Raw genomic sequence first — 453070 nt, 5'->3', positions numbered from 1 at the left:
CCCCAGAAGGCCATTGGCACGTCCGGCGTCTTGGTCATCATGCCGCCAATCATCATCCCGTCGTTGGCGAAGCACTGGTAGACGCCCATGGCACCCATGTCGACGGCCATGTCCTTCGTCCAGCCAAAGCGTTTGGCGTAAAAGTCGAAGGCTTCCTCGCCGTTGCCGGCCATCAGTTCGCGCCAGCCGAAGGTGCCCGATGTGCCCGGAGCCGGCGCGGGCGGCATAGGACCGTCGGGGACCATCGGCTTGAAAAGGCAAAGCACGGCACCATGCGGGTCGGCGACCACCGCAAAGCGGCCGATGCCGGGGATATCCTGCGGATCGCGGTGCACCGCGCCGCCATTGTCGGCGAATTCCTTCGCCTTGGCGTCGACGTCGTCGACGGCCACATAGCCCGTCCAGTTGGGCGGCACACCGTCGGCCTTGAGCTCGTCCGGCAGCAGCATCATGCCGGCCACGCCCATGTCGAAGCCAGGCACGCTGAACACCGTATAGGCCATGCCGGGCATGCCGCTGTCCTTGGCCGCCCAACCGGCGACGGTGGAATAGAAGCCGGCCGCGGCCGCCGTGTCGGTCGTCATCAGCTCGTACCAGATGAATGTGCCCTGCATGGCAAGATCCTTCCTAATGCGTCGTGAGGGGCAGCGATCAGGAGCGGCGCTCGAACTCGCTGGTCATGAATGTCTTGAAGCTGCCGTCCGGCTGGCGGACGCTGCCGGAAAAGGTGCGATGGTCATCATCGATGAAGGTTATGACATCGTGATAAATCGCGGGCACGGACGGATCTTCGAAGGACGGGCCTTCGGCTTCGAGGGTGAGCGTCTTCCCGTCCGGCTCGACCCAACCCTTGTAGACCCAGAACTTGTCCATCATCGAGCCGATCCAGGAGCCGACATAGTGACCGGCGCGCGGATCGAAACCGAGCGTCATGATCATCGTGGCCGGATCCCCGGCGGACATCGCGCCGCGACCTTCGCACACGACCCAGAACCCGCCGATCGAACGGACCGTCTCCGTCCAGGCCTTGGCCGGATCGTCGGGGTCATAGTCTTCGATGCCCGTTGCGGCGGTGGCGATCCAGTCGCCGACCAGTTTTTCGAGAAAACGATGTTCCTCGCGCGGTTTCGGAAGTTCCATGGTCAGCCCTCCCAGGCCTTGAAACGGTTGTCAGAGCATTTTGGGCGAAAACCGAGTTGCCTCAGATACTCTGTCTCCTATGTTTGCACGCAGTTCCGGACGCAAAACCGCGTCGCATTTTTGCTGGACTGCTTCAGTGGCAGCAGCTCGCCGCCTTCGGCTTTTCCTCGTATTCGTCATGGCGGCGGACGAAATCCATCGTCGAGTTTTCGTTGCGGCCCAGCGGCGCGCAATCGAGGATCATCATCGTACCCAGCATTTCCTCGCCGCCACGGGCGTAGTTGGAATAGGTGTGATAGATCGTGCCGTCGGCGTCCCGATAGAAGCACGACATTCCCGGCAGTTCGTCATGGGCCTGTTCCGGCGGCGTCACTCGGTAGTTGTAGTAGACCGGGCCGGCGGCGAGCTCTTCCTTGGTGAAGGAGACATGATAGTCGAAATTGAAGTCGGAGCCAAAGGAAGAGAACCACGGAAAGGTCCAGCCCATGCGGCGGCGATAGGTCTCTATCCTTGCGAGCGGCGCGCGGGACACGCAGACGAGCGTGACGTCGTGGTTGTTGAGATGGACCAGCGTTCCGCCGATGTGATCGGCGAAGAAGGAGCAGCCCGGGCAGCCGGCCTCCCAGTCGGGGCCGAACATGAAGTGATAGACGAGGAGCTGGCTACGCCCCTCGAAGAGATCGGCAAGCGAGCGCGGACCCTGCGGCGTGTCGAAAACATAGTCCTTCTCCACCCTGACCCAGGGCAAGGCGAGACGGGCGGCATTCAGCCGGTCGCGGGCGCGGGTGAATTCCTTTTCTTGCTGAAGCAGCGCCTCCCGCGCCTTCAGCCAGTCTTCTCGGGACACGACGGAATGTTCCATTCTCTCCTCCTCAGGATCGTTCCGGCTTGACTTTTTAGGTTGATATCAACATATTTCTGCCATGTCAAACCAGCCGCTGATTCCCTTTTCCACCACCCTCCATGTGCGCGACACGTGCCTGTGCCTGCATGCCCAACGGGCGGCCCGGGCGCTCGCACGCCGCTTCGACACAGCACTCAAGGCGCTGGGGCTGACAAACGGGCAATTCTCGCTGATGATGTCGCTCAACCGGCCGGAGCCGCCGCCGATGGGGCCGGTCGCACAGCTCCTCGCCATGGACCGCACGACGCTGACCGCCGCGCTGAAACCGTTGGAACGACGCGGCTGGGTGTCGATCGAGCCGGATCCGAAGGACCGGCGCGGAAGACGCCTCAGACTGACCGCCGACGGCCTGGCCGTGCTTTCCGCCGCCCTGCCGATCTGGCGCGACACGCATGCGGCAGTCGAGGCGGAACTCACGTCGGGCGACCCGGAGGGGCTCAGGCGGGATCTGGTGGAGATTTCCCGCTAGAGACGCGCCGCCCGAGGAGCGACATTGCCACTCATCCGCCTCGCTTGAGCTCAGGGCATTCGTCATTCGAAACGATTCACTGGATCGTTTCGTCGGCTGCGCCGACCATTCCTCACCCCGTTCTGACGGGGAGAGGGTCAGGGTGAGGGGCAACCGGACCCACCGGGGTCAGGAATGCAGGAAGGCGCTTTCACCCGAACCGGGTCTTCAGCCTGTCATCGCCGGCAAAATCCGCGATCGCGAATCCGACTGCGCGGCGGGGGAAGTCGCAGAGCGCCTGGACACCGGCCGGCGAGAGACGGATGCGCCAGGTCTGGCGCTCCAGCGGTTCGCGGGCGGCGAAGCCTTTTGCCGTGAGCAAGGCGATGTTTTGGCCGCCCTTCGGATCGCGGACCGAGGCATAGAGGATGGCTTCGATCTCCCCTGCCCGCGCGTTTTCTGCCAGCGCCTGGCATGCCTGATAGTCGCGCGGGTCCCGCCAGGCGACCGCGTCGCGGGAGAGCGGCGGCTCGGTCAGGTCGATGGCGCGCGGCGTGGCGATCGCCGCGGAAAAGGCGGTGTAGTCGCCGGCATTGGACGGCAGCGGCGTAGCCGGCGATTCGGCATAAAATAGCAGGCGGTAGAAGGCCATCTCGGCGAGCGCTGTGTCGACGCTTTCGGCAGCATAGAAGACGCCGAGCGTGCGGCCGGCCCGGCGAAACCGCGAGCCGTGCGGATAGACGCCGCCATAGCGGAAGGGCGTGGCGAGCAGGTAGTCGAGCCCGGCGCATTCCGGCGGGAGCGCCGGCTTGCTCTCCTCCAGCAGAGCCTCAAGCAGCACCTGCTCCTCGACATTGTCGACGAGCTTCATGGTCGAGACCTGATGCTGCGCCTCGACCAGCCGCCAGAAGGCGCCGGAGACGGCGCGCGCCTCAGACGAGAGCGCGGCGGGCGTCCAGATAGGCCAGGACATCGACGAGACCGGAAACGGTTGCAATCTTCTCCAGCGGGATGCCGCCGAGCGCGAGGTTTTCGGCGCGAAGCCAGTTCCGGGCCACGCCCTCGTCGCCGCCGGTAATCGCATCGAGCGACCGGAACAGGCGAATGAGGAGCAGCGCCAGCTCGAAGGGTTTCGTGCCGCGCTCGACGCGAAAATCAAGGCGCTTCATGCGCGAGACACTCGCCTCGGACACGCCGATGACGGCGGCAAGCTGGCGTGCCGACAGCCCCAGGCGGTCGGCGGCGGCAACCACGGCCTTAGTGACGGTCGCGGCTTCCGACGGCGCGGGCCTTGCGTATTCGTGGGCGTGTTGCAGCATGACGAATTCCTTTCCTTGGAAAGAATATAGTGCATTCTGGTCTGGAGATAAAGAGGTGCGGATTTCAGAGGATGGATAGTGCTCGTTCCCGCCCCTCATCCGCCTGCTGAGCCAGTCGAAGGGCGGCACCTCTGTCAGCCCTTCGCTTGAGCTCAGGGCGTTCGTCATTCGAAACGATTCACCGGATCGTTTCGTCGGCTGCGCCGACCATTCCTCACCCCCCGTTCACGGGGAGAAGGGACTCGAGGCACCGCCGTGGACGTCCCCTCTCCCCGCTTGCGGGGGTCCGAAGGACGGGTCGAGACCCGCGGCTCGACCCCGGTCGGTCAGGGTGAGGGGCAATTCTCATCTGGCCCGCAGCATCGGCATAAGCAGCAAGGTCGCGTACGCAAAAGGCCGGCACTGGGCCGGCCTTCGGGCGGTGGATCAGGAACGGGGTCGACCCCGAGAAAACTCAGGCGACGGAGACCGGGACCTCGGTCGAAGTGCGCATGGCGTGGCTGTAGGGGCAGACAATATGGGCGGCGGCGACCAGCTTCTCCGCCAGTTCGCGCTCCACACCCGGGATTTCGGCGGTGATCGCCACCTCGATGCCGAATCCGGTGCCGTCTTCGCGCGGGCCGATACCGACGCGCGTGGTGATCTTCGTCTCTTCCGGGATCTTCACCTTTTCCTTGCCGGCGACGAACTTCAGCGCGCCCAGGAAGCAGGCGGAATAGCCGGCTGCAAACATCTGCTCGGGATTGGTGCCGGTAGCACCGTCGCCGCCGAGTTCCTTCGGGACGGTCAGCGTGACGTCGAGGACGCCGTTGTCGGAAACGGCGCGTCCGGCGCGGCCACCGGTCGCCGATGCCTGGGCGGTATAGAGAATTGCCATTGAGATGCTCCTTGTTTCGGGTTGCTACGCGGCCTATATAGCGCACAATTCAATTGCGCGCAATTGTTTTTTGCGCATTGCATCTCCGCCCGGAATTGGCGACACTTCCCCGGGGATTAAAAAGGGGCTTGATCAGCCGATGAGCGACACAACGAAACAGAAGGAACCGACACTCGACCGCCTGCTCTGCTTCGCACTCTACGGTGCGGCGCATGCCTTCAACCGCGCCTACAAGCCGCTGCTCGAGCCGCTGGGCCTCACATATCCGCAGTTCCTCGTGATGATGGCGCTGTGGGAGGAAGACGGGCTGCAGGTAAAGACGCTCGGCGAGAAGCTGGGCCTCGATTCGGGCACGCTGTCGCCGCTGCTCAAGCGGCTGGAGCAGTCGGGTTACGTAGAGCGCCGGCGTGACACCGCGGACGAGCGGCAGGTCTTCATCCGCCTGACGGAGGCCGGCCTGGCCATGAAGTGCCATGCGATGGGCATCATGCAGGCGATCGGCGAGCAGACCGGCTGCACGATGTCAGAACTGGAAAACCTGCGCGACAGCCTGAATCGGTTGAAGCTCAATCTCGGCGACGAGGAATAGGTCGCACGTTTCAGAAGAGGCGGGATCGCGGCGTCATACGCCGTCCCGCGCGCAATCCGGAGGAGAGACAGCATGGATCAGGTCGAAGGCGGCTGCGTGTGCGGCAACGTCCGGATCGTCGCCTCGGGGCGGCCCTATCGCGTCGGGATATGCCACTGCCTCGACTGCCGCAAGCATCACGGCGCGCTGTTCCATGCCTCGGCGATCTTCCCCAAGGACGCGGTAACCGTTCGCGGAGAAACCCGCGACTATCGGGGCCGGTTCTTCTGCCCCCATTGCGGCTCGCCGGTGTTCGGGGTGAGTGACGACGAAGTCGAGGTCAATCTCGGCACGCTCGACGCACCCGACCGGTTCAAGCCGACCTACGAGTTGTGGACCGTGCGCCGCGAGGCCTGGCTGCCGCCGTTTCCGGAAGCCAGGCGCTACGAGCATAACCGGGATCCCGGCAGCCGCCGCGAAGACTGAGCCCAACAAGAAAGGCGCCGCGGGCACGACCGGTGCCCTGCGACGCCTTCAATCGGAACACGGGAACCGGGCCTTACTGCCAGACCAGAATGCGCGCCTTGTTCGGCACCCGCTCGTAGAGATCGATGATGTCCTGGTTCATCAGGCGCACGCAACCCGACGAGACGGCCTTGCCGATCGAGTTCCATTCCGGAGAACCGTGCAGGCGGTAGAGCGTGTCCTCGCCGTTCTGGAAGATGTAGAGCGCGCGGGCGCCGAGCGGGTTCTTGAGGCCCGGCGGCATGCCGCCATTGGCGGCCGAATATTTGGCGAGCTCCGGCTGGCGGCCGATCATCTCGTCCGGCGGGGTCCATTTCGGCCACTTCTGGCGCCACTGGATGACGCCGGTGCCCTGCCAGGAAAAGCCTTCGCGGCCGATGCCGACGCCGTAGCGCATGGCGGTGCCGCCCGATTCGACCAGATAAAGGAAGCGCGACGGGGTATCGACGACGATCGTGCCCGGCGGCTGACCGGTCGGATCGACGACACGCTGGCGATAGAAGCGCGGATCGATCTTCTGGTAGGGCACGGCCGGAATGACGAAGCCGCCGTCATAGATCTCGCCATACATCGCATCGAGCTCAGCGGAACCGGCGGGGCCTTCCTCGATGATGGGCTGGGTGCGCAGGACGGGTGAGCTTACGGGGCGAGCGGTCGAGGCGCAGCTGGCAAGCAGGCTCGCCGCACCGACACCGGACAAGGAAAGAAAGGTGCGGCGCGAAAAACTATTCGAAGAGGGCATGGACTATCAGACTTCCTGTGAACGACGGGGCTCTGGGACGTAGCTAAAAGCCGACGCAGCAGCTTTGTTCCCGGACTTGACGCAATGCAACAGGAAAGCGCGGCCAAGGCAACCGAAGGACCGGTTCAACTCTTCGCGAGGGGCTAAGGGAGCGGTCCGACCGTTGCTTTCGGGCCACGGCGGCGCCGGTCCGGAAACGACAGAAGCCGCCGGTTCAGATCACCACGATCTCGGCCTTGGCGCCGACGCGATCATAAAGATCGATGACGTCCTGGTTGAACATGCGCACGCAGCCGGACGAGGTCGCCTTGCCGACAGACTGCCAATCGGGGGTGCCGTGGACGCGATAGAGCGTGTCCTTGCCGTTCTGGTAGATGTAGAGCGCGCGAGCGCCGAGCGGATTGTTGAGACCGGCCTCCAGACCGCCCTCCTCCGCCGAGACCGGACGCAGGTCCGGCTGGCGCTCGACCATCTCATTCGACGGCGTCCAGTGCGGCCACTTGCGCTTCATCTCGATCACGCCACGGCCGGACCAGGCAAAGCCGTCGCGGCCGAGGCCGACCCCGTAGCGGATCGCCTTGCCGCCCGGCTGGACCAGGTAGAGAAAGCGGGCCTTGGTGTCGACGACGATGGTGCCGGGCGCCTCGGTGGTGGAGTAGTCGATCTCGCTGCGCAGGTAGCTGCGGTCGACGCGATCGAGCGGGATAGCCGGAAGCGTGTGGCCGTCGTCGCGGATCACCCCGTACATGACCCGGTGGAGCGGATTGCTGACCGGCAGGCCGTAGGTCTGGTGGAACTGGGTGGTGTAGAGCTCACGCTTCTGCGGCACCGGCTGGGTGGCGGCCGGCTGGACGCGGGCCGGATCGTAATAGACCGGGGCAACCTCGTCCTGGAACACGTCGATGTTCATACGGCTCGTATCGGTGACGAAAAGGCAGCCGGACAACACCGAAAGCAGGGCCGTGCCGGACAGCAGGCCAAGCGTCCGACGCAAGAGGGCGCTACCGTTAAAGGACTGTTTCAAAAAGGTCTTGGACACCATGACTCACCGCTTCATGCCGGATATTTGCCGCACCCTTGCAGACGCGGCTGGCGCGAGGCTGTCGCCATGGTGTCCAGATCGTCAGGACTTCGCCTTCCCCGCCACCGGCAGGCGGACGTTCTTCAACGAAAGGGCCGCGACGAAGCCGATCGCGACGATGCCGCAGGCGGTCAGGAAGAGCGGGAAGAAGGCATCCGCATAGGCATTGGCCACCATCGCGCGGCTTGCCTCGGGCAGAGCGGCCATCGCCGCCGGTGTCAGCTCCTTGAAATCGGCGACACCCGGGACCTGGTTCGTCATGTGAGCAAGGCCGGTACCGAGGATCGCACCGTAGATCGAGATGGCGATCGCGGCTCCCGACATGCGGGCGAGCGTCACCGTACCGGTCGCGGCCCCGACGTCGTCGCGGGAGGCGGCATTCTGCACGCCCAATACCGGCACCTGCTGGCCGATGCCGATGCCAATGCCGTGGAGTAGCATCAGGGCGGCGATGAAGACGACCGGCGTTCCGGCATGGAGCTGGCTGAAGATCGCCAGGCTGACGACGCCGACGGCGGTGGAGGCGACCGAATAGGGCTTGTAGAGGCCGCTTTTCGAGATGCGTCGGCCAGCCCAGAGGGAGCCCGCGGCAATGCCGCCGGTCATGGCGATGAACAGCAGGCCGGCCATCGACGGCGACAGGCCGGTGGTCGATTGCAGGAACAGGGCGACATAGTTGACCGAGCCGATGCCGATCGCCCCCGACGCCATGGACACGATCAGCATCAGGTTGATCGTGCGGCTGGAAAACAGGCTGAGCGGCATGACTGGTTCGGGGACGCGGCGCTCGACCAGGAACCAGCCGAGGGCGCAGAGCAGTCCGAAGGCAACCACGAGCAGGCTCTTGGCGGCGACCAGAGAGCCGAAGATCTGGGCGCTGTCGGCCCACAGCACGACGCTTGCCACGGCACCCGCCAGAAGGAGTGCACCGAGATAGTCGATCTTCGGGCGGCGATGGGGCTTGCGGTGCGGCAGCAGGATAGCCAGCCCGACCAGCACCAGGATGCCGATCGGCAGGTTGACGAGGAAGATGGAGCGCCAGCCGAACAGGTCGCTCAGCGTGCCGCCGAGCACAGGGCCGACGGCGCCCGAGGCCATCAGCGCCAGGCTCGAGTAGCTCTGGTAGCGGGCGCGTTCGCGCGCCTCGAACAAATCGGCATTGATGGAGAAGATCGACACCATGATGCCGCCGCCACCGAGCGCCTGCAGCACGCGGGCGGCGATCAGCGTGTCCATCGACACCGCGAGACCGCAGACGAGCGAGCCGACGGTAAAGATCGCCACGGCCGCCATGATCACATATTTGCGGCCAAACAGGTCGCCGAGCTTACCATAGACCGGCATGACCGTGCTCGCGCCCAGAAGATAGGCCGATCCGACCCAGCCGAAACGTTCGAGCTCGCCGAATTCGCCGACGATGGTCGGCAGGGCGGTCGAGACGATCTGGTTGTCGAGCGTCGCCATGAAGAGCGCCGTCAGGAGAAGGAGGAAGACGGCGACCCGACGACGCGGATCGGCGACCAGAGAGACGAAGGGTGCGGCGACGGCGGGGGTAGCCGGGGCCGTCTCCTTGGCGGGACTGCGGGATTGCGATGTGATGTCCATGGCGGGGGTCCAGGTTAGCGATCGTCAACTAATGTGCTTTTGGCATATATTTGTCAACAGCACATATGTGACGCTCGCATGAATTTCATTGACCCCCGCCCGCCATCTGCTATCAAGGGCCATGAACGAGGATTATTCAGACACTCTCAAGAGCGACAAAACGCAGCCCCCCGGACCGGTTTCCAGCATCGGGCGCTCGATGGCGCGCATGCGGATGATGATCGGGCGGCGGTTCATCGGAAATCTGGTGATCGCCCGAGTCGGGGCGGGCATGGAGCTGTCGCATCTCGACGTGGTGGGTGCGGTGCGCCGGCTTCAGAACCGGCAGGAGGCAACCGTCGGGGCCATCGCGGAACAGCTGAGGGTCGATCCGTCACGGTCGAGCCGCATCGTGGCCGACCTGGTCAAACAGGGGCTTCTCAGGCGGGAAGTCTCGCAGGAGGATGCGCGGCGGGCGATCGTGGTGATCACGCCGGTCGGCCAGGAGCTCCTGAACAAGGTGGACGAGGTCAAGCGAGAGACGATCAACGCGATCGTTGCGGACTGGCCTGACGAGGACATCGCCCGCTTCGCAGAACTCTTCGAGCGGTTCATCACCGGGTTCGAACAGCTGAAAGAGAAACTCGACACGGACGGCACCGACTGAGGTCGGCGGCATCCCTGGCGGATGGCCATTTGCAGGCCACAAGAACCAATCCGGCCGACCCTGCATCGTCGTGAGCAGGGCCGGCCGGTATCGTGCGCGCACACAGCCTACGATCCGCCGGCGCCAGTCCGCCTCAAAAGAGACGCCAGCAGGCGCGGCGCGCGTTCAACGCGAACCGTCAGGCATGCGTCGAAGTGGGGTTGATCGCCTTGTAGATCTTGCTGCCCAGAATGGCCGCGATCGGCAGGGCCACCAGGAGACCGGCCGCGAAGGCACCGGCAATCTGCCACGGCTCCATCATGCGCATGGACAACACAGCCGTCACCGCGGCGCCGCCCAGCACGGTTGCGACCAAAATATAAAGCACTGCAGAAAGACGAAGCATCCAGCCCTCCATCGTTTAACTTACCGCTGGAAAAATTAGACCTTGCTGAAACCACGGCATTGATCTGGCGCAAACGATCGCGCCCCGCCGCAGGATGGCTGTTTTGTCGCAGGTCGGCTTGCCGCGGGCCGCCGTTTCGGCCAAGGTCCGGCTCGACCGACGGCGGTTTGATGGCGGACAGGTTCGAGGATCAGGCGAAACATGCTGAAGCGGAGGATCTTTCTGGGCGGGCTGGCGAGCTTTTCGGCGATCGGCCGGGCAGCGGCGGACGGTGCCGACGCAAGCATGCAGCCGATTGCCGCGGACCTGCGTGGTGCGCTCGACGCCCAGTCGGCGGGCGTGGTGCCGGGCGCCTCCGACAACCAGAGCCGCAAGCTGCAGGCGCTGCTCGACGCCGCGGCGGCCAGCGGACAGCCGGTCTTCCTGCCGGCCGGCACCTACGAAGTCTCCAATCTCGACCTGCCCGACGGTACGAAGCTTTCCGGCGTACCGGGCGCGACGCGGCTCGCCTATGGCGGCGATGGCCATCTCGTGTCGGCGCGCGAGGCACGACACATCTCGATCAGCGGCATCACGCTCGACGGGGCCAATCGCTGGCTCGGCGACTATGCCGATGCACTGATCGGCTTTCGCGGCGTCGATGAGGTGCTCATCACCGACTGCGAGATCGTCGGCAGCCGCAAGCACGGCCTGCAGCTGGAGCGTTCGGGCGGCAGGATCAGCGGTTGCCGGATCACCGGCGCGGCCAATGCCGGCCTGATGGCGATCGAGACGAAAGCGCTGGCGATCCGGAACAACGATGTTTCGGACTGCGGCAATGGCGGCATCCTCGTGCATCGCTGGACCAAGGGAGAGGACGGCGCGATGGTGACCGGCAACCGCGTTTCGCGGATCGGCGCCAAGGCCGGCGGCACCGGGCAGAACGGCAACGGCATCAACCTTTTCCGCGCCGACAATGTCATGGTGTCGGGCAATCATGTTTCGGCTTGCGCCTTTTCGGCGATCCGCGCCAACTCCGCCTCCAACGCGACGATCAGCGGCAACCAGTGTTTTTCCTCCGGCGAGACGGCGATCTATGCCGAATTCTCCTTCGAAGGCGCGCTGATCGCCGACAATCTGGTGGATGGCGCCGCCAACGGCATCCTCGTCGTCAATCTCGACCAGGGCGGCCGCCTCTCGACCGTCTCCGGCAATATCGTACGCAACCTGAAGCGCGAAGGCCCTTATGTCCACGACGGCGCCGGCTTCGGGTTCGGCATCGCTGTGGAGGCCGATACCGTCGTCACCGGAAACGTCGTGGAGAATGCGCCGAAATGGGGCCTCATGCTCGGTTGGGGGCCTTATCTGCGCAACGTGGTGGCAAGCGCCAACATCATCCGCCGCGCCCCTGTCGGGATCGCCGTTTCGGTGGTCGACGGCGCCGGCACGGCGTTGATCTCCGGCAACGTCATCAGCGAGACGGCGGACGGGGCTGTCATCGGCTACCGCTGGAACGACAAGGCGAGCGGCGAACTGATCGACGGGGCGGACACGTTCGACCACCTGACGATCGCGGGGAACCGGCACGGCTGAGCCAAGAAGAGGGTCAACGCCAATGCTTCACCCCAAATGATCATACATGGTTATTTTAGAATCCCCGTAACAACTACTTAAGACCGTCGTGTTTAGATGGCGGCTCATGTAACCGCGCGTGCTGCCATGCTGACAAGACTGCAGAACCAGATCCTCGAAATGATTGCCACGGGTGTTCCGCTCGACGAGACGGTGGATCTGTTGTGCCGCACCGTCGAGGAGATGGATCCGGATATCGTCTGTTCGGTGCTGGCACTCGACCCGCAAAACAGGCTGCGCCACCTGGCCGGCCCCTCCCTTCCGGAACACTATTCCTCGGCGATCGACGGAACGCCGATCGGTCCAGGAGTCGGGTCCTGCGGCACCGCGGCTTTTACCGGCGAGCCGGTCACCGTCACCGACATCGCCAGCCATCCCTACTGGGCCGACTTCAAGGGGCTCGCCCTGCCGATCGGGCTGGCCGCCTGCTGGTCGACACCGATCATCGCCTCCGGCAAGGTGCTCGGAACGTTCGCCTTCTATTTCCGCACCCCTCGTGGGCCGTCCGAGATCGAGCAAAAGATCGTCGCGGCCTGCGTGCACCTCTGCGCGATCGCCATCGAGCGCGACCAGCGCGTTGCCGAGCGGCGCCGGCTTGCCGAGACCGACGCGCTGACCCAGCTGCCCAATCGCAGCCGGTTCAACGATATGGTCGCCATGCAGGGCGAAAGCGACTGTCCCTGGGGCATCATCCTCGGCGATGTCGACAATCTGAAGCTGGTGAACGACACCTTCGGGCATAGGGCCGGCGACGACCTGATCCGCACGGTGGCATCGCGCATCGCCATCGCGGCGGAGCCGGGCGTGAGCTTCCGGCTCGGCGGCGACGAATTTGCGATCGTCGTGGTCGGGGAGGACAGCCAGGATCTTGCCGGGATCGCCGCCCGCGTGCTCGAAGCGATCAAGGCGCCGTGCACCTGCGCCGAACAGGTCATCTATCCATCGCTGACGCTCGGCGGCGCCGTGGCCGGGAAAAGCGACAACCCCGAACAGGTGCGCCAGAACGCCGACTATGCGCTCTATCACGCCAAGGAACGGGCCCGCGGCAACTTCATCCAGTTCGTGCCCGGCCTCGGCACGGCGATCGTCAAGCGGTTCCGGGCGATCCAGGACGTGACGGAAGCCCTCCGGGAAGGCCGGATCGAGGCCTACTACCAGCCGATCGTCGATCTCGCGACCGGACAGGTTGCGAGCCTCGAGGCGCTTTGCCGGATGAGGACGCGCAGCGGCGACATGCTGGCCGCCGCGCATTTCCATGAAGCGACCAAGGATGCCAACATCGCCTTCGAACTGACCCGCCGGATGCTCAATATCGTCGCAGCCGACATGCGGCGATGGGTCGATGGCGGGCTCGACTTCGGGCGGGTCAGCATCAACCTCGCCGCTGCAGACTTCTATCGCGCCGGGCTCACCGACCGGGTGGCCGCCTGCTTCGCCGAGTCGGGCGTGCCGTTGAAAAGTGTCACACTCGAAGTCACCGAAAGCGTCTATCTCGACCAGCGCGACCAGATCGTCGCCGAACAGATCCAGCAGTTGCGGGCCGCCGGCATGAGCGTCGCGCTTGACGATTTCGGCACCGGTTTCGCCTCGCTGACCCATCTGCTGACCGTGCCGGTCGACATCATCAAGATCGACAAATGCTTCGTGCAGCGGATGATCAGCGACAAGGCCGGCTCCGTCATCATCAAGGGCCTGATCGACATCGCCCGCGGTCTCGGGATCCGCGTGGTGGCCGAAGGCGTCGAGACGGCCGAGCAGGCCGAGACTTTGCACTGGCTCGGATGCACCTACGGCCAGGGTTTCCTCTATTCACGGGCGGTCGACCGCGGGTCCATGACGACGCTCCTCAAGGAGCGCCGCACTCTCGGAACCCCGCTCGGCACCGCCGGCAACGCGCCGCTCAGCGCCGCCGGCTGACGGGACCGGCCTTCCGCCCGGCCTCGCCTACCTTCCGATCACCGCCCTTCCAGCATTCGCCCGGTTGCGTCCCGAACCGCGGCTAGGTGCGTGAAGAGCGCGACATGCTCGCCGCCGGGCAGCGCCAGCAGTTCCGCCCTTTCGAGACGATCGTGAACCTCCCGAGCATGCGAGAAGGGCACGACGCGATCGGAGGTTCCGTGGACCACGAGGACGGGTGCCGCCACCCTGTCGATCGGCAGGCGATCGATCGCCGCGCAGTTGGCCGTATCATTGACCAAACCAGGCATGCGACGGTCGAGCCGGCTCATGGTCGAGCGCTGCAAGGCGCGGATCAGCGGTCCGGCCTGCGGATCGGCAAGCGTGCGCCGGCAAAGCGCGTCGTCGCCGATCGACTGACGGATCGCCGGCCCGGGCGCAAAGCGGCCGATCGCCGCCATCAGCCAGCGGACCGGGGCATGGCGGGCCATCCGCACCATCCTGTCGAAGCGGCCCCGATATTCCGGCGGAACGGCGAGCGTGCCGGTACAGCAGGAGACGAGGATCAAGGCGCGGCATCTGCCGGGATGGCGCACGGCAAACTGGATCGCAGCCGGGCCGCCGCCCGAAACGGCGATCACGTTGACCGTGCCGATGCCGAGCCGGTCGATCAGCGCGGCCAGGAGATCGGCCTGGGCTTCGGGGGTTACGGCCGTTTCGAGCGGGGTGCCAAGATAGCCGGGACGCGACGGCGCGAGGATGCGCCGCGACGGCCAGTCGGACAGCCCGGCCATCGCCAAAAGCAGCGCCTGGTCCCAGCCGCCGAGAGCACCGTGCAGGGCCAGCACGACCTCGCCCTCCCCGACATCGGCATATTCGAGGCGACCGGCCGGAAGGTCGACCGTTCGCGGACGCACGGCATCAAGCCTCGCCTGGACCGGCAAGGCGGCAATGGAGGGTTTGCGCATGGATCAGCCCCCGGCGCCTTCGACCGACATGTCCGTGGTCGCCGGTGGCGCATCACGGCGGATCAGCGCCAGCGCATCCGGCGGCGGTCTTCGCTCGACGCGGCGATAGCTGCGGCAGTCGGCAGTGCGCGAGAGCAGGCCGAGATTGACCATTTCGCGACGGACCAGCGCGTGATCGCCGAAGGCATGGCGGCGCTTTAGGATGGCGTTGACCTCGGGCTCGGTCATCTCGGCATCGGCCGGGAAGACGGACCAGAGCTTCCACAAGCAGAGCTGCTGGAGATTGGTGCGGCCCGGCCAGCGAAGCAATACGCCCGCCGGGTCGAAACAGCGCGCGGCGGCCTCGACACGGCGGAAATCCACAGCGGCTTCCGGTTCGACCGGGCTCGCAAGCCGGGTTTCGGCGGCGCGCGAGGCCTTCAGGTGCTGGTAGTTTCTAAACCCCGCCGCCCGCGACAGGATATTCAGGATCTCGACATGGCCCGGCTTCTCGACCTTCGAATCGAGTTCCCGCTTGATGGACCTGGCCAGCGCCGAGAGATCGGGCGCTTCATAGCTGTTGATGATACGCGACATCGTCACTTCCTCGATATCGTGCCCTGGCGAACCAGAAAAGCCGGTGGTCACCGTCTTCCGACCGGACACGAGAAAAGTGGCTGTCGGTTTTCTCAAAGAAGTCAGGTTTAGCTCCCCTCATCGGGGCGGTGACGCCTGGGTGAACTGCAGACCCATGCCGCCGGGTTTAAGTTCTTGCGGCCTTCACGTCAAGTTTCGTCGGCGCCGGCCATCAGGGAAATTCATGGTCGGATCACGCCGGCGCGGCTTTTCATCATCGCCGGCCCCGACTAGCCTTCGGCCAAATCAAACGAGGAGGCAATCATCATGCTGAAGATCTACGGCGTCTACAAATCACGCGCAACGCGCACCTTCTGGCTGGCCGGCGAGCTGGGGCTCGCCTTCGAGCACGTCCCGGTGATCCAGGCCTACAAGCTCGAAGACCCTCATGCGCCGGGCGTGCGGCTCAACACGCGCTCGCCGGAATACCTCGCCGTCAATCCGATGGGGGCGATCCCGGCGATCGACGACGACGGCCTGAAGCTTCATGAAAGCATGGCGATCAACCTCTATCTCGCCAAGAAGGCGGGCGGGCCACTCGCCCCGAAGGATCTCGCCGAGGATGCGCTGATGACGCAGATTTCCTTCTTCGCGGCGACCGAGATGGAGGCGAATGCCCTGAAAATCTCGCAGTCCAACGCGCAGGGACGGCTTTCGAGCGAGGCAGGCCAGGCTGAGGCGGAAGCGATCGCGCGGCTGCTGAAGCGGCCGTTCGGCGTGCTGGAACAGCATTTTGCCGGCGCCGACTACGCGGTCGGTGGCCGCTTCACCGTCGCCGACATCAACCTCGCCGAGGTGGTGCGCTACGCCCAGCCCTACCAGCCGGCGCTCGCCCCCTTCCCGCATCTTTCCGCCTGGCTCGACCGCTGCCAGGCCCGCCCCGCCTTCAAGGCCATGTGGGACACCCGGCTCGCCGAACAGGAGTAAGCGCGGGGCAGCGGGGCCGGCTTCCCGGCCTGTTCTTCCCCGCCCCTCATCCGCCTGCCGGCACCTTCTCCCCATGTTCATGGGGAGAAGGAACAAGCGGCACCGCGTGGGCATCCCCTCTCCCCGCCCGCGGGGAGAGGGTCACGGTGAGGTGCAAGAGGCAATGCGCCTGAAGCCATTGCCTTACGCGCAGCCCGGCACGTCCTCCAGCCGATACCAGACCGGAATGCCGCGTTCGGTGGCGATGCGGACGTCGTTGTCGGCGCCCTTCGAGGCTCCGGGCAGGCGAAGGACCCCCTCGCACAATTGCAGCAGGCGTCCTGCAACCGGGTGAAAGATCTCCTCGTAGAGATCGTCGCCGACCGTCTGCCCGCCGGCCGCATGCCAGATTGGCAGCGCCACCCACTCGCCGATCATCGGCACATGCCCGGCCTTGAACAGGGCGTGGGACGGCGCCTCGAGCCGCTTGAGGTTCTCGGCCATCTTGGCCGGATCGTCGCCGGTGCCGGAACGGTAGGGCCCTGCAATCAGGATAAGCATCGTCATTTCTCCATGTTTTCTCATGCCTGCTTCCTGCAGGCTGCACGAGTTTGCGTATTTTTGCTGGAATGTCGATTCAATTCACGTATTATCGTGAACAATCCAGAACAAACGTGCAGGAACATGCAATGCTCGGCAGCCAGCGCAGGACGCATATTCTCGAAACCCTGAAGCGGGAGGGACAGGCGCTGGCGGGCGTGCTGGCGCGCGAACTCGACGTCTCGGAGGACACGATCCGCCGCGACATGCGCGACATGGCGGCCAACGGGCTGATCAAGCGCGTGCATGGCGGCGCCCTGCCGGTGTCGCCGGAGCTTCCGGACTTCACCGCCCGGCGCAGCGTGGCGAGCGCGGAGAAGGCGGCGCTGGGCGCGCGCGCGGCGGCGCTTGTGAAGCCCGGACAGATGGTTTTCCTCGACGGCGGCACGACGACGGCGGAGATCGCCCGTCAGCTGCCGCGCGGCATGGCGCTGACCGTCGCCACCCATTCGCCGACGATCGCGAGCGAATTCGAGCACCGGCCGGAGGTCGAGGTAATCCTGATCGGCGGACGGCTCTACAAGCATTCGATGGTGGCGGTCGGCGCGCAGGCGATGGCCGCGATCGACACGATCCGCCCGAACCTCTTCTTCCTCGGCGTGACCGCCGTTCACCCCGGGCTCGGGCTGACCACCGGCGATTTCGAGGAGGCGGCGATCAAGCGGCACATCCTTCAGGCGAGCGCCGAAACCTATGTCGCCGTCACCGAGGAGAAGATCGACGCGATCTCCCCCTGCCGCATCGCCCCGATCGAGGCGATCGCCGGACTGATCGTGCCGGCCGGGATCGACGCGGAGCGGCTTTCGCCCTATCGCGAGGCGGGAGTGACCGTGGTAGCGTGAGGGGGGGGGGGCGGCGATCACGACGGGGACGCCGCATCGCCGACAGCGGTCATCGTGGGCGTTCAGCGCTCAACGATGCCATTCATGAATACGCCGACCAAATGCGTGATGCGCGCTTCGGCTGCGCTGTCCTGGTCCGTGGCGAGCGATATGGCGGTCGCCACGCAGACGACGTCTTTGAAGCTGATATCCGGTCGAATGCCACCCGCCTCCTGGGCCGCCCGCAGGAGCCGAGCCCCCTCCTCACTGGTTGCCAGGCATCCGGGCGTTCCGATCTGCAAGACCACACCAAGGGACGCCGCGAAACCTCGATAGACATTTGAATATCGGACGAGTTCTTCAAGGTAGGCTCTGAAGGCGCGTGCCGGGTCAAGATCAACGGCCCTCGCACGGCTCGTCTCGGCCAGAGCCAGGAAGCGGGCGCTATAGGCCGCGGCGAGGAGGTCCTCGCGACTTGGGAAGCGACGATAGAGCGTGCCGATCCCTACCCCGGCGCGCCGTGCCACCTCGTCCAATGACACGCCGACACCTCGCTCCAGGAAGACGTCCTCGGCAGCAGCAAGGATCCGCTCCTTGTTGAGCTGCGCGTCGGCGCGCAATGGGATTTCGTCAGCCAAACAATCTGCCTCACTATGTCTTGTAAGTGGAGGATATCTCCATATAGTAAGTGGAGCAATCCTCCACTTACTACGAAAGCGAGCAAGGACATGACGAAGCGATTTGAGGATAAGGTCGTGGTGATCACCGGCGGAACGGACGGCATAGGCTTGACCACGGCCAAATCGTTCGCCGCAGAAGGTGCCCGTGTGTACGTGACGGGCCGCAGGCAGGAGCGCCTCGACGAGGCGCTCAAGGAGATCGGCAACGGGGCCGTTGGCGTTCAAGGCGATGTCAGCGATCTTTCCGACCTCGACCGGCTCTATGCAGCGGTAAAACGGGATCACGGCCGCGTGGACGTTGTCTTCGCAAATGCCGGCATATCCGAGTCCGCCCCGCTCGACACCATTGACGAAGATCATTTCGACCGCGTCTTCGGTATCAACGTGAAGGGTATGGTGTTTACCGTGCAAAAGGCCCTGCCCCTGATGTCTGCCGGTGGTGCAGTGGTGCTGACGGGATCGGGCGCCGGTAGCAAGGGTTTTGCCAACCTGTCCATCTACAGCGCGACGAAGGCAGCGATCCGCTCGTTCGCGCGAACATGGACGACCGACCTGAAAAGCCGGGGCATTCGGGTGAACGTCGTTTCACCCGGCATGGTCCTGACACCGGCAATGCAGACCTATCTCCGGGACAATGCCGGCGCCGAGGAATGGATGCAGCAGACCATTCCGTTCGGCAGGCTCGCCCGGACCGAAGAGATCGCCAAGGCGGTTCTGTTTCTCGCATCGGAGGAAAGCAGCTTCGTGGGTGGCGAGGAGCTCTATGTCGACGGCGGCTTCGTGGCGGTGTGAAGACCGGCGCGCTCTCCTATTCGCCTACATTGTCCTAGAGGAACGCGCCTGGGCGGTCACCCTGGCGCGGCGCAACCAAGCTCCCGCTTTCTTCGTTACCCGCCCCCTCATCCGCCTGCCGTCCCCTCTCCCCGTGAACGGGGAGAAGGTCAGGGTGAGGGGCACCCCGCCGGATGGTGAGGCGGATTGCCCCCTCCCCCAGAGGACAAAAGATCTCACCCGAACAACACGTCCGTCACGCGCACGTCGCCGACATGCAGGCCGTTCCAGTTGCGCATGGAATGGTTGGCCATGCCGAGAAGGGCCTCGCGCTCGGGGCTGGCGGGGTCGAAATGGCGGGCGAGCAGGGCTGCGATCATCGATTCGGCGGCGCGGCTTGCGCCGTCCTCGCACTTGACGGCAAAGGACAGGCCCTGTTCCGGCAGGAGGGCGCAGAAGACGCCTTCGGCACCGGTCTTGGCAAAGATCTTGCCCGGCGCCACTTCCATCAGCCGGGTGCAGAAGCGCTTCGTGCCGGCGACGTAGAAGGGTTCGGCCATGCAGGCCTCGATCAGGCGCTTCGAGGCAGCCGCCCGGACCGGCTCGAGGCCCTTGCCGGTCGCCATCCTGGCGAAACCGCGGGCAAGGCCGACCAGCGGCACGGCATAGGTCGGGATCGAGCAGCCGTCGGTCCCGCAATTGTCATGGGTGAGTGCCGCGCCGGTCAGATCCTCCATGATGGCGCGGATCTCGGCCTGCAGCGGATGGTCATAGGTCGAATAGCCCCGTGGCTCCCAGCCGGAGTGGCAGCAGGCACAGACGAAGCCGGAATGCTTGCCCGAGCAGTTGTTGTGGAGCGCCGAAGGCTTGTCGAGGGTGCGGGCCTGGTGGATGAGGGCCGGCTGTTCGAAGGACCAGTGGGCGCCACATTCGAGCACGCTCTCGTCGCGGCCGGCGCGCTTCAGCATCGAAGCGGCAAGGGCCGCATGTTCGTCCTCTCCGGAATGGGAGGAGCAGGCAAGCGCCAGTTCCCTGGCTCCGAAGCCATAGGCGTCGGCCGCGCCGCTTTCGACCAGCGGCAGCGCCTGCATGGCCTTGCAGGCCGAGCGCGGGAAAGTCGGGGCCTCGATCTCGCCGGACGCGAACACGACCTTGCCGTCGCCGTCGACGACCACGGCCATGCCGCGATGGCGGCTCTCGACCAGCTTGCCACGGGTGACTTCGACGAGGACGGGGTTTTCCATGGCGGCTCTCTCTGTTGTGGGGCGCGGAGCCTCGCCTGATACTCCTTCGCCCGCCACTTGCCAACAGCGGCAGGCGCCCGGAACGGTCGAAGGGGCGGCCGCCCTTGCGCTAACGCCCGAGCACCTCATCGAGGAAATCGCCGACCAGATCGGCAAGCGCTTCCGGTTCCTCCCAGTGAACATTGTGGCCCTGCCCCGGCAGCGCCGCAGTCGTGACATCGGCAAAGCCGGCGGCGAGCGCCTGCTGATGCGCCGGGCCGAACAGGGGATCCTCGACGCCGGAGACGCACAGCACGGGGCAGCGGATCGTCGCGGCCCTCGCCGTCAGATCGACCGAGGACAGGCCGTCGAACACATCCTTCCAGACAGCGGCTGGGATGGCGGCGGCCTCACGCCGGGCATAATCGAGGAAATCCGCCGGCACCGGGCGGCTGCAGCCGTGCCACTCGTCGAAGAAGGGATCGGCCGGATCGATCGGATCGACAAGCGCGTGGATCGCCCGGGCGACCGAGTTGTCGGCCGGCAGACGCGGGGTGAGCGAGCTTGCGAGGATGACGAGTGCCGTAACCCTTCCGCCGAGACGGGCCGCGAGATCAATGCCGACGGCGCCGCCCATCGAATGGCCGAGGATCGCCACCTCGGCGATGCCGAGATGATCGAGGAGCGCCAGCAGATCCTCGGCGAAGCCGTCGATGCCCTGGGTTCGCGCCGGCGTCGAGGCCCCGTGTCCCGGCAGGTCCGGGATCACGCAGTCAAAGGTCGCAAGACCCGGAACGAGCCGCGCATAGCTGCGGCTCGTGTCGGTGAAACCGTGGAGCAGGAGGAGGGCCGGCCCCGGGCCGGGTTGACGGACATAGGCGAGCCGCCGCCCGTCCGAAAGGTCGAGGGCGCGCTTGCGCCCCGACCAGCCGGCCTGATCGACCGGCATCATAGACCGAGTGCCGCCTTGACCGCGTCTAGGCCGGACTTGCCGTCGAGCGTCTCGACACCCGCAAGCCATGCCTCAAGACGCTGCGGCTCGTCCTTGATCGCCTTGGCGGCTGCGGCTTCCGGGTCCATGCCGTCGTCGATCAGGTAGCCCATGCCCTTGTTTTCGAAGTCGATGTCGAAAGCGAGGTTGGAGAGAAGCTTGCCGACGTTCGGGCATTCCGACAGATAGCCCTTGCGCACCTGGGTGGAGACGGTCGCGGCGCCGAAATCGGGGCCGTAGAACTTGTCGCCGCCGGTCAGGTAGCGCAGCGGAAGAGCGGTGTTCATCGGATGCGGCGCCCACCCCTGGAAGACGATGAACTCCTTGGCCTTCACCTTGCGCTGGGCCTCCGCCAGCATGCCCTGCTCGCTCGATTCCACGACCTCCCAGCCGGAAAGGCCGAGATCCTTGTCGGCGATTGCATCGAACATGGTCTGGTTCGAGCCGGGCTCGATGCCGTACATCTTGCGACCGAACTGGTCGGCGAATTTCTGCAGGTCCTTGAAGTCGTGGACACCGGCCTCGTAGACATAGTCGGGCACGGCGAAGGTGTATTTGGCGCCGGTCAGGTTGACGCGGACCGTCTCGACGGAACCATTTTCCTTGTAGTTGCCGAAATAGACCTGCATCGCCGGGTCCCAGTAGCCGAGGAAGACGTCGAGGTCCTTGTTCTCGAGGCTCTTGTAGATCACCTCGACGCCGAGCAGGTTGACGCTCGGCTCATAGCCGAGGCCCTTCAGCAGGGTCATTCCGATGCCGGTGGTGAAGGCGAGGTCGTTCCAGCCCGGCTCGGCGAGCCGGACGGCCTTGCAGCCTTGTGCGTCCGCCGCCTGCGCGACCCCGCCATAGCCCATCAGCGCCAGCGCCAGCACCGGCATCCTTATCCGATCGAACATGTCGTTCCCCTTGTTGTTTTGACCATTTGGATAAAAAATTGACCAATGGGACAACTATTGATCTTTCGGGAAAACATGTCAACTGTGGCCCGATCGGAGGCCGGACATGAAACTAACCCGTATCAGCGTCATCAGGCGCCGCGAACTCAGGCTCGCGGCCTTCGAGGTGCTGCAGAAGGAAGGCATCGCCGGGGCGACGCTGGAAAAGGTCGCAGCCCACACGAACTCCTCGAAGGGGATCGTGCTGCACTATTTCCGCAACAAGCAGGAGCTGTTCGAACATGCGATGCGCGAGGCCAACAGCCAGCTGCGCGACGCTGTGACGGAGAGATTGCGCCGGGCAAAGACGCCCCACGAGCGGCTCTCAGCGATCGTCGAGGGGAACTTCGAGGAGCGCTTCTATCAGCCGGCCACCTGCCATGCCTGGCTGTCGCTCTGCGCCGAGGTGCCGCGCGAGCCGCAGTTTGCCCGGATCCAGAAGGTCATCCACGCCCGGATGCATTCCAACCTGATGTCGGCGCTCACCGACCTGCTGCCGCGGAACGAATGCGAGGAAGTGGCGCTTGCGTTGACGACGCTGATCGACGGATTGTGGCTGCGTCTCGGTCTCGACAGCGGCGGGATCACCCGCGAGACGGCACTCAACCAGGTCTATGCCTATCTTAATCACCGCCTGCCCGGCGGCTGGCCGGACCGCCACGGTCAAACCTGACGGAACGGCAGTCGGAACCGGCGGCCAAAAATGGAAAGGGGCCGCGCGAAGCGGCCCCTCCATGAGGTCTGATCTGTGTTGAGACCCGGATCACGAAGGGCGATCCGGAGGAAGGCGGGTTCAGGCCGAGGGCTGCCCCGTCAAGACCGCCACCTTTCCCATGTCAGCTGCACAGACCGAAATCTCACTCGACATTGGATCACCTTCCTTTCAATACGTTGACGATAAGGAAAAGGTAGGTGCGTCGCGGGTTTCCTGCAAGGCACGTTGTGTAACCGTCGGGCTCCATAAGTGAGTTGCAATATGGCCAGCATCGATTACCATTCGCCAGCCTGAACACACTGCTTCGCGCCCCGCCATGGCGCACTTCCCGGAAAATCCCGCGCGCTCAGGGCCTGCAAGCCGGTCCTTGGACCAGTTTCAGCACGATCTTGCCGATGTGTATCGAGCTTTTCACCAGCCGGTGGACCTCGACGACGTCGTCGAAGGGCAGAATGGTGTGGATGACCGGGGCGACCGCGCCAACTCCATCGGGAAATGTCCGCCATCAACAGGCAAGCGCGCCCCATCAACAGTGTCGAAGGGGCGCACTCGCGGCTGCGCGCTTTGTGCCGGGTTCCGCCTTCTCAGGCGACCGCTTCCTCGCGCACATCGTCCAACAACAGATGCACGGTGATGTATTTGGTCGTATAGGGCACGCCGCTGTCGGCCTTTTCCTCCACCGCTCCACCGTCGGCGGGGTGCCAGGCGTGGTAATGGGGGTTGTTGACGATCAGGGTGACCGCCTTGCCGGCAAAGCGGCCATCGAGACGATAGCGCGTTTCGGCGAGCGGCCAGATGCGCTGGTAGTCCTGTTCGGTAACGCGGATGCGCAGGGCCTGGCGCTCGATGAGCCGACCCGAAGGGCTTTCGCCGTCACGCGGGGTCTCCGCGATCGCGAGCGTCACCTCCTCGGCATTCTCGAAGACGGACTTCAACTCCTCCGGCCAGAAACGCCTCATGAACAATCCTCCCGTTTTGTGGCTCCTCAACCATCGATCAAGCTAGCGCTTCCGAACGTGACACGCAAATGCCGGTTTGCGGCCCCTGCCCGACCCACAAGACGAGTTGACCGTCCGGGCCTGCGCGGCGACACTTGCATTGGCAATTGGAGGAGAAAATCATGGAAGACCCGATCCGCTGGCGAAACATGCAGAACGCGCCGAGGGACGGCAGCCGTATCTTGGTGACCATCCGCGCCTCCGAACAGGGACCGGGCGCCGTCGATCTCGTCTACTGGTCAAACGGCGACCGCTTCGGCGCCGACGGCTGGCGCTCCTCCGATTCGACGCCGGGGGCGATCATTTCCTATGCGGAACCGGAGCTGAAATGCTGGATGCCGCTGCCGGGGGTCGACACGGATGCGACCGCGAGGCCGCCGGCCTGGGAGGGCGAGGACGAGGCCGAGCTGGATGGCTCGGGGATCTGAGACGAAGCTTTGCGGCTGGGGTCATGGGCGCGGTCTGGCGGACGACGGGAATTGCGGCTGCCTGATGGTAACGCGGGGGCGATGGCGGGTTTGCGGCGATTGCGGATGTCGGATCCAATCGACGCACTGTCCGACTTGGGGCCGGAAGCTGACCGTCCGATGATGGGGTGCCAAACGGCGAAACCGGACATCCACGTATGTGGTAATGTGGTCCGCGTTCGGCCCGAAGCGGTCATCTGTAACCGTTCACCATCTTAGTTTACCATTCCGTCAAACACGGAAACATATAAAAATCCCTCACCGGAGACTGAGGAGATCGAATGACAATAATCTTCCTAATCATAGTGAAATTTCCCATAATTGTATTTTTTTGTGCCCTTCTGATTTCTGTTGCGTTAGGTAAAATCGTGAAAGAAAACTTGGAGCGCGGCGTTAATTTCAATGGCATTGCAGCGGTTCTGATTTGTGTAAACTTGGCATTATTGGCATTGGCTTCGACTTTTAGCTGCGCAACATCCGGAAGCTTCTGTCTCCCTGGGGTTGATCGCGATGACGCGTCGACTCAATGGCTCGCCGCCCTCGGTTTCTACGCAACTCTTGGAGGCTTCCTCATTGTGCCAGTGTCGGCCTTTGTCTTGAGTACATTCGCCCTCGGGTGGGTTTACTGGATCGTCGGTGGACGCAAACGCTATCCTTCAGCGAAGAACTAAACGGGAAGCCGGCCGCGTTCCCTAAGTTGAATTAAAGCGCGAAAATTCTACGGTGATGAATTTGGTGCAAGTTCGGCAGAGCCGCCACCATACGGACACTGGTTTGTTTGCATGTCTCCTTCTGGCGCGAAGGCGACGAGACGCCCCTGCGGAGAATGACCGCTTACGGTGACGCAAGACACGGCGCGCGTGTCCGAAATGAAGGCGCATCGCTAGCTTCAGCGCTTCAAACCCAATGTCCCCTCACGGCCCCATACCGGACCCGGCCAAGCCGGTATGAGCCGGCCGCGTTCTGCCTCTGACGTTCGGCAAGCCGACCGCCGGCGAGAGGAAAAATCGATCCCTCGCCGGCCACGCCCCCTCACCCCAGCTTCAGCACGATCTTGCCGATATGCTTCGAGCTTTCCATCAGCCGGTGGGCCTCGACGACGTCGTCGAAGGGCAGGACGGTGTGGATGACCGGGGCGACGGTGCCGGCGGCGAGCAGGGGCCAGACCTCGGAAACCAGTTCGTCGCGGATGCCGCGTTTCTCGTCGGCCGTGCGCGGACGCATGGTGGAGCCGGTGACGGTCAGGCGCTTCACCATGACGGGGGTCAGATCGACCTTGTCGGCGACCGAGCCGCCGAGGAAGGCGATGATCGACAGACAGCCGTCCTTGGCGAGCGCCGAAAGGTTCTTCTGGAAATAGGCGGCGCCGATCATGTCGAGCACGATGTCGACCCCGCGGCGATCCGTTTCGGCCTTCACCACCTCGGCGAAATCCTCGCTCCTGTAGTCGATGGCGCGACGCGCGCCGAGATCGACGCAGGCCTTGCATTTTTCCGGCGAGCCGGCGGTGGCGAAGACCTCGGCGCCGAAGGCCTTGGCGAGCTGGATGGCCGTCGTTCCAATCCCGGACGTGCCGCCGTGGATCAGCACCGTCTCCCCTTCGGTCAACCCTGCCATCTGGAAGAGATTGGCCCAGACGGTGAAGAAGGTTTCCGGAACGGCTGCGGCCTTCACTGCGTCATAGCCCTGCGGGAACGGCAGGGCCTGGCCGGCGGGAACGGCACAATATTCGGCGTAACCGCCGCCATTGGCGAGCGCGCAGACCTTGTCGCCGAGAACGAATTCCTCGACGCCCGCGCCGAGCGCCACGACTTCGCCCGCCACTTCGAGGCCGAGCACCGGATTGGCATCTTTCGGCGGCGGATAGGTGCCCTCGCGCTGGGCGACATCGGGACGGTTGACGCCCGCCGCCTCGACGCGAACCAGGATCTCGCCGGGTTTCGGGACCGGCAGCGGCCCTGTCGCAAACCGCATGACTTCGGCTTCGCCGAAGGACGGCAGGTCAACGTAACGCATGGTGGCAGGAAGCGACATCACGGGACTCCTCTCACGCTCGACGGATAGGACGACATAGGCCAGACGAAGCGATCTGAAAAGGAGGCCGTTTGACGCGCGCGACAAATTGCGCCGGCCCCGACATCTCGCGCCAGGCAGCCCGAGGCGGAGCGTCGAAGCCCAAGTCCCGGGACTTCGTGCTCGCCCGCTCAGCCACGTGATGCGTGGGCGTAGAGCTCACGGAAATCGTAGTAGCGGAGCCTCTTGTCGCGGCAGCGGAAATCGCTGGTGCTGGCGCCGACGATACGATTGGCCTTGAAGGAGACACCCAGAACCTTGGGGATATCGTTGCCGCGCTCAGATCGAATCCGCAGACAGAAGGCGTAGGTCTTTGTCTCAGGGTCCAGCAGCACGACGCTGGAAATCTTCGGATCGAAGATGTTGGTCGCGCCGAAGACACCGTCGTCGAAGGCCTTGATGACGGCCCGGCGCAGGGCGGGAGACGGAGGAACCTGGGAATCGGCAACGGATTGCGGGGCGCTGCTCTGACAACCGGAAAGAACCGAGATCGCCAGAACCGGCGACATGAACTTCAAGAACAATTTCAACATCAATAAACCCGATCAAATGAATAGTCGCCACGACTACCAATCCTGGCGTGCTCCTTCAAGTAAAAACACAATCAGGACGACATGCCATGTTTGATCGGATTTGTATCTGCTCCGCGAGGAAACGGGCTCAGTTCTCCGCCACGCCGAATGCGCGGATCACCAGACCGGTATCGCTTTCCTTGGCCTGCTTCTTCAGCTCGGCAATCTCGGCCCCGACACGATTGATGTCGTCGATCACGAAGCCTTTCGGCAGTTCGACCACACCGATGGAGCAGCGCATAAGGGGGAAGTCGCGCTCGCGGCCGAGCCGGTCCAAGCCGCGTATCCGGCCCGCGTCGCGAGCGTCGTCGGAATAGAGTTCCACCACGTCGTCGTGGAAATCCGAAAGCAGGCGATCGAGGATCTCGGTCAGTTCCTCGCGCGTCCAGTCCCTGACGCCGATGAAGAAATCGTCGCCGCCCACATGGCCGAGAAAATCGCCTTCGGCGAAGAAGTAGCGGCGCAGCAGGGCCGAAAACAGGCTGATCGCGTGATCGCCCATCTGGAAGCCGTAGTGATCGTTGAACGGCTTGAAATTGTCGAAGTCGCAGTAGCAGAAATGGCGATCCTCGTCGCCGTCGCGGCCGCTGTCCTGCATGAAGTCGCGGATCGCCCGGTTGCCCGGCAGGCCCGTCAGCGGGTTCTGGTCCTGCGCCGTCTTCAGCTGTTTCTCGTTGATGATGCGGATCAGCGAGGCGGCCGAGACGACACCGGTGTAGCGCATGTTTTCCGTGAGGATGACGCAATCGGAACCGTCCATGTTGGCGAAGATCGCCAGCAGCCGCTCGGCATCGGCATCGAGCCCGACAATCGGGGCGCGATCGACGAAATGCGAGATGGAGCGCTCGTAGACCTTGTTCTTGAGGAGGTCGCGACCGAAGGGCTGGTAGATGTATTCCTTGAGGTGGCGTTCGTTGATGATGCCGCGCGGCTCGCCGTTGGCGTTGAGCACCGGGAAGAAGGTCTGCCCGGGATTGCGGCGGAAGAGATCGAAGACGCTGTCGATGCTCTCGTGCTCATAGACGGTCGGCAGATGCTCGATCTGGCGGCGGATGAGGATCTCGTCAAGCGACTGGGTCGAGCGGCGGACCTTGCCGATCTCCTGGAGATGGGGAAAGGACGGTTTCAGCTCGTTGAGCAGCGTGGTCGGGCGGGCGATGAACCAGCCCTGGACCAGATCGACGCCGAACTCGCGGCAGGCGATGAATTCAGCTTCGGTCTCGATGCCCTCGGCGATGACGCGCACGCCGAGCACATGGCAGAAGTTGACGATGTTCTTGACCAGATGCCGCTTGCGCGGATTGCTGTCCATGTTGGCGACGAAGTGACGGTCGATCTTCACGTAGTCGACGGGATAGTCGCACAGCAACTTCATCTCGCCATGGCCAACGCCGAAATCGTCGATCGCCAGCTTGAAACCTGACTTTCTAAGCCGGGCAACAAGCCCGGCGAATTCCGGCACGCTGGTGTTGTCGAAGCGCTCCGACAGCTCGAAGCAGATCGAGGACGGCGGGATGTTGGCCTGGCGCAGATGCTGGAGGATGCTGTCGATCAGTTCGTCTCCCTGGGAGATCAGGCGGACGTCGAGATTGAGGAAAAGCGTTGTGTCGGAGAAATTCGGCAGGGTGGCGAACTTGGCAAGAGCCCGGCTTGCGACCATCTGTTCGAGCGCCACGAGCTGGCCGGCGGCGGCGGCCTGGTCGAGCAGGTCGAGCGGCGTGTCGAAGCCGATCCGGTCATGGCCACGCATCAGGCTCTCATAGCCGAACACGGCGCCGGTCCCGACTTCGACGATCGGCTGCAGCGCATTTTCGACGACAAGCTTGGCAAGGGTCAGCAACTGGTCATTGGCAAAGCGGCGCAAGATGCCCGTCTCCACCGCGGCGCCCGATTTCATGACTTTCTCCAAATTCATTTGTTTTTACGGCCGAAGCGTGGTTGCAAATCGTCAAGAAAACCTTTCCCGCGCGTGACGGTTGGATGAATGTTTTGTGACGTTTGCACAGCGGTGCGCAATAAGCGGGCACGTCGCAGACAGTCCTGTACACGCCGCGAATTTTTATTGATTGATGGATCAACCAAACCTAAATTGGCATCGGTCAGGAAAGGTCGGACATGCCAAAAGTCGGAATGGAACCCGTGCGCAAGAAGGCGCTGGTGGATGCAGCGCTGCGGGCCATCGGCCATCACGGATCGCTCTCCGTCACGATGTCCGAGATCGCCCGCGAGGCAGGCGTTTCGGCGGCGCTGGCGCATCACTATTTCGGCTCGAAAGAACACCTGCTGACCGAGACGATCCGGGCGCTGCTGCGCCAGCTGAAGGTCGACACCGTCAGGGCGTTGAGGACCGCGACGACCCCGCGCCAGAGGCTTTCCGCGATCATTCGCGTGTCGTTCGACGCCGATCAGTTCGCCCCGGAAACGGTCGCCGCATGGCTTGCCTTCTACGTCGACGCGCAGCGTTCGGAAGAGACGCGCCGGCTGCTGGTAATCTACGCCCGGCGGCTCGATTCCAACCTTCTTTCCGCCCTTCACGCGCTGGTCGGCGCCGATGACGCAAGCCGCATCGCCGAGGGCGCGGCCGCGATGATCGACGGGCTCTATATCCGCCAGAGTCTGCGCTCCGCCCCGATCAGCACGAGCGCCTCGGTGGCGCTGGTGGAGGACTATATCGAGGGGCAGCTGGCGCGGTGCGCGACGCTTTGCGTTGAGACATTGGCCCCTCACCCCCCTGCCGGAACCTTCTCCCCGCAGGCGGGCAGAAGGAGCTAGCCGCAAGGTCGGCATTCCCTCGCCACACGCCGGTTGGGAATAGCGGCGGTGCCGCGCGGGCCTTCTCCCCGCCCGCGGGGAGAAGGTGGCGGTAACCGGATGAGGGGCAGGAGGCACAACAGAATTGGGAACGAGAAAGAACAGGACATGACGACGAAGCCCAACATCCTGATCATCATGGTCGACCAGCTGAACGGGACCTTCTTTCCCGACGGCCCGGCGGACTGGCTGCATGCGCCGCACATGAAGGCGCTCGCCGCCCGCTCGGCGCGGTTCGCCAACAACTACACGTCCTCGCCGCTCTGCGCGCCCGCCCGCGCATCCTTCATGGCCGGCCAGCTGCCGAGCCGCACCCGCGTCTACGACAACGCCGCCGAGTATGTCTCGTCGATCCCGACCTTCGCCCATCACCTGCGCCGCGCCGGCTATTACACCGCGCTGTCGGGCAAGATGCATTTCGTCGGCCCCGACCAGTTGCACGGCTTCGAGGACCGGCTCACCACCGACATTTATCCGGCCGATTTCGGCTGGACGCCGGACTATCGCAAGCCGGGCGAGCGGATCGACTGGTGGTATCACAACATGGGCTCGGTCACCGGCGCCGGCGTCGCCGAGATCACCAACCAGATGGAATATGACGACGAGGTCGCCTTCCTGGCGAACCAGAAGATCTACCAGCTCTCGCGCGAGAACGACGACAAGGATCGCCGCCCGTGGTGCGTCACCGTGTCGTTCACCCATCCGCACGACCCTTACGTTGCGCGCCGCAAGTATTGGGATCTCTACAACGACTGCGAACACCTGATGCCGGAGGTCGGCATGCTCGCCGACCAGGATCCGCATTCGAAGCGCATCCTGCATTCCTGCGACTATGACAGTTTCAACATCACCGACGAGAATGTACGGCGCTCGCGCCAGGCCTATTTCGCCAATATCAGCTATCTCGACGACAAGGTCGGCGATCTCGTAGACACGCTGACGCGCACACGCCAGCTCGATGACACGCTGATCTTCTTCTGCTCCGACCATGGCGACATGCTGGGCGAGCGTGGGCTGTGGTTCAAGATGAACTTCTTCGAAGGTTCGGCCCGCGTGCCGCTGATGGTCGCCGGCCCCGGCGTCACGCCGGGCCTGCACACAACCCCGACCTCGAACCTCGACGTCACGCCGACGCTGTGCGATCTGGCCGGCATCGACATCGAGGAGATCAAGCCGTGGACCGACGGCATGAGCCTCAAGGGCATGATCGACGGCATCGAGCGCACCGAGCCGGTGCTGATGGAATATGCCGCGGAAGCCTCCTATGCTCCGCTGGTCGGCATTCGCGAGGGAAAGTGGAAATACGTCCATTGCGAGCTCGACCCGGAACAGCTCTACGACCTCGAGGCCGATCCGAGGGAGCTCAAGAACCTCGCCGCCGATCCGGCCCATGCCGAAGTCCTCGCCTCCTTCCGCGCCAAGCGTGACGCCCGCTGGAACATGACCGAGTTCGACGCGGCCGTGCGCGAAAGCCAGGCGCGGCGCTGGGTGGTCTACGAGGCGCTGCGCAATGGCGCCTATTTCCCCTGGGACCACCAGCCATTGCAGAAGGCGTCCGAACGCTACATGCGCAACCATATGAACCTCGACAATCTCGAGGAATCCAAACGCTATCCGCGCGGAGAATGACGATGAAAGCCCAACCGCAAGCCTCCCATTTCATCGATGGAGAATATGTCGAGGACACCGCCGGCACGGTGATCGAGAGCATCTATCCGGCGACCGGCGAGGTGATCGCCAAGCTGCATGCAGCAACGCCGGCGATCGTCGAGAAGGCGATCGCGTCGGCCAAGCGCGCGCAGAAGGAATGGGCCTCCTGGAGCCCGACCGCGCGCGGCCGCGTGCTGAAGAAGGCCGCCGAGATCATGCGGGAGCGCAACCGCGAGCTTTCCGAACTGGAGACGCTCGACACCGGCAAGCCGATCCAGGAGACGATCGTCGCCGACCCGACCTCGGGCGCCGACAGTTTTGAATTTTTCGGCGGCATTGCCGCGACCGCGCTCAACGGCAGCCATATCCCGCTCGGGGGCGACTGGGCCTATACCAAGCGCGTGCCGCTCGGCGTCGTGGTCGGCATCGGCGCCTGGAACTACCCGCAGCAGATCGCCTGCTGGAAGGGCGCGCCGGCGCTTGCCGCCGGCAATGCCATGGTCTTCAAACCTTCCGAAGTCACCCCGCTCGGCGCCTTGAAGATCGCCGAGATCCTGATCGAGGCGGGGGCGCCCAAGGGCGTCTACAACGTCATCCAGGGCGACCGCGACACCGGACCGCTGCTGGTATCGCATCCCGACGTCGCCAAGGTGTCGCTGACCGGCTCGGTGCCAACGGGCCGCAAGGTGGCGGGGGCCGCCGCCGCGTTGCTGAAGCACGTCACCATGGAGCTCGGCGGCAAGTCGCCGCTGATCGTGTTCGACGATGCCGACATCGAAAGCGCGATTTCGGGCGCGATGCTCGCCAATTTCTACTCGACCGGGCAGGTCTGCTCGAACGGCACGCGCGTCTTCGTGCACACGGCGATCAAGGCCAAGTTCCTCGCCCGCCTCAAGGAGCGCACCGAGGCGATCCTGATCGGCAACCCGCAGGACGAGGCGACCCAGATGGGACCGCTCGTCTCCTGGGCACAGCGCGAGAAGGTTCTGGGCTACATCGAGAAGGGCAAGGCGGAAGGCGCCACGCTTCTGACCGGCGGCGGCATTCCCAACAACGTCTCGGGCGAAGGCTATTACGTGCAGCCGACGGTGTTTGCCGACGTGACCGACCAGATGACCATCGCCCGGGAAGAGATTTTCGGCCCGGTCATGTGCGTGCTCGACTTCACCGACGAGACGGACGTGATCGCGCGCGCCAACGCCACCGAATTCGGCCTGGCCGGCGGCGTCTTCACCGCCGACATCACCCGCGCGCACCGCGTCGTCGACCAGCTCGAAGCCGGAACGCTGTGGATCAACACCTACAATCTCTGCCCGGTCGAGATCCCGTTCGGCGGCTCGAAACAGTCCGGCTTCGGCCGCGAGAATTCGGCGGCGGCGCTGGAGCATTATTCGGAACTCAAGACGGTCTATGTCGGCATGGGCAAGTGCGAGGCGCCGTATTGATTTGAGAAATTGCCCCTCACCCTGACCCTCTCCCCGCTTGCGGGGAGAGGGAACTCGGCTTGCGGGGACGTCGCGAAAATGGAAACGGCGCAGCACATCCCTTCTCCCCGCCTTCGGGGAGAAGGTGGCGGCAGCCGGATGAGGGGCATTTCAGATGCAAAACGCAGACTACATCATCATCGGTTCCGGCTCGGCGGGTTCGGCCATGGCCTATCGGTTGTCGGAAGACGGCAAGCACACCGTCATGGTGCTCGAATATGGCGGGTCGGATGTCGGGCCGTTCATCCAGATGCCGGCGGCGCTGGCATGGCCGATGAGCATGAAGCGCTATAACTGGGGCTATCTCTCCGAGCCCGAGCCGAACCTCAACAACCGCCGGATTACGGCGCCGCGCGGCAAGGTGATTGGAGGGTCGTCCTCGATCAACGGCATGGTCTATGTCCGCGGCTCGGCGGAAGACTATACCCGCTGGGAAGAGGCCGGCGCCAAGGGCTGGGGCTATGCCGACGTGCTGCCCTACTTCAAGCGCATGGAAAACTCGCATGGCGGGCAGGACGGCTGGCGCGGCACCGACGGGCCGCTGCACGTCCAGCGCGGGCCGGTGAAGAACCCGCTGTTCAAGGCCTTCGTCGAGGCCGGCAAGCAGGCCGGTTTCGAAACCACGGACGACTATAACGGCGAGAAGCAGGAAGGCTTTGGCCTGATGGAGCAGACCATCTGGAAGTCGCGCCGCTGGTCCGCCGCCAATGCCTATCTGAAGCCTGCGCTGAAGCGCCCGAATGTGGAACTCGTTCGCTGCTTCGCCCGCAGGATCGTCATCGAGAACGGCCGGGCCACCGGCGTGGAGATCGAGCGCAACGGAAAGATCGAGGTGGTCAAGGCGAACCGCGAGGTGATCGTCGCCGCCTCCTCGTTCAACTCGCCGAAACTGCTGATGCTGTCCGGCATTGGACCGGCTGAACATCTGAAGGAGATGGGCATCGAGGTGAAGCTCGACCGTCCGGGCGTCGGCGCCAACCTGATGGACCACATGGAATTCTATTTCCAGCAGGTCTCCACCAAGCCCGTCTCGCTCTATTCGTGGCTGCCCTGGTTCTGGCAGGGGGTCGCCGGGGCGCAATGGCTGTTCTCCGGCACCGGCCTCGGCGCCTCCAACCAGTTCGAATCTTGCGCTTTCGTGCGCTCGGCACCGGGCGTCAAGCAGCCGGACATCCAGTATCACTTCCTGCCCGTGGCGATCTCCTATGACGGCAAGGCGGCGGCCGACAGCCACGGCTTCCAGGTGCATGTCGGCTACAACCACTCCAAGTCGCGCGGCAGCGTGACGCTGCGGTCCTCCGACCCGATGGCCGATCCGGTGATCCGCTTCAACTACATGAGCACCGAGGAGGACTGGGTGAAGTTCCGCCATTGCGTGCGGCTCACCCGCGAAATCTTCGGCCAGAAGGCCTTCGACCACTATCGCGGCTCGGAAATCCAGCCCGGCGAGCATGTGCAGACGGACGATGAGATCGACGCCTTCCTGCGCGAGCATCTGGAAAGCGCCTATCACCCCTGCGGCACCTGCAAGATGGGCTCGAAGGACGATCCCATGGCGGTCGTCGATCCGGAATGCCGCGTGATCGGCGTCGAGGGCCTGCGCGTCGCGGATTCGTCGATCTTCCCGGACATCACCTACGGCAACCTCAACGGCCCGTCGATCATGACCGGCGAAAAGGCTTCCGACCACATCCTCGGCAAGCAGCCCCTGCCCCGCTCCAACCAGGAACCGTGGATCAATCCGAGGTGGGAGACGAGCGACCGGTAAGGCTCAGTGGTAATCATCCTCGCGCTGGTGGCGGACGGCGAGGATGGTGACCGTCTTTCCATTCTCTATTTCGAAGAGAGCGATGTAACCGCCAGCGCCAAAAGGGATAACCAATTCGCGCAGGAAGCTGTTGTCCCCAGGAGCCTTGCGTGCGGCGAAGGGAAATTCCCTGAGACCGTTGATCGTGCGAATGATGACTTCGACGGCCTTTTCGGCGGCATCAAAGTCCCTCTCAAGCAGGAAGGCATAAAGCCGCTTGATATCCGCCCGCGCATCGGGGCTATAGCGCAATCTGAAACTCATCGCCCGAGTTTTGCTTTCTTAGCGTCCAACATGGCTCGCAGCTCGGCATGAACCTCATCGGCATCGTAATAGATGCCCGTGCGCTTGGCCTCCTCGCGCGCCGCCAGCCCGCGGGCGATGAACTCGGCCTGGGTCTTGCGAAAATGGATCTGCGCCTTCACCGAATTCTCGACGAAGGCGGAGAGGCTTTCGCCCTCCTTCAGCACGCTTTCGGCAGCCGCGCGCAGTTCGGGATCGACGCGCAGAGAGGGAAGCGTTGCGGTTTTCATCGGACATCTCCTGCGTTGCAATTGCGATGCAGGGTGCGCCCGAAACGCCACGACGTCAACCACGGCAACTCGTCCGCGTAAAAGATGCAACCGGCAAGACGGGTTTCGCGTCGTCCCGGTCGGCGAACGCGGCAATCGAGACATGGTCCATGAAAAAAGGCCGGTCTTGCGACCGGCCTTCGTTTCGTTACGCGCCGTTCGAGGCGGAGCCGTTGGAGAACAGCTTCCAGCGGCTCGGGCGGAAGCGGATTTCGGCACCGACGGCGACCGGGGCGTCGAGCGGAACCTCGATTTCCAGGTGGTAGGGCTCGTGCCCCTCGTTGGCGACGTCGATTTCGGCGATGCGGGTACCGGCCAGACGGCGGCAGGCGGTGACCTTGCCGTAGAGCGAATTGCGCTCGGTCGTCACGGCGACGTCCTGCGGGCGGAAGAAGAGTTCGCCGGGGCCCTCCGCCTTGTCGGCAATGCCGATCGGCTCGCCCTGGAAGAGCACGGTGTTGTCACGGACCGCGACCGGGACATGCGAGGATTCGCCGATGAAGGAGAAGACGAAGGGCGAGTTCGGCGTGTCGTAGACGTCGTCCGCCGAGCCGACCTGCTCGACCTTGCCCTGGCTCATGACCACGACGCGGTCGGCGAGTTCGAGCGCCTCTTCCTGGTCATGGGTGACGAAGAAAGTGGTGTGGCCGGTGCGGTCGTGGAACTCCTTCAGCCAGCGGCGCAGCTCCTTGCGGACCTTGGCGTCGAGCGCGCCGAAGGGTTCGTCCAGCAAGAGCACGGTCGGCTCGATCGCCATGGCGCGGGCGAGCGCCACACGCTGGCGCTGGCCGCCCGAGAGCTGGGCCGGGTAGCGCCGCTCGAGGCCCGACAGGTGCACCATGTCGAGGAGATCCGAGACGCGCTTCCTGATTTCCGCAGCCGGCGGGCGGGTGGCCTTGGGGCGCACCTTAAGGCCGAAGGCGATGTTGTCGGCGACCGTCATGTGACGGAACAGGGCGTAGTGCTGGAAGACGAAGCCGATATGGCGCTCCTGCACGCTCTTTTCCGAGGCGTCCTCCTTGCCGAAGAAGATGCGGCCGGCGGTCGGCTGTTCGAGGCCGGCGATCAGACGAAGAAGGGTCGTCTTGCCGGACCCGGAAGGCCCGAGCAGCGCAATGAGCTCGCCGGTGCGGATCGACAGGGAAATGTCGTGCAGCGCCGGGAACTGGCCGAACTCCTTGCGGATATTGGTAATGGTGACATCCATGGGGAGAACCTTTCAGTGTTTGCGGCTTGCCGCGATTTCGTCGCCGTAGTGCAGCTCGAGAATGGTCTTGAGCGCCAGCGTGACGAGGGCAAGGAGAGCCAGAAGCGTCGACACGGCAAAGGCGGCGACGAAGTTGTATTCGTTGTAGAGCACTTCGATATGCAGCGGCATCGTCTCGGTCAGTCCGCGGACGTGGCCCGAGACGACTGAGACGGCACCGAACTCGCCCATGGCGCGGGCGTTGCAGAGCAGCACGCCGTAGAGCAGGCCCCACTTGATGTTGGGCAGCGTCACATACCAGAAGGTCTGCCAGCCGGACGCGCCGAGCGAGATCGCCGCCTCCTCGTCGCCGGCACCCTGTTCCTGCATCAGCGGGATCAGTTCGCGGGCGATGAAGGGGAAGGTTACGAAAACGGTCGCAAGCACGATTCCGGGCACCGCGAAGATCACCTCGATGCCGTAGCTCTTCAGCCACGGGCCGAGAAAACCCTGCGCGCCGAACAGCAGCACATAGACCAGGCCGGAAATCACCGGCGAGATCGAGAACGGCAGGTCGATCAGGGTGATGAGGAAGGTCTTGCCACGGAACTCGAACTTGGCGATCGCCCAGGCGGCCGCCACGCCGAAGACCAGATTGAGCGGCACCGAAATCGCCGCGACCGTCAGCGTCAGCCGGATGGCGGAGAGCGCGTCGGGCTCGACGAGTGCCTCGACGAATTCCGCCGCGCCCTTGCGGAAGGCCTCGACGAAAACGACCGCGAGCGGCAGGACCACCACCAGCAGCATGAAGACGATGGCGATGGCGGTCAGCAGCCAGCGCCAGGCCGGCAATTCGTTGGCCGCGTCATGGAACGGGGTGCGGGAGGAGGTTTCAGCGGACATTGGTGTACCTCCTGCGGCTCCACATCTGCAGCAGATTGATCAACAGCAGCATGGCGAACGAAATCACCAGCATGATGCAGGCGATCGAGGTGGCGCCCGCATAGTTGAACTCCTCGAGCCGGATGACGATCAGGAGCGGTGCGATTTCCGACACGTAAGGAATGTTGCCGGCGATGAAGATGACCGATCCGTATTCGCCGACGGCGCGGGCGAAGGCGAGCGCGAAGCCGGTCAGGATCGCCGGGACGAGCGTCGGCAGGACCACCATGCGCAGCGTCTGGAAACGCGAGGCCCCGAGCGTCGCCGCCGCCTCCTCGACCTCGCGGTCGAGCTCCTCCATCACCGGCTGCACGGTGCGCACGATGAACGGCAGGCCGACGAAGATCAGGGCAACGACGATGCCGATCGGGGTGAAGGCGATCTTGATGCCGAGCGGGGCGAACAGCTGGCCGACCCAGCCCTTCGGCGAATAGAGCGCCGCAAGGGCGATGCCGGCAACCGCGGTCGGAAGCGCGAAGGGCAGATCGATCACCGCGTCGAGCAGCCGGCGGCCGGGAAAGGTGTAACGCACCAGAACCCAGGCTGTGATCACGCCGAAGACGACGTTGATCGAGGCGGCCATGAGGGCCGATCCGAAGCTGACCTCGAGGGCGCGCAGCGTCCGCTCATCGAGCGCGATCGCCAGGAACTCCCGCCAGCCGAGCGCCGTCGAACGCCAGATGAGGGCAGCCAGCGGGATCAGGATGATCACCGTCAGATAGAAGATCGTATAGCCGAGCGTCAGGCCGAAGCCCGGCAGAATGCTCGGCTGTCGCCAGTTTTTCATGAAGGTTCCCGTCGTCATCGCCTCGTCGCGCTTTTTATCATGCCTGCAAATAATCATGCGACAAGCCCCGACCGTTCAAGATCGGGGCTTGTCTCCCGGGAGGATCGCCAAAGTCAGTTGGCGGGCTTGTAGATCTGGTCGAAGATACCGCCATCGGCGAAGTGGGTCGGCTGAGCCTTTGCCCAACCACCGAAGATCGGGTCGTCGATCGTCACCAGATCGAGCTTCGGCAGCTTCAGCTGGTCGGCCGGCACCAGTTCCGGCTTCGACGGACGGTAGAAGTGCTTGGCTGCAAGGGCCTGACCTTCCGGCGAATAGAGATACTGAAGGTAGGCCTCGGCGACCTTGCGGGTGCCCTTGGCGTCGACATTGCCATCAACCACGGTCACCGGCGGCTCGGCCAGGATCGAGAGTTTTGGCACGACGATGTCGAAGCTGTCCTCGCCGAATTCGGCACCGGCCAGATAGGCCTCGTTTTCCCAGGCGATCAGCACGTCGCCGATCTCGCGCTGGGCAAACGTGACAGTCGAGCCGCGAGCACCTGTGTCGAGAACGGGCGCTCGCTTGTAGAGCTCGGCGATGTATTCCTTGATCTTGGCTTCGTCGCCACCGAATTCCTTGTGCGCCCAGGCCCAGGCTGCCAGGTAGTTCCAGCGGGCGCCGCCCGAGGTCTTCGGGTTCGGGGTGATGATCTGCACGTCGCCCTTTACCAGGTCGCCCCAATCCTGGATGCCCTTGGGATTGCCCTTGCGGACGAGGAAGACGATCGTCGAGGTATAGGGCGACGAGTTGTTGGGAAGGCGGCCGCGCCAGTCGGCGGGGATCTTGCCTGTCGCCTTGGCGATCGCGTCGATATCGCCTTCGAGGGCCAGCGTCACGACATCCGCATCGAGGCCGTCGATCACCGAACGGGCCTGCTTGCCGGAGCCGCCGTGCGACTGGCGGATGGAGACATCCTCGCCGGTCTCGGCCTTCCAGTGCTTGGCGAAGACCTCGTTATAGTCCTTGTAGAGTTCGCGGGTGGGGTCGTAGGACACATTCAGCAGAGCCGTTTCGGCATGGGCCGAAGCCACTGCCGCAGCGGTCATCGACAGACCCAAAAGCAGTCCACCAAGCCGTTTCGTAAAGCTGTTCATGGCAACCTTCTCCTTTCCTCTTTCCTGAAGTTAAGACTACTGGACAGGTCGAGTTAGTCAACGCGAGCGGAAAAATAGCAAAACGGTACCCTCCCCGCACACGGCAGGGAAAATGCTGACCCACGAACGGCGACCGCAACGGGGCAAAATGTTCGTGGAACGGGGCTGCCGCAGAAAAGCCGGATTTCGAAAACCTAACCGCCAAGGACCTTCCGGGCGGGGAAAATTCCGGCAAACCGCGGAATCGTCAGTCCGCAAGCTCCATCACGTCGCTGCTTGCCGGCGCGGCGATCGCATCCGCGATGGTCGTCGAGAAGAGCACCGCGCGCGTCTCGTCGGCGACGCGGGCAAAGACGTGGCGGATCTCGCAGTCCTTTTCGCCGGCACAGTCCTCGCAGCGGCGGTAGGCGGTGATCGACAGGCAGGGCAGCGGGGCGATCGGGCCGTCGATCAGGCGCAGCACTTCGCCATAAGTGATGTCGGAGGCCGGACGCAGCAGGAGATAACCGCCCTGCTTGCCGCGCCGGCTGGTCACCATGCCGTTGCGCTTGAGGTCGAGCAGGATCTGCTCGAGGAACTTCTTCGGGATCTTCTGGCGATCGGCAATATCGGAAATCTGCAAGGGATCGCCCGTCTCGGCACGCGCCAGAGCCGTCAGCGCCCGCAATGCATATTTCGCCTTTTGGGAGATCATGTCCAATCACCACTCGACGCGGGCAGATCGCCGCGTCCCGTCGGGATAACCGAATTCGACCGTTTTTTCAAACCCCGAGGCTATGCGTCGGACCGGAAACCATGCTGCAACATTAACTCTATTGATTTACTAGAAATTACGTGGTAACGTTCGAGATATTCGAGTTCTCCGGCCGACACGGGCCGGCCGCCACGCGACGCAACCGGGACGAATTCCCGCCATTGTCCGCGTGGAGAGAGATATTTGCTCTTCATCTTCCTCTGCTTGAAAGGCAATTCCTGTTCGCGCTCGGCGAAATGAGGAATAATCCCTGGCACTAGCAGGAAGAGAAACATGAGCCTTCAAAACCTCCCAGAAGCCGCCGCTGCCCTCGACGCCGCACTCGCCGGCGCAGACCTCACCGAGCGACTGCGTATCGTCGCGGCCTTCGGTGGACGGGCCGTCTTCACCACGAGTCTCGGCATCGAGGACCAGGTGATCACCGCGGCCATCGGCCTTGCCGGCCTGCCGATCGAGGTCTCGACGCTCGAGACCGGCCGGCTGTTCAAGGAGACGGTGGATCTCATCGGCGAAACCGAGGAACGGTTCGGCATCGCCATCAAGCGTTTCCATCCGGAGCAGGACGACATCGACGCCTATGCGGCGAAATACGGCCTCAACGGCTTCTACGAAAGCGTCGAAGCCCGCCACGCCTGCTGTCACGTGCGCAAGCTGGTGCCGCTCGCGAAGGCGCTTTCCGGCGCCACGTTGTGGGTGACCGGCCTGCGTCGCGGCCAGTCCGGCAACCGCGCGGCGACACCGTTTGCCGAATATGACGCGGAGCGCAACCTCATCAAGGTGAACCCGCTCGCCGACTGGTCGATCGAGGCGATCAACGCCTATGTGGAAGCCGAAGGCGTGCCGACCAACCCGCTGCACCGCAAGGGCTACCCGTCGATCGGTTGCGAGCCGTGTACCCGGGCGATCAAGCCCGGCGAACCCGAGCGCGCCGGCCGCTGGTGGTGGGAAAACGACGAGAAGCGCGAATGCGGCCTGCACGTCCCGGAAGCGACCGCGTCTTCCATACCGACACCGGCCTGATTTCGGAGACTTTGCCCCTCACCCTGATCCTCTCTCCGCTCGCGGGGAGAGGGAGACGGAAACGGCGCGGCATCTCCCTTCTCCCCGCAGGCGGGGAGAAGGTGGCGGCAGCCGGATGAGGGGTAAGGCCCAGGATTTACCGTCGGACAGGATCCGACCCAAGGACAAGAGACAATGCACCATTCCGAATTCGATCCTCATTCCAAGGACACGCCGACCAAGCCGCCGCTTGATCCGCATCTGAAGGCACTGGAAAACGAAGCAATCCACATCTTCCGCGAAGTGGCCGCCGAGTTCGACAAGCCGGTCATGCTCTATTCGATCGGCAAGGACAGTTCCGTGCTGCTGCATCTGGCGCGCAAGGCCTTCTATCCCGGCCGCGTGCCCTTCCCGCTGCTTCACGTCGACACCGGCTGGAAGTTCAAGGAAATGATCGCGTTTCGCGACGAGATCGTCGAACGTTACGACCTCGACCTGATCGTGCACACCAATCCGCGCGGTGCGGCCGAGAACGTGACGCCCTTCACCCATGGCTCGGCCCTCTACACCGACATCATGAAGACCGAGGCCCTGCGCCAGGCGCTCGACGCCGGCCAGTTCGACGCGGCCTTCGGCGGCGCGCGGCGAGACGAGGAAGCGAGCCGCGCCAAGGAACGCATCTATTCGTTCCGCACGCCCGACCACAAATGGGACCCGCGCAACCAGCGCCCGGAACTGTGGAACATCTACAACGGCCAGATCCGCCGCGGCGAGAGCGTTCGCGCCTTCCCGCTGTCCAACTGGACCGAGGTCGACATCTGGCGCTACATCCAGGCGGAAGACATTCCGCTGGTGCCGCTCTACTATGCCGCCAAGCGCCCCTTCGTCGAACGCGACGGCATGATGATCCTCGCCGAGGATCCGCGCCTCGAACTGCTGCCGGGCGAAGTGAAGCAGGAGGGCATGATCCGCTTCCGCACGCTCGGCTGCTTCCCGCTGACCGGCGCCATCCGCTCCCAGGCGACGACGCTCGAAGACGTGATCGCCGAGCTTGAAATCGCCACCGTGTCCGAGCGCCAGGGCCGGGCCATCGACCGCGACCAGTCGGGTTCGATGGAAAAGAAGAAACGCGAAGGATATTTCTGAGATGACCGCAAGCGTAACCGCCCTCGCCTCCGTTCTTCCGGAGACCCATCCGGCTCCCGTCACGCGCGATTCGCGCCCGCTGCGCCTCATCACCTGCGGCTCGGTGGACGACGGCAAGTCGACGCTGATCGGCCGCCTTTTGTGGGACACCAAGGCCGTCAAGGAAGACCAGGCCGCCACGCTTCACCGTGATTCGGGCAAGCAGAACGACCTCGGCCTGCCCGACTTCGCGCTGCTGCTCGACGGCCTTCAGGCGGAGCGCGAACAGGGTATCACCATCGACGTCGCCTATCGCTACTTCTCTTCCGAGAAGCGATCCTTCATCGTCGCCGACACCCCCGGCCACGAACAGTATACCCGCAACATGGCGACCGGCGCCTCGACCGCCGATCTCGCGATCCTGCTCGTCGACGCCCGCGCCGGCCTGCTCGAGCAGACCCGCCGCCATGCGACCATCGCCTCGCTGATGGGCATCAAGCAGTTCGTGCTGGCCGTCAACAAGTTCGACCTCGTCGACTATGACCGCGCCGTGTTCGACCGGATCTCGCATGAGTTCAAGGAGCTGGCGCTGACGCTCGGCGTGCGCCAGGTGACCGCGATCCCGATGTCCGCGCTGAAGGGCGAGAACGTCGTCTATTCCGGCCATGCCGCGATGCCGTGGTATGAAGGCCCGACGCTGGTCGAGACGCTGGAACTCGCGACGCTGCGCTCGGCCCAGACCACGGGCTTCCGCCTGCCGGTCCAGCGCGTCTGCCGCCCGGGCGAAAGCTTCCGCGGCTACCAGGGTACGGTTGCCGGCGGCGCCGTGAAGCCCGGCGACGGCGTGGTGATCCTGCCCTCCGGCCAGATCGCCAACGTCAAGCAGATCGTCACCTTCGACCTGGTGCGCAATGCGGCGGTCGCGGGCGATGCGATCACGCTGGTGCTCGACCGCCAGGTCGACGTTTCGCGCGGCGACATGATCGTCTCGCTCGACAGCCAGCCGCAGACGGGCCTCTCCTTCGACGCCCATCTGGTGGCGCTGCAGCCGGACGGCATCCAGCCGGGCAAGCGCTACTGGCTGAAGTCGGGCTCGCGCCGCCAGCGCGTTCAGGTCAACCCGGTCTCGCAGCTCGACCTGAAGACCGGCAAGTGGAATGCAGCGGAAGCGCTGCCGATGAACGCCATCGGCAAGGTGCACCTCTCCTTCGACGAGACGGCGATCTTCGACCCCTATGAGCAGAACCGCTCGACGGGCGCCTTCATCCTGATCGATCCGGACACCAACAACACGGTGGCCGGCGGAATGGTGACGGCCAAGCGTGCCGACCTGACCGGCCTCAACGCCAATGAGGTTCGTGTCATTCTCTCGCTGCCGGCCGATCTTGCCGAGCAGATCATGGCGACCGAGCTGCTTGCCAGCCGTCGTGACGAGGTTGAAACCCGCCGTGTCACCAACGCCGCCGCCCGCGACCTGATCGACGGCATCGACGGCTAACCATTCTCCCCGGACGCAGCGCGTCCCCAATGCCCGCTTCCTCACCGAAGCGGGCTTTTTTTGTTTGTAGAAGATAGCGAAGGAGGATGGGTGTCGGTGGGAACGCTCAGGCGGTGTCGTCCCGGCGAACGAGACCACCGCGGGCAAAGTTCAGGTCCTCGCTGACAACCCCGCCATCGGCATCAAGGATCGCGCGCCAGATGCGATTGCCGATACGCAGGCTGAGCCGCGAGGTGCCGGCGTGTTCGCCCTCGCCGATCTCGACGGTGCTCTTGACGAGGCCCTGCTCCTGATGGCGGCGGAACTCCGCGGGCGAGAGACCAAAGCGCTGGGATATCTCGCGCGGGTCGAGGATGAAGTCGCCGTTCTGATCGCGTTCGATATGCATCACCTGCTCCAGTGCCCTTGGGCCACGGCGTTTGCTCGCCGGCCGCGTATGCCCGGTTGCCCGTGCCAGCTTCCATGGCTGTTTATTCGCGAGATCGGCCAAAGCCTCAAGGAAGAATATTGCCCCAGAGCGAGGGGCATCGGAATGTTCGCCCGCAATTCCCCGTCGGCAGAACGTCTCGCCGCATCATCACTCGGCCACACGGCGTGCCGTCGTCTCCCGTTCGACGAGCTGGAAGCCGACATCGACCACGGACGAAACCGTCTTGCCGCCGGCGACGGCCCTCAACAGCTTGTCTGCGGCGCGGAAACCGATGTCATAGCGCGGCACCCGCACCGTCGTGATCGTCGGCACGGACACGCTGGCGAAGTCGAGGTCGTGATAGCCGCAGATGCCGAAATCCTCCGGAACGCGGATGCCGCGGCGCTGGCATTCGAAGATCGCACCGAGTGCGACGTCGTCGCACAGGCAGAAGGCCGCATCGGCATCAGGCGCCTGGCGGAACAGACGATCGATGAGATGGCCACCGAGACTGACGGAGCTGTGGCCCTGATGCTGGACGACGAGCGCCGGATCGAAGAGACCTGCCTCCTCCATCACGGCCCGATAGCCGGCAAGCCGCGGATAGGCATGGATCGCCGGACCGCCGCTGAAAAGGGCGATGCGGCGATAGCCGCGTTCAATCAGATGCCGGGTCGCGGTTTCGCTGGCAATGCGGTTGTCGATGCCGATCGCCATGCCGATCGGGGCGCTGGCGATGTCGAGCGCCTGCACGATCGGGCATGGCGCCTGGGCGAGGATGTCGAGCAGTTGTGGACTTTCGACGCCGCTGACGACGATCAGGCCGACGGGGTTCTGCGAGAGGAAGAGGCGCAGCTGCTTGACCTGTTCGACGGGTTCGAAGCCGGTATTTGCATACTGGATACGAAGGTCCGTCATGCCGACACGATCCTCGATGCCACGCATGATGCTGATGAAGGCGTAATTGGCAAGCGACGGCGACAGAACGCCGATCATGCCCGAGGTGCGGCTAGCGAGCGCGCGGGCGGCGAAGTCGGGAACATAGCCCATGTCGGCGACGTGGCGGAGGATGCGGTCGCGAAGCTCGGGCGTCACCTTTTCCGGATTGCGCAGGGCACGGGAGACCGTGATCGAACTGACATTGGCCGCGAGAGCCACATCCTCGAGGGTTACGCGTTCCTGGCGTTGCCGCCGCCGCCTCGTACTCAAATGCCCCACCTGCCGGCAAGCTCGCGCAAGCCGATCTTTCCTGTCGGGCGCGCCCTCCCCGCGCAGCCCATCTCCGATCGGGCACAGCGATAGTGTTGTTTCGAGCACCGGGCAACGGGCGGGATGTCGCATGCTGCGAAGGTATGAGGCATCCCCCCGCCTGGCGGCCCGGTCCTCTCGGCGGTGGAGGGCGCTCCCCGTCCCTCGCCTGCGACGCGGCTTGCGAGAATTTTCGATCGTCTTTCTTCGGCGGCGCACCCACAGGCGCAGCGCAAGACAGATCGACAAACCGCCGCTGTCGGAGGAGCAAAATGAAAAAAGCCCGCTTTCGCGGGCTTTTCGGCTGGTCGGAGTGGAGTGATTCGAACACTCGACCCCCACGTCCCGAACGTGGTGCGCTACCAGACTGCGCTACACTCCGTGACCAGCGGCGCCTCTATAGACCAGCCATTTTGGGAGCACAAGCGGTGTTTTGAAGATTTCCGCCGAAAGACGAAATTTTCATGACAAGCCGGTTGTACCTCTTCCTGCCCCTGCCCCGACCTTCGCCTTTTGCCGCAAGGCATTTGGCCGGATCGTGGCCGCTGCGCATCATCGGTGGAAAAATGTATGTGTGCCCGAAGAGTGCGATTTCCTCCGCGGCGGTTTGCCGCTAAAGCCGGTTGACGCGAGACATTCCCGTGAAGGCAGAGGAACAGGGGCCTTTTGCCGGAAATGTCCGCCGATTAAAGCTCAAGGGACAGAGAAATGAATTTCCGCGTGATCACCATGGCCGGCCTTGCGCTGGCTCTTGCCGGATGCACTACAACGGGCGGCGCAAAAGGCCCGATCGAAGCGCGCTGGAACGGCCAGCAGGCCGGCGCATTCTTCGCCAAGTTCGGCCCTCCGGCCGGTGACACGGAAGCCGGCGGCGCGACGCTCTATACCTGGCGCGGCGGCTACAAGTCGCGTGCGGTGCCGGCCGTTTACGAAGACCTCGGCGACGGCAAGAAGGGTAAGCTGCTGAAGCAGGCCCGCACGGAATACCTGCGCTGTGAGGTCCAGCTGACGGTTTCCCCGGACTACACGATCCGCTCGATCCGCACCGTCGTCGACAGGCAGACCGACGGCCGCAGCTACTGCGCGGAGTTCCTCACCGCCGAGTGAGGATCCCGGCCCCTGCGGCCGGGCATCACCGAATGACGAACGAAAGCGCCCCGGGCGGCCTCGGGGCGCTTTTCGTTTGGCCGGCATTTGCGTTTGATTGCCCGGAGGGATTTGCGAGGGTCGCGCGGGCGGACGGCGGCGAAGCGTCCAGGCCCCGGATGACGGCATTCCTTTGCGGAGGACGCCGTGGATGGCGCCCTCCCAAAAGATACGCGAAACCAACTCACTTCACGAACGCACTACCTGATGGAAGTGTTGTTTTTATATATGCATTAAGGTTAACATTTGCCTTACGGCACATCGGTTTTCCAGTTAAAAAACAGTATATTACCTTACCCGACGCGATGTCGTCTCCGGACCGCCGAAAGCCCTGCTGGACAAGGCTTCCGGCTTTATTCGCACTTGACGATGTTCTTGTTTTGTTTCATTCATGCCGCATGGCCGTCAGCATCGACACCCTTGGAAAAGCGCTCCGCCACAACATGCTCGTGGTGGCGACCTGCCCGCAATGCGAAAGGCAGGCCCGCTTCCTCGCGAGCGATCTCGGCAATTTCTACGGCCACGGCCGCGACCCGCGCTCGCTGCCCTTCCGCTGCAAGGAATGCGACCGCCGCGACTGTCGCATCACCCTGATGGACTATCCCTTCGACCGCACGCCGGAGACGATCGTTTGGCGCCCGGTCAAGGTCAGGGGATAATCGGCGTTTTCGAGACGGCGCCCGCCTCCTGCAGGCGTTCGACCACGGACAGACAATGGCTGTCATCATTTAGAATTTGTTAAAATTTTAGATATTACTGAAACTCAATTGAAAGACCTCTCCGCTATCGTTTGGCTCAGGAGGAGGCTTCACGATGGGCAACCCCAGATTCCATTGGAAACCAGAGGAGCCGGAACCGGTCAAATCCGGGCTGGGCTTCATTCCCGCCCTTGCCGTTTCGGCCCTTTTCGTCGGCGGTCTCGCCTATGTCGTTGCCGACGACCTGTGGCCGGCCATGGCTGCAGCGGCAGGCGGATGCGCCATCAAGGGCAATGTCAGCCTCAACAACGGCCAGCGGATCTATCACCTCCCCGGCCAGCACTCTTATGACGAGACGAAGATCCTGCCCCAGTACGGGGAGCGCTGGTTCTGCAGCGAGGCGGAGGCCCGCGCTGCCGGCTGGCGCAAGGCACCCGACTGAAGCCCTCGGCCACACTCCACCTCCAATTGGTCATTCATCGATCGTTCAGCCGTGATATCCATTGTTGCGCTATCGATAACGCACGGGACCCTGTCCCGTCACCGGGGGGCCGAACGTCATGAAATCCATCTCCAAAGCCGTCATTCTCTTCCCGGCGCTGCTCGCCACGCCGGCCGCCGCCGCACTTTCGGGCTATTACGACAGCGCGGAGCGGATCGGCACCATCCTCGGCAGCGGTGCTGTCGCCGACGCGGTGCACCAGGCGCCGATCGGGGCAATCTCCAACACCGGCACGCGCAAGGACGGCGCCAGCGAATGGCAGGTCCGCACCCAGGAATGCGACCTTCTCGTCTACCTCATCCCCATCCTGCCCGACGGCCCCGGCAAGACCACCTACAAGCTCGACATTCCCGGAAAGTGTGAATGAGGGGGCAAGGCGCACCAGAGGGCGAGCGCCTGACGCTGGTATCCTGAAGGGGGAAAGATGGCTGGGGCGCCAGGATTCGAACCTGGGAATGCCGGTACCAAAAACCGGTGCCTTACCGCTTGGCGACGCCCCAATCAGCGCGGCGGCGTTTGAGGCCGTCGGCGGTCGGCGCCTGATTAGCAAAGGCCGGGCCGAGCGGCAATGACCTTGTCGCGGAAAATTCATGCTTTCCCGCCGTATCGGCGGCGATCGCCGGTTTTCATCTTTTTCGGGAACGATCGGCGCCGTTTCCGAGTTCTGCCTTTCCACCCCGAAGACAGACAGAACCGGAAAGGACATTCCATGCCCTCCATCCATTCCGCCCGCATCCTCATCCTTGCCACCGACGGCTATGAGCGCTCGGAACTGCGGGTGCCGCTTGAAAAGCTGACCGCGCACGGTGCGACCGTCGAGATCGCCTCGCTGAAGAAGGCGCCGATCCGCAGCTGGTCGGACAAGGACTGGGGCGACAGCGTCGACGTCGACCGCACGATCGACGCGGTCGACATTGAGGATTTCGATGCCCTCGTCATCCCGGGCGGCCAGATTAATCCGGATCTCCTGCGGGCCGAGCCTTCGGCCGTCGAGCTGGTGCGCCGCTTCGTCTCTTCCGGCAAGCCGGTCGCCGCGATCTGCCATGGGCCGTGGCTGCTGATCGAGGCCGGCGCGGTCAAGGGTCTCAAGGCGACCTCTTATCACTCCATCAAGACCGACATGATGAATGCCGGTGCGGCCTGGCGCGACGAAGCCGTGGTGACCGACCAGGGGATCATCACCTCGCGCAGCCCGAACGACCTCGACGCCTTCGTGAAGAAGATCGTCGAGGAGGTCGAGGAAGGCCGTCACGGGCGGCGCGCGGCCTAACGCACGCCCCGATCGCCGCTATTGGTCACTCCGGCCGCGGTCACCGCGGCCGGGGCGCAAACAGCCCAAAGTGGCTCACCGGCCCTTGCGGGGCCGCCGCACTGAACAGCTCGCCCGGATCCCAAGCCATTGTCTTTGACGGCGACATGGCTGACTTGCCGGACTGTTCGCTGGGCCGCGCGGTCGCAGCCGGAATGAGGTCGGCAAAGCGGCCAAGCATCGAACGACACAACCAGGGCGGCGGCCGGACCGATGGCCGCCGGCCGGCCATCCCGCGATAGGCCGCATTCTCCCCTTTACGTTGCCCCTTTGGCGGTGCGATAGCTGTTGGCGAAAAACGCCGACGCCAAAGGAGCCGTCATGCCCGGATATTCCGCCCGCCCGCCCGCAATCCCGACCCTGCTGATCGATGATCCGGTGGTGCGCGTGACGCGCTGGGACTTCGAACCGGGGGCAGCCACCGGCCATCACGTGCACGGCATGGGCTATGTCGTGGTGACAATGACGGAATGCGAATTCCTGGTCGAGGACTCAACCGGCGAACACCGGCTGACGCGGCCGGTCGGCGAGGTCTATCGCCGCGACGCCGGCATCGAGCACAACGTGATCAACGGCGGCAAGAAACCGATGTCCTTCATCGAGATCGAATACAAATGAGCGAAGCGCGCGGCGCAGCGAAAAGCCCGGAATTCGACCTGGCCTTCCAGCCCGCCCATGGCGAGGCGGTGCCGCTCGCCGAGCATGTTCAGCGCATCACCGTCAACAATCCGGGGCCGTTCACCTTCCACGGCACCAACAGCTACATCGTCGGCGATCGTTCCGTCTGCGTGATCGATCCGGGTCCGGAGGACGATGCGCATTTTGCCGCGCTGATGGCGGCCCTTGCCGGCCGGGAGGTCACCCATATCGCGGTGAGCCACACCCACAAGGACCATTCGCCGCTCGCCCGCCGGCTCAAGGCGGCCACCGGGGCGACGATCGTCGCCGAGGGGCCGCATCGATCCGCCCGGCCGCTGCATGCCGGCGAGGCCAATCCCTTCGCCGAAAGCTCCGACGTCGATTTCGTGCCCGACATCGCGCTCGGCGACGGGGATGTCGTGGAGGGCGACGGATGGCGGCTGACCGCGATCCTGACGCCGGGGCATACCGCAAACCACGTCGCCTTCGGGCTCGACGACCGCGGTATCGTCTTTTCCGCCGACCATGTGATGGCCTGGGCCACCTCGATCGTCGCGCCGCCGGACGGGGCGATGGGCGACTACATGGCCTCGCTCGAGCGCCTTCTCGAGCGCGACGACCGGATCTACTTTCCCGGCCACGGCGGGCCGGTGAAGGATCCGGCGGCGTTTCTGAGGGGTCTTCGCACCCATCGGCGCATGCGCGAACGGGCCGTTCTGGAGCGTATCCGGTCCGGCGACCGGCTGATCCCCGACATGGTCAAGGTGATCTATGCCACGACAGATCCGAAGCTGCACGGGGCGGCCGCCCTTTCGGTGCTCGCCCATATCGAGGATCTGGTAGAGAAGGGCGAGGTCGCGACCGACGGGCCGCCGAGCCTTTCGGGAATCTACCGGCTGGCCTGACAGCGGCGAAACGAGGAAAGACAAGTGACACGCCCGGTCCTTCTCCTGCTCTTCCTCATTAATGCGCTCGTCTTTCCGGGGATCGCCGTTTCCGCCGGACGACCTCAGGTGATCGCCTATGGCGACGACCCCGCCCAACGAATCGACTTCTACGCGCCGCCTGCCGGCAGCGGGCCGGCCCCGCTCGTCGTCTTCATCCATGGCGGCGCCTGGCGCATGGGCGACAAGGCAATGGCGACCGGCGAGAAGGCGGCCTTCTTCCATCACGAGGGTTATGCCTTCGCGGCGATCAACTACCGGCTGGTTCCCGAGGCGAGTGTCGAGGACGAGGCGGACGACGTGGCGGCCGCCGTGGCGTCGATCCGCGGCCGGGCGCCCGAGCTCGGTGTCGATCCGCGCCGCATCGCACTCATCGGCCATTCGGCAGGCGCCCATCTTGCCGCTCTGGTGGCAAGCGACCCGCAATATCTCATGGCCCGGGGCACGTCGCTCAAGGCGATCCGGGCGGTCGTGCTGCTCGACGGTGCGGCCTATGACGTTCCGCGCCAGATCGCGGCGGCCGGGCCGCTGATGCGGCGGCTCTACCGGGCCGCCTTCGGCGACGATCCGGAGCGGCAGGTGTCCCTCTCACCGATCGCCCATGCCGGCGGTCCGAATGCGCGGGCCTTCCAGATGGTCTGCGCAACGCAGCGGGCGGATTCCTGCCCGCAGGCGACAGACCTCGCCGACGCGCTCGAGGTCGCGGGAACGCCGGCAACCCTCCTGCCGGTCGACGGCGCCAGCCATCGCGACCTCAATCGCAACATCGGCATGGCGGGCGACCCGACGTCGGCCGCGATTGCCGCCTTCCTGCGCGGGCAGTTCTAGAAACAACAAACCGCTTAACGGAAGTCCCGGCTCAGTCGCCGGCAATGCCGAGCAGTTCGGCGTCGAGGGCGTGGAGATAGTGATCGGCGATCTCGGCGCCGATGCCGAGGTCGTGCGGACCGAAACGGCTCGCCACGCGCATGTCGACGAGGGTCGTTTCGGCCTCTTCGCGCAGACGGATCACCATGTCGAAGGGAAGGCCCAGCATCATGGTGCGGACAGAGCCCTGCAGACGCACGGTGCCGGTCGGCTCCGGCGCCGCCGGGATGGCGTCCGGCTGAGGCTCGGGCCGCGGCAAGGGCACCGGCACCCCTTGCGGTTCGGCGTTGGGGTCGACCTCCTCGGCCGGACCGGCGGGGGCCGTCGGCTGGAATTCCGGCATCGCGAATTCCTGACCTCGCTGGGAAACGATGGTGAAGCCGCTTTCCTCCGCCACTTTGCGAACCGCCTCGTAGACGCGGTCGAGTGCGCCCTCGTAACGACGGCCGGTGAGTTCGGGATAGGCGAGATACTGCGCTTCGCGGCTCATCGGCGTGATCGGCGGACGCTGCATCCATTGCTGCTTGCCGGCGGGGATCGTCAACCACTGCGGCGCGTCGACCAGGTCGCTCGACACGTCGTAGACGGGCGGGCGATCAAGAAAGCGATAGGCACCCCATCCGACGAGCGAGAGCGGCAGCGCGGCATAGAAGAGTGCGGCCGCCGCAGCCTTGCCGCCGCGCGCGCCGACATACCAGAGGCGCGCGAGGCCGATCACCGCCAGCGGCACGGCAAGCACGGCCGGCACCGCCGCCAGCACGGAAAGCGCGACGAAATCCGGCGTGGTCAGCGGCCCGAAACGATGGGCGAGCACGACGAGGGCGACCATGCCGGCGGAGAATAGGCCGAGCGCCCGGGCGAGATAGGCCGAACGGGACACAGGTCTGTCGTAGCGGATTGTCATCTGCGGGGCACCGGAGGCTTTCGGGAGATCGGCGAAGCACGTCACCTACTGTTTATCGCCTGCCCGGCGGGGCGACAAGCGGCCCCGCGACAGGTCCAAGGCAATCCGGTGAGCGGGCCTCAAGGGCGGGGTTCGACCTGTGGCGCGCCTTGCGCAGGCGCATCTCCCGCGGCGGCATCAGGGGCGTCGTCGGGGGCGTCGAGCATCGGCAAGTCGGTGTCCTGGCCCTCTGGCGCCAGATCCTCGAGAAGCGCCGGATCATTGCCGAGGTCCAAGGTTTCACCGTTCAGCGTCGGCGCGGAACCGTCGTCGGGGATGTTGAGCTCGATCGCGCCCCCGTCCGGCTGCGACGGATCGGGCAGCGACGGTGCCTTGAGCGGCATCGGCACGTAGAGCGAGGCAAGCACGATGATGCCGATCACCACCAGCCAGCTGCCGACGATGCGCGAGGGGATCTTCAGCCAGGGACCGCGGAAATGCCGGAGCGCCAGGGCCGGCGCGAGCACCAGCCAGAGGGCGCAGAGCACCGTGCCGGCAGTGAAATCGAGGATGCCGATGCCGAGATCGTCGAGGCCCACGAAGAGCGAGAAGGAAAAGGCGACGAGCGCCGCCGCCACGATCAGGGCGCGCTGCCGCCAGGGTCCGGTCAGCCAGAGCGCCGCTCCGGTCGCCATGACGGCGGAAGGGGCGACGAGGAATAGATAGTCGGCAAGTGGCGAATCGAAGATCACCCGGAAGATCGGATCGAAGAAGGTCAGCATGACCAGCAGAACGCCGAGGAAGACGCCGACGATCGCCGCGAAGTCGCGCCGCGTCGCGGCCATCGCCACGCCGAGCGACAGGCCGAGCATGGCAAGAACCAGATCGTAGATCGACAGGGTGAAGAGGAAACCGAGTTCGAGGAAGCCGTATTCGTGGGTGATGCCCTGGGACAGGAGCAGGGCGATCAGGCCGGCATTCAAGAGCCACAGCGACCGGCGGAAGCCGGGATCGGCAAAGATGCGGCCGAAATCCGGGCGGGTGCCGGCCGGTACGGGCTGGTCGTCGGCGGTTTGCGGAGTGGCTGCGGCCGACAACGGCGCCGATTGGCTGGCCGGTCGGGGACGCGGGGCACCGGCGACGGTGCCGTCCGCCCTCACCCTCGCCCTCGGACGCGATCCGTGCTGCTGGCGCCGCTTGCTCATCTGTCGTCCGCTCTTTCTGCCGCTGCCGTTGATGGGGTCGTCCGGCTATTCCACAAAGCGCTTGATTTGTCATCTGTCGACGTCTCAAATCGCAACGGACAGGGACGAGCGGAAAGACCGGGAATGAGCGGGATCCTGATGCTGAGCGCCGTCACGCGGCGGGAACGCAAGGACGCGACGAGCTACGTCTTCGACACCATCAACCGACTGGGTGGCTGGATCGACGACGTGCAGATGTATTCCAACATCATGAACACGGTGCGCCTGACCTTGCGGGCAGATGCCTACCCTGCCCTTTTCGCCGCACTCTCCGAGGGCGGCATCGTGCTCGATGACGAGGTCCACGGGTCGTCAGGCAGCGATCCGGCAGCCGAACAGATGGCAACCCTGCAGATCACCTTCATCCACGACGAACCGGATCTCAAGCGCGAGGTTCCGGCGGTTCCCGGTTACTGATCGATGCGCGCGGCGCTGCCGATCGCGGCCTGCGCGGCGGAGAGCCTTGCGATCGGCACGCGGAAGGGCGAGCAGGACACGTAGTCGAGGTTGGCGCTTTCGCAGAAGTGGATCGAGGCCGGGTCGCCGCCATGCTCGCCGCAGATGCCGAGCTTCATGTCCGGCCGGGTCTGGCGGCCACGCTCGGCGGCGATGCGGATCAGTTCGCCGACGCCGTCGAAGTCGAGCGAGATGAAGGGATCGTGCTCGATGATGCCCTTGCGCTGATAGGTCGGAATGAAGGCGGAAGCATCGTCGCGCGAAATGCCGAAGGTGGTCTGCGTCAGGTCGTTGGTGCCGAAGGAGAAGAATTCGGCGGCCTCGGCGATCACATGGGCACGAAGGGCGGCGCGCGGCAGCTCGATCATGGTGCCGACCAGATAGGAGATCTCGAGCTTGGCTTCGGTCATCACGTCCCTCGCCACGCGGTCGATCACGCCCTTGACGTAATCGAGCTCGGCGCGCAGGCCGACGAGCGGCACCATGATTTCCGGCACGACGGCCGCACCGGTCTCGCGGGCGGCGGCGACGGCCGCCTCGAAGATGGCGCGGGCCTGCATTTCGGCAATCTCGGGATAGGAGATCGCCAGGCGGCAGCCGCGATGGCCGAGCATCGGGTTGAACTCGTGCAGTGCCTCGACGCGCTGGCTGAGGAAGGCCGCGTCCATGCCCATGGCTGTCGCGACCTCGGCGATCTCTTCCTCGGTCTTCGGCAGGAACTCGTGGAGCGGCGGGTCGAGCAGGCGGATCGTCACCGGCAGGCCGTGCATGATGGCAAAAAGCTCGGTGAAGTCGGAGCGCTGCATCGGCAGGAGCTTGTCTAGCGCGGTGCGGCGGCCGGCCTCGTCCTCGGCCAGGATCATCTCCCGCATCACGTGGATGCGGTCACCCTCGAAGAACATGTGTTCGGTACGGCAAAGGCCGATGCCCTCGGCGCCGAAGGAGCGCGCGGCGCGCGCATCGACCGGCGTATCGGCATTGGTGCGCACCGTCATGCGGCGGGCCTTGTCGGCCCATTCCATCAGCTTGGCGAAATCGCCGGAAAGCTCCGGCTGCAGCATCGGCACCTCGCCCTTCAGCACCTGGCCGGAGGAACCGTCGATGGTGATGACGTCGCCCTTCTTCAGCGTCACGCCCATGCCGATCAGCAGTTCGTTCCTGAGATCGACGCGCATGGTGCCGGCACCGGCGACGCAGGGAATGCCCATGCCGCGGGCGACGACCGCCGCATGGCTGGTCATGCCGCCGCGGGTGGTCAGGATGCCCTCGGCGGCATGCATGCCGTGGATGTCTTCCGGGCTCGTCTCGACGCGCACCAGAATGACCTTGCGGCCCTCCTCCTCCGCCACAACGGCTTCTTCCGCCGTGAAGACGATGGCGCCGGTCGCCGCTCCCGGCGAAGCCGGCAGGCCGGAACCGATGACATGGCGCTCGACACGCGGGTCGATGGTCGGGTGCAGCAGCTGGTCGAGCGAGGCCGGATCGATGCGCAGGACCGCTTCCTGTTCGGTGATCAGGCCTTCGGCGACCATGTCGACGGCGATCTTCATCGCCGCCTTGGTGGTGCGCTTGCCGGAGCGGGCCTGCAGCATCCACAGCTTGCCGCGCTCGATGGTGAATTCGAGATCCTGCATGTCGCGGTAATGCGCTTCCAGACGGTCGCAGATGCGGCCGAATTCCGCGAAGGCCTCCGGCATGACCTTTTCGAGCGAGGGTTTGTCGGAGCCGCTGTCGATGCGGGCGACCTCGGTGATCGACTGGGGGGTACGGATGCCAGCGACCACGTCTTCCCCTTGCGCGTTGACGAGGAACTCGCCGTAGAGGGCCTTTTCGCCGGTCGAGGGATTTCGGGTGAAGGCGACGCCGGTCGCCGAAGACGAGCCAAGATTGCCGAAGACCATGGCCTGGACCGTAACGGCGGTGCCCCATTCGGCGGGAATGGAATGCAGGTGGCGATAGGTCACCGCGCGCGGATTGTTCCAGCTGGCGAAAACGGCGCCGATCGCGCCCCAGAGCTGGACGTGGGGATCCTGCGGGAAGGGCTCGCCGAGCGCCTCCTCGATCATCTCCTTGTAGAGGCCGGTGACATGCTGCCATTCGACGGCGGAAAGGTCAGTGTCCAGTTCGTGGCCGAAGCGGGACTTCTCGTCCTCGAGGATCTCCTCGAACACCTCGTGGTCGATGCCCATGACGACGTCGCCATACATCTGGATGAAGCGGCGATAGCTGTCCCAGGCGAAGCGGGCGTCCCCCGCATTGTGGGCGAGCGCCTCGACGGTCAAGTCGTTGAGGCCGAGATTGAGGACGGTGTCCATCATGCCGGGCATGGAGGTGCGGGCGCCGGAGCGCACCGAGAGCAGAAGCGGCTGGGCGGTGTCGCCGAAGCCGCGCCCGGTGGCGTGTTCCATGCCCTTGATGCCTTCGAGCACCTGCGCCTTGAGGTCGTCTGGAAGACTGCGGCCGTTCTTGTAATACCAGGCGCAGGCGTCGGTGACGATGGTGAGACCAGGGGGAACCGGCAGGCCAAGGCTCGCCATTTCAGCGAGATTGGCCCCTTTGCCGCCCAGAAGATCGCGGTCGCCCGCGCTCCCCTCGGCCGCTCCGTTGCCAAAGGTATAGACCCACTTCCGCATGCCTCATCTCCACCCAAACAGGCTTTTGCCCACGGTTTACAGCATATGTGACGGAATGAAAACGCCGCGGAGCGATGATTATGCTGCAATGCATCATAAATGCGGCAGACGGTTAACCCCGGTTTCCGCGAGGTTCGGACCGGCCGCGGGCAAACCGTCGTCGGTCAGGCGCGCATTCACCTTCAGCCAGTCGAGAAACAGGCGGGCGTTCTTTGTCAGCTTGCCGTGGCGCGTATCATAGGGGCGGACGTGAAAACCGTCCTTGAAGACGAGGAAACCGGCAGGCGCGACAAGCGCGCCGCTTGCCAGTTCCTCCTCGACCAGGAAGCGCGGGGCGATCACCGCACCCATGCCCATGCGGGCGGCCTCGAAGGCAAGATAGGAATGGTCGTAGGACATCACCTTGCCCGCCTCCACCGCAATTCCGGTGAGGCGGGACCAGTTGTCCCAGACGATCTCGGCGCCGCGGCGGTCGATCCGGGTGGCGAAGGAGAGCACGCCGCCGGACAGGCTGCAACGATGAGCGGGCGAGACCACAGGCCCCATGTGCACATCGCCGAGCGACACGGCAAAAGGCTCCTCGGCCAGAGGCGAGAGAAGCCGGTCCCAGGACATCACGAGGTCCGGCGCGACCTCCAGTTCGCGACTGCCGAGCGGGCCGACGAGGCGAATCAGCACGTCGATGTCGGGATGGTCGAGGTTGAAGCGGGAGACCGTCGGGATGGCCCAGACCCTTGCGAAGGTCGCGCTGACGGCGATCGTCACGGTCGACTGGTCGGCGGCACCGGTCAGCGTCGCATAGGCACGGCGCATCTCGTCAAGGGCGGCGGCGACCACCTTGGCAAAGGCGCGGCCACCCGGGGTCAGCACCAGACCGGTGCCCTGCTTGCGAAACAGCTCGACGCCGGCATGGTCCTGCAACTGGTGCAACTGCTTGCTGACGGCCGAATGGGTGCGCCCGAGCAGAACGGCAGCGGCCGTGACCGAACCGGTGCGGTGAACGGCGTCGAAGGCGAGCAATGACGACAGCGGAGGAAGGCGTTCCAATTTCTCGCCCTATGTAACTTTTTCTCACAGTTTCTGATCTTATTATTCAATTTTTCCGGCGCGAAACAAGCGTATCCTTCGCGTATTGACACCGCGAGAGGCGCTTTCGGATGACGGGCACGATCCTGCAATTTCCTCACATCGCCGCAGGCAGGAAGCAAAGGGGGACATTCGGCGTCGCTGGCAAGCGGCCGCTTCGGTCGGCCAACTTCGCGGCCACCCTCGGCCTGTGGTTCCGGCGATATGTGGAACGTCGCAAGCTCGCCCGCGACCTTCAGACCTTCACCGAGGAGATGCTGCGCGATTTCGGCATCAGCCGGAGCGAGGCCGAGCGGATCGCCACTTCCCCGTTCTGGCGCGCCTGAGGTGCTCACGCCGAGACACACACAGATGTGAGGTGCCTGACAGTACGGCGCGGTGTATGGCGGGGTTATCGATTACCAGCCAGGACCGACAGATGACGACCGCCCTTACCCGCCGCACCCTGCTCAGCCTTTGCGGGGGCGTGACGCTTGCCGGAGCCATGGCCGGCGCGCTCAGGGCCGAGGGTCTCACGTCGCCGGTCCCCGCAGCACCTGCGGGAAGCCCTGCCCTTCCCTTTGCGCTCACCACGCCGCTCCATGTCGGCGAGGTCTGCCTGAAGGCCAGGGATATCGGCCTGCTCAAGGGCTATTATCAAAAGATGCTCGGCTTCGAGATCCTTGCGGAAAGCGCCGACGAGGTGACGCTCGGCGCCGGCGGCACGCCGCTGCTTCATCTGGTCAGCCGACCGGAGGCCGATTTCGAGGCGGGCGGCGAGGCCGGGCTCTATCACACCGCCTTCCTGATGCCGTCGCGGGCGGACCTTGCCCGCTGGCTGGTTCATGTGGCGATGAGCGACATTCCGCTGGTCGGATTTGCCGACCACAGCGTCAGTGAAGCCGTCTACCTCGCCGATCCGGAAGGCAACGGTATCGAGGTCTATTCCGACCGGTCGAAGGAAGGCTGGATATGGAACGAGGGCCGCGTGACGATGGGCACCAAGGAACTCGACATCGAGGATATCCTGCAGAAGACCGGCACGCCGACCGACCGCAACACCTATGCCGGCATCCCTGCGGCGCTCCGGATCGGCCATATCCACCTGCGCGTCGGGGCGCTCGAAGCGGCGCGCGGCTTCTATCAGGCCGGCATCGGCCTCGACGTCGTGGCCGGCGACGACCAGCGCGGCGCGACCTTCCTGTCGTCCGGCCGCTATCACCACCATGTCGGTGCCAATGTCTGGGAAAGCGAGAATGCCGGCCAGCGCAAGGAAAACGCGACGGGCCTCGACTGGTTCTCGCTTTCGACCCTCGATGAGACGCTCATCGCGGCCCGGCGGGCGGAACTTTCGGCCAAGGGGTTTGCCGTCACCGAGATCGAGGCCGGCATCGAGGCAAAGGACCCCTGGGGCACGCGGGTGAGACTGGTGAAGGCCTGACCGAAGGGCCGCGGCCTCCGCCTCCCGCTAGCCGGCCCTAACGCAAGAGCGCGCCAAGTTCTTCGGCCGACGGATCGCCGAGCAGTTTTTCACCGAGCTTGCGGTCGACGATCCGGGCCACCGCCCGCTTGCCGTCTGCAGAAAACAGCACGGAGATCCGGCTTTCTTCGCAACGGCCCGCCTCGCAGGCCGTGAACAGCTGCATGGCAACGCCTCCGGTCTCGACGCGCGTCGAGGCGAGCGCGACGTATCGCGGCTGGCGGATCATGTTGCGCACCCAGGGCGGCAGGCCGGGACGGCCCTTGATCAAGGTCTCCAGGGCAGCACGATGGGGCTCGGAACCGGCGACCAGGGCCGGGAGGAAGTTGCCGGACAGCGTCGGTTCGGCGGCGCGTGATGCGAGCGGTCCGAGCACGGAAATGCCGAGGCCGAGCATGATGGCGCGGGCCGTCCATCCGCGATGCCGCCTGCCTGCCATTGCCGCCCTCCCGCTTCATGCCGATTCGCGCCGGCGATTTGTCCGTCCATCCTTTCGCGAAGAGGTCGGGATGGGAAGACGGGAGATTCGGCGAGTTGGGCCGGAGCACTGACGCCGGGAAACCAGGAGTGGCCGGGGCCGCAGCATCGTGCGGCCCCGCGCCTTCAAACGATCGAGCTGTCGACGATGACCATCGGGCGGCTCAACGAGCAGCGTTCGACCCGGGCATCGACCCGGTAGATGTCGCGCAGCATCTCGCGGGTGATGACCTCTTCCGAGGGACCGCTCGCCACCAGCCGGCCGTCGGCGATGACCAGCGTGCGCTCGCAGTAGCGCAGCGCGTGGTTGAGGTCGTGGAGCGCGATCATCACCGCCATGCCGGTGCGTTCGGCGAGCGACGACATGTAGGTCAGCACCTCGATCTGGCGATAGAGGTCGAGCGCGGAGGTAGGTTCGTCCATCAGCAGGATTTCCGGCTTGCGGATCAACGCCTGGGCGATCGCCACGAGCTGGCGCTGGCCGCCCGACAGTTCGCCGAGGTTGCGGAAGGCCCAGGGCGTGATTTTCAGCGAGGCCAGCACCCGGTCGATGTCGGAAAGCTCATGATCCGCCACCTGCCAGCCGGAGCCCTGCTTGGCCGCCATCAGCACCGATTCATAGACGGAAAGAACCGCGTTGCAGGCGGTATCCTGCGGCATGTAGGAAATGCCGGCATCGCCCTTTTCACCCTCGACCACGACGACCGTTCCGGTGCCCTTGGCAAGCCCGGCGATCCTTTTCAGGAAGCTCGACTTGCCCGCGGCATTCGGCCCGATCACAGCGGTCAGGCCCCCCGGAGAAGGGATTTCGGCGCTGACGCCGGAGACGATCTCGGTCCGTCCGTATCGGACGGAGAGATCCTGCATCGCCAAGCCTACCATGCGCGCCTCCGCTGGGTGAAGATCAGAACGAAGAAGAAGGGCACGCCGACAAGCGCGGTGATGACCCCGATCGGCAGAACGGCACCCGGGATGATCGACTTGCTGACCACCGAGGTCGCCGACAAGAGCAGCGCGCCGCAGATGACCGAGGCCGGCAGGAAGAAACGCTGGTCTTCGCCGACCAGCATGCGGGCGATGTGGGGGCCGACCAGGCCGACGAAGCCGATGGTGCCGACGAAGGAGACCGGGATCGCGGCGAGCAAGGCGACGACCATCAACGTCGTCAGCCTCAGCCGGCCGACATTGACGCCGAGGCTCGCGGCCTTTTCGTCGCCCATGCGCAGCGCGGTCAGCTGCCAGGCATTGCGGGCAAAGAGCGGAACCGCGACGACCAGCATGGCGCCGGTGACCGCGACCTTCAGCCAGGTCGCCTTGGTGAGGCTGCCCATGGTCCAGAAAACGACGGCGGCAAGCGCCTGTTCGGAGGCGAGGTATTCGAGGAGAGAAAGGGCCGCGTTGAAGGTGAAGACGAGCGCAATGCCGAGCAGCACGATGGTCTCCACCGTGACGCCTCGCAGCGTCGAGGCGAAATGGATGAAGAGTGCCGCGAGCATGGCCATGATGAAGGCGTTGATCGGCACCATCAGGTGCACCGCGATCGGCACGAGCGAGACGCCGGCGACCAGGCCGAGGGCCGCGCCAAAGCTCGCGGCGGCGGAAATGCCGAGCGTGAAGGGGCTGGCGAGCGGATTGGCGAGGATGGTCTGCATCTGCGCGCCGGCGAGCGACAGCGAAGCACCGACGGTGACCGCCATCAGGGCGATCGGCATGCGGATGTCCCAGATCACCACCTGCTGCTGGATGTCGACGCTGTCCTTCGAGAAGAGCGCGGCCAGCACCTCGGCGATCGTATAGTTCGCCGGACCAAGCGCCATGTCGGCGGCGACCGACAGGAAGAGCAGACAGCAGAGCCCGGTGATCAGCAAAACGCGTCTGTAGGACAGGGCGCGGTAAAGACCGCGCCCTTCCTTGATCGTCTCGTTGGTGACAGCGAGCGCCATGTCAGTTTCCTGCGTTCAGGGAGACCCAGTAGCCCGGGCGATATTCGACGGGCAGGAAGCGCTCGTGCAGGGTGCGGAAGGTCTGGTCGGGATCGAGATCCTTGAACAGGTCCGGATGCAGCCACTTGGCGATCTGCTGGACAGCGACGAACTGGTAGGGGTTGTTGTAGAACTGGTGCCAGATCGCATGGACGTTGCCGTCCTTGACCGCCTTGATGCCGGTGAAGGCGGGACGTTCGGTCAGCTTTGCGAGCTTTTCCGCACTCTTGGCGGCATCCGCACCGGGGCCGACGCCGACCCATGCACCGCCGGGAACGTAGAGCTCCCAGTTGGCACCGGTGACGATGACCTGGTCCGGGTTCGAAGCGATGATCTGTTCCGGATTGACGGTGCCGAAGGTGCCCGGGATGAACTCGGAGGCCATGTTCTTGCCGCCGGCGAGTTCGACCATCTGGCCGAAATTCTCGTTGCCGAAGGACATGCAGCAATCGTCGGAATAACCGCCGGCGCGCTCCATGAAGACGTTCGGGCGCTTCAGGTCCGTGGCCTTGGCGATCACGTCGGTGACCTTGGCGATCTCGGCGGCGCGGAAGGCGATGAAGTCCTCGGCGCGGGCTTCCTTGCCGAACAGCTTGCCGATCAGGCGCATCGACGGCTCGGTATTGAGCATCGGCTTTTCACGGAAGTCGACATAGACCAGAGGGATGCCGACCTTGCCGAGCTTCTCGATATACCCGGCTTCCTCGGTCGCGGTCTTGGCGTCGATGTTCATGATGATGACGTCGGGCTTCAGCGCCACGGCCTGCTCGATATCGAAGGTGCCGTCCTTCATGCCGCCGAAGGTCGGCAGCTTTTCCATCTCCGGATACTTCTCCAGGTAGGCGTTGTAACCGTCGAGGTCAGCCTTCTTGAAGTCGTCGCGCCAACCGACGATGCGCTTGAACGGCGCCTCGACGTCTAGGGCGGCGACGAAATACATCTGGCGGCCCTCGCCAAGAATGACGTGCTCGACGGGCACCGCGACCTCGACTTCACGGCCGGTGATGTCCGTGAGCTTGACCTTGTCCTGGGCCGAGGCAGCGCCCGAAAAAAGCACAGCAAGGCCCAGGGCGGCTGACGCCACCTTGTTGAAGATATTCATGTTTTTCTCCAGATCAATTTCTTGCTGGAATAGATTTCATGACCTTTACAGTCAAGAATTATCTTTTATAACGCTTCCAAACTTTAGGATTTCGGAGCTACAGAATGAACCTGGTCAGCAATTACAGCCTGCGCGACGAGATCAAGGCCTACTGGTCGGAACGGGCGGCGACCTTCGACGAACAGCCGGGACACGAGATCTTTTCGGAAGGCGAGCGGGCCGCCTGGCAGGCTTTGTTCTTAAAACATCTCGGCCGCGGCGAAGGCCGGCGCGCCGTCGATCTGGCCTGTGGAACGGCGGTGATTTCCCATCTGCTTGACGATATCGGCTTTCGTGTCACCGGCATCGACTGGGCCGAACCGATGCTCGAGCGCGCCCGCAAGAAGGCGGCGACCCGCAAGCGGACGATCGAGTTCGTGCTCGGTGATGCGGAAGTGACGATGGAGCCGGACAATTCCGCCGATGTGATCACCAACCGCCATCTGGTGTGGACGCTGGTCAACCCGGCGGCGGCCTTCAGCGAATGGCACCGCATCCTGAAGCCTGGCGGAAAGCTGCTGGTGATCGACGGAGACTTCGTCAATCCCGGCCCCCTTTCGCGGCTGATCTCGCGGCTGTCCGCGCTTGGCCAGAGGCTCGGTCTCGTCAAGGCCGACAAGCGCCACGGCCCCGGCGCGCTTGCCGAGACGCATCGCAGTATCCTGTCCCGCGTCTATTTTTCCGACGGCGCGCGGGCCGACCAGGTGGTGCGACTGCTCGAGGAGGCCGGCTTCACCGACATCCGTATTGACTACGACTTGAAGGCGATCCACCGAGAGCAGCGCCGGAACTTCTCGCTGCTGAAAGGCCTGGAGCGTGCCACGCAGCATCGCTACGCGATCTCGGCCGTCAAGAAGACCTGAGGCCCGCCGATCAGGCAGATGCGGGTCACGCCCGTTGCGTCCGCGGCAGAAACGGAGGAATTGAGCGCTTTCGAAGGCTGTAGTTTATTCATATTTCATGGTTGCCACATAAAGTGGCAGCCTGAATTCATGAGACAGAAGGATCGAGCGCGCCGTGTATGGAGAGCAAATTGCCGAGAAACTCGCGGAACTTCGCGAGGACTCGGCGGCGCTGATCGCGGTCTATGATCCTGACGATCATCTCCGCTATGCGAACGCCGCTTTTCGCGACACCTATCATGTCGAACCGGGCGAATTCCCGACCTGGGCGGAACTGATGCGCCGCAACTGGCTTGCCGGACGCGGCGCCATCATTGCCCATCCCGACATGGAGGCATGGCTCGCCTCGGCCATTTCTCGACGCGGCAAGGTCAAGCACCGCGCCTTCGAGAGCGACCTCGTCGACGGACGCTGGCTGTGGATCGTCGAAACCGTTCACGCCGATGGCTGGATGCTGTTCCTCGCGACCGACATCACCGAGCTCAGGCGCGAGGAGCGCGAGCTGCGTCAGTTGCGCGACTTCGCCACCCGTGCCTCGCAGACCGACGAGCTCACGGAAATCTCCAACCGCCGCCACATGTGGTCGATGCTGGAGAACCTGCTGAGCGGCGAGCACGTCTCGGGATCGCGCGAAGGCTGCCTCTGCCTCTTCGACCTTGATTTCTTCAAGCAGATCAACGACCGCTACGGTCACCAGGCCGGTGACCGGGTTCTGATCGACTTTTCCCGCACGGTGCAAAACAGCATCCGATTGCGCGACGGTTTCGGCCGCATCGGTGGCGAGGAGTTCATGCTGCTGATGCCGGACACCTCGATTGCCAACGCCAAGAAAATCATCGAGCGGCTATTTGACGCCGTGCACCAGCGTCGCCCCTTGGGCAATGCACCGGACTTTTCCTACACGTTTTCGGCAGGCCTCGCCGAGATCCGGGCGGACGACACCGCCGAGGCGGTCTATTCTCGAGCTGATCTGGCACTCTATACGGCCAAGCACGAAGGCCGCGACCGGCTGACATTGGCAGCGTGACGCGGCAGGTCGGCGCCGCGCCCAATCCCGCAAAATGCCTCAGACGGCCTCGCGTTCGCGCAGTGCCTCGGCGGTCTCAAGGTCGACCGAGACCAGTTGGCTGACGCCCTGTTCGGCCATGGTGACGCCGAACAGGCGGTTCATGCGGGCCATGGTGATCGGGTTGTGGGTGATGATGACGAAACGGGTTTCGGTCGAGGCCGCCATTTCGTCCATCAGGTTGCAGTAGCGCTCGACATTGTGATCGTCGAGGGGCGCATCCACCTCGTCCAGCACGCAGATCGGCGCCGGATTTGTGAGGAACACCGCGAAGATCAGTGCCATGGCCGTCAGCGCCTGTTCGCCGCCCGAAAGCAGCGTCATGGTCTGCGGCTTCTTGCCCGGCGGACGGGCGAGGATTTCAAGACCGGCCTCGAGCGGATCCTCGCTCTCGATCAGCTGCAACTCGGCGGTTCCGCCGTTGAAGAGATGGGTGAAGAGCCGCTGGAACTGGGCGTTGACCACGTCGAAGGCAGCGATCAGGCGTTCGCGGCCCTCGCGGTTGAGGCTCTGGATTGCACCGCGCAGCTTCTTGATCGCATCGATGATGTCGTCGCGCTCCTTGATCAGCGCGGCCAACCGCTCGGACAGTTCCTTCTGTTCCTCCTCGGCTCGCAAGTTGACGGCGCCGAGGCGCTCGCGCTCGATGCGGAGCCGGTCGAGGTCGCGTTCGACCTCGCGCAGATCGGGGATTTCCGACGGGTCCTTGAGGCCGGTCAGGCGGAAGGCTTCGTGCGGGGGAACGGCGAGCGCCTCCTGAATTCGGGCTTCGGCCTCCTTGCGCCAGTCGCGGGCGGACACCAGGCGCTCTTCGGCGCGACCGCGCCTTTCGCGGCACTCGGCCAGTTCGGCGAGTGCGGCGGCAGCCTTCTGGTCGGCCTCGCGCTGCCGGCTTTCGGCTTCCACCAGCCGATCGGCCGCAGCCCGCCGGGCGGCTTCTGCCTTTTCCAGCTCGTTCATCAGAGCGCGGCGCTTCTCGTCGAATTCGTCGGGAGCGAGCTCCAGGCCGATCATCTCGTCCTGGGCCTCGGCCTCGCGGTCGCGCAGCGTCGCGATATGTTCCTCGGCGCTCAGCGCCCTAGTCTGCCAGGTGGAACGCTCCTGCCGGATCGCCAGCACCCGGCGGCGGCGGCTTTCGTCCTCACGGGCAAGCCCTTCGAAACGGGCACGCGTTTCCGCCAGGCGACCGCGATCGGTCGCGACCTCCGCCTCCGCCTCGCGCAGCCTAATGTCGAGGGCGGAGAGATCCGGGGTCTCCTCGATCTCGATGCGGGCGTTTTCCTCCTGCTCGAGCGCTTCCTCGATCTGGGCGTTCAGGCCGTTGACCGCCTCCTCGATGACGACGCGCCGACGGATCAGGTCGCCGGAGGCCCGCTCTGCCTGGGACAGCGCCTCGCGGGATTCGGCAAGATGGCGGACCGAAAGCCGCTGCATGTCGCGGGCTTCGGCAAGGCGGGTCTCCTCCATGCGGATCGCGTCGACCGCCTCGGCGAGCCGTTCCTCGGCTTCGCTCAGGGCATAAGCCGCCTCCTCGACCTCCGCCTCTATCTCCGTGAGGCGGTTCTTCTGGGCAAGGCGGAGGGCGGCCGCACTCGGGGCTTCCGAGCCGGTGACATGGCCGTCCCAGCGATAGACCGCTCCTTCTCGCGTTACCAGCCGCTGGCCGGGCAGAAGCTGCGGCATCAGGGCAAGCGCGGTGGCCGCATCGGCGACCACACCGATCTGGCGAAGCCGTCGGGTGAGCGCGGTCGGCGCCTTCACCCGGGAGAGCAAAACCTCGACGCCGGCAGGAAGCGTCGGATCGGAAGAACCGTCGCCATTGAGCAGCCAGTGGGCAGGAGCGGCCACGTCGAGCGGGCTGTCGAGATCGTCGCCCAAGGCGGCGCCGACGGCCGTCTCGAAACCGCGGTCGACGGTCAGTTCCTCGGCAACCGGCGCATAGTCTCCGGAAACGGCAGAGGCGAGCATGCGGGAGATGGTGCGCGCTTCGGTTTCGAGCGCGTTGAGCCTGGAGCGGGCTGCCTCGAGCGGCTGGCGCAGCAGACTTTCGGTGCGGCGGGCCTCGGCCAGGCTGCCCTCAATTTCGGCGGCGACGGCCTCGCTGTCGGCAAGCGCCTGTTCGGCCGCCTCGACCATCTCGCGCTTTTCCTCGGGATCGGGAAGGGCTGAAATGCGGTCGGCGACCTGTTGCAGCTCGCCATTCGCCTCCTCGACCTGACGGGCGAGACGCTGGCGGCGGTCGGCGAGATCGCGGATCAGGCGTTCCAGCTGGTTGCGGCCGGCAGCTGCCTCGGCCCGTTCGGAGGTGAGCGCAGCAAAGCGCTTCTCGCTTTCGGAAAGAGTCGCCGCCGCCGCCTCGAAGGCGATGCGGGCTTCTTCTCCGTAGCGACCGGAATCGGCAAGGATGTCCTCAAGCTCGGCTTCTTCCGAGGTCAGCCGCTCGATCACCTCGGCATTGTCGGCGACGAGGCGTTCCTCGCGACGTATGTCCTCGGCAAGCTGGGCCAGACGACGGGTCAGCTCGTCGCGGCGGCGAAGCAGGCGGCTCGCCTCTTCGTCGAGCTGGGTGCGGGCGATCTGCAGGCGCTGGAGAGCGGCGGCGGCGCGCGCTTCCTCCTCGCGCAGCTCCGGCATCTTGAGGCTGGCGATCCCTTGCGCCTTGGCGGCCTCCATCTGGGCCTGCGCCTTTTCGGCGACGATCGAGGTCGCTTGGTTGAGGGCGCTTTCCGCCTCGCCTTCGGCCTGCTTGGCCTGGCTCCAGCGGATGTGGAGCAAAATTGCCTCATGCGCCCGGATGTCGGCGGACAACATCTTGAAGCGGTTGGCCTGGCGGGCCTGGCGCTTCAGGCTCTCGATCTGGGTTTCGAGCTGGGCGGTGATGTCCTCCAATCGCTCCAGATTGGTCTCGGCGGCACGCAACCTCAGCTCCGCCTCATGCCGGCGCGAATGCAGGCCGGATATGCCGGCCGCCTCTTCGAGCAGCTGGCGCCGCGCCTGGGGTTTTGCCGCGATCAGCTCGCCGATGCGGCCCTGGCCGACCATCGAGGGCGAGCGGGCGCCGGTCGAGGCGTCGGCGAACAGGAGCTGCACATCCTTGGCGCGCGCTTCCTTGCCGTTGATGCGATAGACAGACCCCTCGCCGCGCTCGATGCGGCGCGTCACCTGGATCTCGTCGGCATCGTTGAAGGCGGCAGGCGCCGTGCGGTCGGCATTGTCTAGATAGAGGCCGACCTCGGCCGTGTTGCGGGCGGGACGGTTTCCGGACCCGGAGAAGATCACGTCGTCCATGCCGGACGCGCGCATGTTCTTGTAGGAGTTCTCCCCCATCACCCAGCGCAATGCCTCGACGAGGTTCGACTTGCCGCAGCCGTTCGGCCCGACGACGCCGGTCAGGCCGCGCTCGATGATGAATTCGGTCGGTTCGACGAAGGACTTGAAGCCAAGCAGGCGCAGGCGATTGAACTTCATGCGTTCACCATCGCCCGGGCCACAAACTGAAAAACGGGCGAGCGGGTTTCCCCGCCGCCCGTCGAAAAGTCGGTGCGCCGATCAGAGCAGGCTGTCGATGAGCGCCGACATGGTTTCAACCGACATGTCTCCCGAATAGCTCTTGCCGTTGATCAGGAAGGTCGGCGTCGACTGAATGCCGTAATCCTTGGCCGCGCGGTCCCTGACTGCCGTCACATCACCGGCAAGTTTCGCGTTCGTCAAGCAGGCGTCGAAGCTCTCCTGTGTAAAACCGCCGAGTTTCGACAGTTGCAGCATGGCGCCGCGAACATCGTTGTCCGCCGGGGCGGCCCAGCTCATCTGCTGCTTGAGGAACATCGAGACGAAGGGGAAGTAGCGGTCTTCCGGCGTGCAGCGCGCCAGCATGAAGGCGGCGAGCGATGCAGTGTCCTGCGGGAAGGGGAATTCGCGCAGCACGAAATAGACCTTGCCGCCGTCGACATACTTGGCCTTGATCGCGTCGAAGGTCTTGGCGTGGAAGTTCGCGCAATGCGGGCAGGTCATCGACATGTATTCGACGATCTTGACCGGTGCGTTCGGATCGCCGAGCGCCATTTCCTTGAGCGGACCGGGCTTCAGCACTTCGGCCATGTCGACGTCGCGGTCGGAGGTCGGCAGCTCGACCTTGGCGGCAGGGGCGGCGGGAGCGGCCGGCTCGGCGGCGGGGGCCGGCGTCTGGGTCTGGGCGGTTTCGGTCGCGGGTGCTGCGGTGCCGGTTTCGGCGGGCTTTGCAGCCTCGGCGGCCTTGTCGCCGTCGTCGCTGCAGGCGGCGAGCGCCATGCTCATGGCAACGAGAGCGACGCCGCCGAGCAGGCGGCGCTTGGTGAGGGACTGTTCGAGTATCGACATCAATGCACCCTGATGACTGTTTTGAAGTTGCCAACCGTTATATCGCCAGATGGCGGCAAACAAGGCGGTGGGGTAGCCGTTTCATCAAAGAATCGTGACTTCCGAACGGCTAAAGCATTAAATCTTCTTCATGTTCGCCGCGCGCTACTTGCGACGCTGCGACATCACACCCGTGCCGAGCCGTTCGATCGCCTGCCTGAGCTTGTCGTCGGTGATGCCTTCCATAAGGCCGGCGAGCTTCCTTGCCTTCTCACCCTCGAGCTTGCGGGGGCGAGATGGCTTCAGGGTGGCGACCGACACCGGCTTCTGGACGATGCGGATCTGGCCGATCGCCGGATAACCGAAAAAGCCGTTGATGCGAGCGATGAGTTCGCCCTGGGCGTGGCTCAAGAAGAGCGCGCGGGCCCCCTCGCAGGCGATCGTCAGCACGCCGGGCCGATGCCCGCCCTCGTCGCCCGGATCACCGCGGCGGGGCCAGGCGATCTTTTCCGGGCGCGAACAATCGGCGAAATTGTCGCCGGCGATCTCGTCCCAGGAACCGAGCAAGGCGGTCGTGATCCCGGCGCGACGGGCCAGCACCGGATCGATGATGCCGTTCGCCACCTCGGAGATCTGGATCACGCCTTTTCGCGGAGCACTCATGGAATACCGTGGAGCCTTTCACTCCGACCCTTGATCGGCGGGTCGATTTGTCCAGATATAAGGCACTTTCCCCCTCACCGGCAAACGAAGCGCGTGACAATCCATAAGAAACCCGCGGCAAGCGCCCTGCTTTCCTGGTACGACCGCCACCATCGCGAGCTTCCCTGGCGGATCTCGCCGGCGATGGCAGGGCGCGGCGTGAAGCCCGATCCCTATCACATCTGGCTCTCCGAGGTGATGCTGCAGCAGACCACGGTCGCGGCGGTGAAGGCCTATTTCGCCAAGTTCATCGCACTCTGGCCGAGCGTCGACGACCTGGCGAGGGCCCCTGCAGAGGACGTGATGGTCGCCTGGGCCGGGCTTGGATATTATGCGCGGGCCCGTAATCTGAAGAAATGCGCCGAGGCGGTTGCGGCCGACCATGGCGGGCGCTTCCCCGACACCGAGGAGGGGCTGAAGACCCTGCCCGGGATCGGCGACTACACGGCGGCTGCCGTGGCGGCGATCGCCTTCAACCGGCCGGCGGCAGTGATGGACGGCAATGTCGAACGGGTGATCTCGCGGCTTCACGCCATCGACGCGCCCCTGCCTGGCTCCAAGCCCCAGATGAAGGCAAAGGTCGCCGCGATGACGCCGGCCGACCGGCCGGGCGATTTCGCCCAGGCGATGATGGATCTGGGCGCGACGATCTGCACCCCGAAACGGCCGGCCTGCGCACTCTGTCCGTTCAACGACGCCTGCCTCGCACTTGCGACCGACGAGCCGGAGCGCTTTCCGGTCAAGGCGGCGAAGAAGGAGAAGCCGGTCCGGCAGGGCGCGGCCTTCATCGCCGTCGACGAGGACGGGCATCTGCTCCTGCGCCGCCGTCCGGACAGCGGCCTGCTGGGCGGCATGACCGAGGTGCCGACCACCGGCTGGACGGCACGGGTCGACGGCGAGACGGGCACCGATGCTGCCCCCTTCGCCGCCGACTGGCAGGCCTGCGGCACCGTCACCCATGTCTTCACCCATTTCGAGCTCAGGCTGGGGGTCTACCGGGTGCATCTCACGCGCACGGAGGCCGGCGACGTTCACGGCTTCTGGGCGCCGGTCACAAATCTTGACGCAGAGGCCCTGCCGACTGTCATGAAAAAAGCAATTGCGCAGGCTATTCCATCGGCCTTTTCGACAACCAAGGGATAAGACATGTCCGAGCCCATCCGCCACATCGTGTTCGACATCGGCAAGGTGCTGATCCACTACGATCCGAACCTGCCCTTCAGCCGGATCATTCCCGATGAGGCGGAACGTCGGTGGTTCTTCGAGAACGTCTGTACGCATGACTGGAACCTCGAACAGGACCGCGGCCGCGACTGGGCCGAGGCCGAGGCGCTGCTGATCGACCGGTTTCCGGAGCAGGAGGCGAACATCCGCGCCTTCCGGCAGAACTGGCACGAGATGGTGCCCCATGCCTACGAGGAGAGCGTCGCGATCATGACCGGCCTGATCGACGCCGGCTTCGACGTCACCATGCTGACCAACTTCGCCGCCGACACCTTCGTCGAGGCCCGGCGCATGTACCCGTTCCTCAACCTGCCGCGCGGCGTGACCGTCTCGGGCGAGATCGGCCTGCTCAAGCCGGATGTGGCGATCTACGAGCGCCACGCCAACGACTTCGGCCTCGAACCGGCAGCAGCGCTCTTCATCGACGACGTGAGCGCCAACGCCCAGGGCGCCCGCGACGCCGGCTGGCAGGCCGTGCAGTTCACCGGCGCCGACAAGCTCAAAGCAGATCTGCGGGAACTGGGCGTGGTGGTCTGAGGCTTCTATCCGGTCCGGGATTTACCAGGCATCTGGCGGTTGGCCCCCGTATGCTTCCAGGGCACGACCAGAAAAGATTCTGGCGCAGGAGGGAATGGCGGTCCCCTTCCTGCGCCAGTTCGACCGTCAAGACGGTCGAATTTGCAAATGCTTCCGGAGGCCGATGGCAAGGTCGTGCAGGACCATTGCCGGGACAACGCCGGGATCACATGATGGAAAACACCGTCAGGCCCTCAGGCCTTGCCGCCAGCTTTGGCGTCGTCCCCATGTTTCGCAGACATGATTAGGCGGCCCGGCTTGTCCGAAACTTTCGGCCGGGCGAAGATGGCATCATTGACAATTGGTATGTGCCGGCGCCGGGGCGGAGAGCCCTAGCGGCCGACATGCCCTTCCCGCCTCCGGAGCCATGATGCCCTTCGATCCCGTTGCCGCCGCCCGCCGTTTTCACGACGCCATCAATGCCCTCGACTTCGAGACGATCGAGGATTTCTTCGCGGAGGATGCCGTCTACGGCTCTGTGAAGGTCGGGGGTTTGAGCGGCCGGGACGACATCATGGCGGCCTTCCGCCGCTATTTTGCGACCTATCCCGACCAGGTCGCCGTCGACGAACTCACCGAGCAAGTGTCGCCGGTGGCGGCACGCGCCGTCTGGCGCCTGAAGGCAACAAATGCCGAGACTGGCGAGCCGCTGGTGCGCTTCGGCGAGGAAACGATCACCTTCAACGCCGAGGGCAAGATTATCTCGGTCGACGTCACCGACTACAAGGTGTGAAACGGGATGACGCCCGAAGCGTTTCCGCTCCGGGCGTCAAGGCTCTCCCGCCGGGACTAGAGGTACAAGACCGGCCGGAGAATTTCCGGACTGGCAAAGCTGGGCGGATCGTCAGTCCAGCTTTGCCAGCCCACTGCGGATGACGGCCCGGAGCTCGTCGATCGGGCGCAGGGAGTGCCCGTCATCGACATGCCAGAACGTCCATCCGTTACACGCATCAACGCCCTGCACCTTCGCGCCCAGGCGATGAATTGAACCAGCCTCGTTGCCCGAGGCGAGCGTGCCGTCGGCGCGCACGACCGCCGAATGGCGCCGCCGCGCGCAGGTGAGTACCTGGCCGGGCTTGACCAGGCCGCTTTCGAGAAGCGTGTTGAAGGCGACGCGCGGCTCGGCTTTCTTGCCCGTCAGAACCGTCAGTTCGGTCTTGCCGAGCGGGGTCACGCCGGCGATGCGGGCAGAGGCCGCATCGATATAGTCCTGTTCGCGCTCGATGCCGACGAAATGACGGCCGAGGCGTTTTGCCACCGCACCCGTGGTGCCGGAGCCGAAGAAGGGATCGAGCACGATGTCGCCCGGCTTGGTGGAGGCCATGATGACGCGGGCGAGCAGCGCTTCCGGCTTCTGGGTCGGATGAACCTTCTTGCCGTCGTCGCCCTTCAGGCGTTCGCCGCCGGAGCAGATCGGGAACAGCCAGTCGGAGCGCATCTGCACGTCGTCGTTCGACGCCTTCAGCGCATCGTAGTTGAAGGTGTAGCCCTTGGCCTTCGGATCGGGCGAGGCCCAGATCATCGTCTCGTGGGCGTTCTGGAAGCGACGGCCCTTGAAGTTCGGCATCGGGTTGGTCTTGCGCCAGACGATGTCGTTGAGGATCCAGAAATTGAGGTCCTGGAGCGTCGCGCCGACGCGGAAGATATTGTGGTAGGAGCCGATGACCCAAAGCGTGCCGGTCGGCTTCAGGACGCGGCGGCAGGCGAGCAGCCAGGCGCGGGTGAAGGCATCATAGGCCTCGAAGGAGGCGAACTGGTCCCATTCGTCGTCGCAGGCATCGACGAGGCTCTGGTCCGGGCGATGCAGCGCGCCGCCGAGCTGCAGATTGTACGGCGGATCGGCAAAGATCACGTCGACGGATTTGTCGGGGAGCGCTTCCAGCGCGGCGACGCAGTCGCCCTTGATGATGCTGTCGACCCAGGAGAACGGATCCGAAGAACGGCGAAGTTCGGCAAGCGGAAATACGGAAGCCATCGGTTACTCACTCTTACGCTGACGCAGCACGGGATAACGAGGCTTATGGTTACCGAACTTGGTTACCAAAGACTGAAGGGATCTTGAGAAAATCCATTGGCAACAGAGGTTTCGTGCCGAAGAGAGACGGAAGATGGTGAATCGCCAAGGGCGCCGGGAAAAGCACGAGGTGAAGATGAAGGCTGGGCAGTGCAGCTTCCCTCTTCTTCCCAGCGGGGAGAAGAGGCCCGAAGGGCCGATGAGGGGTAGAAGCGAAGCTTTTCTCGGGAAGCCCCCTTATCCGGCGCTGCGCGCCACCTTCTCCCTCAAGGGGCGAAGGACAGCCGTCACCTACCGGAGCACCCTCACCCCGAGATAGTCGGCATCGGCGACACCGTCGCAGAGGGCCGACCATTCGCAACCCGAACAGGCGGTGCGGATTTTGCCGGTTGCAAAGGTCTCTCGCAGGCGGGTGATCAGGCTTGCCGTCGGGGTGAGCCGCGTGCCGGGCGGCAGCGGCCCGCCGAGGAAGGCTGCGATCGCATCGCGCGCAGCCACATCGCGCTTGACGACTCCCTCCCCCAGGCAATGGCATTCGGCGTCGCCCAGGAGCGGTGCGCAGATATCGTCAGGGCCCTCGACGATCTCGATCTCTTCGCCGTCCGAAAGCCGCGCGGCGATATGTTCGTAGTTTTCGACGAAGGCCGGGGAATAGCCCCGGCCGACATAGGTCAGCAAGCAGAGCAGGTGATGGGCGCGAAGCCTGACCGTCATGACCTGCCCTGCCGCTCGCTCGGGGCCCAGCTCAGAGGTCGATGCGGGTCACGGCCCGTCGGCCGATCGCCATCAGCACGGCTGCGGCGAGCGCCGACTTCAGCACCGCACCAAGGACGAAGGGCGTGACGCCGAGGCTCAGGCCCTTCTCGACACCGATCAGATAGCTCAGCCACGCACCGCCGATGGCGAGGCAGACGAGGTTCGCCAGGAGATGCGCGGAGAAGCTCGCCACGACGCGCCTGCCGGTCCAGCCCTTTTCGGCGAGCAGGCCAGCAAGGGCGGCGATCAGCGGGAAGGAGGCGAGGTAGCCGGCGGTCGGACCGACGAAGGGGGCGAGCCCCGCCCCGCCATTGGCGAGAACGGGAAGCCCCATCATAGCTTCGCCGAGCCAGGCGAGGACCGTCAGGGCGCCGAGACGCCAGCCGTAAAGCACGCCGATCATGGTGAGCGCGAAGGTCTGCATGGTGATCGGAACCGGAACCATCGGCACGCTGACCTGCGAGGCCAGGGCCAGGACCGCCGTGCCGATCACAAGCAGGACCGACTGGACGGCAAGGGAACGATTCTCGATGCCGAGCGGATCGAAACGATGGGCAGAAGCAGACATGGATGTCATCACATTCTCCATTTTATAGATAATTTAATTCGCGACGAATCTTTTATCTATAAAATTCTGCAAGGCAAGCACTTGGAACGACGAAATCAGCCAGAAAACCGATCGAGACGGAGATGCAAACCGCAGGAGCCTGAAAAAAGCAAAGGGATTTCAGCCTCGTCCATCTAGGAAACGTGCGACAGTCCGCAGGCGTCGATTTTTTATCTATAATTTTTCGATCAGCCGACGATGGCGAAACCCTGGTCGTCACGGCCGCCGGTCTGAGGCATCGGCGCACGGCCGATCCACTGGACGTGGCGCTCGAGGATGCGGCAGGCCTCGCCGGCATCCCCGGCGCGCAGGGCGGCAAGAATCGCCCGGTGGTCGTGGTCGGTGCGGGCCTCCCAGGCGGCGCGCCAGGCGACGAAGAGAAACCGGGCGCTGACGGCATGCAGATCATCGATGACGGTGAGCAGGCGCGGCATGTCGCAGGTCGAGACGATCAGCCGGTGGAAGCGGCGGTTGGCCTCCTCCCAGGCCTGGACATCCCTGGCGGCATCGGCATCGGCGGCGGCCTGCTCCGCGGCATCGAGCACGGCGGGCGTCAAGTTGGGCGCCGCGTGCCTCAGCGCCAGAACCTCGAGCGCGGCACGCATCTCGGCGATCTCGCGGACCTGCTTGAGGTCGAAGGCGGCGACACGAACGCCGCGGCGCGGGATACTGACGACAAGGCCCTGTGCCTCCAGTCGCCGGAAGGCCTCACGGACGGGTACGTGGCTGGCGCCAAACTCCTCGGCAATGTGATCCTGGCCGAGGCGGGAACCGGGCAACAGCTCGCCATGGATGATCCGCTCCGCGAGGGCGCGGCTGATGCGGCTGGCGAGCGTGTTGTCCTGATCCTTTTCCATGGAACCTGCATAGTCAGCGTCGCGCGGCTTGTCGAGCGCACCCCAATGCGCCCCGCCGAGCGCTCCAGCCCAAAAACAGTCAGGCCGGGCAGCAAAAGGGGCATTTCAGAAAAACATAATTTACCAATGCCCGGGACAATCGACGACGGCCAACCGCCTGCGCGCAACGAGGGGTTCCTTGCGCGGGAGGTGGATGGCGTTCGCCGGGGCAGGTCCCGGCTTCGACCAATTCTTAGACTGGGGGATAAAGGGCATGTGCCTCGATTGCGAAACGACCGGCCTCAACCGCCGCAAACTGATGAAGCTCGCCGGTTTCGGCCTGGCCGCAGGCGCGCTTGCGTCGGGCGCCTCGGCCAACGAGCAGAAGAAGCCGGCCCACGAGCCTGAGCAGGCCGCAGAAGCCCACGGCGCGGACCCACACGCGGCCGAGGCCCCGGCAACGGAAACGCATGCGGCAGAAGCGCCGGCCGCTGCATCCCATGAGAGCGAAACCGCCGGCCTGACGCCGAAGCAGGCGCTTTCCAAGCTTCGTGAAGGCAATCGCCGATTCGTCGAGGATGCCAATGCTTGCGCCTCGAACCTCGCCCATCGTCGCGAGGAGCTGGCCGGCGGCCAGCATCCCTGGGCCATCGTCCTCACTTGTTCCGACAGCCGCGTGACGCCGGAGCTGATCTTCGGCGGCGTGACGCTCGGCGAACTCTTCGTCATCCGCAATGCCGGCAACGTGCTCGACACGAGTGCGCTCGGAACGATCGAATACGGGGCGGAGCATCTGCACGCGCCGCTGATCGTGGTGATGGGCCACAAGAAGTGCGGGGCGGTCGCGGCGGCCTGCGACGTGGTGCAGAAAGGGACCGAACTCGGCGGCTCGATCGGCAAGATGGTGCAGCCGATCCTGCCGGTCGCGCTTGCGGCACTGTTCAAGTCGGAGGACTTCGTCGGCCAGACCGTGCGCAACAATGCGGTTTCGGGTGCCGCGCGGATCATGCGCGAGAGCCCGATCGTCGCCCACCTCGTCGAGGAGGGCAAGGTCCGCATCGTGCCGGCCGTCTACGACATCGAGACCGGCGAGGTCGAGTTCATCAGCAAGGCGTGACCGGCAAGCCTTCAGCCGAGGGCCGCCCGGCTGTCGCCCGGCGCTTCATCGCGCTCGGCGAGGCCGTAGTCGCGAAGGACATGGGCGACGCGCAGGCGGTAGTCGGCAAAGACGCCGCCGCGCCCGGCGCGCTGGGCATCGCGATGCTCCTGCGTCTCGCGCCAGCGGCGAACGGCCTCCTCATCCCGCCAGAAGGACAGCGAGAGCAGCTTGCCCCGGATGGAGAGGCTCTCGAAGCGTTCGACCGAGATGAAGCCGTCCATCTGCTCGAGGCTCGCCCGCAATTCGCCGGCGAGATCGAGATAGCGGTGACGTTCGCCGACATAAGGCGTCACCTCGAAGATCACGGCGATCACGGTCGGATCCCCTTCGCAGGCTCGCCCGACACGCGCTTCACGAAAAGCCGGTCCTCTTCGAGAATGAAACGCTCGCGGGCGGCGAATTCGTAGTTTGCCCTGCCCAGTGGATCGGCGGCAAGGCGAGCGCGATAGGCCTCGTAGGCCGCAAGATCCTCGATATGGTAGATGCCGTAGGCGGTGGTGGCCGACCCCTCATGTGGGGCGAAATAGCCGACAAGCTCTGCCCCGCAGCGCGGGATCGCCTCACCCCAGTTGCGGGCATAGGCGGCGAACTGGTCGCGGGCGAAGGGATCGATCCGGTAACGGATAACACAGGTAATCATGGGGTCTCCTTTTCTGCGGCGACATCGACCGCCCCCTCTCCTCGCATATTGCCAGACGACGATGCTTCGATTACGATCGAAGCATGAGTGAAGGACCAGACATCGCGCGCCTTGCCGCCCTGATCGGCGACCCCGCCCGGGCGAACATGCTGCTCGCGCTGATGGACGGGCGGGCCCTGACGGCGACCGAGCTTGCCGGGGCGGCCGGCATCACCCTGCAGACGGCAAGCTCCCATCTTGCGAAACTCGAGGAGGGCGGGCTGCTTACCCAGCGCAAGCAGGGGCGGCACCGCTATTTCACGCTGGCCGATCCGGCCGTCGGCCGGATGATCGAGGGGCTGATGGGCTTTGCGGCAAGCCGCGGCCATGTGCGCCACCGGGCGGGGCCCAAAGAGCCGGCGCTGCGAAAGGCGCGTATCTGCTACGATCACCTCGCCGGCGACTACGGGGTGCGGATGCTCGACAGCCTGCGCGCGTCCGGCGCGATTGCCGGCGACGAGGAGCATCCGCAACTGACCGCCGCCGGCGATGTTCTGATGGCGAGCCACGGCATCGACGTCGACGGACTGAAAGCGCTGCGCCGGCCGCTCTGCCGCGCCTGCCTCGACTGGAGCGAACGGCGCCACCACCTTTCCGGATCGCTCGGCAAGGCGCTGCTCGACCACATGCTCGACAAGGGCCATGCCCGGCGCGAGGCCGGCAGCCGGATCGTCGCCTTTTCACCGGAAGGCGAGCGGCGATTTGCGGCCATGTTTCCCCTCGCCTGACTGATATCCTCCAGCCAATGCAGCGTCCCGACTGAAACCGCTCGGAGCGGGGTCGACACCACTTGCAAAGAAACCGACCAGACGGTATCTTTGTTGACAGTTATATCTGCCCCCCGAGAGTTTTCCATGAATGCCATGCTCATCAACTACGCCTCGCTTGCCGCCGCCATCGTGTTCGAGGTGATCGGCACGACCTTCCTGCAGAAGTCCGAGCAGTTCAGCAGGCTCGTGCCGACAGGGGCCATGGTGTTCTTCTACGTGATTTCCTTCTATCTCCTGTCGCAGGCCTTGAAGGGGCTTCCGCTCGGTGTCGCCTATGCGATGTGGAGTGGGCTCGGCATCGTCTTGACGGCGATCGTCGGCATCGTGGTGTTCAAGCAGTGGCTGGACCTTCCGGCCCTTGCCGGCATGGGGCTGATCATCGCGGGCGTGGTCGTGATGAACGCATTCTCCAGCTCGGTCTCGCACTGACCATGGCGACGGCGCACCATCGCAAGAAGGAACCCGACAAGGTTCGCCGCTCGCTGATCGAGCGGACGGCCAAGCTCGCGCTCGACCAGGGACCGGCGGCGATTACCATCCAGGCCGTCGCAGAGGCGGCGGGCGTGACCAAGGGCGGGCTGCTGCACCACTTTTCGAGCAAGCAGGCTCTGATTGAGGCGGTGTTCGACGACCTCCTCAAACAGTTCAGTGACGAGATCGACCGCTTCATGGCGGACGATCCGGAACCGCTCGGCCGGTTCACCCGCGCCTATGTCCGCGCCGCCTTTGCCGACCACAAGCTCGGAACCCGCAGCCCGTGGGCGGCCCTTTCGGCGACGACGATCTTCGATCCCGCGATGCGGCGACAGTGGTCGGACTGGCTCGACGCCCGCCTCGAAGCCCATAGTGCAACCGACAGCAACCCGCGCCTGGAGATCGTCAGACTTGCGGCCGATGGTGTCTGGATGGCCGACCTGATGGGCCAGGGGCGCCCGGTGACCCGCGATCTGTCGCATCTCGAACCGCAATTGCTGGCGCTCGCTTCCGAAAAGTAAGGCGCCGCCGGCCCCCTCGCCGCATCTGCCGGATTGTCCTTTGTCAGCTCATCGTGTAGGTCAGGCCCTCTCCCAGGACGACAGAATGGATTTCACCATATGAGCGGTTTCGACCTCACCATCTTCGATTGCGACGGCGTGCTCGTCGATTCCGAGATCATCGCGGCCAAGGTCGAATCCAAGCTGCTCAACGAGGCGGGTTACCCGATCTCGGTCGAGGAAATGGGCGAACGCTTCGCCGGCATGACCTGGAAGAACATCCTTCTGACGGTCGAACAGGAAATCGACATTCCGCTCTCGGCCAGCCTGCTCGACAAGTCGGAAGCCCTGCTCGACCAGCGGCTCGCCCGCGAGGTGAAGATCATCGAGGGCGTGCAGTTCGCGCTCGCCCGCCTCAAGGGGCCGCGCTGCATCTGCTCCAACTCGTCGTCCAGCCGGCTGGACATGATGCTGACCAAGGTCGGCCTGAAGCCGTTCTTCGCCCCGCATATCTATTCGGCCAAGGATCTCGGTGCCGACCGGGTCAAGCCGAAGCCGGACATCTTCCTGCACGGTGCCGCCCAGTTCAACGTTTCGCCGTCGAGATGCGTCGTGATCGAGGATTCTGTGCACGGGGTCCATGCGGCGCGCGCCGCAGGCATGCGGGTCATCGGCTTCACCGGTGCGTCGCATACCTATCCGTCACATGCCGACCGGCTGACCGACGCAGGCGCGGAAACCGTGATCGCGCGGATGAACGACCTGCCGGCGGTCGTCGCCGCGATGGAAAGCTGGGCCGGCGTCGCCTGACGCCAAAACCTGACGCCTGGCGACAGGCCGCCGGGACGGCCGAGCGTCGGCCGCCGTCGCGGACCGGTTTCAGATTTTCAGACTGAGCGCCGCTGGCAGAACCTCGACCGACAGGCGGCGATAGGCGATCGCCTCGCCGTCGGCCTCGACCGACAGCGCCTCGCCCGGCAGCGGTTCGATCTCGATCGAGCGCCCCTTGTGGAAGCTGATCAGCGGGTGGCCGACATGGGACGCCGAATAGAGCCGCGCGAGTATGCCGAGCACGCCAATCCGGCCCGCGCCGTGGAGCACGCCGACATCGAGCATTCCGTCGGCGAGATCGGCAAAGGGCACGACATGCATGCCGCCTCCGAACCAGGCACCGTTGGCGATCGCGGCAACCGTGACCGGGCCGGCAAAGACCTCCTCGCCATCGACCACGACCCGCGCACCCTGCGCGCGATAACGCAGGATCCCGGCGATCGAGGCGAGCAGGAAGCGAGCGGAACCATTGGCCAATCGCCGTTCGCGGTTATTGACGGCGCGGACGATCTCGCCGGAGACCCCGGCGCTGGCGATGTTGACGAAATGACGCTCGAGGGCCTGGCCATCGGCCAGGGGCGCGCGGATCCGGGCGACGTCGATGCGGCGTGGCGCGGCCTCCGCGATCCGCCGCAGCAGGGCATCCGGTTCGTGTGGCAGGGCGAAGTTCCGTGCGAAATCGCATCCGGTGCCGGTCGGCAGGAAGGAGAACAGGGTGTCCGGCCGGGAGGAACGCATGATTCCGTCGACGACCTCGCCGATCGTCCCGTCGCCGCCGACCGCGATGATCCAGTCGAAACCCTTTTTGACGAGTTCGACGGCGAGTGGCCCGGCCTCGCCGCCCGTGCTCGTCTCGCGCACGACGGCGCCCGGCAGATAGGTGGCCAGGAGCGGATCGATACCATGCCATAACCGCGCTCCGGAACGGCCTCCGGAGACGGGATTCCTGATAATCGCGATGTTCACCCATGCCCCCCGGCATCTGGTGTTATCGTCCGTTGACGAGAACGGACGCCCTTGCATTTCATCGGTGATGTGCGGATTGCGGCAGACGCCTAAGCCGGATCACTTCTTCTTCTTGACCGGACCTTCGTCGAAGCCGATGTGCACCTTGGTGAGACCGCCGACATCGCCGGGGATGGTCACGTCCTTGGTGAAGACGAACTGGGTTGCCTGGGCAACGTCCGCGATCGTGACCGGGAACTGGGTCAGCTCCGAATAGAGGACCTTGTCGCCATCGGTGACGGCCACGCGGATCGGCAGGTTGACCGGTCCAGCCTTGCCTTCGGGACCGGCAACGAGACGGCCCTGGACCATGGCGGTGACCGTCATCGTCGTGTCGCTGCGGGCGCAGGAACGCGTGGTGTCGGCGAGCGACGCCTGGTAGACGACCTTGGCCGGATCGTCCTGGCCACCCTTGGCGTAGACGCGGTGATAGGCGGTGCCGTCCCGCAGCGCGATCGTCGGGCAGAAACCCTGGACCATCGGGGCGGCAGCGGTCGCCGGAGCGGCTGCCGGCTTGTCGGCGGCCGAGCTCAGCGCTCCACCCGGATTGCCGGCGTTGCAGCCTGCAAGAACCATCAACAAGGATGCGGCCAAGATCCCGCGGGACACCTTAACTGACACGATACTCCACCTTCCGGATTGCTGGCTTCAGCGAAGCCAAAAGCCATTCGAATTGAGGCTTTTCATGCCCCTTGTCTGTGGTCTATACCAGCGGCGCAGCGAAAAATCGATTGGGTAGCCAGTGTTTTGGTTTAATTTTCAACGCCTCGAGAGCATCGATGCCGCGGCCCCGCCGCAGGCGGCGCGATCCTCGTCGGCCCGATTGCGAACTCAGACGGCCCCATTCGTCGCGAAAAGAATATTGACCATCCTCCAAACGGCATAATCTCGGCGCGTCGAACATAGCCGCCCATCTTCACCATCAAGGACAAGCATCGTGGACTACATCTCGACCCGCGGAGAGGCTGAAAGCCTCGGCTTCTGTGACGCACTTCTGGCCGGACTTGCCCGCGACGGCGGCCTCTATGTGCCGCGCAAGTGGCCACAGCTGAAGAAGAAGGACATCCGGGCGCTGCGCGGCAAGACCTATCAGGAAGTCGCCTTCGAGGTGCTCTATCCGTTCACCGGCGGCGAGATCGAGGCGGACCTCTTCCGTTCGATGATCGACGAGGCCTACGCCACCTTCCGCCATCCGGCGGTCGCGCCCCTCGTCCAGACCGGCCCGAACTCCTACGTGCTCGAACTCTTCCACGGCACGACGCTGGCGTTCAAGGACGTCGCCATGCAGCTCCTCGCACGGCTGATGGACCATGCGCTGGCCCAGCGGGGGGAACGCGCGACGATTGTCGGCGCGACCTCGGGCGACACCGGTGGCGCGGCCATCGACGCCTTTGCCGGACGTGCCCGCACCGACGTCTTCATCCTCTTTCCGCACGAGAAGGTCTCGCCCGTCCAGCAGCGCCAGATGACAACCTCGAAGGCGGAGAACGTGCATGCGCTCGCCATCAAGGGCAACTTCGACGACTGCCAGAACCTGGTAAAGGAGATGTTCAACGACAGCGCCTTCCGCGACACCTACAAGATCTCCGGCGTCAACTCGATCAACTGGGCCCGCATCATGGCGCAGGTGGTCTACTACTTCACCGCCGCGCTTTCGCTTGGCGCGCCGGACCGCAAGGTCTCCTTCACCGTGCCGACCGGCAACTTCGGCGACATCTTCGCCGGCTACGTCGCCAAGAAGATGGGTCTGCCGATCGACAAGCTGGTGATCGCCACCAACGAGAACGACATCCTGGCGCGCACGCTGAAGACCGGCCGCTACGAGATGAAGGGCGTCTCCGCGACCACCTCGCCGTCGATGGACATCCAGATCTCGTCGAACTTCGAACGCCTGCTGTTCGAAGCCTATGACCGTGACGACAGCGCCATCCGCTCGGCCATGCGCAGCCTCAAGCAGTCCGGCGGGTTCGAGATCAAGCCGGATGCCCTGAAGGCGATCCGCAAGGAGTTCCGCGCGGCCCGCGCCAGCGAGAAGCAGGTGGCGACGACCATCCGCAACACGCTTGCCGAGACCGGATACCTGCTCGATCCGCACACCGCCGTCGGTGTCTTTGTCGCGGCGAAATTCGAGAAGCCGTCGAGCCCGATGGTGACGCTTTCCACGGCGCATCCGGCGAAATTCCCCGCCGCGGTAAAATCGGCCTGCGGTATTGACCCGGCGCTTCCCTCGTGGCTTGCTGACCTGATGAACAGGGAGGAGCGCTTCGACATTCTGGATGCGGACCTTAAAGCCGTCGAAACCTTTGTCGGCAAACATGCCCGCCAGGATAACTGAGATGCGCAGAAAGTCGGATCTATGACTGTTGAGTGTACCCGCCTGCCCTCCGGGCTGACGGTCGTGACGGAGACGATGCCACACCTTGAAAGCGTGGCGCTCGGGACCTGGATCAAGTCCGGCGCCCGCGACGAGACGGAAGGCGAGCATGGCATCGCCCACCTGCTCGAGCACATGGCTTTCAAGGGAACAAACAAGCGTTCCGCCCGGCAGATCGCCGAGGAAATCGAGAATGTCGGCGGCGAACTCAACGCCGCCACCTCGACCGAGACGACATCCTATTACGCGCGGATACTGAAAGACGACGTGCCGCTGGCAGTCGACATTCTCGCCGACATCCTCACCGATTCCGTCTTCGACGAGGAAGAACTCGCCCGCGAGAAGCACGTCATCCTGCAGGAGATCGGCGCGGCCAACGACACCCCGGACGATGTGGTGTTCGACCGCTTTTCCGAACTCGCCTATGCCGGCCAGCCGCTCGGCCGGCCGATCCTCGGCACGCCCGACACCGTTCAATCCTTCTCCAGCGAGGAGATCCGCGCCTATCTCGACCGCAACTACACGACCGACCGGATGTTCGTGGTGGCGGCGGGTGCGGTCGATCACGACTCCTTCGTCAAGCAGGTCGAGCAGCGCTTCTCGTCGCTGCGGCAGAAGCCGGATGTCAGCCCGGTCGCTCCGGCGGCACGCTATACCGGCGGCGAGGCCCGCGAAGAACGCGACCTGATGGACGCGCAGGTGCTGATCGGCTTCGAGGGCCGCGCCTATCATGCGCGCGACTTCTACGCCTCGCAGATCCTCGCCAACATCCTCGGCGGCGGCATGTCCTCGCGGCTGTTCCAGGAGGTCCGGGAGATCCGCGGCCTGTGCTACTCGATCTATGCCTTCCACTGGGGCTTTTCCGACAGCGGCATCTTCGGCATCCATGCCGCGACCGGCGGCGAGAACCTGCCGGAGCTCGTCCCCGTCATCATCGACGAGCTGCGCAAGGCCTCTCAGTCGATCGACCGCCAGGAGATCGACCGGTCGCGTGCCCAGGTGCGCGCGCAGCTCCTGATGGGCCAGGAAAGCCCGGCAGCGCGCGCCGGCCAGATCGCTCGCCAGATGATGCTTTACGGCCGTCCGATCTCCAACCAGGAGATGATGGAACGTCTCGCCGGCATCACGCCGGAACGACTGACGGACCTTGCCGGACGGCTGTTCTTCGAGACCACGCCGACGCTTTCGGCGATCGGCCCGCTCGAACATCTCGCCCCGATGGAGGAGATCGCAGGCGCGCTTTCCCCCAAAGGGGGTTCACCGCTCAAGGCGGCCGGCTGACGCCGCCCTTGGCTTGACGGACAACGAAAGACCGGCGGACATCCGTCCACCGGGTTGGCTTGGGGACGCTCTATGGCACGTTCGGTCTTTCGGTTTCTGTCGCGGCAGCCCGAAACGCCCGAGCTTTACAGTGCCGATCATCACCTGCGCCTACCCCGCTACGACGATTTCGATCAGTGGCATGCGCTGCGCCGCGAGAGCCGCGCCTTCCTGCAGCCCTGGGAACCGAGCTGGCGTGCCGACGAACTGACCGAGCGATCCTTCCGCTCCCGCGTCGTGCGCAACAGCCAGGAATACCATTCCGGGCTTGCCGTTCCCTTCCTTCTGTTCGCCCGCGAGGGACATGTGCTGCTCGGCGGGCTGACGATCGGGCTCATTCGCCGCGGCGCCTCGCAGAGCTGCATGATCGGTTACTGGATGGGCGAGCGGCATGCCGGTCAGGGTCATATGTTTGCCGCACTTCAGCTGGCTATTCCCTACATCTTCGGGGCACTTGAGTTGCACCGGATTGAAGCAGCCTGTATTCCAGAGAACGAGAAAAGCATCCGGTTGCTCGAAAAGGCCGGGTTTCAGCGGGAAGGTCTCTTGCGCGACTATCTGAAAATCAACGGGCAATGGCGCGACCACGCGATGTTTTCGCGGCTGGCGGGCCGCGCCGCGGGGAACGGGAACAAAGACAACTCATGAAGCATAACCGGAACAGGCAAGCGGCGGCCGGCCGATGGCTGGCGGCCGCGATAGCCACGGCGATGCTTGCGTTCGTCGGTCTCTTCTCGACGCTCGCGCTCGCGGCCGAACCGGTCAAGATCGCGCGCGACGACACCGCGCTCGACCTGACCGCCACCACCGAGATCTACACCAACCAGGGCGAGGCCTTCCAGGTTTCCACGGCTGCCGGAGCCGACGGTATCCGGCGGCGCATCGAGGTGCGCGCCTCCTCGCCCGAGCACCAGGGCGACTGGGCGGTGTTCGCGCTCGCCAACGTGTCGGAGGAACAGCTGGAGCGCGTGATCGTCGCACCGCATTTCCGGCTTGCCAATTCCAAGCTGTTCTGGCCCGACCTCGGCTCGCAGCGCATCATCGCCATCACCCCGTCCGAAGGCTTTGCCCTTGACCGCCAGCCGAGCGAGGAAGCCGACGTCTTCCGCATCACGCTCAATCCGGGCTCGGTGATCACCTTCGTCGCCGAACTTTCGACACCCAACCTGCCGCAGATCTATCTTTGGGAACCGGACGCCTACAAGGACACCGTCAACGCGTTCACGCTCTATCGGGGCATCGTGCTCGGCATTGCCGGCCTGCTCGCCGTGTTCCTCACCATCCTCTTCGTGGTCAAGGGCACCTCGATGCTGCCGGCGGCGGCAGCACTCGCCTGGGCGGTGCTTGCCTATATCTGCGTCGACTTCGGCTTCCTCGAAAAGCTGATCAGCATCACGTCGAGCGACCAGCGAATATGGCGCGCCGGCGCGGAAGTGGCGCTTGCCTCCTCGCTGGTCATCTTCCTTTTCACCTATCTCAACCTCAACCGCTGGCACGTGCATCTCGGTTACGCGACCTTCGCCTGGATCCTCGGTCTCGGCCTGCTGTTCGGCGTGGCCATCTACGATCCGTCCGTCGCGTCGGGCATCGCGCGCCTCTCCTTCGCGCTGACGGCGACCGCCGGCATCGCGCTGATCTTCTATCTCGGCTTCAACCGCTACGACCGCGCCATCCTTCTGGTGCCCACCTGGGCGCTGATCCTGGTCTGGCTGTTCGGCGGATGGCTGACCGTCACAGGCCAGCTCGACAACGACATCATCCAGCCGGCGCTCGGCGGCGGCCTCGTGCTCATCGTTCTCCTGATCGGCTTCACCGTCATGCAGCATGCCTTCGCCGGCGGCGCATACCAGCAGGGACTGTTCTCCGATCTCGAGCGCCAGTCGCTGGCACTCACCGGTTCGGGCGACACCGTCTGGGACTGGGACGTGGCACGCGACCGTGTGGTGACGAGCCCGGACATTTCCCTGCGCCTAGGCCTCTCCCCGGGAACCATGCACGGCCCGGCCCGCAACTGGCTGCCGCGTCTCCACCCTGACGACCGCGACCGGTTCCGCGCCACGCTCGACGTGCTGCTCGAACACCGCAAGGGCCGCCTCAACCACGAATTCCGCATTCGCGCCGAGGACGGCCACTTCCACTGGCTGAAGATCCGCGCCCGACCGGTGCTCGGGTCGAACGGCGAGGTCATCCGCTGCGTCGGCACGATCATCGACGTGACCGAGCAGAAGAACTCGATCGACCGGCTGCTGACCGACGCCATGCACGACAACCTGACCGGTCTGCCGAACCGCGAGGTCTTCCTCGACCGTCTGCAGTCCGTGCTGACGCTCGCCAACGGCTCCGACAGCGTGCGGCCGACCGTGATGGCGATCGACATCGACCGCTACAAGCAGGTCAACGACGCGCTGGGGATCGCCGCCGGCGACAACATCCTGATCGCGCTGACACGCCGCCTGCGCAGGCTCCTGAAGCCGCAGGACACGCTCGCTCGCCTTTCCGGCGACGAGTTCGGCCTGATACTCGTCTCGGAACGCGATCCGGCGAAGATCGCCGATTTCGCCGATGCGGTGTCGAAGGCGATCATGGTGCCGATCAATTTTGCCAACCGCGAGATCATCCTGACGGCCTCGATCGGGCTCGTCTCCTGGGTCGACCAGCAGGAAAGCGCCGCCGGCCTGCTGTCCGATGCGGAACTTGCGATGTACCGGGCGAAACGCGTCGGCGGCAACCGTGTCGAACCGTTCCGTCCCGCCTTCCGTGGCACCGGCACCGACCGCCTGCAGCTCGAGACCGATCTTCGCCGCGCCATCGATCGCAAGGAGCTGTCGATGGTCTACCAGCCGATCGTGCGGCTCGCCGACGGGGAAATCGCCGGCTTCGAGGCGCTGATGCGCTGGGACCATCCGAAGCGCGGCAATATTCCGCCGTCGGAGTTCATTCCGATCGCGGAAATGTCGGATCTCATCGAACCGCTCGGCATGTTCGCGCTCGAACGGGCGACCACCGACCTGATGGACTGGGAACGGCATACGGGCGAACTGCCGGTCTTCGTGACCGTCAACCTGTCGAGCGCGCAGTTGCTTTCGAGCGAGCTCTACAACGACGTGCGCGCCATGCTGACCAAGACGCAGTGCGACCCGCACCGCATCAAGCTCGAACTCACCGAGAGCGTGGTGATGGAAAACCCGGAACAGGCCCGCCTCGTGCTGGCGAAGCTGAAGGAGACCGGCATCTCGCTGGCCCTCGACGATTTCGGCACCGGCTATTCCTCGCTTGCCTACCTCACGCGCTTCCCCTTCGACACGATCAAGCTCGACAAGGCGCTGGTCAACGACCGCTCGCCGAAGCGCAGCGTCCTGTTGAGATCGGTGATCTCGATGGCTTGCGGGTTGGAGATGAAGGTGGTCGCGGAAGGCATCGAGAGCGATGCCGACGCCGAGGAACTCGGCAAGCTCGGCTGCGATTTCGGCCAGAGCTACCTGTTCGGCGCGCCACTCGGTGCGGAATCCGTGCAACGCCTGCTGAAGGAACGCTTTCCGCTGACGAAGCGGGCGTAATGTCGTGATCGGGGCGGCCGGCCAAGCGCCTCAGGCGTGGCCTGCCTCCATCGACAGCATGGCCGGCGATACGCCCATCAGGGCAAGCGCGCGCTCATACTTGTTGTCGAGCGTGCGATCGAAGATCAGATCCTCGGTCGCCGCGCAGTTCAGCCAGCCATTGTTGGACATCTCGAATTCGAGTTGACCGGGCCCCCAGCCGGCATAGCCAAGCAGCATGGTGGCCCGGCGCGGGCCTCGACCATCGGAGATCGCCCGGACGATGTCGAGGGTGGCAGTCAGTGAAATGTCGTCGCTGACCGGTATGCTGCTGTCGCTCAGATAGTCGTCGCTGTGCAGGACAAAGCCGCGTCCGGTCTCTACCGGGCCGCCGTTCTGGATCGGGAACTCGCGGGCATGCTCGGGCAGCATGATGGCGTCGGTGCGGTCGATCAGGCCGAGATGCAGGAGCACGTCGGCGAAGGTGACGGATTGCGGGCGGTTGATGATGAAGCCCATCGCGCCGGCGGGCGAATGGGCGCAGATGTAGACGACGGAACGGGCAAAATTACCGTCGGCCATGCCGGGCATGGCGATCAGCAACTGGCCGTCGAGGAAGCCCCGTTCACGATCCTTTTTCATCGTCGAGATAGACATTGTCACCTCCACTCGCCCTTGGGGAAACATCCGGCGGAAGCGCAGGCAACGCCTATCCGAGCCGTCCTTCTGAATGAAGATGGGGCAGGATCGTCCTGCAATCAACTAAAAATGATCCCACTAGCGGAAGCGTGACTGGCAGACGATCAAAGCTTGATCTAAATGCCTGGACCATGACGCGATCCCTGACCCACGTTTCTTGCCTGCCGGCCGCCAAGGCGGTCGTGGTCGCCGTTGCGGCGACGCTCTGCTTCGCCCCGGCAAAGGCAGCAACCAGCGAATGGGCGGTCAACGAAGGCGGTCGGATGCGGCTCGTGGTGCTTCCAGCAGACAGCGACGGCAAGCGCGCCGCAGCGCTTCAGATCGAGCCGTCGGCCGGCTGGATCACCTATTGGCGCGAGCCGGGCGACGCGGGGATTCCACCGACCATCAGCCTTGCTCCGGAGAGCGGCTACACCCTTTCGGAAGTCGCATTTCCGGTGCCGAAGCGCATCGACAACGGCGACATGCGCGATATCGGATATGACAAGGCCGTCACCCTGCCGCTGACGCTCTCGCGTTCGGCAGGCAGCGCACCGGCCGACGAACTGAAGGCTTCGGTGTTCATAGGGCTCTGCAAGAACATCTGCATCCCCTTCCAGGCGGAATTCCAGCTGTCGCTGGAGCTCAGCGACGCGGCACTTGCCGAAGAGGCGGCCCTCGTCACCTCTGCGCGCAAGGCTCTTCCCGAACAGCCCTCGCCCGATTTCTCCGTCAAGCAGCATGCTCTGAACGCCGATGCCACTTCGTTGAGCGTGACGCTGACCCTGCCCGAGGGTGTCGCGAAAGAAGAGCCCGAGATCATCGTCACCGGTCCGAGCGGCCGTGTGTTTCTCGACCAGAGCGAACGGCAGCTTTCAGGGCGCGAACTGACCGTGGCGGTGCCGATCAAGGGCCTGCCGCGCAACTATGATATTCACGGCAAGAGCTGGGGCATCCTGGTCAAAGCAGGCGGAAGGGCGATGGAAACCACCCTTGCCTTTGACTAGCGTCAATCTATATTCCGCTCGACCGGTGGGCCGACGGCGCCCACCCCTTCAACGAGCGAGGACGACTTTCATGACGATTGCCATCGGCGAACGCCTGCCCCAGGCCACCTTCAAGGAAAAGACGGCCGACGGCCCGGTCGAGGTCACGACGGACGCCCTGTTCAAGGGCAAGAAGGTGGTGCTGTTCGCCGTACCGGGAGCGTTTACGCCGACCTGCACGCTGAACCACCTGCCGGGCTACCTGGAGAATCGCGATGCGCTCATCGCCCGCGGTGTCGACGACATCGCGGTGATCGCGGTCAATGACTGGCATGTCATGGGCGCCTGGGCACAGCAGAGCGGCGGGCTCGGCAAGATCCACTTCCTCGCCGACTGGGATGCCTCGTTCACGAAGGCGCTCGGCCTCGACGCCGACCTGTCGGCCGGTGGCCTCGGCGTGCGCTCGAAGCGCTATTCGATGCTGGTCGAGGACGGCGTGGTGAAGTCTCTCAACGTCGAGGAAAATCCGGGCCAGGCGACCGTATCGGCGGCCGCCGCGATGATCGAGCAGCTCTGAGCTGTCTCGACCCAATTCCCCATCGACGCAAGGGGCGGCGGAGCAATCCGCCGCCTTTGTCTTTTCAGATTTCCATGTCGAACACGAGAATGCCCGAGAGCCCGCCGTCGCTTGCCTTGACGATGCGTTCGCCGACAGCGACATGGTCCGGATGCTTCAGGTAATAGTCGCGGACGGTGGCGTCCTCGAAGGTGATGATGAAGCCATCGAGATAGCCACCATGCAGGCCTTCGGGCGAGATGTTCGGCCCGTATTTCACCTCGCCCATGCCGGGGACAACCTCCCTCAACGCCACGATCGCCTCATAGATCGACTGCTTTTCTGCTTCCTGAACAGCTGCCTTGAAACGCAGGAACACGCAGTGCTGGATCATGAAGTGCCTCTCCCGGTCTGGTCTTTTGTTCGCGCAGGATAGAGGGGATGACGCAAAGGGCAAGGCGCGATTGCGACGCAAGTGCTTCGCTTGCAGCATGGGATGCGATGGCAGTCGAAGTCTTTGAGTGCCCCATCCGCGCACAGGATGGGCCCGCGCACTCGGCAGAGCGACTATCCTGTCAGGTGGTCACCGCCCCTGCAGCAGGGCCTTGCCGAGATTGGGTTTCTTGAAGGGTTCCATGCCCTTGCGGGCGAGTTCGTCGGCGCGTTCGTTTTCCGGGTGACCCGCATGGCCCTTGACCCAGTGCCACTTGACCTTGTGCCGCTGGTTGGCGGCGTCGAGCTGTTGCCAGAGTTCGCCGTTCTTGACCGGCTTCTTGTCGGCGGTCCGCCAGCCGTTCTTCTTCCAGCCGAAGATCCACTTCGAAATGCCGTCCATCACATACTTGCTGTCGGTGTGGAGGTCGATCTCGCACTGCGACTTCAGCGCGTTCAGCGCCTCGATCGCCGCCATCAGCTCCATGCGGTTGTTGGTCGTCTCGGCCTCGCCGCCGAACAGCTCCTTCTCCACCTCGCCATAACGCAGGATCGCACCCCAGCCGCCGGGCCCGGGATTTCCGGAGCAGGCGCCGTCGGTAAAGATGTCAACATGCTTCATAGGGTAAGCCCGTATTCGGCGCTGGAGCGCACCTGGCGATGGAAACGCAGCTTCTTCAGGTATTCCAACGGATCCTTCTTGACCACCAGCGCGCCGGCCGGCGTGGTCAGCCAGTCGTAGAGACGGGTGAGGAAGAAGCGCAGCGCCGAACCGCGGGCGAGGATCGGCAGTGCCTCGATCTCGGCGAGCCCGAGCGGGCGGATCTGCTGGTAACCCTCGATCATCGCCATGCCCTTGGTGATGTTGTAGGCGCCATCCTTCTCGAAGCACCAGGCATTGAGGCAGATCGACAGGTCATAGGCGAGGAAGTCGTTGCAGGCGAAATAGAAGTCGATGAGACCCGACAGGTCGTCACCGAGGAAGAAGACGTTATCGGGGAAGAGATCGGCATGGATGACGCCTTCCGGCAGGCTTTTCGGCCAGTGCTGGGCGAGGAAGGAAATCTCGCCGCCGACTTCGAGTTCGAGCCCCTGCTCGACCTCGTCGGCGCGGTCCTTCGATTTGGCCCAGAGCGTCTTCCAGCCTTCGAGCGACAGGGCGTTCGGGCGCTTCAGTTCAAAGCCTTCGCCGGCGACATGCATCGCGGCCAGCGCCTTGCCGACCTCGCGGCAATGGCGGGCTTCCGGCTTCCTCAGCCACATGCCTTCGAGGAAGGAGATGAGCGCCGCCGGCCGGCCGGAAAGCTCTCCGAGCAGTGCGCCGTCCCGGCGCGGCAGAGGCAGCGGGCAGGAAAGCCCGCGGTCGGCCAGGTGATGCATCAGACCGAGGAAGAACGGCAGGTCGTTCTTCTCGACCCGCTTTTCGTAGAGCGTCAGGATCAGTGGCGACTTCGAGGTGTGCAGCAGGAAGTTCGAGTTCTCGACGCCCTCGGCGATGCCCTTGTACGACAGAAGCTCACCGGCATCATATTGCGCCAGGAAGGCCTTGAGATCGACTTCGTTGATGTCGGTGTAGACTGCCACTTCGATTTTCCCGCGATCGCTCAAAACATGCTTCGACAATGGCCCAAGCCATACAGCGGAGAAATGCCGAGTGCCAGTGCCTGCGCGACGCGGGGCACAGGAATTGGACGCAAACGCACCTTCGCCGCCTATCGATCGTCACGGAGGAAGCCACTTGGCCACATGTCCGCCGGCCCGGCCGGAACTCAACAATCAAGAGTGGAAACTTCACTCTTTTCTAATGTTGAATGTACTAGGCTACCTGCTCAGACGAACATTTCCGGATGGTTGGCATGGGTTTTCCAGAGGGTATCAGAATCGCGAGCCATTTCGCTTCGACGATGCAGCTTGCCCTCGTGGCGGCAGACAGCGAAGGTCGCATACGCTTCGCGAACCAGGCCTTCTGCGAGATGTTCGGTTATGACGTCACACAGATCCTCGGCGAATCGCTTCTCGTCATCATCCCGCAACGACTGCGCGGCGCCCATATCGCGGGAATGGCCAATATCGCCGCCGGCTCTAGGCCCGGGCGCGGCGCAAAACCGGTCGAGGTCTCTGCCCTGAAGAGCGATGGCAGCGAGTTTCCGATCGAGATCACCCTTGCGACCTGGAAGGACTCGGACGGCTTTTGGGCGGGGGCCACAATCCGCGACATTTCGGAAAGGCGAGAACGCGACGCCCGATTGATGCGCCTCGCCTCGCACGACACCCTCACCGGCCTGCAGAACCGGCACGAATTCATGTCGGGGCTCAACCAGATGCTGGCCGCAGGCTCGGCGTGCTCGCTGATCCTCCTGGATCTGGACGGCTTCAAGGAGGTCAACGACACCCATGGCCATGTGATGGGAGACAGCCTGCTCCAAGCGGTCGGCGTCCGGCTTCCCTATCTTCTGGGCGACAATGCCACGGTGGCGAGACTGGGCGGTGACGAATTTGCCATCCTTCTCACGAACTGCGCGACCGCGTCGACAGCGGAGACGGAGGCCAGCCGCATCCTGCAGGCGTTCCGTAGGCCGTTCAGCTTGGGCGGACTGGAACTCGAGCTCAGCACCAGCATCGGGATCGCGCTTTCGCCTGTTCACGGCAGCGAAGCGGAAGAGCTCGTCGCGTCGGCCGATTTTGCACTCTACCGGGCCAAGGCGCACGGGGGGCGGTGTTACCGCATGTTCGAGCCGTCGATGCGCAGTGAGAACCAGGCACGCCGTACCATGCGGGACCAGCTGCGACATGCACTTCGCCACGGCGAACTCATGCTTCACTATCAGCCGCAGGTCGAGCTCACTTCGCACCGGGTGGTCGGCTTCGAGGCCCTGATCCGCTGGAACCATCCGGAACGCGGCCTGCTCCTTCCCGGCGACTTTCTCCCGTCGCTCGAACAGAGCTCGCTGGCGAAGGAGATCGGCTGGTGGACGATCGACGAAGCCTGCCGGTTTGCCGCGGCCATCAATGGCGGCGGCACGGAATACAAGATCGCGGTCAACCTGTTCGCCCAGCAGTTTCGGGCGCCGAACCTCCTGAACAAGGTCGAGGAGGCCCTGGCGCGTCACCGGATCGCACCTGGCTGCCTCGAACTCGAGGTAACCGAGGAAGTGACGCTCAACGACTATGAGGCCAGCCTGGAGACCTTGGCGGCAATCCGTGAAATCGGGGTCGGGGTCGGTTTCGATGATTTCGGCACAGGCTATGCCTCCTTGAGTTCCCTGCAGAAATATCCGCTCACCACGCTCAAGATCGATCGCTGCTTCATCCGAGATATCGAGACACGAACATCAGATGCCGCGATCACGCGTGCACTCGTGGCAATGAGCCGCGACTTGGGGCTCAAGACGGTCGCGGAAGGGATAGAAACCAAGGCGCAGGAAGCCGTGCTGATCGAGATGGGGTGCCCCGAGGGCCAGGGCTATCTTTATGGCCGCCCCTTGCGGGAACAGGACGCGATCGCCCTGGTACGGGGAGCGGACGTACAGTGCGAAGACCGCAGGAGGACCAGGGGCCGATAGCTTCGGCGCCCAAGGTCTTCGTCTCAGCGTCTCCTGCCGGCGCTTCGCTCGGGCTCAGCGCGTTCGTTGCTAAAAACGATCACAGGATCATTTTTCCGGCTTCTCGCACTCGGCAGTTCGCTGCCGGCCCGTCGCTCGGGCTCCGGGCGTTCGACGCTAGAAACGATTCGCTGGATCGTTTCCCCGAGCCCGCTTCGCGCGCTCGGCCGCGTCTCAACCATTCACCCAGGCCATGTCTTCGCGGGTGAGCTCGACGTCGCGCAGTTCGCGGTTGACAAGGAAATGCTCGTTTTCCTCGGCCGTGATGGCCAGTTCGACCTTGGCATCGAAACGCAACCGGAAGGCTTCGATGATCTCGTCGACAATGACCTCCGGCGCGGACGCGCCAGCAGAAATGCCGAGCACGCCGATCTGGCCGATGGCGTCCCAGTCGATCTCCGAGGCGCGCTGCACCAGCATGGACCGCGTGGCGCCGGCGCGAAGGGCAACCTCGACGAGGCGCTTGGAGTTGGAGGAGTTGGGAGCGCCGACGACGATAAACAGGTCGCAGCCGGGCGCCGCGGCCTTCACCGCTTCCTGACGGTTGGTCGTGGCATAGCAGATCGAATCGGCAGACGGAGCGGTCAGGTTCGGGAAGCGCTCCTGAAGCTTGGCGATCACACCGGCCGTGTCATCGACGGACAGCGTGGTCTGGGTGACGAAACCGAGATTGTCCGGGTCGGTGGGCGTGTAGGCCTCGGCATCCTCGACGGTCTCGACGAGCGAAACCGAACCCTCGGGCAACTGCCCCATGGTCCCGATCACTTCGGGGTGGCCCGCATGGCCGATCAGGATCACGTGACGGCCGAGGCGCTGATGGCGCATGGCCTGCTTGTGGACCTTCGAGACCAGCGGACACGTTGCATCGAGATAGAAGAGGTTGCGGCTCTCGGCGTCCTCTGGGACCGACTTCGGCACGCCATGGGCGGAAAAGACCACCGGCTGCTCGCGATGCTCGACGGGGATCTCGTCCAGTTCCTCGACGAAGATCGCGCCCTTGGCTTCCAAACCCTCGACCACATAGCGATTGTGGACGATCTCGTGACGAACATAGACCGGTGCCCCGAAGCGCTTGAGCGCCAGCACGACGATCTGGATGGCGCGGTCGACGCCGGCGCAGAAGCCGCGCGGGCCGCACAGCCGGATCGTCAGTGGCGGTCGGGAGTAAGTCTCGTTCATCATCAATCAGCCAGCCAGCAGTACCAGGATCAGCGCAAGGACGGCAGGAAGAGCCTGGATGAAGAGGATCTTCCGCGAGGCCGTCGCGCTACCATATAGGCCGGCGACGAACACACATCCAAGGAAAAAGAGCTTCAGCTGAAATGCGAAGCCCGCATCCGGCTGGATGAGCGACCAGCCGAGACCAAGGGCGAGGAAGCCGTTGTAGAGCCCCTGGTTGGCGGCGAGCACCTTCGTCGCCTCGGCCTGCGGCGGCTTCATCCCGAAGGCCTTGAGACCCGCCGGCTTGGTCCAGAGAAACATCTCGAGGACCAGGATATAGACGTGCTCGATCGCCACCAGGGCGACCAGCAGATCGGCAAGAAGTTTCATCTGTTCTCCTCCGGGCGTCGCAGCGCGCCCTCTCTTTTCAAGCGTCCGCCGCCGACCCGAGCGACGCGGCCCGCCGACAGTGGTCAGGATTTCCGGCGTAGCAGCGCGTAGCCGGCGACGCCGGCGAGCGCGAGCGCCAGGCCGTACCAGGTGATGGCATATTGCAGGTGACTGTTGGGCAAGTCGATCTCGGTGACGCCACCCTCCGGCATGCCGCCGGGAACCGGGGTCGCATCCGCGTCGAGGAAGAAGGGCAGCACCTTGTCGTGCGGAAGGCCGGTGCTCGCCGCCATGCGGTCGAGGTCCTTCCAGTAGAAGATGTTCTTCACCTCGTCATTGTCCGGCACCAGCGAAGACGGCTTTTCCGAAAGCCGTGCGCGGGCAAGCCCCTCGACCGTCTGCTCGCCCTGCAACTGGCCTTCCGGCCGCTTGAGGGCGTCCTTCAGCTCATAGGGAACGAAACCGCGATTGACGAAGAGATAGCGACCGTCGGCAAGCTGCAGGGGCGTGTAGACGTAGAAGCCGGCGCGGCCTCGGAAGGTTGCGAGGAAGTGGCGCTCCTTGTCGTGGAGATAGATCCCCTTGGCCTCGGCGGCGCGATAGTCGACATCGCCGCCATTGGTTGCCAATCCTTCCAGCCCGCCGAGATCGAGCGGCGCGGCATGGCGACGCTCGTCGATCTCGGCGATCAGCGCCTCCTTCCACTGCAGGCGCTTCACCTGCCAGGTGCCGAGCGACAGGAGGATCGCCATCGCGACCGGGAAAAGCACGATCGCGAGCCAGAAGCGCAGACCGCGCTTGCCGGACGGCACGCGGGTGCCTTCGCCGTCAGCCACGGTCGATCGTCCCCTGGGACGCCTTGTTGCGGTATTGCAGGGCGATCAGCATGGCCTTGATGGTGCGCAGCAGCCAGAGCGACACGAAGATCGCCAGCGGACCGAACAGGACGAAATGCAGCCAGACCGGCGGCTGGTAGGTGATCTCCGTCCAGACGGCGAGGCCGACGACGAGGAAGTCCGCGAGCAGGATTACGAAGATCGCCGGTCCGTCGCCGGAATCGGCGAAGGAATAGTCCAGGCCGCAATTGCTGCAGCGGGGCTTGATCTTGGTCAGGCCGTCGAACAGACGCCCCTGGCCGCAGCGCGGACAGGATGCCGTCAGGCCGGCCTTGACCGGATCGACGGGGGCGAAATGCGCATTGTCTTGGTTCATCGTCATTTCCTTCGCATAGGCATGGCAGACCTTCGTCGCCAAAGCTCACACCAGCTATAGACCCGACTTGGCAAACCGCAAATGCGACACACTGTTGCGCGTGATGGTCCCGAGCTGCCATTCAAATGAAGAACGGCGCCCGGAGGCGCCGTTCGGATCTCGAATGTCGATCGCTCAGCCGTGGGCGAGCGGTGCGCCCCAACCACCCCAGATATAGATGGAGAAGAAGAGGAACAGCCAGACCACGTCAACGAAATGCCAGTACCAGGCGGCGGCTTCGAAGCCGAAGTGCTGCTTCGGTGTGAAGTCGCCCTTCAGCGCGCGCAGCAGGCAGACGATCAGGAAGATCGTGCCGACGAGCACGTGGAAACCGTGGAAACCGGTCGCCATGAAGAAGGTCGCGCCGTAGATGCTTTCCTTGAAGCCGAACGGCGCGTGCGCGTATTCGTAACCCTGGACGAAGGAGAACAGGACGCCGAGCACAACCGTCAGCGCCAGACCGTTGATCAGACCCTTGCGGTCGCCATGCAGCAGCGCATGGTGGGCCCAGGTCACGCAGGTGCCGGACAGGAGCAGGATGATGGTGTTGTAGAGCGGCAGGTGCCACGGATCGAGGACTTCGATGCCCTTCGGCGGCCACTGGCCACCGGTGAACTCGACACGGCTCGCCTGGATCGCTTCGTTGGCGAAGAGGCTGGCGTCAAAGAAGGCCCAGAACCAGGCGACGAAGAACATCACTTCGGAAGCGATGAACATGATCATGCCGTAGCGCAGGTGGAGCGACACGACGCGGGTATGGGCGCCTTCGTGGGCTTCCTTGATGGTGTCCGCCCACCAGCCGATCATCGTGTAGAGGATGATCGCGAGGCCGATGTAGAACAGCCACGGATTGGCCAGCTCGAGGCCGAACAGCTTGAAGGAGCCGCCGGCGAGATAGCGCATGTAGGCCACGCCACCGAAGGTAATGATGAACGCGCCGATCGAGGCCAGCAGCGGCCACGGGCTCGGATCGATGATGTGGTAGTCGTGATTTTTCTGATGCGCTTCGGCCATGTCAGCAATCCCCGAATGTCAAATTTCCCTGGAGCCCGGCGGACCGGACCCCTCCTCTCAAAGTTTCGGCTGTCCTTCACCCGCCGACGGCAAGGATGCCACCGGCTTCTCCCCCTCATGCGGATAGAAGGTGTAGGACAGCGTGATCGTTCCGATATCCTTCGTCTCGATGGCCTCGGTGATAGCCGGATCGATGAAGAAGACGACCGGCATTTCCAGGCTCTCGCCGGGCTTCAGCTCGGTTTCGGTGAAGCAGAAGCACTGGACCTTGTTGAAATAGGCCGCAGCTTCCATCGGCGTGACGTTGAACACCGCCTGCCCCTTGGTGGCATAGGGCGAGCGGTTCGTCGCGGTGTAGTTGATCTGGACGGTTTCGCCGATCTTCGGCTCGACCGCGCGATCGACCGGCTTGAACTCCCAGTTGAGGCCCGACGACACGTTGGCGTCAAAGGTGACCTTGATCGTCTTGTCGAGAATGACGGTCGAGGCCTGTTCGACGCGCTGGGTGGTCCCGTTATAGCCGGTCACCTGGCAGAACAGCCGATAGAGCGGTGCGGAAGCAAAGGCCACGCCGAGCATGCAGCCGACAAAGGCGACGCATGCAGCAAGGATGGTCACGTTGCCGCGCCGCCTGTCCTTCGTATCGCTGGTCATCATTGCCACCGTGCTGCTCTCCGGTCTCACTGGCCCACGTTGCCGATCTTGATCAGCGTCACGGCATAGAAGATGACGACCAGCGCGGCGAGCACCAGTCCGAGCGCGATGTTGCGGCCGCGACGGGATTTCTTCTGTGCGTCGTTGAGCTTGACGGTTTCCATCAGGCAGCACCTCCGAGGAGCGTCGCAAAACCTACGACGTAGTGATCGACCAGCAGGCCCGAGAAGATGGCGAACAGGTAGAGGATCGAATAGGCGAACAACTTCTTGGCCGGCACCATCTTCTGATCGCCATCGGGCATGCGCCAGACGGCGACGGAACAGATGACGAGAAGCAAACCGAGCAGGCCGGCGAACACGCCGTAATAGACCGACGACAGGCCCGTGATGCTCGGGATGACACCGGTGACAGCGGTCAGCACCGCGTAAAGGGCGATCTGGCGCTTGGTGACGGTCTCGCCGGCGACGTTCGGCAGCATGGGAACGCCGACCGAGCCGTAGTCGCGCATCTTGAAGAGGGCGAGCGCCCAGAAATGCGCCGGCGTCCACAGGAAGATAATCATGAACAGCACGATGCTGTCGAGCGATACGCCGCCGGTGACGCACGCCCAGCCGACCATGGGCGGGAAGGCGCCGGCAGCGCCGCCGATGACGATGTTCTGCGGCGTCGAGCGCTTCAGCCACATCGTGTAGACGACGGCATAGAAGAAGATGGTGAAGGCAAGAAGCCCTGCGGCGAACCAATTGACCGCCAGTCCGAGGATGCCGACGGAAAAGACGGAGAGCACCAGACCGAAGCCAAGCGCTTCGGCGGGCTCGATCCGGCCGGCCGGAATGGGACGCGTGGCGGTCCGGGTCATGACGGCGTCGATATCGGCGTCATACCACATGTTCAGCGCACCGGATGCGCCGGCGCCGACCGCGATGCAGAGAATGGCGATGAAGCCGATAACGGGATTGATGTGGCCGGGCGCGAGCACGAGGCCGGCAAACGCAGTGAAGACGACGAGAGACATGACCCGCGGCTTCAGCAGCGCGAAGAAATCGCGCGCACCGGCTTCCGAAAGGCGGATCTCGCCCTCGAACCCGAGCGTTTCGCGATTGTCGATTACCGTCATTGTCTCCATCCCATCATTCTTGGTCTTTCCGGATGCCGCGCACCGATCGGGCGCGGCATCCGATTTTCATTCAGGCCGGATAGCCTGGCCTTACTTGATCTTCGGCAGCTGTTCCCACTGGTGGAACGGCGGCGGCGAAGACAGCTGCCATTCCAGCGTGGTCGCACCTTCACCCCACGGATTGTCGCCGGCGAGGCGCTTCTTGGCGAAGGCTTCGAAGACGCAGAAGAGGAAGATCAGCACGCCGAAGGCCGAGATGTAGGAACCGATCGACGACACGTAATTCCAGCCAGCGAAGGCATCCGGATAGTCGATGTAGCGGCGCGGCATGCCGGCCAGACCCAGGAAGTGCTGCGGGAAGAACACCATGTTGACGCCGATGAACATCACCCAGAAGTGCAGCTTGCCGAGGAATTCCGAGTACATGTAGCCGGTCATCTTCGGGAACCAGTAGTACCAGGCCGCGAAGATCGCGAAGACGGCGCCGAGCGACAGAACGTAGTGGAAGTGAGCAACCACGTAGTAGGTGTCGTGCAGCGAACGGTCGAGACCGGCGTTGGCCAGCTGGACGCCGGTGACGCCACCGACGGTGAACAGGAAGATGAAGCCGATCGCCCAGACCATCGGGGTGCGGAAGCTGAGCGTACCGCCCCACATCGTCGCGATCCACGAGAAGATCTTGATGCCGGTCGGCACCGCGATGACCATGGTTGCGAAGAGGAAGTAGCGCTGAGCGGCAAGCGACAGGCCGACGGTGTACATGTGGTGTGCCCACACAACGAAGCCGACGGCGCCGATGGCGACCATGGCGTAGGCCATGCCGAGGTAGCCGAAGACCGGCTTCTTCGAGAAGGTCGAGACAATGTGGCTGATGATGCCGAAGCCGGGCAGGATCAGGATGTACACTTCCGGGTGACCGAAGAACCAGAACAGGTGCTGGTAGAGGATCGGATCGCCACCGCCTTCAGGCGCGAAGAAGGTCGTGCCGAAGTTGCGGTCGGTGAGCAGCATGGTGATGCCGCCTGCGAGAACCGGCAGCGAGAGCAGCAGCAGGAACGCGGTCACCAGAACGGCCCAGGCGAACAGCGGCATCTTGTGCAGCGTCATGCCCGGAGCGCGCATGTTGAGGATGGTGGTGATGAAGTTGATCGCGCCGAGGATCGACGATGCACCCGAAACGTGGAGCGCGAAGATCGCAAGATCCACCGCCGGACCGGGCTGACCGGACGTCGCCAGAGGCGGATACATCGTCCAGCCGCCGCCGACGCCGAAGGCACCTGCCGGTCCTTCGACGAACATCGAAAGGAGAAGCAGCAGGAAGGCCGGAACGATCAGCCAGAAGGAGATGTTGTTCAGGCGCGGGAAAGCCATGTCCGGAGCGCCGATCATGATCGGGATCATCCAGTTGGCAAAACCGCCGATCAGCGCCGGCATGACCATGAAGAAGATCATGATGAGCGCGTGCGCGGTGGTGAACACGTTGAACATGTGCTTGCCGGCGTCGATCGCCGCGTCGCCTTCAGCGCTGTAAACCATGGAGGCCAGACCGTGGAAGATCTGGATGCCGGGCTCCTGGAGTTCGGCGCGCATGGCGACCGAGAGCGCACCGCCGATGATGCCGGCGATGATCGCGAAGATCAGGTAGAGGGTGCCGATGTCCTTGTGGTTGGTCGAGAGGAACCAACGCGTGAAGAAGGAAGGCTTGTGGTCATGATGCTCGTGGGCACCATGTGCATGATCGTCGTGGGCAACAGGTCCAGCCATTGTCCTCACTCCCCTTAGTTCGAAACATTTTCAGCGAGCTGGACGGACTTGTCCCCGCCGTCCACAGCCGCCATCAGCGCCTTGTTGGCGCCAGCGAGATCCGAGCCGGCCGCATCGAGCCAGGCGGCGTACTTCTCATCCGAGACGACACGGATCGCGATCGGCATGAACGCATGATCCTTGCCGCAAAGCTCCGAACACTGGCCGTAGAACAGGCCTTCGCGATCGGCCTTGAACCAGGTTTCGTTCAGACGACCCGGCACTGCGTCGATCTTGACACCAAAGGACGGCATCGCAAAGGCGTGAATGACGTCGGTCGGCGCAGCGGTGACGAGCAGGCGAACCGTCTTACCGACCGGAACAACCATTTCGTTGTCGACCGCGAGCAACCGCGGATAGACCGACTTGTCTTCCTTGCCTGCAGCCGCACGATCTTCTTCCTTCAGCATGTAGCTGTCGAACGCCACGGCCTTGTCGCCCTGGTATTCATAATTCCACTGCCACTGGGTCGCGGTCGCCTTGATCGTGACGTCCGGATTCTCCGGCTGGGTCAGCTGGGCGGAGAGGAGATTGAAGGAAGGGATCGCGAAGAACAGAAGAACGAGAACCGGACCGACGGTCCAGACGATCTCGATCGCCGTATTGTGGCTGGTCTTCGAAGGAACCGGGTTGGCGGCGGCGCGGAAGCGCACGACGACAACCACGAGAAGGATCAGAACGAAGATCGTGATCGGTACGATGAACCACAGAGTGTAATCCTCGAACCAGCGAATCTGCTCCATGATCGAAGTCGCCGCCGGCTGCAGATCAATCTGCCACGGCGTCGGCTGGTCGGCAAAACTGCCAGAAGCGAAAAGCAGACAGGCCAAGGCGGCCAATGCTGCATAAGCTTTCTTCATCACGATTTCTCTCCCACAAGCGTTTGATCCACATCAAATCAAACCGCAAAATCCATGCTATGCTCTGCGTTTAAAATCACAGATTGGCCGCAATCGCAATACATGCCGACCCTTGGCAGGGTCGCATTTTTGCGCTTGATCAATTCCGGCCACACTCTCCTCAACTCTGACCTGAATTCGCCCTTCCCCGGCTCGACGAACTGTGCCGACAGAGCGCCCGGACCGTCCCAATTATGCCTTACTCGACTGGAAAAGACGCTCCGGGGCTTTCATTTTCCCCGCCCCGACGCCAAGAATGGCGGGGTGATTCGATTTCAGAGGTACCCATGGGTCTCGCAAGACTTTTCCGGTCCGGTTTGACCGCAAGCGCGATCGCCGTTGCAGCGCTCGCCACTCCGGTTGAGGCCCAGCAGCAGCCGCCCGGCACGATCCGCTCCAATCACGGCGCATGGTCGGTGATCTGCGATACGCCGGCCGGCGCATCGGCGGAACAGTGTGCGCTGATGCAGAACGTGATCGCCGAGGACCGGCCGGAGGTCGGCCTTTCCGTCGTGGTTCTCAAGACCGCCGACAGGAAGGCAAAGATCCTGCGCATCCTGGCGCCGCTCGGTGTACTGCTCAAGGACGGCATGGAGCTCTATGTCGACGGCAATAATATCGGCCGCGCCTATTTCACCCGCTGCTTCTCCGAAGGTTGCTATGTCGAGGTCGAGATCGACGAAGAGCTGATGAAGATCCTGCGCGCCGGCAAGAATGCCGTCTTCGCACTGCGTGAGTCGGCGGACCAGGATCGCGTCGGGATTCCAATCGAACTCGCCGGCTTCGGCGAAGGCTACGACAAGCTGCCTTAAGCGCACATTTAATTGATAGGTCTATCGTTGCTGACCGGGGCCCAGGCTCCGGTCAAGCCTTGTCGGCGCCGCCCAATGCGCCTACATCGGGGCAAGCTTGCAAGGAGATTTCCATGACCCACGACCTTCTCGGCCTTTTCGACTGCGACGAGGCGACGCTCGAACGGCGCGTGGCGCAGGCACTGGCAGGCGCCGATGACGGCGAGCTTTATCTCGAGCACGCCCAGTCGGAATCGCTGACCTTCGACAACGGTCGCCTGAAGGGCGGAAGCTTCAACACCGACCAGGGTTTCGGCCTTCGCGCGGTGGCAGGCGAAGCAGTCGGATATGCACATTCGGGCGAACTTTCGCTCGCGGCGCTCAATCGCGCAGCCGACGCAGTGGGCGCCGTGACCCATGGATATGCCGGCTCCTATGCCGCAGCGCCTCAGCGCACCAACGCCAAGCTCTATGGTGAAGGCAATCCGATCGGATCGCCGAGCTTCGAGGAGAAGGTCAAGCTTCTCGCGGAAATCGACGCCTATCTCCGCGCCAAGGATCCCAAGGTCCGCCAGGTGACCGCCTCGATCGCCGCGAGCTGGCAGGTCGTCGAGATCCTCCGCGCCGACGGCCACCGGGTGCGCGACATCCGGCCGATGACCCGCATCAACGTTTCGGTGGTCGCCGGCCAGGGCGACCGCCAGGAAAGCGGTTCCTACGGCACAGGCGGACGCATGGCATTCTCCGACTTCCTGACGGAGGAAAGCTGGCGTCACGGCGCCGACGAGGCACTGCGCCAGGCGCTCGTCAACCTTGAGGCGATCGACGCTCCGGCCGGCACCATGGACATCGTGCTCGGCAATGGCTGGCCGGGCGTCATGCTGCACGAGGCCGTCGGCCACGGCCTCGAAGGTGACTTCAACCGCAAGAAGACCTCGGCCTTTGCCGGCCTGATGGGCGAGATGGTCGCCGCCCCCGGCGTCACGGTGGTCGACGACGGCACGATCGACAACCGCCGCGGCTCGATTACGGTGGACGACGAGGGTACGCCCTCGGCCTACAACGTGCTGATCGAGAACGGCCGGCTGGTCGGCTACATGCAGGACCGCCAGAACGCCCGCCTGATGGGCATGAAGGCGACCGGCAACGGCCGCCGCCAGGGCTATTCGCACCAGCCGATGCCGCGCATGACCAACACCTACATGCTGTCCGGCACCCGCACGCCGGACGAGATCATCGCCTCGGTCAAGAACGGGATCTATGCGGTCTCGTTCGGTGGCGGACAGGTCGACATCACGTCGGGCAAGTTCGTGTTCGGCTGCACCGAGGCCTACATGATCGAAAACGGCAAGATCGGTGCACCGGTCAAGGGCGCCATGCTGATCGGCAACGGCCCCGAGGCGATGAAGCGCATCTCCATGGTCGGCAACGACATGACGCTCGATCGCGGCATCGGCAATTGCGGCAAGGCCGGCCAGTGGGTCCCGGTCGGCGTCGGCCAGCCGCATCTGCGGATGGATCAGGTCACGGTCGGCGGCACGCGGGCTTGAGGCGAAACGCCTTCTGATCGAAGGCAGGGCCGCGTATTGCAATGCTTTGACTGCATGCCGCCCCGGGGACATCATCCCTGGGTTGGGCGAATTGACCCGTGGGCAAAAGCAGAACTCGCGTCACGCTCAGTGACGATCTTCGGGAACATGTGCGGCGCCAGCTGACGGAGATCAACCGTTATCCAGAGCGGATGATTACATCAGCGCTCGTCGGCCGTGATTTGCGGACACAGGAAGACCAGAAGTCCTTCCTGGCGAAGGCTTCGCCGTCCCCTCACCCGCGCGATGGCATCAGGACGCAATCGTAGCGGTTCTTCACCAGCTTGTCGCAGGCCATGCGGGCCTGTTCCTTGCTGCCGAAGCCCGTGAAGCGGGCGCGGTAGAAGGTCGAGCCATCGAGGGTGACGGCTTCGGTATAGGTGTCGTGGCCGTCGAGGGCGGCGCCGACCTTTGCGCGGGCGTCGGCCAGGAGTTCCATGGCAGCTTGTGCACTCGATGCGGCGGCGATCTGGATCTGCCAGCCCCGGGCCTTGCCGACCTTGGTCGGCTGAGCGGCATCCGTTGCCTCGGCTTCGGGCGAGAGAGCCGGAACGTCACTGGCGATCGAGGCGGTGGCAAGCTCGACCGGCTTGGCATAGGCATTGCCGTAGCGGGTGGCGTCAACCGGCGTGGACTTTGCCATACCGATGACGGCGGCGATCGCGTCCTGACGCGGCGCGGGAACCGGGATTTCGTCGCCAAGGCGTGCGATATCGATGTTTCCGGACGCCGCAATGCTGGCCAGCAGCTTGCTGCCGCCGGAGGCCTTGGCGATATTGCCGGCGATCAGCTTCTCCATGACCTTGTCACGGCTCGCGGCGGAGCGGCCGCCCATCACGACACCGATCACACGGCGGTTGCCGTCCTTGACGGCGCTGACGAGATTGTAGCCGGAAGCATTCGTATAGCCGGTCTTGATGCCGTCCATGCCCTTGTAGCGGTACATCAGATTGTTGTGGCCGTTGATCGTGCGGCCGCGGAAGGCGAAGCTCTTGGTGTTGAAGAGCTTGTACTCCTCGGGGAAGTCGCGCAGCAGCACGATGCCGAGGGTCGACATGTCGCGCGCGGTGGTGATCTGGCGATCGTCCGGCAGGCCCGAGGCGTTGACGAAGGTGGTTCGCGACATGCCGAGTGCGCGCGCCTTCTTCGTCATCATTGCGGCGAACTGTTCCTCCGTGCCGCCGAGCTTTTCGGCCATGGCGGCGGCGGCGTCGTTCGCCGACTGGACGATCATGCCGAGGACAGCTTCGCGGACGGTGATCTTGTCACCGGCCTTGACGCGGAGCTTTGTCGGCGGGCGGGTGGCCGCATATTTCGAAAACGGCACAGGGCTGTCCCACGACAACCGACCACGACGGATCGCGTCGAAGGTCATGTAGAGCGTCATCATTTTCGTAAGCGATGCGGGATGATTGGGGCTGTCGGGGTTTTCCGAAGCCAGGACTTCACCGGTGCGGGCATCGAGGAGGAACTGGGCACTGCCGGCCTGCGCCGAACTGGAAAAGGAAGCGATCGCCATAAGAAACGAAAGCGCGATCAACAACTTCTTCATGCATCCTCCAGAGGCGGCGATTTCTTGGCAGTCTGTCGCCGGGCCAATTCAGGCGGCGACGAACTGAAATTCGGGCGTTCCCTAAGGCAAGAATGGGGCGACAATCGTTCAGAGATGAGCGCCGCCCTCAACTATTAACCAAAAGTTTCATGACCGTGGTAAACGAGGGGTTAATAGCCAATGGCCATATCCCGGAGCTTGCGCGGCAGGAAACCGGCATGACGTGTAAAGCAAGGCTTAACCGCTTGTCACTAGCCTCGGCCTTGTCATACCGGCGCGTTTTGCCACACCGCCTGACCAAAATTGGGTCGGCACCAAACCTGAAGGTCGAGGACGGAACGATGAAGGCCATCCTGAAGGGCTTTGCGCGCAAAGCCGCAATCAGTGGCGGCCTCGAAGCGTCGCATATCCTCACCCGGCTCGGCGCCCTGAAGACGGCACGCGGCCGTGGCGCGATCTTCACGCTGCATCATGTCCGCCCGCACAATCGCCCGCCGTTCGATCCCAACGGTCATCTGGAAATCACGCCGGAATTCCTCGATGCGGCCATCCGGCGACTGAAGGCCGACGGCTATCGCTTCGTCCGGCTCGACGACCTGCCGCGGATCCTGGCCGAGGAACCGGCGGGAGCACCCGTCGCCGCCTTCACGCTGGATGACGGCTACCGGGACAATGCGGAATACGCCCTGCCCGTGTTCGAGAAACATGGCGTGCCCTTCACCATCTTCGTGGCAAAAGGTTTCAGCGAACGCAGCCACACGATCTGGTGGGAAACGGCGGAGGCGCTGTTCAATGCCTTCGGGCCCTTCACCATCGAAACGGACGCGGGTCCCGTTACCCACGAGATCGCGACGGCGCTGGCCAAGCGGAAGGCCTGCGATCTCGTCTGCGACGCTATTTGCGGACCGCGGGAAGCAGCTGCGATCGAACGGCTGGACAAGGCCGCGCGGAGCGTCGGGGTCGACCCTGTGGGGATCGTCGACAGGCTGGTCATGCCGGCCGAGGCGTTGCGCGCGCTCGCGCGCCATCCGCTCGCGAGCCTCGGCGCGCATACCGTAAGCCATCGCGCGCTCGCCTTTCTCGGCGAGAACGAAACACGGCAGGAGCTGAAGGATAGCGCCGACTACGTCGAGGATCTGACCGGAAAGCGGCCGACGATCTTCGCCTATCCCTATGGGGACGAGCGCAGCGCGACGCGACACACGGCCGATCTCGTTGCCGGAGAGGGTTTCGCCCTGGCGGTGACCACCCGGGCAGGGACGCTCGGGAGCAAGGGCAGCATGGACATGATGCTTCTGCCGCGCATCTCGCTCAACGGCTACTTCCAGAAGCCGCGCTACGTCTCGGCGCTCGCCTCCGGCATTCCCTTCATGATCCATCGCTGAACCGGCCGCGATCCGACGGACCACGGCCGGGCATTATCCGGTCAGGGATACATTCTCACCTTGTGCCACGGCGCGTCCGGGCTTTCGCGGCGGAACTCGATGCGGTCGTGCAGGCGGAACTTGCGGTCGTGCCAGAACTCGATCGACACGGGCTTGATGCGAAAACCCGACCAGTGCGGTGGGCGCGGCACGCTGCCAAGCGCATAGCGAGCGGTATATTCGGCAACCGACTTCTCGAGCGCGAAGCGGCCCTCGAGCGGGCGCGACTGCTTCGAGGCCCAGGCCCCGATCCGGCTGCCGAGCGGGCGGGAGTGGAAATACTCGTCGGCCTCGGCGTCAGATACCACCTCGACCTCGCCGCGCAGGCGGACCTGCCGTCGCAGCGATTTCCAGTGAAAGCACATCGCCGCCTTTTTCTGGCCGAGAATTTCCTGTCCCTTCTGGCTCTCGAAGTTTGTGTAAAAGACGAAGCCCCGGGAATCATAACCCTTGAGCAGGACCATTCGCACGTTCGGCAGGCCGTTCTCATCAACGGTTGCTACCGCGACCGCATTGGGATCATTGATCTCCGAAGACTCTGCATCCTTCAGCCACGCGCCGAACAGCGCGAAGGGCTCGTTTTCCTCGGTGAAGTCACCGCTTGTTAACCCAGTCTCTGACATATTACCTAAAATGCTCCCGAACTTGATCATGATTGCCCAGGGTCGAAGCACTGGACAGGACGCCCATTGAGAGACATAGCAAAGTCGAACGAGAGCAAAAAGGGTGAGCCGATGCGCAAGCGCAGTTTACTTCTCATCCTTGCTGCAACGCTTCCGCTCAGCGGCTGCTTCGGCGGAGGCATGGACCTGTTCGGATCCGACGTGGATCGTTCGATCTCCACCAACACCGTGCAGCAGAAGAAGTCCGCGGAAGGCCGTTCCGACGAACTGACGGTGCAGAACGCCGTGTCTTCCGCCGACCTGTCGCGCTCCGACAGCCGTCTTCCCTGGGCCAATGCGACGACTGGCAGTGCGGGCGTGGTGACGGCCATCCAGGAGCAGAAGTCCAACGGCGTGGTCTGCCGCAACTTCTCCACCACCCGGCATTCCTACGAAGGGATCGCCTATTTCTCCGGGAAGACCTGCACCGCCGGCTCCGGCCAGTGGCAGCTGATGAGCTTCACCCGCCAGCCGTGACAGGCGCCTAAACTCGCGACGGCCGCGGGGACTGCGCGTAACCACTGATTAGCATCTTCTTGTCATACTCGCGGCATTGTAAAGCCGGGCGCCATGACGACGACGCGCCGGCATGTGTTTCCTTGTCGGCACGCCTGCATGAGCGATGGCGGTCCGTCTATTCGTAATTGGTGGCCTTGATGCGCGATTTCTATTCAGTGCTGGGCGTAAAGCGCGACGCGGGAGCGGACGAGATCAAGGCCGCATGGCGATCCAAGGCCAAGAGCGTGCACCCGGACCAGAACCGCGACGACCCGGATGCCGGCCGGCGTTTCACCGAGGTCGGCCGCGCCTACGAGGTTCTGAAGGACCCGGAAAAGCGCAATCGCTACGACCAGCAGCGCGACAAGGTGGAAGCCCGCGAACGCGAGCAGACCATCATGCAGCAGCGGCAGGCCGCCCGCGAAGCCGCGGAACGCGCCAAGCAGGCCAAGGCCAATGCAGAGCGCATCATGGCCGAACTCGCCCGCGCGGAAGCCGAAAAGGCCAAGGCCGACAAGCAGGCCCAGGCGGCTCAGGCTGCCGCGCAGTCAAAGGCAGAGAAGCCGCAGGCTCAAGCACAGACTCAAGCTCAAGCACAGGCGCAAGCCCAGCAGCCGGGCCAGCAACAGCAGCAACAATCTCAGCAGCAGGCCCAGGCAGGAGCCGGCGCACAGGCCAAGACGGAAAGCGCGAGCGAGAGCCCGGAAGACGTCGTATCCCGCATCTTCGGCGACACGCCCGAGGCGGCCGCTGCGGCAGAGACCCTGAAACGCGAGAGCGAGGCCGCGGAGAGCGCTCGGGCCGAGGCCGCAGAAGGCTCGGGCACCGTGAAGGGTCCCTCCATTCTCGCCCCGATCGAACTTCTGAGCTCGCTGGTGCGGCGCATCCGCGGCGTCCAGCCGGCGCTGGAAAAGGCGCCCGACCTGATCGTCGAGGCGACCGTCACCATCGATGACCTGCTGGCGCTGAAGCCGGTTCCGATCACGCTGTCCGACGGCCGCGAATTGCGGGTGCCGATCGAGGACGGCGCAAGCGACGGCACCGTGGTCCGCCTCAAGGCACAGGGGTTGAAGGTCCAGGGTATGGCGCGCGGCGACGTGAGCGTCACCCTGCGGCTGATGCGAAACGACAAATTCTCCGTCGACGGCCACGACATCAAGACCGTGCTGCCGATCACGCTCGAAAACGCCGTACTCGGCTGCGAGGCTGAAGTCGAAACGCCGGCGGGACCGCTGGCGATCACCATTCCCGCATGGTCGAGTTCCGACCAGGCGATCCGTCTCGACGATCTCGGCCTGCCGAACGGCGAAGGCGGGCGCGGCGCTCTCGTCGTGGAGTTGCGGATCATGTTGTGGGAAAAGCCGGACGACAAGGTCACCGACCTCATGCGCGTCATGCGCGAAGGCCTGTATTTGTGAAGCATTTGTAACAATTACACCCTTTGTTACGGTGCCTAACAGTTGATGATCCGGCGCAACCTTGAACGCCGGAACGGCCTATGCCATAGGCAGTCCATCGAAAGTATCAGGGGATCACAACATGGCTCAAGGTTCCGGCCTTATGGCAGGCAAGCGCGGCGTCATCATGGGCGTTGCAAACAATCGCTCCATTGCATGGGGCATTGCCAAAGCCTGTCACGACCAGGGCGCCGAGATTGCCTTCACCTGGCAGGGTGACGCGCTGAAGAAGCGTGTTGAGCCACTCGCCCAGGAACTCGACGCTTTCATGGCCGGCGACTGCGACGTCACCAATCTCGAGAGCATCGACGCCGTCTTCAACAATCTCGAAGCGAAGTGGGGCAAGATCGACTTCGTCGTGCATGCCATCGCGTTTTCCGACAAGGACGAACTGACCGGCCGCTACATCGAGACGACCCGCGACAACTTTGCGAGGACGATGGATATCTCCGTCTACTCGTTCACGGCTGTCGCTGCGCGCGCCGAGAAGATCATGAATGACGGCGGCTCGATCCTCACCCTCACCTATTACGGCGCCGAAAAGGTCATGCCGCACTACAACGTCATGGGCGTTGCCAAGGCGGCACTCGAGGCTTCCGTGCGCTATCTCGCCGTCGACATGGGCGGCCGCGGCATCCGCGTCAACGCGATTTCGGCGGGCCCGATCAAGACACTGGCCGCCTCCGGCATCGGCGATTTCCGTTACATCCTGAAGTGGAACGAGTATAACTCGCCGCTGAAGCGCAACGTGACGACCGACGAGGTCGGCAAGTCGGGCATGTATCTGCTGTCCGATCTTTCGACCGGCGTGACGGGCGAAGTGCACCACGTCGATTCCGGCTACCACACGGTCGGCATGAAGGCCGTGGACGCACCGGATATCTCCGTCGCCAAGGACTGATCGAAGCCAGGGGTCTGCTGCCGTGCTGATTTACATGGTCCGTCACGGCCAGACCGACTGGAATGCCGAGGGCCGCCTGCAAGGGCAGAAAGACATTCCCCTCAACGCAAACGGAAGACGCCAGGCCACCGAAAACGGCCGGCGTCTCGCCGAGGAACTCGGGGACACCGTCTCCGCGTTCGATTTCGTCGCCTCGCCGCTCGGCCGGACCCGCGAGACGATGGAGCGGCTGCGAGCCGCCATGGGCCTCGATCCCACGACCTACCGCACCGACACGCGCCTGGTGGAACTCTCCTTCGGAGACTGGGAAGGCTCGACCATTCCCGAGCTTCAACGGGTCACGCCCGATCGCGTGGAGGCCCGCGCCCTGAGCAAATGGGACTTCATTCCGCCAGGTCGCGACGCCGAAAGCTATGAGATCCTGTCGTGGCGTGTCGGCGCCTGGCTGACATCGGTCGACAGGCCGACCATCTGCGTCAGCCATGGCGGCATCGTGCGCAGCGTGTTTCGCCTGATCGGGGGATGGAGTGAGGACGAAGCCTGCGACATGAATGTGCCGCAGGACCGGGTGCTCAAGATCGACCGCGACGAGGGCGCAGTCGGCTGGCTCTGAAGGCCCTGCCCTTACTGAACGATTTCCAGATCGTCCACGACGCGCTTGCCGTCGACTTCGGTGTAGAAGACGATGACCTTCACGCCGCTTTCCAGACCGTCGAAGTTGAACTCTTCCGGCAAGGAGTAGGTCTTTCCGTCGTCCAACACAAGGCTGAGGGCCTCGACATTGACCGACTTGATGGTCGCCTCGACGTCGTCACTACCCGCCAGCACGGTGAGCGGCGAGAGGAAGCTCGCGGTCGCCATCAGTACTGTGATCATCATACGCATGCGGGTGGCCCTTGCCGTTTTCGAGGGGGTCAATCTGTGTGTCAAAATAGGCCTCCGAAATGTGGCAAAAATCGCCCGTAACAATGACATTTTCCGTGAGATTGATGAACGGAAATGCGGCGATGTTCAAGACCAGATTCCGGCTGGCTCAAAAGCTGCCCGATTTTTTAAGATTTCACTGAATTCAAGAGGTTGCGACTATGCTCATATAGCTGAAGCGAAAATATTGAAGGTGCGGTAATATTAGCCATTCAATGTAATTTTAACTGCTGTCGACTAGCTTCGGAGGTCTAACCTTGAGGACCTTCCTGATTTGAGAATTCTCGACAGCATCCGGCGTCACCGTGGCCAGGAAGTGACCGGCACCGGAGCCTTCATCGTCGGCGGCGTGCTCGTCAGCCTGGCGATCATCGGCGCCGGTATCGTCCTCGATCAGAGGAGCAACACGGCAGACCGCAAGGTTCTCGAGCGCCATGTTGCCGACGACGTGCGACTGATCCGAAGCGCAATCGACGCTCGCATCGAGGCGGATCTCGATTCTGCCAGCCATCTCGCCGACATGGTCATGGCGGATGCCGACCTCAAGCCTGTCGAGCTCAAGGCGATGACGGCGCAGCTCATCAAGCGCGAACAGCACATTCGCGACATCGTGTTTCGCCGCGCCTCCGTCGCGCCGGGGGTGTCTTCCGCGCCGAAGCTGGCCCTCGCGAGCGACGGCCAGCTGGTTCTCGACTTCCCGATCGGACCGCTCCGCGACGGAAGTGAAACCTCCTGGGGCTCGATCGTGATGACGCTCGACACGCGGAAGTTTCTCGAGGCGAGCGGGCTCGTCCTCGATGCGACGACCGGTGCCAGATCGGACGGCGAGGCACGGCAGATCAACCTCGACTATCTCGACTTCGCGATCCGCAGCATCGATCCGAACGGGGCGGGAACCTTCATCTTCGGTTCGCCGGAGAAGGTCGACGACAACCCCGTTACGCGGCGTTTCGCCTATCCCGGCGGCTTCCTCGAAATCCTCGCGAAACCGAAGGACGGGTGGAACATCGCATCCGACCGGCAATTCACGACGCGCCTCATCATCGCGGCAGCCTGCCTGATGATGATCCTGCCCGTCTATTTCAGCCTCTATCTGCTCCGCGAACGCAACCGGCATATCGATCAGTTGAAGGCACGCGAGCAGAAGCTGCTCGACCTTTCCCGCCGGTTCAACCTGGCAATGGGCACCGCCAACATCGGCATATGGGAAGTCCACGAGACCACGGGGCTGCTTTCGTGGGATGCGCGTGCTGCGGTCCTGCACGGGCTTGCGCCGAGCGATGGCTGCGAAAGCCTTGCGGCCTGGTACAAACGGATCCATCCGGAAGATGCCGAGCAGATCGAGACGAATCTTGCCCGCAACCTGTCGGGCGCAGTCGGCGACGGGTGGGACATCACCTATCGCGTCACGCTTCAGGACGGTACGCTCCGGCACCTGCGATCAGTCGGGGCGCGCTCTCACGGCGACAATGGTCTGGCTCGCCTGACAGGCATCGTGTGGGACGTCACCAAGGACACGCTCTCGACCAAGGCGCTTTACGACGCCAAGGCGACCAGCGACATCAAGAATGCCGAACTCGAACTGGCGCTGGATGAACTTTCAAGCCGCGAGCATGAACTCGCAGAGCTTTCCCAGAAGCTCGACCTCGCGCTCGCTTCCTACAATTGCGGCATCTGGGAAGGCGATCCGGTGTCGAAGACGGCGTACTGGGACGAGCGCATGCACCAGCTCTACGGCCTGCCCTTCAAGGACCGGCCCGTGACCGAACACGAATGGCTCTCGTGCCTGCACCAGGACGACCGTCAGGATGTGCGGCTCGAAAGCAATCGCGGAGTCACATCGGGTAAAGGTGTCCACACGACCCAAAGGGTGCTGCTTCCCAACAACGATATCCGCTATGTCCGTTCCGTCGGCCAGGTGCATATCGGGCGTGACGGCAAGAAGAAAATCATCGGCATTGCCTTCGACGTCACCGCAGACGCGATCCTCGCGGAACAGCTGCGCAATGCGAAGGCCGAGGCCGACAGCCGCAATCTCGAACTGGAACTCGCCAAGAACCGGATCGAGTTCAATGCGCTGCACGATCCGTTGACCTCGCTCGCCAACCGCCGAAAGCTCGATCTCGAACTCGACGAACTCACCCAGGCAGGCACGAAACAGCGGCAGAAGTTCACCATCCTTCATCTGGACCTCGACCGCTTCAAGGAAATCAACGACACGCTTGGCCATGCGGCCGGCGACGCCATGCTGGTGCATGCGTCAAAGGTGCTCACCCGCAATGTCGCGCGCGGCGATCTGGTCGCCCGTATCGGCGGTGACGAATTCGTCATTCTCGCGCGCCGGGCGACGAGCGCGGAAGAAATCTCGACCCTCTGCGAGCGCATCATCGAGGAAATGAGCAAGCCGATCGACTTCGAAGGCTTCACCTGTCGCTGCGGTATCTCGATCGGTATCGCCCAGACCCAGGGCCTGTCGCCGGACGCTCGCCGCATCCTGGTGAACGCCGACATCGCACTCTACCAGGCCAAGGAAAAAGGCCGGAACTGCTACGAATTCTTCACGCCCGACCTGCAGGCCAATATCGTCTCGAAGAAGCGCATGGCCGACGAGATCCTCACCGGCCTCGAACGCGACGAGTTCACCGTCTGGTACCAGCCGCAGTTCGAGACGAGCAGCATGGAGCTTTCCGGCGCCGAAGCGCTCGTCCGGTGGAACCATCCTGACAAGGGCATCATCCCCTCCAACAGCTTCCTCAGGATCGCCGAGGAGCTGAACGTCATGGCGCGGATCGACCAGTTGGTGCTGGAGACATCGCTGAAGGACCAGATGCGCTGGGTGGCGCTTGGCCTGAAGCTTCCGCGGGTGTCGGTCAACGTCTCTTCCAAGCGGCTGCACGACGCCCAGCTCGTCGAGCAGCTGGAAAGCCTCAACATCACGCCCGGCACGATCTGCTTCGAGCTGGTGGAATCGATCTTCCTCGACGAAAGCGACGACGTCGCCACCACCAACATCGACCGGATCAAGGCGCTCGGGATCGACATCGAGATCGACGACTTCGGCACCGGCCACACCTCGATCGTCAGCCTGTTGCGCCTCAAGCCGAAGCGGCTGAAGATCGACCGGCAGCTCGTCATGCCGATCGTCACCCAGCCGCAGGAACGCGCCCTGGTGCGCTCGATCATCGAGATCGCCCGGTCGCTCGGCGTCGAGACGGTCGCCGAAGGCGTCGAAAGCCACGAGCATGCAGGGCTGCTGCGCCAGCTCGGCTGCGACTATCTGCAAGGCTATGCCTTCGCCAAGCCGCTTCCCTTCGAGGAATTCACCCGCTTTGCGCGCGGCCTGCCACGGCGAAAGGCATCGTAAGCCTTTCGTGGACGCTCCGTCGTCCAAGAAAGGCTTGTCGCGCCCGGCGCTTTTCCACTATGAGTGAGCCCCAACAAAAGCCGAGGCGGCTCGCAGGCGAGCCGTCCTCCGAAAACGGTCCGTCTCCATGTCGCACAACACCTTCGGTCACCTTTTCCGCGTCACCACCTGGGGCGAAAGCCACGGGCCGGCGCTTGGGGCCGTGGTCGACGGTTGCCCTCCCGGCATCCGCTTCACGCTCGACGAACTGCAATCCTTCCTCGACAAGCGCAAGCCCGGCCAGTCGCGTTTCGTGACGCAGCGCCGCGAGGACGACCTCGTCAAGGTTCTCTCCGGCGTGATGCCGCAGGAGGACGGGTCGATGATTTCCACCGGCACCCCGATCTCGCTGATGATCGACAACACCGACCAGCGCTCGAAGGACTATGGCGAGATCGCCAAGCGCTACCGCCCCGGCCATGCCGACTATACCTATGACGTCAAATACGGCATTCGCGACTATCGCGGCGGCGGACGGTCTTCGGCGCGCGAGACCGCAGCGCGCGTTGCCGCCGGTGCGCTGGCCCGGCTCGTCATCCCCGGCGTCACCATTCGCGGTGCGCTGGTGCAGATCGGCAAGCACAAGATCAACCGCGCCAACTGGGACTGGGCGCAGGTCAGCGAGAACCCGTTCTTCGCGCCCGATCCAGAGATCGTCCCGGTGTGGGAAAGCTATCTCGACGAGATCCGCAAGGCAGGTTCTTCCGTCGGCGCCGTCATCGAAGTGGTGGCCGAGGGTGTGCCCGCCGGCCTCGGCGCGCCAATCTATGCCAAGCTCGACCAGGACATCGCGAGCGGCCTGATGTCGATCAACGCGGTCAAGGGCGTGGAGATCGGCAACGGTTTTGGCGCCGCCGAAATCACCGGCGAGGAAAACGCCGACGAGATGCGGATCGGCCCGGACGGCAAGCCGATGTTTCTCTCCAACCATGCCGGCGGCATTCTCGGCGGCATTTCGACCGGCGAGCCGATCGTCGCGCGCTTTGCCATCAAGCCGACCTCGTCGATCCTCACCGAACGGCGTTCAATCGACAGCGACCTGAACGAGGTGGACGTGCGCACCAAGGGGCGCCACGACCCCTGCGTCGGAATCCGGGCGGTTCCTGTCGGCGAGGCGATGCTGGCCTGCACGATCGCCGATCATTATCTCCGAGACCGCGGCCAGACCGGCCGCCTGAAGTGAGGCATTTCCATGAGCTATGACCAGAGCCGCGTCGTCGACGCCATCCGCGCCTTCGAGGCCGGCGAGATCGTCGTCGTCACCGATGACGACGACCGCGAAAACGAAGGCGACCTGATCGTCGCCGCCGTCCACTGCACCGCCGAGAAGATGGCCTTCATCGTGCGCCACACCTCGGGAATCGTCTGCGCGCCGATGCCGAAGGAAGAGGCCAAGCGCCTCAACCTCAACGCCATGGTCGCCGAAAACGACAGCGCACACACCACAGCCTTCACCGTCACCGTCGACTTCAAGCACGGCACGACGACCGGCATTTCCGCCGACGACCGGACGCTCACCGTGCGCAACCTCGCCAACCCGAATGTCGGCCCGGCCGATTTCGTGCGCCCCGGCCACATCTTCCCCCTCGTCGCCCGCGAAGGCGGCGTTCTGATGCGCTCCGGCCATACCGAGGCCGCGGTCGATCTCTGCAAGCTCGCCGGCCTGCCGCCGGTCGGGGTGATCTGCGAACTGGTCAACGACGACGGCACCGTGACGCGCGGCCCGCAGGTCACCGAGTTTGCCCAGAAGCACAATCTCAAGCAGGTTTCGGTCGCCGATCTCATCGCCTACCGCCAGCGCAAGGAAACGCTGATCCAGCTCGCCTCGAGCTTCACGGTCGAAACGCCCTATGGTGCGGCCAAGGCGCATGCCTATTCGCTGCCCTGGGATCCGATGCAGCACCTGGCCGTCGTCTTCGGCGATATCCGCGACGGCGTCGACATTCCGGTTAGGCTGCATCTCGAGCATGTCGGCCAGGACGTGTTCGGCAAGGACCGCCAGATCGACACCATCATGAAGAAGATTGCCGAGAAGGGTCGCGGCGTCATCGTCTATCTGCGCGAAGGCTCCGTCGGCGTCGGCGTGTCGACCACGGCGCGTGCCGGAAAGCACGAGCGCGAAGTGCACAACGAGGCCCAGCAGCGCGAAAGCGAATGGCTGGAAATCGGCCTTGGCGCACAGATCCTCAAGGATCTCGGCGTCACCTCGATCCGCCTCTTCGCCTCGCGCGAGCGCCACTATGTCGGCCTTGAAGGTTTCGGCATCCGCATCAGCGGCACCGAGATCGTCTGACCGACCGCCTGCCCGGACAAGAATTCCCCCTGCCCCCGGTCCGCCGGGGGCAGGTTTGCTTACCCCCTCCTCTTCCGTGGTGCCGCCGGATCTATCTGGCGAAGCGTTTCGCGCCCGCGACGCAGAGAATGACCGCCCCCGTCACCGCGACCATCGAGAGGCTCACCGCCTCGCCGAGCAGCGTTGCGGCGAGCGCGAGGCCGAAGAAGGGCTGGAGCAGCTGCAGCTGGCCGACCGCGGCAATGCCGCCGAGCGCCAGGCCGCGATACCAGAAGATGAAACCCACCAGCATGCTGAAGACCGAGACATAGGCAAGGCCGAGCCAGGCAGGCTCGCCCGTGCCGGCAAAGGTAGCGGGCATGGTGACGAAGGCGAGCGCGAGCATGATCGGCAGCGAAAGGGCGAGCGCCCAGCAGATCACCTGCCAGCCGCCGAGCCGGCGTGACAGGGCCGCACCCTCGGCATAACCCAGGCCGCAGACGATGATCGCGGCGAGCATCAGCAGATCGCCGAGCGGAGCCGCCGCAAGACCCTGCAGCAGGGCGAAACCGGCGACCAGCAGGCTGCCGAGCCCGGAAAACAGCCAGAAGGCCGGGCGCGGGCGCTCGCCGCCGCGCAGGACCGCGAAACTGGCGGTGGCGAGCGGCAGCAGCCCGACAAAGACGATCGAGTGGGCCGAGGTCACGTGTTTCAGCGCCAGCGCCGTCAGCAGCGGAAAACCGACCACGACGCCGAGCGCCACGACCAGCAGCGAGAGGAGGTCGCTGCGCTTCGGCCATTTTTCGCGAAACAGCAGAAGCAGGGCGAGCCCCAGGACGCCGGCGATCGCGGCGCGCGCCACCGTCAGGAAGACCGGATCGAAATCGGCAACCGCCGCCCGCGTCGCCGGCAACGATCCGCTGAAGATCAGCACCCCGAGAAAACCGTTGATCCAGCCCGTCGTCGTCTTGTCCATTTCGTCGTCCTTCTGTCGTTGCAGTCACGGAGCGCTGCCGTGGAAACCGATGTATGCTGGCAGTCCGCACCGCGCGTTTGCGTCTGCGGGTCACCCCCCTCTGCCCTGCCGGGCATCTCCCCCTCACGGGGGGAGATCGGCCAGCCGCAGCCGCCTCAGTCCACCGGTCCGAAACCGCGGTGTTCGAGAGGGAACGGGCGGTGTCGTCGATACAATCTCCCCCCTTGAGGGGGAGATGGCCGGCAGGCCAGAGGGGGGTGCCCGGCAGACCAAAGGGTGCCCGGGGGATTGGGTGAGGCCTCATGAATGCCTTCGCATCGGCATCGGCCGTGATCCCCTTGCCTACCGATCCCCATGTCAAAGGGTTCCCCAGAATCACGAATGCGCGCCTCCGCCCGATGCCACTCACACTTCCCTAGCCGATGGCGGATGGATTTGTCAGGCACAGTGCATTACAGTTCGGCCAAACTGTAAGGGCGCGGAGAGCAGTACGGATGACGGAGATTGCACCGAACGGCGGATGGGAACGGACCGGATCGCAAACCGGGGACGAGGCGGATGCCGGGCCGGAAAGCGGGACGCGGGTCGGCGCCGTGATGGCGGCGATCCGCCGGCGGGTGGCCGGGCGGTCGCTTTCGCCAGGGGCGAAACTCCCTTCGATCCGCGGCTTTGCGAAGGCGATGGGCGTTTCCAACTCGACGGTCGTCGAGGCCTATGACCGGCTCGCGGCCGAGGGGCTGATCCAGTCGCGCCCCGGTTCCGGCTTCTATGTCGCCGGCCCCGTCGCGCCGCTGGTGCTGACCGAAATCGGCCCCAGGCTCGACCGGGCGATCGACCCCTTCTGGGTGTCGCGGCAATCGCTGACCGCCGGCGCGGAAGTGCTGAAACCCGGCTGCGGCTGGCTGCCGGCCGACTGGATGCCGCAAGCCGACATCCGCCGATCGCTCCGGGCGCTGTCGCGCAGCGGGACCGACGAAACCCTTGCCGACTACGGCACGCCGCTCGGCCTGCCGGCGCTGCGCCACCTGTTGTCACGGCGCATGGCCGAGCGCGGCATCCCGGCTGCGCCCGAGCAGATCATGCTGACGGAATCGGGAACCCAGGCGATCGACCTGCTTTGCCGCTTCCTCCTCGAACCGGGCGACACGGTGCTGGTCGATGACCCCTGCTATTTCAACTTCCTCGCGCTGCTCCGCGCCCATCGGGTCAAGGTCGTCGGGGTGCCCTATACCCCAACGGGGCCGGACATGGAGCACTTTGCGGCGGCGCTCACCGAACACCGGCCGCGCCTCTACATCACCAATTCGGCGCTTCACAACCCGACGGGGGCGACGCTTTCGCCGGTGATCGCGCACCGGCTGCTGAAGCTTGCCGAGCAGGCCGGGCTGACCATCGTCGAGGACGACATCTTTGCCGATTTCGAGCACGAACCCGCTCCCCGGCTTTCGGCCTTCGACGGGCTGGAGCGGGTGATCCATATCGGCAGCTTTTCGAAGACACTGACGGCGGCGGCACGCACCGGCTTCATCGCCGCCCGCCCCGACTGGATCGAGGGGCTGATCGACCTCAAGATCGCCACGAGTTTTGGCGGCAATCCGGTTTCCGCCGAACTCGTCCATTCTATTCTGAAAGACGGAACCTATCGCAAGCATATCGGCGCGCTGCGCGACCGCCTGTCGCGCGCCCGAAGCGACGTCGGTCGCAGGCTTCGCACGCTCGGGCTCACCCCGTGGACCGAACCGCGCGGCGGCATGTTCCTCTGGTACAGCCTGCCCGACGGCCTCGACGCCGCCGACATCGCGAGGCGCGCGCTTTCCGACAACGTCGTCCTCGCCCCCGGCAACGCCTTCAGCGTCTCGCAGACGGCGACACGGTTTTTACGGTTCAACGTGGCGCAGTCGGGGGATGCGAAGGTATTTGCGGCGGTCGAGAGGGCCATGCGGGGGTGATTTTTTTGGGGGTGGGTGGGTGGGACGGGTTTGCGCCGTGAAAGCTTCACTTGATTCAAGCTTAAGATTTGGCAATCCCGCTCGAGCTCGACGTCCATGACGCTGTCGCAGTTGTGTCTAGCTTCGGCACTGGAGAGAACGGGTGCTTCTGGGCCAAGTCTCAGCATCCATGGAGCTTGCGCTGCCGTCTTACCTAATAACCGCGTTCGACTGCGCCGCGTCTAACCTCGAAACGCCTGACGTAGCCGGCCTTAATGCCACCAACAAAATCCTCGCGTGACAATGAGATGCAACCGTAGGGGATTTCGGCCTCGAACGTCTCAAGCATCGCGATGCGCACCTTGAGTCGCTCGACGGCGTTCAGGCTTACGGCTTGCTCAAGCAAACGCATGGCGTATATGATGAACAGACCCTCTGCCTCGTCCGCTTCGCCAGGATTGTTGACATTCAGCTTGACCTTCAAAGTGGTAGCGGCGTGCTCGGTGCCTTCGACGTAATAAGCCAGATTGTTTGGCAGGTTCAGCCCGCTCCCGATCTCCAGCAAAGAGCTGGAGGCGAACCATTCATCGTGAGAGCTATGTTGGTAGTAGCCAGTGGCCACGCCGCAATCGGCAAGGAACTGCATTGCCAAGTAAGGCGACCAACCGTATTTGGGCTGCACGACCGGCGGAGCGGCCTCCCGCATCTTCAAGGTCAGAAGGGCGTCCAATGAGTGTTTTAGTTCCGCCCTGCCCGCTGGTCGAGCGGCTTGGAGTGACTTGCGCCAGCGCTCCAGCAGCTCGAGGTCACCCCGTATGCGCGAAATGGCCAGCCATCGGGCATAAGGCATAAGGCTTTCGTCGATGCCGAAGACCGAGATCATAGCAAATGCATCCGAATAAGCGACGTATGCTCGCCATGTGTAAAGGAATGGAATGAACCCCAGGGACAACAGGATCGGGATTGCAAGCTCAAGAGCATTCGCAAGCGTCGCGGTCTCGCCCCATAGTTGATACGTCTTCCAAAGGCTAAAACCTATATACGAAAAACCGACAAGCGCACTGACGGATGTCATCAATTTTGCTACTGAGGCATATTCGGCCTTTTGATTTGCTATCATGCCTAGGAGCACGATCAAGGTAACAAACGGGAGGGCAATCACCTCCACCCAAAGTGGAAAGCTGTGGAGTTCAGTGATGAAGGTGAGGAGGCCCGCAACTGACAAGATCTCAGCGGTGACTTTGCCAAGTCCGGCTCTGCGGCCACTGGCCGTGGCCGCCTCGAACATTGTGACGAATGCAAAGGTGAAGAGCCAAACGATTGTCGTCTTGAGATTGGTGACCGACCACCATCCTAGGCGCTCCAGCAGATATATCTCGGCAGCCACATAGGCAGCACCGGTCGCCAACGGAATCAGCAACTTCGGTTTGAGGAGAGTATGGAGAATGCTGCCGAGACTTTCTCGCGTCGACTTCTGAATCAGCACAACCACGAGAAAGACGGCCAGCCAGATCGCAAAGGCGATCTCGCGTGAGGTGATAGAAGCGATGGCGGTGTTCATGTCTCGATTGGACACAATCTTAAGATGGATGGCAATCCGGCTTCACAACGATATCATCTCGAAGCGCCACGACGTAGGGGCTAGCTCCGACCACACCAGTTGCGCCTGCTTCCCGGTTCACTAACACCCAACCCGCCAGTCCGCTCCCGGCCCAAAACGCCCCTCCACCCCCCAAAAATCCCCCGCCCCTGTGACTGCCGTCATTGATCAATCGCCTCAGGGCCGCATACATTTGCCGGCAAAATCACCGATTGCAGCGGGGAGCGTGGCATGTGGGACTTTTCGATCGGCAAGGCCCTGGGCGTGCTGTTGCGCACCGCGCCCTTCATCTTCATCCGGATGGCGATCTATTTCGGCATCACGCTCGCCTATCTGCTTGCAACCGGCGGCGGGGCCGGGGTGGGTTACGGCATCGGGCAGGTGAGCGCGGAGCCGGAGAGTTTTGCCGTCTGGGGCGGGATCATCGGCTTCGGCATCGTCTCCTTCGCGCTCTACTGGGTGCGTGAATACATCCTCTACATGGTCAAGGCCGCCCATATCGCCGTGATGGTCGAGCTTGTCGACGGGCGCAGCGTCATGCCCGACGGCAAAGGCCAGATCGCCCATGGCCAGGCGGTGGTCCAGGCACGCTTCGGCGAGGCCAACGTGCTCTTCGTGCTCGACCAGCTGATCAAGGGCGTGATCCGGGCGATCACCGGGCTGGTCGGCGGGATCGGCATGCTTCTGCCCGGGCTCGACGGGCTGGTGCGCTTCGTCAACACGGTGATCCGCCTGTCGCTCACCTATGTCGACGAGATCATCCTCGCCTACAATATCCGGACCAACAGCCAGAACCCTTGGGAAAGCGGCCGGCAGGGGCTGGTGCTCTATGCCCAGAACGGCGGGCGGATGGTCAAGAACGCGGTGTGGCTCGCGCTCTTCCTCTGGCTTCTGACGGCGGTGATCTTCCTCGTGCTGATCGGACCGGCGGCGACCGTGGTCTATCTCTTCCCCGGAGCCGCGAGCGGCTTTGCGGTGGCGATCGCGGTCATCGCGGCGCTCGCCTTCAAGGCGGCGGTGCTCGAACCCTTTGCCATCGCCGCGCTGATGGAGGTCTATTTCAAGACGATCGAGGGCCAGACGCCCAATCCCGACTGGGACGCCAAGCTCGCCGCAACCTCTAAAAAATTCGCCGAGATCCGCGACAAGGCGATCGCCGGGGTCGGCCGCCAGATGGCGTGAAGCGGCGTGAAGGGGTGCGAACTGGCCGGTCAGGTGACCTTGCGGGCCATGCCGACCGAACGGGGCGCCGTCTCCTCGAAACCGAACTGGGCATAGAGACGGTTCGCCGGCACGTCGGCGATCAGGCTGACATAGGCGGATTTCGGCAGGGTTTCGATGAAGTCGGTGAGGGCCTGCATGATCCATTTCGCCAGCCCCCTGCCCTGATGGGCGGGCTCGATGGCGATGTCGGTCACCTGGAAGAAGCAGCCGCCGTCGCCGATGATCCGGCCCATGCCGACGACCGCGTCGCCCAACATCAGGCAGACGCCGAAGACCGAGTTCGGCAGGCCTTTCTCCGCCGCTTCGCGGGAAAAGAGGCCGAGGCCGGCGACCCGGCGCAGGCGCAGGTAATCCTCGACGGCGGGCACGCGGGCCTCGATGCGGTAGTCGCTGTTGTCCTTGTCCGACACTGTCATTTGCCTCCTCAGCCCAGCCATCCGTCGCGCCGCACCACCTGATCGACCCCGGCAAAGCGGGCGATTCGGGCAAGCTCGGCTTCCAGTTTCTCAAGCCGGCCGGCGGACGGTTTGACGCCCTTTTCCAGCCAGAGCCGCTTCACGTCGAGCACGCCTGTCCTGCGGTCCGCCTTCATGTCGATGCGGCCGATCAGGCGGTCGGATTGCAGGAGCGGGAAGACGTAATAGCCGTATTCGCGCTTCGGCTCGGGGACGAAGATCTCGATCCGGTAGAAGAAGCCGAACAGGCGTTCGGTGCGGTTGCGGTCGCGGATCAGCGGATCGAAGGGGCTGAGCGTCCTGATGCGGGCCGGCGGCTCCGGCGCGTCGAGAAGGGCCGCCAGGTTTTCCGCAAAGGCAAAGGAGGCGCGCGGCTTGCCGTCGACCGTGCCAAGGGTGACTTCCTCCAGCTCGTCGCGGTGCGCATCGACCCAGGCCTTCGCCTCCTGCGGCGTCACCAGATCGAAGAAGGCGGCGATCTCGCCATGGGTGGCAAAGCCGAGCCGCGCAAGCGCGCTGCGGCAAGCCCAGTCGACGAAGGCATCGTGGTCGACTTCGGCGGCAAAATGATCGGCCGGGATCACCCGTTCGGCAAGGTCGTAGACCTTCTGGAAATTGTCGCGGGCTGAAATCGCCAGCTTGCCGGTGTGCCAGAGATATTCGAGCGCGGTCTTGGACGGATGCCAGTTCCACCAGCCGCCGGACTTGTGGTCCTCGGCCTTGACCTCGCGGGCCATGATCGGCCCGCCGGCGCGGATCTTCTCATAGGTTTCCTCGAAGGCCCGGTCGAAACCCTCGCCCTGCCATTTGCGCCAATTTTCGAGGATCTTCTCCTCGCGCCGACGAAAGCGGTGCTTCCAGTAGGGAAAGAAGGCGGAGGGAATGACCGAGGCGTCATGGGTCCAGTGCTCGAACAGGCTGCGGTCCTTTTCGAGAAGCCGGCTCAGCTGTTCCGGGCGATAGGTCTGGTTGCGCGAAAAGAGGATCTGGTGATGGGCGCGCTCGACGGTCGCGATGCTGTCGACCTGGACGAAGCCGAGGTCGTGGATGAGCTGGTAGAGCCCGTCCTTGCCCAACGCGACATTCGGCGGCCGGGAAAGCCCCTGCCGTTCGAGAAAGATTTTTCGCGCCTGCGCGTTGTCCAGATGAATCGCCATGGGAGAGAGGCTAGCGAATGTTCATGATATGTTCAATGGGAGGTGTGGGGTTTCCGGTTTCTGATTTCTCGGGAGGTCGTGGAGTGGAACGGCCGCCATCGTTTGGCGGCTGCCCCTCACCGCCCCTCACCCGTCGGCGCTTTGCTCCTTACCTTGGCCCATTCCCCCTGGCCCATTCCCCTTGGCCCTCCTCCGGTCTATAGAGGGCCCAGACCAAGGACGGGGACAGGCATTGCGGATCACATTCGACCGGGCAGAGGTGCGCTATGGCGACAAGGTCGCGCTCGAGCCGCTGTCGCTGACACTTGTCGAACGGCGCATCGGGGTGATCGGGCTCAACGGGTCCGGCAAGACGACCTTCGCGCGGCTGATCAACGGCCTCGTCAAGCCGTCGGCCGGGGCGGTCGCGCTCGGCGGGCTCGATACCGTGAAGGACGAGAAGGCCGTGCTCGGCAAGGCCGGCTTCATCTTCCAGAACCCGGCGAACCAGATCATCCTGCCGGTCATCCGCGACGACATCGCCTTCGGGCCGAAAAGCAGGGGCCTTAAAGGTGCTGCACTGACCGAGGCCGTCGATCGCGTGCTTGCCCGCTTCGGGATTGCCCGTCTCGCCGACCGGCGGCCGCACGAGCTTTCCGGCGGCGAGCTGCAGCTCGCGGCACTGGCCGCCGTCATCGTCACAGCGCCGGACCTCGTCATCTTCGACGAGCCGACCAACCAGTTGGACCTGAAGAACCGCGCGATGGTGAAGGCGGCGATTGACGGGCTCGACCAGCAGGCGATCGTCATCAGCCACGACCTCGACCTCGTCGCCGGCTTCGAGCGCGTGCTGGTCTTCCACGAGGGGCGCGTCGCGTTCGACGGCAGCGCGCCGGAGGCAATCACCCGCTACCGGGAGATCGCGCTGCCGTGAGAAGTCTTCATGTCAGCGGCGACAGCCCGATGCACCGGACAAGGCCGGCGGTGAAAATCGGCGGTCTCGGCGTCTTCGCCGTGCTGATCTTCCTGACCCGCGAGCCGTTGATCCTTCTCGTCGCCCTCGGCGCGGCGGCCGCGCTCTATTTCGGCCTCGGCCAGCCGTTCCGGGTGGCCCTTTCGCCGCTCAGGCCGGTGATCCTCACCATCCTGATCGTCGGGGTGTTTCACCTCGTGCTCACCAGCGCCGAGGAGGCGATGGTGACGACGCTCCGGCTTTCGGCGCTGATGATGGCGGGAGCCGCCGTCACTGCGACGACCACTGTTTCCGCCTTCATCGAGACGATCACCCGCCTTGCCGCGCCGCTCGAGCGGGCGGGGCTTGCGAAGGCTTCCGACATCGGCCTTGCGGTCGGGCTCGTGGTACGCTTCGTCCCGGAGATCCTGACGCGATACGAGGCGATCCGCGAGGCGCACCGGGCGCGCGGCCTTCGCCCGAGGATTTCGACGATCCTCGGACCGCTGATCATCGCCACCCTCAGGGATGCGGATAATATCGCCCAAGCCATTGACGCCCGGGGCATTCGCGGGCAGTGAGCTTGCCGTTGGGGGAATTTTTGACTTTGCGCATATAGCCGGTGACAGGACCGCCATGCGCCGTGCCGGAGGGAGACCACATGCAGACCCGTGACCTCGTACTCATCTCGCTGTTCGCCGCCATCATCGTGGCGCTCGGCTTCATCCCGCCGATCACGCTCGGCTTCGTTCCGGTGCCGATCACGGCCCAGTCGCTCGGCGTGATGCTGGCCGGCGTCGTTCTCGGCGCCAAGCGCGGCGCGCTTGCCGCTGTTCTCGTCATCCTGCTGGTCGCCATCGGCCTTCCGGTGCTTTCCGGCGGGCGCGGCGGCCTTGCCGTCTTTGCCGGCCCGACCGTCGGCTTCCTGATCGGCTGGGTGCCGGCCGCCTATGCCGCCGGCACGATCGCGGAAAAATTCGCCCGGCCGGGCCTTTCCGCGATCGCCCAGACGCTCGGCTTCTTCGCGGCCGCCGCGATCGGCGGCGTCGTGGTGCTCTATGTCTTCGGCATCGGCTATCTCGCCTTCGGCGCCGGCCTGGGTCTCGAGAAGGCCTTTCTCGGCTCGATGGCCTTCATCCCGGGCGACCTCATCAAGGCCGCCGTGGCCGCACTCGCCGGCCGTGCCGTGATGGTCGGCTATCCGCTCCTGCCCCAGCGCGCCTGAGGCGTGACGCAAACCGGCACGACCGGACGTGTCAGGAATTCCGTCGCCGCAGCAGCCAGCCTGTTGCGGCGGCCAGCCCAAGCGCCAGAAGTAGAGGCGCCTGGGACACCGCGAGCGCCACGGCGAAGGTGTCGTAGGATTGCCCCGCCAGCAGCCATTGCAGCAAGAGCCCGCAGAGCCAGCCGACGACCGCGGCGGCTACCACCCGCGCGGCAAACCAGCCCGAACCGCGGGGCGCCCGAATGCCGGGATCACGCCGGCCGGACCTCAGCCAGTACCACACGGCCGCGATCAGCGCGGAGAGAAAGCCGACGGCCGGGCTGATGACAAAGGCGAGCCCCATGGCGGCCGCACCCTCGCGCTGGGACACGTCGAAGACCTCGAAGGCGACCAGGCCGATCCCTAGCGCGCTGAGATAACCCGCGACCAGCGCCGCGAGCGCGACCAGAAGCGTTTTCACCACCCTCATGCCCATCTTGCCCTCCAGCCTTCCGACCGCCCCACCCCTTCGCGCCAACGGACAGGCTCCGTACCTGCCATGGGACGCAACCCGCATCATAGCCTCACGCGTCCTTCCTGCGAACAGGCTTCGAGGCTAAGGCCCTGCGACGGGTCGGCGTGCCGAAAACCGAGACGTTTCGCTGTATTGCCCGGCCCAATTGCGCGCCCCTAAGATCAACGGGCTTGGAGGAATGTCCGGCCGTGACCCTTCCGCCTCAACGGAAAGCGGCGTCTGCCCGTGGCAGCGGACATCAGGCAACCCATCAACTTCGGGAGGAAGTGCCATGAAATGGACTGCGCCAAAATTCATCGAAGTGAGCTGCGGCATGGAGATCAACCGTTACGCACCGGCGGACGGCGACGAGCCCGTGCTGTTCTGAGTAGACCTCGGCAGGGCACGAGGCGATGACGACCGCGCGTTTCCTCGTGCTCGGCGCCGCGGCCGGCGGCGGGCTGCCCCAGTGGAACTGCGGCTGTGTCAACTGTCGCGCGGCGCGAGATCCGTCCTCGGGCGTCAGGCCGCAGACTCAATCCTCGTTGGCGGTGAGCCCGGACGGCGAGAACTGGGTCGTGCTCAATGCTTCGCCCGACATCCGCGCCCAGATCGAGCGCTCCGCCTGCCTGCATCCCCGGGCCTTGCGCGACAGTCCGATCAGGGGTGTCGTGGTGACCAATGGCGATGTCGACCACATCACCGGCCTTCTGACGCTCCGGGAAAGCCAGAGGTTTTCGCTCTTCGCAACCGAGGCACTGATGGACACCATCGGGCAGAACCCGGTCTTCCAGGTGCTCGACCCGGCTTACGTGCAACGGGAAACGGTTGCGCTCGATGTAGCCTTTTCGCCGTTGCCGGGGCTCGAGATCCGGCTTTTTGCCGTGCCGGGCAAGGTGCCGCTCTATATGGAGGGCACAGGCGCGAAGCTTGGCCAGGAGACGGATGAGACCGTCGGCGTCGAACTCATGATCGACGGGCGGCGGGCCTTTTACATTCCCGGCTGCGGCTCACTGCCGGATACGCTGGCGGCGAGAATCGAGGGCGCCGATCTCCTGTTCTTCGACGGCACGGTGTTCGAAGACGACGAGATGGTGCGCGCCGGGGTCGGCCACAAGACCGGACGACGCATGGGCCACATGCCGATCGCCGGCGCGGAGGGTAGCCTCGCGGCACTTTCAGGCCTGTCGGTCGGCCGCAAGGTCTATGTCCACATCAACAACACCAACCCGATCTGGCAGGCCGGGCCGGAGCGCGATCAGGTCGAGGCGCAGGGGTTCGAAGTCGGCCATGACGGAATGGAGGTCAGCCTTGCAGCCCTTGCCTGACAGAGACACCTTCGAGGCCCGCCTCAGGGCGATCGGCGCTTCGCGCTATCACGACAAACACCCGTTCCACCAGATGCTGCACGGCGGCGGCTGCTCGATGATCCAGGTTCGGGCCTGGGTGATCAACCGCTACTACTACCAGAGCCGGATCCCGATGAAGGATGCCGCCTTCCTGTCGCGCTGCGAGGATCCGCAATTGCGGCGCATCTGGCGCAGCCGGATCGAGGACCATGACGGCGGACTTTCCGACGGCGGCGGCATTCGCCGCTGGCTGAAGCTGGCCGAAGCAGTCGGGCTCGATCCGGATTTCGTCGCTTCGGCGCGCGGCGTGCTGCCCGGCACGCGCTTCGCGGTGGACGCCTACGTACATTTCGTGCGTGAAAAATCGCTGCTCGAGGCCGTGGCCTCCTCTCTGACGGAGCTTTTCGCCCCGGCGATCCACGAGAACCGCATCGCCGGACTGCTGAAACACTATGCCTTTGCCGACGATCGCGCGCTCTCCTACTTCCGCCAGCGGCTGAACGAGGCACCGCAGGACGTGCGCTTCGGTCTCGCCTATGTGCTCGACAAGGCCGACACGCTGGAAAAGCAGGATGCGGCGGCGGCGGCGCTCACCTTGAAGACGGACGTGCTGTGGTCGCAGCTCGACACGCTGCACTCGGCCTATGTGGCGCCGGGGCGCGTTCCGCCGGGCGGCTGGGACGGGCGCGAGGGCGTGACCGGCGCGATCGACGAGAACCCCTTGCGGAGGGCGGCGGAATGAGCGGCGAAGGCATGGCCGGGGCGAGCACGGAAGGCGCTGGCGGCGCGGCTGCAGCCAGCGGCAGCGGACTTGTGGTCACCGGCGCGACGGTCGCACGCCTTGCACGCGGCGTCCGGCTTCGCGAAGACCCCGTGCGCGGACAGACGGTTCTGCTGGCGCCCGAGCGGGCGCTGGCGCTGGACGAGATCGCGGTCGCGATCGTCAAGGCGCTGGACGGCGCTAGGGACCTCGACACGATCGCCGCGGATTTCGCCCGCCGCTTCGAGGCGCCGCAGGACCAGGTGCTGGCCGACGTGATCGCCTTCATCCGGGAATTCTCCGACCGGCGGCTGCTGGAGATCGTCCGATGAACGAGCACCCTTCGCCTGCCCGCTTCGCGGCGCAACGTCCGCCGCCGCCGATCGCACTCCTCGCAGAGCTCACCCATCGCTGTCCGCTGGCCTGTCCTTACTGCTCCAATCCGCTCGAGCTCTCCCGCGCATCGCAGGAGCTTTCGACGGAGGAATGGATCGAGGTCTTCCGGCAGGCAGCGGAGCTCGGCGTGCTGCACCTGCATCTTTCCGGCGGCGAACCGGCCTCGCGCCGCGACCTCGTCGCACTGACGCGGGCGGCGGCCGGCTTCGGGCTCTACACCAATCTCATCACCTCCGGCGTCGGGCTGACCGAGGCCCGGATCGGAGAGCTGGCCGAGGCAGGCCTCGACCATCTGCAACTGTCGATCCAGGGGGTGACGCCGGAAAAGGCCGATCTGGTCGGCGGATATGCCGGCGGTTACGCCCGCAAGATCGCCGTTGCCGGCTGGACGCGCACGGCCGGCATTCCGCTCACCGTCAACGCGGTCTGCCACAAGCAGAACATGGACGAGATCGAGGACATGGTAGCGCTCGCCATCGAACTCGGCGCGCGGCGGATCGAGATCGCCACCGTGCAGTTCCACGGCTGGGCCGAGCGCAACCGGGCAAGCCTCATGCCGACCCGGGCGCAGGTCGAGGCGACCAATGCCTTCGTCGCCGAGGCACGGGCGCGGCTTGCCGGCACGCTGGTGATCGACTACGTGCCCGCCGACCACCATTCGCGTTATCCCAAGGCCTGCATGGGCGGATGGGGCCGCACCGGGCTCAACGTCAATCCGGAAGGCCGCGTGCTCCCCTGCCATGCGGCAGAGACCATTCCGGGGCTCTCCTTCGACACTGTCCGCGAGACGGACTTGTCGGAGATCTGGCTGAACGGCCAGGCTTTCAACGCCTTTCGCGGCGACGACTGGATGGCGGAGCCGTGCCGCAGCTGCGAGCGCAAGCATGTCGACTTCGGCGGCTGCCGCTGCCAGGCGATGGCGCTGGCCGGAGACGCGACGGCCACCGACCCGGTCTGTATCCGCTCTCCGCTCCATGCCGGCCTTGCGGCCGCGGCCGAAGCGGACGGAGAGGCCGAACCCGGCCCCTTCGTCTATCGCGGACGTTGATCGGCCTCGTCCGGTGCTCCCCGATCAAGCGCGGTGTCTCGCAACCTGCCAGCTGATGCGGCTGCTCGACCGGCATCCGGAACTAATCGACGAACTGCGTTGATTTTGGCGATCGTCAGTTTTCGCCCGCGGCACTTTTGGCTATGGTGCCGGCGAAACACTGGAGGAGACTGACATGACGGCCCTTTTCGCTCGCCTTGTCGCCATGATCGGCGCCGCGATGATCCTGATGCGGCGCTGGGGCAAGAGCCCGGAAAAGCCGGCGCTCGGCGGCGCGCCCATCATTCCGGAGGCGAAGGCCCAGCGCATTCCGACGTTGAAGATGCCGACGGCCAAGGGCTGGGCCGGGGACCATGCCCCGACCGCCGCGCCCGGCCTCAAGGTCAACGCCTTCGCGAGAGGCCTCAAGCATCCGCGCTGGATCCATGTGCTGCCGAACGGCGACGTGCTGACCGCGGAAGCTCTCGGCGTCGACGGCGGGCGGATCAGGACGCCGTTCGACTATGCGATGTATTCGACGATGAAGCGGGCGGCGGCGATCGGCGACAGCCCGAACCGCATCACACTCCTGCGCGACGCGGATGGTGACGGTGTCGCCGAGATCCGCCATACCTTCATGGAAGGCCTCAATCATCCGTTCGGCATGGCGATGCTCGACGGTACCTTCTATGTCGGCAATACCGACGGGGTCGTCGCCTATCCCTATACCGACGGCGCGACGCAGATCCGGGCCGAGGGCCGCAAGATCGCCGATTACAAGCCGGCCGGCCACTGGACCCGCAGTATCCTGCCGAGCCGCGACGGCAAGAAACTCTATGTCGGCGTCGGCTCACTCAGCAACATTGCCGAACACGGTTTCGAGGTCGAGGAAGGCCGCGCCTGCATCTATGAGATCAATCTCGAGACCGGCGAGAACCGGATCTTCGCCGGCGGCCTGCGCAACCCGGTGGGGCTCGCCTTCGAGCCGACGACCGGCGATCTCTTCACCGTCGTCAACGAACGCGACGGCCTCGGCGACGAGACCCCGCCCGACTACCTGACCTCTGTCAAGGACGGCGGCTTTTACGGCTGGCCGTTCTGCTACTGGGGCAAGACGGTCGACGACCGCGTGCCGCAGGATCCGGCCAAGGTCGCGAGCGCCATCCGCCCCGACTATGCGCTGGGCGGCCATACGGCCTCGCTCGGCCTGTGCTGGCTGCCGGCGGGTACGCTGCCCGGCTTCCCGGACGGCATGGTGATCGGCCAGCACGGCTCGTGGAACCGATCGAACCTCGCCGGCTACAAGGTGATCTTCGTGCCCTTCGAGGACGGCCGCCCGTCGGGTCCGCCGCGCGACATCCTGACCGACTTCCTGGCCCCGGACGAAAAGCACTCCTATGGTCGCCCGGTCGGGGTGACCATAGGACCGGACGGCTCGCTGCTGGTGGCGGATGATGTCGGCGACGTCATCTGGCGGGTGACCGGCGCAACGGCCTGATCGGATACTTTCAAGAGTGTAGGGTGACCGGCGACGGTAACCCTACACCCTGTTGAACCGGCCGGGCGCGTCTCGGACCACTTCCCGCCGCTCGTTCGTTCTATTTCAGATAGCCGTAGAGCCAGTCGCGCGTATCTTCCGGAAGACCTATCGGCTCACCGCTTGCGGGATCGATGGCGACCCAGATGATCTCGATCTCGGCGGCGAGGATGCCTTCGCACAGCATCCGCACATTGAACCCGATCGACTTGCCGCCGATCTTGTCCACCGTGACCGTCAGGCGCACACGATCATCGAGACGCAAGGGCGCGTGAAGACGGATCTCGATCTTCGTCGCCTGGAAATGCGGCTCGTCCTCCAGCGGCGGACGATAGCGCCAGAAATGGGAAAGCGCGGTCTCGGCATAGGCGAGATGGGCCGCGTTGTGCAGCCGGCCCGTCATGTCGATGTCGCGATAAGGAACGAGGATCTCCGTCACCTCGACGCGTTCCAGATCGTCCATGCGCTCCCTTCCCGATTGGCCTTTGCTACGGATATTCAAGGACATTTCCCGGCAGACCACAAGACTTGGCCCCAAAAACCGCCGGTGGTGCGGGGAAAAACGCAACAAAGAGGCTGTCCACAGGCCGGACGGCAAGATTTTACGGTGCCGGTGGATCATGACGGCAGCGCGCACTATGTTTGCCGGGACATTCCGGACGCCGGGCCATCCTGGCCAACCGGAGCCTTCGAGGAAACGCGCGATGACCACACGTCTCTACGAGAATGCCGTCTTTCTCGAACACAATACACCCGCCGGCCACCCCGAGCGGGCCGACCGGCTGCGTTCGCTCAACATCGCGCTGGAGCACCCGAACTTTTCCGCCCTCGAGCGCGTCGAGGCGCAGATCGCCAACGAGGATGCGGTGACGCTCGCCCATCCCGAGGAACATCTCTTCGCGGTCATGCGCGAAATTCCGGAGGAAGACGGCGAGATCAACCAGATCGAGGCCGACACCTATGCCTCGCCGCAGAGCCTCAAGGCGGCGCTGACGGCGATCGGCGGGGCGACCGCCGCGGTCGATGCCGTGATGAGTGGCGAGATCGCCAACGCTTTCGTCGCCGGACGCCCGCCGGGCCACCATGCGGAGAAATCCAAGGCGATGGGCTTCTGCCTGTTCAACACGGTGGCGATCGCCGCACGTCACGCGCAGCGGACATTCGGCGTCGAGCGGGTGGCGATCATCGACTGGGACGTGCATCACGGCAACGGCACGCAGGACATTTTCTGGGACGATCCGTCGGTGCTGTTCTGCTCGACGCATCAGATGCCGCTCTATCCTGGCACCGGCGCCAGGGACGAGACGGGCGTGAAGAACAACGTCGTCAACGCGCCGCTGTCGCCCAATGTCGGCTCGGATCATTTCCGCGAGGCGTTCAAGAGCCGGGTCCTGCCGGCGCTTCACGATTTCTCGCCCGACCTGATCCTGATATCCGCCGGCTTCGACGCCCACCATCGCGATCCGCTGGCGCAGATCAACCTGGTCGGCGAGGATTTCGACTGGGCGACGGGACGACTGATGGAAGTGGCCGATCGTTTTGCCCACAACCGGGTCGTCAGCCTTCTCGAAGGCGGCTATGATCTGGAAGGTCTCGCCGAATCGGCGGGCCTGCATATCCTGAGACTGATGAAGGGTTGAACATGAGCGAAAACGCCGTTTCCGCCGAGATTTCCGGCTATTCCTTCGAGAAGGCGGTGGCCGAGCTCGAAAGCATCGTGGCCAGACTGGAACGCGGCGACGTGGCGCTCGACGAGTCGATCGCCATCTACGAGCGCGGCGAGCTTCTGAAGAAGCACTGCGAGACGCTGCTCAACGCCGCCGAAAGCCGCATCGAGAAGATCCGCCTCGACCGGGCCGGAAAGCCCACAGGCACCGAGCCGCTGGATCCGCAGTAAGGCCGTCGGGTTCGTTCCCATAGACGGACCGTTCGCCGAACAGACGCTTTCAGCACGACCGGTTCGGTCCTAGTTTGCAAGCTGTGCGATTAACCGGAGGCCGCCTGCCATGTCCTTCTTTCCCGGCAACGATCCCCTTCCCGGCGACGCCTTTGCCTGCGACGCGATCGAGAACCTGATCATTCCGCGCTCCAGCGATATCGGCGGCTTTGCAGTGCGCCGGGCGCTGCCGACGGCGAAGCGACGGCTGGTCGGGCCGTTCATCTTCTTCGACCGGATGGGCCCGGCCCTGCTTCGGGCCGGCGAGGCGCTCGACGTCAAGCCGCATCCGCATATCGGGCTTTCCACCGTCACCTATCTGTTCGACGGCGAGATCAAGCATCGCGACAGCCTCGGCACGGAACTGGTGATCGAGCCAGGCGACATCAACCTGATGACGGCCGGGCGCGGCATCGTGCATTCCGAACGCACGCCGGAAAAGCTGCGCGGCCATCCGCTGTCGATCTCCGGGCTGCAGACCTGGCTGGCGCTGCCGGACGACAGGGAAGAGATCGATCCCGCCTTTGCCCACACGGCAAAGAGCCTGATGCCGACTTTCGACGCCAGCGGGGCAAGCGGCCGCGTGGTGATCGGCAGCCTCGGCGGGCTGACATCACCGGTCAAAACCTATTCCGACACGCTCTACGTCGACCTGACGCTCGCGCCCGGCGGCAGCTTTCCCTTCGATGCCGAGCACGAGGAACGCGCGGTCTACATCCTTTCCGGCGAGGTGGAGATCGCCGGAGACCGGTTCGCCGCCGACCAGCTGCTGGTCTTCCGTCCCGGCGATCAGATCACGCTCTCGGCCGGCGCGGCGGGTTGCCACCTGATGTTGTTCGGCGGCGCGGCATTGAATTCGAAGCGCTACATCTGGTGGAACTTCGTCTCCTCATCGAAGGAGCGCATCGAACAGGCCAAGGAAGAGTGGAGAACCGGCCGTTTCGACATCGTGCCCGGTGACGAGGAGGAATTCGTGCCTTTGCCGGAAGGCCGATGACGTCTATATAGTTTCCCGGTGCCGAATATTTGCCCCGATCGTCGTGGGATGCTATCGCGCACCCAAGACGAATAGAAGAGGCGACTGCCCCGTGACATCCCTTCCCGAAACCCCGCTGCTGGACAAGGTGAAGCTGCCAGCCGACCTGAAGGCCATCGACGACCGCGACCTGCCGCAGCTCGCGCGCGAACTGCGCGACGAGATGATCGATGCGGTATCGAAGACGGGCGGCCATCTCGGCGCGGGCCTCGGTGTGGTGGAACTGACGATTGCCATCCACAAGGTATTCGACACACCGAACGACCGGCTGATCTTCGACGTCGGCCACCAGTGCTATCCGCACAAGATCCTGACGGGTCGGCGCGACCGCATCCGGACGCTCCGCCAGGAAGACGGTCTGTCCGGCTTCACCAAGCGTGCCGAGAGCGAATACGATCCCTTCGGCGCCGCTCATTCGTCCACCTCGATCTCCGCCGGCCTCGGCATGGCGGTGGCCGCCGATCTTTCCGGCTCCGACCGCAAGGTGATCGCCGTCATCGGCGACGGGGCAATGTCGGCCGGCATGGCCTATGAGGCGCTCAACAATGCCGGCGCGCTCGATGCGCGTCTCATCGTCATCCTCAACGACAACGACATGTCCATCGCGCCGCCGACGGGTGCGATGAGCGCCTATCTCGCACGGCTGGCCTCCGGCCGCACCTATATGGGCTTCCGCGACTTTGGCAAGAAGCTGACGGCCTATCTCGGCAAGACGGTGGACCGGGCGATCACGCGGGCCGTCGAACACGCGCGCGGCTATGTCACCGGCGGCACCATGTTCGAGGAGATGGGCTTCTACCATATCGGCCCGATCGACGGGCATTCCTTCGACCATCTTCTGCCGGTCTTGCGCAATGTGCGCGACAACGGTCAGGGTCCGGTGCTCATCCATGTCGTCACCCAGAAGGGCAAGGGCTACGCCCCTGCGGAAGCCGCCGCCGACAAGTATCACGGCGTCAACAAGTTCGACGTCATCACCGGCGCCCAGGCCAAAGCGAAACCGAATGCGCCGTCCTACACCTCCGTCTTCGGCGAAGCCCTGGTCCAGGAAGCGACCCACGACGAGAAGATCGTCGGCATCACGGCCGCCATGCCGTCCGGCACCGGGCTGGACAAGCTTCAGGAGGTGTTCCCGAAACGCACCTTCGACGTCGGCATCGCGGAGCAGCATGCCGTGACCTTTGCTGCGGGCCTGGCCGCGGAAGGCTTCAAGCCGTTCTGCGCGCTCTATTCGACCTTCCTGCAGCGCGGCTACGACCAGGTCGTCCACGACGTGGCGATCCAGGGGCTGCCTGTGCGCTTTCCGATCGACCGCGCCGGTTTCGTCGGCGCCGACGGCCCGACCCATGCCGGATCGTTCGACACCGGTTTCCTTGCCTCGCTTCCCGGCTTCGTCGTCATGGCGGCCGCCGACGAGGCCGAACTCAAGCACATGGTGCGAACGGCTGCCGCTTATGACGCCGGCCCGATTTCCTTCCGCTATCCGCGCGGCGAGGGCGTCGGTGTCCAGTTGCCCGAGCGCGGCGAGATCCTCGAGATCGGCAAGGGCCGCGTGATGAAGCAGGGCGGCAAGGTCGCCCTCCTCTCCTTCGGCACCCGGCTGGCCGACTGTCTGCTGGCGGCCGAAGACCTCGATGCGGCCGGCCTTTCCACCACCGTCGTCGATGCCCGCTTCGCCAAGCCGCTCGACCATGACCTGATCCGCCAGCTGGCGCGCCACCATGCGGTGCTCGTCACCGTCGAGGAAGGCGCCGTCGGTGGCTTCGGCAGCCAGGTCGTGCAATTCCTCGCCAGCGAGGGCCTTCTCGACCACGGATTGAAGTTCCGCTCGATTGCCTTGCCGGATATTTGGATGGACCAGGCAAAACCCGAGGTGATGTATGCCAAGGCGGGTCTCGACTGCCACGGCATCACGCAGACCGTCTTCAAGGCTCTCGGTCAGGCCGGCTTCGGCGTCAACGCTGCGGGATAAGGCAAGACGAAACCGGCCCGTGCGAGAAGCCGATTGCAATGGAGCAATAATGTCCCGGCCCGCTGCATCGCTTGCCCTGGTACTCACCGCCGCGTTCTTCTGTCTCGCCCCACCGGCAGGAGCGTCGGGGGACCGGCAGAGCATGCAGGACTTCCTGAAGAAGGAAACGGGGTGCCGTGAATTCACCGACCAGTGCAGCATCTGCCGCCGCGACGGCGAGACGGTGACGTGCTCGACCCCTTCGACGGCCTGCATCAAGAAGGACTATGTGTGCACGCGGAAGAGCGACGACTAATCGCGCCCGGTCCGTAGTCAACCTCGTCTCCCCCGTGGGGAGAAGAGGGACCTCTGCCTTCGAAACCGCGCTGCTGGACTTCCGCCCCTCCCCCGGATAGACCGGACCAAAAGCCCGAACCCAAGGGCATTTGCGCCTTGAGGGAGGCCCCGATGCAGAGCCATGCCATCGCCGAGGATTTTGCGCCGGACTGGGCGGCAATCGCCGTGGTCATTCTCGGCGTCACCGCCTTTTCCGTGGGCCAGGGGCTGACTTATCCGCTGATCTCGCTGGTGCTCGAAAGCCGCGGCGTGTCGTCGAGCATGGCGGGTCTGAATGCCTCGGTCTTTGCCGCCGGCCTTGCCACGTCTACGCTTCTGATCTCGCGGCTGACCGCGCTGCTGCGCGGCGACCGGCTGATCGTCGCAGGGCTTGTCGGGGCGTCGATGTCGCTCACTGCCTTCGCGCTGTTCGACAATCTTGCCGTCTGGTTCCTCGCCCGTTACCTGCTCGGCTGCTCGACGAGCATCATCTTCACCGTCAGCGAAGCGTGGCTGAACACTGCCTGCCCCGACCGTCTGCGCGGACGTGTCTCCGGGATCTATGGAGCCAGCATGTGCGCCGGCTTCGCCGCGGGCCCGCTCGCCATTCCCTTCGTCGGCACCGATGACGGCTTCGCTTTCGCGCTGATCGCCGTCTATGTCGCCTTCGTCGCCTTCGCCTCGGTCATGCTGGGACGTTTCGCCCGCACGCGTCCGGAAGCCTCCGGTGCCGGGGGGCTGCTGCAGTTCGTGCGCGCGGCACCAGTTCTCGCTCTGATGGTCGTCGCGTTCGGCTTTTCAGACATCGCGGCGATTTCGACCATCCCGCTCTACTTCGTCGAGCGCGGCTATTCGGAAAACTTCGCCGCGCTGGTGGTGACGATGGTGGCGCTTCCGACGGCGCTCGCCCAGCCGCTGGTGGGCTGGCTGCTCGACCACGCGTCGCGCCCGCTGATCGCCGTCGGTTCGGCGCTCGCCTGCGGCGCAAGCTTCCTGCTCCTGCCGTTCCTCTCCTCGGAATATGCGCTGCTTGCGACCGTATCGCTGCTCGGGGCGGCGAGTTTTTCGCTCTACACCTGCGCGCTGACGCTTCTCGGCGACCAGTTTCGCGGCGGACTGCTGGTCTCGGGCGCTGCCGCCTACGGTCTTGCCTACGCGATCGGCAGTGCGGCCGGCTCTGGCGCCACGGGCCTTGTCATGGACCTGTCGCTGAGTGCCGGGCCGCTATCCGTCGGTGCGATCATGCTGATCTTTGCCGGTGTGTTCGCCTTCGGACTCGGTCGGCGCGGGACACCTGCCTGAGACTGTCCTGACCTTCGGACTGGATTTTGCCACACCGATCTGCTTTGACCGGTGCATGCTCGAAACTTCGCCACCCGACATCTTCGACTGCCAGACCTGCGGGGCCTGTTGTGCCTATTCCGCAGAATGGCCGCGCTTCTCGCTGGAGAGCGACGAGGAGATCGCCCAGATCCCCGACGCTCTCATCGCTACAGATCTCTCCGGAATGAAATTCGAGGGCGGCCGGTGCGCCGCGCTCACCGGTGACGTTGGCAAGCATGTGGGATGCGCGGTCTATGCTGCCCGACCATTGGTCTGCCGCACCTGCATGCCAGGTGACGAGGAATGCAAGATGGCCCGCGCAGAACTCGGCTTTGCCATTGACGCGCTGCCGGATCCCGACCGCTTTCTCTGATCTTCCTTCAGGGTACCGTGACCCCCACCACGTCGGCGGTCAGTTCGCTGCCAAGTTCGACCTTCCCGGACTGCTTGTCCATCACGCAGACGTAAGCGACCGTTTCCTCCGCGCCCTTCGCCTTGCCGGACAGGATGGCGAGGCCGAAGCGCTCGCTGCCGAAGGGATCGACCGCGGCGCGGGCCTTGTCAACAACCGGGGCGGCGGCCTCCAGGCATTTTGCCTCAACCTCCCTGGCGAACGCTTCCCATGCGTCATCCGACGAGGCGAAAGCGGGCACGGCGGCGAGCAGCAGGAGAACGGATGCGGAGGTGAAGCGCGACATTTCAAGATCCTTTCGGGCAAACCCCGCGCGTTTGGCGAGGTTGCGGAAAATACATGTCTTTCTACCCCGGCAGCAGAGATAAATCTTCCTTGCTGATAGACAATTTTGACCTTTGGCAGGTTGCCTCTCCGGGGTTCCCCTCCTATGTTCCCGGTCAACGACAATTCACGCACCTGGTTGCCAAAAGGAGATACCACTATGGCTTTCGTGTTGCCCGAACTCCCCTATGCCTACGACTCGCTCGCGCCCTTCATGTCGGCCGAGACCCTCGAGTACCACCACGACAAGCACCACAAGGCCTATGTCGACAACGGCAACAAGCTGGCCGCCGAAGCGGGTCTCGGCGACCTGTCGGTCGAAGAGGTGGTCAAGAAGTCCTTCGGCACCAACCAGGGCCTCTTCAACAATGCGGCCCAGCACTACAACCACATCCATTTCTGGAAGTGGATGAAGAAGGACGGCGGCGGCAACAAGCTGCCCGGCAAGCTTCAGGCTGCAATCGACAGCGACCTCGGCGGCTATGACAAGTTCAAGGCAGACTTCGTCGCTGCCGGCACGACCCAGTTCGGCTCTGGCTGGGCATGGCTCTCCGTCAAGGACGGCAAGCTCGCCATCTCCAAGACCCCGAACGGCGAGAACCCGCTCGTCCACGGCGCCTCCCCGATCCTCGGCGTCGACGTCTGGGAACACTCCTACTACATCGACTACCGCAACGCCCGTCCGAAGTATCTCGAAGCCTTCGTCGACAGCCTGATCAACTGGGACTACGTGCTGGAAATGTACGAAGCCGCCACGAAGTAATCTTCGTCCGCTTCAGGCATCCCGAAACGCCCGGCAGAGCATCGCTCGCCGGGCGTTTTCCTTTTCAGACACTCACGTGCCACGGATCGTGCTCCGCATTGCCGCCCAGCTGCTCGACGAGGAAGTCGATGAAGAGACGGACCCGCAGCGGCAGCAGATTGCGGTGCGGAAAAAGGATGTAGATGCCGAGCGAACCGCAATCGCAATCGGGAAAGAGCGAGACGAGTTCGCCGTTGCGAAGGGCCGTGCCGCAGACGAAGCTCGGCAGCAGACCGATGCCCACGCCGGTCCGCGCGGCCTCAAGAAGGGCCTCGGCGCTGGTCGACAACACACGGGGCGACACCCTCACCTGTTGCGAGCGGCCGTCATGGGTGAAGGACCAGGTGGTCCAGGGCTGGGGCACGGCGAAGGCGAGACATTGGCGCCTGGCCAGTTCCGCAGGCTCGACCGGATGCCCTTCGCGTTCCAGATAGGCCGGACTCGCGACGATATGGAAGCGCGACAGCGCAATGCGCCGCCCGACGAGGCTGGTGTCGAGGTCGCGGGCGATGCGGATGGCAAGATCATAGCCTTCCTGCACGATGTCGGCCCTGCGGTTGGCCAGATCGAGCACGATGTCGATCCCCGGATGCCGGTCGAGAAAGGTGGCGATCATCGCCGGTAGATGCAGGTTGCCGAACTCGATCGGCGCCGTAATCCGCAGGGTGCCGCGCGGCGCACTGGTATCGGCGGCAGCTTCGGCCTCGGCGACCTCGACGCGGCGCAGGATGGCGCAGCATTGTTCGAAGTAGGAGGCGCCGGCCTCGGTGGGCCGGACCTGGCGCGTCGTGCGGTTCAGCAGGCGCGCAGCGGTCCGCTTCTCCAGGTGGACGACGTGTTTGCTTACCATCGCGGGCGACAGATTGAGGCTTCTGGCCGCGGCCGCAAGGCTACCCAACTCGACGACGCGCACGAAGACCTGCATGCTTTCCAGCGTATCCATGCCACCCCCAGCATTTACTCCCGGTGACGGGTGCATTCACCCGACGCACGCTTCTGCCGCAGTCGGGGCGCCGATACAACCCGCGTCATTCCCACACTCCTTTCGATGGATCACCAGAATGACCACATTGCTTCAGTTCGACTTTCCCTTCGACGGCCCCTTCGGCGAGGAAATGACCACCGCTTTCCAAGATCTGGCCCGCGACATAGCGGCCGAAGACGGCCTGATCTGGAAGGTCTGGACCGAGAACGAACCCGAACGGCGAGCCGGAGGCATCTATCTCTTCGCAGAGGCCAGTTCTGCAGCGCGCTACCAGGCCAAGCATCAGGCACGCCTCGAAAGCTTCGGCGTCACCGGCATCGTGGCACGCAGCTTCTCGGTCAATGGCCCGCTTTCGGCCATCACGCGCGCGCCGCTCTGAGACGGCGCGCAATGTATACGACACTCGCAGAAGTCCGCATCGAAAGCCTCGCCAAATTCATCGGCATTTTTGCCACCAATGGGGCCATGATGCGCGGCAGGCACGGCAGCCTCGGTGCTAGCGTCGTCGCGACACGAGAGCCCGGCCGCGTCTTCGTTCTCATCGACTGGCCGAGCGAAGAGGCCTTTGCCGCTTTCCGCAACGATCCGGAAGTGCCGGGCATTATGGCTTCCGGCGGCGCACTGGGACCGCCGACCTTCACCGCCGTCGAGCGGGTGGCAGCACTGCCCGTCTGAGCCGTCGACCAGGCGGTCGGTGGGCGCGCAATGGAACCTTCACGCGGGGCGGACGTTTTCCACGCGAACCGTTTCAACAGGAAAGGATTTCCGATGGCCAGCACGAACAACGACATCCTGAACGAACTGCGCAGCCTCCAGGCCCAGGTCCTGCAATTCAAGGACATCCTGGCCGAGGAAGGCTATTCCGTCGCGGAGGACGTACGCGGCCGGGCTGCGACGGCCATCAATGGTGCGGGCCGCAAGGTGCAGGATGCGGCGAGCTATGCGAAGGACGAGGCTGTGAGCATGGGGACGGTCGTCCGCGACCATCCGGCGGCGGCTTCTACCGCTCTCCTTACCGCCGGCGTGGTCGGTGGCCTGGTCGGCTATTTCCTGGCCAATTCGTCCCAGCCCGCGCGCAACAGCCACTGGAACTGGCGCTGATTGACCGGCCGAGGTCCCTGCTCCTGATCGGGAGATGTGGACAAGGTCTTGGCATCGACCATGCCGGGGCTTCTTCGCATCGGGCGTGGCGACGCGGCATCCCTGCAATGAAAGAGCCGGCAGCATTCAGCTGCCGGCTCTTTACGATTTCAGGTTATCAGCTTTCGGCCTTGTCGATCAGAACTCCGACCATTCCTGCTTGACAGCCGCGTTACCGCTGAAAGCGCTGGTGATGCGGTTGGCGAGTGCGCGGGCCGGAGATGCCGCGGGCCGGGCCACGGGGCTCGCGGGTGCCGGGGCGGCAGAGGGACGGGCGCGCGGTGCTGCGGCTGCAACGTTGGTACCGAGCTCGAACTGGGCGAGCAGCGCATTGAGTGCTGCAGCTTCCGTCGCCAGCGAATGGCTTGCGGCGGTCTGCTCTTCCACCATGGCGGCGTTCTGCTGCGTGCCCTGATCCATCGTGTTGACCGCGGTGTTGATCTCCTGCAGGCCGGTCGACTGTTCGCGGCTTGCGGTCACGATCGCCGAGACGTGCTGGCTGATTTCCTGAACGGCGGCGACGATCTTTTCCAGTTCGCTGCCCGTCTCGCCGACGAGGGCGACACCGTTGCCGACCTGGGTCGACGAGGTGGAGATCAGGGCCTTGATCTCCTTGGCGGCGTTCGCCGAACGCTGGGCAAGTTCGCGGACTTCCTGGGCGACGACGGCAAAACCCTTGCCGGCTTCACCGGCACGGGCGGCTTCGACGCCGGCATTCAAGGCCAGAAGGTTGGTCTGGAAGGCGATATCTTCGATGACACCGATGATGTTGCCGATCTCGCCGGAGGATTTTTCGATCTCTGTCATGGCGGTGACGGCATTGCGAACGACTTCGCCGGAGCGCTCAGCGCCGGTGCGGGTCCGATTGACGAGCTGGCCGACGTCCTCGGCGCGGCGCGCCGTGTCCTTGACCGTGGTGGTTACCTGTTCGAGGGCGGCTGCGGTTTCTTCGATCGAGGCGGCCTGCTGCTCGGTACGGCGGGCGAGATCGTCGGCCGAGGCTCGGATCTCGGCGGCACCGGCATTGATGGCCGAGGCGTTGGCGCCGACCTGGGCGAGTGCAGCCTGAAGCTTCTCGACCGAGCTGTTGAAGTTCCGGCGCAGCGTGTCGAGACGCTCGGCGAAAGCGACCTGGATGCGATAGGCGACATTGCCGTCGGAGAGTGCGGAAAGGCCGGTTGCCAGCTGGTCGACGGCGAAGGCGATCTCTTCGGCCTCGCGTGCCTTGTCGGCTTCGGCGCGGCGACGATCCTGTTCGGCGGCAGCGCGCATGGCCTCGGTCTCGTTCGACAGGCGCAGCTTTTCGACGGCAGCATCCTTGAACACAACCACCGCCTTGGCCATCTGGCCGACTTCGTCGCTGCGGTCGAGCGCCGGGACCTCGACGTCATGATCGCCGCCGGCAAGGCGGGACATAGCGGTCGTCATGCCGACGATCGGGGTGACGATCGAGCGCGAAAGCAACCAGATCAGCACGACGGCGACGGCACCGGCGATCGAGCCGCCGACGAGAAGCGCGAGCTCGAGGTTGAAGTGAGCACTCGCCTGGGCCTCGTGATTGCGGGCCGACATGGTGGCGATCAGATCCTTGATCTTCGCGGCCTCTTCGCGGAAGGAATCGAGCTGGCCCTTGGAGGCGTTGCGGCCGATCTCGATCACTTCCTCGATCGGAGCCTCGGTGTTCTTGCGGGCGGCAAGCTGCGGCTCGGTCAGCTGGGTGTGGAAGACGTCGGCGGCCTTCTTCATGGCATCAAGCGAGGCGACGATCTGGGCATCACCTTCAGCAGCCTTCTTGGCTTCGTCGATGAAGGCCAGCATCTTCTCACGATGGTTGAAGACGTCCTTGTAGGTGCTTTCGCTGCGGAAAAGCAGGAAACCGCGCTGATTGACGGCCTGTTCCAGCATCGATTCCAGCGCACGGTCGGTGAGATTGAGGATCTTTTCGGAACGCTGCTGTTCCTGCGACGCGACCTTTGCCCGATAGGCCTCGACGAAGACGATCGCCGTCGCGAGGAAGCAGCTCGCCATGATGCCGAGGAAGGTAAAAATCAGCTTCTTGTTCAGGGAAAGGTTCTTGAGGGACATGCGATCTCACTCTCGCGACCTCGCCCCGGGAGGAAGGGGGCCGCGGATACGCTGCAACTGACGCATGATTGCGTTCTGCCGCAGCGTCAGACAGTCATGTCACGCTCTCGGTCGCGGCAATGCGGCCAATCGTAACAAGTGTGACCAAGTCGCCTTATGTTTTGGTTATTCTACAGTGCTAAATTTCGCAATTCGGATCATTTAGCGGGGGCAAGCAGCAGGATCTGCAGGTCCTTGTCCGGAAAGAAGTCGGTGGCCGTCATCTCGAAGGTGGTCGGCCCGACCTTGCGCACGTTCTCGCCGCAGAAGCTGATGAAATTCCGCGTGTCCCCCTTGTCGACCGTCAGCTTGAAATTGGCGATCGGCCCTGCCCAGTTGGCACCGGTGGTCAGGATGTAGGAGAGCCACTTTTCGTAATAGTAGTTGCCGGTCTCGTAGTTCTGCTGCTTCTCGAGCTTCGCCGCCACCTTGTAGAAATCGTCGTCGACGCAGTAGCGGTCGCGATAGATATCAAGCTGCTCGTTCTCGGGCTCCTCGCTGACAAAGGTAATCGCGACGGTTCCGCCCACACTCGGCTTGTAGCTGTGATGGACCTTGACCTCCTTGCCCGCGGGGAAGGTGGTCCGCCACCAGTAGACGGTGTCGAGCGTCCAGACCGCGTCGTATTCGGGCGCGACCGGATTTTCCAGATCGTAGGCGGTGTTGAGGATCAAGCCGCGGGTTTCCCAATCCTTCTGGACCTCCGGCGGCAACTTGGCGATTTCGTCGCGGGTCTTCTGGCTCAGCGGCAGGAGTGAAACCCCCTTGCTGCGAACCTCCTCCGTCATGTCGATATTGCCGACCTTGACGCGCTGCTGAAGCTGCGGCTCGATGGACTGGCCATCCTGCGAGACGGTGAAGCCCATGAAGTTGTCATGTTCGAAATCGTCGAGCGCGGCGTTGAAGTCCGGCGCGCCGCTGATTTCCGGCATCGGGAAAGCAACCAGCGTTTCGACATCGCTCTTGCCCTGGTTCTTGAAGACGTAGTCGACGCGGATCTCATCCTGCGAGATGAAGAGATCCTCGCTCAGCATCTCGACCTCTTCCTGACGGGTGTAGACCAGGCCGCCGGCCTCCAGCACCGCCGATGTGTCGTTCGCCATGGCGGCGCCTGCCAGCATCAGCCCGCCAAGGGCCGTCAGAATCCCAGTCTTCATGGTCATCGTCTCCGAGAGTCATCACCGGCCAGAACGGCCTTGCCGCGCAGTTAGGCGGCATTCCGAAGACAAGTCAATCAGGTGCGGCGACCTCATCTGGGTGGTTTGCCAGTGCCTGTGTCGGAGGTCACAGAACCACTCGTCCGGCATCAAAAAAAGGGCTCTCCGGAAGCCGAAATCCGGAGAGCCCCTGCTTGTCAGCGGGTCAGGGAGAGGTCAGTCCCGCTGTCAGAATTCCGTCCACTCGTCTGCCTTGAGTGCGGTGTTGCCGTGGCTGACCGGCATGGACGGCCGGGCCCGGGTGGCCGGCGGAGGAGAAGCCCGACGGGCGGACTGGGTCGGCTGGGATGCCGCCGCGGCCATGGCACCGCTCAGGCGGAAGCCGGAGATCAGGTCGCTGAGACGTGCGCTTTCCATCGCCAGGCTAGCGCTTGCCGCGTTCGATTCCTCGACCATGGCGGCGTTCTGCTGGGTCACCTGGTCCATCTGGTTGACGGCCGTGTTGACCTCGCCCAAACCGTTCGACTGTTCGCGGGCCGAGGTCGCGATGGCATTCATGTGCTCGTTGATCGACAGGATGAGATCCTCGATGCTCTTCAGCGACACGCCGGTCTCGCGCACCAGCTTCACGCCGTTCTGCACTTCGCCGGCCGAGTTCTGGATGAGCCCCTTGATCTCCTTGGCGGCATTGGCCGAGCGCTGAGCAAGTTCGCGCACTTCCTGGGCGACGACGGCAAAACCCTTGCCTGCCTCACCCGCACGGGCAGCCTCGACGCCGGCGTTCAGCGCCAGCAGGTTGGTCTGGAAGGCGATCTCGTCGATCACGGAGATGATGTTGGAGATCTGGTTCGACGAGTCCTCGATACGGCTCATCGCGCTGACCGCCTCGGCCACCACCTGGCCGGACTTCATGGCGCTCGATTTGGCGCGGGTCGCAATCTCGCGGGCTTCCTCGGCGCGCTGGGTGGAGTTGGAAACGTTGACAGTGATCTCGTCGAGGGCGGCGGCAGTTTCCTCGAGGGATGCGGCCTGCTGTTCCGTGCGCTTGGACAGATCCTCGGCACCGGCCGAGATTTCCCGCGTTCCGCTGTCAATGGTGCGGGTGGCGCCGGCAACCGCGGCTAGCGTGCTGCCAAGCTGGGAAACGGCCGAATTGAAGTCGTCACGCAGGGCAATGAAGTCTTCGGAGACGGCTTCGTTGATCTGATAGGTCAGATCCCCGCCGGCGAGTGCCTTCATGCCGACCGCAAGGGCGCTGGTCGCCTCAAGCAGCTTGCGACGGGCCTCTTCCTCGGCACGGCGCTGCAGGACGACGCGCTGTTCCTCACCCGCACGGCGCTGTTCCTCTGCTTCGCGCGTCATGCGAATGTTGTCGAGCGCCGCCTCGCGGAAGATCTGCACCGCAGCGGCCATCGCACCGATCTCGTCCGCACGACCGGCAAAGGGAATTTCGGAGTCGGTATCACCGCCGGCGAGCTTCTTCATGGAATCGGTAATCGCCTTGATGGGATTGGCGATGCCGATAAAGGCAAAGGCCGTGGCGGCGACCACGATCAGCAGCAGCACGGCTATGGCAACATAGGTCTGGAAGGTCGCAGTATGATAGGCCTGTTCGGCGGTCGCCACCGACTTGACGGAACCGTCGACATTGATCTGAACCAGTTCGTTGACCATGCCAATCACCAGCTTCATCTGCCCCCGCATTTCGTCGAGAATGCCGGTTGCTTCCTGGTTCTTGTTGGCGCGGGACAGTTCAAGCATCGCCTCGCCTCGCTTTTCATAAGCGTGAACGCCGTCGACAATGCTCTTCAGAAGCTCGGCTTCGCGGGGGGAAGAGATCAGCGGTTCGTAGCGCTTGGCGGCCTCATCGACCTTGCCCTGCTGTTCGGAGATCGCCTTGTCCGCAGCGACAATGGCTTCGGGCGTCGTAGCGGTTACGTGGTTGAGATAGCTGATGCGCAGCGTGAAGATTTCGGATTCGAGTTCCTTGACCGTCTTTACGCTCGGCAGCCAGTTCTGGCCGACCTGACTTGCCGCCTCATCTATGAGGGCCATCGAGCGAAGGGTCATCCAGGAATAGGCGCTGGTCAGAACAGCGATGGTCGCGAAGATCGCGACGAGGGCAGTCTTGATGCTGGGGCGTTTCATACGCAAGGGTCCTCAAGGGCCGAGATACGGCGGAAAACGTCAATCCACGCTCCGCCGTCATGACATGCGTGTGGGCCGGTTTCGGCCCCATCCATCGCGGCCGCTTGACTCGTTGGTCATGGCCTATATTAGCCGTCGTCTATTAATGATTTTCTAAATTATCATATTCAATACAAATCCGCGGCAAATTTCCCGCCGATCCGGGTCAACTGGCGCTGGTGTCCGACAAAAGCGCTTGCCAATGCGGCGGCGGCCAGCCATTGACAACAACATGTCTCAGCATCCCGAACCCCAGCGCCTCGACCAGCTTCTGGTCGCCCTCGACCTTTTCGCCAGCCGCTCCCGGGCGCGCGACGCGATCCAGCGCGGCACCGTCAAGGTGGACGGCAAGGTCGTCACCAAGCCGAGCCTGGTCTTTTCCGCAGACCATGAATTCGCGATCGACGATCCGGCCCAGGACTATGTGTCGCGCGCGGCGCTCAAGCTCGTGGCCGGCCTCGACCATTTCGGTCTTGATCCCTCGGGTTGCGACTGTCTGGATGTAGGCGCCTCGACCGGCGGCTTCACCGAGGTGCTTTTGAAGCGCGGTGCCGCCCATGTAACTTCCATCGACGTCGGTCACGGCCAGTTCCATCCCCGTCTCGCCGCCGATCCGCGCGTCACCAATATCGAGGGGCTGAACGCCCGCTATCTCGAGCCGGAAGACATCGACAGCCGGCCGATCGACTTCATCGTCTCCGACGTCTCCTTCATATCGCTGAAGCTGGCGCTCGCCCCTGCCCTCGAGATCGCCGAACCCGGGTGCCACTGCCTGCTGCTGGTCAAGCCGCAGTTCGAGGCCGGACGCGAGGCGATCAGCAAGGCGGGATTGCTCAAGGAGCCGGAAACCGCACCGGCTGTGGCGGCCGAACTCGAACGCTGGCTGACCGAAGACATGGGCTGGCAAAGCCTCGGCCTCATCCCCTCACCGATTGCCGGCGGCGACGGCAACGAGGAATTTCTGCTCGCCGGCGAGAAACCCGAGGATGAGGCATGAGCACGGAAACCGTCACGATCGACAGCCTCGGCGCCCAGGGCGACGGGATCTTCCACGCCTCGAACGGACCGGTCTACGTGCCCTTCTCGCTGCCGGGAGAGACACTCGGCATCGCCCGGGTGAAGAACCACGGCACCATCATCTCCTATGGCGAGACCTCGCCGGACCGCATCGCGCCGGCCTGTCGCCATTTCGGCCCGGACGGCAAGGGCGGGAGTTGCGGCGGCTGTTCGCTGCAGCACATGGCAAAGCCCGCATACAATGCCTTCAAGCGCTCGCTGGTCATCGCCGCCCTCAAGTCCAAGGGCATCGACGTTCCGGTCGGTGACCTGATCGAGGCCCAGCCCGGCGAACGGCGACGGGTGGTCTTTGCCGCACGCCGCACCGAGAAAGAACTGCTGATCGGCTTCAACCAGGCGGAAAGCCACCACATCGTAGCGATCGAGGAATGTCCGATCGCCTCGCCCGGCATCCTGTCGCGGCTCGATGCGCTGAAGAAGATCGGCAATGCGATCGCGTCCAATGCCGATCCCTTCCGCATGACGGTGATCGAAACGCCGACCGGGCTCGACATCGCCGTCGACGGACCGAAGAAGCTCGAAGACCGGGAGCGCCGCAGTGTGACCGAGGTGGTGCTTTCCCTGCGTGGCATCGCGCGGGTCTCGTTCAACGGCGAAATCGTCATCGAGCCGCAGAAGCCGCAGCTCGATTTCGGCGGCGTTCCGGTCGTGCCGCCGGCCGGTACCTTCACCCAGGCGACGATCACCGCAGAAGAAGCGATGGCAAGGCTCACGCTCGAGCATGTCGGCAAGGTCAAACGGATCGCCGACCTCTTTGCCGGCATCGGTACCTTCGCGCTGCGTCTGGCGCGCGTCGGGCAGGTCCATGCGGTCGAAAGCGAAGACAAGGCCGTTCGGGCACTCGATCACGCGGCCCGCAACACGCAGGGCCTGAAGCCGGTATCCGTCGAGAAGCGCGACCTCTTCCGCCGGCCGTTGATGGTCTCGGAGCTCAAGGTCTTCGACGCGGTGGTCTTCGATCCGCCGCGCGCCGGCGCGGAGGCACAATGCAAGGAGCTGGCGCGTTCGACCGTGAAGAAGGTCGTTGCGGTCAGCTGTAATCCGCTGTCGCTCGCCCGCGATCTCTCGATCCTGACGGCGGGAGGCTATCGCGTCACCTCGGTGACGCCGATCGACCAGTTCCTGTGGACGCCGCATGTCGAGGTGGTCGCGACGCTTGTCAAGGGCTGAGAATCCCACGCCATGGGCCTCGCATGTGACTTCGGGCGCCACCTCCTAAGAGTTAGTTAAAATACAACCCAAGATTAATATTAGTTAACGTTGCACGCAGTTCGATCCCGTGTCATCGTATTAGCTCCAATGCATATTTGCCAACCGCAATGGTTGAATGGAGGGTTCCCATGTCGGAAGTTGCGATGCACGGACACGGCGTCCGTGGGATGAACCGTGCCGCGTTGCAGGCCCTTGCCGGCAATGCCGATCCTGGAAAGTTCGGCCGAATCTTTCCAACGCTGACAGCGCTGGAGGCCGATGAAGACGACCTCTTCGAACTCGCCACGGCGATGAAGGACGCGGTGGGACCGGACGGAAAGACCGATCCCACCGGCGACAATCCCAATGTTCCAGCCGGGTTTACCTATCTCGGCCAGTTCGTCGACCATGACATCACGCTCGACACGACCCCGCTTGAGCAACAGGAGGCCGATCCGCTGGCGACCAGCAATTTCCGCACGCCGGCGCTGGATCTCGATTCGCTCTATGGCGACGGACCGGGCATCCACCCCTATCTCTACGACCGCGATCCGGCGACCCACCGTGTGATCGAGAAATTCCTGATCGGCAAGGCATCGGCGTCGCAAGACAAGGCCGGAAATCCGATCGCCGCCTTTCCCAACGACCTGCCGCGCAACCAGGTCGGCCATGCGCTTATCTTCGACGAGCGAAATGACGAGAACCTGCTAATCGCGCAGTTCCACCTGCTGATGCTGAAGTTCCACAACAAGGTGGTCGCAGGGCTCGAAGCGACCCAGCCAGGCCTGAAGGGCATGGCTCTCTTTCACGAGGCCCGGCGCATCGTCACCTGGCACTACCAGTGGATCGTGCTCTTCGATTTCGTCGAGCGCCTGACGGAGCCGGGGCTGGTGCGGCGCATCAAGCACGAGGGCCGACGCTTCTACCGCTTCCGCAGTCGCCCGTTCATGCCGGCGGAATTTGCCGCCGCCGCCTACCGGCTCGGCCATTCGATGGTGCGCCAGAGCTACAGCCACAACCGGGTGTTCAATCCCGGTCCGGCCGCCATCGTCGACGGCACGCTGAAACTTCTGTTCAATTTCACCGGCAAGTCCGGCCAGATCGTCGGCGAGCTGGTCGACAAGGGAGCGGTCAACACCGGTGGCGGCCCCGGCCCCTTGCCCGACCTGCCATCCAACTGGATCATCGACTGGCGACGGTTCTTCGATCTCGAGACACCGCCGGAGCCCAACTTCACCCTCAACCACGCCCGGCGGCTCGATCCGTTCATCGTTCCCGAGCTGCACACGCTGCCGGGGCTCAGGCCGGAAACAGACAAGACCGCGGCGCGCGATTTCGTCCTGCCCTTCCGCAACCTCAAGCGCGGTGTGCAGATCGGCTTGCCGTCAGGCCAGGACGTCTGTCGGGCCATGGGAATTGTGCCGATGAAGCCGGCGGAGATCGCCACGGGGCCGGACGGCACGGTCGCCGCCAAGCACGGCTTCCACAAGAAGACGCCGCTCTGGTACTACGTGCTGAAGGAGGCCGAGCACCATCACAAGGGGCTCAGGCTTGGCCCGATGGGATCGACGATCGTGGCCGAGACCTTCCTCGGCCTCGTCCACGGCGATCACGACTCGTTTCTCTGGCAGCAGGCGAACTGGAAGCCCCACCTGCCAAGCGCGACGCCGGGCCACTTCACCATGGCCGACCTCATCCGCTTCGTCGGAGACATCAACCCGATCGGCTGAGAAAGGGGTTCAGCGCGCGTAAAGGGTGCCGTTGCCGACCATGCCGGAGCAGCGGCAGCGGCCACCCACGCGACCGGGCTTGGACGGGCAGGAATAGAGCCCCTTCACTTCGGCGCTCTCCGGCGGCTGGATCAGGCAGAAGAAACGCTGCGGCCTGACGCCAGGGACATATTTGCGCGTCGCCTGGCTTTCGACGGTGGTGTCGTCGCTCTGGGCGAAAGCTTCCATTCCCGCAAGCAGCGGCTCGCCCGCCACGGACATGAGCCCGACGAACAACAAAGCAAGGCCATTCATCCGTTTGCGCATCTGATCCTCCTTGTTGGCGAAATCGCCCGATATGAACCGGAGAAGGATTAAAGAAGCACGAAGGGGCGAGACTATGTCAGCCGCGGCCCTTCATCATGAAGGCTTCGAAAGCAGTGCGGGCTTCGGTGCTCTTCAGCCGCTCGACGAAGTATTTGAGCTCCTCGTCCATGCGGGCCAGCAGCTCGCCGCGGTCGCCGCGGATCAGGTCACGGGCGATGCGCATGGCCTCCGGCGGCTTGGCGGCGAGCGATGCGGCGAGCTTCAGCGTCTCGGCCTCGACCTCGGCGGGCGCCACGACCTTCCAGACCAGACCGGCCTCGCGGGCCTGCTCGGCGGAGAACCCCTCGCTGGCGGCGAGCATGGCAAAGGCGCGCTGGTGGCCCATCATCTTCGGGGCAAGGAGGCTGGAGCCGGCTTCGGGAACCAGAGCCAGGTCTACGAAGGGCGTTTTGAACAGGCTGCGATCGGAGGCGATCGTCATGTCGCAATGCATCTGGATCGTCGTGCCGATGCCGATCGCCAGACCATCGACGCCTGAGACGACGGGCTTGGACACGCTCCACAGCGCCTTGAGGAAACCGAAGGCAGCCGGCTCGCCGACCGCACCGGCCATGGCGAAGGCGAGGAAGTCGGCCATGTCATTACCGGCGGAGAAGCAGCCTTCGGTGCCGAGGAAGGCGACGGTCCGCATCGCGGGATCGTCCTCGGCCTCCAGAAGACCGGTGCTCATCGCGGCATACATCGCCTGGGTGATGGCGTTCTTCTTTTCCGGACGATTGAAGCGGATCACCAGCACGCCGGGATAGGCTTCGGGACGTTCGATCAGGATGTGGTCGGTCATTGGTGTTTCTCCTTGTCTCTTCTCCCCTGCGGGAAGAAGTGCCGAGCGAATGCGAGGCGATGAGGGCTCTCTTGCGAGGCTTCGCCTCTCCCTCATCCGGCCCTTCAGGCCACCTTCTCCCCAACGGGGAGAAGAGGCCTGCGGCCAATGTCCTTACCCAAGCAGCGCCCGTGCTGCCGTCAGGCTCGCTTCGCCGTTGACGACGCGGTCCTTGAGGGCTGCGGTTTCGGCGATCATGTTCTCGGCGGCGAAACGGCAGAGCGCGATGCGGTGGTCACGGCCGTGATCGTCGTCTGCGAGCGCGCCCTTGGCGAGATAGGCGCCGGTGAGTGCCAGACCGAACAGGCGCTGGTAGGCGGTCGCACCGGCGAGTGCGGCGGCGGCATTGCCCTCGGCGAGACGCGCGAGCAGCCATTCGGTGGTGTCGCCGAGATCGGCGAGGCTCGCGTCGAGACGGTCGGCCGTGGTGCCGAAACCATCGAGGTTCGAACCGCGCACCGCCTTGGCGATCTCCTTCAGCTCGGCGATGAAGCCGCGCACCTGCGTGCCGTCCGACAGCGGCAGCTTGCGGGTGACGAGGTCGGCGGCCTGGATGCCGTTGGTGCCTTCATAGATCGGGGCGATACGGGCATCGCGCAGGTAACGGGCGGCGCCCGTCTCCTCGATGAAGCCCATGCCGCCATGCACCTGGATGCCCATCGATGCGACATCGACGCCGGCGTCGGTGGCAAAGGACTTGGCGATCGGGGTCAGCAGCGCGCCGCGTTCGGCCCAGTTCTTTGCCTCAGCCCCTTCCGTGTGGTGCGACATGTCGATGGCGTGGGCGCAGGAATAGCAGATGGCGCGGGCGCCTTGCGTCAGCGCCTTCATGGTGACCAGCGTGCGAGCGACGTCCGGATGCTCGATGATCGGGCTCATGCCCGAACCGGTCCAGCCCGGCGCCTTGCCCTGGGTGCGCTCCTTCGCATAGGCGACCGCCTTCTGGGTCGCGGCCTCGGCAATCGCGACCCCCTGCATGCCGACGGCAAGGCGGGCGTTGTTCATCATGGTGAACATGCAGGCGAGGCCCTTGTTCTCCTCACCGATCAGGTAACCAATGGCGCCGGGTTCGGAACCGAACTTGCCGTCGCCATAGATCATGGTGCAGGTCGGGGAGCCGTGAATGCCGAGCTTGTGCTCGAGCGAATGGCAGTGCAGGTCGTTGCGCGCGCCGATCGAGCCGTCGTCGTTCAGCAGGAACTTCGGCACGAGGAAGAGCGAGATGCCACGCGTGCCGGCCGGCGCATCGGGCAGACGGGCCAGCACCAGATGCACGATGTTGTCGGTGATGTCGTGCTCGCCCCAGGTGATGAAGATCTTCTGGCCGAAGATGCGGTAGGTGCCGTCGTCACGGCGCTCGGCGCGCGACTTCATGACGCCGAGGTCGGAGCCGGCATGTGGCTCGGTCAGGTTCATAGTGGCGGTCCATTCGCCGGACACCATCTTGTGGAGGAACGTCTCCTTGAGCTCGGCGCTGCCATGGGCGGCAAGCGCCTCGGCGGCACCCATGGTGAGCGTCGGGCCAAGCGCAAAGGCCATCGAGCCGGAATTCCACATTTCGAGCGCCGCGACGTTCAGCATGTGCGGCAGCCCCTGCCCACCGAAGGCCTCGGGCGCGACCAGCGCGTTCCAGCCGCCTTCGGCCCAGTGGCGGTAAAGCTCCGCCCAGCCGTCCGGCACCAGCACCTTGCCGTCGACCATGCGGGCGCCCTGCCGGTCGCCGATCTCGGCGAGCGGGGCCACCTCGTCGGAGGCAAAACGGCCGGCCTCGTGCAGAATGGCGTCGACCAGATCGTCGCTGAGGTCGCCGAGCCGCCCGCTTTCCAGCGCATCGGCCATGCCGGCCACATGCTTGAGGGTGAACGCGATTTCCTCTACCGGCGCCTTGTACATGGGCTTGTCCTCCTCGTGACGTCTGGCATTTTCGCGCGGCGCCGGTCCTCCGGGCGAGGCGCGAAAACGTGTCGTTTTGGCTAATTGATTTTTACGTAAACGTCAAATCGTTTCGCATGGCGCCGCCGTGCGACGGCAAATCCGACGCTAGCCGATCCGCAGCACAGCGAACAGTCCCCGACGGGGCGGATTGGCCCAAAGTTGGACGATGCACCGACCTTGCGATTGGCCTAGCTAGAGCTCTCAGCGGAGCTGATGCAGAACGGAACCCCAGAACGGAACCCCATGACTCTCGACCGATCGCTTTCCCTCGTCATCGCGATTTTCTTCGGCCTGATCCTTGCCGCCGGCGGCTTCGTCGTCGTCAGCGGCGGCCAGAAGCAGCTCGCCACCAGCAAGATGGGGGAAATGCAGGCGACCGCCCTGCTGCTCACCTCCTCGATGGCCCAGGCCGCGAGCCTGTCGGCGACCCATGCCGACCGCATCGCCCATGATCCGCAGGTCATCGCCCTGATGAAGGCCGGCGACCGCGACGCCCTGGCGACGCTGCTGCGTCCCACCTATGACGCTCTGGCGAGCGAAGCCGGCGTCAACATGCTGCATTTCCACACGGTCGACATCAAGAGCTTCCTGCGCGTACAGGACCCGAAGAATTTCGGCCAGGACCTTTCGTCCATTCGTCCGATGATCCTCGCCACCAACCGCAGCCGTATCCTGCAGAAGGGCCTCGAAGTGGGATTGGCGGGCCTTAGTCTCAGGGCCGTGGCACCGATCCTCGACGGCGACACGCTGGTCGGGACGATCGAGGTCGGCGTCGACCTCAAGTCCCTGCTCGAACTGGCGAAGTCCGCCTCCGGTGCCGACTATGCCCTGTTTCTCAGCCCGGCGATGACCGGGATCACCCCGAAGAACGGCGCGGCCGCCGACGCGGACATGTCGGCGCTGGCGATCGAGGCCGCGACGGACACGGCCCTCTTCCAATCGCTCTACGACCGCCGCGAGATCGGCCTGTCGCGCGAGCCCGTGCAGGGCATGGCGAAGCTCGACGACCGGCGCTACGGCACCTTCGCCCAGCCGCTTCTCGACTATAGCGGCCGGATGATCGGCACGATCCTGATCGTGCGCGATTTCTCCAGCCTCGACAGCGGCTTCCTCAGGGCCGTATCGACCGCCACGATCGTCACGCTGGTCGGCATGATCCTCGCCTTCTCCGTGGTGATGGTCTGCGTGCGCGCCATGGTGATCCGTCCCCTCGCCGAACTCGCCACCTATGCCGAGGTGCAGGCGACCGGTTCGACCTGCGAGGAAACACCGCACAATGACGGGCTTGCCGACTACAAGCGGCTGCGCCGGGCGATCCGGGAGCTGGTGTCGCAGGCGGAACGGGCCGAGCGCGCCGATGGGGATGCCGCGTGACCGGTCTCTCGATACGGCGGTCAATTTTCGCCTTTCTCTCGTTGCTACTCCTCGCGGTCAATGCCGGCTCCGCCGGTGCGCAAGCCGCGCCGAAACCGCTGCCGAAGGGCATTCACCTGCCGATGCAGGTGCATTTCTCGATGCGCGTTCTCGGGCTTTCCCGCCTGAGCGAAACCGCCGGCGAAGCTTCGATGATGATCGAGATCACCGAGCGCTGGCGCGATCCGAGCCTGGCTTTCGATCCGAAGGTCACCGGCTTCGGCCGCTTCGACCATGTCGGCGCCGATGCCGAGGCGAGACTTGCCGAGATCTGGACGCCCGGCACCGAGATCGAGAACCAGATCAGCGAACCGCGCACGTCCTCGGTGGCGCTTTCGATGCGTGCCGACGGCACCGTCACGCGTATCCGCCGGCTCGACGCCGACTTCCGTGTCGATATCGGTATGGACACCTTCCCGTTCGACAAGCAGACGCTGACGCTGTCGGTGGTGACGCCGCGCCATTCGGCCGATGAAGTGATCTTCGTGATGAACGACATCGACCGCGAGCTCTCGGCGGTGGCCGAGGATCTGTCGGTCAACAACTGGCAGCCGCATTCGCTGCAGTTCGTCATGGAGCGGTTCCACGGCTGGAACGCCAAACCCTTCGTGCGGATCAAGGCCTCGACGGTCGTGGAGCGCGATTGGCAGTATTACCTGCTGCCAATCTTCGTTCCCTTCGTTGCGATCCTGTCCGTCTCGCTGTTCATCCTTTGGGCACCGGAGAAACTGCTCGGCGACAAGGCACCGATGACCTATTCGGCGCTGCTGGCCCTTGCGGCCCTCAGCTTCACCTATGAATCGAGCTTTCCCGGCTCGATCTCGATGAACTCGCCCGTGGCCTTCATGGTGTCGCTCGGCTATTTCTACCTCGTCTTCGTGCTGCTCCTGAACCTCATCCTCGTCTATGCGGACTTCCCCGGCCGGAGACGGTTCGCGCATATCGAGGACATCATGCGCGACAATATCCGCTACAGCGTGCCGACGATCTTCGTGCTGGTGTGCGTGTGCTCGATCTGTCGCTCACTGCTCTGACGGTTGCCGTGTTCAAAAACGCTACCTGTCATCGGACTGTAATGCTGCCCCGCTAACCGCAGGTTGGACATTCCAACCTGTCAACTTCGGGAGCAATCCATGAGCGACATCGACACCAGCCACCTGTCCTGGGACGAGTGGGACGAACTTCAGAACCCGCCGCCGGCCGAAACCGACTTCGACCGCGTGGTCGAGACCGCCCTTTCCCGTCGCGGTTTCCTTGGCGGAATCCTGGCCATGGGCTCGGCTGCCGCCGCCATGGGCACGCTCGGCACCGCCGCCAACCTGTTGTCCTCGACCTCGGCCGAGGCACGGGAAGCCGCCGCCTCGCGGTTTGCCTTCAAGCCGATCCCGATCGCCACCGACAACACCGTGCACGTACCGGAAGGCTATGTCTGGAAGCCGCTCGCCAAGTGGGGCCAGCCGCTGTTTTCAAACGTTCCCGACATCGACCCGGCCAAGGGCGTTGCAGTCGAGAACTCCGACAAGGTCTTCGGTGAAAACACCGACGGCATGGAGCTGTTCGTCTTCGGCGACCACCAGGTCATCGCGGTCAACCACGAATATGTGAACCCCGAGATCAACCTGCCGCACACCGAAAAGGGCGTGCCGGCAAGCGCCGACGACGTGAAGATCCTGCAGAACATGCAGGGCGTGACCGTCATGGAAGTGGCCGAGGGCGAAAACGGCTGGGAGATCGTCGTCGACAGCCCGTTCAACCGCCGCATCCACCACAACACGCCGATGAAGATTTCCGGTCCGGCCGCTGGATCCGACCTGATCAAGACCGCCGCCGACCCGAACGGCACCGACTGTCTCGGGACCTTCAACAACTGCGGCGCCGGCAAGACGCCGTGGGGCACCTATCTCACCTGCGAAGAAAACTTCAACGGCTATTTCGGCACCACCGACGCCGCCTTCGCGCTGCCAGACGACTACAAGCGCTACGGCATCGTCGCCGAGACGCGCTATGCCTATGAGAAGTTCGACGAGCGTTTCGACGTGGCCAAGAACCCGAACGAACCGCGCCGCGCCGGCTATGTCGTCGAGATCGATCCGTCGGACGCCTCCTCGACTCCGGTCAAGCGCACCGCACTCGGCCGCATCAAGCATGAGAACGCCGCAGTCGCCATCGCACGCGACGGTCGCGTGGTGGTCTACATGGGCGACGACGAACGGGGAGAATTCCTCTACAAGTTCGTCTCGAACGGCATCTACGTCCCCGGTGGCGACACCTCGACACTGCTCGACGAAGGCACGCTCTTCGTTGCCAAGTTCGCCGAGGACGGCACCGGTGAATGGGTTGCCCTGACGCCAGAGTCGACCGGCATGAAGATGGACGAGATCTGCGTCTTCACCCGCATGGCCGCCTCCAAGGTCGGCGCCACCACCATGGACCGCCCGGAATGGGTGGCGATCAACCCGGTCGCCATCGAAGCCTATTGCGCGCTGACCAACAACTCGAACCGCGCCGTGACCAAGGACGGCAAGATGAAGTCGAACGCCGGCGGCGACGTCATGGCGCTCAACGCCGCCAATCCGCGCGAGAAGAACGAATACGGCCAGATCGTCCGCTGGTACCCGGAAAACGACGACCACGCCGACGGCAAGTTCAAGTGGGACCTGTTCCTAATGGCCGGCAATCCGGACGTCCACAAGGACGCCTATGCGGGTTCGTCGAACATCAACTCCGGCAACATGTTCAACTCGCCGGACGGCATGATGTTCGATACGACCGGGCTCTTGTGGATCCAGACCGACGGCGAGGACAGCAACGAAGGCGAGTTCCTCGGCCAGGGCAACAACCAGATGCTGGCCGGCGACCCGGCGACGGGTCGTGTCGAGCGCTTCATGACAGGTCCGAAGGGTTCGGAAATCACCGGCCAGACCTGGTCGGCTGACAGGCGCACGCATTTCGTCGGCGTCCAGCATCCCGACGCGCCGTTCCCGGACGGCGAAGGCAAGCTGCCGCGCTCGACGATCGTCGCAATCAAGCGCCAGGACAACGCGCTGGTCGGCTAAGGCACGACCGGAGCCCATGACAGACGAGGAGCGCGCCGGTTGCCGGCGCGCTTTTCGGATTCGAGGGGCCTGGCCGACGGTGGCCGCCTGAATGCCTGGTCAGGGGCCGCAACGACAACCGTACACGCTTGCGAAGGATGAATGCCGATGCTGAATGCCGCCCGCGCCCTGCCCGGTTTCGTCTGGGGCTATCGCATCGATCCGGCCGCCGGCCAGGCGATCCGTCTCCAGCCTGAAACCGAGCCGGCGACGCTCGACAACGGGCCGGGCTTCCTGTGGCTGCACCTCAATCTGGCCGACGCCCGCGTGGCGGCGCTGCTCGACGGCTTCGAAGGGCTGACAGAGCAGGCCCGGGCGGCACTCATCACCCACGACACCCATGCGGCGCTGACCGTCGACGAGCACATCGTCTACGGGACGCTGGTGGACTTTCAGCGGGAATTCGATGCCGAGACGCGCGATATCGGCTGGCTGCATTTCGCGCTCTGCGACCGCTTCATCATCACCACCCGACTGCAGCCGATCCGCTCGATCGACCGGGTACGGGCGGCGGTCGAAAAGAATGCCGGCAAATACGGCAGTCCGATGCATCTCTTCGAGACACTGGTTGCAGAGTTCCAGCGCGGCATCATCGCGGTGGTCATCGAACTCACAGAAGAGCTGAACGCAATCGAGGACGTCGTCTACGACAATGAACTGCGCGACGAGCGCCGGCGGCTGGCGCCGGTGCGCCGGGTGGTGGTGCGGCTCTACCGGCACCTGCGCACGATGCTCGCCCTCCTGCGTCGGGCGGCGGCCAGCGACGAAGAAAATGCACCCTTCGCCTTCGACGAGGTCGCCCAACGGCTCACCGCTCGGCTCGAGGCGGTCGACCATGACGTCCATGCACTTCAGGAGCGCGCCCGACTGCTGCATGAAGAAATCGACTCCAAGCTCTCCTCGGAGACCAACCGGCATCTCTACATCCTGTCGCTGATGACGGCCTTCCTGCTGCCGCCGTCGCTGGTGACCGGCTTCTTCGGGATGAACACCTCGAACCTGCCCTTCGCGGCAGAGACGGACGGAACGATCTACGCCATCGGCTTCATCCTCGTCTCGATCGCGGCTGCCTGGTTCCTGTTGCGTCGCGCGGGAATTCTCTGAGCGGATGCCCGAACGAAAAATGCCCGGCCGAAGCCGGGCATTCCTGCAGTCGATCCTGTGAACGGATCAATAGTAAGGCGAAAGGCATTCCTGGCGCCGACCGTAGTGCGGCTGGAAGGTGTTGGAGTAGGCATCATACGAGCGGTAACGCTGAGCGCACCAGCGGTAGTGCTTTGGATTGATGTTTCCGGCGCGCGGCGGCGGGGGAGCCGGCTGCGACATGATCGCGCCACCGATGATCGCGCCTGCCGCAAAGGCGGCGAGCGGGAACCAGTAGCCGTTGTGGTAACGATAGCCGGGGCGGCGTTCGTGATAGCCGCGATAGCCGCGGTAATAGCCCGGCGGGCCGCGGTGATCGACGGTCGTGACGTCGGACTGGGTCTTGATGACCGGAGCCGTAACCGGCATCGCCTCGGACGACACGAAGCTCGTCAGAACGACTGCCGAGGCCAGTGCGAAAGCGGCCAGACGCTTCATCGTGGTTGTCATGTCAGTTCTCCATTCCCTGCGTTTCGAATGACTGCGCTTTGCGCTTCGCAACCGTAAGGCATCCGTTTCCGGTCACCTTTTCACTGTCACGTCGAAGCCTGTTTCGACAGTAGGTAAATCTTCCTGAACCGGACATTAACGATATCGAAGACCAGCCATGCGTCGCAAGCACGGCGTCGGGCAAGCCGTTTCCTTGCGGTGACAGGCAGCATTTTTCGATGGCGCAAGACCGGTGCCGGATGACACGCGGTGTGAACGGGCAAGAAGGGAATTTGTTCCCTGCGGAGACCATGCGCGGTTTCGGTCGGCGAGAACGGAGCGTCAGCGCGTTCTTACCGTGGTGCGCAGACAGGACAACAATACTGATCGCGAGAGCAGGACCGGCGGACATGCCGCCGGTCCCGGTATGTCAGGCCTCGATCTCGACGTCGCCGAGCGGACGCGAACAGCAGGCGAGAATGTAACCCTCGTCGATCTCCTCATCGAGGATGCCGCCGTTATGCTCCATCTCGACCTCACCCGACACCTTCATCACCTTGCACGTGCCGCAGAGACCGGATTCGCAGGCCGCGCCGATGCGCACGCCCGACGCGCGGGCAGCTTGAAGAATGGTGTGGCCAGGCGCGCAGAGCCCGTCCTTGCCCGACATGGCGAAGGTGACCTTGGTCGGCTGCTCGCCATCGGCATGGTCGGCGACCACGATCGGCGGCTGCGGCTTGACCGGCTGGAAGGCCTCCTCATGGTACTGTTTCATGTCGAAGCCGGCACCCTCGAGGGCTTCGCGCACCGTCGCCATGAACGGTGCGGGGCCGCAGCAGAACACGGTGCGCTCGAGGAAGTCGGGAGCGAGCAGCGCGATCTTGGCCTTGTCGATACGGCCCTTCAGTCCCGACCACAGCTGCCCGCGGGACAGCTGCTCGACAATGAAGCCGAGCGTCAGATGCGGCATCTCGCGCGCCTTGGCCTCGAGTTCCCAGCGGAAGATGATGTCGTCGGGCGAGCGGGCGCAATGGACGAAGGCGATGTCCGAATCCGGCTGACGGTCGGACAAGTCGCGGGTCATCGACACCATCGGTGTGATACCGGATCCGGCGGAAACGAAGAGATATTTCCGTCCCGGATGACGGGCATAGGAGAAGTCGCCGAGCGCGCCGATCGCCTTCAGCTGCATTCCGGGCTTCAGGTGATCGAACATCCAGCGGGTGCCGATCGAGTCGGACTGGGCCTTGACCGTCACGGCAACCGTATAGGGCCGCGACGGGCTGGAGGAGAGCGTGTAGGTGCGCATCACCGGCTCCGGTCCGACCGGCAGTTCGAGGGTCACGAACTGGCCGGGCAGATAGCGGAAGAAATGGCCGGGACGATCGGGCCGGAAAGTGAACGTCATCACGTCGGGAGCCTCCGGCGTGACGGCAACGCATTCGAGCCTGTGCTCCCGGTCGGACCAGGGGCGCATCTCATCCACATGACGGTAGCTGGGGAGCGCGATGTTCATGTCAGGCCACCGCGGACAGGCGAGCCTTGTCGCCCTGCAGACGGTTGATCATGAAGTTGGCGTACCATTCGACGAACTGCATGACGCCGCCTTCGTGCTCGACCGAGTAGGGACCGGGCTCGTAGGCCGGGGAGCGGATGCCGAAGGCGTTTTCCTCGACGATGGCACGGTCCTGGTCGTTGGTCATGTTCCAGACATGGGTCAGGTCCTCGACGTTGTAGTCGACGCCCTCGACGGCATCCTTGTGCACCAGCCAGGTGGTGGTGACCATGGTTTCCTCGGCGGAGATCGGCAGAACGCGGAAGGAGATCGCGTGATCGCCGAGCATGTGGTTCCAGGTGGTCGGATAATGGAACAGCAGCATGGTGCCGATGTGGGAGATGTTGACGTCACCCGAGAGCGGCTTCTTCACCGCCGGCTTGCCGTCCATGGTGTAGCTTTCGGCATCCTGGATCAGCGGCATGCGGGCGACGCGGAACTGGCCGGTCGGGTCCATGGTGAATTCGCTCGGCAGGCCGGCGGCCTCGCAGCGCGCCCAGTGCTCGGAGATGAAAGGGTCGTCCTTGGCACCCTGCACACCGGTCGCGGTCGGCGCTTCCGGATAGGTGCGGCACAGTTCCGGATGGTTGCCGGCACAGTGGTAGCATTCGCGGTTGTTTTCCCAGACGAGCTTCCAGTTGCCCTTCTCGATGATCGTGGTCTTTGCCGCGACCTTGGCCTCGGCGAGGCGATGGGGCTTCATGTAGGGCTCGATGGTGGCGCGGACCGGCGCGAAATCCATCGGCTCCTCGGAAAGGCAGACGAAGATGTAGCCAGCGACGCTTTCGCAGGCGACCGGCTTCATGCCGTGTTTCGACTTGTCGAAGTCCTCGCCCATCTGGCGGGCGAAGACCAGCGAGCCGTCGAGGTCATAGGTCCACTGGTGATAGGGACAGACGAGCTTGGCGGAAGCACCCTTCTCCTGGGTGCACACGCGGTGGCCACGATGGCGGCAGGTGTTGTGGAAGGCGCGGATGACGCCATCCTTGCCGCGGACGACGACGACCGGGTAATCGCCGATCTGCACGGTGAAATAGTTGCCGGCCTTCGGGATCTCGCAGTCATGGCCGATGAAGAGCCAGTCGCGGTACCAGATGGTTTCCATGTCGAGCTTGAAGTAGTCCTGGTCGATGTAGAAAGGCTGCTCCAGGCTGTAGCCCTCGCGGCGGTTTTTCAGCTGGCGCAGTACCGTGCTCTGCAGGTCCATTTTTGTCGTCCTCGTATCCGTTTTGCCCATGGCGGAAAGCGAGAACATGCAGGGCCTCGGCGTCGTTCGACACCGGACATAGCCGTCTCGGGCCGCCCGCCGCGACCGTCAATCAGTTTCATTCTCCAGGCTGGTTTCCGGGCTCTGGAGACGTTCTCTGCGAACCGCGCGAGGCACCTTCCCAGGGCCTGAACCCCAGTGGTCTTTTGCCTTCACGCCTTCTCCACTACCGTTGCGGGGGCAGCGCCGGAATTTGACCGGCTTCCCGATTTTCCGCCCTCCCTAGCCGGGCGTCACCTCGAGTGTGGTTTCATCTAAGCATAGTCGCCGGACGCTTGATGCACTGCGAAACGACACCGCCCCAAACATTTGCGACATTTCCAATCTTGATGGAAATCAATATTGAAGAAGGAAATATCTATATTTTTCAATTATGTAACTTTTCTTCTCCAGTAAACTGCTGAAATTAGTGGCGCAAAATGACAAGCAATAGGCATTTGCACGGGACGCACCCTGGCATCGCAAGCCTCGGGAAACCGAGAGAGAGCAGGATGCGGCAAATTGTCGTTAACATCCTTGCCGTAGCATCAGCTAATTCACCTTAGGAATCAGAGCCCCGCTCCATGCAGAAGCTGAGATATTTCGCAGCCAACAAGCCCGACCCCAAGGCGGCCGTTTCGCCCAAGGCCGTGCACACGGAATTCCTGCGCACCGGCCGAATTTCGCGCCAGCGCGAGGACTGGCTGGCGGAAGAACGGCGCTACCTGACCTACGAGGAGGTCGCGGCCCGTACCGGACGCCGGCTGGAGGCCGCAGGCGAGACGACCCACAAACGGATCAACGGCTTTCACCGCTCGATCCAGTTCCCCAAGATGGTGTTCCACAAGACACTCGATAACAGCCCGCATCTCGGCTACTGCCACGTGACGGCGGCGCGGACCAATTTCGCCAAATATGCCGACGTCAAATGGGCCTTCTACATCGCCAACTTCTTTGCCGAAGTGGGCGGCGAGCAGTTCTTCGAGCATATTCGGCCAAACTATGCGCGGATGTATTTCGCCGTGGCGATCCATCCGGACAAGGAAACGCGCTCGATGGCGATCGACCGCTCGGTCCGCCAGAACGGGCTTTTGTTCCGCACCCATGACCCGAAGGAAGCACTGAAGAACGTGCTGATGCTCGGCACCAGCAACGAGGACCTGCGCAAGATCATCGCCAAGCTCTGAACGCCCGGCTTCCCCTTCGGGCCCGTCAGAACCCGCCGACCGGCTGCTTCTTGTAGATCAGCCAGTCCTTCGGCACATAATCGTTGGCGCCGTAGATCGTCACGGTGTTGCCGCCGGCGGCCTTGGAGGCGGCGAGCGCCTTTTCGGTGAAATTGGTGAAGTCGAAGGCGTTCGGCGCCTGTTCGGAGAAGCAGATGCCGAAGGACATCGGGATCTGGCCGAGGGCGCGACCGTTGCCAGCATTGACGACCGTGGTCCTGAGCTTGGTGCGCACCAGGTCGACGATGCGGTTCACCTCCTCCTGCTCGGAGGTGTAGAGCAGCATGCCGAAGCGTCCGCCATCGAAGCGGCAGGCGAAGTCACCGTCGCCGGCAACGGCCTCCATGACCTTGGCGACCTGCTTGAGGAAGCGTTCGGCCGAGGTCGGCCCCATCTGCTCGGAAAGACGGGCGAAATCGTCGATCTCGCCGATCACCATGCCACAAAGCACCGGCATTTCCGGATTGACATAGATCTTGGCCAGCGCCTTGTTGAAGGCGCGGCGGCTGGCAAGGCCGGTGAGCGGGTCGACGAATTTCGCCGCTTCCGCGTCGTCGGCTTCGCGCTGCAGGTCGGCAAGCGTCGCGGTCTTGTCGACGACGGCGCGCACCACATTGCTGTTCTGGCTGGCGCGCTGCTCGGTGGCGACCTTGAGAGCCGTGATCGACTGGCCGAGCGCGGCCGGGTCGACATCGCCCTCGGTCATGATGACCTTCGAGGCATGACCGATCAGGCGACCATAGTCGGTGAGCGAGATCTTCTCCTGATTGAGCAGGCTGATGAAGTTGCTCATCTCGGCCCGCACCTGACCGTTCTGCCGGCTGAGCAGGCCGTCCTCGTGATGGTGCGGCAGATACTTGCGCCCGAGCGCATCGAGCGCATCCTGGGTCTTGATCTTGCCGAGCGCGATGAAGTCGCGGACCAGCTCCGGATTGGAGCCGGCATAGGCCTCATAGACGAGTTCGTAATTCCGGGGCAGTCCGTCTATGCCCATCTGGTGCATCGCCGTGGCGACGCGAAGCGCAATGCTGGAGGCAGGGTTCTTGACTTGCTGCATGGTTCGTTTCCCGGGAGAGAAGGCGAAAAGGCTCAGTTGCCGGGGACTATAGGCGCAACATTTCTTTCTTTCGGTTACGTCGATGGATAAAGTTTTAGCTAATGCCTTCTCAGTGATTTCTAGGGGTTTTCGAAGCTGTGGAAAACCTCTGGCGGGCCCTGACCAAAAGAGCGTTTGATCCCGCCGCCGCTCTCGCGCTATGGACGGGAAAGCGAAGAACAGGAAGGCGTTTCAAACCATGGCGCGGATCATTGGGGCCGAAGACAAAGCCGGGGAAGCGATCCCCGCGGCGCTTGCGGTCCTCAGACAGGCGCGACCGGTGGCGATCCCGACCGAGACCGTCTACGGGCTTGCCGCCGACGCCACCGACCCGCACGCGATCACCGGCATCTACGAGACCAAGGGGCGGCCGCGCTTCAATCCGCTCATCTGCCACATGGCCGACCTCGAGATGGCCGAGCGGCATGCCGTGTTCGACCCGGTCTCACGCAAACTCGCCCAACGCTTCTGGCCGGGACCGCTGACGCTGGTCCTGCCGCTGAAACCCGAAAGCACCATCCATCCGCTGGCGACCGCCGGGCTCGACACGGTCGGCATCCGCGTGCCGATCGGATTTGCCGGCGCGCTGATCCGCGCCTTCGACCGGCCGCTCGCGGCACCCAGCGCCAACTCCTCGGGCAAGATCAGCCCGACCACGGCCCGTCACGTCGATGCCGACCTCGGCGACCGTATCGATCTCGTCATCGACGGCGGCCCCTGCCCCGTCGGGGTGGAATCGACGATCGTCAAGGTCGAGGACGGCCGGATCCGCCTGTTGCGGCCCGGCGGCGTGCCGGTCGAGGCGATCGAGGCGGAAACCGGCCTGACCGTCGAGCGCATCAAGGCGGCCGGGACAGCGGCGATCGAGGCGCCGGGCATGCTGGCCTCCCATTATGCGCCGAACGCCTGTGTCCGGCTCGACGCCACCTCGGTCAGCTCCGGCGAAGCGCTGATCCGCTTCGGCAGCGGTCCGGTGGGCGGCGAAAATGCGGCTGCGACCGTGCTGCAACTCAGCGCGTCGGGAGATCTCGCCGAGGCGGCGGCCAATCTCTTTGGCTTCCTGAAGAAGGCGGACATCGCCGGGATTACCGGTATCGCCGTCATGCCCATCCCGGAGGAGGGACTGGGCGAAGCGATCAACGACCGGCTGAAGCGGGCGGCCGCGCCGCGCGAAGCGTAAGCCAAGGAGGCCCGGCATGACCAAAAGCCTGCCCGAACCGCTGAAGGCTTTCGTCGCCATCGTCGGCGAAGCGAATGCGCTCACCGCGGCCCATGACATAGCCCCCTATCTTATCGAAAGCCGCGGACTTTATCATGGCAGCTCGCCGCTGGTGCTGAAGCCCGGATCGACGGAAGAGGTATCCGCCATCCTGACGCTTGCCAGCGCAACCGGCACGCCGGTCGTTCCAGCCGGTGGACGAACGGGGCATGTCGGCGGCCAGGTGCCGCGCGACGGCGGGGCGGATGTCGTGCTGTCGCTCGAGCGGATGAACCGTATCCGCGAAATCGACCCGGTGGCCGACGTCATCGTCGCCGAAGGGGGCTGCATCCTTGCCGACATCCAGAAGGCGGCGGCGGAAAACGGCCGGCTCTTCCCGCTGTCGCTGGGCTCCGAAGGTTCCTGCCGGATCGGCGGCAATCTCTCGACCAATGCCGGGGGAACGGCAGTGCTCGCCTATGGCAACATGCGCCAGCTCTGCCTCGGGCTCGAAGTCGTGCTGCCGACGGGCGAGATCTGGAACGGGCTTCGCCGCCTGAAGAAGGACAATTCCGGCTACGACCTGCGCGATCTCTTCATCGGTGCGGAAGGCACGCTCGGCGTCATCACCGGCGCCGTGCTGAAGATGGTTCCGCAACCGCGCGGCCGGCAGGTCGCCTTTGCTGGGGTCCGCTCTCCCGAGGTGGCGCTCGCCCTTTTCGAACGCGCCTCGATGCTGTGCGGCACGGCACTGACCGGCTTCGAACTGATGCCGCGGATCGGCATAGACTTCACCACGCGGCATATCACCGGCGTTCGTGATCCGCTCTCCTCGCCGCATGCCTGGTACGCGCTCATCGACATTTCCACCTCGGATTCGGTGGAGAGCGCGGAGGCGATGATCCACCGTCTGCTGGGAGAGGCAGCCGAAAGCGGCCTCGTTGAAGATGCCGCGATCGCGTCTTCGCTCTCCCAGCAGGACGCCTTCTGGCGCCTGCGGGAAAGCATGTCCGAGGCGCAGAAGCCGGAGGGCGGCTCGATCAAGCACGATGTGTCCGTTCCGGTGTCCAGCGTGCCGCGCTTCCTCGCCGACGCCGACAAGGCGGTCCTCGCGCTGATGCCCGATGCGCGGATCTGCGCCTTCGGCCATCTCGGCGACGGCAACATCCACTACAACATCAGCCAGCCGGTCGGTGCCGACAAGGCCGTCTTCATCGCCCGTTGGCGCGAGGTGAATTCCGTGGTCCACGCGGTCGTGCACGCCCATGGCGGCTCGATCTCGGCCGAGCACGGCGTCGGTCAGCTCAAGCGCGACGAACTGATCGCCAGCCGTCCGGCGATCGAGACGGAACTGATGAACCGGATCAAGCAGGCCTTCGATCCGGCAGGCATCATGAACCCGGGCAAGATGGTCCGACCGAAATGAACGACAAGGGCACGCGCCTCACCCTCAGGATCGACCTGCCGAACGGCGCCCGCCTCGGGCCGGGCAAGGCGCAGCTTCTCGCGCTCATCGCCGAGCACGGGTCGATCCGCGCCGGCGGGGCAGCGATGGGCATGTCCTATCGCCGGGCCTGGCTGCTCGCCGACGAAATCAACCGGATGTTCCGAGAGCCGTCGGTCTTCACCCGGCACGGCGGCAAGAGCGGTGGCGGCGCAGGCCTCACGGATTTCGGGCAGGCGCTGCTCGCCTGCTGCCGCCGCATGGAGGAAGACGCCCGCAAGGCGCTCGGCGGCGATATCGCCTGGCTGGAGCAGGCGACAAACCAAGAGTTTTCGCAGGAACCTCGCGGGTCAGCGGCGCGAGAAGAAGACTAGTCGCCCTTAAGGCGAACGGAAGATCCCTTCGCTGGCGATCGATACCGTCTTGAACAGCAGATGGACCGGCACGCCGATCTCAAGCGGGAGCGCTCGAACCGAGCGGCGCGTCACTTCGGCGACCAGCGTCTCTCCGCCGCAATCGACGGAGACCATCGCGGACGTACCGTCGAAAGCGATGCCGGAGATCGTTCCCGACAGGCGATTGAGCGCGGACATGCCGTCCGGTTCGCGGGTGGACAGCACGATTTCACTGACCGGCACGAAGGCTCGGATCTGCGTTCCGGGCGCAACCTCGGTCAGGCGCAGGAACAGCGGGCCGGCCGGCCCTTCCGCAAAGGTCAGCCCCTCCTCCGCGCTGTGACCGGTCACCACCGCGTGCACGAAATTGCCGGGCTTCATGCTGCCGGCGGCATGGGCGATCGTCTCGAGCACCGCATCGGGCGCACCGAGCGGGGTCGCCCGGCCATGGTCGATCGCGACGACATGGGTGGCGAGACGGGCGACTTCTTCCAAGGAATGGCTGACATAGAGGATCGGAATGCCGACCTCGTCGCGGATCCGCTCGATGTCCGGGAGGATCGCCGCCTTGAGCTCGGCGTCGAGTGCGGAAAGCGGCTCGTCCATCAAGAGGAGGCGCGGGCTGGACAGCAGCGCCCGCCCGAGCGCCACGCGCTGCTTTTCGCCGCCCGAGAGCCCCGACGGACGGCGATCGAGCAGGCTCGCGGTCCCGAGTAGGTCGACCACCCGCGCCAGCGTTTCGCGCCGCTCCGCCGCTGGCGTGTAGCGCCGGCCATAGATCAGGTTCTGGCGGACGGTCAGATGGGGAAAGAGGCGTCCTTCCTGGAAGACATAACCGATCCGGCGGCGATGCGGCGGAAGGAAATGCCCCGTCGCCGCGTCGCTCCAGACCTCGCCGGCAAAGGCGATGCGCCCGCTCGTCGGCCGGGCGAGGCCGGCGACCAGATTGATGAGGGTCGTCTTTCCCGAACCGGATGGCCCGAAGAGCGCGGTCAGTCCCGAACCGATCGCCAGGTCGGCGGCCAGTTCGAAATCCCCCTGGGCATGACGGACATCGATCTCGAGCATCATGCCGCCCCAAGCCGTGCCGAGAGCCGGCGCGACACGACTTCCGAGGCGACCAAGGCCGCCAGCGACAGCACGATCGAAATCAGCGTCAGGCGCATCGCGGCATAGTCGCCGCCGGGCACCTGGGTATAGGTGTAGATCGCCGAGGCCAGCGTCTGGGTCTCGCCCGGAATGTTGGAGACGAAGGTGATCGTGGCGCCGAACTCGCCCATGGCCTTGGCAAAGGCCAGAACGGCGCCGGCAGCGATGCCGGGCATGATAAGCGGCAGGGTGACCGTCACGAAGACGGAGAACGGTGAGGCACCGAGTGTCGAGGCCGCCGCCTCGAGCCTGCGGTCGACGGCATCCAGCGACAGGCGGATCGAGCGGACGAGCAGCGGAAAGCCCATCACGGCGGCGGCCAGCGCCGCGCCGGTCCAGCGGAAGGAGAAGACCAGCCCGAACCACTGCTCGAGAAAGGCACCGACCGTGCCGCGGCGCCCGAAGGTCAAGAGCAGCAGATAGCCGGTGACGACGGGCGGCATGATGAGCGGCAGGTGCACGATGCCGTTCAGCAGCGTCTTGCCCCAGAATTCGCGGCGCGACAGGAGCCAGGCAACGGCAACCCCGATAGGCAGCGAAAAGGCCACGGCGGTTGCCGCGACCTTCAGGCTGAGCCGCATGGCAGTCAGTTCCTCAGGGGTCAATTCCAACTCGGAAAGACCTCAATTGGTCTTCGCAAGTACCGTGAAACCGGCATCCGTGAAGATCTTGTGAGCCTTGGCGCCCTGCAGATAGGCGAGGAAGGCGGCCGCGTCGTCGGCATTCTTCGCCTCCTTGAGGACGGCTGCGGGATAGACGACCGCAGGATGGCTCGATTCGGGGAAGCGGTCCACGACCTTCACGCCGGCATCGGCCTTTGCATCCGTTTCGTAGACGATGCCGAGGGGGGCTTCGGCACGGGAAACCAGCAGCAGCGCAGCGCGGACGTTTTCGGCCTGGGCGACATGATCCTTGACGCGATCCCATACACCGAGCGTTTCGAGCGCGGCCTTGCCATAGGTGCCGGCCGGAACCGAGTCGGTGTTGGCCATGGCGAGGTGGCCACCGGCGAGAAGATCGTTCAGCGGGAAGCCCGGAGCGATGGTGGTCGTGGCGGTCGAGTCCTTCGGCGCGACAAGGACGATCCGGTTGCCGAGAAGGTTCACCCGCGTGTCCGACTTCACGAGACCGGCCTTGTCTAGCACGTCCATCCACTTGAGGTCGGCCGAGACGAAGATATCCGCCGGCGCGCCTTCCTGGACCTGCTTGGCAAGGGCGGAGCTGCCGGCAAAGGACACCACGGTGTCCTTGCCGGTCTCGGCCTTCCACGTTTCGGCGATCTTGCCCAGGACGTCCTTTAGGCTCGCGGCGGCAAAGACGGTGACCGTCCCTTCCGCGAAAGCGGTCGAGATCGGCTGGACAAAAAGGGCCGCGGCCACCGACATGACCGCAGCCAGACGACGCACGGAACGCAGCTGGACAAGCATACTTCACTCCCCTCGAGCACTCGTTATATCTCAATGGATATATCGATAGCCGAAAAGAATCAGGATCACAAGGGACCCTAAACGGGCTGGCGTCAGCTCTTCAGGGTGGCAATCGAGAGGAGCAGGTCGCCGCTGATGCCGGTCGACCCGGAACCGGTCAGGACCGACAGCGCGCCGCTGGAATAGTCGCCATTCTCGGCATCGTACATCGCCATGAACCGCTGAACGAACTTCTTCACCTCGGCGGGATCCTGCATATCGGCAAAGTCGATATTCTTGTTGATGACCTTTGCCTGCATGTCGACGTTCATGCTGGAAAACTCGTCGGAGAGACCGAAGGTGACGCGGAACACTTCCGCCAGGGCGTCGTCGGCGATGAGTTCATAGGCGTCGGTGATGGTCGGGGCCATGCGCTCGAAATAGAGTGCAAGGCGCACCGCTTCGTTGCTCTCGCCTTCGTTCTCTTCCAGCGTCTGGCGGACATAGTCGTTGATCGTGGCAAGCGCTGAGCCGCGCTGCTGGACCGTGCCGACGGTGTCGCGCGTCAGGTTGCCGTCACTGTCGAAGTTGAAGGACGCGACCAGTTCCGCCCACTTGGGGTCGTCCTGCTCATTGACGAAACTCTTGTCGTCGGTGAGATCCGAGGCAAAAGCCTGTTTGAGGAAATCGTCCGTCACGTCGTCCGGGTTGAAGCCATAGGCGACGAGCACGACATCGACGACGCGGCGATCTGCAAGCAGCTCGTCGACGGTCCTGATGCCGCCGATCTGTTTCTGGTAGTATTCGCTTTCGGTGGTGGCCGCCTCCTTGGCGGTGGTCTGTTCGTCACCTTTGAGGAAGCGGATCTTGCTGACGATGTAGTTCTTGGCGACCAGCGTGATGTCGAACTGGTTCTGGGCCTGCAGCGGTACGGCAGCATCACCTTCGCTATCGAAGTTGAACATCTGCGCCATTTTTACCAGGCGCTCGTCGCGCGACTTGTTGGCATAGCTCTTCGGGTCAGTCACATCGCTGAGCAGGACCTTGCGCATCTCGTTCTTGGTGAACTCCCCCTCTTCGATGCCGAAACTGCGGCGCAGGACGACCAGGAGCGATTCATTGTCCAACAGGTCATCCACGTTGGTGATCTCGTCCAACTTGGACGCGTAGTAGTCGAGGGTCTGCTGCATCGCCGCCTGATCCTCGTCATCGTAGTGTTCGGCGTAGGCCGTATTGATCGAGGCGAGTTGCGTTCCCTGCTGGGCCGCATACCCCGACTTGACGTTTCCGTCGGTGCCGAAATTGAACGCCTGAGCGATCGCCACCCAATCCTCGCCGCCGTTGGTGAGCGCGTAGTTGTCGGCTGCGGTCAGATCGCTGGTGACGATGCTCTTGAAGACCGATGGCGTCACGGTGGTGTCCAGCTGGAACGCCGTCTGCACATAGGCGAAGAGCCGGCTATCCGAGGTCAACTGGCTGACGGACGTGATCGTGGCGATCTTCGACTGGTAATAGGCCTTTTCGCGGGAAAGACTGTATTCCGAGACATAGGTCTGGGCGCCGTCGACATAGAGCTTGACGGTCGCTTCCTTCTGCGTGTCGGTTTGCGGGGTCGTCCCGGACAACGTGCCGTCCGTATTGAAGCCGAAGGCCTGGTTGAGCTTGTAGAAGGCCGCCGAATTGTAATCGTTGTCCGATGCGGCATCCTTGCTCATCAACTGGTTCAGGTAACTGTCGGAATCATTGAGGTCACTCGTCAGCACCTTGACGAAGTGTTCCTTGGTGTATTTTTCCCGATCGATGCCGTAGGCCTCGGCGAGATAGTCCATCAGGCGGCTGTTCTTCACCAGTTGCGCGGCCGAGGTGATGCTGCCGATCATCGACTCGTAGTAGTAGGTTTCAGCCTGGGCATCGTTAGCCTGGGTGACCTGGGCAGCCTTGTAGAGATCGAACAGCTCGGTTTCCTGGGTGGCGGTCTGGGCGTCCGTCGTCTGGCCGGTGAACTGGTATGCCTGGGCGAAATTGCGATAACGCTCGTCGCTGAGACTGTTGGCGAAGCTCGACTCGTCGGTCAGGTCGCTTTCCAGCACCTTCTTCATGAAAGCCTTGGCGTAGGTCATTTCCTCGAGGCCATAGGCCTTCATCGCATAGGCATAGAGGCGGTAATCGTCGAGGAATTCCTCCATCGTCGTCACCTTGCCGATGTTTTCCTCGTAATAGGCCGATTCACGGGCGACCTGACCGTCGCTCGCGGTGCGCTCAAGGCTGGATTTCAGATCGCGAACGACGAGGTCGTAGGCCAGGAAAGTGGACACCATGAAACGGCTCTTTGCGAATGACCAAAGGAATGCCTTTCACCTTCACAGACGAGCCTTGTCCCGGCCTGACATCATGCACCCGTTCACCGTTTCGAAACCGTACGATATTCGAAACCGCTAACCATTTGAGCCGGCAAAGTTTTTTTAACCGCGATTTTTAAGCTGTCTCTCAGAGAGCCACGCTACCTTCAGGCCATAGAGGACGAAAAGTCCCAATCAGACGAACGCATGAAGCGCTCTCGGGTAAAACAAGGGTAGCATGAAGATGACGAACACCGTTATGAAGCCCGCATGGGCAGGAGCGACACTGCGGCTGGATCCGAACCGGTTCCCGCAACAGGTGAGCTATGCAGCGCGGGGAACCTCCGGCGATGTGACGATCACCATCGACGAACGCGGCGCCGTGCTGCGGAAGATCCTGACGGCCAGCGGCCTGCCCCTTTCCTTCGCCCTGCCGGCGCGTGCCTTCAAGGGGGTTGCAGCCCGGGCGATCGACCACGGCGACGGCCAGGTCACGGTGACGCTGGAACTGCACCATGAAGACCCCGAGCTCTGCATCCCGCTGTTGGTCGCCCACGACCTCTGCGACATCGCCGCCGACTGGCGCAACTGGTCGGAAGCCTTTCGCATCCCTATGCTGATGGTCGAGGCCGACGGCGTTGCCCGACCGCTCGAAGAACATCTCGGCGACATCCGTGCCCGCGAAACGCAGCCGCGCCGCCGCCACTCCTATTTCGCCGAGCGCCGTCCGCGCTTCCTGGTCCGCCGCACGACGGGCAAGCTGGGCGTGACGATGAAGATCTCCGGCAAGGAGATCATTGCCCGCAATTGAGACAGATCGGTCGTCGCGGCAGATGCCGGGCGGGCCGAAGCGTTAAATTCGCCTCTCCAGCAAAACAGCCCGGATCACGATCCGGGCTGTTTTGCGTTCAGAAATGGGACAGCCTTCAGGCGAATGGCAGAGCAGCCACGAGGCCGAGGAACAGGATCGCTCCGATGCGGCCGTTGAACTTGAACAGCGACAGGCACTGGGCGGGATCATCGATGTCGATCACGGCGATCTGGTAGCCCAGCATGACGGCAGCGACCAGCAGCCCCACAAAGGCGAGGAACCCGACACCGGCGGCGACGAAGGAGGCAAACAGCAGGACGAGCGTCAGGCCATAGAGCCCGATCAGCCAGAGACGGGTTTCGTCGCCGAAAAGGCGCGCGGTCGAGCGAACCCCGACGAGCGCGTCGTCCTCCTTGTCCTGGTGCGCATAGATCGTGTCATAGCCGATCGTCCATGCGACCGCCGCCAGATAGAGCAGCACGGCGGAGACCGAGAGCGTTCCGGTCTGGCCGGCCCAGCCCATCAGCCCGCCCCAGGAGAAGGCAAGACCGAGAAAGAACTGCGGCCAGTCGGTGAAGCGCTTGGCGAAAGGATAGATGGCGACGACGGCCAGAGACAGAATGCCCAGCACGATCGAGAAGCCGTTGAAGCAGAGTAGCACGGCCAGGCCGACCAGCGCCTGCACCAGCAGGAAGAGCTTGGCCTCGGCACGGCTGACGCGGCCGGATGGCAGGGGCCGCGACCGCGTGCGGGCAACGGCCATGTCGATCTCCTCGTCGACGAGGTCGTTATAGGTGCAGCCGGCCCCGCGCATGGCGACCGAACCGACGAAGAACAGGACGAGGTGGAAAAGGAAGACGGCGAAATCCAGCCGCCCCTCGCCCGCAAGGGCGTTGGCGGCGAGCGCCGCCGACCAGAAGCAGGGCCACATCAGCAACTGCCAGCCGATCGGACGATCCCAGCGGGCGAGCTGCGCATAGGGCCAGGCGGCGGGCGGGAGGACCCGGTAGACCCAGTTGTCGGATGGCGCGTCGGCGACGCGACCGTTCTGATCGGTAAAGCTGTTCATGGCGGATTGATAGAACAAAGCATCGGCCAAGGGAACCGCCGCGATGTCAGATCCGCCGTGGGATCGGCTGCGCCGTCAGTCCAGACTGAAGCCGAACTTGTAGCTTGCGGAAACGCCGACCAGAACCTGGTTCTTCGAGCCGCCTTCTTGAACCAGGCTGCTTTCGCCGGCAGGACCGACGAGGCGCTTGTATTCGGCAAAGGCGCTGGTCGACAGGCGGTCGGTCGCCGACCAGGTGAGTGCAGCGCCGGCGCCGACGGACTGCCATCCGCCGTCCGGATCATATTCGCTGTAGCCGGATGCCGCGGATTCGGCGGCGTTCACGCCGTAATAGGCCTTGGAATAGCCGCTCGTCGCATAGCGGGCGCGCGGTCCGCCGGAGAGCTGAATGTCGGGCGCGATGTCGGTGAAGGCATCGGCGGAAACGTCGGCGACGACACCGTCATGACTGCGGATGCCCTGGCGGGCCTCGCCGCGCAGGCGCAGAAAATCCGTCGGATAGACATCGACGAAACCGCCGAGCTCGCCACCCATCTTGACCTCGGACAATCCTTCGAGGTCCTTCGAGGTGTCCTCGTCACGCTTCATGATCAGGCGGCCGGCGACGCCGGCTCGGACGGCATCGGTCTCCAGAAGGCCGATCGAGGCACTGTCGTTGCGCGAGGAGAAACGCGGGCCGGCGCCCTGGCGGCCGAGCGAGATGATCGGCTGGAAGGACAGTTTCCGGTCGTCGGCACCTTCGTAGCTGGGGGCCGAGATGCCGGCACCGCCAAGCGTCAGGTTCCAGTCTCCCGACCAGAAGTGATCTCCTGCCAAAACTTCGGCATGAAGTGACGTGACAATGCCAAAGGCGAGAAGGACACGCGCCGGCTTTCGCATATTGCGACCCCATAAAACGAGATACAAAAAGAGGTTCCGCACGGGCGGAAGAGATGATGCCTCAATTTTGCACGAATGTTTTACGGAAGCTTTAACCAAGACGGACGGCCGCCTGGCGATCTCCGCCCGGCAGTCGGAAGGCTTGCCATCGTCTCAAAACACCACCTTTTCCAGCGGCGCGCGGCGCGCGTCGAAACCGGCGAGAAGACGCTCGCGCTCGGCGATATAGTCGCGATTGTCCGGAATGGCGGCATTGCTACGGGCGATCTGCATCTGGAAGATGAAGAAGTTCTCATGGGTGAAGGCCATTTCCGAAGCGGCGAGATAGAATTCCCACATCCGGACGAAGCGCGCGTCGTAAAGGGCCTCGGCCTCCTCCCGTCGGGCAAGGAAACGCTGGCGCCAGAGCCTCAGCGTGCGGGCATAGTGATGCGGCAGGATTTCGATATCGCGCACCAGCAAGCCCGCCCTCTCGACTGCGGGCAGGACTTCGGCCACCGACGGTATGTAGCCGCCGGGAAAGATGTAGTGCTCGATGAACGGGTTGTTGACGCGCGCCGGAAAAGGCTGGCCGATCGAATGCAGCAGCATCACGCCATCCTCCTTCAACAGTTCTGCAACCTTGCGGAAGAACAGGCCGTAGCTGGCACGCCCGACATGCTCGAACATGCCGACCGAGACGATGCGGTCGAACGGTGCAGCCTTCATCGTGCGATAATCCTGTAGGTCGAAACGAACCCGCCCCGCGAGGCCGCGTTTGTCGGCACGGCCGCGGGAAACTCTCAGCTGTTCGCTCGACAGCGTGATGCCGCTGACCTCGACGCCAGCGGCCTCGGCCAGATACATGGCCATGCCGCCCCAACCCGAGCCGATCTCAAGCACCCTCTGCCCCTCCTCAAGCAGGAGTTTCGCCGCGATATGCCGTTTCTTGGCGACCTGCGCCTCGTCGAGGGAGAGGCTTTCCGGCTGGAAATAGGCGCAGGAATATTGCCAGTCCGCATCAAGGAAGAGATCGAAGAGCCCGGCGGAAAGGTCGTAGTGATGGGCAACGTTGCGGCGGTTGTGGTTGACCGGCAGCAGGCTACGCAGTCTTGCAAACGCCATGCGCGCCACACCCCGCCAGATCATGCCGAAGGTTAGATCCTCGGCGAGCGTGTTCGACTTGATGAGCGCGACAAGGGCGTAGATGTCGCCCGCCTCGATGACGAGCCGCCCGTCCATGTAGGTCTCGCCGAGCTTCAACTGCGGGTCGGTGAAGAGTTCTTCTTCGGTTCGCGCATCGGCGAAACGCAGGGCGACCGTTGGCCCACTTCCGTCACCGAACGTCACCCGCCGCCCATCGGCGAAGGTCACCTCAAGCGATCCGGAACGCACTATCCTTTTCAGCAATCCTTCCAACTTCGAGGTCATTCCTGTCCCCCAAAAAGGCTTAAATTACTCAAACGACTAAAAACTAGCGCGTTTGCCGGGGCAGGCAAGCAAGAGATCGTTATAGACGATTCATAATTTTTGAATGGCCGGGGGAACGGGAGGCGCGTCGCGCCTCCCCTCGATACCTACTTCTTACGCATGGCCTCGGCGAGCGCGGCGCCAAGGCCGCCGATCGCCGGGGTGTCCGGCTTGGCTGACGGCCGGGAATTGGCATGGCGCATGGCATTTGCCGAACCGCGGGCATCGCGCATCGACGGCTGAGGTGCCTCACCGACATCCTTGCGCATGGTGAGCGCTATGCGCTTACGCTTCACGTCCACCTCGACCACGCGGACCTTCACCACGTCGCCAGCCTTCACCACCTCGTGCGGATCCTTGACGAAACGGTCGGCGAGCTGGGAGACGTGGACCAGCCCGTCCTGATGCACACCGATGTCGACGAAGGCGCCGAAGGCGGCAACATTCGTCACCGTTCCCTCGAGCAGCATGCCGACCTTGAGATCGGTGATCTCGTCGACGCCGTCGGCGAAGGTGGCCGTCTTGAAGCTCGGACGCGGATCGCGGCCCGGCTTGTCGAGCTCGGCGATGATGTCCCTGACGGTCGGCAGGCCGAACTGCTCGTCAATGAACTTCTTCGGATCGAGGCTCTTCAGCAGGGCGCTGTCGCCCATCAGGCTGCGAAGATCGCGGCCGCAGGCGGCGACGATCTTCTTGGCGACCCCATAGGCTTCCGGGTGAACGGACGATGCGTCGAGCGGTTCCTTGCCGTTCGGAATGCGCAGGAAGCCGGCGCACTGCTCGAAGGTGCGGGCGCCGAGGCGCGGCACTTTCAGAAGATCCTTGCGGCTCTCGAACGGGCCGGTCTGGTCGCGATGGGTGACGATCGCCTCGGCGATCGATCCGCCGAGACCGGACACCCGGGCGAGAAGCGGAATGGAGGCGGTGTTCAGGTCCACGCCGACGGCGTTCACCGCATCCTCCACCACAGCATCGAGCGAGCGGCCGAGCTTGCCCTGGTCGACATCGTGTTGATACTGGCCGACGCCGATCGACTTCGGCTCGATCTTGACGAGTTCGGCGAGCGGATCCTGCAGGCGACGGGCGATCGAGACGGCACCACGCAGCGACACATCGAGGCCAGGGAACTCCTTTGCCGCGGTCTCGGAGGCCGAATAGACCGAGGCGCCGGCTTCCGAAACGATGACCTTGGTCGGCTTCGGCGCGGTTGCGGGGAACTGCGACAGCATGTCGGCGACCAGTTTTTCCGTCTCGCGGCTGCCGGTCCCGTTGCCAATCGCGATCAGTTCGACCTTGTGCTTGCGGATCAGACCCGCGAGTTCGACCTGGGTGCCGCGCACGTCGTTCTTCGGCGGGAAGGGATAGACGGTCGTCGTTTCGAGCAGCTTGCCCGTACCATCAACGATGGCGACCTTGACCCCGGTGCGGATGCCCGGGTCGAGCCCCATGGTCGGGCGCGAGCCGGCGGGGGCGGCGAGCAGGAGGTCTTTCAGATTGCGGGCAAAAACGTGGATCGCCTCTTCCTCGGCGCGCTCCCTGAGCTCGCGCATCAGGTCGAGCGACAGCGAGACGGAGAGCTTGACGCGCCAGGTCCAGCCGGCGACGTCCATGAGCCACTGGTCGCCCGGTCCCTTCTGGCCGATCTCGAAGGCGGCGGCGATGGTGCGTTGGGCTGGCTTGACCGGCGACGGATCGTCCTTGTCGACCTCTATCGACAAGGTCAGCATCTCCTCGTTCCAGCCGCGCAGCATGGCGAGCGCGCGGTGACCGGGCACGGTCGCCCAGCGTTCCGAATGGGCAAAATAGTCGGCAAACTTCTCGCCGGCCGCTTCCTTGCCCTCGACCACCTTGGAATAAAGGATCGCGCGATCCTTCATGTCATTGCGCAGGCGGCCGATGAGGTCGGCGTTCTCCGAAATTGCCTCGGCGACGATGTCGCGCGCGCCCTCGAGCGCTGCCTTCACATCCGGCACGTCCGCAGTGACATAGCCTTCGGCCAGTTTTGCGGGATCGGCGGTGCGATCGGCCCAGATGGCGTCCGCCAGCGGCTGCAGACCCTTTTCGCGGGCGATCTCGGCGCGGGTGCGGCGCTTCGGCTTGTAGGGCAGATAGATGTCTTCGAGTTCCGCCTTGGTCGAGACGGTGAAGATCTTGCGCATCAGCTCGTCGGTCATCTTGCCCTGCGAGGTGATGGATTCGACGATCGCCTTGCGGCGGGCGCCCAGTTCGCGCAGATAGGCAAGACGGTCGGACAGATTGCGCAGCTGCGTATCATCCAGCCCGCCGGTCACTTCCTTGCGGTAACGGGCGACGAAGGGAACGGTCGCACCTTCGTCGAGAAGCTCGACGGCCGCCAGAACCTGTTCCGGCCGGGCGTTGATTTCGGTGGCGATGATCGCGGCGATGGATTTCAAATCGTCGGCCATGGGCATTCTCCAAATTCACGAGCGGCGACCATAGCCGCGACTGTGGCGAAGGCAACAAATCGCGCGGCCCCTCCACAGGAATGCAGAGCTTCTGGGTTTTTCCTTGACCTTTGCGCCCCCTGCCCTTAACCGCCGGGCATTCCCACGGCATTCGGAGGACGGGCGATGAAAGTTCTGTTGATCGGTTCGGGCGGACGCGAGCACGCACTGGCCTGGAAGCTGGCACAATCGCCGCGCCTCACCAAGCTTTTCGCCGCTCCCGGCAATCCCGGTATCGCCGATCATGCGACGCTTGTCCCTATCGGCGTCGACGATCACGAGGGCCTTCTCGCCTTCTGCCGTGGCCATGCAATCGACTTCGTCATCGTCGGCCCCGAGGCCCCGCTGGTGGCCGGGCTTGCCGACCAGCTGCGGGCAGAGGGTTTTGCCGTGTTCGGCCCGTCGGCTGCCGCGGCCCAGCTGGAAGGCTCCAAGGGCTTCACCAAGGATGTCTGCGCCCGTTACGACATTCCGACCGGCGCCTATCAGCGCTTCAACAATGCGCCGAAGGCGAAGGCCTATGTGCGTGCCCAGGGCGCGCCGATCGTCATCAAGGCCGACGGGCTTGCGGCCGGCAAGGGCGTAACGGTTGCCATGACGATTGAGGAGGCGCTTTCGGCGATCGACGACTGCTTCGAGGGTGCCTTCGGCACGGCCGGGGCAGAAGTCGTGGTCGAGGCCTTCCTCGACGGCGAGGAAGCAAGCTTCTTCTGCCTCTCCGACGGAAAGACGCTTCTGCCGCTGGCGACCGCCCAGGACCACAAGCGGGTCGGCGACGGCGACACCGGACCGAACACCGGGGGCATGGGCGCCTATTCGCCGGCACCGGTAATGACGCCTGACATGGTCGAGCGGACCATGAAGGAAATCATCGAACCGACCATGCGCGGCATGGCGGAAATGGGCATGCCGTTCTCGGGCGTCTTCTTCGCCGGGCTGATGATCACCGCCAAGGGGCCGGAACTGATCGAATACAATGTCCGCTTCGGTGATCCGGAATGCCAGGTGCTGATGATGCGCCTGAAGAGCGACCTGCTCGAGATCCTGCATGCTGCAGCGACCGGCCGTCTCGATGAAGTCTCCGCCGAATGGCACGACGACACCGCGCTGACGGTGGTGCTCGCATCCAAAGGCTATCCGGGCAGCTTCGAAAAGAACACGCCGATCGGTTCGCTCCCCGAGGCAAGCGATGGCGCCAAGGTGTTCCATGCCGGCACCTCGATCAAGGACGGGCAGCTGGTGGCGACCGGCGGGCGCGTGCTGAATGCAACGGCTCTCGGCACGACCGTGGCGGACGCCCAGAAGGCGGCCTATGCGCTCGTCGACCGGGTTTCATGGGACAACGGTTTCTGCCGCCGCGACATCGGCTGGCGGGCGATCGGGCGCGACAAGGGCTGATTTCGTCCCGAAATCCGGCAAAAAAGCGCAGATCGATAAAATTCGAACGATCCATCTGACCGGATGGCAACATTCGTCGGCTAAATCTCCTTCAAACAATTCGGGGATTTCGCCATGCGCAAGCTTCTTCTGACTGCTGTTCTTCTGGTCGCCGGCGGCCCGGCATTCGCCTCGTCGATCGAGGTCGTGGGCTCCGCAGCGCCGAAAAACACCAGCATCGTCGTGATGAAGTGCACGAACTGCCCGGCCCCGAAAGTGGCGGAAGACGCCAAGGCCTACAAGGTGCCGCAGGTCGCACCCGGATCGCAGGCCGCCGAAATCATCGAGGTCGACGGTGAGAAGAAGCTGAAGCGGGCCGAAGCCTGGCTCGGCGGTTCTCCGGTCGTGTTCATCAGTTCGGCAGAAGGCTGGTCGACCGACGGCACCAGAATCGCTGCCTCGGCAACCCTTCCCGATGACGGCATCGACGTCGACGCGACCACGGCTGCCGTTTCGAGCACCGGTGCAGCCGCCCCCATTGCCGCGTCGATGGGTGGGGCCACGTCTCCCAAGGCCCTCGACGTCTCGACCTACGAACTGCGCCTCAACTGAGGCCTGCCCGCTTCCCTGCCCCACTCCAGCCATACGATCCGGGCTGCACGGGCAATCCGCAGACGATGCGGGACAAACGCCTCGGCTTTGCCGGGGCGTTTGGTCGTTGAACGTAAAGGTCGCCCGACCGGAGACGAGACGAGGCCCGCCAGAACGTTGGAGGGAGGTCGCATTTACCACACCCGTAAACGCGCGTTTTCTAATTTATCCTTTAGTTTTGTATATTTAGGTCAGGCCTAATGCAGTCGCATTTGACACTATTTTCCTGTGAAAACTGAGGGTTAACTTATAGTCGGCACGCTATAATTCAAATTTTACACACTCCGCCCAATTCTGGGCGCATAACCCGGTAGCCCCATGATGGGTGCGCTGGCGAGCGCCAAGAGACCTCGCAGGGATCGGTAGGATACCGACCGGACCATTCGATTGAGCGAGGACCTATGAAAAACCTGAAAATTTCCCACCAACTCTTCATGCTGATCGGGGCCCTTATGCTCGCGTTCGGCGTGGCCACCGTCTTCCAGATTCGCTCCGCTTCGGAATCGATCTATGCCGAGCGCTACGACATGCTGCGCACGCAGACCGAAGCCGGCATCTCGATCATCAAGGGCTTCGACGAGCGCGTCAAAGCCGGCGAACTCTCGCTGGAAGACGCCAAGGCTCAGGCCTTCAAGACTCTGACCTCCGTCAAGTACGAACCGAACGGCTATCTGTTCGGCCTCGACTATGACGTGACGATGATCTTCCATCCCATCCAGAAGCAGGTCGGCCTCTCCCAGAAGGGCCAGCCGGACAAGATGGGGAACATGTTCCGCGACGCGATGGTCGCAACGGGCCGCAACGGCGGCGGCGTCACCGAATATTTCTGGGAGAAGCCCGGCGGCAAGGAAGGCGACGTATTCCTGAAGGCCAGCTACAGCCTTGCCTATGAACCGTGGAAAGTCGTCGTCGGCACCGGCGTCTACATCGACGACCTGCAGGTCAAGATCAACGCGATGATCTGGAAGGCCGTCATGATCGGCGGCAGCGTCGTGCTGCTCGGTCTGATCGCCGCCTACTTCATCATCGGTGGCATCACCAAGCCGCTCGCCGCCATTCACGGCGCACTGGGCGCGGTTGCCGACGAGAACGTGTCGATCGCCATCCCGCACACCGACATGGGCAACGAAGTCGGCATGATGGCCAAGGCCACCAAGGCGCTGCAGGAAAAGGTCCGCGAACGTCACGCCATGGCCGCCCGTCAGGAAGAGCAGCAGCACCAGCTCGACACTGAACGCCAGCAGAATGCCGACATGCAGCAGGCCGAGGCCGCGCAACAGGCCCGTGTCGTCTCCACCATCGGCGCGGCACTCGAAGAACTCGCGCGCGGCGACCTCACCATCCGCTGCGGCGATCTCGGCCCGAAGTATGCCGCTCTGCGCGACAACTTCAACGAAGCCCTCACCCATCTCGAAGCCGCCATGGCCAAGGTCAATGCCAAGGGCGTCGACATCTCCGGTTCGAAGGAAGAGATCCGCCGCGCTTCGAACGAACTGTCGCAGCGCACCGAGCGCCAGGCCGCCAACCTGGAAGAAACCTCGGCAGCCCTCGACGAACTCACCGTCGCCGTCCGCCAGACGGCGGAAGGCGCCCAGGAAGCCGCCAAGCGCGTCCACACCATCTCGACCGAAGCCTCCCGTTCGGATGCGGTCGTGGCGGAAGCGATCGGCGCGATGAGCGGCATCGAGCACTCCTCCTCGGAGATCTCCAAGATCATCGGCGTGATCGACGAGATCGCCTTCCAGACCAACCTGCTGGCCCTCAACGCCGGTGTCGAGGCCGCCCGTGCGGGCGAAAGCGGCAAGGGTTTTGCCGTCGTCGCCCAGGAAGTGCGCGAACTCGCCCAGCGTTCGGCTGCTGCCGCCAAGGAGATCAAGGACCAGATCTCGCGTTCGTCCGGCCAGGTACAGAACGGCGTACAGCTGGTCGGCGAAGCCGGCGAGGCCCTGAAGCGCATCTCCGACCAGATCAAGGCGGCGAGCGAAATCGTCACCAAGATCGCCCATTCGGCGACCGAACAGGACACCACGCTGCGCTCGATCTCCTCGTCGATGAACCAGCTCGACGCGGCAACCCAGCACAATGCGGCGATGGCCGAGGAAACCACGGCGTCCGCCGAGGCGCTGGCCAACGACACCGAGGAACTCCTGAACCTCATCCGCGGCTTCCGCGTCTCTGGAACCGGTGCCCAGTCCGCCTCGCTCAGCGGAATGGCCCAGCGCATGCGCATGGCCGGCTGAGACAGGCAGCTCCAACAAATGACACAAAGGCCGCCGGGGGAGACCCCGGCGGCCTATGAGTATATATGGCTTTTACTATAGTTTAATTTGAGAATTTCCCGGATGTTCAATTTAAGAATCCACCAACCGCGTGGATTAGATGTCCCTAAAAAATTCAAAGTTAAGTATGATAATTGTTTCAGTCGATAAATTTTATCATTTCGTTTTCCATTCGATTCTATTCTTTGCCTTGAAGGGACGAAGCCGAAGGCGATGATGCGCGCGGCCCCTGCCGACGTTCACCAGCATGCGATCCATCATCGAGCGCGTCTGACCAATCCCCCCAAGCCTCCTCCCGAGACATCAAAGATGAAGAACCTCAAGATTTCGCGACAACTGATTCTATTGGTCTGCGGCCTGGTCATCGCTGCCGCCGGACTTGTCTATTACCAGATCCACACCGCCACGAATGCGATCTATGCCGAGCGCTACACCATGCTGCGCTACCAGGTGGATGCCGCGCTCTCCATCATGCAGTCCTATTATGATCGGGAAAAATCAGGCGAACTGACGCCCGAAGCCGCCAAGGAACAGGCCTATCGGGAAGTCTCCGCCATCAAATACGGCGTGGACGGATACATTTTCGCTTACGACTTCGACGTCGTGATGCGCATCCATCCTGTCGCCAGCAAGGTAGGCGAAAGCGGCAAGGGCAAGCCGGATTCGGCTGGCAGCATGTATCGCGACGAGATGGTCTCGACCGGCCGCGCCGGCGGCGGCATCGTCAACTACTACAGCACCGTCAAGCCGGGTTTCCCGCAAGGTAACTACCTCAAAAGCTCCTATGCCAAGGCCTTCGAGCCTTGGAAGCTGGTGCTTGCGACAGGCGTCTACATCGACGACCTTCAGGCCCAGATCCGCACGATGACGCTGCAGGCCGTCGGTATCGGCGCCCTGGTGCTGATCGTCACCCTGATCGCCGCAGCACTCGTGATCCGCGGCATCACCCGCCCGCTCGCCGCTATCCATGGTGCGCTCGGCGCGGTTGCCGACGAAGATGTCTCGATCGAAATCCCGCACACCGACATGGGCAACGAAGTCGGCATGATGGCCAAGGCCACCAAGGCGCTGCAGGAAAAGGTCCGCGAGCGTCACGCCATGGCCGCCCGCCAGGAGGAGCAGCAGCATCAGCTCGACGCCGAGCGTCAGCAGAATGCCGACATGCAGCAGGCCGACGCCGCCCAGCAGGCCCGCGTCGTCTCCACCATCGGTTCCGCGCTGGCCGAGCTCGCCCATGGCGACCTCACCGTCCGTTGCGGCGATCTTGGTCCGAAATACGCCACCCTTCGCGACAACTTCAACGAAGCGCTCGGCCGTCTCGAAGAGGCCATGGGCCGGGTCAACCTGAAGGGTAACGATATCGCGGTGAGCAAGGAAGAAATCCGCCGCGCCTCGGGCGAACTGGCCCAGCGCACCGAGCGCCAGGCCGCCAACCTCGAGGAAACCTCGGCGGCACTCGACGAACTCACCGTTGCCGTTCGCCAGACGGCGGAAGGTGCTCGCGAAGCTGCCAATCGCGTCAGCAGCGTGTCCACCGAGGCACGGCAGAGCGACGAGATCGTCTCACGCGCCATCGACGCGATGAGCGGTATCGAGAACTCCTCGTCCGAGATCTCGAAGATCATCGGCGTGATCGACGAGATCGCCTTCCAGACCAACCTGCTGGCTCTCAACGCCGGCGTCGAGGCCGCCCGTGCGGGCGAAAGCGGTAAGGGTTTTGCCGTCGTCGCGCAGGAAGTCCGCGAACTCGCCCAGCGTTCGGCCGCGGCCGCCAAGGAGATCAAGGACCAGATCGCCCGATCCTCGTCGCAGGTCGAACAGGGCGTGCAGCTGGTCGGACGGGCCGGCGAAGCGCTCAAGCGCATCTCCGACCAGATCGCCGACGCCAACGAGATCGTCAGCAAGATCTCGCACAGCGCCCAGGAGCAGGACACCACGCTGCGCTCGATCTCGACCTCGATGAACCAGCTGGACACCGCCACGCAGCAGAATGCCGCCATGGCCGAAGAGACGACGGCATCCGCCGACGTTCTCGCCAACGACACCGGCGACCTGCTCGAGCTGATCCGCAGCTTCAAGGTCTCCAATGCCGGTGCGCAGTCCGGGTCATCACTCAAGGACATGGCGCAGCAGATGCGCCGCGCCAGCTGACGCGGGCATTCACTACCAGAACGAAAGCCGCCGGGAACACTCCCGGCGGCTTTCGTGTTTCTTCCCTTGCCGTTGCCCGTATCAGGAGAAGACCATGCCCGGCGCGGCCAGGCGTTCGGCGGGGCCGATCCAAGCCCATGCCAGCAAGCAGGGGTCGTCGGACCCCGTCGTGATGCGGTGCTCGTTTCCGGGCGGGTTGAAGACCAGGCAGCCCGGCGCATGAACGCCGAAATCGTTCTGCGACCAGTTGCCGGCGACCGAGATATAGCTCTCCTCGATGTCGCGATGGCTGTGCTGTGGATAGACGGTGTCGGGCGCAAACAGCACGAAGCCGAGGATCAGGCCGTCGGCCTTCACAGGCCCCTGCGGTCCGAGGATCTCGCAATAGGCATAGTTCGACGCCAGAGCCGCCGGGACTTCGGCATAGCCATATTCCCAGGTCAGTCCGCCACGAACCCTTGCAAGGGCTTGGCCGAGGCCCGCCATCGTGTTGCGAGCGCCTAGATCGAGCGCTCTGGCAAGATGGGCGGTGACCGGCCGCGTCTCGGGTGTGCGGGGAAGAACCTCCGGATCTTCCGCAAGCACGGCATCGAGCGCATCGACGACCCGGCGCAGATGGCCACGGATCGGCTCGCTGCCACCACAGGACGCGTTGCTATAGAGCGTGTGGAATTCCTGGACGAGATAGCGCCAGTCGGGTGCATCGGAGAGATGTTGCCGCATCACGCGCCTCAGCCGAGCGCCGGATTGATCGGCACGATCACACGGCCACGCACCTTGCCCTCGAGGAAGGACGGCGCGATGGCGATCACTTCGTCAAGCGGCAGCTCCGTGGTCATGGCCTCCAGCCTGGTGAAATCGAGTTCACGCGCCAGCCGCTGCCAGGCGACAATGCGTTCGGAGGTCGGGCACATCACGCTGTCGACACCCGCCAGCGTCACGCCGCGCAGGATGAACGGGGCTACCGTGGTGGGAAGATCCATGCCGCCGGCGAGGCCACAGGCGGCAACCGTGCCGCGGTAGCGCATGGCCGCCAGCACATTGGCGAGCACCACACCGCCGACCACGTCGATCGCGCCGGCGAACCGCTCCCTGGCCAAGGGCTTACCCGGCTGGGACAGTTCTGCCCTGTCGATGATGGTGGTGGCGCCGAGCGCCTTCAGGTAATCCGCCTCGGCGACACGGCCAGTCACGGCGCTGACGTTGTAGCCGAGGGCGGCCAGAAGGGCGACGGCGACGCTGCCGACACCGCCGGCAGCACCGGTCACCACGACCTCGCCGCTGTCCGGCATCACGCCATGACGTTCGAGCGCCATGACGCAGAGCATCGCCGTATAGCCGGCCGTTCCGATCGCCATGGCCTGGCGCAGGCTGATGCCTTCGGGCAGCGGCACCAGCCATTCTCCCCGGACGCGCGCCTTGCCGGCAAGGCCGCCCCAGTGCTTTTCCCCGACGCCCCAGCCATTGAGCACGACCCGGTCTCCGGGCTTGAACGCGGGATTGTTGCTCTCGGCCACGACGCCGGAAAAGTCGACGCCAGGCACCATGGGGAAACTGCGCACCACCGGCGAAGCCCCGGTCATGGCAAGGGCATCCTTGTAGTTCAGCGTCGACCAGGCGACGTCGACCAGGACGTCGCCTTCCGGCAGTTGCTCTTCCGTAATCGGAACGAGGCGGACGGTCTGCCCGGCCTCGGATTTGTCAATGACGATTGCATCGAACATAGTGGTCTCCCGGTTTCAGGTCAGTAGGGCAAAGAAGCCATTGGCGAATGTCGAAAGCGGATCAGCGCGGCGCTCAAGCTTGGCGCGCAGGACCGCACCCTCCCAGCCGATCCAGAAGAAGGCGGCGAGAGCAGCCGTGTCATGATGCGGCGCAATTTCGCCGGCGGCCTGCGCGGCCTCCAGGCATCCGGCGGTGCGGCCCTGCCAGTCGCCCAGCGCTTCCGTCAACTGGCTTCGATAGGCTTCCGGCAGGGCACCCATTTCCTGGCCGAGATTGCCGATCAGGCAGCCGCGTCGGAACTCATGCCGGGCCATGCCTGCCTCGGCATCGGCGACGAAGGCACGCAGGCGATCGAGGGGTGAGAGGCTCGCATCGTGAAACCAGCGATCGAGCTTGGCGGCGAAGAAGTCGTGATAGGCGGAGATCAGCTGACTGCCGAAATCGGCCTTGCCCTTGAAGTAGTGATAGAAGCTGCCCTTCGGCACGCCCGCATGTTCGAGAATCTCGTCGATCCCGACCGGCGAATAGCCCTTTTCGGTCAGGAAGATCAGGCCGGAGCGGATCAGCTTCTGCCTTGCGGCGGCATCCTCCGGATGACGCGGCGGTCGACCACGCTTCCTCGGCGTATCCGGGGTCACGGTCGCGTCAGTATGCTTTCTGGTGGCGCTCGAAGAAGTCATGGATATTTAATAGACCAATCCGTCTATTAAATAAAGCCCCCCCCTGGTACCGCCTATGCGTCCGGACCGGCCAGGCGGCTTTCGAGGTGCTCGACCTCGCGATCTGAAAAGACTTCGATGCCGGCCTGCCGCAGGAGTGCCGCCGTCACACCCTCGCCCGGATGACGCTTGCCGGAAAAACTGCCATCGTAGATGAAGGCCGACCCGCAGGAGGGGCTGCCGTCGATCAGCAGCGCGAATGCGCAGCCGTTGGCGCGCGCAAACTCAACAGCCTTCCTCCCACCCTCGACAAAGGCGGCCGTGACGTCCGCGCCGGTGTTCTCAATCACGCGGGCCCGACCGGCAAGGACGTCACCGGCGCCCATCGCTTGCTCGATCTCGGCCGGCGGGCGCGGCGTTGGCAGACCACCTGCCTGTTCGGGACAGAAAGCGACGAGGCGCCCCTCCGCTTTCCAGCGCTCTACGGCCGGATGATGAAGGGGCTTGCCCTTGCCGTCATAGCGGACCGGACGTCCGAGCAGGCAGGCGCTGATGAGGATCTTGTGAGACATGCCGACCTTTCTAAACCGGCGGATGCGCCGAGGCCAGCGGCTTGACTCGGGCACTCGCATCGAGCACATTACCAATGTACCAAGATACCAACGAGCCTATCATGCCCCCCTCCGCATCCGTTCCCGTGGAACGCATCCAGACCGGCGTCCGGCTGGAAAAGCGTCTGATCAAGGTCCTCAAGGGCCTTGCCGAGCACAAGGATATGACCCTCGGCGACCTCATCGAGGGAATTCTGCTGCACAGCTTCGAAGGCAAAAGCCCTTTTTCCGGGGAGACGCTCGACGTCATTCGCCGTCTCAGCGCCATCTACGGCCTCGACCTTACGGCCGAACACAGCCACAGGCTTACGGATCGGCGGGGAGAATAGAGCCGATGCCAATCCTGGTCCTTGAACATTCAATCTTCAAAAGGACAGGACACCATGTTCCAGAGTTTTCACCAGGATCAACGCCACACCATCCATCTTCCCGGCACACCGAAACACTGCTTCGGCTTTTTCACGCCCGAAGGAGAACGTCTCTGGGTCGACGACTGGTCGCCCGCGTATTTCCACCGGACCACCGCAGGCTCACTCGAAGGAACGGTCTTTTCGACCGGCCACGGCGGAGAGGCGACGATCTGGATCGTTGCAGACCACGACCCAGATGACCATCGGATACGCTACAGCCGGATCTCGCCCGGCGTCCGTGCCGTGCTTGTCGACGTGCATTGCCGACCGGAGGAGGACGGAACCTCGGTGGAGATCCGCTACCGATCGACGGGCTTGAGCCCGACCGGCAACGCCGTGATCGAGGCTATGTCCGGGCCGGCCTTTCCAGCGATGATCGAGGCGTGGAAGCATCGCATTCTGCCGCTTCTCTGACGTGTTCGGTTCGGCCGGCAGCTTTGTCCGGCCGAACCTGCCTTTTCAGGAGCCGCCACGCCCCCCCGGGGCGGTTTCACAGGCGAAAAAGCGGCACGCGGAGGGGCACCGCCAATTCATTCAACCGAACGGTTGACTAATTTCTCCCAGCCGCTATATTCAACCACATGGTTGATTATAACGCATCAGAACTCGACGCCGTCTTTCACGCCCTTGGCGACACCACGCGCCGGCAGATGCTGCGCGACCTTTCCGGGGGCGAACGGACCGTGAGCCAGCTTGCGGAACCCTTCGACATGTCGCTCGCCGCGGCATCCAAGCACATCAAGGTGCTCGAAGGCGCAGGGCTGGTCCGCCGCGAAATTCGCGGGCGTACGCATCTCTGCCGGCTCGCGCCGGCGCCGATCGCCGCCGCCCATGACTGGCTGCGCCAGTACGAACATTTCTGGACGAGCCGCCTCGACGTGCTCGAACAGCTGATCCGCGCGGAAGACGCCGCAAAGAACCAAGATCCGGGAGAAGGAGAAAAGCGATGAACGACATGGCAGTCCGCAATGACTACGGCACCCTTTCCGATCCGACGACACTGATGATCCGGCGCGTGCTGCCGGGGCCGATCGAGCGCATCTGGTCCTATATGACGGACAGCGAACTGCGCTCCAAATGGCTTGCATCGGGCGACATGCCGCTCGCCGCCGGGGAAGGCTTCGAGCTCACGTGGCGCAACGATCGCCTTGCCGACGGGCCGGCGACCCCACGTCCCGAAGGTTTTGGTGAGGAGCACAGCATGAAGAGCCGGATCGTCGAGGTCGAGCCACCTCGCAGGCTCGTCTTCACCTGGGGCGAGAAGGCGGAGGTGAGCTTCACCCTGATCGAAAAGGGCAGCGAGGTCGTCCTGACCGTCACCCACCGCCGTGTCTCCGATCGCGCCATGCTCCTGATGGTCTCGGCTGGCTGGCATGCCCATCTCGACGTGCTTGCCGCCGTCGTCGCCGGCACGCCTCGCCCAGACTTCTGGGCCCGCTGGACCCAGCTCAAGACAGAGTACGAAACACTGCTGCCGGCCTGACCCCAAGCGACCTCATGAAGCAGAAAAGGCCCGGTTCAGACCGGGCCTTTGTTTGTGTCAGCCAGTGATCTTGGAGAAATCCGCGACCGTTCCGGTCGCCTCGCGGATCGCCTTCAGCAGCGCCAGACGATTGGCGCGGATGGCCGCGTCGTCGTCATTGACCAGCACGTCCTCGAAGAAGGTGTCGACCGGAGCCCGCAGCTTCGACAGGGCCTGCATCGCGGAGCGGAAATCCTCACCGGCCACGGCGTCGGCGGCAGCCTTGGTCGCTTCGGTGACGGCGGCGAAGAGGTTGCGTTCGGCATCGAGCTTGAAGAGCGCGTCCGACACGCCGTCGGCCACCACTGTGCCCTTCTTCTCCTCAGCGGCGAGCAGCTGCGTCGCGCGCTTGGTGCCGGCGAGCAGGTTGATGCCGTCTTCCGAGGTGATGAAGGCCGTCAGCGCCTCGACCCGACGGGCGACCATCAGAAGATCGTCGGCCTCAGGCGTCAGCACGGCATCGATCAGGTCATGACGGGCACCCTGATCGCGCAGATAGACTTTCAGGCGGTCGTGGAAGAAGGAGAGCAGATCCGGATCCTTCGCGAAGCCCGCAAGATTGATGCGGATCCCCTTCTCCAAGATCATCCGCACCACACCCAGCGCCGCGCGGCGAAGCGCATAGGGGTCCTTGGAACCGGTCGGCTTTTCGTCGATCGCCCAGAAGCCGGTGAGCGTGTCCAGCTTGTCGGCGAGCGCGACCGTCAGGCCGACCTTGTCTTCCGGCAGGCGGTCGGAGGGACCGTTCGGCTTCCAGTGATCCTCGATCGCCGCGGCGACCGAGGCGTCTTCGCCCTGGAGAGCCGCATAGCGGCGGCCCATCAGGCCCTGGAGTTCCGGGAACTCGCCGACGGCTTCGGTGCGAAGGTCGGCCTTGGCCAGAACCACTGCGCGGTCGACAAGCTTTTCGTCGGCGCCGACGACCGGGGCCAGTTCCTTGGCCAGCGCGCGGATGCGGGCGACGCGCTCGCCTTGCGTGCCGAGCTTGGCATGGAAGGTGACGTTGAGCGCATCGAGCTTGGCCATGCGCTGGTCGAGCGGCTTCTTGAGGTCCAGGCCGAACTTTTCGGCCGAGGCCTTAAGCGTCTCGAGGTCAGGCAAATCGCCCTGGTCACGGGTCCAGAAATGCTTGGCGTCGGACAGGCGCGCGCGCACGACCTTTCCGTTGCCGTGGATGATTTCCTTTCCGCCATCCTTCGCCTCGATGTTGGATATGAGAACGAAGTGGTTCGACAGGCCTTCGGTCGCGCCATGCGGGCGCGTCACGAAGCACTTCTGGTTGGTCTTGATGGTCAGCCGGATGATCTCGGCCGGGATCGACAGGTAGTCCTGTTCGAAGGTGCCGAGCAGCACGTGCGGATATTCGACGAGACCGGAGACCTCTTCCAGCAATCCCTCGTCCTCGACCAGGTCGAGGCCGTTGGCGAAAGCGAGATTGGCGGCATCCTGGGCGATGATCTGCTTGCGGCGCTCGGCATCGAGGATGACCTTGGCCTTTTCCAGGCTCGCGACATAGTCGTCGAAGCGACGGACGGTGATGGCGGCGGGTGCATGGAAGCGGTGGCCATAGGTCACGTTGCCGGCGACGATGCCGTCGATCTCGAAGGGAATGACGACGGTTTCGTCATGGTCGGTACCGAAGGTGCAGACGATCGACTGCAGTGGGCGGACCCAGCGCAGCACTTCCGGGCCACGCCCTTCGGTGCCGGCATAGGTCATGCCCTTCGGCATGGATGCGGCACCCGAGCGCATCGGCTTCGGCCAGGGGAAGGTGCGGATGATGCCCGGCATCACGTCGGCGACGATCTCTTCCGCCGCACGGCCCGGCTTGTCGAGATAGGCAATGTAGAAATCGCCCTTCTTCGGATCGGTCTTGATCACCGCCTGGTCGATCGAGGTGAGCCCCGCACCGCGCAGGAAGCCGTCGATGGCACCCTGCGGCGCGCTGACGCTCGGCCCCTTCTTCTCTTCGCGGATGTCCGCCGAGCGGGCCGACAGCCCGCGAATGTCGAGCGTGAGCCGGCGCGGAGTCCAGTATTCGCGCGCGCCCTCGTAGGTCAGACCCGCATCGACCAGCGCATCGGTGACGAGCTTCTTCAGGTCACCGGCAGCCTTGCGCTGCATGCGGGCCGGGATTTCCTCGGAGCGGAGTTCGAGCAGAAGATCAGGCATGTTCTCTTTCCTCACCCTCCTGCGGCGGGAGGGGTGGACCGTGGTCCGGGGTGGGGTAACAAAAAGCTAGCTCCTGCTAGCAAAATTTGCCCCGTTCGCACAATCGCGAATTTGGCATGGAGTATTGGGCGGAAAACGAAGACAAGCATAAAGACCACCCCCACCCGCCGCTTTGCGGCGACCTCTCCCTCAAGGGGGAGGTGAGTTTCATGCAGTAGCGACCGTTCCTACCAGCCGCCGCCACCGCCGCCGCCACCGCCGCCGCCGGAAAAGCCGCCACCGGAGGAAAAGCCCGAGGACGAGCTTTTCGGAGGCTCGGGAAGGGTGGACGCGATGGTCGAGGCCATCGAGGTGGAGAAGCCGCCGATCCGGCCACCGAAGTCACCCGTATGGGTGCCGTGATACCAGGCGGGCTGATAGCTTGCAGCAGCGGCGCCGGCGGCCGCCGAGGCGAGCCAGATCTCGAAGGTCTCCGTCCAGGGCTTCTCGACGCCGAGTGCCACCGCATAAGGCAGCAGGGTCTCGAAATGCTGCGGCGACATCTTCGGTGCGCCCTGCATGTTCATCCGGTCCTTCTCAGCCAGCGTCATGTAGATGCGCAAACCTTCGATGCCGTCCATCAGCTTGCGACCGAGCGGGGTCGGTGCCCCCATCAGGAAGAAGAACAGGACATTGATGAAGACGATGCCGCCGGCGGCCACCAGCACGGGCAACTGGTGGATCTCGGAGAAATCGATGAAGATCGCCAGCAGCGTGAAGAGTGCCATGGCAGCCGCCACGAAGCCGACGATCGCCATGCCGACGATCGAAATGATGCGGACGGCGAGCGGCGAACCGCGGCGCAGGCCGCGCCCGATCCTGACGGCAAAACTGCCGAGGAAGATGGCAATCATCACGGGGGCGAAAAGCAGATTGATCGTATCGTCGGAAAAGGTGCCGAACATCAGCAGCGCGCCAAGCGAGAGCACACTCAGCACCACGCCGCCGACGATGTAGCCGGTGTTGGCGAGGTAGTACTTGCCGCGATGCTCCTTCTCGATCGCATCACGAAAGCGCCGTCCCACGGACTGGACGCGTTTGCCGTTCGCCTTGTCGATCTTCAGTTCATCGCCTGGATCGCCGATAGAACTCAGCAGGTTCGCCTCACCGGTCTGGAGCTTTTCCTTGACAGCCTTGTCGGTACGCCTGACGACGATCGACGTCTCCAGGTCTTCGAGCACCACATAGCCCTTGACCGCAAGCTCCAGCATCGTCGCCGACAACGCTGTCCATCCGGCACCGGAAAAGCCCTTGTTGTCGACATAGTTGACGAGCGCCGGTGAAATGCCGTCGGGGGCATCCCAGCGCGGCACGATGACGCCGCCGTCCGGATCGCGGCCGACGGTGACCCAGGAGCGCAGGTAATAGAGGAAGACGAGCACAAGACCGCCAATACCGATCAGCATGCCGAGATTGTCGCGCAGCCACCATTTTGTCGCCTGCTCGCTCGACGGCGCTGCCACCGCGCCCTTGGGCAGGCCGACGACGATGGTCAGGCCGTTGCCGATGCCGAGCGCCTTGGTCGTCTCGAACCACAGGCCGGTTCCTGTGCGCTTCACCGTTGCATCGGTCGCGGTCGAGCCGAGATAGCCGGTATAAAAGGCGGTCCTGGTCGCCTCGACACCCGGCGGCAACTTGACCGATGCCGACGCCTTGAGGATGGGGAACTGCCAGAAATTACCCGTCACGTTCCAGTAGAGCTCGTCGTGATCGTCGAAATAGCGGATCTGCCGCCCGGTGGTGTAGGTGATCGTGTAGGTGTAGTCGCCCGGCTCCAGGAAGACATCGGCGGAGCCCGCATAGATGCGGATGCCGCCCGAAATGCTCTCGGTATGATAGGCCTCCGGCTCGCCGTCGCGCTCGACCGAGACGAGATCGAAATCCACCTCGGTGCGGCGACCATCGGCATCGGTGGCATAGAGCGGGAAGTCGCGAAAGATGCCGCGGCGGATCTCGTTGCCTTCGGCATGGACCGTGATGGTTTCCGTCACCGCGAGGCCGGCATCGGCTGCAACCGAGATGTCCGCGTGATAGTCGCGGATCACCTCGGCCGCCCAGGTCTGGCCCGCCATTGCCAGAAGGCCGAGGAAAGCCGCAAACAGGCCGGACATCTTCTTCATGGTGACTATTCCTGGCTGAACTTCACGCCGAGCGAGGCCAGGGCATCCCAGTAACCGGGATAGGTCTTGGCGACGCAGCCGGGGTCGAGGATGGTGATGTCGCGGATCTTCAGCCCGGCAAGCGCGAAGCTCATGGCGATGCGATGATCGGCGAAGGTATCGATCGCGGCCGGAAGGCTCTGGCCGACCAGGGCCGGATCGGAGTGCACCACCAGATCGTCGCCCTCCTCCACCGCAAGGCCTGCACGGATGTTGTTGAGGCCGGTCGACAAAGCGCGGATGCGGTCGCATTCCTTGACGCGCAGGTTGGCGATGCCGACGAAGCGCACCGGCGTCTCGTTGAAGGCGGCCAGAACCGCGATCGTCGGGATGGCGTCCTGCATCTGCGACCCGTCGATGACCGCCGGCATATGCGGAAAGGCGGCGATGACCTCATGGGCCTTGGCATCCGGCTGGGTGAAGGCGGCGGACGGCGTGCCGATGTCGATCGAACCGCCGGTGATGACCTCTGCACCCCAGAGATAGGTTGCGGCGGAGGCATCGGGTTCGATGTGGAAATCGGTTGCGACATAACCGGTCGGCTCGATCCGCCATGAGGCGGGCGTCGGCTGCGAAACCTTCGCCCCGAAGGCCCGCATGGCGGAGAGCGTCAGGTCGATATAACCGCGCGCGCCGATGTCGGCGCCGGCAAGCTCGATCTCGAACGGCGCCGAGCCGCAGGCGGCGGCCATCTGTAGCGCCGAGACATACTGGCTGGACAGGCCGCCATCGATCACCACCCGGTTGCGGGTGAACTTGCCGGTCGCATCGATGGTCACCGGCGGGCAGCCGGTCGGCGCCTCGATCGAAACCCCGAGCGACTGCAACGCATCCACCAGCGGCCGGATCGGCCGCTTGCGCATGTGCTCGTCGCCATCGACGACATAGCGGCCGTGACCGAGCGCAAGCGCCGCCGTCAGGAACCGCGTCGCCGTTCCGGCATTGCCAAGGAACAGCGGTTCCGCCGGCGGGTTCAGCTTGCCGGTACCTGTGACGACGAAGGTGGTGGCATCGGGTTCCTCGACCGCAACACCCATGGCACGCAGCGCGTCCGCCATGTAGCGGGTGTCGTCGCTCTTCAGCGCCCCGGTCAGGCGGCTCGTGCCCCTGGCGAGGCCGGCGAGCAGAAGCGCACGGTTGGTGATCGACTTGGAGCCGGGCGGGCTGACGCGCCCGGAAAGCGGACGGCCCGGAGGAAGGATGGTCAGTCTGTCGGTTTTCATGCTGGGTCTCGAAGCGGGCGAAACAAGTCCGCGTTTAGAATTTGACGGTCGGAACGGCGCGGTCGGCGTCGTTGGCGATCTCGAAGTAACCGGCCTTGGAGAAGCCGAACTGACCGGCGACCAGGTTGGAGGGGAAGCTGTCGACCTTGACGTTCAGGTCGCGGGCGGCACCGTTGTAATAGCGCCGGGACATCTGAATTTCACCCTCGATCGTTTCCAGCGACTTCTGCAGTTCGAGGAAATTCTGGTTGGCCTTGAGATCGGGATAGGCCTCGGCGAGTGCGACGACCCTTCCGAGCGCCTGACCGAGCAGACCTTCGGCAGCGGCGCGACCGGCCACATCGCCCGACGGCACGGCCTGCGCCCTGTTGCGCAGCTCGACGACCTCTTCCAGCGTCGACTTCTCGTGGGTCGCATAACCCTTGACCGTCTCGATCAGGTTCGGGACGAGATCGGCGCGACGCTTCAGCTGCACGTCGATGCCGGACCAGGCCTCTTCGGTCATCTGGCGGGACTTGACCAGACCGTTGTAGACGAAGACGCCATACAAGGCGACGGCGGCGAGAATGGCAAGCGTAGTGAACATGCGGATCGGGCTCCCGGTTATCTTGGAAGCACGTTAGCCGGTCGGCGGGCAGAAGTCATCCGGCGGCGACATGACGGAAAGGACAACGTCGACAAGGACCGCACATTCCGCCCAGCCCCCTCAGGCGGCCTTGCCGAAGTTGACGCCGCCGGCGTCGGTCAGCAGGAAGGCCTCCCCGCAAGCCTTGGCGAGCGTGCGCACCCGCAGGATGTAGCTCTGGCGCTCGGTCACCGAAATCACGCCGCGGGCATCGAGCAGGTTGAAGACATGGGACGCCTTAATGCACTGGTCATAGGCGGGGAAGACGCATTTGTGCAGGCGCTGATTGTCGTTCTCGCCCGGTGCACCGGCGGCGAGCAGGGCCTGGCATTCCTTCTCCGCATCGATGAAGTGGCGGTGCAGCATCTCTGTATTGGCGAATTCGAAATTGTGGCGCGAATATTCCTGCTCGGCCTGCAGGAAGACCTCGCCATAGGAAATCTTCTCGTCGCCCTCGCGGCCGTTGAAGTTGAGGTCGTAGACGTTGTCGACGCCCTGGACATACATGGCGAGGCGTTCGAGGCCGTAGGTCAGCTCGCCGGATACGGGCGCACATTCGATGCCGCAGACCTGCTGGAAATAGGTGAACTGCGAGACTTCCATGCCGTCGCACCAGCATTCCCAGCCAAGACCCCAGGCGCCCAGCGTCGGGCTTTCCCAGTCGTCCTCGACGAAGCGGATGTCATGCAGCAGCGGGTCGAGGCCGATCGCCGCCAGCGAGCCGAGGTAAAGCTCCTGCAGGTTCGACGGGTTCGGCTTCAGGATGACCTGATACTGGTAGTAGTGCTGAAGGCGGTTCGGGTTTTCGCCGTAGCGGCCGTCGGAGGGACGGCGCGACGGCTGGACATAGGCCGCCTTCCAGGGCTTGGGGCCGAGCGCGCGCAGCGTGGTTGCCGGATGGAAGGTACCGGCACCGACTTCCATGTCGTAGGGCTGGAGAACGGCACAGCCCTTGTCGGCCCAATAGTTGTGCAGCGTCAGGATCAGGGCCTGGAACGAGCGCTTGGGGTCCATATGCGGGGCGAGGCTGGTCTCGGTCATGGGAATGGCGTCCGGAACTTGTCTTCGAGGATGCTGCGTCTGGTGCCACGACGGGGGCGGACGGTCAAGTCATGCGTGACCGATGCGGACCGGCGGCGAGATTAAGAAAGCCGAACCGTGCTGATCATCGCGGTCAGTGATGCCGGAGCCAACTGGTCCAGCCGCGTGGCAGGACGGGTTTAGCCGCTGAGATCACCTTACTCCTCCTCGCGGCGCAGGCGGTATTCGCCGGTCTCCTCGTCCTTGACGAGCGTGCCGGTCGCGCCGGTCTGGCGTTCCTTTTCGGCTGCCTTCGATCGTGCCTGAAGTTTCTCGGCATCGGACACGAAGCGGCGGTAGAGGAAATAGGCTCCCCCGATGAGAACGACGAAAAAGATGATCCGCGACATGTCCCCCCTCGCGCGTTTTCAGAGCCCGTAGCGGCCCCACAATGCCTTTTCCTCCAGCGTCTCGGCAAGACCTGAGACGGCGGATGCGGCGATCTGGTCGAGGCCTGCGCTGCCGATGCCGACGCCCGGCATGCGGCGGCCGAAGAAGTCCTTGCCGCCGCTGACGAGTTCCAGCTTCGCATCGCGACCGTAGCGCTTCTTGATCTCTTCGCGCATGCCACCGAGGTTGTCGACCAGACCGAGTTCGAGGCCGCGGCGACCCGTCCAGAAGAGGCCGGAGAACAGGTCGGGGTCATCGGCGAGGCGGCTAGCGCGGCGCGATTTCACCATGTCGATGAAGACCTGGTGGATCTCCAGCTGGAGCTCCTTCAGATATTCGATATCGCTTTCCTTTTCAGGCTTGAACGGATCGAGAATGACCTTGTTCTCGCCGGCGGTGTAGACGCGGCGCTCGACGCCGATCTTCTTCAACAGTTCGGGAAACCCGAAGCCGCCGGACACGACCCCGATCGAACCGACGATCGAGGTCGCATCGGCATAGATCTCGTCGCCGGCAAGGGCGATCATGTAGCCACCGGAAGCGGCGACGTCCTCGACGAAGACGAGCACGCGCTTGTTCTTTTCCTCGGCAAGAGCCCGGATCCGGTCGAAGATCATCCGTGACTGGACGGGCGAACCACCGGGCGAGTTGATCGAAAGGGCAACGGCCGGGCTGTCCTTCTTCGAAAAGGCCTTTTCCAGCGCCGGGGCAATGCTAGCGAGGTTCAATTGCTGCTTGAAACGGCCGCCGCCGCTCATGATCGCGCCATGCAGGCGAACCACCGGGATGACCAGGCCGTCATTGCGGAACCGCTTGGGCATCAGACGCTTCAACACACCGGCCATCGTTCGCTTACCTCGCATTGTCGTTCATGTCGCACCGTGATGTAAGATGCGGGACCACAAACGCAATGGCGGACGGCAAAAATCATCGTCCCTTGCGGGGATAGGTGGCGCGGCCGTTGTTGAGGTCGTCGACGAAGGGCGAGAACCGATGGCTCTCCGGATCGTCGTGCATGAGAAGCGACGCACGCAGGTTGAGCCGCGCCTTCGAGCCCTTGATCGCCGTCACCAGGATGCGCACGGCATTCTCGCCGGCGCGCGGATAAACGGGCGTGACTTCCAGCCCGCCGAAGCGCCTGCCACAGGCGTCGATGATCTCGGCGATCGACTGCGGGCGGGCGATCAGCGACAGCTGTCCGCCGGGGATCATGATGGCGCCGGCGGTGCGGATCCAGCTCTCGAACAGGCCGTCGGTCATCGCATGGGCCTCGGCCTTCAGGGCGTCCGGCGTACGGCGGTCACCCGCGTCGTTGAAGGGCGGGTTCATGATGACATGATCGAAAGCATCGTCGGGAAGGCCCGCCGCAACACGGGCGCGACCGGTCAAGGTGACATCGGCCTCGACCAGCACGACACGCTCCGAAATGCCGGCATTTTGCGGAAGCTTCAGGCTTCTCTCCGCAAAGACCAGCATTTCCGGCGAACGTTCGACGAGGGTCACCCGCGCCGTGTCCAGGCGGGCGGCGACCGCAAGTCCGGCAGCACCGGCCCCGGCGCCGAGATCGGCAACCTTCACAGGCCCTGCCGCATCGACCAGCGCGGCGAGCAGCATGGCGTCCATGCCGGCACGATGGCCCCTGCCCTTCGGCTGAACCAGATGGAAACGTCCCCGGTGAAAGGCATCGACGGTCTCGCTGACCGTTTCGGAAGCGGGCACGATCAGTCCCTCGGATCGCGCAATTCGTCGCCGAGACCGGCATCGATCAGGATCGTCCGGGCCTCGTCCGCCCGGTCCTCTTCGACGAGCAGCCGGCGCGGCAGCATGCCGAGAGAGCCCTCCAGAATGCTCATCGCCTGATCGGCGATCATGCAGGAGATTCCGGCATCCTTCATCAGGCTCTCGGCGAAGGAGAGGAGAACGGCGTCATTGCTGCGGATGATCTCGTACATATCCTGCAAAAAACCTCGGCCAAAGCCTTGCGACGGACAATTGGCGCTTGCCCATCATGCTGCCACTTTTTATTGTCGCCCCCAGAATGCAATAGGAGTCCGGTGCGTTGGGCGTAGTCATACCGCTTGAGGAAAGCAAAAACAAACAGGCATCCATCAAGCCGCTTGTGGACCTGACGAAAGCCGGTATGGAGCGGGTAAACCAGCTCATCCTGTCGAAGGCCGGCTCCGACGTGCAGATGATCCCCGAAGTGGCGAACCATCTGATCTCTTCCGGCGGCAAGCGCCTGCGCCCGATGCTGACGCTCGCATCGGCGGCGATGTTCAACTACCAGGGCGATGGTGACGTCAAGCTTTCGACCAGCGTCGAGTTCATGCACACGGCGACGCTGCTGCATGACGACGTCGTCGACGAAAGCGACCTCAGGCGCGGCAAGTCCACGGCGCGGATGATCTGGGGCAACCAGGCGAGCGTACTCGTCGGCGACTTCCTGCTCGGTCAGGCCTTCCGCATGATGGTCGAGGTCGGCTCGCTCGAGGCGCTCGACGTGCTGTCGGCAGCGGCATCGATCATCGCCGAAGGCGAGGTCCTGCAGCTGTCCGTCGCCAAGAACATGGAAACCACCGAAGACGACTATCTGTCCGTGATCCGGGCCAAGACGGCGGCGCTGTTTGCGGCTGCGGCCGAAGTCGGCCCGATCATCGCAGGCGCCGACAAGGCCGGCCGTAATGCGCTCAAGTCCTACGGCATGAATCTCGGCCTCGCCTTCCAGCTGGTCGACGATGCACTCGACTATGGCGGCAAGGCAGCCGACCTCGGCAAGAATGTCGGCGACGACTTCCGCGAAGGCAAGATCACGCTTCCGGTCATCCTCGCCTACCGGCGCGGCACCAAGGAAGAGCGCGAGTTCTGGCGCGAGGCGATCGAGAAGGGTGAAAACGACGACGCCCGCCTCGAAAAGGCGCTCGGCCTGATCACCAAATACGGCGCACTGAACGATACGATCGCCCGCGCGCTGCATTACGGCACGATCGCCCGCGATGCGCTGGCGCCGCTGCCGGAAACGGAATGGAAGTCGGCGCTGATGGATGTGATCGACTTCTGCATCGCCCGCGTCAACTGACCGGCCGCGGGGTGATCGCCTTGCCGGGTTGCTTCAAAAAAGCCATTCTGTGCAGGAATCATCCCGCATCCTGGGGTATCAACGGCCCGTCGCGGCACGTCATCAGTTCTTGAAAGGCTTCTTCATGCGGCAACGTTTTGCCATCCGTCTGCTTGCCGGTACGGGTCTCGCGCTTCTGGTCGGCGTACTCTCCACCGGGCCGCTTTCCGCGCAAACGGCGACCGAGGCGAAGCCCGCGGCAGAGGAGAAGTTCGATCCGGCAAGCGTGGACACGTTTTCCGGCGCATTACTGGCCGCCCGCACCGCCGATGCCGACCGCGACTATGCGAACGCCATTGCGCTCTACAAGAAGGCGCTGGGCTTTTCGCCGAACGAGCTGGATATCCAGGAACGGCTGATGATCGCCCTGTTCATGAACGGCGACTTCGAAGAAGGCGTGGCGCTTGCCGAAGAGCTGAAGAGCGACCAGGCCGTGGAGCGCGTGACGTCGGTCGCCCGCGCTCTCGAGGCGATTCGCAAGGGCGAATATCCGGCGGCTGAAAAAGCGCTGACCTATGAGGGGCCGAACGATCTCGACCGGCTGATGAACCAGCTGCTGATCGCCTGGGCAAAACTCGGAGCCGGCCAGGGCAAGGAAGCGCTGGCGCTCGTCGAAGGCCTCAAGGGCCCGGCGTGGTACGGCATCTTCCAGAACTACAATGCCGGCGCGATCGCCGCGCTGATCGGCGACGCCGACGCCGCACGGCGCCATTTCAACGAAGCGGTCACCGATCGTTCAGGCGGCGCAACCGCACCCGACACCTTCACTCGAGCCGTTATGTCGCTCGCCACGCTGGAGGCCCAGCAGGGCAACAAGCAGAAGGCGCTCGACGCGATCTCCGCCGGCGACGAGATGATCAACAATTTTGCGCCGTTCAAGGCGCTCAGGGACCGCATCAATGCCGGCGACAAGATCGAGTCGCTGGCGAAGAATGCCTCGGAAGGAGCAGCCGGCGTGCTGTTCTCGATCGGCGGCGCGCTGAACCGCGACGGCGCCGAAGACACCGTCATGCTCTACCTGCAGTTCGCCCATGCGCTGGACAAGAACAGCGCCGACACGCTGGTACTGCTCGGCAGCATCGCGGAGAATGCCCAGCAGCCGGAACGGGCGATCAACTTCTACAAGCAGGTGCCGGCGTCCTCGCCGATGCGCCGGATCTCCGAGCTGCAGCTCGGCCTCACCCTCGCCCAGACCGGCAAGGTGGACGAGGCGCGGACCCACCTGAAGTCGCTGATCGAATCCGATCCCAACGACATCCGCAGCTACCTCGCCTATGGCAGCGTGCTGTCCGACGCCAAGGACTATGCGGCGATGGCCGCCAATTACGACAAGGCGATCGAGATCATCGGCCCGCAACCGGCCAAGGCGCACTGGTCGATCTTCTTCCAGCGCGGCATTGCCTATGAACGCCTGAAGAAGTGGGACGAGGCAGAGCCGAGTTTCCGCAAGGCGCTGGAGCTCAATCCGGATCAGCCGCAGGTACTGAACTATCTCGGCTATTCCTGGGTCGACATGAACCGCAACCTGGACGAAGGCCTCGACATGATCCGCAAGGCGGTCGAGCTCCGGCCGGATGACGGTTACATCGTCGATTCCCTCGGCTGGGCCTATTTCCGGCTCGGCCGGTTCAACGACGCGGTGACCGAGCTGGAACGTGCGATCGAGCTCAAGGCCGGCGACGCGACCATCAACGACCACCTGGGCGACGCCTACTGGCGCGTCGGCCGCAAGCTGGAAGCGACCTACCAGTGGAAGCGGGCGCTGATTTCCAAGCCCGAGCTGCCGGAAATTCCGAAGATCGAGGCGAAGATCCGCGACGGGCTGCCGGAAGCGACACCGGAAGTCGCCGCGAAGGGCACCGAAGGCACACAGACGGGTGCCATGGCGGACGCGCAGAAGAGCCAGGCGGCGCAGGCCGCGACCGACAGCTACACCGTCAAGCCCGGCGATTCGCTCTGGGGGATTGCCACCGAATCGTTCGGCGACGGGCACCGCTTCCTCGACCTGATCAACGCCAATCCGGACCTCAAGCGCAATCCGAACCGGATCTATCCCGGCCAGACGATCAAGATGCCGAAGGCCGGCAATTGAGGCCATGAAAGGCATTGCGACACGCGAGGCAGCGCCGGCCAAGATCAATCTGGCGCTGCACGTGACCGGTCAGCGCGCCGACGGCTATCACCTTCTCGACAGCATCGTGGCTTTTGCCGGCGAAGGCGACCTCCTGCGCTTTTCGCCTGCGGACGAAGACGCCTTCCGGCTTTCCGGCCGGTTTGGTCTGCATCTTTCCGCGGAGGCGACGGGGCAGGATGGCAATCTCGTGCTCAAGGCGCGCGACCTGCTTCGGGCAACACTTGCAGCGCATGGCCAGCCCGCGCCCCCCGTCGCGATCGAACTCGAAAAGAACCTGCCGGTCGCATCCGGGATCGGTGGCGGCTCGGCGGACGCGGCGGCGACCCTGCGCGGGCTCATGCGGTTCTGGGGCGCGACGCTGCCCGCCGACAGGCTTGGGCCGATTGCCCTCAAGCTCGGGGCCGATGTGCCGATGTGCCTCGAAGGCCGCCCCTTGCGCGCCCGCGGGATCGGCGAGCAAATCGACGCGCTTCGGTCGATGCCGCGCTTCCATCTGGTCCTGGGCAATCCCCTTGAAGGCGTATCGACGCCGGACATTTTCCGACGCCTTACGACCAAGGGCAATGCACCGATCGGGGAGCCGCCGGCCTCGGGCTCGACCGAAGACTGGATCGCCTTTCTCGCCGCGCAGCGAAACGACCTCGAGGGCCCCGCCCGCGCGCTGCTGCCGGAGATCGGCACGCTTGCCGAAATGCTGCGGTCGACCGGGCCACGCCTGGTCAGGATGTCCGGATCGGGCGCAACCTGTTTCGGTGTCTATGAAAACCGGGAAGCGACGGCGTCCGCGCAGGCCGAACTCTGCCGGATGCAGCCCGACTGGTATTTTGCCGCGACGGAAACGAACGGAACGCATTGACCGCGACCGCGAAGGTCAGGGGCAGAACGGAACACCGGGACCTTCAGGCACCGCCCCGGCGGGAAACCCAGGCCGGAAGGATTTCGCTGGCGAGGCGCGCGGATTTTTGTCCAGCGGCAAGCTGGCCAAGCGCCATGCCCGACTTGGCCAAGGCGATCGCCTGACGCTTAGGCAGGAGAAGGCCGCATTCCAGCGGCGGCAGGCGCCGCACAATCCGCTGGTAGAACGGGCGGCGATGGTGACGGGACGGAGAAAAGCGGGCGGGCGTCTTGTTGAGAGCGACATATTCGCCGATCTCGTCAATCCAGCCATGCAGCGGCCGCGCACCGGCTTCGACCAGCAGCACCCACTCGCCGCGCACCGACCGCAGGACATCCTTCAGATCCCACTGCACATGGAAGCGGCAGCCGGCAGCATCGGCCACCCGCGACGAGCCGTCGCGAGAGCCGTGATCGAGCACGACCACGTCGCTCACCAGGCCCTCGACCGCCCCGGCCACGAGCACCGAAAGCGTCTGGGCAAGTTCCGCCTCCTGATCGCGGCACTCAAGAATGACTGTCAACATCACCTATCTCTATCGCATCGCACAAACGATTGCCACAGGCTGTTCACTCATTTTGTTCTTGCATTGTTCTCATTTCCGCGGTAGGAATTTAATCATCGAGACGGGGCGGCTGCCCTGCGAGGAGCAAACATGAACGAGCTGTCCCATGTGGTGCAGGCTGCCTTCCAGCCTGCCAATACGGCAGATATTGCCGACGCACTGGTCGCCTCTTCCGGGCTGCGGATCGAGGTGGATCGCCGCCGCGGCCGGGCTGCCGGCATGAACCCGTCCGGGCGCTTCGAGGCCCAGGAACGGGTTGCGCTCGACGACGGCTGGTCGACACTGGAGGACATGCCGCCCTTCCGCACCGAGGTACAGGTGGAACGTCCGCGTAGCGTCATCACCCGCAATGAATCGCCCGACATTCCCTTCGACCGCTCGATCAATCCCTATCGGGGCTGCGAACATGGCTGCATCTACTGCTTCGCCCGCCCGACCCACAGCTATATGGGGCTGTCGGCCGGTCTCGACTTCGAAGCGAAGCTGTTCGCCAAGCCCGACGCGCCGCGGCTTCTCGAACGGGAACTGGCCAAGCCCGGCTACAAGCCGCGCACGATCGCGATCGGTACCAATACCGATCCCTATCAGCCGATCGAGCGGGAATGGCGCATCATGCGCCAGATCCTCGAAGTGCTGAACAAGGCCAACCATCCGGTGGCGATTGTCACCAAGTCGGCGCTCATCCTGCGCGACCTCGACATCCTGTCCTCGATGGCGTCGCGCGGACTTGCCAAGGTGGCCATCTCGGTCACCACGCTCGACCGCAAGCTCGCGCGCACGATGGAGCCGCGGGCGGCCACGCCGACGAAACGGCTGGAAGCGATCCGGGCGCTATCCGAGGCCGGCGTTCCGACCGGCGTACTGATGGCGCCGGTCATTCCGGCGCTCAACGACCATGAAATCGAGCGTGTTCTGGATTCGGCCAAGGCTGCGGGGGCGAACGAGGCCGGTTACGTGCTGCTGCGTCTCCCTTACGAGGTCAGCCCGCTGTTCCGCGACTGGCTGCTGCAGAACTATCCGGATCGTTATCGGCACGTGATGTCGCTGGTACGTTCGATGCGCGGCGGCAAGGATTACGACGCGGAATTCGGCAAGCGCATGAAGGGCGCCGGCCCCTATGCCTGGCAGATCAGTCGCCGCTTCGAGATGGCGACGAAGCGGCTCGGCATGGTTCGCCGCAGCATGCATCTGAGGGACGACCTGTTCGTTCCGCCGGATGGCAGCGGCGTGCAGCTGTCGCTGCTCTGAGACGGTTTTGCGGGCCTTGCCTGGGCCGGTGCTGTTCGGAAGCGCCGGGCCGGCCTGCCCTCAACGGACCAACTCCTGGGGGTGCGTCCCGTCATTTTGCGAAATTTCCGGTGCGGCCCGCCGCCTCGCGCCGGAATACAGGTCCCCGGCTGCCGCCTCGGCGGTCGTCTCCCCTGCCGGCCGCCGATGCCGGGGACTTGCAGGAGATCGGGTGCGCGTGCGATTTCTGCCGCATGAAATCTCGCACGCCACCCGATTCTCCCGATCTGTTTGCCGACCTTTCCGCCGGGCCGAGCTTCGAGTTCGAGCAACTGGCCGAACGACGCGGGCTTTTTCCGGTTGCGGGGACGGACGAAGCCGGACGCGGGCCGCTGGCCGGTCCGGTTGTTGCGGCTGCGGTCATTCTCGACCCCAGGAATACCCCGCCGGGGCTCAACGATTCGAAGAAGCTGTCCGCCGCCCAGCGCGAAAGCCTGTTCGACGCCATCCTCGCAACATCTGTCGTCTCCATCGCGTCATCCTCGCCGCGTCATATCGATCGGCGCGACATCCGCAAGGCGAGCCTCGACGCCATGCGGCGCGCAGTTGCCGGTCTCGCTGTCGCGCCGCGCCATGTGTTGGTCGACGGACGCGATGTGCCGCCAGGCTTGACAGTGAGCACGCAGGCACTGGTGAAAGGTGACTCCCGATCGCTGTCGATTGCCGCGGCTTCGATCGTCGCCAAGGTAATGCGCGACCGCATGATGGCGCGCGCCGGTCTTGTACATCCCGCCTATGGTTTCGAGATCCATGCCGGCTACGGAACCGAGCGTCACCGCAGCGCGATCGCCGTCCATGGCCCCTGCCCGCTGCACCGCATGAGCTTCAGGCCACTGCGTATCGACGACGCCGCCGATTGAGGCAGGGCCCGACATGCGGTCCAACCATCGCCACGCGCCGCGATGTCTTGCCCGACGCCCCGGCAGAGCTGGTGCCGCCACTCGCGAACAAACGCCGCCTCCGCCGACCACCCCGAAGAGGGTCGACAGCCGCCGAGCGGGCAAAGAAAAAGCCCGGTCATAGCCGGGCTTCTTCGTAATCCAGATTGACCTAAAGGCCTCAGTTGAGGCGCGCCTTGACCTCGCCGACAGCGCCCTTGAAGAGCTTGTCCTGCACGGCGGCATCGGTCTTCTTGGCCAGCACGGCTTCCGCCGCTGCGACCGCAAGGTCGACGGCTGCGGCGCGAACCGCGTTCACGGCGTCGGCTTCAGCCTGCTTGATCTTCTGTTCGGAGAGCGCATTGCGGCGCGCCACGAACTCTTCGGTCTTCTGCTTGGCTTCCGCCGTCAGTGCGGCTGCCTCGCGTTCGGCCGCGGCAACAATGCCTGCTGCTTCGGCTTCGGCTTCCTTGCGCTTGCGCTGGTATTCGGCCAGCAGGTGCTGGGCTTCTTCGCGCAGGCGCTTGGCTTCGGCCAGCTCGTCACGGATCTTGTCGGCGCGGGCGTCGAGCGACTTCGCCACCATGCCCGGAACCTTGAGATAGACGACCAGGGCCAGGAACAGGACCAGGCCGACGAAAGCGAAGAATGTTGCGTCGAAATGCATGGATCAAGCTCCCTGCTTGCCGGCTACGCCGCTGACGGCTGCCTTGATGTCGGCTGCGGTCGCCTTGGTGCCGATCAGCTGCTCGACGATCGAACCGACGGTGTCGACGGCGATGGTATCGACCTCGGCGAATGCCTTGGCCTTGATGTCGGCGATGCGGGCTTCGGCTGCGGCAACCTTGCCGGCGAGTTCCGCTTCGACGGCGGCGCGCTCGGCATCTGCCTTTGCCTTGGCATTGTCACGGGCGGTCGCCGCGATCTGCCCGGCCTTGGCCTTGGCAGCGCTGAGCTCGCGCTCGTAGGTCTCGATGGCTGCATCGGCTTCCGACTTCAGCCGACCGGCTTCGTCGAGATCCTGGGCGATCCGGTCATGCCGGTTTTCCAGGATGCCGCCAACGCGCGGTACGATGACCTTCTGCATGAGGATGTAGAAAAGGCCGAACGTGAGCACCAGCCAGAGAAGCTGCGATGCATAGGTCGACTGGTCGAATGGCGGGAAAACGCCACCACCATGCCCTGCGTCGTTGGCAACGCCGGTTTCCGTATGGACTTCGCCCTGTGCGGGGGCTTCTTCCGTATGGACCTGGCCCTCTGCAGGAGCCGCTGCCGCGGGGGTCTGGCCCGAAGCCGGGGTTTCCTCGGCATAGGCGGGGGTCACGAACATGCTCACCTCCAGGTGTATTCTCAAATGCGAAGGATCACGGCCGCCCGGTGGCGAGCCGTGACCCCAAAACCCGGCCGGTATTAGACGGCGAACAGGAGGAGGAGAGCGATGAGCAGCGAGAAGATGCCCAGAGCTTCCGTAACGGCGAAGCCGAATACCAGACGGCCGAACTGGCTGTCAGCGGCAGACGGATTGCGCAGTGCGCCGGACAGGTAGTTGCCGAAGATGTTGCCGAGGCCGAGAGCCGTGCCGGCCATACCAAAGCAAGCCAGACCTGCGCCGATGTACTTTGCTGCTTCCGCTTCCATGATTGATCTCCTTAGAATGGTTGTTGCGGCGAATGACTGACGTCTTCAGACGTCAATGTCGGTGATCCTTAGTGCCCGCCAGGGTGAATTGCGTCGTTGAGGTACATGCAAGTCAGCACCGCGAAGACGTAAGCCTGCAGGAAGGCGACGAGGAACTCGAGACCCGTCAGAGCGACGGTCATGATCAGGGGCAGAATGGCGCCGCCAATGCCCAGCGCGCCCAGGGTTCCAAGCGAGGCGACGAAGCCTGCGAACACCTTGAGCGTAATGTGTCCGGCCAGCATGTTGGCGAACAGACGAATGGAGAGAGAAATCGGACGCGACAGGAACGAGATCACTTCGATCGGTACGACGAGAAGCAGCAGGGCTCCCGGTACGCCCGAGGGCACGAACAGCTTGAGGAAGCCAAAGCCGTGCTTCATGAAACCATAGACCAGCACGGTGCCGATGACGAAGATCGCCAGCGCGAAGGTGACGACGATCTGGCTGGTGATGGTGAAGAAATAGGGCATCATGCCGAGCAGGTTCGCGGTCAGCACGAACATGAACAGCGAGAAGACCATGGGGAAGAATTTCATGCCGTGGCTGCCGGCGCCTTCGCGCAGCATCGAGGCGATGAATTCATAGGACATTTCGGCGACCGACTGGGCGCGGGTCGGGATCAGGCCGCGGCTCGAGGTCGAGAAGTAGAGAAAGGCGGAAGCGCAGGCGACCGTCGCGACCATGAACAGCGAAGCGTTGGTGAACGAAAAATCAATCCCGCCGATCTCGATCGGAACAATCTTCTGGATCTGGAACTGATGAGTCGGATCGTTTGACACCGTCTGGTCTCTTTCGCTTTTAGTCCGCCCGCGAGCGGAGGTCTGCCTGTGTAGCGCTTCGCGGCCCTGATCAGCCGGCGTCGCGCTTATTCTCTGCCTTCGTGCCGCGGTCCGCCGGATGGGGCGTGGCCACCTTTCCCGCAGTCCTCAGCACGTTCAAAACACCGGCACAGAACCCGAGTAACAGGAGCACGATCATGCCCCAGGGCGCAGTACCGACAAAACGGTCGAAAAGATAGCCCAGGATCGCACCAACGACGACGGCAGAGATAAATTCGCTCGAGAGCTTCATGGCCTCGGCGTAACCTTTGCGGTTTCGCTCGGCCCGCTCGTCGGCGGCTTTCTCACCATTCGTCTCGACACCCTTCACCACCAGTTCGGCAGCGAGGCGCCTTCGACGCTCTTCCAGACTTTCCTCACGGTGACCGGTCATGGCTTCCTCCCGTCCTCTCTGCTTTTCTCCAAGCCTCGGAGGGCCTGTCAGCAATGTAGATACGGCAGGATTTGAACCCTTCCAGCCCGTCTTGAAGTCGGGCGCACCATAATTTTGAGCGCCCCCATAGTCAAGGCATTGGAGGGCCAAGTTTCACCACAAATTAACCGCGGAAAATCATAGACTTAAGTCGAAAGCCCCGAATCTTTGCGCAACGCGACCGGCAAAACGGGTCACTTGGCCGCAACGACGGGTATTTTTTGACGGTGGTCAGCTCCAGCCGCCGCCATAGGTCCGGTAGAAGACATGCAGGCCGATGCGGCCGACCTTCTTCATCGTGCGGCCCCAGGCCGGGCGGACGTAGAGCGCATGATAGTGGGTCGCGGACCCGACTTCCTTCAGCCAGATCTTGCCCGCCGTCACGGCGAGCGCCACTTCGCGGGCAACTTTCCAATGATATTCGGAGTTTACCCGATCCTTGATATTGTCGCAGGCAAAGGAAAACTGGCAGCGGTTGCGCCAGTCCTCGTTCTGGTAGACGACGCCACAGATGGTATCAGGATAGGCCGGATTGCGCACGCGATTGAGAATGACCTGAGCGACGGCCGCCTGGCCCTTCACCGATTCGCCGCGCGCCTCGAAGTAGATGCCGGAGGCGAGGCACTGCTGTTCTCGGGGCGAAAACACGGATGGCGGCAGGACGGAGGCGGCCCAGGCATGGTCGTCCGGACCGATCTTCGGCGAGAATCGGCCGGCCTCGGGCTTCTTCGAGAGAATCGCATCGAAGGGCGAGACGCGGGAGAAGTCGGGTTCGGCCGGCGCATAGGCGGTCGCCAGCACGTCCGCGTCACGGTTCGTGACGAGCGAGGCAAGCAATGCCGGCACACCGACATCCGGCGCGGGTTCCGACTTCTTGAAATAGAAGCTCGCCAGTTCGACCGGCTTCGCCTTGGCGCGGGTGAAGGCGGTCAGCTCGTCGGGCACCTTCTTCGGATCCATCAGTGACGAGGTGCGCTGGAGGATCGACCCGGCCGTGAATGCTCTGGGCGGCAGCATCTGCTCGACAGCAACCACCCTGCCCTTCTTCTGGCCTCGGGTCACGCGGTCCTCGTCCGGCAAGGGATTGGTCTCGGCCTTGCCGCCGTCGAACGCGATCTTGCGGCCGTCCGGCAAAAGGATACCACTGTCCTTGTTGAGGGCCGCGGACGCTTCGTCGGAAGAGAAGGCGAGCTCCGCCTGGTGAAGCGAGCCGGCCGGCGATGCGGTCAGCACCATGCGCCAGTTGCTCGTGCCACGGTCGAGGCCGGCAATCAGGCCGGCAAGATCAGCCTGGGCGGCCATGGACGGAAAGGCAAGCCAGGAGGCGAGGCCAAAGACCAGGGGGGACCCCCAACGCTCGAAAAACGAGGCGGACCTTTTCAGCAGACGACTTCTCGAACGCAAAACCGGTACTCCATACCTGACCACGGTTACATTAGAGAAATATCGTCCATTAACCTTGATGCTTGGTTAATGAGCAGACTTCGGATCGGAACTGCACGCGCAAAAAAGCCGCCGGAAGACGGCGGCTTTCTCAACTCTTCGTGAGCGGACGCAGGCTTCAGATGATGACGTGCGATCCCAGCTCCACCACGCGGTTGGCCGGCAGACGGAAATAGTCGGACGGATCGGCCGCGGCATTGGCGAGGCTAATGTAGAGCCGGTCCTGCCAGTAGGGCATGCCCGACTTCGCATCCGGCACCAGCTTGCGACGGCCGAGATAGAAGGAGGTCGACATGATGTCGAACTTCAGGCCGCCGCGGCGCAGATTGGCAAGCGCCTTCGACACGTTCTGCGTTTCCATGAAGCCGAAGCGGATCTCGACCCGGCTGAACCGCTCGGACAGCGTCTCGACCACGAAGCGCTCTTCCGCCGTGGCGCGCGGACGGTTCACCGTCTTGATGGTCAGGATGATGTTGCGCTCGTGCAGAACGTGGTTGTGCTTCAGATTGTGCAGCAGAGCCGCGGGCGCGGTTTCCGGGTCGCTGGTGAGGAAGATCGCCGTCCCCACGACCGCGGCCGGAGCATGGTCGCTCTTCTTCTCGACCGAGGTGATGAAGGGCAGCAGCGGCACGTCGGCGTGACGGGTCTTGGCAAACAGGATGGCCGTGCCGCGGCGCCAGGTCCACATGACGATGGTGAAGCCGGCGGCGAACAGCACCGGCACATAACCGCCGTCGTGCACCTTCAGCATGTTGGCGCCGAGGAAGACCAGTTCCAGTGCGAAGAGAGGCAGGAGCAGCACGAGCGCCGTCGTCGCCGACCACTTCCAGCGGGTGCGAACGAAGCGGAAGGCCATGATCGTCGTGACCACCATCGCACCGGTGACTGAGATGCCATAGGCGGTGGCGAGCGCTTCGGAGCTCTGGAACAGCATGACGAGCGCGAGCACGCCGATCAGCAGCAGGGTATTGACCGACGGCAGGTAGATCTGGCCTGTGTGCTTCTCCGAGGTGAAGAGGATCTGCATGCGCGGCAGGAAGCCGAGATGGATCGCCTGGCGCACGAGCGAAAAGGCACCGGTGATGACCGCCTGGCTGGCGATGATGGTGGCGAAGGTCGCCAGGATTACCACCGGCAGCAGCGCCCATTCCGGGAACATCAGGAAGAAGGGATCCGACGCGGCTTCAGGATGGTTGAGCACCATGGCGCCCTGGCCGAGATAGTTCAGCACCAGGGCCGGGAAGACGAGCACGAACCAGGCCCACTGGATCGGCTTGCGGCCGAAATGGCCAAGGTCGGCGTAGAGGGCTTCCGCACCGGTCACCGTCAGAAAGACGGCACCGAGCACGACAATGCCGAGGAAACCCTCGCGCATCAGGAACTGCACGGCATGCCAGGGATTGAACGCGGCCAGGATGCCGAAATCCTCGGAGATGTGCACGATGCCGCCGAGCGCCATGACGAGGAACCAGATCGCCGTGATCGGTCCGAAGAACCTGGCGACGGCACCCGTTCCACGAGACTGCACGGCAAACAGCGCGATCAGGATCACCACGGAAATCGGCACGATGTAGCCATCGAACTGCGGCGTCACCAGCTTGAGACCTTCGACGGCCGAAAGCACAGAGAGGGCCGGCGTAATCATCGAGTCGCCGAGGAAGAGCGCCGCCCCGACCAGACCGAGGATCATCAATACAGCGCCATGTCCGCCGACATTCTTGGACAGGAGCGCCAGAAGCGACAGCGTGCCACCTTCGCCTTCGTTGTCGGCGCGCAACAGGAAGAGCACGTATTTCAGGGTGACGATGATCGTCAGCGTCCAGATGATCAGCGAAATGAGGCCGATCACCTCTTCACGCATGATGCCGCCGTCGGCGATCGGCTTCAGAGCCTCGCGAAAGGCATAGAGCGGGCTCGTACCGATATCGCCGTAGACGACACCGACGGAGCCGAGCGCCAACCCGAACAGGCCGTGCAGGCCCTTCTGTGGTTCCGGAGTTTCACAGTTCTCTTGGGTCATGGGATCACAGGCTCGTCAGAGCCAGCCTTTCCAGCGGAATAACAGGAAGGGAATGACGGCGGACAGGAGCATCGCGACCAACGCGAAGCCATATCCAAAGGTCCATTCCAACTCGGGCATGAGGTGGAAGTTCATCCCGTAGATCGAAGCGACCAGCGTCGGCGGCAGGAAGACCACGGAAGCGATCGAGAAGATCTTGATGATGGCATTCTGCTCGACGTTGATGAGACCAAGCGAGGCGTCGAGCAGGAAAGTGATGTTGTTCGAGACGAAGGCAGCGTGCTCGGACAGCGACTGGATGTCGTGGGCGACGATGCCGCAAAGCTCGTCCGCCTCACGGTCCTCGCGAACCTTCGGCAGGGAGCGCAGGAAGGCCACCATGCGGGACAGCGAGACGAGGCTGTCACGCGCCTTGCTGACCAGCCGGTGATGGGCGGCGATGTCGAGAAGCTTGTCCTCCAGGAAACGCGGCGGACGACGCTTGGCCACCTTGCGATCCACGAAGACAGTCGCGGAAAGCTCGTCGATGCGGGCGACGCCGGCTTCAAGCACCTCCGCCGTACGATCGACGATCGTCTCCAGAAGGCGCGCGAGAAGTTCCGCACCGGAGCGGTACTTGCCCGGCATACGCAATAGCGCGGCGCTGAACAGGGCAAAGGCGCGCGGTTCGGCATAGCGAATGGTCACCAGGCGATGGCCGGCCAGGATGAAGGCGACGTCGGTGATTTCCGGCAGGTCGCTTTCGGCCTTCCAGACGAGCGACCCGGTCATATAAACGCCACCTTCTTCGACATAAAGACGGCTGGAAGGTTCGATGTCCTTGAGGTCTTCGCGGGTCGGCAGAGGGATTCCCAGAAGCTTCTCGACGAGGGCTTCCTCGGCAAGGTCCGGATTGATGAGGTCAAGCCAAAGACTATCGGCCTCGAGCGCCTGTCGCGGCTCGGCGGCATTGATGATCTCGGCCCTTCCATCCAGGTGGTAGGCTCTGATCAAGTTGCAGACACTTTCATAGCGCCCTCAGGGTCCGTTTCGGCGCGCGAGACAAACACCTCTTCAGAAAAAAAAGCAAGCAGCATTTCGCAGCAGCGAAAAATGCGGGCAGAGCGAGCCCGACCTCCAGCCCAAAAAAGGCCCGTTTCCGGTCGTCGTCCGCTTGATCTGGATCAAAGCGACGCTGCCTTCGCGTCATACTATTCGAGCCGTCGGGGCTGGGAACCGATGGAGGATGCAATGAACGACAAGTCGTCCAATTTTCTTCCGAATCTTTGGTCTGACAATCCCTTTGCCGATCTGCGCAAGGAGATGGATCAGGCGCTCGAAAGCTTCTTCGGCAAACGAGGCTTGCCGGGTGAGGCAGAGGGCGAAAAATTCATGGCGCCGTCGATAGACGTCGCCGAAAATGAGAGTTCAATCACGCTTACCGCGGAACTGCCAGGCATTTCCGAGGAGGATGTCGACCTTTCGATCCACAACGGCGTTCTCACCCTGAAGGGCGAGAAGAAGATGGAGAAGAAGGACGACAAGGACAATTATCACGTCGTCGAGCGGCGCTATGGCAGCTTCCAGCGATCCATGCGCCTGCCGTCCAGCGTCGATGAAGCGGCCGTCGCCGCGAAGTTCGACAAGGGCGTGCTGACGGTCACCATGCCGAAGAAGCCGGGAACGGCTCCTGTCGAGCGCAAGATCGCGATCGAAAAACAACAATAGATCGCGCAATCCCGCCGCCCCTATCCGCCTGGGGGCGGCGGTCGATTTTTCAGGCGGCGGTTACTTTCCCGGATCTTATTCGAAGACGATCGACGGCGCAGCGCGACCGGCGCGGGCTTGCACTTCCTTCCAGACCTTGGTGGCAATGTCACGATAGACCAGCGCCTGCGGCCCCTCCGGGTCGGAAACGACAACCGGCGTGCCGGCGTCGGAGGTCTCACGGATGGCGATCGTCAGCGGAACTTCGCCAAGGAAGGGTACCCCGATCGTCTCCGCCTCGGCTCGCGCGCCACCATGACCGAAAATGTCATAGCGATTGCCGGTGTCAGGCGCGATGAAGTAGCTCATGTTCTCGACAATGCCCAACACCGGCACCTCGACCTTGTTGAACATGTTGAGGCCCTTGCGGGCATCGATGAGTGCGAGATCCTGCGGGGTCGAGACTATGACTGCGCCCGAGAGCGGAACCTGCTGGGCCATGGTGAGCTGAGCATCGCCCGTGCCGGGCGGCATGTCGACCACCAGAACGTCGAGATCGCCCCAGGCGACTTCACGCAGCATCTGCATCAATGCCGACTGGACCATGGGGCCACGCCAGATCATGGCGGTTCCCTCATCGACGAGGAAGCCCATCGACATCGCCTTGATGCCGTAGTTTTCCATCGGCACGATGATGCGGTTCTCGATCTGCTGGGGACGGCCGCTGATGCCGAGCAGGCGCGGCATGGACGGTCCGTAGACATCCGCATCCAGAATGCCGACCTTCAGACCGTTGGCCTTCATGGCGAGAGCGAGATTGACGGCGGTGGTGGATTTGCCGACCCCGCCCTTGCCCGAGGCCACGGCAATGATCGCGCCAATTCCCGGAATGGTCTGCTTTCCTGGTCGTGACCCGCTCGGCGCGGGGGCGTGGCTGTGGCCATGGGAATGGGCAGGCGCAGACGCCTGAGGCCGGGGCGGCGGAGTAGAACCCGCCTTGCGTTCCGCTGTCAGGCTGACGAGCGCTCCCTTCACGCCCGGCATGGCCTTGACCGCCCGTTCGGCGGCCTGCCTCAGCGGCTCGAGAGCATCGGCGCGATCGGAGGGCACGGTGATGGAAAAATAGACCTTGCTGTCCGAAATGAAGACGTCGGAGACGAGACCGAGGCTGACGATGTCGCCCTCGAGATCCGGGCCGCGAATGGCCCTCAGGGCCTCCATAACCTGCTCTTTCGTGACTGCGCTCATACCACCCTCTCGCGATGCGACCCCAAAACCGGGGCGTCGGAGTCTAGATAGTGGACACGGCAGGCTTCGCCAACCCGAAAAGCTTGGCGGACATGGTCGTGGGTTGCGACCAAATCGCCCGGGGGGGGGGACGGCGTGAGAATCCGGTCGACAAAAAAGGAAAGCCGCCGGCCGCGACGTCCGGAGTGGCGGACGTCAGCAGCGGCGGCTTGCCTTTGTCGCACCCTTTGCGGGTGCTGGCAGCGTCCCCTCTGGACTTCTTATTCAAATGCAGAAACCGTGCCAACTTGCGCGCCGCAGCTAATTATAGCCTATTTTCAAAGACTTAACGCAAAACAAGCCGCTTCGGATGCTTTTCGACGGTCATTCTCCCTGCCTTCGTTTTGTGCGGCGCAGCAGGCGGCGCGCAAAAATCAGGCAATGGAGGTTGGCAACTGCCCGGCAATGTAGTCATCGAGACGATCCGGATCGAAGAGGCCGCGATCGAAGAAGCCGTCCGGCCCGAGGACCATCCGGTCATTGGCGGCGCCGACGTCACGGGCTTCCGGCAAGGCGCCCTCGACCTTGAGGTTGGCGCCCGGCATGGGCGCGAAGACAGGCTTCAGGGCCTTGCGATAGAGATCGGGGCGGTAGCTGTCGCGGGCGATCGCCACATGGAGCGGATGGTGGGCGCAATCGCCCCAGCGCACCATCTGGCTGTAGAACCACAGGGCGTGGCTCTGCCAGGGAAAGGTCGCGGCATTCTTCTCGAACTGGACGAAATCGGTCGTGGCCACCACGCGGCCCGCTTCGACACCCAGGATGCCGGTCAGGCCCGGCAGCAGCAGTTCCCCCCGCACATCGAGATATTGCCGGGCGGCGAGTATGCCGGCCAGTTCCTCGATGTTGGCGGGATTGGCGCACCATTGCGCGGCCCTGTAGAGCGCGCGCAGCAGGGCCTGCAGCAGAAGAGGATTTGCCTCGACCCAAGGCCCCGACAAGCCCAGAACCTTGTCCGGGCCGGACCGCCATATCGCCGAGGTCGTGGTAACGATGCAGGCCTGCCCGCGCTCCACAGCGAGGCTCGCCCATGGCTCGCCGACGCAGCAGCCGTCGATCGCACCGTTTGACAGCGCGACCGGCACCGGCGCCGGTTCACCGGAAATGGTCTCGACATCGCCGATCGGGTGGATGCCGCTGGCGGCCAGCCAGTAACGCAAGGCAAGATTGGCGCCGGAGAGGCGGTGGCCGACGGCGAGGCGCAGTCTCGGCGATCCGATCGCTCGCCGCCGACGCACGACCGCGGCAAGTGCTGCTCCCGCTTGTGCCGGATCGAGGTCATCGGAAAGGCCGACTTCCTTCATCTCGTCGTGGATGGGGCCAGCGATGACGATCGCGTTGCCGCCGAGCCCGAGCGCCATCGGCGCGACCATCGGCACGGCGAGCGGCGCAAGTCCGAGATTGGATCCTACGAGCAACGGACCGGGCATCTGCGCGCCGGCAAACTGGCCCATGAGGACGCGGTCTCGCACCTGCGTCCACGATGCCTCGCGCACCAGCCTCAGATCAAGGTTCTCGTCGCTGGCGAAGCCTCTTTCGACGGCGACCACCAGGATGGCGCTGTCGAGCAGCGGAAGGAAGCCGAGGGTGATCTGCGGTCGGTTCGGCATCCGACGGCGGTCGCGCCTACTTGATGAGCCCGAGCCGCAGCGCCTTGGCGACCGCCTGCGTCCGGTTCACCGTATCGAGCTTCTTGGTGGCACGGTTGAGATAGTGGTTGATGGTGTGTTCCGACAGCCCGAGGATTTCCGCGATCTCGACGCTGGTCTTACCCGCTGCGGTCCAGTTCAGGCAATCGATCTCGCGCTCCGTCAGCATGTCGGTGGCGCGGTTGTCGAGTTCGCGTATCTCGGCCAGGCGGTTGTAGACGTGAACCGACAGATACATGAGTTCGATCATCTCGGCCGGCGTGAAGAGCGCACGATCGCCGGCGAAGGAGACGGCGCCGCGCATGCCGGATGCATCGTGAACCGGGAAATAGGCGCCGCGGGGCATGCGGAAGCGCTCGAACAGGGAACGAGAGAGTTCCGTCGTCTGCGCGTCGCGCTGCTTGGCGACGTGGGCGATGTCATAGGTGAAGGGCGCAGTCGCGGTGCGCAGGCGCGTGAGGATCGGGCTGGTGGGCAAAAGCGCGGTCTGGTCGAATTCGGAGAGCAGATCCGCGGGCCAGTTGGTAATGATCGAACTGCTGGAAAGGTCCAGCGAGGTCGCAGAAGGAAGGTTCAGCACCATGAATGCGCGCGCACCATAGTTCTCTGTCAGCCGCTTCATGAAACGGAAGACGTCGAACTGGGTCTTGAACCCGCTGATATCGGCGACGTAACCGGCAATCCGGTCCGCACCGTCAGTTTCATTCACACTCATCGGATAAATTTTCTTCGCAAGACCCCAAAATCAGCAAGCGACAAATTCTTCTCCCCGTTCCGAACCCGCACTCAACGAATCTCTGCCAACGGTTGCAACACCGGCAATATTCCCTCTTGAAGCACGTTCGGACCACGCATGACAATCGTCAAACTAAAGCCGCCCTCTGGCGTTTCCCCCTGCGTGCCACGCGGCTTGCCGCGGCCAGTCTTTTTTCCGATACCGAAAAGGAAGAGCTTTATCGACTGCAATGTGCCGGCAGTCCCGATCCCCGTCGAATCCGGTCTGCCATGGGTTGGGACAATAGCCGCAGATTCGCGTAACAGTCCAGCAGCCAACTTTATTTTACGGTAAACCCCTGCCAATAAGGGGCTCACAGCCTTACGCACTGCAAAAAGGCCTAGACCAGGGAGCGGACATGGCGTCACAACATTCGTTTGCCGGCAGCATTCTCGACGAGGAGCGCCTGGAGCTCGGCGAGGGACCGACCTATGACCCGGTGGCGAACTGCCTCTGGTGGTTCGACATCATGGGGCGGAGCCTGAAGCAACACGACCTCGCAGACGGAACGACGCGTTCGCATGCCCTGCCCTTCATGGGTAGCGTGATCGCCCGGATCGACGGCAAGCGTCACCTGATCGCCTCCGATCAGGGAATTTTCCTGCGCGATTCGGCGACCGGCGACCTCAGCCTTTACGCAGAGCTGGAGCCGGCGAGCCGCGGGACCCGCTCCAACGACGGCCGGCTGCATCCGAGCGGCACATTGTGGATCGGCACGATGGGCAAGACCGCAGCAACCGGCGCCGGCGCGATCTACCACGTGGCGGGAACGACCGTGACGCGGATCTTCGATGCGGTCAGCATTCCGAACGCGATCTGCTTCTCTCCCGATGGTTCGGTCGGATATTTCACCGACTCCAAGGTCAACCAGTTGATGCGCGTGCCGGTCGATCCGGGCACCGGCCTGCCGACCGGTCCCGCCTCCGTTCTCGTCGACGGCCGCGACATGCCGGGCGTCTTCGACGGCTCGGTCTGCGACGCCGACGGCCATATCTGGAACGCACGCTGGGACGGCGGCTGCCTCGACCGCTATGATGCGCAAGGGAACCATATTGCACGCTATGCCATGCCGGCGCGGCGCGTCACCTGCCCCGCCTTCTTCGGCAGAAACGCGGACCGGCTGATGGTCACCTCCTGCTGGGAGGGGCTCGACGCGGCGGGACGCAAGGCCGACAACCTGGCCGGCGCGACCTTCGAACTCGGCATCGAGGTCAAGGGGCGGATCGAGCCGGCGTTCCACCTCTGACGACTTGAGAAACCGGACCGCGGCGGAGGCATTGATTACCACCGCGATCCTAATAGGCTGAAAATGTTCCCTCTTGCGGCAAAAATAAACCTTGCCGCGGTTCGGGAACGATCATCGGCACCGGGCATTTTCCTCTCGAACCGACGCGGGTAGCCAAGCCTCTCAAGGCAAGCGACCCACGTCATTCGCAATGACTATCTCAGAGGAAAGGTAGCCCACCATGAAGAAGACCCTCAACACCTTTGTTGCCGCCGTCCTGCTTGGCTCGACCGCCATTGCACCGCTCGCCTATGCCCAGGAAGCCACCGCTCCGGCAGCGCCCGCGCCTGCCGCCGGCACCGAAGCACCGGCTGTCGTCCCCACCGACAAGGCTCCGGACGCTGCGGCAAGCAGCACGACGACCACCACCACGACCGACGGCACGACTGCGACGGCATCCAGCGCAACGTATCTCACCGAACAGGGCGAGACGCAGCTCAGTGCCAACGAGTTCATCGGCACTTCAGTCTACACCGCTGCTGACGAGTCCATCGGCGAAATCAACGACCTGATCATCGAAGACAAGGGCGGCATCGTCGCGGCCGTGATCGGCGTCGGCGGTTTCCTCGGGATCGGCGAAAAGGACGTCGCCGTTCCGATGGACAAGATCACGGTGACCCGTGACGCCAATGACGGCGACGAACTGCGCCTGACGACCGTCGAGACGGCCGAGACGCTCAAGGCCGCACCGGAGTTCAAGACGCTGGAGCAGCAGGCCGACGCCAATCCGGCCGTCATGCCGACCGACAACACCACCACCTCTTCGACGTTTACCAAGTAACCCGGAACGCGGGACGTGTTGGACGTCCTCGAAGGGCGGCGCCTCGGCGCCGCCCTTTCCCGTGTCCAGACACATGCAGTCGCCGGGGCTTCCGCACAGACCGACAGACCGAAGTTTCGCTTCCTTTGACCGCTTGCAGATGATAGAAATACACCTATTGCGAGATTTTCTCCGATAGAGCGAGTATGCGGGATGCCTTTCAGGATACTCACCGGCCGCTTCTTCTGCGTGAACTATTCGCCCGATGGCGATACGATCCGGTTTTCACCCGATCAGATATCAGACCTTGGACTGCTCGATGGCGTCCCACCCGAAATCAACAAGCGCGGGCATCTCTCTCTCCGCCTTGAAGGGATCGACGCGTTGGAGACCCATTTCGAAGGCCGCCATCAGCCGTTGAACCTGGCCAATGCGGCCCGCAACGCACTGCTGGACTTCGTCGGGATCCGCAACGTTCAGTGGGATGCGAATGCCGGGAGCGTCATTGCAGCCGATGACGGATCGCCGGGCTACATTCTTGCCAGATCGACGGACAAATTCGGGCGCGTCATCGCGTTTGCATTCGCCGACGTGGCACCGGTGGCGACGGGCAGCGAGATCTTCGCCAAGGCCCGGGACCTCGACAACAGCGTCAATATCCATCTTCTGTCGCGTGGCTTCGCCTATCCCACCTATTACTGGACGCTCTTCGCCGAACTGCGCGAGTATCTGACTGCGAGCGTCGACGCAGCACGCGCGGCGGGGCTTGGCGTTCACGCGGTCGATGCAACGAACACGCTCTCATCCATCGTCAATATCGGTACGCTCACGGACCAACTGGTGTTGATGCCGAAGCTCTTCCGACGTGCCTCCGCCTATGTTGCGGCAGCAGGCACGATCATCGGCTTCAAGGCAGCGCTCGAGGCCAATCAGGAGCCGGTCTTCGATCTGCGCGACAAGAATTTCACGCATTTCGATACATTCGTCACGGAACAGGGCGATCAGATCGCCCTCACCCGTCGGCCGGAAGAACTGGTCTTCGACCCGATGCCCGAGCGCCCCGGCGGCGAATTCACCGCCATGATGAACGATCAGGGCTGACGGCGGCCGCAGGTTGCCGAAGTCAATACCAGGCGTCGGGTCTGTCGCGGGTGGTCCGCTCGATGTAGTCGCGCAAGGCTTCGTCCACGGCGACGTCGAGCGGCGGGGCCTGATATTCGGCGAGCGTCTTCTTCCATTGCTTGTTGGCGCGGGTTGCCATGTCGGTCGAGCCGGCGGCGCTCCATTTCTCGAACGGCTCGTTGTCGGAAAGCGCCGAATCCCAGAAGGCCGTCTGGTAGTTCCGCATGGTATGGGCAGATCCGAGAAAATGGCTGCCCGGCCCGACCTCCTGGAAGGCGTCCATGGCGAGCGTGTTGTCGTCGATCACGACGCCGGCCATGTAGGAATGCAATGCCCCGCAGAAATCCGTGTCCATGACGAACTTCTCGTAGGACATCGACAGCAGGCCATCGACGAAACCGGCTGAATGCAGGATGAAGTTGGCGCCGCAATGGACCGCCGACAGCATCGACATGACGCCCTCCTGCATGGCCTGGGCGTCGGGCAGCTTGGAATTCGAGAAGTTTCCGGCGCATCGGAGCGGCAGTTTCAGGCGCCGCGCGAGCTGGCCGATCACCATGGAACCGACCGCCGGTTCCGGCGTGCCGAAGGTGGGCGAGCCGGAGCGGAGCGACATGGAGGAGAGGAAATTGCCGAAGATCACCGGCGCGCCCTTGCGCTCCAGCTGTGTCAACGCGCAGCCGGCAAACGTCTCGGCATAGGCCTGGGCAATCGCGCCGGCATTGGTGACCGGCCCCATGGCGCCGCCGAGGATGAAGGGAACGATGACGGCGGCCTGGTTGGCACGCGCATAGGCTCGAAGCGCCCGGGTCATGGTGCCGTCCCAGACCAGCGGCGAGTTGACGTTGACGTTGCCGAGGATGACGCAGTTCTGGTCGACGAAATCGGCGCCGAACAGGATCCGGGCCATCTCGATCGATTCCTCTGCCCGCTCCTCCGCGGTGACCGAGCCCATGAAGGCACGGTCGGAATACTTGATATGGCTGTAAACCATTTCGAGGTGGCGCTTGTTGACCGGCAGGTCGACCGGTTCACAGATCGTGCCGCCCGAATGATGGAGCCACGGACTCGACTGGGCGAGCTTGATGAGATTGCGAAAATCCTCGATGGTGCCGTAGCGACGACCCTTGTCGAGATCCATGACGAAGGGGGAGCCGTAGGCGGGCGAGAAGACGACGTTCTTGCCGCCGATCTCCACGTTGTTTGCCGGATTGCGCGCGTGCTGGACGAAGGTCTCCGGCGCGCTCGACACGATCTCGCGCAGCATGCCCGGCTCGAAGCGCACGAGTACGCCCTCGACCTTGGCACCCGCCCGTCTCCAGTGGTCGAGCACCGCCGGGTCGTCGCGGAACTCGATGCCCACTTCCGCCAGAATCCGGTCAGCGGTCTGCTCGATGCGCAGCAGGTTCTCCTCGGAGAGGATGTCGTAGGTCGGGATGTTGCGACGGATGAAGGGCACCCTCAAGACAGGACTTGCTCCGGCCTCCCGTCGCCCGGCCCTAGCGGACCGGGTCCGGCGTTCCTTGCGTTCCAGTTCCTGCAGATCTCCCGACATCCGGCGCTCCCCTTGCAATCTGATTTTGATCGAAGCTAGCGGTGATGGGAGACATTGTGACGTTGGAAAAAGTCTCGCGATGCGATAAGCTCAGCTTATGAATAGTTTCCGCCGCCTGCTGCCCTCGGCCAACAACCTGATCGTCTTCGAGGCGGCGGGCCGGCACGAGAATTTCACCCGCGCGGCGGAGGAACTGGGGATGTCCCAGGCGGCCGTCTCCTACGCGATCCGGGCGCTTGAGGAACAGCTGGGCGTGGTGCTCTTCGACCGGGTGCACCGGGCGGCGCGGCTGACCGAGGTCGGCGAGCGTTTTCATTCCGACGTGTCGGCCGGTCTCTCACGCATCGGGCGAGCGGCCGAGGACATCCGGGCGAAGGGCCGCGAGGTCAACGTCACGCTCGCGGCCTCCACCGCCTTCGCCTCGATGTGGATGCTGCCGCGGCTCGCGCGCCTGCGTGAAGACCTGCCCGATATCGATCTCAGGATTCAGACAAGCTTTCGCGACCTCGACCTCGAAGAAGAGGCAATCCCACTCGGCGTGCGCGGCGGCGATCCCGGAAACTGGCCGCATTATCACGCCGCCAAGCTGGCACCGGAGGTGATCAGCGCAGTCGCGAGCCCCGCCTTCATCGAGCAGAACGGCCCGGCCGACACGCCCGAAGACCTGACGCGGCACCGGCTGATCTGGCTGGAAGAACCGGTGCGGCAGGCGTGCAACTGGCCGGAATGGTTCGCCAGCGCCGGCATCGGCTATGCACCGAAGGGCCGGCGCCTGGCGATCAACGACTATGTGCTGGTCATCCAGGCCGTGCTCGCCGGTGAAGGCATCGCGCTTGGCTGGAACCATCTCATCGAGGGACAGGTGCGTTCAGGGCAGCTCGTCCAGGTGGGCGGCCATGCGCTGGACACCGGACACGCCTTCTATGTGGTGTGGCCGCGCTCCCGTGAGCTGACGCCGTCGGCCGCCAGGGTGCGGGACTGGCTGCTGTCTCAAGGGGACAAGCCGGCCGCGGGAAATCGCGCCGCCGGCTGAATCGTTTCAGGCCGTCGCCCTTTCGACAAGCGCAAACTCGTGGTGATGGTCGTTGAGGTAGCGCAGCGTGGCGGCAGCGTCCGCCGGCTTGCCGAAATAGTAGCCCTGGCCCATGCCGCAGCCGAGACGTCGCAGCTTTTCGGCTTCCGCCGCCGTTTCGATGCCTTCCGCGACCACTTCCAGATCGAGGCCCTCGCACATCGTCACGATCGCCTTGATGATGTGTTCCGAGGTACGGTCGGTGGTGATGGCCGAGACGAAGGCGCGGTCGATCTTGACCTTGTCGAAGGTGAAGTCGCGCAGACGCCCGAGGCTGGACTGGCCCGTCCCGAAATCGTCGAGCGAGATGCGGATGCCGGCTTCGCGCAGTTCGTCGATGATGCGGCGGGCGGTGTCCGCCGAGGTCATTACGGCGGTTTCGGTGATCTCGAGTTCAAGGCGGCGCGGATCGAAACCGACGCTGGAGAGGATCGACAACGTGTTGAACGTGGTGCGCGGATCCATCAGCTGGGCCGAGGACAGATTGAAGGAGAGGAAGAGCTCGCGCGGCCAGGCGAGCGTCGCCTCAGCCGCCTTGCGCAACAGGGTCTCCGACAGCATGTCGATGAAACCCCGTTCTTCGGCGAGCGGCACGAAGATGGCGGGAGAAACGAAACCGAGATCGGGATCGTTCCATCGGGCGAGCGCCTCGAAGCCGACGACGCGATTGTCGGACAGGCGAACGATCGGCTGGAAGTGCACGTCGACATTGTCGTTGATGATGGCGTTGCGCAGCGCCTGCTCAAGCTGGGTGGCGCGCCGCATCTCCTGGGCAATTTCGCGGGAGTAGACGGTGATCTGGCCGCGACCGCGGCGCTTGGAGCGATAGAGCGCGGTCTCCGCGCTCTTCATCAGTTCCTCGAAATCGGCACCGGCAAACGGATAGACGGCAAAGCCGAGCGAGGCGGAAAGACGGACGTTGCGATCGCCGAGGTCGTAGGGCGCGGATAGCACGTCCTTGATCATCTGGCCGGTGCGCTCGGCACCGACGCGCTCGAAGACCAGCGGCAGGATAATGGCAAACTCATCCCCGTCATGGCGGGTCACGGTCGCGCCATCCGGAACGCAGGCCTTCAGGCGATGAGCGACCTGGCAGAGGATTTCGTCGCCGGCGACCGAACCGAAAAGATCATTGATCGGCTTGAAGCCATCGAGGTTGACGATGCCGACAGTGAAGGGCGCGGGATCGGCGGCGCGCTCGCTCGCCAGCAGGCGCACCTTGTCGCGCAGGCGGTAGCGATTGCCAAGGCCCGTGAGCTGGTCGGTATAGGCCATTGCCTGAAGCTCGTTCTGGCTTACTGGTGGCAATGTTGTTCCCGCAGAGCCCATGGGCACATCCTGGATTGAGATCTTTCGATGCTACCGAGGATGGGTGCCAAACATTAAAAAAATAATAGCAATTCCGTAGCCTTGGCTATGGATTCTGGCCCATGATTTAGGGGGTTGACAGTGATCGTCAGCCGGCGGAGACGCCCTTCAGCGCCGGGGCGACGCGGGAGAGCACGGCTTCCACTGCATCGGGGCTCAGCGGCTTGAGGATGACATCATCCATTCCCGCGGCAAAACATTCTTCGCGATCCCGCTCGAAGGCCTGGACGAGGACGCCGACGATCGGGGTTGCGCGGGCCGAGCTCAGGCCCAGTTCGCGGATGCGGCGGCTTGCCTCGAAGCCATTCAGCCGCGGCAGCGTGATGTCCATCAGCACGATGTCCGGCTGAAGTTCAAGCCAGAGCTTGACGACTTCCTCGCCGTCGGCGGCGATACGATAGGAGTAACCCAGTCCCTCGAGGATCTGGGAAAAGACGATCTGGTTGATCTCGTTGTCCTCGGCGACCAGCACCAGAGGCGCCGTTGCGACCGGCGTTGGAGCTTGCGGTTCGGACGTCGAGATTTCCCAGTCGTCGGCCGCGCCGTCCGGATCGAGACCGGCAAGCCGCTCCATCACCAGGAAGGCGAGTTCGGTGTCGAGCTGGAAGCCGTCGAGCGTGATCGTCGTGGTGCCGAAGGTCTCGGCGATCTCCAGGCATTTCACATCCATGTCGGTATCGACGATGACGAGGTCGATCACCACGCCGACAGATCGCGCCACACTCAGGAAGGCCTCCTGCTCACCCGGATCGCGCACGGCGCAGGCGTCGATGCCGAGGCGCTGGAGGGTCTTCAGCGCCTTGCTCTCGAATTCGACGTTGCCGGTGATCAGCAGTGCCTTGCGGCCGATGTTGGCAGCGGGGATCGCCGGACGCACGGGATCGTTTTCGGGAAGCAGCGGGAGCGCAGGACCAAGCGGGGCACCGGGTGCGGTCTCGCTCCCGACGGCAGCCACGTCATCGAAGCTCGTGACGATGAAATAGCGACCGGGCTTGCCGACGCGCTGGCTGCGCAGCACAACGCGGCGGATGCCCGCGGCGCCCGCCGGAAGATCGACGGAGACGGCGGACGGGGTTCCAGTCTCCAGAATATGACGTGTGACGCCCTGAAGGCGGCCCGCGACCTCGTCGGCGAAGGCGCTCGCGAGCGTGCCGCCGAGAATGCTGTCGGCGGAAATCTCCATCCAGGCGCAGAAGGCCTTGTTGACCGCGACCATGGCGAGGTTGCGATCCTGGACGAAGACCGGTTGCGGCAGGTTGTCGAGGATTTCCTCGGTGAGCTGCACCCGTTCCATGTCGGCGCGCCACTGTTCCTCGCGCTTCTTCTGGTCGGTGATGTCGGTGATGACGCAGACGCCGAAACCCGACGGCAGGCGCCGCTTGGAATAGCGTGTCCAGCGATTTCGGCCATCGAGCTGCTGGACTTCGGAGCGCTCGCGCCAGTGGGCGGCGATATGTTCGGCGATCCATTCCTCGCGGCTCTGGACGACCTCGCCCTTGCCCGCGGTCGCGGCATCGCGCCAGCCGGCATCGTAGAGCGCACCGAGATAGTCGCGCAGGCGGGTTCCGGGGTTCAGGAACTGTGCAGGAATGGGAAAATAATTGCGGATCAGACGGCTTGCGTAAATCAACTGGTCATTGCGATCGTAGACCACGAAGGCAACGGAAAGCGCCTCGGACACGGCGTCGAGCATGGTCGTCTGCATTGTCGCATCCGCACCCCCGCTGACCATTCCGTCGTTCCCCTTCGGCCTGTCTTCACCAGGAACTGGTGCAAACTCTTTCACACAACCGCCTCAAAATACTGAAAGGCGCACGCCAGACAGTCGAAACCATAGGTATTTCGTCACGCCGAAACATGCCGGAAGAATTCGCTTGAGGCGGCAGAAGGGTCAGATGGGGGACGTTCCAGCGCTCGCCCCAACCCTGCCGGTGGCACCGGCCCTGCCTTTGAAAACATTTCAAGTCAGCGTTGAAGCTATCCACCTTAACTTAAAACCAGCTTAATGAATTTCTATGCCTTTGCCCCCTTCGGTGCACAGGTTGAGTTACCGCTTCCATCCCGGGCGCGAATCCCCGAAAATAGAAACATGGTCATCAAGCAGCTCTCGGAAACCCTCATCAACCAGATCGCCGCCGGCGAGGTCATCGAACGACCGGCCAGCGCGGCGAAGGAATTGATCGAGAATGCCATCGACGCCGGCGCGACCCGCATCGAGATCGCCACCGCGGGTGGCGGGAAAGGGTTGCTCCGGGTCATCGACAACGGCAGCGGCATGGCGCCGGAGGACCTGGAACTCGCCATCCGCCGGCATTGCACCTCGAAGCTCAACGACACGCTGTTCGACATCCGGTCGCTCGGTTTTCGCGGCGAGGCCCTGCCCTCGATCGGCTCGGTCGCGCGGCTCAGCATCACCAGCCGCAGGCCAGACAGCTCGGAGGGCGCGGAAATCTCGGTGACCGGCGGCAAGGTTTCGGCGGTGAGGCCCGCGCCTGCCAATCCCGGAACCACGGTCGAGGTGCGTGACCTGTTTTTCGCGACCCCGGCGCGGCTGAAGTTCCTCAAGACGGAAAAGGCCGAGGCGGCCGCGATCACCGAAGTGGTGAAGCGCATGGCCATCGCCTTTCCGGCCATCCGCTTCGTGCTGTCGGGCAGCGACCGTTCGACGCTCGAACTGCCGGCAACCGGCGACGACAGCCTCGCCCGCATCGCCCAGGTGCTCGGCAGCGACTTCCGCGACAATGCGATTGCGCTCGACGCCGAGCGTGAGGATGTCCGCCTCGGCGGTTTTGCCGGCCTGCCGACCTTCCATCGCGGCAATTCGGCTCATCAATATGCCTTCGTCAACGGCCGGCCGGTGCAGGACAAGCAGATCCTGTCGGCGATCCGCGGCGCCTATGCCGAGACCATGCCGCAGGGGCGCTACCCCGTCGCCGTGCTGTCTCTGACCCTCGATCCGGCGCTGGTCGACGTCAACGTGCACCCGGCCAAATCGGACGTTCGCTTCCGCGACCCCGGACTGGTGCGCGGCCTGATTGTCGGGGCGATCCGCGAAGCGCTGAAGCGGGAGGGCGACCGGGCCTCGACCACGGGTTCCGAAGGCATGCTGCGCGCCTTCCGGCCGGGCTTCCGCCCCACCCCGCCGCCCGCGTCATCCAATGGCGGATGGAGCTACCAGTCGTCGCCCTATCATCCCTTTGCGGGCCAGCCGACGAACGCCGCGACGGCGTTTTCGCAACCGGGTTTCTCCGAGCCGCTGCAGGCGCGCTTCGGCGAGACCGAAATGCCCACGGCCCGGAGCGAGGTTTTCGTCGCGAGCGAAAAGCCTGCCGCTGAGACCGCGTCCTTTCCGCTCGGAGCGGCACGCGCCCAGGTGCATGCCAACTACATTGTCTCGCAGACCAAGGACGGGCTGGTGATCGTTGACCAGCACGCCGCGCATGAACGTCTGGTGTTCGAGCAGATGCGCAAAGCACTTTCCGGTCGGAGGCTTCCTTCCCAGGGGCTGCTGATCCCGGAAATCGTCGACCTTCCGGAAGAGGATTGCGACCGGCTTATGGTCCATGCCGCCTCGCTGGAACAGCTGGGGCTTGCCATCGAGCGCTTTGGCCCCGGCGCCATCGCGGTCCGGGAAACGCCCGCCATGCTGGGCGAGATGGACGTGCCGGGACTGATCCGCGAACTCGCCGACGAAGTGGCGGAATGGGATACGGCTCAGGGACTCTCAGCCAAGCTCGAACATGTGGCGGCAACCATGGCCTGCCACGGCTCGGTGCGGTCAGGCAGGCAACTCAGAGTCGAGGAAATGAATGCGCTGCTGCGCCAGATGGAGGAGACGCCGGGCTCCGGCCAGTGCAATCACGGCCGGCCGACCTATGTCGAGCTCAAGCTGTCCGACATCGAGCGCCTTTTCGGGCGCAGCTGAAAAGTCTGGAAATCCGGTCGATGGCGCGCTATGGCAGTTTCGTTACACGCAGGAGATCGATCCAGATGAACCGTTTTGAAGGCGGAAGCCGGGAAGCCAAGATCCGCTATCTCGATGCGGACTTCCAGATCCTGTCGCCCGGGACATTCGTCACCTGTGCGATCACCGGACAGCCGATCCTCGTCGACGAGCTGAAATACTGGAGCGTGGCACGCCAGGAACCCTATGTGGACGCCGCCGCATCGCTGGAGGCGGAAAAGCGCGCAGGCGCCCTGCCCAACCAGAAGCGTTGAGGCCTCAGGCCATCAGCGTCCGGCCGTCCTGAGCCGCCGGGCGCGAAAGGCCTCGATTGCCCGGTCGATGACCCGGCCCGGCGCATTCGGATCATCGAACTTCATTTCGACATCGACCACATGTACGCGGCTTAGCAGGTCCGTCGACTTGCCATGCCCACCGATCAGTCGCACTCGATCCTTCGCGGTGGTGGCAAGCTGAAGTCCGGCGGCAGCGGCTCGGGCGAGAAGATCATCGATCTCGTCGTCGCTCAGGTGATGGTGATCGGGGAAGCCCTGGGTGTCAGCAATCTCGGCGCCGAGTTCCTGCAGCGTGCGATAGAACTTGCCCGGATCGGCGATGCCGGCAAAAGCCAGTACGCGCTTTCCGGACAGGACGTCGTTCCGCTCCGGCTCAAGGCGGGCGACCATGACCTGTTTTCCCGCCCGTGAGGCCTGCCGAACGAGTTGATCGGCGGCATTTCCGCTTCCGACCTTGAGGATGGCGTCGAGGTAGCGCATCTGGACAGCAATCGGCGCACGCACCGGGCCACCCGGAACGATGTGTCCGTTGCCGATGCCGCGCTGGGTGTCGATGACCACGAGCGCGAAGTCGACGGCAAGCCGTGCGCTCTGGAAGCCGTCATCCATGATGATGATGTCGGCCCCTTCCTTGACCAGGCGCTCCGCGCCGGCCACGCGGCGCCGCGAAATCACGGTCAGGGCTTCGCGCGCGAGCAATAACGGTTCGTCGCCGACATCGACCGAACGGTGATGATCGGGATCGACCAAGGTGGTGACATCGAGCGAACCGCCGTAGCCCCGGCTGAGGAAGCCGGGTCTCAGGCCCTTGGCCATTGCCGCCCTTGCCAGCGTAATCGCCGTCGGGGTCTTGCCGGCACCGCCGACGGTGAAGTTGCCGACGCAGATGACGGGAACCGGGGGCGCATGGCGGCGCTTGCGGCCCATGCGACGACCAGAGACCTGGCCATAAAGGAAGGACAGGGGAGAAAGACTCCAGGCACGCCAGTCGGGCTTCATCCACCAAAAAGGCGGTGCTTCCGATACCATCCGGTCCACTTTCTTTGTTTGCCGCGGTCCCCCGACCGCTCGACCCCACGTCGCGGCACAAGAGAGCCCAACCGGATAGCCTTCGTCAAGCCGGTTGCGGACATCCTTCGCACGCGTCGATCAGTTGAGGACGGCCTCCAACTCTGTGATGTCGTTCAAAAGAACATCACAGGCCTCCTCCAGCGATTGACGGGAGCCGGTCCCGGACAGCACTGCGACCTTGAGGCCGGCGCCGGCATTGCGGCCCATGTGGAGGTCGTGGTTGTTGTCGCCGACGACGGCGACCTGGTGCGGCTTGAGGCCGGTCTCGGCGCAGAAGCCCAGCACCATGCCCGGCCCCGGCTTCGAACCGTGGCCACTGTCGTAGCCAGCGACGAAATCGACGTAGTCGTCGATGCCGAAACGGCGCACCGCAACCCGGATCGAGCGCTCGTTGTCGCTGGAGGCGATGCCGAGCCGCAATCCGCGTTCCCGCAGCCGGGCAAAGAGCGGCGCAAGTTCGGTAACCGGGACGGACAGTTCCGCCGCGCCGGCAAAGAGGTCGTCAATCAGGGGAACGAGCGCATCCAGGTCGTGCGGCGCGCCCGCGGCGATCAGCCCCTCGGCGATCTCGCGGGTATTGCCGGCGGCGAGCAAACTGTCGGGAACCAGACGGCCGGTCACCGGGTCCATACCGCAAGCCCGAAGAAGGTTCTCGGCCAGCGCAGCGTCACCTGCGGCGGCGATCAGGGCAACCTTGCGGTTTACCGGCGCCCAACTGGCGTCGAAATCGAGAAGCGTCCCGTCCTTGTCGAACAGAATGCCGGCAATCTCCGATGTGGTCGTCATTGGTGTCCCCTCCCCGAAATCACCGTCAGCCGCGACCCGCCATGCGGGGCTCCAGCTTGGCCGTCACCGTCAGCGGGGTGATATAGGGCTCAAGGCCCTTCAGCGTCGCGACCAGCGCACCGCGCATTTCCTGCATGGTCTCCGTGCCGGCGTCGATCATCTTGTGCCGCGCGAGGTCGTTCGACATCAGAAAGTGAACGGCCTTGGCCAGCATTTCGGCATCGCGCACGATGCGGGCATTACCGCTGCGGACCAGTCGCTGATAGCTCTCGCGGAAATTGCCGACCTTCGGACCGGCCAGCACGGCGCAGCCCAGCATGGCCGGCTCCAGCGGGTTCTGGCCACCCTCGCCCGTCAGCGAGCGCCCGACGAAGGCGATCTCGGTGAGGCGCAGGTAAAGACCCATCTCGCCGATCGTGTCGCCGAGGAAGACGTCGACATCCGGGGTGATCACGTCGTCGCGAGTGCGGCGTGCCACCTTCATGCCCTTCTCGATCATCATCGCCTCGATCTCGTCGGCGCGCTCGGGATGGCGCGGCACGACGATCGACAGAAGGCCGGTGTGGGCCTTCAACGCCCGATGAACCATGGTGGCGATCTTTTCCTCGCCGTCGAAGGTCGAGATGGAGGCCCAGGTCTTGCGGTCGCCGATCTGCTGGCGATAGCGCTCGAACACCGCCATGTCGCAGGGCGGCGCGTCGCTGTCGACCTTGATGTTGCCCGATACGCTGACCGGCCAGGCGCCGAGGTCGCGGAACCGTTCGGCGTCGAGCTCGGACTGGGCGATCACCAGCGACAGTTTGGAAAACAGTGCTTCGGCGATCGAGGAATGCCGCTGCCAGCGATCGAAGGAGCGATCAGAAATGCGCGCGTTGACGAGGATCTGCGGGATGTGACGCTTGTGAAGCTCCATCAGCGTCGTCGGCCAGATCTCGGATTCGACCGAGATCGCGACGTCCGGCTGCCAGTAGCTCAGGAAGCGGCGGACCGCCGGCTTGACGTCGAGCGGCACATACTGGTGCAGGATCTCGCCATCGAGACGGAAGCGCGCGAGTTCGGCCGATGTCACGGTACCGGTGGTCAGAAGCACGTGGATGTCACGCCGGCGCAGCTCGCGCATCAACGGCACGACGGCCAGCGTCTCGCCGACGCTTGCGGCATGGACCCAGACCAGTGGGCCTGCCGGCCGATCGATGGCGGGATAGCCGAAACGCTCCAGGCGGCGGGCGCGATCCTCCTTGCCCTTCGCGGCACGAAAGGCAAGCAGGGGCCCCGTCAGAGGATAGGCAGCGATGCCCGCCCAGCCATAGGAGGCAATGGCCAAGGATGCGAGACCATCGCTCATTGCCATCGTGCGACACCGTTTTTATTCATCATGAACGCCATCGAGCCCTTTCAGGAGGCTGGCTACGCAAAAATACCTGATGCTTCAAAACTACGTTTTAAACGTGACTTGCGGCAACGGTCATCGGGCAGCGCCCTAGGTCGATGCCCAAAAAAGTCTCAGTGCTCGACCGTTGCGCCGCCCGGGGTCAGAAGGCGATGCATGTGGACGATGAAATAGCGCATGTGGGCGTTGTCGACGGTCTGCTGCGCCTTGGCCTTCCAGGCAGCAAGGGCACTCGCATAGTCCGGGAAGATCCCGACGATATCGAGCGCGTTCAAATCGCGGAACTGAACATCTTCCAGGCTCGACAGTTCGCCGCCGAAGACGAGGTGGAGAAGCTGCTTGCTGTCGTTCGAATCCGCCATTTCCAGTCTCTTTCCGTAGATTTCGCGTCCACCTTCCTCTGATCGATTTCGGCGGAAAGGTCAACTGCGCGGCGCGAGAAGCAGGTGTTTAAGCAGGTCTGGCAATTCCGCCTCGATGGCGGCGCAGAGTTCGCCATGGCTTACCTCAGGTCGATTGTAGCGCAGCGCCTCGCCGTAGAGATCGACGAGGCGGCCACCGGCCCGCTCCAGAATGAGGTCAGCGGCGGCAAGATCCCAGTCATGGGAATTGCGCTTCACCAGCGTCGCGTCGATACGACCGTCGGCGACCATGGCAAGGCGATAGGCCAGCGAGGGGATATGCTCCACCCGCTCGATGCGGTCGCGGATGACTGCATCGAAGCCGGCGACGATGTCCTGCGGCGTCGCGACCTTGAGCCTTTCGCCCGGGCGGTGGGTGGCAACCGAGATCGGCTTGCCGTTCTTCAGCGCCGGCCCATCGACCACGGCGAGGAACTCCTCGTCGAGTGCAGGGGCGACCAGCGCACCCGCGACCGGCCGACGGCCATGCACCACCGCGACGCTGACGCACCAGGTCTTGCGGCCGTTGATGAAGGCACGGGTACCGTCAATCGGGTCCACGACAAAGAGGGTTTCGCAGTCGAGCCGGGCTGGATCGTCGTCCGTCTCCTCCGACAGCCAACCATAAGCCGGACGGGCACTGCGCAATCTCTCTTCCAGGCATTGGTTGGCGGCATAGTCCGCGGCACTGACGGGGGAATGGCCACCGTTCTTCCACCAGACCTCCGGCGACTGGCCGAAGTGACCAAGGGCCACGGCACCGGCCGCGCGGGCGGCTTCCGCGATCAGGGCCAGGTCGGCCTGCCAGTCGAAGATCGGTTGGGCGCTCATGGCGAAGCTGTCCCTCCTGCCGTCCCGTTCACCATGCGATCACTGCCCTGCCAGCGTCATGCCCTCGATCGCGATGGTCGGGGCGGCAACGCCGAACTTGCGATCGATGTCGTTGGCGAGCGTCACCCGCATGAACATGTCCTTGAGGTTCGAGGCAATCGTCACCCCGGAGACCGGAAATGCGAGTTCGCCGTTCTCGATCCAGAAACCGGTCGCGCCGCGGCTGTACTCACCGGTGATCATGTCGACGCCCTGGCCGATCAGCTCGGTCACGTAGAAGCCGGTGCCCACCGAGCGGATCAGTTCCTCGGGCGAAACATCGCCCGGCTCGAGCGCGAGGTTGGTCGAGGTCGGAGACACGGCGGTGCCGCCGCGGGCCCCGCGACCGTTGGTGTGCAGGCCGAGTTCGCGCGCGGCCGAAGACGACAGGAACCAATGCTTCAGCACGCCGTCCTCGATCATGGTCAGCCGCTGGCCCTTGACGCCCTCGCCATCGAACGGGCGGGAGGCCGAGCCTCGTACCTTCAGCGGATCGTCGGTGATGTTGAGGCCGGCCTTCAGCACCTGCTCGCCCATGCGGTCACGCAGAAAGGAAGTCTTGCGGGCGACGGCCGCGCCGTTGATCGCGCCGGCGATGTGGCCGACGAACCCGCGAGCAACGCGCGGATCGAAGACGACCGTCAGATCCTTGCCGGTCGGCACCTGGCGTGGGTTGACGCGCTTGATGACACGTTCACCGGCACGGCGGCCGATATCCTCGGGCTTGTCGAGGTCGGCGAAATAGAGACGGCTGTCGAAATCGTGGTCACGCTCCATGCGCGTGCCCTCGCCGGCGATCACACCGACGGAGCGGCTGAAGCGCGACGCCATGTAACTTCCGGAAAAGCCGTGGGAGGTGACGAGCACCATGCCGCCCATGCCGGCCGAGGCTCCGGCACCCGCCGAATTGCTGACCCCTTCGACCTCGAGCGCTGCGGCTTCCATCGCGAGGGCCGCCTCACGCAGGGCATCGCTCGACACCACGGTCGGGTCAAAGAGATCGAGGTCCGGGTAGGATTTGGCGATATCGGCAGCATCGGCGAGACCCGCATAGGGGTCCTCGGGTGAAACCCGGGCCATGGCGACGGCACGTTCGGCGAGCGCTTTCAGATCGAAGCCCGGATTGGCCGAAACACTGGCGACCTGCTTGCCGATGAAGACGCGGAGCGAGAAGTCATCCCCCTCCGAGGCGTCGGTCTGCTCGACCTTGCCGAGGCGGACACTGACGGAGGTCGAACGGGAACGGACCACGACGGCGTCGGCGGCATCGGCACCGGCCTTGCGGGCAAGCGAGACGAGCTCTTCGGCACGGGCGAGGAGGGGCGCGGAATCGATTTGGCTGGACATGATTTGGCCTTTCATTCCCGCTCCATTTATTGTGCATTACGGAAGGCATCAAGGGTCGCGGGGCGATTCCCGGGGATGGCCCGATCACAAAGGCAGGAGACCCAGGATTTGTCGACAGGTTCCGAGGCGCTTTTCACGGAAACACTGCTTCTGCTCGGCGGCGCCATCGTCGCCGCACCGGTGTTTCGAAAGCTCGGCCTCGGCACCGTGCTCGGCTATCTTGCGGCAGGGATCGTGATCGGCCCGCTGGCGCATCTCATCACGGGAACCGACGACATCTTCGCCGTCGCCGAACTCGGCGTCGTCTTCCTGCTGTTCATCATCGGCCTCGAGCTCAAGCCGTCGCGGCTATGGCACATGCGCGACGACATCTTCGGGCTCGGCTCGGCACAGGTGGTTCTGACCGGACTTGTCCTGACCACGGTGGCCGTCGCCACCGGGCTTCTGGAGTGGCGGGGCGCGCTGGTGGCCGGCTTCGGTCTCGCGCTGTCCTCCACCGCCTTCGCTCTTCAGATCCTCAACGACAACGCCGAGCTCAACAGCCGCCACGGCCAGCGCGCCTTTTCGATCCTGCTGCTGCAGGACATCGCCATCGTGCCGCTGCTCGCCATGCTCTCGATCCTCGACGGGGACCGCGGCGGAGCGGATCAGTCGCCCCTTCTCGACATCGCGATCTCGCTCGGGGCGATCGTGGTCACGGTGCTTTCCGGCCGCTTCCTGCTGACGCCGATGTTCCAGGTGATCGCCCGCACCGGCGCACGCGAAGTGATGATCGCGGCGGCGCTGTTCGTCGTTCTGGGATCGGCCATGCTGATGCATGTGAGCGGGCTTTCGATGGCAATGGGCGCCTTCCTCTCAGGCGTCATGCTGGCCGAATCCTCCTACCGGCACGAACTCGAGGCCGACATCGAGCCGTTCCGCGGGCTCCTGCTCGCGCTGTTCTTCATGTCCGTCGGGCTGTCGATGGAACTCGAAGTCATCCGACAGAACCTCCTGATGATCGTCGTCGCGGTGCCGTCACTGATGCTGATCAAGGCGGTCGTGCTCTACGGCCTGTGCCGGTTCACCCGTTCGTCCCACGACGATGCGATCCGCGTCGCGCTCCTGCTGCCACAAGGCGGTGAATTCGGCTTCGTCATCTTCACCACGGCAGCGGTGAGCGGATTGCTGACGAACAGCACCTCCTCGCTGCTGATCGCCATCGTCACCCTATCAATGGCGCTGATGCCGTTCGGGCAGCTGTTGTCACGCCGGCTCGTATCGGCCGAGGTCCGCGAGGAGATAGAAGAGGATTTCGAGGGTGCGGGTGCCGACGTCCTGATGATCGGCTTTTCCCGTTTCGGCCAGATCGCGGCACAGATCCTGCTCGCCAGCGGCCGCGACGTGACAATCATCGACGACAGCGCCGATCGTATCCGGCAGGCAGCATCCTTCGGCTTCCGCATCTATTTCGGCGACGGCAGCCGCCTCGACGTGCTGCGTGCGGCAGGCATCGAGCGGGCGAAGATCGTTGCCGTCTGCACCCAGAAGCGCGAGGTGACCGACAAGATCGTGGATCTGGTGCGCGCGGAGTTTCCGGATGCGCGGCTCTTCGTGCGCGCCTATGATCGGCTGCACAGTATTTCGCTCCGGAAACGCGACATCGAATACGAACTCCGCGAGACGCTGGAGTCCGGCCTGCTGTTCGGGCGGCGCACAATCGAGGGGCTGGGGGTGAGCGAAGAGGATGCCTACAAGATCGGCGAGGATATTCGCCGGCGCGACGAAGAGCGACTGAAGATCCAGTCGGCAGAGGGCGTGCATGCAGGGCGCCACATGCTGCACAACCGCCCGGTCCGTCCGGAGCCGCTGCTCAAACCGAAACGGACGACGGCGCTCACCGAAGAACAGGAAACAGTCCGCGATCTCAATCCGAGCTGAGGAAGACCTTGGAAACGATTTCGGTTACCCGCTGCCTCAACGGCGAACAAAGTCCTCGATCCGCGCTTCGAGATCACGCTTGAAGCGGTCCTTTATCGCCTCGTTCGCCTCGATGATCTGGCGGGCCTTGAGCAGATCCATGACGCGGAAGGCATTGACCTCGGGTCTGAGATAAAGGTCCGGCTGGCACAGCTTCATCTTCAGGGCCACGTTCGACTGCATCAGGAGCTGGGTCGCGCCGAACAGGCTGTCGATGCGGTTCGGGACGAAGCTGCCGGTGGTTTCGGGGCCGCCGATCACGTCGACACCGACGACGATGTCGGCCTGGCCGATCAGATGGTCATAGGGAACCGGATTGAAGATGCCGCCGTCGATCATCAGCCGGCCGTCGCGATGGATCGGCATGAAGAGCGCGGGAATGGCGGCCGAGGCGGATAGCGCCTCGTAGAGATCGCCGCTCTCGCAAACCACCTCGCACTGGCCATAGTAGTCGGTGGCGATCACCTTCAGGGGTATGCCGAGTTGCGAAAAATCCGCGGGGATCGCCTCCGGCAGGAAGGCCTTGAGGATACGCTCCAGATTGAACTGGCCGAGCTTGAAGCCTCCTAGCGCGTCGCGCATGGTGGAGGGGCCGAGGCTCCACAGGCGATTGGCGACCGTGCCTCGATGGCCGATGGTCTGGACCGTGTAGTCACGGATGTCCCTGCCCGTCATGCCGGCGGCCATGCCGGCGCCGATGATCGCCCCCATCGACGATCCTGCGATCACCGTCGGGCGTATCCCGAGTTCGTCCAACGCCTCGATGACCGGAATATGGGCAAAGCCACGCGCACCGCCCGCGCCTAGCGCAAGCGCGATCGAGGGCGCCCCGGCCGATTGCTCAGTCGGAGCGACGGTCAAGGCGATGTTTTCTTGCATGGCAGACTTCCCCGGATGGAATGTCAGGCAGGCTTATAGGAAAAGAAGTACATTTTCGTGTCACCGAAGCTGCGTTCTTCGATGAAGGCGAATACGGGATCCACCTCGACCAGGACATCGGCGCGCTCCTCGAGCACAGCGATTGCGCCCGGGGCCAGCCAGCCGCCGAGATGGGCGGCGAGCAAGGCCTTTTCGCCCAGTCCCTTGGCATAGGGCGGGTCGGCGAAGACGAGATCGAAGGGTTCTATGTTGGATGCCGGCCCGAGCTGGGTGGCGTCTCGCCGGAGAATCCGGGCACGACCGTGCAGGCCGAGCGCATCGATGTTCTCCCAGAGAAGGCTACGGCCCTCGACGCTGTTTTCGACGAACAGCGCCGACTTGCAGCCCCGCGACAGAGCTTCGATGCCCACCGCGCCGGTACCGGCGAAAAGATCGATGATCCGGGTGCCGTCGAGCACGCCTGGATGGGCGTGCGCGAGGATATTGAACAGGCTTTCGCGCGTCCGGTCGGTAGTCGGCCGGATCGCATTGGATTTCGGCGCGGCCAGGGCGCGGCCACGAAATTCACCGCCGACAATCCGCACCGCGCCTTACCTCTTGCCCTTGGCAGGACCGCGACCGCCAGCAGGCTTGCCGCCGCCGCCGGGACGTCCGCCGCCGGGCTTGCCGGAAAAGGACTTCGAGCCACCGGGCTTTCCGCCCGGTTTGCCGCCGAAAGGCTTTGCGCCCCGCGGCTTGTCACCGAAGGCGCGATCGCCTGAGGGACGGCTGTCGGCGTTGCGCGGACCGCGGGGCTTGTCGCCAAACGGACGATCTCCGCCGGGGCGGCCCTCGGAGCGGGGACCGCGCGGCTTGTCGCCGAAGGGCCGGTCGCCGCGCGGGCGGTCCTCACGGGGACGATCATCGCGGGGACGGTCGCCGAAGGCGCGGTCACCACGCGGGCGATCGCCACCACGGGCCGGACGGTCACCACGCTCGCCGCGTTCCGGACGATCGCCGAAACTGCGCCGGCCGCCGAAACCTTCGTCGTCCTTACGACGGGCCGGCTGCTCGGCGCGGATCCATTCGCCCTCTTCGTCCCGGGTACGGCTGACCTGTACGCGGGGGCCCGGATCCGGACGACCGTATTCCGGCTTGCCACCTTTGCGGTCCGGGTCGAAGCGGTTCAGCGACTTGGTCGGCTTGCCATCCTTCGTGCGGCCGTAGCGCTTGTCGGCACCGCCGTCGGGACGGGCGCGAGCGGCACGCTTCTCGGCAGCTTCCGCCTCGGCGGCCTTCTTCTCGGAGACCGGGCGGGCGCCGGGCGCCATCCACACATTCGCGGTGCGGGTCGAGCCCGGCGTGCGGCGCTTCGGCTTGTCGGCACTGTCGCCGTAGCCGCCGCCACGGCGATCGTCTCCGCCGCGGTCGTCGCGCTTGCCACCGAAGGAACCCTTGCGGCCATCGCGGTCGCCGTCGCGTCTGGTATCGAGACGGCCGAGAGCCTGTTCGCGGCGGTCCTCGGGCTTGGCCCATTTCGAGCGCTCGGCCTTTGCCGGCGCCTTGGCGGGGGCGGCGTCATCCTCGTCGCCGACCGGGCCGGCGCTATAGATCGGCGCATCGAAGTTGGCCTTGGCATCCTCGATCAGGCGGGGACCGAGCTGGTCGCGCAGCATGCGGCCGCGCACCTCGATCACCTTGCCCTCCGGCAGGTCGCCGAGCTGGAATGGACCGTAAGAGATGCGGATCAGGCGGTTGACCTCGAGACCCAGCGCGCCGAGCACGTTCTTGATCTCGCGGTTCTTGCCTTCACGCAGGCCCATGGTGATCCACGCATTGTGGCCCTGGGTGCGGTCGAGCGTCGCGTCGATAGAACCGTAGAGCACGCCGTCGACGGCAATGCCGTCCTTCAGCTTGTCGAGTGCTGCCTGGTCGATCTCGCCATGGGCGCGAACGCGGTAGCGACGCAGCCAACCGGTGGTCGGCAGTTCGAGCACGCGGGCCAGTCCACCGTCGTTGGTCAGCAGCAGCAAGCCTTCGGTGTTGATGTCGAGGCGGCCGATCGACATGACCCGGGGAAGCTCTTCCGGCAGGTTGTCGAAAACGGTCGGACGGCCTTCGGGATCGGAGTTGGTGGTCACCAGACCGGCCGGCTTGTGATAGAGCCAGAGGCGGGTGCGCTCGATGCCGCGGATGGCCGCGCCGTCGACCTCGATCGTGTCGGAGAGCGTCGCATTGACGACCGGGGTATCGAGCACCTTGCCGTTCAGGGTGACGCGACCTTCCATGATCATGCGCTCGACGTCGCGACGCGAGGCAACGCCCGCGCGCGCGAGCAGCTTGGAGATGCGCTCGGGCTTGGTTTCATCGGCGGCGATCGTGGCTTCGACCCTGGCCGGCTTGCGCGCGGGCTTGTCGGTTGCCGCGCTCGGCGTGCGGGTGAGCGGCTTGCCGCCGCGGTCGGACGTCTTCGGTCCGGGGCGCCTGGACTTGTCTTTGAATGTCATTTGCTGTTTGCCTGTGGTTTGGGCTGTCCTATCAGGTCAAGACCGCTTGGTTAAGAGGAAAGTTGTGGAAGTGGCGCAGACGAACGGTTTCATGGCCGCCGCACTGGATGAGGCACGGGCAGCCGGAGAGCGCGGCGAGGTGCCGATCGGCGCGGTCGTCGTCTCGGACGGCACGATCGTGGCGCGCGCCGGCAATGAAACACGTGCGCTGAACGACATCACCGCCCATGCCGAAGTCCTGGCGATCCGCCGGGCCGCGGCGGCGATCGGCGACGAACGGCTGACGGGCGCCGACCTCTACGTCACGCTCGAGCCCTGCACCATGTGCGCCGCGGCGATCTCGTTTGCCCGCATCCGCCGGCTCTATTACGGCGCCGAGGATCCGAAGGGCGGCGGGGTAGACAACGGCGTGCGCTTCTATGCGCAGCCGACCTGCCACCACGCGCCCGAAGTCTATGCGGGGATCGGCGAAACATCGTCGGCAGAGCTCCTGAAGCGCTTCTTCCAGAGCCGGCGATAGGACTGACGGCAGATTGTCTCCGCACGGCTCGTGTCAGGCGGTGATCGGGTCGATCTCGCGTCCGTCGATCACGACACGGTTGCGCCCTCCGTCCTTGGCGCCATAGAGGTGCTGGTCGGCTTGGCGGAAGAGATCGATCGGGTCGAAGACACCGGTCGTCGAAGCGGCACCAATGCTCACGCTCAGCGGCACGCGGCGTCCGTCTACCTGGAGGTCCGCCTCTGCGACGGCTCGGCGAATGCTGCCCGCAATCAGGCGGGCCTGCTCCGGATCGGCCTTGGCGAGAAAGATGACGAACTCCTCCCCGCCAATGCGGCCCCACAGATCGTCCGGTCCCAGTGTCGCGTCGATCGTCGCGGCAATGCGGCGCAGGGCCTCGTCGCCAATCAGATGGCCAAAGGTATCGTTGATGCGCTTGAAATGATCGGCGTCGGCGATCAGCAGTGCCACCGGCCCGGGATCACGTCCGGCCAGGTCGTCGAGAGCGGCAAAGAGCGCCTCGCGGTTCAGTCCGCCGGTCAGAGCATCCCGCCGGGCCCGCCAGCGAAGATCGTCATGCAGATGTCGAAGCTCGATATGCATGTCCTCCAATGCGACATGCATGTGGGCGAGTTCGTCGCGCTGCCGCTCGATCACGTCTTTCTGGTGAAACTGCCATAGGCTTGCCGGTCCGGCGATGACCAGCGGGCAGAAAACGCTCATCCAGAAACCGGGACCGTCCGGATGACCACCCAGCAGCGGCACCAGCAGAAGAACGATAGAGACGGAAGCGAGCATCGACGCGAGCGCCGTGACCACTGACTTGACGATTGTTTTCCGGCTTATGGCACGCATGCGCGCACGCTATGCGCGGCAGGTTAACGTAACGTGATACCAAGGACAAAAAGCGCCGTCCCGAAAACCTCTCAGACGCCTTCGGCAAAGGCCTTCAGGCGGTCACCGGCCAGGCGATAGCGGATCCATTCATTCTGGGGCTCGCCGCCGATTGCGTCATAGACGCGGATCGCCGGCTCGTTCCAGTCGAGGACGCTCCACTCGAACCGGCCGCAGCCCTTGTCGACGGCAATCTTCGCCAGATGACGCAACATGCGCTTGCCGGCGCCCGAGCCGCGGTAATCCGGCGAAATGTAGAGATCTTCGAGATAGAGGCCGTTGCGCGCCTGCCAGGTGGAATAGTTGAAGAACCAGACGGCAAAGCCGGCGGGTCGGCCATCCGCCTCGATGATGGCCGCGCCCGTAACGGAACCGGGGCCGAACAGGGATGCCTTCAGGCTCTCTTCCGTCGCCTCGACCTCGTGACCGGCATTTTCGAAGACGGCGAGGTCGGTGATAAAGCGCAGGATGGTGCCGACATCGTCGGGCGTGGCGTCGCGGATTGTGAAGTTCATCGGGGTCCCCGGGTGTCAGGTCATGAAAAAGGGCAGGCCGTTTCCGCCCTGCCCTGTCCGTTCGAAAGCGATGCAGCCGCTCGGCTTACTGGAAAGGCATCCACCACTGATTGTTCTGCTGGTTGGCAGCCTTGGCCAGCTTCTTGCGGCGCTTTTCCTTCTTGGCTTCCGGTTCGCCCAGATCGGTCAGAGCCGTCTCGTCCGCCTGGCGATATTCGGTCGGCGGGTCGGAGAGGAAGCGGCGCTGGTCGAGGTACGCGCCCTTCTGCAGCTGGCGTGCCTCGCGGAAGGCCTGCCACTTCTGGCTCTCGGTCATGGTGCCGTTGGTGCCGTAACCGGCGAGCAGCGGCGAACGGTAGCGCGGATTGTTGGCATTGGCATCGGCCTCGGCGACCAGACGTTCGCGGGCCTCTTCCGGCGTCTCGAGCCACTCCGGATTGTCCTTGCCGGCGAGCGACTGCTGCGGGGCAGCCAGGCTGGCCTTGGCCGATTCCGGCGGCATCACCAGTGCCGGGCGCGGATTGTACTTCGTGCCCTTGTTCTTGTTCGGATCGGAGCCGAGCGAAACGGCGGAGCCGACGTCATCGACCAGCTGTTCCATGGCCGTCTTGTCGGTGCCGTAGGTCGGGCTGCCGACGCAACCGGCCAACATGGAGCAAGCGACAAGCAGGCCGGTCATCCCGACACCAACTCTGAACAGATCTGCCGATTTCATGAATGCCTACGAGCCTCGCCGCTGTTTATGCTTCCGCCGACTGTCTTCGATACTCGCCTGAGCGAAGATTCCGGCCATTTTCAGGCACATTTACCGGATGACACGCCAAAGAGCAAATCATCCGGTAACATTTCATTAATGGCGGGCGGCCAGTTCCCGCAGCGCGGCCGCGTCGCGCGCGGAAACGTCCGGATACTCCGGATCGGAACCGACGTCCGGCGTGATCTTCCAGGAACGGGCGCATTTCGTGCCCTCGGCCAGCTTGGGCTCGACCGAAACCTTGGCGACTTCGGGCAGACGGAACGCATCCGCCGGGCCTTCGTCCGCGACGACCGAGACGGCCGAAGTGATGCAGATCTCCGCGAAATCCTGACCTTCCAGCGCCTTGAACAGGTCCGAGTCGGCAACATGCACGACCGGGGCTGCCTCCAGCGAGGAACCGATGCGCTTTTCGCGGCGCTCGATTTCGAGAGCGCCGGTGACGACGGTGCGGACCTGACGGATCTTGTCCCACTTCGCTTCCAGCGCCGGGTTCAGCCATTCCGCCGGGACCGTCGGGAACTGTTCGAGATGGACCGAAACAGCCTGTGGATTGCGCGACAGCCACGCCTCTTCGGTGGTGAAAGGCAGCATGGGTGCAAGCCAGGTGACGAGGCAATCGAACAGCTTGCGGATGACTGCAAGCGCCGAACGGCGGCGCAGCGACGACGGGGCGTCGCAGTAGAGCGCGTCCTTGCGAACGTCGAAGTAGAAGGCCGAAAGCTCGACGTTGGAGAAATCGATGAGCGCACGGGCGATCTTCTTGAAGTCGAAGGCGTCGTAGCCTTCGCGCACCAGCTTATCGAGTTCCGCCAGGCGGTGGAGCATCAGCTGCTCCAGTTCCGGCATGTCGGCGATCGCGATGTCTTCGCCCGTGTCGTGCGCCAGCGTGCCGAGCATCCAGCGGATGGTGTTGCGCAGCTTGCGGTAGGCGTCGATGTTGGTCTGGATGATCGTCTTGCCGAGGCGCTGGTCTTCCCAGTAGTCGGTGGTCATGACCCAGAGGCGCAGGATATCGGCGCCCGATTCCTTCATGACGTCCTGCGGGAAGACCTGATTGCCGAGCGACTTCGACATCTTGCGGCCATCTTCGGCCATGGTGAAGCCATGCGTCACCACCGCCTTGTAGGGCGCGTGCCCACGGGTCGCACAGCTTTCCAGCAGCGAGGAATGGAACCAGCCGCGATGCTGGTCGGAGCCTTCCAGATAGACATCAGCCGGCCACTTGAGGTCCGGGCGATCTTCCAGCGTGAAGGTATGGGTGCAGCCGCTATCGAACCACACATCGAGAATGTCGCGCACCTGCTTCCACTGAGCGGCATCGTACTTGCCGGCAAGGAAGCGCTCGGCGGCGCCCTCGGCAAACCACGCGTCGGCGCCTTCCTTTTCAAAGGCTTCGAGAATGCGGGCATCGACTTCGTCGTCGCGCAGGATGTTGCCGGCCTCGTCGGCGAAGACGCAGATCGGCACGCCCCAGGCGCGCTGGCGCGAAAGCACCCAGTCCGGGCGCGTTTCGATCATGCCGCGCAGGCGGTTCTGGCCGCTGGCGGGCACGAAACGGGTTTCGTCGATCGCACCCAGCGCGCGCGAACGCAGCGTCGAGCCATCGCCGAGTTCCTTGTCCATGTAGACGAACCATTGCGGCGTGTTGCGGAAGATGACCGGCTTCTTGGAGCGCCAGGAATGCGGGTAATCATGCTTGATGCGGCCACGGGCAAACAGGTTGTTGGCATCGATCAGCGCCTTGATGACGCGATTGTTGGCGTCGCCCTTCTTGCCGTTGTCGTCCATGACGCGCGCGCCATCGAAGCCCGGTGCATCGCTGGTGTAGAAGCCGGCATCATCCACCGTGAACGGGATCTTTGAGGAAATGCCGCGGGCTTCCAGTTCGCGCGCATGGCCCATCCACGCGTCAAAGTCTTCGCGACCATGGCCGGGGGCTGTGTGCACAAAACCCGTGCCGGCGTCGTCGGTAACGTGATCGCCGTCGAGCAGCGGCACCTTGAAATCGTAGCCGAGGGCTGCGAGCGGGTGGGCGCAGGTGATACCAGAAAGGTCTTCCGGCGTCACATCGCGGAGGAGCTTCAGCGTCACCTTGGCCTTGGCGGCAGCCTCATCGGCGAGGCGCGTGGCGAAGATCAGCTTTTCGCCCGGCTGCGGACCGAAATCATTGGTGGCGCTTTCCACCTCGTAGAGACCGTAGGGGAAGCGCGAGGAGAAGGAGATGGCGCGGTTACCGGGGATGGTCCATGGGGTGGTCGTCCAGATGACGACGAAATTACCCTTGAGGTCGGCAGCACCTTCCGTCACCGGGAACTTCACCCAGATCGTGTCGCTTTCGACCTCGTGATATTCCACTTCCGCCTCGGCCAGCGCCGTGCGCTCGACCACCGACCACATGATCGGCTTGGAGCCGCGATAAAGCTGGCCGGACTTGGCGATCTTCAGCAGTTCGCCAGCGATCCGGGACTCGGAGTGGTAGGCCATGGTCGTATAGGGGTGATCGAAGTCACCCTCGATGCCGAGACGGCGGAACTCGGCCGACTGCACGTCAATCCAGCCCTGCGCGAACTCACGGCACTCGCGGCGGAACTCGTTGACCGGCACCTCGTCCTTGTTCTTGCCTTTCTCGCGGTACTTTTCCTCGATCTTCCATTCGATCGGCAGGCCGTGGCAATCCCAACCCGGAACATAGTTGGCGTCACGACCGCGCATCTGGAACGAGCGGGTGATGACGTCCTTGAGGATCTTGTTCAGCGCGTGGCCGATGTGGATGTTGCCGTTGGCATAGGGCGGGCCGTCGTGCAGGACGAATTTTTCGCGGCCGGCGGCGGAAGCGCGCAACTTCTTGTAGAGGCCCATTTCCTGCCAGCGCTTGACCATTTCCGGTTCCTTCTGCGGCAGTCCGGCGCGCATCGGGAATTCGGTCTGGGGCAGGTAGAGGGTGGACGAGTAGTCTACTTTTTCAGTGGTGTCGGTCATGATCTTGCCATCGAGGGGCGACCGGGAGGCGGTCGCGCATTTATCTTGGAATTCGTGGTGACGGAGAGCGTCGTGGAGAACGCCGAAAACCCGGACCCTCCGGCAGCTCTCAAAGCGCGCGGAAGGCCGGGCCAATAATTCGAAGGGATATGGTCAGCCGAACCCTGGTCATTGTGGCGGTTGTTTAAGGGTTTTTGCCGCGAAAAGGAAGAGGCCCGTCGCGGCAAATGATCAGGTGGGTCGCACCGACAGGCTGAAGACATTCATGCGCAGCAGCCAGCGCGCGACCAGCATGCCGACGACCAGGGCGGCAAAGAACACGAAGGCTTCACGATGGCCAAGGCCGAGCGCCGGCACGGAGCCGCCCGGGCAGAAGCCGGCGATACCCCAGCCGACGCCGAAGAGCAGTGAGCCGCCGACCAGGCGGGCGTCGATGCGGCCCTTGGCCGGGATGTGGAAGGCGTCGTCGAAGACGGGCGCCTTGCGGCTGCGCTGGACGAGTACGTAGCCCGGCCCGGTGACCAGGAGAGCACCCGCCATGACGAAGGCGAGGCTCGGATCCCAGGTACCGGCGATATCGAAGAAGTTCATGACCTTGGCCGGATCCGCCATGCCGGAGAGCACGATGCCGAGGCCGAAGATGGCGCCGATCGCCACTGCAACGAGATATTTCATCGAAAGCTCCCTCAGAAAACGTGACGGATCAGGAAGACGGTGGCGAAGCCGGACGCCATGAAGCTCGCCGTCGCGGCGATCGAACGCGGCGACAGGCGCGCCATGCCGCAGACGCCGTGGCCCGAGGTGCAGCCCGAGCCGAAGGTCACGCCGACGCCGGTAACAAGGCCGCCGACCACGAGCGCACTGACCGAGACCGGCGCGGAGAAAGCCGCACCGTAACCGAAGAGCTGGAGCAATGCCGGCATTGCGATCGCGCCGACGAGAAAGGCGGCACGCCAGGCCCAGTCGGCACTGAGTGGCGGGAAGACGCCGATGACGATCGCCGACATGCCGGCGATGCGTCCCCAGGAGAGCATCAGGAGAACGGCCGCGAGGCCGATGAGAAGGCCGCCGGTGAAGGATAGCAGTGGGGTGAATTCAGTCATGGAGGAAGATGGCCCGGGATCTACAACGAAGGCCGGCCTGTGCCGACGGCCGCAATCTATGCGCGGCAGTCCGAATTACATAGGTATATATTTATGTTTGCAGTGCCCGATCGGAAATGTTTTGCCGCGCGAACGGCGCCCGACATCAGAAGGCGATCTTCGCGTCGAGTTCGCCGAGCGGGCGAACACCGGAAAGAAGAGCCCTCGCCTCCTCCTCGTCCTTGCGGATCTGCGCGACCAGCGGTTCGAGGCCGGCGAATTTCAGTTCGTCGCGCAGGTGACCGAAGAAGGACACCCGGCAGTTCTCGCCATAGAGATTGCCTTCGAAATCGAAGACATAGGTTTCGAGCAGGGCCGCGCCGTTCTCGGTGACCGTGGGCCGATAGCCGAAGCTCGCGACGCCGTCGTAGAGACGACCATCGGTGCGCCGAAGACGGACGGCATAGATGCCGGGCTTCAGCTCGACTTCCGGCGCAAGCGCCATGTTGGCGGTCGGATAGCCCAGAGTGCGGCCGAGCTGCTGGCCCTTGATGACCTCCGCCTCGACGGTGAAGCGATAACCGAGCAGACCTGCGGCCTCGGCGACATTGCCCTCGGACAGCAGGCGGCGGATGCGGCTCGACGACACCACCTCGGCACCCTCGTCGCGGAAGGCGTCGACCAGTGTGACCCCGAAGCCATTCCTTTGCCCGGCTTCCATAAGGAAGGCCGGTCCGCCTTCACGACCTTTGCCGAAATGGAAGTCGAAGCCGGTCACGACCTCGGTTGCGCCGAGCCATTCGACGAGGATAGAGCGGACGAAGTCCTCGGCGGAACGGCCGGAAAATTCGCGGTCGAAGGGATATTCGATGACCGAATGGAAGCCCATGGCCTCGAGCAGGCTCGCCCGCAGCGGCGCGGGGGTCAGCCGGAAGACAGGTTTGTCGGGATTGAAGACGCTGCGCGGATGTGGCTCGAAGGTCAGGACCAGGGCCGGCACGCCGCGGCTCTGCGACAGCTCGAGCGCACGGGTCAGCACGGTCTGGTGGCCGCGGTGCACGCCATCGAAATTGCCGATCGCGATCACGCCGCCACGCAGGTTGTCGGGCAGCGGGTTCTTCTTCTCGTTTCGATGAAAGACCGTCATCAGTCCGCCCCTCAGGCCAGTCTCTGCATCCAGAAGCGGGGTTCCGCGTTCTCGCGCTTGAGGTAGGCGTTGAGGATCGCTTCGTCCGGCTTGCCGTTGACGGTGTATTCGGCGGCATGGATGCCGCCGGAGATGTAAAGAAGGTCGAGGCCTGCATCGAGGGCGCCGCGCACGTCGGTCGGCATGCCGTCACCGATCGCGAGGATGCGGTCCTTCGCCACCTCGCCCTTGCGCTCCTCGCGCGCCGCAGCGAGCGAAGCTTCATAGATCGGGCGGTGCGGCTTGCCGGCGATGCGGGTCGAGCCGCCCAGCTGTTCGTAATAGGCGGCAACCGCGCCGGCGCAGGGGATCATGCGATGGCCGCGCTCGACGATCAGGTCCGGATTGGCGCAGATCAGCGGCGCCTTGCGGGCGGCGAAGGCCACCAGCACATCGTGATAATCCTCCGGCGTTTCCGTCTCATCGTCGAAGAAGCCGGTGCAGACGATCGCCTCGGCATCCTCCGGCGCGACAGCCGTCACGCCGAGGCCTTCCAGCAGATTGAGATCGCGATCCGGACCGAGGAAGAAGATGCGCTTCGGGCCGGCCGCAATCAGCGTGCGGGTGACGTCGCCGGAGGTGACGATGCGGTCATAGGCGGTATCGGCGACGCCGATCATCCGCAGCTGGTTGATGACGTCTTGAGACCGGCGCGGCGAATTGGTGATCAGGACGACCGTGGTGCCGGCCGCGCGGGCCGCGGTCAGCGCCTCGGATGCGGCGGGAAAGGCATCGACCCCGTTGTGCAGGACGCCCCAGACGTCGCACAGGATGACGTCGTAACGTTCGGTGACGTCGCTCAAGGTGGAAATGCGGTCGGCCATGCGCTGTTCCTGACTGAAAAAATGCAAGGCTGACATCGCAAAGGAATGTCGGGAAGGCAAGGGCCTTTGCGGAAAATCGCCGCAAGCCGGACCGCGTCAAGCGAGAAGACGCCAGGCAAGTCCGAGGCCGGCCGCGACGACGAGGGTCCGTCCCATTCCCTGCCGCAGCCCGAAGATCATCGCAGCCGAGAGCACCGCAAGGACGAGGGCTGCGCCATCAAGCGTGGCGAGGTCCGGCAGGGGCAGCGAGACCGAGAGCCCGGGCGCCTCACGGTCTGCCGCGCCGACGGGAGACGGCCAGATGACCCACCGGTCGACCGTCGTGAACAGCACATGCAGGGCAAACCAGACGGCGAGGTTGAGGATCACGCCGACGACGGCGGCGGTGATCGCCGAAAGGGCTGCCGTCACCATGCGATTGCCGCGCAGCCGCTCGACATAGGGCGCGCCGGCGAAGATCCAGACGAAACTTGGGACGAAGGTCGCCCAGGCGGCGAGCAGACCGCCGAGGAGGCCGCCCAGGAAAGGCGACAGCCCGCCGGCATCGCGAAAGCCGGCGAGGAAGCCGACATAGGACAGCACCAGCACCAGCGGGCCGGGCGTCGTTTCGGCCAGCGCCAGACCGTCGAGCATCTCGCCGGGCTTCAGCCAGTGATACTGGTCGACCGCCACCTGCGCGACATAGGAGAGAACGGCATAGGCTCCGCCGAAGGTGACGAGCGCCATACGGGAAAAGAAGGCGAAGACCTCGCCGAGACCGCTTTCGCCGGATAGCAGCCAGAGCGGAATCAACGGCGCCTGCCAGACGAGGAGCCAGAAGGCGAGCGTTGCCAGTGAACGGCCCGGCCGGCGCATTGCCGCAGCCTGCCCGCCGTCACTGGAGGAGGCCTGAGGTGACGGGTCGCGGGTGACAAGGCGGGCTTCCACCAGTCCCGCGAGGCCGGCAAGCAGCACGACGAGCGGAAAGGGCAGAGCGAAGGCGAAGAGGGCCAGGAACGCCACAAGGGCCACGAGGCGATGGAAGCGCGTCTTCAGCGCCCGGCGCCCGATCCGCACGACGGCCTCGACGACGATCGCGAGGATCGCGGCCTTGAGGCCGAAGAACAGGCCGGCGACCCAGCCGACGTCATGATAGTAGGAATAGAGCGTCGACAGGCCGAGAATGACGGCGAGCCCCGGCAGAACGAAAAGCAGGCCGGCAACCAAACCTCCACGAACGCCGTGCGTCAGCCAGCCGATATAGGTGGCGAGCTGCTGGGCTTCCGGGCCCGGAAGCAGCATGCAGAAGTTCAGCGCATGCAGAAAGCGGTCCTCGGATACCCAGCGTTTTTCGTCGACGCAGACGCGGTGCATCAGGGCGATCTGGGCCGCCGGACCGCCGAAGCTCATCACGCCGATGCGCAGGAAGGCCCGGAACAGCTCCGAAAACGAGGCCGATTGCGGCGCATCCTGCGAAGTCATTGTCACACGATCTGTCATGCGGCGGTGTTAACAATGGTCGATGAAATATTTTCGACAGGGCGCGCTTGACTCATCCGGGACCCGTCCTTATCTCCAACTCGCTAGCACTCGCCGACAGGGAGTGCTAACAGTATCCATGCGGGTCCACCGCGACCCGCGAATGTCATTTGATCGAGGGATTAGACAATGGCAAGCACATCTTTCCGCCCGCTTCACGACCGCGTTGTAGTCAAGCGCGTTGAGTCCGAAGAAAAGACCAAGGGCGGCATCATCATTCCCGACACCGCAAAGGAAAAGCCGGCTGAAGGCGAAGTCGTCGCCGTTGGTCCGGGCGCTCGCGACGACCACGGCAAGGTTGTTGCTCTCGACGTCAAGGTCGGCGATCGCGTGCTGTTCGGCAAGTGGTCCGGCACCGAAGTCAAGCTCGACGGCGTAGACCTTCTGATCATGAAGGAAGCCGACATCATGGGCATCATCGGCTGATTGCCGATCCTTTCCCACCTCAACAAAATCACCATTGGGCTGAAACCCGGGAGTTTTGAAAATGGCAGCTAAAGAAATCAAATTCGGCCGCACCGCGCGCGAAAAGATGCTGCGCGGCGTCGATATCCTCGCTGACGCAGTGAAGGTCACCCTCGGTCCGAAGGGCCGCAACGTCATCATCGACAAGTCGTTCGGCGCTCCGCGCATCACCAAGGACGGCGTTTCGGTCGCCAAGGAAATCGAACTTGAAGACAAGTTCGAGAACATGGGCGCCCAGATGGTCCGCGAAGTCGCTTCGAAGACCAACGACATCGCCGGCGACGGCACGACGACCGCAACGGTTCTCGCCCAGGCCATCGTTCGCGAAGGCGCCAAGGCTGTTGCAGCCGGCATGAACCCGATGGACCTGAAGCGCGGCATCGACCTCGCTGTTGCAGAAGTCGTCAAGGATCTCCAGGCCAAGGCCAAGAAGATCAACACGTCGGAAGAAGTTGCCCAGGTCGGCACGATCTCGGCGAACGGCGAGAAGCAGATCGGCCTCGACATTGCCGAAGCCATGCAGAAGGTCGGCAACGAAGGCGTCATCACGGTTGAAGAAGCCAAGACCGCCGAAACCGAACTCGAAGTCGTCGAAGGCATGCAGTTCGACCGCGGCTATCTGTCGCCCTACTTCGTGACCAACCCGGAAAAGATGATCGCCGACCTCGAAGACGCCTTCATCCTGCTCCACGAGAAGAAGCTCTCGAACCTTCAGGCCATGCTGCCGGTGCTCGAAGCCGTCGTTCAGACCGGCAAGCCGCTCCTCATCATCGCTGAAGACGTCGAAGGCGAAGCCCTTGCAACGCTCGTCGTCAACAAGCTGCGTGGCGGCCTGAAGATCGCTGCCGTCAAGGCTCCGGGCTTCGGCGATCGCCGCAAGGCCATGCTGGAAGACATCGCCATCCTGACCGGCGGCACCGTCATCTCCGAAGACCTCGGCATCAAGCTCGAAACCGTCACGCTCGACATGCTCGGCCGCGCCAAGAAGGTTTCGATCTCGAAGGAAAACACCACCATCGTTGATGGTGCTGGCCAGAAGTCCGACATCGAAGGCCGCGTCGCACAGATCAAGGCCCAGATCGAAGAAACCACCTCCGACTACGACCGCGAAAAGCTGCAGGAACGTCTTGCCAAGCTCGCTGGCGGCGTTGCCGTGATCCGCGTTGGCGGCTCGACGGAAGTCGAAGTCAAGGAAAAGAAGGACCGTATCGACGACGCGCTGAACGCAACCCGCGCAGCCGTTCAGGAAGGTATCGTCCCGGGCGGCGGCACGGCTCTGCTGCGCTCGTCCGTCAAGATCTCGGTCAAGGGCGTCAACGACGACCAGGAAGCCGGCATCAACATCATCCGTCGCGCGCTGCAGGCTCCTTGCCGCCAGATCGCCGAGAATGCTGGTGACGAAGCCTCCATCATCGTCGGCAAGATCCTCGACAAGGATCAGGACAACTGGGGCTACAACGCCCAGACCGGCGAGTTCGGCGACATGATCGCCATGGGCATCGTCGACCCGGTCAAGGTCGTTCGCACCGCCCTGCAGGATGCCGCTTCGGTCGCATCGCTGCTGATCACCACCGAAGCCATGATCGCCGAGCTTCCGAAGAAGGAAGCAGCCGGCGGCATGCCGGGCGGCATGGGCGGCATGGGCGGCATGGACATGATGTGATAGGCGCCAGCCTATCGCAGCCATGGCCATAAAGCTTCGCCCATGCACTTCAAGTGGTTCAGCGCGTCAAGCGCGCTGAACGGGCGGCATGGACATGGATAGTGATAGGCGCCAGCCTGTCACGCTGATCCATCCGGTTCAGCTTACGGAAAGGGCGGTCTTCGGGCCGCCCTTTTTTGCGCCTGACTGACACGGCGACACAGGTGCGACCTGATGAAGCGGAACGGTCGGCGAGCATAGTCGTTCCGGTACACCAACCTTTCATCGAATCAGCGAAATCTTGGCAAGCAACACCTGATGCAACCGGACGTCACGTGCGACAATCCTTCTATGCTTAAATTCGCATGCCTTAATGAAATTGCAGATTATATAACCCGCTGCAAACAGCTAAGCTTCAGGTCAAGCCAAGCAATTGGGCAAGACGCGAAGAAGTTGATAAAATTCTCGACAAAAAATTGTCAAACCGCAGTTTTTCTGTATTCATAGACGCATCCGAGGCGCTTCGATTTTACGGCGCACCGTATTATCAGAAACGAAATCCCTAGTTCGCTAGGGGCCATTGCTGTGGACTGGCAATTCTGAAAATTTGACGGTTGACCTAAAAATTCGCATTGCGGACAACCTGAAAAATTTATATCGCTGCAACAACGGCAAGAAGCTGGGGTGACAAGCTGCGGGGGCGGCACCACCATCGGTAATCCGGCATGGGGCCGGGCGTAAAATGGGGGATAGGGTGCTTGTAACCTATGCGCGAATGCGCCTACTCTACAGCATGCGTTCACATTAGTTGGTGACAGTTCGGCGTTTCGTCGGGCGAGCGCGCGTCAAAGCGAGCATCGGCGACCGGAACACCGAATACAGACGGAGCAATGACGGACGCCTGCGGCGCCCGCATCTGAAACTGGTCCGAGCGCAACAACGCATATTCGGCTTTCTTGGGGACTGCCTTGTTTAAGATTGCCAGAGCCAACTTGAATACATCCTTCGCCTCGGGCCTACCCGAAGAAGGCGACGGCGAGAGCTATGTCTCTTCCCAGTTCAGCGTGTCGGAAGGCTGGGTCGGAGACCTGTCGAACGGCGTGATCAAGCTCGGAGAGCGGGCGACGATGCTGCACGGGCTGGACAATCCGGAATGCGGCCTGCTCAGCATGATGCGCTGCTACGAGCCGAACGACCGTGCCCACATTCTCGAGCTGTTCGAACAGGCGGCGACCTCGTCGTCCAACTTCTGCTATTCGACCACCATCATCCTGGGTTCCGGCCAGCGCCAGCCGGTTTTCTGCATCGGCGAGTCTGACGGCCTTGAAGAGAAGAGCACGGGCAGCATGCTCGGTATCTTCGTCTTCCCCCGCTTCAAGCTGGCGGCCGGCGCGCATCTGCGAAGCTACTCCTGACCATTCCCAGCGGTTCCACCCGTATCGGCACCATCACCGACCCCACCGTTCGAACAGGAATGGTGGGGTGGGTTGATCGTTCCGGCAACTCCGTCTCGTTCACTATTGTCGAACGATTAGTCAAAGACTGTCTATCTATCACATACAAGCCATAAGTGGCACAACTGGCTCCAGAAATTCACCACAGGCACCCGGCCACGATCCGCCGCCGGTGCATCAAGGAGCCGAACATGTCCAGCAGCAACAACGCCATCATTCTCGTCGCCCGCGTCCTTCTCTCGTTCATCTTCATCTATTCCGGCTACGGCAAGCTCATCGACCCGGCAGGTACCGCCGGCATGATTACCGGCGCCGGCCTTCCGGCGGCGACCGCGCTTGCCTATCTTGCAGGCCTGTTCGAGCTGGTTGCCGGCCTCTTCGTCCTCGTCGGCTTCCAGACCAAGATCACCGGCTGGCTGCTCGCACTGTTCTGCGTGTTCACCGGCGTCGTCTTCCACGGCTCGGCCATCAACGTTCCGGATTTCCCGGCTGCCGCCAACGGCTGGCTGACCGTGCTGAACCAGATCATGATGATGAAGAACATCACGCTGGCCGGCGCCTACATCCTGCTCGCCACCTTCGGCCCCGGCGCCTACTCGCTCGACGCCCGCCGCGGTGCAGCCGTCGCAGCCTGAGCCTTCCCTGCCTCATACGGCAACAGAAAGCCCGCCGGGTCACCCCGGCGGGCTTTTTGACGTTCATTCGATTTTAGAAACGTTCAGGCCTTTCGTGCGAGCCAGACGGTGGCACCGCCGCAGGCCGGATCCTCGACCACATGGGCGACCACCTCGAAACCGTTCTCCCGCAGCAGATGTCTGTACTCGTCCTGTGCGAGGCTCGCGTGGTGGAGCGGCTCCCCTTCGAAACATCCGATAGAGACACCCTCCCCCGGTCCCGAGGTGAACATCAGCATGGCGCCCGGCGCCGCATGCGACGCAAATGCGGGAAACATTGCACGCTGGTCGGCGGCATTCAGATGAAAGAAGCTGTGCCAGGCAAGGATCGCATCGAAGCGCTGGTTCAAGGCCAGCCGGCGCATGTCGCCGACATGCCAGGTTTCTCTGGGAAAGCGTGCCCGACAGAGCGTGATCAGGCTCTCGGATGAATCGATCCCCGTCATCGAGAGACCGCGGGCAACGAGATCGGCCGCCATCGGCTCGCCAGAGCCGCAACCGAGATCCAGCACGCGGGCGCCTTGCGGCAAGTGCCCGGCGAAACGATCGAGCCACGGCTTCTCGAAGAGATGTTTTGAGCGGATATCGTCGAAGGCGCTGGCGTGACGCTCGTAGAGACCGATCACCCGCTCCGCGTCGTCCATCACCGCCTCACAGGGCTTTGCGCACCGCCGCGATCACCTCGGCGATCCGCGGATCGCCCTCGTGTTCGGGCTTGCGGGCCCGCACCAGGCAGGCCTCGGATCTGAGGATCACGCCGTCCGAGAGGATCTTCAGATGGTTGGCCTTCAGCGTCGATCCCGTCGAAGTGATATCGACGATGATGTCGGCCTGGCCGGCTGCGGGTGCTCCCTCGGTGGCGCCGAGGCTCTCGACGATGCGGTAGAGCTGGATGCCGTGCTGGCTGGAAAAGAACTGCTGCGTCAGGCGCCAATACTTGGTGGCAATCGCCAGGCGGCGTCCGTGGCGGGCGCGGAAATCGGCGGCCACGTCGCCGAGGTCGGCCATGGTGTCGACGTCGAGCCAGATTTCCGGAACGGCGACCACCACGTCGGCGTGGCCGAAGCCGAGACGCGCGCAGACTTCGACCCGCTTGTCGGCCTCGGCGAGACCTTCGCGGATCAGATCCTCGCCGGTGACGCCGAAATCGACGGTGCCTGCACCGATCTCACGGGAAATCTCCGAGGCGGAGAGAAAGGTGATCTCGATGTCGTCGGCGCCCTCGACGCGGCCGCGATAGGAGCGGTCGTTGCCGACGGCGACGATCTTCATGCCGGCGCGTTCGAAGATCGCCGAGGCGTCGTCCTTCATGCGGCCCTTGGACGGCAGCCCGATGGTAATCATGCCTGCGTCCTCGCAGTTTCGATGCGATCGAGCCAGAGCGAAAAGCCCACCGCAGGAATGTGATCTTCGGCGCCGAGCAGGGTCAGCAGCCGGTCGAAACGGCCACCGCCGGCCAGCACGGCGGGCTGGCCTTCAACCGCGATCTCGAAGACCAGTCCGGTGTAATAGTCGAGCGGACGGCCGAAGGCGGCGCGATAGGTGATACGGGCGAGATCGACGCCGGTATTGGCCAAGGCCGCGACCCGCTCATCGAAGCGGGCAAGCGCCGCGCCGAGCTTCAGGCCCGCCGCATCGGCAAAGCCGGCGAGAGCCGCCGACGCATCGGCAAGCGGCAATTCGAGCGAGAGGAATTCGCGCAGCAGAAGGAGCGCGGCGCCGTCGAGCCGCGTTTCGGAAAGCTCCAGCTTCTCCTTGAGACGACGGGCGATGTCCACCGGGGTGCGGCTCGCATTGGTGAGGTAGCCGGTTTCCTGCATGGTGCGGTCGATATGGGCAATCAGGGCATCCTGGTCGCCACTGACCAGAAGCGCCGACACGGCCGGATCGAGACCCGGGACGGGGCTCGGTGTCGCGAGCTTGCGCAGCAGCTGGTCGATCTGGTCCGGATTGCCAAAGGCCTGGATCAGGCGCTTCTGCCAGCCGGCCGGCAGGCCGAGCGCCTTGACGACAGCCTCGAACACCGCCTGGTCGCCCAGGGTGACGGCGAGCGGCTTGGTCGGCAGGAGGCGGGTGAGGATCTGCAGGCTGTCCGCGACGGCGCGCGCGTCGGAGGCCGCAATCGCGATGTCGCCGAGATCCTCGATGCCGGCCTGGTAGAATTCCTGGGGTCCTTCCCGGCGCTGGCGGAAGACTTCGCCGAGATAGGCGTACCGCTTCGGCGTGCCGGTCGCCGTCTCGATGTGGCGCAGACAGACGGGAATGGTGAATTCCGGCCTGAGGCAGAGGCTTTCACCGCGCTCGTTCTCGGTCAGGAAGATCCGGCGGCGCAGGTCTTCACCGGCCATGTCCAGGAAGGGCGCGGCCGGCTGGATCACGGGTGTGTCGACGCGGGTCGTGCCGCGGGACGTGAATTCCTGCAGGATGGTGCCGGCGAAATCCGGCATGTCGGTCAGGGGCATGGTACACCACAGTCGAAAGAACACTCCCCTCTGTCACTTCGTGACATCTCCCCCTCAAGAGGGGAGATCGGCGGGAGTTCGGGGCGCCAACCCAGGATCACTCTCCTCCCTTGAGGGGGAGATGCCCGGCAGGGCAGAGGGGGGTAAAAGCCCGAACTCAACTCAAACGCCCTTCGCCCGACGACGGTCTTCTGCCTGGGCCGCCAGGATCTCCTTGACCTTGGCGACCAGTTCCGCCTCGGCCACCACGTCCTGCGCCACGCGGGCCTCGCGCCATTCGGCATTGTCGGTGATCTCGCCAGAGAGGCGCTTGCCCTCGATCAGGTCCTTGATCTGGATAACGCCCTGCGCACGTTCGTCGCCGCCCTGGATGATGGCGATCGGCGAGCCGCGGCGGTCGGCATATTTCAGCTGGTTGCCGAACTTCTTCCAGTTGCCCTGGTACATTTCGGCGCGGATGCCTTCGGCGCGCAGCTGTTGCGTGAAGCGCTGGTAGCGGCCCATGCTTTCGACGTCGCCATCCATGACGGTGACAAGAACCGGTCCGTCGACTTCGTCCTGGCCCAGCTTGCCGAGGTTCTTCAACGCCGTCATCAGGCGCGAGACGCCGATCGAGAAGCCCGTCGCCGGAACGGGCTGGCCCATGAAGCGCGAGACGAGGCCATCGTAACGCCCACCACCGCCGACCGAGCCGAAGACGACCTTTTCGCCCTTTTCGTTGGTCACGTCGAAGGTGAGTTCGGCCTCATAGACGGGACCGGTGTAGTATTCGAGGCCGCGGACGACGGAGGGGTCGATCTTGATGCGGTCGGGACCGTAGCCGGCACCCAGCACCAGGCTGCGGATGGTGTTGAGTTCGTCGACACCTTCAGCGCCCTTCTCCGTCCCGGCCACGAGCTCGGCCAGATGAACGGCGCTCTCGGCGTAGTCGGTGATCCCGACGAAGAAGAGAACCTTTTCGATCTGTTCCGGGGTCAGGCCCGCGCCCTTGGTGAAGTCGCCGGACTCGTCCTTGCGGCCCTCGCCAAGCAGCAGGGTGACGCCCTCGGTGCCGAACTTGTCGAGCTTGTCGATGGCGCGCAGCACGCCCAGACGGCGCCCCGCATTGTCATCACCCCCGACACCGATAGCTTCCATCACGCCGTCGAGAACCTTGCGGTTGTTGACCCGGATCACATAGTCGCCGCGCTTGATGCCGAGGGCTTCCAGCGTATCGGCCATCATCATGCACATTTCGGCATCGGACTGGACGCCCGGGGCACCGACGGTGTCGGCGTCGAACTGCATGAACTGGCGGAAGCGGCCCGGGCCCGGCTTCTCGTTGCGGAAGACGTAGCCGGCGCGATAGGTGCGGAACGGCAGCTGGATTTCCTGAAAATTCTCCGCGACATGGCGGGCCATCGGCGCGGTCAGGTCGTAGCGCAGCGACATCCACTGATCGTCGTCATCCTGAAGCGAGAAGACACCCTCGTTCGGCCGGTCGGCATCGGGCAGGAACTTGCCGAGCGCGTCCGTGTATTCGAACAGCGGGGTTTCGATCGGGTCGAAACCATAGCGTTCGTAAACCTCCCGGATGGTCTCCATCATCTGGTTGGCGGCGCGGATGTCGGCAGCCGCTCGATCGACGAAGCCGCGCGGCAGGCGGGCTTTGAGTTTCTGCGGCTTCTTGTTCTTCTCGTTCATGAGGCAGGCACCGGACTTTTTTTGAACTTGGCGTGCCGGTGTCTTAGAGGATCAAGGTTTTGGCGGCAAGGGTGAAGGCTGGCAGGCTGCGAGGGCCAATGCTATATTGTGTCTAATAAAGGGACAGGCTTATGAACAGGCAAATGACGATCGAAATGTCAGAGGAAATGCATGCCGAGCTCGAACGGCAGGCTGCAGCAGCTGGCATGACACTTGAGGAATACCTGACCGGCGTCGTGATCACCCGCGTATCGCGCGAACATTCCTCTCACGAGACCGGCGCTGAAGTCGATGCCGGTTCGGCAGGCAAGACCGACCCCTGACCGTCGCGCATTGCCCCAAGGCCTGCCGAAATCCATGATCCTCGAAGCCCTGAATTATGCCGCCACCTGGCCGCTCACCACGGCCGGACACCGCGCGGCGATACGCTATTCGGTCAATCTGTGGGCGCGCGCCAATCGTTGTGCCAAGGCTTGGCGGGCGCATGAAGAAAACTGCAAGGCAGCGATCCTCGCCACAGTCGGCACGCTCAGGCAACGCCGGACCGTGGTCGTGCTCGGTTCCGGCCTGTTGCGTGACGTGCCGATCATCGAGCTTTCACGGCGCTTCGACACCGTCGTTCTCGTCGATCTCGTCCATCTCGCCAGCGTTCGGGCCTGGCTCAAGCTCAAGGGACTGAAGAACGTCCGGCTGATCGAGCGGGATCTTTCCGGCTACGAGGCGATCGCAGCGGGCGAGACGCCTGATCCGCTCGGCTTCCTGCGGCAAGTGCCCTATCTCGACTTCGTCATCTCCGCGAACCTCCTGTCGCAGATCGGCACGGGCGCGCGCAAGCGGCTGGAGGCGGACAAATCGGGAAGGATGCCGGCCGACAGCGTGGCGCGCCTGATCAAGGCGCATCTGGACGGTTTGCAGGGCCTGACTTGCCGTTACAGCCTGCTGACCGACATCGCCTATGAGGTGATCGATCGCACGGGCCACGTTCACGATCGTTTCGACCTGCTGCACGGGGTCGCGGTGCCGGAGCACCAGCAGGCTTGGGACTGGCCGGTCGTACCGATCGGGGAGGAGAGCAAGGACTACCGGATCGTGCACCGGGCCATTTCAGTCTGATCCGCTGCCGTCTGGCGCGGGGCCTGGCGCCCCCCCGACCTTGCTTTCGCCGAATTCAGCCTTACCTTCCGCACCATGAAGCCATTGATGCGCATCGTCGTCCTGATTGCCGCACTTGCCTATGCGGCCATGCCGTTTGCCGGCATGGCGATGACCGGCGTGCCGCCGATGGCTATAGCAACGGTCGAGGCGGGCGGCGATGCGAACCACACCATGCACGGGCAAGGGCCTCACGACGAAGCGCAAGCCTCAGGTCACCAGACGGCATTGGACGCACCCTCCGGCAGCGACTGTCCGCATCCTGGCAAAACTCCGGCACGCGATTCTCACTGTACCGCCTGCCTGACGCTTCCGGTCGAACTGGCCTTCAGGAACGAAGGCAAGCCGCCAAGGCCGGTGGAAGCGGCGGCACCCGAACACCAATTGATTTCGCGAACGGCACCGCCACTGCTGCCGCCTCCCCGCGCCTGAGCCCCCGGATTTCCCCGACCGGCACGGCACGCGCCGGATCCCCCAAAGACATATCTGAAGACAAGGACAAACCATGCTTATCAAAGCACTCTTCACCGCATCCGCCCTGCTCGTCGCCTCCACGGTCCAGGCGCAGGACACCATGACCCACGATCACGGCACCGTGGACATGAGCGCACCGGCAGGCGACCAGTCGCCCTCCAGCCTCGCCTTCATGGAGGCAAACGCCAAGATGCATGCCGACATGGCAATCGAACCGACCGGCGATGCCGATGTCGATTTCGTGCGCGGCATGATCCCGCACCATCAGGGCGCGATCGACATGGCCAAGATCCAGCTGAAATACGGCAAGGATCCGGAAATCCGCAAGCTGGCCGAAGAGGTGATCAAGGCCCAGGAAGGCGAGATCGCCATGATGAAGGAATGGCTTGCCAAGCACGGCAAGTAAAGGCGACGAGTCGGGAGCCTAGGGTTTCCGGCCTTCGGGCGACGCTTCCCGGCTCAGCTTCTCCAACATGGACGCCGCCCGGCTCGGACGGCGTTCCTTGTGGCGCAAGGCCGAGAAGGATCGCGGCGGAAGCGGGAAATTCACCGCGACGAGTTGCCCGTCGCGAAGACGGCCCGCGGCAGCCATGCCGGACACGACCGCGGCACATGAGCCGGCGAGAACCGCCGACAGCACCGCCTCGTTCGACGGCAGAGCGAGGACGGTGCGCAGCCGGGCCGGGTCTTCACCCAGGCGACACACCGTGTTCTCGAAAGTGGCGCGGGTTCCGGACCCCGCTTCCCGCATGACCCAGCCGGTGTCCTCGACCAGTTGATGCGGCGACAGGGGCCGGCCGTCGGCAAACGGATGATCAGGCGCGACGACGACGAGAAGCGCATCCTCGGCCACCTTCACGACGGCAAGCGACGGGTCCTTCGTCTCGCCCTCGACGAAGCCGATATCGGCCAATCCCTGCTTGACCGCCTCGGCCACAAGGCGGGTGTTGCCGATGGTGAGTTCGAGCTCGATGCCCGGAAATTCCCTGTGATAGCGCATCAGCAGCGGGGGCAACCAATAGCTGGCCACGGTCTGACTGGCATGGATGCTGAGCCTGCCACGCGACAAGCCACCCAGTTCCGAAAGCGTCAGTTCGGCCGCGCGCACTTTGGCGAGGGTCGCGCGGGCCTCTTCGAGGAAGAGGCGCCCTTCCATCGTCAGCTCGATACCGCGCCCGACACGGTTGAAGAGCGCCACCCGGTAATAGGCTTCGAGATTGCGGATGGCGGCGCTGACAGCCGAGGGCGTCAGCCCGATTACCTGGGCAGCACGCGTCAGATGCTCGCGCTCGGCGACGGCCACGAAGATGGTAAGCTGCTCGAAGGTCATGGTCTATCGTTCGTTTTTGACGAACGAAATATGCATGATTATGCGTTGGAAATCCACAATTGATCCGATGACAATGGTGCCATGTCGAACGGATTGAGTGCCATGTCCCCATTGTCGCGCCCTGTCGGCCTCCTTCCCGGCCTTATGCTTTGCCTTGCCGTCGCCGCGCTTGGTCTCGGCGCCGCGGAGATCGAGCAGGCGTGGCTGGGCAATCGGCCGATCGAGGGGCTGGTCTTTTCCATCCTCATCGGCACGGCACTGCGTTCGGCCGTCACCCTCTCGCCGTCGTTCGACGCGGGCATAGACTTTTCGGCCCGCTTCATCCTGGAATGCGCGATCGTCGTGCTTGGCGCATCCGTCAGCTTCACCGCCCTCCTGGATATCGGCCCGCGCCTGCTTTTCGGCATTTTCGCCGTCGTGCTCCTGTCGATCGCGACCAGCTTTGCGACGGGCCGCCTGCTGGGGCTGTCACCGAAGCTTGCCTTCCTGATCGCCTTTGGAAATTCGATCTGCGGCAATTCGGCGATCGCCGCGTCGGCGCCGGTAATCGAGGCCGATGCCGAGGACGTGGCCGCATCGATCGCATTTACCGCAGTCCTCGGCGTCGCCGCGGTCCTGACCATGCCATTGATGAGCGTCGCGCTCCAGCTTTCGGCCACGCAATACGGGGTGTTCGCGGGACTGACGGTCTATGCCGTGCCGCAGGTTCTCGCCGCGACGGCGCCGCTCGGGGCCGTCAGTATCCAGACCGGAACGCTCGTCAAACTGATCCGCGTGCTCATGCTCGGCCCGCTCTTGCTGGTCGTCGGCCTCGTCCGCGGTTTCGGCGGCGGGCATATGTCGATCGGTCACGTTCTGCCCTGGTTCATCGTCGGCTTCGCGGCCATGGCGACCCTGCGCTCGGCAGGGGGCCTTCCCTCCGACCTCCTCGGATATCTCTCGGGGGCTTCGTCGGTCCTCACGACGGTGGCGATGGCCGGGCTCGGCCTCTCCGTGGACATCCGCAACCTGCGACGCTGCGGCGGGCGCGTCATTCTCGCCGCCCTGCTTTCCCTTCTGGCGCTCTGTTCCGCAAGCCTTGCCATGATCGCGCTGATCGGCGTTGCGTAAGCCGGGTCAGACCGCGTGTAGGGCCATTGATTTGCGCCCGCTCTTCGCTAATCTTGCGCCTCCACCGCGTTCAGGGAGGCCAGCCGTGACAATTCGCCCCCTTACCGTCATCGGCTTCGACGCCGACGACACCCTCTGGCAGAACGAGCAGTACTACCGCCTGACGGAAGAGAGCTTCAAGGAACTGCTCGCCGAGTTCGCCGAGGGCGAGCATGTTTCCCAGAGGCTTCTCGAAGCCGAGAAGCGCAACCTCCAGCACTACGGTTTCGGCATCAAGGGGTTCACCCTGTCGATGATCGAGACGGCGCTCGAGATCACGGAAGGCCGGGTGCCCAGCGAGGTAATCGGCAAGATCCTGTCGATCGGCCGCGACCTGCTCGGCCATCCGGTCGAAACCATGCCGCATGCGCGCAAAACGCTCGAGGCGCTCGCCGGCGACTACTATCTCGTGCTGATCACCAAGGGCGACCTGTTCGACCAGGAGCGCAAGCTCGCCCAATCGGGGCTCGGCGACTATTTCGATGCGGTCGAGATCGTCTCGGACAAGACAGCCACGACCTATCGCCGGATCTTCGGCAAGACCGGCCACGCGCCCGAGCGGGCCATGATGGTCGGCAACTCGCTGAAGTCCGACATCGTGCCTGCGATCGCTGCCGGCTCCTGGGGTGTCTTCGTGCCACATGAGCTGACCTGGGTGGTCGAGCATGTGGACAAGCCGGCGGAAGCACCGCGCTTCCGCGAGATTTCGGATCTGGCGGGGCTCATTCCGCTGATCGGTACTATCGGCCAATAGGGACAAGACCGGACATGCGTTCATATGACGAGATCCACGCCATCGCAGTCGAACGAAAGGGCGAGGCAGCCATCCTCGAAGCCATGCAGCTTCCCAAGTCCCGGGAAGAGATCGCGGCCACGCCCGACGACCGCTTCCTGTCGCTGATGACCAGATGCATCTTCCAGTCCGGCTTCAACTGGAAGGTCGTGGACGCGATGTGGCCCGGCTTCGAAGCCGCGTTCCACGGTTTCGACATCGGCTCTTGCTCGATGCTGCACGACGAGGACTTCGAGCGGCTGGTCTCAGACACCCGCATCGTCCGGCATGGGCCGAAGATCCGATCCGTCCAGGAAAACGCCGTGTTCCTTGCGGGGCTTTCCCGCGATCACGGCAGCGCCGGCGCTTTCTTTGCAGGCTGGCCGGCCGAAGACTATGTCGGCCTGCTCGACCTCCTGCAGAAGAAAGGATCGCGGCTCGGCGGCAATACGGGCCAGTATTTCCTGCGTTTCGCCGGTATCGAGAGCTTCATCCTTTCGGCAAGCGTGGTGAACCGGCTGATTGCGGAAGGCGTGATCACCAAGGCGCCGAACTCGGCGCGGGACAAGGCCGCCGTCCAGGCGGCCTTCAATATCTGGCGAAACCAGTCCGGCCGATCGCTGACGGAGATCAGCCGCGTCCTGGCGATGAGCATCGACTGACGGCGACGATCAAGGCCGGCGGAAGCTCGCCCTCGCCTCTTCGATGACGGGTCGGCAACAGCAGCCCTCGATGTGGTCGTTGACCAGCCCCATGGCCTGCATGAAGGCGTAAACCGTGGTCGGGCCGACAAAGGTCCAGCCGCGTTTCTTCAGATCCTTGGAGAGTCGAACAGAGGTCGGAGAGGTCGGGTTCGCCCGGAGCGTCGCATAGTCCATACGGGCGGGACGTTCTTCCAGCCCCGGCTCGAAACTCCAGAAGTAGCGGGCGAGCGATCCCCATTCGTCCTTCAGCGCCACCGCCCGGCGGGCATTGTTGATGGTCGAGACGATCTTGCCGCGATGACGGATGATGCCGGCATCGGCAAGGCAGCGGGCGACGTCCTCGTCACCAAAGGCGGCAACCCTTTCGAAATCGAAACCGGCAAAGGCGGCGCGAAAATTCGCGCGCTTGCGCAGGATCGTCAGCCAGGACAGGCCGGACTGGAAGCCCTCCAGGCAGATCTTCTCGAACAGTCTGTTGTCGTCCGTGACGGGACGCCCCCACTCCTCGTCGTGGTACCGGCGGTAGTCGTCGAGGCCGCCGTGCCAGAAGCAGCGATCGCGACCGTCGTCGCCGGTGATCAGGCCGGTCATGTCCATGGATGATGATTCCTCCGTTGCACCGCTGCTGCGTTTACCATTTGTTCACCACTTTTCCAAACGCATCGCTAACCCTGACGAAAGGTTTACGGGCTCTCCCGCATCTTAATGAACGCGCGTTTACCAAATGTCCCGGAAGCCGCGGCATCATCGGCGCCAGAGCCTGTCCGGCTTCGTCTTCGGTCCCATGTAGCGAGTTGTCCGAATGTTTCAGAAATCCGTTGTGCTGGCCGCGCTTGTCGGCCTTTCCGTCGTGGCACCAGCCCAGGCGAACGACCGTTACCAGGCGCGTCCGCCGGTGATCGTCAGCCCCGATCTTTCGGCCCCGTGGGTCATGCAGCTCGGCGGCGCCGTCCGCCCGGTCGTCTATGCGCCGCGCACCGCGCAGCCGCGTACCTACCAGCGCCAGATCCTGCGCCGCGCGCCGCAGCAGCCGGCCCTCGTGCAGCCTGCAGCGGCGCGCCCGAACGCGCCGATGAAGACCCGGCTCGACCCGATGTTCCTGCCGCAGACGGTCGCCTATGACACACCGCACAAGCCTGGCACGATCGTGATCGACACCAACAACCGCTTCCTTTACCTGGTTGCGGGCAATGGTCAGGCGCGCCGCTATGGCGTCGGTGTCGGCAAGCCCGGCTTCGAATGGGCAGGCAAACACAAGATCACCGCCAAGAAGGAGTGGCCGGACTGGACGCCGCCGCAGGAGATGATCGCCCGCGAAGCCGCAAAGGGGCATTACCTGCCGGCACGCATGGACGGGGGACCGGAAAACCCGCTCGGTGCGCGCGCCATGTATCTCGGCTCGACGCTCTACCGCATTCACGGCACCAATGCGCCCTGGACGATCGGCAACGGCGTCTCCTCCGGCTGCATTCGCATGCGCAACGAAGACGTGGTCGATCTTTACGAACGCGTCAAAGTCGGCACCACCGTCATCGTGATGTAAATCACCGCACTTATCTTGCCGCGCCAAGTCCACTTGGCGCGGCTTCATTTTTATATGATGCAATGCAGGGGGACTTGCATCGGCACACGAGTTGGTTAACCTCCCTGCACTTTGATTTGGGGGATACCGACATGAAGAAACTTCTGGTCGCCGTTGCGGCCGCATCGATCACCATCGGCAGCTTCGCCGCGACCGCCTCCGCCGGAGCGATCAATGGCAACCATCCGGCAGTTCAGGGCGACGTCACGCTCGTCGCCCAGCAGAAGCAGCCGGCCGAGAAGTTCAAGCGCCGCGTCGTCCGCCTGATCACCGACGAGAAGCCCGGCACCATCATCATCGATACGAACAACAAATTCCTCTACTATGTGGAGGCCAACAATCGCGCCACCCGTTACGGCGTCGGCGTCGGCCGCGAGGGCTTCGGCTGGTCGGGCGTCGTCAAGATCGGCCGCAAGGAAGAGTGGCCGAGCTGGCGTCCGCCGGCGGAAATGCGCCGCCGCGAAGCCGCCAAGGGTCACATGCTGCCGGTCGTGCAGGAAGGCGGGATCGACAATCCGCTCGGCGCCCGCGCCATGTATCTCTTCAAGGGCGGTCGCGACACGATCTTCCGCATCCATGGCACCAACCAGCCCTGGACGATCGGCCTCAACATGTCGTCCGGCTGCATCCGCATGATGAACAAGGATGTCGAGCATCTCTACGAGCGCGCCGACATCGGCAACAAGGTCATCGTGATCGGCCCGGGCAACCGCCAAGGCAAGGTCAGCTTCGAGGACAAGGGTATCGACATCCTGCGCACGATGTTCGGCGGCTGATCACGCCATCTTCTCAAACGAAGGCGCGGAGCCCAGGGCTTCCGCGCCTTTTCCTTTTGGCCGCCCGGCCCCGTTTGCCAGAGTTCCGCCTGCAGAATTGACGATCGCCAAAACTAGGCCCAATTTTGGCCATTCGCCCTGCGGTGTAGCAAATGGGAAACAGACTTTCCGGCGAAAACCTCCTATTTAGTCTTATATCAAAATCAGATTCGTGGATCGCTTCCTATGAACACCAAGCTTCGTGCCCTTTTCGGCGCCACAGTCGCGGCAAGCGTGCTTGCCCTGTCCGCCTCGCTCGCCAATGCTGAAATGGCCGTCTCCGTCTATGGCGGTTTCCAGACGGCTCCGCACAGCGATGTCGAGGTTTCGGACCAGGCCGACTTCACGGCCGGCTGGGAAGGCAAGTCCTTCGCCATGCCTCCCTACTATGGCGTTCGTGGCACCTGGTGGATGGAAGATCTTGGCCAGCCGAACCTCGGCGTGTCGCTCGACTTCACCCACGCCAAGGTCTACGCCGACGACTCGACGCTCGCCGAAGCCGGCTGGAGCCATTTCGAATTCTCCGACGGCATCAACCTGCTGACGCTGAATGCCCTCTACCGCATGCCGATCGAAGGCACCAAGTTCGTGCCCTATGCGGGTCTCGGCGCCGGCGTCAACATTCCGCATGTCGAAGTCACGCGCGGTTCCGGCGAAACCTTCAACTACCAGCTCGGCGGCGCGACGGTGCAGGCCCAGGCCGGCGTCGAATACAAGTTCAACGACCGCTGGTCGACCTTCGTGGAATACAAGGGCAACTATTCGTGGGTCGACGTCGACATCGACAGCGGAGCCACGCTCAAGACCAACGTCTTCACCAACGCGATCAACGCCGGCGTCAGCTTCCACTTCTGAGCCGGTAGCGGGTGTCTAGACCTGCCCTTATTTGATGTCGCAGAAAACCGTGGCCTCGTGTGACAGGAGAATGTCGCGCGGGGCCGTTTTCTTTGTGTCGGCGGCACTGAGCCTCAGCATGTAGCGGCCCGTCAGACGTTGCGGGTTCTTGCCGCTTGCCGTCGTCAGGATCGACAGCTCGAAGATCTCGAAAGGTTCGGCACTGCGCGTGTCGGTGTAAATCTGCAGGCGCAATTCGTCGTTGTCGACCCAGCTCTGCTTGAGCATGCCCGAATTGAGCTTCAGATTGTGGAAGGCCGCCGGTGCCTTTTCGGCCACCACATCGGCGATGCCGCGGAAATGCACCAGCTTGCGTCCGTCCCTCGCGCTGAACGCACTCTCGATCGAGAGCTTCAGGACATCGTCGGAGGCGGCGCAGTAAATGCCGACCGCCGCACTGGCCGGTGGTGCGCCTACGGCGATGGTGACGGCAAGCGAAAGAAGCAGGGCACGCATCGGACTCTCCTCCGGAGACAGATTCCGGTATTTCGGAGAATATCATATCAGCAATACCTTAAACTTCATGAATCGCGAGAGCGATCGTCGACCCGGCCGGCATATTTCTTCCGGGACGACGTCCAGCGCTGCAAGTTTCCGATGCTGCGGGTCCTAACCCATCACGCAGGTTACCCGACCGACGCGATCTTGCCGGACTTCGAGGCCGTCATGGCCGGTCGCCAGCAGATGAAGACGGTATTCGCCGGCAAAATGCGTCTCGTCATCCCGGCCGCCCATCGTGACAAGGGCGAGATCGAGATCGCCGAGCGCGGTGGTTGCCGGCGCCGGCACATGAACATGGAGCCGGAACTCGCCGTCGAACAGCCAGTGATGCGGCAGGTTCTCGCCCGTCAGCTCGAAGGTCGGCAGGCGCTCGCCCAGCAGGGCATCGGAAAAGGCGAGCGTGCCGGCAAAGCCGCTGATGACACCACCCAGTCCGTCGCCGACGATGCCGGTGACGTCGAGCGTCAAATCGGCGTCGGCGATCGTGCAGTCGAAACGCGCCGTCGCGAAGGCCGGCGTCGAGGCCAGCCCCGCGAGACATAACAGGACCATGCTTGCAGCGTGCTTCATGCCGTTCCTCCGGGTGCGGATCACGGCAGCATTGAAGACCGAAAGCAGTGTTCCGATCAAGCTGCCGGCAGTCCGGCCGGCCTGTCCCCACCATAGGCCCAGTCCAGAAGCTCGATCGTATGGACGATCGGCACCGAGGTGCCGGAGCCGATCTGCGTCATGCAGCCGATGTTTCCAGTGGCAATGACGTCCGGCCGGGTGGCTTCGAGGTTCTTCACTTTGCGGGCCTTCAGCTTGGCCGAAATCTCCGACTGCATGATGTTGTAGGTGCCGGCCGAACCGCAGCAAAGGTGGCCCTCGGCCGGATCGCGCACCGTGAAGCCCGCATTCTTCAAGAGGATCTTCGGCGCCATCGTGATCTTCTGGCCGTGCTGCATCGAACAGGCCGAATGGTAGGTGACGGTCAGCCCCTTACTCTCCTGCTGCGGCAGGTCCAGGGACGAGAGATATTCCGTCACGTCCTTGGCCAGGGCAGAAACCCTTTTTGCCTTCTCGGCATAGGCCGGATCAAGGCGAAGCATGTGACCGTAGTCCTTGATGGTCGTGCCGCAGCCGGATGCGGTGATGATGATCGCGTCGAGACCGCCGCGTTCGATCTCGCGGGTCCAGACGTCGACATTGCGGCGCGCGCTGTCAAACGCCTGCGCCTCGCGGCCCATGTGATGCACCAGAGCGCCACAGCAGCCCTCCCCCTCCGGCACGACGACCTCGATGCCGAGACGGGTCAGCAGCCGGATCGTCGCAGCATTGATGCCGGGATCGAGCACGGGCTGGGCACAACCGGTGAGGATCGCGACGCGACCCCGCTTTTCCGCCTGCGGCGCGCGGGTTCCCGGCCGGGCACTGTCCCCGGCCGCCGGGATGCTGCGCGGTGCGAGGTCGAGCATGGCGCCCATCGGCTTCAACGCCGGAATGCGCTTCAGCAGGCCAGCCAAGGGCCGCGCAAGGCGGGCAAGGCCGAGCGCCGCGCGGAAGCGGGCCGGATAAGGCAGTGTCATGGCCAGGATGCCGCGCGTCAGCCGGTTGACCAGGGGACGCCGATAGGTCTTCTCGACATGGATGCGGGCATGGTCGATCAGATGCATGTAGTCGACGCCCGACGGACAGGTCGTCGTGCAGGCAAGGCATGAGAGACAGCGGTCGATATGGGTGACGATCTGCTTGTCGGCCGGGCGGCCGTTTTCCAACATGTCCTTGATCAGGTAGATGCGACCGCGCGGACTGTCGAGCTCGTTGCCGAGGGTCACATAGGTCGGACAGGTGGCCGTGCAGAAGCCGCAATGCACGCATTTGCGCAGGATGCTCTCGGCTTCCGCCACATGCGGATCGGCAAGCTGCTCGGCGGTGAAACTGGTCTGCATCAAATCGCTCCTTGCGGGGGCATGTGCCCCTTCAAACCCACCAGGTCTCGGGCTTGGCGATCGGCTCGCCGGCATTGGCCTTCTGCAGGCCGATCACGCAGCGGACGACCACCCAGACAACGGTGCCAAGGGCCAAGAGAACGCCGACGAAGACGAAGGTCAGGACCACCGACACCAGACCGTAGAGCAGGCCGATCCAGAAGGTGCGGATCGCATAGGTGTAGTGGTTTTCGATCCAGCCGCCGGCCTTGCCGCGGTTGAGATAGGCAAGTACTAGGCCGACGAGGCCGGAAATGCCGATCAGGAAGCTGAGGAGATAGAGGACATAGACAAGCTGGACGTTGAGCTTGCCGGGTTGCAGCCAGTTCTCCGGGCGGGTCAGGTCCGGCTGGTTTGTCGGTTCGGTCATGCTGCTTCTCCTGTCGCCATGCGGCCGGGATTGAAGATACCGCGCGGGTCGAATTTTTCGCGCACGCGTTGCGAAAGCAATGCCACCGCGGGCGACTGCGGTTCGAAGGCAGATACGCCGGCTCGGATCGCATCCGTGGCACGGACGAGCGTTGCATGGCCGCCGCCGGCCGCCTTCACATAGCGTCGCAGAAGGCCTGCCTCGGGATCGGCTTCCATCCGCATCCAGATCAGTCCGCCCTGCCAGTCGTAGAAGGCATCGATGCCGGCTTCGAGGCGGAGCGCCGCGACCAGTTTCCAGCCTTCGGAAGGAGCGACGGACACGCGCCACAGAGGACGCTGCGAGCCGTCCGCATAGGGCGCCACATCGCGGATCTCGCGCCAGAGCACCTTCGTTTCCGCCTCACCGCAGCGCGAGACCGGGCCGAAACCGGCCATCGCACGCGCCAGCGTCTCGGCGCGAACGTCAACGGAGGCCTCGAGCCCCTCGATCCGCAACACCGTCGCAGCACCGTCCGGAAGAGCACCGCCGACGAACCGGCCGCGCACGCTTTCCGGCAGGTGGGCGGCACCGGAGACCTCGACCGACATCGCCATCGCGGCGGCCATCGCGCGGGCGGCGTGCTCGTCCTCGAGGCCGGACACGACGATGGTGACGGCTGTCTTCGGCGACGGCAGAACCTTGAACGTCACTTCGGTGAGGAAGCCGAGGGTGCCGTAGGAGCCGGCAAGCAGCTTGACGAGGTCGAGGCCGGTGACGTTCTTCATCACGCGGCCGCCGGCCTTGACGATCTCCCCATGGCCGTTGACGACGCGCAGGCCGAGAAGGTGGTCGCGGGCGGCGCCAGCGGTGAAGCGCCGGGGACCGGAGGCGTTTACGGAAAACAGTCCGCCGATCGTCGGCTCACCCGTCGTTCCCATCATGCCGCGATGGTCCGGCGGCTCGAACGCGAGGGACTGGCCGTTGGCGGCGACCGCCGCCTCGATCTCGGCGACCGGTGTGCCGGACCGGGCCGTCAGCACCATTTCGGCCGGATTGTAGGCGACGATGCCGGCAAGGCCGGTGGAACGGAGCGGGGTTGCATCGGCGGACAGGCCATTGCCAAAACCGGCCCGCGTACCACCGCCCGAAATGGCAAGCGGCGCCGCGCGCTCAGCGTGGTCGCGGATCAGGCCCGCCGCCTCGATTTCCGTCTGCGGAATCAGCATGACGCGCGCTCCTTGGCCATTCCGGACAATCCGACGCCGGGGTTGTTGAAGCTGTCGCTCATGACCGGCCCTCCAGCGGAAAGACCTTGGAGGGATTGAGGATCCAGGCCGGATCGAAGGCGGCGCGGACCGCCATCTGCTGGGCGAGATCGGCATCCGCGTACTGGTGGCGCATCAGGTCGCGTTTCTCGATCCCGACACCGTGTTCGCCGGTCAGGCAGCCGCCGGCGTCGACGCAGAGCTTCAGGATCTCCATGCCGGCGGCCTCGGCCCTTGCCGCATCGTCCGGGTCGTTGATGTTGTAGAGGATCAGCGGATGCATGTTGCCGTCGCCGGCGTGGAAGACATTGGCCACCCGCAGACCGTAGCGGTCGGTGATTTCCGACGTCTTGCGGAGCACATAGGCAAGCTGGCTGAGCGGCACCGTGCCGTCCATGCAGATATAGTCGGCGATACGGCCCGTTGCGCCGAAGGCGGACTTGCGGCCCTTCCAGATCAGCGCGGCCTCGGTGGCCGACTGGCTTTCCCGGACGGTCTTCACCCCATGGCGCCTCGCGATCTCTACGATCGAGGCGAGCATGGCCTCCATCTCGGCATCTGACCCCTCGACCTCGACGATCAGCAGTGCCTCGACGTCGAGCGGATAGCCCGCATGGGCAAAGGCCTCGCAGATCTCGATCGCCGGCTTGTCCATGAACTCGATGGCGACCGGAACGATTCCGGCGCCGATGACGTCGGCGACGCAGGAACCGGCAGCCTCGGCGCTGTCGAAGCCGAACAGTACCGGCCGCGCGCCTTCCGGCTTGGCCAAAAGGCGAACCGTGGCTTCGGTGACGATGCCGAGTTGGCCCTCGGAACCGCAGACAAGGCCGAGCAGGTCATAGCCGGCAGCATCGAGCGCCTTGCCGCCGAGCTCGATCACCGTGCCGTCGACCAGCACCATCTTCACCCCGAGCAGGTTGTTGGTGGTGACACCGTATTTCAGACAGTGCGCGCCCCCGGAATTCATGCCGATGTTGCCGCCGATCGTGCAGGCGAGCTGGGAGCTCGGGTCCGGCGCATAGAAGAAACCGTCCGCGCCGACCGCATCGGAGATCGAGAGATTGGTGACGCCGGCCTGAACGGCGGCGCATCGATTGGCGTAATCGACATCGATAATGCGGGTCATCGCCGAGAGGCCGAGCACGACGGCATCCTCCTGCGGGATCGCACCGCCCGACAAGGACGTCCCCGCGCCACGCGGGACGACGGGAATACCGTATCGGTGGCAATACTTCATGACGGCCGCGACCTGGGCCGTGGTTTCAGGCAGAACGACCGCGAGCGGGCGACGGCGATAGGCGAGGAAGCCGTCTGTCTCGAAGGGAACGAGTTCGACCGGCTCGTGAACCAGACGCTCGGCCGGGACAAGCTCGGCAAGGTCCGCGACGATTTCCCTGCGACGCGAGAGGATCGCGGCATTCGGCTCCAGAAACTGGATGGGTTCGGACATGGCTTCCTCCCTGGCTCAGGCATTTTGGCATACACCGCCGCCCCTTCGCCTTCAACTGGTATCTTTTCTTTACCACTTCAACAAAAGTCGAGCAAATGCTATGCACTTATGACGAAATCGGAAAGAGTGGACGATGCGATGACCAATCTCGGCGACCTGGAAGTCTTTGCGCGAGTGATCGCGGCCGGCAGCATGTCGACGGCGGCGCGTGATCTCGGCCTATCGCCAGCAGTCGTGTCGAAGCGGATCAAGCGGCTGGAGGATCGGCTCGGCACCCGCCTCCTGCAACGGACGACCCGGCAGATCTCGCTCACCGAAGCCGGACAGGGCTTTCACGAGCGGGTGCTTGCCGTACTTGCCGGCCTCGAGGAGGCCGAAGCCTATGCCTCCGGCCGCTCTTCCGAAGTCGCCGGCACGCTGAAGATCTCGGCACCGACCTCCTTCGGCCGACTCCATATCGCCCCCAACCTGAAGCCGTTCATGGAGGCCCATCCGGACCTCGCCATCCATCTCGTTCTCTCCGACGAATTCACCGATATCGTCGGCGGCGGTTTTGACCTCGCGATCCGAATCGCCGAACTGACGGATTCGACGTTGGTCGCGCGGCGACTGGCGCCGGTGCGGCGCATCCTGTGCGCCTCGCCCGACTACATCGCTGCGCATGGAACGCCGCAGTCGATCGACGACCTCAAGCACCATCGCTGCCTGCCCGCCCACAACTACGACGCCTGGAAGCTGGAAGGACCGCAGGGATCGCTCAGCATCCGTCCCGACGGCATGTTGATCACCAATTCGAGCGAGGTCATCCGCGAGGCGGTCATTGCCGGCCTCGGCATCGCCCTGCGTTCGACCTGGGACATCGGTCCGGAACTGAAGTCCGGCAAGCTGGTGCAGGTGCTGCCAGCCTATGAAGGATCGCGCAGCGTGTCGCTTTCTGCGGTCTATCCGAGCCGCCAGTTCCTGCCGGCCAAGGTTCGCCTGTTCATCGACTATCTCGCCGAACTCTATGGCCCCGATCCTTACTGGGAGCGCTGAGCGGAGAGGTCAGCGCAGGGCCTCGGGCACGGCGCTCCAGAAACCAAACTTCTTCGGATGGGTGCGCCGGAGGTCGTCGACGAAATCTTCGTGATGCCGGAGCCGCGCGTCGGCGGGCAGATGAGGCACGAGGCGGGTCAGTTCCACGAGATAGCGTGCGGCGTGCGGATAGGCGACGCCGATGCCACGGCGCAGGATGTCCATGATCAGCACGCGGTAGAGCACCGTCGCCGCGAGGGGCTGCTGGTCGGCCAACGCTTCGGCGGCAGGCGCCAGGTCCTCATAATAGCGACCTTCCCAGCGATCCTCGTGGCGCAGCACCAGTTCCGCGGCGCGATCGAGCCTGGGCCAGGACACGAAGAAGTCGAGTGCCCCGTAGATGTCGCCGGCCTCCATCACGAAGGCGAAGGCCCGGTCCATTTCGTCGAATTCGGCAAAGTCGTCGAGCTTGGACAAGTAGAGTTTCAGGACCAGCGGGTCGAGGGTTTCGGCAAACTCCCGCCAGCGAAGTTCCTGGGCATCGCTCTTGCGCTTCAGGCGCTCGAGGATGTCGGCCTCGAGAAGGCGGCGTTCGCGCGCTCCGTATTCCGGGCCGACCGAGGTGATCTCGCCGCCGACGGGCAGGAGCCGCATGCCGCTCGGGCGCATCCGTACCCATTCCAGCGCCTCGTCGTAGCGAGCCGCCTCATGAAGCAGGCGCGCGACCGCCAGCGTGTCGCGGCGGTTCTCGGGCTTGGCGTTCTCGAGCGCCACGAAGGCGTCGGCATCCTGCTGATGGACTGCCAGTACCTGCAGCAGATCGACGGCACCGAGCTTGCCCGGCTCTTTCGGCACCGCTGCGACGAGAAGCGGTTTCCAGGCATCGGCGGCAGGCCTAGCCAGGGCGACAATCAGGTCGCGGAGGAAGCCGAGATGTTCGCCATATCTGTCGCGCAGCCGCAGCTTTTCGAGCAGAAGCGCAAGCGAGACCTGATCCACCTCCGGAAGCGCGCAGATCAGCTCGGCCGCCGCCGTCTCGGCGTCGTCGAACACTTTCCAGAGACGGGCATTGTCCGAGACGAGCCGCGTCGAAACCGGGAAACGCAGCGCCAGAAACCGCAGGATACGTTCGGCCGCACCGGCTGGGTCGACGGTGCCGAGTTCAGACAGGATCGTGCGGGCAAGCCCGGCGAACTCGATCGCCAGATCCTTGGCACGGGCATTGTTGATCCGTGTGCGCGCCTCGTCATGGGCCTCGAGCCGCTTGTCGATCAGCCGCGCCATTTCCGCCGGTCCGGTGCCGCCGGCAAGGGCTGCCTGCAGCCGCGCCTTCAGCGCCTTGTTGGCGGAGGCTTCCTCCAGCAGGATGTCGACCAGCCTGTCGAGACCAAGGCCGCTCAAGCCCTTCTGGTCGAGTTTTGCGCGCGTCTGCCGGGCCATTCCGTTCCAATTGTGCCGTTCATTGCGATTGTCGCCTATATCCGACGGACGGCAACGGTGGGCAAGGAGATTTCGCAAGACCGAACCACAGGCGTTTCAAGGCATGGTCTTCGCGGACATCTCCCGAACTGACCACCGGTTGACTTTCAATGCCGCTCCTCGTGGCTCTTCCTGATGCGGCGCACCACCCACCAGACGGCAAGCACGGCGACCGGAACGGAAAGACCGGTGATGACGGCGGGATCGACCGGCAGAAGGTCGTGGCTCACCGCCTTCGCGGCATAGCCGATCAGCCCGACAATGTAATAGGAAATCGCCGCGACGGAGAGGCCTTCGACCGTCTGTTGCAGGCGCAGCTGCATCTCGGCGCGGCGGTTCATGGTGGCGAGCAGGTCGGAATTCTGCCGCTCCAGCTCCACGTCGATCCAGCTGCGCACCAGTCCGGTGGCGCGATACAGCTTGCGCGAAAGGTTCGCCTGGCGCTCCTCGATCGACTGGCAGGTGCGCATGGCCGGAGCGAGGCGGCGCTCCAGGAAGGAGCCCAGCATTTCGTAGCCCGGCTTCGGGGCCTCGTCGAGCGCCTTGACGCGCTCGCGCACGATGCCGTCATAGGCGCGGCTGGCGCCGAAGCGGTAGAGGCTGAGCGCCGCATTGGCTTCCAGCTCGGCGGCAAGCCGCGTCAGTTCGGACAGCATGGTGTCTGCCTCTTCGCGAGCATGCGCCTTCATGCGCTGGGTAACGGCGGTCAAGCCGTCCTCGACGCGGCGGATCTCGGGCGAGAGCGTCTGGGCGAGCGGCAGGCCGAGCATGGCGAGCGTGCGATAAGTCTCGATGTCGAGCAGGCGCTGGACAAGCGCGCCACGCCCGGCTTCGGTCAGGCTGCGATCGACGACGAGGATGCGGGTGAGCCCGTCGCCATCCTGGCGAAAATCGGTCATCACCGTCGCCTGGCCGTTCTTCACGTCACTGTAACAGAGGCTCGCCGGGTCGAAGAGCTCGATCGCGGCGGCGATCTCGGGTCCGTCGCGGCGGATCTCGAGGCGAATGCCGGACATCAAAGGTCCGGGCGCGGAAAATCCGTCGCCGAAGGGATGGCCGATGATTTCGCCGCCGAACGCATCCGGTAACGGGCCGTCCCAGAACCAGGTGGAAAACTCCGTATGACGCTCCCAGCGCAGCGTGCCCTGGGCCCAGGTCATGGCGTGATGACGGGCATTGCGGTCCGGCACGGCGACGCCGCGGGCGCGCGAAAGTTCGGCGAGCGCGCTGTGGTGCACGGCCGATCCGCCGTCCATCATGAAAGCGAGCTGGACGATGACGCGCTCCGACTTCACCAACGCGTAGGGCCGTGCATGGATCTCACCCAGCGCCAGCGCGCGCTCCGGCGCAATCGGAAATGCAAAATTACCCTTGGTCACCCACTGTCTCCCCGCGCCGTGATCATGGCCATCCTTAGCAAAAGCAAGATCGCAATGGCAGGGGTCGCGTCGACGCAGAATGTCGCGCTGACGCAGGCCTGCGCCAACGGCGCAGATCGGGGCGCAACGCCTGCCTATATATAGTGTTTTTGAAATATATCCTTGCCCGAATCCGGAAAGTCGACAAGTATCCGCCCGTAGCGTTCAGGCCCGCTGCCATGCATCCGGCAGGCGCGGCTTCGCACTTCGAACAACGGAGAAACGACATGCGACGAGTGATTTCCGCCGGTATTCTCGCGATCTCGATCGGCCTTCCCGCCTGGGCGGGTGAGGTCGGGGATTTCGAGGCCAGACTGCGATCGGCCTATGGCGACTACAGGACTGCCCTGTTCGCCACCAACATGGGCAAGGCGGACGAATCCAAGGCCTCCCTTGGCAAGTTCAGCGAGGCCTGGGCTGGGCTCGCGGCACAACCCGCGCCGCCGCAATATGTCGATGACGGTGGTTACGGTGCAACGCTGCAGGCGGTAACGGCGATCGCCGGGAAGGCAACGGCAGAAGTCGAGGCTGGAGAACTTCCCAAGGCCCACGCAACACTGGAAGGCATTCGCGACCAGATCGGCGACCTTCACATCCGTAATGGTCTCTACGGCATCTCCGACCGGATGAACGCCTATCATGCACGAATGGAAGAGGTTCTCGGCATGGATCCGGCCGATGCGCTCCATGTTCGCGCAGAAGCGGCAGTTCTCGAATTCCTGTTGGCCGACATCGGCGCCCACCCGCCGAAGGAGGCGGACGACAGTTTCAAGGCACTGTTCGGCTCAGTCGAGGCAAGCGTGGCCAAGCTGACGAGCGCTTCGGAAAGCGGAGACGCCGCAGAGGTCAAGGCCGCGATCGGCGGCCTGAAGGCACCCTACTCCAAGTTTTTCCTCAAGTTCGGCTGAAGACACCCGCCCGCCATGCATCCGGGCCGAGTTTCGGCCCGGATGCAAAGTGGACAAATAAATTGACCAATCATCCCCTTCCTTGTTAATCCTCCCTTCGCAGGAGGAAACCGTGACGGACAGGGACGAAGGGCTTTTTGCCCAGATCAGCCATAGCCGCACCGCGAGCGAGGTGGTCCAGCAGATCGAACTGCTGATCCTCGACGGGGTGCTGCGCGACGGTGACCGCCTGCCGGGCGAGCGCGATCTCGCCCAGGACCTCGACGTGTCGCGGCCGATCCTGCGCGAGGCATTGAAGGAGCTGGAGGCGCGTGGCCTGCTCGTCTCCCATCACGGCGGCGGAACCTATGTGGCCGACATCATCGGCCAGGTGTTTTCCAGGCCGATCACCGAACTGATCTCGCGCCATGCGCGGGCGACGCGCGACTACCTCGAATATCGCCGCGAGCTCGAGGGCCTGACCGCCGAGCTTGCCGCCCGGCGCGCGACCGACACCGACAGGGCGCTCTTGTCGCGCATCGTCGAGGACATGCGGCGGGCGCACGAGAACGGCAATCCCGAAGACGAACTCGCCGCCGATGTCGAGTTTCACAACGCCATCGGCGAGGCGGCGCACAACATCATCCTGCTGCATACCATGCGGGCCTGCTACCGGCTTTTGTCGGAAGGCATCTTCTTCAATCGCAAGGCCGTATTCGCACTCGCCAATGCGCGGGAGCGTCTGCTGGAGCAGCATCTCGCGATCCATGCCGCCATCATGGCCGGCGACGGCGAGGCAGCCAAGCAGGCCGCCCAGGCGCATATCGATTTCGTCATGCAGGCGGTCGATGAGGCGGCACGGGCGGACGAATGGGGCCGGGTGGCGAAACTTCGCCTGATCAGGCGCGACAACAATCCGACGACGGCGCGCACTTCGCGCCCGAACAACCAGGACAAGACGGAGCCTTCCCGATGAATTCGCAAACCCCGATGCGGCGGCCGCAGGTCGGCCTGTTCGCCACCTGTCTGGTCGATCTCTTCCGCCCGAGCGTCGGATTTTCCGCCGCGAAGCTGATCGAAGACGCGGGATGCGACGTCGACGTGCCCATGGCACAGACCTGCTGCGGCCAGCCGGCCTACAATTCCGGCGACCGCAAGGATGCGCGGGCGCTGGCGATCCAGGTGATCGAGCTTTTCGAAGGCTACGACTATGTCGTGGCGCCGTCCGGATCCTGCGCGGCGATGCTCAAGCACCACTACCCGGAGATCTTCAAGGGCGACGCGAAGTGGGAAGAACGCTGTCGGCGCTTTTCGGAGAAGGTCTTCGAGCTCGTGTCTTTCCTCACCGACGTGATATTCGTACCGAAGGTGGATGCCGCCTTCGAGGGCACGATCACCTATCACGACAGCTGTTCGGGCCTGCGTGAACTCGGCGTGCAGAAGCAGCCGCGCAAGCTGCTTGCGACCGTCGAGGGGCTGCAGCTCAAGGAAATGGTGGGAAGCGACGTCTGTTGCGGCTTCGGCGGCACCTTCTGCGTCAAGTATTCCGACATTTCCGGCACGATCGTCTCCAAGAAGACGGCAACGATTGCCGCGACCGGCGCCGACATGCTGCTCGCCGGCGACATGGGCTGTCTGATGAACATGGCGGGCAAGTTGAAGCGCGAGGGATCGTCCATCGAGGTGCGCCATGTCGCCGAGGTGCTGGCCGGCATGACCGACACGGCGCCGATCGCCGGCTCGTCGAAGTGAGGGATTGAGGACCATGCAGTTCACCGCCCCCCTCTTCAAGCAGAACGCCGCCCAGGCACTTCATGACCCGCAACTGCAGAAGGCGTTGAAGAACGTCGAGCAGGGCTTCATCGCCAAGCGTGCTGCCGCCGCAGCCGCGCTGCCCGAATTCGACCAGTTGCGCGACCGCGGGCGCGAGATCAAGAACCATACGCTCGCGCATCTCGACCTCTATCTCGAAGCCTACGAAAAAAAGGTGACGGCGGCCGGTGGGCATGTGCACTGGGCCGAAAGCGCCGAGGATGCGCGCCGGATCGTCCTCGACATCTGCCGGAGGGTGAAGGCGAAGACCGTCACCAAGGGCAAGTCGATGATCACCGAGGAGATCAACCTCAATGAATTCCTCGAGGCACAGGGCGTGGAGCCGGTCGAGACGGATCTCGGCGAGTACATCATCCAGCTCCGGGGCGAGCATCCGAGCCACATCATCGCGCCCGCCGTGCACCTCAACAAGGAACAGGTCGAAGAGGATTTCCGCCGCGTCCACACCCATCTCGACGCCAAGCGCGACCTGACCGCGCCGGAATCGCTCCTGTCCGAGGCGCGCGAAGTGCTGCGCAAGCGCTATTTCCAGGCCGATATCGGGATCACCGGCGCGAACTTCCTGATCGCCGAAACGGGTTCGTCGGTGATCGTCACCAACGAGGGTAACGGCGACCTCACCCAGACGCTCGGCAAAGTGCATGTGGTGGTCGCCTCGATCGAGAAGATCGTGCCGACGCTGGAAGACTGCTCGCAGATTCTCCGACTGCTCGCCCGCTCGGCGACCGGCCAGGACATGTCCGTCTACACCACCTTCTCCACGGGGCCGAAGCGGCCGGAGGATCCGGACGGCCCGGAAGAGTATCATGTGGTGCTGCTCGACAACGGGCGCACCTCGATGCTCGGCACCGAGTTCCAGGAGATGTTGCGCTGCATCCGCTGCGGCGCCTGCATGAACCACTGCCCCGTTTACCACGCCGTCGGCGGCCATGCCTACGGCTCGGTCTATCCGGGGCCGATGGGCGCGGTGCTCACCCCGTCGCTGTTCGGCGTCGACAAGTCCGGCCATCTGCCCAATGCATCGACCTTCTGCGGGCGCTGCGAGAGCGTCTGCCCGATGCATATCCCGCTGCCGAAGATGATGCGGCACTGGCGCGAGAAGGAGTTTGAGCGGCATCTTACACCTGCGGCCACCCGCTACGGCCTGTCCGTCTGGGCCTTCTTCGCCAGACGGCCGACGCTCTATCGGACGGCGGCCTCGATCGGGGCCGGCCTCCTGTCGCGGCTCGGCGGCGGCAAGGGCCGCATCGCCGCGCTGCCTTTGGCCGGCGGGTGGACAAAGTATCGCGATCTTCCGGCACCGCAGGGACAGACATTCACCCAGGCCTGGGCGGCGCGCCAGGCCAAGCGCCAGGGAGCATGACCATGGATGCAAGACAGGCGATCCTTGCGAAGATCCGTACCTCGCTCAAGGTTCCGGGCAGCGACGACGAACGGCGGACAACCGTCGCCCAAAGGCTCGGCCAGCCGCCCAAAGGCATAATCCCGGCCCGCGGCCAGCTACCGGCGGATGAGCGCATCCAGCTGTTCTGCGCCATGGCGGAGAAATACAGCGCCACGACGGAGCGGATCGACAGTCTTGCGGCCCTGCCGGCCGCGGTTTCCGGCTATCTGAAAGGCCGCAACCTGCCGGCCGCTATCCGCATCGGAAGCGATCCGCGGCTTGCGAATGCGCCATGGTCTGCCGAGGCGACACTGGAGATCCGGCACGGGGCATCCGACGGACACGACCTTGCCGCCGTCAGCCATGCCTTCGGCGCCCTTGCCGAGACCGGCACGCTCTGCGTCCTCTCCGGCCCCGACAATCCGGTGACGCTGAACTTCCTGCCCGAGCACCATATCGTCGTGGTGCGGGCCGACGAGATCGCCGGCGACATGGAAACTGTCTGGAGCCGGCTCCGCGAAACCCGTGGGGCATCGATGCCGCGCACGGTGAATTTCATCACGGGCCCATCGCGCTCCGCCGACATCGAGCAGACGCTGCTGCTCGGCGCACACGGCCCCAGGGCACTGCATATCGTCATCGTCGGAGAGGCTTCGGCCCACTGACCGCCTTGCCGGCGCCGCGTTCAATCGGCGCCGGTTCGCCTGCCCCCTCGGATAGCGGCTTGCGCTTTCGAGGGAACAATCTCCACGTCGAGTCGTTAGCGAAATGTATTTCCGGAACGATTTTCGATTGTGAGAGACATGCCGAATTACAATGACGTCAGCGATGCGCCACGGATCGCGCTCGTTTCCACCCATGGATATGTCGCCGCCCACCCTCCCCTCGGCGCCGCCGATACCGGTGGCCAGGTGGTCTATGTGCTGGAGCTGGCCAAGAAACTTGCCCAGCTCGGGCACAAGGTCGACATCTTCACCCGTCGCTTCGAAGACCAGCCCGAGATCGACGAGGTCGACGGGGATGTGAGGGTCATTCGAATCCCGTGCGGTGGGCGGGACTTCATCCCGAAGGAATACCTCCACCGTCACCTCAACGAGTGGAACGAAAAAGCCCTGCGCTACATCCGGCGGGAGGGGCTGTCCTATCTGTTCGTCAACAGCCACTACTGGGACGCCGGCGTCGCTGGCCAGCGACTTTCCGAAGCGCTGAACATACCGCACATCCATACGCCGCATTCGCTTGGCCTGTGGAAGAAGCGGCAGATGGAGACCGACTATCCCGAGCGCGCCGACCGGTTCGAAACGGAATTCAATTTCAAGGAACGGATCCAGCACGAGCTGATCGTCTATCGCAGTTGCCAGCTGGTGATCGCGACGACGCCGATCCAGCTCGACATGCTGCTGGAGGACTACGGGCTCAACCGCAACCGCGTGCACATGATCCCGCCGGGCTATGACGACAACAGGTTCTATCCGGTCTCGGAATCCTCGCGGCAGATGATCCGCCAGCGACTTGGCTTCGAGGGCAAGGTTGTGCTGGCGCTCGGACGTCTTGCCACCAACAAGGGTTACGACCTGCTGATCGATGGCTTTTCGGTTCTGGCAAGCCGGGTTCCTGAGGCACGATTGAGGCTGGCGCTCGGCGGCGAGAACCTCGATCCGCAGGAACAGGGCATCCTCGACGGGCTGAAGGCAAAGGTGGCAGATCTCGGCCTCACGGATCGCGTCGATTTCTCCGGCTTCATCCCCGACGAGGAACTGCCCGACTATTATCGCGCCGCCGACCTCTTCGTGCTGTCGAGCCGCTATGAACCCTTCGGCATGACCGCGATCGAGGCGATGGCGAGCGGCACGCCGACCATCGTCACCGTGCATGGAGGCCTGTTCCGCGCGGTGAGCTATGGCCGGCATGCGCTGTTTGCCGACCCGTTCGACAGGGAAGACCTCGGCATCACCATGATGAAGCCGTTTCGCCACCCGCGGCTCTATGGTCGGCTGTCGCGGATGGGCGCGCACAAGGCGAGAAGCCTGTTCACCTGGACCGGCATCGCGCAGCAGCTCGTCGCGCTCGTCGAAGGACGTCCGGTCGCGCAGGCACTCGACGAAACGGACTGGGCCGAGCCATGGAACGACGGCGATTGAAACCCGTCCGGCTCTTCTCGTCCGACCTCGACGGCACGCTTGCGGGTCATCGCGCCGCCTCGCGGCGCTTTGCCGATTTCTGGAACAGTCTCGACGCCGCGACGCGGCCGCTGCTCGTCTACAACAGCGGCCGGCTGGTCAACGACATGATCGCATTCGTTGCCGAGGAGGGATTGCCTCCGGCGGACCTGCTGATCGGGGGGGTGGGAACGATGCTGGCGGCGGAAGGGATGTCGGAGCTCGGTCGGGAATATGCAGGCTTCCTTGCCGGCAGCTATGATGCCGACCGCATTGCGGCCCTTGTCGCCCCCCTGCCCGATCTCGAACGCCAGCCGGAACGTTATCAGCATGAGCGGAAATCCAGCTGGTTCCTCGAAGAGGCGAGCCCCGAGCGCCTGCAAGACCTGACGGACGCGTTCAACCGGAACGGACTGCAGGTGAAGATCGTCTATTCGAGCAACCGTGACCTCGACATTCTTCCGGCCAATGCCGACAAGGGCAATGCCCTTATATGGCTCTGCCGCAAGCTCGGCTACGGCCTGGACGAGGTCGTCGTCGCTGGTGACACCGGAAACGACAGCGACATGTTCGCGCTCGACGGGGTCAGGGGAATCCTGCCGGCCAATGCCAGGAACGAGTTGCGAGAACGCTTCGCGGGCAGAGATCATGTCTTCGAGGCTGCCGGCCGCGAGGCCGACGGCGTCATCCAGGGCCTGCGTCACTGGATGGAAATTCCGGCCCCGGCTTCTTAAGCCATAGGCGGTTCGTTCCGGCCATTTTCGGGTCCATGACGGCACGGCATTGACGCCGGCGCCGACGCTCACAAAACTGCCGGTATCGTCGCCTATCGCGGGCATGACGACGCACGGAAGATGAGGAAATTCCGGCGAATCAATGTAGCATCGTACTTTAGAAAGAAGAGGTATTCGCCCATTGTCCATTGTGAGCCGGATCGCGTCCGACGTTCAGCTGATGTTGCGGCGCCCGCCGCGGCAGCAATATGCCGCGATGTGCTATCGCAAGCTCGACAGGCCGGGTGAACTGGAAGTCCTGCTCCTCACCAGCCGCGACACGGGACGCTGGGTAATCCCCAAGGGCTGGCCGATGAACGGCAAGAAGTCGCATGCCGTCGCCGAGCGCGAGGCCTATGAAGAGGCAGGCGTCAAAGGCAAGGTATGCCGCGAACCGATCGGCTACTATTCCTATCACAAGGGCATGAACGACGGGCTCAAGGTCAATTGCCGGGTGCAGGTGCACCCACTGGCGGTCAAGCAGATGCTCGAAGACTTTCCCGAAAAGGGCACGCGCCGGCTGGAATGGGTCAGTTGCGAGGAAGCGGCCGCCCGGGTGCAGGAACCGGAGCTCAAGGTGCTGTTCCACGTCCTGTCACAGAAGATGCGCAACGGCGCTATTCCGACCGACGCAAACGAGGAACCTGAGGCCGACTGACAGCCGCGCAGTTCCTCGCCGCCGGCTTGAATGGCACCGGGTTTGCCGGTAAACGGTTTCGTTCACTGCAATCCCTCTATCCTTGGCTCGGCGGCCGCGCCTGTCGCAGCTGGAGACGCCACATCAATGGCCAAGTCGCCACCAACCCTGCTCAAGCCGACGCTCGACAAGGACCTGGACAAGGTCTCCTATGTCGAGGAAGCTTCACAACAGGTCTGGCGTGGCGTCGTTCCCTTCGGGATCGGACTGATCTTCCTCTTGCTGGCGATGCTCTTTGCCAGCGCTTTCGTGATCGATCAGCCGCGTGGACTGATCATCGTCATCGCCGCGGCGATCGGCGCCTACATGGCAATGAACATCGGCGCGAACGACGTCACCAACAATGTCGGCGCAGCGGTCGGGGCACGTGCGCTCACCATGGCCGGCGCCTTGATCTTGGCGGCGGTCTTCGAGATCGCAGGCGCACTCATCGCCGGCGGCGACGTGATCAGCACCATATCGGAAGGCATTCTTGATCCGACTCTCGTCTCCGATCCGGACACTCTCACCTTCGCGATGATCGCGGCGCTGCTCGCCTCCGCGCTCTGGGTGAACATTGCCACATGGACGAACGCACCCGTCTCCACCACCCACTCGATCGTCGGGGCGGTGCTCGGTGCAGGCGTGTCAGCCGCCGGCTTCTCCTCGGTGAACTGGAGCATCATGGTGAGCATCACCGCCAGCTGGATGGTCTCGCCGCTGCTCGGCGGTGCGGTCGCCGCGCTGATCCTGTTCTTTATCAAGGAGATGATCCTCTACCGTATAGACAAAATCGCTGCCGCGCGCCTGTGGGTCCCCATTCTGATGGCGCTGATGGCGGGCGCCTTCGCCAGCTATCTGACCGTCAAGGGTGTGGGACAGGTGATCGACGTCACCATGCCCACAGCCATGCTGAGCGGGCTCGGCGTCGGGATTGTGACCTGGCTCGGTAGCGTGCCGCTTATCCGCCGGCAGTCGGAGGGACTAGAGAACCGTAACCAGTCGCTTCGCAAGCTGTTCCGCCTGCCGCTGGTGTTTTCCGCGGCGCTGCTCTCCTTCGCCCATGGCGCCAACGACGTTGCCAACGCCATCGGACCGCTTGCCGCGATCGTCCACGCAGAGCGCTCTCGGGAAGTGGCCACAATTCTCGTCGCCCCGACCTGGGTCACCGTCATCGGCGCCCTCGGGATCTCGATCGGGCTGTTGCTGTTCGGGCCGAAACTGATCCGTCTCGTCGGTTCCGAGATCACCAAGCTCAATCCGGTCCGCGCCTATTGCGTGGCACTTTCGGCGGCCCTCACCGTCATCATCGCGTCATGGTTCGGCTTGCCGGTGAGCTCGACGCATATCGCCGTCGGGGCGGTCTTCGGAGTCGGGTTCTTCCGCGAATGGTATACCCGCAACTCCAAACGACGCATCGCGTACATGCGCCTCAAGGCGGAGCATTTCGAGATCGAGGACCGCCGCGAACACAATCCCGACGAAACGCGTCGGCGTCGCCTCGTGCGGCGCTCGCATTTCATGACGATCATCGCCGCCTGGGTCGTCACCGTACCGGTTTCGGCGGGGCTTGCGGCGCTGATCTACTGGGTTATGTTCCAGCTCTTCTTCTGAGACGGATCAAGAAAATGCGCGCGAACTATCGGATGCAAAGGCTTTACGTCGAGGCGGACCTCGCCCTCGGCAAGGGCGTGGAGGCAAGCCCAGATCAGTTCAACTACCTCGCCAACGTCCTGCGCCTGGCCGAGGGCGCCGAGATCCTTGCCTTCAACGGACGAGACGGTGAATGGAAGGCCGCGCTTGCCTTCCCGACCCGCAAGAAGATCGTCCTGATGCCCGTCGAGCAGACCCGGCCGCAACCCGGAGACTGCGACCTGCATTTCCTGTTCGCACCGCTCAAGGTGGGCCGCATGGACTATCTCGTGCAGAAGGCGGTCGAAATGGGGGCAGGCATTCTGCAGCCGGTCATGACCCAGCATGTGCAGGGCAAGATCTCCAGCCTCGAACGGCTGCAGGCCAATGCGGTGGAGGCCGCCGAACAATGTGGCGTGCTCGCGATCCCGACGGTTGCGGCACCAAAGAAGCTCAAGGATCTCCTCGAACGGTGGCCCGCCAGCCGGCGGATCATCTTCTGCGACGAGGATAGCGAGACGCAGAACCCGCTGCCGGCGCTTTCGCGTATCGAAGAACGCCACCTTGCACTGCTGATTGGCCCGGAGGGAGGTTTTTCCGATGAGGAACGCGAGCTCCTGAGGTCCCTTCCCTTCGTGACGGCGATCCCGCTCGGGCCGCGTATCCTCAGGGCGGATACCGCGGCCGTTGCGGCCCTGGCGGTCGTTCAGGCGGCGATCGGCGACTGGCGCTGAAGCGGCTTCAAGCGGTCCATAACGACATTGGTATCGGTCTTTGCGACGATCCGATTTTTTGAGGAGATCTTGAAAGATTTTCACTTGCGCCGCCCTGAAATCCGGTCCAATCACCTTGCACAATGGGCCGGTGCGCGTGCCGGTAACGCCAAACAAGGTTTGATCCATGGCTCGTGATACCACCGACGATACGCCTCTCTCGTCCGTCGCCGAGATGGCTGAATACCTCGCTTCAGGCTGCAAGCCGAAAGAGGCGTTCCGGATCGGTACCGAGCACGAAAAATTCGCCTTCTTCCGGGCGGACAACAGCCCCGTTCCCTATTTCGGCGATGCAAGCATCTCGGCCCTTCTTAAGGGCATGCAGTCGAAACTCGGCTGGGATCCGATCATGGATGGCAAGAACATCATCGGGCTCGGAGAAAAGAGCGGTATGGGCGCGATTTCGATCGAGCCCGGCGGACAGTTCGAACTGTCCGGCGCGCCGCTCGAGACGCTGCACGACACCTGCCGCGAGTCGAGCCAGCATCTTGCGACACTGCGCGAGATTGCAGAGCCGATGGGCATCCGCTTCCTCGGCATCGGCGGCAGCCCGAAATGGACGCTGGCCGAGACGCCCCGCATGCCGAAGTCGCGTTACGATATCATGACGCGCTACATGCCGAAGGTCGGCAGCCACGGCCTCGACATGATGTACCGGACCTGCACCATCCAGGTGAACCTCGACTTCTCGTCGGAGGCCGACATGCGCCGCAAGATGCGCGTCGGCATGAAGCTGCAGCCGCTCGCGACCGCGCTGTTTGCCTCTTCGCCCTTCACCGAAGGCAAGCCGAACGGCCTCCTGTCCTGGCGCGGCGAAATCTGGCGCGACACCGACAACGCGCGCGCCGGCGTCCTGCCCTTTTCTCTCGAAGACGATTTCGGTTTCGAGGATTATGCAAAATGGGCACTCGACGTGCCGATGTATTTCGTCGTTCGCGACGGACGCTATCACGACTGCACACATGTCACGTTCCGCCAATTCATGGCCGGGGCGTTGAAGGGCGAGATCGCGGCTTGGCAGCCGACGCTCGGCGACTGGACCAACCATCTTTCGACGCTGTTTCCCGACGTTCGCCTCAAGCGCTTCCTCGAAATGCGAGGCGCCGACGGTGGGCCGTGGCGCCGGATCTGTGCGCTGCCGGCCTTCTGGGTCGGCCTGCTCTATGACGACGCTGCACTCGAGGCGGCTGATGCACTGACGAGAGGCTGGAGTTTCGCAGACGTCAACGCACTTCGCGATGCCGTTCCGGCCAAGGGTCTAACGGCAGAGATCGCCGGCCGCAGCCTTCTCGACGTCGCACGCGAGGTGCTCGGTGTGTCGCGGGACGGCCTGAAGAGCCGCAAGAGGCTGAACGCGGAAGGGCAGGACGAGAGCATCTTCCTCGCCTCGCTCGAGGAAGTGCTGGCCAAGAAGTCGACGCTCGCCGACGATCTCCTCGCACTTTACCACGGCCGCTGGAACGGCCAGGTCGATCCGGTCTTCGACGAATACCAGTACTGACCGCCACCTTGCGATGCCCGGCATCCCGATGCCGGGCCTGTCGTGCATGCCACCGGCAACCGCGCGTGGCAAATTAGCGGTTTGCGACCGACCTTTTCCGGATATAGTGCGTGACATCTGCTTCGCACTCACGGGGGAAGGAACGCCGATGCTGCCACTTTTCGATATGATGCTGCGGGCCCAGAACGGCAACGCCATGGAGGCGATGGCCGCGCAGTTCAATCTGGCGCAGGATCAGGTGGCAAAGGCCATGGCGGCACTGATGCCTGCCTTTTCCTCCGGTCTGAAACGCAACACCGCCAATCCCTACGACTTCTCCGCCCTCTTCTCCTCCATGGCCTCGGGCCAGTATGCGAAATATTTCGAGGACATGAGCAAGGCGTTCACGCCGCAGGGTATCGCCGACGGCAACCAGGTGCTCGAAAAGCTGTTCGGCTCGAAGGAAGTGTCGCGGGCGATTGCCGCCCAGGCGGCCCAGTTCACCGGCGTCGGCCAGGAGATCCTCAAGCAGATGCTTCCGGTGATGGCCGACACCATCATGGGCGGCCTGTTCAAGCAGACGACCGGCCAGATGGCCGATACCAATCCCTTCGCCGGCACGCCGATGGGCGCGATGATGCAGCAGTGGCTGGAAAGCACCGGCTTCCAGCCGAAGGCTACCCCGAAGCCCGAGGTCAACCTGTTCGACAACCCCTTCATGAAGGCTTTCCAGGACATGATGGGCGGACAGCCGAAACCCCAACCGGCTCAGACCAACCCGCTGTTCGACAATCCCTTCACCAAGGCGTTCCAGGACATGATGAGCGCGAGCTACGGCTCGGCTCCGGCCGCGACAAAGGAAACGCCGAAACCCGGGCAGGAAGCCCCGGCAGCAGCAGCCGGCATGGCGGACCTGGTCAATGCGATGTTCGACAGCGGGCTCGAGGTTCAGAAGAACTACCAGAAGAGCATGGAGCAGATCTTCGAAAGCTATCTCTCAGGCAACGGGCAAAAGAAAGCGGAGCCGGAAGCCGACGGACCGGAAGAAGCGCCAAAGACCTGAGCAATTCATATCACATGCAGAAAGGGCGGCCCGGGGCCGCCCTTTTCTCATTCAGATCCTGTGTAGGTCGAGTTCAGAACTCTTCCCAGTTGCCGTCGCCCTTTGTCGTCGATGGTGCCTGCGGCTTGCCAATACCCGAGGAGAGCTTGCTGAGAAGTGCCCGCGCCGGCGAGGAAACAGCACGGGTGTTGGGACCGGCCGGGATGACGCGCGGAACGAGCGGCTTCACGTTGGAACCCATGGGCTTGTCGTTGCGGGCAAAGCTCGTTTCGGGACGCGTGAAGCTCGTCTCGCGCATGTCGGCGAACTTGGTGACCGAAGGCACCATGCCCTTCTCGAAGGTAAACTGGCCGACCAGTCCGGCGAGCATCTCGGCATCGCGGGTCAACGCCGACATTTCGGCATTGGTCTGCTCCGCGGCACGGGCGTTCTGCTGGGTCACGTCTTCCATGCGCCCGACGGCGGCATTGACCTCGTTGAGGCCGCTCGACTGCTGGCGCGCGGCGCCGGCGATCGTGTGAATATGGTCGCCGATCTGGACGACCTGGCTGGCGATCGAGGACAGCGCCTCGCCGGTCTGCTTGACCAGACCCACGCCATTCGCGACCTCTTCACCGGACTTGGTGATCAGTGCCTTGATGTCCTTGGCGGCATTGGCCGAACGCTGGGCCAGTTCGCGGACTTCCTGGGCGACGACGGCAAAGCCCTTTCCGGCTTCACCGGCACGGGCCGCCTCGACACCGGCGTTCAGCGCCAGCAGGTTGGTCTGGAAGGCGATTTCGTCGATCACGTTGATGATCTTCGAGATCTCGCTCGACGCGCTTTCGATACGTTGCATGGCATCGACCGTGCCGCCGACGATCTCGCCGGACCGGTCTGAATTGACGCGTGCCTCACGGGCAAGCTTCGACGCGGTTTCGGCCTTTTCGGTGGAGTGGCGAACCGCATCCATGATCTGGCGGATCGCAGAGGAGGTCTCGACCAGCGCCGCGGCCTGCTGCTCGGTGCGCTTGGACAGATCGGACGTCGACGAAGAGACCTTGCCGCTCTTGTGATTGATCTCGGATACGTTCGAATGCACAGCCGAGACGGTGCGCGACAGGCGTTCAAGCGATGCGTTGAAGTCGACGCGCAGCCGGTCGAGGCCGCTGGCGAAGGGCTTGTCGATGGTGGCCGTCAGGTCGCCGCTCGCCAGCCGCTGGAGCGCGGCGCCCAGAACCTCGACGGTCTCGGTCAGGCGGGCCTGCTCGGCAGCCTTTTCGGCATCGCGCTCGCGCCGTTCGCCTTCGCTTGCCGAGCGGCGGTGCTCGGCTTCGCTCTCGAGCTCGCGTTTCTCGATTTCGGCCTGGCGGAAGACCGCCACCGAGCGGGCCATGTCGCCGATCTCGTCCTGGCGGTTTTCGCCTTCAAGGGCGATTTCCGTGTTGCCGTTGGCAAGTTCTCCCATCGAACCGACCAGCGATGAGATCGGGCGGGTCAGGGTGCGCGAATAGAGGACGGCGACGGCCGAGCCGATCACGACCAGCACGAGACCGACGCCGATCGAGGCGAGCGCCGCGGACCAGAGTTCGGCGCCGACTTCGTCCTCGTCGATAAGGGCGATTACGGCCCAGCGGGTGCCGGCGAATTCGAGCGGCGAAGACGCGGCATAGCTCGACATGTCTCGGTAACCGGCAACGCTTCCCTTGGCCTCGCGGCCGGCAACGGCTTCCGAGACGAGGGCCGAGTCGATGCGGGCGACGAGCGCATCGTTCTCGGCAGTGTGCAGGCTGTCGTTGACCACCTCGCCGCGTGCGCTCACCAGAATTGTCTCGCCCGTTTCGCCGAGACCCTTCTTGTTGGAATACATCGCGGTGAACTGGTCATTGGGGATCTGATAGGCGAGCACGCCGATGGCGCGGCCGTTCTGCAGGATCGGCACGGCGACGAATGAGGAAACCCTGCCATTCGACGGCTGATAGGCTTCGAATTCCGACATCGCGGCGGCGCCGCTTTCGGCTTTCAGCGCCTTCTGGAAGACAACGCCGAGACCTGTGTCCTTGTAGGGGCCTGTCACCAGATTGGTGCCGAGGTCACGTTCCTTCATCGTCGTGTAGACGATCATACCTTCCGGATTGATGAGGAACAGGTCGCTGTAACCCTGGGCCTGCAGATGCTTGAGGAAGCCTGGGTGATACTGCTTGTGGGAGCGGTCGTAGACGTCCTTCTTCGCGGTGTCGTACTTGTAACGCTCGCCTTCCGGGAAGGGGTTGCCGTCGATGTAGCGCGCCTGGAGCTCCTTGGCCGGATCCTCGCCGAGGAAGCTCATCGCACCGTTGAAGCCGTAGAACGCCTGCTGCGTCGTGAAGGTGGACGCGAGCGCCGCCATGTCCAGGCGGATGGATTCGAGATAGCCGCGCGCCTCGTTGCGGCGACCGTCGGCCGTCGCCTCCAGCTTCTGGTAGACCTGATCCGTCAGCGTGAGGCTTTCGAGATAGAAATTGATCGCCATAGAGGCGCTCAATGAGACGAAGGCGAAAAGTGCTGCCGCGATCGGCAACTTCCTGGAAAGGCGCATAGCGATGGCTCCGCTGAACTGGCGTTTGGCCGCGTGAGGATCGGCATCGTTCCAGATCAGCGTTAGCAAGCCGTTACTTTTGCATCCCTTGCTTGTGGATAAAGGGCAAAATTGCGCATAATCCATAACAAAAAAAGCCCGGCATGGATCTGGACCATACCGGGCAAGAAGCAGGGCTTATTGGCTGTCACCCTGCGGGGATTCTGGAAAGGCGATCAATCGATCGGCAAGCCATGGAGCGAGCGGCGCGCACGCATGCGGGCCGAACGCGTCAGTTGCAGCGAAGGATCGTCCGTCACACCGGAAGACCTCAGGATCTGCTCGACATCGCTGCGGTTAAGCCCAATGTCGCGCAGCTGGAAGTCATCGAGATCGGCAAGACGGTTCGCTGCACGTCGGTTGCGGATGGCACGCCAGACGGACTGAAAATGGGTGAGCGACAGCGTGAGGCGGGCGAAAACCGCCTGCCGGGGTTCGGCAATGTCGAGCTCGATCATCCGTTCGGTCGTGCGCATTGTGGTCATCCTTTCGATTGGCACGAGAAAAGGCAGCCCCCTGTCGCATGGCGGCAGGGTGCAACCGAAACCTGTTTGCAGCACCGAAGGCGCCGCCGTTGATTGCTGATTTGCAAATTGACAATGGCAAAATGGTATTGATCAGTCCAACGAATGTTTCTAATAGTAAGCATCAATCGTTCTTATGGATGTTTCCTCATGTCGGCTCCTCTCGATATTGACCAGTTGCAGACCTTCGTCGCCATCGTCGATACCGGCAGCTTCACCAAGGCTGCGGGGCGGGTATTCAAGACCCAGTCGGCGGTATCGATGCAGATGCGGCGTCTCGAAGAGCGTATCGGCAAGCAGCTCTTCATCAAGGACGGACGCGGCAACCGGCTGTCGGCAGAAGGCGACAAGCTTCTGAACTATGCGCGCCGGATCATCCGCCTGAACTCGGAAGCAATCGCCGCCTTCGACGACAACCGCCTCGAAGGCACGCTGCGCATCGGTACGCCCGACGACTATGCCGACCGTTATATGCCGGAGATCATCGGGCGTTTTGCCAAGACACATCCGAATGTCGAGCTCTACATCGTCTGCGAGCCATCCGTCGACCTGGCCGAGAAGATGGCAAAGGGAGAGCTGGACATCGCGCTCGTCACCCACAATCCGCTGCTGCGGCAGTCGGATGTGGTGCGCACCGAGCCGCTGTGCTGGGTGGGATCTGCCAACCATCCACTCAAGGACGATGCCCCCGTGCCGCTCGCGGTCGGGCGGCGCGACTGTCAGTGGCGGCAACTCGCCTGCTCGGCGCTCGACGCCGACGGGCGCGACTACCAGATCCTGTTCACCAGCTGGTCATCGACGGTCGTCGCCGCAGCCGTGCTCGCCGGCATGGCCGTGTCGATCCTGCCGGAATCGGCACTCAGAACGGGGATGAAGGTGCTGACGCAGAGCGACGGCTTCCCGCCGCTTCCGCCGGTGCAGATCGGCCTGATGAAGCGTCCCGGCCTGTCGACATCGCTGATGAATGCGATCACGGACCATATCTCGGCCTGCCTCGACAACATCACGCCGACGGTCGTCGAGGACGATCTGGAAAGCGACGTGAAGACCTATCCGCGCTACTATCCGCGGCTGAGGACCGGCAACATGATGCCGGGCTGGTAAGCACGGGGTACGTGACCTCCTTTTCGGGAGCCACTCGCCGTCAGGGCGTGAACATCGCCTTTCGAACGCTGTTCTTGAATTCATCAAGAATCCGGCGGGCCGTCCTGTCGTCCTCGATCATCGCACGGCGGACGGTGGCCCCGGTCAGATAGACGAACAGCATCACGCGGATTTCAAGATCGATCGCACTGCCTTCGGGCAGCAACGGGCGGAAGATCTTGCACATGATCGCGGTCAGCCGGGCCTGGTGATCGGTGTTGAGCCGCTGCAGATCCGGATCCGAAATCGCCGCCAGCCAGACAGGAAGATAGACGGGATCGTCGCGGAAGGTGCTGTAAAAGACATCGACCGCCGACTCCATCAAGGTTTCGGCCTCGGCTATCGATGACACCTTCGAAAAGACGCGCTCCGCGCCGGTCTCGACACGCTCCGTGTGACGATCGTGCAAGGCGCGGACGACGGCCGCACGTTCGGGGAAGAACTGGTAAAGCGATCCGATCGGAACACCGGCACGGGCGGCAAGATCCGTCATCTTCAGATTGCCGACGCCATTCTGCGCGATCATCTCGACGGCGGCTTCCAGAATGGCTTCCAGACGCTGAATGCTTCGTTCCTGCTGCGGCGTCTTGCGCAATTGCAGGCGGCCATTCGACTTCTTGGTACTCATCACACCTGTCCCAGACTCCCGCCGCGGCAAGAGCCTACAGCACACCGACACGGTACGCTTAGACGTCGTTTTAGCCCCTTTGACTTAAAAGGAAAGATCGCACTTTAACGATAGCTGAAAAAGTACGCCGACCGTCGGAGCGGCTGTGCCATCCCGACGGCCGGCATCACATTTCGACAACCTGGGTGGTGGGGGGGGGGGGTGGCCGGCCGGAGCCGGCCACCGGACCGGGGTCAGGCAATGTCGAAGCGGTCGGCGTTCATCACCTTGACCCAGGCAGCGACGAAGTCGTGGACGAACTTCTGCTTGCTGTCGTCCTGGGCGTAGACTTCCGCGTAGGCACGCAGGATCGAGTTCGAGCCAAGCACGAGATCGACGCGGGAGGCCGTGTACCTGGTCGCGCCGGTCTTGCGGTCACGAATGTCATACGAGTTGCTGCCGGTCGGGACCCAGGAATAGGCCATGTCCGTCAGCGTGGTGAAGAAATCGGTGGTGAGCGCACCGACACGGTCGGTGAACACGCCCTGCTTCGAGCCGCCGTAATTGGTGCCGAGCACGCGGAGGCCGCCGATGAGCACGGTCATTTCCGGGGCAGTCAGCCCCATCAACTGGGCTCGGTCGAGCAGCATTTCCTCGGGGCTGACGACATAGTCCTTCTTCTGCCAGTTGCGGAAGCCGTCGGCCAGCGGTTCGAGCACGGCGAAACCTTCCGCGTCGGTCTGCTCGGCAGTGGCGTCGCCACGACCAGGCGCGAAGGGCACGGTGATATCGAAGCCGGCCGCCTTGGCCGCCAGTTCGACACCCACATTGCCGGCGAGCACGATCACGTCGGAGATGCTGGCACCGGTCTCGGCGGCAATGCCCTCGAGGACCGAAAGCACCTTGGCCAGACGAGCCGGCTCATTGCCTTCCCAATCCTTCTGCGGGGCGAGGCGAATGCGGGCACCATTGGCGCCGCCGCGCTTGTCGGAACCGCGGAAAGTGCGTGCGCTATCCCAGGCGGTGGCGACCAATTCGGCGATCGACAGACCGCTGTTGATGATCTTGGCCTTGACCGCGACGACGTCGTAGTCAGTGCGGCCGGCCGGGATCGGATCCTGCCAGATCAGGTCTTCGGCCGGAACGTCCGGGCCGAAATAGCGGGACTTAGGCCCGACGTCGCGGTGGGTCAGCTTGAACCAGGCCCGGGCGAAGACGTCCGAGAAGTAGTCCTGATCGTCGCGGAATTTCAACGAAATTTCGCGGTAGATCGGATCGACGCGAAGGGCCATGTCGGCGTCGGTCATCATCGGGGTGCGGCGGATCGACGGATCCTCGACGTCGACCGGACGGTCTTCCTCGGCGATCGAGATCGGTTCCCACTGGTGGGCGCCGGCGGGGCTGGTCACCAGATGCCATTCATGGCCGAACAGCATCTTGAAGAAGCCGTTGTCCCACTTGGTCGGCTCGCTGGTCCAGGCGCCTTCGAGACCGGAGACGACGGTGTCACGGCCAACCCCGCGGCCCTTGGTGTTCATCCAGCCAAGGCCCTGGAATTCGGGGCCGGCTGCTTCCGGATCGGGGCTGAGATTGGCGGCGCTGCCATTGCCATGGCACTTGCCGATCGTGTGGCCGCCGGCGGTGAGCGCGACGGTCTCTTCATCATTCATGCCCATGCGGGCGAAGGTCTCGCGCATCTGGGCGGCGGTCGCCAACGGGTCGGACTTGCCGTTCACGCCTTCCGGATTCACATAGATGAGGCCCATCTGCACGGCGGCGAGCGGATTTTCCAGCGTTTCCGGCTTGGTCACGTCGCCATAGCGGCCGTCGCTCGGCGCCAGCCATTCCTTTTCGTCACCCCAATAGGTGTCCTTTTCCGGATGCCAGATGTCCTCGCGGCCAAAGGCGAAGCCGAACGTCTTCAGGCCCGCGACATCATAGGCGATCGTGCCGGCGAGCGCGATCAGGTCGGCCCAGGAAATCTTGTTGCCGTACTTCTTCTTGATCGGCCACAGCAGGCGGCGGCCCTTGTCGGTATTGACGTTGTCCGGCCAGGAGTTGAGCGGCGCAAAGCGCTGGTTGCCGGTGTTGGCGCCGCCCCGGCCGTCGGTGACGCGGTAGGAGCCGGCGGCATGCCAGGTGACGCGGGCCATCATGCCGACATAGGAGCCCCAATCGGCCGGCCACCATTCCTGGCTGTCCAGCATTAGCGCGCGAAGATCGGCCTTCAGTGCCTCGACGTCGAGCTTCTTCAGTTCTTCGCGATAGTTGAAGTCCTTGCCCAGCGGATTGGTCTTGCTGTCGTGCTGGTGCAGGATGTCGAGGTTCAGCGCATTCGGCCACCATTCCATGACAGACTTGCCCATGGCGGTGTTGCCGCCATGCATGACCGGACATTTGCCGGCTGATTTGACGTGCTCGTTCATCTTCGCCTCCTGTTTCTTTTCTCAGATACGAGTGTTTCCGAGATCCACCTTCGGCGAAACGTTCCATAATTTCCAATTGTATTTAATGTAATTTTTGATAGGAAAAACCTATCATGATTAGCATCCGTCAACTGCGCTATTTCGAGGCGCTCGCCACCACGCTGCACTTCGGCCGCGCCGCCGAAATGGTGCACATCAGCCAGCCGGCGCTATCCGCGCAGATCATGGAGATGGAAAAACACCTTGGTGTCCGGCTGGTCGAGCGAACCCGATCCAATACGCTGCTGACGGCCAAAGGCCGGGAGCTCTTGGTCCATGTGCGCGCCGTTCTCGCCGGGGTCGACCGGCTGGAAGAAGCCGCCCGCCACTCGACCGGAACGCTGGAGGGCCTGCTGAGGCTAGGCATCATTCCGACGGTCGCGCCCTATCTCGTGCCGAAACTGATCCCGCATCTGCGACGCGAGCATCCGCTGATCGAGCTGGAGCTCAAGGAGGCGATCACCGATCGTCTGCTTGCCGATCTCGGCGAAGGACGGCTCGACGCGATCATCGCCGCCCTACCGATCGAGGCCGACAACGTTGCGACGCGCAGCCTGTTCATCGACCGGTTCTACATGGCGACATCGAGCAACGACACCGAGGTGCTGCTCTCACCACTCACCGAAACGCAGGTCGATCCGGATCGCCTGCTTCTGCTCGAGGAAGGCCATTGCCTGCGCGAACAGGCACTCTCCGTCTGCAAGGCGGCAAGCCGGCGCAGCCTCGTCAATTTCGGCGCGACTTCGATGACCACGCTGTTGCAGATGGTCTCCGAGGACATGGGGCTTACCCTGATCCCCGAAATGGCGATCGAAACGGAAACGGCACGGACATCGATCCGCATCGTGCCCTTCGCGGATCCGCCACCCTCGCGCGAAATCGGCCTCATCTGGCGCCGATCCAGCCCCCGCCGCGCCGACATGGAGGCACTGGCCACGGCCATCCTCGCCAGCCGGCAGAAGACGGTGAGTCTGGCGGCGACTGCCGAGCCGGCGACGGAAGGCGCACGCCCCGAGGCCTGAACGCAAAGAAAGAGGCCGGCGGCACGCCATCGCGCACCGCCGGCCCTAATGTCATTCAGCGATCTCAGGCGTTGAGATCAAGCACGATGCGGCCGTCGATCTTGCCTTCTTCCATGCGGTGGAAGATGTCGTTGATGTTTTCGATCTTGTCCCAGGAGAAGTGCGAGGCGACCTTGCCCTCGCCGGCGAAGACCAGCGATTCCTCAAGATCCTGGCGCGTGCCGACGATCGAGCCGCGCACAGTGATGCGCTTCAGGACGGTTTCGAAGACCGGCAGCGAGATGAAGCCCGGGGGCAGACCGACCAGCGCCATCGTGCCCTTGGAGCGCAGGAAGCCATAGGCCTGCTCCATGGCTTTCGGCGACACGGCAGTAACGAGGGCGCCATGCACGCCACCGGTCGCCTTCTGCACCTGTTCGATCGCATCCGCGGCCTTTCCATTGACGACGACGTCGGCGCCGAGGTCCCTGGCGAGTTTCAGCTTGTCATCGAAGATGTCGGCGGCAACGACGTGCATGCCCATGGCCTTGGCGTATTGCACGGCCATATGGCCAAGACCGCCGATGCCGGAGATGACAACCCATTCGCCGGGGCGCACTTCGGTTTCCTTCAAGCCCTTGTAGACGGTAACGCCGGCGCAGAGCACGGGGGCGGCGGGGCCGAATTCGAGATTGTCCGGCAGGCGGCCGACGAAATCCGGATCGGCGAGACCGTATTGGGCAAACGTGCCGTTGACCGAGTAGCCGGTGTTCTGCTGGCTGCCGCACAGCGTTTCCCAGCCGGTGCGGCAGGGCGAGCAGCAACCGCAGGCGGTGTGCAGCCACGGAACGCCGACGCGGTCGCCTTCCTTGATGCGGGAAACGCCGGCGCCAAGCTTGGCGACATAACCCACGCCCTCGTGGCCGGGGATGAACGGCGGATTGGGCTTGACCGGCCAATCGCCGTTGGCGGCATGCAGGTCGGTGTGGCACACGCCGGTGGCTTCGTACTTGACGAGGATCTGGCCCGGACCGGGATCCGGAATCGGCATTTCCTCGATCACCAGCGGCTTGCCGAACTCCCGCACCACGGCGGCCTTCATTGTCGATGCCATGACATTCTCCCTGAAATCGTTGAAGCCAAACGAATGACCCGGCACGTGCAAGCGCCGGTTGACCGAAAGCTAGTCGCGTCATCCGGCCAGCAACTTGATCAATATCAAAGACCGAAAAGTTTCATTCGATTGTCATGAAAGGGCCGTTCGCAACGTCGCAGATCTGTGACACTCGAAATCAACCACATCAGAACCTCGCCATCAGGCGAGGTTCTTCTTCAGGAACTCGACGGTGCGCAACCAGGCAAGTTCGGCCGCCGCCTTGTCGTAGCGTGCCGCCGAAGTATCGTTGTTGAAGGCGTGGTTGACGCCTTCATAGACGAAGATCTCGAAGGTCTTGCCATTCTTTTCGAGCGCAGCCTTATAGGCCTCGATCCCGGCATTGATCCGTTCGTCCAGGCCCGCATAGTGCAGCATCAGCGGCGCCCTGATCTTCGGCACGTCTTCGGCCGGCGGCTGCGCACCATAATAGGCGATGCCCGCGCCGAGTTCGGGAGAGGCAATCGCCATCCGGTTGACCATGCCGCCGCCCCAGCAGAAGCCGATCGCGCCAACCTTGCCGTTGACCTTGTCATGGGCAGCGAGGAAGGCTCGCGTCGCCTCGCCGTTGGCGACGGTCGCACCCATATCGAGGCCGGAGAACATTTCGCGCGCCTTGTCCTCATTGTCCGGTGTGCCGCCGGCCGGCGAGAGGAAGTCCGGGGCCAGCGCGACGAAACCTTCCAGCGCCATGCGGCGGGCGACGTCACGGATATGGGGGTTGAGACCGCGGTTCTCGTGAATGACGATGACGGCCGGAAGCTTTCCCGGCGCATCCTTCGGCATGGCAAGATAGCCTTTCATCTCGCCGCCGGCACCAGGATAGGTCATGTCTTCGGCAGCGAGGCGGGCATCGCCCTCCTCGACCATCGCGGCCTGGGCCTTGCTGGCGGAGAGAAGCGGCACGATCGCCGCCGCGGCGGCGCCGGAACCGGCGAGCGTCGTCAGCTTCTGCATGAAGCCGCGACGATCGAGAGTCAGGTGGGTGTATTCGTCATAGGCATCGATCATGGCCTGGGTGATTTCGGGCTTTGACATGACACACTCCTTGCGAGGGCGGATTGCACACCATCGCAAGATAGTGCGAGAGCGGCCTCAGCCCACACACGATGCCGTGAGGACTTCAGCTGGTCGCCATCCAGGCAGCCAGCCAGAGCCAGAGAAGAAAGAGCGCGGCAACGCCCAGCATGAACGACAGCCGGCGCAAAGGCAGGTTGCCGGCGAGATGCATGGCGGCCTGCAGGTAACGCGCGAAGACGAAGACCCAGGCGAGCACGACGGCCACGAGATTGTCGGCTTCCGTCACGAAGAGCAGCAGAGATACGACATAGAAGAGAACAGGCAACTCGAACTGGTTGGCGATCGCCCGATTGACGACCCGGCTCTCCTCCGGCTCGGCGAGGTTCTCGCGGAATGCGATGCGCTCGACCTTGCCCGCACGTACGACGGCGGCGCGGCGTATGACCAGCAGGACGTAGAGCCCAAAGACGAGAAAGGCATGGGCCACGAGAGGCCAGAACATTTCAAAACCGGTCATCTGAAACCCAAATCCTCAAATCGATATGTGGTGCAAGGCCGGACCTCGGGTCCCTGTTACCAAAGGCGGCGCGGTCGGACCTGCCTGCCCCGCACGCGTCATTGACCGTCCGTCGACCTCGGACTGAAAGCGAGCCGAAGCACCAGCACACCGGAAACGACGAGAGCGAGGAATTTCAAACGCGTCAGCCAGACAAGCGCGCCGGCCAGAAGGCTTGCCGCTCCCGGTGTCGGCAGCGATGGCGGAAAAAGCATGAGAGCCACGACGTTTTCGGCATAGTCGATCGCCCCATAGGCGAGCGGAAGGGCGAGGAGCGCCGGCAAGAGACGCTCCGCCGGGCGGCCATAGAGGTTTGCCCCCTTCGCAACCCGGCGCATCAGCAGAAACAGGAAGAGCCCCAAGGCCGCCGGCAGGACGAGATCAGGTCCCAGATGCAGGGTGCGCAGAAGCCCGGCCGCCTCCGGCCGCCCCTCCAGCATGGATTTCAGGGCGGCCAACCCCTCCCTCGAGCTGTCGATATCGAGATCCGGCATGGGCCTGCCGCCGGTGAGTTCGCGGAAGGTAGCGGCAAAGCCCAGATTCAACCAGGCGAGCAGCACGGCCGAGAGTGCGCCGCTCGCCCAGAGGAGCGGCGCCCGTCGCGGCCCCGGCAGACGCGTCAGGATCACGAGGCGCCCGGATAGTTCGGGCTTTCGCGGGTGATCGTGACGCCATGCGGATGGCTCTCACGAAGACCGGCGCCGGAAATGCGCACGAAGGTCGCCTTTTCCTGGAAGTCCTTGATGTCGACGCCGCCGACATAGCCCATGGCCGCCTTCAGGCCACCGGCGAGCTGGTGCAGGACCGCCGAGACCGGGCCCTTGTAGGGAACCTGGCCCTCGATGCCTTCCGGAACGAGCTTCAGCGTGTCGCGGACCTCGGCCTGGAAATAGCGGTCGGCCGAGCCGCGCGCCATGGCGCCAACGGAGCCCATGCCGCGATAGGCCTTGAAGGAGCGGCCCTGGTAGAGATAGACCTCGCCCGGGCTTTCATCGGTTCCGGCCAGCAGCGAACCGACCATGACGGCCGATGCGCCGGCGGCAATTGCCTTCGCAACGTCACCGGAGAACTTGAGACCGCCGTCGGCGATGACCGGTATGCCATGCTTGTTGGCTTCCTCGACCGCGGCCATGACGGCTGCGAGCTGCGGAACGCCGACGCCTGCGACAATACGGGTGGTGCAGATCGAGCCCGGACCGATACCGACCTTCACGCAGTCGGCGCCAGCATCGATCAGGGCAAGGGTCCCCTCACCGGTGGCGACATTGCCGGCGATGATGCGAACGGCGTTCGACATCTTCTTCACCTGGGCGACGGCATCGAGAACCTTCTGGCTGTGGCCATGAGCCGTATCGACGACGATGACGTCGACACCAGCATCGATCAGGCGCTCGGCGCGCTCGACGCCGTCATCGCCGGTCGAAATCGCGGCAGCGACGCGCAGGCGACCCTGGGCATCCTTGGCGGCATGCGGGTTGAGCTGCGACTTCTCGATGTCCTTCACGGTGATCAGGCCGACACAACGGCCTTCATTGTCGACAACGAGCAGTTTCTCGATGCGGTGCGAATGCAAGAGACGCTTGGCTTCCTGCTGGTCGACGCCGTCCTTGACCGTGACGAGGTTCTCGCGGGTCATCAGTTCGTAGATCTTCTGGCTGGGGTCGGAGGCAAAGCGGACGTCGCGGTTGGTGAGGATGCCAACGAGGCGGCCCGGGCGGTTCGCCCCTTCGACCACAGGGATGCCGGAAATGCCGTGAGCGCTCATCAGGGCCTTGGCTTCGGCGAGCGTGGCTTCCGGCCCGATGGTGACCGGGTTGACGACCATGCCGCTCTCGAACTTCTTGACCTGGCGGACTTCCTCGGCCTGCTCGATCGGGGTCAGGTTGCGATGGATGACGCCCATGCCGCCGGACTGGGCCATTGCGATCGCCAGGCGGCTCTCCGTCACGGTGTCCATGGCGGACGACAGGATCGGGAGCGAGAGATCGATGTCTTTTGCGATGCGGGTGGAGATGTTGGTCTGCCCCGGCATGATCTCGGAATGTCCGGGCTGCAGGAGGACGTCGTCGAAGGTGAGCGCTTCCGCTCCGGTTGCCGACATTACGATGCGTGCCATTGCCAATTCCTTCATTTGAGAATGCCGGAAACGCTCGGGAACGAATCATACGTCCCGCCTGCTCCTGCAAGATTGCTTGGAAGTTGGCGAGGGCTGGTAACACGTTCATGACAGGAAGGGAATAGAGAAAACGTCCTGTACGACCTGACTGGGTGACCCCGCCCCTCACCTCCCCTCGTTCCGGAAAAAATCGGAAGATCGCTCAAATTTTAGCTTTATCCGACACGAAGCCTGAAAAGGAACCGTGCAAAGGTCGGTGTACTCCTTGGGGAAGGAGCAAAAGACAACAAGAAGGGGGACAGAATGACCGCATTGAAACAAAGGGCGCAGGCTCTCGAATTCCAGTACGCACGCCAGGAAGAGCTGCGTTTCAGGACCAAAGCGCGTCGCGATCGCATGATCGGCCGCTGGGCGGGATATGTCATGGGCCTCGACGAGGTCGAAGCTTATGCCTCGACGCTCGCGGCAGAACAGGTCGTCGAACCGCATCGCCTGCTGGACCGGCTGAAACGGGATCTTGCTCTTGCCGGCGTGACCGTTTCCGAAGCAGACCTCGACCGGCGCATGGAGCAGTTTCTCGACCAGGCATCGAATGAGCTCTGCCAGCCGGCCTGAGCGAGGCCCGGTGGCCGCGGCGGCAAGCCGCGGCCTCAGTCTTGGTCAGATATCGAACTGGTAGGCTTTCGGCACGAACCGATAGCCGGTGTCGAGCTTTTCCGCATATCCGACCGCCGGGAACGGCATGTGATAGCCGAGGAAGGCGAGCCTGTCTGCGGCGATCATGTCGAACACCTTGCGGCGGGCCGTGGCGGCGGCAGCCTTGTCCATGTCGAACTTCACCTCCCAATCCGGACGCTGCAGCGACAGGACGAAGTGATTGGCGGTATCCGCGGCAAGTACGAGCTGGCGGCCTTCCGATTCCAGCCTGTAGATCATGTGGCCCGGAGAGTGGCCGAAGGCCGCCATGGCGGTCACGCCGCTCACGACATCCGCTCCGTCACCGATGAAGGTCGTCTTCTCGGCGAGCGGCTTGACGCTGGCAAGCACACCCTTCTGGCCGTTTTCCGCCGGTGTGCCGGCGCGGGCCGGATCAACCCAGAAGTCGTATTCCGCCTGGCCCGCCACGTAACGCGCATTGGGAAAGGCAGGCTTTCCGCCCTCCATCAGGCCGCCGATATGGTCACCATGCATGTGGGTCAGGACCACGATCGTCACGTCCTCGCGGGTATAGCCTGCCGCGGTCAACCCCTCGATCAATCGCCCCATGCCGTTGACGCGCCCGCCCTCGCCCAGACCGGTGTCGAACAGGATCACCTCGGAGCCGGTATTGACCAGCACGGGCGCGAAGCTGTTCACGAACTTGTCGGCCGGCAGGAAGTTTGCTTCGAGCAGTTCACCGACGGCCTCGGGCGGCTGGTCCGTTCCGAAGGTTTCGCCCGGCTTTTCCGAAGGCCGGGCGCCGTCCTTGACGACGACCACCTCGAAGGCACCAAGCTTGAACCGATGGGTTTCGGGCGGCATGGCGTGATCGATACTCATCGCCGTGTCGCCACTTTGCGCCAGCGCGGCGCGTGTCATGATCGAAGGTGCCGCAAGCGCCAGACCGGCGCCGCCCAGGAGAATGCGTCTGTTGATCGTCACCATCTGGAAATCTCCTCTGTCCGTCCCTGAACCTCTCGGCCGAGAGGGTTCGAGGCAAAGATAGAAGCCGACAGCCCACAGGGAACCCGCATCACCAAGTCGTGATTCCGCAAAGACCGCAATATCCAGGCATTGGCAGGGACGGCCGCGGCGTCTAAAGCTCTCCGCGTTTGCGCAAACCCCATCGCCCCCCGCCGTCCCCCCAAGGCCATCCCCGATGAACCGCATCACGCCCCTGATCCTCGCCGTGGCACTGTTCATGGAGCAGATGGATTCGACGGTGATCTCGACCGCCCTGCCGGCGATCGCCGCCGATCTCGGCGTCGGACCGATCACGCTCAAGCTGGCGCTCACTTCCTACATGGTGGCGCTCGCGATCTTCATTCCGGTCTCGGGCTGGATGGCCGACCGCTACGGCGCCAAGAAGATCTTCCGCATCGCCATCCTGGTGTTCGTCGCCGGCTCGATCCTCTGCGCGGTCTCCGGTTCCCTCCTTGCCTTCGTCGCGGCGCGCTTCCTGCAGGGCATGGGCGGCGCGATGATGACGCCGGTCGGCCGACTGGTGCTGTTGCGCACGACAAAGCGCAGCGAACTGGTCTCGGCCATGGCACTGCTCACCATCCCGGCGCTCGTCGGACCGCTCACCGGCCCGCCGGTCGGCGGTTTCATCACCACCTATTTCAGCTGGCACTGGATCTTCCTGATCAACGTGCCGATCGGCTTTGCCGGCGTCTGGCTGTCGACGATCTACCTGCCCGAGGTCCCGGCGGTCGAGACGCCGCCGATCGACCTCAAGGGCTTCTTCCTCAGCGCAATCGCCGCCTCTGGCGTGGTCTTCGGCCTGTCGGTGATGAGCCTGCCGGCACTACCGGTCGCGGCCGGCATCGGAGCGACGGTGATCGGGGTGATCGCCGGCACGCTCTACCTGCTTCACGCCCTTCGTCATCCGACGCCGCTGCTCGATCTTTCGCTGTTTCGCAATGCCGCCTTCCGCACCTCGGCGCTCAGCAGCTCGATCTTCCGCATCGCGGCCGGCGCCATTCCCTTCCTGATGCCGCTCATGCTTCAGCTCGGCTTCGGCATGTCGCCGTTCCAGTCGGGCCTCACCACCTTCATCGGCGCGATCGGAGCGATCACCACCAAGGTTCTGGCGCCGCGGGTCTTTGCCGCCGCCGGTTTCCGCAGCGTGCTGATCTTCGCGGCGATCACCGGTTCGGCGACCACGGCTGCCAATGCGTTCTTTTCGCCCGCAACACCGATCGTGGTGATCATGGGCTTCCTGCTGGCCGCAGGCTTCTGCCGGTCATTCTTCTTCACCGGCATCAATTCGCTCGCCTATGCCGAAATCGACGACCGGCAGGCGAGCCAGGCGACGTCGATGAGTTCGGTGCTGCAGCAGATCAGCCTGGCGCTCGGGGTCGCAGTCGCAGCCGCGATCCTCGAAGCCAGTACCGCGTATCACGGCAGGCCGCTTGCCCTCGAAGACTTCCATCTCGCCTTTGCGGCGGTGGCTGGCCTGTCGCTCATCGCCGTCCTTCCCTTCATCGGCTTGGCCCGCGATGCGGGTGCCGCCGTCTCCGGACATGGCAGAGGGCGCGAGATCAACGAGGAAATGACCGTCAAGTGAGACTACTCGGGCCTTTCGCACACGGCCGAGAGCTTGTTTCCATCCGGATCGCGGACATAGGCCGCATAGAAGTGCTGATGAAAAGGCCTGAGTCCCGGCGCACCTTCGTCTGATCCGCCATGGGCAAGGGCTGCGTGATAGAAGGCGTCAACCGCGGCGCGGTTCGGCGCTTCGAGCGCGGTCATCGAACCGTTGCCGAAGGTCGCCGCATTGCCATCGAAAGGCTTCGTCACCCAGAAACGGCAACGCGTGTCATCGTCTGCACCATAGCCCGCTTCCACCGGTTCGGTGCGCTGCCGCTTCAACCCGAGCGGAAAAAGCGCCGCATCGTAAAACTCGATCGATCGCGCGAGATCGTTGGTTCCGACCGTCACGTATAGCAGCATCGCGGTCTGGCCTCCCCTGGCCGTTCCTCTGGTCCGGGCCTATTCGGCTTCGGCACCGGCCTCGTCATTGTCGGTTTCGGCCTCGCCGGCCGCGGCCGCGTGGCGTCCCTTGAAGCCCTTGGCCAGCAGGAACATCTCGACCGATTCGGCGCGCGACGAGCCCGGTTTGATGTGCACGACCTGGCGAAAATTCTGCTTCAGCATGTTGAGTAGTTCCTTCTCCGTGCCGCCCTGGAAGGTCTTGGCAAGGAAATGCCCGCCCTCGGCCAGCACCTCGACGGCAAAATGGGCCGCCACTTCGCAAAGATGCATGGTGCGCAGGTGGTCAGTCTTCTGGTGGCCGGTGGTCGGCGCCGCCATGTCGGAGATGACGAGATCGGGCGTGCCGCCGATCGCCTCCATCAGCTTTTCCGGGGCGGCCGGGTCGAGGAAGTCGAGCTGCAGGATCTTGACGCCCGGCAGCGGGGCCATTTCGAGGAAGTCGATCGCGGCGACGCGGACATCCTCGTCCGTCGAATTCGTGACCTTGGCGGCAATCTGCGACCAGCTGCCGGGTGCGGCACCGAGGTCGATGATGCGCCGTGCGCCCTTGAGAATGTGGTGCTTCTCGTCGATCTCAAGCAGCTTGAACGCCGCGCGGGCGCGATAACCCTCGAGCTTGGCGCGCTGGACATACGGATCGTTGATATGGCGTTCAAGCCAGCGTCGCGACGACGCCTTCAGCTTGCCCTTCTTGACCTTCTGGCCGAGCTTGCGGCCGATTGGTGGCTTGGTCATGCGTCGTCAGCGCTCCCTGTCGTGCGACGGGCGGCGGCGGTTCCTGCGCCAGACGCCATCGTCAGCCATCATGTCGGTCAGAAGCCCCTCGCGCAGGCCGCGATCGGCGACGCGCATGCGGCTCGACGGCCAGCGCCGGCGGATCGCCTCCAGAATGGCGCAGCCTGCCAGCACAAGGTCGGCACGGTCCGGGCCGATGCAGGGATTGGCGGCGCGGCCGGCATAATCCCAGGAAAGAAGCTTCGCCTGCATCGCGGTCACCTCGGCATCGGAGAGCCAGAGCCCGTCGACCTTGCGGCGGTCGTAGCGCGGCAGGTCGAGATGCACGCCGGCGAGCGTCGTCACCGTCCCGGAGGTGCCGATCAGATGAAAATCCTCGGGCGGAAGCCCATCCAGGCCGGCAAGCGGCGGGCATTCGAAGCGCGACAGCATGGCTTCGACCTCGCCGATCATCGCTTCGAAGACGTCCGGCGTCACATCGCGGCCGCCATGGCGCTCGGACAGCGTCACCACGCCGACAGGAAGCGAGGTCCAGTGGGTGATGTGGTTGGCAAGCCGGCTGGAGCGGTTGTCGCCGATGCGGATCACGGCGATCTCGGAAGAGCCGCCGCCGATGTCGAACAGCACAACCGAGCGGGCCTCGCGACCGACCAGCGACGAGCACCCGGACACGGCGAGCCGCGCCTCGGTTTCGCGATTGATGATCTCGAGCTCGAGCCCCGTCTCGACAGTGACGCGCGACAGGAATTCCTCGCCATTCTCCGCAGCACGGCAGGCCTCGGTGGCGATCAGCCGCATGCGGCGGATCTGGCGGCCCGACAGCTTGGCGGCGCAGACGCGCAGCGCCTCCACCGCACGGTCCATCGCATCCGTGGAAAGACGGCCATGGGTGCCGAGCCCCTCGCCGAGGCGCACGATGCGCGAAAAGGCATCGACCACGCGGAACTGGCCGGGGCGCGTCGGCTGGGCTATCAGCAGGCGGCAGTTGTTGGTGCCGAGATCGAGCGCGGCATAGAGATCGTCAGACCACTGTTCCGCCGGGGCGTGCGGACGCGGCCGTTCGGCCGTCACCGGCCCGCGACGGGGCCCTTGCGCATGATGGGTGTTATGGCCGGACGGAGGCGCCACCAGCACGGCGGCGGCCGGCTGCCTTGCAGGAGGCGGAGCGGCAGGAGCAAGCGGACGTCCCTGGGGACCGCGGCGCGAACGGTGGCGCCTGCGCTTCTTGCCCGGCTTGTCCTCGGCCTGCGGAACCGGCTGCTGCGCAACCGCGGCCCGCGGTGGCGGAGGTGCAATTTCACTGGAACCGGCCAAGACCTGGGCCGCCTTGTTCCGCCGCCGGCGCTTGCGCTTGCGGACGGGAGCTTCGGCCTCGTCGATTTCGGAGCGTCGCGGCGCCTGTGGCTCGAAAGCCACCGCCTCCAAAGCCGAAGCGGCGACGCACGAATGCTTCGGAGCGCCCCTTCCTGCCTTGCCGCGCCGGCGGGAGCCCCCGCCTTTGCGTTTACCCGTCGACGGTCCCTCGCTTGGCGGCCGCTGGCCGCGATCGGGGTCTGTCACTGAACTTTTCCGTTGCACCGCGCAAGGCCTCTGGGGCATGCCGCTGGCGCCATGTTCGATTTTCGTTGGGAAAATGATAACAGCGCCAGGCCCATTCGCCAAACTGTTTTTCCACAGGACCCGAGAAGCGGCTCGAGCCGCGCAGCGGGCGCTTTCGACCGCGCTGCTGCCGCCATGCATTTTTTTTGAAAACAGGTATTTGCAATCGCCCGGCTTTTGTTTATAAGCCCGCCTCACCGACGGGTCACGCAAGCTCGTAACCCCCTGCTGGGGAATAGTTCAACGGTAGAACGACGGACTCTGACTCCGTTAATCTTGGTTCGAATCCAGGTTCCCCAGCCAATCATATTTTTCTAAATTAAATCAAGCACTTAATGAGCATTAGCTGAAGCTAAGTGCTGCACAGAAGCGGATGATCCACAGGGATCAGTTTCGCGCTATTATCTACCCTTGCGAATCTACCGATTCCCGCGCAACCTGCGAGGGCTTCGCTTACCTTGCGGTCGTCATCGACCTCTATTCCTGCCGGGTCATCGGCTGGGCAGTACAAGGCCGCCAAACCACGGACGTTATGTTGCAGGCTCTGCTCATGGCGTGTGGAGGCGAAAGCCGAAGGACAAGGTGCTGATTCCTTCGGACCAGGGCTCGCAATTCACCAGCATGGACTGGGCCTCGTTCCTCAAGCGCCACAATCTGGTTCACTCGATGAGCCGACGCGGCAACTGCCGTGACAACGCGGTGGCCGAGAGCTTCTTCAATCTTCTGAAGCGAGAGCGAATTCGCCGCAGGGTCTACCGCTCACGCGATGAATCTCGCAAGGACGTGCTCGACTACATCGAGATGTTCTACAACCCGAAACGCAAGAACGTCAGGAACGGGATGCTGTCGCCCTTAGACTTCGAGAAGCCGCAGAAAACCTAACCCGAGGCTGTCTATCAAACGCGGGGCTATTCAGCCGCGCAAGCGATAGAAGCGGACGAACCAGGATGAACGAGGCCGTTTCCCGCGTCGTTGATGCGGTCTAGCCATTGCTGGAAAGCGTATGCGACCTTTCTTGCCGCCGCGACAGCCGCGTCACAACGACAAAGAAGACCGGGACAAAGATCAGCGCCAGCACCGTGCCGGAAATCATCCCGCCGAAGAGGCCTGTTCCGATCGCATTCTGGGTCTCCGAGCTTGCACCCGAGGCAATGACCAGTGGAACGACGCCCAGGGTGAAGGCGAGCGAGGTCATGACGATCGGCCGGAGACGCAATCGCGCTGCCTCGACGACTGCTTCGATCAGCCCTAGTCCATCGCTTTGGCGCTTGCGGGCGAACTCGACGATCAGGACGGCGTTCTTGGCGGAAAGGCCGATCAGGGTGATCAAGCCGACCTTGAAGAAGACATCGTTTTCCAGGCCACGCAGATGAACAGCGATCACCGCCCCGATGATCCCGAGCGGGACAACCAGCATGACGGAGAGTGGAATGGTCCAGCTTTCGTAAAGCGCTGCGAGCACCAAAAAGACAATCAGGAACGAGAAGGCCATCAGCATCGGCGCCTCAGCCCCCGATTGCCGCTCCTGCAGTGACTGCCCCGTCCATTCGACGGTAAAGCCCTTGGGAAGCTTCAATGCCAGTTGCTCCATTTCATCCATGGCTTTACCGCTCGAAACACCCTTTGCTGCGGAACCCGACAGGCTGAGGGACGGATATCCGTTGTAGCGGGCCACCTGCAGCGGAATGGTGGACCATTCTGCAGTCACGATTTCGGAGAGCTGAACCATCTTGCCGGCATCACTCCGGACATGCAGGTTGAGGATATCATCAACCTGCATGCGGCTTTTCGGCTCGGCCTGGACGATGACCTGTTGGAGGCGGCCGTTGCGGGGAAAGTCATTGACATAGATCGAGCCAACGGAACCACTGAGCGTGTCACTGATCGTCGTGTAGGCGACTCCCAGTGCACTGGCCTTCTGGCGATCGACCACAAGGGTAACGCTCGGGCCGTTTGGCAGCCCGTCCACGCGCACGTCGCTCAGCAACTTGTTCTCAGATGCAAGTTGCGTGAGTTGGGCTGCAGCCGCAGCAAGGGCTTTCTCCCCGTGGTTGGCGCGGTCTTGAAGCTTCAGCGCAAATCCCGAGGTTGTACCGAGCTCATCAATGGCTGGCGGCTTCATGCTGAAAACCTCGCCCTCCGGCGCGGCAGCCATTGCGACTGTCGCCGCATTTACCTCACCGTCAACGCTGCCTGAGCGCTTGTCCCAATCCCTCAGGCTGGTGAAGGCCATCGCGGTATTGGTGCCCGAGCCCGAGAAACCGAAGCCCATGATCGTCAGGTTATTGACGATATCCGGTCGCGTCTGGACATGCTTCTCGAAGAGGTCGACGACGTCGCGGGTGCGTTCAGCCGTTGCCTCTGCCGGCAGCGTGATGGAGGTCATGAACGAACCCTGGTCCTCCTCCGGCACGAATGCTGTGGCCAGCGTGCCGTAACCATAGGCGACTGCGCCCACAATCGCGACATAGACAAACATTGTCCGACCGGTCCGCTGCACAAGCCGTGTGATCCAGTCCGAGTAGCCCTCGCTCAAGCGAGCAAATCCCCGGTTGAACCAGCCGAAAAGACCTTTCCGCTGATGGTGCGCGTGGTCGATCGGCTTCAACAAGCTCGCGCATAGAGCGGGGGTGAGGCTGAGAGCCAGAAACGCAGAGAAAACGATCGACACGCCCATCGACACCGTGAACTGACGATAGATTGCACCAACCGAGCCGGAGGCCATTCCCATTGGGAGAAGGACAGCCGTTAGCACAAGCGTGATCCCGATCACCGCGCCCGTGATCTCGCCCATGGCCTTGCGCGTCGCATCACGCGGCGACAGACCTTCCTTTGCCATCAGGCGCTCGACGTTCTCGACGACCACGATCGCGTCGTCCACGATAATGCCGATCGCAAGGACCATGCCGAACATCGTCAGCACATTGATGGAATACCCTAAAGCCAGCATGACGGCGAAGGTGCCAAGCAGTGCGATCGGTGCGACGATGGCCGGAATGAGCGTGTATCGGATATTTTGCAGAAAGAGCAGCATGATCAGAAAGACGAGCACCATTGCCTCGGCCAGTGTCTGCGCCACTTTCTGGATAGAGACCTTCACGAAGGGTGCCGTATCGTAAGAGATCGCATACTCGATCCCCGGCGGCATGGTCAGCGAAAGCTCTGCCAGCCGCGCACGAACACCGCTAGAGGTGCTGACCGCATTTGCCCCGGGGGTCACCTGGATGGCGGCTGCCGTGGCAGGCTTGCCGCCGTCGAGAATGGCAAAGCCCGACGACTGGGACCCAATCTCGATGCGCGCGACCTCACCCAGTGTCAGGCGAGAGCCGTCTGGATTAGAGCGAAGGATGATGTCCGAGAATTCCTCAACGGTCTGGAGTTGGCCTCTGACATTGAGCGGTATGCTGACCTTTTGCCCTGGAACAGTCGGCGCATCTCCAAGCCGCCCAGGCGCCACCTGAAGGTTCTGTGACTGGATTGCCTGTGTGACCTCGGCCATCGAAATGGAGTGCGCAAGCAGGCGCGTGGGGTCGACCCAGATCCGCATGGCAGCCTCGGACCCGAAGGACTGGACGCGGCCGACACCTGATACCCGCTTGAGTTCAGGAGCGATGTTGCGCACGAGATAATCATCGAGCGCCAATGCGTCGATGGCGCCGTCTTTCGACTTCAAGGAGACGATCATCAGGAAGCCTGACGAGGCCGACTCCACCGACAGCCCAGCCCGGCGTACTGCCTCCGGCAAACGCGTTTCGACAGCTTTCAGCCTGTTCTGAACGTCCACCTGTGCCAGCTCGGGGTCCGTGCCCGGCTTGAAGGTGACGGTGACGGTCGTCGACCCAGAGGAGTCGGCGGACGAGTCGAAGTAAAGCACATTCTTTGCGCCGGAGATCTCACGTTCAATCAGGCTCGTGACACTGTCGTTGATCACCTGCGGGGTCGCGCCCGGATAGCTCGCGAAAATCGACACGCTCGGTGGAGCAATCGCCGGGTAGCGCGACACGGGCAGTTGCGGGATGGTGATCAGACCGGCGAGTACGATCATGATCGCGATGACCCATGCGAAGACGGGCCGTTCGATGAAAAATTGCGGCATGGCGGGCGTCTCAGCTCTGCGTATCGGGGGCGGGTTGGACCGGTGTGATCTCCAGAATCTGGCCAGTTTGAACCCTCTCCTGCCCCTGCACGACAACGGATTCACCAGCCGCGAGACCGCGCTTTACGAGGTAGTGGCGATTGATAAGCGGCCCCAGTTCGACCGGGCGTTTTTCGCCCGTCTTGTTGGCGGTGACGATGACGAGTTGCGGCTTTCCAGTCGGGTCGCGCATCACGGCCTCTTGAGGCACAAGCAGTGCTGCGGAATAGACCTCACGCGGCACAAGCGCACGCACGAACATGCCCGGCAGCAACTGGTTTTCGGGGTTCGGGACGAGGATGCGGATCCCCAGACTCCCTGTAGCGTTATCGACGGAGATGTCGGAAAACACGATGGTGCCCGTATGGGCGTAGGGCTTGTCCGTGATGGTCCTGATCTTGACCGGCAGTTTTTCCGGATCCTTGGCGTCGGAACCCAATGCCGTCTCGCGGAGGCTTTCAAGGCTCATCGAGGATTGACGGACATCCACATAGACCTGGTCGATCTGCTGGATCACAGCAAGCGGCGCGCTCCCGGAAGAGGAGGCGAGGCCACCTTCTGTCATGAAGGATTGACCGATCGTCCCACTGATCGGGCTGCGGATCGTAGCATTCGACAATTCGAGTTTTCGTCGTGCCAGATTGGCCGTGGCCTCGGCCACGTTCGCCTTAGCCTGAGCGAGTGTCGCGGTCGCATTGTTGAAAGCCTCGTCACTGGTGATCTTCTGTGCCGAGAGAAGCTCGGCGCGCTCGAACTTCACCTTGGCATTGACGAATTCGGCTTCGGCACGCGCTAGCACGGCGGAAGCCGCGTCGACATCGGCCGCAAAGGGTTCTGGATCGATCTGGAAGAGCGGCGCATCAGCGTTTACGAACGAGCCCTCTTGGAAGAGCTTCTTTTGAATGATGCCGCTGACCTGCGGCCGGATCTCGGCCGTGCGCAAGGCACTGACCCGTCCCGGTAATTCGTCATAGATCGTGACGGCTTGCGGCCGGACCGTCATTGCACTCACGCGAACTGCCTGCGGTTCGACCGCTGAATTCGCATCAGCATCCTGCTGCTCACTGCAAGCAAGTAGAGATAATAACGGCACGCATAGAATGCAGAAAATCCAAAACCGCGCGATGTTTCGCATCAAGGTCACCGTCGTCTCATGAGGGATTAGTCGATGGCGATGCTCTAGAAGCTTTCCATTGGCGAATTGTGGAGGTTTTGTTGCGATCGTGTGGAGGCGATGCATCGCCACTCGACCGACGGATGGTTCGGTGTCATGCAAATCGCAAGGAGTGCGACAATCATGGCAGAACTTGTTTTGATAGCTGAGGACGATGCGGAGATCGCCGGCATTCTTGAGGCCTATTTTACCCGTGAGGGGTTCAGGACGGTCCATGCCCGCGACGGGCAGGTAGCGCTGGACCTGCACCGCTCGCTGAAGCCCGATATCGTTCTTGCCGACATCACCATGCCGCGGCTGGATGGCTGGGAGCTTCTCGCTGAAATCCAGCGACGCGGCCGCACGCCCGTCATCATGATCACGGCACTGGATGAGGATGTCGACCGGCTGCAGGGGCTGCGCATCGGTGCGGACGACTACATCGTCAAGCCGTTCAATCCGATCGAGGTCGTCGCGCGGGCCAAGGCCGTGTTGCGTCGCGCCGGCCTCACCCAGGCAGGGGCGGTTATCCGCGTCGGAAACCTCACGATCGATCTCGACAGCTATCAGGTCAAGATCGAGAACGACGGCGTGTCGGTCTCCCTTTCCCTCACTTTGACGGAATTCAGACTGCTGGCGCATCTGGCCCGAACGCCCACCAAGGTTTTTTCTCGCAGCGAATTGGTTGACGCCTGCCTTCCTGGTTCCGATGCGCTGGATCGGACGATCGACAGCCATTTGAGCAAGCTGCGCAAGAAGCTCGAACAGGCTGGCGGCGAAGGCATGCTCGCCAGCATCCGGGGCGTCGGCTATCGTTTGGCGGTCGATCCATGATCGTCAAGGGACTCAGCCGACAGGTCCTTCTTGCCATGGCATCCGTCACCGTGGCCGCCGGCCTGCTGGTCTTCTTTGGCACCTACCTCGCCTTCGCCGTCCTCTTCTATTTTTCCCCATGGTCCGAAGACACCGACAATTGGCTGACGGGCTTTGATTTCATCATCTTGGCGGTCCTGATCTTCATCGCGCTGATCGTGGCGGCCATCGCATCGGTCAGGCTGGCGCGACGCATTCTTGAGCCGCTGGAATCGCTGGCGGTGAGCGCAAGACGGATCAAGGACGGCGACCTCTCGGCCCGCGCCATCCCCGGCGACCATTCTCTCGGCGAGACCGCGCTTCTGGTTCAAGACTTCAACGCCATGGCGCAACGGCTTCAGGATATGGCTGCCGACATGACCTTATGGAACGCCACGATCGCCCATGAATTGCGCACGCCTCTGACCATCCTGAAGGGTCGCCTGCAGGGTATGATCGATGGCGTCTTCGAGCCCGACGAAAAGTCGCTTCATGCCCTGGTCCTGCAGGTCGATTCGCTTGCAAGGCTCGTGGAGGACCTTAGAACGGTCACGCTTGCCGATAGCGGTCACCTCGACCTTCGTCTTCAGCCGGTCCGTCTGATGGATGAAATCGTGCGGCTCGCGTCCGTGCTGGATCAGGAGCTGAAACAGGATGGTTTCGAGCTGAGGCTCGACCTGAGCGACGTGGTGGTTCCGGTGGATGCCATGCGGATCCGCCAGGCTCTTCTGGCGCTCGTTACAAATGCGCGTCGCTACGCGCATCGAGGCATTATCGAAATCAGCCTTGGCGTGCACAATGATCAGGTTATCCTGCGGGTAACCGACGAAGGCCCGGGCCTTGCCCCCGATATCGCCGCTTCCGCTTTCGAACCCTTCCGAAGAGGAGGAGAGTCCGGATCGCTGGAAAAGGGCGGGAATGGTCTGGGTCTATCCGTAGTTCGTGCGATTGTTGAGGCTCACGGCGGTAGAGTTCGCTATGCTCCCTCCGACAAAGGCGGCGCGATGTTCGAGATTTCGCTCGGAAAACCGGTTTCCTGAGTTCTCGCCCGCCAAGTCTCATCTCGATGGCTGCATCGACTTGGCCCGAGCCTCGGCCTCCACACCGTCTCCACATATCCTCCACACGGTCTCAAGATGAGCCGTGTAGCATGGTGCACATGGATCGATGGCCCACTCAGCCGACAATTCTTCCGACGGAGTCTGGAGAATCAGGCCGGCTCCGATCCCGATTGTCAAAGGGATGTCGCGAGAAAGATATGAGCAGCAACAGTGTTAGCCTGGCCGTCGCCGATGCAAGCGATTTCCCGGCCTTCAAGAAAGAACTTCAGGAGGCCTTTGCCATTGCGGTGATCGCCGAATACGGGGAACTGCCAGATGGGCCCATCCCTGACGACGAAGATCTCGACAAATCCATGAGCGCTCCTGGGGCCGTTGTGCTGCGCATTCTCTCAGACGGCAGGAAGGTCGGGGGCGCCGTGGTGACGATCAACGAAGAGACCCATCACAACACGCTCGACCTCTTTTTCCTTGACGTCGGCGAGCATGGGCACGGCCTCGGCCACAAAGCCTGGCTTGCAATTGAAGCCCGCTACCCACAGACTGTCACCTGGCAAACGCATACGCCGTATTTCGAGAAGAGGAACATCCACTTCTACGTCAACAAATGCGGCTTCAAGATCATTGCGTTCTTCAATGCCAAGCACCCGGACCACAACAACCCCGGTTCCAACGATCTGCCTGATGACGAAGGATTTCTGTTCGAGAAGGCGATGCGATAGGGCGCATTCGATGGGACGGACCTCGCGTTCCTCGAGGGTCCGCTGGCATCAATGGCCCACGAGCGCGAATGACAGATTTGGAGGCGCAAAGCTGCCTGGGCCTGTGATGACTGAGCCACCGCATACTTGGCCTCCAAAAGCGGAAATCATTGCCGCTCGACCGTCCAGTTGACTGATGCCCAAAGCCAGGGCACCAAGGTGGCATCCACGGTCGCTCGCGCTTTTGTGATAGCTTGTCACGGAGAGGGCCGCTTCGCGACGTCAGAACTTGGCCTGCGCGGTGGTGCCATCGGGAGCGGAGATCTGGACGGCGCCTTTCACACCTTGTGGGACCGGTGCGGGCGACGTGCCGATGAGACGATTGCCTTCGCTTGGCGTGAGCGCGAAGCGCTGCGGGCTTCCATCAACCAACAGGATGGCATTTCCGCTGTAGCCCGCCGACGGCACCGGCTGGTCAGCCGCGTCGAAGAGATAGACGCTCACCTGTTCCGTGCCGGCGACGACCAGCTCGATATGGTGATTGGCTCCCGCATCGACCTTGAGACCACCATTGGGTCCGGGGCTAGGAGCGTGGGCATGGGCCGGGAAGGCGTCCATCGAGGCAATCAGAAAGAGGGCAAGAAGGCTGCGACGCATGGGTATCTCCTTGTGGGATCAAAAGGCTTCGATTGCGCTGGCGGGCTTGCCGCGAGACGAATGTGTCTGCTCGATCTGGCTGCGGGCCTGTTCCACGAGGCGCTCCAGGGGCTTGCGCCCGTAGCGCAGGAACAGGGTTGGCGTGAGCAGGGTGTCGAGGACGGTTGCTGTCACCAGACCGCCGAAGATGGTGATGGCGACCGGATGGAGGATCTCCTTGCCCGGCGCCGTCGCGTCGATCATCAAGGGAACCAGGGCGACGCCTGCAGACAGCGCCGTCATCAGGACGGGGGTGAGGCGTTCCAGCGAACCGCGCATCACCAGTTCGCGCCCGAACGGCAGATCTTCCTGAATTGCGAGATTGATGTAGTGGCTGATCTTCAGGATGCCGTTGCGTGTCGATATCCCTGTCAGGGTGATGAAACCAATCATGGACGCGACGGAGAGCGGCTGGCCCGCGATCCAGAGTGCCATTACCGACCCGATCAGTGCCAGAGGCACGCTCGCCATGATGATCGAGACGAACAGAACCGAGCGATAGCGGGAATAGAGGATCGCGAAGACCAGCGACAGCGACAGGATCGACAGGAGCCCGATCGTTCGCATCGATTCCTCCTGCGCCTGGAACGTGCCCTCCAAGTTCACGAAAAAGCCGGGAGGCAGGGGCGACGCGGCGATCACGCTTCGGATTTCGGCGATGACGGTCGCCATGTCGGCTTCGCCATCCGTGTTGGCGAGCACCACCACACGGCGCTTGCCGTTCTCCCGAAGGATCTGGTTCGGGCCATCCGTCTCCCGCACCTCGGCAATCTGGCTGATGGGGATCCAGCCAACGGGGGTTTCGATCAGAAGATCCGCGAGACCCTTCGTGCTGCGTGTCTCGTCCTCGAGCCGGAGCACGACATCGAAACGCTTGTTGCCGTCGACGATGCGGGAGACGATGGTTCCGTTGGAAAGCCGTTCGAGCTGCTCGGTCACGCTGGCGGGCTGGACCCCATAAAGGGCGGCGCGCCGGTAGTCGACGATGACTTCGAGATGCGGAATACGCACCTGCTTTTCGACCTGAAGGTCAACGATCCCCGGAATCTCGTCGAGCTTGCCACGAAACTCCTCGGCAAAGCCACGGATGGCATCGAGATCCTCGCCGTAGATCTTCAGCGCGATCTGGGCGCGGACCCCCGAGAGCATGTGGTCCAGACGATGCGAGATGGGCTGCCCGACATTCGTCGCAACGGGAAGCACGGAAAGCCGCGATCGGATATCGGCGATGATCTCGTCTTTTGAGCGTCCATCGGCCGTCAGCGCGACCTCGATCTCCGAGGAATGGACGCCTTCTGCATGCTCGTCGAGTTCCGCTCTTCCGGTTCGGCGCCCGACCTGCTCGACTTCCGGGACCTCCATGATCAACCGCTCGGCGATCAGGCCGACGCGATGGCTCTCAGCGAGCGAGATCCCCGGATTGAAAAGCATGTTGATGGTCAGCGTGCCCTCGTTGAAGGGCGGCAGGAAGGACCGTGGCAATTGGGTCGCGAACATAACGGCGGCAATGACACCTGCCAGTACAGTCGTCATCAGGATCTTCGGGTTGCCGAAGGACCAGTCCAGAAGTCGCCGGTTTGCCTTCTTCAGCACGCGGACGATGACGCCCTCATGCTCGTCGAGGCGCTTGAGGCCCGGCAGCAGGTAATAGGCCATCACGGGCGTGAGGGTGATCGATACGACGAGGGATGCCAGGATCGAGATGATATAGGCCTGGCCGAGGGGAGCAAACAGCCGGCCTTCGATCCCGGACAGGGCGAAGAGTGGCACGAAGACGAGAACGATGATCATCGTGGCATAGACGATGCCGGAACGGACTTCCTGGCTCGCTGAAACCACGACCGCAAAGACGGTGCGGGGATTGCCCTTCTCGCGGTTCTCCCGAAGACGACGGAAGATGTTCTCGACATCGACCACCGCATCGTCGACCAGTTCGCCAATGGCGATCGCCAGCCCCCCGAGGGTCATCGTGTTGATCGAAAGCCCGAGCAGATGGAAGACGATTGCCGTGACGAGAATGGAGACGGGTATGGCTGTCAACGAGATCGCGGTGGTGCGCGTGTTCAGAAGGAACGCGAACAGGATGATGGCGACCACGACGATCGCTTCCGCCAGGACCTTCTGGACGTTGCTGATCGAGGTTTCGATGAAGTTGGCTTGCCTGAAGAGCACCTGGTCGGCTTTCACGCCTTCCGGCAAGGTCGCGCTGATCTCGCTGAGTGCAGCTTCAACTTCGCGGGTGAGCTGAACCGTATCGACGTTCGGCTGCTTCTCCACCGAGACGATCACGGCGGACTGCCCCTGATAACCGGCATCGCCTCGCTTCAGGCGGGCTGCAAAGGAGACGTCCGCGACCTGGCGCAACAGGACCGGCTGCCCCTCGACCGTCGCCACCACGATACCCGCCAGGTCCTCGATGTTTTGCGTTCGGCCCACGTTGCGGATCAGGAACTCGCGGCTGTACTGGTCGGTGAAGCCCCCGCCCGTGTTCGATCCGAACTGGGCAAGCGCCTGCTCGATCTGTTCGAAGGAGACGCCCAGCGCACGCATGGCGGCCGAATTCGGAGAGACCCTGTATTGCCGCACCTCGCCGCCGATCGGAATGACCTGGGCAACACCGGGAATGCTCAGGATTCGCGGGCGGACCGTGAAATCCGCCAGCTCCCGCAGCTCCATCGGCGAGACACCTTCCGGACCCGTCACGGCGATCAGCATGACCTGGCCCATGATCGAGTTTATAGGCCCCATCTGCGGAACGACATTGGCGGGAAGCTGCGGCTGGACGAGGGAAAGACGCTCCGCGATCTGCTGGCGATTGCGGTAGATGTCGGTATCCCAGTCGAATTCCACATAGATGATCGACAGGCCGACGCCTGATGTCGAGCGGACGCGGGTCACGCCCGGCAGGCCGTTCATCTGCGCTTCGAGAGGATAGGTGACAAGTTGTTCGACCTCCTCCGGCGCAAGGCCTTCGGCTTCCGTCATGATGGTGACGGTGGGCCGGTTGAGGTCCGGGAAAACGTCGACCGGCAGGCGGGTCACGGTGAACGCGCCGTAAACCATCAGAACGGCGGCGATGGCCAGCACGAATAGGCGGCTCTTCAGTGATTGCGTGACGAGAAAGTTGAACATCTGCGCCTCAACGAATCTGGTTCAGGAGTTCGGCGCCCTGCGTGACGATGCGCTTGCCGGGTTCTATTCCGGACACGATCAGAAGACGGTCCCCGTCCAGCGGCTCCGTGCGGACCTCCCTCGGAACGAAGCGCTCCGCATTGGTGTGCTCATAGACGAGAGACTGGCCGTTCGATCCGCGAAGGACGCTGGTCCGCGGAACAGCGATGCCGGCGCGTTCATCTGTCGTAGAGGATAGCACCGTCAGCAATTGTCCGGCCCGGACACCCTCCGGCTTTTCGTCAACGCTGAAGTGGATCGGGATCGCCTGATTGCGATCGGCAAGCCCACTGCCGCGATAGGTGAGCGAGGCCGTCCGGCCGTCCATGAACTTGCCTCTGGCCGTCCCCACGACCGAATGGGCTTCGACGCTTAGGGCCTCCACCCAGTACCGCGAGGGGTCGACGATCTGGAAGATGACGGTGTTCGGCTCGGCGATCTGTCCGGCCACCGCCTGTGCCGCAGCGATCACGCCCGAGACCGGCGCGGTAAGTTTCTCCGCTGCCGTCGGCGCCTGTTCGAGATTGGCGCGCCGCGCGCGAAGGCCCTGCAACTCCAACCTTGCGTCCTCGATTTCGCCACGCGCGACCACGGATTGAAGCCGCTCGAAGCGTTGCAGCTTTCGTTCGACCAACATGATCTCCTGATCGAGCTCATGAGCCTGCTGCTGCTGGCTGGTGAAGTCGGCCGCACCAATGGACGGCTGCACGAGCGCCAGCACATCACCCGCCAAAACTCGGGCGCCAAGTTGAGGAAAGCCGCCGGGAGGCGGCGTAAGCCGTCCCGAAACCGAAGCCTGTACGTAGCCCGAAGTGCTCGGATCGGGGATGACCCGTGCCGGGAGCTCGATCGTTCCCGGATGTGTCGCACGTTCGGTGAAGGTCGTGCGTATGGCAAGAATGCGCTGCGTGGTCTTCGGCACGAAGATGGATCCATCGGCGAACCGCTGGGCAATGTCGCGTTCATTGGCGCGCGTGGTGGCGCCAATCGAACCTGCCGCTTCCGCATCAGGCGAGCCAGCCCAAAACAGGATCATCGCTGCCAAGACCGCCGGAGTGGCGCTCTTGCGACGCCGAAACACGGCGGAGAGCATCAAGCCGATCACAACGCCGGCGCCGCCAACGGCCCACAGCGTCACGTCTTGCCGCTGGAGCCTGGAGCCGAGTTCCTGAGCCCAGGCCGTGCCGATCAGAAGTCCGCCCCCATTGGCGACAGGCGCCGATCCTGCGGATGCCTGGGGGATGGCAAGCGTAAGCGTCAGAACGTCGAACAGGTCTCCGGCGATCACGGTGATGGCAAGATCATGGGTGCCCGGCTGCGACAGCCAGGGGGCGGCCGCCACGTATGTGCCATCGCCTTTGGGCTCCGCCTTTATCGTGCCGCCCGGGCCATCGATTTCAAGCGATGCACCGTCGATCGCTTCATTGCCCTTGAAACTGTCGAGGTAGATCTCGAGACGCTCTCCGCGAGCCACGGCAACCAGCTCGATATCAGGCGTGGAGGCGTCGGCGCGCGGCGCGATCGTCGTGGAAACGGGCGGAGGCGGAGCACCGTGATCATGGCCCTCATGGGCCGAAAGCGGAAAAGCAATCAGCCCGATCAGAAGAACGGCGAAACCAGCGAAGAAGGGAGCGAATCGGTCGACCATCGGAAATCCGGCGAGTGATTTGATTTGCCCCGGTGTAACCCGGCCACCATGTCGGTCGATGTCGTGATTGTTACAGTATGTTTCAGGATGCCGACGGGCTCTTCGGGAGGGTTATGGTGACGACCAGCCCGCCGTTGGCTCCTTTGTCGAACGCCAGCTTTCCCCCGTGGCCGTCGATAATGGCTTTGGCGATCGGCAAGCCCAGGCCGAAGCCGCCCGTCTCTAGGTTTCTGGACGGCTCCAGTCGCACGAAGGGCGAAAGGGCGCGGTCGATATCATCGGGTGCGATGCCGGGCCCGGCGTCGCGAATGGTGACGACGACGTTCGTCTCCTGATCTGAGACAGTTATATTGGCCTTCTCGCCATACTTGATGGCGTTCTCGACCAGGTTTGCCAAGGCCCGCTTCAGCGCGAGACGCCGTCCGGCAACGATCGCGTGAGCAGCCCCTGCCAACTCCACTGAGGCACCTCGATCGGCGGCGTCATCGGCCAGAGTCTCCAGGATCGCCACGACATCGATCGGCTTGAGTTCCTCGTCGCTGCGGTCGCCACGAAGGAAAGAGAGGGTTTGGTCCAGCATCCGCTCCATTTCGGTCAGATCCTCGGCCATCGCGGCGCGTGCGGAGACGTCGGGCAGATCCTCGACCCTGAACCTCAATCGTGTGATGGGTGTCTTGAGATCGTGCGAGACCGCCGCAAGAGCCTGTGTCCTGTCTTCGATCAGCCGCTCGATCCGCCGCTGCATGTCGTTGAAGGCCGAGGCGAGTTCGACCACCTCCCGAGGTCCGGTTTCAGGAACCGGAACGACCGTCTTGCCGCGATAGAAATCCTTCGCGGCCGCTGCGACTGCTGTCAGGGGACGGGTGAACCACCGCACCAGAAGCATGGAGACGATGATGGCGCCGACCGCCATGAGCGTCGTTGAAATCAGCATGCCAGCGGGAGGAGGCACCCGCCGGTCCCAGGAGACGAGGTTGATGTTGATCCAGGTGGTATCTGGCAACTGGATCGAGACAACCGCGAGATGCGGATCATTACCGGCATGCGTGTCCGGGCCGATGATCAGTCCGTCCTGAGCGATTTCGGGTGCCAGAGCGCGCAGGTTTCGCTTCAATGGCTCCCAGTTGTCCGCGTCTGCTCCCGTTGAAACGGCATAGGGCGTGGTGCCCCAGTGCGCATCGATCGACCCTCCGGAAAAATCGTGGGCTATGTTCTCCCGCTCGGTTGCAGGGGCTCGCATAACCGATCTCTTGATGGTCAATAGCTGGTCCGCCAGCCGGGCTTCGTTGGCGAGGTCGAGCTCCTGCTCGAGACTTTGGTGGTAGGTGAACAGGCTCCCGAAATGCACGACCGAGATGCCGAAGAGGACCACGATCGCAGTCCTCAGTCGCAGGCTGTCGATTGAGCGCCACCAGCGCCTGAGGACGGTTTCGGTGCTGGGATCAGACACGGACGACGTCCGTCGCAAACAGGTATCCAGCCCCTCTGACCGTCTTGATCAGGTCTTCGGGCCCGTCGAGCTTTCTGCGTAGCCTGCTGACCTGGACGTCGATCGAACGATCATAGCCCTCGATGGCCCGATTGCGGGCTGAATCCAGCAGGAACTCGCGAGACAGGACACGCTGGGGCGCCTCGAGAAAGGCGATCAGCAAATCATATTCTCCGGTCGACAGGTCGACGACCACTCCGTTCGGGGCCGTCAGTTCGCGTTTCATCGTGTCCAGGATCCAGCCGGAAAACTGGAAGCTGCGTCCGCCCCGCTCCCGAGAAGCCGTCGCATCCACGCGGGTCCGGCGCAACACGGCGCTGATCCGCGCCAGCAGTTCGCGTGGATTGAAAGGCTTTGGCAGGTAGTCGTCCGCACCGACTTCCAGGCCGATGATCCGGTCGGTTTCATCGCCCTTGGCCGTCAGCATAATGATCGGCACCGAGGAGGAACGCCGGAGTTCGCGGCAAAGCTCCAGTCCGTTCTTGCCCGGCAGCATCAGGTCCAGAACGATTAGATCGACCGAAGCGCGCCTCAAGACCTCGAACATTTCGACGCCGTTTCGGGCCGTGTGGACACGAAAACCATTCCCCCTGAGGAACTTGGCGACCAGGATCAGGATCTGGCCATCGTCGTCAACAATCAGAATTTCGACCGGGACGTCCAAGAGGCCTTTTCTCCACCACTCCGAAAGCGACACAGCCGTATTCTAGTCGAGAAAGCCGCGCCACGTGTTTCTCGAAGGTAACAGATTGTTTCGGCATTTCGCCCCGTTCAATGACCGGGGCGAAGTGCCTCGGTGCCTGAGCATTACATCCGGATCGTCTTCAGGCGCAACGCGTTGCCAATCACACTGACGGACGACAGGGCCATCGCTGCTGCGGCAATGATCGGCGACAGCAATATACCGAAGGAGGGATAGAGCAGGCCGGCTGCGATGGGGACGCCCGCGGCATTGTAAACGAAGGCGAAGAACAGGTTCTGCCGAATATTGGCCATCGTGGCGCGGCTGAGCTGTCGCGCCCGCACTATGCCCATCAGGTCTCCCTTTAACAGCGTGACCCCGGCGCTTTCCATCGCGACGTCGGTGCCCGTACCCATGGCGATCCCGACGTCGGCGGCGGCGAGGGCCGGCGCGTCGTTCACCCCGTCCCCAGCCATGGCGACGATTCGTCCTTCACCTCTCAGGCGCGACACGATCTTGCTCTTGTCTTCCGGAAGAACCTCCGCCTCGACTTCCGCGATCCCGAGGCGTCGGGCGACGGCATCAGCGGTCGTCCGGTTGTCGCCCGTCAGCATGACGATGCGAATGCCCTCATCCACCAGCGTTCTCAACGCTTCCGGCGTCGTCTGCTTCACCGGGTCCGCGATTGCGAACAGGCTTTCGACCTTGCCATCGGCTGCCATGAAGATCACGGTTGCTCCGTCGTTGCGCAAGCTCTCGGCCTTGGAGAGGAAGGCAGTCAGGTCGGTCGCGTGTTCCTCCATGATCCGATGGCTTCCCAGGACGACCCTTCGCCCCTCGAACATGCCCGTGACGCCCTTGCCGACAGGGCTGTCAAAGTCCTGGACGTCCCCAAGCGACAAGCGCCTCTCGACCGCCGCATTGACGATTGCGAGCGCCAGCGGATGTTCGCTCGATCGTTCCAGACTGGCGGCGGTTCTCAACACATCCGCTTCGGACAAACCGGGAGCGGGAACGATCGTGGTGAGCCGAGGCTGGCCCTCGGTGAGCGTGCCCGTCTTGTCGAGCACCAGCGTGTCGACCTTTTCGAACCTCTCGAGCGCTTCCGCGTTCTTGATGAGGACGCCGAGGCTCGCGCCTTTTCCGACGCCGACCATGATCGACATGGGGGTGGCCAGTCCTAGCGCGCAAGGGCATGCGATGATGAGAACCGCAACGGCGGCAACAAGCCCGTGAGCAAAGCGCGGTTCCGGACCCAGCAAAGCCCAGAGAAAAAACGAGGCCAGGGCAATCAGGACGACGATCGGAACAAACCAGCCGGAAACCTGGTCTGCGAGACGCTGGATGGGCGCGCGGGATCTCTGTGCCTCGGCCACCATCTTGACGATCTGGGACAGCATGGTGTCTGCGCCGACGCGGCCGGCCTGCATGACAAAGCCGCCGGTCCGGTTCATGGTGCCGCCTATCAACTGCGCTCCGGGTTCCTTGGTCACGGGCATGGATTCGCCCGTGATCATGGACTCGTCGACCGAGCTTCGCCCCTCTTTCAGTACCCCGTCGACTGGCACTTTCTCGCCCGGACGGACACGCAGCATGTCGCCGACGTTGACCGCCTCAAGCGCGATGTCCTCGTCGGTGCCGTCGGCCCGCACCCGTCTGGCAATCTTGGGCGCGAGATCGAGAAGCGCGCGAATGGCGCCGCCGGTCTGCTCGCGTGCACGCAGTTCCAGGACCTGGCCCAGGAGAACAAGAACCGTGATGACGGCGGCGGCCTCGAAGTAGACCGCCACCGCTCCCTCGGCGGAACGGAAGGTCTCAGGGAATATGCCCGGCAGCACGGTGGCAATGACGCTGAAGAGCCAGGCCACCCCCACCCCCATGGCGATAAGCGTGAACATGTTGAGGTGGCGACTGAGGATCGACCGCCAGCCACGCTCGAAGAACGGCCAGCCCGCCCAGAGCACGACGGGCGTTGCCAGCGCGAGCTGGATCCAGTTCGATGTCTGCGGCATCAGCACGGCGTGAAGGTTCGTGAGATGCCCGCCCATCTCCAGCGCCAGCACGGGAAGGCTGAGGATCAAGCCGATCCAGAAGCGCCGGGACATGTCGGCGTACTCGTCGCTGCCATGCTCAGCGGCAACGGGCATCTCAGGCTCGAGGGTCATGCCGCAGATGGGGCAGTTGCCAGGGCCATTCTGCCGGATCTGCGGATGCATCGGGCAGGTGTAGATCGTCGCCTTAGACATTTCCCCACCGGCCGAGGCCGGTGGTATCGACTTGTCCGGAGCATGGTCACCATGATGGTGATGCGCATGTTCGTGCTGGTCTTGGCGATGCGTGTGATGTTGGTCGGTCATGAGAACCTCCTCACCCTGCCTTGCCATAGTCGACGAAGGTCATCATGCCGGTCGCCATGTGATAGAGATGGTGGCAGTGTAGCGGCCAGCGTCCCGGATTGTCGGCGTCGAACTCGATCTCAACCTGTGCCATCGGCGGGAGCATCACGGTGTCCCGAACGGCGCCGTTGATCGCCATTCCGTTGATCGCCACGACCTGGAAATGATGGCCGTGGAGATGCATGGGGTGGGCCATCATCGACATGTTGTGCATAGAGATCCGGACTCGCTGTCCCTTGCCGATGTCGAGCGGGCCGGCGGCATCGATCCGCCATGTATAGCTGGCCATGTCGCCGCCGAGCATCAGCTCGAACCGCTGATCGGACGGACGCACAGGAAGGGGCGAGAGGCTCTGCAGCTTCTGCTCCAGCGACAGATCCAGAACCGGTCCCTTGTTGTCGCCCGATGTTGCGAGCTTCTCGATACGCGCCGCCGGCGTCGCCAGAACGATGCCCGTCCTCTCGACCGCGCCCTCGCGAAGCGCAAGGATGGGGAAGGCCCCGTCCTCCGCCGGCAGGTTCAGTCGTATGTCGGCACGCTGCCCCATCGACAAGGGAAACCGGCGACCGCGGACCGGGGCGACGTCCTGCCCATCGACCGCGATGAGCTCGCCTTCGATCGAACCGGTATCGATCGTGAACCCGGTCGCCGTCGCGCCATTGATGATGCGCAGCCTGACACGTCCGCCTCGCTCGACGCGGACGATCTCCGGATCCTCCAGAGTGCGGTCATTCGCGAGATAGGCGTCGTACTCGATGTCGTTAAGATCCATGGCCGACATGGCCATCATCGGCATGCCCGCAGCCGCTCCGCCGCCGCCCATCTGGTGCCCGCCATGCATGCTCATCATCGATGTCATGCCGCCATGGCCCGAAGGCATGGCGTGACCACCCGCGCCGGACTGGAGCCCGGCCAGCAGTTCCTCTGGCGACTTGAAGGAGAAGTCGTGCAGGAGAACCACGACCTCCTGCTCATCGCGGGCCCGATCCTCGGCCGTACGCACGATCAGGGGCGCCGCCAGCAGGTTCTGCTCCTGCAATGTATGGGCATGCATCCAGTGGGTTCCGCCCTTGCCGACCGGAAAGTCATAGGCCCGCGTTTCGTTCGGCGGCAACAGGGTCGACGGATTGGCGGGCACGCCGTCCATCTCCCAAGGCGGCGTCAGCCCGTGCCAGTGGATCAGCGTTTCCTCACCGCTCTGGTTGTTCAACAGAACGTCGAACCTGGTGTCTGCATCCACAACCAGTCCGGCCGCGCCCCCTCGGCTGGTCAGTCCGAAAACGGAGGCCGGCTTGCCGTTCACCTCCAGTATGCGCTTGCCGATGACCAGCTCGCTGGTGCTCGTGCCGGCTCTTGCCGCTACACTCGCCAAGGGTGACAGGGCAGCCGCGCCGACGGCGAGCGTCTTCAGGAAATCTCTTCTAAACATGATAGCTCTCTCGATCCCGGTCGCCTCGCGACCGTGCTGTTGACAGGTAAGGTCCGCGCGATGCGCGCTATCGTCAGCCAGCAGATCGAGGAGGGTGCCATCCCGGAGACGGCGCTTGCCCGGATAGCCGGTTCGATCGCCACAGGGGAGTAATCGTCGGGGCAACAGTCTTCAGGATCGCCCCGGTCCTAGGGATCGGCGCCACGCAGAGAACGCACGCGCTGCGACAACAGTCTGCCTGATCCTCATCCTGATGGTGCGAGCCTTGGTGAGGATTGTGATCGTGTGTCTCCGCCAGTTCAGCAGATCTGGCGCAGAGACGCGTTGAGGCGTGCGATTGGGCAGCGGCGAAGGCCAGCACGATCGCCAGCGCGATCGCCACCACTCTCAACCACCTCTGAATCCCACAGGCCGAATTCATACACGTCTCTCATGATCGACGGCGCCAACTCTAGCGCCTTCAACTCTGCCGGGATTGATCTCCGTCAATCAGAGCATCAGGGAAACATTGCACCTTCCTATAAGGGGAAGGTCAAGGGGGATCTGTTCAACTCGACCCTTCGTCCGTTCGCCTCACATGCCGGACTTGCTAGAACGTCGGCGGCGTGCAGGCGCTGATAACTTCGCAGGGGACCGGGCCGACGCAGCGGAAGCGGTGCGGCCGGCGGCTTTCGAAGTAGTAGGCATCACCCGGGCCGAGGATCCGGCGTTCGTCGTCGACGGTGACTTCCAGCCGGCCTGAGAGAACGATGCCGCCCTCCTCCCCCTCATGGACGAGCGGCACCTTTCCGGTGTCGGCGCCGGGCTGGTAGCACTCCTTGAGGATCTGCAGGCTGCGACCGAACAGGTTTTCGCCGACCTGTCGGTAGGAGATCGCGCCCTTGCCGATCTCGACCAGTTCCTCCGCCGCGTAGAAGGCCTGGCGTGGCCGTTCCGGTTCGAAGGCGAAGAACTCGGCGAGGCCGATGGGGATGCCGTCGAGAATCCGCTTCAGTGCACCTACGGACGGGTTGGAGGCATTCGATTCGATCAGCGAGATCGTCGAATTGGTGACGCCGGCGCGCTTGGCAAGTTCCCTCTGCGAAAGCTTGTGCGCCATGCGGAGGTGTCTGAGGCGGTTTCCGATATCGACCGACACGGGCAGTCCTGTTTCAGGTGTTGCGAATTCCGCAACATTGACTCCATCCATCAATGAAAATCAATAGCTTGCCGACACCAAGAAAAGGACTTGTTGGACGTTGAAAAATGACTGACACACGAGGCAACCTCAAAGGAGCTTTCGATCATGCCTCAGACCCCGTCCTCCAACATGCCGGTCCTCGACAATTTCTGGATGCCGTTCACGGCAAACCGCCAGTTCAAGTCCGCGCCGCGGCTGCTCGCCGGCGCCGAGGGCATGTATTACACGGACATCGACGGCAAGAAGGTGATGGACGGCACGGCGGGCCTCTGGTGCGTCAATGCCGGCCACGGCCGCAAACGGATCACCGAGGCGGTCGAGCGCCAACTGCGCACCCTCGATTTCGCGCCGACCTTCCAGATGGGCCATCCGGTTGCCTTCGATTTCGCCGCCAAGCTCGCGACGATGTCGCCGGGCGGTCCTTCGGCCCAGCTCGACCGCGTCTTCTTCACCGGTTCCGGTTCGGAATCGGTCGACACGGCGCTCAAGATCGCGATCGCTTACCAGCGCGCCATCGGACAGGGCACCAGGACCCGGATCATCGGCCGTGAAAAGGGCTATCACGGGGTCGGCTTCGGCGGCATTTCCGTCGGCGGACTGGTCAACAACCGTCGCGTTTTCCCGCAGATCCCGGCCGATCACATGCGCCATACACTGGATCTCGACCGCAATGCTTTCTCGAAGGGCCTGCCGGCCAACGGCATCGAGCTTGCCGAAGACCTCGAGCGTCTCGTCCAGTTGCACGGCGCTGAAACCATCGCCGCCGTGATCGTCGAGCCGATGTCCGGCTCCGCCGGCGTCATCCTGCCGCCAAAGGGCTATCTGGAGCGTATCCGGGCGATCTCCGAAAAGCACGGCATCCTCCTGATCTTCGACGAGGTCATCACCGGCTTCGGTCGCCTCGGAACACCCTTCGCCACGGATTACTTCGGCGTCGTGCCCGACCTCGTGACCACCGCCAAGGGCATCACCAACGGGGCGATCCCGATGGGCGCCGTGTTCGCCAGCCGCAAGGTGCATGACGGCCTGATGACGGGTCCGGAAAACGCGATCGAACTTTTCCACGGCTACACCTATTCCGGCCACCCGGTCGCCAGCGCCGCGGGCATCGCCACTATGGAAATCTACGAAGAGGAAGGCCTGCTGACCCGCGCTGCCGGTCTTTCCGAAACCTGGCAGGAGGCGCTGCACAGCCTCAAGGGCCTTCCGCATGTCGCCGATATCCGTAACCTCGGCCTTGTCGGCGCCGTCGAACTCACGTCGCGCGACGGCGCACCGGGCACGCGTGCCTATGACGTCTTCGTCGACTGCTTCCGCAACGGCCTGTTGATCCGCGTCACCGGCGACATCATCGCGCTGTCGCCGCCGCTGATCATCGAAAAGGAAGAGATCGCCACCATCGTCTCGATCCTCGGCGACGCCCTGAAGCGGGCGGCCTGATCCGACACCTCCCCGGGGTCCGGCAAGGCCGGGTCCCGGGAACTTTCGGCTGGCATTGGGCTGCTCAGGCCCGAAGGGCAAAGCCGATCCGGCGCAGATATTCTCCGGCGCGGACGAAATGCGTGACCATGCGCTTCGCACCGGTAAACTTGTATTTCCGGTAGTCGGCGATGCTGGCGATTTCGGTCTGCTTTTTCAGCGCCCCGAGGCTCACAATGTCCTCGCGCACCGTGAAGACGGCCAGGCCGCTCTGCCAGCCGCGTTCCAGCGCGATGTCGACCGGATAGCGCATCACCTTCAGGTTCTGCAGGGCCTTACGAGCCCCTTCCCGCGTGTAGAGATTGCAGGCCGCCGACCCCTGGGGACCGTGGAAAGCCCTGCCGACCTCGTCGCCGAGGCGCGAGGTGGCGGTGCGGCGGAACCAGACCGTGCGGTGGTTGAACAGCTTGACCATCTCGGCATCGGGGACCGCCTCGAGGATCGCGGCAGCACGCTCGACCAAGTCGCCGACCAGCTGAATGTCGTCCTCGATGACGATTGCCGCGTCGTCGTTGGTTTCGAGAAAGGTGGAAAAGGCCTTCAGGTGGCTGCGGTAGCAGCCGTATTCACCCGGCACGACGGAACGCCCGTTGTTGCGCTTGAAGCTCTCTTCGTCGAGATCCACCCAGTCTTTCGGGTCGATCGCGCGACCGTCGACCGCCTCGACGCGGCGCAGTTCAAGACCGAGTGCCGCCGCCTGCTGCCAGAGCGCCTCTCGGCGAGCGACAGAGCGGTCGAGATTGATGACATAGACGCCTATCTTCACTCCGTCCGCCTTCTTCCGTTCAGGTCCCGCCGAATTCCTCCGACGTTTGATAGTGGCGAAGGTGAAGTGGCGCAATCACCTGTCACAAATTTGCATTCCACTGCTGCCATCCCGGTCAGTCTTGACGCACCATGGCATCGGCGTGACAGTCACGCCGACCTCCCTTGCCTGCCGCCGATGCTCCAGCACTGGGCGCAGGCGGGTTCAACGAAAAGAATGCCGAAGACGACGAGAGGAACATCCGATGACACGCCATCCCATCCTGCGCTTCCACGGTGCCGCCGGCACCGTGACGGGGTCCTGCTTCCTGATCGATCTCGGGAAAACAAAGGTGCTGGTCGACTGCGGCATGTTCCAGGGCTCGAAGAGCGAAAAGGAGCTGAACTACCGAGAGTTCCCTTTCGTCGCGTCGGAAATCGACGCCGTGATCCTGACCCACGCGCATATCGACCATTCGGGCCTTCTCCCCAAGCTCGCCAAGGCGGGCTTCGAGGGACCGATCTTCGCGACGCGCGGCACCGTCGATCTCTGCTCGGTCATGCTGCCGGATTCGGCGCATATCCAGGAGAGCGAAGTCGATCAGCTCAACCGCCGCAACCAGCGGCGCGGACGGGACATGGTCGAACCGATCTATGACGCACTCGATGCGGCCCGGGCGGTCACGATGATGCGCAGCGTTCCGCTGAAAAGCTGGCAGCAGGCGATCGAGGGCATCCGCTTCCGCTTCTGGAATGCCGGCCACCTGCTCGGCTCGGCATCGGTGGAGATGGAAATCGAAACGCCCGAGAACAGCCTGCGCGTGATGTTCTCCGGCGACATCGGGCCGAGTCACAAGCTCTTGCAGTTCGATCCGGAGGCGCCGCAGGATTTCGACTACGTCATCTGCGAGAGCACCTATGGCGATACCGACCGCGCCGTCGTCGACGAGCGGGCAAGGCGACACGCGCTCGAGGCGGAAGTGCGCATGGCCGCCAATCCGAACGGCGCGCTGCTCATCCCCTCCTTTGCCGTCGAGCGCACGCAGGAGCTTCTGGCGGATCTCGTGCAGCTGATGCGCAGCGGCGCGATCGAGACCTGCCCGATCATCATCGATTCGCCGCTTGCCACCCGCGCCAGCGAGATCTTCCGCCGTCATGCCCGCGAACTGGAGAACGGCAAGCTGCTGGCCGAGGCGATGGAGGCGCACAATGTGCGCTTCACCGAAACCGTCGAGCAGTCGAAGGCGATAGACAACATGCGCGGCTTCCATATCGTCATCGCCGCGTCCGGCATGTGTGAGGCGGGGCGCATCCGCCACCGGCTGAAGAACTGGCTGTGGCGCGAGGAGGCGACCGTGCTTCTGGTCGGCTACCAGGCGACCGGCACGCTCGGGCGCATTCTCAAGGACGGGGCGGCGACCGTGCGCATCCAGGGCGACGAGATCACCGTGCGGGCGCGCATCCGCGAGCTCGACATCTATAGCGGCCATGCCGATGGTCGCGAGCTGACCGAATGGGTGAAGAACCGCCAGCCGATCAAGGCGGGAACCTTCCTCGTCCATGGCGAAGAAGCTGCGCTCGCCGCCTTCAGCCAGCGTCTGGCCGGCTTCCTGCCGCCCGAGCGCATCCTCGTGCCGCGCATCGACGGCGCCTTCGAGCTCACCACCGAGGGAGCCGTCGACATTTCTGAAACCAGGCCGCCCCGCATCGATCCGGCCCGCCCCGGCCACAAGGACTGGCACAACGACCTGCAATCCCTGGTGCTCGACCTGCAGGACGAACTCAAGCGGGCCGGCGACGACAAGGCGCGGGCGGTCATCCTCAGGCGGTTGCGCCGGGCGCTGAGCGAATAGAGGGACGGCGTCGAAAGATCAGCCGTACGGCCTGGGCCGGCTCAGGACGAATGCGGCGCAGGCGAGGAGAATGGCGCCGACCATGAGCTTCAGCCAGAGCTGCGGCGGACCGACGAACCAGACGATCAGGAAACTGACAGCCATCATCGACACCGAGGCGATCTTGGCCTTGCGCGAGATCGCCCGTTCGCGGCGCCAGTCGATGAGTGGCTGTCCGTAGCGCGGATGGTCGATCAGCCACTGCTCGAAGCGCGGCGAAGAGCGGGCGAACAGCGCGGCGGCCAGGATCATGAACGGCGTCGTCGGCAGTACCGGCAGGAAGACGCCGACAATGCCGATACCGACCATCAACCAACCACCCGCCAGCAGCAGGATCCGCATCGTCACTCTCCCTCCGACGCTATCGCGCCCTATCCGCGAACCGGGCCGCGGCACCGGGTCGAGACCCGGATTATCATCAGATAGTCTATTCGAGCACCAGCCCGCAAAGCCTTGCCGCGCCTGACAGGTGCGTCGCGTGGTCGCGCGCGCAAATCGGCCGGTGCGAAATCCGACCGGCCGGCGCCCCGTGTCCGCATTTCTGCAACGGCCTCCGGAAAATGCCGGATTGCGGCAATTTTTCGTTTGCACAACAACAGTTGCGATTGCATGTTCCCGTCTCTTTCATCATTCAAATGGAATTTCTAAGAACATGTCTGCAGATACCATCGTGCTCGGCGCCGGCATTATCGGCGTTTCCACCGCCATCCATCTTGCGCGTCGTGGAAAGTCGGTGGTGCTGGTGGATCGCCGCGGCGCCGGCGAGGAAACGTCCTTCGGCAATGCCGGCCTCATTCAGCGCGAGGGCGTCGTGCCCTACGGTTTCCCGCAGGAACTGGGCCTGATCCTGCGCTACGGATTGAACAATCGCATCGACGCGCATTACCACATGAGTGCCATGCTGAAGCTGGTGCCCTTCCTGTCGCGCTACTGGTGGAACTCCAACAAGTCGCGGCACCAGGTTATCGCGCGGGCCTATGCGCCGCTCATCGAAAACTCGATCAGCGAGCACAAGGATCTGATCGAAGCGGCAGGCGCCGAACACCTGATCCGCAAGAGCGGCTGGGTCGAGGCTTTCCGCAGCAATGCCAAGCGCGATTCCGAATTCACCGAGGCCGAGCGCCTGGCCCGTGAATACGGAATCAGCTACACGCGCCTCGACAAGGCGGAACTCGCCAAGGAAGAGCCGCATCTCAGCCGCGATTTCATCGGCGGCCTCAAGTGGAACGACCCGTGGAACGTTCTCGATCCGCACGGGCTGACGGCGGCTTATCTCAAGTATTTCGAAAGCCTGGGCGGCCGTTTCGTCATCGGCGACGCCACCACGCTCGCCCCGCGCGCCGGCGGTGCCGGCTGGCAGGTCAAGACCGATGAAGGCCTGGTCGAGGGCAAGGACGTCGTCGTCTCGCTTGGTCCCTGGTCGGAAGAAGTCACCCGCAAGCTGGGCTACAATTTCCTGCTCGGCGTCAAGCGCGGCTACCACATGCACTATGCGCCGGCCGGCAATGCGATCCTCAACAACTGGCTGATGGACAACGAGCGCGGCTATTTCCTCGCGCCGATGAACAAGGGCATCCGTTTGACCACCGGCGCCGAGTTCGCTCATCGCGACGCGCCGAAGTCGCCGGTCCAGGTCGAACGCGCCGAGCGCGTCGCCCGCACCATCTTCCCGCTCGCCGAACGGCTGGATGCCGAACCGTGGATGGGCGCCCGTCCCTGCACGCCGGACATGATGCCGATCGTCGGCAAGGCCCCGCGCCACCAGGGCCTGTGGCTCGCCTTCGGTCACGCCCATCACGGCCTGACGCTCGGCCCCGTCACCGGCCGACTGATCGCCGAAGCGATGACGGGTGAAAGACCCTTCCTCGACATGTCTGCCTATCGCCCGGAGCGGTTCAAGCCTTAAGGTCGACAGATTTCGAAGACGGCTCACCATTAGGGCCTTTCGCCTCTCCCAACACGTGTCCGGAGGCGAAAGGCCCTTCGAGTTTCTGCAGGCGCCTGCCGCCGATGGTGGCTCGCAAATCCCCTTGCCTGCGCTTCGTGCGCGGTGCAGGCTGGAAATGCCGGAAAATCGGTGCTATGGTCGTTTTCGGTCGATCGACCAAAAAGTCGTTTTCTGCAGACGACGGACCGGACAAGAACCGGCGCACAAGAGGCGCCACCGGTCGAGGGGTTACGCAGGCACTGGCAAGGAACATGGCACGTTTTCTGATCTATAACGCGAAGTCCGGTCACCGTTAGCGGTGCATCTTTGCGCGCGTGTTTTCACGCACCCGGATCAAATAGACGTTTGCCCTTTTCCTTTCATGGTGCCTCATGGATATCGATAGTTACGCACGAAACTTTTTTGCCGAAAATCCCGACATCGAAGTGCTTGAAGCCTTCGTGATCGACGTGAACGGCGTTCCCCGCGGCAAGTGGATCCCGCGCGAGCGGGCGCTCGACGTCCTGACCAAGGGCATGGCGATCCCGCGCTCGGTCTACGCTCTCGACGTGTGGGGCCGCGACGTCAATGCCGCGGGCCTCGCGGAAGGCACCGGCGACCCGGACGGCATCTGCTTCCCGGTTCCGGGAACGCTGTCACGGGTGACGTGGCTGTCGCGTCCGACCGCCCAGGTGCTGCTCGAGATGCGCAATCCGGACGGCACAGGCTTCTATGCCGATCCGCGCCAGGTGCTCGCCAACGTGCTCGAGCGCTACAAGAAGCTGAAGCTGACGCCGGTCGTGGCGACCGAACTCGAATTCTACCTGATCGATCCGGTACGGTCCGCGCTCGATCCGGTCCGTCCGCCGAATACCCGTGACGGACGCTGGCACACCGGCCAGACCCAGGTGCTGTCGATCTCCGAACTCCAGGATTTCGAAGAGGTCTTCCACGGCATTTCGGCGGCCGCCCGCGCGCAGAACGTGCCGGCCGACACGACGCTGCGCGAGAACGGTCCCGGCCAGTACGAGATCAACCTCAACCACGTGCCGGACGCGCTGGCCGCCGCCGACTATGCGGTGCTCCTGAAGCGCATTGTCAAGGGCGTGGCCCGCTGCAACGACCTCGACGCCACCTTCATGGCCAAGCCCTACGGCACCCAGGCCGGCAGCGGCATGCATGTGCATTTCTCGGTCCTGGACGAGGATGGAAAGAACATCTATGTCGGCGATGACGGCCCGTCGGAGCGGCTGATGCATTCTGTCGGCGGCCTGCTCGAAGCCATGGGCGAGAGCATGGCGATCTTCGCGCCGCACCAGAACTCCTACCGGCGGCTGACACCTTCAGAACACGCACCGACCTATGCGTCCTGGGGCTTCGACAACCGCTCGGCGGCCGTGCGCGTCATCACCGCCTCGAAGCCGGCGACCCGCATCGAGCACCGCGTCGCCGGCGCTGACACCAATCCCTATCTGGTCATTGCCATGATCCTGTCGGCGGCACTCGCCGGCATGAAGGAGAAGACGTCACCGGGTGGCGCGATCTCCGGCGACGATCACGCCATCAGCCACGAGCCGCTGCCGACCAACTGGGATTACGCGCTGCAGCGTTTCGCCAAGTCGAGCTTTGCCTATGCGGCGCTCGGCCCACAGTATCGCGGGCTCTACGCGGCCTGCAAACATCAGGAACTGGCCGAATTCGCGCTTCGGGTGACCGACGTCGAATACGACGCCTATATCCGGACCGCGTGAGAGGAACGCAACGATGAACACGTCAGCCACCAATCCGGGCCATGCACCGTCCTGGTACGCCGCCTCCGCCAACGACAAGACGGTTCGCCCGAGCCTCGAAGGTGATCTGAGCGCCGACATCTGCGTGATCGGCGCCGGCTTCACCGGTATCTCGGCCGCCCTGCAGCTCGCCGAAAACGGCTATTCCGTCATCGTGCTCGAAGGCGAGCGCGTCGGTTTCGGCGCGTCGGGGCGCAATGGCGGCCAGATCGTCAACGGCTACAGCCGCGATCTCGAAACCATCGCCCGCCGCTATGGCCCCGACAAGGCGACCCGTCTCGGGGAGATGTCGCTGGAAGGTGGCAAGATCATCCGTGAGCGCGTGGCGAAGTACGACATCAAATGCGATCTCGTCGACGGCGGGTTCTTCGCCGCCTTCACCGACAAGCAGGTGCGCGAGATGGCGCATGTGAAGGCCCATTGGGAAAAGCATGGCCACACCGGCCTCGAAATGGTCTCCAAGGCCGAGGTCGGGACATATGTGAAGTCCGACCGCTATGTCGGCGGCATGATCGACAGGCTCGGGGGCCACATCCACCCGCTCAATCTCGTGCTTGGCGAGGCGGCAGCGGTCGAAAGCCTCGGCGGCCGCATCTTCGAAAACAGCCGCGTCACCGGCGTCGACTTCGGCGCCAATCCGGTGGTGCGCACCGCCAAGGGCCGCGTCACGGCGAAGTATGTGCTGGTCTGCGGCAATGCCTATCTCGGCACCATGCTGCCGAAGATCACCGACAAGATGATGCCCGTCTCGAGCCAGGTGATGGCGACCGAACCGCTCGATGCCAAGCTGATCGAAGAACTGCTGCCGGCCAACTACTGCGTCGAGGATGCCAATTACGTGCTCGACTACTACCGCCGCACGGCCGACAACCGGCTGCTCTACGGCGGCGGCATCGGCTATGGCGGCCAGGACCCGGCGAACCTTACCGGCGTCATCCGCCCGAACATGCTGAAGACCTTTCCGCAGCTCGCCAATACGAAGATCGAGTTCGCCTGGAGCGGCAATTTCGCGCTGACACTGACACGCATCCCGCACATGGGCAAGCTCGCCGACAACGTCTACTTCTCGCATGGCGACAGCGGTCACGGCGTCACCACCACGCACCTGCTGGGCAAGATCCTCGGCGAGGCGGTTGCCGGCCATTCCAGCCGCTACGACGTGTGGTCGTCACTGACCGCCCTGCCCTTCCCGGGCGGCAAGACCTTCCGCGTGCCGCTGACCGTGCTCGGTGCATGGTGGTACGGCATGCGCGACAAGCTCGGCATCTAAGGAGATCACAACGATGGCAACCGTCACCGTCGCCGCCACCCAGATGGCCTGCAGCTGGGACCTTCAGGGCAACATCGCCAGGGCCGAAAAGCTCGTCCGCGAGGCCGCCGCGAAGGGCGCCCAGATCGTGCTGATCCAGGAACTCTTCGAGGCGCCCTATTTCTGTCAGGACCAGATCGCCGAGTTCTTCGATCTCGCCAAGCCCTTCGACGGCAATCCGCTGATCAGGCATTTTTCCAAACTGGCGGCAGAGCTTAGCGTCGTGCTGCCGATCAGCTTCTTCGAAAAGGCCGGCCAGACCTATTTCAACAGCATCGCAATCGTCGATGCCGACGGCACGGTGCTCGGCCTCTATCGCAAGAGCCATATCCCGGACGGGCCGGGCTATACGGAGAAATACTATTTCTCGCCCGGCGACACCGGTTTCAGGGTCTGGGAGACCCGATACGCGAAGATCGGCGTCGGCATATGCTGGGACCAGTGGTTTCCGGAAGCGGCTCGCGCCATGGCCCTTCAGGGCGCCGAACTGCTGTTCTATCCGACCGCGATCGGCTCCGAACCGCAGGACCCGACCATCGACAGCGCCGCCCACTGGCAGCGCGTGATGCAGGGCCATGCCGCCGCCAACGTGGTTCCGGTGATCGCCTCCAACCGGATCGGCACTGAGCCCGGCCGCAAGGGCACGGAACTGACCTTCTACGGCTCGTCCTTCATCGCCAGCCCGACCGGCGAGAAGGTGGCCGAAGCCGACCGGACGAGTGAAGCCGTGCTGACAGCGACGTTCGATCTCGACGGCATGGCCAGGCAGCGCTCCGCCTGGGGCCTGTTCCGCGATCGGCGGCCGGAACTTTACACGCCGCTTCTGACGATGGACGGGCGGGTCTAGGGCGAGCTTTGGGTTGAGCCCCACCTTGGGATAGCCCCCTCACCAAGAAAATCTGCGACTTGAGCCCTTCGGCCAAGATCGCGATTTTCTGTCCTCTCCCACAAGGGGAGAGGAGACCTGCCACCTTGCACGACGCTCCGCCTCTCCCCTTGTGGGAGAGGTTACAAAATCACGATCTTAGCGCAGCTAAGTCGTAGATTTTGTTGGTGAGGGGGAAGCGAGGGAAGCCAGGCTTCCGTGTCCTGCAGCCCGCCAGCACATTGTCGACGAGACTTTTCGCGCCTTTGCGCATTGCCCCTCACCGCAGCCCCTTCATCGCATCCCCGACAATGCCCTCCACGTTCTGGTCGATGTCGACCGTCACTACGCCCGGCTCGCCGGTCGGCACTTCGAGCGTGTGAAGCTGGCTGTCGAGCAGGGAGAGCGGCATGAAATGGCCGGTGCGGGCACCCATGCGTTCGGTGAGCAGGTCGCGGGACCCGGAAAGATAGACGAAGCGGAGATTGCCGCCGGTCGCAGCGCGAAGGCGTTCGCGATAGACCTTCTTCAGCGCCGAGCAGGACACGACGATCCCTTCCCCGCGCGCCAGAGACGAGGCCATCTCGACGCCGATGATGTCGAGCCATGGCCAGCGGTCGGCGTCGGTGAGCGGCGTTCCCTTGGCCATCTTCTCGACATTGGCCGGCGGATGCAGCACGTCGCCCTCGACGAAGGAAAGGCCGAGGCGGTCGGCAAGAGCGGCACCGACAGACGTCTTTCCGCAACCACTGACTCCCATGACGATGATCGCGGTCGGTCGGTTGGACAAGGTCTGCGGCAAGATCATGCACTCCCTGATGCGGCAACATGCGGTCTGCCGGGACATTAGCCAGCGGCCCGGCGAATTCCAACCCGCCGGATCAGGCCATCCACCGGCGCCCGTGGCCTGCGTTCAGACCGCGAGCATCGAGGCTGCGAGCTTCTCGGCCATCGCGATCACCGGCGCGTTGGTGTTGCCGCCGATGAGCGTCGGCATCACCGAGGCATCGACCACTCGAAGCCCGTCGACGCCGCGAACCCGCAATTGCGGATCGACGACCGACGCGTCGTCCGCTCCCATGCGGCAGGTTCCGGCGGGGTGATAGATGGTTTCGGCACGTGCACGGATCGCGGCGGCAAGCTCCGCGTCGCTGCGGCCGGCCGGATAGAGCTCGCTTTTGCGGTAGCGGGCGAGCGGACCGGCTTCCATGATGTCGCGCATGATCCGGGTGCCGGCCACCATGCCGTCGAGATCGCGCCCGTCTGAGAGATAGGCCGGATCGATCGACGGCGCGGCAAGCGGATCGGCGCTCTTCAGCGAGACACGACCGCGCGAATGCGGGCGCAGCAGGCAGACATGGCAGGAATAGCCGTAGCCGAGGTGCATGCGCCGCGCGTGGTCATCGACCATGGCGACGACAAAATGCAGCTGGATGTCGGGACGGTCGAGCGCCGGATCGGTCTTCAGGAAGGCACCGGATTCGGCAAAGGTCGAGCGCAGGGGGCCGGTACCCTCATGGCGCCATTCGTTGGCGGCCAGGGCCATGTCGCGCAGGCCCACATAACCGAGCCCGATCATGTTGGTGTCGTCGGAACGGTAGACGCTCGTGTAGTCGAGATGATCCTGGAGATTGGCGCCGACATCGGGACTGTCCGCAACGACCGGAACGCCATGGCTGCGCAGATGGTCGGCCGGCCCGATGCCGGACAGCATCAGAAGCTGGGGCGATTGAAGGGCGCCGCCGGACACGACGACTTCGCGGGCAGCCCTTGCAATCTCCTCGCGGCGACCGACGCGGTAGGCGACACCGACCGCCCTTCCGTTCTCGACGAGGATGCGGCTTGCCCTGGCGCCGGTGACGATCGTCAGGTTCGGACGATCGAGATGGTCATGCAGATAGGCGGCGGACGCCGAACAGCGTTCCCCTTTCTTCGGCCCTCGCCAGAACTGGGTGGCCTGGTAGAGACCGAGGCCCTCCTGATCCGCACCGTTGAAATCGTCGTTGCGGGGAAAGCCGCGCGCCACACCCGCCTCGATGAAGGCCTGGTTGATCGGACGGGCCCAATCCGCCTCGCTGACCTGCAGCGGTCCGCCTGCGCCGTGGAGAGCGGAGGCGCCCCGTTCATTGTCCTCGGACTTCAGGAAGTGGGGAAGCATGTCGGCGAAGGACCAGCCGTCACAGCCACTCGCCGCCCAGTCGTCATAGTCGGAAGCATGGCCGCGAACGTAGAGCATGGCGTTGATCAGGCTCGAACCACCAAGTCCCCTGCCTCGTGGCTGATAGGCGCGCCGGCCGTTAAGCCCCGGCTGGGGTTCGGTCTCGAAACACCAGTTGGCGGAACGCAGTCGGCCCGGCACGATCGCCGCGGCGCCGGACGGCACGCGCAACAGAAGATCGCGGCCGAGCCCACCGGCCTCGATCAGGCAGACCTTCAGATCCTTGTCTTCGCTGAGCCGTGCGGCAAGAACGGAACCGGCCGAGCCACCGCCGGCAATCAAATAGTCGAACATGCAAGGCGCCCCTCCCAAAGCCAGCCCCGCGGCCGCATCCTGGCGACCTCGCACGAAGCTTCGAGTGAAGCTTCCGTTTACGTAAACGTATTTCGGAGCCGAGTGATGCTCAAGGGGCCGAAGACCGACAAAAGGGATTTTTCCAACCTTTCCCGGCATGGGCGGACACGAAAAAACCCGCTGGCGAGCGCGCAGCGGGTCTATCGAAAGAGAATGGCCTGATCAGGCGGCCGGTGCCGAGGCGCTCGGAACCCGGATACCCGGCTTGCCGCCGAACTCGTCGATGCCGAGCAGGAAGTTGATCTGCGGGCGCGCCTTCACGAGATCGTCGATCGTGTATTCGGTCAAGACATTGAAGAAGGCGTTGAGCGCCTTGCGCAGCGCGGAGTTCAGGCCGCAGCTGTCGATCAACGGACAGTCGACGTCACCGTCGTCCTCGAAGCATTCCGCCATGGCGAAGCTGTCTTCGGTGACCCGAACCACATCAAACAGCGTGATCTTGTCGGCGGGGCGGCCGAGGCGCACACCGCCATTGCGACCCCGCACGGTTTCCACCAGGCCAGCCTTGTTCAGCGGCTGCAGGATCTTGAACAGGAAAAGCTCGGAAACGCCGTAAGCCTTGGCGATTTCCGGGATGCGGCTCAGGTGATCCTTGTTCGCCGCACAGTACATGAGCATGCGCACCGCGTAATTCGTCTGCTTTGTCAACCGCATGCCCGACTCCTTGCCTCGTATCGACCGTTATATAGCGGCTTTCTTAGTTTTGAACAATTCCAAAATACTCAAGTTCACAAATCACGTGTCCGTGACCCGAAATCTGGCGAGATTGACAGCCATGGTCAATTCATGAATATCAGGCTCAACAAATGTAGGTATTGAGGGAAGGATACGCCATGGTACCGGCAAACATCTTGCGCAACATGCTGCTCGGCTCGGTCGCGTTCGTCGCGACGGCAGGTGCGGCCCTGGCCGACGGAGAGGTCAACATCTACTCCTACCGTCAGCCGGAGCTGATCCAGCCGCTGGTCGACGAATTCACCAAGGAGACCGGCATCGAGGCCAACGTGCTCTTCCTCGACAAGGGCCTCGTCGAACGCATCGCCGCCGAGGGTGCGAATTCCCCTGCCGACGTGATCCTGACGGTCGATATCGGCCGCCTGGTCGAGGCGAAGGACGGCGGCGTGACGCAGCCGCTTTCCAGCGACATCATCAACAAGGACATCCCCGCGCAATATCGGGACCCGGCAGGCGAGTGGTTCGGCCTCACGACGCGCGGCCGCGTCGTCTATGCCTCGAAGGAACGCGTAACTGAAACCGCCATCACCTATGAGGAACTGGCCGATCCGAAGTGGAAGGGCCGCCTGTGCATGCGTGACGGCCAGCACTCCTACAACATCGGCCTGTTCGCCTCGATGATTGCCCATCACGGCGCGGAATACACTGAGAAATGGCTCTCGGGCGTGAAGGAAAACCTCGCGCGCAAGCCGGACGGCAACGACCGCAGCCAGGCCAAGGCCATCATGGCCGGCGAATGCGACATCGCGCTCGGCAATACCTATTATGTCGGTCTGATGGTCACCAACGAAAAGGATCCGGAAGAGAAGGAATGGGCGGCAGCGACGAAGATCCTGTTCCCCAATGCGGCCGACCGCGGCACGCATGTGAACATCTCCGGCATGGCGCTCGCAAAATACGCGCCGAACAAGGACAACGCCGTCAAGTTCATGGAATTCCTCGCGTCCGGCAAGGCGCAGGAGATCTATGCCGAGCAGGTTTTTGAATATCCGGTCATGCCGGGCGCCAAGGTCTCCGATGTCGTGGCCTCGTTCGGCCCGATCAAGCCCGATACGCTGCCGCTCACCGATATCGCGGCGAACCGCAAGGCAGCCTCCGAACTGGTCGACAAGGTCGGCCTCAACGAAGGTCCGACGCAGTAATCGCTTCGGCGTCCGACACAGGAGTTCTGGAGAGGGCGGCTACTGGCCGCCCTCTTGCTTTTTCGCCTCCCCCGCCCATTCGTCGATCTGGCGACGGCGGTCCGGCGTTCCGGGATGGGTTGAGAATATCGAGGTCTCGCCGTGATCGCCGAGTTCCTTCTCGATGATCTCGAAGAAGCGACCGATGGCGGCGGGATCGTGACCGGCCTTGGCCATCAGGTCGACAGAGATGCGGTCGGCCTCGCTCTCGGCGGAGCGGGAATAGGAGAGCGTCAGCAGGGCCGCGCCATTGGTCAGGATGTCCTCGCCGGCACTGCCGACATCACCGGCGATCAGCATGATGAGGCCGGCCGTGCCCGCCGCCCGGTAGAACTGCCGCAGCGAATGGTCCCGCTCGACATGTCCGATCTCGTGGGCCAGAACACCGAGGATCATCTCGGTATCCCCCTTTGCGAGTTCCACCAGTTCGTCGGTCAGCACAAGACTGCCGTCCGGCAAGGCAAAGGCGTTCGGGCCGACATAGCCGCCCTTGCGGAAGTTGAGATTGTAGCCGTCCGCGCCGCGCGCGGAATGGGCCGCAATCGCCTCGAACTTGTCGCGGATCTCCGTCTGCCTGCCATCCGGCAATTCGCTTTTCGACAGCATCGTCTGGTCAAGAGATGCAAGCGTTCCAGCAGCCATGGCCTCCGTGACGGCCGGCGGCGTGATCCAGACGGCAACCTCGACCAGAGCCGGCAAGGCGTAGCGATAGGTTGCCCCCGCAAGCAGGAAGACGACCAGAACCAAGGCAACAAGACGCGGATGGAAACGCTCCAGTTCGTGGACGAAGCCGCCGCGATTGAGCCGGCGAGCGGCGAGCCAGCGATCCACGGCATCGTTGTCCGGCGTCTCGAAAAGCGATCCGTCGACGAAGCCGATGCGCCTCGGCACCTGACCGACCCGTGCCGAGATCGTCACCGACGACGCATCGTTGACGGCAACCGGATCTCCGGCCACGCCGTCGAGCCGCACGACCAGGGTCTTGCCGTGGGCGACGAGCCGCGCCGGCAAGGCCCGGCTGGAGCGTGGCGGATGCCAGTGCCCGCGTGCGATCTCTTCAGCGTCAGAAGCCAAAATCGAAACCTTCCATATCGAGATACTCCGCCGTCACGGCCGAGCCCGTCTCCTCGATCGAGGCCATGACCTCGCCGATGTCGCCGTCAAATATAATGCCCGAATGCTCGACCATGTAGCGCCGTTCGCGGATGGCGGCCCAGGGACGCATCAGACCGAAGGTCAGAACCGAGACCACGAGGTTGGAAACCATGATCCAGAGATAGCGGAAGCGCGACATGTCGCTGAACAACCTATGGCGGCCATCGAGCAGAGCCGCATTCATCACGACGTTGCGCACGCCGATCCGGTAGAGCACGGCAGCGATACTGTAGATCAGCAGCAATGGGATCAGGGTGCCGTAGACCATGGCAATGATCTGGACGGGGGCATCTTCCGCGTCGGAATAGGCTTCCGCGGCGCTGGCCGCCATGTAGAGCATCGCCCCGATGCCCACGGCCACTGCCGCGCCGATAATCGTCACGATCATCGGCAAAACCCAGACCCGATAAAGCTTCCCAAGCTGCGGATCAGTCGAAAAGGAGCGGTCTCCATAACGCAGGTTGTTGAAGATGTAGCGATAGAGCCAACGGCTGGCGAGCGGCGCGAGGATGCCGAAGCTGACGACAGCGGCAAGACCGCCGAGAATGACCGACTTGAACGCACCCCAGGCGGTTCCCTTGAAGTCGAAACGGATGTTGCGATAGCTCGTCACGCGCGCGGCAAAACGCAGTCCGCGAGAGAGGAGCCACGGGAGCGCCAGCAGCACGACGAAGGGCACGATGATGCCGACCAGCGGAAAGAAGGCGCTGACGATCTGGATCGCGATGAAGAATCCGAACACGATCGCGCGACCGATGAAGATCTGCATGCCGCGCGCATGATAATCGAAGGAGTGATTGTCGACGAAGGTGTTGCCATAGAAATAGCGATTGCGCCGCACCTTCGCCCAGGCCGAATAGATCCCAAGCGTGACGATGGTCAGCAGAATGTTGACGATCCAGATGCCGAAATATTCGCCGGCGCGTCCGCGAAACTCGCCTCTCGTAACGTTGCCTGCAGTCGTTGCTTCCACCATGTCCCCTGCCCTCTCAATGATCGATCGCCACCTTGTCCCCCGACCAGTGCGGCATCGACAGAGGTGCCACGGCTTTCTGCCCGCCGCAAGTTGATCGAACGAAAAACGGGCCCCTTTCGGAGCCCGTTTTCAAATCTTTCCAAGTATTTCCGATCCGCCTAAAGGAAGATCGGCTCAACCGGTGACGGACGTCACTTCATCGTCGGGATGGAGAACTCGGCGCCATCCTTGATGCCCGACGGCCAACGCGAGGTCACGGTCTTGGTGCGGGTCCAGAACTTGATCGAGTCGGTGCCGTGCTGGTTAAGGTCGCCGAAGGACGATGCCTTCCAGCCGCCGAACGAGTGGTAGGCGAGCGGAACCGGGATCGGAACGTTGACGCCGACCATGCCGATGTTGATGCGGCTGGTGAAGTCGCGGGCGGCATCGCCATCACGGGTGTAGATCGAGACGCCATTGCCGTATTCGTGCTTCATCGGCAGGGACAGCGCTTCCTCGTAGTTGGAGGCGCGAACGACCGACAGAACCGGACCGAAGATCTCGGTCTTGTAGATGTCCATGTCCGGGGTGACGTTGTCGAACAGGCAGCCGCCGACGAAGTAGCCGTTTTCATAACCCTGCAGCTTGAAGCCGCGGCCGTCGACGACGAGCTTCGCGCCTTCCTCGACGCCGCGATCAATCAGGCCGAGGATGCGGGTCTGGGCTTCCTTGGTGACGACCGGACCGAAATCGGCCTTCTCGTCATTGTACGGGCCGATGCGGAGCTTCTCGACCATGGGGACGAGCTTCTCGATCAGCTTGTTGGCGGTTTCCTCACCGACCGGTACGGCAACCGAGATCGCCATGCAGCGCTCGCCGGCCGAACCGTAGCCTGCGCCGATCAGGGCGTTTGCGGCCTGGTCGAGGTCGGCGTCCGGCATGATGATCATGTGGTTCTTGGCGCCGCCGAAGCACTGGGCGCGCTTGCCGTTCGCGGTTGCGCCGGCATAGACGTAGCGGGCGATCGGGGTCGAGCCGACGAAGGACACGGCACCGATGTCCGGATGGTTGAGGATCGCGTCGACCGCGCCCTTGTCACCGTTGACGACGTTCAGAACACCGGCCGGAAGACCGGCTTCGATCATCAGTTCGGCAAGACGGATCGGCAGGGACGGATCGCGCTCGGAGGGCTTCAGGATGAAGGCGTTGCCGCAGGCGATCGCCGGCGCGAACATCCACATCGGGATCATGCCCGGGAAGTTGAACGGGGTGATGCCGGCGCCAATACCGACCGGCTGGCGGATCGAGTACATGTCGATGCCCGGGCCGGCGCCTTCGGTGAACTCGCTCTTCGAGAGGTGCGGAATGCCGATGACGAATTCGCAGACTTCGAGGCCGCGGATGATGTCACCCTTGGCGTCCTCGATCGTCTTGCCGTGCTCCCTGGAGAGCATTTCGGCCAGCTCGCCCATGTTGTCGTTCAGCAGCTGAACGAACTTCATGAAGACGCGGGCGCGGCGCTGCGGGTTGGTGTTGGCCCAGCCCGGCTGAGCCGCCTTGGCGTTCTGCACGGCAGCGTCGAGTTCGGCGTCGCTCGCGAGCGCCACGGTCGCCTGGACTTCGCCGGTTGCCGGGTTGAAGACGTTGCTCGAGCGTCCGCTCGTGCCGGCGACGTGCTTGCCGCCGATGAAATGGCCGATTTCACGCATGGATGTGCCTCCTCAAGGGTCTTTTTGACTGCCTTCGAGTATGCGCCTTGATTTGCACAACGCAACAGGATGTTCTACGCATCCGTTGTGCAAAAATTGAAGTTCCCTTGAAAGGAAGCCGCAAGATGCGTAGGCCGGAGTGCAAGCCGTTCACCCCCCTCTATCAACTCGTGACAGAGGGGGTAATCCAGGCACCAATCGACTAGCTCAGGAGAGCCGCCCATGAACTGGGATGACGTGCGCATGTTTCTCGCGGTCGCCCGCTCGGGCCAGATCCTTGCCGCCTCCCGGCGGCTCGGCATCAACCATGCCACGCTGTCGCGCCGCATCACCGCGCTTGAGGAATCGCTCAAGACCCGTTTGCTGATCCGTCGGACCAATGGCTGCGAACTGACCCCCGAGGGCGAGGTGTTCAGCCGGGCGGCGGAGCGCATGGAAACGGAAATGCTGGCCGCCCAGTCCGACATCGGCCGGGTCGACAGCGCGATCGCCGGCACGGTCCGGATCGGCGCGCCGGACGGTTTCGGCGTCGCCTTCCTGGCCTCGCATCTCGGGACGCTGACGCGGCGTTACCCCGCACTCAAGATCCAACTGGTGCCCGTGCCGCGCGCCTTTTCGCTCTCCCAACGCGAGGCCGACATCGCGATCACCATCGAGCGGCCGGAACAGGGGCGCCTCATCTCCTCGAAGCTCACCGACTATACGCTCGGGCTCTATGGCTCGAAGGCCTATCTGGCGGAAGCAGGCGTGCCGGAAGACGTCGAGGGCCTTCGAGCCCATACGCTGATCGGCCATGTCGAGGATCTCGTCTACTCGGCCTCGCTATCCTATACCGGTGAGGTGATGCGCGGCTGGGAGAGCTCCTTCGAGATCTCGTCGGCGATCGGCCAGACGGAGGCGGTCGCCGCGGGCGCCGGCATCGGCATCCTGCACGACTACATCGCCCGCAAGCATCCGGACCTGGTGCGCATCCTGCCGGAGGTCACCATCCGCCGGGCCTACTGGACCACCTACCACGAAAGCGCCCGGGAACTGGTCCGCGTGCGCACCGTCGTCCAGTTTCTACAGGAACTGGCGGACGAATACCGGCAGATCTTCGTCTGATCAGCGGCAGGAGAGAACGACCGCCTGCGGCACGACCAGCCTGCCGAAATATGCCTCGTCCGGCCGCTCCTCGATGCGGGCAGCGCAACGGCCGTCCGCGCCGCGGATCACGACGGGTCGCTCGGAGGCAAGCTTGAAAGCTGCCGTATAGTCGCGGTCGCGCAGCATCACCGACAGATCCCGGCCAGGTTCCGGGTCAAGGCCTTGCTCGACAGGGAAGCCGAAGGTCACGATGACGATACCGGCCGAAATGACCGCATGGAATGCGGTGGGCGCCGGCAGCGACACGGACCTGCCGCCTTGAGAAAGCTCGGTGAAGAAGCCGACCGATTTAAGATCTGCGGTCAGTCGCTGCCGCAGTGCCTCCGTCTCGCCGGCATCGAAGGAACTGTCGGCATCGGTGTCGAAACGCGCCGTCAGCCGTGCACTGTAGGCAGCGTCGAAGGCAAAGCGCTCGGCGAAGGAAACGAGCCTCTGCTGCCTGAAATCGAAGAGCAGGCGGGCGGTGACGGCGATGTCCGGATGGGCCACCGCGGCAAGGGCCGAGGCAAGCCAGACGAGGCCGCCGCCAAAGGCAAGGCGTATCGACACTCGACGGGTCATCGTGCACCTCCGGTCTCGTCGAGCTGTTCGAGAATCGGCGAGAAACCAGCCTCATCGTCCTCGAGCGGAAGCGTCGGGAAGGGCGGCGGTTCGAACGCAATCCGTCGCGCCGCCAAATGGGCGCCGCCATAGAGAAGGCCGATCGCGACGAGCCAGCTCGCAAAGATCCGCGTGGCAACGGAGAGCCAGGGCCGGTCAAACGCGGCAAAGATGGCCGCAAGGGCAGCGACGAGCCAGACTTGCGCCGCAAACGTCGCCGGCAGATAGCTCAAGGCGTGCAATGTCGGGTCTGCAAGCACGGTGGCGATCGCCAGCACGGCACCGGCGACGGCGCAGAGCGGCACGGCGAGCCAGGGACGAAGCCCCTGCGGCAGGACGAGCGGCACGCCGATCAGGATGCAGGCGAGCGGGCCGGTCAGGAACATGTGGGCCGCCGCCCCCGGAACCGGCGCCATCAACTCGAAGGCGCGCTCCCTGAAGGTGACCCCGAGGATTGCACCGGCGAGAAGCAGCGTGACGGAGAGGGCGGCCGCGCGACGCGGCAACTCCCCTAGAAGCATGCCGAGACCGATCAGAGGCAGCAGGCGTTCTGCCGTGATCACCGTTGCCGGAGGAAAATCGGCCCAGCCGCTACCGGAGACAAGGAAGCTGACGGCAAGCGCCAGCAGGCCGGTCAGGGCGAGCCCGATTGGGCCCCGGCGCGACGTCAGGAAAGGTACAGAACGCGGCACGACGCCCTCAGGCGACGAGGAAGTAGAGGCCGCCGAGGCCGATCAGGCCACCCAGCGCACGGGAAAGTTCGCCACCCCGGAAACGTTGGAAGGCGAGACCGACGGCGATACCGACAAGGTGGACGAGCCCGGTCGCCACAACGAAGCCGATCGCATAGTCGGCGGGGTCAGCCGCGGCCGGCAGTTCCGCGCCGTGGGCATAGCCGTGAAAGACCGCGAAGATGCCGATGACCAGCACGGCCAACCACTCCGGCGGGCGCCAGACGACCGCGATCGCAGCGCCGAGCGCCACGATTGAAAGGGCGATCCCGCTTTCGACCGCCGGCAGCGGAACGCCCGCAATGCCGATGATGCCTCCGAGCACCATGATCAGTGGGAAGGCGATCGGCAGCGACCAGACGGAGCGCCCACCCATCTGGGCCCCCCAGAGGCCGACGCAGAACATCGCGAGAAGATGGTCTGGCCCGGAGAGCGGATGTTCGAAGCCATGGAGGAAACCACCTGACTGTCCCTGCAGGACATGGGCCTCGGCGATACCGGGGTCGAGAGCGAGCATCAGCGCCGCGGCCATTGCCGAAAGCAGGCGAGCCGGCGAAAGCCTCAAAAAGCGCATGGTTTCCAGACTCCGTTTGATGGAGAAGCGTCGAATGGCCAAGATCGTCCGATCTATACCCGAATCGTGGTTGCTTGTAGACGGTTCGGTGTAGCAGATGCGGCTGCGGCTGACGCCCCGCGAAAATGACCGGAGAAACGCCATGCCAGACCGATCGAGCTTTTTCCGCCGCCGTCCGGCGACGTCGATTTGCCTGTCGCGTCCCCGTCGGCCGAAGTTCCTTTTCGCCTTGCTCGGCTTCTGCCTCGCATCCACACTGCCGTCGGCGGCACTCGCCCATACGATCGGCGGACCGATGGGCGGTTTCGGCAGCGGTTTCGGGCACCCTCTCGCCGGCTTCGACCATTTCCTCGCGATGCTGGCAGTCGGCCTCTGGGGGGCACAGATGGGCGGGCGATCCGTCTGGTCGCTGCCGGCCACCTTCCCGCTCATCATGTGCATCGGCGGCGTCGCCGGCATGCTTGGACTGATGCCGGACGAGACCATCCGGTTGGCGATCGCGATTTCGCTGGTCGTGCTCGGCGGCGTGATTGCCGCACGCTGGGTGGCGCCGGAATGGGCCGCGCTGGTGATCGTTGCCTTCTTTGCCATTTTCCATGGATACCCACACGGCCAGCTGACATTGCGCGCCGCAGATCCCGCCGCCTTCACCGTCGGCTTCGTCGTGTCGACCGGAGCGATCCACATTCTCGGCATCGCGGTCGGCTACGGGCTCGGCCGCATCTGGAACGGCAGGCTGGTTCAGGCACTCGGCGCGGGGATCGTCGCCTGCGGCATCTATTTCCTGTTCTTCTGAGTCGGGGCCTCTCTCCGGACAACCAAACCGCAAAACGAAAGACGGCCCGCCTCCCGAAGGAGCGGGCCGTGCCCAATCCGGCGGCTACCGCCTGAAACGTGACGATCAGGCCTGCGGCTGACGCGTCTTGCGAAGGTAGGGCAGCACGGTCTCGTAGGAGCCGAAGCGCTTCAGCGCATCCTCGTTCGACACGGCAGCGGTGATGATGACATCCTCGCCCTGCTTCCAGTTGGCGGGCGTGGCCACCTGGTGGCGGGCCGTCAGCTGGATGGAGTCGATTGTGCGCAGGATCTCCTCGAAATTGCGTCCGGTGGTCATCGGATAGGTCAGGATCAGCTTGATCTTCTTGTCCGGGCCGATGACGTAGACCGAGCGCACGGTCGCGTTGTCGGCCGGGGTACGACCCTCCGAGCTTTCGCCGGCATCGTCCGGCAGCATATCATAGAGCTTGGCGACCTTGAGATCCTTGTCACCGATCAGCGGATATTCCACGTCGAAGCCGGTGGCAACGCGGATGTCCTGCTTCCACTTCACATGGCTTTCGACCGGATCGACGGAGATGCCGATGACCTTGACGCCCCGCTTGCGGAACTCGTCGTCAAGCCCGGCCATGGCGCCGAGCTCCGTGGTGCAGACGGGCGTGAAATTCTTCGGATGGGAGAAAAGAACAGCCCAGCTGTCGCCGATCCAGTCATGAAAACTGATCGGCCCCTGCGTCGTGTCGGCGGTGAAATCGGGGGCGGTCTGATTAATACGCAAGGTCATGGCAAATCTCCGGGAAAGTACAGATGCCGGATATTTGCAGTTTCGCCGCGACCTGTCGGCGAAGGTTTGTCTCTCTTCGGAGACGTTTCCGCGAAATTGTGCTCAGAATGATGGCACGGGCGAAATAGTGGTCCGGTCGGACACCTTCCCTTCACGGCGCCCGACCGGTGCTCATTGTCAAACAGGATCTCCCGACCGTGAAACAGGCGATGAGGCTTCGTTCACGCCCCTTCGATCTGTCGCGCAAAGGTCTCGGCGATCGCCTGGATGGCTGCGTGGATCGGCCCCGCCGTCAAACCCGGCAACACGGAACCGTCAACGACATAAAGGTTGTCCAGACCTCGCAGGCGCAGGCTGGAATCGACGACTGCGGCATCATCCTTGCCCATGCGGCAGGTGCCGGAGGGATGGTGATGCGTGATCGCCGCCTTGGCGATGAAGGTATCGATTTCCTCTTCCGTGTCGAGCGGCCCGGGCAGAAGCTCGTGGCTGCGCCATTCGTCGAGCTCCGGTCGGTGTCCGATCTCGCGCGCCGCAGCAAGTGCCGCGCGGAACATGCGGCGGTCGTGCTCGGTTTGCAGGTAGCAAGGGTCGATCTGCAACGGATCGGTCATCTCCGGTCCGGAGATGCGCAGCTCTCCCCGGCTTGTGGGATGCGTCACGCCGAACAGGAAGGAATAGGCCGTCCCCGGCGCAGGGGCCGCGAAGCTCTCCGAGACGATAGGAGCGACGCCGCAGCCGACCACGATTTCAGGCTGGCCGTCGGCGCCGAAATCGCCGGCACGCATATAGGCCATGCTTTCGGAATGCTGCAGACGCGACGGGGGCACGTCTTTCCGGGCGGCATAGAGATTACCCGCCCCGAGCAGGTGGTCCATCAGGTTACGACCAAGTTCCGGTGACTTGATGCGGCAGGCGACGCCGGCCTGTTTCAGGACGTCTTCGGGGCCGATCCCGGAACGCATCAGCAGCGCCGGGCTCTCCAGCGAACCGGCAGAGAGGACGATCGTGTCGGCGCTGACGTCGGTGCTGCCGTTCGGTCCGACGACTTCGAGGCCCGAGATCTTCGGCCCGTCGAGAACGAGCTTGCGGACGAGCGTCTCCGTCATGATCGTCAGGTTCGGCCGTGCGCGCACTGCCGGCGTGAGCCAGGCCTCCGACACGGTGACGCGCTTGCCGTCCCTGATCATCAGGGAATTGGGCGTGACGCCGACCATCTTGCCGGTGTTGTGGCCCGGAATGCGTGAAAGGCCCAAGGCTTCGCCCGCCCGCATATAGGCCTGCGCCAGGGGGCTCACCTCATCGTCAGGGATCCAGACAGGCATCGGCCCGCCCTTGCCGTGGATACCGTCGCCGCCGAGCGAATGGTCCTCGATGGCGAGGAAAGCCGGAAGCAGGCCATCCCAGCTCCAGCGCTCGTCGCCCGTCGCTTCCGCCCACACGGCGAAGTCGGCGGGATGACCGCGCATGTAGCCCATGGCGTGCAGGAGGCTCGATCCACCGAGCGCCTTGCCGCGTGCCCAGGCGTGGCTGCGCCCCGCCGTGCCCTTCTGGGGAAGCGTGCGGTAGTCCCAGTCGTAGCTGCGATGCTGGATCGCCGGCCACATGGCAGGCTTGGCGATATCGGGATCGGTCGGCTCGCCGCCGGCTTCGATCAGCAGAACCTGCCGCGCGGGATCCTCGCTCAGGCGCGCCGCGAGAAGGGCGCCGGCTGAGCCGGCGCCGATGATGACCATGTCATAATGTGCCATGGCTTATTTCTGATCTTCAGGGATGACCACGCCATCGAGAGTCATGACTTCGCCGTCGAGCGATACCGAGCAGTTGCGGAGCGGGATGTCGAGATGGCACGGCGTGTCGCGATCACCACCGGCCTCGGTGTTCGGGCCAGACGACCAGAGGAAGTTGCCGGCGAAGGAGCGGGCGTCCATGCCGAGCTGGGCTTCGGGATTGTAGAGACCGAGCACAGTCCAGTTCGCGCGGTTTTCGAGGCCCCAGCCGACATGCGCCATCGCATAAGCGCGCGGATCGTTGAAGCTGTCCATGAACTTGCGCATGAATTCAGCATCATAGCCGCCCTTGATGTCGACGATGTAGCCCTTCTCGATCGTCACGGTGATCGGCGCGCGCGCATATTTCTTGAACGGCAGGAGGATGTCGCCCTCGTCGATCACGATCGTGCCCTCGGCGCTGCCTTCGTCGGGCCAGCGGGCCGAGAAGCAGCTCGGCCAGTGGTCCCAGCGGCCGGGCTCGTCGGCGAGGCCGTACTGGGTGAGCACCGGATACTGGCCCAGGCGGCAGCGGAAATCCGTCCCCGCCTTCGAGGTCACATGCATCTCCTTTGCCGCGCCGATCTTGCGGGCGGCCGCGAGAACACGGGCCTTGTCTTGCGGGCGCGGGATCTGGCGCATCATGATTTCCGGCGGCTCGACCGCCAGCAGCATGCGGGTGCCGCCCTTCAGCACCTCTTCCTGCTCCTTGGAAAACAGGAGCTGCAGGGTGTCGATCACCAGGTCGGAAGCCTGGAGGCAGGCAAGCGCGGCGCTGTTGCCTTCGAGTGGCGTCTTGCCGACATAGCCGGACTTGTCCGGCGACAGTGCCTTTTCGCCATTCATCGGCGCGAGATTCAGTTCCGTGACCACAGCCCCCAGATCCGATGCGGCGAGCTTGGCGATGTAGGCGATCTGCTTGTTGCTGTCGTCGCCGGTCAGGATGGTGACCTGCTCACCCTGTTTCAGGTTGCACATTTCGAGCACCTGTCTCCAGCCCTTCAAGAACTGCGCGTCACTGATTGCCATGATGTCGTACCTCCGTTGGGCCATTGCCCGTTGAATATGTGGCTGCGACCAGGCGCGGATCCGGTCGGGCCGGATCGAGGGCGCTCTCTGCTTTTTGTCTTGTGGTCGAAGAGCCGGTTCCCGATTTCGCTAACCGTTCAGAGTGCGGTCTGATTGGCCAGCGAGAAAAAGTTGCGATTGTAGTGAAGCAGTGGCGAGGTTTCCGGCCCGAAGCGGATGGCCTTCACATTGCCGATGAAAATGGAGTGGCTCGACGTTTCCGAAACCGAGGCAATCTCGCAGTCGAGATTGGCCATCGCGCCATCGAGGGCCGGAGCGCCGGTCGCCAGAGTCGTCCAGCCATAAGGGGCGAACTTGTCCTCGCCCATCTCGCCGACCTGGCCGGCGAAGCGCATGGCGATCTCCCGCTGATCGTCAGCGAGAATGTTGACGCAGAAACTTCCTGCCGCGGTGATGGCCTTGTGTGCCTCGCCGAAACGGTTGACGCAGACCAGCATCGACGGCGGCGTCATCGACATCGAGCAGACCGCGGTCGCGGTGAGCCCGCGGCGGGTCGCCCCCTCGCCTGCCGTGATGATGTTGACCGTTGCCGCGAGCTGCCGCATGGCCGAACGAAAGTCGTCTACCAACGGATCCGTGGGAAACTGGGTCATTGGATGCCTCCTTTGGCAGAAATGGCGGTTTCCAGGAATTGCGCGGCGGAGACCAGGCGATGGTCCGAACCGCGGGCGCCGACCAACTGGACGCCGACGGGCAGGCCCTGCGGACCCTTCATCACCGGCAGGCAGACCAGGGGCACCTGAAGCACGCTCCAGAGCCGGTTGAAGATCGGATCGCCCGTCGCCATGCCCTTCGGCGCCTCGCCCGGGGCCGCGAGCGTCAGCACGGCATCGAAACGCGACAGGATCGCATCCATCAGATGGCGGATACCCGGGATTTCGGTCATGGCCGAGCGATAGCGGATCTCGTCGATGCGTCCCTGGTCTTCCAGCATGGTCCGCGTAACGGGGGTAAGGCCGTCCCAGTTGCGGGCGATTTCGGACGCCAGCGAGTGGGTCACTTCCCAGCCCATGACGGCCTCGTGCAGATCAAAGATGCCGTCGTACCAGGCGGGTGCCGGGATGAGGGTCGTTTCCGCACCCGCGGCTTCCGCCATGGCGGCAAGGCGTTCGACCGCCTCGATCGAGCAGCTTTCGGCCTTGTCGAGACGGGTTCCGGTCAGGATCCCGATGCGCGGGCGCGCTGGCGGTGTCGGGTTTTCAAGGTCGATCCGACCGCTGAGGGCGGCGGCGCAATGGGCAGCGTCGCCAATGTTGCGCGTGATGATGCCGAGCGTGTCCAACCCGTGGCAGAGCACCTTGATGCCGACCGTATTGATGAGCCCAAAGCTCGGTTTGAACGCCGTCACGCCGCAGAAGCTGGAGGGGCGGATCACCGAGCCGGATGTCTGTGTACCAAAGGCGACCGGCACCATGCCGGCGGCGACCGCGGCGCAGGAGCCCGACGAGGAACCGCCGGGGGTATGGTCCGGATTGTGCGGATTGCGGGTCTTGTTGGGGCTCGCCATCGCGAGTTCGGTGCTGACGGTCTTACCGAGGATCAGCCCGCCGGCATTCCTGGCGTTCTGCACGCAGGCAGCATCCCACGGTGGCCGAAAGCCATCATAGATGGAGGTGCCATAGCCTGTCGGCATGTCGGCGGTGTCGATCACATCCTTCACGCCGATCGGCACGCCGGCAAGGGGACCCGTCACGCCCTGCCGGTCCATGGCGTCGGCAGAGGCAAGCGCCCGATCGGCATCGAGATGCTGCCAGGCCATCACCGGCCCGTCGGTCTTCTCGATTTGCTTCAGATAGGCTTCTGTGACGGCCCGTACCGTAAGCGCACGCGAACGGATGGCCGAGGCGATGTCCCGAGCGGTCAACGCGAGGATTTCATGGTCTTGCACGCGATTTCTCCTCAGCCGAACAGGGCGGGTCGCCGGTTGAACCACGGGGCGGAACGCTCCAGTTCCCCGGCCAGGGAAAGAAGCAGGGCATCCTTTCCGAAGGCAGCGCCGAAATGCGACCCGACAGGCAGGCCCTTCGCGCTCATGCCCAGCGGCACCGACATGGCCGGGCAGCCCGAGGTGTTGAATACCGCGGTGAAGGGCGAATGGGACCAGAACAGGTCGTAGAATTCGTCGAGCGACTTGCCGCGACCGGCGAGCTTGCCCAAGAGGGGTGCGGGCTCTGCCGCCGCAGGCGTCAGCATGACGTCATACCGACTGAAGAAGGCCGCCATCGCACGCGACGAGGCGTGCAGCTGGTTGATCGCCCAGAGGTAGCGCGTGCCGGGAACGGCCAGCGCCTCATGGATCCATTCCTGGTTGACCGGCTCAAGCTTCGTAAGGTTCGGCGATGTCGGGTCGCCGCCAGTCACGCCGAGAGCGACATTGACCCCGACGACAATGCGCCATGCGGTCTTCAGCGCCTCGGCATCATAGCCGGCATCCTGGACCGTCTCGACATGATGCCCAAGGCCTTCGAGAAGGCGTGCCGTTTCTTCGACGCTAGAAACCATGTCCGGCTCGACAGAACTGCCCGTAGGAGAGCCGGTGATCAAGGCCACCTTCAAACGGGGCGGCGTCTTGTCGACCGCCAAAAGATAGCTGCCGGGAACGGCCGGCGACGCCCAGGGATCGCCCGCATCCGCACCGGCGGATATGTCGAGCATTGCGGCGTTGTCGCGAACCGACCAGGACACCGCATGCGGGGTCGACATGCCGCCGATCGCCTCGGCCGTGGCCGGACCAACGGGATTGACGAGCCGTGACGGCTTGAAGCCGAACAGTCCGCAATGGCTGGCCGGAAGTCTCGTCGAGCCGGCACCGTCGGAACTGTTGGCGATCGGGACCATGCCGCTTGCGACCGCCGCAGTCGAGCCGCCGGACGAACCGCCGGCCGTGCGGGCAAGATCCCAGGGATTGCGGGTGGGGCCGAAGGCGTCGGGCTCCGAGGTGAAGCTCAGGGCAAATTCCGGCGTGTTGGACTTGCCGAGGATCACCATGCCCGCGGCCTTGTAGCGCGCGGTGATGGTGGAATCGCGCTTGCTGACATTGTTGCGCAGCAGCTCCGATCCGGTCGACAGGATCATGCCCTCGGCTTCGAAACCGGTATTCTTCAGCAGTGTGGGAACGCCCGAAAGGGGGCTTGCCGGCAAGCCGTCCGCCACCTGCTTGCGGGCGAGGTCGAAATGCGCGTGCACGACGGCGTTCAGTTTCGGGTTCAGCCGCTCGATCCGCTCGATCGCCGCCTCGAGAACCTCGCCGGCCGTGACTTGGCGTTTGGCAATCAGTCCCGACAGGGCGATGCCGTCCAGTGTCGCAAGGTCATCCATCGGTTCAGCCCATCTGCGCCTTGAAAAGGTCGAGGTCCCACATGTCCTTGCTCGAGGCAATCAGACCGTCGCGGATCTCAAAGATATGCAGACCATCGAGTTCGATCTGCCTTGGGGTCCCGTCGCCGCCGCGAGGCGTGAAGGTGCCGGTCATGACATAGGGTACTGCAACCTGATTGGCCGCACGGACATAGCCGCGACGGTCCCAGGCGACATCGGGAAGCATCCGCCAGAAGCCGACCAACCCTTCGGCAAGTGCAGTACGCCCTTCGCGGCGCTTGCCCATCGCGACTTCCTCGTGCCAGCCGTCGGGATGATAGAGGGAGGCCACCTGGTCCGCATCGCGTGACGCGTAGGCCTGATAGAGGCAGTCAATGAGCGTGGCGTGATCCATCGCGGGCTCCCGCATTGTCGAAAAGAGAGGACCCCGCCCTTCTTCGGGTCGGGCGGGGTCGACTTGGGTTCACTCGATACCGGCGATCTTCTTCACCTGAGCGACATATCCGTCACGCTTGACTTCGTTGTAAAGCCTTGCGCGAAGGGCGGGAGCCGGGGTGGCGTTGACGTTCTCGAACAGGGCGACGCGACCCGCGAGCGAGCCGGAGGTCATGTCCCAGATGAAGTTCATCAGCTGCTCCTTGACCATGGCCGAGACGCCGTGGCCGGGCAGAAGTTCATGCAGGAAGTGGCCGACTTCGGGGTTGTCGAATGCCTTCTTACCGAAGCGCATGACGAGGCCCTGACCGCACATTTCCTGAAGGATGTGGATGATCTTCGGGTAGTTCTCGATCGAGTAGAGACGGCCGGCCGTCAGCATCCCGACATCCGGGCGCATGACATCGCCTTCCGTCGGCACGGCGAGAGCCTCAGCCGCCGTCACGAAGGCGCGCAGCGTCTGGGCGTACTCGACGAGCTGGCCGAGCATCATCTGCACGGCGGGGATCTTGCCGGTGCCGAGATAGTCGAGGACCATCTGCCCTGCCCCAACGAAAAGCTCGGCCTTGACGGCCAGACGGGTGAGCACGTGCCAGTGCGCGAAGACGCAGACCGGGCCGTAATAGCTCATCGCGGTCGGATCGCCGAGATTGAAGAGCCGCTCCTTCGGAACGAAGACGTTGTCGAAGACGATGAATTGGTCGGCTTCCTCACCGAGGCTGGAGACCGGATGATCGAACTTGCTGGACAATGGCTGCGACACCATTTCGCGCGAGATCATCTTGATGCCGGGGGTGTCGATCGGCACCGAACCCCAGATGCAGGCATCAGCCGGCGTTTCCTGGATACCACCGAGATTGGTGAAGAAGATGTCGTTCGCCTGGGCGGCGATTGAGCCCACGGTCTTGGCGCCGTAGATATAGACGCCGTCCTTGGTGACCTTGCGGGCCTTGAGCAGCGACGCCTCGGAAGCCTTAGGCGACGAGCGGTCTGCCTGGGGGCCGGCAAGGCTTTCGGATGCGGTCAGGTTGTTGTTCTGACCGTATTCCATGTAGCGTTCGATGTTTTCGGCGAAATCCGGGTCGATGCCTTCGATCAGCGACTTCTTTTTCTTGAAAGTCGGCAGGTAGGCATAGAGGCCGACGACGATGGACGGCGCGAGATCCGGCGGGCGGCCGAAGGTGCCGGCGGTCTTGAGCGAGGTGTATTCGATCATCCTGCGGCGCGCCGCCAGGTCTTCCTTGGTGCGCGGGATCTGCCAGGAACGGCTCAGAACGGCACCGGCCTTTTCGTCGTAATAGGTCGTCGCGTCGGCATGTTCATCGGTGAACTGGTCGTCGAACATCGACGCGAGAAGGTCGATGCCGCGTGCCAGCGCCGGCTCGTCATAGACCGAGTTCAGCTTTTCGCCGCCGACCCAGATCTGGCGGTTATCTTTCAGCGATTCCTTGTATTGCTCACCAGTCTTGAGCTTGTGCGGCACGTCCTTTACGGACTTTTTCGTTCCCGTCTCTGTCATTTAGGCCTCCTGTTGAAATTCGAATTGCCGATCGCGCCCCCTCGGGCGCCAAGGCCAAATCAAGCTTTTTCTTCGCGCACTTGGCGGATCACTTCCGAGGCGACCCGCATCGAGTCCAGCGCGGCCGGAACACCGCAGTAGATCGCCGCCTGCAGGATAACCTCGACGATCTCCTCCTCCGTCACGCCGTTGTTCAGCGCGCCGCGGACGTGGATCTTGACCTCGTGCGGACGGTTGAGGGCCGTCAACATCGCGAGATTGAGGAAACTGCGGGTCTTGCGTTCCAGTCCCGGGCGGGTCCAGATTTCTCCCCAGCACCACTCGGTCACGAGCTTCTGAAGGGGAGCGGTGAGGTCGTCGGCGCTGGCCAGCGACGGCGCCACATAGGCATCGCCGAGCACTTCACGCCTTACCTGCAGACCTTTCTGGAATTGTTCACCGCTGAATTCAGGACGAGTCATGCATCTCTCCGTTAAGGTGGACAGGAAGGCAGTTTTGGAGCCAGTGGCCCTGCCGTCCCGATGGCACCGATCTAGACATGCCGGACTTGACCTGTCAATAGATTGTATGACAAGATTACGGTCATATTGTAGGAGCCGTTTTTGACATCCGTCATCGGATGGCGACCAGGATTGGAACGAGAATGATTGACCAGACGGCGAAGCCGGATGAAGAAATTGCGCCGTTCGAGCTTTATGCCCTGCGCTATGCGACTCATGGCGGGCGCAGCGCCCGGGACAATTTTCTCCATGCGGATCCGCATGAATCAGGCGCCAATCTCGACTATTTCATCTGGCTTGCCAGGCGCGGAAGCGAAGTTTTCGTGATCGATACGGGGTTCGGTAGCGATGCGGCCAAGGCGCGCGGACGCACGCTGCTACGCGATCCGAAGGACGCGCTCGCCTTGCTCGGCATCGACGCCCGCAGTGTTTCGCAGGTCGTTCTGACCCATCTACACTATGATCATGCGGGCACCCTCGGGGACTTTCCAGAAGCCCGGTTCCATCTCCAGGTCGATGAAGCCGGGCATGCGACAGGCCCCTGCATGTGCGATCCAAAGGCACGCGCACCTTTCGACGTCGAGAACATCGTCGCTTATATCCGAAGCCTCTATGCCGGCAGGATCGAGTTTCACCGGGGCGACCGCGAACTTGCTCCGGGGTTCTGGCTCCATGCGGTGCCGGGCCACAGCGCCGGGCTTCAGGCCGTGCGCGTCATGACCGAGCGCGGATGGGTGGTGCTCGCATCCGACGCCACGCATTTCTACGCCAACATGGAACGCCGCAATCCCTTCCCCGTGCTCTTCGATGAAGCTGCACTCATTCGCGGTTACTCAAGGCTGATCGAGCTGGCGCCCAGCCTCGATCACATTGTGCCCGGGCACGATCCGGCGGTGATGCGCGCCTACCCCGCGGCCTCGACGGAACTGGAAGGTGTCGTCGTTCGGCTGGACGTCGCGCCTTCTTTGACATGGGAGGAGCTTTCGCGATGAAGACACCGGGCGGAAGAGGCGTTCTGATCACCGGTTCGGCCGTCGGCCTCGGGCTGGAACTGGCGCGATCCTTTGCGAAGGCCGGCGATCGGGTCTTTCTGACCGACATCCTGCCGGACGTGGAAGACACAGCCGACGCACTGGCCGAGGAAATCGGCCGCCCCGTCGGCGCGGTCGAAATCGACCTTTCGGAAGCAGGTGCCGCCGCCTGCCTCGTCGATGAAGCGGAAAGCCATCTCGGCACGATCGACGTGCTGATCAACAATGCCGTTGTCCGCAAGATGTCGCCGGTGGAAACGCTCGGCGATTCGGACTGGGATCGGGCGCTCGAGGTCAATCTTTCGGCCCCCTTCCGGCTGATCCGGGCATGCCTGCCAAAGATGCGTGAGCGCAACCAGGGGCGTATCATCAACATGGCCTCGGTCTACAGCCTGATGGCGCTTGCCGGGCGCGCGGACTACGTGACGACCAAGCATGCGATGATCGGACTGACGCGCACCGTCGCGCTCGAACTGGCAGCGACGCGCATCACCTGCAATGCGATCTGCCCGGGCCTGATGGCGACCGATTCGGCGCTCGAGCGCATCAAGACGCTCGCGGACGACAAGGGCATTTCCCGCGACGAGGCGGAGCGGCTTTTCCTTTCCACCCGGCAGCCGGGGGGCAAGTTCATTCCGATAGAAACGGTGACGGCGCTTGCGCAGTTCCTTTGCGACCCCTCCAGCGAGGGCATCAATGGTGCAGCCATCCCCGTGGACAATGGCTGGTCCTTCGCTTGAACGGCGGACCGCGACAACAGGAGAGTTGAATGACTGAGATTGGTTTCATTGGCCTCGGGAACATGGGCCGACCGATGGCGGAACGCATCATCGGCGCAGGCTACACGCTTGTCGTCAATGATCGCGTTGAAGCGGCGGTCGCTGCGCTGACGGCCGCCGGTGCTACCGCTGCGGCAACCATTGCCGAGCTCACCGCTCGCGCCGAAACGCTTTTCCTGTCGCTGCCCACGCCTGAAGTGGTGCTGACCGTCGGCCGAAGCATCGCGGAAAATCCCGGCTTCGTGAAGCGCGTCGTCGATCTTTCGACCACTGGCCCGAAGGCCGAGATGGATCTGGCGGAGATCCTGTCGGCTGCCGGGATCGCGTTGATCGACAGCCCGGTATCAGGCGGTGTCGCAGGCGCCACGAAGGGCACGCTGGCGCTGATGGCGGCCGGACCTTCAGCCGATTTCGCCGTCGTCGAGCCGATGCTTCTTGCGCTCGGCAAGGTGATCCGTGTCGCTGAAGAGCCCGGAAAGGCTCAGGTGATGAAGCTCATCAACAACATCTGCTCGGCCGCGGCGCTCGCCATCACCTCCGAGGCGATGGTGATGGGCGCCAAGGCGGGCCTTGATGCCGACGTGATGATCGAGGTTCTCAATGCCGGCTCCGGCCGCACCTCGGCGAGCGTCGACAAGATTCCGCGCTTCGTCCTGCCGCGCGGCTTCGACTTCGGCTTTGCGATCGCACTGTCGCTCAAGGACATCCGCCTTTGCCTCGAGGAAGCCGATCGCCTCGGCGTGCCCATGCTGGTCGGCAATGCCGTGCGGATGCTGTTTTCGATCACCAAGGCCGATTGCGGCCCGTCGGCCGACATGACGGCGATCATCCGTCCACTGGAAAAGTGGGCCGATACGGAAGTTCGTGGCAAGTCCGCCGGCGCCTGACATGAGCAGCATCAGCGCCATCGTTGCCGCTTTCGTCCATGCGCCGCCCGTGCTGCCCGACGCCGTGATCGCCGCCGGGCGGCGCTCGCTGCTCAACATGGTGGGCACGGCAATCGGCGGCTCCGGCGAGGCGGCGATCGACAAGCTGGCAGCGTTGCTGCCGGTCTTTTCCGGCCCGCCGACCAACACGGTGATCGGACGCCCTGAACGGGCCGACATGCTGTGGGCCGCCTACATCAATGCGGCCGCGGCAAACATCTTCGACTACGACGACACGCATATCCCAACGGTGATCCACCCCTCGGCACCTGTCGGCCCCGCCGTGCTGGCGCTCGCCGAAACCCTGGCCGCCCAAGGGCGCCCGGTCGGTGGTCGGGCGCTGATCGAGGCGTTCGTGCTTGGCGCGGAGATCACCTGCCGCCTAGGTAACGCCCTCCATCCGACGCATTATGCGCGCGGCTGGCACATCACATCGACCTGCGGGGTGTTCGGCGCCGCCATGGCGGCCGGGCGCCTGCTGGATCTTTCGCCTTCGCAATTGGTCGATGCGCTCGGGAATGCCCTGGCGCAAGGGGCGGGTTCCGTTGAAACGCTCGGCACCATGTCGAAAAGCCTCTCGGTGGGCCAAGCCGCGCGCGGCGGCCTGATGGCGGCGCTACTGGCGGCCGATGGCTATACCGGGCCCGCAGAGCCGCTCGAGGGCAAGCGCGGCTTCCTGGCGCTTCACGCCGATCAGCCGGACCTTGCTGCCATCACGGGCGAACTCGGCAGTCGCTGGGAGATCCTGAACAATACCTTCAAGCCCTATCCCTGCGGCGTTGTGCTGAACCCGGTGATCGAGGCATGCCTCGCGCTGTATGCGAAGGGCGGCTTCGACGCGGCCGACGTCGCATCGGTGGAACTGACCGGCCATCCGCTGCTGCGCCAGCGCACCGACAGGCCCGGCGTGACCAGCGGCCGATCGGCACAGGTCAGTGCGCAACATGCGGTCGCGGTCAGCCTGCTGACGGGGCGTGCCGATCTGGCCGCGTTCTCCGACGCCGCGGTCGCCGATCCGAACATCCACGCTTTCGGCGAAAAGATCGCCTTTCGCGACGACCCGGCTTCCGCTCTCGATGCGGTGCAGGTTCGTCTTCGCCTCACCGACGGGCAAGAGATCCTGCATGCCGTATCCGCCGCCAAGGGCGGGCTCGGACATCCGATGAGCGACGCCGACCTTGCCGGAAAATTCCGCAACCAAATCGCATGGCGACGCCTTTCGATGGATGGCGATGCCTTGATAACTGCCATCGAGGGGATCGAGGACGCCTCAGACGGCGCCGCATTCCTGCGTGCAACACGCCCCGCACCCTTTTAAGTCCAGAATATACAGGAGGAATTCATGAGCCAGAGAACATATTCGGATCCAATCTTCACGCTGACGACCGGCCCGGTGGACGCCTACCCTTCCGTGCTGCGCGCACTGTCCCGCCCGGTGCTCTACGACTATGATCCGGCCTTCCTGGAGCAATACGAGGCGACGAACGCCAAGGTCCGGCAGGTCTTCCACACGAGCACGCCACCGGTGATCCTGCAGGGCGAACCGGTGCTGGGACTGGAAGCCGCAGCCGCTTCGCTGATCGCCAAGAACGACGTGGTGCTCAACCTCGTCTCCGGTGTGTATGGCAAGGGCTTCGGCTTCTGGGCGGCGCGTTACGCCAAGGAGCTGGTCGAGCTTGAAGTTGCCTACAACGATGTCCTGACGGCCGATGCCGTCGCGGACATGCTGAAGAAGCGCCCCGACATTGCGATCGTCTCCCTTTGCCACCACGACACGCCATCCGGCACGGTCAATCCGGTCGCGGAAATAGGCGCGGTCGTGCGGGCCGCCGGCAAGCTGCTGATCGTCGATTCCGTCTCAGCCTTCGGCGGCATGGACGTCCTGCCTGAAACCTCCTGCGCCGACATCTTCGTCACGGGGCCGAACAAGTGCCTCGGTTGCCCCCCGGGATTGTCACTCCTGCATGTGAGCGAGGCCGCGTGGGAAAAGATTGCCGCCAACCCCGACGCGCCGACCGCTTCCATCCTCTCGATCAGCGACTGGAAACGGGCCCATGAGGCGAGCCGGCCGTTTCCCTTCACGCCATCCGTCTCGGAGATCTACGCCCTGGATGCCGCACTCGATCTCTACCTGGCCGAAGGGGAACAGGCGGTCTGGGCTCGCCATGCGCTGACGGCCAAGGCCTGCCGCGCCGGCATCCAGGCCGCAGGCCTCAAGCTCTGGGCGGCGCGCGAGGAGATCGCCTCGCCGACCTGCACCGCTGTCGCGATTCCGGAAGGCGTCGACGAAGCCAAACTCAGGGCATCCATCCGGGCGCGCTACGGCGTGGTCTTCTCGTCCGGCCGGGCCGAGACGCTGGGTAAGCTGACCCGCATCGGGCACATGGGCCCGACCGCCCGACCGACCTACTCGCTCATCTCCGTCGCGGCGATTGCCGGCGGGCTCCAGGCAGCTGGCGTCAAGGGGATCGATGTCGGGGCCGGCGTTGCCGCTGCCATGGCGGTAATCGACCAGACCCAGGCATAGAGGCGGGCCGGCATCCAAGTCTCGCCCATTCGACCAAGCCCTCCGGGAACCATGCGGCTTTCCGGGGGCTCTCCAGCCCGGCGCCTGTCCCGCATCCCGCCATGTCGGTCAGCGGGCTCGGCCGCAGGGAGCGGAAAGCTGTTGAGGATCACTGGAAGTCCTAAAATTGGGGGAGTAACCGCCGCTTCGGATTTGAGCAAAATCGATTATGTATCCGCCCCTGCCGCAGAGCGATTCGTCGCTTCGCCGTGCCGATACTGTAATCATACTCACTAATATCCCGGATCGAGAATGTTATTCCATTTCGAACTTTTCGCATATTCTCAACATCAGTGCCGTTGCTTGGATGATTCGTCACAATGAGAACCGAACGCTCAAAGCAAAGGCATCTGCAAGCCAGCTGGCCAGACGCGTCGCGGGAGGCGGCGCTGCATCCAAAACGGGCACCTCGGCAATCTACCGCTTTTAAAGCAGGCAATTTCCGTGTAGTAATACCGTATTATCAATTCTCAGTTCGCGAACGGGGCACAAACTGATGGCCAAGCTCTTGCAACGGAAGACACCGCCCAGCGACTTCAGGGTCGTCAAGGCCGCGGCACCGGTTCGCCACAGCGTCACCGAAAGCATTCGCGATTCGATCGCGGTCGGATATTTCAAGGCCGGGGAACGCATCACCGAACGCGATCTCTGCGAAATGACGGGCGTCAGCCGGACCGCCGTGCGTGAAGCCCTGCGCCAGCTCGAAAGCGAGGGCCTGGTGCAGGTCGTTCCGCATCGCGGGCCGATCGTCGCGCGTCTGCTCCCCGAACAGGCCGAGGGCATCTACCAGGTCCGCGTCGAGCTCGAGGGCCTTGCCTGTGAACTGTTTGCCCGCAATGCCACGGACGAGGACATCGAAGCCTTGAAGGCCGCGTTCGAGGTCCTGAAGCGCGGCGAGCACATCACGGACCCGCTGGAGCGGCTGACCGCGAAGAACGCCTTCTACGACTGCCTGATCTACGGCGCGCACAACGAGGCCCTGGGACACACGCTTTCCTCGCTCAACGCCCGCGTGATGGTGCTGCGCGCCACGTCGCTCGGCGCACCCGGACGCACGCGCGAAAGTCTCGAGGAACTGGAGGAGGTCGTCGGCCATCTCGCTGCACGGCGCGGCAAGGAGGCCCGCAAGGCCGCCGCGCGCCATGTGATGAACGCCGGCAAGACCGCGCTCGCCATCCTGCGCGAGCGGCTGGCCGAAGAAGGCGAAGAGTAAGCGTTCGGCCCGCTCGCGGGCCGAACCTCAGGTCCTGGTTCAGATTCCGGGGGTCGCGCCACCGTCCACGTTGATCACTGTGCCGTGAACGTATGATGCGGCCGGGCTGCAGAGAAAACGGACCACGTTTGCCACCTCGTCTGGATCGGCAAAGCGCTGGATACCCTGTTCGAGGCGCATTTCCTCGCGCGCATCCTCAAACGAAATTCCCCGGTCCCGGGCCAGCGTTTCGATCCGCTTGGCAAGGCGATCCGTGACGATGTGGCCGGGGCAGAGCGTATTGATCCGCATCCCCGTATCGACGGCGCGCTTGGAGATCGCCTTGGTGAAATTGATCAGCGCGGAGTTGACCGAGCCGCCGATGGTGAAGTCGGGCTCCGGAGTATGGGCGCCGACACCCGAAATGTTGACGATCACGCCCTTGCTCTCGGCGAGGGCTGACCAGGCGGCCCTGCAGAAGCGCACCGTCGCGTGAAACTTGAGGGCGAAGCCGTCGAGAAAATCCTCGTCGGTCAACGCAAAGAAATCGCCCCGCTTGGTCGCGCCAGCATTGTTGATCAGCGCGTCGATACGACCCGTCGCCTCCAACGTCGAGGCGACAACCTTTTCCGCGCCCCCCGCCTGGGAGAGATCAGCCGCGACAATGATGACCTTCGGCGAGCCCGCGGCCCGGGCCAATTCGGCGGTCGCTTCAAGGCCTTCCGCATCGCGTGCGCAGAGGCTCAGCGCGAAGCCGTCCCTTGCCAAGCCGATCGCAAAAGCTCGCCCCAATCCACGGCTGGCTCCGGTGACAATTGCAGTCCGCATATTCACTTTTCCTCTCGAGTCCAGCGATCAGGCCTTACAATAACGCATTTGAAATCATATGGTTAAGTTAAGGAAACGAAAATTCGCCCTCACCGCCCTTTTTCATTATTGTATTACGGTATGATCATGCTATCGTATTCTCACGCTGTCAATCGAGAACATCGCTATGGCTTTCCTGGCAATCTTTGATTCCTTGCTCTGCCAGCCCGGCCCTCCCGAAGAGGAGAGCCGGATTGCGCATCGCGCAGGACGGAAGACACAAGGCAGCAACAACTTCTACTGCGCGACGCAAAGGGTCTTCGCGCCCTCAACCGCGCAGCGCAGGCGAACCGGCTCGGGCGCGACACCTGCGCGACGTTCCAGCGGGATCTCGTTTCTGGTCCGCCAGTCGTCGCCCTTCCGGCCGCACCATACCCGCTGCACCGCCATTCTGTCGCCGACCGAATTCTTCTGGAACACCGTTCCGGAATCAACGTCGACACCCAGGCTGAAGGAAATGCTCGCGCCGGGCGCGGCTTCCCCGAGATCGGCGGAAAACCAGTGCGCAATGGCCGCGCTGCATTTCAGCGCAGTCTTGCCCGTATTCTCGACCGCAAAGTCCAGCGCCTGCGCGGCGGACAGGGCTGGAGTGGCTGCGAAGATCGAGACCAATGCGGGAATGAGAAGGAGGTGGACTTTCATATCGTGACCCAATTCTGCGGTTTTGTGATGAATAAAACCTAGCAGACTTCAAACTACCGTCAACAACAATCAAGAATGGGAACAATACAATGCGGAAGAAGATCAGATCGTCAGTAAGTATTGCTGCGATTATATTTGCTGTAAATGGATTTACTTCGGGCGCGTCTCTGGCCGCGGACCTGGACTCTATTGCCATTCTCGCCCCGGAAATGGGCACCGACATGGGCTGGAACCAGCAGGGCGTCGACGCCGCCAAGGCCGCTGGTGAAGCCGCAGGCGTGAAGGTGGTCGTGGCCGAAAACCTCGGTTACGGCGACGTTCGCCCGACCTTGCGCGAACTGGCCGAAGACGGTGCGGATCTCCTGATCGCCCACGCCTCCGGCTACAACACTGCGGCACCGGAAATCGGCGCGGAACTCGGCGTTCCGGTCGCCATCGTCGACAGCCCCGACAAGCTGGCCGCCGGCAAGATCGCCGACTACACCGCAGCCGGCAGCGACGGCGCCTACCTGGCCGGCCGTCTGGCCGCCAAGGTGACCCGCACCAAGGTCGTCGGCATCGTCGTTTCCGGTGAACCCCCGTCGTGGAACAACATGTCCGTCGCCTTCGCCGAAGGCGTCAAGGCCGAGAACCCGGCCGTCGAAGTCCGCTATGCGGTCATCGGCCCGGCAGCCTATGCGGATGCGGCCGGCGGCAAGCGCGTGACCGAAACGGTCATCGCCTCGGGCGCGGACATCATCTTCGGCCAGGGCAACGGATCGAGCTTCGGCATGCTGCAGGCCGTCGAAACCACCCCGGCAACCGACGGCGGCAAGGCCTATTTCATCGACGTGATCGGTGACAAGACCTCGATCGACAAGGGCCACCTGCTGTCCTCGGTCATCTGGAACCTCGAACCCGTCTATGCCGCGATGATCCAGGATCTGAAGGACGGCAAATACGGCAGCCACAACTACGACATCAAGCTCGCAGACGGCAGCCTCCGCCTGCTCAAGACCGCCAATGCTCCCGATTCCGTCTGGACGGAAATCGAGGCACTCCAGGCTGACATCGTTTCCGGCAAGATCAAGGTCGAGCCGAAATTCGATGCCGACAGCGTTCATGCGCTGGTGAAGACGGTCGGCTCCAACTGAGCCATCCTACTGCGAAACCGTATTGCCGCATGCATGACGCCTGCGGCAATACGGACTTTCATGAAGGAATTTGAGATGCAGGCGACAATCGAGGCTTCGGCCTCTCCGTCACACGCGCTCGGGAGACCGTTCATCGGTCTGCGCGGCGTTACCAAACGTTTTCCAGGCGTCATTGCCAACAACAACGTCAATATCGATATCTGGCCCGGCGAGGTGCATGTCCTGCTCGGCGAAAACGGCGCCGGCAAGTCGACCCTGGTCGGAATGCTGTCCGGCCTGCAGCAGCCGGACGACGGCGCAATCGAGATCGACGGAACTGCCGTTACCATTACTTCGCCTCGGCAGGCCCTTTCGCTCGGCATCGGAACCGTCTTCCAGCATTCCATGCTGGTCCCGAGCCTGAGCGTCGTGGACAATTTCACGCTCGACGGCGTCTGGTGGCACAAGCCGGATCGCAGCGGCGTTGCAAAACGCATTCACGAAACTGCAGACCGCGTCGGCCTGCGGGTCGACCCTTTCGCCCTGGTGTCCACGCTTTCGCTCGGCGAACGCCAGCAGGTCGAAATCCTGCGGGCGCTGATGCGCGGAAGCCGATGCCTGATCCTCGACGAGGCGACCGCCATGCTGACGCCGCACGAGGCCACCGCGCTCGGCGCGCTCATGCGCCGGCTTGCCGCCGACGGTCTCGCGGTCATCTTCATCACCCACAAGCTCAACGAGGCCCTGGCCTATGGCGACCGGATCTCGGTCCTCAGGCTCGGCCGCAATGCCGGCTCGATCGCCCCGGAAGAGCTCAAGGCACAATCGGACGAGCAGAACACGGCCAACATCATCGGCCTGATGTTCGGCCAGGCCGCCGTCGGCAAGACGGGTGACCAGCCGCGCCCGACGCGCGACTTCGGACCGGTGGTACTGAAGGTCGAAGGGCTCAACTCCCAGGCCGGGCGCATTCAGCTTGACAATGTCGCGCTCAGTGTGCGGGCGGGCGAAATCCTGGGGATCGCCGGTATCGACGGCAATGGCCAGAAGGAACTCGCCGAGGCGCTCGCGGGCCAGACGGAAGCATCCGGCAGCGTTCAGCTCAACGGAACGGAAATCGGAGGGCAGAATGTCGGCGCACGCCGCGCCGCCGGGCTCCGATACGTCACCGACGACCGTTTGGGCGAAGGCACGGTCGGCATCTTCGCGGTCGCCACCAATTTCCTGCTGAAGGACATCGGCGCCACCCCGTTCTGGCAAAGGGGTCTGGAAAAGACGAAGGCGATCAATGCGCAGGCCGCCGAGCACGTGCGCAATTTCGACATCAGGACCCCAAGCATCCAGACGCCGGTCGGCACATTGTCCGGCGGCAATATCCAGAAGGTTCTGCTGGCACGCGAGCTGACCGGGGCGGCAGAAGCGGTGATCTTCGCCAAACCGACCTACGGTCTCGACGTGAAGAACATTCGCGCGACGCGCGATCGCATCCGCGAGGCGGCAGATTCCGGCAAGGCGGTTATCTTGATCTCGACGGATCTCGACGAACTTCTGGAGCTGGCCGACCGGATCAGCGTGATTGACAGGGGCAAACTGCTGGGCGCCGTCCAGAATGGCCCGGGCGCGCGCGACGCAGTCGGCCGCCTGATGAGTACCGGAGAAGAAGAATGAGTGAACCACAGGCGACCGCCGCAACGGCGACACCCCCCGCCAGATCGAGGGCGTTCCCCGCCTGGGGCCGTATGCTGGCCATCAGCGTCGGGCCGCTATTCGCGGCTCTGGCGCTCGGCGGGATCATTCTTCTGGCCATGGGCGTCAACCCCTTGAGCTATTACGCCTATGTGGTAGAGCGGGCGATCCTTTCGCCGTCCGGCCTCTCGGCAACCCTGACCAGGATGGGCCCGTTTCTCCTGATCGCCGCCAGCCTGATCGTCGCGTTCCGCGCCGGCATCTGGAACCTCGGCGGTGACGGCCAGTTCCTGCTGGCCGCAGTGATCGTCGCGGCGGCAACGCCGGTGATGTTCGCCGCCGGTTTGCCGATCTGGGTCAACCTCTCGATCGGCCTTGTGATCGGTGCAGTGATCGGAGCGCTCTGGGGCGTCCTGCCGGCCCTGCTGAAGGCCTGGCACGGGATCAACGAAATCATCACGACGCTGATGATGAGCTTCCTCGGCGTGTCGCTCGCCAATGTGCTGGTCAAGCTCGCCTTCCTCGATCCCGGTACGACGACGCCGCAGACCCGTACGCTTCCGGTGGAGGCACGCCTGCCGAAACTGTTCGACACGACCGTATCGTCCGGCCTGATCGTCGGCCTGGTCGTCATCGTCGCCGTGCACCTGATGATGACGCGCACCTCGTTCGGCATGCGGCTCAGGCTTGTCGGCGCCAATCCGCGTGCCGCGGTCCATGCCGGGCTTTCCGTCCCGAAGCTGACGATCGCGGTCTTCGCGATCTCGGCGGGTCTTGCAGGCCTTTCTGGAGCGGTCGACATCCTCGGCACGCAAGGCAATGTTCGGGCCGACTGGAACCCCGCCTACAGCCTCATCGTCGTGCCACTGGTGTTTCTTGCGCGGCTGAACGGCTTCGGCTCCATCGCCTATGTCTTCCTGTTCTCGGCCCTGACCATCGGCGGTGAAAGTGCGGCCCGGCGGCTCGGCGTGCCAAGCTTCTTCTCGCTCGTCATCGTGGCGCTGCTGCTGATCACGCTCGCGCTTGCCGAATACCTCGACAAACGCCGCCACTACCGCACGAAATCCTGAGGAAGGTTTGAAACATGTCGCTCTTCACCGAAAGTTTCATCATCACCTTGTTCCTCGGAGCCATCTCGGCCGGGACACCGCTTCTGCTCGCCGGCCTCGGCGAACAGCTCTCCGAAAAGGCCGGGGTGCTCAACATCGGTCTCGAGGGCATGATCCTCGCCGGGGCCTATGCCGGCTTCCTTCTCGCATGGGTGAGCGGCAGCCCTGCCCTGGGCTTCCTCGGCGGTGCTGCCGCCGGCGCGCTGATCGCAGCCTTCATGGTGCTGTTCTGCGTGCGGCTCGGCCTTAACCAGATCGTCATCGGCATCGCGCTGACACTCGCGGTCCAGGGGCTGACGGCGCTCCTGCATTTCGTGCAGTTTTCCCGGAGCTACCCGCGTCTCGACGGCGTCTCGAAGTGGCCGATATGGCCGCTCTCCGACATTCCGGTGCTCGGGCCGATCCTGTTCAACCACAATCCGGTGGTCTATCTGGCAATCGCCTTCGTCGCGCTTTTCGCCTGGGTCTACCGGATGACGCATCTCGGCTCCGTGCTCCAGGCCGCCGGAGACAAGCCAGCAGCCCTCGATGCCATGGGCGTCGACGTGGTCCGCACCCGCAGCCTCGCCGTCCTCGCGACGGGTGCACTGGCTGGGCTCGGCGGCGCCTTCATGTCGGTCGCGGTCGCCGGCGTCTTCATCCCCTTCATGAGCCATGGCAACGGCTTCATCGCCATCGTTCTCGCTATGCTCGCCCGCGGACGTCCGTTCTGGGTTCTCGGAGGGGCACTGCTGTTCGGGGCCAGCCTTTCGCTCGCGACAGCCCTGCAGGTCGCCGGGGTGAATGTTCCGACCGACGTCATCCAGATGCTGCCGTTCGCAATGGTGATGATCGTGCTGCTCGTCGCCGGGCGAAAAGCGAGCCTGCCGCAGGCGCTTGGCGAGAGTTTCGTGCGCGGGGCTCGCTGAGCCGCCGACATTCTCAGGGGCCGGACATCTCCGGCCCCTGGAAAGACGTGCCACCACAATTTCTGCTCTTGTCGTGGAGAACAACTCGCATGAACGCACCTTTGCCGAGAGAAGCCCGCCTTCTGCATGGTCTCGACAACAGCCAGACCATCGAGATCGTGCGAGGCGCGCTCCCCTCCAATTCGAGGCTCGCCGGCGCCGTCATCGCACTCGGCAATTTCGACGGCTTTCACCGCGGCCACCGGTTCCTTCTGCAACAGGCGCATCGGCTCGCGGCTCGACGACTGCCAGTCGCGATCATGTCTGCGGAACCACATCCACGGCAGTTCTTCAATCCCGGCACGCCGCTCCAGAGGCTTGCCCTGCCAACGCAGAAACATCGCCTCGCCCGGGAACTCGGCCTGGATTACGTGTTCGAGCCCCGGTTCGACCAGAGCTTTGCATCGCTGACGCCCCATGCCTTCGTTCGCGAGGTCCTGCACGACATGCTGCAGGTGTCGAATGTGGTGGTCGGGGAGAACTTCCGCTTCGGCGCCGGACGGGCGGGCGATTGCACCATGCTGACCGAACTCTCGGCCGATCTGGGGATAGGGGTCGAAGTCGTCAGACTGCAGGGCCGCGTCTCGTCAAGCAGAATTCGCGATGCGCTCGCCCGCGGCGATCTCGACACCGTGCACGACTGTCTCGGCCGAGCCTGGGAAGCCAAGATCGATCAGAGCGGAAACGGCCATGTGCTGGCAAGCGGGCTGATACGCCCGGCCGAGGGGCAATATCTTGTCCATGATCCCGGCCGGGGGCAGACCTTCACGGTCCGGCTGGATGCCGGAGGACGGCTCGACGGGGTCCACCAGCACACCGATCGCATCGCCTTTCTGACCCGGTTGCCGGCTGTCTTCCTGGCATCCCGATACGCCGTCGGCCTGCCCTTACCTACAACAGCGGATGACCATGCATTCGACGAGCTTGCGGGCGCGACGGTGCCACATGACCATCGACCCGGCGCAGGCGTTCGCTCGTATGGAGCCCCGAATGGGCGCGGGGTGCGACCGCCACCTTGCGGCGGCTGATCCTTGTGGCGCCTGTGGCCAAGTCTGACTGCAATGACAACGAGGTGTCACGGCGGAAACCCGCGCTGCTATCGTAGCTCCTGTTAACTCAGCCGTGCCTGCGCCAGCAGGCGGACCACCCAATCGACGAACACCCTCACCTTATTGCTCAAGTGCCGGTTTGGCGGATAGACAATGTAGAGCGGGATCGGCTCCGTGCGCCAGTCGTCGAGGACCCGGACGAGCTGACCGTTCGCCAGCGCCTCTGCCGCCATGAAGCGCGCCAGCGGAGCCACACCGAGCCCGGAAAGCGCTGCAGCAAGATAACTTCGGGCATCGTTGACAGAGACAATGTAGCGACAGTTGATTTCCATCCTCTCGCCGCCTCTCTCGAATTCGAATGCCATGACCCGGTTGGTCGGTGCCAGGAAATAGCTGACGCAATGATGAATCGTCGCCAATTCTGAAGGATGCCGGGGCACGCCGAAGCGCTCGATGTATCCAGGCGCCGCACAGGTCACCATGTCGATCTCGGCGACCCGCCGGGCAATCAGTGACTGGTCTCCCGGCGGCCCGCCGCGCAGGGCACAATCCACGTTTTCGGCAAGATAGTCGACGGTGCGGTCGCCGACGCCGAGGTCGATCCGGATATCCGGATACTGGGCGTGGAAATCACCGAGAAAGGGGATGACCAGCAGGTCGGCGAAAGCACCGGCCATCTCGACGCGCAGGCGACCGCCCGGATTGGCACGGGAATGAGAAAGACTTCCGTCAAGCTCATCGAGTTCGGTCACGATCTGGACCGCCCGCTCGTAATAGAGCGCGCCATCGGTCGTCACCATGACGCGACGGGTCGTGCGGTTCAGAAGCTTCGTCTGGAGATGAGCCTCCAGGTTCTGGATGAGATTGCTGACCGTTGCCTTCGGCATGCCGAGCGCTGCGGACGCCCGGGTGAAATTTCCGGTTTCCACGACGCGGATGAAAGCCCGCATGGCTGAAAGCTGATCCATTCGACACTCCGAGAAGGATTATTGTCCGAAATTTTGGACAGTGAAACCAGTTTTCGTCTACTTATATGGATAGACTGAATAGAGATATAGATGGTTATCACCACAAACGATCCAATGCGCGGATCAGGGCGAAAGCGATGACGGTAGAGATCAAGGACATGATGCTCGACAAGGTGGCCATTGGCCCCGTGTCGGCACGCATCTACCAGGGCGAGGAATTCGCCAAGGGACCGCCAGTCCTGCTCTATTTTCACGGCGGTGCGTTTCTGGAATCCGGGCCAAGGCACTGCCCGCTCGCGGAATGCCTGGCCTCGACCGGCGCCATCGTCGTCGTTCCCGACTATAACGCGCCCCTCGGCGGGATCTTCCCGAAGCCGCTCGAGGTCGGTTTCTCGATCTTCTCCTATCTCGCCAAGAAGCGGGCGGGGCTGGGCGATCGCAAGTCACAACTGCTCATCGGAGGCGAGGAGTCAGGGGGCAATGTCGCCGCCGGCGTCGCGCTGAAGGCGCGGGACCATTTTGCCAACGAACTGGACGGGCAGGTCCTGCTCTCCCCGCTGCTCGATCCCTTCATGGGGACCGTTTCCTTTCGCAGCGCCGATCAGATCGGCATGCGCCAGCGCTGGGCCGACGGCTGGAGCCACTATCTCAGCGGCGGGGCCTGCCATCCTTATGCGGCGCCACGCATGTGCTCGCGCCTTTCCGATCTGGCGCCGGCTCTTCTCGTCACGGCGGCCGACGATCCGCTGCTCGACGAGACCAATGCCTATGCGGACCGCCTGAAACAGGCGGGCGTCATGGTTCGCCAGCACGTCTTTCCCGCCGGGACAGGCTGGCCATCGATTTACGGCGGGACTTCGGGTGAGGCCCGGACCTGGCAGGATGACCTCTGCCGCCAGTTTTCGGACTTCCTCCACGATATACGCATTCATTGAAGTGAACTGATTTGACCAATACCCGATAACGCGGCCTCAGGGCCGTCAGGAGAACAGCAATGATATCCAAGCGCAAGCGCTGGGCCCTCACGGGCACCGGCCTGGGACTGGCCGTGTCCATTTCCGTGGCGGCCTTCGTCTATCAAATGCCGGGCGGGGTTTCGCCCGCCGCTGCCGCCGCCACCGCGGCACCGCCGCCGATGCCCGTCACGGTGGCCGTCGTGGAGAACCGCAACGTGACGTCCTGGCAGGAATTCTCCGGCCGGCTGGAAGCGATCGAACGCGTCCAGATCCGCTCGCGCGTGGCCGGGGCCATCCAGTCGATACACTTCCGCGAAGGCGCGCTGGTCAAGGCCGGCGATCCGCTCTTTACCATCGATCCGGAGCCCTACAAGACGGCCGTAGCCCAGGCCGAGGGCGGGGTTTCGTCTGCCGAAGCACGGCTCGGGCTCGCCACGACCGAATTCGAGCGCGGCCGCAAGCTCGCAGAGGGCAACAGCATCTCGCGAAGCGACTTCGACCAGCGAAGCAACGCGCTGGCCGAGGCGCGGGCAGCGCTGAAGACCGCCGAGGCGGCACTTGACGCGGCCCAGCTCGAACTTGGCTACACGACCGTCCGCGCGCCCGTGGCGGGCCGCGTCGGCAAGGTTGAGATCACGACCGGAAACCTCGTCGCGGCAGGTTCCGCGTCGCCCGCCCTCACCACGCTCGTTTCGGTCGACCCGATCTATGCCGCCTTCAATGTCAGCGAGGAGACGGTCGCGGCAGCACTCGCAAGCCTGCCTGCCTCGAGTGACGCACTTGCCCCGATCGAGCAGATCCCGGTCGAGGTCGGTACGCTCGCCGACGAGGGGACGCCGATCAAGGGGCAGTTGCAGCTCATCGGCAACGAGGTCGACCAGGCCAGCGGAACCGTGGCTGTCCGCGCGGTCCTCGACAATCCCGGCGGCCGCCTTCTGGCCGGTCAGTTCGTTCGCATCCGGATGGGCGAGCCGCGCGCCCAGAGCAAGATCCTCGTCAGCGAGCGGGCGATCGGCACCGATCAGGACAAGAAGTTCGTCTTCGTCGTCGACCAGGAGAACAAGGTTTCCTATCGGCCGGTCGTGGTGGGCGCGTCGGCTGAAGGCGAGCGCATCATCGAGAGCGGACTTGCCGCCGGCGACCGCATCGTCGTCAACGGCCTGCAACGCGTGAGCCCCGGTGCGGTGGTCGCTCCGCAGGTGGAAGAAAAGGTCGCCTCCGTGAAATGACCGGAGGCAAGGACGGGCGCTAACGCGCCCTCCTCTAAAATTGCAGGAAATCACTGATCCGCCGGCGGAGCGCAAGCCCGCCGGAAGGGTTCGTTCGTCTCGTTTTCATCCCGGAGAGGGTGCAGAAATGAATATCTCCCGATTCTTCGTCGATCGTCCCGTCTTTGCCGCGGTGCTGTCGATCCTCATCGTGGTCGCCGGCCTGATCGGCATGCGATCGCTGCCGATCACGGAATATCCCGAGGTGGTGCCGCCCTCGATCGTGGTGCGCGCCGTCTATCCGGGTGCCAATCCCGTCGTCATCTCCGAGACTGTCGCGACACCGCTCGAAGAGCAGATCAACGGCGTCGAGGACATGCTCTACATGAACAGCCAGGCGACGTCCGACGGCGTGCTGACGCTGACCGTGACCTTCAAGCTCGGCACCGATCCCGACAAGGCCCAGCAGCTCGTGCAGAACCGCGTTTCGCAGGCCGAGCCACGGCTTCCGCAGGAGGTACGGGCGCTCGGCGTCACCACCGTCAAGAGCTCGCCGGACTTCATCATGGTGGTCAATCTCGTCTCCACCACGGATCGCTACGACGTCACCTACCTGCGCAACTATGCGACGCTGAACATCAAGGACCGGCTCGCCCGCATCGAGGGCGTCGGACAGGTCCAGGTATTCGGCGCCGGCGACTATGCGATGCGCGTGTGGATCGATCCGCAGAAGGCGGCCGAGCACGCGCTTGCCGCCAGTGACATCACCAATGCGATCCGTGAGCAGAACGTGCAGGCAGCCGCCGGCATCATCGGCGCCTCGCCGACGATGAATGATGTCGACCTCCAGCTCAACGTCAACGCCCAGGGGCGTCTTCGTACGCCGGAAGAGTTCGGCGACATCGTCGTCAAGACCGGTGAGCAGGGCCAGATCACGCGCCTCAAGGATGTCGCCCGCGTCGAGATGGGGGCCGCCGACTATACGCTACGCTCGCTGCTCGACGGCAAGCCGGCCGTTGCCATCGCCGTCCTCCAGGCCCCCGGCTCGAACGCCATCGAGATCGCCGACAATGTGCGCGCGACGATGGACCAGCTGCAGCTCGCCATGCCGGACGGCGTGAAGTTCGAGATCGTCTACGATACGACGGAATTCGTCCGCGCCTCGATCGACAAGGTCATCGACACGCTTCTCGAGGCGGTCGCGCTGGTGGTTCTCGTGGTGATCCTGTTCCTCCAGACCTGGCGCGCCTCGATCATTCCGCTGCTCGCCGTGCCGGTCTCGATCATCGGCACTTTCGCGGTAATGTATGCCTTCGGCTTTTCGGTCAATGCGCTGACACTGTTCGGCCTGGTCCTGGCGATCGGCATCGTCGTCGACGATGCGATCGTGGTGGTCGAAAACGTCGAGCGGAACATCGAAAACGGGCACTCGCCGCGCGAGGCGACCTATCGGGCGATGCGCGAGGTCTCCGGCCCGATCATCGCGATCGCGCTGGTGCTCGTTGCCGTCTTCGTGCCGCTCGCCTTCATCAGCGGCCTGTCCGGCCAGTTCTACCGGCAGTTCGCGCTGACGATCGCAATCTCGACAGTGATTTCGGCGGTGAACTCGCTTACCCTGTCGCCGGCACTCGCGGCCCTTCTCCTCAAGGGCCACGACGCACCGAAGGACCGGCTGACGCGCATCATGGACGGGCTGTTCGGCTGGTTCTTCCGCGGCTTCAACCGGGCGTTCGGCGCCGCCTCGAACGGCTATGGCTCCACGGTCGGCGGATTGGTGTCGCGCAAGACCATGGTCATGGGCGTCTATCTTGCACTCGCCGCCGCCACCTATGCGGTGTTCGGCGCGGTCCCCGGCGGTTTCGTTCCGGCACAGGACAAGCAGTACCTGATCGGCTTCGCCCAGCTTCCGGACGGCGCAACGCTCGACCGGACCGAAGACGTGATCAAGCGGATGAGCGACATCGCCCTCGAACAGCCGGGCGTCGCGCATGCCATCGCCTTCCCCGGCCTTTCGATCAACGGCTTCACCATCGGCTCCAATTCGGGGATCGTCTTCGCCGTGCTCGACAAATTCGAGGATCGCCAGACACCAGAACTTTCCGGCGGGGCGATCGCCATGCAGCTCAACCAGAAATTCGCCGGCATCCAAGATGCTTTCATCGCCATGTTCCCGCCGCCACCGGTCAACGGTCTCGGCTCGACCGGCGGATTCAAGCTGCAGATCGAGGACCGCGCCGGGCTCGGCTACAAGACGCTCGACGAGGCGACCAAGAGCTTCTTGGCCAAGGCCTACCAGACGCCGGAACTCGCCGGGCTGTTTTCGAGCTTCCAGATCAACGTGCCGCAGCTTTACGCCGACCTTGACCGCGTCAGGGCCCAGCAGCTCGGGGTGCGTGTGACCGACGTGTTCGAAACGCTGCAAATTTATCTCGGATCGCTCTATGTCAACGACTTCAATGCGCTTGGACGCACCTACAGCGTGCGCGTGCAGGCGGACCAGGCCTTCCGCGCCAAGCCGGAAGACATCGGCCAGCTCAAGGTGCGGTCGCAATCGGGGGAGATGATACCGCTCGCCGCGCTCATGAAGGTGGAGGGCACGACGGGACCGGAACGCACCACGCGCTACAACGGCTTCCTCGCCGCCGACATCAATGGCGGGCCGGCGCCCGGCTTCTCCTCCGGCCAGGCCCAGGCCGCGGTCGAACGGATTGCCGCGGAAACCCTGCCCGCCGGCATCTCCTTCGAATGGACGGACCTGACCTACCAGCAGATCCTTGCCGGCAATTCGAGCATCGTCGTCTTTCCGCTCGCACTGCTGCTCGTCTATCTTGTGCTCGCGGCACAATATGAAAGCCTGACGCTGCCGATCGCGATCATCATGATCGTGCCGATGGGCGTGCTGGCGGCGCTTGCCGGAGTGTGGTTCACCGGTGGTGACAACAACATCTTCACACAGATCGGCCTTGTCGTCCTTGTCGGTCTCTCCGCCAAGAACGCGATCCTGATCGTCGAGTTCGCCCGCGAGCTGGAGTTTTCAGGCCGGACCCCGGTACAGGCAGCCGTAGAGGCAAGCCGCTTGCGCCTGCGCCCGATCCTGATGACCTCGATGGCCTTCATCATGGGTGTCGTGCCACTGGTGTTCTCCACCGGCGCCGGCGCGGAAATGCGCGCGGCCATGGGGCTTGCCGTGTTCTCCGGGATGATCGGCGTGACCTTCTTCGGCATCTTCATGACGCCGGTCTTCTACGTGATGCTGCGCCGGCTGACCGGCAATCGCCCGCTGATCCAGCACGGGGCATCAACACTGGACGACGCAACCGAGCCGGACGCCCACGCCGCGTCGCACTGAGACGGCAACTGACCACAAAAATGGCCGGGGCAGACCCGGCCATTTTTCTTTGCGGGCAAGGCTCAAACGGCCGACAAGCCGCCCATCAACATCAGGGCAGCGGCAAAGCGCGCAACGATGCAACAGCGCGCCTGGCGGCAAGTGAACCAGGGTCGAAAAAACTCACTGATGATGGAAAAAAGAAGAGAATGGTACGGTTGGGGGGTCTCGAACCTCCGACCTCAGGTGCCACAAACCTGCGCTCTAACCAACTGAGCTACAACCGCACATTCGACGCCCGAAAACGTCGTGAGGCGTCACATACGAGCACTCGGATCTTTTTTCAAGCCCTTTCTGCAGCAAATGCAAAAGGGCCGGACAAACGTCCGGCCCTTGCTATCCCTGGGAGGATCATGAAGATGAGATTAGGCGGCCTTGAAGGTCGACATGACCTTTTCTGCGGCTTCCTTGGTCGGCTTGGTAACGGTTTCGGCGACCTTCTTGGCAGCTTCCTGCATGGCCTTGGCCTGCTCGACCGTAACTTCGGCCTGCTTGCGGATGAAGGAGGTCTGAAGCTCGACGAGTTCGGCAACCGACTTCACGCCGAGCAGGGCTTCCATGTGCGAGAGCGACATGTCGGCATTGGTGCGGAGCGCGTCGATGGCCTTCAGGCCGAGTTCGACGGTGCCGGCCTGGGCGGTCTGCATGGTGGTCTCGACCGTCTTGGTGGCTTCTTCAGCGGCGGTCTTCATCTTGGCATAGGCTTCCTTCGACTGGGCTGCGCCCTTTTCAGCGAATTCGCGGAAGGTCTCGGAGACCTTCGACGGATCGAAGGCGGAAGCGGAGAAGGAGAAGACGTCCTTGGGGTTCATGGCTGCCATTTGCGTAATCCTTGGTTGGGGCGTTCGCTTATCGGCGCGCCCAGATGCATTCGATAAAGCCTATATAGCACCATCTATTGTGCATTGCAATATTATTGTGCGCTGCACAATGAAAAATGCCGATAGCATCTTCTTAACCCTCGCCGCGATTAACCCTGTTGGCCAAAAGCCGAGGCGATTGCTGGACCCGAAAGGCGTGGCTAGGTATTAAAAATCTGTTAATTTGCCGCATGAGGTGGCAATGGCTACGACAGGTCCGACGATGCCCGCATCCTACCCGTTCATCGATGTCGCCGTTCACGAGAACGTTCGCGCCCGCTTTGCCCGTGGCGAAGCGCTGGTGCTGTTTTCGCCCGCGCTTGACCAGGTCTTGTGGGCCAACGGGGCCGGCGCGCGCTTCTTCGGCAATGCCTCGATCTACGACCTTCTCGAGGAAGGGCCGAACCGTGGAGACGTGACCTTCCGCCAGATCGAAACAGTTGCCCGCCAGCTCGCCGCTGTCGGCGACAGCCGTTCGCTGGTTCTGCGCATTGCTTCAGGCTTCCAGCGCGTGCCCGTCAATGCCAATGCCGAGATGGTCGAGATCCGCAAGGGCGAGCGCGCCGTGCTGCTCTCCGTCCCGGCAACGGGCAAGGCCGGCACGATCGGCGAACGCGCCGCCGACATGCTGACCGGTTTCGACGATCCGGATACCCACATGGCCGTGCTCGACGGCGACGGCGCGGTCGTGGCCGCCTCTGCCCGCTTCGCCGCGCTCGGCGTCACGCCGCAGACCGCACGCACGCTCGTCCATCTCGTCTCCGCCGATGCCGACCACCTGCTGAAGCGGCCGATCCCGACGGGCCGCGGCCACCTGCCGGCGGCGATCGGCAAGCTTTCCGACGATCCGGCGCTGCACCTGCTCTTCGCCGTCGAGACCATCCTCGGCAACATGGATCCGACCGACAGCTTCGAAGCGGATGCGGTGGCAATCGAAACACAGCCGGCCGCCCCGACGGACGAGCGCGAACCGCAACCGACCGTCGCGCCCGAAGCTGTCCCGGTGATCGCCGTTGGCGTCGCCTCGGCCGAAGCCGGTTTTGCCGACATCGTCGATGCGCTCGGCAACATCGAGGAGATCGAGGGGGAGGAGCTTGAAACCGTCACCGAGGCGGAAGACAGCTTTGAGAACGACGACGCGTCACTCGAGACAGCAGCAGCCACCGTCGCAGAACAGTTTGCCGAGGCTGAGGAAACCGTCGTCGACGAGCCGGGCCAAGCCGACATGTTCGCCGGTCAGGTCGAGGGCACGGAGGTGCCGGCGATCGCCGCGGAAGAGCCTCTTACGGTCGGTGATGTGATCACGAAGCCGGGCGACGAGACCGCGATCGAAGACAAGCCGCTGGACGACGTTGCCGACGCGGATGTCGAGACGGCCGCCCCGCCTGCGCCCCCGTCCGTCGCCGCTCTTTCCGTCTCTGCGGCACCGAACGGAAGATTCGTTTTCGCGCCCGACCGTCGCGCCACGCGCTTCGTCTGGAAGATCGATGCAGATGGCCGGTTCTGCGATGTCTCGAGCGAGTTTGCCGAGGCTGTCGGCCCGCGGGCGGCCGCCATCAACGGCGTTGCCTTCCGCGATCTCGCAGCGCTCTTCAACCTGGACCCGGACGGCAAGATCGGCGAACTCTTGAAGAAGCGCGACACCTGGTCCGGCAAGACCATCTACTGGCCGGTCGAGGGCACCACGCTGATGGTGCCGGTCGATCTCGCCGCGCTGCCGACCTATACGCGCAGCCGTGATTTCGACGGTTTCCGCGGCTTCGGTATCGTCAGGATTGCCGATGCGATCGAGGATCCGAACCATACCGGACTGACCTTTGTCGACGAACGCGAGGATCGTCCCGCCGCCTCCGGCGCGCCGGCCGAAACGGTTATCCAGACGCTCTCCGACATGCCGGCAGAAGCTGCAGTCGAAATGCGGGCCGAGGCCCCTGCTCCGGCAATCGACATGGAAACCCCTGCTGCTGCCGTGACGGAAACGCACGCTACCGATACGGCCGTGGAACCAGCAGGGTCGGACCAGACCATGGAGGAGCCCGAACCCGCCGACGAAAGCCGGATCGAAGTAGCTGCCTCTGACGAGGTCGCGCCCGTTGCAGAAACGGGCCCCGAAGCGCCCGCCATTTCGCCGCCTGTGGGGGACGCCGAAATTTTTGAACTCAAGGCTGCGGACGAGGTGGGACCTCGCGAACCTGCGGGCGAACCGCCGGCGCTGCAGCTGGTCGAAACGCCCGGCCGGCGCCACTCTGACAAGGTGGTGCAGCTCGAGGAGCGCCGGGCGCGCGGCCGGGAAGGCCTGACGCCGGGCGAGGAAGCCGCATTCCGCGAAATCGCCCGCAAGCTCGATCCGCTCGGGCTTCGCGAAAAGGCAGCCGAGGCACTTGCAGAGATGCGCAAGCACGACAAGGCGAGTGAGACCGAAAAGGCGCCGGCAGCCGATGAGGAAACCGCCATGCCTCTCGGTGGAGACATCTTCTCCGCAGTGGACACGGACGACACCACCGAAGAGCCGCAGATCACACCCGCGACCGCAGAGACCTTCATTGCGCCGCAGCCAGCCGACTCCGCGCCGTCGGATGATGCCGTCGTCGAGGATTTCCAGGCACTTCGCCTGAAGCGTGAGAACAGCCTCAACGGCGACATCGTCGACCTGATGCCCGTGGCGCTGCTGGTGCATGCCGGCGACCGGCTCATCCATGCCAATCCCGAATTCCTGTCCCTTACGGGCTATGCCTCGATCGAGGCCCTTGCCGAGGCAGGCGGGCTCGACGTGCTGATCCAGCGCCAGGATCTCGAAGGTGCCGGCGAGGAAGCCGGCCAGGTCGTCATCGTGCGCGCCGACGACGAACTCGTGCCGGTCACCGCCCGCCTTCAGTCGGTCAAGTTCGACCGCGCGACCGCGCTGATGCTGGCGCTCGTGCCGAGCCGTGTGGAGGTGCGCAAGGTTACCGAAGCGGCACCGTCCGCAACCGTCACCAGCATCACGGACGTGCAGGCCCCGGCTGCCGCGGAACAGTTGGCCCGCCTCCAGGTCGAGGCCGACGAGCTGCGCTCTATCCTCGAAACCGCGACCGACGGCGTGGTGATCCTCGGCGCCGACGGCGACATCCGCTCGATGAACCGGGCGGCGAGCGCGCTGTTCAACTTCGACGAGGCAGAAACACGCGGCAAGCCCTTCGTCATGCTGTTCGCTCACGAGAGCCAGAAGTCGATCATGGACTATCTCGGCGGCCTTTCCGGCCATGGCGTGGCGAGCGTGCTCAACGACGGGCGCGAGGTGATCGGCCGCGAAGCGTCGGGCGGCTTCCTGCCGCTGTTCATGACGATCGGCAAGCTCAGCTCGTCCAACGGCTACTGTGCGGTGATCCGCGATATCACCCAGTGGAAGCGGACCGAAGAGGAACTGCGCAACGCCAAGCGTGCGGCGGAAACCGCCAACGCCCACAAGAGCGATTTCCTCGCCCGCGTCAGCCACGAGATCCGCACGCCGCTCAATGCGATCATCGGCTTTGCCGACATGATGGCCAACGAACATTTCGGCCCGGTCGGCCATCCGCGTTATGCCGAATACGCCAACGACATCGTGCGCTCCGGCCGCCACGTGCTCGACATTGTCAACGACCTGCTCGACATCTCGAAAATCGAGGCGGGCGAGATGGATCTCGACTTCACCGCGGTCGGCCTCAACGAGACAGTGCAGGCCGCCGTGTCGATCGTCCAGCCGCAGGCCAACGGCCAGCGCGTCATCATCCGCACGGCGCTCTCGCAATCGGTGCCGAACGTGGTCGCCGACCTGCGCTCGATCAAGCAGATCGTGCTGAACATCCTGGCGAACGCCATCCGCTTCACGCCGTCCGGCGGGCAGATCATCGTGTCGACCGCCTATGAGCCCAACGGCAGCGTTGCGCTGCGGATCCGCGACACCGGTATCGGCATGTCGCGCACGGAACTCGAACAGGCAATGAAGCCGTTCCGCCAGGTCCAGTCCGGCATGCACAAGCGCGGCGACGGCACCGGTCTCGGCCTGCCGCTGACCAAGGCGATGGTCGATGCGAACCGGGCGAACTTCTCGATCTCGTCGGCCCCGAACGAGGGAACATTGGTCGAGATCATCTTCCCGTCGCAGCGCGTGCTGGCCGATTGACATCCAGACGAGCCGCAGCCCTGCCGGGCCGTGGCCGATCGCCGTGATCTGCCGTTCCGAGAAAAAAATGTGGAGCGGCGGGGTCCGCCGGGTGTCGGGAGGCCCACCTCACGTCCGCCGCTCCACGAGGGCCATCCGAGCGGTTGGGGGAAGGAGTTGGTAGGAGCTTTGCCCTCCCCTCATCTTCCGCCTCGGACGGCGTGTCCGCTCATGAGGCTGCGGACCTTGCGGAAGTTCGAAAACTCACCAGATCTCGTCATCGGCCCCGGCATCGACCGGGGCGCCTTGAGGATAACAATCGCGGCGGATTGCGGCTTCCGCTTCCCGCCTTTTCTGCGCGGCAACCAGGGACCCCGCGGTCGAGGCAACCTGCGAGGCGATCGCCCCGCCGCGGCCGACGAAACCGAAGGCACCGCCCGCCATGCCCAGCGCGCTGCCGATCATGGCCTGATCCATCTGCTTCTTCATGGTCTCTTCGCACGCCGCCATGGCAACCTCTTCGGCCTTTGCCTTGCCCCCGGGCGCGGCAGCCGCAGCGACTGGCGGCTTTCCGCCGGGCTTGGAAGACGTTGCCGCCCCCGGGGCCGCCCCGGGGGCCGCCGCAGGGGCCGGGGCGGTCTGGCTGCAACCGACGAGCGGGAGCATCAATGCAAGCAGGACATGTGCCTTCATCGTCTTCTCCTGAAGGGCAGACGGCGCAGAGCGCGATTTTCAAAGATCCTGAGCAACAGGGCGAGCACAAGGGCCTGCATTCCAACGTCCTCCATCGAAAGCGACAGGATTGCCGGCGCCTGATGCGGCGCCGCTATGGCTAGAAAAGAACCTGCAGACGTGCAGCCCCCGAGATCTGGGCATCCAGCCCCTCGGTCGCGGCATGCATGGACAGCGACAGCAGGGCGCTGTCGGTGACCTTCACATCCAGGTCGGCGCCGGCCCGCACCCAGGTTTCAGAGTAGGATCCGCCGCCGAAAGAGAAGCCGTGAAGACCGATGACCTGTCCGCTCGCAAGAGGCGCGTCACCGGCACCGTGCACCAGCTCGAGCGTGCCGCGCAGCGCGACAGCAGAGGTCAGCTCGGTGCGGGACGCAAGACCAAGCCGCACCTCGCCGCTGTCGACCACCTGCTCGTCGAAGGTGGCCGGGAAGCTTCCCCCGGTCTCGGTGTAGCCGTCGACCGTGGTGCGCGAGACGGCGTAGGAGACATAGGGGCTGAAGCTGGTGGTGCCGAAACGGAAGGCATCCTTCCAGTCGGCGCGAAGGCGCAGCGTGCCGGAGACAAGGTCCGTCTCGCCCTCCGAATAGGCCATCGTAGCGCCGTTCGAATAGGCACGGCGGATCTTGGCGTCCGAGCCGCCGTAGAGGCCGGTCAGTGAGAAGATCACCGGCAGCCCGTCGGGTTGCCAGTCGAGTTCGCCGACAAGGTAGCGGCCGTCGAGCTCGGCGCTACCGTCGTTCATCAGATCCTGGGTGGAATGCATCAGGCCGCCCCCGAGGCCGATCCTCACCGTTCCGTCGGCGAGGTCGCCGCAAAGGCCGGCTTCGGCGAGCGCCACGCCGGTGTCGCGGCCGTCGTCGTAATGTGCGAGGTCGCCGTTGGTCCAACCGCAGATGCCGCTCGGCTGGGTGGGGAAATCCATCAGCACCCGGTGGTGGGCACCGTTCAGCGGCATCTTGAACGCATTGCCGGCCGCCCAGCCGGTATAGCCGGCATCATAGGCGGTTGCGTTGTATTCATTGACGTTCATGAGGCCGGAACCACCCTCGCCCGGCACGGCGACACGGGCGATGAAGGGCGTGTCGCCGTCTGGACTTTCCGGATCGTTCATGCGGCCGACGATGACGCCACCATTGTTAGAGATCCCGGTTGCTTCCTTCAGCACGATATCGCCGACATCGATGCCGCTCTGGGCCAACCAATCCGCGAGCGAAAGCATGCCCGTCTCACGAGTCCAGCGGAAGGCGCGCGATTCAAAGGAATCGTTATCCGACGCACCCACCACGATTTCACCGTTGCCGCTGACCGCCAGGGCCTCACTCGACTCGCCGCCGAGCGTGCCGAGATCCTCCATCTGCGGATTGCCCGCCACGCCGGCCGTCCCCCCATCCACCCATCGAAAGGCATGCTGGCCATAGGCACTTGTGGTACGGGACCAACCGACAACAACACGCCCGTCTGCATTGATGGCCCGGCTAAACGAATTATTGCCGCCGAGAGTGCCCAGATCCTGCGCAGCGGCTGTTCCTGTCGTCGTGATGCCCGCCAGGTTCCATCGCACAGCACGAAAAGTCCCACCTGTGATATCGCTGTAACCAGCGGCAAACTGACCGTCGGCGCTGATGGCGTCAGCGCTTGATCTGACACTACCGGACAACGCTCCCAGCGCATGCATTTCCGTGTTGCCCGCCACGCCGCTCGTCGCGCCCCTGATCCAAACGAAGGGGACCAGCCGACTTGGAGTTGCCTGCGGGCTCGACCATCCGACAATGCGATTGCCATCGTCGGAGATGGCCATGGCGCCCGATTCCCCAGCATTCATCCCATCGAGCGTCCCGATATTTTGAAAGCCTGCGTCCCGCGTCCAAAGAAACGCCTTTGTCGTAAGAGGCGCAATGTTGGCAGAGCCCACAACAATGCCGGAATTTGACACATCTCTTGCGATCGTCGGTTCGCCGGACACAAACAGGCCGACGTCCTGGCCCGCGCCGCTCCTCACATCGTAGAAAAAGCTGCGCCCCACATCATCGGCATCGATGCCTTCGCCGACCATGTAGTTGCCGTTGCCGCTGACGCCCAGGGCGGTGAACCAATAAGCTCCAGGCGCGAAAGCAGACAGATCCCGAAACTCGGCCTTTGCCGGCGATGGCATCATCAACGCCGTCGATCCCAAAAGAGCGATCAGCGTGAAACGGATCTTCCCTGCTCCGTTCTGCCCCGTTGTGCGTGCCCGCTTTGCCGTCATGCTTCAGTCTCCGAACGCTTTGTTAAGGACCTTGAGGTCGTGCGTTCTATTGCCTGCAGGTTGTGGAGGGGATCAACGCGGCGGGCGCCCGTGCATAAGCATTTGCCGGGCCGCATAACTTTTTCCGGATGGTAAAAAATCGACGCTGAACAGCAAAAGGCATGCCGCGGCCGGTCGGCGCGACATGCCTGCAAAGCATGACTGGTTTGCCGGGCTAGCCTTGACTGCGCCGGTGCTGCCCCGGCGGCACGCCGAAACGCCGCCGATAGGCGTTGATGAAGTTGGACAGCTGATTGTAGCCGACCATCCAGGCAAGGTGCTTGAGCGGCACGTCGTGCCGTTCGCGGATCATCGCATGCGCCGTCTTCATGCGGGCCTCGAGCAAGGCCTCGAAGACCGTCATGCCATAGAGTTGGCGGAAACCCTGATTGAGCTTACGGGGGGCCAGGCGCACCTGAGCGGCGAGTGTTTCCAGCCCCGGCGGTTCACGCAGACTGGCGACCAGCAGTTCATAGGCTTCCTTCACCCGAGCGAGATCGCGCGGGTTGAGCGAAGCGGGTGCAGCACCGCTCGACCCCAGATGATCGAGCTGGTGCGCCAGAAGTTCCAGCGCCTTGCTCTCGCGCCAGAGCGTTTCCATGGTCCCGCGATAGGGAGACCGCAGGAGATCATGGGCCGTGCGCATCACCGCCCGATTGAGCTCGAAGACGCTGGAAACCGGCAATTGCCCGTCATCGAGCACCGCGCGCGCCACCGCCGGCAAATCGCCGTTCTGCATCGCCAGGCTCTCCAGCGCTTCCGGCTCCAGCAGCAGCGTCACGGCGCGCCACGGTTCGCCAGCTTCCAGATGATAGGTGATGTCTCGCTCGGCGAGGCTCAATACGTAAGAGCGTCCCGGCCCGCGCCAACCCTGGCGTTCGTTCCCCTTGGCATCGATTACCCCGGCACCGTCGAGCATCGCCCCGAACACCAGATTGCCGGCGGGCGCCTCGCCCTGCGCCTTCAGTCTCCAGGCATGAGTCGACAAGCCCTCGGCGCGATAGAGCGCGATGCCAGGGCGTACAGCAGTGCGCTCGATGAAACCCGAGAACGGGCCATCCTCAAACAGGATCCGGCCGCCACGATCGAAGTGCTGTTCTTCGGCCTCGGCAGCAGTCTCGACTATCCATGACAGTTCATCCATGCGCTCTTCTCGCGTCGCCCACAGGCAGGAAATTTCTATGCAGCGCGCATATAGTTTCCGGGTTTGGTCGCGTGTCAACGGGGGGTGTCGAGTGCTTGCACTCGACTATATCTTATAGTTGATCTCACTTATGCAACCAAGAGGCGCATACAATGCAGCGCTCGGGGTACTGTGTCTGCCGCGAGGAAACCACCTCTGCCAGGCTTTCCCGTTTCCTTCCGTGCCGGTTTCGGCTAGACCGGCGAGCAGAGGTGCGCAAGGCCGTTTGGCTCTGCGAACAGGATGGGAAAGGTTCGAGGCTTGCCAGCAAACACGCGTTCGGCGCCCAGCACGATGCAAAGACCGGTCAAGTCGGGGATCGGCGGAACGACGATCGCGGCTCTTGTCGTCTCGGCCTTCGTCGCCATGCCGATCGTGGCGATCTTCGTCATCGGCCTCGCGGGCGACGGCGAAAACTGGCGGCACATGGTTTTCAACGTCGTGCCGCGCGCGACGGGGCGCACGCTGCTGCTGCTATCGCTCACGGGGTTCTTCACCGCCATCGTCGGCATCGTCAGCGCCTGGCTCGTGGCGTCCTGCGACTTCCCCCTGCGGCGCTTGTTTTCGGTGGCGCTGGTGCTGCCGCTCGCCATTCCGTCCTATCTTGCGGCCTATGCGTTCGGCGAGTTCCTCGACTTCACCGGGCCGGTGCAGGGCCTCTATCGCGCCCTCTTCGGTTTCCATTCGGCAAGAGAATACACCTTCCCCGACGTACGTTCGCTGGGGGGCGCCGTACTGGTGATGTCGGCGGTCCTCTATCCATACGTCTACCTGGCCTGCCGCTCGATGTTCCTCATGCAGGGCCGCGCCGCAGCCGATGTCGCCCGCACGCTCGGCGCCGGACCGTGGCGCGTCTTTTCCCGCGTGCAGATACCGATGGCGCGGCCGGCGATCATGGTCGGCCTCACCCTCGTCATGATGGAAAGCCTGAACGACATCGGCGCCGTCGAATATCTCGGGGTCAACACGCTGACATTCTCGATCTACGACACCTGGCTCAACCGCGGCAGCCTGGCCGGTGCGGCGCAAATCGCGTGCGTGCTGCTCGTATTCGTCGCCCTGCTCCTGTGGCTCGAGCGTAGGGCCCGCAGCCGCCAGCGCTTTTCCAGCCAGAAGACAACGGCCATTGCGATCGATGCCGTACGGCTGAAGCTCAAGGGCTGGCGCGGCCTTGGCGCTGCCGCCTTCTGCGCCGTGCCGGTCATCATCGGCTTCCTCGTACCGATCGGCGTTCTCTCCGGCTTTGCGCTGAGAAGGCTCGAGGATTTCGCCGAACCGCGCCTGATGAAGGCGCTGGGCAATTCGATCGCGGTCTCCTCGGCGGCAGCGCTCGGAACCGTTCTTCTCGCCTTCGTGCTGGCCTATGCCACGCGCTCTGACCGCTCCCGCCTGACGTCGGGCGCCTCCCGTCTCGCCTCGCTCGGCTACGGGATCCCAGGCACGGTGCTCGGCATCGGCGTTCTCATCCCGCTGGCGGGCCTCGACAACCTGCTCGACGGCGCAACCCGGCAATATTTCGGATTTTCAACCGGCCTCCTGCTCTCCGGCACCGGCTTTGCCATCGTCTATGCGGCCACCGTGCGGTTCCTGACCATGGCGGAGGGCACGATCGACGCGGGCTTCCAGAAGCTCTCGCCGCATCTCGACATGGCCTCGCGCACGCTCGGCCGCAGCCGCCTGCAGACGCTCCGCGAGGTGCTTCTGCCGAACATGCGGCCGGCCGTGCTGACCGCAGCCCTCCTGGTGTTCATCGAGACGCTCAAGGAACTGTCAGCGACGATCCTGCTTCGGCCATTCAACTTCAACACGCTGGCAACGCTGGTCTATGAAGATGCCTCGCGCTCGAAGGTGCAGGATGCTTCCGTTGCGGCGATCATCATCATCCTGGCCGGACTGATCCCCGTCATCCTGGTGTCGCGCTCGCTCGACGAGCGGCGGTAAGGTCAGGCGGCGGGCAAAAAAATAGGCGGCCGAGGCCGCCTTATAATGAATGCTGTTCAACCGGAGCCGAAGCCGATCAACGTCATGTCTACGGAACCGGAACGGTTCTACGCCACACAATCATCGTGGGCTCCCAAGTTGGTCCAGCTATGCCAAATCCGTCTTAACAAGCCGTTACCGGAGGTGACATGGATCACGCCGGCTGGTTCGTTTTTGCGCGAATGCCTTCCGCTTCGGCAGAAACGGAAGGTGCTGCTCAGGACTTGAGTTCCTCCAGCCCGGCGAAGAGATCGAGCGCTTCCGGATTGGCGAGCGCTTCCTTGTTCTTGACCGGGCGGCCATGCACCACGTCGCGCACGGCAAGCTCGACGATCTTGCCGGACTTGGTGCGCGGAATGTCGTTCACCGCGATGACCTTGGCCGGCACGTGGCGCGGCGAGGCGCCGGTGCGGATGCGGGTCTTGATCGCCTTGACCAGGTCCTCGGTGAAATCAACGCCAGTGGCGAGACGGACGAAGAGGACGACGCGAACGTCGTCGTCCCAGTCCTGGCCGATGCAGAGTGCCTCGACCACTTCCTCGAGCTGTTCGACCTGATTGTAGATCTCCGCCGTGCCGATGCGCACGCCGCCGGGATTGAGCGTCGCGTCGGAACGACCGTGAATGACGATGCCGTCATGCACGGTCCATTCGGCGAAATCGCCGTGGCACCAGACATTGTCGAAGCGCTCGAAATAGGCGGCGCGGTACTTGGCTCCCTCGGGGTCGTTCCAGAACATGATCGGCATGGACGGGAAGGCCTTGGTGCAGACCAGCTCGCCCTTCTCGCCGCGTACCGGGCGGCCTTCGTCGTCCCAGACGTCGATCGCGAGGCCGAGGCCCGGGCCCTGGATCTCGCCCCGCCAAACGGATTTCAGCGGATTGCCCAGCACGAAGCAGGAGACAATGTCGGTGCCGCCGGAGATCGAGGCCAGGTGGAGATCCGGCTTGATGCCCTCATAGACGAAGGAAAAGCCCTCCGGCGACAAGGGCGAACCTGTCGAAGTCATCATTCGGAGCGAGGAAAGATCATGGCTTTCACGCGGCGTGAGCCCGGCCTTGCGCACCGCATCGATATATTTCGCCGAAGTGCCGAAGAAGGCGAACTCTTCCTCCGCCGCGTAGTCGAACAGCACATTGCCGTCGGGATGGAAGGGCGAGCCGTCGTAGAGGCAGAGCGTCGCGCCAGAGGCCAGCCCAGACACCAGCCAGTTCCACATCATCCAGCCGCAGGTGGTGAAGTAGAAGAAGCGTTCTCCGGGCTGAAGCCCGCAATGGAAGCGCTGTTCCTTGAGGTGCTGCAGCAGCGTGCCGCCGGCCGAATGAACGATGCATTTCGGCACGCCGGTCGTGCCGGACGAGAAGAGAATGTAGAGCGGATGGGAAAAGGGAAGCGGTTCGTAGGTGATGTCCCCCGCGACATAGGGCGCCACCAGACTGGCGAGTGTTTTGGCTCCCGGCACCGCGGCGGCGAGAGCGTCCGCATCACCGGCATAGGTCACCACCACCAGCGGGACGCCGAGCTTCGTCGCAACCGCCTTTACCTTCTCGGCGACGTCCTGCTTCTTGCCGGCATACCAGTAGCCGTCGATGGCGATGAACAGCTTCGGCTCGATCTGACCGAAGCGGTCGAGAACGCCCTGTTCGCCGAAGTCGGGTGAGCAGGAGGACCAGATGGCGCCGATCGAGGCGGCCGCCAGCATCAGCGCGACCGTTTCGGGCATGTTCGGCATCATTGCGGCGACGCGGTCGCCCTTGCCGATGCCCATGTCGCGGAAGGCCTGCTGGAGGCGGGAGACGGCATTGCGGAGACGGTCCCAGGACCAGCGGTCCTCCGCCTTGTCCTCGCCGCGGAAGATCATCGCATCGTCTTCACCGGCGCGGGGAAGCAGGTTCTCGGCAAAATTCAGCCGTGCATCGGGGAAGAACCGGGCGGCGAGCATCACGTCGCCGTCGGTGAGCAAGCGCTCGCCCTTCTCGCCCTTCACACCACAATAATCCCAGACGGCTGACCAGAAGGCCCCGCGGTCTTCGACCGACCAGTCGTGGAAAGCGTCATAGTCGGCGAAGTCACGCCCGGCCCGATCGCTGCACCACTGCATGAAGCGGTACATAGGCGACTGCTTGATCTCGGCGTCAGACGGGGTCCAGAGCGGCTTTTCGTGTTGCATTCGTTCCTCCTCAAAGCACCGCATGTATAGCAGTTTGCAGCGCAATATAAAGCAGAGCCGGCCGCGCCATTTGCATGAATACGGCATTTCCTATATCCGGCAGAACAGTGAGACCGGGCGCCCGCCCGGCCGATGGAGCCCGTGGTCCCCGATGGCCGACAAGCGGAAGATCGCCGAGACAGGACAGCGCCGGCTGAAAACAGCCCGCCGCGTGGTACGCCTCGCGCTCGTCGCGGTAGTCAGCCTCCTCGTCGTCTTTGTGGTGTCGCGCGCCGCCGCTCCCTATCTGATCTCCAGCGGTCTTGTGCGCTCGGCCATGGAACGGGCGGTCGCGCATTGGACCGGGCACAAGGTGACGATCGCCGGAACCAGCGAGATCAGTTTCTGGCCGACGCCGCGTGTCACGCTCGACGGCGTGACCATTACCAAAACCGTAGATGGCGGAGCCAAGGCCCTCGGCCGGATCGAACGGCTTTCGGCGAGTTTCGGTCTCTATTCCGCAATCCAGGGCAACCCTCATTTTGGCGAATTTCATCTGCTCAGGCCACGCTTCCACGTGGACCGGGATCGCGCCGGAAAGCTCGACTGGGCCAGCGAAGGCCTGTTGAGTGCCGCCGTGCGCGAGGTCACCCCACTGGATGGCGGGCGTCAGGCCCTGCCCCCCGAGCTCGATGCCCAGATCGGCTCGATTACCATCGAGGACGGTTCGATCGAGCTTCAGGACGAGGCCTCCGGCCATCTCATCGAGGTCGGCGCCATCTTTGCCGATGTCTCCTGGCCACGGCTGTCCGACGAACTCAGGGCCGCCGTGCTCCTGAAGCTCGGCGGCCTCGACATGAAGCTCGACCTTGCCTCGCGCCAGCCGCTGCTGTTGTTCGGCGGCAAGGATGCCTCGGTCCGCGCGGCTTTCGGCTCCACGGCCTTTGACGGTACCTTCGAAGGCGTCGCGAGCCTGGTCGGCGACGAACTGAAGACGGGGTCGCTCGCGCTCAGTGCCAAGGACATTCCCGCACTTCGGGACTGGAGCGGTATCCGGCTCGCCGGTCTCGACAGCCTGACGGCTGCCTCGCTGACGGCCAAGATCGAACGGGTCGGCCCGGAATTGCGCCTGGAGGACCTGGATTTCGGCATCAACGACACGCACGGGACCGGCATCCTCTCCGTCCTGCGGCGGGACGGGGCGAAACCGCGGGTAAGCGGCACAGTCGCCTTCGACCGGCTCAACATCACGCGCCTGCTCGCGGCCTTTTCACTCGACCTGCCAAGCACGGGCGAAGGCGAGAAGGACGAGGTCCGCCTGCCGCGGCTTCTGCAGTGGCTCGACTTCGACCTCACGCTTTCAGCGGCCCGCGCGGATCTGCCGCCCTTCGAGCTCGACGAGGTGGCAGCAAGCATTCTGGCGACGGAGAACACCGCCCAGTTTGACATCGCCGATGCCGTCTTCGAGGGCGGCGACCTGACGGCCAGTTTCTCAGGCGGGGGCAGCGGTTTTTCCAAGGGCGGCGACCTCGGGCTGTCGATCCATGACGCCGACTTTGCGGCGGTCGCCGAGCATCTGGCGATCAAGGGTCCGGTCCCACAGGGCAAGGGGTCGGTCGAACTGTCGCTGAAGACCGCCAAGCCCGTATGGGCGACAGGTCTTTCGGACATGTCCGGGACCGTGGCATTCACGTCCAAGGCCGGCATCCTCACGGGGGTGGATCCGGCAGCAATCCGGGCGCATTCGGCGAACCACGCCTATTTTCAGCTGAGCGCGACCAATGCCGACGCCGGCTCGATGCCCTATGAGCGGCTAACCTATAAAGCACGCTATTCCAACGGAACGGCCGAGATCGAAGAAGCCAGCCTCGTCGGCGCCGACGAGACTCTGACACTCGCCGGCGTCATCCCCTATGCCAGCAACGGCCTGGCGCTTTCGGCGGAACTTTCCGCGACGGATCCAACACGCGAGCCCGAGTTTCCGCGGATGCGTTTCTTCCTCGGCGGCTCGTGGCCCGACCCGGTGATCACGCCCATCTATCCCTCACCTGCAAAACCCCTAAAATAGCATCGAATCAACCGTCAGACGGTCGGCAGATGCCTCTACCGTCGCGATGCTGGGGGGCATGCGGTGCGAAGATTTTTGATGAGCCTCTTCAAGATCGTCCTCGCCTCGCTGCTGGCGGGAAGCCTGCTGTCGTTTCTCGGCATCACGACCGACACGCTTCTCACCTTTCTCGGACTGACGCCCGAGGCGATCTGGAGCGGGCTCGAACGGGCCTATGCGTGGGCGACGCCACGCGTGCTGCTCGGCGCGATGATCGTCCTGCCGGTCTGGCTGGTCACCTATATCCTCACGCCTCCCGGCGGAGACGACTGAGCCAGCCGGTCCCGCCGGCTCAGGGAGCCTGGGCAGCGACGTGCTCGTCCCGCAGTCGCTGCAGTTCGCGGCGCTTCGTGGTGATCGAGGCGATGATGACACCGGTCGTTACGAGACCGATGAGGATCGAGCAGACGGCGTTGATCTCCGGCGTCACGCCGAGGCGTACCTGGCTGTAGATCTTAATCGGAAGCGTGGTGGCCCCCGGACCGGTGGCGAAGGAGGAAATCACCAGATCGTCCAACGACAGGGTGAGCGCCAGCATCCAGCCCGAGACCACCGCCGGCATGATGAGCGGCAGGGTGATCTTGAAGAAGGTCTTGACCGGCGGGCAACCGAGATCGAGCGCGGCCTCCTCAAGGCTCATGTCGAAGGTCAGCAGACGCGACTGAACGACGATCGCCACATAGCACATGGTGAACGAGATGTGGGCGACGGTCAGCGTGAACATACCACGGTCGATGTTCATCGCGACGAACAGGAGCAGCATCGAAAGGCCGGTGATGACCTCCGGCATGACGAGCGGCGCGTAGACCATGCCGGAGAACAGCATGCGGCCGGGAAAGCGGCCGAACCGAACGAGCGTCAAGGCTGCCAGCGTGCCGAGCACCGTGCCGATCGTTGCACTCATCAGGCCAACACGGAAGGTGACCCAGGCGGCATCGAGCAACCCCTCATTGGACCAGAGGGCGCTATACCATTTCAGTGAGAACCCGCCCCAGACGGTCACGAGCTTGGAGTCGTTGAAGGAATAGACGACCAGGATGACGATCGGCAGATAGAGGAAGGCGAAGCTGAGGGTCAGGACGGTCGAATCGAATTTGCCCGGTTTCATCGTTCTGCCTCACGCTTTCTGCTGCTGGTTCTGGAAGATCATGATCGGGATCACCAGAAGAAGCAGCAGCACCACGGCCACGGCGGATGCCAGCGGCCAGTCACGATTGCCGAAGAATTCGGTCCAGAGCGTCTTGCCGATCATCAGCGTGTTCGGCCCGCCCAAGAGGTCGGGGATGACGAATTCACCCGTGATCGGGATGAAGCAGATCATCGCGCCGGCGATGACGCCGGGAATGGAAAGCGGGAAAGTGATGCGCCAGAAGGCCTTCCATGGCGGGCAACCGAGGTCGCTCGCAGCCTCCAACAAAGTCCCGTCGAGCTTTTCCAGCGCCGAATAGAGCGGCAGGACCATGAACGGCAGGTAGGAATAGACGATGCCGATGAACACGGCGATCTCAGTGCGGAAGATCTGCACCTGTTCGTCCGGTCCGAGAAGGCCGACGCTCTGCAGGGCGAGTGTCAACAGGCCTTCCGGCTTCAGGATGCCGATCCACGCATAGACGCGGATCAGGAACGAGGTCCAGAACGGCAGGATGACCAGCATCAGCAGCGTCGGGCGGATCGTCGACGAGGCTCGCGCCATGGCGAGCGCCATCGGATAACCGATCAGCAGCAGAAGCAGCGTCGAGATGGAGGCGATCCGCAGCGACGACAGGTAGGCGTTGATGTAGAGCGGGTCTTCCGTCAGGAAGACGTAGTTCTCGAAATCCAGTTCCTTCAGAAAATCGCCGATCGCCGAAAGGCCGCTGAGCACAGGCGTATAGGGCGGCATCGCGATCGCGGTATCGGACAGCGAGATCTTCATGATGATGGCAAACGGCACCAGGAAGAACAAGGTCATCCAGGCATAAGGGACAAGCACCACCAGCCAGCGGGCCGGTGAAGAGGTCGGTGCGGTCGCGTCGCTCATGGCGCCCTCCTCAACGGGTCAGGACGAGGCCGGCATCGGCCGGCCAGGTGAGCCAGACCTTGTCATCGACCGCGATCGGTCGATCAACCAGGCGCGAAACATTCGCCTGCGCGGCACGAAAGGTCGATCCGTCGGCCAGCTTGACGATGAAAACGGAGAAGTCGCCGAGATAGCCGATATCCCACACCTCGCCCTCGAGCGCATTGACAGCACCCTCCGCCGGCTTCTCCGTCGAGATATGCACCTTCTCCGGACGGATCGCGAAGGCGACCTGCGCACCTGGTGTCGCCTGGCAGGAATGCTGTTCGACGCTGACCGTGAAGCCGCCATCGCAGGTCACTGTCGCGAAATCGAACTCGCCTCGCCGCTCGACCGAGACGAGCTTGCCTTCCAGGATGTTGATGTCGCCGATGAAGTCGGCCACGTAGCGGCTGTTCGGCGCCTCGTAGATTTCCGTCGGCGTCGCCACCTGCATGATGATGCCCTTGTCCATGACCGCGATACGGTCGGAAACGGTCATCGCCTCTTCCTGGTCATGGGTGACGATCAGGAAGGTCAGGCCGAGGTTCTGCTGGATATCCATCAGTTCGAACTGGGTCTCCTCGCGGAGCTTCCGGTCGAGCGCACCGAGCGGCTCGTCGAGCAGCAGCACCTTCGGGCGCTTGGCGAGGGAACGGGCCAGCGCAACACGCTGGCGCTGACCGCCCGACAACTGGCTCGGCTTGCGCTTGGCGAAGGGCTCGAGTTTCACGAGCTTCAGCATTTCCTGAACCCGGGCGTCAATTTCGGACTTCGGAAGCTTGTCCTGCTCCAGACCGAAGGCAATGTTCTTCTCCACCGTCATGTGCGGGAAAAGCGCATAGGACTGGAACATCATGTTGGTCGGGCGCTTGTAGGGCGGAACACCGGAAATGTCCTTGCCCTGCAACAGGATGCGACCTTCGGTCGGCTCCTCGAAGCCGGCCAGCATGCGCATCAGCGTGGTCTTGCCGCACCCGGACGGGCCGAGCAGCGAAAAGAACTCGCGCTCGTAAATGTCGAGGGTCAGGTTGTCGACGGCGGTAAAGTCGCCGAAGCGCTTGGTCACGTTCTCGAACCGGATGAAGGGCACCGACGCCGGGTCGGTCCATGGTGAGAATTTGCGCTTTACCGGTCCGAGAGACTTCGCCATCGCCTGATCCAATTATTTGTGAAATTTACAGCCAAAAATGAACCGGGCGCGAAAGTCGCGCCCGGTCAGTCCGTTGTCGATCAGTTACCGGTCTTGATCTGGGTCCAGACACGGTTCAAGACGCGCTGTTCTTTCGGTCCGTAGGGAGAAATGGTGAAGAGCTTCTTGACCGTCTCCGCATCCGGATAGACCGCCGGGTTCTTGAACACGGCCTCATCGAGAAGCGGCTGGGACGCCAGGTTGCCGTTGGCGTACTGGACGTAGTTCGAAGCCTTGGCGATGACATCCGGCTTCATCAGATAGTTGATGAAGGCATGGGCCTCGGCGACATTCTGGGCATCCGCAGGGATCGCCAGGTTGTCGAACCACATGTAGGTGCCTTCCTTCGGGATCACGTACTGGATCTCGACGCCGTTCTTGGCCTCTTCCGCACGCGCCTTTGCCTGCAGGATGTCGCCCGACCAGCCGATCGCCACGCAGATGTCGCCATTGGCGAGGTCATCGATATAGGCCGAGGAGTTGAAGGTCTTCACGAAGGGGCGAACCTTCATGTAGACGTCGCCGCCGGCCTCTAGATCAGCCGTTTCCTTGCTGTCCGGATTCTTGCCGATGTAGTTCATCGAAATGGCGAAGGTCTCGTCGGAAGCATCGAGGATGTTGATGCCGCAGTCTTTCAGCTTCTCGGCATTTTCCGGCTTGAAGATGAAATCCCAGCTGTCGATCTTGGCGTCGTCGCCCAGCGCCGCCTTCACCTTGGCGACGTTGTAGCCGATGCCCGTCGTGCCCCACATGTAGTTGACGGCATACTCGTTGCCCGGATCATACTTGCCAAGGCGCTCCATGATGTCCGGCCACATGTTCGAAAGGTTCGGCAGCTTAGACTTGTCGAGCTTCTGGAACACGCCTGCCTGGATCTGGCGGGCGAGGAACGGACCGGTCGGGACGACCACGTCATAACCCGAACCGCCGGCCAGCAGCTTGGTTTCCAACAACTCGTTGCTGTCGAACACGTCGTAAACGACCTTGATGCCGGTTTCCTTGGTGAAGTCTTCGAGGATGGACTCATCGATATAGTCCGACCAGTTGTAGACATGGACCACGCCCTCGGCCTGGGCGGCGGATGCAAGCGCCAGCGTCATCATCGCGGCGGAAGCCAAACGGATAAAATCGTTCTTCATTTTTTCTCCTGTTCCACTGTCAGGACTGCTCGCCCCTCAGCTATTCCCTTAATTTTTAAACAGACTAGAAAGGATTTGGGCGGGCGACAAGGGGGAATATTCGCAGTCGCAAACCACTCCTGGTGCTACTGAAAATCGAAGGCGGAAAGCCCCGTGACCATCTCGTCGAGGCCAAGGGGACGCGTCACCGGCGGCTCGGCCCGGGCAAGGCAGCCCTGCCTTTCGCAGAGCCTGCAGGCCGTCCCGACGGCAACGGGACCGAGCGGCCCGGCGACCTGGCCGTAGACCACCTCGTCGCGCTGGGCGATGTCGCAGCCGACCAGGAGCGCCGTCCGGCGAACCCTCTCATTGAAACCGGCCTGAGGCCCATCGAGCGTGCGCGCCACAGTCAGGAAACCGGTACCGTCCGGCATTTCCACCGCATCGACCAGAACCTGACCCGGCTGGGCGAAGGCGGCATGGATGCTGAGCTTGGGACATCCGCCGCCGAACTTCGCCTGGGGAAAACCCTGGGCGCCAGCCTTACGAAGGCGATGACCGGCATTATCGACCTCCAGTACGAAGAAGGAAACGCCTGCTGCACCCGGTCGCTGAAGCATGGTCAGCCGGTTTGCCGCCTGCTCGAACGAAACATTGAAGCGCGAACGCAGGATGTCGATGTCGTAGCGCGCTCGCTGCGCCGCGGCGAGAAATGCACCGTAGGGCATGATCAACGCATGCGCCGCGTAACGTGCCAACTCGAAGCGCCCGAGCCGCCTGGCCTCGCTTGTCGATAGGGAGAGCGCCTCCAGTTCCGCCAGCATTGCCTCGCCAAGCGCCAGCAGGCTCACCTCGATCGCCACCTCGCGCAACTGGTCGAAGGGCGACAACCGTTCCGACAGGAAGAGCCGCATGGAGTGCCGGTCGTAGCGGCGGCGCAGGTTCGGCATGGTGTGGATCGGCAGCGTGCGCACGACGATGCCGTGCTTGTTGCGCAGCCAGCCCTTCAGCGCCGGGGCCAGATCCTCTCCCGGCGACAGGCCGAGCGAAGCATGGAAGGCCTCGGCCGCATCCTCGATGCGGGCGTAAAAATTGGGGCGGCGCTCGAACTTTTCACGCACCTCGTCGATCGGTAGGCGCGCGCCGGCAAGCGAGGGCTCGTGCCCTTCCCTCGCCAGAAGATCGGCGAGATCGCTGAGCCGAGCCGCCTGCTCCCGGTAGGCGCGGTAAAGCTTGACGATGCCGTTCGCCGCATTCGGCGCAGCCTCCGCCACCTCGATCAGCTCGTGGTCGCCCGGCACTTCGCCGGCGAGCAATGCATCAGCAAAGACCTCGCGCAGCTGGCTGGCCGTGCCGCCCGCTTCGCCCTGCAATTCGTCAAGGTCGACCTTGTAGACGGCGGCGAGTTTCAGCAGCAGTTGCACCGTCAGCGGGCGCTGGTTGCGTTCGATCAGGTTCAGATAGGACGGGGAAATCTCCAGCGCCTCGGCCATCGCCGTCTGGGTCAGACCGAGACCGTTGCGAATACGCCGCACCCGCGGGCCGGCGAAGATCTTGTTATCCGCCATTTGACACACCTTTTACAAAATTTCGGCGAATGTACACCAAAGTCGAATTTACATTTTTTACAAATTTACATCGCCTCAGTGTCAAACACAATACATCGTAACCTCTTTCCGCCCCTTGCTTTCCCGTTTCTTCTGGAAATTTTGTGCGCCGCGCTGTAAATCCAGTCACATCGAAAGCGCAGAACCCAACAGCCGGAAAGCAAACGTCTTACAAACCAGAGCAAAGGGAATTTCATTATGACTGGTTTTTACAATCGGTTTCCAACTGATCCCCGGAGCGCTTATGACGGTTTGAAACGCCAGCCTCGGCAGTTGGGTTGAAAGCGGAAGACACGTCAGCAGATCAACAGTTCAAGAACCCCGTTTCATAAGAGGAGAAATGCCATGACCCCGCAGACCCGAGTTAAGGAACGCGCCGAAGAACAAGCATCGGCCATGACCGCAGACCAGCAGGCAATGATCCGCATGGTCGCCAACGACCTGCACCGCCTGAACCAGTCCGTCATGAAGGCCGTCGATGCCGGCGTATCGGTCGAACTCGTCCGCTCGGCGCGCCACCATGGCGGCGAAGGAAACTGGGGCGACCTGTTGATCCCCGTCATCGTCACCCAGGGCAACCGGGCCTGACGAAAGGACCATCCGGGGTCTTGAGCCCCGGGTCGGTTCCCGCGCAATGATCGCTGGCTTCGGGGGGAGCATCACGTGGTCGTTGCGCGGGATTTTCATTTTCGGGCAAAAGCGGTAGATGGCGTCGAGACATAAGGCCGTGCTATCAGGAGCAGATTGGTCAACCGGAACCGACCGATGCCGCGCCCTCGCCTCTCGCTCTCCCTGTTCTACGTCCTTACCTTCGCTCTGAGCTGGACCGCCTGGTATCCCCTCGTTGCCTTCCACCTCGGATATGGCCCGCCGGCGAGCGCGGGATTTCATCTTCTTGGCAGCCTCGGCCCGGCGTTCGCGGCCGTGCTGGTCAGCCTTCTGCCCTTTTCGCCGATCGCTCTTGGGACGCTTCTCGGCCGCCTCTCCTGGCGCCTAGCCTCTCTCCGCGGCCTCGCCTTCGCGATTGGTCTTCCGGTGGCGATCGGCCTCGCCGGTCTCTTCGCACAGGCCCAGCTTTCGGGATCTCCGATGAGTATCGACGGCGTCACCCGTTCACGGGAGTTTCCCGAACTCACCGGCCTGATGGTGATGGCCGCATCGGTGCTGTTCTATGGCTTCGGCGAGGAGATCGGCTGGCGTGGTTATGCCCTTCCGGTCATCAACCGGCGGCTCGGCGGCCTTTCGAGTGCGCTCGTGATGACGCTGCCCTGGGCGCTATGGCATATCCCGCTTCTCCTCTCCAGCCCGACCTATCAGTCACTCGGCATGGCCGGGCTCGCCGGATGGGTTGTCAGCCTCGCCACCGGGTCAGTGATACTCACCTACCTCTTCCTCCTCAGCGGACGCTCACTGATCGTCGTGGCGATCTTTCACGCCTTCATCGATCTTGCGATGACCAATGCCGCCGTACAGCCGATCGGCACGCAGGTGATGGGGGCGCTGGTGACGCTTGTCGGTGCTGGCGCGGCCTTCGGTTGCCGCCACATCGCGAAGGATGCCTTCTGGCCGCGAGAGCAGGAATGGGCCGAGGCGTCAGCGCGACAAGATTAGCCGCGGCTCGGGCGGCGGCCGGCGAAAAGATCGGTGTGGGCCCGCATCAATCTGGTCAGTCGGTCGACCACCGTCCTGATCTCCGGGCGATGCCGATCGTCATTGTTCATCACCACCCACTGACGATGGCGCAGCGCCTCGATCTCACCGCCGACCCGCTCGAGCCTCGGCTCCAGATCGCCGACAAAGCACGGCAACACCGCAACACCGGCCCCGGCCAACGCCAGATCGCGCAGCGAGCGCGGGCGGTTGACCGTGACGGCAATGTTCTCCGTCCTGTTTTCGTGCGGCCAGCGAAGATATGCGGAGATCGCATCGCCCTTATCCACGGCGATCCAGCGCTCGGGCCAGCGCCCCGCCTCCGCCTCCCCAGAATTGCGCGCCCGGTAGGCCGCATAGGCCACCTCGCCCAACAGCACCTTGGCGAGGTTCTGCTCTTCCGGTTCGAAGGCCCGGATGCCGATGTCCGCCTCCCGATGGGCGAGGCTGGCGCGTTGCTCTGCAATGAACAGGTCGATGCGGAAATCGTCACGCCCGGTGGACAGCGCCGGAAAGTTCTCGGCGATCAGCCAGGCGTTCCAGGTTCCGAGCGCAATGCGCACCAGCGACGATGCAGCCGTGCCGCGTCGCCAGGTTTCGACCTTGCGGGCCGCCGCCTCCAGTTCACCGAGATGATCGAGCAGCTGGCGGCCATCGGCGGTCAGCGAGTAGCCGGATTGGCTGCGGACGAAGAGTTCCCGACCAATCGTGCGCTCGAACTCCACCATGCGCCGGCCGACGGTCGCGGGGCTGAGTTCGGTCACGCCGGCCGCTCCCGTCAGCCCGCCATGACGGGCAACGGCGAGGAAAAGCTGATAATTGTCCCAGGCGACATTTTTCATTTCTGAAAAACATAGCGCATTTATTCCGGTTTGAAACGCAAATTTGGACGTATAGATCAGATGATGGTTCACGGACAGGAGATCCATCATGCGCGAAAATCTGGGAGCACTGTTGGTCTTGCAACGTCACGCACGGCCGGAGGGGCCCGAGCAGGGCCGCAAGGCCGAGGAAGCCTTCTATGCCCGTTATGGCGAAGGCCCGTTTCGACGGCTCGCCCGATGGCTGAAATCACATTGGCCGGAGAAATCAGCTGCGTGCCGGTCAGGCGCGTCTGCGACTGGCACCGAACCGCGATCGCCGGCAAATGCCGGGACGGCAACGGAGGAGGACAGGCGAACAAGGCCAACCGGTATTGAGGCTGGCAAGGCCGCATAGAGGTGGCGACGGATCAGCCCAGGAGAGCTGCTGCCGCGATCATCGCGAGCGCACTGCAGGCGCCGAGGCTCACAAGCGCGATCTGCCAGAGACGGGCGGTATCGGCTTCACGGGTCCTTGCGACGGCGATTGCACGGGGCTTGCGATTCTGATTGTTCATGGCGCGATCCTGGAGATTGCGTTCAGCGAAACATGCCGCCTCGGCGGCCACTCTGCCCGACATCATGTCCAACGCATCCGGTTAAGGAATGCCGGCATTCGGACAGGATGATGGACGCACGTTAACAAGGCCTAAATTAAGGCAGGGAGCTTGCGCAAAACCGTTGCCGGCCCTGATTTTTCCGGCACTGTTGCAGGAATGCCCGACCGCACCGGTCAGAGGCTCTCACCGGCCGCGCGACCGGACGCCCAGGCCCACTGGAAATTGTAGCCGCCCAGCCAGCCTGTCACGTCGACGCATTCGCCGATGAAGTAGAGCCCGGGAACGGTCTTCGCCTGCATGGTCTTCGAATCGAGACCCGCCACGTCGATCCCGCCGAGCGTGACCTCCGCGGTCCGGTATCCTTCCGAGCCGGCCGGCTTGATAACCCAGCCGTGCAGGAAGCCTGCGACGGTGTCCAGCACCTTGTCGGGGAGATCGGCGAGCGGCTTCTCGATCCGGAGGCGCTCCGTGACATATTGCGCGAGCCTTTTCGGCAGATGCTGGGCAAGCACCGTCTGTACCGCCTGCCTGCCGTTTTCGCGCCTGGCCGCCTTGAGCACGGCGGAGAAATCGACGTCGGGCTCCAGCGACAGGGTGATCGCATCCCCCTCGCGCCAGTAGCTGGAAATCTGCAGGATCGCCGGACCGGACAGACCGCGATGAGTGAAGAGCAGCGCCTCACGAAAGGCCGTCTTGCCATGGCGGACCTCGGCGTCGACCGCGACACCGGCGAGCGGAACGAGCTCCGCCAGTTGCCCGGGCTCCAAAGTCAGGGGCACAAGACCGGGCCGGGTCTCGGTGACGGCAAGGCCGAACTGCTCGGCCACCTTGTAGGCAAGGCCGGTGGCGCCCATCTTCGGGATGGACTTGCCGCCGGTGGCGATCACCATCGTACGCGCTTCAATTGGGCCTTCGGAGGTCTCGATGCGGAAGCCCGACTCGGCTTTTTCGATTGCTGCGACATCGATGCCAAGACGGAGTTCCACGCCGCCGGTCCGCATCTCGTCGAGAAGCATGCGGATGATATCCTTGGCGCTGTCGTCACAGAAGAGCTGTCCGAGGGTCTTTTCGTGCCAGGCGATCCTGTGTCGGTCGACCATGGCGAGGAAGTCCGCGGCGGTAAAGCGGGCGAGCGCCGACTTCATGAAATGTGGATTGGCCGACAGATAGTTTTTCGGCCCGGCATGAATGTTGGTGAAGTTGCAGCGGCCGCCGCCGGAAATGCGGATCTTCTCGCCCGGTGCTTTCGCGTGGTCAATAAGCACGACCGAACGACCGCGCTGACCCGCGGTCAGTGCGCACATCATGCCGGCGGCGCCTGCGCCTACAATAGCAACATCAAATATACGCGCCAAATTCGGCCCCTGCGACAAAGAATATCTGTCTTTTCGATCGGCCCTGCAAAGTCAATGGCGTTTCCCCCCTCGCCAATTCGAGAAGTCGGGCTATGATGAGGGCATCAACAACCAAACCGGTGAGACATGCCTCCGAAGAAGAATATGCTCAGACCCCAAGGCGCAGCGTCCAAAAAGGCGAGCATTCCTCCGGACATCAATTCGACCCGTGGCGTGAAGACCTGGAAGGAAGCCGCAGCGTGGCTGAGAGCCCGCGGCATCGAAGATATCGAGTGCATCACCCCCGATCTCGCCGGCGTACCGCGCGGCAAGATGATGCCGACCTCGAAGTTCACCGGCGACACGTCGCTCGCCCTTCCGTCCGCCCTCTATCGCCACACGATTTCCGGCGAATATCCGGAGGAAAGTGGCCAGTTCCGCTATGATTCGCGCGACAGCGACATCAAGCTGATGCCGGACCTCTCCACCCTTTCGGTCGTTCCGTGGGAAACCGACCCGACCGCCCAGGTGATCTGCGACATCATCACCACGGACGGCGCGGACGTGCCCTACACGCCACGCAACGTGCTGAAAAACGTCCTGAAGCTCTATGACGCCAAGGGCTGGCGCCCGGTCGTAGCCCCGGAAATCGAATTCTACCTCGTCGCCATGAACGACGACCCGGACTATCCGCTGCATCCGCCGAAGGGCCGGTCGGGCCGCTCCATCCTCGGCGGACAGGGCTATTCGATCGCCGGCATCAACGAGTTCGACGAACTCATCGACGACATCTACCACTTCTCCGAAAAGCAGGGCCTCGAGATCGACACGCTGATCCACGAAGAAGGTCCGGCCCAGCTCGAAATCAACCTGCGTCACGGCAATCCGATCGAGCTTGCCGACCAGGTATTCCTGTTCAAGCGCACGATCCGCGAGGCTGCGCTCAAGCACGGCATCTACGCCACCTTCATGGCAAAGCCGATGCAGGGCCAGCCGGGCTCGGCGATGCATATCCACCAGTCGGTGGTCGATGCAGAAACCGGCAAGAACATCTTCTCCAATCCCGACGGTTCGCCGTCGAAGGAATTCTTCCACTTCATCGGCGGCATGCAGGCCTATGTGCCGAAGACGCTGGTAATGATGGCGCCTTACGTGAACTCCTATCGTCGCCTGACGCCCGACATGTCGGCGCCGGTCAACAATGCCTGGGGCTATGACAACCGCACCACGGCTTTCCGCGTGCCGGTGTCCGACGCGCGGGCGCGGCGCGTCGAAAACCGGCTGCCGAGTTCTGACGCCAACCCCTATCTCGCGCTCGCGGCCTCTCTTGCCTGCGGCTATCTCGGCATCGTCAAGGGCGTCGAGCCGACGGCGGCTTCCGAAGGCACGGCCAATGAAGGCTCGGTAGAACTGCCGCGCGGCCTGCTCGAGGCGGTGTCGCTGCTCGAATCAGATCCGGCCCTGGGCGAAGTGCTGAGCGATGAATTCATCGGCCTCTATGCCGGCGTCAAACGCGGGGAATTCGAGACCTTCATGCAGGTGATCAGTCCGTGGGAACGCGAGTTCCTGTTGCTGAACGTTTGATACGAAGGAGTCTCCCATGGCTTGGCAAAGCCCGATCGCACCGGGGATCTCCTGGTATCAGTCAACTGTGGCCGAACGGCCGGAATATCTGCCGCTCGACGGTTCCCGAACGGCGGACGTCGCCATCATCGGCGGTGGCTTCACCGGCCTGCAGGCCGCCTACAATCTCGCGAAGGCCGGCCTCTCTGTCGTGCTGATCGAGGGCCATCGCATCGGCGACGGCGCCTCGGGCCGCAACGGCGGGCAGATGGGCACCGGCCAACGCTGGTATCCGGAAGAACTCGAGGCGGAACTCGGCTACGAGCGCTCCAAGGCGCTGTTCGATCTCGCCGAAAACGCCAAGAAGTATGTGCTCTCTTTCGCGGGCGACCACGGCATCGACATGGAGTTCATGCCGGGTCAGATGAACGTCTCCCACAAACCGGGTCACGACAAGGAATACCAGCGCACGGTTGAGATCGCCGCGACGCGCTACGGCTATCCGCATCTGTCCTATATGGACGGCAGGGAGACGGCGGAACGCGTCGGTTCGAAGCGTTTCTTCTGTGGCGTGCGCGACAGCGGCACCGGCCATATCCACCCGCTGAAGCTGGTGGTCGGGCTCGCGCAGGCGGCAAAAGTCGCCGGCGCCGCCATCCACGAGATGACGCCCGCCGTGTCGATACGCCAGTCGGGCGGCAACACGCTGATCGAGACAAGGACGGGCACGATCACGGCGGACAAGGTGCTGATCGCCACCAATGCCTATATCGGCAATCTCGAACCGGTGACCTCGGCACATGTCATGCCGATCCGCTCCTTCATCGGCGCGACCGTTCCGCTCGAGAAGTTCCCCTCGGTCATCCCCGGCTCCGAATCGATCGCCGACTCGCGCTTCGTGGTTCGCTACTGGCGGCGGACGCGCGACGGACGGTTGCTGTTCGGTGGTCGAGAGGCCTATACCTCGGACACGCCGCGCGACATCTCCGCCCATATCCGCCGGCAGATTGCCGAGATTTATCCGGAACTCGGCGAGATCGACATCACCCACGCCTGGGGCGGCTCGGTGGGCATTACAATGCCCCGCAAGCCGTTCGCCCGCGAGGTCATGCCGGGCGTGATCTCGATCGGCGGTTATTCTGGCCATGGCGTGATGCTGTCAAACTACTGTGGCAAGCTCTATGCAGACTTGGTGACCGGAAAGGGACGCGAACTCGATCACCTGATCGACCTGAAGATCCCGCCCTTCCCCGGTGGGGCGAAGTTCCGCAGCCCGCTGCTGTTCCTCGCGCTCACCTGGTATGCCCTGCGCGACCGGTTCTGATTTTTCCGAGACGGGCAGGTTTTCGCACCTGCCCACTGGCTTTTTTAAATCGATTAGATTACATATGGGTCCAATGTTTTCGATTGAGAGAAGCCTGAATGAGCAGCCAGATCATCCCCGTCGAGCCGTTTGACTATGTCGTGTTCGGAGGCACCGGCGACCTTGCGGAACGCAAGCTCCTGCCGGCGCTCTACCACCGCCAGCTTGCCGGCCAGCTGACCGAGCCGACCCGCATCATCGGCGCCTCGCGTACGCCGATGACCGACGACGAATACCGGCAGTTCACCCTTGCGGCGCTGAAAGAGCATCTGAAATCCGAGGAACTGGAAGAGGCACAGGTCGCGAAGTTCCTGTCGCGCGTCTTTTACGTCCCGGTCGATGCCAAGGCGGACCAGGGCTGGGACAAGCTCAAGGCCATGCTCGACAGCGGCAAGGACATCGTCCGCGCCTTCTATCTCGCGGTTTCCCCTGCCATCTTCGGCGACATCGCCGACAAGATCCGCGATCACAAGCTGATCACCAAATCGACACGCATCGTCGTCGAAAAGCCGATCGGCCGCGATCTCGAATCGGCGCAGATCCTCAATGACACGATCGGCAAGGTGTTCAAGGAAGAGCAGATCTTCCGCATCGACCACTACCTCGGCAAGGAGACAGTGCAGAACCTGATGGCGCTCAGGTTCGCCAACGCGCTTTACGAGCCCCTGTGGAACTCCGCGCATATCGATCACGTGCAGATCACGGTCGCCGAATCCGTCGGCCTCGAAGGCCGTGTCAGCTATTACGACAAGGCCGGCGCGCTCAGAGACATGGTGCAGAACCATATCCTGCAGCTACTCTGCCTGGTCGCCATGGAAGCGCCGAACTCGATGGACGCCGAAAGCGTGCGCGACGAGAAGCTGAAGGTCCTGCGCTCGCTCAAGCCAGTGACCAACGGCAACATCGAGAAGTTCACGGTGCGCGGCCAGTACCGCGCCGGCGCCTCGGCCGGCGGGCCCGTCAAGGGCTATACCGAGGAGCTGGAAGGCCCTTCGGACACGGAAACCTTCGTCGCCATCAAGGCAGAGATCGCCAACTGGCGCTGGGCGGGGGTTCCCTTCTACCTGCGCACCGGCAAGCGGCTGGCAAACCGCGTTTCGGAAATCGTCGTCTCGTTCAAGCCGATCCCGCATTCCATCTTCGACGAGGGTGCCGGCCGGATCGAGGCCAACAAGCTGGTGATCCGCCTCCAGCCGGACGAAGGCGTCAAGCAGTGGCTGATGATCAAGGACCCCGGCCCGGGCGGAATGCGCCTGCGCCACGTCTCGCTCGACATGAGCTTCGCCCAGGCCTTCGACGTGCGCAATGCCGATGCCTACGAGCGGCTGCTGATGGACGTGGTGCGCTCCAACCAGACGCTGTTCATGCGCCGCGACGAAGTCGAGGCGGCATGGCGCTGGATTGACCCGATCCTGAAGGGCTGGGAAGAGACCGGGCAGAAGACGCAGGGTTACACCGCCGGCACCTGGGGTCCGAGCCAGGCCATTGCGCTCATCGAGCGCGACGGCCGCACCTGGCACGACGCGGACTAGGGGCTGGCGATGGCACACGTGATGCATGCATTCGAGACCCGTCCGTCGCTCGCCGCGGCGCTTGCGGAGCGCGTTTCCGCCGCGCTTCAGGCCGCTGTCGCCGCCCGCGGCACCGCCACCCTCGCCGTTTCCGGCGGCTCGACCCCGAAGGCCTTTTTCGAGGCGCTTTCAACCCAGCCGATCGCCTGGGACCGCGTGAAGGTGACGCTGGTCGACGAACGTTTCGTCGGCCCGGACCATGAGCGTTCCAACCACAAGCTGGTCGCCACGCATCTGCTGAAGAATGCGGCCGCCGTGGCCGAGTTCGTGCCGCTCTATCATCCTGCCGAAACAGCAGAGGCGGCGGCAGCGTTCGCCACGGCCGCGACTGCGCCGCTCGGCCACCCGTTCGACGTGGTGATCCTCGGCATGGGCAATGACGGCCACACGGCCTCGTTCTTCCCCGGCGGCAACCATCTCGGGGCAGCGCTCGATTCAGGCACGGCGCGTTGCGTCATGACGATGGAGGCCGAAGGTGCCGGCGAACCGCGCCTCACCTTCTCCTTCTCGGCGCTCGCCGACGCCCGCCTCCTGGTGCTGCACATCGAGGGCGCCGAAAAGAAGACCGTTCTGGAAAAGGCGCTTTCCGGCCACGACGAGACAGAGATGCCGATCCGTGCCGTGCTTGAACGCGCGGCCACGGTACCCGACATCTACTGGGCCCCCTGAAGAATGCCCGACCGCTGCCGCCCCGATCCGCGGGACGGCCTTAGCCCCGCCCGCACGAAGCGGGCTCAGAGCCGCGTCGATCCGAGACCACCCGCCGCGCGCGTTTCAAGGAGTGACACCCTATGTCCGCAGACAGCCGTATCGAAGCCATCACCCGCCGCATCGTCGAGCGTTCCAAGCCGTCCCGCGAGATCTATCTCGACCGGGTCCGCGGCCAGATCGGCAAGGGGGTGCATCGTGCCACGCTTTCCTGCGGCAACCTTGCCCATGGCTTTGCCGCCTGTTCCGCCGGGGACAAGGCGACGCTGTCCGGCGACCAGATCCCCAATCTCGGCATCATCACCTCCTACAACGACATGCTGTCGGCCCATCAGCCGTTCGAGACCTATCCCGCGCTGATCCGCGCCGCGGCGGCTCAAGCCGGTGGCGTGGCACAGGTCGCGGGCGGTGTGCCGGCAATGTGTGACGGCGTGACCCAGGGCCAGCCGGGCATGGAACTCTCGCTCTTTTCGCGCGACGTGATCGCCATGGCGGCCGGCATCGGCCTTTCCCATAACATGTTCGACGCGGCGCTCTTCCTCGGCGTGTGCGACAAGATCGTGCCCGGACTCGTGATTGCGGCGCTGACCTTCGGCCACCTGCCCTCTATCTTCGTACCGGCCGGCCCGATGACCTCGGGGCTTCCGAACGACGAGAAGTCGCGCATCCGCCAGCTCTATGCGGAAGGCAAGGTCGGCCGCGCCGAGCTACTCGACGCCGAGTCCAAGTCCTATCACGGCCCCGGCACCTGCACCTTCTACGGTACGGCGAACTCCAACCAGATGCTGATGGAGATCATGGGCTTCCACATGCCCGGCGCCTCCTTCATCAACCCGAACACGCCGCTTAGGGACGCCCTGACGAGGGAAGCCACAAGACGTGCGCTCGCCATCACCGCCCAGGGCAACGAATTCACGCCGGCCGGCGAAATGATCGACGAGCGGTCGATCGTCAACGGCGTGGTCGGGCTGCACGCGACAGGCGGATCGACCAACCATACCCTTCACCTGATCGCCATGGCACGAGCGGCCGGCATCCATCTCACCTGGCAGGACATTTCCGACCTTTCGGACGTGGTGCCGCTTCTCGCCCGTGTCTATCCGAACGGGCTTGCCGACGTGAACCATTTCCACGCCGCCGGCGGCATGGGGTTCCTCATCAAGCAGCTGCTGAAGGCCGGCTTCCTGCATGACGACGTGCGTACCGTTTACGGCCAGGGGCTTGCCGCCTACACGATCGATCCGCAGCTCGCCGCCGACGGCACCGTAACGCGTCAGCCGTCGCCGGAAGACAGCGCCGATCCCAAGGTGCTTGCCCGCATCGAGACCCCGTTCCAGCCGAATGGCGGCCTGAAGATGCTGACCGGCAATCTCGGCAAGGCGGTCATCAAGATCTCGGCCGTCAAGCCGGAACGCCATGTCGTCGAGGCGCCCGCCATCGTCTTCCACGACCAGCAGGAATTGCAGGACGCCTTCAAGGCCGGCAAACTCGACCGCGATTTCGTCGCCGTCGTGCGTTTCCAGGGCCCGAAGTCGAACGGCATGCCGGAGCTGCACCGCCTCACCCCGCCGCTCGGCGTTCTGCAGGATCGCGGTCACAAGGTGGCGCTTCTGACCGACGGCCGCATGTCCGGTGCCTCGGGCAAGGTGCCGGCCGCCATCCACGTCACCCCGGAAGCCGTCGACGGCGGCGCCATTGCCAGGATCAAGGACGGCGACATGATCCGGCTCGACGCCATCGCGGGTACGTTGGAGGTTCTGGTCGACGCCGCCGAGTTTGCCGCGCGGCCGGTCGCGGTTGCCGATCTTTCCGCCAATGAATTCGGCATGGGCCGCGAACTCTTCGCGCCGCTCCGCCGCGTGGCCGGTCCAGCGGATCAAGGTGCCAGCGTGCTGTTCTGATACCGGAGCCTGAGGCGGGTGCCGGCAGGCGATGCGGATCCCACCACATGGCGCCGGAACCGTGGCTAACCGGCGGCGACATCATGAGGTTGTCGCTGGCAAGATCTCAGGACGTCGACTCGAAGCGAAGGATACCTGCGACCCGCGACACATCTCCGGTGTCCGAGGGGTGGGCGACGCCGTCCATCACCTGGACCTCGGGGAAATCGAAGGGGCTCACACCCTCGATGCAGGCGACGTTGATGCCGAACTGGGTCGGATCCGAACGACGTTGGTGATGGGTATAGATGCCGCAGGTGCTGCAGAAATAGTGCCGGGCCGTACCTGTGTTGAACTGATAGAGCGTCAGGTTCTCTTCGCCCTGGACGAACTCGATATCCGAGAGAGGAGCCGAAACGGCGATCGCCCCGCGCATCCTGCAGTAGGAGCATGAGCAACGGCGGATCGTGTTAAATTCGTCCGTGAGGCGAACACGGAACCGAACCGTCCCGCAATGGCAGGCTGCCTGATGCTGAATTCTTTCGTCGCTCACAGTCACCACCTCGCTCTTGTCCGCAAGGAAGAAATAGCGAAGCCCGACGCCGGCGGCAATGGCGCCGCCGGCCTTGTTTCAACCGAAGAGCGAGCAGGCGAAGAAGGTCAGCGCCGAGATGATGGCCGCGGCCGGAAGTGTCACGACCCAGGCGATCACGATGTTGCCAGCGAGCCCCCAGCGGACCGCTGAGACCCGGCGAGCCGCCCCGACGCCGACAATTGCACCGGTGATGGTGTGGGTGGTCGAAACCGGGATGCCGAGCCAGGTGGCGCCGAACAGGGTCAACGCGCCGCCGGTTTCCGCACAAAAGCCCTGCATCGGGTTGAGGCGGGTGATCTTCGATCCCATCGTGTGGACGATGCGCCAGCCGCCGAACAGCGTACCGAGTGCCATGGCCGACTGGCAGCTGATCACCACCCAGAAGGGCACGTAGAAGTCCGAGCCGAGATAGCCTTGGGAAAACAGAAGAACGGCGATGATGCCCATGGTCTTCTGCGCGTCGTTGCCGCCATGGCCGAGCGAATAGAGCGAGGCGGAGACGAACTGCATGACCCGGAAGGTGCGGTCGACAGCAAACGGCGTCTGCCGGACGAAGAGCCAGGAAACGATCAGCACCAGAACGAGCGCCAGCAGGAAGCCAATCATCGGCGACATGAAGATCGCACCGACGGTCTTGAGGAGGCCGGACAGAACCAGTGCGTCGCCGCCACTCTTGGCAAGCCCCGCGCCGACGAGACCACCGACGAGCGCATGCGACGAACTTGAGGGAATACCGAAGATCCAGGTGATGATGTTCCAGGAAATAGCGCCCGTCAGGGCGGCAAAGATCACCTGCGGCGACACGATCGCTGGATCGATGATCCCCTTGCCGAGGGTTTCGGCGACATGCAGGCCGAAGAACAGGAAGGCGATAAAATTGAAGAAGGCCGCCCAGGCCACCGCATATTGGGGCCGCAAGACGCGGGTCGAGACGATCGTCGCGATCGAGTTCGCCGCGTCATGAAGGCCATTCAGGAAGTCGAAGAAGAGCGCGACGCCGATCAGGGCGACGAGCAGCGGCAGTGCAAGGGTGGCGTCCATCAGACGTTCTCGATCACGATGCCGCTGATTTCATTGGCGACGTCCTCGAACCGGTCGACCACCTTTTCCAGTTCGCCGTAGATCTCGCTGCCGATGATGTAAGCCATCGGGTCGGTCGCACCGTAGCGCTTGTAGAGATCCTTCAGGCCCTTCTCGTAGAACTCGTCCGAGCGACCCTCGACACGCATGACTTCCTCGGCGATCTCGGTCAGCCGATGGGCATTGGCGCCGATCTTGTTGAGCAGCGGGATCGCCTCGGAAATCAGGCGGGCGCATTCGGCGATCATGACACCGATCTCGCGCATGCCCGGCTCGAAGCTGGTCTGCTCATAGAGGCGAATGGTCTTGACGGTCTTATGCATCATGTCGATCGCATCGTCGAGCGACTGGATCAGATCCTTGATGTCGCCGCGGTCGAAGGGAGTTATGAAGCTGCGGCGCACCGCCTGAAGGACGTCGCGCGTGATGTCGTCGGCCTCATCCTCGAGGGCGATGATGCGCTGGCAATGGGCCTCAAGGTCGCCCTCGCCGGCCAGCAACGACTTCATCGCATTGGCGGCGCCGACGACGGTCGCGGTGTGGCGTTCGAAGAGGAGAAAAAACCCATCTTCGCGCGGGAGAAGCTTCTTGAACAGGGAAATCATGCACTCATATCCAGTCGTGGCATTGTCATAAAACTGTCATAAATGAAATCCGGATGCTGCAAAAGCGGGAAGTCGTCGATTATCCTGCAGAGATGCAACACTCGCCGACCGATTTGCGGCACACGAATTCCGGGGCGACCTTGGCCAAGAAAAAGACCCTTCTGCAAAAGCTCGCCGGCACCGGGCCCTCGCTCTTCTCAAACCAATGGCTGGAACAGTATGCGGCGATCTGCTTTCGGCCGGGGGACAGGCCGGGCGACTACGAGGTGATGCTGATCACCGCCCGCGGGTCCGGGCGCTGGGTGTTGCCGAAGGGCGGACCGATGAAAGACCGAACCCCGCGCCAGGTCGCGGCCCAGGAAGCGTTCGAGGAAGCCGGCGTCAAGGGCAAGGTCGGCAAGGCCCCGCTCGGACGTTATTGCTACGTCAAGCGGCTCGAAACCGGTGAAAGCGCGCCCTGCATCGTCGAGGTTTTTTCACTGGAGCTCGGCGAGACGGTCTCCTCGTTCAAGGAGTTGGGACAGAGAGAGATCCGCTGGGTCAAGCTTTGCGAGGCTGGACGGTTGGTGGAAGAACCCGAATTGCGCGGAATCTTTCTCGCACTCGACGATCGATTGAAGAGCCGCGACGACAAGGCCAGGTGAGACACCGGCATGAAAAAGCCGACCAGTGAGGCTGGTCGGCTTTCGTTGATCTGGTCCTGACGACCGTCACATCATCGCGACATATTTCGGCAGTTCGGCCATCCGCGGAACGACGATCAGCGTCTTGACCTGGCCACGCTTGAAGGCGTTGAGGAAGCGATTGTAGTCCTCGAACACCACGCAGCCAGAGCTGTCACCCCGCTTGCGCAGCAGGTAGGTGTGGGTCAGGAAGCCGTCGCGGCCGTACATCTTGCTGTCGCCGACCGGGGTCATGCGGATCGCCTCGATACCGTGAAAGCGGCTTTCACGCATGCGCAGATTGTAGACGTTCGGCGGGGTCGGGCCGCGATTCTTGACATGGACGAACTTGGGATTGTCGCGCATATGGGCGCGGCCGGAATGGGCCTCGAGCTTCTCGCCGTTCGGCATGTGCACAACGCCGGCAGAAATGTCGTAGACGGCGACGCCGCGGCCGGGAAGCTTAGGCTTGCGACCGAAGAGCGAGGGACGCTCCTCGTCGGTGTCGCTCAGCATCGGGTTTTCGGGCTTGGCATAGGCCAGCATGTTGGACGGTGGCTTCCTCGCCTTGTCCTTCGTGGCGGTTGCATCGGGCTTTTCCGTCAGGCGGGCCGGCGCGTTTGGGCGAGAGGACGGAAGCGGGCCGTCGTCCGGCAGGGCATCGTGATCGTTTTCGGCCGGTTCGGACAGAAGTTCGACGAACGGTTCCTCGCGCGGATCGGCTCCAAGCGGCACGGCTTCGCTCGCCGGGATGGGCGCAGCATAGGCGAGCGCCGCCGGACTGCCCATCGCAGGGTTCGCAGCGGCAAGCTTTTCCGCCGGCGAAATCGCAGTCGGGTTGATCGATGCCGTCTGAACAGTGGCGTCCGGCGCGGCCAGCGTGTTGTCGTCTTCGGACACAAGTCCGGCGATCGCCTTGGCGTTGCGTTCCGCGACCGCAACGGCGAGCGCCTGGCGCAGCATCTCGCGGGCCTTCGGATCGCTGGTCGCCTCTGCCCGCATTTCGAGCATACGGCCGGATTTGTCGACCGGGGCAAGCGCCATCGAGGCCGGCAGCATCAGCAGGCCGATTTCCTCGGTCGCGGCGATGGCGTCGGCGACGCGCATGCGTGCGAGTTCGGCCGCCTGGCCGGCGTCATGGCGGTCACCGCGCTTCAGCGCCTTGCCGGCATCGAGCGGCTTGTCGACCAGTGCGAGAGACGGCGAAGCCGGCTTCGGCTCCGACGTCAGCACCTGGATGGTGGCAATGGAGGCCGTCACCCAAAGGATACCGGCAAGCCCGACGCCGATGGCGACGGGCACTGTGAAGACCTTGCGGCCATTCCTGGATCGGGATGAGGGAGCAGCGGACGCTTTTCCCTTGGTCACTGTCTCGGTCGAGAACGCCATACTCTCACTCGCTACCAGAGGCCTCTCGGCCCGGCGGGTTTCATCGCCGCGGCCCTACACATCCGGTGAGACAAGGAGGTCTTCACTCAGGACCTCCTTTTATCCGGACATCCTAAAAATGAAGAATCTTGGTAACCAAGAGGTTTACGCCGCGTTGATTCTTTTATCCCTGGCAGAAATGGCAAGAACAAGGCAAAAACTGACATCAAATGGAGCGCATCAAACCGCCGTCGACACGGATGCCCTGTCCGGTGATATAGGCCGCGCCCTCCGACGCCAGGAAGGCAACCGTGGCTGCAACCTCCTCGCTGGTGCCATAGCGGGCCATGGGCACGCTCTCGCGCCGCTCCTCGGTCTTCGGCAGGCTATCGATCCATCCCGGCAGAACGTTGTTCATGCGGATGTTTTCGGCCGCGTAAGTGTCGGAGAAGATCTTGGTGAAGGCGGAAAGACCGGCGCGGGCAACGGCCGAGGTCGGGAACATGGCGCTCGGCTCGGCGACCCAGGCCGTAGAGATGTTGATGATCACGCCATTCTTCTGGGCCTGCATGATCGGCGTGACGAGCCGGGTCGGACGAATGACGTTGAGGAGATAGACGTCGAACCCCTTGTGCCAGTCCTCGTCCGAGATCTCGAGGATCGGTGCACGGGGGCCGTGGCCGGCGCTATTGACCAGGACATCGACACGGCCCCAGCGGGCGAATGTCTCGTCGACGAGGCGCTTCAGGTCTTCGTTCGACTGGTTGGAACCGGTGACGCCGATGCCGCCCAGTTCCTTGGCGAGCGCCTCACCCTTGCCAGAGGAGGACAGAATGGCAACCTTGTACCCTTCGTTCGCAAGGCGCCGGGCTGAGGCCGCACCCATGCCACTTCCGCCAGCGGTGATGATGGCAACTTTTTCTACAGTCATTTTCCTGTCCTTTGGCTATTCTGGCGCCGGAACATCCGGTCCAGCTCTCGTCTGATGGATTTCCTAGCACCATTCGCGGCGATTTCCGAACGCGATAAACTGCGCTCTGACTGTAGAAAAACTCTCGCATGAACAACATTTCCAGACGCCTGCCATCCCTCAATGCCCTGCGCGCCTTCGAGGTCACGTCGCGACACCTGAGCTTCCGGGCGGCGGCGGAGGAGATCGGCGTGACCCAGAGCGCCGTTGCCCAGCTGGTGCGCGGGCTGGAAACGGATCTCGGCGTGAAGCTCTTCCTGAGACTGCCGAAACAGCTCACCCTCACCGACGAAGGCCGCGCCTACTGCACGGACATCCGCCGGGCATTCCAATTGATCGGAGAGGCGACGCTGGCCATCAGGCCGGTGCAACGCAGCCTGACGATCAGCGCGACTCCGACCTTCGCGGCGAAGTGGCTGCTGCCGCGACTGCCAGCGTTCATGGCGGCCCATCCGGAACTCGAACTGCGCATTCTCGCCAGCGAGAGCCTCGCGAGCTTCCAGACCGACGGCGTCGACATCGCGGTTCGCCAGGGGCAACCGCCCTTCGGGCCCGGACTGGTTTCGGAACTGCTCTTCGAACAGCGAGTCATCGCGGTGTGCAGTCCGGCCTATCAGCCGGCCGCTGCCGAGGCCCTGAACAAGGAAAGCCTGGAGGGCCTTATACTGCTCCGGGACACCCACAATCTCTGGCCGGAATTCATCGATTCGGGGCTGAAACTGGCGTCTGCGACCGAGGCCAAGGGCGTGCGCTTCAATCACACCTCGCTAGCCATCGACGCAGCCATCGCCGGACAGGGCATCACGCTCGCCAGCGACTTCCTGGTCGAAGCAGACCTTGCTGCCGGCCGGCTGGTCAAGGCCTTCGATGTCGGCATTCACGGCCGGCATGATTTCCACGTGGTTGCGCCCCGCGAGCCGAAGCACCCCGAGGCGACGAACATCGTACGGAACTGGCTGGTTGCCCAGCGCGGGCAGCGCTGACCCGGCTTACCAGGAGCGGACGTCGAGCACCTTATCGCGGTGAGCCGGATGGGTCGAGAAGACGAAGATCCGGTCCAGTTCCTTCTTGGTCAGCAGACGCAGGAAACGGATCTCGGCGGTGTTGTTGGCAAAGGTCTTCATCAGCAGGCAGCCGACCTTGGTGATGCGGGCATCGGGAAGATCGAGATAGAACTGCTGGGGGAGATTGTATTGGGTCAGGAGGCCGATGATGGCGCCGCTCATCGAAATCTTGATCACATCGCAGCGGCGGGCCGCCATGTGCATCACGCCCTTCTCGGTATATTCGATCCGGGCTGCGTTCATCGTATCCTCCATCGGGAACCGCGCTTCGCGGTCGTACATGAAGGATTCCTCGCGCTGCAGATAGTTGGTTCCGCCGGCTGCCGCTCTCATTTTCGTCCCTGTCCCTGTTTTCCAGTGGTTATGGGAGAAGCCTAGCAGCGGCCATTTAACAGATGGTATTAATCCGGCGCCTCCGGGCGTGCTCGCCAAGGCCCTGTCTTCGTTAGGGGAAACAGGACCTTAACGCGCGAATATCACTTCCTGTACGCGTGTCCCGCTTCGTCGAAGAGGTGTAGCCTGGAGCGGTCGGCGGCGAAGCGGAGACGGGTCCCCTTCCGGATGTCGACGGTGCCCTGAAGCTTGACGGTGATCGGCTCGTCCTCGACCGGGCCATCGACATAGAGCAGCGTGACCTCGCCGAGAGCCTCGACGATCGTGACGGTGCCCTCGAAGAGAAAGTCATCGCCGGTGGCAATCGCAAGATCCTCCGGGCGGACACCGAAACTCGCCTTCTTGCCGCGGTCGCCGGCAGGCGTCTCGATATCGACGCTGACCGAGGTACCATCCTTCAGTCGGATCACGGTCGGTCGTCCGGCCGTTTCGATGGTGGCCGGCATGATGTTCATGGCGGGCGAACCAATGAACCGGGCGACGAAGAGGTTGGCGGGGCGCTCGTAGAGTTCCAGCGGCGGGCCGACCTGCTCGATGCGGCCAGCAGACAGAACCACGATCCGGTCGGCGAGCGTCATCGCCTCCACCTGGTCGTGCGTCACGTAGATCATCGTGGTGTCCGGCATGGACTCGTTGAGCTTGGCGATCTCGATGCGGGTCGCGACGCGCAGCGCCGCGTCGAGATTGGAGAGCGGCTCATCGAAGAGGAAGACCTTTGGATCACGGCAGATCGCGCGACCGATCGCGACGCGCTGGCGCTGACCGCCGGAGAGCGCCTTGGGCAAACGATCGAGATAGGGGGTCAACTGGAGGATCGACGCCGCGCTCTTCACCCTGCGGTCGATCTCCTCGCTGCTCTGGCCGGCGATCCGCAGGCCGAAGGCCATGTTGTCGTAGACGGTCATGTGCGGGTAGAGCGCGTAGGACTGGAAGACCATCGCGATGCCGCGCTTCGACGGGGGCACGTCGTTGACGACCTGTCCGTCGATGACCATCTCGCCGCTGGTGATGTCCTCAAGCCCGGCGATCATGCGCAGAAGCGTGGACTTTCCACATCCCGACGGGCCGACGAAGACGATGAATTCGCCCTGCTCGATCGTCAGATCGATACCGTGCAGGACCTTCACCTGCCCGTAGGTCTTGCGGATATCCTTGAGAACCAGGCCCGTCATCTCATTCCTCCCAATCAGGCGTGGCGCGCGAAGTGTGCGCCCCAGGCCGGAAGTTCAACCCTGTCATCTTCGGTCTTGCTGTCGAATCCGTGTCCACCCAATGCATGCCAACTGCCGACCGGAAGAACGGCCGTTGCCGGCTCGGCGCTCATGTTGAACAAACAGATCAGCGTCTCGTTGCCCAAGGTGCGGGTGTACACCAGCACATTGCCCTGAACCGGATGGAAAACGATGCCGCCCTTGGCAAAGGCGGGGTTTTCCCTCCGGAAAGCGAGGAAGCGGCGATATTGCTCAAGTACACTGCCGGCAACGCCCTGCTGGGTGTCCACGGCCTTCAGAACATGTTCCACCGGGATCGGCAGCCAGGTCTTCGGAGCGCTGGAAAAGCCCGCCTGGGCGGTCTTGCTGTCCCACACCATGGGCGTGCGGCAGCCGTCGCGGCCCTTGAATTCCGGCCAGAACTGGATGCCGTACGGGTCCTGCAGGTCCTCGAAGGCGATGTCGGCTTCGGTGAGGCCGAGTTCCTCGCCCTGATAGATGCAGACCGATCCGCGCTGCGTCATCAGGATTGCTGCAAGCTGCTTGGCATAGGCGTCGCGATCGAGGACGTCCGAGCCCCAGCGGCTGACATGGCGGACGACATCGTGGTTGGAAAATGCCCAGCAGGCCCAGCCCTCCGGCGCCGCATCGGCAAACGCCTGTTGCACCTCGGCGACCCGCGCCGGCGTCAGCGGATCGGGCGCCAGAAACTCGAAGGCGTAGCACATGTGCATCTTGTCGCCGCCGGACGTGTATTCGCCGACGATTTCGAGCCCGCGCTGGCTGTCGCCGACCTCGCCGACAGCAGCGATTGCCGGGAACTGGTCGAGCAGCGCACGGAACCGCTTGAGGAAGGCAATGTTTTCCGGGCGGTTCTTGTCGTAGATGTGCTCCTGGAAATTGTAGGGATTGACCGCCGGCGCCGTCGAGGCATTGCGGCGTTCCGGTGCGAGCGCCGGATTGTCGCGCAATTCCTTGTCGTGGAAATAGAAGTTGATGGTGTCGAGGCGGAAACCGTCGACGCCACGCTCCAGCCAGAAACGGGTCGCAGCGAGCAGCGCGTCCTGAACCTCGGGATTGTGCAGGTTGAGGTCGGGCTGCGAGGTCAGGAAGTTATGCAGGTAATACTGCATGCGGGTCGGATCCCAGTGCCAACCGGAGCCGCCGAAAATCGACAGCCAGTTGTTCGGCGGCGTGCCGTCCGGCTTGGCGTCGGCCCAGACATACCAGTCCGCCTTGGCATTGAAACGCGACGAACGGCTCTCGACGAACCAGGGATGCTGGTCGGAGGTGTGGGACATCACGAGATCGATCATAACCCTGACGCCAAGACGATGCGCCTCGGCGATCAGGCCGTCAAAATCGGCAAGCGAGCCGAACATCGGATCGACATCGACATAGTTCGACACGTCGTAGCCAAAATCCTTCATCGGCGAGGTGAAGAACGGCGAGATCCAGATCGCGTCGGCCCCGAGGGCCGCGATATGCGGCAGGCGGGCCGTGATGCCCTTGAGGTCGCCGATGCCGTCTCCGTTCGAGTCCTGATAGGAACGCGGGTAGATCTGGTAGATCACCGCGCCGCGCCACCAGTCCTTGTCGGCGGAGAGGATCGATTGGGTCGTTGCAGTCATGTTCAGTCCTTGTCGATGCAATTAGTGTTTTAGCAGCCGCCTCAACCGCCCTTGACCGAACCTGCGAGCAGGCCACGGACGAGATAGCGTTGAAGGGAGAAGAAGACGAAGAGAGGCACGACGATCGTGATGAAGGCCGAGGCGGTGAGGATTTCCCACTTTCCGCCGCGGCTGCCGAGCAGGTTGACCAGGCGACCGGTCAGGACGAGTTCGTTATCGCCGGTACCGAGGAAGACCATGGCCACCAGAAGATCGTTCCAGGTCCAGAGGAACTGGAAAATGGCGAAGGAGGCAAGTGCGGGATAGGAGAGCGGCAGCACGATCTTCATGAAGATGGTGAAATCGGAGGCGCCGTCGACGCGGGCCGATTCCATGATTTCGCGCGGCAGGCCGGCGATGTAGTTGCGCAGAAGGTAGATGGCGAGCGGCAGGCCGAAGCCCATATGGGCAAGCCAGATGCCGAGATAGGTCTTCGACGGCACGCCAAAGAAGGCGCCGACGCCATTGTACATGCGCAAGAGCGGGATCAGCGACATCTGTAGCGGCACGACCAGGAGGCCGACGATGACGGCCAGAATGAGCGCCCGGCCCGGAAATTTCATCCAGGCAAGCGCATAGGCCGCAAAGGCCGCCACCAGGATCGGGATGATGGTCGAGGGAATGGCAACAGTCAGCGAGTTCAGGAAGGACTTGCCGATCCCCTCGGCGGTCAACACCGTCTCGTAGTTTTCCAGCGTGAAGCGTGGCGGAATGCCGGCGGTGTAGAAGATGCGCTGGCCGCGGGTTCCCTCGAAGGCCTTGGGCGAAGTCAGCCGGAAGTCACCGTTTGGCGCAACCGTCAGCTTGACCCCATCCTTCAGTTCGGCACTGGCACCCGCTTCGAACGCAGCGGGGTCCTGGCTCGATGAACCGAAGGCCGTAACGTTGCCCTTGCCCCCCTCAAAGACGTTGCCGGAAATGACGAACTGGCCGTTTTCCTCGACCTGCTTGTCCGGCCCTGGGGCACGGTAAATGGCATTCTGAGTCGAGGTGGCGAGAGCCGTCCACCAGCCAGAGGCGACGATCTGGTTCTTGTCGCGCAGTGCCGAAACGAAAAGGCCGGCGGTTGGAAGGGTCCACAGGGCGACGAGGAAGAGCACCGAAAGATGGACCGCCCAGGTCAGGGGAGAGCGAATGCTGCCCTTGTGCATGTCAGCGTCCTTCCATTTCGCGGCGGGCGTTGCGGATGTTCCAGATCATGATCGGCACGACCATCACCATGATGACCACGGCTATCGAGGCGCCGCGGCCGAAATCGCCGCCGCCGCGGAACATCCAGTCGAACATCAGGTTGGCGAGAACCTGCGTCTGCCACTGACCGTTGGTCATCGCGAGCACGATGTCGAAGACCTTGAGGACGAGGATGGTGATCGTCGTCCAGACCACGGCGATCGTGCCCCAGATCTGCGGCACCTTGATCTTCAGGAAGATCTGCCAGGGGTTGGCGCCGTCGATGACCGCCGCCTCGATGGTCTCCTCCGGAATGCCTCGCAGCGCCGCCGACAGGAGCACCATGGCAAAGCCCGTCTGGATCCAGACGAGGATGACCATCAGGAAGAAATTGTTCCAGAACGGCAGGGTAATCCAGATCTGCGGCTCACCGCCGAGCGCCACGACGATGGCGTTCAGGATGCCGATCTGTTCGGCCCCAATGTCGCGGTAGTCGTAGACGAACTTCCAGATGACCGAGGCGCCGACGAAGGAAATCGCCATCGGCATGAAGATCAGCGACTTGGCGATGTTGCCCCACCAGATGCGGTCGGTCAGCGCCGCGATGATCAGGCCGAACAGGGTCGAGGCCGCCGGCACGACGATCAGCCACAGCATGTTGTTGTAGATCGACTGGCGGAACTCGCCGTCGAAGAACATCCAGCGATAATTGGCGAAGCCGACGAAATTCTCGCCCGACCGGTCATAGAGGGAATAGGCGACCGAGGAGAAGAACGGATAGACGAGGTAGACCGACAGCGAGATGAGCGCCGGCGCAAGGAAGAGCCAGGGCCGGATCATGCTGGCACGGCGAATGTTGCGCGACGCCTCCATCGCATCTGCGACGCGCGACGGGAAGATCGTGTCGAGAAGGAAGTTCGAGCCATAGAAATAGCCAATGGCGCCGGCAACCCCGATCACGATTGTCAGTAGGGCGTAGAGTAGCTGTTCCAAGGTTCCCTCCCCGGCCGATCGCCGGCAGCCCGAACGGGCGTGCGGCAAAAGGCGTACTGCCGTTTGCCCGCCGCGCTCCGGTTCGGGAGCACGGCGGGATCGTTCACGTCGAGAAGCTTACTTCAGGGAGTCCCACACCTTCTGGATGCCGGCGGCGACGTCGGCTGCGGACTTGCCGCCGGTGTAGTCGACCATGCCCGTCCAGAACGCGCCAGCGCCGATCTTGCCCGGCATCAGGTCGGAACCGTCGAAGCGGAAGGTCGTGGCGTTAAGCAGGATCTCGCCCTGCTTCGCCATCGGCCCGTTGGCATAGGCCTCCTTGTTGGCCGCCTTGTAAGGCGTCAGGAAGCTGGACTGTGCCATCCACAGTTCATGAGCGATCGGCGTCTTCAGGAAGTCGAAGAAGACACGGGCAGCCGGGGTATCCTTGGTGAGGATGGCGAGCGTGCCGGCGCCGAGCACCGGATTGCCGAGATCCTTCTTGGCCTCGTAGGGCGGCATGTAGAAGAAGTCGGCATCCTCGCCGACGACCGTGCCTTCAGGGAAGAAGGAGGGAATGAACGAGGCCTGGTGGTGCAGGTAGCACTTCGGCGGGGACGCGAAGAGACCCTTCGGGCTGTCGCGGAAGTCGGTGGAGGCAACGGCGGAGGCGCCACCGTCGACGAACTTGTCGTTCTTGGCGAACCAGCCGAACTCGTCGATCGCGCCGAGAACCGCCGGATCATCGAACTTGATCTCGTTCGACACCCACTTGTCGTAGACGTCGGCCGGCTGCGTGCGCAGCATCAGGTCCTCGACCCAGTCGGTGGCCGGCCAGCCGGTGGCGCCGCCGGAGCCAAGGCCGATGCACCAGGGCGTGCCGCCGTCGGCGACGATCTTCTCGGTCAGGGCCTTCAGCTCTTCCATGGTCTTCGGGACTTCATAGCCGGCATCCTCGAAGTTTTCCGGCACGTACCAGACCAGCGACTTCACGTCGATCTTGTAGGGGAAGCCGTAGACGGCCGGATTGCCGTCCTTGCCCTTGTAGGTGGCGAGATCAACCCAGGACTGGCCGGCGGCGTAGTTCTCGAGAAGCCAGGTCTTCACGTCGTCGCCGAGCGGCACCAGATGCCCCTTGGAGGCAAGGTCGGCAATCAGGCCGGGCTGCGGCAGGATGGCGATGTCCGGCGGGCTGCCGGCCTGCGTATCGATGACGATCTGCTGTTCGTAGTTCTCGGAGGACGAGTATTTCACGTCGATGCCGGTCGCGTCTTCGAAGTAGCCCAGGATGCTCTCGAAGAGCGCCTGGTCTTCACCGCGCCACGGGCCGAAGATCGTCACGGACTGGCCGCTCGAACCGCCATGCGCCTTCTTGAACTCTTCATAGCTCGCCCAGTTGAACTTGGAGTCCTCACCGGGCTTGAACTTCAGGTCGGCGGCTCCGGCGGCTCCGGCAAGGAGCCCGGCAACGGCGGCGGTCGTCAGGAAAATCTTCTTCATGTGATTTACCTCCCATCACATTTCGGACGGGCAGTGTCCCGTCTCGCAAATTGAAAGACATACATTCAAAGCGCTTTGGCCTTTAGGACATCACATCCAGCTCGAAGGGGAGTCAAGCACAAATCCGGATTTGCCGCAAATGGTCGCAACTTGTCGCTGAAGATTTGGGCGACTGCCCTTCATTCAACCATTTTCCTGTTCCTGAGCCCTGTCGCTCCTGATAGACAGACCCAAGCGCTTTGAATTTCCGGGTGACGAAACGGGGTTGCGAGAGGCAAAGCGCAGGAGGAAAGCCGCCGTGAATCTGAAGCAATTGTCGCAGTTGCTTGGCCTGTCCCAGACCACGATCAGCCGTGCCATCAACGGCTATCCGGAGGTTAGCGAGGAGACCCGCCAGCGCGTGCTGAAGGCCGCAAAGGATACGGGCTACAGGCCGAACAGGGCCGCACAGAGGCTCGCCACCGGCAAGGCAGGATCGATCGGTCTCGTGATGCCGATCGAGCCCAACGACAATTCCGACATCCACTTCGCGGAATTCCAGCGCGGCCTTGCGGAGGAGGCTCTCAAGCACGACTTCCATTTCGTCATCATGCCAGCCCATCCGCACGACGAGGAGCAGGCCATCCGCTGGCTCGTCGCGAGCGGCAGCGTGGATGCCTATTACCTCGCCTATCTGCGCGAGAAGGACCCGCGCATCGCGATGGCAAAGTCACTTCCGGTTCCGTTCATCGTGCACGGTCGCTCCTACGGACTCGGAACGGACTATCCGTTCCTCGACGTCGACAATGAAGGTGCCTTTCGCGATGCTGCCCGTCTGCTCGTGCAGCTGGGCCATCGTCGCTTCGGGTTACTGAACGGGCCCGAAGAATTCGATTTCGCGACCCGCCGCAAGCTCGGCACACTGTCGGCACTCGGAGAGAAGGGCATCACGCTTGCGCCTTCGGCCATGCGCCACACGGCGATGACCGACGAAGCGGGGTTCCGCGGCATGTCCGAGCTTCTGGAACTGCCGGAGCGGCCGACGGCCGTGCTCTGCGCCAGTACCGTGCTGGCACTCGGCGCCGTGCGCGCCATCAACCGGGCCGGACTGAAGCTTGGCGAGGACATTTCGCTGATCGCCCATGATGACGTTCTGCCGCTTCTGAAGCCGGAAAACTTCACGGTGCCGCTGACGACGACGCGGTCGTCTCTCCGTGCGGCCGGCATACGCATCGCGCAGCGGCTCATTGCGGCGATCATGAAGAGCGAGCCGCAGCCTGCCCAGCACGAACTGTGGACGGCCGACCTCGTGATCCGGGCGTCGACAGGCCCCGCTCCTCAATAGAAAACACGAGGGGGGGGAAAAGCCAAGGCCTGTCCCCCTCTCGCTGGATCAGAACTTCGGCGCCACCTTGCCCTGGGCACGGTAGGCGGCGATGACGGTGTTCGCCATCAGCATGGCGATGGTCATCGGGCCGACGCCGCCCGGAACCGGACTGATTGCCGCTGCGACCGGCGCGCATTCCTCGAATGCGACGTCACCCACCAGCTTGTACTTTCCTTCGCCCTTTTCCGGCGCCGGCACACGGTTGATGCCGACGTCGATCACGGTTGCGCCCGGCTTCAGCCAGTCGGCCTTGACCATTTCGGCACGGCCGACGGCTGCGACCAGAATGTCTGCGTTGCGGGCGATAGCCGGGAGATCACGGCTGCGCGAATGACCGATCGTGACCGTCGCATTGGCGGCCAGAAGAAGCTGAGCCATTGGCTTGCCGAAAAGATTGGAGCGGCCGATCACCATGGCATTGAGGCCGGAAAGATCGCGGCCGTGGATCTGGCGGACGAGCAGCATGGCACCGGCCGGCGTGCAGGAGACGAGGCCGGTCTCGGCGTCGCCGGTGGCGAGCTTGCCGGCGTTGACGACATGCAGGCCGTCGACGTCCTTTTCCGGCAGGATCGACTGGATGACCGGCTCGGAATCGAGATGCTTCGGCAGCGGCAGCTGCACCAGGATGCCATCGATCTCGGGATCGGCATTGAGCTCTGCGACCAGCGCCATCAGCGTTTCCTGCGAGGTCTCCTCCGGCAGTGTGTGCTGAACGGACTTGAAACCGCACTGCTTCGCCATCTTGCTCTTCGAGTTGACATAGGCATGGCTGGCCGGGTCGTTGCCGACAATCACCACCGCAAGACCGGGCTTGCGACCCGTGTCGCGCTCAAGCGCCGTTGCTGCCGACGTTACTGCATCCACCACCGAAGCGGCGGCCTTCTTGCCATCAATCACCGTTGTCACGAGAGCACCCCTTGCTTGCGTTTGACGACAATCTAGCCGCCGGAAATGGAGCGTATTTGCCTCTTCCCGCCCTATCGTGTCAAATTCAACCGCATCGTCGTCGGGAATGAGCGACCGGACGCCGCAGGCGGTGCGGTCGGGCCGTTTCGGTGAAAATGCGGGCTGAGACAGGCACGAGATCGCGACCGGGCGCGACGGCGCCAAGCCATGGTCGTTTACTTGGTCGCGACAGGTTTATCCGTCAAGGGCGGCAGGCGGCCCCAGCACCTTGAAGCGGACGACATGGGCGAGAAAGATCGGGATGCCGATCACGTAGCGGTACCACAGGCGCTGGGGCTCCCGCCAAAGCCGGTAGACCCATTCGCAACGAACGCGCCGCATCCAGCCGGGCGCACGCGGGACGCGGCCGGAGATGAAATCGAACAGAGCCCCGACGCCGAGCACCAGGCGCGCATGTTCCGGCCGGATATTGCGGTCGATCCAGATTTCCTGGAGCGGGGTGCCCATCGCGACGAGCAGGATGTCGAGGCGTGCCTGCTCAAGATCCTGCAGGATCTTCGCGCAATCGGCCTTGTCGAAGAAACCGTCGGAGATCTCGATGAATTGGTGCCAAGGCGCGTGCCGGCGGAAATTCTCCGCTGCCGCCTTGAGCACGTCCGGCTTTCCGCCGATCAGCCCGATCCGCCGCGGGCCCTCCATGTAGGTGAGCATGGCCGGGACGAAATCGGTGCCGTTCAGGTTGGCGAGGAATTTCTCGCCGTTGAGCACCCGCGAGGCGATATCCACGCCGATGCCATCCGGAAGCAGGAGAGTCCGGCTCAGCGCCGAACGATAGTCCGGGTCCGTCATCATGACATTGGCGTTGTTGGCGTTGATGAACGCCATGTGCGTCTGTCCGATCGGCAATGCGACGAGCTCGTTGACGAAGGAAAGCGCGCTGTCCCAGGTCAGGTCGTAGATCGGCATGCCGAACAACGGCATCCGCGGGGCCGGAAGCTGCAGGGCGGCGGGAGAGTTCATGCCCGCTCCCGACGCCGACCGTCGCCGGAACGCAAGCGGCCCGCCCCCTCGCCGGACACGCCGACGATGCCCGCGACAAGGGCTCTGCGAAAAACGGGATGAGCGAGAAACGAGACCAGGAAACGCATGATGCCACGCCATACGAGGAAAGATGGTGGCGTTGTATCAGCAGAACTTCAAATTCAAATTAAACCGATGCGACGCATTTTCCATCACGCAACAAGACTTCGCTAACCCTGTTGCGGCGTGAGCCGGAAGGCCGGATGAGTCCCCAATGCAATAGCGGCGGAACCAGTCCGCCGCTTTCGTTTTCGTACGCGAGATGCTAGGCGGCGAGACCTCAATGGCCCGATTTCGCCGGCTCTTCGACCTTGTCGCCCTCGATGACCTTGACCGGCTTTCCCGGCGGCTTGGCTTCGCCCTCGCCGCTCGCACGCACATCATCCTTGGACAGATAGTCGAGCTGTTCGACGAGCACCTCCGAGACGAAGCCCTCGCCGAGATGGGCATTCAGGTCCGTCTTGATCTTTTCGCGGAAGGCCGCGACGTCAAAGGCACCCATGTTGGAGATGTCGACCATCTTGCTGCCGACCAGAAGGGTGAACAGCTCATCGGTCATCAGCTCGGTCATGGGCAGGTGCACGCCCTTGATCTTTTCCTTGTCCATCATGAAGGACACGCGGCCGAGGAAATAGCCACGCACGCTTCCGTCGGCAATCCAGGGAATGGTGATCGGTTCGCCGCGCACGAGTTCGAGAGCCGCCTTCTTGGCGTCCTCCTCGCTGACCTCTGCAGGTGCGGTTGCCAGATGGATCGAAAAATAGACCGCGCCCAGCGTAACCAGGCATGCCCACAATCCGGCGGCGATGATCTTGACCATCAGACCTCGCTGTACCGGAACTGTTCCTGGGAATAGGTGCCGTCGGCATCAGCATCACGCACGGCATTCTTCAACAGGTCCGCAACAGCGCGCACGGCGTTCATGTGCGCCTCGACGCGACGCGCGTTGAGCGCAAGCTTGTTCTTCACGCTGTGCATCTGCTCGACGTAGCCGAGCGCCAGTTCGCGCGGATCGGTGTCGCGGAACAGCATGGTGAGCTCGTAGAGGCAACGGCTCTTGTGCGCATTCGAGACCTTGAGATCGAACTCCGGATCCTTGCCGATGCGCTGGTTTTCATTGTCGATGATCGCTTCGAGCCGGCCGAGGACCGTCTTGATACGATAATCGCTGTTGATGACTTCCATGTGTGTTGCCCCGATTTTCGGTTGTTATGCTGTCGTTTGTTCGGTGGAGGAAACGCCGAGCGTCCGACGTTCCAGGTCCATGACCATGTTGAGGGCGGCGCTGCGATCCTTCTCGTCGGTCGCGGCGTTGACCACGTTGTCGCCACGATGGCGAGCGAGCTCCTCGGCGTACATCTGATCGGCGATGCCGACGCCACCGCTCTCGGAAATGACCTCGCCGATCTTCTCGGCCATCATGCTCTTCCAGATTTCGCCGGCATTGCCCTTGCCGTAGACCGCTTCGCTGTCTTCCGGCATCATCGAGGTGACGAAGTTCTGCAGAACGACGGCTTCGAATTCGCGATAGACCTTCGGCGTCTCTTCCGTCTCGGTCTTCTTGACGTTGCCGAGACCCGCCGCGGAGGCAACGCTGTTGAGAATGTCGACGGCAGCCCCGAAGCCGATCCCCTTGGAGGTCAGGCTGCTCGCTTCCATCGCCACGCGACTGGTCTTGAGTTTTTCCTGGGCTGACGCCAGGACCATAGGATCTGCCGCGCGGACGACGTCCAGCACGAGATCGCTCGGAGGTGAAATGGCCACGATAATTGTCCCCGATGCCTTCGCTTCGTGACGACTATCACTCGTGAAGCTTGCTGGAGGCTGTCGTGGCAAAACGCAAATCGACGAGATCGTAGATCGCATTGTCGTCGGCTTCGCGCTGCTCGAGTTCGCGCGCTTCCTTGCGGTTTTCCTCCAGCCGGTCGCCCTTGGCGCGTTCCCGCAACACCTTCATTTCCTGGCTCTGCTGAAGGCTTGCCAGCTGTTTTTCCGTATTGGAGAGGCGGTCGAAGCGATCGGCGTAATTTTGCGCAAAGAGGCGATGCAGGGGATCGAGCGATCCGATCGCATCCATCACCGTATCCATCGCTGCGGAATTTTCCTCGCGGCGCTGGGCTGTCATCGCCAGATCGTTTTCCGCCATGCGCTCCATGTGACGCTGGACGGTGACAAGCCGCTTCAGTTTTTCGGATTTTGTTTTCGGTGCCATGCAAGCTCCTTTACCCGGCTCGCTCCGGGGTCACCCCTGGAACACAGTCAGGAAATTCTCGGCGAACTGGCGGACCATCGCCGCGATGGAAAAATAGAGAAGGAAGAGACCACCCATCAAAAGGTATGGCGTGGAGATGAAGTAGATCGGGATCTGTGGTGCCAGCTTGTTGATCATGCCGATCGAGAAGTTGAACATCAGCCCGAAGATGATGAAGGGGCTTGCCAGCCGCAGCATCAGCATGAAGGTCGCGCCGAGCGTATCGGTCAGCGTGATCAGCATCTTCTGCGTGTCGGGAACGCCGCCGAGCGGCATCAGGCCATAGGAATCGATCAAGGCCCTGATGACCACATGATGGAAATCAAACATAAAGAGGAGCAGCAGGCCGCCAAAACTGATCATGTTGGTCAGCTGGTTCTCGGCCGTGTCTTCGATGACGTCGGGCGTACCCGGTGCGCTGAAACCGATCGACATTGACATTGCCGAGCCGGCGAACTGAAGGCCTATGACATAGAGGCGCGGAATGAGCCCGTACATCGTTCCAATCAGCGTTTCGCCAAGAATGAGATGGATATACGCATAACCGCCGCCCGAAACCCGCGGATAGATCGTGTCCCACATGACCGGCAGGATGGCAAAGGAGATGGTCGCGGCCGACAACAGCCGGATCATCACGGGAATGCGGGCCGAGGAGAAACCCGGAAGCACCATGAAGCAGGCGCCGATCCGGCAAAAGGCCACGAACATGGCCAGAACCGTCCCCTCGGGGTCGTTTATCATGAAATGGAACCCAGGATCTTGATCTCGATGCCCTTGGCGAGTTCCACATGCGAGAGGACCGGAAGGGTAGCGAACAGACGCTCGATAATCATGCGGACATAGGAGCGCGTTTCGGGCGACGTGACAAGCACGAAAGGCAGGCCGCGGTCCATGAATTCACGGATTACACGGCTCGCTTCTTCCGAGAAGTCCTCGAGTGCACGTGGATCGATGTCGAACTCGACGATTTCACCCTTGGCATCGCGCTTCAGGGCCTGGTGGAATGCGAGATCCCACTTCGAGCCGAGTCGCAGCACGCGCAGAACGCCATTGTCAGTCAGGTCGCCGCAAAGCTGCTGGGCCATGCGAACGCGCACATGCTCGACAATCTGCTCGGTCTTGCGGACATGCGGCGCGAGTTCGGCGACGGCTTCCAGGATCAGGTGCAGGTTGCGGATCGAGACGCGCTCGGCCAGCAGCAGCTTCAGCACGGCCTGCAGACCGGAATAGGACATGTGCGAGGAGCAGATCTCGTCCGCGAGCTTCTTGTATTCCGGGTCGAGGCGGTCGATGAGGATCTTCACGTCCTTGTAGGACAGGAGCTGCGGCAGATTGTTGCGGATGACTTCCGAAACGTGGGTGAGAACCACCGAGACGTTGTCGATCGGGTGGAACCCCTCGCGCTTGAGCTCCTCGGTAAAGGTCTCCAGCACCGACACGGCCGGCATGCCGAAGGCGGGTTCGCGGATCTCGTCCCCCGGGACCTTGGGCTTGCGGCCGGATCCGGTGACGACCAGCACTTCGCCGACACGCAGGTTGTTGGACGCAACCGTCGTGCCGTGGATGCGGATCTGGTAGGAGCGTTCGGGGATGCCAATGTCGTCGGTGACCTTGATTTCCGGAACGACGAAGCCGTACTGGCTGGCGAACTTCTTGCGCATCTTGCCGACGCGGAAGGCCAGTTCCTGGTGGGCACCGAGCAGACGGGTCGACACCAGCTTGCCAAGCGCAAGCTCGATCTCGGCGGTCTTGAGCACCGACTTGACGGAGTCCTTTTCGGCTTCCTTGTTCTGGATGACCTTCTTTTCTTCCTGCTCGCGCTTGATCTTGTTCTCGGCCTCGATCTGGCGCGGGATGAACCAGCTGCCGAAGGCCATGATGCCGCCGAGGGCAAGGAATGGGATCATGGGCAGGCCCGGTACGATCGACAGCAGGACCATCAGACCCGCAGCGACGGACAGGGCGCGCGGATAGCCGCTCAACTGATTGACGACAGCCTGGTCGGTGGAGCCCGGCGTGCCGCCGCGCGAAACCAGAAGGCCGGCGGCGAGCGAAACGATGAGCGCGGGAACCTGCGAGACGATACCGTCACCGACGGAGAGCTTGACGAAGACGTCTGCCGCCTCGCCGATTTCCATGCCGTGGCGGAAATAGCCGATGACGATGCCGCCGAAGACGTTGATGGCGGTGATGATGAGACCGGCGATGGCATCGCCGCGCACAAACTTCGAGGCACCGTCCATCGCGCCGAAGAAGGAGCTTTCCTGCTCCAGTTCGCGACGACGGAACTGCGCCTCCTTCTCGTCGATGATGCCGGCCGAGAGGTCGGCGTCGATCGACATTTGCTTGCCGGGGATGGCATCGAGGGTGAAGCGGGCGCCGACTTCCGCGATACGCGTGGCGCCCTTGGTGATAACGATGAAGTTCACCGTGATCAGGATCAGGAAGACGATCAGACCGATCACGAAGTCGCCGGACATCACGAGGCTGGAGAAGCCGGCGATGACGCCGCCCGCAGCGCCATGCCCCTCATGACCGTGGGACAGGATGACGCGCGTCGTCGCAATGTTGAGCGACAGGCGGATCATCGTCGAGATCAGCAGAATCGTCGGAAAGGACGAGAAATCGAGAGGGCGCTGGATCCACAGCGAGACCATCAGGATCAGCACCGAAAACGCGATCGAAAAGGCAAGGCCCATATCGATCAGGAACGGCGGAATGGGCAGGAAGAGGATGCAGAGGATGAGGACGATGCCCATGGCAAAGCCGATATCCCGGCCATTCGGGCTGACCTTCGGAATAATGATTGAGGTGGGCTGCGCCATATCTCGTTCCGTCTCTTCATGAGAGGTCGACCGGAAACGCAGGGTTTTCGGCCATGTTCAACGAAGCGATACCGGGTGAAGCTTGCGCGAGGGTGGCAACGGGGTCGAGGCGGACGCGCCTAAACGCGATCAGAAGCCAGATTGGACGCGCGAAAAGACGAGATTGGCAAAGAGCGATATCTGTGCGCCGACAAAGGGGGCGCTGATGCCGATCGTCAGCATGATGGCGACGATCTTGGGCACGAAGGTCAGGGTCATTTCCTGGACCTGGGTCAAAGCCTGGATGAGCGCGATGGTGACGCCCACGACCATGGCGGCAAGCACGGCTGGACCGGATGCGATCAGCACGGTCCAGACGGCTGCCTGCATGATATCGAGAGCGTCGGCCTCATTCATGGAACTTGTCCCTTAGCCCGAGCGGGGAGAATCACTCCCCGGCCCATCAGGTGCTGGAATCAGTACCAGTGTCGGTCTCGCTGGTCGAGGGCGTGCCGACGCGGACACCGACAACGATCGGGATTTCGTCGCCTTCGGTGGTCGTGGCTACCATGGTGTCGCTGTAGACGCGAACAGAGGCGATGACACCGGACGTCTTTTCATCGGCACTGGTGATGGTCTTGCCGATGTAGTTGGATGCGTTGGTCAGCGCGTTGCCGGTGATCAGAGTCTCGAGGTTCGAGTTCGTCTGGATCGTCTGCTCGACCTGGGAGAAGGTCGCAAGCTGGGCAATCTGCTCACTCGCGTCCATCGGATCCGTCGGGTCCTGGTTCTGCATCTGCGCGATCAGGAGCTTCAGGAAGGAGTCGTAGTCGAGCGATGCCGAGGCGGCCGCCGACGAGGCACTCTTGTCGGTGGTGGTGGTCGTGTTGGTCGTGCCCGAAGTGCCGCTAACGCCGCTTACCGCCATGGTGCGATCTCCTTGCGAATCTGCTCGACGGTCGCCGGCGTCATCTCCTGGCTGTTGAGGATCTTGTCCTCGATGGCGTAGAGGCCACGGATCGCCTTGAGGGCGTCGAAGGCACGACCGGACGAAACCATCGCGTCGATGCGCTTCAGCTCGGCCAGGATCTCTTCGTTCTCGAAGCAGGTCAGCAGCATGATGATCGACTTGCGGAACATCGCCATCGACTGATCGCGGCCTTCCGGGTTGATCAGCATCATCTGGGCGATGAAGTAGAGCTGCCGCAGCGGGGTCGTCGCCTGCTCGGGCTGGAGGACGTGGTTTTCCAGAAGGAAGGTCACGTCGTTCAAGAACTCCAGAGCAACCTTGCGGTCGACGCGCAGAACCGCTCCGTTGATGAAAATACGTTCGCCCGACTTGAGCGAGATGCGCAAAGTGCTCTTCATTTCAGTCCATCCCTGATGATGGTTGTCACGTCAATAATGCCCTGGAAATTGGTAGACTGCCGTTTCCGGATCCGATCGCATTCTTTCAAGATCCAGATGGCGATCGAAATCAGATTGGCACGCAATTCCGTATCCAATTGGTTTTCGGGGTGTTTCAAGTCTTCGATGAAGCGGATCCAGACCCGGCGCGTATAGAACAGCGCCTCGATGGCCTCGCGATTGTACCCCTCCTCGTCGCGCGCCGCGCTCAGAAGCTCAATGCAACGCGTCAGTGCCTGCCTCTCACGATCCTTGGCGTCGGCGACGCCATCCTCCATGATTTCGGCATATGAAAACTGGTACATTCATCTGTCCTTCATTTTCATTTCATTCCCTTTGGTCATCAAAGGTAGTTGACGAGACTCAGTGCCTGGATCTTCGACGTCAACGTGTAGGATGCCTCCACGAGGGAGAGCAGGGTATTTACGCGGGTCGACGCTTCGTAAGCGTCAACCTCGGTCTTGGCACCGAGACTGGTCTCGATGATATCAACCTGGATCTTCAAGGAGGCATCCGCCTTCTCGATGCGGTTCTCGGAGAGACCGAGTTCGGTTCTCGTCGAGTTGATGCCTGTGATGGCCTTGCCGGTGTAGTTGACCGCCTGGTCGACGGCGACGGCGACAACATCCGAGGGCGCGCCGATGTTCAACAATTCCTGCGTAATGACCGATGCGAGCGCAAAGTAACGAAAGCCGTTATTGTTCGCCGACGCGGAGCTATTGACTGTCTCCGACTGACTGATGCGGCTTGTCATTACCTGATCCGTTGCGCTGGACCAGTCCGTGGTGAAATCGGTGCCGGTGAACATCGGTTCCAGCACGTTCGTGATGAAATCGTCCATGCTGGGCGCAGCGCCAGTAGCGACGATGTTTGCCGTGTCGACCGTGCTCGTCGGCGCAAAGCCAAAGTAGGAAGTGAATGCCGCATCGAACGTCGCCTTGGCGGCCGATGTCTCCGTGTAGTCTGCCATGGGCTGAACATCGGTGTTGATGCCGGCAAAAATGAACTCGCCATTCACCGACGTGTTCACCATGCTGACCATCGTGTCGAGCGAGTTCTTGACCGTCTGGATCGTCGTATTGATCGTGTCGGTGTTCGAAGCGCCCGAGATCGTGATGAGCGAGGTGTTCATCTGCTCGGCGGCGGTGGCAATCTGTTTGAGTGCCTCCTGCGAGGCCGACAGCCGCTGGGTGGCGATGCTGTTGTTGTTGATGATGGAGTTCAGCCGCAGACTTTCGCGGCTGAGGTCCACGACGGTCGATGTCTTGCTGCCCAGCTCCGCTCCGATATCGGCGAACTGACCGGTACTGACTTCCTGTTGCGCCTTGAGAAGCTCGGACTGAGCCTCGCGGATCGTCAACCGCATCGAGGTCTGGACCGAAAGATTGGAGATACTGGACGTTGACATTATGGCTTACCCCGCCATTTCGAGGACGGCTTGCAGCATCTCGTCGATCGTCGAGACAAGCTTGGCTGCCGCTTTGTAAGACTGCTCAACATCGAGCAGCAGTGAAAGTTCTTCGTCGAGGCTGACGCCCGTCTTCGTCGAATAGGTCTGATAGGTGCGCTCGTAGAGCGCAGTCTTGTTCTCGGACGCGGTCGTCGCATTCGACCGGTATTCTTCGAGCCAGCCGATCGAGTCCGACGAGAAGGACATGAGGCTGGTGGCAGTGGTCAGGTCCGCATCGGCAGAGAAGGAGCGGTCTGCGGAAAGTTCGTCGACATAGGCGTTGATCAGGTCGGTAAAGCCGGAGGATCCGCCGGTGTTTTGAACATAGGTCGCGCCATTGATGCCGCCGTCGCGGATCAGCATCGGATCGCCGCCGGAATCGGAGCGAACCGCGGTATTGACCCTGATCATTGCCGAAAGCCCGGGCTCGACGACGCCGGAGGTCAGGGTCGTACCGCCGGACCAGGTGAAGAGACCTGGCATGTCGGGATCGACGCCGTTGGGATCGCTCTCGGCGAATGCCTCGATCAGGCCGCGGGCGACCTCGTCGAGCTGGGTCTGAAAGGTCGGCGCGATGACGTCGCGGAGTTGAACCAACGCGCTGAGCGTTCCCTGGCCATCGGTGTTGCCGCCGACACCGGCACGAACCGGAATACCGTCGATGTAGACCGCATTGCCCGATACCGTCGCATCATAGGTGTTGGTACGCGCGAAGGTGACTTCGCGGGGGTCAGTCTCGAACAGCGTCGTTCCGTCGGAGGTGTAAAGCACCATGTCACCGAAGTCGCGCATGTTGATGCTGACGCCGACGATGCCGGAGATCTCCTTGACCAGGGTATCACGCCGGTCGAGATAGTTGTCCGGATCACCTCCGGTCGCCGTGAGGCGCACGACGGTGTCATTGACCGTCTTGAACTCGGCGAGAAGCTTGTTGAGCGACTCGACCTGTTCGGCAATCTGGGCGTCGGCATCCTCACGCAAAGCCTGCGTGGAGGCTGCGGCATTGTTCAGCGAGTTCGCAACGTCGATGGCGTCGGTCACGACAGTCGAGGCAAGCGCATATTCGCCGGGTGCCGCGGCGAAGGACTGAAGGCTGCTCTGAAGATTCGCGAGGTAAGTTGCTGTGGACAGCTCGTAGTCGTTGCCACCGAGCGTGCTCGACAGCGTTTCCAATCCCTCCAGCAGAGTGTCCTGGGCACTCTGCTGGGAGGTCGAATTGGAGAACTGGCGCAGGAGCGCCATCTGCTGCGAGCGCTCCGTCTGCACCATCGTCGCGCCGTAAACGGTCTGAACGACGACGGTTTGGCGCCTGGCGTAGTTATCATTCCCGTCATTGGCGACGTTTGTCGTGAGCACGGAGGTTTGCTGCCCCGTGTTCCGGAAGATTGCCTGAGCGGTGCCAAGCGACGATGCAAGCGACATTGGGCTACCCTAACTTCCGTAATTATCTCTTCAGGTTGACCAGGACGTCCATCAATTCGGAGCCGGTCTGGAAAACCTTGGAGTTGGCTGTGTAATTGCGCTGGGATTCGATCATCGCCGTAAGCTCTTCAGCCACGTCGACGTTGGAATCTTCGAGGGCACCCGACAGAATATTGCCGAAGCCGCTGGAGCCTGCATAACCCATGACGATGACGCCCGAGTCGTTCGACTGGGTGTAAAGGTTGCCGGCAACCGGATTGAGGTTGTCCGGGCTCTGCACGCTGGCGAGCGCCACACGGTACTTCGGGACGAGGTCACCGTTCTCGTACGCGACGGACACAACGCCAGTGTCGTCGATTTCGTAGCCCTTGACTTTGGATGCCGCGTTACCGTTGACCTTGCCGTTCTGGACAGAGAAGTCAGACGCGAGCTGGGTGGTACCAGCGATACTCAGAGCGATGTTCGGAACCACCGCACCACCAGCCGTAAAGCCCGTCAGAGTAAGGTCTGGCGACGAGGTCAATACGCCATTTGTGTCGAATGCGAGCGTCTCGCTGAGGATAATGTTGCCATCCGGATCGGTGGCCTCCACATCCCATTCATTGTCGATCGCCGACTTCGTATAAGTGAACGTGACCAGGCGGCTCGAGCCCTGGCTGTCGAACACCTTGAGAGACGTGGTCTTGGTGTCACCACTCGCCGCAGTGTTCGGAAGGTTAACAGCAAGAATGCCGGTGGTCGAAGCGACCGCAGAGATGCCCGAGCCGGAAAGATTGACCTCAGAGAGGCCATCGAAGCCGTTGACGACGATCGTCGGATCGGCAGCCGAATCGTATTCGTAACCCATCAGGGTGTAACCGGCCGTGTTCTTCAGCGTGCCGTCATCCTGAAGGACGAAGGAGCCGGCGCGGGTCAGGTACTCGACTCCGTCGTCGCCAGATACAATGAAGAAGCCGTCGCCGTTGATGGCCAGATCGGTCGGCGATTTCGTATAGCTGAACGTACCCTGATCAGAAATCGAATAACGCACCTCGGTTTCGACGCCGCCGGAATTGTAGGCGCCGGCTGTGCTCGGCAAAATCATAGATGAAAATTGAACAGAGGCCTTCTTGTAGCCGACCGTGCTCGAGTTGGCGATGTTGTCGGCGACCGTGCCGAGACGATTTGCCTGGGCATTCATTCCGGACACGCCGGTCCGCATCGTTCCATAAAGGCTCATAGTAAATCCTCGTTTGCGTAGTCATTGCAGACATTAAGAGGCGGGCCTTGCGTGAAGCTGTCTGGTGCGGCGGGCAATTTCGAAATCATCCGAATAGCCCGCTCGCCAGGCCCCTAGCCTTCAAAGGTCATTCCCAGTCGATGCAGTAACCGAGGAAACGCTTGGAATCGACCGGATCGAAACCGAGCTTCTTGCGCAGCTTCTTGCGCAGCTTGGAGATATGGCTCTCAACCACGTTCTCCTCGACCTCTTCATCGAAGATGCCGTAGATCGCGTTGAAGATCTGGGTCTTCGAAACACGACGGCCGCGGTTTGCGACCAAGTATTCCAGAATGCGACGTTCGCGTCGTGGCAAAGGGAAGACCTCGCCGGAGATCTCCGGATCGCGACCGTCCGAGAAGACACGGATCGGGCCAATCTCGGTGAAGTTGGCGATCGCCTTCAGGCGCCGACGGATCGCCGCCGCCCGAGCCAGGATCTCGCGCGGATGAACCGGCTTGCGCACGACATCGTCAACGCCGCAGTCGAACAGCGCCAGCGTCGCCTCGAGCGACGGCTGGTCGCTTACCGCGATCACAGGGGCCGTCGTCCGATCACGGATCGCCCGCGGCAACTCAAGCGTGCGATCGCCCTGCCCGAGCAGGAAAGCCTCGACCGCAGCGATATCAGAATCCGCCGCCGTATTGACCCACTCTCCGAATTCGATCGGATCAAATCCGGTCGATGGAATGCCTTCACGTCCAAATAAGGAAGTGTACCCTTCTTTTACGAGCTCTCGCTCGTCTACCACTACGATCACGTCCGCCTCCGAATCAGTGTGGTGCCTCGATGTACTAGGGGTACGAATCGGGGGATTCACGGACAACTAGATGATGTTAATGGTGGAAGTTAATAATTGATTAAGATTTTGGTGCCGATTTGAACTACATATAGTGGCTTCATTGTTTTATAGGCACTATTTTTGTGCGCAGAAGTTAACGAATGGTTAATATAGCGTCGCGCAATTAACCATCATCCACATTCTGGACACAATGTAGCAAATCGGCACTTTCGTGGCTGTCTAGCCCCAAATTTGGTTAGTCACCGCAAAATTTCTGGGCATTGGCGGTCCACTTGCCATAGCCGGTCGCCACCAGATTGGCGATCACCCGACACACGTATCGCTTCTGTGCAGGGTCATTGTTGGGGCCCGCATGGTAGCGGGCCACTGCCATCGTCCAGGTTTCATGACGAACGTGCAGGTTGTTAAGAAAGCGCGCCGCATACTCGACATTTGCGCGCGGATTGAACATGGCCTGAACCGAAGAGAAATGCTCTCCGTGGAAGTGCTGGTTGATCTGCATGCAACCCACATCGATCAGCTTGGCACCCTGTTGCCGAGCGATCGAGAAGGCCTGCAGCGCATCCCCCTCGCTGTCGAAGTACATGGCCTTGCCCTCCACGTTGAGCGCAAAGGCCTGAAGCGAGCCCTTGCGTCCCGTCTCCGTCAGGCCGACAGAATAGAGGATACCCTCCGGGATCTGGTACTTCTCGGCAGCGGCGCGGATCTCCCGCTCACAGGCTCCTGTGGAAGCGCCGGCCTCAGAGATAGACGTGGCCAGGGCGAGAAGAGCCAGACCCGCCAGAGACTGTTTGAACCGTGCTCGCGCCATCTGCCATCGTCCCCGTCTGATTGGCCGTTTCCTGACGTTCTGCCGCCATGCGGCGCTCGCCACTGCCATTGCCACCCTGGTTGCCGCTCTGCGATGCCTGCTGGCCCGTCTGCTGGCCCTGGCCGCTCGTCTGTGCGGAATCTGTGCGGTCCGCGCTGCTCACGGCCAGACTGACTTGGATCTGGTCGACGGCGAAGCCCTGGGCTCTGAGAGCCTTCAGCATGTCGCTCTGATCGTCGCTCAACTGCTTGTAGGCGGCGTGGGTTTCCACCGTCAGCTGGACCGACAGCTCCTCGCCGGTCAACCTGAGCGTCGCCGTGACATTGCCGAGTTCGATCGGGCTCATCTGCAGCTTGAGCGTATTCACGACCTTGCCGGAACTCGACTGCGTCGCTGCATTGGCCAACTCGGAACCGGGCGCCATGGCGCTTGCCCACTCGCCGTCGCCCATCAGGGCTGCCGTGATGCCCACCGCATTGCTGGATGCTGGGGCAATGTAACGCCGAGCCTCGAGCACGGCGATCGGCGCGCCGCCATCCTTGGCGGACCCCGCTTCAACCTTGACCGGCTCGCCCTCGGCCGCGCTGGTGCGCATCGACAGGGCCTGCCCCTTGCCGTCGGCCCGCAGGAAGCGGAAGGATCGATCCGTTTCCGTAGCGTCAGTGCCCTGCTCGGTATCCGCATTTGCGGCCAGCTCGCCTGCATCACTGGTGTCGGATTGTGTTTCCGCTTTTCCAATGGCCGCCGCCAGCGCAGCCTCATTGTCGGGGCCGTTCGCGGCATGCTGCGCGGAGTTGCGCCCCGCCTGGTGAACCTGAACATTGGCCTGGCCGGCCTCGGCCGCACCACCCGAAAGAAGGCTCAGAACTTCGTTCAGCTCCGCGGATGCGTCGCCCGTGTCATCCTGGTCGGCACCTTCGGCCGTTTCCGCGTCGTCGACCGTCTTGTCGGACTTTTCGGATTTGACCGATTGGGCATGCTTGGCGACGGCGGCGCGCTGTGCGCCGTCAAGGACCGTCGCCTGAGTGCTGCCATGGGTCGCGGTGTCATTGCCGATCGCAATCTTTGCAGACTTGCGGGTATCAGCTTCGGTCACGCCATCCGCAGTCTCCTGAGCGGTCTTGCCGACCTCCGACTGCTCCTTGCCGTCCGCATTGTTCAGTGCCCGCGAAATCGCCGTGCGAGCGATCTCGATCAGCGGCTTGCGCGTATTGTCAGAAGAGACTTCACCCGTCTGATCGTCGGTTGCCGTTTCTCCAGTCGCCGACGGCTGTGCCTCGGTGTCGGCATCCTGACGGTGCCGGTCGTGATGACCCGCCGTCGACAATGCATCATAGAACCCGTTGCCGGCCGAATTGTCCGCCTTCGCCGCCGCCGCGCTTGAATAGGCGGTGGTGTCGGGCGTCGAAACTTTCGGGGCGATGGCCGGGTCTATCATCAGTCGGTGCCTTCTTCGTTCAGGAGCTTATCGATCGCATCGAGCTTGGTGCGGCCCGTATCGACGAAAGAGCGGAACTCCGGATCCTGGTCTTTTTCACTTGCTGTCTGCGGTGCCCCGGCCTTGGCCGCGGCTTCCGCCGGAGCCGCAGGCGTCCGCGCCTCCGGATCCTGCTGCCCTTCCGCCACCGGGTTCTGCTGCGTCTCTTCAGACGCTGCCGAAGCAGGTACATCACCGCTGCCTGATATACTCGGCTCCTGAACTTGCGCCGGGCTTTCCACCACGGGAGCGGCAACCGGCTTGCGCAGAACCTCCTCCCCGATCGCCGCGGCAGCGTCACGGAGGGCGCGATCCGAGGGGGACAAGGTCTCGTCTGGAATCGCCGCGATCGCCGCGATCGCCGCGCTCACCTCATTGGTCGGTATGCCGGCGAGCCCCCCATAGAGGTTGGCCAGAGCGTCAGCGCCTTCCGCCGTACCCGACAGGATGCGTGCCTTGTCCGCGGACGACCGGGCCAGTTCGTTCTTGCCCTTAATCGCCGCCTGACGGGCTATGCGCAGATAGACCTCACGCTGGCGGTCGGAATCCATGTGGGCGAGGGTCTCGTCAATGGTGTCCTGGCTGAAGGCGTCGTTGTGCTCGACAACCAACTGAACGAAGAGATCGGCGAACTGGCTTGCATACGGCGAATGGAGAAAGCGCCGCGCATAGCGGTTCGCGTAACCGGACGCCTTGTCCACCATGCCACCTTCCACTGCCACGGCCAGCGAACGGCGCAAGGCCGCCTCCTCGACGATCGTCCCCGGCGCGGTGAGACGAGCCCAATCGTAGAACTTCAAAGCAGCGGTGGGATCACGGGAAATGGAGACGTTGCCGGCGACGAGGGCAAGGTAGGGCGCGATCTTGCTGCCGCGATACTCCGTCGCCATGTCGCCGAGACTCTTGGCAATGAGTGTACCCTTGCCGGAGAGATACTTGCGCAACGCGTCCGTGACCCGATCGTCGAAATTGCCGTCGACGTCGCGCGCCACGAGAAATTCGAGGGTCGCCGGATTGCCGCCACTCATCGCATAGATAAGCGCGGCATCGACGTTGCGCGGCTCCTCGAACACGCCGGATTCAGCATTCCGCAGGCGTTTGTCGATCGTCTCCAGCATGAAACGCTGCATCTCGGCGGCCGAGTGGTCACCGAGGACAACTGAATCCTGCACGAATTGCAGCGAGCGCAACATCTTGTAGGGATCGATGTTGTCGAGGCCCTGGGCATGTGCGCCAACGCCCCCCATCGTTGCGAGGAGGGCCAAGGCAGGCACGAGCGCTGGCAGTCTCAGGCGCCGCATATCGTCACCCCTGATCTGCTTGAATCAGGATCTCGATGCGACGGTTGGCATCGGCGAGCGGATCCTCGGGCACCTGCAGGCGGCGGTCGGCAAAACCGGACACCTGCTCCACCCGATCCTCGGCCAAGCCACCCTTGAGCAGCATGTAGTAGGCGCTGTGGGCGCGCGACATCGACAGACGCCAGTTGTCGTTTTCCGTTCCCTTGAACTGACGGCCGTCGGTATGACCGCGAATGACGATCGCACCGGGACGCTTCTGCAGCAGCTTGCCGATCCGCTCCATGGCCAGTACCATTTCCTTGCGCGGCACCGCGGACCCGACGTTGAACATCGGCGTGTCGGACTGGTCGGTGATCGTCACCAGCATTCCGCCTTCGGCCGGCTTGACGATCAGGCCCTCGGCGAGCTTTCCGGAAACGCCGCCGATTTCGTTTTCGATCTCGGCCTTCAGATCCTTGGCGACCTTCTCCTTGGCCTCGAGGTCAGCGACGAACTGTTCTTCCTCGCTCTTCGGCGCGGTTGCCTGTTCGGTCTCGGTCTTCGTTTCCTTGCCGTCCTCAGGCAATTTCGTCGTGGCGCCCTGCTGGATCACCTCGGCGAGCGGATCGGCCGGATCTTCCTGTGTCTCGGGTTTCTGATCCGGTGCGACCAGGGCGACCTGCTCCTCGGTCTTGGTCGGGTCGGTGTTCTCGACCGTGGTCGGCGGGGTGTCCTGCTTGCCGGGCTTGCCCTTCGTCGACTGAACCTGCTGGGTCCAGAAATCCGGGTCAAAGGGATCGCGATAGGCTTCGCCGCCCTCGGCGCCGGTCGAGGGTCCGGAATCCGCCGCACCGCCCTCGCCCTTGGCGCTGACGTTGGCCTGCTGGCCGACTTCCTGGGCAATTTCCGCCAGGACAGAATAGGGATTTTCGAAAAAGTCCGCTTCGGAGTAATTGGCCTGATCGCCGGAACTCGCAGTCTGGTCTTCACCACTCGCGGCGGCCGCGCCCACCGTCTGTTGCTCTTCCTCGACCTGCGAGCGCTCCTGCTTCTGCTCACCCTCGGCCTGGTCGACCGGCTTCTTCAACCCCTTTTCCGTCGGCTTCTCGTCGGAGAGCTTGATCGGGTTGAAATAACTCGCGACAGAGGCCTTGGTCTCCTCATTCGCCGCGTTGACCAGCCACATTACCAGGAAGAATGCCATCATTGCGGTCATGAAGTCGGCATAGGCGATCTTCCAGGCACCGCCATGGGCGCCGTCATGGTCGCCGCCGCCATGTCGCTTGATGATGACGATTTCGTTCTTGCCGTGGTGGTGGTTCTCGCCTTCGCTCATCCCAGCACCTTCTTCAAGCTAGCCGCGAAGGCCGAGATACGGGTCACGAGGACCGTACCGGCGACATCGACGGACAGATCGAGATCTTCGGCCTCGACATGGCGCAGGCCGGCGGCTGCTTCCTGCATATGGCCGGCCAGAAGATCGAACAGTTTCTTCGGTCCCTTGACCGTAATTGTGCCGGCTTCACCTTCGGCGAGCGCGGCTTTCAACAGATCCGCGAGGTCAGCCGACGCCTTGTTTGCCACTTCCGTCTCAAGGAAAGGCACCAGAGCCGCGACCGCCTGCTCGCTGACAGAAAGAGCGAGGTCCGACGACAGCTTCTTCAGGCCATCGGCCACCAGTCTCGCGGAATCCTCGGCGAGACGCGTCTGCAACTGCGAGATCGCCTCGTCGTTCGCCGCGTCGCTCGCCAACCTTTCGGCGGCAAATTTCTCTGTGAGTTCACGTGTCGCGGCCTCAAATCCTTCCGCGTAAGCCTCACGACGCACTGCCTCGACGTCGACAGGTTCCGGCTCGGGCGCCGCAGGAAAATCGAGATCGAAGGATCCGAGATCAGGCGCACCGAAATCCGAACCGACAAGGTCCGGCGCGGGGCTTGACGGCACCTGCGCAGAGAAATCCTTGAGATAATGGGCGAGCGGCATACTCATCGACGATCGACTCCAATGACGTGGAAGGCCGGCTTCCGGTCAGCGCGGTGGGTGAGCACCGTTGAACGTTCAAGGATATTTGCGACGCGCAATTTCATCATGCCATTCAAAGCCAGGTTCGCCTTCGCTGAATTTTCACCCGCGCCTGGCGAAACCGCCATTTGCCTCGACCGAACCTAGAAGTCCAAACTTGTGCGAGGATGAAGGTGGAGGGCGCCGGACCCGGCCGAGTATGCTCCTCTTCAAGCCTCGAACGCGAACTGCCGCCGGATGCCGGCGGCAACCAAACGCGCGCCTTACTTGAACAGGGTCAGGATGTTTTCCGCATTGGTGTTGGCGATCGACAGGGCCTGGATGCCGAGCTGCTGCTGGGTCTGCAGGGCCTTCAGGCGGGTCGATTCCTCGTTCATGTCGGCATCGACCAGGCGACCGACACCCTTGTCGATAACGTCCATCAGGTTGGACACGAAGCTGTCCTGCATCTCGATGCGGCTGGTGATGGCGCCGAGCGTCGATGCGGCGTCGGTCAGCTGTCCGAGAAGTTCTTCCACGACGCTGATCATGTCGCTCAGTTCG

General features: G+C 63.6%; 428 protein-coding genes, 4 tRNA genes, 3 pseudogenes and 1 riboswitch (2 of these 436 cut by a window edge). Of the genes and pseudogenes, 186 read left to right on the top strand and 249 right to left on the bottom strand.

What is annotated here, in order from left to right:
• The 3 genes from ACX93L_RS11975 to ACX93L_RS11965 all read right to left on the bottom strand — a co-directional run.
• Positions 1–614, bottom strand: partial view of a VOC family protein gene (locus ACX93L_RS11975; protein WP_459405039.1) — the 5' portion only. 163 nt of this gene lie to the left of the window's left edge; only the first 614 of its 777 coding nucleotides appear in the window; its start codon is at positions 612–614; its stop codon lies off the left edge, out of view.
• A 37-nt stretch (positions 615–651) separates the two neighbouring features.
• Entirely contained in the window at positions 652–1140 is a 489-nt protein-coding gene (locus ACX93L_RS11970) for a DUF1579 domain-containing protein (protein WP_459405038.1), read from the bottom strand.
• 133 nt (positions 1141–1273) lie between these two features.
• Positions 1274–2002 carry a DUF899 domain-containing protein gene (locus ACX93L_RS11965; RefSeq protein ID WP_459405037.1) on the bottom strand — a complete coding sequence of 243 codons (729 nt, stop codon included), beginning with the start codon at positions 2000–2002 and terminating at the stop codon, positions 1274–1276.
• 61 nt (positions 2003–2063) lie between these two features.
• Between ACX93L_RS11965 and ACX93L_RS11960 the strand changes: the two genes are divergently transcribed.
• On the top strand, positions 2064–2513 hold the full coding sequence (locus ACX93L_RS11960) for a MarR family winged helix-turn-helix transcriptional regulator (RefSeq protein WP_459405036.1): 450 nt from the start codon (positions 2064–2066) through the stop codon (positions 2511–2513).
• Positions 2514–2703: 190 nt separating this feature from the next.
• Here the strand turns inward: ACX93L_RS11960 and ACX93L_RS11955 are convergent, their stop codons facing one another.
• The 3 genes from ACX93L_RS11955 to ACX93L_RS11945 all read right to left on the bottom strand — a co-directional run bounded on the left by ACX93L_RS11955 (position 2704) and on the right by ACX93L_RS11945 (position 4688).
• Entirely contained in the window at positions 2704–3465 is a 762-nt protein-coding gene (locus ACX93L_RS11955) for an RES family NAD+ phosphorylase (RefSeq protein WP_459405035.1), read from the bottom strand.
• Positions 3425–3811, bottom strand: coding sequence for an antitoxin Xre/MbcA/ParS toxin-binding domain-containing protein (locus tag ACX93L_RS11950; protein ID WP_459405034.1), 387 nt, complete (start codon positions 3809–3811; stop codon positions 3425–3427). The genes ACX93L_RS11955 and ACX93L_RS11950 overlap by 41 nt, the downstream gene beginning before the upstream one ends.
• 454 nt (positions 3812–4265) lie before the next feature.
• Positions 4266–4688, bottom strand: a complete 423-nt coding sequence (locus ACX93L_RS11945) for an organic hydroperoxide resistance protein (RefSeq protein WP_459405033.1) — start codon at positions 4686–4688, stop codon at positions 4266–4268.
• A 139-nt stretch (positions 4689–4827) separates the two neighbouring features.
• Between ACX93L_RS11945 and ACX93L_RS11940 the strand changes: the two genes are divergently transcribed.
• Positions 4828–5277 carry a MarR family winged helix-turn-helix transcriptional regulator gene (locus ACX93L_RS11940; RefSeq protein WP_459405032.1) on the top strand — a complete coding sequence of 150 codons (450 nt, stop codon included), beginning with the start codon at positions 4828–4830 and terminating at the stop codon, positions 5275–5277.
• Positions 5278–5349: 72 nt separating this feature from the next.
• Positions 5350–5742, top strand: a complete 393-nt coding sequence (locus ACX93L_RS11935; protein ID WP_459405031.1) for a GFA family protein — start codon at positions 5350–5352, stop codon at positions 5740–5742.
• 73 nt (positions 5743–5815) lie between these two features.
• Here the strand turns inward: ACX93L_RS11935 and ACX93L_RS11930 are convergent, their stop codons facing one another.
• The 3 genes from ACX93L_RS11930 to ACX93L_RS11920 form a co-directional block, all read right to left on the bottom strand.
• Positions 5816–6523 carry a L,D-transpeptidase gene (locus ACX93L_RS11930; protein WP_459405030.1) on the bottom strand — a complete coding sequence of 236 codons (708 nt, stop codon included), beginning with the start codon at positions 6521–6523 and terminating at the stop codon, positions 5816–5818.
• Between the two features lie 214 nt (positions 6524–6737).
• A complete protein-coding gene (locus ACX93L_RS11925) occupies positions 6738–7565 on the bottom strand; it encodes a L,D-transpeptidase (protein ID WP_459405029.1) in 828 nt (275 codons plus the stop codon).
• 81 nt (positions 7566–7646) lie between these two features.
• Entirely contained in the window at positions 7647–9209 is a 1563-nt protein-coding gene (locus tag ACX93L_RS11920; protein WP_459405028.1) for an MDR family MFS transporter, read from the bottom strand.
• A 121-nt stretch (positions 9210–9330) separates the two neighbouring features.
• Between ACX93L_RS11920 and ACX93L_RS11915 the strand changes: the two genes are divergently transcribed.
• Complete coding sequence (locus ACX93L_RS11915) at positions 9331–9855, top strand: MarR family winged helix-turn-helix transcriptional regulator (RefSeq protein WP_459405027.1); 525 nt, start codon at positions 9331–9333, stop codon at positions 9853–9855.
• 178 nt (positions 9856–10033) lie between these two features.
• Here the strand turns inward: ACX93L_RS11915 and ACX93L_RS11910 are convergent, their stop codons facing one another.
• The gene (locus tag ACX93L_RS11910) at positions 10034–10240 is read right to left on the bottom strand and encodes a hypothetical protein (RefSeq protein ID WP_459405026.1); all 207 of its coding nucleotides are present in this window, start codon (positions 10238–10240) and stop codon (positions 10034–10036) included.
• Between the two features lie 201 nt (positions 10241–10441).
• Between ACX93L_RS11910 and ACX93L_RS11905 the strand changes: the two genes are divergently transcribed.
• Both ACX93L_RS11905 and ACX93L_RS11900 read left to right on the top strand, forming a co-directional pair.
• Positions 10442–11812 (top strand): TIGR03808 family TAT-translocated repetitive protein, encoded by a 1371-nt coding sequence (locus tag ACX93L_RS11905; RefSeq protein WP_459405025.1) that lies wholly within the window; start codon positions 10442–10444, stop codon positions 11810–11812.
• Positions 11813–11938: 126 nt separating this feature from the next.
• Positions 11939–13768, top strand: coding sequence for a bifunctional diguanylate cyclase/phosphodiesterase (locus ACX93L_RS11900; protein WP_459405024.1), 1830 nt, complete (start codon positions 11939–11941; stop codon positions 13766–13768).
• Between the two features lie 38 nt (positions 13769–13806).
• Here ACX93L_RS11900 and ACX93L_RS11895 read toward each other — a convergent pair whose 3' ends face one another.
• Complete coding sequence (locus ACX93L_RS11895) at positions 13807–14715, bottom strand: alpha/beta fold hydrolase (protein WP_459405023.1); 909 nt, start codon at positions 14713–14715, stop codon at positions 13807–13809.
• A 3-nt stretch (positions 14716–14718) separates the two neighbouring features.
• Positions 14719–15291: a DUF2087 domain-containing protein gene (locus ACX93L_RS11890; RefSeq protein ID WP_459405022.1), complete on the bottom strand. Its 573-nt coding sequence runs from the start codon at positions 15289–15291 to the stop codon at positions 14719–14721.
• Positions 15292–15597: 306 nt separating this feature from the next.
• On the opposite strand from ACX93L_RS11890, the gene ACX93L_RS11885 reads away from it, so the two are divergent.
• Positions 15598–16257, top strand: coding sequence for a glutathione S-transferase family protein (locus ACX93L_RS11885; protein WP_459405021.1), 660 nt, complete (start codon positions 15598–15600; stop codon positions 16255–16257).
• Positions 16258–16440: 183 nt separating this feature from the next.
• Here the strand turns inward: ACX93L_RS11885 and ACX93L_RS11880 are convergent, their stop codons facing one another.
• Positions 16441–16797, bottom strand: coding sequence for a DUF4406 domain-containing protein (locus ACX93L_RS11880; RefSeq protein WP_169592727.1), 357 nt, complete (start codon positions 16795–16797; stop codon positions 16441–16443).
• 128 nt (positions 16798–16925) lie between these two features.
• On the opposite strand from ACX93L_RS11880, the gene ACX93L_RS11875 reads away from it, so the two are divergent.
• Positions 16926–17678, top strand: coding sequence for a DeoR/GlpR family DNA-binding transcription regulator (locus ACX93L_RS11875; RefSeq protein WP_459405020.1), 753 nt, complete (start codon positions 16926–16928; stop codon positions 17676–17678).
• Positions 17679–17740: 62 nt separating this feature from the next.
• On the opposite strand, the gene ACX93L_RS11870 is transcribed toward ACX93L_RS11875, so the two are convergent.
• Positions 17741–18295, bottom strand: a complete 555-nt coding sequence (locus ACX93L_RS11870; RefSeq protein ID WP_459405019.1) for a TetR/AcrR family transcriptional regulator — start codon at positions 18293–18295, stop codon at positions 17741–17743.
• Positions 18296–18385: 90 nt separating this feature from the next.
• Between ACX93L_RS11870 and ACX93L_RS11865 the strand changes: the two genes are divergently transcribed.
• Positions 18386–19129, top strand: coding sequence for an SDR family NAD(P)-dependent oxidoreductase (locus ACX93L_RS11865; RefSeq protein ID WP_459405018.1), 744 nt, complete (start codon positions 18386–18388; stop codon positions 19127–19129).
• 215 nt (positions 19130–19344) lie between these two features.
• Here ACX93L_RS11865 and ACX93L_RS11860 read toward each other — a convergent pair whose 3' ends face one another.
• The 3 genes from ACX93L_RS11860 to choX form a co-directional block, all read right to left on the bottom strand.
• Positions 19345–20352: an asparaginase gene (locus ACX93L_RS11860; protein ID WP_459405017.1), complete on the bottom strand. Its 1008-nt coding sequence runs from the start codon at positions 20350–20352 to the stop codon at positions 19345–19347.
• A 109-nt stretch (positions 20353–20461) separates the two neighbouring features.
• Positions 20462–21283 carry an alpha/beta fold hydrolase gene (locus ACX93L_RS11855; RefSeq protein WP_459405016.1) on the bottom strand — a complete coding sequence of 274 codons (822 nt, stop codon included), beginning with the start codon at positions 21281–21283 and terminating at the stop codon, positions 20462–20464.
• Complete coding sequence (choX, locus tag ACX93L_RS11850; RefSeq protein WP_459405015.1) at positions 21280–22218, bottom strand: choline ABC transporter substrate-binding protein; 939 nt, start codon at positions 22216–22218, stop codon at positions 21280–21282. The genes ACX93L_RS11855 and choX overlap by 4 nt, the downstream gene beginning before the upstream one ends.
• A gap of 106 nt (positions 22219–22324) precedes the next feature.
• On the opposite strand from choX, the gene betI (ACX93L_RS11845) reads away from it, so the two are divergent.
• Positions 22325–22930, top strand: a complete 606-nt coding sequence (gene betI, locus ACX93L_RS11845; RefSeq protein ID WP_459405014.1) for a choline-binding transcriptional repressor BetI — start codon at positions 22325–22327, stop codon at positions 22928–22930.
• A gap of 388 nt (positions 22931–23318) precedes the next feature.
• Here betI (ACX93L_RS11845) and ACX93L_RS11840 read toward each other — a convergent pair.
• Both ACX93L_RS11840 and ACX93L_RS11835 read right to left on the bottom strand, forming a co-directional pair.
• A pseudogene (locus tag ACX93L_RS11840) lies at positions 23319–23441 on the bottom strand (hypothetical protein); the annotation flags it as partial.
• 115 nt (positions 23442–23556) lie between these two features.
• The gene (locus tag ACX93L_RS11835; protein ID WP_459405013.1) at positions 23557–23931 is read right to left on the bottom strand and encodes a hypothetical protein; all 375 of its coding nucleotides are present in this window, start codon (positions 23929–23931) and stop codon (positions 23557–23559) included.
• Between the two features lie 161 nt (positions 23932–24092).
• On the opposite strand from ACX93L_RS11835, the gene ACX93L_RS11830 reads away from it, so the two are divergent.
• Together ACX93L_RS11830 and ACX93L_RS11825 are read left to right on the top strand one after the other, a co-directional pair.
• Positions 24093–24398 (top strand): hypothetical protein, encoded by a 306-nt coding sequence (locus ACX93L_RS11830; RefSeq protein WP_459405012.1) that lies wholly within the window; start codon positions 24093–24095, stop codon positions 24396–24398.
• 320 nt (positions 24399–24718) lie between these two features.
• Complete coding sequence (locus tag ACX93L_RS11825) at positions 24719–25108, top strand: hypothetical protein (RefSeq protein WP_459405011.1); 390 nt, start codon at positions 24719–24721, stop codon at positions 25106–25108.
• Between the two features lie 361 nt (positions 25109–25469).
• On the opposite strand, the gene ACX93L_RS11820 is transcribed toward ACX93L_RS11825, so the two are convergent.
• From ACX93L_RS11820 to ACX93L_RS11810, 3 genes are all read right to left on the bottom strand, one after another.
• A complete protein-coding gene (locus ACX93L_RS11820) occupies positions 25470–26471 on the bottom strand; it encodes an NAD(P)H-quinone oxidoreductase (protein WP_459405010.1) in 1002 nt (333 codons plus the stop codon).
• Positions 26472–26641: 170 nt separating this feature from the next.
• The gene (locus ACX93L_RS11815; protein ID WP_459405009.1) at positions 26642–27043 is read right to left on the bottom strand and encodes a hypothetical protein; all 402 of its coding nucleotides are present in this window, start codon (positions 27041–27043) and stop codon (positions 26642–26644) included.
• A 127-nt stretch (positions 27044–27170) separates the two neighbouring features.
• Positions 27171–28979 carry a bifunctional diguanylate cyclase/phosphodiesterase gene (locus ACX93L_RS11810; protein ID WP_459405008.1) on the bottom strand — a complete coding sequence of 603 codons (1809 nt, stop codon included), beginning with the start codon at positions 28977–28979 and terminating at the stop codon, positions 27171–27173.
• A 218-nt stretch (positions 28980–29197) separates the two neighbouring features.
• On the opposite strand from ACX93L_RS11810, the gene betI (ACX93L_RS11805) reads away from it, so the two are divergent.
• The 4 genes from betI (ACX93L_RS11805) (at position 29198) to betA (ending at position 34795) form a co-directional block, all read left to right on the top strand.
• Positions 29198–29854: a transcriptional regulator BetI gene (gene betI, locus ACX93L_RS11805; protein ID WP_459405007.1), complete on the top strand. Its 657-nt coding sequence runs from the start codon at positions 29198–29200 to the stop codon at positions 29852–29854.
• A gap of 147 nt (positions 29855–30001) precedes the next feature.
• Positions 30002–31522 carry a choline-sulfatase gene (gene betC / locus ACX93L_RS11800; protein ID WP_459405006.1) on the top strand — a complete coding sequence of 507 codons (1521 nt, stop codon included), beginning with the start codon at positions 30002–30004 and terminating at the stop codon, positions 31520–31522.
• A gap of 2 nt (positions 31523–31524) precedes the next feature.
• Complete coding sequence (betB, locus tag ACX93L_RS11795) at positions 31525–32988, top strand: betaine-aldehyde dehydrogenase (RefSeq protein WP_459405005.1); 1464 nt, start codon at positions 31525–31527, stop codon at positions 32986–32988.
• Between the two features lie 154 nt (positions 32989–33142).
• Positions 33143–34795: a choline dehydrogenase gene (gene betA, locus ACX93L_RS11790; protein ID WP_459405004.1), complete on the top strand. Its 1653-nt coding sequence runs from the start codon at positions 33143–33145 to the stop codon at positions 34793–34795.
• 3 nt (positions 34796–34798) lie between these two features.
• Here the strand turns inward: betA and ACX93L_RS11785 are convergent, their stop codons facing one another.
• The 7 genes from ACX93L_RS11785 to ACX93L_RS11755 form a co-directional block, all read right to left on the bottom strand.
• Entirely contained in the window at positions 34799–35098 is a 300-nt protein-coding gene (locus ACX93L_RS11785; protein WP_459405003.1) for a type II toxin-antitoxin system RelE/ParE family toxin, read from the bottom strand.
• Positions 35095–35367 (bottom strand): YlcI/YnfO family protein, encoded by a 273-nt coding sequence (locus ACX93L_RS11780; RefSeq protein ID WP_459405002.1) that lies wholly within the window; start codon positions 35365–35367, stop codon positions 35095–35097. Before ACX93L_RS11780 ends, ACX93L_RS11785 begins: the two co-directional genes overlap by 4 nt.
• Positions 35368–35554: 187 nt before the next feature.
• Entirely contained in the window at positions 35555–36613 is a 1059-nt protein-coding gene (locus ACX93L_RS11775; RefSeq protein ID WP_459405001.1) for a sulfate/molybdate ABC transporter ATP-binding protein, read from the bottom strand.
• Positions 36614–36625: 12 nt separating this feature from the next.
• The gene (gene cysW / locus ACX93L_RS11770) at positions 36626–37495 is read right to left on the bottom strand and encodes a sulfate ABC transporter permease subunit CysW (protein ID WP_459405000.1); all 870 of its coding nucleotides are present in this window, start codon (positions 37493–37495) and stop codon (positions 36626–36628) included.
• Entirely contained in the window at positions 37485–38321 is an 837-nt protein-coding gene (gene cysT, locus ACX93L_RS11765; RefSeq protein WP_459404999.1) for a sulfate ABC transporter permease subunit CysT, read from the bottom strand. Before cysT ends, cysW begins: the two co-directional genes overlap by 11 nt.
• Positions 38322–38434: 113 nt before the next feature.
• A complete protein-coding gene (locus ACX93L_RS11760) occupies positions 38435–39457 on the bottom strand; it encodes a sulfate ABC transporter substrate-binding protein (RefSeq protein ID WP_459404998.1) in 1023 nt (340 codons plus the stop codon).
• Positions 39458–39704: 247 nt separating this feature from the next.
• Positions 39705–40151 (bottom strand): RrF2 family transcriptional regulator, encoded by a 447-nt coding sequence (locus ACX93L_RS11755; RefSeq protein WP_459404997.1) that lies wholly within the window; start codon positions 40149–40151, stop codon positions 39705–39707.
• 333 nt (positions 40152–40484) lie between these two features.
• On the opposite strand from ACX93L_RS11755, the gene ACX93L_RS11750 reads away from it, so the two are divergent.
• The 3 genes from ACX93L_RS11750 (at position 40485) to cysN (ending at position 43833) form a co-directional block, all read left to right on the top strand.
• On the top strand, positions 40485–41231 hold the full coding sequence (locus tag ACX93L_RS11750; protein ID WP_459404996.1) for a phosphoadenylyl-sulfate reductase: 747 nt from the start codon (positions 40485–40487) through the stop codon (positions 41229–41231).
• A 174-nt stretch (positions 41232–41405) separates the two neighbouring features.
• Positions 41406–42356, top strand: a complete 951-nt coding sequence (cysD, locus tag ACX93L_RS11745) for a sulfate adenylyltransferase subunit CysD (protein WP_459404995.1) — start codon at positions 41406–41408, stop codon at positions 42354–42356.
• A gap of 1 nt (position 42357) precedes the next feature.
• Complete coding sequence (gene cysN / locus ACX93L_RS11740) at positions 42358–43833, top strand: sulfate adenylyltransferase subunit CysN (RefSeq protein WP_459404994.1); 1476 nt, start codon at positions 42358–42360, stop codon at positions 43831–43833.
• Positions 43834–43939: 106 nt separating this feature from the next.
• On the opposite strand, the gene ACX93L_RS11735 is transcribed toward cysN, so the two are convergent.
• From ACX93L_RS11735 to ACX93L_RS11725, 3 genes are all read right to left on the bottom strand, one after another.
• Entirely contained in the window at positions 43940–44221 is a 282-nt protein-coding gene (locus ACX93L_RS11735) for a DUF6522 family protein (protein WP_459404993.1), read from the bottom strand.
• Between the two features lie 189 nt (positions 44222–44410).
• Complete coding sequence (locus ACX93L_RS11730; protein ID WP_459404992.1) at positions 44411–45451, bottom strand: LacI family DNA-binding transcriptional regulator; 1041 nt, start codon at positions 45449–45451, stop codon at positions 44411–44413.
• Positions 45452–45795: 344 nt separating this feature from the next.
• Positions 45796–45872 (bottom strand) — tRNA-Pro (locus tag ACX93L_RS11725).
• 326 nt (positions 45873–46198) lie between these two features.
• On the opposite strand from ACX93L_RS11725, the gene ACX93L_RS11720 reads away from it, so the two are divergent.
• The 4 genes from ACX93L_RS11720 (at position 46199) to ACX93L_RS11705 (ending at position 48203) form a co-directional block, all read left to right on the top strand.
• Positions 46199–46597 carry a hypothetical protein gene (locus ACX93L_RS11720; RefSeq protein ID WP_459404991.1) on the top strand — a complete coding sequence of 133 codons (399 nt, stop codon included), beginning with the start codon at positions 46199–46201 and terminating at the stop codon, positions 46595–46597.
• A 437-nt stretch (positions 46598–47034) separates the two neighbouring features.
• On the top strand, positions 47035–47295 hold the full coding sequence (locus ACX93L_RS11715; RefSeq protein ID WP_169589864.1) for a hypothetical protein: 261 nt from the start codon (positions 47035–47037) through the stop codon (positions 47293–47295).
• A gap of 154 nt (positions 47296–47449) precedes the next feature.
• The gene (locus tag ACX93L_RS11710; RefSeq protein ID WP_169589709.1) at positions 47450–47776 is read left to right on the top strand and encodes a sunset domain-containing protein; all 327 of its coding nucleotides are present in this window, start codon (positions 47450–47452) and stop codon (positions 47774–47776) included.
• Between the two features lie 118 nt (positions 47777–47894).
• A complete protein-coding gene (locus tag ACX93L_RS11705) occupies positions 47895–48203 on the top strand; it encodes a hypothetical protein (protein ID WP_459404990.1) in 309 nt (102 codons plus the stop codon).
• A 58-nt stretch (positions 48204–48261) separates the two neighbouring features.
• Here ACX93L_RS11705 and ACX93L_RS11700 read toward each other — a convergent pair.
• A tRNA-Gln gene (locus tag ACX93L_RS11700) sits at positions 48262–48336 on the bottom strand.
• A gap of 209 nt (positions 48337–48545) precedes the next feature.
• Between ACX93L_RS11700 and ACX93L_RS11695 the strand changes: the two genes are divergently transcribed.
• The 4 genes from ACX93L_RS11695 (at position 48546) to ACX93L_RS11680 (ending at position 51556) form a co-directional block, all read left to right on the top strand.
• A complete protein-coding gene (locus ACX93L_RS11695; RefSeq protein ID WP_459404989.1) occupies positions 48546–49106 on the top strand; it encodes a type 1 glutamine amidotransferase domain-containing protein in 561 nt (186 codons plus the stop codon).
• Between the two features lie 360 nt (positions 49107–49466).
• The gene (locus ACX93L_RS11690) at positions 49467–49763 is read left to right on the top strand and encodes a cupin domain-containing protein (RefSeq protein ID WP_459404988.1); all 297 of its coding nucleotides are present in this window, start codon (positions 49467–49469) and stop codon (positions 49761–49763) included.
• Positions 49760–50689, top strand: coding sequence for an MBL fold metallo-hydrolase (locus ACX93L_RS11685; protein ID WP_459404987.1), 930 nt, complete (start codon positions 49760–49762; stop codon positions 50687–50689). Before ACX93L_RS11690 ends, ACX93L_RS11685 begins: the two co-directional genes overlap by 4 nt.
• A 24-nt stretch (positions 50690–50713) precedes the next feature.
• Positions 50714–51556, top strand: coding sequence for an alpha/beta hydrolase (locus tag ACX93L_RS11680; protein WP_459404986.1), 843 nt, complete (start codon positions 50714–50716; stop codon positions 51554–51556).
• Positions 51557–51587: 31 nt separating this feature from the next.
• Here ACX93L_RS11680 and ACX93L_RS11675 read toward each other — a convergent pair whose 3' ends face one another.
• Both ACX93L_RS11675 and ACX93L_RS11670 read right to left on the bottom strand, forming a co-directional pair.
• Positions 51588–52499, bottom strand: a complete 912-nt coding sequence (locus ACX93L_RS11675) for a DUF1499 domain-containing protein (RefSeq protein ID WP_459404985.1) — start codon at positions 52497–52499, stop codon at positions 51588–51590.
• A 119-nt stretch (positions 52500–52618) separates the two neighbouring features.
• On the bottom strand, positions 52619–53683 hold the full coding sequence (locus ACX93L_RS11670) for a hypothetical protein (protein WP_459404984.1): 1065 nt from the start codon (positions 53681–53683) through the stop codon (positions 52619–52621).
• A 123-nt stretch (positions 53684–53806) separates the two neighbouring features.
• Here ACX93L_RS11670 and ACX93L_RS11665 point away from each other — a divergent pair, with 123 nt between their 5' ends.
• Positions 53807–54139: a hypothetical protein gene (locus ACX93L_RS11665; protein ID WP_459404983.1), complete on the top strand. Its 333-nt coding sequence runs from the start codon at positions 53807–53809 to the stop codon at positions 54137–54139.
• Here ACX93L_RS11665 and ppdK read toward each other — a convergent pair.
• Both ppdK and ACX93L_RS11655 read right to left on the bottom strand, forming a co-directional pair.
• Entirely contained in the window at positions 54133–56811 is a 2679-nt protein-coding gene (gene ppdK, locus ACX93L_RS11660) for a pyruvate, phosphate dikinase (RefSeq protein ID WP_459404982.1), read from the bottom strand. The two genes, ACX93L_RS11665 and ppdK, sit on opposite strands and share 7 nt — an antisense overlap.
• A 93-nt stretch (positions 56812–56904) precedes the next feature.
• Positions 56905–57858, bottom strand: coding sequence for a LysR family transcriptional regulator (locus tag ACX93L_RS11655; RefSeq protein WP_459404981.1), 954 nt, complete (start codon positions 57856–57858; stop codon positions 56905–56907).
• A 110-nt stretch (positions 57859–57968) separates the two neighbouring features.
• On the opposite strand from ACX93L_RS11655, the gene ACX93L_RS11650 reads away from it, so the two are divergent.
• Both ACX93L_RS11650 and ACX93L_RS11645 read left to right on the top strand, forming a co-directional pair.
• Positions 57969–58223 (top strand): DUF1127 domain-containing protein, encoded by a 255-nt coding sequence (locus ACX93L_RS11650; protein WP_459404980.1) that lies wholly within the window; start codon positions 57969–57971, stop codon positions 58221–58223.
• Positions 58224–58315: 92 nt separating this feature from the next.
• The gene (locus ACX93L_RS11645; RefSeq protein ID WP_459404979.1) at positions 58316–59317 is read left to right on the top strand and encodes a VOC family protein; all 1002 of its coding nucleotides are present in this window, start codon (positions 58316–58318) and stop codon (positions 59315–59317) included.
• A 37-nt stretch (positions 59318–59354) separates the two neighbouring features.
• On the opposite strand, the gene ACX93L_RS11640 is transcribed toward ACX93L_RS11645, so the two are convergent.
• The 4 genes from ACX93L_RS11640 to ACX93L_RS11625 all read right to left on the bottom strand — a co-directional run bounded on the left by ACX93L_RS11640 (position 59355) and on the right by ACX93L_RS11625 (position 62917).
• Entirely contained in the window at positions 59355–59795 is a 441-nt protein-coding gene (locus ACX93L_RS11640; RefSeq protein ID WP_459404978.1) for an Ivy family c-type lysozyme inhibitor, read from the bottom strand.
• Positions 59796–59959: 164 nt separating this feature from the next.
• Entirely contained in the window at positions 59960–60715 is a 756-nt protein-coding gene (locus ACX93L_RS11635; RefSeq protein ID WP_459404977.1) for an ABC transporter ATP-binding protein, read from the bottom strand.
• On the bottom strand, positions 60709–61776 hold the full coding sequence (locus ACX93L_RS11630) for a FecCD family ABC transporter permease (protein WP_459404976.1): 1068 nt from the start codon (positions 61774–61776) through the stop codon (positions 60709–60711). Before ACX93L_RS11630 ends, ACX93L_RS11635 begins: the two co-directional genes overlap by 7 nt.
• Before the next feature lies 1 nt (position 61777).
• The gene (locus ACX93L_RS11625; protein ID WP_459404975.1) at positions 61778–62917 is read right to left on the bottom strand and encodes an ABC transporter substrate-binding protein; all 1140 of its coding nucleotides are present in this window, start codon (positions 62915–62917) and stop codon (positions 61778–61780) included.
• Positions 62918–63021: 104 nt separating this feature from the next.
• Between ACX93L_RS11625 and ACX93L_RS11620 the strand changes: the two genes are divergently transcribed.
• Together ACX93L_RS11620 and ACX93L_RS11615 are read left to right on the top strand one after the other, a co-directional pair.
• Complete coding sequence (locus ACX93L_RS11620) at positions 63022–63819, top strand: class I SAM-dependent methyltransferase (protein ID WP_459404974.1); 798 nt, start codon at positions 63022–63024, stop codon at positions 63817–63819.
• A 154-nt stretch (positions 63820–63973) separates the two neighbouring features.
• Positions 63974–64885, top strand: coding sequence for a sensor domain-containing diguanylate cyclase (locus ACX93L_RS11615; RefSeq protein ID WP_459404973.1), 912 nt, complete (start codon positions 63974–63976; stop codon positions 64883–64885).
• 39 nt (positions 64886–64924) lie between these two features.
• Here ACX93L_RS11615 and ACX93L_RS11610 read toward each other — a convergent pair whose 3' ends face one another.
• The 3 genes from ACX93L_RS11610 to ACX93L_RS11600 form a co-directional block, all read right to left on the bottom strand.
• Positions 64925–68392: a chromosome segregation SMC family protein gene (locus tag ACX93L_RS11610; protein ID WP_459404972.1), complete on the bottom strand. Its 3468-nt coding sequence runs from the start codon at positions 68390–68392 to the stop codon at positions 64925–64927.
• Between the two features lie 81 nt (positions 68393–68473).
• Positions 68474–69280: a DsbA family protein gene (locus ACX93L_RS11605; RefSeq protein WP_459404971.1), complete on the bottom strand. Its 807-nt coding sequence runs from the start codon at positions 69278–69280 to the stop codon at positions 68474–68476.
• 144 nt (positions 69281–69424) lie between these two features.
• Positions 69425–69922, bottom strand: coding sequence for a DUF721 domain-containing protein (locus tag ACX93L_RS11600; protein ID WP_459404970.1), 498 nt, complete (start codon positions 69920–69922; stop codon positions 69425–69427).
• Between the two features lie 93 nt (positions 69923–70015).
• Between ACX93L_RS11600 and mutY the strand changes: the two genes are divergently transcribed.
• The 3 genes from mutY (at position 70016) to ACX93L_RS11585 (ending at position 72494) form a co-directional block, all read left to right on the top strand.
• Positions 70016–71104, top strand: a complete 1089-nt coding sequence (mutY, locus tag ACX93L_RS11595; RefSeq protein WP_459404969.1) for an A/G-specific adenine glycosylase — start codon at positions 70016–70018, stop codon at positions 71102–71104.
• A 3-nt stretch (positions 71105–71107) separates the two neighbouring features.
• Complete coding sequence (locus ACX93L_RS11590) at positions 71108–71722, top strand: HAD family hydrolase (RefSeq protein WP_459404968.1); 615 nt, start codon at positions 71108–71110, stop codon at positions 71720–71722.
• 409 nt (positions 71723–72131) lie between these two features.
• Positions 72132–72494: a nuclear transport factor 2 family protein gene (locus ACX93L_RS11585; RefSeq protein ID WP_459404967.1), complete on the top strand. Its 363-nt coding sequence runs from the start codon at positions 72132–72134 to the stop codon at positions 72492–72494.
• Positions 72495–72605: 111 nt separating this feature from the next.
• Here ACX93L_RS11585 and ACX93L_RS11580 read toward each other — a convergent pair whose 3' ends face one another.
• The 4 genes from ACX93L_RS11580 to ACX93L_RS11565 form a co-directional block, all read right to left on the bottom strand.
• Positions 72606–73736: a DNA methyltransferase gene (locus ACX93L_RS11580; RefSeq protein ID WP_459404966.1), complete on the bottom strand. Its 1131-nt coding sequence runs from the start codon at positions 73734–73736 to the stop codon at positions 72606–72608.
• A 330-nt stretch (positions 73737–74066) separates the two neighbouring features.
• Positions 74067–74489 carry a DUF1284 domain-containing protein gene (locus tag ACX93L_RS11575; protein WP_459404965.1) on the bottom strand — a complete coding sequence of 141 codons (423 nt, stop codon included), beginning with the start codon at positions 74487–74489 and terminating at the stop codon, positions 74067–74069.
• A 31-nt stretch (positions 74490–74520) separates the two neighbouring features.
• Positions 74521–75108, bottom strand: coding sequence for a biotin transporter BioY (locus ACX93L_RS11570; protein ID WP_459404964.1), 588 nt, complete (start codon positions 75106–75108; stop codon positions 74521–74523).
• 218 nt (positions 75109–75326) lie between these two features.
• Positions 75327–75995: a GntR family transcriptional regulator gene (locus ACX93L_RS11565; protein WP_459404963.1), complete on the bottom strand. Its 669-nt coding sequence runs from the start codon at positions 75993–75995 to the stop codon at positions 75327–75329.
• 253 nt (positions 75996–76248) lie between these two features.
• On the opposite strand from ACX93L_RS11565, the gene ACX93L_RS11560 reads away from it, so the two are divergent.
• Positions 76249–77091: a carbonic anhydrase gene (locus ACX93L_RS11560; protein WP_459404962.1), complete on the top strand. Its 843-nt coding sequence runs from the start codon at positions 76249–76251 to the stop codon at positions 77089–77091.
• A gap of 11 nt (positions 77092–77102) precedes the next feature.
• On the opposite strand, the gene ACX93L_RS11555 is transcribed toward ACX93L_RS11560, so the two are convergent.
• Both ACX93L_RS11555 and ACX93L_RS11550 read right to left on the bottom strand, forming a co-directional pair.
• Positions 77103–77447 carry an antibiotic biosynthesis monooxygenase family protein gene (locus tag ACX93L_RS11555; protein WP_459404961.1) on the bottom strand — a complete coding sequence of 115 codons (345 nt, stop codon included), beginning with the start codon at positions 77445–77447 and terminating at the stop codon, positions 77103–77105.
• Positions 77444–77773: an NIPSNAP family protein gene (locus ACX93L_RS11550; protein ID WP_459404960.1), complete on the bottom strand. Its 330-nt coding sequence runs from the start codon at positions 77771–77773 to the stop codon at positions 77444–77446. The genes ACX93L_RS11555 and ACX93L_RS11550 overlap by 4 nt, the downstream gene beginning before the upstream one ends.
• A gap of 83 nt (positions 77774–77856) precedes the next feature.
• Between ACX93L_RS11550 and ACX93L_RS11545 the strand changes: the two genes are divergently transcribed.
• From ACX93L_RS11545 to ACX93L_RS11530, 4 genes are all read left to right on the top strand, one after another.
• Positions 77857–78540, top strand: a complete 684-nt coding sequence (locus ACX93L_RS11545) for an ArsR/SmtB family transcription factor (protein ID WP_459404959.1) — start codon at positions 77857–77859, stop codon at positions 78538–78540.
• A 126-nt stretch (positions 78541–78666) separates the two neighbouring features.
• The gene (locus tag ACX93L_RS11540; RefSeq protein WP_459404958.1) at positions 78667–79011 is read left to right on the top strand and encodes a DMT family transporter; all 345 of its coding nucleotides are present in this window, start codon (positions 78667–78669) and stop codon (positions 79009–79011) included.
• 2 nt (positions 79012–79013) lie between these two features.
• Complete coding sequence (locus ACX93L_RS11535) at positions 79014–79577, top strand: TetR/AcrR family transcriptional regulator (RefSeq protein ID WP_459404957.1); 564 nt, start codon at positions 79014–79016, stop codon at positions 79575–79577.
• Positions 79578–79676: 99 nt separating this feature from the next.
• Complete coding sequence (locus tag ACX93L_RS11530) at positions 79677–80366, top strand: HAD family hydrolase (RefSeq protein ID WP_459404956.1); 690 nt, start codon at positions 79677–79679, stop codon at positions 80364–80366.
• 69 nt (positions 80367–80435) lie between these two features.
• On the opposite strand, the gene ACX93L_RS11525 is transcribed toward ACX93L_RS11530, so the two are convergent.
• Both ACX93L_RS11525 and ACX93L_RS11520 read right to left on the bottom strand, forming a co-directional pair.
• Positions 80436–81353, bottom strand: a complete 918-nt coding sequence (locus tag ACX93L_RS11525; RefSeq protein WP_459404955.1) for a diacylglycerol/lipid kinase family protein — start codon at positions 81351–81353, stop codon at positions 80436–80438.
• Between the two features lie 99 nt (positions 81354–81452).
• Positions 81453–82013: a hypothetical protein gene (locus ACX93L_RS11520; RefSeq protein ID WP_459404954.1), complete on the bottom strand. Its 561-nt coding sequence runs from the start codon at positions 82011–82013 to the stop codon at positions 81453–81455.
• Between the two features lie 316 nt (positions 82014–82329).
• Here ACX93L_RS11520 and thrC point away from each other — a divergent pair, with 316 nt between their 5' ends.
• The 4 genes from thrC to ACX93L_RS11500 all read left to right on the top strand — a co-directional run bounded on the left by thrC (position 82330) and on the right by ACX93L_RS11500 (position 88643).
• Positions 82330–83727, top strand: a complete 1398-nt coding sequence (gene thrC / locus ACX93L_RS11515) for a threonine synthase (protein WP_459404953.1) — start codon at positions 82330–82332, stop codon at positions 83725–83727.
• 21 nt (positions 83728–83748) lie between these two features.
• Positions 83749–85047, top strand: a complete 1299-nt coding sequence (locus tag ACX93L_RS11510; RefSeq protein ID WP_459404952.1) for a M16 family metallopeptidase — start codon at positions 83749–83751, stop codon at positions 85045–85047.
• Positions 85048–85119: 72 nt separating this feature from the next.
• Positions 85120–85734 carry a GNAT family N-acetyltransferase gene (locus ACX93L_RS11505; RefSeq protein WP_169589950.1) on the top strand — a complete coding sequence of 205 codons (615 nt, stop codon included), beginning with the start codon at positions 85120–85122 and terminating at the stop codon, positions 85732–85734.
• Positions 85735–85796: 62 nt separating this feature from the next.
• On the top strand, positions 85797–88643 hold the full coding sequence (locus ACX93L_RS11500) for an EAL domain-containing protein (RefSeq protein ID WP_459405375.1): 2847 nt from the start codon (positions 85797–85799) through the stop codon (positions 88641–88643).
• A 30-nt stretch (positions 88644–88673) separates the two neighbouring features.
• Here the strand turns inward: ACX93L_RS11500 and ACX93L_RS11495 are convergent, their stop codons facing one another.
• The gene (locus tag ACX93L_RS11495) at positions 88674–89279 is read right to left on the bottom strand and encodes a YqgE/AlgH family protein (protein WP_169589954.1); all 606 of its coding nucleotides are present in this window, start codon (positions 89277–89279) and stop codon (positions 88674–88676) included.
• A 173-nt stretch (positions 89280–89452) separates the two neighbouring features.
• Between ACX93L_RS11495 and ACX93L_RS11490 the strand changes: the two genes are divergently transcribed.
• Entirely contained in the window at positions 89453–90307 is an 855-nt protein-coding gene (locus tag ACX93L_RS11490) for a protein-disulfide reductase DsbD domain-containing protein (RefSeq protein WP_459404951.1), read from the top strand.
• 70 nt (positions 90308–90377) lie between these two features.
• Complete coding sequence (locus ACX93L_RS11485) at positions 90378–90863, top strand: redoxin family protein (protein WP_459404950.1); 486 nt, start codon at positions 90378–90380, stop codon at positions 90861–90863.
• Positions 90864–90927: 64 nt separating this feature from the next.
• Here ACX93L_RS11485 and ACX93L_RS11480 read toward each other — a convergent pair whose 3' ends face one another.
• From ACX93L_RS11480 to ACX93L_RS11470, 3 genes are all read right to left on the bottom strand, one after another.
• Entirely contained in the window at positions 90928–91236 is a 309-nt protein-coding gene (locus ACX93L_RS11480) for a Dabb family protein (RefSeq protein WP_459404949.1), read from the bottom strand.
• Between the two features lie 189 nt (positions 91237–91425).
• On the bottom strand, positions 91426–91896 hold the full coding sequence (rnhA, locus tag ACX93L_RS11475) for a ribonuclease HI (protein ID WP_169589965.1): 471 nt from the start codon (positions 91894–91896) through the stop codon (positions 91426–91428).
• Positions 91893–92858, bottom strand: a complete 966-nt coding sequence (locus tag ACX93L_RS11470; RefSeq protein WP_459404948.1) for a homoserine kinase — start codon at positions 92856–92858, stop codon at positions 91893–91895. The genes rnhA and ACX93L_RS11470 overlap by 4 nt, the downstream gene beginning before the upstream one ends.
• Before the next feature lie 272 nt (positions 92859–93130).
• Between ACX93L_RS11470 and ACX93L_RS11465 the strand changes: the two genes are divergently transcribed.
• Positions 93131–94837 (top strand): putative bifunctional diguanylate cyclase/phosphodiesterase, encoded by a 1707-nt coding sequence (locus tag ACX93L_RS11465; RefSeq protein WP_459404947.1) that lies wholly within the window; start codon positions 93131–93133, stop codon positions 94835–94837.
• 213 nt (positions 94838–95050) lie between these two features.
• On the opposite strand, the gene ispH is transcribed toward ACX93L_RS11465, so the two are convergent.
• The 10 genes from ispH to coxB all read right to left on the bottom strand — a co-directional run bounded on the left by ispH (position 95051) and on the right by coxB (position 103129).
• Complete coding sequence (gene ispH, locus ACX93L_RS11460) at positions 95051–96055, bottom strand: 4-hydroxy-3-methylbut-2-enyl diphosphate reductase (protein WP_459405374.1); 1005 nt, start codon at positions 96053–96055, stop codon at positions 95051–95053.
• Between the two features lie 6 nt (positions 96056–96061).
• Positions 96062–96427 (bottom strand): DUF1304 domain-containing protein, encoded by a 366-nt coding sequence (locus ACX93L_RS11455; RefSeq protein WP_459404946.1) that lies wholly within the window; start codon positions 96425–96427, stop codon positions 96062–96064.
• Between the two features lie 83 nt (positions 96428–96510).
• Positions 96511–97263: an SURF1 family protein gene (locus tag ACX93L_RS11450; protein WP_459404945.1), complete on the bottom strand. Its 753-nt coding sequence runs from the start codon at positions 97261–97263 to the stop codon at positions 96511–96513.
• Entirely contained in the window at positions 97256–97639 is a 384-nt protein-coding gene (locus tag ACX93L_RS11445; protein ID WP_459404944.1) for a DUF983 domain-containing protein, read from the bottom strand. The genes ACX93L_RS11450 and ACX93L_RS11445 overlap by 8 nt, the downstream gene beginning before the upstream one ends.
• Positions 97640–97813: 174 nt before the next feature.
• On the bottom strand, positions 97814–98692 hold the full coding sequence (locus tag ACX93L_RS11440; RefSeq protein WP_459404943.1) for a cytochrome c oxidase subunit 3: 879 nt from the start codon (positions 98690–98692) through the stop codon (positions 97814–97816).
• A gap of 57 nt (positions 98693–98749) precedes the next feature.
• On the bottom strand, positions 98750–99349 hold the full coding sequence (locus ACX93L_RS11435) for a cytochrome c oxidase assembly protein (RefSeq protein WP_459405373.1): 600 nt from the start codon (positions 99347–99349) through the stop codon (positions 98750–98752).
• 23 nt (positions 99350–99372) lie between these two features.
• The gene (locus tag ACX93L_RS11430) at positions 99373–99510 is read right to left on the bottom strand and encodes a hypothetical protein (protein ID WP_459404942.1); all 138 of its coding nucleotides are present in this window, start codon (positions 99508–99510) and stop codon (positions 99373–99375) included.
• Positions 99510–100466: a heme o synthase gene (locus ACX93L_RS11425; RefSeq protein WP_459404941.1), complete on the bottom strand. Its 957-nt coding sequence runs from the start codon at positions 100464–100466 to the stop codon at positions 99510–99512. The genes ACX93L_RS11430 and ACX93L_RS11425 overlap by 1 nt, the downstream gene beginning before the upstream one ends.
• Positions 100467–100556: 90 nt before the next feature.
• On the bottom strand, positions 100557–102230 hold the full coding sequence (ctaD, locus tag ACX93L_RS11420; protein WP_459404940.1) for a cytochrome c oxidase subunit I: 1674 nt from the start codon (positions 102228–102230) through the stop codon (positions 100557–100559).
• A gap of 14 nt (positions 102231–102244) precedes the next feature.
• Positions 102245–103129, bottom strand: a complete 885-nt coding sequence (gene coxB, locus ACX93L_RS11415; protein WP_459405372.1) for a cytochrome c oxidase subunit II — start codon at positions 103127–103129, stop codon at positions 102245–102247.
• Positions 103130–103455: 326 nt separating this feature from the next.
• On the opposite strand from coxB, the gene ACX93L_RS11410 reads away from it, so the two are divergent.
• Entirely contained in the window at positions 103456–103980 is a 525-nt protein-coding gene (locus tag ACX93L_RS11410) for an invasion associated locus B family protein (RefSeq protein WP_169589987.1), read from the top strand.
• 113 nt (positions 103981–104093) lie between these two features.
• Entirely contained in the window at positions 104094–105509 is a 1416-nt protein-coding gene (gene tldD, locus ACX93L_RS11405) for a metalloprotease TldD (RefSeq protein ID WP_459404939.1), read from the top strand.
• A gap of 274 nt (positions 105510–105783) precedes the next feature.
• On the opposite strand, the gene ACX93L_RS11400 is transcribed toward tldD, so the two are convergent.
• Complete coding sequence (locus tag ACX93L_RS11400; protein WP_459404938.1) at positions 105784–107100, bottom strand: serine hydrolase; 1317 nt, start codon at positions 107098–107100, stop codon at positions 105784–105786.
• A gap of 341 nt (positions 107101–107441) precedes the next feature.
• Here ACX93L_RS11400 and ACX93L_RS11395 point away from each other — a divergent pair, with 341 nt between their 5' ends.
• Entirely contained in the window at positions 107442–108485 is a 1044-nt protein-coding gene (locus ACX93L_RS11395; protein WP_459404937.1) for a polysaccharide deacetylase family protein, read from the top strand.
• A gap of 41 nt (positions 108486–108526) precedes the next feature.
• Here the strand turns inward: ACX93L_RS11395 and pdxH are convergent, their stop codons facing one another.
• Positions 108527–109147, bottom strand: a complete 621-nt coding sequence (pdxH, locus tag ACX93L_RS11390; protein ID WP_459404936.1) for a pyridoxamine 5'-phosphate oxidase — start codon at positions 109145–109147, stop codon at positions 108527–108529.
• Positions 109148–109258: 111 nt separating this feature from the next.
• Between pdxH and ACX93L_RS11385 the strand changes: the two genes are divergently transcribed.
• The 4 genes from ACX93L_RS11385 to ACX93L_RS11370 all read left to right on the top strand — a co-directional run bounded on the left by ACX93L_RS11385 (position 109259) and on the right by ACX93L_RS11370 (position 112655).
• Positions 109259–109663, top strand: a complete 405-nt coding sequence (locus ACX93L_RS11385; protein ID WP_169590005.1) for an RT0821/Lpp0805 family surface protein — start codon at positions 109259–109261, stop codon at positions 109661–109663.
• 179 nt (positions 109664–109842) lie between these two features.
• On the top strand, positions 109843–111102 hold the full coding sequence (locus tag ACX93L_RS11380; RefSeq protein ID WP_459404935.1) for a DnaJ domain-containing protein: 1260 nt from the start codon (positions 109843–109845) through the stop codon (positions 111100–111102).
• A 121-nt stretch (positions 111103–111223) separates the two neighbouring features.
• On the top strand, positions 111224–112042 hold the full coding sequence (fabI, locus tag ACX93L_RS11375; RefSeq protein WP_459404934.1) for an enoyl-ACP reductase FabI: 819 nt from the start codon (positions 111224–111226) through the stop codon (positions 112040–112042).
• A gap of 22 nt (positions 112043–112064) precedes the next feature.
• Positions 112065–112655 (top strand): histidine phosphatase family protein, encoded by a 591-nt coding sequence (locus tag ACX93L_RS11370; protein ID WP_169590014.1) that lies wholly within the window; start codon positions 112065–112067, stop codon positions 112653–112655.
• An 11-nt stretch (positions 112656–112666) separates the two neighbouring features.
• Here ACX93L_RS11370 and ACX93L_RS11365 read toward each other — a convergent pair whose 3' ends face one another.
• On the bottom strand, positions 112667–112927 hold the full coding sequence (locus ACX93L_RS11365; RefSeq protein WP_459404933.1) for a DUF1344 domain-containing protein: 261 nt from the start codon (positions 112925–112927) through the stop codon (positions 112667–112669).
• Between the two features lie 313 nt (positions 112928–113240).
• On the opposite strand from ACX93L_RS11365, the gene ACX93L_RS11360 reads away from it, so the two are divergent.
• From ACX93L_RS11360 to ribB, 3 genes are all read left to right on the top strand, one after another.
• The gene (locus ACX93L_RS11360) at positions 113241–116330 is read left to right on the top strand and encodes a bifunctional diguanylate cyclase/phosphodiesterase (protein WP_459404932.1); all 3090 of its coding nucleotides are present in this window, start codon (positions 113241–113243) and stop codon (positions 116328–116330) included.
• 127 nt (positions 116331–116457) lie between these two features.
• Positions 116458–117552, top strand: coding sequence for a chorismate synthase (gene aroC / locus ACX93L_RS11355; protein ID WP_459404931.1), 1095 nt, complete (start codon positions 116458–116460; stop codon positions 117550–117552).
• Between the two features lie 9 nt (positions 117553–117561).
• The gene (gene ribB / locus ACX93L_RS11350) at positions 117562–118662 is read left to right on the top strand and encodes a 3,4-dihydroxy-2-butanone-4-phosphate synthase (RefSeq protein WP_459404930.1); all 1101 of its coding nucleotides are present in this window, start codon (positions 117562–117564) and stop codon (positions 118660–118662) included.
• 91 nt (positions 118663–118753) lie between these two features.
• Here the strand turns inward: ribB and ACX93L_RS11345 are convergent, their stop codons facing one another.
• The gene (locus tag ACX93L_RS11345; RefSeq protein ID WP_459404929.1) at positions 118754–119617 is read right to left on the bottom strand and encodes a DMT family transporter; all 864 of its coding nucleotides are present in this window, start codon (positions 119615–119617) and stop codon (positions 118754–118756) included.
• A 596-nt stretch (positions 119618–120213) separates the two neighbouring features.
• Between ACX93L_RS11345 and ACX93L_RS11340 the strand changes: the two genes are divergently transcribed.
• A complete protein-coding gene (locus ACX93L_RS11340) occupies positions 120214–121566 on the top strand; it encodes an aminotransferase-like domain-containing protein (RefSeq protein WP_459405371.1) in 1353 nt (450 codons plus the stop codon).
• 193 nt (positions 121567–121759) lie between these two features.
• Here the strand turns inward: ACX93L_RS11340 and ACX93L_RS11335 are convergent, their stop codons facing one another.
• Positions 121760–123106, bottom strand: a complete 1347-nt coding sequence (locus ACX93L_RS11335) for a hypothetical protein (RefSeq protein ID WP_459404928.1) — start codon at positions 123104–123106, stop codon at positions 121760–121762.
• 270 nt (positions 123107–123376) lie between these two features.
• Here ACX93L_RS11335 and ACX93L_RS11330 point away from each other — a divergent pair, with 270 nt between their 5' ends.
• Positions 123377–124327: a hypothetical protein gene (locus ACX93L_RS11330; protein WP_459404927.1), complete on the top strand. Its 951-nt coding sequence runs from the start codon at positions 123377–123379 to the stop codon at positions 124325–124327.
• A gap of 29 nt (positions 124328–124356) precedes the next feature.
• Here the strand turns inward: ACX93L_RS11330 and ACX93L_RS11325 are convergent, their stop codons facing one another.
• Both ACX93L_RS11325 and ACX93L_RS11320 read right to left on the bottom strand, forming a co-directional pair.
• Positions 124357–124785: a GNAT family N-acetyltransferase gene (locus ACX93L_RS11325; RefSeq protein ID WP_459404926.1), complete on the bottom strand. Its 429-nt coding sequence runs from the start codon at positions 124783–124785 to the stop codon at positions 124357–124359.
• A gap of 8 nt (positions 124786–124793) precedes the next feature.
• Positions 124794–125981: a winged helix-turn-helix domain-containing protein gene (locus ACX93L_RS11320; RefSeq protein ID WP_459404925.1), complete on the bottom strand. Its 1188-nt coding sequence runs from the start codon at positions 125979–125981 to the stop codon at positions 124794–124796.
• A 232-nt stretch (positions 125982–126213) separates the two neighbouring features.
• Between ACX93L_RS11320 and ACX93L_RS11315 the strand changes: the two genes are divergently transcribed.
• The 3 genes from ACX93L_RS11315 (at position 126214) to ACX93L_RS11305 (ending at position 128137) form a co-directional block, all read left to right on the top strand.
• Entirely contained in the window at positions 126214–126894 is a 681-nt protein-coding gene (locus ACX93L_RS11315) for an energy-coupling factor ABC transporter ATP-binding protein (protein ID WP_459404924.1), read from the top strand.
• Positions 126891–127493, top strand: a complete 603-nt coding sequence (locus ACX93L_RS11310; RefSeq protein ID WP_459404923.1) for an energy-coupling factor transporter transmembrane component T family protein — start codon at positions 126891–126893, stop codon at positions 127491–127493. Before ACX93L_RS11315 ends, ACX93L_RS11310 begins: the two co-directional genes overlap by 4 nt.
• Positions 127494–127573: 80 nt before the next feature.
• Complete coding sequence (locus tag ACX93L_RS11305) at positions 127574–128137, top strand: biotin transporter BioY (protein WP_459404922.1); 564 nt, start codon at positions 127574–127576, stop codon at positions 128135–128137.
• A 31-nt stretch (positions 128138–128168) separates the two neighbouring features.
• Here ACX93L_RS11305 and ACX93L_RS11300 read toward each other — a convergent pair whose 3' ends face one another.
• Complete coding sequence (locus ACX93L_RS11300; protein WP_459404921.1) at positions 128169–128612, bottom strand: hypothetical protein; 444 nt, start codon at positions 128610–128612, stop codon at positions 128169–128171.
• Positions 128613–128922: 310 nt separating this feature from the next.
• Here ACX93L_RS11300 and pqqA point away from each other — a divergent pair, with 310 nt between their 5' ends.
• The 6 genes from pqqA to ACX93L_RS11270 all read left to right on the top strand — a co-directional run bounded on the left by pqqA (position 128923) and on the right by ACX93L_RS11270 (position 133660).
• Entirely contained in the window at positions 128923–129018 is a 96-nt protein-coding gene (gene pqqA / locus ACX93L_RS11295; RefSeq protein WP_099056987.1) for a pyrroloquinoline quinone precursor peptide PqqA, read from the top strand.
• A 25-nt stretch (positions 129019–129043) separates the two neighbouring features.
• A complete protein-coding gene (gene pqqB / locus ACX93L_RS11290; RefSeq protein WP_459404920.1) occupies positions 129044–129958 on the top strand; it encodes a pyrroloquinoline quinone biosynthesis protein PqqB in 915 nt (304 codons plus the stop codon).
• Positions 129921–130721 (top strand): pyrroloquinoline-quinone synthase PqqC, encoded by an 801-nt coding sequence (gene pqqC / locus ACX93L_RS11285; RefSeq protein ID WP_459404919.1) that lies wholly within the window; start codon positions 129921–129923, stop codon positions 130719–130721. Before pqqB ends, pqqC begins: the two co-directional genes overlap by 38 nt.
• An 11-nt stretch (positions 130722–130732) precedes the next feature.
• Positions 130733–131071, top strand: coding sequence for a pyrroloquinoline quinone biosynthesis peptide chaperone PqqD (gene pqqD / locus ACX93L_RS11280; protein ID WP_459405370.1), 339 nt, complete (start codon positions 130733–130735; stop codon positions 131069–131071).
• The gene (gene pqqE, locus ACX93L_RS11275) at positions 131068–132183 is read left to right on the top strand and encodes a pyrroloquinoline quinone biosynthesis protein PqqE (RefSeq protein ID WP_459404918.1); all 1116 of its coding nucleotides are present in this window, start codon (positions 131068–131070) and stop codon (positions 132181–132183) included. The genes pqqD and pqqE overlap by 4 nt, the downstream gene beginning before the upstream one ends.
• Before the next feature lie 175 nt (positions 132184–132358).
• A complete protein-coding gene (locus tag ACX93L_RS11270) occupies positions 132359–133660 on the top strand; it encodes a PQQ-dependent sugar dehydrogenase (protein WP_459404917.1) in 1302 nt (433 codons plus the stop codon).
• Between the two features lie 100 nt (positions 133661–133760).
• On the opposite strand, the gene ACX93L_RS11265 is transcribed toward ACX93L_RS11270, so the two are convergent.
• Positions 133761–134162 (bottom strand): acyl-CoA thioesterase, encoded by a 402-nt coding sequence (locus ACX93L_RS11265; RefSeq protein WP_459404916.1) that lies wholly within the window; start codon positions 134160–134162, stop codon positions 133761–133763.
• Between the two features lie 241 nt (positions 134163–134403).
• Between ACX93L_RS11265 and ACX93L_RS11260 the strand changes: the two genes are divergently transcribed.
• The 7 genes from ACX93L_RS11260 (at position 134404) to ACX93L_RS11230 (ending at position 140654) form a co-directional block, all read left to right on the top strand.
• Positions 134404–135339 (top strand): histone deacetylase family protein, encoded by a 936-nt coding sequence (locus tag ACX93L_RS11260; protein WP_459404915.1) that lies wholly within the window; start codon positions 134404–134406, stop codon positions 135337–135339.
• Positions 135340–135341: 2 nt separating this feature from the next.
• Positions 135342–135596 (top strand): exodeoxyribonuclease VII small subunit, encoded by a 255-nt coding sequence (locus ACX93L_RS11255; RefSeq protein WP_459404914.1) that lies wholly within the window; start codon positions 135342–135344, stop codon positions 135594–135596.
• A 109-nt stretch (positions 135597–135705) separates the two neighbouring features.
• Positions 135706–136632, top strand: a complete 927-nt coding sequence (locus tag ACX93L_RS11250) for a pirin family protein (RefSeq protein WP_459404913.1) — start codon at positions 135706–135708, stop codon at positions 136630–136632.
• A gap of 91 nt (positions 136633–136723) precedes the next feature.
• Positions 136724–138643, top strand: a complete 1920-nt coding sequence (gene dxs, locus ACX93L_RS11245) for a 1-deoxy-D-xylulose-5-phosphate synthase (protein ID WP_459404912.1) — start codon at positions 136724–136726, stop codon at positions 138641–138643.
• 49 nt (positions 138644–138692) lie between these two features.
• Positions 138693–138938 (top strand): hypothetical protein, encoded by a 246-nt coding sequence (locus ACX93L_RS11240; protein WP_459404911.1) that lies wholly within the window; start codon positions 138693–138695, stop codon positions 138936–138938.
• Positions 138939–139090: 152 nt separating this feature from the next.
• Positions 139091–140260 carry an MFS transporter gene (locus ACX93L_RS11235; RefSeq protein WP_459404910.1) on the top strand — a complete coding sequence of 390 codons (1170 nt, stop codon included), beginning with the start codon at positions 139091–139093 and terminating at the stop codon, positions 140258–140260.
• 55 nt (positions 140261–140315) lie between these two features.
• Positions 140316–140654 carry a YkgJ family cysteine cluster protein gene (locus ACX93L_RS11230; RefSeq protein ID WP_459404909.1) on the top strand — a complete coding sequence of 113 codons (339 nt, stop codon included), beginning with the start codon at positions 140316–140318 and terminating at the stop codon, positions 140652–140654.
• A gap of 7 nt (positions 140655–140661) precedes the next feature.
• On the opposite strand, the gene ACX93L_RS11225 is transcribed toward ACX93L_RS11230, so the two are convergent.
• Positions 140662–140979 carry a hypothetical protein gene (locus ACX93L_RS11225; RefSeq protein ID WP_459404908.1) on the bottom strand — a complete coding sequence of 106 codons (318 nt, stop codon included), beginning with the start codon at positions 140977–140979 and terminating at the stop codon, positions 140662–140664.
• A gap of 198 nt (positions 140980–141177) precedes the next feature.
• On the opposite strand from ACX93L_RS11225, the gene ACX93L_RS11220 reads away from it, so the two are divergent.
• Entirely contained in the window at positions 141178–141780 is a 603-nt protein-coding gene (locus ACX93L_RS11220) for a superoxide dismutase (protein ID WP_169590089.1), read from the top strand.
• Positions 141781–141844: 64 nt separating this feature from the next.
• Here the strand turns inward: ACX93L_RS11220 and ACX93L_RS11215 are convergent, their stop codons facing one another.
• A complete protein-coding gene (locus ACX93L_RS11215) occupies positions 141845–142762 on the bottom strand; it encodes a LysR family transcriptional regulator (RefSeq protein ID WP_459404907.1) in 918 nt (305 codons plus the stop codon).
• Between the two features lie 118 nt (positions 142763–142880).
• Here ACX93L_RS11215 and ACX93L_RS11210 point away from each other — a divergent pair, with 118 nt between their 5' ends.
• From ACX93L_RS11210 to ACX93L_RS11200, 3 genes are all read left to right on the top strand, one after another.
• Complete coding sequence (locus ACX93L_RS11210) at positions 142881–143183, top strand: monooxygenase (RefSeq protein ID WP_459404906.1); 303 nt, start codon at positions 142881–142883, stop codon at positions 143181–143183.
• Between the two features lie 11 nt (positions 143184–143194).
• Positions 143195–143479: an antibiotic biosynthesis monooxygenase family protein gene (locus ACX93L_RS11205; RefSeq protein ID WP_459404905.1), complete on the top strand. Its 285-nt coding sequence runs from the start codon at positions 143195–143197 to the stop codon at positions 143477–143479.
• Between the two features lie 93 nt (positions 143480–143572).
• Positions 143573–143905 (top strand): hypothetical protein, encoded by a 333-nt coding sequence (locus ACX93L_RS11200; RefSeq protein WP_459404904.1) that lies wholly within the window; start codon positions 143573–143575, stop codon positions 143903–143905.
• A 177-nt stretch (positions 143906–144082) separates the two neighbouring features.
• On the opposite strand, the gene ACX93L_RS11195 is transcribed toward ACX93L_RS11200, so the two are convergent.
• From ACX93L_RS11195 to ACX93L_RS11185, 3 genes are all read right to left on the bottom strand, one after another.
• On the bottom strand, positions 144083–146029 hold the full coding sequence (locus tag ACX93L_RS11195) for a methyl-accepting chemotaxis protein (protein WP_459404903.1): 1947 nt from the start codon (positions 146027–146029) through the stop codon (positions 144083–144085).
• Between the two features lie 197 nt (positions 146030–146226).
• Positions 146227–147225 carry a DUF4424 domain-containing protein gene (locus ACX93L_RS11190; protein ID WP_459404902.1) on the bottom strand — a complete coding sequence of 333 codons (999 nt, stop codon included), beginning with the start codon at positions 147223–147225 and terminating at the stop codon, positions 146227–146229.
• 228 nt (positions 147226–147453) lie between these two features.
• Positions 147454–149373 (bottom strand): methyl-accepting chemotaxis protein, encoded by a 1920-nt coding sequence (locus ACX93L_RS11185; protein WP_459404901.1) that lies wholly within the window; start codon positions 149371–149373, stop codon positions 147454–147456.
• Between the two features lie 271 nt (positions 149374–149644).
• Here ACX93L_RS11185 and ACX93L_RS11180 point away from each other — a divergent pair, with 271 nt between their 5' ends.
• From ACX93L_RS11180 to ACX93L_RS11170, 3 genes are all read left to right on the top strand, one after another.
• Positions 149645–150409 (top strand): TlyA family RNA methyltransferase, encoded by a 765-nt coding sequence (locus ACX93L_RS11180; protein ID WP_459404900.1) that lies wholly within the window; start codon positions 149645–149647, stop codon positions 150407–150409.
• Complete coding sequence (locus ACX93L_RS11175; RefSeq protein WP_459404899.1) at positions 150406–151659, top strand: class I SAM-dependent RNA methyltransferase; 1254 nt, start codon at positions 150406–150408, stop codon at positions 151657–151659. The genes ACX93L_RS11180 and ACX93L_RS11175 overlap by 4 nt, the downstream gene beginning before the upstream one ends.
• Before the next feature lie 170 nt (positions 151660–151829).
• Positions 151830–153410, top strand: coding sequence for a peroxidase family protein (locus tag ACX93L_RS11170; RefSeq protein WP_459404898.1), 1581 nt, complete (start codon positions 151830–151832; stop codon positions 153408–153410).
• A gap of 9 nt (positions 153411–153419) precedes the next feature.
• On the opposite strand, the gene ACX93L_RS11165 is transcribed toward ACX93L_RS11170, so the two are convergent.
• From ACX93L_RS11165 to ACX93L_RS11155, 3 genes are all read right to left on the bottom strand, one after another.
• Positions 153420–153716: a hypothetical protein gene (locus ACX93L_RS11165; protein WP_169590114.1), complete on the bottom strand. Its 297-nt coding sequence runs from the start codon at positions 153714–153716 to the stop codon at positions 153420–153422.
• A gap of 76 nt (positions 153717–153792) precedes the next feature.
• Positions 153793–154557, bottom strand: a complete 765-nt coding sequence (locus tag ACX93L_RS11160) for a crotonase/enoyl-CoA hydratase family protein (protein WP_459404897.1) — start codon at positions 154555–154557, stop codon at positions 153793–153795.
• 153 nt (positions 154558–154710) lie between these two features.
• A complete protein-coding gene (locus ACX93L_RS11155; RefSeq protein WP_459404896.1) occupies positions 154711–156489 on the bottom strand; it encodes an acyl-CoA dehydrogenase in 1779 nt (592 codons plus the stop codon).
• A gap of 285 nt (positions 156490–156774) precedes the next feature.
• Between ACX93L_RS11155 and ACX93L_RS11150 the strand changes: the two genes are divergently transcribed.
• From ACX93L_RS11150 to ACX93L_RS11135, 4 genes are all read left to right on the top strand, one after another.
• Positions 156775–157905: a cache domain-containing protein gene (locus ACX93L_RS11150; protein WP_459404895.1), complete on the top strand. Its 1131-nt coding sequence runs from the start codon at positions 156775–156777 to the stop codon at positions 157903–157905.
• Positions 157902–158978, top strand: a complete 1077-nt coding sequence (locus ACX93L_RS11145; protein WP_459404894.1) for a ligand-gated ion channel — start codon at positions 157902–157904, stop codon at positions 158976–158978. The genes ACX93L_RS11150 and ACX93L_RS11145 overlap by 4 nt, the downstream gene beginning before the upstream one ends.
• 99 nt (positions 158979–159077) lie before the next feature.
• On the top strand, positions 159078–161000 hold the full coding sequence (locus ACX93L_RS11140; protein ID WP_459404893.1) for a PhoX family protein: 1923 nt from the start codon (positions 159078–159080) through the stop codon (positions 160998–161000).
• Positions 161001–161147: 147 nt separating this feature from the next.
• Positions 161148–162143 carry a transporter gene (locus ACX93L_RS11135; RefSeq protein ID WP_169590128.1) on the top strand — a complete coding sequence of 332 codons (996 nt, stop codon included), beginning with the start codon at positions 161148–161150 and terminating at the stop codon, positions 162141–162143.
• A 66-nt stretch (positions 162144–162209) separates the two neighbouring features.
• Here ACX93L_RS11135 and ACX93L_RS11130 read toward each other — a convergent pair whose 3' ends face one another.
• From ACX93L_RS11130 to ACX93L_RS11120, 3 genes are all read right to left on the bottom strand, one after another.
• Complete coding sequence (locus ACX93L_RS11130; protein ID WP_459404892.1) at positions 162210–162632, bottom strand: BA14K family protein; 423 nt, start codon at positions 162630–162632, stop codon at positions 162210–162212.
• 409 nt (positions 162633–163041) lie between these two features.
• Positions 163042–164127: an FAD-binding oxidoreductase gene (locus tag ACX93L_RS11125; RefSeq protein WP_459404891.1), complete on the bottom strand. Its 1086-nt coding sequence runs from the start codon at positions 164125–164127 to the stop codon at positions 163042–163044.
• 1 nt (position 164128) lies between these two features.
• On the bottom strand, positions 164129–165373 hold the full coding sequence (locus ACX93L_RS11120) for an aromatic ring-hydroxylating oxygenase subunit alpha (RefSeq protein WP_459404890.1): 1245 nt from the start codon (positions 165371–165373) through the stop codon (positions 164129–164131).
• Between the two features lie 111 nt (positions 165374–165484).
• Positions 165485–165689, bottom strand: a riboswitch (cobalamin riboswitch).
• Positions 165690–165996: 307 nt separating this feature from the next.
• Between ACX93L_RS11120 and ACX93L_RS11115 the strand changes: the two genes are divergently transcribed.
• A complete protein-coding gene (locus tag ACX93L_RS11115; RefSeq protein ID WP_459404889.1) occupies positions 165997–166599 on the top strand; it encodes a DUF6656 family protein in 603 nt (200 codons plus the stop codon).
• Positions 166600–166624: 25 nt separating this feature from the next.
• Here ACX93L_RS11115 and ACX93L_RS11110 read toward each other — a convergent pair whose 3' ends face one another.
• A complete protein-coding gene (locus ACX93L_RS11110; RefSeq protein WP_169590141.1) occupies positions 166625–167695 on the bottom strand; it encodes a GGDEF domain-containing protein in 1071 nt (356 codons plus the stop codon).
• A 238-nt stretch (positions 167696–167933) separates the two neighbouring features.
• Between ACX93L_RS11110 and ACX93L_RS11105 the strand changes: the two genes are divergently transcribed.
• The 3 genes from ACX93L_RS11105 to ACX93L_RS11095 are packed head-to-tail and all read left to right on the top strand — an operon-like array spanning position 167934 to position 170750.
• Positions 167934–168914 (top strand): L-threonylcarbamoyladenylate synthase, encoded by a 981-nt coding sequence (locus tag ACX93L_RS11105; protein WP_459404888.1) that lies wholly within the window; start codon positions 167934–167936, stop codon positions 168912–168914.
• A 16-nt stretch (positions 168915–168930) separates the two neighbouring features.
• Positions 168931–170358 carry an FAD-binding oxidoreductase gene (locus ACX93L_RS11100; RefSeq protein WP_459404887.1) on the top strand — a complete coding sequence of 476 codons (1428 nt, stop codon included), beginning with the start codon at positions 168931–168933 and terminating at the stop codon, positions 170356–170358.
• A complete protein-coding gene (locus ACX93L_RS11095) occupies positions 170355–170750 on the top strand; it encodes a winged helix-turn-helix domain-containing protein (RefSeq protein ID WP_459404886.1) in 396 nt (131 codons plus the stop codon). Before ACX93L_RS11100 ends, ACX93L_RS11095 begins: the two co-directional genes overlap by 4 nt.
• A 6-nt stretch (positions 170751–170756) precedes the next feature.
• Here ACX93L_RS11095 and modC read toward each other — a convergent pair whose 3' ends face one another.
• The 4 genes from modC to ACX93L_RS11075 form a co-directional block, all read right to left on the bottom strand.
• Positions 170757–171842, bottom strand: coding sequence for a molybdenum ABC transporter ATP-binding protein (gene modC / locus ACX93L_RS11090; RefSeq protein WP_459404885.1), 1086 nt, complete (start codon positions 171840–171842; stop codon positions 170757–170759).
• Entirely contained in the window at positions 171839–172531 is a 693-nt protein-coding gene (gene modB, locus ACX93L_RS11085) for a molybdate ABC transporter permease subunit (protein ID WP_459404884.1), read from the bottom strand. Before modB ends, modC begins: the two co-directional genes overlap by 4 nt.
• A 12-nt stretch (positions 172532–172543) precedes the next feature.
• On the bottom strand, positions 172544–173347 hold the full coding sequence (modA, locus tag ACX93L_RS11080; protein ID WP_459404883.1) for a molybdate ABC transporter substrate-binding protein: 804 nt from the start codon (positions 173345–173347) through the stop codon (positions 172544–172546).
• A gap of 92 nt (positions 173348–173439) precedes the next feature.
• Complete coding sequence (locus tag ACX93L_RS11075) at positions 173440–175644, bottom strand: DUF1217 domain-containing protein (protein WP_459404882.1); 2205 nt, start codon at positions 175642–175644, stop codon at positions 173440–173442.
• 265 nt (positions 175645–175909) lie between these two features.
• On the opposite strand from ACX93L_RS11075, the gene ACX93L_RS11070 reads away from it, so the two are divergent.
• On the top strand, positions 175910–176476 hold the full coding sequence (locus ACX93L_RS11070; RefSeq protein ID WP_169590160.1) for a DUF6101 family protein: 567 nt from the start codon (positions 175910–175912) through the stop codon (positions 176474–176476).
• Positions 176477–176591: 115 nt separating this feature from the next.
• Here ACX93L_RS11070 and ubiA read toward each other — a convergent pair whose 3' ends face one another.
• From ubiA to ACX93L_RS11050, 4 genes are all read right to left on the bottom strand, one after another.
• Complete coding sequence (gene ubiA / locus ACX93L_RS11065) at positions 176592–177545, bottom strand: 4-hydroxybenzoate octaprenyltransferase (protein WP_459404881.1); 954 nt, start codon at positions 177543–177545, stop codon at positions 176592–176594.
• 75 nt (positions 177546–177620) lie between these two features.
• On the bottom strand, positions 177621–178424 hold the full coding sequence (locus ACX93L_RS11060) for a MipA/OmpV family protein (protein ID WP_169590165.1): 804 nt from the start codon (positions 178422–178424) through the stop codon (positions 177621–177623).
• 153 nt (positions 178425–178577) lie between these two features.
• Positions 178578–179834, bottom strand: coding sequence for a class I SAM-dependent methyltransferase (locus ACX93L_RS11055; protein WP_459404880.1), 1257 nt, complete (start codon positions 179832–179834; stop codon positions 178578–178580).
• Positions 179835–179980: 146 nt separating this feature from the next.
• Positions 179981–182299: a Tex family protein gene (locus tag ACX93L_RS11050; RefSeq protein WP_459404879.1), complete on the bottom strand. Its 2319-nt coding sequence runs from the start codon at positions 182297–182299 to the stop codon at positions 179981–179983.
• 165 nt (positions 182300–182464) lie between these two features.
• Between ACX93L_RS11050 and purD the strand changes: the two genes are divergently transcribed.
• The 4 genes from purD to ACX93L_RS11030 all read left to right on the top strand — a co-directional run bounded on the left by purD (position 182465) and on the right by ACX93L_RS11030 (position 188796).
• Positions 182465–183736 (top strand): phosphoribosylamine--glycine ligase, encoded by a 1272-nt coding sequence (purD, locus tag ACX93L_RS11045; RefSeq protein ID WP_459404878.1) that lies wholly within the window; start codon positions 182465–182467, stop codon positions 183734–183736.
• Between the two features lie 114 nt (positions 183737–183850).
• Positions 183851–184327, top strand: coding sequence for a plant virulence effector HPE1-like domain-containing protein (locus tag ACX93L_RS11040; RefSeq protein ID WP_459404877.1), 477 nt, complete (start codon positions 183851–183853; stop codon positions 184325–184327).
• A 440-nt stretch (positions 184328–184767) separates the two neighbouring features.
• The gene (locus ACX93L_RS11035) at positions 184768–186606 is read left to right on the top strand and encodes a methyl-accepting chemotaxis protein (RefSeq protein ID WP_459404876.1); all 1839 of its coding nucleotides are present in this window, start codon (positions 184768–184770) and stop codon (positions 186604–186606) included.
• A gap of 348 nt (positions 186607–186954) precedes the next feature.
• Positions 186955–188796, top strand: a complete 1842-nt coding sequence (locus ACX93L_RS11030; protein WP_459404875.1) for a methyl-accepting chemotaxis protein — start codon at positions 186955–186957, stop codon at positions 188794–188796.
• An 81-nt stretch (positions 188797–188877) separates the two neighbouring features.
• On the opposite strand, the gene ACX93L_RS11025 is transcribed toward ACX93L_RS11030, so the two are convergent.
• The 4 genes from ACX93L_RS11025 to ACX93L_RS11010 are packed head-to-tail and all read right to left on the bottom strand — an operon-like array spanning position 188878 to position 191752.
• Positions 188878–189519: a dimethylsulfonioproprionate lyase family protein gene (locus tag ACX93L_RS11025; RefSeq protein WP_459404874.1), complete on the bottom strand. Its 642-nt coding sequence runs from the start codon at positions 189517–189519 to the stop codon at positions 188878–188880.
• Between the two features lie 8 nt (positions 189520–189527).
• Complete coding sequence (gene acuI / locus ACX93L_RS11020) at positions 189528–190520, bottom strand: acrylyl-CoA reductase (NADPH) (RefSeq protein WP_459404873.1); 993 nt, start codon at positions 190518–190520, stop codon at positions 189528–189530.
• 15 nt (positions 190521–190535) lie between these two features.
• A complete protein-coding gene (acuR, locus tag ACX93L_RS11015; RefSeq protein ID WP_459404872.1) occupies positions 190536–191201 on the bottom strand; it encodes an acrylate utilization transcriptional regulator AcuR in 666 nt (221 codons plus the stop codon).
• 53 nt (positions 191202–191254) lie between these two features.
• Positions 191255–191752, bottom strand: coding sequence for a 2-thiouracil desulfurase family protein (locus tag ACX93L_RS11010; RefSeq protein WP_459404871.1), 498 nt, complete (start codon positions 191750–191752; stop codon positions 191255–191257).
• A gap of 101 nt (positions 191753–191853) precedes the next feature.
• Between ACX93L_RS11010 and ACX93L_RS11005 the strand changes: the two genes are divergently transcribed.
• The 4 genes from ACX93L_RS11005 (at position 191854) to ACX93L_RS10990 (ending at position 193684) form a co-directional block, all read left to right on the top strand.
• Entirely contained in the window at positions 191854–192120 is a 267-nt protein-coding gene (locus ACX93L_RS11005; protein WP_459404870.1) for a hypothetical protein, read from the top strand.
• 54 nt (positions 192121–192174) lie between these two features.
• Complete coding sequence (locus ACX93L_RS11000; RefSeq protein WP_459404869.1) at positions 192175–192615, top strand: SRPBCC family protein; 441 nt, start codon at positions 192175–192177, stop codon at positions 192613–192615.
• A gap of 167 nt (positions 192616–192782) precedes the next feature.
• The gene (locus tag ACX93L_RS10995; RefSeq protein WP_459404868.1) at positions 192783–193151 is read left to right on the top strand and encodes an ArsR/SmtB family transcription factor; all 369 of its coding nucleotides are present in this window, start codon (positions 192783–192785) and stop codon (positions 193149–193151) included.
• Entirely contained in the window at positions 193148–193684 is a 537-nt protein-coding gene (locus ACX93L_RS10990; protein WP_459404867.1) for an SRPBCC family protein, read from the top strand. Before ACX93L_RS10995 ends, ACX93L_RS10990 begins: the two co-directional genes overlap by 4 nt.
• Positions 193685–193741: 57 nt before the next feature.
• Here ACX93L_RS10990 and glyS read toward each other — a convergent pair whose 3' ends face one another.
• The 9 genes from glyS to ACX93L_RS10945 all read right to left on the bottom strand — a co-directional run bounded on the left by glyS (position 193742) and on the right by ACX93L_RS10945 (position 203363).
• Entirely contained in the window at positions 193742–195895 is a 2154-nt protein-coding gene (gene glyS / locus ACX93L_RS10985; RefSeq protein ID WP_459404866.1) for a glycine--tRNA ligase subunit beta, read from the bottom strand.
• A gap of 227 nt (positions 195896–196122) precedes the next feature.
• Positions 196123–198054, bottom strand: coding sequence for a DUF2207 domain-containing protein (locus ACX93L_RS10980; RefSeq protein WP_459404865.1), 1932 nt, complete (start codon positions 198052–198054; stop codon positions 196123–196125).
• A gap of 5 nt (positions 198055–198059) precedes the next feature.
• Positions 198060–199316 (bottom strand): 3-phosphoshikimate 1-carboxyvinyltransferase, encoded by a 1257-nt coding sequence (gene aroA, locus ACX93L_RS10975; RefSeq protein ID WP_459404864.1) that lies wholly within the window; start codon positions 199314–199316, stop codon positions 198060–198062.
• Between the two features lie 34 nt (positions 199317–199350).
• Positions 199351–199902 (bottom strand): LemA family protein, encoded by a 552-nt coding sequence (locus tag ACX93L_RS10970; protein WP_459404863.1) that lies wholly within the window; start codon positions 199900–199902, stop codon positions 199351–199353.
• Positions 199903–200022: 120 nt separating this feature from the next.
• Positions 200023–200982, bottom strand: a complete 960-nt coding sequence (locus ACX93L_RS10965) for a glycine--tRNA ligase subunit alpha (RefSeq protein ID WP_169590207.1) — start codon at positions 200980–200982, stop codon at positions 200023–200025.
• Positions 200983–201179: 197 nt separating this feature from the next.
• The gene (locus tag ACX93L_RS10960) at positions 201180–201371 is read right to left on the bottom strand and encodes a hypothetical protein (protein WP_169590215.1); all 192 of its coding nucleotides are present in this window, start codon (positions 201369–201371) and stop codon (positions 201180–201182) included.
• 18 nt (positions 201372–201389) lie between these two features.
• On the bottom strand, positions 201390–202256 hold the full coding sequence (locus ACX93L_RS10955) for a S49 family peptidase (protein ID WP_459404862.1): 867 nt from the start codon (positions 202254–202256) through the stop codon (positions 201390–201392).
• Positions 202257–202338: 82 nt separating this feature from the next.
• A complete protein-coding gene (locus ACX93L_RS10950) occupies positions 202339–203130 on the bottom strand; it encodes a tRNA1(Val) (adenine(37)-N6)-methyltransferase (protein ID WP_459404861.1) in 792 nt (263 codons plus the stop codon).
• Between the two features lie 2 nt (positions 203131–203132).
• Positions 203133–203363: a putative signal transducing protein gene (locus tag ACX93L_RS10945; protein ID WP_169590219.1), complete on the bottom strand. Its 231-nt coding sequence runs from the start codon at positions 203361–203363 to the stop codon at positions 203133–203135.
• A 107-nt stretch (positions 203364–203470) separates the two neighbouring features.
• On the opposite strand from ACX93L_RS10945, the gene ACX93L_RS10940 reads away from it, so the two are divergent.
• From ACX93L_RS10940 to ACX93L_RS10930, 3 genes and pseudogenes are all read left to right on the top strand, one after another.
• Entirely contained in the window at positions 203471–204487 is a 1017-nt protein-coding gene (locus tag ACX93L_RS10940; protein WP_169590221.1) for a polyprenyl synthetase family protein, read from the top strand.
• Between the two features lie 124 nt (positions 204488–204611).
• A pseudogene (locus ACX93L_RS10935) lies at positions 204612–206378 on the top strand (tetratricopeptide repeat protein); the annotation flags it as partial.
• A 244-nt stretch (positions 206379–206622) separates the two neighbouring features.
• Complete coding sequence (locus tag ACX93L_RS10930) at positions 206623–207516, top strand: 4-(cytidine 5'-diphospho)-2-C-methyl-D-erythritol kinase (protein WP_459404860.1); 894 nt, start codon at positions 206623–206625, stop codon at positions 207514–207516.
• Positions 207517–207559: 43 nt separating this feature from the next.
• Here ACX93L_RS10930 and ACX93L_RS10925 read toward each other — a convergent pair whose 3' ends face one another.
• Positions 207560–208081: a glycosyl transferase gene (locus tag ACX93L_RS10925; protein WP_459404859.1), complete on the bottom strand. Its 522-nt coding sequence runs from the start codon at positions 208079–208081 to the stop codon at positions 207560–207562.
• A 129-nt stretch (positions 208082–208210) separates the two neighbouring features.
• On the opposite strand from ACX93L_RS10925, the gene ACX93L_RS10920 reads away from it, so the two are divergent.
• Both ACX93L_RS10920 and ACX93L_RS10915 read left to right on the top strand, forming a co-directional pair.
• Positions 208211–209368 (top strand): PA0069 family radical SAM protein, encoded by a 1158-nt coding sequence (locus ACX93L_RS10920; protein ID WP_459404858.1) that lies wholly within the window; start codon positions 208211–208213, stop codon positions 209366–209368.
• 233 nt (positions 209369–209601) lie between these two features.
• On the top strand, positions 209602–210267 hold the full coding sequence (locus tag ACX93L_RS10915) for a ribonuclease HII (RefSeq protein ID WP_459404857.1): 666 nt from the start codon (positions 209602–209604) through the stop codon (positions 210265–210267).
• A gap of 199 nt (positions 210268–210466) precedes the next feature.
• On the opposite strand, the gene ACX93L_RS10910 is transcribed toward ACX93L_RS10915, so the two are convergent.
• From ACX93L_RS10910 to ACX93L_RS10875, 8 genes are all read right to left on the bottom strand, one after another.
• The gene (locus ACX93L_RS10910) at positions 210467–210952 is read right to left on the bottom strand and encodes a F0F1 ATP synthase subunit B (RefSeq protein WP_459404856.1); all 486 of its coding nucleotides are present in this window, start codon (positions 210950–210952) and stop codon (positions 210467–210469) included.
• Positions 210953–210955: 3 nt separating this feature from the next.
• Positions 210956–211615, bottom strand: coding sequence for a F0F1 ATP synthase subunit B (locus tag ACX93L_RS10905; protein WP_459404855.1), 660 nt, complete (start codon positions 211613–211615; stop codon positions 210956–210958).
• An 80-nt stretch (positions 211616–211695) separates the two neighbouring features.
• Entirely contained in the window at positions 211696–211923 is a 228-nt protein-coding gene (locus ACX93L_RS10900; protein WP_006466154.1) for a F0F1 ATP synthase subunit C, read from the bottom strand.
• A gap of 68 nt (positions 211924–211991) precedes the next feature.
• Positions 211992–212744 carry a F0F1 ATP synthase subunit A gene (locus ACX93L_RS10895; protein WP_028736801.1) on the bottom strand — a complete coding sequence of 251 codons (753 nt, stop codon included), beginning with the start codon at positions 212742–212744 and terminating at the stop codon, positions 211992–211994.
• Between the two features lie 70 nt (positions 212745–212814).
• The gene (locus ACX93L_RS10890; protein WP_459404854.1) at positions 212815–213177 is read right to left on the bottom strand and encodes an AtpZ/AtpI family protein; all 363 of its coding nucleotides are present in this window, start codon (positions 213175–213177) and stop codon (positions 212815–212817) included.
• Between the two features lie 270 nt (positions 213178–213447).
• Positions 213448–214518 (bottom strand): cell wall hydrolase, encoded by a 1071-nt coding sequence (locus ACX93L_RS10885; RefSeq protein WP_459404853.1) that lies wholly within the window; start codon positions 214516–214518, stop codon positions 213448–213450.
• A 259-nt stretch (positions 214519–214777) separates the two neighbouring features.
• Positions 214778–216679, bottom strand: coding sequence for a potassium transporter Kup (locus ACX93L_RS10880; protein WP_459404852.1), 1902 nt, complete (start codon positions 216677–216679; stop codon positions 214778–214780).
• 15 nt (positions 216680–216694) lie between these two features.
• A complete protein-coding gene (locus ACX93L_RS10875; protein ID WP_459404851.1) occupies positions 216695–217672 on the bottom strand; it encodes a magnesium transporter CorA family protein in 978 nt (325 codons plus the stop codon).
• 99 nt (positions 217673–217771) lie between these two features.
• On the opposite strand from ACX93L_RS10875, the gene ACX93L_RS10870 reads away from it, so the two are divergent.
• Entirely contained in the window at positions 217772–218386 is a 615-nt protein-coding gene (locus tag ACX93L_RS10870; protein WP_459405369.1) for an Hsp20/alpha crystallin family protein, read from the top strand.
• A 75-nt stretch (positions 218387–218461) separates the two neighbouring features.
• Here the strand turns inward: ACX93L_RS10870 and ACX93L_RS10865 are convergent, their stop codons facing one another.
• The 3 genes from ACX93L_RS10865 to ACX93L_RS10855 all read right to left on the bottom strand — a co-directional run bounded on the left by ACX93L_RS10865 (position 218462) and on the right by ACX93L_RS10855 (position 222016).
• The gene (locus ACX93L_RS10865; protein ID WP_459404850.1) at positions 218462–219613 is read right to left on the bottom strand and encodes an Mrp/NBP35 family ATP-binding protein; all 1152 of its coding nucleotides are present in this window, start codon (positions 219611–219613) and stop codon (positions 218462–218464) included.
• A 413-nt stretch (positions 219614–220026) separates the two neighbouring features.
• A complete protein-coding gene (locus tag ACX93L_RS10860) occupies positions 220027–221262 on the bottom strand; it encodes a CmpA/NrtA family ABC transporter substrate-binding protein (protein WP_459404849.1) in 1236 nt (411 codons plus the stop codon).
• Positions 221263–221278: 16 nt separating this feature from the next.
• Entirely contained in the window at positions 221279–222016 is a 738-nt protein-coding gene (locus ACX93L_RS10855) for a helix-turn-helix transcriptional regulator (RefSeq protein WP_459404848.1), read from the bottom strand.
• Between the two features lie 418 nt (positions 222017–222434).
• Between ACX93L_RS10855 and ACX93L_RS10850 the strand changes: the two genes are divergently transcribed.
• From ACX93L_RS10850 to ACX93L_RS10840, 3 genes are all read left to right on the top strand, one after another.
• Positions 222435–223322: an SMP-30/gluconolactonase/LRE family protein gene (locus tag ACX93L_RS10850; protein WP_459404847.1), complete on the top strand. Its 888-nt coding sequence runs from the start codon at positions 222435–222437 to the stop codon at positions 223320–223322.
• Between the two features lie 220 nt (positions 223323–223542).
• On the top strand, positions 223543–224142 hold the full coding sequence (locus tag ACX93L_RS10845; protein ID WP_459404846.1) for a PRC-barrel domain-containing protein: 600 nt from the start codon (positions 223543–223545) through the stop codon (positions 224140–224142).
• A gap of 192 nt (positions 224143–224334) precedes the next feature.
• The gene (locus ACX93L_RS10840; protein ID WP_459404845.1) at positions 224335–225222 is read left to right on the top strand and encodes a thermonuclease family protein; all 888 of its coding nucleotides are present in this window, start codon (positions 224335–224337) and stop codon (positions 225220–225222) included.
• A 22-nt stretch (positions 225223–225244) separates the two neighbouring features.
• Here ACX93L_RS10840 and ACX93L_RS10835 read toward each other — a convergent pair whose 3' ends face one another.
• Positions 225245–226798 carry a trimethylamine methyltransferase family protein gene (locus tag ACX93L_RS10835; protein WP_459404844.1) on the bottom strand — a complete coding sequence of 518 codons (1554 nt, stop codon included), beginning with the start codon at positions 226796–226798 and terminating at the stop codon, positions 225245–225247.
• Between the two features lie 97 nt (positions 226799–226895).
• Between ACX93L_RS10835 and ACX93L_RS10830 the strand changes: the two genes are divergently transcribed.
• Complete coding sequence (locus tag ACX93L_RS10830) at positions 226896–227831, top strand: LysR substrate-binding domain-containing protein (protein WP_459404843.1); 936 nt, start codon at positions 226896–226898, stop codon at positions 227829–227831.
• 6 nt (positions 227832–227837) lie between these two features.
• Here ACX93L_RS10830 and ACX93L_RS10825 read toward each other — a convergent pair whose 3' ends face one another.
• On the bottom strand, positions 227838–229199 hold the full coding sequence (locus tag ACX93L_RS10825; protein WP_169590269.1) for a putative bifunctional diguanylate cyclase/phosphodiesterase: 1362 nt from the start codon (positions 229197–229199) through the stop codon (positions 227838–227840).
• Positions 229200–229326: 127 nt separating this feature from the next.
• Positions 229327–230943 carry a response regulator gene (locus ACX93L_RS10820; protein WP_459404842.1) on the bottom strand — a complete coding sequence of 539 codons (1617 nt, stop codon included), beginning with the start codon at positions 230941–230943 and terminating at the stop codon, positions 229327–229329.
• Between the two features lie 384 nt (positions 230944–231327).
• Here ACX93L_RS10820 and mutL point away from each other — a divergent pair, with 384 nt between their 5' ends.
• Together mutL and ACX93L_RS10810 are read left to right on the top strand one after the other, a co-directional pair.
• Positions 231328–233163: a DNA mismatch repair endonuclease MutL gene (mutL, locus tag ACX93L_RS10815; protein ID WP_459404841.1), complete on the top strand. Its 1836-nt coding sequence runs from the start codon at positions 231328–231330 to the stop codon at positions 233161–233163.
• Between the two features lie 65 nt (positions 233164–233228).
• Positions 233229–233456: a DUF2093 domain-containing protein gene (locus ACX93L_RS10810; RefSeq protein ID WP_169590275.1), complete on the top strand. Its 228-nt coding sequence runs from the start codon at positions 233229–233231 to the stop codon at positions 233454–233456.
• A gap of 12 nt (positions 233457–233468) precedes the next feature.
• On the opposite strand, the gene lpxK is transcribed toward ACX93L_RS10810, so the two are convergent.
• The 6 genes from lpxK to ACX93L_RS10780 all read right to left on the bottom strand — a co-directional run bounded on the left by lpxK (position 233469) and on the right by ACX93L_RS10780 (position 239342).
• The gene (gene lpxK, locus ACX93L_RS10805; protein ID WP_459404840.1) at positions 233469–234506 is read right to left on the bottom strand and encodes a tetraacyldisaccharide 4'-kinase; all 1038 of its coding nucleotides are present in this window, start codon (positions 234504–234506) and stop codon (positions 233469–233471) included.
• Between the two features lie 120 nt (positions 234507–234626).
• Positions 234627–235334, bottom strand: coding sequence for an HAD family hydrolase (locus ACX93L_RS10800; RefSeq protein WP_459404839.1), 708 nt, complete (start codon positions 235332–235334; stop codon positions 234627–234629).
• Between the two features lie 25 nt (positions 235335–235359).
• On the bottom strand, positions 235360–236679 hold the full coding sequence (waaA, locus tag ACX93L_RS10795) for a lipid IV(A) 3-deoxy-D-manno-octulosonic acid transferase (RefSeq protein ID WP_459405368.1): 1320 nt from the start codon (positions 236677–236679) through the stop codon (positions 235360–235362).
• A gap of 158 nt (positions 236680–236837) precedes the next feature.
• Entirely contained in the window at positions 236838–237086 is a 249-nt protein-coding gene (locus tag ACX93L_RS10790) for a DUF4170 domain-containing protein (protein WP_169590281.1), read from the bottom strand.
• A gap of 60 nt (positions 237087–237146) precedes the next feature.
• Complete coding sequence (locus tag ACX93L_RS10785; RefSeq protein WP_459404838.1) at positions 237147–237956, bottom strand: 3'(2'),5'-bisphosphate nucleotidase CysQ; 810 nt, start codon at positions 237954–237956, stop codon at positions 237147–237149.
• A gap of 39 nt (positions 237957–237995) precedes the next feature.
• Positions 237996–239342: a TldD/PmbA family protein gene (locus ACX93L_RS10780; RefSeq protein ID WP_459404837.1), complete on the bottom strand. Its 1347-nt coding sequence runs from the start codon at positions 239340–239342 to the stop codon at positions 237996–237998.
• Between the two features lie 75 nt (positions 239343–239417).
• Between ACX93L_RS10780 and ACX93L_RS10775 the strand changes: the two genes are divergently transcribed.
• On the top strand, positions 239418–241262 hold the full coding sequence (locus ACX93L_RS10775) for a monovalent cation:proton antiporter-2 (CPA2) family protein (RefSeq protein WP_459404836.1): 1845 nt from the start codon (positions 239418–239420) through the stop codon (positions 241260–241262).
• Positions 241263–241298: 36 nt separating this feature from the next.
• Here the strand turns inward: ACX93L_RS10775 and ACX93L_RS10770 are convergent, their stop codons facing one another.
• Genes ACX93L_RS10770 through ACX93L_RS10760 form a run of 3 tightly spaced genes read right to left on the bottom strand, consistent with a single transcriptional unit; the run spans position 241299 to position 244666 of the window.
• Positions 241299–242180, bottom strand: a complete 882-nt coding sequence (locus tag ACX93L_RS10770; protein ID WP_459404835.1) for a patatin-like phospholipase family protein — start codon at positions 242178–242180, stop codon at positions 241299–241301.
• 23 nt (positions 242181–242203) lie between these two features.
• Positions 242204–242764, bottom strand: a complete 561-nt coding sequence (gene rsmD / locus ACX93L_RS10765; RefSeq protein ID WP_459404834.1) for a 16S rRNA (guanine(966)-N(2))-methyltransferase RsmD — start codon at positions 242762–242764, stop codon at positions 242204–242206.
• Positions 242765–242770: 6 nt separating this feature from the next.
• Positions 242771–244666 (bottom strand): pseudouridine synthase, encoded by a 1896-nt coding sequence (locus tag ACX93L_RS10760; RefSeq protein WP_459404833.1) that lies wholly within the window; start codon positions 244664–244666, stop codon positions 242771–242773.
• 70 nt (positions 244667–244736) lie between these two features.
• On the opposite strand from ACX93L_RS10760, the gene ACX93L_RS10755 reads away from it, so the two are divergent.
• Positions 244737–245186, top strand: coding sequence for a nucleoside deaminase (locus ACX93L_RS10755; RefSeq protein WP_459404832.1), 450 nt, complete (start codon positions 244737–244739; stop codon positions 245184–245186).
• Positions 245187–245219: 33 nt separating this feature from the next.
• Here the strand turns inward: ACX93L_RS10755 and ACX93L_RS10750 are convergent, their stop codons facing one another.
• The 9 genes from ACX93L_RS10750 to chrA form a co-directional block, all read right to left on the bottom strand.
• A complete protein-coding gene (locus ACX93L_RS10750; protein WP_459404831.1) occupies positions 245220–246020 on the bottom strand; it encodes a GGDEF domain-containing protein in 801 nt (266 codons plus the stop codon).
• A gap of 71 nt (positions 246021–246091) precedes the next feature.
• Positions 246092–246574, bottom strand: coding sequence for a GNAT family N-acetyltransferase (locus tag ACX93L_RS10745; protein WP_459404830.1), 483 nt, complete (start codon positions 246572–246574; stop codon positions 246092–246094).
• 85 nt (positions 246575–246659) lie between these two features.
• Positions 246660–247289, bottom strand: coding sequence for a hypothetical protein (locus ACX93L_RS10740; protein ID WP_169590301.1), 630 nt, complete (start codon positions 247287–247289; stop codon positions 246660–246662).
• Positions 247290–247424: 135 nt separating this feature from the next.
• The gene (ileS, locus tag ACX93L_RS10735) at positions 247425–250310 is read right to left on the bottom strand and encodes an isoleucine--tRNA ligase (protein ID WP_459404829.1); all 2886 of its coding nucleotides are present in this window, start codon (positions 250308–250310) and stop codon (positions 247425–247427) included.
• A gap of 231 nt (positions 250311–250541) precedes the next feature.
• Entirely contained in the window at positions 250542–250985 is a 444-nt protein-coding gene (locus tag ACX93L_RS10730; RefSeq protein WP_459404828.1) for a DUF6691 family protein, read from the bottom strand.
• An 11-nt stretch (positions 250986–250996) separates the two neighbouring features.
• Positions 250997–251413, bottom strand: a complete 417-nt coding sequence (locus ACX93L_RS10725) for a YeeE/YedE family protein (RefSeq protein ID WP_459404827.1) — start codon at positions 251411–251413, stop codon at positions 250997–250999.
• A 145-nt stretch (positions 251414–251558) separates the two neighbouring features.
• Entirely contained in the window at positions 251559–252539 is a 981-nt protein-coding gene (locus tag ACX93L_RS10720) for a bifunctional riboflavin kinase/FAD synthetase (RefSeq protein ID WP_459404826.1), read from the bottom strand.
• An 11-nt stretch (positions 252540–252550) separates the two neighbouring features.
• Positions 252551–253402, bottom strand: coding sequence for a TIGR01459 family HAD-type hydrolase (locus ACX93L_RS10715; RefSeq protein ID WP_459404825.1), 852 nt, complete (start codon positions 253400–253402; stop codon positions 252551–252553).
• Positions 253403–253498: 96 nt separating this feature from the next.
• Entirely contained in the window at positions 253499–254863 is a 1365-nt protein-coding gene (gene chrA / locus ACX93L_RS10710; protein ID WP_459404824.1) for a chromate efflux transporter, read from the bottom strand.
• A 186-nt stretch (positions 254864–255049) separates the two neighbouring features.
• On the opposite strand from chrA, the gene groES reads away from it, so the two are divergent.
• Together groES and groL are read left to right on the top strand one after the other, a co-directional pair.
• Positions 255050–255346 (top strand): co-chaperone GroES, encoded by a 297-nt coding sequence (groES, locus tag ACX93L_RS10705; protein WP_112830927.1) that lies wholly within the window; start codon positions 255050–255052, stop codon positions 255344–255346.
• A 61-nt stretch (positions 255347–255407) separates the two neighbouring features.
• Complete coding sequence (gene groL / locus ACX93L_RS10700; protein WP_169590319.1) at positions 255408–257048, top strand: chaperonin GroEL; 1641 nt, start codon at positions 255408–255410, stop codon at positions 257046–257048.
• 778 nt (positions 257049–257826) lie between these two features.
• Here the strand turns inward: groL and ACX93L_RS10695 are convergent.
• Positions 257827–258018 (bottom strand): hypothetical protein, encoded by a 192-nt coding sequence (locus ACX93L_RS10695; protein ID WP_459405390.1) that lies wholly within the window; start codon positions 258016–258018, stop codon positions 257827–257829.
• On the opposite strand from ACX93L_RS10695, the gene ACX93L_RS10690 reads away from it, so the two are divergent.
• A complete protein-coding gene (locus ACX93L_RS10690; RefSeq protein ID WP_459404823.1) occupies positions 257996–258442 on the top strand; it encodes a hypothetical protein in 447 nt (148 codons plus the stop codon). The two genes, ACX93L_RS10695 and ACX93L_RS10690, sit on opposite strands and share 23 nt — an antisense overlap.
• A gap of 230 nt (positions 258443–258672) precedes the next feature.
• A complete protein-coding gene (locus ACX93L_RS10685; protein WP_459404822.1) occupies positions 258673–259116 on the top strand; it encodes a DoxX family protein in 444 nt (147 codons plus the stop codon).
• 83 nt (positions 259117–259199) lie between these two features.
• Here the strand turns inward: ACX93L_RS10685 and ACX93L_RS10680 are convergent, their stop codons facing one another.
• The 4 genes from ACX93L_RS10680 to hisS form a co-directional block, all read right to left on the bottom strand.
• A complete protein-coding gene (locus ACX93L_RS10680) occupies positions 259200–259799 on the bottom strand; it encodes a class I SAM-dependent DNA methyltransferase (protein WP_459404821.1) in 600 nt (199 codons plus the stop codon).
• 7 nt (positions 259800–259806) lie between these two features.
• Entirely contained in the window at positions 259807–260499 is a 693-nt protein-coding gene (gene hisG / locus ACX93L_RS10675; RefSeq protein ID WP_459404820.1) for an ATP phosphoribosyltransferase, read from the bottom strand.
• The gene (locus ACX93L_RS10670) at positions 260496–261617 is read right to left on the bottom strand and encodes an ATP phosphoribosyltransferase regulatory subunit (protein WP_169590329.1); all 1122 of its coding nucleotides are present in this window, start codon (positions 261615–261617) and stop codon (positions 260496–260498) included. Before ACX93L_RS10670 ends, hisG begins: the two co-directional genes overlap by 4 nt.
• A 162-nt stretch (positions 261618–261779) precedes the next feature.
• Complete coding sequence (gene hisS / locus ACX93L_RS10665; RefSeq protein WP_459404819.1) at positions 261780–263300, bottom strand: histidine--tRNA ligase; 1521 nt, start codon at positions 263298–263300, stop codon at positions 261780–261782.
• 143 nt (positions 263301–263443) lie between these two features.
• On the opposite strand from hisS, the gene ACX93L_RS10660 reads away from it, so the two are divergent.
• From ACX93L_RS10660 to copM, 4 genes are all read left to right on the top strand, one after another.
• Positions 263444–263623, top strand: a complete 180-nt coding sequence (locus ACX93L_RS10660) for a hypothetical protein (protein ID WP_459404818.1) — start codon at positions 263444–263446, stop codon at positions 263621–263623.
• Positions 263624–263657: 34 nt separating this feature from the next.
• On the top strand, positions 263658–264413 hold the full coding sequence (locus ACX93L_RS10655) for a hypothetical protein (RefSeq protein WP_459404817.1): 756 nt from the start codon (positions 263658–263660) through the stop codon (positions 264411–264413).
• Between the two features lie 87 nt (positions 264414–264500).
• The gene (locus tag ACX93L_RS10650) at positions 264501–264884 is read left to right on the top strand and encodes a hypothetical protein (protein ID WP_459404816.1); all 384 of its coding nucleotides are present in this window, start codon (positions 264501–264503) and stop codon (positions 264882–264884) included.
• Between the two features lie 73 nt (positions 264885–264957).
• A complete protein-coding gene (gene copM / locus ACX93L_RS10645; RefSeq protein WP_459404815.1) occupies positions 264958–265332 on the top strand; it encodes a CopM family metallochaperone in 375 nt (124 codons plus the stop codon).
• An 18-nt stretch (positions 265333–265350) separates the two neighbouring features.
• Here the strand turns inward: copM and ACX93L_RS10640 are convergent, their stop codons facing one another.
• Complete coding sequence (locus ACX93L_RS10640) at positions 265351–266256, bottom strand: LysR family transcriptional regulator (RefSeq protein WP_459404814.1); 906 nt, start codon at positions 266254–266256, stop codon at positions 265351–265353.
• A gap of 102 nt (positions 266257–266358) precedes the next feature.
• On the opposite strand from ACX93L_RS10640, the gene ACX93L_RS10635 reads away from it, so the two are divergent.
• From ACX93L_RS10635 to ACX93L_RS10625, 3 genes are all read left to right on the top strand, one after another.
• A complete protein-coding gene (locus tag ACX93L_RS10635) occupies positions 266359–267366 on the top strand; it encodes a YeiH family protein (RefSeq protein WP_459404813.1) in 1008 nt (335 codons plus the stop codon).
• An 85-nt stretch (positions 267367–267451) separates the two neighbouring features.
• Positions 267452–268159, top strand: a complete 708-nt coding sequence (locus ACX93L_RS10630) for an HAD family hydrolase (RefSeq protein ID WP_459404812.1) — start codon at positions 267452–267454, stop codon at positions 268157–268159.
• 14 nt (positions 268160–268173) lie between these two features.
• Positions 268174–268839, top strand: a complete 666-nt coding sequence (locus ACX93L_RS10625) for a DNA-3-methyladenine glycosylase I (RefSeq protein WP_459404811.1) — start codon at positions 268174–268176, stop codon at positions 268837–268839.
• 9 nt (positions 268840–268848) lie between these two features.
• Here ACX93L_RS10625 and ACX93L_RS10620 read toward each other — a convergent pair whose 3' ends face one another.
• Positions 268849–269478, bottom strand: a complete 630-nt coding sequence (locus ACX93L_RS10620) for a DNA-3-methyladenine glycosylase I (RefSeq protein ID WP_459404810.1) — start codon at positions 269476–269478, stop codon at positions 268849–268851.
• Between the two features lie 205 nt (positions 269479–269683).
• Here ACX93L_RS10620 and ACX93L_RS10615 point away from each other — a divergent pair, with 205 nt between their 5' ends.
• From ACX93L_RS10615 to ACX93L_RS10605, 3 genes are all read left to right on the top strand, one after another.
• Entirely contained in the window at positions 269684–270424 is a 741-nt protein-coding gene (locus ACX93L_RS10615) for a L,D-transpeptidase (RefSeq protein ID WP_459404809.1), read from the top strand.
• A 131-nt stretch (positions 270425–270555) separates the two neighbouring features.
• Complete coding sequence (locus tag ACX93L_RS10610) at positions 270556–271239, top strand: L,D-transpeptidase (protein WP_459404808.1); 684 nt, start codon at positions 270556–270558, stop codon at positions 271237–271239.
• Positions 271240–271464: 225 nt separating this feature from the next.
• Complete coding sequence (locus ACX93L_RS10605) at positions 271465–272133, top strand: outer membrane protein (protein WP_459404807.1); 669 nt, start codon at positions 271465–271467, stop codon at positions 272131–272133.
• A gap of 27 nt (positions 272134–272160) precedes the next feature.
• Here the strand turns inward: ACX93L_RS10605 and ACX93L_RS10600 are convergent, their stop codons facing one another.
• From ACX93L_RS10600 to ACX93L_RS10575, 6 genes are all read right to left on the bottom strand, one after another.
• Entirely contained in the window at positions 272161–272628 is a 468-nt protein-coding gene (locus tag ACX93L_RS10600) for a hypothetical protein (RefSeq protein WP_459404806.1), read from the bottom strand.
• A gap of 153 nt (positions 272629–272781) precedes the next feature.
• Complete coding sequence (locus ACX93L_RS10595; protein ID WP_459404805.1) at positions 272782–273243, bottom strand: hypothetical protein; 462 nt, start codon at positions 273241–273243, stop codon at positions 272782–272784.
• A gap of 56 nt (positions 273244–273299) precedes the next feature.
• Positions 273300–274604: a glycolate oxidase subunit GlcF gene (gene glcF, locus ACX93L_RS10590; protein ID WP_459404804.1), complete on the bottom strand. Its 1305-nt coding sequence runs from the start codon at positions 274602–274604 to the stop codon at positions 273300–273302.
• 31 nt (positions 274605–274635) lie between these two features.
• Positions 274636–275013, bottom strand: a complete 378-nt coding sequence (locus ACX93L_RS10585; RefSeq protein ID WP_459404803.1) for a DUF4870 family protein — start codon at positions 275011–275013, stop codon at positions 274636–274638.
• Positions 275010–276221: an FAD-binding protein gene (locus ACX93L_RS10580; RefSeq protein WP_459404802.1), complete on the bottom strand. Its 1212-nt coding sequence runs from the start codon at positions 276219–276221 to the stop codon at positions 275010–275012. The genes ACX93L_RS10585 and ACX93L_RS10580 overlap by 4 nt, the downstream gene beginning before the upstream one ends.
• Before the next feature lie 58 nt (positions 276222–276279).
• Positions 276280–277713 (bottom strand): FAD-linked oxidase C-terminal domain-containing protein, encoded by a 1434-nt coding sequence (locus ACX93L_RS10575; RefSeq protein WP_459404801.1) that lies wholly within the window; start codon positions 277711–277713, stop codon positions 276280–276282.
• A gap of 138 nt (positions 277714–277851) precedes the next feature.
• Here ACX93L_RS10575 and ACX93L_RS10570 point away from each other — a divergent pair, with 138 nt between their 5' ends.
• Complete coding sequence (locus tag ACX93L_RS10570) at positions 277852–278748, top strand: LysR family transcriptional regulator (RefSeq protein ID WP_459404800.1); 897 nt, start codon at positions 277852–277854, stop codon at positions 278746–278748.
• Between the two features lie 9 nt (positions 278749–278757).
• Here the strand turns inward: ACX93L_RS10570 and ACX93L_RS10565 are convergent, their stop codons facing one another.
• Together ACX93L_RS10565 and ACX93L_RS10560 are read right to left on the bottom strand one after the other, a co-directional pair.
• On the bottom strand, positions 278758–280167 hold the full coding sequence (locus ACX93L_RS10565; protein WP_459404799.1) for a DUF6880 family protein: 1410 nt from the start codon (positions 280165–280167) through the stop codon (positions 278758–278760).
• A gap of 146 nt (positions 280168–280313) precedes the next feature.
• Entirely contained in the window at positions 280314–281585 is a 1272-nt protein-coding gene (locus tag ACX93L_RS10560; protein ID WP_459404798.1) for a DUF3422 family protein, read from the bottom strand.
• 266 nt (positions 281586–281851) lie between these two features.
• On the opposite strand from ACX93L_RS10560, the gene ACX93L_RS10555 reads away from it, so the two are divergent.
• The 12 genes from ACX93L_RS10555 (at position 281852) to ACX93L_RS10500 (ending at position 294284) form a co-directional block, all read left to right on the top strand.
• Positions 281852–282532 carry a hypothetical protein gene (locus ACX93L_RS10555; protein WP_459404797.1) on the top strand — a complete coding sequence of 227 codons (681 nt, stop codon included), beginning with the start codon at positions 281852–281854 and terminating at the stop codon, positions 282530–282532.
• A 112-nt stretch (positions 282533–282644) separates the two neighbouring features.
• Positions 282645–283487 (top strand): FadR/GntR family transcriptional regulator, encoded by an 843-nt coding sequence (locus tag ACX93L_RS10550; protein WP_459404796.1) that lies wholly within the window; start codon positions 282645–282647, stop codon positions 283485–283487.
• Entirely contained in the window at positions 283484–284263 is a 780-nt protein-coding gene (locus ACX93L_RS10545; RefSeq protein WP_459404795.1) for a (Fe-S)-binding protein, read from the top strand. The genes ACX93L_RS10550 and ACX93L_RS10545 overlap by 4 nt, the downstream gene beginning before the upstream one ends.
• A gap of 13 nt (positions 284264–284276) precedes the next feature.
• Positions 284277–285707 (top strand): LutB/LldF family L-lactate oxidation iron-sulfur protein, encoded by a 1431-nt coding sequence (locus tag ACX93L_RS10540; RefSeq protein ID WP_459404794.1) that lies wholly within the window; start codon positions 284277–284279, stop codon positions 285705–285707.
• Positions 285708–285709: 2 nt separating this feature from the next.
• The gene (locus ACX93L_RS10535; protein ID WP_459404793.1) at positions 285710–286393 is read left to right on the top strand and encodes a LutC/YkgG family protein; all 684 of its coding nucleotides are present in this window, start codon (positions 285710–285712) and stop codon (positions 286391–286393) included.
• A 138-nt stretch (positions 286394–286531) separates the two neighbouring features.
• The gene (locus ACX93L_RS10530) at positions 286532–287869 is read left to right on the top strand and encodes a glycosyltransferase family 4 protein (protein WP_459404792.1); all 1338 of its coding nucleotides are present in this window, start codon (positions 286532–286534) and stop codon (positions 287867–287869) included.
• The gene (locus tag ACX93L_RS10525) at positions 287866–288621 is read left to right on the top strand and encodes an HAD family hydrolase (RefSeq protein WP_459404791.1); all 756 of its coding nucleotides are present in this window, start codon (positions 287866–287868) and stop codon (positions 288619–288621) included. The genes ACX93L_RS10530 and ACX93L_RS10525 overlap by 4 nt, the downstream gene beginning before the upstream one ends.
• Positions 288622–288802: 181 nt before the next feature.
• Positions 288803–289318 (top strand): NUDIX hydrolase, encoded by a 516-nt coding sequence (locus ACX93L_RS10520; RefSeq protein ID WP_459404790.1) that lies wholly within the window; start codon positions 288803–288805, stop codon positions 289316–289318.
• A gap of 126 nt (positions 289319–289444) precedes the next feature.
• On the top strand, positions 289445–290950 hold the full coding sequence (locus tag ACX93L_RS10515) for an inorganic phosphate transporter (protein ID WP_459404789.1): 1506 nt from the start codon (positions 289445–289447) through the stop codon (positions 290948–290950).
• Between the two features lie 14 nt (positions 290951–290964).
• The gene (locus ACX93L_RS10510; RefSeq protein ID WP_459404788.1) at positions 290965–291702 is read left to right on the top strand and encodes a 16S rRNA (uracil(1498)-N(3))-methyltransferase; all 738 of its coding nucleotides are present in this window, start codon (positions 290965–290967) and stop codon (positions 291700–291702) included.
• Between the two features lie 166 nt (positions 291703–291868).
• Positions 291869–293242, top strand: coding sequence for a glutamate--cysteine ligase (locus tag ACX93L_RS10505; protein ID WP_459404787.1), 1374 nt, complete (start codon positions 291869–291871; stop codon positions 293240–293242).
• A 148-nt stretch (positions 293243–293390) separates the two neighbouring features.
• Positions 293391–294284, top strand: coding sequence for a DUF937 domain-containing protein (locus tag ACX93L_RS10500; RefSeq protein WP_459404786.1), 894 nt, complete (start codon positions 293391–293393; stop codon positions 294282–294284).
• Between the two features lie 73 nt (positions 294285–294357).
• Here ACX93L_RS10500 and ACX93L_RS10495 read toward each other — a convergent pair whose 3' ends face one another.
• Together ACX93L_RS10495 and ACX93L_RS10490 are read right to left on the bottom strand one after the other, a co-directional pair.
• Positions 294358–296841: a methyl-accepting chemotaxis protein gene (locus ACX93L_RS10495; RefSeq protein ID WP_459404785.1), complete on the bottom strand. Its 2484-nt coding sequence runs from the start codon at positions 296839–296841 to the stop codon at positions 294358–294360.
• Positions 296842–297056: 215 nt separating this feature from the next.
• Complete coding sequence (locus ACX93L_RS10490; protein WP_459404784.1) at positions 297057–297356, bottom strand: DUF1127 domain-containing protein; 300 nt, start codon at positions 297354–297356, stop codon at positions 297057–297059.
• Between the two features lie 198 nt (positions 297357–297554).
• Between ACX93L_RS10490 and ACX93L_RS10485 the strand changes: the two genes are divergently transcribed.
• A complete protein-coding gene (locus tag ACX93L_RS10485) occupies positions 297555–298508 on the top strand; it encodes a LysR substrate-binding domain-containing protein (RefSeq protein ID WP_459404783.1) in 954 nt (317 codons plus the stop codon).
• Between the two features lie 40 nt (positions 298509–298548).
• On the opposite strand, the gene ACX93L_RS10480 is transcribed toward ACX93L_RS10485, so the two are convergent.
• The gene (locus tag ACX93L_RS10480; RefSeq protein WP_459404782.1) at positions 298549–299175 is read right to left on the bottom strand and encodes a TetR/AcrR family transcriptional regulator; all 627 of its coding nucleotides are present in this window, start codon (positions 299173–299175) and stop codon (positions 298549–298551) included.
• A 233-nt stretch (positions 299176–299408) separates the two neighbouring features.
• On the bottom strand, positions 299409–301580 hold the full coding sequence (katG, locus tag ACX93L_RS10475; protein ID WP_459404781.1) for a catalase/peroxidase HPI: 2172 nt from the start codon (positions 301578–301580) through the stop codon (positions 299409–299411).
• A gap of 113 nt (positions 301581–301693) precedes the next feature.
• Here katG and ACX93L_RS10470 point away from each other — a divergent pair, with 113 nt between their 5' ends.
• A complete protein-coding gene (locus ACX93L_RS10470; RefSeq protein WP_459404780.1) occupies positions 301694–302641 on the top strand; it encodes a LysR substrate-binding domain-containing protein in 948 nt (315 codons plus the stop codon).
• A gap of 64 nt (positions 302642–302705) precedes the next feature.
• On the opposite strand, the gene adhP is transcribed toward ACX93L_RS10470, so the two are convergent.
• The 5 genes from adhP to guaB all read right to left on the bottom strand — a co-directional run bounded on the left by adhP (position 302706) and on the right by guaB (position 307465).
• Positions 302706–303734, bottom strand: coding sequence for an alcohol dehydrogenase AdhP (gene adhP / locus ACX93L_RS10465; RefSeq protein ID WP_459404779.1), 1029 nt, complete (start codon positions 303732–303734; stop codon positions 302706–302708).
• 201 nt (positions 303735–303935) lie between these two features.
• On the bottom strand, positions 303936–304811 hold the full coding sequence (locus tag ACX93L_RS10460; protein WP_459404778.1) for a dienelactone hydrolase family protein: 876 nt from the start codon (positions 304809–304811) through the stop codon (positions 303936–303938).
• 85 nt (positions 304812–304896) lie between these two features.
• On the bottom strand, positions 304897–305310 hold the full coding sequence (locus ACX93L_RS10455) for an MAPEG family protein (protein WP_459404777.1): 414 nt from the start codon (positions 305308–305310) through the stop codon (positions 304897–304899).
• 98 nt (positions 305311–305408) lie between these two features.
• Positions 305409–305978, bottom strand: coding sequence for a hypothetical protein (locus ACX93L_RS10450; protein ID WP_459404776.1), 570 nt, complete (start codon positions 305976–305978; stop codon positions 305409–305411).
• Positions 305975–307465 (bottom strand): IMP dehydrogenase, encoded by a 1491-nt coding sequence (guaB, locus tag ACX93L_RS10445; protein WP_459404775.1) that lies wholly within the window; start codon positions 307463–307465, stop codon positions 305975–305977. Before guaB ends, ACX93L_RS10450 begins: the two co-directional genes overlap by 4 nt.
• Positions 307466–307768: 303 nt before the next feature.
• On the opposite strand from guaB, the gene ACX93L_RS10440 reads away from it, so the two are divergent.
• Positions 307769–308080, top strand: a complete 312-nt coding sequence (locus ACX93L_RS10440; RefSeq protein ID WP_459404774.1) for an ATPase inhibitor subunit zeta — start codon at positions 307769–307771, stop codon at positions 308078–308080.
• A 45-nt stretch (positions 308081–308125) separates the two neighbouring features.
• On the opposite strand, the gene ACX93L_RS10435 is transcribed toward ACX93L_RS10440, so the two are convergent.
• Positions 308126–309109, bottom strand: coding sequence for an MBL fold metallo-hydrolase (locus ACX93L_RS10435; protein ID WP_459404773.1), 984 nt, complete (start codon positions 309107–309109; stop codon positions 308126–308128).
• 214 nt (positions 309110–309323) lie between these two features.
• On the opposite strand from ACX93L_RS10435, the gene ACX93L_RS10430 reads away from it, so the two are divergent.
• Positions 309324–310733, top strand: coding sequence for a DHA2 family efflux MFS transporter permease subunit (locus tag ACX93L_RS10430; RefSeq protein ID WP_459404772.1), 1410 nt, complete (start codon positions 309324–309326; stop codon positions 310731–310733).
• A gap of 2 nt (positions 310734–310735) precedes the next feature.
• Here ACX93L_RS10430 and ACX93L_RS10425 read toward each other — a convergent pair whose 3' ends face one another.
• The 3 genes from ACX93L_RS10425 to ACX93L_RS10415 are packed head-to-tail and all read right to left on the bottom strand — an operon-like array spanning position 310736 to position 313456.
• Positions 310736–311119 carry a VOC family protein gene (locus ACX93L_RS10425; RefSeq protein WP_459404771.1) on the bottom strand — a complete coding sequence of 128 codons (384 nt, stop codon included), beginning with the start codon at positions 311117–311119 and terminating at the stop codon, positions 310736–310738.
• A 39-nt stretch (positions 311120–311158) separates the two neighbouring features.
• A complete protein-coding gene (locus tag ACX93L_RS10420; RefSeq protein ID WP_459404770.1) occupies positions 311159–311896 on the bottom strand; it encodes an RlmE family RNA methyltransferase in 738 nt (245 codons plus the stop codon).
• Positions 311897–311902: 6 nt separating this feature from the next.
• Positions 311903–313456: a Ppx/GppA phosphatase family protein gene (locus ACX93L_RS10415; RefSeq protein ID WP_459404769.1), complete on the bottom strand. Its 1554-nt coding sequence runs from the start codon at positions 313454–313456 to the stop codon at positions 311903–311905.
• A gap of 268 nt (positions 313457–313724) precedes the next feature.
• Here ACX93L_RS10415 and ACX93L_RS10410 point away from each other — a divergent pair.
• Both ACX93L_RS10410 and ACX93L_RS10405 read left to right on the top strand, forming a co-directional pair.
• A tRNA-Gln gene (locus ACX93L_RS10410) sits at positions 313725–313798 on the top strand.
• A 133-nt stretch (positions 313799–313931) separates the two neighbouring features.
• Positions 313932–314377 (top strand): annotated as a pseudogene (locus ACX93L_RS10405) (IS3 family transposase); the annotation flags it as partial.
• Positions 314378–314477: 100 nt separating this feature from the next.
• On the opposite strand, the gene ACX93L_RS10400 reads toward ACX93L_RS10405, so the two are convergent.
• Together ACX93L_RS10400 and ACX93L_RS10395 are read right to left on the bottom strand one after the other, a co-directional pair.
• Positions 314478–317591: a multidrug efflux RND transporter permease subunit gene (locus tag ACX93L_RS10400; protein WP_459404768.1), complete on the bottom strand. Its 3114-nt coding sequence runs from the start codon at positions 317589–317591 to the stop codon at positions 314478–314480.
• Positions 317592–317601: 10 nt separating this feature from the next.
• Positions 317602–318765, bottom strand: a complete 1164-nt coding sequence (locus ACX93L_RS10395; protein WP_459404767.1) for an efflux RND transporter periplasmic adaptor subunit — start codon at positions 318763–318765, stop codon at positions 317602–317604.
• A 162-nt stretch (positions 318766–318927) separates the two neighbouring features.
• Here ACX93L_RS10395 and ACX93L_RS10390 point away from each other — a divergent pair, with 162 nt between their 5' ends.
• From ACX93L_RS10390 to ACX93L_RS10380, 3 genes are all read left to right on the top strand, one after another.
• Positions 318928–319617, top strand: coding sequence for a response regulator (locus ACX93L_RS10390; protein ID WP_459404766.1), 690 nt, complete (start codon positions 318928–318930; stop codon positions 319615–319617).
• Entirely contained in the window at positions 319614–320675 is a 1062-nt protein-coding gene (locus ACX93L_RS10385; protein ID WP_459404765.1) for an ATP-binding protein, read from the top strand. Before ACX93L_RS10390 ends, ACX93L_RS10385 begins: the two co-directional genes overlap by 4 nt.
• A gap of 218 nt (positions 320676–320893) precedes the next feature.
• Entirely contained in the window at positions 320894–321415 is a 522-nt protein-coding gene (locus ACX93L_RS10380) for a GNAT family N-acetyltransferase (protein WP_459404764.1), read from the top strand.
• A 261-nt stretch (positions 321416–321676) separates the two neighbouring features.
• Here the strand turns inward: ACX93L_RS10380 and ACX93L_RS10375 are convergent, their stop codons facing one another.
• The 8 genes from ACX93L_RS10375 to ACX93L_RS10340 form a co-directional block, all read right to left on the bottom strand.
• The gene (locus ACX93L_RS10375; protein WP_459404763.1) at positions 321677–322051 is read right to left on the bottom strand and encodes a hypothetical protein; all 375 of its coding nucleotides are present in this window, start codon (positions 322049–322051) and stop codon (positions 321677–321679) included.
• 18 nt (positions 322052–322069) lie between these two features.
• Complete coding sequence (locus ACX93L_RS10370) at positions 322070–325222, bottom strand: efflux RND transporter permease subunit (RefSeq protein ID WP_459404762.1); 3153 nt, start codon at positions 325220–325222, stop codon at positions 322070–322072.
• 7 nt (positions 325223–325229) lie between these two features.
• Positions 325230–326909, bottom strand: a complete 1680-nt coding sequence (locus ACX93L_RS10365; protein ID WP_459404761.1) for an efflux RND transporter periplasmic adaptor subunit — start codon at positions 326907–326909, stop codon at positions 325230–325232.
• A gap of 82 nt (positions 326910–326991) precedes the next feature.
• On the bottom strand, positions 326992–328359 hold the full coding sequence (locus tag ACX93L_RS10360; RefSeq protein ID WP_459404760.1) for an ATP-binding protein: 1368 nt from the start codon (positions 328357–328359) through the stop codon (positions 326992–326994).
• Entirely contained in the window at positions 328352–329062 is a 711-nt protein-coding gene (locus ACX93L_RS10355; RefSeq protein ID WP_459404759.1) for a response regulator, read from the bottom strand. The genes ACX93L_RS10360 and ACX93L_RS10355 overlap by 8 nt, the downstream gene beginning before the upstream one ends.
• 143 nt (positions 329063–329205) lie before the next feature.
• Positions 329206–331437, bottom strand: coding sequence for a copper-transporting P-type ATPase (locus ACX93L_RS10350; protein ID WP_459404758.1), 2232 nt, complete (start codon positions 331435–331437; stop codon positions 329206–329208).
• A gap of 10 nt (positions 331438–331447) precedes the next feature.
• Positions 331448–332905, bottom strand: a complete 1458-nt coding sequence (locus ACX93L_RS10345) for a multicopper oxidase family protein (RefSeq protein ID WP_459404757.1) — start codon at positions 332903–332905, stop codon at positions 331448–331450.
• A 589-nt stretch (positions 332906–333494) separates the two neighbouring features.
• Positions 333495–334043, bottom strand: coding sequence for a cupin domain-containing protein (locus tag ACX93L_RS10340; RefSeq protein ID WP_459404756.1), 549 nt, complete (start codon positions 334041–334043; stop codon positions 333495–333497).
• Positions 334044–334190: 147 nt separating this feature from the next.
• On the opposite strand from ACX93L_RS10340, the gene aptA reads away from it, so the two are divergent.
• Entirely contained in the window at positions 334191–335525 is a 1335-nt protein-coding gene (gene aptA / locus ACX93L_RS10335; protein WP_459404755.1) for an omega-aminotransferase AptA, read from the top strand.
• Between the two features lie 64 nt (positions 335526–335589).
• Here aptA and ACX93L_RS10330 read toward each other — a convergent pair whose 3' ends face one another.
• Positions 335590–336330, bottom strand: a complete 741-nt coding sequence (locus tag ACX93L_RS10330; RefSeq protein WP_459404754.1) for a glycosyltransferase family 25 protein — start codon at positions 336328–336330, stop codon at positions 335590–335592.
• A gap of 244 nt (positions 336331–336574) precedes the next feature.
• Here ACX93L_RS10330 and ACX93L_RS10325 point away from each other — a divergent pair, with 244 nt between their 5' ends.
• Entirely contained in the window at positions 336575–338161 is a 1587-nt protein-coding gene (locus tag ACX93L_RS10325) for an MBL fold metallo-hydrolase RNA specificity domain-containing protein (RefSeq protein WP_459404753.1), read from the top strand.
• 18 nt (positions 338162–338179) lie between these two features.
• On the opposite strand, the gene ACX93L_RS10320 is transcribed toward ACX93L_RS10325, so the two are convergent.
• On the bottom strand, positions 338180–338542 hold the full coding sequence (locus ACX93L_RS10320; RefSeq protein ID WP_459405367.1) for a YbaN family protein: 363 nt from the start codon (positions 338540–338542) through the stop codon (positions 338180–338182).
• A gap of 310 nt (positions 338543–338852) precedes the next feature.
• Here ACX93L_RS10320 and ACX93L_RS10315 point away from each other — a divergent pair, with 310 nt between their 5' ends.
• The 4 genes from ACX93L_RS10315 (at position 338853) to aguB (ending at position 344073) form a co-directional block, all read left to right on the top strand.
• Positions 338853–340106 carry an NAD(P)/FAD-dependent oxidoreductase gene (locus ACX93L_RS10315; protein ID WP_459404752.1) on the top strand — a complete coding sequence of 418 codons (1254 nt, stop codon included), beginning with the start codon at positions 338853–338855 and terminating at the stop codon, positions 340104–340106.
• Positions 340107–340519: 413 nt separating this feature from the next.
• Positions 340520–341878, top strand: a complete 1359-nt coding sequence (locus tag ACX93L_RS10310; RefSeq protein WP_459404751.1) for a glutamine synthetase family protein — start codon at positions 340520–340522, stop codon at positions 341876–341878.
• A 13-nt stretch (positions 341879–341891) separates the two neighbouring features.
• Entirely contained in the window at positions 341892–343187 is a 1296-nt protein-coding gene (locus ACX93L_RS10305; RefSeq protein ID WP_459404750.1) for an NAD(P)/FAD-dependent oxidoreductase, read from the top strand.
• A 13-nt stretch (positions 343188–343200) separates the two neighbouring features.
• Complete coding sequence (aguB, locus tag ACX93L_RS10300; RefSeq protein ID WP_459404749.1) at positions 343201–344073, top strand: N-carbamoylputrescine amidase; 873 nt, start codon at positions 343201–343203, stop codon at positions 344071–344073.
• Positions 344074–344371: 298 nt separating this feature from the next.
• On the opposite strand, the gene ACX93L_RS10295 is transcribed toward aguB, so the two are convergent.
• From ACX93L_RS10295 to rirA, 3 genes are all read right to left on the bottom strand, one after another.
• On the bottom strand, positions 344372–344851 hold the full coding sequence (locus ACX93L_RS10295; protein ID WP_459405366.1) for a gluconokinase: 480 nt from the start codon (positions 344849–344851) through the stop codon (positions 344372–344374).
• 153 nt (positions 344852–345004) lie between these two features.
• Positions 345005–346603: a GMC family oxidoreductase gene (locus ACX93L_RS10290; RefSeq protein ID WP_459404748.1), complete on the bottom strand. Its 1599-nt coding sequence runs from the start codon at positions 346601–346603 to the stop codon at positions 345005–345007.
• Positions 346604–346825: 222 nt separating this feature from the next.
• A complete protein-coding gene (gene rirA / locus ACX93L_RS10285) occupies positions 346826–347317 on the bottom strand; it encodes an iron-responsive transcriptional regulator RirA (protein ID WP_169590512.1) in 492 nt (163 codons plus the stop codon).
• 206 nt (positions 347318–347523) lie between these two features.
• Between rirA and ACX93L_RS10280 the strand changes: the two genes are divergently transcribed.
• Positions 347524–348540 carry a Fe(3+) ABC transporter substrate-binding protein gene (locus ACX93L_RS10280; RefSeq protein WP_459405365.1) on the top strand — a complete coding sequence of 339 codons (1017 nt, stop codon included), beginning with the start codon at positions 347524–347526 and terminating at the stop codon, positions 348538–348540.
• A 39-nt stretch (positions 348541–348579) separates the two neighbouring features.
• On the opposite strand, the gene ACX93L_RS10275 is transcribed toward ACX93L_RS10280, so the two are convergent.
• From ACX93L_RS10275 to ACX93L_RS10265, 3 genes are all read right to left on the bottom strand, one after another.
• Entirely contained in the window at positions 348580–349653 is a 1074-nt protein-coding gene (locus ACX93L_RS10275; protein WP_459404747.1) for a M48 family metallopeptidase, read from the bottom strand.
• A complete protein-coding gene (locus ACX93L_RS10270) occupies positions 349643–350710 on the bottom strand; it encodes a YjgN family protein (protein WP_459404746.1) in 1068 nt (355 codons plus the stop codon). Before ACX93L_RS10270 ends, ACX93L_RS10275 begins: the two co-directional genes overlap by 11 nt.
• A gap of 191 nt (positions 350711–350901) precedes the next feature.
• The gene (locus ACX93L_RS10265) at positions 350902–352398 is read right to left on the bottom strand and encodes a CoA-acylating methylmalonate-semialdehyde dehydrogenase (RefSeq protein ID WP_459404745.1); all 1497 of its coding nucleotides are present in this window, start codon (positions 352396–352398) and stop codon (positions 350902–350904) included.
• Positions 352399–352620: 222 nt separating this feature from the next.
• Here ACX93L_RS10265 and ACX93L_RS10260 point away from each other — a divergent pair, with 222 nt between their 5' ends.
• A complete protein-coding gene (locus tag ACX93L_RS10260; RefSeq protein WP_459404744.1) occupies positions 352621–353502 on the top strand; it encodes a LysR family transcriptional regulator in 882 nt (293 codons plus the stop codon).
• Here the strand turns inward: ACX93L_RS10260 and ACX93L_RS10255 are convergent, their stop codons facing one another.
• From ACX93L_RS10255 to ACX93L_RS10245, 3 genes are read right to left on the bottom strand one after another with little or no spacing between them, the layout of a single operon-like run.
• Positions 353503–354105, bottom strand: a complete 603-nt coding sequence (locus ACX93L_RS10255; protein ID WP_459404743.1) for a DUF1007 family protein — start codon at positions 354103–354105, stop codon at positions 353503–353505.
• Complete coding sequence (locus ACX93L_RS10250) at positions 354102–354836, bottom strand: hypothetical protein (RefSeq protein ID WP_459404742.1); 735 nt, start codon at positions 354834–354836, stop codon at positions 354102–354104. Before ACX93L_RS10250 ends, ACX93L_RS10255 begins: the two co-directional genes overlap by 4 nt.
• A gap of 7 nt (positions 354837–354843) precedes the next feature.
• Positions 354844–355449: a HupE/UreJ family protein gene (locus ACX93L_RS10245; RefSeq protein WP_459404741.1), complete on the bottom strand. Its 606-nt coding sequence runs from the start codon at positions 355447–355449 to the stop codon at positions 354844–354846.
• A gap of 142 nt (positions 355450–355591) precedes the next feature.
• Between ACX93L_RS10245 and ACX93L_RS10240 the strand changes: the two genes are divergently transcribed.
• Positions 355592–356245, top strand: a complete 654-nt coding sequence (locus tag ACX93L_RS10240) for a HupE/UreJ family protein (RefSeq protein ID WP_459404740.1) — start codon at positions 355592–355594, stop codon at positions 356243–356245.
• 105 nt (positions 356246–356350) lie between these two features.
• On the opposite strand, the gene ACX93L_RS10235 is transcribed toward ACX93L_RS10240, so the two are convergent.
• The 9 genes from ACX93L_RS10235 to ACX93L_RS10195 all read right to left on the bottom strand — a co-directional run bounded on the left by ACX93L_RS10235 (position 356351) and on the right by ACX93L_RS10195 (position 365601).
• Complete coding sequence (locus ACX93L_RS10235; protein WP_169590531.1) at positions 356351–357010, bottom strand: peroxiredoxin; 660 nt, start codon at positions 357008–357010, stop codon at positions 356351–356353.
• 221 nt (positions 357011–357231) lie between these two features.
• On the bottom strand, positions 357232–358761 hold the full coding sequence (locus ACX93L_RS10230) for a GMC family oxidoreductase (RefSeq protein ID WP_459404739.1): 1530 nt from the start codon (positions 358759–358761) through the stop codon (positions 357232–357234).
• Positions 358762–358764: 3 nt separating this feature from the next.
• Entirely contained in the window at positions 358765–359808 is a 1044-nt protein-coding gene (locus ACX93L_RS10225; protein ID WP_169590534.1) for a M29 family metallopeptidase, read from the bottom strand.
• A 137-nt stretch (positions 359809–359945) separates the two neighbouring features.
• Positions 359946–360461, bottom strand: a complete 516-nt coding sequence (locus ACX93L_RS10220; RefSeq protein ID WP_459404738.1) for a flavin reductase family protein — start codon at positions 360459–360461, stop codon at positions 359946–359948.
• Positions 360458–361756 (bottom strand): amidase, encoded by a 1299-nt coding sequence (locus ACX93L_RS10215; protein ID WP_459404737.1) that lies wholly within the window; start codon positions 361754–361756, stop codon positions 360458–360460. The genes ACX93L_RS10220 and ACX93L_RS10215 overlap by 4 nt, the downstream gene beginning before the upstream one ends.
• Positions 361757–361767: 11 nt before the next feature.
• A complete protein-coding gene (locus tag ACX93L_RS10210) occupies positions 361768–363186 on the bottom strand; it encodes an amidase (RefSeq protein WP_459404736.1) in 1419 nt (472 codons plus the stop codon).
• Between the two features lie 4 nt (positions 363187–363190).
• Complete coding sequence (locus tag ACX93L_RS10205; protein WP_459404735.1) at positions 363191–363580, bottom strand: nuclear transport factor 2 family protein; 390 nt, start codon at positions 363578–363580, stop codon at positions 363191–363193.
• Between the two features lie 69 nt (positions 363581–363649).
• On the bottom strand, positions 363650–365140 hold the full coding sequence (locus ACX93L_RS10200; RefSeq protein ID WP_459404734.1) for a 4-hydroxyphenylacetate 3-hydroxylase N-terminal domain-containing protein: 1491 nt from the start codon (positions 365138–365140) through the stop codon (positions 363650–363652).
• 59 nt (positions 365141–365199) lie between these two features.
• A complete protein-coding gene (locus tag ACX93L_RS10195; RefSeq protein ID WP_147181963.1) occupies positions 365200–365601 on the bottom strand; it encodes a carboxymuconolactone decarboxylase family protein in 402 nt (133 codons plus the stop codon).
• Positions 365602–365783: 182 nt separating this feature from the next.
• On the opposite strand from ACX93L_RS10195, the gene ACX93L_RS10190 reads away from it, so the two are divergent.
• The 6 genes from ACX93L_RS10190 (at position 365784) to ACX93L_RS10165 (ending at position 372155) form a co-directional block, all read left to right on the top strand.
• Positions 365784–366632 carry an N-acyl homoserine lactonase family protein gene (locus ACX93L_RS10190; RefSeq protein ID WP_459404733.1) on the top strand — a complete coding sequence of 283 codons (849 nt, stop codon included), beginning with the start codon at positions 365784–365786 and terminating at the stop codon, positions 366630–366632.
• Positions 366629–367411: an SDR family oxidoreductase gene (locus ACX93L_RS10185; protein WP_459404732.1), complete on the top strand. Its 783-nt coding sequence runs from the start codon at positions 366629–366631 to the stop codon at positions 367409–367411. The genes ACX93L_RS10190 and ACX93L_RS10185 overlap by 4 nt, the downstream gene beginning before the upstream one ends.
• Positions 367412–367440: 29 nt before the next feature.
• A complete protein-coding gene (locus tag ACX93L_RS10180; RefSeq protein ID WP_459404731.1) occupies positions 367441–368337 on the top strand; it encodes an NAD(P)-dependent oxidoreductase in 897 nt (298 codons plus the stop codon).
• 1 nt (position 368338) lies between these two features.
• On the top strand, positions 368339–369694 hold the full coding sequence (locus ACX93L_RS10175; RefSeq protein ID WP_459404730.1) for an MmgE/PrpD family protein: 1356 nt from the start codon (positions 368339–368341) through the stop codon (positions 369692–369694).
• Between the two features lie 24 nt (positions 369695–369718).
• Positions 369719–370903: a pyridoxamine--pyruvate transaminase gene (gene ppaT, locus ACX93L_RS10170; protein WP_459404729.1), complete on the top strand. Its 1185-nt coding sequence runs from the start codon at positions 369719–369721 to the stop codon at positions 370901–370903.
• 535 nt (positions 370904–371438) lie between these two features.
• Complete coding sequence (locus tag ACX93L_RS10165; RefSeq protein WP_169590559.1) at positions 371439–372155, top strand: GntR family transcriptional regulator; 717 nt, start codon at positions 371439–371441, stop codon at positions 372153–372155.
• Positions 372156–372194: 39 nt separating this feature from the next.
• Here the strand turns inward: ACX93L_RS10165 and ACX93L_RS10160 are convergent, their stop codons facing one another.
• Both ACX93L_RS10160 and ACX93L_RS10155 read right to left on the bottom strand, forming a co-directional pair.
• On the bottom strand, positions 372195–372962 hold the full coding sequence (locus ACX93L_RS10160) for an SDR family oxidoreductase (RefSeq protein ID WP_459404728.1): 768 nt from the start codon (positions 372960–372962) through the stop codon (positions 372195–372197).
• Positions 372963–373238: 276 nt separating this feature from the next.
• Positions 373239–373655, bottom strand: coding sequence for a hypothetical protein (locus ACX93L_RS10155; protein ID WP_459404727.1), 417 nt, complete (start codon positions 373653–373655; stop codon positions 373239–373241).
• Between the two features lie 77 nt (positions 373656–373732).
• Between ACX93L_RS10155 and ACX93L_RS10150 the strand changes: the two genes are divergently transcribed.
• The 5 genes from ACX93L_RS10150 to ACX93L_RS10130 all read left to right on the top strand — a co-directional run bounded on the left by ACX93L_RS10150 (position 373733) and on the right by ACX93L_RS10130 (position 379525).
• Positions 373733–374776 (top strand): putative B6 ABC transporter substrate-binding protein, encoded by a 1044-nt coding sequence (locus tag ACX93L_RS10150; RefSeq protein WP_459404726.1) that lies wholly within the window; start codon positions 373733–373735, stop codon positions 374774–374776.
• 75 nt (positions 374777–374851) lie between these two features.
• On the top strand, positions 374852–376423 hold the full coding sequence (locus ACX93L_RS10145) for a putative B6 ABC transporter ATP-binding protein (RefSeq protein ID WP_459404725.1): 1572 nt from the start codon (positions 374852–374854) through the stop codon (positions 376421–376423).
• A complete protein-coding gene (locus ACX93L_RS10140) occupies positions 376420–377511 on the top strand; it encodes a putative B6 ABC transporter permease subunit 2 (RefSeq protein ID WP_459404724.1) in 1092 nt (363 codons plus the stop codon). The genes ACX93L_RS10145 and ACX93L_RS10140 overlap by 4 nt, the downstream gene beginning before the upstream one ends.
• Positions 377512–377525: 14 nt before the next feature.
• On the top strand, positions 377526–378458 hold the full coding sequence (locus ACX93L_RS10135) for a putative B6 ABC transporter permease subunit 1 (RefSeq protein ID WP_459404723.1): 933 nt from the start codon (positions 377526–377528) through the stop codon (positions 378456–378458).
• 89 nt (positions 378459–378547) lie between these two features.
• Entirely contained in the window at positions 378548–379525 is a 978-nt protein-coding gene (locus ACX93L_RS10130) for an adenylyltransferase/cytidyltransferase family protein (RefSeq protein WP_459404722.1), read from the top strand.
• An 83-nt stretch (positions 379526–379608) separates the two neighbouring features.
• On the opposite strand, the gene ACX93L_RS10125 is transcribed toward ACX93L_RS10130, so the two are convergent.
• Complete coding sequence (locus tag ACX93L_RS10125; RefSeq protein WP_459404721.1) at positions 379609–380514, bottom strand: LysR family transcriptional regulator; 906 nt, start codon at positions 380512–380514, stop codon at positions 379609–379611.
• 137 nt (positions 380515–380651) lie between these two features.
• On the opposite strand from ACX93L_RS10125, the gene ACX93L_RS10120 reads away from it, so the two are divergent.
• The 3 genes from ACX93L_RS10120 to ACX93L_RS10110 all read left to right on the top strand — a co-directional run bounded on the left by ACX93L_RS10120 (position 380652) and on the right by ACX93L_RS10110 (position 386027).
• Positions 380652–381449, top strand: coding sequence for an alpha/beta hydrolase fold domain-containing protein (locus ACX93L_RS10120; RefSeq protein ID WP_459404720.1), 798 nt, complete (start codon positions 380652–380654; stop codon positions 381447–381449).
• A 59-nt stretch (positions 381450–381508) separates the two neighbouring features.
• Positions 381509–382699, top strand: a complete 1191-nt coding sequence (locus ACX93L_RS10115) for an efflux RND transporter periplasmic adaptor subunit (protein WP_459404719.1) — start codon at positions 381509–381511, stop codon at positions 382697–382699.
• 127 nt (positions 382700–382826) lie between these two features.
• The gene (locus ACX93L_RS10110) at positions 382827–386027 is read left to right on the top strand and encodes an efflux RND transporter permease subunit (protein WP_459404718.1); all 3201 of its coding nucleotides are present in this window, start codon (positions 382827–382829) and stop codon (positions 386025–386027) included.
• Positions 386028–386216: 189 nt separating this feature from the next.
• Here the strand turns inward: ACX93L_RS10110 and ACX93L_RS10105 are convergent.
• A tRNA-His gene (locus ACX93L_RS10105) sits at positions 386217–386293 on the bottom strand.
• Positions 386294–386431: 138 nt separating this feature from the next.
• Positions 386432–386878, bottom strand: coding sequence for a phasin (locus tag ACX93L_RS10100; protein WP_459405364.1), 447 nt, complete (start codon positions 386876–386878; stop codon positions 386432–386434).
• Between the two features lie 271 nt (positions 386879–387149).
• Here ACX93L_RS10100 and ACX93L_RS10095 point away from each other — a divergent pair, with 271 nt between their 5' ends.
• Positions 387150–391070: an ATP-binding protein gene (locus ACX93L_RS10095; protein WP_459405363.1), complete on the top strand. Its 3921-nt coding sequence runs from the start codon at positions 387150–387152 to the stop codon at positions 391068–391070.
• A gap of 243 nt (positions 391071–391313) precedes the next feature.
• On the opposite strand, the gene ACX93L_RS10090 is transcribed toward ACX93L_RS10095, so the two are convergent.
• The 3 genes from ACX93L_RS10090 to ACX93L_RS10080 all read right to left on the bottom strand — a co-directional run bounded on the left by ACX93L_RS10090 (position 391314) and on the right by ACX93L_RS10080 (position 395212).
• Positions 391314–391742 (bottom strand): hypothetical protein, encoded by a 429-nt coding sequence (locus ACX93L_RS10090; RefSeq protein WP_459404717.1) that lies wholly within the window; start codon positions 391740–391742, stop codon positions 391314–391316.
• Between the two features lie 139 nt (positions 391743–391881).
• A complete protein-coding gene (locus tag ACX93L_RS10085; protein WP_459404716.1) occupies positions 391882–394029 on the bottom strand; it encodes an autotransporter domain-containing protein in 2148 nt (715 codons plus the stop codon).
• Positions 394030–394243: 214 nt separating this feature from the next.
• Positions 394244–395212 carry an AraC family transcriptional regulator gene (locus ACX93L_RS10080; RefSeq protein ID WP_459404715.1) on the bottom strand — a complete coding sequence of 323 codons (969 nt, stop codon included), beginning with the start codon at positions 395210–395212 and terminating at the stop codon, positions 394244–394246.
• A gap of 333 nt (positions 395213–395545) precedes the next feature.
• Here ACX93L_RS10080 and ACX93L_RS10075 point away from each other — a divergent pair, with 333 nt between their 5' ends.
• Positions 395546–397192 carry an ABC transporter permease gene (locus ACX93L_RS10075; protein WP_459404714.1) on the top strand — a complete coding sequence of 549 codons (1647 nt, stop codon included), beginning with the start codon at positions 395546–395548 and terminating at the stop codon, positions 397190–397192.
• 256 nt (positions 397193–397448) lie between these two features.
• Here ACX93L_RS10075 and ACX93L_RS10070 read toward each other — a convergent pair whose 3' ends face one another.
• A complete protein-coding gene (locus ACX93L_RS10070) occupies positions 397449–399401 on the bottom strand; it encodes an acetoacetate--CoA ligase (RefSeq protein WP_459404713.1) in 1953 nt (650 codons plus the stop codon).
• Positions 399402–399552: 151 nt separating this feature from the next.
• On the opposite strand from ACX93L_RS10070, the gene ACX93L_RS10065 reads away from it, so the two are divergent.
• A complete protein-coding gene (locus ACX93L_RS10065) occupies positions 399553–401448 on the top strand; it encodes an AsmA family protein (RefSeq protein ID WP_459404712.1) in 1896 nt (631 codons plus the stop codon).
• Between the two features lie 78 nt (positions 401449–401526).
• Positions 401527–401760, top strand: coding sequence for a DUF6460 domain-containing protein (locus ACX93L_RS10060; protein WP_459404711.1), 234 nt, complete (start codon positions 401527–401529; stop codon positions 401758–401760).
• A gap of 19 nt (positions 401761–401779) precedes the next feature.
• Here the strand turns inward: ACX93L_RS10060 and ACX93L_RS10055 are convergent, their stop codons facing one another.
• The 5 genes from ACX93L_RS10055 to ACX93L_RS10035 all read right to left on the bottom strand — a co-directional run bounded on the left by ACX93L_RS10055 (position 401780) and on the right by ACX93L_RS10035 (position 407403).
• On the bottom strand, positions 401780–402595 hold the full coding sequence (locus ACX93L_RS10055; protein ID WP_459404710.1) for an ABC transporter permease: 816 nt from the start codon (positions 402593–402595) through the stop codon (positions 401780–401782).
• A 9-nt stretch (positions 402596–402604) separates the two neighbouring features.
• Entirely contained in the window at positions 402605–403507 is a 903-nt protein-coding gene (locus ACX93L_RS10050) for an ABC transporter permease subunit (protein ID WP_459404709.1), read from the bottom strand.
• Positions 403508–403517: 10 nt separating this feature from the next.
• A complete protein-coding gene (locus tag ACX93L_RS10045) occupies positions 403518–404678 on the bottom strand; it encodes an ABC transporter ATP-binding protein (RefSeq protein ID WP_459404708.1) in 1161 nt (386 codons plus the stop codon).
• Between the two features lie 80 nt (positions 404679–404758).
• Positions 404759–405856, bottom strand: a complete 1098-nt coding sequence (locus tag ACX93L_RS10040) for a polyamine ABC transporter substrate-binding protein (RefSeq protein WP_459404707.1) — start codon at positions 405854–405856, stop codon at positions 404759–404761.
• Between the two features lie 125 nt (positions 405857–405981).
• Entirely contained in the window at positions 405982–407403 is a 1422-nt protein-coding gene (locus ACX93L_RS10035; RefSeq protein WP_459404706.1) for a helix-turn-helix domain-containing protein, read from the bottom strand.
• Between the two features lie 384 nt (positions 407404–407787).
• On the opposite strand from ACX93L_RS10035, the gene ACX93L_RS10030 reads away from it, so the two are divergent.
• Both ACX93L_RS10030 and ACX93L_RS10025 read left to right on the top strand, forming a co-directional pair.
• Positions 407788–408030, top strand: coding sequence for an SMc00767 family acetate metabolism repressor (locus ACX93L_RS10030; protein WP_169590667.1), 243 nt, complete (start codon positions 407788–407790; stop codon positions 408028–408030).
• A gap of 177 nt (positions 408031–408207) precedes the next feature.
• Positions 408208–409053 (top strand): CPBP family glutamic-type intramembrane protease, encoded by an 846-nt coding sequence (locus tag ACX93L_RS10025; protein WP_459404705.1) that lies wholly within the window; start codon positions 408208–408210, stop codon positions 409051–409053.
• Here the strand turns inward: ACX93L_RS10025 and ACX93L_RS10020 are convergent.
• The 3 genes from ACX93L_RS10020 to ACX93L_RS10010 all read right to left on the bottom strand — a co-directional run bounded on the left by ACX93L_RS10020 (position 409050) and on the right by ACX93L_RS10010 (position 411819).
• Positions 409050–409934 carry a LysR family transcriptional regulator gene (locus ACX93L_RS10020; RefSeq protein WP_459405362.1) on the bottom strand — a complete coding sequence of 295 codons (885 nt, stop codon included), beginning with the start codon at positions 409932–409934 and terminating at the stop codon, positions 409050–409052. The two genes, ACX93L_RS10025 and ACX93L_RS10020, sit on opposite strands and share 4 nt — an antisense overlap.
• A 389-nt stretch (positions 409935–410323) precedes the next feature.
• Entirely contained in the window at positions 410324–410470 is a 147-nt protein-coding gene (locus ACX93L_RS10015) for a hypothetical protein (RefSeq protein WP_169590676.1), read from the bottom strand.
• 215 nt (positions 410471–410685) lie between these two features.
• Positions 410686–411819, bottom strand: a complete 1134-nt coding sequence (locus ACX93L_RS10010) for a BaiN/RdsA family NAD(P)/FAD-dependent oxidoreductase (RefSeq protein WP_459404704.1) — start codon at positions 411817–411819, stop codon at positions 410686–410688.
• A gap of 174 nt (positions 411820–411993) precedes the next feature.
• Between ACX93L_RS10010 and ACX93L_RS10005 the strand changes: the two genes are divergently transcribed.
• From ACX93L_RS10005 to edd, 5 genes are all read left to right on the top strand, one after another.
• Entirely contained in the window at positions 411994–413430 is a 1437-nt protein-coding gene (locus ACX93L_RS10005; RefSeq protein ID WP_459404703.1) for a glutamine synthetase family protein, read from the top strand.
• A gap of 16 nt (positions 413431–413446) precedes the next feature.
• Positions 413447–414733, top strand: coding sequence for an NAD(P)/FAD-dependent oxidoreductase (locus tag ACX93L_RS10000; RefSeq protein ID WP_459404702.1), 1287 nt, complete (start codon positions 413447–413449; stop codon positions 414731–414733).
• A 98-nt stretch (positions 414734–414831) separates the two neighbouring features.
• Complete coding sequence (gene zwf, locus ACX93L_RS09995) at positions 414832–416304, top strand: glucose-6-phosphate dehydrogenase (protein WP_459404701.1); 1473 nt, start codon at positions 414832–414834, stop codon at positions 416302–416304.
• A gap of 9 nt (positions 416305–416313) precedes the next feature.
• A complete protein-coding gene (gene pgl, locus ACX93L_RS09990; protein WP_459404700.1) occupies positions 416314–417012 on the top strand; it encodes a 6-phosphogluconolactonase in 699 nt (232 codons plus the stop codon).
• A 122-nt stretch (positions 417013–417134) separates the two neighbouring features.
• Complete coding sequence (gene edd, locus ACX93L_RS09985) at positions 417135–418952, top strand: phosphogluconate dehydratase (RefSeq protein ID WP_459404699.1); 1818 nt, start codon at positions 417135–417137, stop codon at positions 418950–418952.
• 106 nt (positions 418953–419058) lie between these two features.
• Here the strand turns inward: edd and ACX93L_RS09980 are convergent, their stop codons facing one another.
• The 3 genes from ACX93L_RS09980 to ACX93L_RS09970 all read right to left on the bottom strand — a co-directional run bounded on the left by ACX93L_RS09980 (position 419059) and on the right by ACX93L_RS09970 (position 421211).
• Entirely contained in the window at positions 419059–419484 is a 426-nt protein-coding gene (locus ACX93L_RS09980; RefSeq protein ID WP_459404698.1) for a GFA family protein, read from the bottom strand.
• 78 nt (positions 419485–419562) lie between these two features.
• Positions 419563–420567 carry an inorganic phosphate transporter gene (locus ACX93L_RS09975; protein WP_459404697.1) on the bottom strand — a complete coding sequence of 335 codons (1005 nt, stop codon included), beginning with the start codon at positions 420565–420567 and terminating at the stop codon, positions 419563–419565.
• Positions 420567–421211, bottom strand: coding sequence for a DUF47 domain-containing protein (locus ACX93L_RS09970; protein WP_459404696.1), 645 nt, complete (start codon positions 421209–421211; stop codon positions 420567–420569). The genes ACX93L_RS09975 and ACX93L_RS09970 overlap by 1 nt, the downstream gene beginning before the upstream one ends.
• A 140-nt stretch (positions 421212–421351) precedes the next feature.
• Here ACX93L_RS09970 and ACX93L_RS09965 point away from each other — a divergent pair, with 140 nt between their 5' ends.
• The gene (locus tag ACX93L_RS09965) at positions 421352–421855 is read left to right on the top strand and encodes an NUDIX hydrolase (protein ID WP_459404695.1); all 504 of its coding nucleotides are present in this window, start codon (positions 421352–421354) and stop codon (positions 421853–421855) included.
• A 66-nt stretch (positions 421856–421921) separates the two neighbouring features.
• Here ACX93L_RS09965 and ACX93L_RS09960 read toward each other — a convergent pair whose 3' ends face one another.
• Together ACX93L_RS09960 and ACX93L_RS09955 are read right to left on the bottom strand one after the other, a co-directional pair.
• Positions 421922–423262: a DUF2778 domain-containing protein gene (locus tag ACX93L_RS09960; RefSeq protein ID WP_459404694.1), complete on the bottom strand. Its 1341-nt coding sequence runs from the start codon at positions 423260–423262 to the stop codon at positions 421922–421924.
• A gap of 205 nt (positions 423263–423467) precedes the next feature.
• A complete protein-coding gene (locus ACX93L_RS09955) occupies positions 423468–424172 on the bottom strand; it encodes an SDR family oxidoreductase (protein WP_169590703.1) in 705 nt (234 codons plus the stop codon).
• A 128-nt stretch (positions 424173–424300) separates the two neighbouring features.
• Between ACX93L_RS09955 and ACX93L_RS09950 the strand changes: the two genes are divergently transcribed.
• Positions 424301–425194, top strand: coding sequence for a LysR substrate-binding domain-containing protein (locus tag ACX93L_RS09950; RefSeq protein WP_459404693.1), 894 nt, complete (start codon positions 424301–424303; stop codon positions 425192–425194).
• 6 nt (positions 425195–425200) lie between these two features.
• Here ACX93L_RS09950 and ACX93L_RS09945 read toward each other — a convergent pair whose 3' ends face one another.
• From ACX93L_RS09945 to ACX93L_RS09920, 6 genes are all read right to left on the bottom strand, one after another.
• Entirely contained in the window at positions 425201–425557 is a 357-nt protein-coding gene (locus tag ACX93L_RS09945) for a hypothetical protein (RefSeq protein ID WP_459405361.1), read from the bottom strand.
• Between the two features lie 194 nt (positions 425558–425751).
• Complete coding sequence (locus tag ACX93L_RS09940) at positions 425752–426840, bottom strand: ABC transporter ATP-binding protein (protein WP_459404692.1); 1089 nt, start codon at positions 426838–426840, stop codon at positions 425752–425754.
• 14 nt (positions 426841–426854) lie between these two features.
• A complete protein-coding gene (gene bglA, locus ACX93L_RS09935; RefSeq protein ID WP_459404691.1) occupies positions 426855–428510 on the bottom strand; it encodes a beta-galactosidase BglA in 1656 nt (551 codons plus the stop codon).
• A 41-nt stretch (positions 428511–428551) separates the two neighbouring features.
• On the bottom strand, positions 428552–429700 hold the full coding sequence (locus ACX93L_RS09930) for a carbohydrate ABC transporter permease (protein ID WP_169590714.1): 1149 nt from the start codon (positions 429698–429700) through the stop codon (positions 428552–428554).
• 1 nt (position 429701) lies between these two features.
• Positions 429702–430712 (bottom strand): carbohydrate ABC transporter permease, encoded by a 1011-nt coding sequence (locus tag ACX93L_RS09925; protein WP_459404690.1) that lies wholly within the window; start codon positions 430710–430712, stop codon positions 429702–429704.
• 117 nt (positions 430713–430829) lie between these two features.
• Entirely contained in the window at positions 430830–432191 is a 1362-nt protein-coding gene (locus tag ACX93L_RS09920) for an ABC transporter substrate-binding protein (RefSeq protein WP_459404689.1), read from the bottom strand.
• Between the two features lie 298 nt (positions 432192–432489).
• On the opposite strand from ACX93L_RS09920, the gene ACX93L_RS09915 reads away from it, so the two are divergent.
• Positions 432490–433515, top strand: coding sequence for a LacI family DNA-binding transcriptional regulator (locus ACX93L_RS09915; RefSeq protein WP_459404688.1), 1026 nt, complete (start codon positions 432490–432492; stop codon positions 433513–433515).
• 48 nt (positions 433516–433563) lie between these two features.
• Here ACX93L_RS09915 and folD read toward each other — a convergent pair whose 3' ends face one another.
• The 22 genes from folD to ACX93L_RS09805 form a co-directional block, all read right to left on the bottom strand.
• Entirely contained in the window at positions 433564–434463 is a 900-nt protein-coding gene (gene folD, locus ACX93L_RS09910; RefSeq protein ID WP_459404687.1) for a bifunctional methylenetetrahydrofolate dehydrogenase/methenyltetrahydrofolate cyclohydrolase FolD, read from the bottom strand.
• A gap of 234 nt (positions 434464–434697) precedes the next feature.
• The gene (locus tag ACX93L_RS09905) at positions 434698–435483 is read right to left on the bottom strand and encodes a WecB/TagA/CpsF family glycosyltransferase (protein ID WP_459404686.1); all 786 of its coding nucleotides are present in this window, start codon (positions 435481–435483) and stop codon (positions 434698–434700) included.
• 340 nt (positions 435484–435823) lie between these two features.
• Positions 435824–436363, bottom strand: coding sequence for a hypothetical protein (locus ACX93L_RS09900; protein ID WP_169590728.1), 540 nt, complete (start codon positions 436361–436363; stop codon positions 435824–435826).
• Complete coding sequence (locus ACX93L_RS09895) at positions 436363–436728, bottom strand: hypothetical protein (RefSeq protein ID WP_169590731.1); 366 nt, start codon at positions 436726–436728, stop codon at positions 436363–436365. Before ACX93L_RS09895 ends, ACX93L_RS09900 begins: the two co-directional genes overlap by 1 nt.
• A gap of 24 nt (positions 436729–436752) precedes the next feature.
• Entirely contained in the window at positions 436753–437307 is a 555-nt protein-coding gene (locus ACX93L_RS09890) for a rod-binding protein (RefSeq protein ID WP_459404685.1), read from the bottom strand.
• A 37-nt stretch (positions 437308–437344) separates the two neighbouring features.
• Entirely contained in the window at positions 437345–437755 is a 411-nt protein-coding gene (locus ACX93L_RS09885) for a hypothetical protein (RefSeq protein WP_459404684.1), read from the bottom strand.
• Between the two features lie 30 nt (positions 437756–437785).
• Positions 437786–438535, bottom strand: coding sequence for a flagellar biosynthetic protein FliR (gene fliR / locus ACX93L_RS09880; RefSeq protein ID WP_459404683.1), 750 nt, complete (start codon positions 438533–438535; stop codon positions 437786–437788).
• Positions 438532–440619, bottom strand: coding sequence for a flagellar biosynthesis protein FlhA (flhA, locus tag ACX93L_RS09875; protein ID WP_459404682.1), 2088 nt, complete (start codon positions 440617–440619; stop codon positions 438532–438534). The genes fliR and flhA overlap by 4 nt, the downstream gene beginning before the upstream one ends.
• Before the next feature lie 129 nt (positions 440620–440748).
• The gene (fliQ, locus tag ACX93L_RS09870) at positions 440749–441015 is read right to left on the bottom strand and encodes a flagellar biosynthesis protein FliQ (protein ID WP_169590742.1); all 267 of its coding nucleotides are present in this window, start codon (positions 441013–441015) and stop codon (positions 440749–440751) included.
• 46 nt (positions 441016–441061) lie between these two features.
• The gene (gene flgD / locus ACX93L_RS09865; protein ID WP_459404681.1) at positions 441062–441526 is read right to left on the bottom strand and encodes a flagellar hook assembly protein FlgD; all 465 of its coding nucleotides are present in this window, start codon (positions 441524–441526) and stop codon (positions 441062–441064) included.
• Complete coding sequence (gene flbT, locus ACX93L_RS09860; protein WP_169590746.1) at positions 441517–441966, bottom strand: flagellar biosynthesis repressor FlbT; 450 nt, start codon at positions 441964–441966, stop codon at positions 441517–441519. Before flbT ends, flgD begins: the two co-directional genes overlap by 10 nt.
• On the bottom strand, positions 441963–442310 hold the full coding sequence (gene flaF / locus ACX93L_RS09855) for a flagellar biosynthesis regulator FlaF (protein ID WP_169590748.1): 348 nt from the start codon (positions 442308–442310) through the stop codon (positions 441963–441965). Before flaF ends, flbT begins: the two co-directional genes overlap by 4 nt.
• Positions 442311–442348: 38 nt before the next feature.
• Complete coding sequence (locus ACX93L_RS09850) at positions 442349–443413, bottom strand: flagellar hook-associated family protein (protein ID WP_459404680.1); 1065 nt, start codon at positions 443411–443413, stop codon at positions 442349–442351.
• Between the two features lie 6 nt (positions 443414–443419).
• Positions 443420–444877: a flagellar hook-associated protein FlgK gene (gene flgK / locus ACX93L_RS09845; protein ID WP_459404679.1), complete on the bottom strand. Its 1458-nt coding sequence runs from the start codon at positions 444875–444877 to the stop codon at positions 443420–443422.
• Between the two features lie 22 nt (positions 444878–444899).
• Positions 444900–446096: a flagellar hook protein FlgE gene (locus ACX93L_RS09840; protein WP_459404678.1), complete on the bottom strand. Its 1197-nt coding sequence runs from the start codon at positions 446094–446096 to the stop codon at positions 444900–444902.
• A gap of 127 nt (positions 446097–446223) precedes the next feature.
• Positions 446224–446895 (bottom strand): transcriptional activator Rem, encoded by a 672-nt coding sequence (gene rem, locus ACX93L_RS09835; RefSeq protein ID WP_169592836.1) that lies wholly within the window; start codon positions 446893–446895, stop codon positions 446224–446226.
• Positions 446896–447172: 277 nt separating this feature from the next.
• Positions 447173–447748, bottom strand: a complete 576-nt coding sequence (locus ACX93L_RS09830; RefSeq protein ID WP_169590756.1) for a transglycosylase SLT domain-containing protein — start codon at positions 447746–447748, stop codon at positions 447173–447175.
• Positions 447678–449186 (bottom strand): flagellar hook-length control protein FliK, encoded by a 1509-nt coding sequence (fliK, locus tag ACX93L_RS09825; protein ID WP_459404677.1) that lies wholly within the window; start codon positions 449184–449186, stop codon positions 447678–447680. The genes ACX93L_RS09830 and fliK overlap by 71 nt, the downstream gene beginning before the upstream one ends.
• Positions 449186–450526, bottom strand: a complete 1341-nt coding sequence (gene motC, locus ACX93L_RS09820; protein ID WP_459404676.1) for a chemotaxis protein MotC — start codon at positions 450524–450526, stop codon at positions 449186–449188. The genes fliK and motC overlap by 1 nt, the downstream gene beginning before the upstream one ends.
• Positions 450527–450530: 4 nt before the next feature.
• Positions 450531–451841 carry a MotB family protein gene (locus tag ACX93L_RS09815; protein WP_459404675.1) on the bottom strand — a complete coding sequence of 437 codons (1311 nt, stop codon included), beginning with the start codon at positions 451839–451841 and terminating at the stop codon, positions 450531–450533.
• On the bottom strand, positions 451838–452494 hold the full coding sequence (locus tag ACX93L_RS09810; RefSeq protein WP_459404674.1) for a GTPase: 657 nt from the start codon (positions 452492–452494) through the stop codon (positions 451838–451840). The genes ACX93L_RS09815 and ACX93L_RS09810 overlap by 4 nt, the downstream gene beginning before the upstream one ends.
• Positions 452495–452790: 296 nt before the next feature.
• On the bottom strand, positions 452791–453070 hold the final stretch of the coding sequence (locus ACX93L_RS09805; protein WP_459404673.1) for a flagellin N-terminal helical domain-containing protein. Its footprint extends 686 nt past the window's final position; the window shows 280 of its 966 coding nt (coding positions 687–966); its start codon lies beyond the right edge, outside the window; it ends in the stop codon at positions 452791–452793.

The sequence above is a fragment of the Rhizobium sp. CAU 1783 genome, assembly GCF_054551725.1.
This window is presented reverse-complemented; position numbering and strand designations above follow the sequence as displayed.

Coding starts and splice junctions, on each gene's coding strand:
- ACX93L_RS10230 (WP_459404739.1), bottom strand. CDS start 358,761: ATGGCACATTATGACATGGTCATCATCGGCGCCGGCTCAGCCGGCGCC.
- betB (WP_459405005.1), top strand. CDS start 31,525: ATGAAAGCCCAACCGCAAGCCTCCCATTTCATCGATGGAGAATATGTC.
- ACX93L_RS10900 (WP_006466154.1), bottom strand. CDS start 211,923: ATGGAAGCGGAAGCAGCAAAGTACATCGGCGCAGGTCTGGCTTGCTTT.
- ACX93L_RS10210 (WP_459404736.1), bottom strand. CDS start 363,186: ATGGATGACCTTGCGACACTGGACGGCATCGCCCTGTCGGGACTGATT.
- ACX93L_RS10185 (WP_459404732.1), top strand. CDS start 366,629: ATGAAGACACCGGGCGGAAGAGGCGTTCTGATCACCGGTTCGGCCGTC.
- ACX93L_RS10455 (WP_459404777.1), bottom strand. CDS start 305,310: ATGACCGGTTTTGAAATGTTCTGGCCTCTCGTGGCCCATGCCTTTCTC.
- ACX93L_RS09810 (WP_459404674.1), bottom strand. CDS start 452,494: ATGAGTATGCCGCTCGCCCATTATCTCAAGGATTTCTCTGCGCAGGTG.
- ACX93L_RS11215 (WP_459404907.1), bottom strand. CDS start 142,762: ATGGATACGCTGGAAAGCATGCAGGTCTTCGTGCGCGTCGTCGAGTTG.
- ACX93L_RS11400 (WP_459404938.1), bottom strand. CDS start 107,100: ATGAAGAAGTTGTTGATCGCGCTTTCGTTTCTTATGGCGATCGCTTCC.
- ACX93L_RS11570 (WP_459404964.1), bottom strand. CDS start 75,108: ATGACATCCATGTCTGCTTCTGCCCATCGTTTCGATCCGCTCGGCATC.
- ACX93L_RS11335 (WP_459404928.1), bottom strand. CDS start 123,106: ATGAACACCGCCATCGCTTCTATCACCTCACGCGAGATCGCCTTTGCG.
- ACX93L_RS10115 (WP_459404719.1), top strand. CDS start 381,509: ATGATATCCAAGCGCAAGCGCTGGGCCCTCACGGGCACCGGCCTGGGA.
- ACX93L_RS10070 (WP_459404713.1), bottom strand. CDS start 399,401: ATGCAACACGAAAAGCCGCTCTGGACCCCGTCTGACGCCGAGATCAAG.
- modC (WP_459404885.1), bottom strand. CDS start 171,842: ATGATGCTCGAGATCGATGTCCGTCATGCCCAGGGGGATTTCGAACTG.
- ACX93L_RS09900 (WP_169590728.1), bottom strand. CDS start 436,363: ATGGTCAAGATCATCGCCGCCGGATTGTGGGCATGCCTGGTTACGCTG.
- pqqC (WP_459404919.1), top strand. CDS start 129,921: ATGACGGAATGGAGGTCAGCCTTGCAGCCCTTGCCTGACAGAGACACC.
- ACX93L_RS11130 (WP_459404892.1), bottom strand. CDS start 162,632: ATGACAACCACGATGAAGCGTCTGGCCGCTTTCGCACTGGCCTCGGCA.
- ACX93L_RS11920 (WP_459405028.1), bottom strand. CDS start 9,209: ATGGACATCACATCGCAATCCCGCAGTCCCGCCAAGGAGACGGCCCCG.
- ACX93L_RS10565 (WP_459404799.1), bottom strand. CDS start 280,167: ATGGCCCGGCAGACGCGCGCAAAACTCGACCAGAAGGGCTTGAGCGGC.
- ACX93L_RS11190 (WP_459404902.1), bottom strand. CDS start 147,225: ATGAAGACTGGGATTCTGACGGCCCTTGGCGGGCTGATGCTGGCAGGC.
- ACX93L_RS11935 (WP_459405031.1), top strand. CDS start 5,350: ATGGATCAGGTCGAAGGCGGCTGCGTGTGCGGCAACGTCCGGATCGTC.
- ACX93L_RS11210 (WP_459404906.1), top strand. CDS start 142,881: ATGACCACATTGCTTCAGTTCGACTTTCCCTTCGACGGCCCCTTCGGC.
- ACX93L_RS10730 (WP_459404828.1), bottom strand. CDS start 250,985: ATGAAATATCTCGTTGCAGTGGCGATCGGCGCCATCTTCGGCCTCGGC.
- ACX93L_RS11300 (WP_459404921.1), bottom strand. CDS start 128,612: ATGGGCATGAGGGTGGTGAAAACGCTTCTGGTCGCGCTCGCGGCGCTG.
- ACX93L_RS10970 (WP_459404863.1), bottom strand. CDS start 199,902: ATGTTCACTACGCTTGCCATTCTCGCCGCCGTCGCCTTGTATGGCGTC.
- ACX93L_RS11560 (WP_459404962.1), top strand. CDS start 76,249: ATGTGCCTCGATTGCGAAACGACCGGCCTCAACCGCCGCAAACTGATG.
- rnhA (WP_169589965.1), bottom strand. CDS start 91,896: ATGAAGCATGTTGACATCTTTACCGACGGCGCCTGCTCCGGAAATCCC.
- tldD (WP_459404939.1), top strand. CDS start 104,094: ATGACCCACGACCTTCTCGGCCTTTTCGACTGCGACGAGGCGACGCTC.
- ACX93L_RS10430 (WP_459404772.1), top strand. CDS start 309,324: ATGAACCGCATCACGCCCCTGATCCTCGCCGTGGCACTGTTCATGGAG.
- ACX93L_RS11675 (WP_459404985.1), bottom strand. CDS start 52,499: ATGACAATCCGCTACGACAGACCTGTGTCCCGTTCGGCCTATCTCGCC.
- ACX93L_RS10040 (WP_459404707.1), bottom strand. CDS start 405,856: ATGAAGAACGATTTTATCCGTTTGGCTTCCGCCGCGATGATGACGCTG.
- fabI (WP_459404934.1), top strand. CDS start 111,224: ATGGCTCAAGGTTCCGGCCTTATGGCAGGCAAGCGCGGCGTCATCATG.
- katG (WP_459404781.1), bottom strand. CDS start 301,580: ATGAACGAGCACGTCAAATCAGCCGGCAAATGTCCGGTCATGCATGGC.
- aguB (WP_459404749.1), top strand. CDS start 343,201: ATGGCAACCGTCACCGTCGCCGCCACCCAGATGGCCTGCAGCTGGGAC.
- ACX93L_RS11750 (WP_459404996.1), top strand. CDS start 40,485: ATGAGCCTTCAAAACCTCCCAGAAGCCGCCGCTGCCCTCGACGCCGCA.
- ACX93L_RS11115 (WP_459404889.1), top strand. CDS start 165,997: ATGCAGAAGCTGAGATATTTCGCAGCCAACAAGCCCGACCCCAAGGCG.
- ACX93L_RS11880 (WP_169592727.1), bottom strand. CDS start 16,797: ATGCTTATCCTGATTGCAGGGCCCTACCGTTCCGGCACCGGCGACGAT.
- pdxH (WP_459404936.1), bottom strand. CDS start 109,147: ATGTCAGAGACTGGGTTAACAAGCGGTGACTTCACCGAGGAAAACGAG.
- ACX93L_RS10725 (WP_459404827.1), bottom strand. CDS start 251,413: ATGACTGAATTCACCCCACTGCTATCCTTCACCGGCGGCCTTCTCATC.
- ACX93L_RS10915 (WP_459404857.1), top strand. CDS start 209,602: ATGAAATCTCGCACGCCACCCGATTCTCCCGATCTGTTTGCCGACCTT.
- ACX93L_RS11970 (WP_459405038.1), bottom strand. CDS start 1,140: ATGGAACTTCCGAAACCGCGCGAGGAACATCGTTTTCTCGAAAAACTG.
- ACX93L_RS11885 (WP_459405021.1), top strand. CDS start 15,598: ATGCTGAAGATCTACGGCGTCTACAAATCACGCGCAACGCGCACCTTC.
- ACX93L_RS11050 (WP_459404879.1), bottom strand. CDS start 182,299: ATGGCCGACGATTTGAAATCCATCGCCGCGATCATCGCCACCGAAATC.
- ACX93L_RS11610 (WP_459404972.1), bottom strand. CDS start 68,392: ATGAAGTTCAATCGCCTGCGCCTGCTTGGCTTCAAGTCCTTCGTCGAA.
- pqqA (WP_099056987.1), top strand. CDS start 128,923: ATGAAATGGACTGCGCCAAAATTCATCGAAGTGAGCTGCGGCATGGAG.
- ACX93L_RS10190 (WP_459404733.1), top strand. CDS start 365,784: ATGATTGACCAGACGGCGAAGCCGGATGAAGAAATTGCGCCGTTCGAG.
- ACX93L_RS10195 (WP_147181963.1), bottom strand. CDS start 365,601: ATGACTCGTCCTGAATTCAGCGGTGAACAATTCCAGAAAGGTCTGCAG.
- ACX93L_RS10840 (WP_459404845.1), top strand. CDS start 224,335: ATGCCTTTCAGGATACTCACCGGCCGCTTCTTCTGCGTGAACTATTCG.
- ACX93L_RS10000 (WP_459404702.1), top strand. CDS start 413,447: ATGGCTTGGCAAAGCCCGATCGCACCGGGGATCTCCTGGTATCAGTCA.
- ACX93L_RS11445 (WP_459404944.1), bottom strand. CDS start 97,639: ATGAACCAAGACAATGCGCATTTCGCCCCCGTCGATCCGGTCAAGGCC.
- ACX93L_RS09815 (WP_459404675.1), bottom strand. CDS start 451,841: ATGAGCGAAGGCGAGAACCACCACCACGGCAAGAACGAAATCGTCATC.
- ACX93L_RS10880 (WP_459404852.1), bottom strand. CDS start 216,679: ATGACCCAAGAGAACTGTGAAACTCCGGAACCACAGAAGGGCCTGCAC.
- ACX93L_RS11625 (WP_459404975.1), bottom strand. CDS start 62,917: ATGAATATCTTCAACAAGGTGGCGTCAGCCGCCCTGGGCCTTGCTGTG.
- ACX93L_RS10370 (WP_459404762.1), bottom strand. CDS start 325,222: ATGTTCAACTTTCTCGTCACGCAATCACTGAAGAGCCGCCTATTCGTG.
- ACX93L_RS11640 (WP_459404978.1), bottom strand. CDS start 59,795: ATGGCAGGCAGGCGGCATCGCGGATGGACGGCCCGCGCCATCATGCTC.
- ACX93L_RS10620 (WP_459404810.1), bottom strand. CDS start 269,478: ATGGACATGACCGGCCTGATCACCGGCGACGACGGTCGCGATCGCTGC.
- ACX93L_RS11185 (WP_459404901.1), bottom strand. CDS start 149,373: ATGAAACGCCCCAGCATCAAGACTGCCCTCGTCGCGATCTTCGCGACC.
- ACX93L_RS10770 (WP_459404835.1), bottom strand. CDS start 242,180: ATGCAAGAAAACATCGCCTTGACCGTCGCTCCGACTGAGCAATCGGCC.
- ACX93L_RS11905 (WP_459405025.1), top strand. CDS start 10,442: ATGCTGAAGCGGAGGATCTTTCTGGGCGGGCTGGCGAGCTTTTCGGCG.
- guaB (WP_459404775.1), bottom strand. CDS start 307,465: ATGGCACGCATCGTAATGTCGGCAACCGGAGCGGAAGCGCTCACCTTC.
- ACX93L_RS10595 (WP_459404805.1), bottom strand. CDS start 273,243: ATGAAGCACGCTGCAAGCATGGTCCTGTTATGTCTCGCGGGGCTGGCC.
- betC (WP_459405006.1), top strand. CDS start 30,002: ATGACGACGAAGCCCAACATCCTGATCATCATGGTCGACCAGCTGAAC.
- ACX93L_RS10855 (WP_459404848.1), bottom strand. CDS start 222,016: ATGAGTGTGAATGAAACTGACGGTGCGGACCGGATTGCCGGTTACGTC.
- ACX93L_RS10160 (WP_459404728.1), bottom strand. CDS start 372,962: ATGCGGACTGCAATTGTCACCGGAGCCAGCCGTGGATTGGGGCGAGCT.
- ACX93L_RS10535 (WP_459404793.1), top strand. CDS start 285,710: ATGGATGCAAGACAGGCGATCCTTGCGAAGATCCGTACCTCGCTCAAG.
- ACX93L_RS10140 (WP_459404724.1), top strand. CDS start 376,420: ATGAGTGAACCACAGGCGACCGCCGCAACGGCGACACCCCCCGCCAGA.
- ACX93L_RS11890 (WP_459405022.1), bottom strand. CDS start 15,291: ATGTCGCGTATCATCAACAGCTATGAAGCGCCCGATCTCTCGGCGCTG.
- ACX93L_RS10220 (WP_459404738.1), bottom strand. CDS start 360,461: ATGACCCAGTTTCCCACGGATCCGTTGGTAGACGACTTTCGTTCGGCC.
- ACX93L_RS10825 (WP_169590269.1), bottom strand. CDS start 229,199: ATGGGCTCTGCGGGAACAACATTGCCACCAGTAAGCCAGAACGAGCTT.
- ACX93L_RS11125 (WP_459404891.1), bottom strand. CDS start 164,127: ATGAACATCGCGCTCCCCAGCTACCGTCATGTGGATGAGATGCGCCCC.
- ACX93L_RS11465 (WP_459404947.1), top strand. CDS start 93,131: ATGGGTTTTCCAGAGGGTATCAGAATCGCGAGCCATTTCGCTTCGACG.
- ACX93L_RS10425 (WP_459404771.1), bottom strand. CDS start 311,119: ATGCTGCTATACGTGACGGTCGGAACCAACGATCTCGCGCGATCGATC.
- ACX93L_RS10085 (WP_459404716.1), bottom strand. CDS start 394,029: ATGACGGCAAAGCGGGCACGCACAACGGGGCAGAACGGAGCAGGGAAG.
- ACX93L_RS11960 (WP_459405036.1), top strand. CDS start 2,064: ATGTCAAACCAGCCGCTGATTCCCTTTTCCACCACCCTCCATGTGCGC.
- groL (WP_169590319.1), top strand. CDS start 255,408: ATGGCAGCTAAAGAAATCAAATTCGGCCGCACCGCGCGCGAAAAGATG.
- ACX93L_RS10310 (WP_459404751.1), top strand. CDS start 340,520: ATGGATATCGATAGTTACGCACGAAACTTTTTTGCCGAAAATCCCGAC.
- flgD (WP_459404681.1), bottom strand. CDS start 441,526: ATGGCGGTAAGCGGCGTTAGCGGCACTTCGGGCACGACCAACACGACC.
- ACX93L_RS11175 (WP_459404899.1), top strand. CDS start 150,406: ATGAGCACGGAAACCGTCACGATCGACAGCCTCGGCGCCCAGGGCGAC.
- ACX93L_RS09930 (WP_169590714.1), bottom strand. CDS start 429,700: ATGCACAAGGGCAGCATTCGCTCTCCCCTGACCTGGGCGGTCCATCTT.
- ACX93L_RS10290 (WP_459404748.1), bottom strand. CDS start 346,603: ATGTTCGACTATTTGATTGCCGGCGGTGGCTCGGCCGGTTCCGTTCTT.
- ACX93L_RS10505 (WP_459404787.1), top strand. CDS start 291,869: ATGGCTCGTGATACCACCGACGATACGCCTCTCTCGTCCGTCGCCGAG.
- ACX93L_RS11140 (WP_459404893.1), top strand. CDS start 159,078: ATGAGCGACATCGACACCAGCCACCTGTCCTGGGACGAGTGGGACGAA.
- ACX93L_RS11075 (WP_459404882.1), bottom strand. CDS start 175,644: ATGGTGTCCACTTTCCTGGCCTACGACCTCGTCGTTCGCGATCTGAAA.
- ACX93L_RS10540 (WP_459404794.1), top strand. CDS start 284,277: ATGCAGTTCACCGCCCCCCTCTTCAAGCAGAACGCCGCCCAGGCACTT.
- fliR (WP_459404683.1), bottom strand. CDS start 438,535: ATGATAAACGACCCCGAGGGGACGGTTCTGGCCATGTTCGTGGCCTTT.
- aptA (WP_459404755.1), top strand. CDS start 334,191: ATGCCTCAGACCCCGTCCTCCAACATGCCGGTCCTCGACAATTTCTGG.
- betI (WP_459405007.1), top strand. CDS start 29,198: ATGCCAAAAGTCGGAATGGAACCCGTGCGCAAGAAGGCGCTGGTGGAT.
- ACX93L_RS11500 (WP_459405375.1), top strand. CDS start 85,797: ATGCTTGCGTTCGTCGGTCTCTTCTCGACGCTCGCGCTCGCGGCCGAA.
- ACX93L_RS11025 (WP_459404874.1), bottom strand. CDS start 189,519: ATGCGGCAACATCTCTCCGATGCACCCGACTGGCGCTATCTCGTCCAG.
- ACX93L_RS10315 (WP_459404752.1), top strand. CDS start 338,853: ATGTCTGCAGATACCATCGTGCTCGGCGCCGGCATTATCGGCGTTTCC.
- ACX93L_RS10810 (WP_169590275.1), top strand. CDS start 233,229: ATGAACCGTTTTGAAGGCGGAAGCCGGGAAGCCAAGATCCGCTATCTC.
- ACX93L_RS10095 (WP_459405363.1), top strand. CDS start 387,150: ATGCCCGCATCCTACCCGTTCATCGATGTCGCCGTTCACGAGAACGTT.
- ACX93L_RS11040 (WP_459404877.1), top strand. CDS start 183,851: ATGCGCAAGCTTCTTCTGACTGCTGTTCTTCTGGTCGCCGGCGGCCCG.
- ACX93L_RS10265 (WP_459404745.1), bottom strand. CDS start 352,398: ATGCGTGAAATCGGCCATTTCATCGGCGGCAAGCACGTCGCCGGCACG.
- ACX93L_RS10240 (WP_459404740.1), top strand. CDS start 355,592: ATGCCAGACCGATCGAGCTTTTTCCGCCGCCGTCCGGCGACGTCGATT.
- ACX93L_RS10510 (WP_459404788.1), top strand. CDS start 290,965: ATGCGCGCGAACTATCGGATGCAAAGGCTTTACGTCGAGGCGGACCTC.
- ACX93L_RS11545 (WP_459404959.1), top strand. CDS start 77,857: ATGAGTGAAGGACCAGACATCGCGCGCCTTGCCGCCCTGATCGGCGAC.
- ACX93L_RS11105 (WP_459404888.1), top strand. CDS start 167,934: ATGGCGCGGATCATTGGGGCCGAAGACAAAGCCGGGGAAGCGATCCCC.
- ACX93L_RS11575 (WP_459404965.1), bottom strand. CDS start 74,489: ATGACGGTCAGGCTTCGCGCCCATCACCTGCTCTGCTTGCTGACCTAT.
- ACX93L_RS11855 (WP_459405016.1), bottom strand. CDS start 21,283: ATGATGCCGGTCGATCAGGCCGGCTGGTCGGGGCGCAAGCGCGCCCTC.
- ACX93L_RS10920 (WP_459404858.1), top strand. CDS start 208,211: ATGAACGAGCTGTCCCATGTGGTGCAGGCTGCCTTCCAGCCTGCCAAT.
- pqqE (WP_459404918.1), top strand. CDS start 131,068: ATGAACGAGCACCCTTCGCCTGCCCGCTTCGCGGCGCAACGTCCGCCG.
- ACX93L_RS11815 (WP_459405009.1), bottom strand. CDS start 27,043: ATGTTGAAATTGTTCTTGAAGTTCATGTCGCCGGTTCTGGCGATCTCG.
- ACX93L_RS10205 (WP_459404735.1), bottom strand. CDS start 363,580: ATGGATCACGCCACGCTCATTGACTGCCTCTATCAGGCCTACGCGTCA.
- ppdK (WP_459404982.1), bottom strand. CDS start 56,811: ATGCGGAAGTGGGTCTATACCTTTGGCAACGGAGCGGCCGAGGGGAGC.
- ACX93L_RS11385 (WP_169590005.1), top strand. CDS start 109,259: ATGCGCAAGCGCAGTTTACTTCTCATCCTTGCTGCAACGCTTCCGCTC.
- ACX93L_RS11120 (WP_459404890.1), bottom strand. CDS start 165,373: ATGGACCTGCAGAGCACGGTACTGCGCCAGCTGAAAAACCGCCGCGAG.
- ACX93L_RS10515 (WP_459404789.1), top strand. CDS start 289,445: ATGGCCAAGTCGCCACCAACCCTGCTCAAGCCGACGCTCGACAAGGAC.
- ACX93L_RS10375 (WP_459404763.1), bottom strand. CDS start 322,051: ATGCGTCGCAGCCTTCTTGCCCTCTTTCTGATTGCCTCGATGGACGCC.
- cysD (WP_459404995.1), top strand. CDS start 41,406: ATGCACCATTCCGAATTCGATCCTCATTCCAAGGACACGCCGACCAAG.
- ACX93L_RS11620 (WP_459404974.1), top strand. CDS start 63,022: ATGAACCTGGTCAGCAATTACAGCCTGCGCGACGAGATCAAGGCCTAC.
- ACX93L_RS10020 (WP_459405362.1), bottom strand. CDS start 409,934: ATGAAAAATGTCGCCTGGGACAATTATCAGCTTTTCCTCGCCGTTGCC.
- ACX93L_RS11220 (WP_169590089.1), top strand. CDS start 141,178: ATGGCTTTCGTGTTGCCCGAACTCCCCTATGCCTACGACTCGCTCGCG.
- ACX93L_RS09885 (WP_459404684.1), bottom strand. CDS start 437,755: ATGGCACCGAAAACAAAATCCGAAAAACTGAAGCGGCTTGTCACCGTC.
- ACX93L_RS10295 (WP_459405366.1), bottom strand. CDS start 344,851: ATGGGAGTCAGTGGTTGCGGAAAGACGTCTGTCGGTGCCGCTCTTGCC.
- ACX93L_RS10435 (WP_459404773.1), bottom strand. CDS start 309,109: ATGGTGACGATCAACAGACGCATTCTCCTGGGCGGCGCCGGTCTGGCG.
- ACX93L_RS10995 (WP_459404868.1), top strand. CDS start 192,783: ATGGTTGATTATAACGCATCAGAACTCGACGCCGTCTTTCACGCCCTT.
- ACX93L_RS10390 (WP_459404766.1), top strand. CDS start 318,928: ATGGCAGAACTTGTTTTGATAGCTGAGGACGATGCGGAGATCGCCGGC.
- ACX93L_RS10760 (WP_459404833.1), bottom strand. CDS start 244,666: ATGACATTCAAAGACAAGTCCAGGCGCCCCGGACCGAAGACGTCCGAC.
- ACX93L_RS11940 (WP_459405032.1), top strand. CDS start 4,828: ATGAGCGACACAACGAAACAGAAGGAACCGACACTCGACCGCCTGCTC.
- ACX93L_RS09830 (WP_169590756.1), bottom strand. CDS start 447,748: ATGGCGCGAGCACGGTTCAAACAGTCTCTGGCGGGTCTGGCTCTTCTC.
- cysT (WP_459404999.1), bottom strand. CDS start 38,321: ATGAAAAACTGGCGACAGCCGAGCATTCTGCCGGGCTTCGGCCTGACG.
- ACX93L_RS11325 (WP_459404926.1), bottom strand. CDS start 124,785: ATGACAGTGTCGGACAAGGACAACAGCGACTACCGCATCGAGGCCCGC.
- ACX93L_RS11945 (WP_459405033.1), bottom strand. CDS start 4,688: ATGGCAATTCTCTATACCGCCCAGGCATCGGCGACCGGTGGCCGCGCC.
- acuI (WP_459404873.1), bottom strand. CDS start 190,520: ATGTTCGATGCAATCGTCATTGACAAATCCGAGGCCGGGCAGACCGTC.
- ACX93L_RS10025 (WP_459404705.1), top strand. CDS start 408,208: ATGCCGCGCCCTCGCCTCTCGCTCTCCCTGTTCTACGTCCTTACCTTC.
- lpxK (WP_459404840.1), bottom strand. CDS start 234,506: ATGGTATCGGAAGCACCGCCTTTTTGGTGGATGAAGCCCGACTGGCGT.
- ACX93L_RS10365 (WP_459404761.1), bottom strand. CDS start 326,909: ATGGTCGACCGATTCGCTCCCTTCTTCGCTGGTTTCGCCGTTCTTCTG.
- ACX93L_RS10400 (WP_459404768.1), bottom strand. CDS start 317,591: ATGCCGCAATTTTTCATCGAACGGCCCGTCTTCGCATGGGTCATCGCG.
- ACX93L_RS09950 (WP_459404693.1), top strand. CDS start 424,301: ATGAACAACATTTCCAGACGCCTGCCATCCCTCAATGCCCTGCGCGCC.
- ACX93L_RS10420 (WP_459404770.1), bottom strand. CDS start 311,896: ATGACCAAGCCACCAATCGGCCGCAAGCTCGGCCAGAAGGTCAAGAAG.
- ACX93L_RS09955 (WP_169590703.1), bottom strand. CDS start 424,172: ATGACTGTAGAAAAAGTTGCCATCATCACCGCTGGCGGAAGTGGCATG.
- ACX93L_RS11410 (WP_169589987.1), top strand. CDS start 103,456: ATGGGTCTCGCAAGACTTTTCCGGTCCGGTTTGACCGCAAGCGCGATC.
- ACX93L_RS11055 (WP_459404880.1), bottom strand. CDS start 179,834: ATGACCTCGAAGTTGGAAGGATTGCTGAAAAGGATAGTGCGTTCCGGA.
- ACX93L_RS10080 (WP_459404715.1), bottom strand. CDS start 395,212: ATGGATGAACTGTCATGGATAGTCGAGACTGCTGCCGAGGCCGAAGAA.
- ACX93L_RS10820 (WP_459404842.1), bottom strand. CDS start 230,943: ATGCAGACGACCATGCTCGACGCCGTGTCCGAGGCGCTTTCCGTTGCC.
- ACX93L_RS10580 (WP_459404802.1), bottom strand. CDS start 276,221: ATGCTGATTCCGCAGACGGAAATCGAGGCGGCGGGCCTGATCCGCGAC.
- ACX93L_RS10865 (WP_459404850.1), bottom strand. CDS start 219,613: ATGAGCGCAGTCACGAAAGAGCAGGTTATGGAGGCCCTGAGGGCCATT.
- ACX93L_RS11915 (WP_459405027.1), top strand. CDS start 9,331: ATGAACGAGGATTATTCAGACACTCTCAAGAGCGACAAAACGCAGCCC.
- ACX93L_RS10470 (WP_459404780.1), top strand. CDS start 301,694: ATGATTAGCATCCGTCAACTGCGCTATTTCGAGGCGCTCGCCACCACG.
- ACX93L_RS11010 (WP_459404871.1), bottom strand. CDS start 191,752: ATGTCTCACAAGATCCTCATCAGCGCCTGCCTGCTCGGACGTCCGGTC.
- pqqB (WP_459404920.1), top strand. CDS start 129,044: ATGACGACCGCGCGTTTCCTCGTGCTCGGCGCCGCGGCCGGCGGCGGG.
- ACX93L_RS11705 (WP_459404990.1), top strand. CDS start 47,895: ATGAAATCCATCTCCAAAGCCGTCATTCTCTTCCCGGCGCTGCTCGCC.
- ACX93L_RS10860 (WP_459404849.1), bottom strand. CDS start 221,262: ATGCCGAACCGACCGCAGATCACCCTCGGCTTCCTTCCGCTGCTCGAC.
- ACX93L_RS10570 (WP_459404800.1), top strand. CDS start 277,852: ATGACCAATCTCGGCGACCTGGAAGTCTTTGCGCGAGTGATCGCGGCC.
- ACX93L_RS11160 (WP_459404897.1), bottom strand. CDS start 154,557: ATGACCGACCACATCCTGATCGAACGTCCCGAAGCCTATCCCGGCGTG.
- ACX93L_RS10480 (WP_459404782.1), bottom strand. CDS start 299,175: ATGAGTACCAAGAAGTCGAATGGCCGCCTGCAATTGCGCAAGACGCCG.
- ACX93L_RS10050 (WP_459404709.1), bottom strand. CDS start 403,507: ATGAGCGACGCGACCGCACCGACCTCTTCACCGGCCCGCTGGCTGGTG.
- ACX93L_RS10530 (WP_459404792.1), top strand. CDS start 286,532: ATGCCGAATTACAATGACGTCAGCGATGCGCCACGGATCGCGCTCGTT.
- ACX93L_RS10870 (WP_459405369.1), top strand. CDS start 217,772: ATGCGGGCAGAGCGAGCCCGACCTCCAGCCCAAAAAAGGCCCGTTTCC.
- coxB (WP_459405372.1), bottom strand. CDS start 103,129: ATGAAGAAAGCTTATGCAGCATTGGCCGCCTTGGCCTGTCTGCTTTTC.
- ACX93L_RS09895 (WP_169590731.1), bottom strand. CDS start 436,728: ATGGAAGTCATCAACAGCGATTATCGTATCAAGACGGTCCTCGGCCGG.
- ACX93L_RS11495 (WP_169589954.1), bottom strand. CDS start 89,279: ATGTCTATCTCGACGATGAAAAAGGATCGTGAACGGGGCTTCCTCGAC.
- ppaT (WP_459404729.1), top strand. CDS start 369,719: ATGAGCCAGAGAACATATTCGGATCCAATCTTCACGCTGACGACCGGC.
- ACX93L_RS11505 (WP_169589950.1), top strand. CDS start 85,120: ATGGCACGTTCGGTCTTTCGGTTTCTGTCGCGGCAGCCCGAAACGCCC.
- ACX93L_RS11895 (WP_459405023.1), bottom strand. CDS start 14,715: ATGCGCAAACCCTCCATTGCCGCCTTGCCGGTCCAGGCGAGGCTTGAT.
- ACX93L_RS10200 (WP_459404734.1), bottom strand. CDS start 365,140: ATGACAGAGACGGGAACGAAAAAGTCCGTAAAGGACGTGCCGCACAAG.
- ACX93L_RS11455 (WP_459404946.1), bottom strand. CDS start 96,427: ATGAAACTTCTTGCCGATCTGCTGGTCGCCCTGGTGGCGATCGAGCAC.
- ACX93L_RS10165 (WP_169590559.1), top strand. CDS start 371,439: ATGGCCAAGCTCTTGCAACGGAAGACACCGCCCAGCGACTTCAGGGTC.
- ACX93L_RS10245 (WP_459404741.1), bottom strand. CDS start 355,449: ATGCGCTTTTTGAGGCTTTCGCCGGCTCGCCTGCTTTCGGCAATGGCC.
- ACX93L_RS10125 (WP_459404721.1), bottom strand. CDS start 380,514: ATGGATCAGCTTTCAGCCATGCGGGCTTTCATCCGCGTCGTGGAAACC.
- groES (WP_112830927.1), top strand. CDS start 255,050: ATGGCAAGCACATCTTTCCGCCCGCTTCACGACCGCGTTGTAGTCAAG.
- ACX93L_RS11775 (WP_459405001.1), bottom strand. CDS start 36,613: ATGGATGTCACCATTACCAATATCCGCAAGGAGTTCGGCCAGTTCCCG.
- ACX93L_RS10600 (WP_459404806.1), bottom strand. CDS start 272,628: ATGCGTGCCCTGCTTCTTTCGCTTGCCGTCACCATCGCCGTAGGCGCA.
- ACX93L_RS11485 (WP_459404950.1), top strand. CDS start 90,378: ATGACGATTGCCATCGGCGAACGCCTGCCCCAGGCCACCTTCAAGGAA.
- ACX93L_RS10225 (WP_169590534.1), bottom strand. CDS start 359,808: ATGGCAATCAGTGACGCGCAGTTCTTGAAGGGCTGGAGACAGGTGCTC.
- ACX93L_RS11690 (WP_459404988.1), top strand. CDS start 49,467: ATGCCCGGATATTCCGCCCGCCCGCCCGCAATCCCGACCCTGCTGATC.
- ACX93L_RS11600 (WP_459404970.1), bottom strand. CDS start 69,922: ATGAGTGCTCCGCGAAAAGGCGTGATCCAGATCTCCGAGGTGGCGAAC.
- ACX93L_RS11205 (WP_459404905.1), top strand. CDS start 143,195: ATGTATACGACACTCGCAGAAGTCCGCATCGAAAGCCTCGCCAAATTC.
- ACX93L_RS11835 (WP_459405013.1), bottom strand. CDS start 23,931: ATGAGGCGTTTCTGGCCGGAGGAGTTGAAGTCCGTCTTCGAGAATGCC.
- ACX93L_RS11645 (WP_459404979.1), top strand. CDS start 58,316: ATGACGACCGCCCTTACCCGCCGCACCCTGCTCAGCCTTTGCGGGGGC.
- ACX93L_RS11365 (WP_459404933.1), bottom strand. CDS start 112,927: ATGCGTATGATGATCACAGTACTGATGGCGACCGCGAGCTTCCTCTCG.
- ACX93L_RS10035 (WP_459404706.1), bottom strand. CDS start 407,403: ATGGCGGATAACAAGATCTTCGCCGGCCCGCGGGTGCGGCGTATTCGC.
- ACX93L_RS11875 (WP_459405020.1), top strand. CDS start 16,926: ATGCTCGGCAGCCAGCGCAGGACGCATATTCTCGAAACCCTGAAGCGG.
- ACX93L_RS11670 (WP_459404984.1), bottom strand. CDS start 53,683: ATGAGCAAGCGGCGCCAGCAGCACGGATCGCGTCCGAGGGCGAGGGTG.
- ACX93L_RS10270 (WP_459404746.1), bottom strand. CDS start 350,710: ATGGTGGAAGCAACGACTGCAGGCAACGTTACGAGAGGCGAGTTTCGC.
- ACX93L_RS10635 (WP_459404813.1), top strand. CDS start 266,359: ATGTCCCCATTGTCGCGCCCTGTCGGCCTCCTTCCCGGCCTTATGCTT.
- flhA (WP_459404682.1), bottom strand. CDS start 440,619: ATGGCGCAGCCCACCTCAATCATTATTCCGAAGGTCAGCCCGAATGGC.
- ACX93L_RS10255 (WP_459404743.1), bottom strand. CDS start 354,105: ATGACCCGTCGAGTGTCGATACGCCTTGCCTTTGGCGGCGGCCTCGTC.
- ACX93L_RS11540 (WP_459404958.1), top strand. CDS start 78,667: ATGAATGCCATGCTCATCAACTACGCCTCGCTTGCCGCCGCCATCGTG.
- hisG (WP_459404820.1), bottom strand. CDS start 260,499: ATGATTACCATCGGGCTGCCGTCCAAGGGCCGCATGAAGGACGACGCC.
- ACX93L_RS11550 (WP_459404960.1), bottom strand. CDS start 77,773: ATGATTACCTGTGTTATCCGTTACCGGATCGATCCCTTCGCCCGCGAC.
- ACX93L_RS11735 (WP_459404993.1), bottom strand. CDS start 44,221: ATGCATATCGAACGCGATCAGAACGGCGACTTCATCCTCGACCCGCGC.
- ACX93L_RS11755 (WP_459404997.1), bottom strand. CDS start 40,151: ATGATCTCCCAAAAGGCGAAATATGCATTGCGGGCGCTGACGGCTCTG.
- ACX93L_RS10060 (WP_459404711.1), top strand. CDS start 401,527: ATGAGCCTCTTCAAGATCGTCCTCGCCTCGCTGCTGGCGGGAAGCCTG.
- ACX93L_RS11165 (WP_169590114.1), bottom strand. CDS start 153,716: ATGCGCAAACGGATGAATGGCCTTGCTTTGTTGTTCGTCGGGCTCATG.
- ACX93L_RS11510 (WP_459404952.1), top strand. CDS start 83,749: ATGACTGTTGAGTGTACCCGCCTGCCCTCCGGGCTGACGGTCGTGACG.
- ACX93L_RS11825 (WP_459405011.1), top strand. CDS start 24,719: ATGACAATAATCTTCCTAATCATAGTGAAATTTCCCATAATTGTATTT.
- bglA (WP_459404691.1), bottom strand. CDS start 428,510: ATGACTGCAACGACCCAATCGATCCTCTCCGCCGACAAGGACTGGTGG.
- copM (WP_459404815.1), top strand. CDS start 264,958: ATGCTTATCAAAGCACTCTTCACCGCATCCGCCCTGCTCGTCGCCTCC.
- ACX93L_RS11580 (WP_459404966.1), bottom strand. CDS start 73,736: ATGGCTTCCGTATTTCCGCTTGCCGAACTTCGCCGTTCTTCGGATCCG.
- ACX93L_RS10490 (WP_459404784.1), bottom strand. CDS start 297,356: ATGCGCACGACCGAACGGATGATCGAGCTCGACATTGCCGAACCCCGG.
- ACX93L_RS11255 (WP_459404914.1), top strand. CDS start 135,342: ATGAGCGAAAACGCCGTTTCCGCCGAGATTTCCGGCTATTCCTTCGAG.
- ACX93L_RS10145 (WP_459404725.1), top strand. CDS start 374,852: ATGCAGGCGACAATCGAGGCTTCGGCCTCTCCGTCACACGCGCTCGGG.
- ACX93L_RS10980 (WP_459404865.1), bottom strand. CDS start 198,054: ATGAAGAAGATGTCCGGCCTGTTTGCGGCTTTCCTCGGCCTTCTGGCA.
- ACX93L_RS10090 (WP_459404717.1), bottom strand. CDS start 391,742: ATGAAGGCACATGTCCTGCTTGCATTGATGCTCCCGCTCGTCGGTTGC.
- ACX93L_RS10640 (WP_459404814.1), bottom strand. CDS start 266,256: ATGACCTTCGAGCAGCTTACCATCTTCGTGGCCGTCGCCGAGCGCGAG.
- ACX93L_RS09850 (WP_459404680.1), bottom strand. CDS start 443,413: ATGTCAACGTCCAGTATCTCCAATCTTTCGGTCCAGACCTCGATGCGG.
- ACX93L_RS11720 (WP_459404991.1), top strand. CDS start 46,199: ATGAATTTCCGCGTGATCACCATGGCCGGCCTTGCGCTGGCTCTTGCC.
- ACX93L_RS10345 (WP_459404757.1), bottom strand. CDS start 332,905: ATGTTTAGAAGAGATTTCCTGAAGACGCTCGCCGTCGGCGCGGCTGCC.
- ACX93L_RS11860 (WP_459405017.1), bottom strand. CDS start 20,352: ATGGAAAACCCCGTCCTCGTCGAAGTCACCCGTGGCAAGCTGGTCGAG.
- ACX93L_RS10905 (WP_459404855.1), bottom strand. CDS start 211,615: ATGTTCGTGACCCCCGCCTATGCCGAGGAAACCCCGGCTTCGGGCCAG.
- ACX93L_RS11635 (WP_459404977.1), bottom strand. CDS start 60,715: ATGGTAGGCTTGGCGATGCAGGATCTCTCCGTCCGATACGGACGGACC.
- mutL (WP_459404841.1), top strand. CDS start 231,328: ATGGTCATCAAGCAGCTCTCGGAAACCCTCATCAACCAGATCGCCGCC.
- ACX93L_RS10965 (WP_169590207.1), bottom strand. CDS start 200,982: ATGACCGAGACCAGCCTCGCCCCGCATATGGACCCCAAGCGCTCGTTC.
- ACX93L_RS10800 (WP_459404839.1), bottom strand. CDS start 235,334: ATGACGACCACATCGGAGATTGCCGGCATTCTGTTCGACAAGGACGGG.
- ACX93L_RS11695 (WP_459404989.1), top strand. CDS start 48,546: ATGCCCTCCATCCATTCCGCCCGCATCCTCATCCTTGCCACCGACGGC.
- ACX93L_RS11395 (WP_459404937.1), top strand. CDS start 107,442: ATGAAGGCCATCCTGAAGGGCTTTGCGCGCAAAGCCGCAATCAGTGGC.
- motC (WP_459404676.1), bottom strand. CDS start 450,526: ATGCGGCGCCTGAGACTGCCAGCGCTCGTGCCTGCCTTGGCCCTCCTC.
- ACX93L_RS11965 (WP_459405037.1), bottom strand. CDS start 2,002: ATGGAACATTCCGTCGTGTCCCGAGAAGACTGGCTGAAGGCGCGGGAG.
- ACX93L_RS10955 (WP_459404862.1), bottom strand. CDS start 202,256: ATGGCCGGTGTGTTGAAGCGTCTGATGCCCAAGCGGTTCCGCAATGAC.
- ACX93L_RS11265 (WP_459404916.1), bottom strand. CDS start 134,162: ATGGACGATCTGGAACGCGTCGAGGTGACGGAGATCCTCGTTCCTTAT.
- fliK (WP_459404677.1), bottom strand. CDS start 449,186: ATGATAGACCCGGCCATCGCCCCGAAAGTTTCGACGCCCGACACCACC.
- ACX93L_RS11100 (WP_459404887.1), top strand. CDS start 168,931: ATGACCAAAAGCCTGCCCGAACCGCTGAAGGCTTTCGTCGCCATCGTC.
- ACX93L_RS11225 (WP_459404908.1), bottom strand. CDS start 140,979: ATGTCGCGCTTCACCTCCGCATCCGTTCTCCTGCTGCTCGCCGCCGTG.
- ACX93L_RS11425 (WP_459404941.1), bottom strand. CDS start 100,466: ATGACGGTAATCGACAATCGCGAAACGCTCGGGTTCGAGGGCGAGATC.
- ACX93L_RS10785 (WP_459404838.1), bottom strand. CDS start 237,956: ATGAGCGCCCAACCGATCTTCGACTGGCAGGCCGACCTGGCCCTGATC.
- ACX93L_RS11060 (WP_169590165.1), bottom strand. CDS start 178,424: ATGCGAAAGCCGGCGCGTGTCCTTCTCGCCTTTGGCATTGTCACGTCA.
- modA (WP_459404883.1), bottom strand. CDS start 173,347: ATGCTTGTCCAGCTGCGTTCCGTGCGTCGTCTGGCTGCGGTCATGTCG.
- ACX93L_RS11930 (WP_459405030.1), bottom strand. CDS start 6,523: ATGCCCTCTTCGAATAGTTTTTCGCGCCGCACCTTTCTTTCCTTGTCC.
- choX (WP_459405015.1), bottom strand. CDS start 22,218: ATGTTCGATCGGATAAGGATGCCGGTGCTGGCGCTGGCGCTGATGGGC.
- ACX93L_RS11345 (WP_459404929.1), bottom strand. CDS start 119,617: ATGGACAAGACGACGACGGGCTGGATCAACGGTTTTCTCGGGGTGCTG.
- ACX93L_RS11240 (WP_459404911.1), top strand. CDS start 138,693: ATGTCCCGGCCCGCTGCATCGCTTGCCCTGGTACTCACCGCCGCGTTC.
- ACX93L_RS10100 (WP_459405364.1), bottom strand. CDS start 386,878: ATGAACCCCAAGGACGTCTTCTCCTTCTCCGCTTCCGCCTTCGATCCG.
- ACX93L_RS10650 (WP_459404816.1), top strand. CDS start 264,501: ATGCGCATCGTCGTCCTGATTGCCGCACTTGCCTATGCGGCCATGCCG.
- ACX93L_RS10260 (WP_459404744.1), top strand. CDS start 352,621: ATGAACTGGGATGACGTGCGCATGTTTCTCGCGGTCGCCCGCTCGGGC.
- ACX93L_RS11110 (WP_169590141.1), bottom strand. CDS start 167,695: ATGCAGCAAGTCAAGAACCCTGCCTCCAGCATTGCGCTTCGCGTCGCC.
- ACX93L_RS11070 (WP_169590160.1), top strand. CDS start 175,910: ATGACGAACACCGTTATGAAGCCCGCATGGGCAGGAGCGACACTGCGG.
- ACX93L_RS11590 (WP_459404968.1), top strand. CDS start 71,108: ATGTCCGAGCCCATCCGCCACATCGTGTTCGACATCGGCAAGGTGCTG.
- ACX93L_RS11480 (WP_459404949.1), bottom strand. CDS start 91,236: ATGATCCAGCACTGCGTGTTCCTGCGTTTCAAGGCAGCTGTTCAGGAA.
- ACX93L_RS10680 (WP_459404821.1), bottom strand. CDS start 259,799: ATGGACGACGCGGAGCGGGTGATCGGTCTCTACGAGCGTCACGCCAGC.
- ACX93L_RS11605 (WP_459404971.1), bottom strand. CDS start 69,280: ATGTCGATACTCGAACAGTCCCTCACCAAGCGCCGCCTGCTCGGCGGC.
- ACX93L_RS11955 (WP_459405035.1), bottom strand. CDS start 3,465: ATGTCCTGGCCTATCTGGACGCCCGCCGCGCTCTCGTCTGAGGCGCGC.
- ACX93L_RS11630 (WP_459404976.1), bottom strand. CDS start 61,776: ATGGCGCTCGCTGTCACCAACGAGACGATCAAGGAAGGGCGCGGTCTT.
- ACX93L_RS11530 (WP_459404956.1), top strand. CDS start 79,677: ATGAGCGGTTTCGACCTCACCATCTTCGATTGCGACGGCGTGCTCGTC.
- flbT (WP_169590746.1), bottom strand. CDS start 441,966: ATGAAGAGCACTTTGCGCATCTCGCTCAAGTCGGGCGAACGTATTTTC.
- ACX93L_RS10575 (WP_459404801.1), bottom strand. CDS start 277,713: ATGTCCGAACCCATCCAGTTTCTGGAGCCGAATGCCGCGATCCTCTCG.
- ACX93L_RS11715 (WP_169589864.1), top strand. CDS start 47,035: ATGGCCGTCAGCATCGACACCCTTGGAAAAGCGCTCCGCCACAACATG.
- ACX93L_RS11865 (WP_459405018.1), top strand. CDS start 18,386: ATGACGAAGCGATTTGAGGATAAGGTCGTGGTGATCACCGGCGGAACG.
- ACX93L_RS10075 (WP_459404714.1), top strand. CDS start 395,546: ATGCAAAGACCGGTCAAGTCGGGGATCGGCGGAACGACGATCGCGGCT.
- ACX93L_RS11900 (WP_459405024.1), top strand. CDS start 11,939: ATGCTGACAAGACTGCAGAACCAGATCCTCGAAATGATTGCCACGGGT.
- ACX93L_RS11685 (WP_459404987.1), top strand. CDS start 49,760: ATGAGCGAAGCGCGCGGCGCAGCGAAAAGCCCGGAATTCGACCTGGCC.
- flgK (WP_459404679.1), bottom strand. CDS start 444,877: ATGTCGCTTGCATCGTCGCTTGGCACCGCTCAGGCAATCTTCCGGAAC.
- ACX93L_RS09970 (WP_459404696.1), bottom strand. CDS start 421,211: ATGATTTCCCTGTTCAAGAAGCTTCTCCCGCGCGAAGATGGGTTTTTT.
- ACX93L_RS10925 (WP_459404859.1), bottom strand. CDS start 208,081: ATGTTGACAGTCATTCTTGAGTGCCGCGATCAGGAGGCGGAACTTGCC.
- ACX93L_RS10350 (WP_459404758.1), bottom strand. CDS start 331,437: ATGACCGACCAACATCACACGCATCGCCAAGACCAGCACGAACATGCG.
- ACX93L_RS10065 (WP_459404712.1), top strand. CDS start 399,553: ATGGCCGACAAGCGGAAGATCGCCGAGACAGGACAGCGCCGGCTGAAA.
- ACX93L_RS10610 (WP_459404808.1), top strand. CDS start 270,556: ATGAAGAAACTTCTGGTCGCCGTTGCGGCCGCATCGATCACCATCGGC.
- ACX93L_RS11030 (WP_459404875.1), top strand. CDS start 186,955: ATGAAGAACCTCAAGATTTCGCGACAACTGATTCTATTGGTCTGCGGC.
- ACX93L_RS10930 (WP_459404860.1), top strand. CDS start 206,623: ATGAAAGGCATTGCGACACGCGAGGCAGCGCCGGCCAAGATCAATCTG.
- ctaD (WP_459404940.1), bottom strand. CDS start 102,230: ATGGCTGGACCTGTTGCCCACGACGATCATGCACATGGTGCCCACGAG.
- fliQ (WP_169590742.1), bottom strand. CDS start 441,015: ATGAATGAGGCCGACGCTCTCGATATCATGCAGGCAGCCGTCTGGACC.
- ACX93L_RS09840 (WP_459404678.1), bottom strand. CDS start 446,096: ATGAGCCTTTATGGAACGATGCGGACCGGCGTGTCCGGAATGAATGCC.
- ACX93L_RS10830 (WP_459404843.1), top strand. CDS start 226,896: ATGAATAGTTTCCGCCGCCTGCTGCCCTCGGCCAACAACCTGATCGTC.
- ACX93L_RS11585 (WP_459404967.1), top strand. CDS start 72,132: ATGCCCTTCGATCCCGTTGCCGCCGCCCGCCGTTTTCACGACGCCATC.
- ACX93L_RS10775 (WP_459404836.1), top strand. CDS start 239,418: ATGGCCCGATCACAAAGGCAGGAGACCCAGGATTTGTCGACAGGTTCC.
- ACX93L_RS11780 (WP_459405002.1), bottom strand. CDS start 35,367: ATGAAAACCGCAACGCTTCCCTCTCTGCGCGTCGATCCCGAACTGCGC.
- ACX93L_RS10745 (WP_459404830.1), bottom strand. CDS start 246,574: ATGAACTTCACAATCCGCGACGCCACGCCCGACGATGTCGGCACCATC.
- rirA (WP_169590512.1), bottom strand. CDS start 347,317: ATGCGGTTGACAAAGCAGACGAATTACGCGGTGCGCATGCTCATGTAC.
- ACX93L_RS11155 (WP_459404896.1), bottom strand. CDS start 156,489: ATGTACAAGGCGCCGGTAGAGGAAATCGCGTTCACCCTCAAGCATGTG.
- betI (WP_459405014.1), top strand. CDS start 22,325: ATGAAACTAACCCGTATCAGCGTCATCAGGCGCCGCGAACTCAGGCTC.
- ACX93L_RS10175 (WP_459404730.1), top strand. CDS start 368,339: ATGAGCAGCATCAGCGCCATCGTTGCCGCTTTCGTCCATGCGCCGCCC.
- glcF (WP_459404804.1), bottom strand. CDS start 274,604: ATGCAGACCAGTTTCACCGCCGAGCAGCTTGCCGATCCGCATGTGGCG.
- ACX93L_RS11250 (WP_459404913.1), top strand. CDS start 135,706: ATGTCCTTCTTTCCCGGCAACGATCCCCTTCCCGGCGACGCCTTTGCC.
- ACX93L_RS11340 (WP_459405371.1), top strand. CDS start 120,214: ATGGCGGCGATCCGCCGGCGGGTGGCCGGGCGGTCGCTTTCGCCAGGG.
- ACX93L_RS09920 (WP_459404689.1), bottom strand. CDS start 432,191: ATGAAGAAGATTTTCCTGACGACCGCCGCCGTTGCCGGGCTCCTTGCC.
- ACX93L_RS09960 (WP_459404694.1), bottom strand. CDS start 423,262: ATGGCGTTCTCGACCGAGACAGTGACCAAGGGAAAAGCGTCCGCTGCT.
- ACX93L_RS10685 (WP_459404822.1), top strand. CDS start 258,673: ATGTCCAGCAGCAACAACGCCATCATTCTCGTCGCCCGCGTCCTTCTC.
- ACX93L_RS10555 (WP_459404797.1), top strand. CDS start 281,852: ATGCGACGAGTGATTTCCGCCGGTATTCTCGCGATCTCGATCGGCCTT.
- ACX93L_RS11270 (WP_459404917.1), top strand. CDS start 132,359: ATGACGGCCCTTTTCGCTCGCCTTGTCGCCATGATCGGCGCCGCGATG.
- acuR (WP_459404872.1), bottom strand. CDS start 191,201: ATGACTTCTTCGAGCGCCACCAGAAAGCATACTGACGCGACCGTGACC.
- ACX93L_RS10990 (WP_459404867.1), top strand. CDS start 193,148: ATGAACGACATGGCAGTCCGCAATGACTACGGCACCCTTTCCGATCCG.
- ACX93L_RS11320 (WP_459404925.1), bottom strand. CDS start 125,981: ATGGCGATTCATCTGGACAACGCGCAGGCGCGAAAAATCTTTCTCGAA.
- edd (WP_459404699.1), top strand. CDS start 417,135: ATGTCCGCAGACAGCCGTATCGAAGCCATCACCCGCCGCATCGTCGAG.
- ACX93L_RS11710 (WP_169589709.1), top strand. CDS start 47,450: ATGGGCAACCCCAGATTCCATTGGAAACCAGAGGAGCCGGAACCGGTC.
- ACX93L_RS10655 (WP_459404817.1), top strand. CDS start 263,658: ATGATCCTCGAAGCCCTGAATTATGCCGCCACCTGGCCGCTCACCACG.
- ACX93L_RS10045 (WP_459404708.1), bottom strand. CDS start 404,678: ATGGCGAAGTCTCTCGGACCGGTAAAGCGCAAATTCTCACCATGGACC.
- ispH (WP_459405374.1), bottom strand. CDS start 96,055: ATGAACGAGACTTACTCCCGACCGCCACTGACGATCCGGCTGTGCGGC.
- ACX93L_RS11665 (WP_459404983.1), top strand. CDS start 53,807: ATGAGCGGGATCCTGATGCTGAGCGCCGTCACGCGGCGGGAACGCAAG.
- ACX93L_RS11435 (WP_459405373.1), bottom strand. CDS start 99,349: ATGATGACCAGCGATACGAAGGACAGGCGGCGCGGCAACGTGACCATC.
- ACX93L_RS10670 (WP_169590329.1), bottom strand. CDS start 261,617: ATGCCCCTGACCGACATGCCGGATTTCGCCGGCACCATCCTGCAGGAA.
- ACX93L_RS10605 (WP_459404807.1), top strand. CDS start 271,465: ATGAACACCAAGCTTCGTGCCCTTTTCGGCGCCACAGTCGCGGCAAGC.
- ACX93L_RS11950 (WP_459405034.1), bottom strand. CDS start 3,811: ATGCTGCAACACGCCCACGAATACGCAAGGCCCGCGCCGTCGGAAGCC.
- ACX93L_RS10460 (WP_459404778.1), bottom strand. CDS start 304,811: ATGTCAAAGCCCGAAATCACCCAGGCCATGATCGATGCCTATGACGAA.
- ACX93L_RS11305 (WP_459404922.1), top strand. CDS start 127,574: ATGCAGACCCGTGACCTCGTACTCATCTCGCTGTTCGCCGCCATCATC.
- ACX93L_RS11180 (WP_459404900.1), top strand. CDS start 149,645: ATGTCTCAGCATCCCGAACCCCAGCGCCTCGACCAGCTTCTGGTCGCC.
- ACX93L_RS10395 (WP_459404767.1), bottom strand. CDS start 318,765: ATGCGAAACATCGCGCGGTTTTGGATTTTCTGCATTCTATGCGTGCCG.
- ACX93L_RS11170 (WP_459404898.1), top strand. CDS start 151,830: ATGTCGGAAGTTGCGATGCACGGACACGGCGTCCGTGGGATGAACCGT.
- ACX93L_RS11230 (WP_459404909.1), top strand. CDS start 140,316: ATGCTCGAAACTTCGCCACCCGACATCTTCGACTGCCAGACCTGCGGG.
- ACX93L_RS11440 (WP_459404943.1), bottom strand. CDS start 98,692: ATGGCCGAAGCGCATCAGAAAAATCACGACTACCACATCATCGATCCG.
- ACX93L_RS10750 (WP_459404831.1), bottom strand. CDS start 246,020: ATGCGTGCCATAAGCCGGAAAACAATCGTCAAGTCAGTGGTCACGGCG.
- ACX93L_RS10890 (WP_459404854.1), bottom strand. CDS start 213,177: ATGACCGGTCACCGTGAGGAAAGTCTGGAAGAGCGTCGAAGGCGCCTC.
- ACX93L_RS11430 (WP_459404942.1), bottom strand. CDS start 99,510: ATGGAAACCGTCAAGCTCAACGACGCACAGAAGAAATCCCGTCGCGGC.
- ACX93L_RS10960 (WP_169590215.1), bottom strand. CDS start 201,371: ATGTCGCGGATCATCTTTTTCGTCGTTCTCATCGGGGGAGCCTATTTC.
- ACX93L_RS10120 (WP_459404720.1), top strand. CDS start 380,652: ATGACGGTAGAGATCAAGGACATGATGCTCGACAAGGTGGCCATTGGC.
- ACX93L_RS11005 (WP_459404870.1), top strand. CDS start 191,854: ATGCCCCCCTCCGCATCCGTTCCCGTGGAACGCATCCAGACCGGCGTC.
- ACX93L_RS10305 (WP_459404750.1), top strand. CDS start 341,892: ATGAACACGTCAGCCACCAATCCGGGCCATGCACCGTCCTGGTACGCC.
- ACX93L_RS10845 (WP_459404846.1), top strand. CDS start 223,543: ATGAAGAAGACCCTCAACACCTTTGTTGCCGCCGTCCTGCTTGGCTCG.
- ACX93L_RS10385 (WP_459404765.1), top strand. CDS start 319,614: ATGATCGTCAAGGGACTCAGCCGACAGGTCCTTCTTGCCATGGCATCC.
- ACX93L_RS11035 (WP_459404876.1), top strand. CDS start 184,768: ATGAAAAACCTGAAAATTTCCCACCAACTCTTCATGCTGATCGGGGCC.
- ACX93L_RS11195 (WP_459404903.1), bottom strand. CDS start 146,029: ATGTCCCTCAAGAACCTTTCCCTGAACAAGAAGCTGATTTTTACCTTC.
- ACX93L_RS11135 (WP_169590128.1), top strand. CDS start 161,148: ATGCTGAATGCCGCCCGCGCCCTGCCCGGTTTCGTCTGGGGCTATCGC.
- ACX93L_RS11650 (WP_459404980.1), top strand. CDS start 57,969: ATGACGGGCACGATCCTGCAATTTCCTCACATCGCCGCAGGCAGGAAG.
- cysN (WP_459404994.1), top strand. CDS start 42,358: ATGACCGCAAGCGTAACCGCCCTCGCCTCCGTTCTTCCGGAGACCCAT.
- ACX93L_RS11095 (WP_459404886.1), top strand. CDS start 170,355: ATGAACGACAAGGGCACGCGCCTCACCCTCAGGATCGACCTGCCGAAC.
- zwf (WP_459404701.1), top strand. CDS start 414,832: ATGAGCAGCCAGATCATCCCCGTCGAGCCGTTTGACTATGTCGTGTTC.
- flaF (WP_169590748.1), bottom strand. CDS start 442,310: ATGTACCAGTTTTCATATGCCGAAATCATGGAGGATGGCGTCGCCGAC.
- ACX93L_RS10585 (WP_459404803.1), bottom strand. CDS start 275,013: ATGACCGAACCGACAAACCAGCCGGACCTGACCCGCCCGGAGAACTGG.
- ACX93L_RS11830 (WP_459405012.1), top strand. CDS start 24,093: ATGGAAGACCCGATCCGCTGGCGAAACATGCAGAACGCGCCGAGGGAC.
- ACX93L_RS11535 (WP_459404957.1), top strand. CDS start 79,014: ATGGCGACGGCGCACCATCGCAAGAAGGAACCCGACAAGGTTCGCCGC.
- ACX93L_RS10320 (WP_459405367.1), bottom strand. CDS start 338,542: ATGCGGATCCTGCTGCTGGCGGGTGGTTGGTTGATGGTCGGTATCGGC.
- ACX93L_RS10850 (WP_459404847.1), top strand. CDS start 222,435: ATGGCGTCACAACATTCGTTTGCCGGCAGCATTCTCGACGAGGAGCGC.
- ACX93L_RS10740 (WP_169590301.1), bottom strand. CDS start 247,289: ATGAAATCGGCAGATCTGTTCAGAGTTGGTGTCGGGATGACCGGCCTG.
- ACX93L_RS11260 (WP_459404915.1), top strand. CDS start 134,404: ATGACCACACGTCTCTACGAGAATGCCGTCTTTCTCGAACACAATACA.
- ACX93L_RS11785 (WP_459405003.1), bottom strand. CDS start 35,098: ATGAGTTTCAGATTGCGCTATAGCCCCGATGCGCGGGCGGATATCAAG.
- ACX93L_RS10660 (WP_459404818.1), top strand. CDS start 263,444: ATGACGATCGAAATGTCAGAGGAAATGCATGCCGAGCTCGAACGGCAG.
- ACX93L_RS10055 (WP_459404710.1), bottom strand. CDS start 402,595: ATGAAACCGGGCAAATTCGATTCGACCGTCCTGACCCTCAGCTTCGCC.
- ACX93L_RS10715 (WP_459404825.1), bottom strand. CDS start 253,402: ATGGCCGACCGCATTTCCACCTTGAGCGACGTCACCGAACGTTACGAC.
- ACX93L_RS11565 (WP_459404963.1), bottom strand. CDS start 75,995: ATGGAAAAGGATCAGGACAACACGCTCGCCAGCCGCATCAGCCGCGCC.
- ACX93L_RS10945 (WP_169590219.1), bottom strand. CDS start 203,363: ATGTACGAGATCATCCGCAGCAATGACGCCGTTCTCCTCTCCTTCGCC.
- ACX93L_RS11000 (WP_459404869.1), top strand. CDS start 192,175: ATGTTCCAGAGTTTTCACCAGGATCAACGCCACACCATCCATCTTCCC.
- ACX93L_RS10485 (WP_459404783.1), top strand. CDS start 297,555: ATGTCGGCTCCTCTCGATATTGACCAGTTGCAGACCTTCGTCGCCATC.
- pgl (WP_459404700.1), top strand. CDS start 416,314: ATGGCACACGTGATGCATGCATTCGAGACCCGTCCGTCGCTCGCCGCG.
- ACX93L_RS10720 (WP_459404826.1), bottom strand. CDS start 252,539: ATGACGGTCTTTCATCGAAACGAGAAGAAGAACCCGCTGCCCGACAAC.
- ACX93L_RS10135 (WP_459404723.1), top strand. CDS start 377,526: ATGTCGCTCTTCACCGAAAGTTTCATCATCACCTTGTTCCTCGGAGCC.
- ACX93L_RS10780 (WP_459404837.1), bottom strand. CDS start 239,342: ATGTCCAGCCAAATCGATTCCGCGCCCCTCCTCGCCCGTGCCGAAGAG.
- ACX93L_RS11235 (WP_459404910.1), top strand. CDS start 139,091: ATGCAGAGCCATGCCATCGCCGAGGATTTTGCGCCGGACTGGGCGGCA.
- ACX93L_RS10325 (WP_459404753.1), top strand. CDS start 336,575: ATGACACGCCATCCCATCCTGCGCTTCCACGGTGCCGCCGGCACCGTG.
- ACX93L_RS10005 (WP_459404703.1), top strand. CDS start 411,994: ATGCCTCCGAAGAAGAATATGCTCAGACCCCAAGGCGCAGCGTCCAAA.
- ACX93L_RS09975 (WP_459404697.1), bottom strand. CDS start 420,567: ATGGACGCCACCCTTGCACTGCCGCTGCTCGTCGCCCTGATCGGCGTC.
- ACX93L_RS11330 (WP_459404927.1), top strand. CDS start 123,377: ATGTGGGACTTTTCGATCGGCAAGGCCCTGGGCGTGCTGTTGCGCACC.
- ACX93L_RS10495 (WP_459404785.1), bottom strand. CDS start 296,841: ATGCGCCTTTCCAGGAAGTTGCCGATCGCGGCAGCACTTTTCGCCTTC.
- waaA (WP_459405368.1), bottom strand. CDS start 236,679: ATGAGCGATGGTCTCGCATCCTTGGCCATTGCCTCCTATGGCTGGGCG.
- ACX93L_RS11910 (WP_459405026.1), bottom strand. CDS start 10,240: ATGCTTCGTCTTTCTGCAGTGCTTTATATTTTGGTCGCAACCGTGCTG.
- chrA (WP_459404824.1), bottom strand. CDS start 254,863: ATGACTTCGCAGGATGCGCCGCAATCGGCCTCGTTTTCGGAGCTGTTC.
- ACX93L_RS11925 (WP_459405029.1), bottom strand. CDS start 7,565: ATGGTGTCCAAGACCTTTTTGAAACAGTCCTTTAACGGTAGCGCCCTC.
- ACX93L_RS10790 (WP_169590281.1), bottom strand. CDS start 237,086: ATGGCGGATTCGAACGACAGCAAGCAGCTTCTCCACCTCGTCTTCGGC.
- ACX93L_RS10180 (WP_459404731.1), top strand. CDS start 367,441: ATGACTGAGATTGGTTTCATTGGCCTCGGGAACATGGGCCGACCGATG.
- ACX93L_RS10885 (WP_459404853.1), bottom strand. CDS start 214,518: ATGGCCGCCCAGGCTGATCTTGCCGGCCTGATTGCCGGCCTCGACCGT.
- ACX93L_RS10910 (WP_459404856.1), bottom strand. CDS start 210,952: ATGCATTTCGACGCAACATTCTTCGCTTTCGTCGGCCTGGTCCTGTTC.
- ACX93L_RS09945 (WP_459405361.1), bottom strand. CDS start 425,557: ATGTACGACCGCGAAGCGCGGTTCCCGATGGAGGATACGATGAACGCA.
- ACX93L_RS11760 (WP_459404998.1), bottom strand. CDS start 39,457: ATGAACAGCTTTACGAAACGGCTTGGTGGACTGCTTTTGGGTCTGTCG.
- ACX93L_RS09940 (WP_459404692.1), bottom strand. CDS start 426,840: ATGACGGGCCTGGTTCTCAAGGATATCCGCAAGACCTACGGGCAGGTG.
- ACX93L_RS10835 (WP_459404844.1), bottom strand. CDS start 226,798: ATGTCGGGAGATCTGCAGGAACTGGAACGCAAGGAACGCCGGACCCGG.
- ileS (WP_459404829.1), bottom strand. CDS start 250,310: ATGACCGACACCACTGAAAAAGTAGACTACTCGTCCACCCTCTACCTG.
- purD (WP_459404878.1), top strand. CDS start 182,465: ATGAAAGTTCTGTTGATCGGTTCGGGCGGACGCGAGCACGCACTGGCC.
- ACX93L_RS11380 (WP_459404935.1), top strand. CDS start 109,843: ATGCGCGATTTCTATTCAGTGCTGGGCGTAAAGCGCGACGCGGGAGCG.
- ubiA (WP_459404881.1), bottom strand. CDS start 177,545: ATGAACAGCTTTACCGATCAGAACGGTCGCGTCGCCGACGCGCCATCC.
- ACX93L_RS11820 (WP_459405010.1), bottom strand. CDS start 26,471: ATGTCGCTTCCTGCCACCATGCGTTACGTTGACCTGCCGTCCTTCGGC.
- adhP (WP_459404779.1), bottom strand. CDS start 303,734: ATGGCATCGACAATGAAGGCCGCCGTGGTGCGGGAGTTCGGCAAGCCG.
- ACX93L_RS10150 (WP_459404726.1), top strand. CDS start 373,733: ATGCGGAAGAAGATCAGATCGTCAGTAAGTATTGCTGCGATTATATTT.
- ACX93L_RS10235 (WP_169590531.1), bottom strand. CDS start 357,010: ATGACCTTGCGTATTAATCAGACCGCCCCCGATTTCACCGCCGACACG.
- ACX93L_RS11810 (WP_459405008.1), bottom strand. CDS start 28,979: ATGAAATCGGGCGCCGCGGTGGAGACGGGCATCTTGCGCCGCTTTGCC.
- betA (WP_459405004.1), top strand. CDS start 33,143: ATGCAAAACGCAGACTACATCATCATCGGTTCCGGCTCGGCGGGTTCG.
- glyS (WP_459404866.1), bottom strand. CDS start 195,895: ATGCCTGATCTTCTGCTCGAACTCCGCTCCGAGGAAATCCCGGCCCGC.
- ACX93L_RS10030 (WP_169590667.1), top strand. CDS start 407,788: ATGACCCCGCAGACCCGAGTTAAGGAACGCGCCGAAGAACAAGCATCG.
- ACX93L_RS11490 (WP_459404951.1), top strand. CDS start 89,453: ATGACGCGATCCCTGACCCACGTTTCTTGCCTGCCGGCCGCCAAGGCG.
- ACX93L_RS10615 (WP_459404809.1), top strand. CDS start 269,684: ATGTTTCAGAAATCCGTTGTGCTGGCCGCGCTTGTCGGCCTTTCCGTC.
- ACX93L_RS10625 (WP_459404811.1), top strand. CDS start 268,174: ATGCGTTCATATGACGAGATCCACGCCATCGCAGTCGAACGAAAGGGC.
- hisS (WP_459404819.1), bottom strand. CDS start 263,300: ATGAACGAGAAGAACAAGAAGCCGCAGAAACTCAAAGCCCGCCTGCCG.
- ACX93L_RS10280 (WP_459405365.1), top strand. CDS start 347,524: ATGCTGCTCGGCTCGGTCGCGTTCGTCGCGACGGCAGGTGCGGCCCTG.
- cysW (WP_459405000.1), bottom strand. CDS start 37,495: ATGTCCGCTGAAACCTCCTCCCGCACCCCGTTCCATGACGCGGCCAAC.
- aroA (WP_459404864.1), bottom strand. CDS start 199,316: ATGAAAACCGACAGACTGACCATCCTTCCTCCGGGCCGTCCGCTTTCC.
- ACX93L_RS10500 (WP_459404786.1), top strand. CDS start 293,391: ATGCTGCCACTTTTCGATATGATGCTGCGGGCCCAGAACGGCAACGCC.
- ACX93L_RS11200 (WP_459404904.1), top strand. CDS start 143,573: ATGGCCAGCACGAACAACGACATCCTGAACGAACTGCGCAGCCTCCAG.
- ACX93L_RS10015 (WP_169590676.1), bottom strand. CDS start 410,470: ATGAACAATCAGAATCGCAAGCCCCGTGCAATCGCCGTCGCAAGGACC.
- ACX93L_RS10440 (WP_459404774.1), top strand. CDS start 307,769: ATGACCGCATTGAAACAAAGGGCGCAGGCTCTCGAATTCCAGTACGCA.
- ACX93L_RS10110 (WP_459404718.1), top strand. CDS start 382,827: ATGAATATCTCCCGATTCTTCGTCGATCGTCCCGTCTTTGCCGCGGTG.
- ACX93L_RS10130 (WP_459404722.1), top strand. CDS start 378,548: ATGAACGCACCTTTGCCGAGAGAAGCCCGCCTTCTGCATGGTCTCGAC.
- ACX93L_RS10380 (WP_459404764.1), top strand. CDS start 320,894: ATGAGCAGCAACAGTGTTAGCCTGGCCGTCGCCGATGCAAGCGATTTC.
- ACX93L_RS11150 (WP_459404895.1), top strand. CDS start 156,775: ATGACTCTCGACCGATCGCTTTCCCTCGTCATCGCGATTTTCTTCGGC.
- ACX93L_RS10010 (WP_459404704.1), bottom strand. CDS start 411,819: ATGATGTGCGCACTGACCGCGGGTCAGCGCGGTCGTTCGGTCGTGCTT.
- ribB (WP_459404930.1), top strand. CDS start 117,562: ATGAGCTATGACCAGAGCCGCGTCGTCGACGCCATCCGCGCCTTCGAG.
- aroC (WP_459404931.1), top strand. CDS start 116,458: ATGTCGCACAACACCTTCGGTCACCTTTTCCGCGTCACCACCTGGGGC.
- ACX93L_RS10545 (WP_459404795.1), top strand. CDS start 283,484: ATGAATTCGCAAACCCCGATGCGGCGGCCGCAGGTCGGCCTGTTCGCC.
- ACX93L_RS09905 (WP_459404686.1), bottom strand. CDS start 435,483: ATGAACTCTCCCGCCGCCCTGCAGCTTCCGGCCCCGCGGATGCCGTTG.
- pqqD (WP_459405370.1), top strand. CDS start 130,733: ATGGCCGGGGCGAGCACGGAAGGCGCTGGCGGCGCGGCTGCAGCCAGC.